This window comes from Frankia sp. R43 (genome assembly GCF_001306465.1).
Taxonomy (GTDB): Bacteria; Actinomycetota; Actinomycetes; order Frankiales; family Frankiaceae; genus Parafrankia; species Parafrankia irregularis.
The window spans coordinates 979,659-1,441,031 of the sequence record NZ_LFCW01000001.1; the positions used below are offsets into that span (position 1 = coordinate 979,659).

The window sequence follows — 461,373 nt, forward strand, 5'->3', positions numbered from 1 at the left end:
CGGACAGCCGACCACGCCGGAACATCCCAGAAAACTCTCCCACAACGATCGGACCGTGCTGAACAGCAGGAAACGATCTCGGGTGTTCGCGTCGACGACATCGTCCTCGACGCGAACACCCAGGTCACAGCCTTGATCAATAGTGAAGCTCAAGATAACCAGCGTGGTGACGCTGGCGTTGAACATCGCCGAGCCGGTGATCGCGGGGGATTACGGGAAGGCGGCGTTCGACGCGGTTGGTTCTTTCCGCTTAGTTGCTGTGTGGCGATTCGCCGTTGACCTGGGGCGACACGGCGTGTTTGGTCGTGGTTCGGCGCCGTGTCGTGGTTCTACCGTCGACTCCCATGTTGCTGATCTTCTTCTCATCGCGGGGGTGGGAGTCGTGGGATGTCGAGGCGGCGCCGCTGGTCCCCGAGGGCATGCCGGTGTTGGTCGACGACGATCTGAGGTTCGAGGACGGGTCGGGGTGCCCGCGGCCGGCGGCGGTGGTGAACCGGTGGCTTCGTGAGCTTCCGGCGTGCGGTGTGCCGGCGCCGCGGTCGTGGGCGGCGTATGCGCGGGCGGTGAAGGACTGGGTGGAGTTCCTGGCCGGGCACGGCATCGACGTGTTCGGCCCGCGCGAGCAGCTCAAACTGGCGCTGGGGAAGTATGCCGAGGACCGGTCGGCGGGACCGGTGGAGCGGCGGCTGGCGGCCAGCACGTGGAGCCAGCATATGAGCATCGTGAGCATGTTCTACCGGTGGGCGATGGCCGAAGGGCACGCGTTGGCGGAGCCGTTCACCTACCGGACCGCGAAGGCCATGGTCGGCGGCATGGTGCGCGATGTCCGGGTGAACCTGGCGATGCGCCGAACTCCGAAACCGCACGTCACGATCAAATATTTGGAAGCCGACTTCGTGACGTTGCTGCTGAACGCGCTGGCCGGGCTGGATCGGGACGGTCAGGCGGATGCTGGCTATGCGGGGCGGGAGCTTGCCCGTAACCGGGCGGTGGTCGGGTTGGCGTTGGCGACGGGCCTGCGGTTGCAGGAGTTCTCGTCGCTGCTGGTCTATGAGATCCCGACGCCGCCGTCCCGGCCGGGGGCGCTGCCGGTGCCGTTTCCGGTGCCGTCCGGGGTGGCCAAGGGCCGTAAGTTCCGTACCAGTTGGATCAGCGTCGAGGCGCTGAGGGCTGTGCATGACTATGTGACGCTGGACCGGGCCGCCGCGGTGGAAGGAGCATCATGGTGTCCGCCGGCCCGGTGGGGTCCTGCGCTGCGGGTGAGTGAACCGGATAGGCGTGGCGGGCGGATTAACGGGGTGCGCCGGGACTGGGATGCGTTGACGCCGGGCGAGCGGCGTCGGCTGGTCGCTCCGGATGGTGGTTCGTGCCTGTTGGCGGTCCGTTCGGACGGCGGACCGTTCACCGCCTGGGCAACCGTTTTGGAACGGGCGTCGGATCGTGTCCGGGCTCGTGTCGAGCTGCGGTTCCCGCATGTTCATCCGCACCGGCTGCGGCATTCTTTCGCGATGGCCATGTTGGAACGGCTGGTGGACGGGCATTACCGGCGGGCCGCCGAACTGGTGGCGGCCGGTGGCGAAAGCGGGCCGGACGCCGCGTTGGCGTTGTATCTGAGCAAAGCCGATCCGCTGCTGGTGCTGCGGGATTTGATGGGTCACTCATCGGTGACCACAACGGAAGCCTACCTTCGCCGGTTGGACACCACCCGGATTTTCGGGGAGGCGTATGCGCGGGCCGGCGCGGCGGCCGGCCTGGCCGATGATCCGGCGGCGGACACCGAGGCCCTGGCGGAGTTCACCGACGAGCCCGGTGGGGACGACTGATGCCGGCCACGGTGACCGACGACGGGCTGGGGATCGTCTGCGTGTTCAGCGACGGCACCCGCACCACCATCCGTCTCGACGACGTCCCCGCGCCGGATCTGGCCGCCGACCTGCTGGCGGGTCTGGCCGAACTGGTGCATCCGCACGGGAGCGTGGACTCGGCGTCCACCGTCAAGCAGTACGTCTTCGGGCTGCGCCGGATGTGCCTGTTCTTCGCCGATCGAGGGTTTGTCGGGGGCGTGTCCGCGCTGGGCCGGGGCGGGCTGGCCGAGTACCGGATGGGCTTGGCCTACCGGCAGGACACGGTCGTGCGCGCTTTGCTGCGCGGGTTCGACGCCGCCGCCGGGCAGCTTGACCCGGGGGTGCGGGCGATGGCGTCCGGGCGGCCGTTCACCGCCCATCCGCGCAGCACCCCGCTGGCCCCGTATTCGGAGACCGAATGGGCCCGGCTGACCGAGGTTTGCCAGACGATCGTGTCCGACGCCTACGCCGCCCACCGAGCCGCGCTGGCGCAGGCCGCCGCCGGCCGCGACCCGCGCACCGGCGGGTGGAACCCGGCGAACCTGGCCTGGCTGTTGGCTCGGATGGGGCCGTGCAGCATCCCGGACGTCGCCGCCCGCGCCGGAGTCTGGGCCAAACGGGTGCAAGGATCGGGCGGGTTCCGTCAAGCCAGCACGGCGCTGTTCCCGCAGCTGGACGTCACCGTCGCCTACCTGCTGCTGTTCGGTGTCCACTCGGGGGTCGTGCCGGACGGCATCGCCGACCTCGGCGTCGGGGACGTCGAGTGGGCCGGGGACGCCACCATCCTGCTGTCCTATGTCAAGGGCCGCACCGGACCGGAAGCGACCACCCTGCCGAGGAAGGCGGTGCGGCTGCTGGAGCAGTGGCTGGCCCACTCGGCGCTGCTGCGCGGCTTCGCCTCGGCGAAGCCGCGTGGGCGGCTGTGGTTGGGGGTTCCCGGAGTCGGCCGCCCCACCGTCGTCAGCACCCCGCTGCGCCCGCTGTTGATCCAGAAATGGGTGGGGCGGCATCAGCTCGCCGGCGACGACGGCCGTCCGCTGTCGATCCAGCGGCACCGCATCCGCACCACCCACCAGGCGCTGCGCGACAAACGGGCCTGGACGGGCAGCGGCCGGGGACTGATCGACCCGAACCACAGCCCGGCGGTGGAAGGCGACCACTACCTGACCGCCGCCACCCCCACCCAGCAACGGGCCGTCGACTCGATCATCGAGGAGGGGCAGCAGGACATGCTGCGCCGCGCCCACCCGCCCGTCGGGGTGACCGGCGAGCAGGCGGCGGCGCTGGCCGGCGACTACCCGCAGGCGGTCTCCCGTCTCGGCCTGACCGACCAGGTGATCGGCGAGCTCGTCGGCGGGGAGCGGGACGTGTTCACCGCGGCCTGCGCGGACCCGACCGCCGGGCTGCACGGGCCGAAGGGCACGCCGTGTCCGGCGCGTCCGTGGGTCTGCCTGCTGTGCCCGCTGGCGGTGTTCACCCCACGGCACGCGGCGAACCTGCTGCGGCTGAAGGCGTTCTTCGCCCGCCAGTGGGCGGCGATGCCCGCCGCCGGGTTCATGGCCGTCTTCGGCCCCTATGCGTCGAGGATCGACGAGGTCCTGGCCCGTTATGCACCCACGGTGCTTGCCGAGGCGGCCCGCCACGTCGGCGACCACGACAGCGAACTCCCGCTACGGCCCGAGGAACGCACCCCATGACCGAGCCCGTCACCCGCCTGTCCGTCGCTGCCGGGTCTGGGCCGGCGCGGTCGCCGTTCATCGGTGCCGACGTCTGCCAGGCCGCCGGTTTCGCCCTGCTGCCCGGCGGGCGCGGGCCGGTGTTCGACGAGCCGGTGTGGGACTTCACCGCGGTCGCGGGCCTGCCCGCGCAGCTGCACCAGGCGGCCCGCCGGCTGGCATTCACCGGCATCGTCAACCCGGCCTGGCAACTCGTCGCCCAAGAGCTGCTGTTCGCGTTGCTGGCACCCACTCATCCGGCGGTCGCGGTGCTGCCGCGGGCGCTGCGCACCCCGCTGAACCTGCGCTCGGCCCGCTACCGGCTCGCCGAGCTCACCCGCTGGCTGAACTGGCTGACCGACCACGGTGTCACCACCCTCGATCAGGTCACCGAACAGCACGCCCGCGGCTACCTGACCCACCGGCGCACCGCCGGTGACGGCACGCAACGCGGCCCGGCGGTCCGCCAGGCCGCCGTCACCGCCGTGCTCGACCTGTGTGACTACGCCGAGTTGTTCACCACCGACCGCTACCCGCCCGGCTTCCGTCCCTGGGGCGGGGCGGCCCCGCACGCCATCGCCGAAACCCCACCGGTCGGGCCGAACAAGACCCCGCCGGTCGACCCGGCGGTTCTGCAACCGATGCTCGCCGCCGCCCTCTACCTCGTCGAGACCCTCGGCCCGCACGTCGTGGACCTCGCCCGCCAGTTGCACGACGACGCCCGGCTCCGCGGCCAGCTGCCGCACCCGCGGCGCATGCCCACCGACGCCATCACCGCCGTGCTCGCCCGCCACGTCCGCGACCGTGTCCCGCTTCCGCTGCTCGCCGACCATCACATCGCCGTCCGGCTCGCCGGCGGCTGGGCGCCCGACGACCCCCTGCTGCCGGTGGCGTGGGACCTCGTCGCCCGGCAGGCCGGGGCGCTGCGGTTCCGGCTGGAATGGGTGCGCCGGCTGCGCGGCCAGCTCGAAGCCACCCTCGCCCGCACCGGAGCGGAGAAACCGTACTGCCGCGTCGCTGCTGTGGTGCCCAGCGCCGAAGGCCACGGCCAGGTGGCGTGGAGTCTGCCGCTGCACCCGCATGAGGCCGAGGTCGTCGTCCGGCTGGTCCGCACCGCCGCAATCCTCGTCATCACCACGCTGACCGGGATGCGCGCCAGCGAGGTGATGGAGCTGACCGGCAACAGCCAACGGGTCGAACGCCTCGCGCCTGGCCGGGTCCGCTACCGGCTGGCCAGCCGGGTCATCAAAGGCCGACCGCTCGGCGGCACCGACGACGAATGGGTCGTCATCGAACCCGTCCACACCGCGGCCGGTGTCGCCGCCGGGCTCCTCGACAGCGGCGGTGACGCGAAGCTATTCAACCTGCTCGGCTTCACCGGCCTCTACGCCAGCTTCCGCGGCTGGGTGAACAGCCCCGCAGGCCAGCGCCTCGGGCTGGCCCCCATCCCGGACGGGCCAGTCAACCCGCGGATGCTGCGCCGCACCCTCGCCGTCGAGCTCGCCTACCGGCCCGGCGGCGTCCTGGCCACCAAGATCCACCTCAAGCATGTGTCCGTCGCGACCACCGAAGGCTACGTATCCCGCCCCGGCGGCGCGCAGGCCCGGCTGCTCGCCGAGGTCAACGAGCAGGAAACCGCACGCAACCACGCCCTCGTCCTCGCCGAGTTCCATAACTTCCAGAACGGGATCATGCCGGCCGGACCCGGAGCGAAAGAACTCACAACCTTCTTCACGTCCGTCGAGGCCGAGCTCGCCGGCCACGACCCCGGCAGCCCGAAAACCCTCGCCAACGACCGGCAGATCCTCAACCTGCTGTCCAAACGCGCCGGCGTGCTGCACCTCGGAACGGCGAACTACTGCTGGTTCACCGACCCGGCGAAAGCGTTGTGCCTCAAACTCGCCGGCACCCCGACCGCGACGACCCCGCTCGCCGGCATGTGCGACTCGGCCCGCTGCCCGCAAGCCACCCACCACCCCTGCCACCGCGACATCTGGGCCGACACCGCGGCCAACACCAAGGCATTGATCGCCAGCCTCGGCCCCACCCGCCGCGTCGAGAAAGCCCGCCTGCAAGCCGAGCACGACCGGGCCACGGCTGTGCTGGCCGGCATCGACGCCGTCGCCCCACCGGCCGACCCCACGGACCAGGAGTGACAATGAGGCTCACCGCCGAGCACCGAGCCCGCAACGAAGCCCGCATCCGCGCCGCCATCGACCGGCTGCTCGCCGGAGACATCCCGCCCGGCGGCAGCTGCGACATCAAGACCCTCGCCCGCGAATCCGGCATCGACCGCACCGCCTTCTACGGCACCCGCCCCTACGCCCACCTCCGCGCCGAATTCGAGACCCGGCTGACCGCACTACACGACACCGGCCAGACCCCCGACCCCCGGATCGCCCAGATCACCCGGCTCAAACAGCAGACCACCGTCCTCCAGCGCCGGCTCGACGCCCGCGACGCCACCATCACCGAACTGGCCGCGTTCAAGACCCAGGCGCTGTCCCGCCTGACCGCCCAACACGACGAGATCACCCGCCTCCGCGCAGCCCTCGACAGCGCCCACGGCGTCCGGCAACTCCGACCCATCCACCTGACCACTACCTGAGGTCAGGGAACACATATCATCCGCATCATGACTGGCCTTCCCCGACCGCCTCTCGGCGCGGGATGGGACCGATTCAAGGGCTGGCGCGACCAGTACGACCGCATGCGACGCTGGCACGGCCGACTGGTCCGTGAACACGGCCAAGCCCACCTCGACCTGGGCTGGTCTCACGAATTCTGGGACACCGCGTTCGCGTTCTTTCAGAACGCCTACCACCTGAAAGACTGGATCATCGCGGATCGACCCGACCTCGCGACCACGATTGAGGCAACAATCACCGGAAACCCCTCGCTCCGGTACTGCGCCGACATCTGCAACGGAACCAAACACCGCGCCGTCGATAGAAGACACCGGATACCCGGCCACCTCGCTCCGATCAGAGAGTACGCGCCACACGAACCGACACGGCAACGACTACATGTCATCGGGCCGGAAGGACCCCAGCCGGTACTCGACCTCGCCGATGATTGCCTCACCACATGGGACCAGTTCATCGCGACACACCTCGAACCGGCCACAGAGACCGACCAACGGACCTGACATCGGCATACCCGCCGAGAATCCTTTGACTTATCCGATTCCGCTCCGCTGAAGTCACGTCCAGACGGACGAACCCACCGATGTGATCTGTCGCACACCCAGGTGCTCGTTCCAGCTACACGACCGTCCGACCAAACACGTCACTTGAGCCCAGTCCCCGAGCGCGCCGCATGACAACACAGCCACCTCCGAACACAGCCAATGCGGAAACAACGTCGGCCCGCTCCTCCTTATAGGATGGGCGGAAGTCGGCCCCGGCCTCCTCCAAGCCATCCAGACCACTTCCCGGTTCCCGGCTCCTCACCCCGCAACCGAAACGGTTCAATTGGACCACTCGCAGGATGCAGTGGTTCCAGATGGGACCGTCCAAGGCCACCGGAAATCGAACGATGTGACATCGCGCCAAACCAAGCGGGAAGCGCGCCAGCAAGACCTGCTCCACAGAGCCCGCGCCGAGGACGTCCTCCACTGGCAGCATCATCAACGTCCCATCTCCGCGGAAACGCTACGTAAGCGCCTTCATGTGGGCTCCGACACAGCCCGTAGCCTTGTAGCCCAGCTCCGCAGCAACACCCACGTCGCACTCGATGGCCAGAGTGACGCCAACGCCGCATAGCCTGCGAGACCCAGGCCCGTCGCGCCCAGGTCCTCGACGCCGCCTACGCGGCCCACCCTGTCAAACCTGGAGCGCTGTCGGAGCAAACGCCGCCACTTGACCCCCTAGGTTCAGTTTGGTACATCATCCACTAGCAGTGGTAAGGTCCCGTTCTGTGAGCGAACAGGACGAGATCATCGCTGACCTCGATGGCGCAGGGGTGTTGGAGGCCGTGCGATGGGCCTACGCGTCCGGGACCGCGCGGGCCTTGGAGGTCTACTCCGAGGCCGACGGTCATGACGCGACGCTGCTCGGCATCCTGCGGCACACCCTGCTCCGCGATCGCCTTGATCGCGTCTTCGCCTGCGGGAAATACGCTCCGGCTCCTGACGCCGATCCCGCCAGCGCGCTCGACCTGCTGTACGTCGAGCTGAGCGACCGCGACATCGCCTCGATGCCGACCCTGGCGCCTGGACTGGTGATCCGGTCCGACCTCAATCACAGTCCCGGATGGGCCTGGGAACGGACACGGTTCCTGCTCGCAGCATTCGTCTCTGGCGAGCTTGATCGGATGCCGTGGCCACGGAAGAGCCGCACCAAGCAACGGGTCGCCCGCCAGCCCGCACCCGACTCCAACCAGCTCTCCCTGCTCGACGGCGTGACCGACGACGAGATCGATGGCTTCGCCGCGGTGCTGAAGGCCGCCCACGAGTTGGACCTGCGGACCTTCGTCGTCGCCCATAGCCTCGATCCCTGGACCGGGAAAGGAGAACTCGTCCTCGGCCGTCCCAGGCTGAACGCGGATGGCGGCCGCGCCTGGCACTGGCATCATGACCTCCTGCCTGCCCCACCCTCCGGCGGAGGTCGTCGCGACGAGGAGCGCCAAGGCCCCTCCGGCCCGAGCACGGTGCCGGACGCGGCCGTGCGCCTTCGCGCGAAGCCAGCGGCCCGATCAGGAGATCAGGCCGGCGGCGCTCGGTGAGCGGCGCGGGGGCAGGCAGCGAGCGAGCCGCCGAGGTCGCCACGCTGTTCGACGGCGGACGACTGACACTGGCACGGCAGCTCGCGGGCCTGCGAAAGAGCGAGCTTGCGGAGAAGGTCGGCAAGAGCCCCACCGCCGTTGCGGCCTGGGAGTCCGGGGCGAAGCGGCCCACGGCAGCTAACGTTGCCCAGCTCGCGCTGAGTCTCAAGGTCGAGCCCGGCTTCTTCGCTGTCCGACCGGACGATATAGCCCGGCTCAGCTCCACGCCGCATTTCCGCTCGTTGCGCTCCACCACCCAGCTGGCCCGGGACCAGGCGTTTGCCTACGGACAGACGGCGGTCGACGTTGCCTCCAGCCTGGAGCGTCACGTCGAGCTGCCCGTCGTCGACCTGCCCAGCGTCCCAGTCTGCGTTGACGTCACGAACAACGACGAGCCCGAGCAGGCAGCACGCACGGTCCGCAGCCGCTGGGGGCTGGGTAGGAAGCCCATCGGACATCTCGTCCGGCTCCTGGAGAACCACGGGGTCCTCGTGGTGTTCAGCCCACCGCAGGCAGCCTCGGTCGACGCCTACTCGTTCGATAGCAGGCTTCGCCCGGTAGTGGTCCTCAACCCGGTCAAGCGGGACTATTATCGCCAGCGCTTCGATGTCGCCCATGAGCTCGGCCACCTGATCATGCACAGCGACGCTGAGCCCGGCGGACGAGTCGTCGAGGACCAGGCCCATCGCTTCGCCGCAGAGCTCCTCATTCCCGCCGGCGAGATCTACGACCTGCTTCCGGCCACCATGGGTAGCGACGCATGGCGGAAACTAGCTCGACTCAAAGAGCAGTGGGGCGTCAGTATGCAGGCGCTGCTGTACCAGGCTCGTCGCCTCGGCCGCCTCAGTGACGTCTCCTACCGTAATGCCATGGCCACGATTTCGGCACGTGGTTGGCGGCGCAACGAACCAGGGCTGGTGGCCGCAGTCGAACAGCCGTCGCTCCTGCCGAGAGCGGTCGAACTGTTGAGGCAGGAGGGCGTCAACGAAGAGGCGTTGATGGCGCAGTGTCGCCTGCCGTCGGAGCTGTTCGGCATCGTGACGTCACGCTTCCCTGATCAGATGCAGGCGTCGGCGGAACCAGTGCCACCGGGGCGTGTGGTGTCCCTGCTCACTCGTCAGCGACATCCGTGAACGATCTACCAGGTCCACGAACGCACGTCAGTCGGCCACGCTCGGCGGACGCCAAGGTATCAGTTCTCGGATAACAGACAACGATCGAGGTGGTCCCCATTCCCCCAGCGCGGCGCAAGAAGAAAGCGGACCGGTCTTTTATGATCGGCGAGGGCGGCGTGGCGCTGATCAAGCAGCGAGTCTCAGAGATGGGCTACATCTTCCACGACCGCCGCGTGGACCACGGTATCGACGGCGAGATCGAACTCGTCTCGCCAGATGGCGATGCCCTGAATCTTGTTGTCATGGTGCAAAGCAAGGCCAGCAATAGGTCATGGTCCTATGAAACGGACGACAGTTTTCAATGGACCGCGGACGCGGTAGACCTCGACTATTGGCTCGGAGGAAACGCTCCGGTTATAGTCGTTCTTTCTCGCCCTTCCGAAGGTTTGGCGTGGTGGGTTGATATTCGGGCGGAGTTCAGCGATCCCCGCCGTCGGGCAGAACGCACCGTCACCGTTGACAAACATGCCAAGGCGTTCGATAGATCTGCGGCTGGCGCGATCATGCGGTGCGGTGTGCCACGCGATTCCGGTATATATCTGCGCTCTCCACCGAGGACGGAGATTATTACGACCAACTTCATGCCGGTGTCGAGCTTTCCTTCCACGCTGTATACGGCGCCGGCGACAGTACGTGACTACGCCGAAGGATGGGACTATCTGCGAACGGTCCCCGAGCATGCGCCCGGCTGGCTTCTCCGCGAGGGAATGCTGCTCAGCTTCGCCAACCCTCGCGACTCTCCGCTGAGTTATCTGTGCGATGGAGGCGTGGAAGAACACGGTTCCGAGGAATGGGCAGACGGCGGGGACATAGATACGAGAAACACGTTCGCCGATCTCCTGAGGCGCACGCTCGTCAGCGACCACTCGTCGGACTTGCAGTGGCACCAGAGCCGGCGCCATCTGCATTTTCGGCCGACGGCCAACCTGAAACCGCGGGTCGTGCGACGTGGAACCGGGAAGGGCAGGACCGTTTTCGGTCCACACTACTCTAAGAACGACCCGGAAAAGATAGTGTACTACTCGCACGCAGCGTTGGGACCTCGGTTCCGTCGCATCGACGGGCGCTGGTACTGTCAACTCGGCGTCGACTATTGCTTCACACGGGACGGCCGCAACGAGTCGTCCTTTGCCGATAGCCTGCTAGCCGGAATCAAACGCCTTGATCGCCATCCTGCCGTGCGCAGCTGGACGCAGACTTGGGAGAGCTTCCTGCTCCCGGACCTGCTGACGGCCGATGCAATGCTCATCCTCGCACCGCTCTTGACCTACAAGGTTGAACGCGGCATTGACGACAACTGGTGGGGGCCCGCTCCGGCCTCAGCCATCAACGACCCGCAAGACACCGCAGGCGACGAGGCGCTTGATCCCCTACTCAAAGCCGCCGGAATAGACGAGAACGATCTCCTTAGCCTGTTGGAGGCTATTCCCGAGGCTGAGCCTGCGGCCGACGAGGCGAACACCAGAACGAAGACGACAACGGCATCACGCCGCGGCGCCCGACAGAGAAAGCGTGGCGCATAATGAATCTCGACATACTCGACGAGCCCCACCTTGAGTTCGGCGGCGGCAACCGACATATCGATCCCCGATTCGGCATCGCTACGTATGGTCCGGCCGACCTGGGCCTCGACGACGCGCCCACCAATATCCGGCTCGGACTCGTCGGCCCCCGAGACCAGCTCGACGGTCTCCGACGGTGGATCGAGCGCTGCCGACAGCCAATCACCGCAAAAGAGGCCAAGTACCCGCATCTCTTTCCGGCGTTCCCTGGATGCGACAGCGACGTCGGGCTTTTCACCACCATGACCACAACTGATCGCAACAGCCGGGACGTTCCCGAGCGGGCACTAAGAAAAGCCAAAGATCTTCCTGGTGAGCTTGCCGTGCGGGCATCGGTCGACGCCTATCTCGAAGAGCTGGAAGCGGTCGCGGAGGACAACAGGGTGGACGTACTCCTCGTGGCTCGCCCTGATCTTGACGACGTCACCTTCGCCATGCAGACGGCAGAGGATGAAGCCGACAATTCACAGACGCGCGGGAGTCGCCGGAAGGAAGCACCGCTTCCGGTCGCCAACTTTCATGATCTCCTAAAAGCCCGCGCATTGCAGCTGGGTAAACCTTTGCAGATTCTTCGGCGAAGCACCTGGGACGAATCAGCGCCACCGCCACCGAAGCGTAGCCGGCAGGATGAGGCTACCCGGGCTTGGAACCTACACATCGCCCTCTATTACAAGGCAGGCGGAGTGCCGTGGCGTTTGCAGCGAGCCTCCACCGACCTCGCAACCTGCTATATTGGGATTTCTTTCTACCGCGCCGCCACGACGGGCGCACTCGACACAGCGGTCGCACATATATTTAACGAGCGCGGCGACGGGGTAGTGGTCCGGGGTGGTACCGCCCACGTGAGCCGCGAGGATCGGCAACCACATCTGCTCGCGGATGACGCCCGACGTCTTATCTTGGGAGCACTCACAATATACAGGCGTGAGCATCACACCCTGCCGGCTCGGGTCGTTGTCCACAAATCGTCGCGCTTCACTGAGGGGGAAACAGAAGGATTTTGCGCTGCCGCTGACGAGAAAGAGATCCACGCGCTCGACCTCATATGGATCACCAATAGCGAGGGGGCAATGCTTTTTCGGCCTGGCGATGCCCCGCCCTTGCGGGGCACCTTCATGAGCATCAGCGAAGACGAGCATCTCCTCTACACCCGGGGCAGCGTGGAGTTCTACTCGGTCTATCCAGGCATGTACGTACCGCGACCCCTCGGCATTCGCCCCGCCCAGCGGTCGGTCAGTTCGACTGAGATCGCCAGCGAGATTCTCGCCTTGAGTAAGATCAATTGGAACCAGTCACGCCTCGATGGCAAGTTTCCAATTACCCTGCAAACGGCTGAACAGGTCAAGCAGGTGCTCCGCTTCTGTGATCCCGAAAAGGAGATTGCTACCCGATACGCCCAGTACATGTAAAGAAGACGCTCGACTGTCTCAAGCAAGTGGAATCAGGGCGGCGCTTCGGCGAGAATCCTCGCGGTCGAGGAAGCCCACCTGGGGCGTCCTCTCGCGGCGCCGGCCTACAGTTACTGGAAGCCGTTACCGCACTGCGCAGCAAAGCTGTGGTCGATCTGGCATCCGTTTCGGAAACCTAGGCTGGGCAACCCGCGCAGAGCAGGTCACACAATGAACGCGATGAACCGTCCGCCGGCTCTCGCGCTACCGAAGGGGAAACCACCACCTAATGACGTACCACCATGACCGTGACCTACATCTTACCTACGGCCCCGCCCGGGGCTACTGGAACTTCGTTCTCTACATTGAGCCGCCGGTAGGGCCAGGAAGCGCCATCAACGCTTCCCAGAGCTTCCGCTCTTCCACAAGCCCCTACGCCGCGGAGTGGCTGGAGCGACTCGATCGCTGTGCCCCTGATGCTCTCCATGTGTCCCTTGTCAACAGTGACGAGGCGCCTACGCTCTGGCATCCGTGCGTCTACGAAGATCCCGAATCCCCGTCAGCGGTAGCCGGAGACGGATGTGTCTGCTGGCAAACCTTTCGGGACCCGATCACATGGCTGCCCGTTGCCGCCCACCACTTCCGCACGGTCAGCGGCAATCATGAATACTGGCAGCACTACACCTACGCGCCGCTTTCTATCCCCGATGGCGAACGTCTGGGAACGCTTGTCATCGACCGTGAATCTGACATGTTCTGGGTTCGCACTTACAGCGGTGCGCTACACATCATTCCAGAAAGGCAGGGAGCCGGTTACGGCTCGGGGTACGGTGGCGGTGGGCCTGTCGAGCTTGCGCGCTTCATCGAGAGGGTCGTGAAGTCGGACGGATACGACGTCGCCGCCGGGACGACATACGAATCGCCGGACACAAAAGTGCTCGGCTGGGTGAGTAGTGCGGCAGCGGATCACACACAGGAACTGACGCTCGATCAGCTCAAGCTCCTTTGCCGCAGCGGCATGGGGACGTAGGACGGCGGCTCAGCCTACGCAAGGTGCGACATTGCTTGGGGCTACCGTACGACGCTGGGCGAGTTCCGGCGCCGCCTGACAATCGATCATGCGGCCGTTAGATACCGTCCGCGCTCAGATCGGCGCCCGCCCCACGTGACCAGCGTGCCGTGACACGCGAGCTTCTCGACGCTGTACTCGCGACGGCGCCCTTGGATGCGGCATGGTCACCTGGCTGCGCCGCCCGCCCGGGTCGTAGGGCTGCGTGGATCAGCGGGCAAGAGGGCCTCTGGGCTCCGTCGCAGCTTCATCTCGTCGTGATCGCGGGCGACATCATCCGGCTGTCGCGGGCGGGATGTCGCCGCCGGCTGGGACCTCGCGCGGTCCTGGGTCCGTCGCGAGTGCTGAGCGATCCGGGCCCCGGGGCAATGCGGTCGTCAGGGGTGCAAGGAGACGGCCGACGGGTTCGCGTCGAATGCGGCTTTGGGCCTGTTCGCGTCGGGGGTGGTGCCAGACTTGGGTTCATGACGACGGTGCCGCCGGATGATCCGGTGTCGCGGCTGCGCGCGGCGGCGGGGGCGCGGGAGCTGGAGCGGGTGTGCGAGGAGGTCGCCGCCGAGCTGGTGGCCGCGGGTGTCGAGCCGTCGTTCCGGATCGCTTCGGTCGGCTGGGATCGGGACGGGGCCCTTATCTGTGCCGACCGGTACTGGCGCCGCCGGTTGTTGGCCGAACCGACCGTCGAGGTCGCGGCCCGCTGCGCCCGCTGGCTGGTCGATCACGCCGACCCGGAGGTCCGTCCGGAGATCATCGAGAAGTGGGCGCTCGGGTACGGGTTCATCACGCGGGACACGGTCGAGCCGGCGGCGGAGGTCACTACAGCGACCGGCAGAGTTCTTCGGGACAGTGCCGGCTCGGCTGAGGTGGCGTATTTCACCGCCCTATACCACGCGGCGAAGCTACGCGCCGACTTCTGGTTCGAGGATCTGGACCGGTTCGTGGCGTCCTCGATGCTGGCGGTAGCCGCCGGCCCCTACCGGGACGGCCCGCTGTTCACGGCGCTGCGCGCGTTCGCCGCCTGCGGTATGAGGGACACCGCGCGGGGGACGCTGCTGGTGGAGACCGCGTGGGCGGCCGAGCCGCGCAGCCGGGAAGTCACCGACATCTGCCTGCACGCGATCGACGTCGCCGCCCCGTTCGAAGGTCAGAGCGACCTGCTGCGCCGCTCCGCGGCGGAGGCCGTGGCCACGAGTCCGCGGGCGCACCTGTGGTGGTATCGGCGGGCCCGCGGTGAGCGTCGCTGCGGCGATTTCGACGCCGCGTTGGTCTCGATCGAGACGGCGCTGGGCTGCCTGCCCGCGCAGGGAGCTCGAAACGCCCATGAGCATCTCCAGGAACGGTACCTGGGCGAACGTGACCAGATCGTGACCATGATGGCGGCGAGGGGGCCCTGGACGGCGCCTGACCAGCGCCCGGCACCGCGGTGGGTGCTCCCGCTGCTCGCGGCGCCGGTCATCGTCGTGCTGATGGTGGCTGTCACCATGGCTCTGACGACTACGTCTGCCCTGGGTGATGCGATCGGACGGATGGCGCTGCTCGCCGCCAGCGTGCTCATCTCCGCTTCCGTCATCGCAGCGGTCCTGCGCTCCGCGCGGCGCTTCATACCCTGACCATGTCACCCGCGAGTCCGCCTTCCCACGCTGCCTGGGCCCGTGCGACATCCCGCCGGCCGGCGTCTCCGGGCCTTCGCGGGCCTGTGATGGTCACCGCTGCGGATCGACGCTGCCCCGGCCGCTGCTACCCGTGGCGTTCGCCTCCGTGCCTGCCCCGGCGTTTCGGTGCCGACCGGGTGGGATGGCGCCAACCGGCGGGCCGCCCGGTGGTGGTCTGGTTGATCCGACCGGCGTGGCCGCCGCGGGAGCCGCCGACCGTGCCCAGGCTCGCCGGCAAGGGGCCGTCGGAGGGCAGGCCCAGCGCGGCGCGGTACTCGGCGTCGCGGACGTCACGGCGACGCCGCGCCTGAGCCCTTTCGTTTCTCATCGACATCTCCCGTGATGTTCACCGTCGGATGCTGTGTTTCCATGCTCGCGCGCCGATCCCGGCCCTGCGACCGCAAACATAGGCGGATATCAGCATTTATCGGGAGAGCGACAATCCTCGCTGGCTACCGATGTTCCGCCGGGTCAGTGCTCGTCGGCACGGCGCCGAGGCTGACTGCCCTCGGGTGTTGTCGGTGTTCCCGGGAGCCGGAGTCGATCCGCCCGCAGGGCGGAGAGGACGGGGATCGTGTTGATGGTGACGTCATCGAGGTCCGGCCAGTACAGGCCCTCGGGGCGGCGGGGTGGCCCGCAGGTGAGGGTCCGGGTGGGGGTGACGATGAGGTCGACGCTGAAGTCGTGGCGGGTTTCGGGGAGGTCGTCATCGACGAGCTGAAGGTCGTGGACGGTGGTGACGATGATGGTGGTGGGTCGGACGAGACCGGCTTCCTGGAGGAGCGCGAATTCGAGGTCGGAGTAGCCGGCGCCTTTCCCGAGCCGTACGCCGTGGGGGTTGACCGCGACGCTGCCGCAGACGACGAGGTCGATGGGTCGCATGTCGGCCACACCGATCTGGCGGGCGATGGCGGCGGCGACGTGTCGGTCGGCGGCCTGGTCCGGTGGGACGGGGAGGGCCGCCGGGTCGAGGTGGTAGAAGGGCAGCCGCTCCGCCAGCCTCGGGACCGCCATGTAGACGGTCTTGCCCTCACGCAGGGCGCGGGCGCGGACAGGTTGCTGGGCCCGGTCGGGAACCGCCTTGATGATCCGCGCTGAGGTCCAGGCGGGGAGGGCGGCGAGTCGGGCGGCGGCGTCGTCGGCGCCGGTGAACGCGGGGATGTGGCCGTGGACGCCGGGTGGTGCGGCGTGTTCGCGTTCCAGAAGGGTCCAGATCCGGTCGCGGACTCGCTGTTTGGCGTCGGCCACGTCGCGGTTCACGGGGCGGTGGGGACGGGGGGTGCCATGACGTCGAGGAGACGGTCGCGGGCGTCGTGGACGGTCGGGATGTGGCGCCAGGGCTGGAGTTCGCGGCTGATCGTGAACGCCATCGTGATGCCGCCGCCTCCCCAGGTGTGGGAGACCACGTCGAGGACCTGGTGGAAGGCGTGGACGGCGTCGTCGGGTTTCCGTTGGCGGATCTGCGCGAGAGCGAGGTTCCCCAGGACGATCGCGTCGGCCTTGGCCGAGCCGTGCGGGTGGGAGTGGGCGCCTGCCAGGAGATCTTCGGCTGTTTTCGGCTGGCCGAGGAAGAGGTAGCAGGAACCGGCCATGCGCGGAATGTGGCTGGGTGAGTGCAGGTGGCTCGCCTCGTCCGCGGGGTCGGCGCCGCTCAGGAGTTGTTCGGCGTGGCCGAGGAGCTCCTCGCAGTCGGTGGCGCGACGTTGCAGTGCGTGTGCCTCGGCGGCGTGCAGGGTGGCCAGCCCGGCGAGGACGTCGCTGGAGCCTTCGGTCACCGCCGCGCAGCGGCGGGCGAGATCAAGCGCCGCCTGCGGGGCCCGTTCGCCGTGCAGGGCGACGATCGTGGAACGCAGAAGCGCGTGTCCTTCCACGATCGGATTGCGTAGTTCGCGGCCGGCTGCGGCGGCCTGGTCCAGATAGGTGCGGGCCTGGTGGTGGTCGCGTCGCTGCGAGGCGTCCCAGACGAGTTGGCCTGTCAGGGTCGCCGCTTCGGCTTCGGCGGTCAGTAGTTCCCGGCGCAGCCTCATGGTCGGTGCCTGGGAGCGCAGATAGCTGATGAGGGCGAGCAGCTGGCCTGCCTCGGGCAGTAGCTCGGTCGGCGGCGTGCGGTCATAGAGGACATCGAGGTCCTCGACCCGCTGGCGCAGGAGCGCGATGGTCACCAGATCCACGGATCGGGGCTGGTCGCGGATGTGGCGGAGACGGTCTTCCACGGACTCGTGCTGACCCGCCGCGAGCACAGGCCAGGTCACGGGATCGAACGCCGGTCCGCGGGCCGGCCGGTCCCGCGGGCCGGCGGCTGCGGACCGGGCCGGGACCGCTGGTCCGGCCGGAGTCCGCGTGGGCGGCGCAGGGGTGGGTGAGGTGGGTGCGGGGGCGCTGATGGTGGAGAGGAGAAGCCGGTCGGCGGGGGTGAGACGGTCATGGTCGTCGAGGTCGAGCAGGGCGTGGACATCGGTTCCGTAGACGCCCGCGAGCAGGGCCAGGGTCTGGGGCATGAGCCGGCGCACCCGTGACCGCGGGAAGTTCTCCAGCTCGCTCAGTTTCGGTTCGGTCATCGGCGCTTTGCCCGCCGGGTCGAGTCCGTGTTCGGCGGCGTAGGCGTTGATCCGGTCCGCGGCCTGCGTCAGGGTCCAGCCGAACGCGTACCGATGCGCCGCCCGGGGGCGCAGACGGTAGCGGCGGGCGAACTCCGCGGCGATCTCCTGATGCGTCATCCCGCGATCCCGCATCCGGGTGCGCAGCTCGTCCTGTTCGGCGCGCAGGCTGGCCTTGGGCCTGGACATCCGAGCGTTCTCCTCGCCGGCGGCGGCCCTCCCGGCGGAGGGCCCGCAGAAGCAATCAGTCCTTCTCAAGGTAGCCGTACGGTCACGATGTCCGCGCACAGCCTTGGCCGTCGCCCGTGGTCTCCCCCGGTGGGCGGCCCGCCACGACGGACGGGGACACAGGCAGTCCGGGACGCCCCGCCAGCACCGGAAGGGCGGCGCCGCTTTCCCACCGGGCCAGGAGCTCCCCGTGTGCCGCGATGCCACCGGTTCGCGGCTCTCGTCGACGAAGACTCGGCTCCGCGTCACGGCGTTAACGCAGGTCACACCCGCGATCGGGGTGTGAACAAAACGTTCGCCGTGCGGGTAAGGACCACGGCCACCCCATCGGGTGATCATCTTGTGTGTTCTGCCTGCCGGCGAAAGGTGGGTGCCCGCTCTCCGACTTCAGGAGTTGACCTTGGCTTCGCAGCGCCTGTCCGAGACAGCGGCCACGGGTCGGCGCGCCGTCCGCGCCGACGGGCGGCACGGGTCCGGCCTCCTGGTCGTGCGCCGCTACGACCAGCCTCCTCCTCGTCCGCTCCGCCCCTCCGCCGGCGACAGCGGCGTCCTCGCCGGCGCCCGCGTGCGACCCGGACGAGAGCTGGTCGCCCTCAATCCAGCGCCAACGCTGGTGTCCGGCGCGCTGTCGGCGGCCTGCCCCGGTGGAAGCGTCACGGTCCTGGCCCCGACCCCCGCGGCGCTGGCCCAGATCCGGCCCACACCAGAGAACCGCCACCGCTGGGGGTCCGTCTGGGACGCCACCGAGCTACCCCTCCCCGACGCCAGCACCGACGCCGTGATCGGCCGCAACGCCCTGGCACCCCTCGGCCACCCCCGCCGCATGCTGATCGACATCGCCCGCGTCCTGCGACCGGGCGGACGGCTCTCACTGTGCGAACCCCTACTCGGCCAGCGCAACCCGATCGACCTCGACGGGCTGAACCGGCACGACCTGACCCAGGTCGAACGGGTCCTCGCCGGCGTCCAGCCCGCCGCCCACGCGTTCACCGTCCCCGCCGCGATCGGGAACGCCCGCCTCGCCGGCCTCACCGACATCGAGCACCTCACCGACACCGTCACGGCCAGGCTCGCGACCGTGGCCGCCGCCGAGGCGGCACTGCACGCTCCGGGCCCGGCCGGCGAGTCCGTCTACCAGGCGATCAGCCGCAGCCTGGGTGCCGCTTTCGCCCGTCGCTACGCCGACGCGTGGCGCGCGACCGCACGCCGAAGCCCCCTCCTCCTGACCACGCCGATCGTCTATCTCACCGCGACCAAGCCAGAAGGCAGCTGATGACCCGAGGACCCGGCGCCGCCACGTTCCCCCCACCCACAGGAAGCATCCACGCCGGGGATTCGTTCACGGGCATCCCGAGCGCCGATGACCCGCCCTACCCGCCGCCCACCTTCGACACCACCCGGCCGCACCCGGCCCGGGTGCGCAACTACCTGCGCGGCGGCAAGGACCACTTCCGCGTCGACCGGGAGCACGCCGACAGGATCATCCAGGCGTTCCCGGACATCGTGGACGTCCCTCGCGTGTCCGCACGCTTCCTGAACCGCGCGGTGACCCACCTGGCCGGGGAGGCGGGCATACGCCAGTTCCTCGACATCGGACCGGGCCTGGCCTTCGGATACGCCACCCACCAGATCGCTCAGATGGCCGCGCCATCATCACGCGTCGTCTATGTCGATAATGATCCGCTTGTTCTGACGCATGCCCGCGCGTTGTTCGTCAGCGCACCCGAAGGCGCTGTCGCCTGTCTCGACGGCGACGTCCACGACCCTGCCGCGATCATCACACGGGCGGCCGAGACCCTCGACCTCACCGCACCCGTCGGCCTGATCCTCACCGCGGTCCTGGGCCTTATCGCCGACCTCGACGAGGCGCGCACGATCCTTAGGACCCTGCTGGACTCCCTACCCCCGGGCAGCTGCCTGGTCCTGGAGGACGGCGTAGCCGAGCCGGACACCGAGCAGGCCAGGGCAGTGCAGGCGCTGTCCGAGGACCACGGGTACCACTACCGCACCTCCGAGGAGATCATCAGCTTCTTCGACGGACTCGACCTCGTCGAGCCAGGCGTCGTCTCCCCCGCCCACTGGCGCGACAGTCTCGGCGACGACGGTCCCCATGCTCCCTTCCAGATGTGCGGAGTCGGCCGCACATCATGATCCCGTCACCGGCCCCGGCTCGGAGGTCGTGAGAGGGGCACGCCGCCGCCGCGCCCTGCGCCCAGCGGGCAGCCAGGAGCTTTCCGGCGGGCCCTCCCTTCAGCCGCGGCATCCGACAACAGGTTCATACCCGCAACTTTCACCCAACACGGACTGGACCGTTACGCACTGCAAGGCAGGTGCCCGTTACCGTTCTGCGGCATGGCACGTGTGACGCCCGCCCTCGACCGTCTCACCGAGACCGTCCGAGCCGATTTCCTCCGCAACATCACCGATCCTGACATGACCGGGACCGGCCTGCCGCAAGCGATGACCATGGGCGACATGCTCGCGGCCAGAACGACCGCCGCAGCGGGTACGAGTGGCTACCTGCAACTCGGCTCCCACGTCACGAAGGCGATACCGCGGCTCTACAACATCCGACGTGAGCGACAGTACGAAACCGACGAGAAAACCCTGGAACGGGCAGTAGCCGACCCCGTTCTCCACGGCGTCGGCCAGGAGATCGCCGCGAACGTCACGACACTGGTCTGGGACGTTGACGGCTACCTGATCGGCTGGCTCTCCGAGACAGTGACCCAGCTCCCTGAGCCGCAGGTGAGCGCGCTCCTGCTGGAGCTCTGGCAGATCCGGGAGGAGGAGTTCGCCCCCGACGCTCCCGGCAGCGACCTCGACCTCAACGCTGACGATCCCCTGACGGCCACCTTCGACCATCCCCAGCACTACCTGCTCGACCTGATCGTGGACACGGTCCTCGCTCGGCTCATGAAGCGCCACGGACCCGAACTCCTCCTGGCCTGGGCCGACGCCGTCGACAAAGCCCACCGATAGCACCAGCTCCCTCGACCGACCTGGTTGTGCAGCGTGCCGGCGACCCGACCCAGCCCTGACCACTGCACCCAGGCGGGGATGGTTAATCGGGCCGCGGCCAGAGCGCCGCGTGCCGGCGCGCAGATATTCAGCCGCAGCCGTGTGTCCCCTTCCCCGGGCGCGGCCCGCGTCGGTGGACGGCCCACCGTCGCCACCGCCGAGATCATCCGTGCCGCTCGGGACATGCTTCCCAACCCCGATGTCAGTTCGTTTCCGGCCTGCTCAGAGCAGGGTGGGATGTTGCTTGCCGGTCTTGGCGAGGCGCTGTGCCCGTGCGTACAGCTCGTCGCGCACGAGCGCGGGTGCCGCGAACCCGTCCGCGACGGGGATGAGGAACTGCCCGGCGGCCTCTTTGCGAGCGGCGGGCGAGCTGGCCTGCTGATACTCGGGGGTCGTCAGCAGCTGGGCGGCCAGCTCGTCGAGCCGCGGGGTGAGCTGGGCGTACTGCGCCTGGGCCAGCGCCTCGGCTTGGTCGGCCGCGTCACGGCACGCATCCCAGCCGACCCAGCTGTCGGTGCCTTCCGGGAGGGCGAGCTTGGCGTACCGCTGCCTGGCCGCGCCCGCCCTCGCCGCCCGGAACCCCGGATCGGCCAACAGCACAGTCACCAGCTCGGCGGCCAGCCGTGCCCGCTCCTCATCGCTGGGGCGCTCCGCGTCCTCGTCATCGCGCCGCGCCGGGAACCGCGTCGACCGGCTGGCGGCCAGCTCCTGCCATTCGAGGTACCAGGGCGCGGACTGCTCCCAGAAATGGATCAGACCGTTCACGGCGAACGCGACGCTGACCCGGCCGGTCTCACCCTTGCGCCTAATCAGCTCCGCCGGCGGGTCCGCCACCTCACCGCCAGCGGGATCGAAGGCGACAGCCTCGAAGTACAGCACTCCGCCGCCGAGGGACGCGGCGAGGGCGAGAAAGCCCGGCAGGTCCAACACGTCCGGGGAGATGTTCACCTCCGGACCGAGGTCACGTTCCGGCACCGCCGGCACCAGCGTCACGGCACTGCGCGCCGCGAACTCCGTCACGGCCGCGGCCAGCTTCGCGAGGTTATCCACGATACGACGGTAGTGACAGCGAGCGACTATTTCCGCCGATTGGAGTAACCGAGCAGATCAGCGGTAGTTCCACAGGTTGGTGGTGTCGACGAGGTCGGTGTCGAGGTGGCCGGGATGCCGTGGTGGTCGCTGGCGCCGGGCGGGGTGTCGAGCAGCCGGTAGCTACGCAGGGCGGGCGCGAGCGGTCCAGACACCCGGATCTGGTCGATCCGGTCGTCGCTGCCGGTCCGGCGCAGCAGTGCCGGGTCGTCGGTCTGCTCGTAGAGGTGCCCGGCAACATCGACGTAGCCGCAACGTTCGAGCATTTCGGCGACCCTCCGGTCCGGGATCAGCTCCCCGTCAGGGCCGCTCAGGGTCCGGGCAGCGAGATTGCACACCGATGCGCGAGCGGTCAATGTGGCAGGGTGCCAGCTCCGCCGGCCTGGTGGATCGATGAGGCGGAGAGGCCGGTCGGCATGTCAGTGTGTCTTTCCGGCCTGGGCGCGCAGGCAGGAGGCGGCGTCGATGGTGGTCGCGGCCCGGATCAGCATCCAGGCGAGGGCCTGCGCCTCCTGCGCGGTGAGGTACTCGAAACCGCCGCGGGTGGGGGCGTGATCACCGAAGTCGGCGCTGATGACCGCAGGGTGGACGGTGGACGCGGTCACGTACTGCTCGACGCGCACCCGCAGCGGGCCGTTCACCGCGGATCGCAGTCCAGGTATCTCCGGGATGTCGATCTCCGCGATCTCCGCGATGTGCTGGTCGCCGGGGCCACCGGATTCGAGACGGAGATGGCCCTCTGGAAGCTGGCACCACGCGGGGCAGGAGTCGCTGGCCGTCATCGGAGGACCCGCCGACGCTTCGGCTGGTCGCGGCCGTTGGCGGAGGCCGTCGGGGTGGGAGGGCTGTGCCAGACGAGGCGGAGGTTCCGTCCCGTGACGGCGAAGATTTTCACGGCGTCGTCCACGTGGGAGCAGACCGTGGAGAACGTCCCGCCGCGCGCGACGACGACGGCGTGGTCGCTGAACTGGAGTCCCCAGCCGAACACGGTGTCCTCCAGCATGCCGATGTCCTGTTCGACGAGCGCGAACACGCGAGGCGCGTGTCCGGCGACGAACGCCTCCAGCATGCCGGGCGTGTCCTGGATGGCGCCCAGCCAGGCCAGGTCAGCCCGGAGACGATCGTCGGGCTGGGTGCGGGTCTCGGCGGTCATGTGGTCTGTTTCCTTTCCGGATAGCGCTGGGCAGGCGGCGCGCTCGCGCGACCGCATCGCCCTTCGGTAGCGGTTTCCCAGGGGAGCCGAAAAGCGGGGCCGGTAGGGGTTCCGTCGGGTCCGCGGGAGGACAGCGGCGCGCTGGCGTGGCAGGGGCGCGGTCCGCGTCCGCGGGCATCGGCGCTCCTTCCTGGCGGGAGAGGTGGAACCGTCACACCATCGCCCGGACGGAGGCCGGGGGTCATTCCCCCTCCGACGAACAATCTGTTCGGGGTGTGCTGCCTTTCTGACCTGCACGGATATGCCGGCGGTGGGCTCTCGCTTCGGCGGTGACCGCCCATTCCCGGGGTGCGACGTAGAGCCCTGCCGCCGCTGATCGTCACCGTCGCCGGCTGCGCTCGTCGGCGGCGAACACCGCCAGTCGCCGGCGTGTCACCACAGCCTTTGGAAGGTCGATCCTGCCGATTGATCCAGCGCGGTCCGCCCCGTCGCACGGGTGGCTGTGGGCGTCCGGTGGACCCCATGGCGAACAAACGGGGACGGTGCCAACAGTCTTCGCAGCTCCCGGCGGTTGCGGCGGGGTGAACGAATCGTTCCCGCTTGCGGGAATGACGGCCCGATCGACGACCGTGATGATCATTGTGACCGCTGCCCGCACGTCGCCTGAGTGGGTAGCACCGCCGACCAGAAGAGTGATTCGTGACGTCCCAGCATCCGACCAAGGCCGCACGCGCCGGCCGGCCCCAGAACCGGTCTGGCCGCTCCGCCGGCGAACACGTCGATTCCGATCTGTTGACCGTGCACCGCGCCGACCGGCGCGATCCCCGTCATCGACCCTCCGCGCTGGCGGCTGCCGTGCTGGACGGTGCCGCCGCCCGTACCGGACAGGACCTGCTGGATCTGAGTCTGGGCGCGAGACTGACGCCCGCGGCGCTCGCGGCCGTCGTGCCCGGCGGCAGCGTCACGGCCCTGGCCCCGACCCGGGCGGCGCTGAGCCAGATCCGGCCGACCCCGGAGAACGGCCAGACGTGGGGATCGGTCTGGGATCTCGCGGAGCGGCCCCTGCCGCTGCCCGATGCCAGCTTCGACGCGGTCATCGGCTTCAGTGTCCTGGCACCGCTGCGTCATCCCCGCCGCATGCTGATCGACATCACGCGGGTCCTCAGACCAGGGGGGCGTCTGTCGGTCTGCGAGCTCGTGCTCGCCCGACGTCAGCCCATCGAGCTGGACGGGCTCAGCGCCCACGACGTCAGCCGTGTGGAGAAGGCGATGGCCGCCGTCCGGCCGGCCGCCTACGCGTTCACTCCGGCCCATGCGGTCGGCAACGCGCGCCTCGCGGGGCTCACCGAGGTCGAGTACACCGAGGACACGGTTACCGCCCCGCTGGAGAATGTGAGCGCCGCCGAAGCCGCGCTGCACGCCCCGGGCCCGGCCGGCGAGTCGACCTATCAGGTGATCGGCCGGACCCTGGGCGCCGCGTTCGCCCGTCGCTACTCCGAGGCGTGGCGTTCAACCGCCCGCCGGCGCCCCATCCTCCTGCATACCTCCATCGCCTACATCACCGCGATCAAACCGGACGTCTCCCCCTGAACCCTCCGGCCGCGCGGTCGCCGCCACCGCTTCCCGAGACCTCACGCCTCACGCACCACCGTAGGGAAACGATCACACTCCGGGGAGATAGGGGCTGGCAACGAGCGAAGAGATACCCGTTCCCCTCGGTGTTTTCCCAGCTCAGGCGGGGTCCGGACGGGTGAACGGCTTCTTCGCGGTGAGGGGGATGACCACCCGACGCCGCTAGGACGAAGGTGTAACGGTTCCGTTTTGCCTACCGTCAGTGAGGACCGTTCCCATGATGAGAATCGTCTGGTCGAGGCATCGTGACCGCACTGTCTGTACGAGAGCCGGCTCGGTCGCCTGGTCGTACCGGTCGCGTCAGCCGAGAAGCGGTGTCGTCACCGAAGCGCGCTGGTCACGGGGGCGGTCGTGACGGGGACCGACGGCGTCGCCTCTGTGGGGGCGACCGAGGGGCCGAACGTGGCACGGGTCTACGACTTCTTCCTCGGCGGCGCGCACAACTTCCCGGCCGACCGGGAAGCGGCGGCGCAGGTCGAGCGGACGTGGCCGCAGATCCGTGACACCGCCCGGGTCAACCGCCTGTTCCTGGGTGAGGCGGTCAGCTACCTCGCAGGCGAGGTCGGCGTCCGGCATTTCCTCGACATCGGGTCGGGTATGCCGACGATGGGCAACGTCCACGAGGTCGCCCAGCAGCTGGCGCCGGACGCCCAGGTCGTCTATGTGGACAGCGACCCGGTCGCGGTCGCGCACAGCAAGATCCTGCTCGCACCCAACCCGCGCGCCGTGGCCGTGCAGGCGGATCTCCTGCGGCCCGACGAGATCCTGGACCATCCGCAGGTGTCCCGGCTTCTCGACCTGGGGCAGCCGGTCGCGCTCCTCCTGGTCGCGGTCCTGCACTTCTTCCCCGACGACACCGGCCCCCGGCATCTGGTCGCCCAACTACGCGAGGCCCTGCCCGCGGGCAGTCATCTGGTCGTGACCCACGCCACCGGCGACGGGCAGTCCCAGCAGGTCACGGAAGCGGCGGAGGTGTACCGGCGCACGACCGCGCCGTTCCAGCTGCGCGACCGTACCGAGGTGCTGTCGTTCTTCGACGACTGCACGCTGGTCGACCCCGGCCTGGTCCTGCTCCCGGGCTGGGAGCACGACCGGCAGCGAGGCCGGTCGCGTACGGCGGAGGGTCGGCTGCCGGTCTACGCCGGTGTCGGCCGCGTCCGGTGAGCCCGCGTTCAGGTTGCTCGACGTGCTGGAGCGACGGCGACGTCCACGACCTGCTGTCCCACGCCGACGAGTGGATCACTGCCGCGACCGCCCAGCGGTGGCCGCGCACCGAAGTGACGTTCGGCGCGATGACCACGGCGGGCGGGGCACTGTATCGCCAGGTCCGCACCGGCGACGGGACGACACTGTGCGCGACGGTCCGCCCAGCAGGCCGGGCGCTGTCACGCCTCGTCCGCGGCGACCACGGCGATCTCGCCACCGTGCTCACCGACGTCGGCGCCGACGCGGCAACCGCGACAGCCGGCCAGGCGCAGCAGCTCACGGCGCTGGCAGCCTACTCCCGCCTGTGGGTGGCCGCCCCGATCGCCTGGGCGAAGGGGGTGATGTTCACCCCCTGGGTGGACGGCGCCACGCTGGCCACCCGGCTCCGGACCCGGCCGATGGGGCTCACCGAGGTGGTGACGGCGCTGATGGACGACCTGAGCGACCTGCACCGTGATCCACCCGCCCAACTGTCCGAGGCCGCAGCGACGGCCCACCCGCTGCCTCGGGTCGTCGCCGACGCGTTGAACCACCCGGTGGAGCACCTCCACGCCGGCAACACGACGGCAGGCGAGATCGGGGAGCTTCGGGCGCTCGCGGGCAGCCTGTCGGCGCGGCTCGGCCGGTTGGCCGCCCAGCTGGACCCGATGCTGCTCAGCCGCGGCGGCATCGCGTTCGGGAACCTCAACCCACGCGGCGTCCTGTATCCCGACGGATCGTCGCGGGCGGTCCTGGTGTCCCCCGCGCTCGAACCCGGCGGGGACCTCGTGGACGCCGGAACACTGCTTGGCCATCTGCACCCGCTGATCCTCGGCTGCCCGCCACCGGTCCGGACGGAACTCGTCGAAGGCGTCGAGGCGTGGCTGTCCGGCCGGCTGGCCGCCAGCCGGGACCAGTGGCGGGACTGGCTGCACACCGTGTTGACCATCTGGGCGGCCACCGTCTACGACCAGGCGATCATCACGCTGACCCTACCGGCGGTCGTCCTCCGGCTCGACCCGTCGGCGACCGAGCCGCCGGCCCCGCCGCTGGCGGCGCTGTCCGTCCTCGACGTGCTCACCCGGGAGCTGCGCCGACGCGGCGCTGGTGCGGCGCTGAACGCCACCCTCGGCGCGCTCGCCGACAGCACGGCTGACCAACCAGCACGGCAGCTCGACTCCGCTGATCACTGATCCTTCACCCGTTCGCAGACCAAAGGTGCACGTCCATGGCTATCAGCCTGAGCCGGCCACCGGGCAGCCGATCACATCCCGCCCCTCCCACGCCGCCTGCGTCTGTTCCCGCCCCCGCCTCTCTGCCCGGTCAGGTCATCGCCGTTCGCGGCCGATCCACCGACCCGTTGATCACTTTCGGGCGGAAGACGGCCGCCCACCCGCCCGAGCGTGCGTTCGAGCTGCTGCGTGGCAGCGCGGTGCGCCTCCTTGACCGGCATGTCCAACGCAACGGTGTGTGCGAAGAGTGTGGGTGCACGTGGCCGTGCCAAGTGGTGGTGCTCGCCGAGAACAACCTCACGCTCGTCCACGACACCGCCCCCGCCCCGCCCGGCGCGGACACCCCAGACCTCCGCCGTCGGGAGAGCCACATGACCACCACCACCAGCGCACCCGAACCGGCCGTTCACCTGCTCCCGCACCGCGTCTGGCACTACCCGACCAGACCCCAGTCCGCCAGCGTCGCCCGCCGCGACGTCACCGCCCAGCTCCACCAGTGGAACCTCGACCATGTGATCGACACGATCACCCTGCTGACCTCCGAACTGGCCACCAACGCGCTCGCCTCCAGCCTGCACGGCGACGACGACCTGACGTCCCAGATCGCGATGCGCCTGACCTACAGCGACCACCATGTGATCGTCGAGGTCTGGGACGGAGGACCGGGCCACCCGACCCGCCGGGCTGCCGGCCCCGACGCCGAGGACGGCCGCGGCCTGCACCTGGTCACCAGGCTGACTCCGCGCACTGGCTACTACCAGGCCCGGGTCCACACCCCCGACGGCAGCCATCAGAAGCGAGGCAAGGTCGTCTGGGCCGCTCTGCCCCACCACACCCCCCTCCCGCGGCGCATCCCGACCGCCCCGACCGACGACCTGCCACGACGCGAACGCTTCGCCGCCCACGCCGCGACCACGCCCGCCACGGACGTCTTCGACCTCGACCTGCTGCACCGGGTCCGCGACGGCCTGCGCACCCTCGACACCCACCCAGCGCCAGTCACGTCCACCGGCTCCGGCCGTCACGCCCCACCTTCCTGACACGCGAGGGGAATGCCATGCCTGACCCTGCTACCAGCTCCTGCCCGCCGTGGTGCGAGCAGCCCGCCGGCCACCTCGACGTCGTGCCCGCGGGCCCTGGCGACTACCACGTCTCCGAATTCACGGTGATCGACCTGCCGCCCATCCCCGGCGTCCGTGACCAGACAGCGATCCAGGTCGCAATCGAGCAGTACGTCACCGCGACGACCACCTACCAACCGATGATCTCCCTGGGCGCCGGAGAAGAGGACCCCGACAGCGAAGCCTTCACCCTCGACGAAGCCGACACCCTCGCCGCGACCCTCACCCGCGCGGTCGCCGCCGCCCGCAACGCCCAGACACACCAACCCCCGAAGGACGATGACCACACGTAACGCCACAACTACGGGTCGTCGGGGTCGTTCCGTGAGGGACTCTTCCGGTGGCCAGGTGCGGTCCCGGCTGTGCGGACGGGCGGGGGCGTGCCATGCCATGGCGAGGGCCTCAGCGGACTGCCTCGTGGCAGCGCCCTCGCCTTCCCCGGCGACACGTCCTCACGACCGCAGACCAGCGACGACGAAACGGCCCGCATGCCTCTCCACCGCCACATCGTCCCACCCGCGCTCCGCCCGATCGTTCTGCTCGCCAGGATGCGCGACGTACTCCCGCCAGCGCGACTGGCGGACCTGCTCGCCACCTTCGACCCGACCGCCGGCCCGACGGTTCCGGAGTGGACCGACCTGTGCTCGGCTCTGGACGCCTACGACCACGCGGCACAGCTCGGCCTGAACACCGAGGATGCCCGCAACCAGGTCGACACCGCAGCCATGATCTTCCACCTGCGCTACGACGACGATCTCCAACCGCGCAGCGGCCTCCCCGAGCACCGAGCGGCCCGATAGACCCTGCACACCGAGCCAACCAGCCGAAATCGCACTCCCGTTGCCTGAGGGCAACGACGGCGAGCACCTATGCTCCCGCCCGCCACGCGAAGCGATGCGACGCCACGCGTCGAACGGATCGCACCGTCTCACACCATTCCCGCAGGTCAGCGACCTGATGAAGACCGAAGAACATGTTCGTCACGAGGGGAATGACATGCACGACCAGAAGGCTGATCATTATGGTCTCTTGGCTACCCGGTGGGGCGGACAGCGCCGTGGGCGACAGGTGCACGACCAGTTCCGACCCGACCGCGACGGATCACCATCAGAATCTTGATGCTTCGGGTGACGAACGCCCGGCCAGGCCCTGTCGGGAGGGGACGTGACGTGACTAGGCATAGTCTGCGGGTGGAGCAGGATGAGCTGCGGGCGCGGATGCGCGCCGTGGGCATGTCGCACGACGAGATCGCCGTCGAGTTCGCCCGCCGCTACAAGCTGCGCCCCCGCGCGGCCCACCGGATCGCGCACGGCTGGACCCAGCAACAGGCCGCGAACCACATCAACGCCCATGCCACCCGCACCGGCCTCGACCCGGACGGCGCCGCGCCCATGACCGCGCCGAAGCTGTCGGAACTGGAGAACTGGCCGCTGCCGAACAACCGCCGCCGACCGACCCCCCAGCTCCTCGCCCTGCTCGCCGAGGTCTACGACACCAGCGTCCAGAACCTTGTCGACCTCGACGACCGAGAACAGCTCACCCCCGCGGACCACCTCATCCTCAGCCAGACCGGCCAGTTTCAGCCCATATCCCCTCGAATACCTCTGACGCCTAGCCATCGTGGCCCCGTGAAGCTTTCCGGCCCGCCTGCGAGAACGGTACGGCCTGACGGGATCGAGCACCTATCAATACCGTACGTACCGGTGGAAATGGAGCGTGTCATGTCGGCTGCCAAGGAGTCAGGGGAGCATGCGATGTTCGCGGCGGCCGGAAGCCTCGACGAGAGTTCGGTGGAACAGCTCGCCGACGATGTGCGCCGGCTCGCGCACACCTACAACACCACGCCGCCCTTCCAGATGTTCACCGAACTGGCCAAGACCCGGAACACCGTGTACGCACTGCTGGAACAGACGAAACGCCCACGGCAGCTCAATGAGCTCTACGTCTTCGCCGGGCAGGTCTGCGGCCTGCTCGGCATCGTCAGTCTCGACCTCGGGTTCCCTGACGCGGGAGTCGAGAACGCCCGTGCGGCGTGGGCGTATGGGCAGATCGTCGACGATGACGGGCTGCGCTCATGGGCCCGCGCTGTCCAGGCCACCATCGCCTTCTGGTCGGACCGGCCCAGAGAAGGGATACGGCTGACGGCCACGGGCCTCGACCACGCCAGAGCGGGGTCCGGAACGGTTCGCCTGCACGCCGTGCAGGCCCGCTCCTACGCGATGATCGGTGCCGCGGACGAGGCGATGACCGCCTTGGTCGCCGCCCAGCGCGCCGCCGAGGCGGACGCCTCAGACGACCTTCTCGACAGTGTGGGCGGCGAGTTCTCGTTCGGCGAGGAACGCCGGCTCCTCAGCGCCGCCGCCACCCATCTCGCGCTCAGCCAACTCGACCAGGCTGCGCACGCGGCGTCCCAGGCGATCGACTTGTTCACCGCGATACCGATCGCCGACCGGTGGACACCAGGTGAGCACGGCGCCCGGATCGATCTGGTCGTCGCCCGAACACTGGGCGGCGATCTCGACAGCGCGCACGATGCCCTCGTCCCCGTCCTCGCGTTGCCGTCCGAGCAGCGCACGGGGCGCCTGACGGGGCGGCTCCACCGGCTGCGCCGGTCGCTGAGCCAGCCGCGTTACCGCGGATCTGCCGAAGCCGAGGACCTTGACGACCAGATCGAACACTTCGTGCGCGAGTCGGCCACCGCCATGCTGCCCCCGGGCACCTCACACCAGGCCCTTCTCGCCGGAGGCGGCCTGTGACCGGCACTCCCACAGGTCGACGAGGCGGCGCTCTCTGTCGGGGTCGAAACCGTGCTCGTCCTGACGTTCATGCCGGACCGGAGCGCCACCGGCCGCCAGCCACGCCCACGTGGCCAGGACCGTCTTCTCGATCGGCCGGCAACGCAGGCCCGCCGCCGCCGCGCGGGTCGCATCCAGGCGCCATGTCCCTGGCTGCACCCGCCACAGCGGGATCTCCGTCCACTGACGCACCCCCTGTTCGACCAACCAATCGGGTTCCGCCCAGACAACCTCGATCTCATCTGCGCCTCGGACGTCCCGCGTCGCCGCAGCGCACGCGTCCAGCATCCGGCCGTAGGTCGCGTGGCCGGTGGGCGCCGCGACGTTGAAGATGCCGCTGGCCGACCGCCCGATCAGGTCGAGCAGGAACGACGCGAGGTCACGCACGTCCACAGGCTGGATCGGCCTGTCGGCGGGTGCGGGGGCCAGCACCCGCCCGCCGCGCGCCATCCGCCGAAGCCACCACGGCAACCGTCCGACGTACTCGTACGGGCCGAGAACCACCCCCGGCCGCACCATGAGCAGCCGATCCGGGGAAACGCTCCGCCGGACCGCGGCCTCACACCCGGCCTTGTGGGGGCCGTACCGCACCGCGTCCCAGCGAGGATCTTCCACCACAAGATCGGGGTTTCCCGGATGTAGAGGTGAGGATTCGTCGACCGGGGACGCGGGCCAGTCGCGATACACCGAGACGGTCGACACGAACACGTACCGACCGGCCTGCGCGCCCAGAACCTGAGCGGCCAGGCCGACCGAGCGGGGCTCCGCTCCGCCGACGTCCACCACGGCATCCCACGGCCCCGCCGCCGCGAGGCGTTCAAGATCCTGGACGTCGGTTCGGTCGCCGCGCAACGGGTGGACCCCTGCGACATCCGGTCCGGACCTACCCCGGTTGAACGTCGTGACCGCCCAGCCACGGCCCACCGCGTCCTCAGCCAGGACACGGCCGACGAACCAGGTTCCTCCCAGGATCAGCAGGCGCATGGCGCAATCGTCTCAAAAGGACTTTCCTGTGCGGCCGGCGCTTCCGTGTGATCGTCGATGTCGCGGACACTGCGAAGGAGAGGCGACCTGCCGCCAGTCCGGACGCGGGTCGGCGGAGCCCCTGGCCCAACGCCGTAGCCGCCCGGCACATGTCGCCAGACCAAGGCGCAAGCGCACACCCAGCCGCCGCAGCCGAGGGCAGCGCGTGCCTGCCCTGACGCGGCAGACACCGGCAGTCGATCAGCTTCGGAGGCCGCAGCCTCCCGCTGCCGGCCGAGTCCGTAGCCGTCTGTCACCGACAGCCGTCCGCTCAGGATCAGCCGGGAGAGAGGCGCCGCGGGTCGCGCGAAGGAGCCGCATCGTCGGTGGAGCCGGACCAGACGCCGTCGGAACGCGGGAACAGGTTCAGGTCGCCGTGGTCCCAGACAGGTGATCGAGGCCGAGGCCGGCGGGCCTGCCGAACGAATCGGCATGATCGCGCCGGATAGATGCACCCTGACACCACTGTCTGCGCAGGTCAGCTGTCTCTCGGGAGCCGAAGAGAAGCTTCGTCGTGGTGGGAATGACTTGCCCCCCGGGCTCCAGCCATCGTGGTGTGGCGCCATACGCGGCATCCACCGATCTTGATCGGTGCGCGGGCCGTACCACCCGAGGGGAGCGAGATGATCATGTTTATGTGTCGCGTTCGCGCCCGGTCCGCGTGCACGCGTCTCGCCGCTGGGGCGACCGTCAACGAAGCGGCTCGTGGGAGGGGCGCGGAGGTGATCACATCGGCGCTGATCGGCTCGTCCGGTGCGGGAGTGAAGGGGTGGCGTGGCGAAGGTCTTCAGGCCGGTCCACTCGCCGGATAGATCGTCAATGTTTATGAGGGCCGCCCGGCCTGAGGCGGTCCGCGTGCAGTGGAGAGGACATCGTGACGACCGTTGACACCATGGGCAGCGAGAGCCTGCGTCACGCGATGGTCGACCGCCTTGCGGCTGATCATGAGGCGAAAAGGCTGGTGCTGCGACCCGAGGTGGAGGCGGCGCTGCGGACCGTTCCCCGCGAGCTGTTCACTCCGGGCCTTTCGCTGGAAGAGGCGTACGACGTGAACGCGGCGGTCCTGAAGAAGATGCGAGGCGCGGAAGCCATCAGCTCGGTGTCGGCGCCCTACCTGATCGCGGAGATGATCGGTCAGGCGGCGAACGCGCTCGGCGGGCTGGAGGGCCGGCATGCGTTGGAGATCGGCAGCGGTGGCTACAACGCGTCGCTGCTGAGCGAGCTCGTCGGCCCGTCGGGGTCGGTCACGACCGTCGACATTGATCCCGAGATCACCAGCCGGGCGGTCGCCTGCCTAGCGGCGGCGGGCTACACCGACGTCACGGTCGTGTGTGCGGATGCTGAGCACCCGGTCGAGCCGGTCCGCCAGTACGACTTGATCATCGTTACGGTCGGGGCGTGGGACATCCCGCCTGCGTGGCGTGATCAGCTCACCGAGGACGGGGTACTGGTCGTGCCGTTGCGCACGTTCGGGATGACGCGCTCGTGGGCGCTGCGGCGCCGCGGGGACCGCCTGGTCAGTGAGAGCCGCCGCCAGTGCGGGTTCGTCTCCATGCAGGGCGACGGAGCCCACGAGATGCGCTACCTCGACATCGCCGAAGGCGTCCACCTGCGCGTGGACGAAGACCGGCGGGTCGACCACGACCCCGCCGTCGTCGGTGCTCTGCTCGCACAGCCGCGTGAGGAGGCGTGGACAGGGCTGAGCCTGCCGCCCGTCACCATCCTGGCCGACCTAGATCTGTGGCTGGCGACTCGCCTCACCTACGAGACGCACTTCGTGGTGCTGTCCGCACAGGCGACCGCCGTCAAATCCGGCATCGTCGCTCCCGGCTGGCGATTCGGCACCCCTGCCACCCTCGACGATGACGCCACCTTCGCCTACCGGTCGGCGCTGCGCTGGACCGACCGGCGGTTCGATCTCGGCGCCTACGCCCACGGACCCGCCGCCGCAGCAGCGGCGGAGCGGATGGTCGAACACATGCGTGCGTGGGTCGACGCGGGAAACCCGACACCGCGGCTCCACGTCCTTCCCGCGCACACCCCGGACGGCGACCTGCCGGACGGGGCAGTCCTGGACAAACGGCACAGCCGCCTCGTCCTGACCTTCACTCCCGAGCAGAAGGGAACCCCCTGATGGACAACCCCGAGTACGAGCTGAACCTGCGCCTGGTCGACGCCGGTCCTCTGGCGAGCGGTCACGCGACCAGTACCGACGACGAGTGCGGCTCCGGCAACACGGAGTCGCAAGCCTGCACGACGACCAGCGACTGACCCGTTCGCCCGGCTACGCGGAGCCTTCAGATGTACCAAGCGGTCGACGCGGCGTTGATCAGGGTCGCCTCCTACCCCCGAGATCTGATGCTTCCGGCATGGCCGGACCTGACTCTGGGCCAGCCCGACGAGTGGCTGGGGTGGCTGCGCCAGGTGTGGCGGTTTGCGGAGTTCGCGGCTGCCGTCGAGCAGGCCGCGCCTCACCTGGCCACCCAGATCGAACGTGCTCTTGCCGATGAGCCCATGGACCGGCGCAGGCTGTGTCGTCTGGTCGAGGCGACGGTCCGATATCTGCTGAGGTGGACGACTCGTGCGACTCCGTTCGGCCGGTTCGCCGGCGTCGCTCCGGTCATGTTCGGCCCCCGCGCGGTGGTCCGGTGGGGCGAGCAGCATCACGAGGTGGTTCGACCGGACGAACGCCAGGTCGCCGAGCAGGTGTCAGCGGCGGAGCAGAACCTGGCGATGCTGCGGACGGTCCAGGTCGTGACCAACTCTTTGGGGTATGCCCGCGGCGGGATATGGGTGGTGCCCTGCGCTCACATTGACGGCGACCGGGTGTGGGACGCCGAGATCGATCTGACCGACCCCGTACGCGTAGCGATCGAGACCGCACGCACCCCGATCGCGTTTAGCCAGTTGGCCGCGACGATGTGGGGCGCACCGGCCAACGTGGCGGCGGCCGAGAGCCTGCTTGCCGCGCTGGTGCGCGCGGGGGTGCTGGTGTCCGCGATCCGGCCGCCTATGACCGTGACCAACCGAGCCGAGCACCTTGCCGACTCTTTTGCCCTTCCTGAACCCAACGGCCAGATCGCGGTCGATCTGCGGATCGACTGCTCAGTGACGCTTCCTCCCGCTGTGGTCCGCGAGGCGGCGGACGCGGCCTCGGCACTCGTCGCCGTCGCGCCGCGTCTGGTGGGCTGGGCGGCCTACCATCGTGCGTTCCTCGAACGGTGGGGTCCTCGCGCGGCGGTGCCGCTCCACGACGTTCTGGCCGTCCTGGGCTTTCCCGCCGGGTACCGGGGCTCACCGCGCCGTGGCCCCGTGACGTTTACCGCCCGGGACAGGCTGCTCACGGCGCTCGCCCAGCAGTCGGCGCTGGACGGCGGTACCGAGGTGGTTCTCGACGACGAACTGCTCGGATCGCTGCGCGGGGACGATGACCGTCCGCCGATCCCGCATACCGAGCTGCGGTTCGCCCTCGCTGCCGGCACACCGTGTGATCTCGACCGTGGCAGGTTCATGTTGACGGTGGTGAGCGGGGCCCGCCACGCCGGTGTCGCCGCGGCCCGGTTCCTGCACCTGCTCACCCCCGCCGAGCTGGAGCGTTTCCGCGGCGTCTACACCAGTCTGCCGACGGCGACGCCCGGTGCTGCCAGCGTGCAGCTGTCCGCACCTCCGCTGGACGTGCGCCTGGCCGCCGTCGCCCGTGCACCCGAACTCCTGCCCTTACTGCCCGTTGGCGACTTCCATCCCGGTCCGAGGTGGACCGTGGCGGACCTGGCTGTGGCCGCCGACAGCGACGGGCTGTGGCTGTTGTCCCGCTCGACCGGCCGTCCGGTGGAGCCGCTGCTGGTCAACTGCGTGCGCCTACCCACCGGCCAGCAGCCCCTGGTCCGGTTCCTCACGGAGATCTGGACGGCGGGCACGGCGCCGTGCGCCCGCTTCGACTGGGGACACGCCCGCGGACTGCCGTTCCTCCCACGAGTGCGGCGGGGCCGTTCGATCCTCCACCCGGCCCGCTGGACCATCTCCGCGACCGCGCTTGGTTCCCCTGCCGCGAGCTGGCCGGATTGGAAAGCGGCCTGGCAGCGACATCGCGAACGTCACCGTCTGCCACGCGAGGTGCTGGTGGGCGACGACGATGTGCGGCTGCGCCTCGACCTCGACGAGAACGCCCATCTCGCGGTACTGCGCAGCCACTTCGACCGACACGGCCGCGCCGTCCTCACCGAGGCCGGCGGGCCGGCCGACTGGATCGATGGCCGACCCGCCGAGTTCCTGCTCACCCTGGCCCGCATCGCGGCCGACCCTCACCCGGCCGACCGGCAAGCCCGACCCGTCAGCACCCTCACCCACCGGCCCGGCCCGGCCCGCTGGCTCGACATCCGCCTGCACGGACAGTCCGATCAGATCCTCGCCCGCCTGGGCGACTTTCCCAACCTGCCGGGAGGGTGGTGGTTTCTGCGCCACCCGCATCCGGAGCCCCACCTGCGTCTCCGCATCCCTCTCGCGCACACGGCCCGGTTCGCCGATGTCGCCCACGACCTCGCCGGATGGGCACAGCGGCTGCACGACGACGGGCTGCTGGCCGACTACATGCTGGCCACCTACCGGCCGGAGACCCGCTACGGAACCGGGCAGGCTCTCACCGCGGCCGAGGCGGTGTTCGCCGCCGACTCCCACGCCGCCCTCGGACGCCTGTCCGGTGATCGCCAAGCCGCCACCGCGGCAGGGATGATCGCCATCGCTGACGGGTTTACCGGGGCCGGTGCGCGTTGGCTTGTCGAACATGCGCCCTACCAGGGCGGGCCCCGGCTGAGCCCAGCGCAGCTCGCAGCCGTCCGCGTCCCGTACGGAGATGCCGGCCTGGCCTCGGCGCTGGCGACCTACCGGACTCTCGCCACTCGGGACGGCCTGAATACCGATCAGCTGCTGGCCGAGCTGCTGCATCTGCACCACGCCCGCATGATCGGACCCGACACCGCCTGCGAACGGTACTGCCTGCGCCTGGCCCGTGCCGTCTCCCACACCGACCTCGCTCGGCGGGCATCATGATCGCGGGCCAGTCGCTCGCCGAGGGAGCGGCGGGCATCGCCCTGCTTCACCTGGAAACCGGCAACTGGCCGGCGACCTACATGGCACTGGGGCAGGCCATCGCCGATGGGGTCAGTACTGCCGAGGGCGCCAGCCTCTACTACGGCGCCCCCGCCCTCACCTTCGTCCTCGCCGCCTGCGACCAACCGGGCCTCGCCCGCGCAAAGGCGACCGCCGCCGCCGGAACCGCGACGGTCGCCCGCCGACGCCTGGACGCAGCCCACCGCCGCATCGACAGCCGCCAGCGACCGCAGTACGCCGAGTTCGACCTCATCCGCGGGCTGACCGGCCTCGGTGTCGCCCTGCGTCGCGTCGGCGATCTCGACCTGCTCCGCGACGTGCTGGGCTACCTGGTACGACTCACCGAGCCGATGGAGGGCCTCCCCGGCTGGTGGTGCTCCCATGGTCCGAACCGGAACCAGACGGGTCCAGCCGGCGGACACAGCAACCACGGGATCGCCCACGGCGTCACTGGCCCACTCGCTCTCCTTGCTCTCACGCTGATCGACGGGGTCACGGTCCCCGGCCACGCGGAGGCCCTCGACCGGATCTGCCAGTGGCTGGACAGGTGGAAACGACAAACCCAGGGCAGTGTGTGGTGGCCGGAGTTCGTCACACTCGACGATCTCGACCGGTCCGAACCTCACCAGCGCGGCCCGGTGCGCCCGTCGTGGTGTTACGGCACGCCCGGGGTCGCTCGTGCCCAGCAGCTCGCCGGCCACGCTCTTGGCGACACCACCCGACAGCGCGACGCTGAGGCGGCCTTCGTCGCCTGCATCACCGACCCGACGCAACTCGGCCGCCTCAGCGACCGCTGCCTGTGCCACGGCACCGCAGGGCTGCTCACCGTCGGCCGCCGGATCACCGCCGACGCGCTCACTCCGATCTCCATCGGACCACTGACGCACCTGCACCAGCACGCCACACCCACAAAATCCACCGGCTTTCTCGACGGCTCGGCCGGTTCTGACCTGGCTGCCGCAGGGACCACCACCCGCTGGGACGCCTGCCTCCTGCTCTGCTAACCGAAAGGGCCGCTCATGGATGAGACAGCCTGGAAGCAGGTGAACATCACCTATCCCGGCGCCGACCGTCATCAGCGCGAACGCCGTGCCGTCGACCATCTCGTCCGCGTCCTGCCCGCCGCCGAAGCCGACGGCCTGCTCACCGCCTGGTTCTTCATCCGCAAAGGCGCCTGGCGCCTGCGTTACCTACCCACGGCCGCGAACAGCCGCGACGAGCCGAACCCCGACCCCGTGCACCGGGTCCTCACCGACGGCGTCCGCTGGACACCCGACATCTACGAACCCGAGGTGCACGCCTTCGGCGGTCCCAGCAGCATGGACATCGCACACGCGCTGTTCCACCACGACAGCCGTCATCTCCTCACCTTCCTCCGCGACGACCCCGCCGACCGCAGAGAACACTCCCTCTTCCTGTGCACCGCACTCATGCGCGCGGCAGGACTCGATGCCAACGAGCAGGGCGACGTGTGGGCCCGGATCGTCGAGCAGCGTCCCGGCCTCGCCGACCTACCAGCCGACCCCCAGGTCCGGGCTTCGTTTATCAGCGATGTTCGCCATTTCCTCCTCGGCGACGCCCGTGCGGACCTCATCGCCCCCGGCTGGCTCACCGCCTTCCAGCAAGCGGGCAGCGGACTTCGAAACCTTCGGGGAGAAGGTCGGCTCACACGCGGAATTCGCGCGATCATCTCGCTGCATGTGATCTTCCACTGGAATCGGCTCGGGATCGCGGCGACCGCACAAGCCACTCTCGCGCGGGCCGCAAGGGAGGCCCTATTCGATAGCGTGCCCGGATGCCACCGGGAGCATTGAGATCCCTGGAAATCCCATCGCACCCGCCGCTGGATCACCGCCAGGAGCCACCAGCGGTCCGGCCGAGGCACCCCGCCTTCTCCCGCCCCGCTTCGGCGGCGTGGCTCCTGGACGCCGCTCGTGACCACACGGCTACGGTGAAACGGTTCGTTTTAGGGGAGAGAAGGTTTGGAGATCACCCCTCGGGTCGGGAGGAAGTGCGGTGTCCTCATGAGCAAGGTCGGCCAGCGTGTGGAGCAGGAGGAGTTGCGGGCCCGGATGCGCGCGGTGGGTATGTCCCACGACGAGATCGCTGTCGAGTTCGCCCGCCGCTACAAGCTGCGGCCCCGTGCCGCCCACCGCCACGCCCGCGGCTGGACCCAGACGCAGGCCGCGAACCACATCAACGCCCACGCCGCCCGCGTCGGCCTCGACCCGGACGGCGCCGCGCCCATGACCGGCCCGAAGCTGTCGGAACTGGAGAACTGGCCGCTGCCGAACAACCGCCGCCGGCCCACCCCCCAGATCCTCGCCCTGCTCGCCGAGGTCTATGACACCAGCATCCACGGTTTGATCGACCTCGACGACCGCGAGCAGATGCCTCCTGCTGATCTGCTGCTCATCACCACGATCCGTGAGAGGGACGTGCCGGCGAGCGCTGTCGGTTCGCTCCCACGAGCGCAGTCGGCAGGCTCGGAGGTCACGCCGATGGTGGATGCGCCGAATCGGCAGCAGTTCCTGCTCGCGGCGTCAGCCTTGGGCGTTGCTGTGGTGCTGCCCCGACAGCCGGCCGCGCCGTCCCCGTCCGTGAGCGTCCGGTCGACCGTGTTCCCGGCCGCGGACGATCTTCTCGCTGATCTGCGAGAAGCCATCACGGCACCGGCGGAGTGGTCCACCGATCCCGACCCGGCCTCATTCGCGGGCCCTGCCGACCTTGACACTCGCACGCGGGAGTGCCACGACCGCTACCAGCGGGCCGACTACGCAGGCACGGCGAGACTTCTCCCCGCGGTGGTGCGGGGCATCGAGACACTCACGGTCGATCCGCCGACTGGCGTGAACCACCGCGCGATCCGGCGGACGCAGGCCGTCGCGTACATCGCTGCCGCCAAGCTCGCGACCAAGACCGGCGACCACGATCTCGCCTGGCTGGCCGCAGACCGTGGCCAACACGCGGCGCTCGCCGCCGACGCGCCAGCGCTGCTGGCGACAGCGCGCAGACAGATCGCCTGCGTCTTCCACGACACGGGACGGCTGGCCGACGCCGAACGGGTCGCGGTCAGCGCACTCGACGCCCTGAACCAGCGACCAGGCGACGAGGACCACCGCGACCTCTCGTCCGCGCGGGGCGCTCTTCTTCTGCTCTCGGCAATGACCTCGATCCGCCAAGGCGAGCGGACGGAAGGCCGCCGCCGGCTCACCGCCGCGGTCAAGCAGGCTGACGCGCTTGGCCGGGACGACAACCGGCTGTGGTCGGCGTTCGGGCCGACGAACGTCGCGATCCACACCCTTACCGCCGCCCTGGTACTGGACGATCCGACAGAGGCGGTCGGCGTCGGCGAGCAGATCGACACACGTCTGCTGCCACCCCCGCTGGCCGGCAGGCGCGCACGTCTGCACGTAGATCTTGCCGACGGGCATGCCCGCCTGGGCGAGGATGCCATCGCGGCGGTGCACATCCTTGACGTCGCCCGCCGGGCGCCGCAGCTGCTGAGGGTTGATCCGACAGCTCGGGCTGTGCTGGCGACGCTGCTCGGCCGTGCCCGCGGTTCCACCGTCTCGGTCCTACGGAGCGTCGCGGAGCAGGCCGGAGTCACGACGTGACCGGTGGACGACCGATGCTGCATCTGGTGGTCTGCGCGGCCCCACCCGCCGCGCAGGTCGACGAGCTGATCCGCCACGTCCACGGCGATGGATGGGCAGTCTGTCTCGTACCGACGCCGATCGCCACGACCTGGCTGGACGTGCACGCTCTGGAAGGGCTGACCGGCCACCCGGTCCGCTCTCGACCCCGGCGGCCGGACGAGCCGCGCCTGCCACCCGCGGACGCCGTAGCGGTCGCCCCCGCGACCTTCAACACGATCAACAAGTGCGCCGCCGGGATCAACGACAACGCGGCGCTCGGCGTCATCAACGAAGCGATCGGACTCGGGCTCCGCGTCGTCATCGCCCCCTACGTCAAACCCACCCTCGCCGCCCACCCGGCCTTCGCCCGAGCCCTACGCGATCTGACCGCCTACGGGTTCACCGTCCTGCCGACCAACGCGATCGGGCCCCCCGACGGCACCACCTCCTTCGCCTGGCGTCCCGTTCTCAATTCCCTGCCAGCGCGTCGACCCGCCGGTGAGATCTCCGCGCCAGAGGACCCATCGTGACCATGTGCCTATCCCATGACTCTGCTGCGCGTCGACCCGCGCATCATTCTGGATGGCGGCGCCCAAGTCCTGATGGAAGGAGCCTGTCTCATGCCCAGACCCAGTCAGCGTGTTGAACAGGATGAGTCGCGGGCACGGATGCGCGCGGTCGGGATGAGCCACAACGAGATCGCGATCGAGTTCGCCCGCCGCTACCACTACCGTCCCCGCGCCGCCCACCGCCACGCCCGCGGCTGGACCCAGACGCAGGCCGCGAACCACATCAACGCCCACGCCGCCCACGCCGGCCTCGACCCGGACGGCGCCGCGCCCATGACCGGCCCGAAGCTGTCGGAACTGGAGAACTGGCCGCTACCGAACAACCGCCGCCGGCCCACCCCCCAGATCCTCGCCCTGCTCGCCGAGGTCTACGACACCAGCATCCACAACCTGATCGACCTCGACGACCGCGAACACCTTCCCCCTGCCGACATGCTCCTCATCAACACCGCGCGGGGGAACCCTGCGGCGGACCCGGAACGTGGATCAGCGCCGGCTCCTGTGCTCGCGGACGACTCAGGCCAGCCTCGCAGAGGCAGACAGATCACGATGCCAGCCGTACCAGCACCGCAGGTCATGAGGCCCGCAGATGCTACGGGAGCCGTCATGCCCGACCTCGATCGACGAGACTTCGTCACCGCGACGGCCACCGTGCTCACATTCGGCAGGCCCGCCCTGCGGAACGTAGACCCTGCCCTCGTCGACTACTTCAACCAGCAGCTGGAAGGCCACTACCGAGCGGACATGATGCTCGGCCCCAGCGAGCTGATCAGCACCGTCACCGCCCAGCACACGCTCATCGGCAATCTGGTGGCGACCGCCCACGGGGACACACGGCGGGCCCTCCTCGGCGTAAGCGCGGCCTACGCCTCGTTGATCGGCTGGCTCCATCAGGATGCCGGTGACCTTGCGAGTTCGTCCGTCTGGCGGGGCGTCGCGCTGGAGGCCGCACAACGCTCCCGGGACCACCAGCTCGTCGCCTACGCGCTGCTCAACCACGCATCCGTTCGCACCGATCTCGCCGATGGCCTCGGTGCACTCGACCTGTGTGGCGCGGTCCTGGCCGACGCCGGTCGACTCAGCCCGAAGATGCGGGTCTTGGCACTCCAGCAGCAGGCCCACGGCGCGTCGCTCGTCGGAGATCGCGCGACCGTCGACTCCGTCCTGGACCAGGCGGCCCCGCTCGTGGAGCGATGCGACGACGGCGTGCCGTGGGGCAACGCCTGCCGGCGCACGCCGGCCTACCTGGAGGTGCAACGCGCGACCTGCTACGGACGTTTGGGACTGGCCACGGCCGCCGCCGGCCTGTGGCAGCAGGTCCTCGCAACGATGCCTGCCCATGCCCGGCGGGATCGCGGCGTGTATCTCGCCCGTCAGGCCACCGCGTGTGTCCAGAACGGCGATCTGGGGCGAGCGGTCGAGGCCGGACAGCTCGCGGCGGACGTGGCGGTGGAAACTGGGTCGGTGCGGATTCGCCGTGAGCTCGCCGGCCTACGGCAAGCCGCAGAACCCTGGAAGGGCACGGCCGTCGGCCGCGACCTCGACGAGATCTTCGCGTTCTAAAGGAGCCCCGACGTGCCGGACGTTCCCGTGCCCTTGGCCGACGACGAGATCGAGGTCCGGCTGCGTGAGCTACCCGGCTGGACCCGCGTAGGCCAGGAGATCACCAAGTCCTTCCGCATCCGCTACCACGGCGGGGTTGCCCTGATCGTGCATGTCGCCGACGTCGAGCGGCTCATCGGCCATCATGCGGACATTGACCTGCGCTGGGACAGCATCCGTTTCGGGATCACCACACACGACGCCGGGCATCGGATCACCGCGGCTGACTTCGATCTCGCGCGACGTATCGACCTCATCGCCCAAGCCCACAGCGCGGAACCGCTTTGACACCCCTGCCAGGATCGCGCCTTGGTGACCGGCATTGCCGAGGTTCCGGCGCGCTGATCGGCACGTTTGCCTTCAAGTGAGGTCATCGCGCAGTTGGTGGACTCAGCGGACGGCTCGACCCGCCAGCTCATGGCGAAGGTCCGCTCGTCGTTCGCCGCGTTCGCGGCCTGGCTGTGGCTGGACGCCGGCGATCCGGGCGCCGCGATGCGCTGCCACGACGCCGTCCTGGAACTGGCGCACCGCTGTGGAGAACGTGACGCCGTCGCCTGCGCGCTGGTCGACCGGGCGATGGCCTTCACCGACCTGGGCAACACAGCAACTGTGATCGACCTGTGCCAGGCCGTGCTAGTCGACGCGCAGTACCTTTCACCCGAGGTTCAGGTGTTCGCCTTGCAGCAGCAGGCACACGGCGCCTCGCTGCGCGGTGACCGCCGCCAGGTCGATCTCCTGCTCGATCAAGCTGGCCGGCGCGTGGACCAGGTCGACGTCGAGGAGTGGGGCACGGCCTGCCGCCGCACCGACAGCTACGTCGAAGTGCAACGCGCCACCTGCTACGGACGGCTCGGCCTCGCAGACGACGCCGACCGGCTCTGGCAGCAGATCATCCCTGCCGCACCCCCGTCAGCCCGCCGCGACGTCGGGGTCTGGTCAGCACGCCACGCGGTCGCCGCAGCGCGGCAGGGAGAACCGGAACGGGCAGTGGAACTCGCGCGCCAGGCAAGCGCGCTCGCGGTGGAGACCGGCTCCGCACGTGCCCGGCGGGAACTGGATACGGTCGCCGTGGCGATGGCCCCGTGGCGTGCTCACTCCATCGGCCAGGAACTGGCGGACGCGCTCGCGTCCGTCACCATCGACGAACCAGAGAGGGATCATGGCTGAGGCGCTGTCACCCGAACAGATCGAGGAACACCTCAAGACCCTGGACGGATGGACGACCGACGGCCGACGCATCGAACGGCTCTACTCGATACCCCACGTCCAGGGCGCGGCGTTTGTCATGCACATCGCCGCCATTCAGAACGAGTTCGGCCATCACTCCGACGCGACGCTCGGCTACAAGACCGTGCACGTGTCCATCAGCTCCAGCGACATCGGCGGCTACGTCGCCGAGCACGACATCGAGCTCGCCAGGCGCATCCAGGAAATCGCGTCAGTACATGGAGCAGGGTAGAGAACAGGCCATGCCGGAGCGGAGTTGCTGGCCTGACATACGACAGGTCGAGCGTGCGATGGTCCCCGCCTGCGGGAAGCTGCACGGCTCTGGAAGGGATGGCCGTCGGCCGCGACCTCGACAAGATCTTCGGGCTCTGAAGGAGACCCGACGTGCCGGATGTTCCGGCGACCCTGGCCGATGACGAGATCGAGGCCCGGCTGCGCGAGCACCCGGCTGGGCCCGCGTCGGCCAGGAGATCACCAAAAATTTTCCGCGTCCGCTACCACCGCAGAGTCGCCCTGATCGTGCACGTCGCCGACATCGAGCGGCTCATCAGCCGTCACGCGGACATCGACCTGCGCTGGGACAGCATCCGATTCGGGATCACCACCCACGACGCCGGGCTCCGGCTCACTGCGGCCGACTTCGATCTCGCGCGGCGCATCAACGCCATCGCCCAAGCCCACAGCACGGAACCGCTCTGATACCTGCCAGGATCGCATCGATCTCCAGTCGCTCTCCAGGACGCCATCTTTCAATGCTTGCCGCTGCCGCATCGACGCCGGCGAGCAGGAGCAGAAACAAGGATTCCGATCCGTCGGGCCCAGAAGACGCAGCCGCGCTGCGTGTTGTCGCACCTGCTGTGCCGCAGCCCCTGCGGGAGCGACGCCTGCATCGTCACCGCTTGCCACGAAGTCATCGACCGCCGGGTTGCCATTCTCCCTGGTCAGGACCTCGCGGAGCGGGGAACGACTTCTTCGTGGTCCAGGGAATGACCGAGGCAGGCGCACATCGCCATGCTGGTCTTCCTGTGGTTCCGGCGATGGAGCAGCTGACGCATGCTGCGACAGTTCTCCACTCGGATAGTGCTGGCCCGCGACATGGCCGTGTGTCGCGGCCGGGATTCTTGGAGGGTGAGGATGGAGCGCGCAGTGATCGAAAGTCGGATATCCGGTGCGGCAACCTTTCGGATTGGGAAACGGTTCACCTTCGATGCCGCGCACCACCTGCCGAGCCTGCCTGCCGACCACAAGTGCTTCCGCGTTCATGGCCACACGTACACGGTGGAGTTCGTGCTGGAAGCCTCGGAGCTGGCCGGTCCGGGGTTCGTCACCGATTTCGGTGATCTCGCCGTCGCCGGTCGTTATCTCGCCGAGGCATTCGATCACCGTGATCTGAACGAGGTGCTGGACGTCGAGCCGACCAGCGAAGCGCTCGCGCAGCATCTGGCCCGGTGGTTTCTGACCCAGGTGGAGCCCGGGGTGCACGGCTGGCTCGTGGCGGTCCGGGTGTCGGAGACCCCGAGCAGCTGGGCCGAGTACCTGATCGGGGAGTCGCGGTGATGCGGGCTTCCCCGGGTGCGCCGCCGCGTGCCGCGACGTCGCGTGGGCTTGTGGTCGTGGAGCGGTTCGGTCCGACGTTTCAGGGTGAGGGGCCGACGGCCGGCCAGCGGGCGCTGTTCATACGGTTGTCGGCCTGCAACCTGTCGTGCGTGTGGTGCGACGAGCCGCATACGTGGGACAGGAACCGGTTCGACGTGGACGCGCATAGCGAGCGGCTGAGCCAGCGCACGCTGCTCGGCTGGGCGTTGGACTCGCCGGTGACCCGTGTGGTCGTGACCGGCGGGGAGCCGCTGCTGCAACAGTCGGCCCTGTTTCCGCTGGTCGCCGCGCTCGCGCGTGCGGGACGGCAGGTGGAGATCGAGACGAACGGCACCGTGGCGCCGACGGCGGAGATGGTCGAGGTCGTCGAGCGGTTCACCGTCTCGCCGAAGTTGTCGGGTTCGCGGGTGGCCGCGGGCCGGCGGATCGTTCCGGCGGCGTTGACGGCGTTCGCGGGCTGCGGCAAGGCCGTGTTCAAGTTCGTGGTCTCCGCCGTCGGGGAGATCGCCGAGATCGGGGAGCTGGAGGGTCGTTTCGGCCTGTCCCCGGTGTGGGTGATGCCGGAAGGCACCGACGAGCCGAACGTGCTGGCCGGTATGCGGCGCCTGGCCGAGATCGCCCTGGAACGGGGCTGGAACCTCTCGCCGCGTCTGCACGTGCTGCTGTGGGGGAACGCCCGTGGCCACTGACCACCCCAGTTCCCCCGTCACTGCCGGTCCCACGGCTAGTCGCCTGCGCCCGCGCAGCGGTGTGCTCGTCACGGTCGAGGGGCTGTGGGGAGCGGGGAAGACGACCATGGCCGGGCAGCTCGGCCGCCGCCTGGCAGGTCAAGGGTTCGACGTCGAGGTGGTGCACTACGGGCCGCTGCCAGGCGTGGTGGGTCGGCTGTCGCGCTGGCTGGAACGCGAGCCGCTGCGGGCCAGGACGGGGACCGGCGGGTTCCGTCACCCTCATCACGCCACGGTCGACGTGTTCGCGCGGCTGTGCCGGGAGGCGTGGCACCACAACCACTTCTACCGGCCGGCGCTGGAGGCGCACGACGTCGTGGTGGTCGACCACGGCGTCTACTCCAAGATCGCCTACTGCCTGACGATTCTCAGCGAAACGCGCCCTGATGTCACCGACAGCGCGCTGCTCGACCAGCTCCGGGGGTGCGTCGCCCCGTGGTTCTGTGTCCCGGACCGGGCGTACTTCCTGGACGTCCCGTGGCCCCTGGCACGGGAACGGGCGATCCTGCGCGGACGCGGCGGTGGAGTGCCGGACTCGGTGGAGCGTCTGCTGTTCCTGCCGCGGTTCGACGCCGCCTACCGGCACGTGGTCGCCGCCTTCCCCGACGTGGTGGTCCCCGTCGTCGTCGACCTGCGCGAGGCCGACGACGTCGCCGACGAGATCGAACACGACCTGCTGGCCTTGCTCGGTGTTCCCACCGTAAGAGGAGATCTTGGTGTCTGACGTGCTGCTGTTCTCCGCCGGGCTGGACTCGTTCCCGGCCTGGCACTACCTCGACAAACCCCCGGCGCTGTACTTCGACCTCGGCCACCGCTACCGCGACCAGGAACGGGCCGCGATCACCGCGCTGGTCGACCGGTGCGGCATCGAGGTGAGCGTCAGCCGGGAACTCGACCTGTCGCGATGGGAAGCCGACAACGCGATCATCCCGCTGCGCAACGTCTACCTCGCGATGCTCGCCGCGAACCGGGCCGAGCGGATCTGGTGCGTCGGGGTCAAGGGCGACGCGACCGCGGACAAGAGCCCCCAGGCGTTCCGCCAGATCAGCCAGATGATCACAGACCTGTCAGGGCGGCCGGTCTGGCTGGACAGTCCGTTCTGGCAGATGACCAAGACGGAGATCGTCGCCTGGTACCTCGGCCAGGGCCTGCCGGCCGGCAACCTGCTGCTGACGTTCTCCTGCTCACGCACCGACAGCGCGGCGACCCACTGCGGGCGGTGCTCCAGCTGCCTGCGCCGCTGGATCTCCCTGGTCAACAACGGCATTGACGCGCCGTTCGAGACCGACCCGTGGACCTGGGCGCGGGTCGCCGACTATTACGTGCCCGCGATGCGGGACGGCACCTACCCGGACCATCGGGCCGAGGAGTTCTTCGCCGCCCTCGACGCCGTCGGCTTCGTCCCCCCACCGCCCGCCCACCCGGCCACGGCGGAGGACGGTCAGCGGTGAGGGTCTACATCGCCGCGCCGCTGTTCAGCCAGGCGGAGAAGGAGTTCAACCTGACCGTCGACCGCGTGCTGCGGAACCTGGGACTCGACACCTACCTGCCGCAGCGGGACGCCGGCGAAGCCGCGCCGCTGATCCGCGCCGGCGCCGACGAGCACACCGTCCGGGCCCGGCTGTTCACCGCCGACTGCACGGCCGTCGGCGACTGCGAGCTGTTCCTGCTCGTCCTGGACGGCCGGGTGCCCGACGAAGGGGCCTGTTTCGAGCTCGGCCTCGCGTATGCAGCCGGCAAGACCTGCTTCGGGTTGCAGACCGACTCCCGCCGCTTCGGCGGCACCGACTCGAACAACCTGATGATCGACTACGCGCTGGGTGGTGGCATCAGCCACTCCCTCGACGAGCTCACCGCCACGCTAGCCGCGCACCTGCATGGCGGGCGGACGGACACCACCGCGGGTGGCTCGGGTCCCGCGGACTCCGAGCCCCGCACACCGACAGCAGGAGGACAGCCCGCATGAACCTCGGTATCAATCTGTGCTTCGCCGTCAAACGCCAGCTGGAACCGCAGCAGTGGGCCGAGTTCGTCCGCGCCGATCTCGGCCTGGACACGGTGCAGGTCACCTTCGACCTGCTCGACCCGTGGTGGCCGGAGCGGGAACGTGACCAGGTCGCCCGCCGCATCGCCGACGCCGCCGCCGCGTGGGACCTCACCATCCACAGCGCCTACGTCGGCCTGGCCCACTACCTGCCCGGCGGGCTACTCGATCCCGACCCAGAAGCGCGGGCGGTCGCGCTGACCTGGTGGCGGCGGGCCTGCGACGTGACCGCGCTGCTCGGCGCCGGTGCCGTCGGGGGACCGCTGGGCACCTTGAGCGTCCAGGACGCCGCGGACCCCGACAGCCGGGCACGGCGCTACGCCGACCTGCTCGACTCGCTGGTGTTCGTCGCCGACCACGCCGCAGCTGTCGGTCTCGCCGAGTTCCTCGTCGAACCGACGCCGATCGCCCGCGAGATCCCGGCCACGGTCGACCAGGCCGACCAGCTGATACGCGACCTGACCGGACGCACCGAGGTGCCGGTCGGTCTGACACTCGACATCGGTCACACCGTCTACCAGCCGCTGTACGGCCCGGACAGCACACCAGCGGACTGGATCAGCCCGCTGGGCCCGGCGATCCGGCTGGTGCACCTCGACAACACCGACGGTCTGGGCGACCCGCACTGGGGCTGGCCCCACCCGCAGGGACGTGTGGACGTCGCCGAGGTCGGCGCGGCGCTGCGGAACGCCGGACTGGACGACGTGCCGGTGCTGCTGGAGGTCTACCCGCGGTTCGAGGACGACGACGACCACGTCCGCCGGACGATCGCCAGCTCGGTCGCCCACTGCAAAGAACAGCTCGCCCGATGAGCACCACCCGCGCCGCCTCGTCGCGTCAGCCGCTGGCTGGTCTGCCGGACGGGCGGCTGCTGGTCGACGTCTCCGTCTGGTCGGCGGACCTGACGTGCCTGCGCGCCGAGATCGAGCGCGCCTCGCCCGTGGCCGACCTGTTCCACTTCGACGTCGGTGACAGCCAGTTCGTGCCCGACCTGCTGTTCTTCCCGGACCTGCTCGCCGCGCTGCGCCCGCTGACAACCGTCCCCTTCCACGCCCACCTCATGGTCCGCCGACCCGCACCGCTCGCCGCCCTGTTCGCGCAGGCCGGCGCCGACCTCATCACCGTCCACGCCGAAACCGGCGACGACGTCCACCCGGCCCTCGACACGATCCGCCAGCACGGGAAAGCCGCCGGCCTGGCACTCACCCTCGACACCCCCGTCACGGCCGTCCGCCCCTACCTCGACGCGGTCGACGTCGTCGTCCTCGTCGGCACCCCGATCGGCACCCGAGGCACCGGACTCGCCCCGGCCGCGCTCGCCCGCCTCCGAACCCTGCGCGGCCTCCTGCACGAGACCGGCCGCGACCAAGCCGTGAAGATCCTCGCCGACGGCGGCATCCGCAAGCCGACCGTCGGCCCCCTCGCCGACGCCGGTGCCGACGGCGTGGTCGCCGGCTCCCTGCTGTTCGGCAGCGACGACCTGACCGCCACGACCCGGTGGCTGCACAGGCACGTCCCGCCGCGGACCACCCCCGAGCGCCCGCGATGAGCGTCACGGTCGTCAGCGTGGACCTGTGGGGAACGCTGATCACCTACGGCGACCGGGACGCCGAAGCCGCCTGGCGGGTCCGCGAGTTCCACCTGGCCCTGACTGCGTTCGGCCACACCCTCCCCGCCGAGCACCTGGACACCACGGTCCGAGCGGTCCGCGCCGAGCTGCTCGACGAGCAGCGACAGCACGGCCGGCAGATCCCGGTCCCCGAGCAGGTCCGCACGATCGTCCGCCGGCTCGGAATCGACGCCGACGACACCCTCGTCCAGGTGCTCACGGTCGCGCACACCCACGCCGTGCTGCGGGCCTGCCCCCAGCTGATCCCCGGCGCGCACGCCTGCCTCGCCGCGCTGTCCGCCGCCGGCTACCGCCTCGTCCTCGCCTCCAACACCCTGGCGACCCCAGGAGCCGTCACCCGGCAGATCCTCGACCGCCACCGGCTCACCGACCACTTCGACCGGCTGTTCTTCTCCAGCGAACTCGGCGTGGCCAAACCCCAGGCCGCGATGTTCCACGCCATCGCCGAACAGACCGACACTTCTATCGACCAGGTCGTGCACGTCGGCAACGACTGGCGCACCGACGTCCGCGGCGCCCTCGACGCGGGCTGCCGCGCGGTCTGGTTCAACCCCGGACGCAAGCCGTCACGCCCCGAAGCGCCCGACGCCGCACTGCTCGTCGACATCCCCGCGCTGGTCCAGCGACTCGCCCCCCAGACCACGCCCACCGCGGCACCCGAGGCGTCGGCTGCCGACGCCGGCCGGTGAGCCGCGGACCGGCCCTGACCGACGTTCGGACAGGAGACAACGCATGGACTCCCCTGCCGCACCACACCTCGCAACCACCGCCACCACGACCGAGGACGATCTCCCCGCCGGTATCGCGTCTCTCCTCGGCGCCGCCCCCGGCCCGCCCAGCCGCCGATTCCTGTCCCATCTCCTGTACGGCGACGCCGATGCCAGCCGCCCCCAGACCGCCTTCGCCGACCGCCGTCAGATTGAGAAGGCGCTGAAGGCCGGCGACGATCCGCTGCTGTACGAGGCGTACCGGGACGTCGCACCCGCCCGGCATGGCTGGCGGGCCGACCTCGTCGTCTACCAGCCCGGCACACTGCCCGACGGGCAGCCCCACCGGTCCATCGGCCACTGGAACCCGCCCACCCAGCTGGAAATCTTCCAGACCCTGAGCGGCACCACCCTGATGCTGGTAGCCGGGCACCGGCCCGACGGCTCCCGCTACGCCCACCAGGCGACAACCCGGGCCGGAGACCTCGCCATCGTGCCGTTCGGGGCCTGGCACCTCACCTACGTCCTCGACGGCCCGGCAGCCGTGTTCAACATCTACACCGACATCCACCTCGACCCCGACGACGCCTACCCCCGCCAGGACGACGCGAAGTACCAGCGGGCCACTGCTCCCGGCCTCGTCGTTGTACGCGACGGCGACACCGAACACCCCCTCATCGTCACCGCCGACTCACAGCGTGAGTACGGCCCGCCGACCGCGCTACCCGTTCCCGCCTGGCTGGCGTCCTGGCCGCTGGCCACCCGCCTCCCAAACCTGCACCAGGACGCGCCGATGACCTCCCTGGCCGCGCTGGTACGGACCGCCCTCGCCACGGAGAACCTCCGAGGACCAGCATGACCCGCAATCCCGCCGCCGGCGGCCCGCGGCCTCGCCACGTCACCTGCTTCCGCCTCGCCGACGCCTCGGTCACCCTCACCACGACCGTGACCGCCGCGGCGCGCGCCGCCGAGGACACGCTCTACGCCTACCGGACCACCACCGACACGCACGCCGCGTGGCACATCACCATCACCATCACCGACCCCCGCCACAGCCTCCTCGACGCCCCGCCCGACGCCGGCGACCTCCGCGAGATCGGCCCCAGCGAGCTCACCGCCCGCCACATCACCGAGGGCGGACGCGAGGTGTTCTGGATCGACCGGCACCGCACCCTCGTCATCCACGACCCCACCCTCCGCGCGACCACCGTCCACTGCGCCACCGACGACGCGGCGACCTACTACGCCGCCCGCCTCGTCCGCCAACTCATCACCGCCCAGCTCCTCGCCGCCGGCGCGGTTTACACCCACACCGCCGCACTCGTCCACCGCGACCACGGCATCCTGATCGCCGGCCATCCCGGCGCCGGCAAGACCACCACCCTCGTCGCCGTCCTGCGCCAGCTCGGCGGAGAGTTCGTCACCAGCGACCGGCTCCTGCTCACCCCCGACAGAAACGACGGACTGCTCGGCTACGCCTGGCCCGCCCACCTCCGCGTCGGCATCGGCACCCTGCTCGCCTACCCCGACCTCACCGGCCTCGTCCCCACTGGCCTACACACGGACCCGGCCGACCTGCACACGAAGCTCAGCATCGAACCCCCCGACATCCCACGCCTGTTGCACGCGAGCACGCTCACCGCCTCCTGCCGCCCCCACGTGATGATCTGGCCGCAGCTGGCCCCGACCGCAGGAAACGCCCGTCACGAGCGCATCCCTGCGGAGACCGTCCACGCCACCCTGACAAGCAACCAGCTGTTCATGCACCGCCCCACCGCGGGCGCCAGCTCCCACATCAACCACTGGCTCGCCCCGACGCCCCCGGCCCACACGACGGAGAGCAACAGGAACGCCGTCATCGCCACCCTCGCCCGGACCGTGCCCTGCTACGCACTGGTAGCCCGCCCTGACCCCATCGTGATCGCCGACGCGGTCACCGCCATCCTCCACGACGCCGACGCAGCCACCCGATGAGACCAGCGACCCCGCCTGTCCCCGCATCTCCACCGGCGACGCCACAGGTGGAACACCTCCTCCTGGAAGCGGCCTGCCTGCCCGCACCCGTCGAGCAGCACCACGCCACGATCCGACCGCTGCTCACCGAGCCGACACTGCACTGGGGGACCCTGCTCGCCACCGCCATCGAGCACAAGGTGCTGTGCCTGCTCGCCGATACCCTCGCCACCACCGGCCTGGCAGACGAGATTCCTTCGGCGTTCCGCCGTTTCCTGGCCTCCGTCCTGCGCGCCAGCCGGCACAAGACCGCCGTCCACCGCGCGCAGGCCGCTGCCCTCACCGACGCCGCGGCCCGCCAGCGCATCGCCTTCGCAGCCGTCAAAGGCATCGCCCTGGAGTCCCAGCTGTACGGAGGACGCGGCGCCCGCGAGTTCAGCGACCTCGACGTCCTCGTCGCTCCGGATCACGCCGACGCCTTCCGCCGCGCCCTACGCCTGCTCGGCTACCAGCCCGGACACTACGACCCCGCCACCCACCACGTCGTCCTTGACGACCCGGCGTCAGCGACCTACACCCGCCTGCACGACGACCTTGTCACCCCCTGCACGGCCGTCGACATCATCACCGACCTGCCCCAGCCCGCGGGCGTTCCCCCGGACCTGGTGCCGAGCATGCTCGACCGCCGCCGATCCCAGCCTCTTCCCGGCCACCCGCAGGTCGACCTGCCCGTCCTCGACCCACTCGATCACCTCGCCGTCGTCCTCCTCACGGCGCGACGCAAGACCCGCACGGGCAGAGCCGTGTCCCTGCGCATGCGTGCCGACGCGCTGCGCCTCACCTCAGCGAACCCGCAGATCACCCGCGCGACCCGGCTGCTTGCCGGCGGAGATGTCAGCGGCCTCGACGACCTGTGGGACCCCTGCCGCGCCGCCGGTCGGTGGGCACCCACAGCGGGCGGCTGAGGTCGCACCAACAGGAAGGACCTTGATGATTGTGCAGCTGGCTGGTCTCCCCGGCACCGGGAAGAGCACCCTCGCCACCGAACTCGGCCGGCACCTGCCCGCCGCCGTCCTCGGCAAGGACCACATCCGCCATGCCCTGTTCACCAACCCCTATCTCACCTACAGCCCTGCCCAGGACGACCTGTGCATCGACGTCGCCCACCAGGCCGCCGCCCACCTGATCGACGAGGGAATCGCCCCCGCCGTCGTACTCGACGGCCCGACCTGCCACCGCGCCGGCCAGATCAGCCGGGTCGCCCACCTCGCCGACCGCCTCGGACGCCCCCTGCACGTCATCGAGTGCGTCTGCCCGCCGGCCGTCGCGCACGCACGTCTCACCCAGGACCAGGCCGAGGGCACGCATCCCGCAGCCGACCGCACCGTCGCCCTCTACCAGCGGATTCGCGCGAACGCGGTCCCCATCCCGGAACCGAAAATCGTCCTGGCCACGGACACCGAGCTGGCGGCCGTCGTCGCGCGCTGCCTCGACCGACTCGGCGTCACCTCCCGCACCGCGCCCAGCTGAGCGCGCCACCACCTCACTGGTCGCGAAACAGAGCCCGAACACGGTCGAGCTGCGCGGAGAACTCCCCGGCCCGCCGTTCCCGCTGCTTCCACAGCACCGCCAGCCACCGCAACGCGCACGTCCGCTGCGCCGCGCGGAACCTGGGCACCAGCTCGCCCTCGATCCCGAGCGCCGTGACCACGTCCAACCAGACCCGGTCGTCGACCTCACGGGCGCTGATGTGCTCGACGAGATCGGCGGCATCGAACGCCAGATCGCTCCACCCGCAGAACTCGAAGTCGACGCAGCGCGTGACCTCGCCATCCCACAGCCAGTTGACGAGGTTCCCGTCACCCCGCGAGAAGATCCGCGCCGCGGGACGAGCGAGTGTCTCCGCGTCTACGCTGTCCCGCCATACCCCCAGCAGCTGTCGCAGGTCCCGCGTCAGCGGGTCGTCCGGCTGCGTGTCGAGTTGGCCGGGCCACACGTCGGTCAGCCTCGCCATGAAGTGCACCGCGGAGTCGACGCGGGGCAGCTTCGCGAAGCCGGTCTCCCACGGGAGGTCGTGGATCGGTCGCAGCGTCGCGGCCAGCCCCGTCAGGGCGGCCTCTTGCGCCGCCGGCTCAGCCAGGTCAGGGATGCACGTGCCTGGCAGCATGGTCATCGCGACGATGGGCTGGGCCTCATGCTGATCCCGCCACAACGGCCGCGGCACGTTCGGCACACCATGCCTCGCCAGCAAGGAGAGAGCGCGCCATTCCCGCTCCGTCCGCTGTCGATCATCGACCCGGTACGCCTTCACGCACACCTCTTCGCCCTGCGGGTCCCGCCAGGCGAAGACGTGGTTGTTCCGGCCGCCCGCCAACGGGCGAACACCGAGGCGGTGCAGACCCTCGACGCGCTCCGGGCCGTCGACCAGGAGACATCTACGCAGGTCATCCGCTAGCAGCACAGGCGTCGAGGAAGGTGTCATCGTCGGCGCTTCAGACAGTGACGGCTTCACAGCACACGAAGCCTACGGGCGAAGGCCGCCCGCCATGCGGACGGGCTCACGCCCGCGTGGAAGTCCCCTTCGCCGACCGCTTCAGCTGTGCGGCGACCGCCTCCCAGACGGCGGTGTGCACGGCCTCCGGCGCCTGCCCGGCCGTCGGCACCCTCATCATGCCGGCGTCGCGTGCGGCCAGCTCCTGATAGGCAAGATCTACGAACGACAGGTACGCGCGCTGCTCGCCGGTCCACTGTCTCCCGTCACGGGCCTCCGCCCGCCCGATCGTCTCACCCACCGGCGCCGACAGCCACAGCACGACGTCCGCCCGTCGCCCGGCAAGGCGTCCCAACCCATCCAGCCAGGACACAGCGTCGTCCACCTCCACCGCATGCTGCCGGATCAGGGACGCAAGCCCGTACGAGAACATGGTGTGCACACCACGGTCCTCGATCACCACATCGTGGTGATCGAGCGCCGGCTCGATCCGCGTCGCCACGATGTCCGCGCGCACCGCCGCCGCCAACAGGCACTCGGTCACCACGTCCCCGTGACGCAGGAACGGATCATCCGACGACGAGAAGATCTCCACCAGGGTCGTCCCGACATCCCCGGTGTCGAGGGTGGCGAGATCCGGGAGAAAGGCGACCACGAGTCCTTCACTACGAAGTCGCTCCTCCAGCAGACGGCCCTGCGTCGACTTCCCCGCCCCGGGAAGACCTTCCAGGCTGACGAGCATCCCGACGCCTCCGATCACAGTGGCGACCATGAAAGGGGCAGTTCGGCCATCAGCATCGGCCGTCGTGCCGGCCTCCCGTAGCTGCCGCACCCGAGCCAGGAAGAATCGGGCACGGCACCCTTCCTTCCAGCATGGCCCGCCGACGAATTGTTAGAAGGATAATGCTGCCACACTTCTTGAATGAAGAGTGGCATTCAACGATTCCGGCGGGTGGTAGGAGGCTCGCGACAACGTCTCGTGCCGGCCGGCGGACGAGCAGGGACCCGCAACCTCGCCCGCGGCGACGGGAAGTTCTCAAAGATGGTACGAGCGCATAGACATCGAGCATGCCCGGATAGAGCGGGTTCCTCCACGATCGGCGCGCCGGCCAGGCCGACCGCCACAGCTCCACGCGGACGCCGCCGTGATCACGGATGGTGCCGCCCTGACTCCGGGCGTGCCGCAAACGATCGCTGTCTGGTTTCGACGGAATACGCCGAACAGATCGGGGGGCTCAAGCCGAACAAAGCGCACTCGTCGACACTGTTGTCGCAGGTCAGTGGCACCGCGCAGACCCGAAGCGGATGTTCGCATTGCGGGGAATGACTGGCGTGCCGCCGGTTGGGAAGCTGAGGGCGTTCAGCGTCGACGCGGTCGGCTCGCCGTCACGACAGCGGCGGCCAGCTGACCCGGTCGTCGAGGCGCCTACGACGAGAAGGATCTGATGATCATCTCCTCTCCACCTCCTCCAACCGTTGATACTGAGGTGCAGCCGGGCCCCGGTGAGATCTGCGCGCCTACTGCCGAGCCTGTCGTCTTCACCGATGGGCACCATTTCAGGCTGAGGGCTCCGCTGGATCTGGAGGCGGTCGCAGCCGGGGCGGCTGGGCCACTGTCAGTAATCCTTCAGGTCACGAAGCGGTGCAATTTCGACTGCTCGTTCTGCTCCGAGACGTTGCAGGAGCCCGACCCGACGCTGGCCGCCTTGGAGCGGATGCGGGACAATTTGGCCGGGGTGCCCCGAGTTTTCCTCAGCGGCGGCGAGCCGCTGCTGCGCCGGGACTTCGTCGACATCGTCGACATGTTCGCCGGGACGGTGATCGGCGTGCCGACCAACGCGACCCGCGGCCTTCAACACGCGGCACGCCTGTCCGGCAAGATCGCGTTCGTCAACGTCGGGCTCGAAGGCCCACGGGCCACGACCAACCGTGTCCGGGGAGACTACGACGCGGTGATGGCCGGAATACGGGCATTCCAGGACGCCGGGCTTCCGCTGTCGCTGTCGGCGGTGGTCTACCGCTCGACGGTGGCCGCGCTGCCATACACCTACCAGATCGCCGATCTGCTCAATGCCGGGAAACTCAAGCTGATCATGCCGTTGAAAAAGGGTAACGCGCTCGACCTCGCCGACAACGAGTTCATCTCCGTGGAGGAAGCCACAGCGACGTTCGACCGGCTCGCCGAACTCCGCACAGCGCACGACTGGCGGCCGGCGCTGCGGCTGACATCCTGGACCCCGGACACCGAAGGCCACATGATCGTGGTCAGCCCGCGTGGGCTGGCAAGTGCCTGGCCGGTCTACGACGCCCCCGACCTGCTCGAACCGCTGGGCAACCTGCTCGACGAGCCGATCACCGCGATCTGGAAGCGGTACCGCTTCCGACGCAATCACTACGCCAAATACCTGGGGCGCTCGATCCGCACCCTCACCCGCGCCCAGCAACCGCCGGCCGAACCTCCGTCGCTGCGTATCAGCCATGCGTGAGGCGACGAACCTGGGCTGGGCCGACACACCGTTCGGCGCCGCACGGCGGCCGTTCGCCGAACGCACCCCGTTGCTGGCCGCGTTCACCGTCTCGACCCGCGCCGCGGCGCCGGACGCCCTCGCAGCGGTCTACCTGCGGCTGCCGCGGGGACGCACCCTGACGGTGACCGACACGACGCTGCGGTTCGGCTTCCACGCCCTCGCGGCCGAGCAACCGGCGGAGACCCCCACCATTGCTGCCAGGCTCGACGCCCTGCTGGTACAGGCGCGACGCCAGGCGGCGATCCTCACCGGCTACCAGCTCGCCGACACTCTGGCGAGGCTCGCCACCGCCGACACACCCACACGGGGAATCACCGCTCTCGCCGCCACCTGGCCGGGTCAGACCACGCAGCCCGGTCTCGCCCGCCTCTGCGACACGGCATACGGCCCCACACCGCCCGCGCTGCACGACGTGTGCGCCGCCGCCCACCTCCACGGCCTGCCCACCGACTCGGACCCAACCGCCGGCCCTGCCTTGGCGGCACCCATGACCTCCGCCACCGCGCCGCAGACCCTTCGGCAGGTCATTCTCCGAGCGCTGGGGATCGCGCTCCTCGCGGCGCGCAGCTCCGGCCACTACCAATGGGACCGGCTCGATCTCGACACGGTCATCGAGGCCGCCGCCTGGGACCAGACGGCAGCGGCCACGTGAGGAACCCATCGGCACGGCCCTCGTCTCGCCACGCTGTACCGGCCGGCCGCAGCGACCAGATGTCCGCCGCGGAAGGAGCTCGCTGATGCTGCGCAACTGCCTGGTCGTCGCCGTCGAGGGCACCCACGCCTCGGGCAAGACCACCCTCACCCACGCCCTCGCCGCCTACTACCGGGAACGCGGCGTGCACGTCGCCTGCGTCCCCGAGCCCGCGCGCAACAGCCCGTTCATCGAGGAGATCGTCGTCCACGGCCGCGGCGAGTTCGACCTGGAGACCGAGGTCGACCTGTTCGCCGCCCAGCTGACCAGCCTCCTGCGCACCGCACGCCAACACACCATGGTCATCGCGGACAAGACAATCGCGAACGTCCTCGCCTACGCCTGGCTCGTCCTACCCGGCGGCCCCGAAGGACCCCACGCGCCTGTCCTGCGCGCGATGGAAGCGTTCTGCCGGGCCTGGGCGCCGTTCTACGACGCGGTGTACTACTGCACCGACAAGTTCGACCAGCACCAGATCGGCGACCCCTACCGGTCGCGCGTCCTCGACATCCAACCCGCCGCCGACAGGGTCGTCCGCAGCATCTGCGCCACCGTCGGACAGCGGATCTACGACATCCCACCGAACATGCCCACCAGCGCACGGGTCGGCTGGATCGCCGAGCAACTCACCGCCCTTGGCCTCGACCCGACAAACCGCTGACCCACGTCCCTGGGAGACTGCCCTCCATGGCGTACACCAGTGTCATCGACGTCATGCTTCTGCTCATCCGAGACGGCGCGGTTCTGCTCGCTGAGCGATCCGGTACCGGCTTCGCTGACGGCTGGTTCAACCTGCCCTCAGGCAAGCTGGAGGACGGTGAGGACGTCGCCGCCGCGATCTGCCGCGAGGCTCGCGAGGAGATCGGCCTTCACCTGGACCGTCAGACGCTGTCGCTCGCCTCGACCGTGCACTTCCGCAACGAGCACGGCGAGGGCCGGCTCGGACTGTTCTTCCACGCGCAGTCGTGGGAGGGCGAGCCGATCAACGCCGAGCCGCACAAATGCGCCCGCCTCGGCTGGTTCCCGCTCGACGCCCTGCCCGACAACACCTACCCCTACACACGGATAGGTGTCGAGCTGTACCGAAAGCGACAGAACTTCGCCGTCTCCGGATGGACATCTACCGACGCCTAGAAGCCACGTCGCGCGACGCGGCCATCCTCGTCGGCTTCACTACCCCAAAGCTCACCGGGCCGGGGGTAGTTCCGCGGCTGTGGGCAGGGCCAGCCAGGGCCCGGTGCGGCGGTCGAGTAGCCGGCCACGATGGCGGATCGACTCGATCGGCATGGCACGGCGCGAATTCGAGCCTCTACGCCGAACACGACGCCTATTCCGGGTTGAGGTTGGTACCGGCCATCAGCGCGGTGGCCACATCGAGGATGATCAAAACGTCGCTCTACAGGGAAGCCCAGCATGCTGCTGGCGGGTCTGCGCGTAGCTCTGGACGAGAGCGGCGGCGGCGATGCCGACGTGGGCGGTCGCGGCGTTCGCCGCGATCCGCGCGAGGCTGTCGGCACCGAAGGAGATGCGCGGCGATATCCAGCCGTGCTCGACGACGTCACCCGCGCCGTCGGCGAGCCTCGCATCATCCTGTGATCGCGCCCTGCCTCTCAGCCGCACGCCAGCGCTATCAGCACCTGGTCGTAGTGCTGGGTCCACCAGACCACCAGCGCCGCCGCACCGGGAAACAGATGGTCACAGGACTCATCGCCGCGCAGATACCGCCACTCTGGCATCCAGAAGTCGTGCAGACGTTCCCACCACAACCGCCACACCGCCCCTTCAAGATCCTCTACCGGCAGGGGGAACGCCTGCTGGTAGCCGGCGACGAACCGTCCCGCCCGGTCCAAGTCCAGGCCCCGCTCGTCACCGAACCCGAACAGCAACGTCGCCGCGCGGACCACCTCCGCGGCCAGCGGCCCGGCCGTAAGCCGGTCCCAGTCCAGGATCGCCACGACCGTCCCCGCGTCGTCGTAGAGCAGGTTCAACGCGTGGAAGTCCCCGTGGACATGGCCACCAGCTCTCGGCCGGCCGTCCGAGGGACGCCGGTCGGCCAGCTCGACAAGCATCGCGCGGCGTTCCACCAGCACCCGCGCAGCCAGCTCGTCGAACGCGTCCCGCGACCGAGGTGGTGGGAGCCGCCCAAGCAGCGTCTCGATCAGCTCCTGCGCCGATGCCGGGTCCCCCATCAGCTTCCAGGCCACACCCCGCGCGGGCGGCAGGAGATCTCCCAGCGCCTGATGCACGCGCCCGAGCAGCTCACCCAGCTCACCGCACTGACCCGCGGTCAGCTCCAGACCCCTCCGATGCCGCCCGGCGATCCAGGGATAGACCGCGAACCGGCCCTCCTCGGTGCACACCAGCCGGGCACCGTCCACGGTCGCCATCGCCGCCGGGACCGGCAGACCGCTCGCCGCCAGCCGGCTGGTGACCTCCTGCTGAAGGCCGATCTGCGCCCGGTCGATGTCGAGGAACTGCTTGACGAAGAACACCCCTGTCGACGTGGTGACCTGCCAGTTGCGGTTCATCAGTCCCTCGGCCAGATACCGCACCCCGGTCGGCGCCCCGATCGGCCAGAACCGCGACACCGACAGCGGCAGCCCCGGGCCGCCGCCGCGGCTCACCTCGCTGCGCCCGGTCTCCGCGGTCACCGCCCTGGCCGTCCTCACAATTGTCGGCCCCTCTGGCTACGGTCCGCACCGTACACCGGCCCTCACCCCGCCCCGGAGACACCCATGACACTGCCATCCCCAGCCCCCGTCCGCCCGCAACTGGTCGCCCTCGACGGCGGATGCTTCACCGGCAAGACGACGCTGGCAACCGTGCTGACCAGCCAGCTCGGCGCCACCGCCATCCCCGAATACGCCGACCTCGCACCGCTGCCGCCCTACCCACCCCGCACCCTCGACGACGTCCACGCCGGCCTCGACCACCTGTGCCGCCTGGAACAACAACGCGCCGACCTCACTCGGCGCCTGCGCACCGACCTCGTGCTGTTCGACCGCAGCCCCCTGTCCTGCATCGCCTACCAGCAGGCCATCGGCCACCTCGGTGTCCCCGCCGACCCGCACTACGCCGCCGGTATCTTCACCGACGCTGTGCACGCGGGCACAACCCTGCCGCCCGACCGTTACCTGTACCTGCGCCTGCCCCGCGAAACCGTCCTCGCCCGGCAACGCCACCGCGGCCCCGTGCAACCCCACCTCGTCGACCCACGCTTCACCGCCGCCCACGACCACGCCAGCCTGCGCTACCTCGCCATGCTGCCCGACGACCGGCGCCTCATTCTCGACGCCGACCGGCCCGTCAGCCAGCTCGCCGCCACCGCCGCGGCCTTCCTCGCCACACCGCCGGCCTCACCAGTCCCGGTCGCCTGGACCCGCATGCTCGACACGTCCCACGGCCAGCTACGCACACCGGCTCCGTACCGCGCATGACCCACCTCCCGCCGGAACGACGACCGCCCGCACCTCCCGACGCCGTCGTGTTCGACTGCGACGGAACCCTCGTCGACACCGAGATCTGCTGGAACCGCGCCTACACCACCCTGTTCCACCACCACGGCCGCACCTTCACCGCCACCGATCACGCCACCCTCATCGGCCAACCCATGCCCGTCGTCGGCCGCCTGCTCGCCACCGTCCTCGGCTTCCCCGCCCACCACAGCACCCGCCTCGCCGGCGACATCCTCGACCTCGCCCTCGCCGAACTCGTTACCGGCGCACCCGCCCGGCCCGGCGCCATCCACCTCGTCCGCGCCCTCGCTGACCGCGGCTACCGCCTCGCCGTCGCCTCCAGCGCCCCCCGCACCCTCGTACACCAGCACCTCGCCACCACCGGGCTCACCGACGCCTTCCCCGTCGTCCTGTGCGCCGAAGACACCGACCAGCCCAAACCCCACCCCGACATCTACCTCCGCGCCTGCACCCGACTCGGCGCCACGCCAGCGCGAAGCATCGCTATCGAAGACTCACCCCCCGGCGTCCTTGCCGCCCGCACCGCCGGCATGTTCGTCATCGGCGTTCCCGTACACCCGGACATCGCCCTCGCCGCCCACCTGACCGCCAGCAACCTCAACGCTGCGCACCTGCGCACTGCTCTCGGTGTTCCGACCGGTGAGACCCCTGCCGGCCCTGTTGGAACACCCGCACCGCGTGGCCCGGGGCACGGCCCCCAGGAAGCTACCCACACCGGTCCGGCGGAAGCCGCAGCGTCCCCTCCCTCGGCTGATGTGTTGGACCGCCGATGACCGACGCTCCCGATGGCCGTGACAGCCCGCAGTCGGGCCCACTGACGACGGGTGATTTCGACGGAACGAGTTCAGAAGGGGGAAGAATCATGCCAGGGTGAGCCATCGCCGCCAGGCGGAATGTGATCGTGTCCGAGTCCCGTTCGGTCGACTGGCAGCTGCGGGGCCGACGCCACGTTAATCAACGCCCGCATCCGCGTTGCGGCACCACGCCGTCCGACCCAGGCGATCGGACGAGACATGTCAGGCGCTCAGAGGGGCGGCAGCCACGGTGTCCCACTGATAGGTCCAGCCTTCCCGGTACAGCCGCACCAACCGTAGATCGGCCACGGAGACCTCGGCCGGGGGCAGGTCACGCAGCCCCGCGACCCGGTGGATGATCGGCTCCGCGGGCGTGTCGCGGTTGCAGTAGGCGATGCCGACGTGCGGACGGAAACGCCGCTCGACGGCGGGCAGGCCGCAGGCAGAGGACACATCGTCCACGGAGTCCCGCAGTCTGATCAGGGGTTCCCAGGGGGTGACGGTGAAGCGGACCGCACCGCTCGATCCTGCCAGCGGTCCGACCCGCAGCCGGAACGCCGGCTGGTGACGGCACTGTTCGGCGACCCCACGGGTGACCGTGGCGAGGGTGGCAGGGTCGATCTCGTCGGTGAACGCGAGCCGGCGCACGGTGAGGTGCAACCCGGCGGCGGGTACCGGGTCGAGGCAGGCGAGGTCGTGCAGCTGCTGCTGGCAGGTCGCGGCGAGATCACGTAGCGCGGCGCTGTCGAACGTCAGGAACCAGTGGAAGCTGCTCCGGCCCGGGGTCCAGCCGGGCCGGTCCCAGTGGTCGATCATGGAGGGTAGGACCCGGAAGCGTTCCCAGTCGTCATGGACCGGATCGTGCTCGCTCACCGTGACGCGCTGTGAGGCAGTGTTCGGGACACCTCGGCGAGTTCAGCGACGGCGGGCAGGGCCCGCCAGCGCGCGGTGCGGCGGGCCAGTTCCCGGCCCCGTTGGCGGATCGACTCGATCGGGGCGGCACCGGCGCGGGTGAGGGCCTCGACGCCGAGCGCGGCGCTGTATTCCGGGTCGGGGTCGGCGCCGGCCGTCAGCGCGGTGGCGACATCAAGGGTGATCAGGACGTCGCTCCACCGGGAACGGTCGGCGCCCGGCATGCCGCTGGCGGTCTGGGCGTAGCTCTGCACCAGGGCGGTGTCGCCGGTGCCGACGTGGGCGGTTGCGGCGTTCGCCGCGATCCGCGCGAAGCTGTAGGGGCCGAAGGAGATGCACGGCGACATGCCCTCGGGTAGCTCGGTGCCCTCGGCGAGGTCGAACGCACGGCCGACGGCTTCCCGCACGCCGTCGCGGTCGCCGAGCTGGCCCAGAGCGCGGGCTTCACCGTTGACCGCCAGCCGGATCGCCTGCGGCCCACCCGCGGCGTGGATCTGCCCCTCCCGCGCCCGTTCCAACGCCAGCCGGTAGTCACCGGCGTAGTAGGCGCACAGGCTTTCGGTGCCCCGTACCCAGGCCGCCAGATCGCTGTCCTCGACGGCCACTGCGAGGGTGAACGCCTCCAGGCAGTAGGCGCGCGCGAGAAGGAAGTCCCCGAGGTTCACCGCCATATAGCCGGCCAGCCCCGACAGCCGCCCCGCGGCCCGCAGCAGTCGGATACGGTCCCGGGGCGTCTGCCAGCCCTCGACGAGGGTCTGCACGTCCTTCCGCTGGCGTACGACAAGAGGCATCAGAAGTGCTGGGCCCCGCGCCTCATAGGAGGTGACGCAGTCCTCGATGAAAACGTCGAGATAATCGAGAAATGGGGTTTGCGTGGAGGGCCCCGCGAAATATCGCAGCCGAACGCCGACGTCAAACATTTCCGCCTGTCGGTCAAATCCACCGCCAAGGGAAACGGTCGCTTCCGCGGATGGCGAAGTCATCACCGGAGTGGAAGTTCTGACGCCTTTTTTGGCGGTCTCGGCCTCGCTCGCAACCCTGGGTTTCGGTAGTTCTTCGAGTCTGGCCCGTATGGTTCTCGGCGTCTTGCTTATAAGGAGATTGTCGGCAGGGGCGAGGTTTTCGCGGTCGTCGAGATCGATCAGGTTGTGGATGCCGGTGCCGTAGACCTCGGCGAGCAGCGCGAGGATCTGGGGGGTGGGCCGGCGGCGGTTGTTCGGCAGCGGCCAGTTCTCCAGCTCCGACAACCGTGGGCCGGTCATAGGGGCGGCGCCCTTGGGGTCCAGACCAGTACGGGCGGCGTGGGCATTGATGTGGTTCGCGGCCTGCGTCTGGGTCCAGCCGTGCGCGACGCGGTAGGCGGCGCGCGGGCGCAGCTGGTAACGGCGGGCGAACTCGACGGCGATCTCGTCGTGGGACATGCCCGCCGTGCGCATCCGCGCCCGTATCTCCGCCTGCTCCACCCGCAGGCTGGGCCTGGTCGTCACGAGGTCTTGGGCTCCTCTCTCGTCCTGCACCAAAGCTGGTGGCGGACAGCGAGTCGGAATGCGCCAACAGTAGCCCTCGACGCTCCTCCTCCCAAGTGGTCCAGCAGCGTCCGCTGCGCCGTGCCCCTCGGGCTCAACCTGCCTTGGCGTGTTCGCCGGCTGCCGAAGGGCTCCTGTGGGTGTGGTGCGGGTTTCAGCGGTGCCCGCGTTGGCGCGGGTTGCTGTCTGCCTTCGGCCGCGGTTCGACGAGAATCTCTAAGCGCCTCCCACTGGTCCGGATGGGCTAGCACAGCGATCCGCTGTGCTAGCCCATCCGGACCAACGGGCCTAGCTCTTCTGAGTCATTTCGCGCTGGGACGCCGATCAGACCGAAAAGTTAGAACGCCACAAATCGCGTCCACCGGAGTAGTCCTAGACGGTGAGGGTCATCTGAGGGCCACCCGTCCAGGCGGGTGCTCGCCCTGCGTGGAACGGCCTGCGAGGTGGAGCACTGTGGACGGGACTCGTCGGTCTGAACGGCGCAGCGGTACACGGCTGCGCCTCGCGAGCGCGGGCGTCCTGATCACCGCGGTGCTGACGCTCGCCGCCGGCTGCGATTCGGGGGATGGTTCGCAGCCCGCCCCGACGCCCAGCGCCGCCAACGCTTCCGCTCAACCTCCCGCGTCCGTGTCACCTACGCCGACGTCTCCGGCGGATGTCGCGCGACGGGACGCGGTGGCGGCGTACCTCGGGATGTGGAAGGCGTACGCGCAGGCCAGCCACACCTCCGACTGGCAGGCGCCGTATCTGTCGCAGTACGCCGCAGGTGACGCTTTGCAGGTCATCACCGGCAACCTGTATGCCGACCACTACAACGGTCTGGTCGCCAGAGGCGAACCGGTGAACAACCCGCGGGTGACGTCGGTGGCTTCGGAAAAGGAGCCGAAGTCGGTGATGATCGAGGACTGCGGCGATGACAGGAACTGGTTGCAGTACAGAACCGACGGGTCTCTGCTGAACAGCACGCCGGGGGCGTCGCATCGGATTGTCGCCGAGGTACGGCTGCACACTGATGGTAAATGGCGGGTGACCAAATATGGGATCGACAGCGCCGGAACGTGCCAATGAGAAGAACCGCCACCTTCGCCGTTCTCGCGGTGGCAACCATCTGCCTATTTGCCTCCCCGGCCGCCGCCGGTGGAATCTACGGCAGAACGGATTGCAGCCAGAATCCTAAGCCCGGGTGCGACCTCCTCGCCGGGGACGACGGCACTACGGCCCCAGCGCCGGACGGCGTTCCCCCATCCGCCGTTCCTCCAGCGGGTGGGAGCGGTGGGCAGGCGCGTTCTGCCCCTCCGGGTGACAGGGCTTTGGACCCACCCGCATTGCCGACCGCGGATTGCGCGTATGTCCGCAGCGACTACCAGCCGCCCACTGGCGGGGTACGGCCTGTCTCCTATCAGCCGTCGGCAACTGGCGGCCTGATAGTGCGGCCCGCGGTGCTCGGCTCGTCGGCCCCGTCGGTGCGTCCGGTGGCGTCCCAGCCGGGGCAGGAGCCGGGTGCTTGGTATGTCTACCGGTGCTCGACGGCCGGAGTGCGGGATGCGCTGTACCGGCCGCCGGTGTGGATACCGAACGCCGGTCCGGGAGCTGTACCAGCGCCGGACCCGGAGGCGTTGGCGGAGCAGGCGCGCAGCCAGTTGCGGCTTGCCGGCCCGCAGATCGTGATGAACCCGGTGGTGGATCAGCTGGTGGGGTTGCCGACGTGGCTGTGGCTGGACGCGGCAGGCTGGAACCAGGTGGCGGCGACCGCAGCGGCGGGCGGGGTGTCAGTGACCGCGGTCGCCAAGCCCGTGCAGGTGACCTGGTCGCTCGGGGACGGCGGAGCCGTGACGTGCATGGGTCCGGGCACGCCGTTCCCGGATGGGGCCGATCCGAAGACCGGGTCGCCGGACTGCGGCTACACCTACCGCCACCGGTCGCTGGACACGCCGGGCGGGACGTTCGCGGTGACGGCGACGGTGCGCTGGGACGTGACCTGGGCCGGCGCCGGCCAGGCGGGGACGTTCCCGGGGCTGACGACCGTGTCAACGACAGCGGCCAGGGTGATCGACATTCCCTCGCTCACGGCAGGCGGTGGCTGATGACGACCACGATCGATACGGCCCAGCGAGCCGCTGGGGCGCACCCACGCTGTGGGAGGCGCGGCAGGGAGGTGTCGTGGTGACCGCCCCGTCGTCGGCGCCACGTACCGCGGGCGTGGAGCGTGGCGCCCGGCATGCGGGTGCGGCGCCGGCCGCGCGGCTAACCGGTGGTCCACGGCGGCGGCGCCGGCTGCCGTATCTGCTGCTCGGGGTGGTGCTCGTGATCGGCTGCGCCACCGCGGGTCTGCTCGCGGGCGCCCGGGTGGGGTCACGGGAGCCGGTGCTGGTGCTGGCCCGTCCCGTCGCGGTGGGGCATGTCCTGGCAGCGGCCGATGTGCGGGAGGCGCAGATCTCCGCCGATGGCCTCGACACGATCCCGGCGGGGTCGAGGGACACCGTGCTGGGCCGGCCGGTGGCCTACAGCCTTCCGGCGGGCACGGTGCTCAGCCGCGCTGCGGTGGGTGCCGCGCAGGTCCCGCCACGGGGAGAGGCGATCGCGGCGGTGGCGTTGAAGGCCGGCCAGTTCCCCACCGGCCTGTCGGCCGGCTCACGGGTGACCGTGGTCGTCGCCCCCGCGACCAGCGCCGTATCGACCACCGGGTCCGCCGATGTTGCCCGTTCGTGGCCGGCGACGGTCGTGGCCGTGGTGGCGACGGACACCGATCAGACGACAGTGGTCTCGCTCCAGCTCACCGAGGCCGATGCCCACGCGCTGGCGGCGGCACCGGCCGGGCAGATCGGCGTCGTGACGATCAACGGCACGGGCGGGTGACCCGGCCTTGATCATCGCGGTGGGTTCACTGAAAGGCAGTCCGGGCGCAACGACGTTGGCGCTGGCGCTGGCGGATCGCTGGCCCGCCGGCGGCGGAGAGCCGCTGGTGGTGGAGGCCGACCCGGCGGGCGGCGACCTCGCTGCCCGGTTCGGCCTGCTGGCGGGTGGGCGGGGGCTGGTCACGCTCGCCGCTGCCGGCCGCCGCGGCGGGCAGGCCCGCCCGGTCGACGACCACGTGCACGAGCTGCCTGGTGGACTTCAGGTGATCCCGGCCCCCGCCGGTGCCGAGCAGGCCAGTCAGGTGCTCGCCGAGTTGGACGGCGGAGGCTGGTCGCTGCTGTGGTCCGCGGCGCGGACGGGCGGCCGGACGGTGATCGTGGACTGCGGCCGGCTCGATCCGCGCTCACCCACACTGCCGGCATTGCGGGCGGCGGACGTGCTTCTGCTCGTGGGACGGGCGCGGGACGACGAGCTTGCGCATCTGGCGGCGCGGATGCACGTAGTGCAGGGCTGGGACGTACCGGACTGGTATGTCGTGGTCATCGCCCAGCCCCATCAGGCGCCGGAATACCGGGTGCGGGAGATCGGCCGAGTGCTGGGGTCGCGTGTGCTGGGCCCGGTGCCCTACGACACCACGGCCGCGGAGGTGCTCGCCGGTCGTCGCCAGACCCGCACCGGGATCGGCCGGTCGAAGCTCGGCCGGACCGTGGCGGACATCGCCGGCCACCTCGCCGCCACCGCGCCGGCCGACGTGGAACGCCAGGCGCTGGAGGCGGCGCCCGGCGGGATTGATGGCCGTGTCGCGTTGCCGCCGGCCCCCACCCGGGCGGGGCGGCGATGACGGTCCCATCCTGGCCCGACGACCCACGTCGTCCGGCGTCGGGGAACGGCGCGGGCTGGCCCGGTCCGCTCGCGGCCTGGAGCGGTGGCGGTGGGAGTCCGACTGATCTTCCGGGCCGTGCCACCGGGTCAGCGGCTGACGCCCTACGCGGCCGGCTCCGGGACGGGCTGCGAGCCGCGCTCGCCCGCCGGCTGCGCACAGACGAGAACGCCGGCTCCCCGCCGCTGACCGCAAGCGCACGTGAGGCGTTCGCCCGGTCCGTGCTCGTGGACCTGACCGAAGCACACACCGGTGCCGAGCTGGCCCGCGGTGCGGGGGTCCTGACGCCCGGAGACGAGCAGCGCGTCATCGCGGAGGTCCTCGCCGAGGTCCTCGGGCTCGGCGGTCTCGAACCACTGCTGGCCGACCCATCGATCGAGAACATCAACATCAACGGGGACCGGGTGTTCATCCGCCGGGCCGACGGCAGCCGGCAGCGGCTGCCTGCGATCACCGACTCGGACACCCAGCTGGTCGGGCTGATCCGTGACCTGGCCGCGCACGCCGGGGTGGAGGAACGCCGCTGGGACCGCGGCGCCCCCATGGTCAACTTTCACCTGGCCGACAAGAGTCGTGTGTTCGCGGTCATGGCGGTGACGGCACGGCCGAGTGTGTCGATCCGCCGACACCGGTTCCGCCACGTGACCTTGGCCGGACTGCGCGCCAACGGGACGATCGACTACGGGCTGGAGGCGCTGCTCGGCGCGCTGGTCCGGGCGCGGAAGAACATCGTGGTCGCCGGAGGGACGGCGATCGGGAAGACCACGATGCTGCTCGCGCTCGCCGACCAGATCCCGCCCAGCGAACGGCTGGTCACGGTCGAGGACGTCTTCGAGCTGGGGTTGGACGCCGACGAGCGGGCCCACCCGGACGTGGTCGCGATGCAGGTCCGCGAACCCAACACCGAAGGCGAAGGCGCGATCTCCGCCTCCGACCTTGTCCGGGCCGCGCTGCGGATGTCCCCGGACCGGGTGATCGTCGGCGAGGTCCGCGGACCCGAGGTCATCCCGATGCTCAACGCCATGAGCCAGGGCAACGACGGCTCCATGACGACCTTGCACAGCTCGACCAGCCGCGGCGTTTTCACCCGGCTGGCCAGCTACGCCGTGCAGGGCCCGGAACGGCTGCCGATCGAGGCGACGAACCTGCTGATCGCCTCGGCGATCCACGTCGTGGTCCACCTGGCCGAGCCGCGGGGGGAACGCGGCCGGCGGGTGGTGTCGTCGGTGCGGGAGGTCGTGGACGCCGACGGCACTCAGGTCGTCACCAATGAGCTGTACCGGCCGGGCCCGGACAGGCGCGGCCTGCCGGCTGCTCCGCCGACCGGTGAGCTGCTCGACGACCTGATCGACGCCGGGTTGGACCCGGACCTGCTGTCGCAGGGGTGGTGGGGATGACCGGTCTGTTCGGGCTGCTCGGCCTGGGTGTCGGCACCGGTCTGCTGCTGATCGTCTATGGCTGGCGGGGGGCACCCGACGACGCCGGCCGTCCTCGTCGCGGGCTGGTGCTGCCCCGGCCGTGGCGGACGAACCCGCGGTTCGGCCGGTGGGCCATCGCTGCGGCAGCCTGCGGGATCGTCGCGGGCGCGGTGACGGGCTGGGTCGTCGGCGGTCTGCTGATCGCTATGGCCGTGTATGGGCTGCCGCGGATGCTGGGCCCGGACCGGGACCAGGCACGGCAGGTCGCGCGGACGCAGGGCATCGCGGTGTGGGCCGAGCAGCTGCGTGACACCCTCGCCGCCGCGGCCGGCCTGGAGCAGGCGATCGTGGCGACCGCGCCCGCCGCCCCGGCGGCGATCCGCGACGAGATCGCGCTCCTGGCTGCCCGGGTCGAACGCCGCGAGCGACTCGGTCCGGCGCTGCGTGCACTCGCGGACGACCTGGATGACCCCCTGGCCGATCTCGTGATCGGCGCGCTGATCCTGGCCAGCGAGCATCAGGCCCGGCAGCTGTCCGGGCTGCTCGGCCAGCTCGCGGCCACGGCCCGCGCCCAGGTCGACATGCTGGGCCGCATCGAGGTCGGTCGGGCCCGGATGCGCACCACGATGCGGGTCGTCGTCGTGACCTCGCTGGTGTTCGCCGGCGGACTTGTGATCTTCAACCGTGCGTTCCTGGAGCCGTACAGCTCAGCTACCGGGCAGATGGTCCTGCTGGCCGTCGGGGCGATCTTCGTTGCCGGGTTCGTGTGGTTGAAGCGCATGTCGAAGATTGAGAACCCGGGCCGGTTCCTGCGCGGCGACGAGGCCGCGATTTCGCAACCGGTCTCCGCGGGCGTGGGGCGGGTGCCGTGATGAGTGTGCTGTTGATGCTCCTGGCGGCCGGGGTCGGGGTCGGGCTGTGGGCGCTGGCCGTGTGGCTGTTCCCACCGCGGCCGTCGTTGGAGGAGGTGCTGGCCCGGCTCGACCCCATCCCGGCTGCTCCCGCCACTGCGACGCCCGACGCTGCGGTGGTCGTGCCGGACGAGCAGGATGGGTGGGCCGTGCGGGCGGGACGGCCGTTCGTCGGTGTTCTGCGCGCGGCGGGCCTGCCCACTGTGGCGCTGCGCCAGGACCTGACGGCGCTCGGCCGCTCCGTCGAGGCCCACCTGGCGGAGAAAGCCGCCGCAGGCATTGCCGGTCTCCTCTTTCCGTCGGTCGTTGGGCTGGCCTTCGCCGCAGGGGGCCGTCCGTTTCCTCCGGCGGTGCCGGTCGCGCTCGCACTGTTCCTCGCGGTCGGCGGATTCCTGCTGCCCGACCTCACCGTGAAAGCTGAGGCCGCCCGTCAGCGTCGGGCGTTCCGGCACGCGCTGTCGGCCTACCTGTCCCTGATCCAGGTTCTGCTCGCCGGCGGCGCGGGTGTGGAGACCGCGCTGACCGACGCGGCGACCATCGGCACCGGCTGGCCGTTCGTGGCGATCCGCCGAACGCTGCGGACCGCCCGCGAAACCCGCGTCAGTCCCTGGGTCGCGATGGGCCGGCTCGGCGCGGATCTTCAGATCTCGGAGCTGACGGAACTCGCGGACGCGGTCGCGCTCGCCGGCACCGAAGGTGCCCGGGTCCGCCAAAGCCTGGAAGCCAAAGCCGCCGCGCTGCGGGTCCGCCAGGCCCAGGACGCCGAAGCGGACGCGAACGCCGCGACCGAACGGATGAGTATCCCCGGTGTTCTGATCGCCATCGGCTTCATCGTCTTTGTCTTCTATCCAGCTCTGACTCAAATATCGAATTCGCTATAGCCTGCCGGAGGAATTCGTGTTTGCCCGTTTCTACGCCTGGTGGTTGCAGGCCGTCGACCGCTGGACCAAGGCGCCGCCCGATGGACGCGATGCCGGGAACACCACCGAGCAGGTGATCTGGATTGCCTTCCTGGCAGCCCTCGCGCTCACCGTGATCGGAATCTTTGGACCAGAAATCTTGGAAGCTGCCCGAAGTGTCGTTTTCAAGTAGACGAAATGACGATGACAGCGCCTGTCCGGCCGGTCCATGACCGGCGACGCCGTCCGGCCTCCGGCCGGCCTGGGGCTGGACGTCCACCGAGGGTGGGTGGTGCCAGGTGGCGCCCACGCCGTACCCGTGTCCGTCCGGGGCGCGGCCGGCGGTCCTGCCGATCCGTTTCCGCGGAGGTGCCGCGCCGTCAGGCGGATGCCGGCGCGCTGACCGTCGAGATGATTTTCGTGCTGCCGCTGGTACTCACGATCGTACTGCTGCTCGCGCAGGTCACGGTCTGGGCTCATGCCAGCCACATCGCGCAAACCACCGCCACCCGTGCCCTGGTCGCCGCCCGCGCCGACGGCGGCAGCGTCGCCGCCGGCGAGCAGCAGGCACAGGACACTCTCGATCAGCTCGGCCGGTCCAGCCTCACCAGTCCGCAGGTCACGGTCACCCGCGACGGCGACACAGCGACCGTCCACATCCACGGCACCGCCGCCAGCGTGATCCCTGGGCTTCGGCTCGGGATCGATGCCGACGCGGCTGGGCCCATTGAGCAGCGACGGGCCACACCGTGACGCCTTCAATCTCCCCGCCTGCGGCGACTGGCTCGGACCGAGGGTCCGCGACCGCCGAGCTGGTGCTGATTGTGCCCGTGCTGCTGCTCATGCTGCTGTTCCTCGTGCTGTGTTACCGGATCTCGGACGCGAAGCTGCGGATGGCCGACGTGGCGCACCAGGCCGCCCGCGCCGCCTCGATCGCCGCCACCCCCGCCGAGGCGGTCGCTGACGCCCGCGCCACCGCGCAGACCGCGCTGGCCGGGGCCGGGGTCACCTGCCAGGATCTGACGGTCGACACCGACACCGCTGGACTGGCGCCGGGCACTCTGGTCCGGGTGACCGTGGCCTGCACGGTTCGGCTCGACGACCTCGCGATGCTCGCCACCCCAGGCAGCGCGACCCTGCGCGCCTCCTCGACCTCGCCCATAGACACCTTCGCCGACCGGCCTGGACAGGCATCGTGAGCCCCGGCCGGTCCACCCACGGGCGGGACGACGGGACCGTCACCGCCTTCGTTGTCGTCGTGGCCGCCGCGTTCGTGATGTTCGGTGGGCTGATCCTGGACGCCGGCGGCGCGCTCGCCGACAAGACCACCGCAATGGGGATCGCGCAGGAAGCCGCCCGCGCCGGCGCCCAGCAGCTCGACCTGACGACCTACAGGTCCACCGGCACGGTCCGGCTGCTACCCGACGAGGCGGCCGGCGCCGCCCGCGCCTACCTCGCCCAGGCCGGCGCCACCGGCACCGTGACCATCGTCGACAACACGGTGACCGTCACGGTGACCATGACCCACCCCAACCAGCTGCTCGGCATCGTCGGCCTGGACACGCTCACCGTCACCGGCACCGGCAGCGCCCACCCCGCCCCACCCGCCGCCGGAGCAGCCCCGTGAGCCGACCCGCCTCCCACCGGCCGATCCCGCCCCGGCCGATCCGCCGCCGGATCGCCGCCGGCGGGCTGGCCCTCGGCCGCCTCGTCCGCGCCGTCCTCGCGCTCGCCGCGCTCATCGTGCTGATCGTCGGATTGCCGTGGGGGCTCGCGCATTTCGTCGGCTGGCCGCTGCCGCACCATGTGCCGTCCTGGGACGAGATCGAGGCGCGGCTGACCGGCCCGATGGACGACACTCTGCTGCTGGACATCCTCGCGGTCCTGCTGTGGCCGCTGTGGGCCGCGTTCACCCTCTCCGTCGTCGCCGCCGTGCCCGACGTAGTCCGCGAAGCCCGCTGGCCGTCACACCACCCGCCGCTGCCCGCCAGCGGGATGCGGGGGCTGGCCACGTTCCTGCTGGGCGCGGTGCTGCTCACCGTCCTCCAGGCCCGCGGCCCCTTCACCTCGACCAGCGGGCCGGCCGCGGCGCCGGCCGTCGCCACCGCGCCCGCCGCCCCTCGGTTCGTCCCGGTCGCCGCCACCAGCGTGACCGATCCGGCGCTGCCGGCCGCGGCGGCGGGGACCGCGGTCGTGCAGCTGCCGGCCAACGGTGTCTACGACAGCCTGTGGCGGATCGCGGACCGCTGTCTCGGCGACGGCGCCCGCTGGCCGGAGATCTGGGCCCTCAACCACGGCGTCCTCCAGGCCGACGGGCGTGCGCTGACCCAGCCCGGCCTGATCCGCCCCGGCTGGGTCCTCATCCTGCCCACCCCACCAGCCACCGTCCCGTCCCCGGCCGGGCACGCACCATCCACCCCTCCGACCAGCCAGGCACCCGCCGGCCCCGCGCCGACGCCCACCGCGCCGTCCTCTGTCAGCCCGCCGGCGGCCAGCCCACCCACCACCCCAACCCCACCGGCCAGCACACCCGCGCCGGGTCACGCCGCACCGCCGACGCCCCTCAGCCCGCCCACCAGCCCGGTAACCCCCAGCCCCACCAGCGCGCCGCCGACCACACCCGCGGCGCCGCCTTCGCACCCCTCCGCCCCGTCCCGGCCGCCGGGGGTCCAGTTCCCCTCCGGTGGGTACCTCGGGCTGGGTGCCGTCGCGCTCCTGGTCGTCGCGCTGTTCTCCGTCCGGCTGTGGCGTCGCCGGCACTACGTCCCCGGCAGCGGTGTCCGCGACGACCTGGTCGAAGCACCGGTGATCCACCAGCTCGCCGCCGCCTACAACAGCGCCACCGCCGAACGCGACGCCGACGGCGAACTCGTCGTCGTACGCCCACCCGGCGACCCGCACATCACCGGCCGCCGCCACGCCGCAGCCACCGCCACCGCCCACGCCGCCCCACCCGGCACCCGGATCGTCGGCACCACCGGCGACGGACAGCCCCTCGCGCTCGACCTCGCCGCCACCCGCGGCCTCGGACTGATCGGACCCGGCGCCGACGCCGCGATCCGCGCCCTGCTCGTCACCCTCCTCGCCGACCGCCACCAGCCCGACGCCGCCCCCGCCGAAGTCCTCATCCCCGCCGCCGACGTACGGCGGCTGCTGGGCGAGGACACCACCGCCACGCCGCCGCAGCGGCTGCACATCGTCGCCGACCTGCCCACCCTGCTGGACCGGCTCGAAGCCGACGTCGTCACCCGAGCGCGACGCGCCGCCACCGGCGAGGACCCCCGCCGCACGTCCCTGATTGTCCTCGCCGCCCCCGACCAGACCTCGGACCGCCGCCTCCAAGCCGTCCTCGACAACGGCTCCCCCCTCGGCGTCGTCGGCATCCTCTACGGGCAGTGGCGGCCCGGGGCGACCGCCCGGGTCCGGCCCGACGGGGTGATCGGCGCAGCCAGCCCCGACATCGCCACCGCTCTGGTCGGCCACCGGCTTTTCACCCTGCCCGAGGCCGACACCGGCCAGCTGCTCGACCTGCTCGCCGACGCCGACGCCCCGGCCGCCAACCAGGAGGAGTACCGGCGGGTAAACCCTACCCAGGGGCCCCAGCCCCCACCGCCCACCTCCGCGCCGCCCCCCAGTAGCGCCACGGTCACACCCGCACCGCCGCCTCCGCCAACGCCCGACGTGTCACCGACCGCAGACGAGCCGCCGGGCCCAGACACGCCGCTCCCACCCGACGGCGGGGCAGCCCCCGCTGAGCCCACAGACGCGGTACCGCCTGCGCCGGCCAGCAGCCCACCACGCCTGCCGAGGGCGGTCACGCCGCTGCTCCTCACGCTGTTCGGCCGGCTGCAACTGCGGTACCGGGCAGCACCCGACGGCGACTACCAGCCCGTAGATGGCATCGGCGGCCCGAGCCAGGAGATCCTGGCCTACCTCGCCGCCCATCCCGACGGCGCCCACCGCCGCACCATCATCGACGCGGTCTGGCCCGACGACGGCAAACTCCCACGCCAGCGGGACAACCGGTTCTACGCCGCCATCAGCCAGCTACGCCGCGGCCTCGCCGCCGCCACCGGCGGGACGATCGACGACGTCTTCGACCACGACGATCGGCGCTGGCGGCTACGCCGCGACCTGATCACCGTCGACCTCTGGCAGGTCGACGAGGCCCTCGACGCACGTCGCCGTGCGACGACCACCGCCGGCGAGCTCGCCGCGATCCTCCCGCTGGCCGCCACCTACACCGGCCACCTCTCCGACGACATCTCCGGCACCTGGGCCGAAAGCCACCGCGAGAACCTGCGCCGCCAGGTCTCCGACGCGCTCGCCAGCATCACCGCCGATGTCGGGGAGGACAACCCCCAGCGCCTGGAGCTGCTGGAAACGCTGCGCCGCCTCGACCCCTACAACGAAGGGCTCTACGTCCAGATCGCCCGCACCCAGGCCCGCCTCGGCCAGCCGGACGCGGTCGCGGCCACCTACCGCCAGCTCGTCGTGGCCCTCGCCGAGATCGGTGAGCGGCCCACCCCTGACACGGATCGCGTCTTCCAGGCCGCGATGCGACCCGGTCCGCCCGGTACGCGGTCCGCCTGACCGCAGCCGACAGTTCTCACCGTTCTACCGGCGACGCCGCCGCGCGGCCCACGCCCGCCGATCGACTTCCAACAGCTCCTCGTGCGCCGCGGCCCACTGCGCCATCGGCGCCACCAGATCCGCCAGTTCCTTCGCCGCCGGGGTCAGCCAGTAGACCGTCCCGAAGGGAAACGCACGCTCCCGCATCCGCTCAACCAGCCCCCGGCGCTGCATCGACCGCAACGTCCGGGTCAGCACGGCCTCCTGGATCAGCGGCTGGGGCCAGTGTCGGCCCCGCGGAACGTCATAGCTGCGCAGGGTGCGCAACAAGCTCGTGTACGGCTGCGGACCGTTCGACAGCGTGACCAGCACGTCCGGGAGCCAGCCAGGGCTCAGCGTGCGGCGCAGATCGTGCAGCAGGATGCGCCGATCAGCGTCAGTCAGATCGTCAGTTCCTGTCACGTTCACTCCCACGGAAGATCCGCAGACCCCCTGGTCTGCTCGACCGTTCCGCCGCACAGCGCGACTACCTCGCCGCCCCGTAGCCCCTCTGCGTGACGGGCAGTTGCCCCAAGGCTGCACTATCGGGCCGTAAGGTGACAATCCGGTATCCGGCCGTCACGGTGCTATCCAAGGGTCTGTCCGCCGCCCCGCCGCGCAGCGACCTGAGCAGAATCGCAGCGCCGCAGCCCCGCTACCTGCGGAAACGCCGCCACCGCGACGGCACGACCACCCCAACCCACCCAGCCCGCCCCCGCCGACATGATGCTCATCACGTCACGCGATCCCGCGGGCCCCGCCAGCCTCCGGACGGCTCATCCGGCGGCTCCCACAAGCCCGCCCTCCAACGACAGGCCGCCGACTAGGCAGGCAGGCTGCCGGTCGACGCCTCCTCCGACGACGCGGGCACCTCGACCCGACCGCCCATCCGCCACCCCGGCGATCTCGGTGACAAAATAGAAGCCTCACGACATCGGCATTCCCGCGAGCCTCCTCTTCCGGAATCTCAACCGCGACGCGCTTCCATCGTTTTGGGGCAGGACCATGGCCATGGGCCGCGAGAGTCGGATTCTCACCTCAACTTGGAGGACGAGTGATGATGGCGATTCCGTGCGGACTAGTCGCTGTTGTTGGCGAAGGTTGGCGCACCAACCTTGACACCGCAGTCGGCGAACGGCAGTTGGCACCGCCGACAGAAAGCCATAGAGCCCAAATCAGCGGATCGCTCAGGTGCTTCGCCGGCAGGGTGCGCGACGGACGGTGTGGGGGTGTGTCAGGTGGCTCGCCATCACTCGCCAGCTGCGCCGAGCGCTCGCCATTAATCCGGATCTCCAACCCCCGGGTTCGGCCGGCTGCGGTCGGGGGCCGGCGCCGTCAGCGCCAGCGACCGGCAGCGCTGGTGGCGCCAGCGTGATGCACAGCGAGGCCCTGACCAGCGGATTTCCCCAGCAGGCCGAGCTGCGGCCACGTCGCCCAGCGAGTGGCCAGGTAGATCCGACCCCTCCAGCCCACCGGACCCCCCACCGGACCCCCCACGGGACCCCCCACCGGACCCCCCGTAAAGACGGGTGGGTGAACGAAGAGCCGTTGGTGCAGGTCAGACGAGGTACGGCACCCACCCAAGCACGCCGCGACTTAATAGCGAGGCTACGAGCTGATAGTCGATGCGGGGACCGGTGCTCTGGCGGCGCGCGGCTCCTGTGCAAGCTCCACGTCTCGGATTGATGCGTTTCCCCCTTTCCCTCCGGTCGCGTTCTCGTTTTTGTATTTCGCTTTTCTTGCACTTCGCTTTTGGCTTTCCCTCTTCTCTTCTTTGCCTTTTGGTTCGCGCCTTCCGATTGTCGTTTCATCACTTTCCCGCCATATAAAGAATCATGAATTGGCGGACGATTGGGGGTTGTATTCGGGCGCGCATAGATGGAGAATTAGATATCGGCACCGGGCGCGGGATGACACCCCCGGGAGTTCCCGCAAAGCAGAGGAGAGACCTCGTGACCAACAACGCCTTTTCTTCGGACACGCCGTCCGCTCTTCCGGGCACGCGAGTCGAGCTGGAAGACATGGCTAGGGTGACGGCGGACGACTGGCGCGCCATCAACCTCAAGGCGCGGAAGTTCTGCCGCGTGGTCGACGCCACAGACTCGCGTAAGCGGATGGATGGCAACGCGACCTACACCGGCCGTGGCTACGGCACGGCGGACGTGAGCGACGACACCACGCAGGATGCGGTGTTGCTCTTCGCGCAACTCCTCGGGAAGATCATCCGGACGTTTGAGCCTGTGACCTACTCCGTGGCCACGCGGGAACCGGACTCCTGGCTCTATGTCACGAAGCAAGGCGGAACCTTTGTCGCCACCCGTGACAGCATCCAGTACACCGCCGTGCGGGACGCTGCCCGCCGCAACGGCTACAGGATCGACAAGAAGCCAAGCGAGACCGACGCGACCCCTGGGGCACAGCTGATGAAGACTGCGGCTCGTATGGAGTTCGTAGCGGTCTCTACGCACCTTGCCGCCAACAGTGAGGCCATCTGGCACCACGCGTTCGGTGACGGCAGGGAGTTCCCTGTTCTCGCGGACGTGCTCAACGAGGGGAACAAGGCCGATGACATCGGACGGGCGGGCATCCTGTCCAAGGTGGCGCAGAAGCGCTACGGGGGTGCCTACGGTTCCCGTCGCGCCGTGATCCGCACCCGTGACGCTGCCTTGGCAGAGTTCCGGGAAGTGTCAGAACGGGCTGACGCGGTACGGGAGCTGATGACCTACCGCGCCGCGCGGGATGGCAGGGAGGACTGACCTTCTTTCCTCGCGGAGAGGGCACCGGGAGAGTCTCCCGGTGCCCTCTCCGCGTTTCTGAGCCGTTTTACGGCCGGACGGTCGGAACGCTTCCCAGCGCGTAACAAGGTGAGGGCAGAAACCGCCCGAACCAGCTGACGAACGCGCATCCGATCGGACGGTCGGAACGCTTCCCAGCGCGTAACAAGGTGAGGGCAGAAACCGCCCGAACCAGCTGACGAACGCGCATCCGGCCGGACGGTCGGAACGCTTCCCAGCGCGTAACAAGGTGAGGGCAGAAACCGCCCGAACCAGCTGACGAACGCGCATCCGGCCGGACGGTCGGAACGCTTCCCAGCGCGTAACAAGGTGAGGGCAGAAACCGCCCGAACCAGCTGACGAACGCGCATCCGGTTCGACACGAAAGGCATGTGGTCGTGTTCGACATTCTCGGTGATCGTGAGCGTGCGCTCGCGATTGTCCAGCGGCGCGGGCGGGATCACTTCCTGATGTTGCTGGATCGCCTGGCGTCGATCTACCACGGCTGCGACTGCAAGATCTACAAGTTCAGCCTGGAATGGATGGACGAACCGTACCTACTCAAAGCGCGGGGGATTCACGGCGACCTGCTGATCGGGTGGCGTTAGCCATCTACCGGCGGTTCGTCCGAAGCGTGTCACCCGTCATGTGGAGGGAGGGTCTGTGACCTGTGATGTTCTGTCTGAGGAGTTCGTGCGCCGCTTTGAGCGGGGAGTTTGGCGCGAACTGATCGAATCGGCGATGGTCGAATGGTCGCCGGACGAGACCACGAACCTGTACGGCAGTGGTTTCGACGGAACAGAAACCGAGCATCTGCGCGGCGATCCCGCCGACGAGATCCGGGACTACCTGGAAGGCGCCGAGCCTGACCTGTCGTCGCTGATCGAGCGGCTGGGAGATCGGGCACCGGAGGCCGAGGAGCTGGGCCGGAACTGGGTCCTGTCGCGGCAGCGGCAAGGAGCGGGCCTGTGGGACTGCGGCTACGGTCCGGAAGGCGACCGGCTGCACGAAATGGCGATCTTCTACGGCGACATCCTGTTGGAGATCTCCGGGGTCGAGGAGGACTGCGACAGCTGGGTGGTGCGGGTCCTGTGACCGGCCGGCATCTGCGTGTCCACCACCGCGACTACTTCGAGCACGAAGCGTACGACGGAGACATCTACCCGCACGACGAACGGTCCGAGGAACTCGACTGCGAACCGGATGAGTACGACCGCGCGGACGGGCTCGGCGCCGTGGACCTGGCCGTGGCCCGGTTGACGGACTTGGGGGTCACAGAACCGTCGGGCGGCCCGGGTTTTCCCGGGTCGCACTGCTGGTGGGGTGGCAGGACGACGCTGAGCCATTACACCGGCGAGATGCGGGAGACCTCCGCGCATCCGGAGGGGTTCAGTGACGCCGAGTGCCGCGAACTCTGGGCGCGGCTGACCGGCGCATAGCCGACCCGCCCTTATCTGCTCCCTGCCTGATCTTTCGAGAGGTGGCGCCATGCTCGGCGTGCTCGCGGACCCCACGGTGCGGATCGGGGTCTACATCGACGATGACCATGACTACTACCTGTCGCCCGTCGGCGACCTCGACGTGATCACCGAGGAACGGGACCGTTTCGCGGACGGGACGTGGGCGGCCTACGTGCTGACGATCGTGGTGGAGTGCCCGCACTGCGACCGCCGGTACAGCACGGACGTGCTCGGCGGTGTGGTGGTGGAGACGTCCGCGTGGGCCGGGTCGATCGTCTGGTCCGATGATCCGTTCCTGCGGGAGAACCCTGCCGACTACCTGACGATGCAGATCCGGGAGCTGATCGCTCAAGAGCGTGACGCCCCGACCCCGGTCTCGGCCTGGCTGCCCCTGCCCGGGGACGCATCGTGAGCCAGGTCGAGGCGCTGCCGCTCGCGAACGGGGCGCCCGCCCGCCGGGGGACGGCCGCGTTGCTGGTGTCCCCGCATCGGGAGCCGCTGACCGGTGGCGGCCCGGACGCCGTCCACGTCGAGCTGATCGTCATACGGTCGGTGACCCGTGACGGTCGGGTTCGCGCCTATGAGGAGATGTGGCCGGGTGGCCGGCCCGTCCGGGTCGCCACGACCGCCTGGAAGATCAGCAGCTTGGTCGACGCGTCGGGGCTCGACCCGGGCCGCGCGGTCGCGATCGCCCGCGCGCACACCTACCCGGGCCACCGTCAGGTCCGCCCGTGGGAGTCGATCGCGGAGGCCCGCGCGGCGCTGAGTCCCGCGCGCACGCCCGCCCCGTAAGCCGCCGCCGCGTGGCTGCCCGCCGGACGGTGTCCGGCGGCCCGTCGGGGGGTCCGAAGATCGCCGGCTATCGAGACGTACGTCGTCGGGTGCTTTGCGGCAGAGAGGAACGGCGATGGGCGATCAACCAGACGTCAGCTCCGACTCGATCGCCACCGCAATGCAGGAAATGATCTTAGAGGATGTCCGCGGCGGGAAGGTACCCGAGACCGTCGCTGCCTTCGAGCAGTTGCACGAGTTTGTCGATGCGAACGAGTACGTGTTGCAGGCTCGGGAGTCCCTCGGGCTGACGGCTCTGCCTGCCGATGCGGCCGATGTGGCCCGTGACAGCGCAGCCGTTGCCCTCGTCGATGCCTGGCTCGCAGGCAGGTCCCCCGCCCATCCCCTCGGGTCGTCCGGGACGGCCCGACGCGCCGTGCCTGGGGAAGCGCCGTGAGGCGGGTCGGGCCGCTGCCGCTGCCGCTGACGAACGACACACGAGCGCGCCGGGGCACGGCGCGTCAGTGCTCGACCCGGCCCGCGCGGCGCTAAGCCCCGCCCGCACACCCGCCCGTAACCCGCTTCCGCATGCCTGCCGCCGGACGGTGTCCGACGGCCCGTCGGCATGCCCACACATCGCCACCCACCCCACCGATCACCGGAGGAAGCCGCATGTCGAAGGAAACCCTGACCTGGCTCAACCAGCACACGCTGATCGGTTTCACCGACAAGCGTGGCCACGCCTGGCACTACCGCGCCGACCAGCAGCAGGGCGAGGCCAACCACTACCCGGGGCCGATCCCTGTCGACGACGTCGAGCGCCGACTGTTCGACTGGACCGCCCTCGAACAGCCGATCTACGTCGAGTCCCCGGTCACCGGCGGTCTGGACGTCGTCCCGGACCGCAAGGCGATCATCCGATCCGACACCGGAAGCGTGATGGGGATCTTCAGCGACGGCTACCAGCCACACCCCTACAAGGAATGGTTGGTCGACAACGTCGGGCAGCTCCTCGATGACGATCTCGCGATCGGATCGGCCGGGCTGCTACGCGGCGGGGCGGTCGCGTGGGTGTCGGTCGAGGTCCCCGACACGATCACCACTCCGGAAGGGGTCGCGTTCCGTCCGAACCTGCTGGCCACCACGAGCTTCGACGGGTCGCTGTCGACGACCTACAAGCGGATCGTGACCAACGTCGTCTGTGACAACACGATGGCAGCCGGTCTGCGAGAGAAGGGCCAGCAGACCAAGGTCAAGCACTCCGCCCGGTCACATCTGCGGCTCGGGGAGGCCCGGGAGGCTCTCGCGATCGTGCACACGATCGCCGACGACTTCGCCGCCGAGGTCGCCGAACTGTGCGCACTCGACGTGTCCGACCGGCAGTGGGCCGCGTTCCTGGACGCCCACGCCCCCATGCCGGACGAGAAGGGGCGGGCGCGGACCAGCGCGGAGAAGCACCGCGACACCCTCAACCGGCTGTGGAACCACGACGAGCGGGTCTCCCCGTGGCGGAACACCGGCTGGGGTGTGGTGCAGGCGGTCAACACCTACACCCACCACGAGCAGACCGTCCGCGGTGCCACGCGGGCCGAACGCAACATGCTGCGCGCCGTGACCGGCGGGGCGGACAGCCTCGACGGCTCCACCCTCGCCACGCTGCGCACCCTGCTGCCCGCCTGAGCCCACCCCACCCACCTGCCACTGCGCCCGCCCCGGCCGCCGCCGGGGCGGGCGCAGTGCGCTACCCGCACAACTGACCGGAAGGGACCGGGTATCGCGATGTTCGCCGCACTGACCGTCGATGGCACGACCGTGAACAGCCTGGACGAAGACAGCAGCATCAAGCTGATCTTCGACGCCGACATCGAGTTCCGCTGTTCCGCCTGCGGGGCGGACCTTGTCGAGACCCCGCACGGCTTCGACGACAACGGCGACAACGCATGCCCCGCCTACCAGCCGGACGAGCCCGACGCGGACGGCACCGGACCGCACACGCCCGAACGGGTCGCGCTGTCGTGGTGCAACAGCGCCGGCATCCGCACCGACGAGGCCGACGACGCGATCACCCTGAGCCTGTCCACCGGCCACCCACTCGGCGCGTTCACGATCACCATCCGGCGGGTCCCCGACGATGCCGACAGCCCGCTCGCGGGACGGCTCCTGCTGCACCTGCCCTACCCGGACCAGCCGATGCCGCACGACCAGCTACACCCACTGCACCCCGGCACGTTCGTCATCGGCCGGCCCGTCCCGGCCCGACGAGCCCGCCTCACCGCCGCCTGAGCACGCGTTTCCCGACAGCCGGCGCCCTCCCTGCCGCCCGCATGTAGCAGCAGGCAGGCGCCTGGCTCCGCTCAGGACATACCCGCCGGTCTGTCCCGGGCCGGCGGTTCGCTACCGCTCCACGACCAGGAAGGCATTCGCATGCCCACGACGCCGACGCTCGCGGTCGCCACCGACTTCATCCTGTCGCACGCCACCGAACAGGATTTGACCCGCATCACCGAGATGGTCCAGCAGCGACGGACCGCGCTCGCCGCGATCAGAGGCGCGTCCCTGACCACCGGCACCCCCGTGCGGATCGCCAACATCAAGCCCCGCTACCTCAACGGGCTGACCGGCACCATCCGCCAGATCGACGGCAAGCACGCCACGATCATCCTCGACGCCGAGTCCACGGACCGGCTGCGCTTCACCCCCAGCAACAAGCGTTTCCCCGTTCCCTTCGAGGCGACCAGCTTCGACCTGCGCGGCGTGCCGCTGAGCTGCTGCCTGCCCACCTGACCCCGCCGCCGCCGGTGGAGAGACCGACGTTCAACACTCCTCGCAGGGAGATCAGCATGGCCTCCGCGCACACGACGATGCGTGTGACCCTCGATGGCCTCGGCGAGTACGAGGTACCAGCCAACGATCTGCGCTGGAACGGCTTCGCCTGCCCCGGCTTCACCCTCGACCAGGTTCGTGACATCGCGATCGATCTGCATCTGTCCAACCTGGCCGTCGGCTCCGACGACCAGGAGACGATCATCGTCGGAGAGGACGAGACCGTCACGATCCACAACACCTGGTCGGACGACACGGAGACGGTCGAGCCCAACCCGCGCGACGGCCTGTACTACGTCGGCGGCTTCCGGTGGACCTGGCAGATCGTCGGCGAGTAAGCGCCGCCGGACACCGGTCGAGGACGCGCCGTCCCCAACACCGACCGGGCCACGTCCCGGCCCCGCCCGGCTCCCCCGTGCAGGACCCCGGTTACGGACGCCCCGAGCAGCGCCGGCAGTCGCACGGCTGCGCTCCCGCCCGCACGGCCCCGTGCACTCGCATACCCGCCCGCCCCGAAAGGGGGTCGTTCCTGTGCTGTTCGACCTGTCCGTGCTCCCGACCGCCGAGGCCCACGATCTCAGTGCGGCCCTGTCTGCGATCAACACCGAGTTGGTGCGGCGGATCAACGCTGATGGCGGGTTCGCGTCGAAGGTCCGCGAGCTGTACCCGACGGCCGTCGCCGTGCTCTGCGACGTGGTCTGGGACGAGTACCCGACCGCGTCCGCGGAAGGCGTGCTCCTCGCCGACGACAGAGTGATCCCCGTCGACGCGCGGACCGCCCCGGACCTGTGGGGCGAGATCTGCGACGAGGTCGCGGATCTGGCGGCTGTCGACGGCGCGATCGGCGAGGACGTCACCCACGGCCATCTGATCCGCCTCGGCCCCCCGCCCGTGCTCGTCGGCGACGACCCGTCCCGGGCCTGATCCCGATGGGCCGCACCGCAGGCCGCCGGACGTCTCCGACGGCGGCCGACGTCGACACGCGCCGCCGCCGACCGGTCAACCCGGGCGGCCCGCCGACCGATGACGACCGTCTCGACGCCCGCGCGCTGCTCGCCACGCTGACCGGCGGTGACACCAGCCGGCATGCGGCGCTGCGCGCCGCTCACCTCGCCGACCACACCGCACCCAGCTACGACCCCGAGCGGGTCGTCCGCATCCTGACCGCGCTCCGCGACCAGCTCGCCGGCGAGATCGACGCCTGGATCTATCACCGGATCTCCCGGGCCCACGCCGAGGAGAACTGCCGCAGGCACCTCGACGGCGGTAGTTGCTCCGCCTGCGTCGATCCCTGCACGTTCTGCCTCAGCTGGGCCGACGCGCTCGACCTGGAACGGGTCGAGCGTGCCGGCCGGCACGTCTGGCGACCCCGTCCCCACGCGGATGTACAGCCCCGCCCGGCGACCCGACGCCGCCGCGCGGGCCGGGTCGCGGCGTCCTCACCCGAACGGAGCGACGGTGATGGCTCCTGAGTTTCCCTTGCCTTTGAGGTTCGTCCGCTGCCCGGTGGGAGCCGGCATCTACGTGCCCCGCGCCGGCCACGACGTGCCGCTGTGGGCCGTTGTCGCGGCCAGCTCCCAGCCCGGCGAGTTCCACGTCGGTCTTCTCCGCGACGACCAGAACAGTATCCAAAGCCGGTACGACCTTCCCGGCCTGGGCAAAGCGCTCGACCGGACGCGTGCCAAGGCCGATGTCTGCGCGGGCTCCCGGGACTAGCCGCACCCTCCCCCTGGGAGATTTCCCCCGGATGGTCGTCCGCCATGGAAAGGAGTGGCAGTGAACCATGCCTCCGAATTTCCCGAGCTGATGAGAATGCTGCCGATCGACTGGCGCCGGAATGTTCCGATTCCCGCTGTCACCGCGCGCCATCCGGACGGGGAGCCAGACTTCTCGACCGTGGACGGCCGGGAGGCATTCCGTCTCGCCTCTGAGGGACGGTGCGGTATCTGTGCTCAACCGTTCGCCGAGGAGGTCGCGTTTCTCGGCGGCCCGGGGGCCGCCGCCGTCGGGGCCTACCACGATCCTCCGATGCATGAAGGATGTGCCGAGGCGTCCACCCGGCTTTGTCCTCATCTGGCCCGCCGGGACATGCGCCGGCTCACCGATCGGCGTTCCACTGGCGAGCTTCCCGCCGGAAACTCCCCGGGCAAGCCGGACCGGTGGGTGATGTGGATCTGCCGGGGATTCAGCGGGGCTGTCGTGAATGCCATGCCGGTGTTTCTTCCTGAACCCTACACCCGGCTACGGATCTTCACCTATACCGCCGAGGGCCAGTTGCACGAATCCTTCGACACGACACCCGGGGGGTGACCCCGCAGCCCTGCTCTTCCCGCTCCTGGAGAAATGGAGATCATGATGTGGAACGGCCGCCTGCTGCTCGGCGTGCGATTTCTGCGGATGCGCCGGTGGGTCCCGTCGCGGGACCCGCGGTCGCGGCGTGAGCGGGCACGTGACGTGTTCGTCGACGCCCGCGACGCGTTGCGGATGGTGCTGGAAGACGATATCGAGGCCGGGACGCGGACCGAGTGGCCGTCGGCGACCGGGCTTGTGGTCGATGTCTACGCGGACGAACTCGGGGAGGCCCGCGCCCGGTTGATCGCCGTTCTCGCCGACGACGGTTCCACCGGTGACGTACGGGACCTGCTCGCCGAGTCGCTCGCCGACCTGCTCGACGAATGGGCGACCACCGCCAACGCCGACAGCACCGAGATCGTGTTCCGCCCACTACCCGAGTAGCACTGATCTCTGTCCGCCGTGCGCCCGCGTGCTGTGACGCCGGCCGCCTGGTGACCGGACTTGCCCCCACGCGGACCGGTGTTTTCTCGCGGTGCTCGGTACGGATTTCCGCGCACGTTCTGAGTCTGGAAGGGACAACCGATGCCGGATTCATCGGTGAGTTACGGAACGATTGACATGTACGACGCGCTGCCTCCGCATCCCTGCGCGAGCTGGGAACCGGGAAACGTGGGCAGCTTCTCCCTCCGCATCACCGCGCTACTCGACGAGAGCGGCGGAATTCTCGTCCACGTCGACACCGCGCTGACCCTGAAAGGCGCGGAGGAACCGCCGATCAGGGTCCTGGTCGACGACGGAGAGGTTTACAGCAGTCCCGCCACGCTCAGCGGTGACTGTGCCGACCCTGACCACGGACATCCCGTTCCCTGGCGCACCGCTGAGGGCTGAGCGACACCCGCATGTCGATGCCGGGTATTCCGCCCGGTTTACCACGGAAAGGAACGTGATTCCCGTGTTCTACCTGAGTCGCCGTCGCCGCCGGGAGCTGCGGTTCTGGGGGTTCGTCCTCCTGTTCGTATGGCTGCTGGGCGTCACCGCCGCGCATAACGTCACCGTGTTCGCCGCCTACGGGGCGGTCGCCCTCGTCGCGATCATCGCTGATCTGACCGCCGGTCGGAGCCACCGTGGCCGGCGCCGCCGCCCGGCCCGGCGGGCACGGCCGGGTCGCACCCGTGTTCACCGGCCCGGACGGGCTACCTGACCGGGTTCTTCCGAAGGCCGGACTACGATGCCGCGTCGCGCACGCATCACCGCCGTGGACCCGGAGCAGCATCTACGCCAGGCCCTCGTTTCCGCACCCGGAAGCGGTCGAGGGTGCAACGGCCCAGATGAACACGCCGCTCTACAGCGTGGCGCTGGCTCACAACAAGAATCGCTCTCTCTGGACTGCCGATGTTCGTGTCGAGGCTTTCCCGCGCCTGTTCGAGGACCGAAGCACGGCGTTGGAGGTCATCGAGCGGGCGGCGGAGATAGCCCGGGAACTCAACCCCAAGGTCGCCGTTCAGATCGCTTTCTTCGTCCACGACGACGGTGGCCGATGGGCGGCGTTCGTGGACTAACAGCAACGCCGGCTTCAACACCGACTCGCGGCGCACACGCCAACACCAGGCTGAGAAACGCGGAGTACGACCATGCCCAAAAGCAAGCTCGACCAGATCGTGGCGGACTGCGCCGAGCTGGTCAACATCGCGCTGTTGGCCCTCGACTGGGCCGAGCAGGAGATCACGCAGGCGATTTCCCGCCACCCGCGTAAGCGTGACCAGCTCTTTCACAGCTACCCGATCCTGGTCCCGACCACCATCCTCTTTCCGGTCGAGTTCGTCTACCGGGGGCACTTCCGGGAGATCCTCGAAAGGGTCGCCGCTGGCAAGGACACGCGCCCCGGTACGGCTGCCGAGGCGTGTTGCCTGCTGACCGAGGTCAGCAAGGCCACGCCTTTCCCGTCGTATGGCTACGGGCTCTACTTCCGACTGTGGGAGAAGGCGTTCCCCGACCACGGGACGACCGCGTCGGACTCTCAGATCGGCCACTACGAGGCCCTGTTCGGCCCGAAAATCGACGAACTGGAGAACGATATCCGCAAGGACCTGACGGTGCAGGACCGTCGGCTCGGCCCGATCACCTGTGACGGCGTACACAACGGCGTGATCGTTGACTGCGCCTACGCCCGTACCCAGTAGCCGAGGGATCGTGGAACGGAGTACAGCCATGTCCGAGTCCGGCACACCGCTTCCGGCTCTCGCGGAGGGCGTCGCCGCCGAGCTGGGAGACGACTGGAAGGTTGAGGCCGGCAACTGGCCGGAGGATGCTTTCCTGGTTAAGAAGTCGAACCCGCTCTGCAAGATACACGTCCAAATGGGCCGGCACTACAGCAAGCGACACAAGATCGAGATCTCTGGTATCTACCCGCACCGCGCGTCCGAGTACCGGACCGGTCGCGCACCCAGGGACAGGACCTATGCCGCGCCGAACAAGTCGCCGCTGGCGATCGCGCGGCAGATCCAGCGATATGTCCTGCCAGGCTACGAGGCTGAGCTGGCGCGGGTGTGTGAGATTCTCGACGACCGGCGCAGAACGCAGCAGCACGCGGAGGAGATCGCGCGCGACGTCATGGCCGCGTTCGGTCTTCCGTGGACAGGACTCGACCGCACGGCCGACGAGTACCAGCGAGACCGCTGGGTTCCGGTCGCCAGCTTCTGGCGCCACCCCAAGCAGACGATCGGGAACTTCAGCGCGGAGCTTAAGCACCGGGGCGAGGTCGAGTTCACGTTCTCCACGCACGCCGGCCACGCCGTGAAGATCGCCGAGTTCCTGGCCTCTCTTCCGCCGGTTGAGTAACGTCCGGCGGCCCCCTCGACAGGTCGTGCGGCCAGCACGGTTGAGCGCTGCGGTCTGCCCTTTGGTTGGGACCTGACCGACCAGACCCCACCTACCCGTTCTCAGCGGCCAGGGCGGACCCAAGGCTGTGCGGTGGCCGACGTGCCGCCGTCGGCGCCTCGGCCACCGCGCACCTCTCGGTCCGGCCGGTCCGGCCGTCACGCCCCGGCCTCCTCGTCCGCTCTGCGATCAGCCTGTCCGCCGTGCTGCGCCCGGAAGGAGCGCCCCGCCATGCCCTCGACCCCGCATCTGCTCGGCTTCGCCGAACTCCTCGGCCGGCTCCGCCACGTCCTGACCGTCAACGGCGAGGACACCGTCACCCGCCGCCCCACCGATCTGACCTACCAGCCGTACTTCGGCCGGGACGGCTGGCCCCGCCGTCTACACGGGCACATCCTGTTCTGGCTGAACGGCCACCTCGATCCGGCCAGCCTGCTCAACCTCGATTCCGCCGCCGACGTCCTCAGCGCACTCGGCTACCCGCTGACCGTCAAGGCCGCCGTTCTCGCCAGCGAGGCTGAGCAGCTCAGCTTGCAGGGCTGGACCTGGGGCCACGCCGTCCACACAGCGGTCCTGCGCACCGTCGAGGACGACGAACCGGAAGACACCCGCATCGGCGACGCCACCGTGATGGCCGTGCTCACCCACGTCGCCGCCCGCCACGCCCCCGAGATGACCAGCCCGACCCGGGCCGTCCCGCTGTTCCACCGCGGCTATCCGACCGGGCTGCTGGGTCACCTGGCCGCCGAGCTGCGCCTCGATGCCGTCCACGCCTCCGCTCTCGGGGACACCCGCGCGCTGGCCCTGTTCGGCCACCTCGGCTGGACACTGTCCCCCCGCGCCAGTGCGGTCCTCATCACCGCCGAGCAGGTCGAAGCGGACGGGGCCACCTGGACCGACGTCGCCATCAAGGCCAGGGACACCCCCCGCGACCACCTGCCCCGCGAGCCCTGGGACCGCTGAACCGCCCCGGCGCCCGCGACCGCCTCAGTGACCGGTCCGCCGAACTGTGCCGGTCCCGCTCCCGCAGGAGGCGGCCGGCGGCGGCCGTCACGACCGCCCTCGCCGCCAGGCAGAGCGGTGTCCCGTCCTGCGGCCTGCACCTCCCTCCCCTCAACCACCTTCACGAGAAAGAGAGCCATCAGCATGCGTGAATACATTGCGCGCGCGGGAATGGATGATGCCTGGCTGTGCCGATGCGGCAACAGCCCAGGGGGCGACGGATTCGTCCCGGTCCACCGGGGCCGGGAAATCGACCCGAGCTCGGCCCGCTGGCGGGGCCACTATTGCTGCCTGACCTGCGGCCTGTTGATCACCTGGCCGACCCGGGAGATCATCGGGCACATCGACTTCGCGGACCTCGTCCTGTGCGCGTCCGCACCCTGCCCGAAGCGGCGACGGCGACCGTCCTTCCCACCGCGCAGCAGGCGCGTGCGTCAGCGACGTCGAGCGCGACGGTCCGGCCCTCGGCAGCCCCGTCGGCCTGCCTCTCCACGGTGACACGACCGGGCTGGCTGCGCGCCGAGATCGACCGGTGCGTAGCCCGGTCGGGACGCCACATCACCACGATCGGAAGGCTGAGCCTGGCCGGGGCAGACGAGATGCCGGGCCAGGGCGAACACGCCCGGTGTGGTGCCGGCCGGCCTGGCGCGATCAGACTGGAGGGGACGGCGGTCCGGCACTTCCCTCGCGGGTGACGGACCGCGCCGCCGCTGCGACCCCGCCCCGTAGAGGACACCGCCGATGAACTTCGAGTCCCACGTCCTGGTCGACATGACCGTCAAGCAGGTCCAGGACGCCCTGGCAAAAGGCGACCAACCCGCGATCGCGGTCCTGGAAGGAGAACCCTCACGCACCCTGAGTAACTCGGCCTACCTGCGTGACCCCGCCCGCGCGGAAGCGTTCGAGCGGCAGGTCGCCGAGGAAGCGAAACACATCAACCTCGACCGTGTGATCCTGGCCGTCCCGCAGATCAGCAGACCCGAGACCATCGACGACGAGACCTCTGTCCAGCTGCGTTCCCCCTACACCGGCGGGCCGGTGCTGGAGGACGACGGCGAGATGCACGTGATCCTGTGGGTGCTCTGGGACACGGAGGAAGGCCACGAGTCCGGGATGGTCCCCTACCGACGCAAGCGCGACGGCACACCCATCTTCGACGCGTTCGACGACTCGGACTACATCTTCTCGATCCCCCTGAACGTCGGCGGCGGCCCCGGCCTCGTCCTGCTGCGAGAACTACTCAGCGAGAAGCTGCGACGCACCGGTCCCTGACCTGCCCCAACGAACGGGAACCCGCGAGCGTGAGGTCCGCGCGCCGCCAGCCCGCGGCGGCCAGCGCGCCCCTGCCAACCGTCCAGCAGCGCCCGCGGTCGTCACCACACACCCGCAGCCGGCGACGATCCGCATCGTCACCGTCCTACCTCGAACCGCGGGACTGTCCCTGTCGCCCAGACCGGAATCGCGGCCCCAGAACGCCACAGCCAACCGGCGGCGGGCCGCGCACCGCCGCATACGGTGGACACGCCGACGAGCCGTCTACACCCGACCGCCGTTCCACCGCCCTGGGCTCCGGAACGGGATTCCTGGACCACTGGAGGCCGCGATGAACGACGCCACCTGGACCCTGGTGACCGACGTCGTGGACCGCGTCCAGCAGTCCATCCGGATGACCGACTACCCGGCCATCGTCATCCTCGACGGGGACCGCCGCCAGATCCTCTCCGACTACGACTACATCCACGGCGAGAACGCACGGATCGACTTCGAGACCCGCGCCGCCGACCACGCCCACGCCCTGCACGCCCGCCGGTTCACCTTCGCCGTCCCGCAGATCATCGAGATGAGCCCCGGCAACCTGCAAGCCCACGCGTTCTCCGTCCGGCCCCTGCGCGACGGCGAACAGGAAAGCGTGGTCTGGACCGCCTACGACGCCGACGACGGTGTCGACTACGGCTGGGCCCCCTACACCCGCCGGCCGTCCGGCCAGCCGATCTTCGACGAGCCCAGCACCTTCCACCTCCCGGCGATACCGACCAGCGGCTTCCCCGGTCTCCGCCTGCTGCGCCTGCTCACCGCCGACTAGACCAGGCCCACCGGGCACTGCTCACGTTCGCCGACCGGGCCCGCAGGTCCTCCTTCTCGGACGTCCACTCGCAGGTGAAGGGCCAGCAGCGATGACGCTGCTCGGCTCGCCCACAGCTGTCCCATGACCGGGCGCCGTTCTGCTGGGCAGGCAAGCCGCCGACCGCGCCCAGGCGCGGCGCGTGCCGACGCCGAGGCACGCCCGCACAGCGACGCGTCGCACGGGCTGGCATTCGCCCTTCGCGATCACCATCGGAGATCGCCATGCCCCCCTTCGCTCACTGTTCACCATCGGAGCAGTACACGACGCTTCGAGTCTCTTCCCGTTCCCGGCTGATCCACCTGACGCTTACCGGGATGACCGCGACCCTCTGCGGTCGCCCCTTCCGCGAGCAGATTCCCTCGGACCAACCGGGCCCCACCGCACCCGTCTGCGGGCACTGTGCCCGCACGGCCGCCCTGCACCCGCTCGACCGGGACCCGCCCGGCTACCACCTCACCGCCTCGTCGACCGGGCCCGGCCAGGTCACCGCGGCCGATCCGACCGGACGCACGATCAGCACCGCAGAGACCTTCGGACCTGCCCGGTTCCACGCCTGGGACCACGCCCGCACCACCGCGCTCGCGACCGCACGTCTGCGCCGCGACCGCCGACGGATGGGCCCCGCTGACCACGAGGCGTGGCGGGTTCTCCTCGCCGCCCCGGCCGGCCGCTGGCGGCCCGCCGGCACGATCCACACCCGTACCGACGGGTTCCTCGCCGACCTCGACGACGCCGCCACTGCCGCCCCTCGGTGGTTCCGCAGCCGCCATCAGGCACGCCGATGGATCGTCGAGCACCGCGTCGTACACGGCTGGCCCCACACCGGATGGCTCGTCCTCGACGGCGCCCGCCTCCTGCGCCGCACCAGCAGCCGCCACGCCGCCACCCGGTGGCTACGTGGCTACCACGCGACCTTCACCGGACTGCGCGCCACCACGATCCGGCCCGCCGGCCTCGACGCCTACCAGCACCATTATCACGACGGCAGCGTCTTCACCGTCACCCGCGCCATCCACGCCGCCGACCACGGCATCGACCTGTCGAGCGCACCCCGATACCCCTACGACGATCTCCCTTTCGACGAAGGCCCCACCCGCGCCGTCACCGGCACTGTGTAGGCGCGCCGGCGCCAGTGCCGGCCGCGTGGCGCGTCCCCTCGAACCCCCACCGGATTCCCGCAGGAACCGCCGCGAATCGTGCCCAGCCGCACCTGTCCGACCGCGTCCCTGCGCTTCCGGCCGCGCCGCGACGGCCGACTCAATCACTGGCACCCGCGCGACCCCACCCCGGACCGCGCTCCCGGCCTCAGGCCGAAGCTGCGTCCCGCATGGGCGCAGAAACCCGGACCCCGGCTTGCCCACACCCATTCCCGGCCCACCAATCCCAGGGAGGAAACATGTCCACGACCAGCGACAACCGCTCCTACGCCCGCGAGGTGGGCGCCCGACTACGCACCATCCGCACCCAGCAAGGCCACTCCCTCCAGCAGATCGAGACCCGCTCGGACGGCCAGTGGAAGACCGCGGCACTCGGCTCCTACGAACGCGGCGACCGGATGATCAGCATCGAGAGGCTCGCCGCGCTCGCCGCCTTCTACGGCGTCCCCGTCCACACCCTGCTGCCCGGCGGACACCCCGGACCCGTCCCAGCGCAGGCCGCCCGCGTCGTGCTCAACCTGCCCGCACTGGCCCGCGTGCCCTCCGATGACGCCGGGCCGCTGCGCCGCTGGGTCGCCGAGATCCAGCGGGAACGCGACGACTACGCCGGCCGGGTCCTCTCGATCCGCGCAGGAGACCTGCGCACCCTCACGACCCTCTACACCCTCGACCGCGACCAGCTCCTCGACATGCTCCAGCAGTGGAAGGTGCTCGACCCCACGAGCACCCTCGCGAACACCTCCGCCACAGCAGAAGCGCAGGGGACGTGATCCAGCCGGCTGTGCTTCCGTCTGTGTGTTCTCCCGCCGTACTCGGCGGGAGAACACACAGACACGGACAACCTCCACACAACCGCGGCCCGGGAGGCGGACACGCCCAACTCCTCCAGGGCGTCCACCACCTGCTGATGGGAGAGGATCGCATCCGTCCAGCAGGCGATCCTCGATCCCACGGGCGATCCCGAGCTTCCCGGCCCACCGCTGACCGGGTCCGACCCGCGAGAGAGTTTCGCCGGGCGTTTCGGTCCCATCTCTCGTCGAGCGCCGATAAACGCCATGCAACGCTTGTAGGTTCGCATCTAACTTGTCGGCGGGGATGCTGTGACCAGGCCCTTTCCGTCATTCTCATCTACGTGTCGCCGGGGTTGTTTCTCGCCGATCTGTCATTTCCTGCGATCGAAATAGGCTAATATCTAGATCATCGCGTTGACGTTGATTGGATGAGTCGGCCCATGGAGTCGGCCCGAGCGCAGAACGGGACTGATCGGAGGTGGCTGGGGGGAGCGCGGGCGTTCCACCGGCGGAAGAGGTGGGAGCTGTTCCACATTGATCCGATAGGAGAACGACGCGTCGGCCAGGGCCGAACGCGTTCACATGGGGTCGGCTCGAACGTCTATAGATCACGTCCCAGGGTGCGGGTCGAGCCGGCCGCGGGCCAACCACCGCGGCTCGGCCGTGGCGGGGGCAGATGGACTGGGGCGTCGTACCGCACGATCCGTTGTGACCAGGCTCTTCATCCACAGTCAGAACCGCGACCAGCCAATAAGGTAGATCCCACGTTCGGCCCCGGGTCTCAGGCACGCCCGGATCCGGCGGCGCCCCGGCTGGCGCGCCGTTCCATCTGGCGACCTCTCTAGTCGAGGCGGTGGACCAGAAGTGCGGACGAGTGTACAATGCGGACCTACGGGGACACTACAATCGAACAACAGTGTATGTCTCCGAAGGTGAGCCGAGTAGTCGCTGCGTCCCAATGGAGGCAACAGAATGCCCGAGCCGGGAGACGAACCACGCAGAGTAAGCGACGCGTCCATTGACGATGACGATCTCGACGGCCTCACGGCAGACGCCCTTGGGCCGCGATGGGTGCTTCGCTCCGCAGTTCAAGGCAGTGACTCGACCTGCCATACCGGATGGACCTTTGTATGTGAAACCCATCCAACAGGCACTACTTGTCTAACCGGTCTCACATACAAATGCGACACGGGTACTTGCTCCTGGGGCTTCACACTCATATGCGACCGTCGTCCAGTTGCCTTGCCTAATTGATTGAAAACAGTCGTCTGAAAAATGAGCGACCTTAATCCAGGCCGAGTTTTCTCCGCATGGTTGGACGCAATCTCCCTCCCCTCCGGATACACGTTAAGAAACGCGGCCAGTTGGACCGTAGTGACTCGGAGTGGGGGTGTCTCTGAAAGGCTTTCCCAGGGTTGGAAGCTGCACATCTCTGCGCGGCCTGAGTCGCTCGAACGCACGGTCATAGCCGCGATTCCGGTACTCTTTGATGAAGGATGCGACTTCAAAGTCGTTGTCGATTCCTCTACGCTGAGTGCCTTCAATCATGGTATTTATGGGATGGGTTCGGTCGGCAAAGCGATCACAATATATCCTAGTCAGCGTCGAATCGAGAGGATCGCGAACCTCCTAGCTGATGCGTTGATAGATTTCGAAGCTCCGCGAATATTAAGCGATCGCCAGGTTCGGCGTGGTGCACCTGTCTACTATCGTTTCGGCCCATTTATGCCGCGTGTACGGATTGACGACAACGGGTACACTGACGTCACTATCCGGCGACCCGATGGGCGACTGGAATCGGGCCGCGCCGAGGGCGTCTACTCGGCGCCTGGATGGACAGAGGATCCCTTCGGTAACCGCCCGGCTCGCGGAACGGTTCTTCCCAAGGTCGACGGTGCACCGATAATAGGAGATCATTACAGGGTTGTCAGCGCCATAGCCCAGTCATCCAGCGGCACCACGTATCGCGCAAACGATATCCGTACTGGCCTCGGGGTTATCATCAAGGGCGCAAATGCGTTCATAAACGAAACGTCGGCGGGTGATGCACGGTCCTACCTTCGGCACGAGATTCGGGTTCTAAACGCTCTCAGCGGGATCGGTCAGGTCCCAGAAGTTGTCGATCATTTTGCCTACGGGCACGACGAGTATCTTGTGACGAATGATCTGGGGCCATGCGACCTGCGGACCGACGTCATAGAGCACGGAATCCTCGCCAACCCCGACTCCTTGAAGCGAAGTCTCGTCGCCTTCACGAGGTCCGTTCTTCAAGCGCTTGATGCGATACATAGTCGGGGCGTAGTGTTTCGCGACTTAGCTCCACAGAACGTGATAGCCATGGTCGACGGTCGATGGGGACTTGTAGACTTTGAGTTGAGTCGATTTCGTGGGGTTCAGCGTTTCGGCTGGACGCCAGGATATTCGTGCCATGGGCAGCGTGAAAACAGGGACGCATTGCCGACCGACGACTACTATTCGCTTGGTGCCGTAATCTTCTACGCGATGATGGGTATGGATCCTATCGTCATCGACGACGATCCTGCGGTTAACGATGCACGGACGATTAGCTGCCTGAGAGCCGCGTATGGCGATGAGATACCGCTCGTCGACACCGTGGCTAGTCTATTAAGCCCTGACTCCACCGAAAGGATCAAGGCCGTAGCGCAGCTCCGAACGCTGAACTGCTTGGAAAGCGTCTCGAAAGTTGTCAGACGCCGATCTCGTGTTCCACCTCTGCGTCCGATGATCCAATCTACTCTGGAAGCTAGTCTGAGGCTGGTGGACAAGGATCTTCAGTCAATTACGTGTAGCGATCTTCCACCCACGGTCGTTGCGCAGGTGGGAAGTGCTGGCCTTGTTGCAGAGGTAGCCTTGCATCCGGGTGGGCTGGAACCGGCAACGGCCCTCGCGGCCGAAGTGGCCCGAGTGATCGAAAGAGTCGATGCTCCAATCGGTCTTCTCTTTGGCCGCATGGGAGTTTGTCTTGCTCTGCAGACGGTAGCGGATTCGTCAAATGATCACAATCTCCATCGGGCAAGCCAGCGCGTGATGCCCAGTGGGCGCGACCTCGCCGATGAAAACAGATGCGATGTGGCGCATGGAATTGCGGGATTAGGGATCGGCTATCTGGCGCTGGCGGCATCTGCGTCGCATGCCGACCCGGTAATGTCACTTGCGGATGAATGTGCGAACCGCATCGTCCGGGACTACGACCAAGTTGAGGAGCAACTGGGCAACCTCCCCGAGGGAAACCCGGCTCACGCAGTATCCATTGCGGACGGATTTGCGCATGGCCGAGCTGGTGTGGCTTATTTTCTCCTTGCTCATTCTGCGTATTCCGGTAATCAGCGTAGTGGAGATCGCGCCCGGGCTATACTCGAAGGTCTGACGGGTACTGTCTCGGAACTTGTCCTGCGTGCATCCTCTGATACGGCTCGCCCAATGTGCATATCGTGGTGTCAAGGTCTCGCAGGAATTGGCACTACCCTAGCGCGGGGCGCCTATTTCTTCCGCGAAGAACGATATCTGGCCGCAGCGCGCAGTGCCGCAGACGGATGTTTGGCTATTGCGTCCCGTGTTCCGCTTGTCACGCAGTGCTGTGGACTGGCAGGGGTAGGTGAGCTGATGTTGGATATGAGTTTGGTGACGGGCGACGCGAGGTACCGAGAGGAGGCGCTGAATATCCTTGGCCTCATGCTCACTCGCAGTGGCGGGTCCGTCAGTGCTCCTCGCTTCCCGGGCAGCAGTCTGATGGACCATGCCTCTGGTTGGGGTAACGGTACTCCTGGCGTTCTTGCTTTTTTGCGTCGTTTGGCTAACCCTTTGAGCTCCAGGCACTGGATGGCCGACAATGGCCAGCTGCTGCCCGGAAATCTCGATTTCTTCCCAGCTGAATAAAAAAATAGGGTGCAAATATGACTAACGGAGGCTCGGGTTGCGCGCCGCAATCCCGTTCCTCTCGATTCTTGCACAGTATCTCTTCAAGTGGTGCCGGACTGATTCTGGTTATCTGGCTGGATATTGTCACTTCTTCTTCGAATTCATCAGGTGGGCGTAGATATCGGGCCGGGTGAGTGCGTGCAGGAGCGCCTGGCCGCGTGGGGTCGGTCGGAGGGATCGGGCAGGTGTGGCGCGGTGGAACAGCGGAGCTCCGATATCGCGTTCGAGGCGTTGGAACTGGCGGACGAGCGCGGCCTGGTGGGCGCCGAGATGGTCGGCGGCGGCGTTGATGGTGGGGAAGGCCATGGCGATCTGGAAGCGGTGCAGCCGTTGCCAGCCGGCGAGGCCGCCTTCGACGACGCGGCGGACGTCGGCTGGGATTGTGGGGTCGAGGGTGTGCAGCAGTTCTGGGCGGCTGGTGACGCCGGGGGGCCGGGACGGGATGCCGTAGCGGCGGGCCCGTTCGATGACGGTCATGTCCAGGACGCCGAGTTCGGCGGCGATGTCGGTGTAGGAGCGTTTGCGTTCGAGGTACTGCTGGCGTAGCCAGCCCTCGTCGATGGGGACCGGTTCGCACAGGTGGGTGATGATGATTCCCGCTTCGCGGGCGAGCTGTCCGACCAGTCTGCGGTCGTAGCCGGTCTCGTCGGCGATCTGTGTGAGGGTTTTGCCGGCGGCGGTGTATTCGCGGTCGAAGAAGGTGCGGGTGAGCAGGCTGCGGGCGCGTTGGCGGTGTTGCCAGGCCGCGGGCGGGGTGACAGCGGACCAGTCCCGTGGCGGGCGCGGGATGCGGTCGAGCGCGAGCCGGAGGTGGTCGATGGTGGTGTTGAGCTGGGCGGCGACGGTGCCGAGGGGATGTCCCTCAACAAGGGTGAGCTGGTAGACGGCGTCCAGGTCGATGTCGTCGGGTTCCCGGCCGGGCAGTGGCAGGTGGGCGACGAGGTCGAGGGGCGGGTGCCAGGTCAGCGGCTCGGTGATGCGCCGCCGGCGCAGATGTCCGGCCGCATGCTTGGCGAGGCCGTCACGGACGCCGCTGGTCAGCGAGGTGGCGAAGGCCAGGTAGGCGCTGCGATCGGCCGAGGAGCGGAACGCCAGGGTGCGGGCGGGGTCGTCGAGGTCCGCGCCGGTGAGTAGTTGGTAGAGCTGGCGCTGGGCGTCGAGGAGCCGGCGGTCTTCGCCGGGATGCGCGCCTGCGCGGAAACAGAGCTGTCGCCACTGCTCCTCGTCGATCAGGATCGGCGGGATCGCGGCGCGGCGGCGCTGGTAGTCGACGGGGCTGCCGTGGTCGTCGAGGTAGTCGGCGAGCAGGCAGATCGCGGTGGACACCGACTGGTGGCCGCGGGCGGCGAGTTCCCTGAGAGTGAGAGTGATGTGCTGGCCGGTCAGGTAGGGGTGCAGCCGGCCGGTGACCTGGTGCAGCGGGTGGGCGGGATCGCCGGGTAGGAGCAGGCAAGCTGCGATCACCGCGCGGAACGCGTGGGAGGTGAACCCGTCCGCGGGCAGGAGACGGACGGTCCACTCCGGCCAGAGCAACTGCGGGATGCCACGAGTCCGCCGGTCCAGCATGTCGGGATCGAGGTCGGGTGGTCGGGCGGTGGGCAGGCAGGAGCGGTAGCGGATCCGGTCAGTGTTGCCCAGCTCCGGGTCGGCGGCGTGCAGGAAGCGGGCGTGGATCGGCGGGGACAGCCGGCGCCACTGCGGCTGGGACATCCCGCTCGGCCGGGTCCGCCGCCTGCCGGCACGGGCGAGCAGGGCGCGTAGCCGGCCGACGGCGTCGGTCTCGTCGTCGGAGAGCAGAGCCAGGGCGAGAGTGACGCTCGTGCCGATCAGCGCGGTGTCAGGGAACGCGGGGATGCCGCCGGGTTCGTCGTCGGCGGGCTGGTGCCGTGTCTGCCAGGCGTGGCGGGCGTGCGGGCCGAGGTCGGCCACGTCCTGCTCGGTGGCGTGGTGCAGCAGCCAGCCGGCGACGATGTGCAGGTCGGCGAACACCGCAGGCAGATCCGGGCTGGCGGGTTCGACGGAGGCGAGCAGGCTGTCGATCCGGCGCTGGCCGCCGAGAAGCGGGTCGTCGTCGGTCAGCAGGACAGTGCCGGCGGCGCGCAGGTCAGTGCCGCAGAAGCGGGCCGCGCCGCGCCGGTTCGGGCAGGTGCCAGGCGGAAGGATCCGGCGGGTGGCGGCCAAGCCGTTGCGGGGTGGGTATCGGCAGGCCGGGCAGCTGGCCGGGAGCAGGAGGCGGTGGGTGGTGCAGGCGAACGTCCAGGTCAGCCGCCAGTGCAGCGCCCACCGGCCGTCCGATTCGGCGAGGCACGCTGGGCAGTAGCGGCTGCCGTGCAGGTTCACCCAGCCCGCCGGCAGGAACCGGTCGAGGATGGCGGCATCAAGGCGGCCGGCGGGCAGTCCGGCGCGGATCTCGACGTGGCGTAGGACCGCGGCGGGGATCCTGGCGGCCAGGTCGACCGGGGTACGCGGGGTGCGGATACCCAGCTCGACGAGGAGTTTGCTGACGGGCAGGTGGTTGCGGCGGGCGAGGGCGTCCAGCCAGGAGTCGAGGCTTTCGCCGGGCAGGATCGGCACCCGGATCGGCAAGGTCCTCCGCCTGGCCGCCGTGCTGGTCATGACGCCGCCGCCCGCTGCCGGGTGGGGGTGGTGGCCAGCCGGCCGTGGGCGAACGCCGCGGCGAGCTGGTTGCGAGCCTGTTCGGACGCTTCGTCGATGCGCACGGTGTCGAGCAGGTCGACGGTCAGCGTCTCGGTGCCGGTGCGGATCGCGGTAAAGCAACCACGGGTGATCAGGGTGACGAACGAGCCGATGTGCCCGCTGGTCCGGGTGAACAGGTAGTCGGCGAGGTCGGTCAGCATCCCCGGCCGGGCGTGGGTGAGCACGAGCTGGCGTTCGGTCGCTTTGAGCAGGCCGCGCCAGTGCGCCCGGCCCTCGTCGGAGGCGACCTCGAACGGGGGCACCGGCAGCCGGGTCCACCGCCGGGCGGTCTGGGCGAGCACGGCGTTGTCGCCGATCAGCCCGTCGGCGAAAAACCGGCGCTCGGCCAGCCCGACACCGACGTAAAGAAAGGTGACGGGCAGCTCGTTGGCCAGCCACTTCAGGTGGTTGGACACATCCAGGCCGTCCTTGCGGCCGGGGTTGATGAAGTGCACGTCGTCGATCACCCCGACGCGGGTCTGGCAACTGAGCACACAGTCGACCGCGTGGCTGGCAAGCTCCGCAGCGGTGGCCCGGTTGGTCGCGGGATGGCCGTAGAACTCGCAGATCATCCGGTTCAGCGTCCGCAGCGTGGTGTTCGACGTCAGCCCGACCCGGAACACCGGAATGCGCTCGTGGCCCTCGTCGGTGACCGGCCCGTGCCGGCGGATCTGGGCCCGGTCGAAGCCGCGGGCGAACACGTTCGCGATCGTCGTCTTGCCCAGACCGGGCAACGCGTCGATCACGGCCGCACCGCGGATCCGGTCGGGATCCTGCCGGTTGGTGAACACGATCCGCTCCAGCTCGTCATGGACCGCGGCGAGCTGCGGAGTCCGCAAAATCCCGAAGTTGGCATGCCAGTCATGGCGCGCCTCGTCGTAGTCCTCCCGCGCCTGCTCACCCAGCCGGGCGCGTTGGGCGGTGGTGAGCCGGTCCGGCTGCCGGCGGGCCGGGGCGTCCACATAGCGGCGCCAGCCTTCCTTGCGGGACAGGCTGTAAAAGGCGCCGCTCATTCGAGGACCTCGAACGCGTCGGCGTAGAAGTCCTCCGACACCGGGGCGTCGAAGATCTCCTCGGCGTCGTCGTCATCGCCGTCCGCCATGGCAACAGGCGCCGGTTCGGCGTCGGCCGCGGCGGAGTCGGTGTTCAGCGCTGCGATGCTGGGCAGCGCGGCCACCTGGTCGGCGGGCTCGTCGGGAACCGGCACAGCGGCGGTCTCGGCGGCCCGCCGCACCGCCATCCGACGCTCCCGCCGGTCGGTCACCATGCCCACGTCCCACCGGCCCAACAGCTCAGCCAGCGCCCGGTGAGGGTCGGGCCACCGATCGTCGCGGGCGGCGAGCCGCCGGGCGTGGCGGCCAGCCTCCGCGCTGAACGGGGTCCCCAGCCCGGCGGCGTGCTCCCACTCCAACCGGTGCCAGGCAGTGTCGTCGGGATCCTGGAAGTAGACCCAGCGAACATCGTCCGGGTTCACCCGGATCGGCCACTTGCCGGCATGGACACCTCCGTGCGGGCTCGGTGTGTTGCGGTAGCGGTCCAGGATCGGGCTGTTATAGCGCAGGCCGTTCACCTCCACGCCGTAATGTTGGATCGTGCGGTAGGCGACTGGCAGGAAGTCATAGACCAGCTCCGGTGACCGCGGGATCCGCAGCAGCCCGGCCTTGGCCACTCCGATCTCATACATCTCGTTCGGGGACAGCCCCAGATGCGGCCATTCCGGCACGGTCAGGCCATTGTGCTTTCCGCGGTGGTAGACCAGCGCGATCCACTCCCGGATGACGCGTTCCACCTCGTGCAGGTAGAGGAACGCCGCGTCTTCCACAGCCTCTCCGCGGCTGTAGATATCGGGGCCCTTGTAGGCAGGAAGATGCTGGATCAGCCCTTCCCGTAGCGTTCTGAAGAATCTTTCCACCGTGGGTTTGTCGGTCGGCTTCTTCGGTTGGGCGGGCTGGATCGAGATGCCCAGCCGGGTGCACACGCTGATCACATGGGAGGACAGGAATGCCTTGCCGTGGTCGATGACCAGAGTTTCTGGCGGGCAGACCGGCACCCCGGGCAACCGGCCGTCCTCGGTGAACACCAACTGCTGGGGAATGCCGTGATACGGCCAGCACGCCTGCTCTGGCCAGTCGGGCGGCGCCGGCTGTGGGGTGACCGTCTCGTAGAGCACGCCGGCGACGTCAACCGCCTTCGTGGACACCGGGGTCACCCGCAGACCGATGATGCAGCGGGTGAACAAATCCTGGGCAACGGTCAGCTGGATCGGCACCCAGCGGCAGGTCACCGGTTCCATGGCGAACACGTCCAGATCCTGGGTGTCGAGAATGACGTACTCGCCCGGCCGCGTCGCGTGTAGCCGCCCATAGGCGCCTGTCGGGCGCTGCGCGATGGACCGACGGGCCTTCGCGCTGCCTCGCAGCGCGTTCGTTCCCTTCGTCAGGCGGCTCAGATGCCGGTAGGCCGTCGCGGTCGACGGCCGGCGCACGACCCCCGCCCCGTAGTCGGCGTCGAGCCGCTCGTCGATCAGCCGCAGCAGAGCACTGGCTGTCGGGGTCGAGGCGTTCACCTGGTCGGCCACCACCAGCAGGCAGGTTTCCTCCCACCTCGGATCCACTGTGCTGCCGCGGCCCTTCACCCGTCGGGCGTCGAGCAGGCCCGACTCGCCGGCCTCGCGGTAGGCGGCCACCCATCGCTGCACGGTCCGCTCCGACCTGCCGAGCTCACGGGCCTTCGCCTCCAGACGGGCCCGCAGCGGCTTGGCCGGGTCGTACTCGCCGCGCGGCTCGCCTGGCCGGGGCATGTCGGCGGACCCGGACCGGTAGCCGGTGAGAAGCTCGCGGACATGGCCAGCCTGCTCGCTCAGCGCTCGCCGCTGGGCGTCCGACAGCGCCGCCAACCCAGTGCCAACCGCAGGGGGTTCGTCGTCGGGAACCATCGCCACCGCGCGTGCCACAAAGGTCGCCAAGCCGACGGTTCGCCACCGGTCTTGGATGTCGCGGACGGTGATCCTGGTGCCCTCGACCTGCACCACCTCGACGACCTCACCGTCAAAGGTGAACCGCATGCCGACACGCAACATCACCGCCTGGCTCATCCGCCCACCGCCTCCGCGTGTGGGCGGACAACGCTCGTCCCGTCCAGGGAAACGGCCAGATCGGCGTGCAACTCGCCGCGCCAGAGCAGGTGCAGCACCACAGGCCGGACCACGGCAGGATGAGCCGGCCGCAGGGACCGTTCCACGTCCACGATCGTCCTCCCCCCGGCAGTCGCCCCGAGCACCTGTGGTATCAGCGCCTCCTCGATGACCATCGGGCGCCGGTACCCGGCGAGGAAGGCAACGTTGGCCAGCAGCCGCGGCGGCGCCCCGTACCACTCCTCGAACGCCCAGCCGCGCGAGGCGACCGTCTCCCGCGTCCAGGCCATCAGCGCCCGCACGTCAGGGTCGTCCCGCTTGCTTGGTGGCTTGACATCCACCACAGTCACCGCACCGTCGCCGTTCACGACCAGCAGGTCCGGCACATGCCGGCGGATCCGGTCACCATCGGCACCGACCAGCTGGAATGGCTGCGCGGCGATGCCGACCACAGCCGCGTCGAAGTCCGCCAACATGATCCGAGCCAGCTCAAGACGACTCTCGTAGATCACCAGGCGGTTGACGGTAGACGACCAGTACCAGCCCGAATAGTGCCTGCGGCCCTTGTACCAGCGGAACTCCCGCACCGGCAGACCCTCCGCCAGATCCTCCGCGGCGACACGGTCCAGCGTCGTGTCCACCTCAGTCCCGGCCATCGACCGGTACCGCACCCGGACACGTCGCCCAGAGCGCGACGAACCGTCAACCACCCGATCATGGTTACACCGCGCGCCGCCGGATCCGAGGGCGCCACGCCGAGCCACTTCTCACCGATCTGTCGGTCGGCGACAGACCGGTGACATCCGATTTGAGAAACTGACATCTCTTTTGAGAACCTACAACGCTCTATGCGACTGGCCTGGTCGCCCCGAAATAGTCATCGCCACTCCACCTATATGGGGATATTTTTACCACTTTCTTCCGACCTGGAGCGGTGATCATCTGTCCGTTTCCAATGTAGATCGCAACGTGGTGGATGTTGGTGGCGGTGCCGTAGAACACGAGGTCGCCGATCTGGAGCGGTTCCCCGGGCGGGACCACAGGCCCGGCCTCGTACTGGGTCTGCGCGGTGCGGGGCAGGTCGATCCCGGCGGCCTGGTAGGCGGCCCTGGTGAGCCCGGAACAGTCGAAGCCGCCTTCGGCCAGTTCTCTGAACTTGCGCAAGTCGGACAGATCATATTTGTCTCGGTTGAGTCGTTGGCTGGACGGGTGTGAGAGGATGGCCCTACTCGGGTGACCGGTTCTCGGGCGCATTGGTGGTGATGGTGCGTGCGACGAGGTGATGGACACTGGGCATGCCGAGGTGGACGGTGGTCTGCCGGTTGGTGAGGCGGTCGAGATCGGTGAGTTTTGCTTCGGCGGCGGCGAGGCTGATGGTGAGGCCCTCGATTTCGCCGAGCCATCCTTGCTGTTCGGCTTCGCTGATGCGTGCTTGCAGGTTGTCATGAACCTCGACGAGTCGTGGCCGCTGGGCCGGGTCAGGCCGCAGCATCGGGCATCGAATGCAGGCATGTTCATGGATGCACGGAGTGTTGTAGGCGCGCCCGCAGGTGCCGAGGGATACTTTGCGCCGTTGAAAGTGGCCGAAGAAGTCTTCCCATTCTTGTTCCGTCGGTGTCCGGTATTCTTCGCTGGGGCGCACGGAACGGCGTCGGGAGATCCATGCGCGGTGCGCTTCGATCGTTTCCTCGGGGTAGGTCGCCTTGTAGCCCATCGTGGTGTTGATGTCGCGGTGCCCGCAGATGGCCTGGGCGATGTGGGGTGGGAGTCCGCTCATGACAGCGTCGGTGACGAAGATGCGGCGGAAGTCGTGCGGGGTGAAGTCGAGGGGCTTTTGGTCCGGTCCAGTCAGTCCGGAGTGTGCGAGGGCGTTGCTGAGCGCCTTCTCGATGGACCGGCGTGGTATCGCTCGGTTTTCGGCGCCCCAGCGTCGTTGGAACAGCAGAGGCATCGGCGGAAGCCAGACGCATTCGTGGATGTCGTAGGAGGGGACGAGAGGCACGGTTCCAGTGGCGTCGCGGACGCGGCAGACCACGGCGCTGAGGACGTCGGCGAGTTCCGGGCTGATCAGCAGAAGGCGTTCGGTGTCAGTTTTTGACGGCGCTATCTGTAGGAGGGGAACCAGCTCGCCGGTGGCGGGAAGCTGGTATTGGATGAAGCTGTGGTGGGTGAGTTCGAGGAGTTCCTCTGCCCGGATTCCGGTGTGTCGCAGGATTTCCACCGTTGCCCATGCCCAGAACGCTTCGTGTTCTTCAAAGGTCAGGTCGTGGCGAACGCCGCTGTTCTGGTCGTCGGCCCAGACCTTCGTGCCGCCAGCGGTCGGCATGAGTGGCCGTAGAAATGTGCGGTCCGCGATGGTGAAGGTCTCACCGGGGTCGGTGCGGCGAGCGACGGCGAGACGCTCCGCGGTGTCATGGCGACGCTTCTCGACAATGCGGACAAGGGCGGGCAGGTGCGGCAGGCGCTCGCGGGTGCGCTGGTCCATCCGCGCCTTGCGGCGCATCCGCTCTTTCCACCGATTGACGTCGGCAGGCGTGACGGGGCAGGGCGCGGCCCAAGGGCCCCAACGGGCTGGGTCTTCCAACGCCCACTGCGCAATGTCAAGATAGAAGGCACGGACTGCGAACATGCAGCTCTTGGCGTTCGCCCGCGGGGTCTCCACGTCGACGAAACCCCCGTCAGTGTCGGCCGCCTTCGTAGTTCTCACTTGGATGCGTTGCTTCCAAGCCGTGGCGACCTCGTCGGGAAGGTGGAGGGAGTAGATTCCGGGATGGTGGCGCTCCAGGTCTCCCCAGAACAGGCCCGCGAGCTTTTCCGCGAGTTCCTTCAAGCTGACGTAGTCCACTGCTGGCTGCCGGTAACGCAGATACTCGACGAGGAGATTCCGCACCGGCCGGCAGCGTAGAGCGAACCGATCCACGAGCGCCTCGACGGTGAGCTGTCCGGTTGCGCCGCGGAAGGCCCGTATCGTGGGTGGCGCATCGGGAGAGAAGATCCCGGCGTCGTGCAGGAGCTGGTAAAAATAGGTCTTGCAGGTTCCACCTTTGGCCTGCACCGAGCTTTGGACGTCCAGCAACTCCACGCAATCGCCGGGGACGATATCGGCGATGAGTCCGCCTTTGCAAGCCATGATCGTGGCGGTGCGGTAGAGAGCGAGACGGACCATCAGCGGCGCCGCGGCAGGGTTCTCCCGCGCGCAGGCCCGCAGCCGGGCGAAACCGTCGGGGTCACGGGAACGTTCCATGGCCGCTTGGAAACGCGGGGAATGACGGGTCATCATCCACCGCACCCCGGGCCGGATCACATCCCCGCAGATCAAGGCGAGCAGGCCAGTCGAGAGACAGGGCTCGTTGGTGTCGTCGCCGACTCCCCGCAGCCATTGCACGGCTATTTCCCGCCAGTGCTTCCCGTCGATCTCCTGCACTCCTGTGGCGAGCCATCGCTGCTGCCAGGTAGCGCCTGAATGGCCCTGCAGCCACCGCAGGACGCCGGTGATGCCGCTGCGTCGTTTCCATTGCACGGCCTGCTTGTCAGACCCGTAGGGCGGGGGAACAAGGAGCTCAACGATGTCACGACTGCCAAGGAAGGTTTCCGGCCACGACCCCGGAACTGCCCGCGGCGGGAACTGTATCCGCAGACGCGCGGCAGCGCCAGCGGTGCCGCGCATCGTCCCGGGTTTCCTGACAATGGAATGTGACCCGATGGATGGATCCGGCCGATCCAAGACCTCGGTCACGGCGTTCTCCCGGGGAAAAGGACCTGCAGGCTGTCAGGCCGGTATCCCACGGCCGGCGGAGGCGGTGGCGCGACAAGGCCCGCGGCCTGGCGGGCATGGTGAGCGCGCATTCCGGCGAGGACCTCGTCTTCGAACGGTGTCGTGTAGATCTGCGTCGTCGTCAGGCTGGCGTGCCCGAGGACCCATTGCACGTCGGTCAATGCCACCTGGGGATCCCGTGCCATACGGTAGGCGGCCGTATGACGAAAATCATGCAAGGTCCAGTTACTCCCCAACATGGCCTGCGCCCGGTTGAGGGCCGCCCTGGCGGCATGATAAGTCAAGGGGCGAGCCGGCCGCCGCAATGTCCACCAGAGGGGGCAGTCCGGTCCGGACGGCGCCAGATCATGAACCTCCTGCTGATACAGACGAAGCCATACGAAGGCATCCGGAGACGCCGGCAGCCGCTGGATTGTCCGGGAACCTTTCCTCACAACGCTGATCAATTGCTGGCCTGGGTCAGCATCAACCTGGGTAGCCCCCAACAGCTCGGACGCGCGAGCACCGGTTGACACGTAAAACGCAACCAGTGCACGGTCGCGGTGGCTCAGCAACGCCGCGAACAACTCGTTGAAGCGCTCGTCCGGGATCGCGCGAGGTACCCGCTTCGGGATGCCCGGACGATACAAGCCGACCCTCGTGTTGCGAAACGGCTCCAGCGGATTATGGTGTGCATGGGGCCGTCCCTGGTCCTCCCGCTGCCGGACCAGCGGAAACGGATTTATGACAGGCCCACTACCCCAGCGCCGGTGGCAATCATAGAGCCTTTTCAAAGTCGATTTTCCTAAAGGCCCTCACTGGAGAGGACGAGGACGGCCTGGGCGAAGATGCCGACGCGGCGTGGGCAGCCGCGGAAACGGTCGAATATGTGCCAGTTCTTGAGGACCGCGAATCCTCGTTCGCCTTGCGAGCGGGTGGTGGCGTGGGTCCAGTTGGTCTCTTTGTCGCGGTCGGGGAGTTCCCTGTTCTTGGGTTTCTTGACCGGGACGAGGAGGCGGTCACCCTCGCCGCCGACGTAGCCCTTGTCCGCGTAGAGGTAGAGCCCCGAGCGGTCGATCAGATGGAGGACGTCGTGCATCCGGGCCGCGGTGAGGTCGTGGACGGAGCCGGGAAGTCCTTCGGAGATCCAGAGCAGCCGACCGTAGGGGTCGGTGAGGCCCTGCAGGTTGATGCCGTGGTACTTGTGCTTGCCCGAGTAGTACAGCTTGTTGTGCGCACGGACACGGTTGGTACGCACGACGGTGCCGTCGAGGATGAGGAAGTTGCTCTGGGTCCACGCGAAGGTCCAGACCGCGGCGAGCAGGGTCCGGCCGTGGGTGGCGAGCAGGCCGACGGCCTCGCGGATGTAGTTGTGGACGGTGCCGACGCTGACCTGGAAGCCCTCGGCGAGGTGCTCGTAGCGTTCACCCTTGCGGAGGTGGGCGAGCACCAGGAGTGCCTGCTCGCGTGGGGGCAGCTTGCGCCAGGTCCGGCGCTGGGCGCGGTCCTCGGCCAGCAGTCCCGTGAGGAAGGTCAGGGTCGACTCGGGCAGGTCGACGACACCGGGGTAGGTTAGCAACGGAAGTCCTCGGTCAAGGGCACAGTGGAGTAGGAACCCTGTGATCTACCGGGGACTTCTCTATTTACGGCATCCCTCCGCCCGCCGCCCGACCAACTATTGCCGTCGCCAGATGATGGAACGGCCCGAGCCGGTTCCCGTTCAATTCGTCAATTGGTGACCCTTAACCGCCGGGAGAATCAGACAAACCAAGATTGAAAAGGCTCATAGAAGGCGCGCAGGACGGTTTCGCTATGCGCGACTGTACGGGCCGCATACTTCACCCCCGGGGCCGGCCTTCCCGTGACTGGGTTCGGGCGCCCCGCCCCCGATACTTTCCTCGTTCGCTGGCTCCGCGCCGGCTTGTCGATAGTTCTCAGCCAGCTGGAGAAGTCACGCGCTTCGACTCTGCCCGCCGCATCCCAGGACACATCAACCGCCCACAGGAAACGGAACCAGCGAAGAAGGTCCAGCCCATAGGAGCGTTGCGTTGCCGCCGACCGGCCTGCTGCCTGCAGATCCTTCAAATAGACCGTGACCGGCTCCACAACACGCCCAGTTCCGTCCAGCAGACGGTACGGCTCGAACAGCTCGCCCGTGTCTCGCAGGCATCCGACACAAGGCACTACCAGCGCGGCCAAGTCTCGCGACTCATTCTCAGTATCGATCATCGCCCTACTCCAGCGGACAGACGCAGAGAACGGGCGCTCACCACGCCGGAACCTCCACGCGATCCAGTGGTCTGATTGTCGCCATGCCCTTCGGTTACGACGGTGGACGGACACACAGCGAAAATCACTATTCCTATCCAGCCACACCGTGGTCACCTTCATCCCCGATCCGCAGGCCGTGTTACCCCTACAAGATTGCGCCAGATCGAGTCGATGCGGACGACGGCACCCCGATGAGGAGCATTAATCATTTGAGTTGACGAGATTGCAATCCCGACGTGCGTGACATCACCAGGCCCGGTCCCGAAGAACAGCAGGTCCCCCGGCTGCAGGACCGAGCTTGCGGGAACCAGCGGTCCCGCTTCGTACTGTTGCTGGGCGGTTCGGGGCAAGTTGACCCCGGCTGCCGCATAGGCAGCACGAGTCAGACCCGAGCAGTCAAAACCGCCGGTGACCTTGACCCGGCCATCTGGTAGTTCAGTCAACTGGGGGCCGTCTCCGCCCCACAGGTAGGGGATGCCGAGCTGGCCCTGGGCGTAGATGACGGCGGCGTAGCCGGCGTTGGATGGGCTGGTGTCGGCTCCGAAACCGCCGCCAGTCGAGCTGTACTCGGTGGCCTGGGTGACGACCTGCGCGACGTAGGCGTCGGAATGGTTGTAGGCCCACAGGGCGCCGGTCAAATCGGTGGCGACATGGTTGTCGCACAGGTACGCCGCTGCGGCGTACACGGCGTCCTGGGGGTTGTAGAGCGACGGCGGGTTCGCACCGCCAGCCGGCAGGGGATGGCGGGCGACGACCTCGGCGAACGTCGGCGCGAGGAACTGCATAGGACCGCCCGCCCCAGCACTGTTGGTGCCGCTGACCACACCCGGAAGCCGACTCCGACCATGATCAGATTCGACTTTACCGATAGCGGCGAGGGTCGTCCAGGACAGGCCGGGGCAGGTCGGGGCGGCCCGCATGTAGAGGTTCAGGTAGTCGGCGGGGATGTCGTCGAGGGCGGTCTGGCTGGGGCTGCCACCGCTGTTGCAGCCGAGGAACCAGCCGACGACAGGTAGGCACAGGACGCGTTCGGCCACCCCCGCGGCGGCGGCGCCCATCATCACGATGAGCAACACCACCGCGGCAACCGCGCCGGCGAGGTATCTGGTCGTGGCCGCTCACCCCCGGTACTTCTCGGGAGGCATCGGCGCCGGCGGACGAAGCCCCGTCCCGGTGGGGATGGCGTCCGGCCGGTCGGACACCGGCGCGGGGGCGGGCAGCCGGGGCCAGGCCCGGGGCAGCTGGTCGAGGGTGAGCCGGCCCGCGCGGCTGGAAGTGAGCGGCAGCCAGCGGGCGGGCGCCGGGTCGAGCTGGCCGTCCGGAGGGGCGAGTGTGGCGGCTGTCGTCGCGACCGGGACGGTGTGCGGCTGGTCGAGACCGGCGACAGCCTCGGCCAGAGCTCGGCGGGCGCGGGTCTCCCGGCCGGCGGTCGGAAACCAGAACAGGACCGGGGTGGTGATGCCGGTCGAGGTGGCGAGCCGCCCATATTTGGCGATCTTCGCGGCGAGACGGGCGTAGGGTTCGGTGGCCCAGTCGAGTTCGAGGAACCATTCGACGTCGCTGTTACGGCTGGTCCAGCGGCCGTAGGCGTCGGGACGGACGATGTCACCGAACGCGGCCCGGGTGCGGGTTTCGGACCACCAGGCGGTGAGCGTGCCGGCCGGGTCGGGCCTGCGGGCGTGGGCGATGAGATGAGTGAAGAAGCCGTTGACAGCAAGACGGTGGGCGAGCTGCGGCCAGTAGGCGACCCCGAGAGCCCGCTCATGGCGGTAACCGATCGAGGCAAGATCAACGCCGTCCTCGGCCGCGAGGATCGCAGCCCCGGCGACGTCACAGACATAGTGCGCGGGCGGCATGCCTTCCCCGACGGGGCTCAGCGGTTGGAAGCGGTCGATCACACGCCAGCGGTAGAGCTTGAGCAACCTCTCGTTCGCAGTGCGCCGGGTAGGCCAGCCGGCCTGGACGAGCTGGTGGGTGGTCAGGACCCGGTGCTCGTAGAGAAGCCGGGCGACCCACCGGTCCCGCGGGCTGAGGTGGGGGGTGAGGTTGGTGATGTGTTCGGCGTCGGCGACGACGCGGGCGGTCGGACGCATCGGAGCCCGCAGCGCGCGCTGCGGCAACGGCTTGGCCATCGGGAAAGTCCTTCGAAGCTGCGGAGGGGCGTGCGGTCAGGGGACGCGACGCGGATCGGCTGTAGGCCGCGGCCGTGGACCAGTGGGCGCCGGGGTGGCGGGCGCGGCGGCACGGCGGCGCAGAGCCCGGCGGATCTGGACAGCGCGACCCGGCACCGGCGGCGGCAACTTCTCCGTGACGACCGTGAAGGCGGGGGCCTCCTCCCCGCCGACGACGAGGCGGGCGGCGGCGTGGAACACGCCGAGGTTGGCCAGGTCGTGCTCGGCGAGCCGGGGCTCGGTGTGCCGGGCGAGCCTTTTGGCGTCCGCCGGGCTCACCGTGAAATAGATTTTCGAGCGGGCGTTCGCGCCGATACTCTCTTCCAGGTGCCGAGGCAGCTGGACGAGGTTCTGGTGCGCCAGGGTGATTCCGAGCCGGTAGCCACGGGCGGCGGCGAGCATGTCTTCCAGCGCGTACGGAAGCGTGAGAAAGTTGTGCGCCTCGTCCAAGTACAGACTGGCGTCGGGCCTTTTCCCTTGAGGTAGACGTGCCCGGCGGGTGGTGGCCTGCCAGACCGCGGACACGACAATCGAACCCATCAGCGCCGCGGTTTCGACGCCGAGGGCGTCCTGGGCGATGCGGACCAGGCACACCCCGCCGTCGTTGAGCACGGCGTCCATGTCGACGGTGGAGGGGCCGGCGGCGATCGCGGCCCGCACGAACGGCCGCAGCAGGAAACCGCGGAGTTTGTTCATCAGCGGGGCGACGACGTGGCCGCGGGCGGCGTCGGAGAGTGCTTCGTACCAGGTCCAGAAACCGGCCAAGATGTCGTCGTTGATCTCCCCGAGTGCCCGGTGCCGATAGGCGGCGTCGGTGAGCAGTTTCGGGAGGTCGGTGAGGACGGGGACGCCGGGTTGGGCGGCGAGGGTGAGCAGGCCGGCGCGGAAGATGTCCTCGGTGCGCGGCCCCCACGAGTCGGCGTACACGCGGCTGAAGATGCTGACCAGGTTGTCGACGGCCCGTTGCCGGTCGGGCTGGTCCAGCGGGTTCAGGCACGGCGGCCGGCTGGACGACTCGGCATCGAACAGGACGAGACGGTCGAGGGCGTCCAGCGGATAGCGGGCGAGAATGTCGATGACCTGGTCGCCCTTCGGGTCCACGTTGACCACGCCCCGACCGGCGGCGACGTCGTCCAAGGTCATGCGGGCGAGCAGTTCGGACTTACCGGCGCCGGTCGCGCCGAGGACATGCAGGTGATGTCGGGCGTCCGGGACCCGCAGGCCGACCGACCGTGCATGTCCGGCGTCGGTGCGCCCGATCGGACGGACGTTCGGGCCCGGACCGGCAACGCCGGGCGGTGGGGCGACCGCTTTCGCACCGGCGCGTTGCAGACCGGGAGTCGCCTCGTCCACCGGCAGGTGGGCCAGCGCGCCGAGTTCGGCGACCGAGAGCAGATCACCGCGGCCGAAATGCCTGGAGGCAAGGACGGGCAGCGGATGGCGCAGCCGGACGCGGCGGTAGTAGTTGTGCTCGCCGTAGGCCGCGTAGGCGCTCGCGATCGCGTGTGCCCGGCCGCGTAGCTGGCTGGTCACCTGAGCGGCGGTGGTCTGGTCAGTCTGTTCGTCGAGGATCGCGGCGATGGCGTAGCGGACCCGGACCTCGTAGGGGGCCCCGCGCTGCTTGGTGACGATGGCGCGGTCTTCCGCGGACTGCGCCAGCGACGTCTGCGGGTCGACCTTCACCGTGGTGGTTGTCGTCCGGCGGCGCTGCCGGGTTCGGCCAGGGCCGGGGGTGAGCAGGTCCAGCACCCCGCCGATCAGGTGCGCGGAGCCACCGGAGCGCAACCGGCGGGCGGCCTGACGGGATTTCGCGACGCGGTGGCCGGTGACCGGCCGGGCCAGGATCTGCACCGCCGCCCGCTGGTTGCGGGCGAGGCTGCCGGGCGCGCCAAGCAGGGCGCGGATCGGGTCGGCGTCGTGGTCCACCCGGATCGGGAGCGCCTCGGGGCGGGCGAGTCGCAGTTCACCGCCGGCGGCCAGTAGCCGCCGGCCGGGCCGGGCGGCGACGGGTAGCGGCGCGCGGGCGGGGGTGGTGCGGGTGTGCGCGCCGGGCCAGGCCGCCTCGACGGCGCGTTCGACGAACCCATCGGGGACGACGCCGGGGACCCAGATCTGGATGCGGACCCCGTCGGCGGTGAACTGGTACTCCCACACCAGGTGCGGCTGGCCGATCAGGCGTCGCCAGCCGGGCCGGAGCAGGCCGAGCAGGTTCGCCCACAGCGCGTTCGCGCCCGCCGGGTCGACGGTGGGTGGGGCCAGGACGGTGACGAGCCGGGCGCCGGTGGTGAGCCGTTGCTGGTAGCGGCGGCGCATCCGCCGTCGCAGGGTGAGCAGGCCGGCGACGGTGAGAGTGAGTAGCGGGATGGCGATCGGTGCCCAGATCGGCGCCGATGCTCGCAGGTGGTCCAGCAGTTCGTGGAGGAAGGTCCAGGGGTCGGTCGGGGAGGTGGCGATCGGTGAAGACGGCGTGGCTGCCGCGGCGAACAGGTCCATGCTCACGGTCTCCATGCGGCTACGACGGTCAGGCGGGGTCGAGGTAGATCTGGCCGTCGTCATCGCCCGGGTCAGCCGGTGCGGCAAGATCGAAGAAGCTGTCGTCGCCCGGGTCGTCGGGGTCGGCGGCGAGTTCGGCCGGGTTCGTTGTGACCAGGCGGTGCTCGACGTTCGAGGCCAGGGCCTGGAACGCGACCCGCTGTGCGCCCGCCGCGAGGAGTCCTTGACCGCGGTCGGCGGAGAGCAGGAACTGCCGCTCGCCCTGGGACAGGTCGAACACGGCGGTGATCTCGTCGATGGCCTGCGGTGCCTGGCGGAGCAGGATCTGGGTGGCGGCGTTGGTGACGATCGCCTTGCCGAGGTCGGTGGCCAGGACGTCGGCGGTGTCCTGGGTGGCGACGGTGAGCCCGGCCCAGTGTTTGCGGGAGGACTTGGCCATGCGGAACAGGAAGTCCGCGCCGGCGGGCTGGCGCATCAGGAGCCATGCCTCGTCGACGACCACAAGCCGTGGCCTGCGGTCGGCGGGGTTGGACACCCGCCGCCACACGGCGTCGAGAACGAGCAGCGTCCCGATCGGCTTCACCTCATCCGCCAGGTCGCGCAGCGAGTAGACCACCAGGTGCCCGTCGCCGCTGCGGGTGGTCGGCCCGTCGAACAGGCCCGAGAACGCCCCCGCTGTGTAGGGGTGCAGACGGGCACCGAGTGCCAGCGCCGCCGGGTCGTCGGAACGGGCGAGCGTGGTGGCGAGATCCGCCAGCAGCGGCGCCGGTCGGCCCCAGCTGTGCGGGTCGGAGCTGATTCCCGCCGCCTGGTAGGTGGCGGTGATCGCCGTGTCGAGGGCTGCGCGTTCGGCCGCCGTCAGCTGGCCGACCAGCACGGCGATGACGGTGTGCAGGAACAGGCTGCGGCGCACCAGCGCGTCGCGGGGTGCGGTCCGGCGGCCGTCGGGGGTGGTCTGGATCGGCAGGTCGAACGGGTTGATCCGCACCCCGTCGCCGCCGAGGTGCAGGTAGCTGCCGCCGACCGCGGTGGCGAGGCGAGCGTACTCATCCTCGGGGTCGACCACGTGCACTTCGACGCCGCGGTAGAGGGAGCGCAGGGAGTCGAGTTTGACCAGATAGCTCTTGCCGGCGCCGGAGCGGCCGAGGATCACCGCGTTGTGGTTGTCGACGTCGCCGAACCGGTCCCAGTACACCAGCCCGTTGCTGCCGACGTTCAGCCCGTAGAACACACCGGTCGGGGCGAGGGACGTCGGGTCGGCGGGGGGCAGATCCGGGCTGGTGAACGGGAACGCCGCGGACAGGGCCGCAGTGTCGAAGGTGCGGCGCATCCGCACCTGATCCAGACCCAGCGGCAAGGTGCTCACCCAGCCCTGAAGGGACCGGTAGCTGACCGGCTTGGCGTCCAGCAGCAGGCTCGCGGCCAACGCCCGCACCGCGGCGACCTCGTCGGCCAACTCGCCTTCGCTGGCCGCGTGAACAGTCAGATACAGCCCGAGGCGGAATAGCTTGCCCTCGCCGCGGGCGACGCGGGCGGACAGGTCGTAGGCGTCCTCGGTCGCCGCCTCGACCTGCGGGTCGACCAGCCGGCCACGCTCATCGCCGAGCTGCCGGCCCGATTCGAGTTTCGACAGCTGGCGGCGGAGCCGGTTCGCCGAGGTGACCGGGTCGATCGGCTCGACATGCACGGCGACGTCGACCCGGCCCGGGTAGGTGAGCAGCGGGGCGAGCCAGCCGGCGTGGACCTCACGCGGATAGCCGGTGATCGCCATCGTGGCCAGGAAGTCCCCGCCCACGTCCAGGTGGCGGGGCGCGATCGATAGCGCGTCCGGGACGAACGCCGCCGCAGCGGCATCCACCGACGCTGCCGACGGACTGGCCTGGGCCTGAGCGCGGCGTCGGGCACGTCTACTCATCGGCGGTGTCCCTTCCGGGTTGTGGGTCGTGCGGGCCGTCGGGAGCCGCCGTCGGAACGCCCGACCGGCGGGCGCGGGCCAGGCGGGTCCCAGAAGTCGACGTCGTCGAACCGGTCGTCGTAGCCGGGATCGGACGCCGCATCCGGGTCGTCGAACCCGTCGTCATCCAGGTCACCGTCGTCGGGATGGGGCTGGTAGGCCGGGTAGTCGTCGGCGAGCTCGGGCTGCTCGGCGGTGATGACCTCGTCGGGGGCGGCGAGCGCGGCCGGTGGTACCAGGCCGGCGGGGTTGCAGGCAGCGGCCAGCACGCTGGTCGCCGTGCCCGCGTCCAAGGGGGTGACGATGATTCCGGCGGGCGCGAGCAGGTCGGTGGCCTCGGCGAGGCGGCGGGCGAGTCGGGTGTGCGCGGCGCGGCGGGCGGTCGGGCCGGCGCGGCGGGCGTCGCGGGCCGCCGCCCGCCGGCCGGTCAGCGCAGTCAGAGGGGAGGCCCCGCCGAGCCCGTCGACCGGGCCCGCGGTGACGAGTGGTTCGCGGAGGACGAGCAGCACCTGGCGGGTGAGGAGCTGCATCTCGTCAGCGAGCTGGCCCAGGTAGGTGGCATGTTCGCGGGCGGCATGCGCAAGCGCGGGGTGGGGCAGTTGGTCGGCGGCGTCGTCGAGCAGATGGATCTGACCGGACAGGTCTGCGGGCATGGCCCGCACCAGGATCTGCACCGGCGCGGTCAGGGAGTGCAGGTAGCGGCCGAACACGGCGACCAACCCGTCCTGCTCGCCCGGGGTACGCAACGCGAAGTTCACCGTGCTCGCGACCGCGACGACCGCCAGCCCGTCCGGCCCGAGATCGATCACACCGACTCCCGCATTGGAGGCGACCGTGCGGGCCGGCAGCCGCAGCGGCGCCGCGCTCTGCCCGCCCGCGGATGCCCGACGGTCACCGGAGCCGCCGCTGGCGCGGGCGGCCAGCCAGGCGGGCGGCGCCACCACCCCTTCGGGGGCGTTGATCCGGTGCCGGGGGCTGGTCCGCTGGCGGATCGCGGCCATCAACAGCCGGTCCAGGGACAGCCCGTCGCGCTGGCCCAGCACGAGGACGCCGGCGAGCACCGCGACCGGTACGGCGAGCAGGGCGAACACCGGCAGCGGCAGCAGGGCCCGGGTCGCGGCCCAGCCGAGGTAGAGCACGATGCCGGTGAGCGTGAGGATCAGGACCTGCCGGGCCGTGAGGCCCGCCACGATCCTGTCCTCACGATCAACATCGGCGGGAATTCTTACCGGGTGTGTCATCGCGGCCGATCACCTTCCAGTGCGGGGTGGGCGGGGGCGGCGGGGCATGTTCGGCAACAGCAGCTGCTGGTAACGCGGCGGGACCGGCCGCGACGGCGAGGCCGGACGGGCTGCCGGTGGCGGCGCAGACGGCGCCGGCCGGGTCGGGCGTGGGGTGCGGTGCAGGCCCTCCAGCGGGAGGGCGTACTGGCCGGTGCGGTCCGGGCGGATGCCCCGGTAGGGGTCGAACGGCAGTTCCATCTGCCGGGCCCTCGACCGCGCGGGCCGAGCCGGGGTCGGCCGGCTGGGACCGGACCGGCCCGCACCAGCCCGCGCCGACGTCGCGGCCGGACGCCGGACAGGCCCAGGGGCTGCGGCCGGGGGGCGGGGCTGGTCGACCTCGAACGGCAGGAGCAGCTGGCCGTCGCGGTCCACCCACGCACCGCCCTCACGGGGCAGGTACCGCCCGCCCGGGGCGACGGCCTGGCCGAACGGGATGGTCAGTTGGCGGTGCTGCGGCCGGGACCGGCCCCCCGGGCTCGCCGGCCGAGGCGGACGGGGCGCGCCCCGGGCCGGTCCCGGGCGGCGGACCCGGGGCACCCTCGTCAGCGGGAGGAGCAGCTGCCCGTCGGCATCGGCCTCCACATGGCTGTATGGGTCGGACGGTCCGCGTCCTGGGCCGCCGCCTGGCCGACCCCGACCCCGGCCGCGTCCGCCGCGGCCTCGGCCGGTCCGTCCGCCCGCGCGCCCGGCGCCGCGTCCGAACCGGCCACCGAGGAATCCCAACGCCCGGCCCATGACGTAGGCGCGCACGACCCGGCCAAGAATGCCACCACCACCGTGGCCGATCCTCGGCATCAACCAGAACGGAATCTTGAACAGGAAGTAGATCAGGGTGATCGCGGCCAGCAGGTTCACGACCCCGTCCGGCGTAGGCCCGAAGATGGTGAACCCACCCGGGGTGAAGAACACCTTGAACGAGGCGATCAGGACAAACGACTGGGCGATCTGGATTCCCAGGCAGCCGAAGAACGCCCGCCACCACCAGAACGCCACCTTCTCGGTCAGCGGATGGCCGTGCCCCGCCAACGCCAGGGGTGCCGCGCCGATGAGCGCGACCTCGATGACGACCCGGGCGATATAGGTACACAGCAGCGCCACGACCGATCCGGCGAGGAACAGGCCGAGGAAGATGACGAAGATGCTCCTGCCATATCCACCGGGTGTCGGCACGATCGCCCCAAGGATGATGGTTTTCAGCTGCCCGGCGGCGGTGTCCGGGTTCAGCCCCTCGCTCAGGATCGCGCCGGGTAGCACGTTCGCGATCTGGATGGCCTTCGTCGCCAGGAACTGCGACAGCCCGGCGGCGAGGAAACCGATCGGGATACGCGGCAGGACTTCTTTGATCGAGATACGGGACTGGACCGTGCCCAGCGCCATGACCGTGATCCCACCGAACATGATCAGCGTGCCGTAGGCAGTGGCGCTGATCGCCCACGACGTCGACCACAGTTCCCCGATCGCGGGAAGCTGCGACGGTTCCGGCGTCGTCAGCAGAGTGCGGCCGAGCAGGTCCAGCAGCGGGTTCAGCGCGGCGGTCACCAACGTGCGGAAAAACCCGGTAATAGCGTCGTTGATCGCGTCAGTGATCCACCCGACGATCCCGCCGCCGTCACCGCCGGTGTCCGGCGCCTCGGGCGTCGTCTGCGGTGTCGGGGGCGGCGGGACCTCCGGGGTGGTGGCGCAGTCCGGGTCGTCGGCCGGGCACGGCTCGGCGGGAGCCCCGGTGCCGCTGGTGCCGCCATCGTCGGGTGGCGTGTCCGAGGTGTCGGGTGCGGGCGTGGCGTCCCCGCCGGGGGGAGCGGGCGTGGCCGGCGCTGCCTGGCCCGGCGGAACCGGGGACGGCCCAGGCTGCGGGTTCGGGGTGGGACCGGTGGGGGCGGGCGTGTCGGCGGACGGCGCAGTCGCAGGGACCGGCGGCGCGGGAGCCGCGGAGGCCACCGCGGGAAGCACGCCAACCAGCAGCAGCGTGAACGCCGCCGTCCCGGCCATCAGCAGCCCGCGGTCGCGGCGCCGAGACAAGCCCGGCCGGCGGTGCGTCTGGACAGGCGACGAGCTCGGCGTGCCGGACGGCAGAACGCGGCGGCAGGAGACGGCGGCGGTCACGGCCTAACCCCCGACGATCTGCTTGAGGACCTCGACGACGACCGGCGCGAGCGCGGACAGCCCATAGCCCCAGCCGGCGTTGCGGAAGGAGTCCTTCGCCTTGCCGACCTCGCCCGGCTCACCGTTGGCGATCAGGTATCGCACGCCGCCGATCGAGAGGAACACCGTCGCCAGCAGCGCCAGAATCCCCATGATCCAGTTGCGGATGTTGTTCAGGACTGTGTTCAGGTTGGGTGCCACCGGCACCCCGGGGTCGGGCACCTGCGCGAGCGCTGCCACGCCGCCGGCCAGGACGAACACGCCCACGACAGCGAGGAGCAGGACCGCCTGACGCCATCCGACCCGCCGGGCCGGTCGAGGGACGCGGATGTGCTCTGGTGGGGTCGGGCTCATGCCAGCACCCCCGCGACCGCACGGGCCGGCGCGTCGACCGGCGCGAGGGAACCGGCGGCACCGGCCGGTGGATAGGGCCGGGGCGGTGGCTCACCGGCCGGCGGATGCGGGGCCCGGCTGGGGGCGGCCGGGTTGGCGAGGTGGTCGACGAGACGCCGTTCGGCCCGTTCGCGCAGCCGGGACGCCTGGCGGGGCGCGGTCGCGTGGCGGGCGGCCCAGGCACTGACCGGGAGGTCCTCCAGGCGGGTCGCGGCGATCAGGTCGGCTTCGGTACCGGTCAGGACCCCGGCGGCGACCGCGTCCGCGAGGACCTGCTCGGGACCTGCCGGTCCCGAACCGGACTCGACCTGCTCGGCGGCGGCGACGTTCTGGAACAGGTCCGCATCGGGACGCGGGGCCTCCCGCTGCTGAACGGTCAGCGCCAGCCCGGCCCGGTAGGCGGCCCAGCGCAGCCGCACCGCGATCCGCGGCAGGTCCAGGCGCACCGAGGCCACCGCTTCGAGGAACCCGGTGAGCACCTCGGCCTGCACGTCCGCGGCGTCGAGGTCGCTGTGCCCGCCGAGTCGGGCGCAGACCGCGTGCAGAGCGGGCAGCGCCAGCCCGGCGGCGCCGACCGTCCACGCGCCGCCGTCACGCCGCGAAAGGCGGATCACCACCGCCCACGCGGTGTCGCGGACGGCCTGCGGGCAGGAGCCGGCCAACAGCAGGTCACGCAGCTCGTCCAGCGCCACCATCCGCAGCGGCAGACCCGCCACCACCGACCCGTCCAGCGCCAGCGGCGCCGGCCCGGCCACCAGCAGGCCGAAGCAGTCCCGCAAGGTCACCAACGGCAGCGCGGATACGCCGCGGCCGGCTGGTCGGGCGGGAAAGGAAGACATTCCGTCGGGCATTACCGCCGTCCTTTGCTGTCACGGAAACTTGGACAGCACCCAGGAAGCCAGGCTATGCCCAGCGGAAACCCAGAACGATCTTCTGCTAGATGCACAGAAAAGATCGCTGGCGCCCAGAAGAAGCACAGCGATCTTCATTTGGCGTTCCCGACAGCCTCGGGGTCGGGGCGGCGCCAGCGGGAGCGCGAACCTGCACAGCAGGGCCGTGACCTGCGATGCTGTGCATCCTGCGAAGATCGCTGGGCACTCCCGCTGGGCTTCGTGACAGGCGGACAGCGACGCCAGCGAAAAAATCTTGAAAAAATATTCCGGCGGCTTTTCGGGCCCTGCCCAGCGATCTGCCAGCGATCAATGGTCCGGTCGGACTAGGCATTGCCCAGCAGGAAAAATCTTGGAAAAAGTCGCCGCGTGGGTGTCCGAGACATGCCCAGGAGACGGTCTCTCTTTACGGCCGCGAAAACACGCTCGCCGTGAAAGGAACCTCTCTCGATGCCTGTATCCGACCCCGACCGCGACGGCCGCCCTGTCGTCCCCGCAGGACGGCTGGCGACCGTCTGGCCGTACCCGCCAGCCACACCCGACCAGGCTTCGGCCGGCTGGCTTCCCGCCGCCGTCGAACAGCTCGTCACCACCCACACCCAGCCCGGCGACCCGGTCCTGATCCTGATCCCGGCCGGCCTGGACACGCCCGCTGGAGGGCGCCGCGCGACACCGGCGGACCGGCCCGCTGATGCGGGCTGGTCCGTGGCCCGACTCGGCCGCCGCGTCCAGGTCCGGACCGTGCCCGCCGCCCGTGCGGTGCCGCCGTCCGGGTCCGGACTCGGACCCGACTCCGCCGGAGAGGGTCCGGACCGCGACCGCCACGCGTTGGTCATCACGGTCGTCGAGCCGACGCGGACCGGCTGGGTCCGCGGTGTCCCCTGGGCTCGCCTGCTCACCCCCGACGGACTGCTGGCTGTGATCACCCTCAGCGAGGGTGTCAACGGCTGGTTGATCGATCCCACCGCCGAGCTGACCGCCGCCGCCGGCCGCCACGGGCTCGCCCTGCTCGACCGGTTCATCGTGTTGACGGTCCCCCTGGACGAACTCGACCCGCCGCCCGGACCTCTGCCACGCGCGAGCCTGGCCCGCCGAGTGCACACCGATCTCCTCCTCTTCGCCGCGAACACCGGCGTGTCGCCGATGTCGGGCGTGCCCCGATGACCGGCGCGGCCCCACAGACAGGGCACCGCGATGGCCGGTGGGCGACGGTCTGGTCCACTGGTCGGCACAGCATCGCCACCGGCCGGGCCGGCGGTCCGCCTCCGCCGCCCGGGGGTGCGGTGATCTCCCCGGCGGTAGCCGCCCACGCGATCGCGGTCTACAGCCGGCCCGGAGACACCATCTGTGACCCGGACTGCGAGCCGGGAGCCGTCGTGACCGAGGCCGTGCACGCCCACCGCCACGCCGTCGGCATCACCACCGACCCCGGCCGGTGGGAGACCGCCCGCGCCGCGCTCACCCGGGCGAAGGCCCGGGGCGCCCGCGGCGACGGGATGATCCTCGATGCGTTTCCCGGCCGCGAGTCCTGGACCGGACTCGGACCGGTCGACCTGGTCCTGACCGCGATCGGACCACCCGACCCCGCCGACCCGGCTGGTCCGGCCGGGGACCGGCTACGTGAACGGCTGGCCGCCTACCGGGGTCTGCTTCGGCCCGGCGGGCACCTCGTCGTCATCGCCGCCTACCACGTCGGCGGCGGGATGGACCTGGCGAGCCAGGTTGCCGTCGCCGGCCGGGACACCGGCTGGCGCCCCGTGCAGCGGGCCGTCGCGCTCACCGCCGTCCCCTACACCCGGGACCTCGGCACGGACCGGCCACTGCCGCAGGCACGGGCCTACCCGGTCCACCAGGACGTGATCGTCTTCCGCCCCGACGGTCGGCGAACGCACCATCCGCGACCGCCGGACCCGCCGCCGACGCGCGCCGCCCTCGACGCCTCGCCCCACGCGGCCACCTAGACCACCCCTCCCCTGGCCGGGGCGGGGTGTGCTCACGCCGCCGCGGCCGGCTTTCGCTCTGGCTGGAGCCCCGCATGTCCGACCATCTGCCCATCCCCACGCTGCCGCCAGCCCCGCCCACGCCGGCCGGCCGGCCCAGCTGGTGGTGGCGCCTGACCCACCGCCGCACCACCCGTGCCGCGCGGCAGGCACTCCTGCTCGCGGACCATCACGCCTGGACCACCGAACGCGCCCGCGCCGCCCAGATCGACCTCGTCCGCGCCGGCTTCCACCTCGGGCCCGTCCCCCTCGGCTACCGGCCCCGCCGCATCACCGAGCTCGGCGCCGACGGGCGGGTGCGCCAGGGCATCCGTCTCGTCGTCGCCCCCGGCCCCGCCTACATCATCGGGACGATCTACCAGTGGCGCGTCCAGGACGAACTCAGCCCCCGCGCCATCGCCACCCGCCTTCGCACCGTCCACAACCACCGTCTCGTCCCGCTGGTGAGCCCCGCCACCGGGCGGCCGTGGCAGCTGACCTCCACCAACGTCGCCCGCATCCTGGCGAACCCCGTCTACACCGGCGCCACCGTCTGGGGCCGCACCCACGCCGGCCAGCCCGTCCCACCCGATCAGTGGGTCGTCTGCCCGCACGCCCACCAGCCGATCATCGACGGCCGCACGTTCTTCCGCGCCCAGCTCCTCGCCACCCCCGAAACCGCGATCATCAGCCCGCACCTGCCGCCCTGGGAGTTCCCCGCCACTCCCACAGGTGAGCCGGGAAATGACAGCGGAAGCCACGGGCGGTGACATGACGACACCGCCGCGGCACGTTTCTCGTTTCATCCGGCCGAGCGGCCTGGCCCGCGGATCGCGGCACGGCGGTCTGGAGGTGCTGCCGTGACGGCCTCCTCACCCCGAAACGGGGAGGGAATGCACCGTCCGGTCACAGAAATCTCCGGGGCGCGTTTCTACGGACGGCGGGACGTGGCCCGCCAGGTGGAAATCGACCGCATCGAGACCGTCGATATGACCGCCGAGGAATACGACGCGGCGGTGTCCGCTCTGGCGGAACTTGTCCTACAGTGGGAAAGGAGAGGGGCGCCGAACACGGTGCCGAAAAAGACAGGCTGACACCCGGGCCGGCTCTCCCTTCACGTGAACCGCCTTGGAAAACCCAGAAAGGAGGGTCGGTATGCCACGCCCATTTTCAGCCCGACGATCCCCCCTGAAGAGGGGGTCGAACTCCACCCGCGTGCCCGGTGCCGTGCCGGTTGTCCTCTATCTCCGGCACGGCACCAACTGTGGGTGCCGGTCCCTGGCCGACCAGCGGGAGAAAGCACTTTCCTTCCTCTCAGTCCACGCCGCCGTCATCCAGATCGCCCCGCGCGGGGCGGCCCGGTGCCGGATTCCGATCCGACCCGCCGGCCGGCGGGGAAACCGGCACCGGCGGCCCCAGGAATAGGCCGACCGCAGCACCTCAGCACACCCCCATCCGGGAAGGAAGGGAACCTCACCATGCCGCGCTCGACCGCGCGCCGTACCACCGCGAAACGCACCAAGCAGGCCGTCGCCGCGCAACCCGAGATCGTCCGGGTCGGGATCTACCTGCGCCGCTCCACCGACGACGAGAACCAGCCCTACACGATCGAGGCCCAGGAAGAACGGCTGCGCTCCTACGTCGACTCCCAACCCAACTGGATCGTCGCCCTGCGGTTCGCCGACGACGCCTCCGGCGCCACCACCGAACGCAAGGACCTCCAGCGGGCCCTGGCCGCCGCCCGCAACGGACTCATCGACGTCCTGCTCGTCTACCGCGTCGACCGGCTCTCCCGCAGCCTGCGCGACACCGTCGATCTCCTCGAAGAACTCGAACAGGCCGGGGTCGTGTTCCGCTCAGCCACGGAGCCGTTCGACACCGCCACCCCCATAGGCCGCATGCTTCTCCAGATACTGGCGATGTTCGCCCAGTTCGAACGCGACATGATCATCGACCGGGTCATCGCCGGGATGGAACGCAAGGCCGCCAAGGGCCTGTGGAAAGGCGGCCGGCGCCCGTTCGGCTATCAGGTCGACAAGATCGCCAAAAAGCTCATCGTCGATGCCGCTGAAGCCACGATCGTCCGGCTGATCTTCGACCTGTACGTCCGCGACCGCCTCGGGACCAGGGCCATCGCGGGCGTCCTGAACAACCGCGGCCTGCGCACCACCGTCGGCGGCCCCTGGTCCGGCCACAAGATCCTACGCATGCTCGACAACCGGGCCTACCTCGGTGAACTGACCTTCCGCGAGATCACCGTCGAAGGCACCCACGAACCGATCATCGACGAGGAGACGTTCAACGCCGCTCAGAAGATCCTCGCCGAACGCAGCGAGGAGACCTCACGCCGGGCCTCCAACCCCTCCGACTACTACCTCACCGGCCGGATGCGCTGCCCCCAGTGCAGCACAGCCCTCATCGGCACCCGCGCCACCGGCCGTAACCACACCTACCGCTACTACACCTGCCACACCCGCAACCGTTACAACCGCAACGCGTGCGACGCGCCCCGCCTCGATGCCGACGCCGTCGACTACGCCGTGCTCACCGCGCTCGCCGGCTTCTACCGTGACAATCAGCAGCTCATCGCCGACGCCGTCCTCAAAGCCCAGCGCAGCCACCGCGACGCCCGATCCGACCACGCGGCCGAACTCGCCGCCATTGAGACGGAACTCACTCAGACAGATCAGGCCATCGACCGTTATCTTGGGGCGTTCGAGCGCGGTACCCTCGACGATGAAACCCTCGCCACACGCCTCGAAGTACTACGCACCAAGCAGAAGCAGCTCCGTCAACGGCAGGCCGAACTCACCGAAGAGATCGACCACGAACCCGTCATGCCGGCCCGCTCCACCCTTCGCGCAGTCGCCCGGCACATCGAAACGATCATCGAGACAGGCGACGACCTCGGACGCAAGACTCTCATCGAAGCCTTGGTCGCCGAAGTCAAGATCACCGGACCCGACCGGCTCACACCGATCTTCAAGGTCCTCGGACCCGACGCTCCAGGGGACATCGCCAACGTAGACACTGGAGACACCAGCCAGCCGAAGCTGACCCAACCAGCCACGTCCCCCGCCCCCCGCAGGGGCGCCGCAGCCGTCCTACCAGCCACAACGCCCCCGAAGGGAGCGGTTCGCGCAATGCCTACATTGGTGGGGCGGGTGGGGCTCGAACCCACGACCGACGGATTATGAGTCCGCTGCTCTGACCGGCTGAGCTACCGCCCCCGATGAGCCACCCTCGGTGTGAGGATGGCACTGCAAGCGTAGCGGTCCGGATCGGGCGTGGGGCACGCGGTCGGTGATCGGGTGTGGGTCCGGGGTGTAGGCCGCTCGACCTGCTGCGGTCCAGGCGCGGCGCGGCCCAGGCGCGGTGCCGTCGACGTGGCCCGGCGACGGATCCGGGGTGTGTGGGGCGGTTGGTGGGTCAGGGTCTGGGCTCGTCCGTTGGTTCGCGGGTCGCCAGGCGGCGTTGGAGGGCGGCGTGGCGGTACTGGTAGTAGGGGCCGGCCTTGCGCAGGACGGTACGGCGGCGGGCGTCGTCCAGGAAGGCCATCAGCCGGAGCGGGGTTCGGCCGGTGACTGCCAGCCAGCAGACGGTGGCGGAGTACAGCGATGATCGGGTGGAGGCCAGGCCGACCAGGGCGACGGAGATTCCGCCGGCGAGGCCGGTCGCCGCGCCGTTCACGACGGTGACGGCGAGGCCGACGGCGAGGCCGGTCGCGGTTCCGCTGACCAGCCCGGTTAATCGGTCGTACCGAAGCAGCGCCCGGGCGGCGGTGGCGCGGGTCAGGTCTGCGGGTGGCGTCAGGCTCGCCAGGGTGGCGGTGACCAGCACGGAGCCTGCGAGGCCTCCCGCGACACCGCCGGCGACGCCCTCGGTCAGGGCGTGGACGGGGTCCGTCCCGAGACCGGCGGCGAGGCCGTAGACGCAGCCGGCCAGGATGCCGCCGAGTGCGCCGAGCGGGAGCGCGAACAGCAGGCCGGTACGGATGTCCGCCGTGGCGGGCCAGGTGAGGGCGACTCTGCGCGGTTCGGTGAACAGTCCGCCTGACCGGCGTACCGCGTAGGCCTGGATGAACGCGGCCATGGTGCCGTCGGCGACGCCGACTGCGAGGCCGGCGATCAGGGTGGCCGCTGTTCCCGCCAGGATTCCGGTGACGAGTGCGAGCAGCAGCCGTGAGCCCGCTGTTCCGAGCCGCCACCAGGCGAGGTCGTAGACGGGGGTTGCTCCGGGACGTTCCTCGTGGACCAGTCTTCGGGCGAGATAGCGGTGGAATCGCAGCGCCTGGTCGGCGTTCCAGGCGGAGCGCCGGTTTCCGGAACGTGTGGTCGCTTCGGTTCCGGGATAGACGGCGCCGATCAGTCCGTCCAGGAGATGGTTCTCGATCGATTCCTGGTCGGGAAACCTGGCCTGGTCGCAGAGCTCCGCCGGGTGGGCCGCCGAGGAGCGGTGGTAGTTCGAGCGGGCGAGGGAGAGCATCAACGGCAGGCTCAGTGTGCGGACGAGGGGGGCGGTGGCGGACGGGGTGGTGGCGGACGGGGTGGCGGCGGACGTCGCGGTGGTGGACGTCGCGATGAGCGAGCAGACCGCGGACCAGCGGTTCGGGTCGGTTCCGGCCGCGGCGTCCAGGACGGCGATCATCTCGTCGCCGTCGAGTGGGAGGACTTCGACGGCGGGGGTGGCCTCGATCGGGGTTCCGGCTCCGTCCGGTGATATCGCCGCGGCGTAGGCGGCGGTCTGCCAGATCACCACCAGCGGGTCTCCTGCCCGCAGCGCGCGGTTGATCGACCGGATCGCGTCTGTCTGGGAGGCGGGGGCGAGGGTGTCCAGGCCGTCGATGACCGGGAGGAGGAGGCCGGTTTCGCGGAGTCTTCGCACCGCCGTGACCGTCCCACCGGCACTCGAGCCACTGGCGCTCGAGACGGGCGCGCCCAGCGCGGGATGGCAGCGGACGAGCTCTGCTTCGAACCACGCCCAGAAGCTCTGGTTCGTCGGGTCCCAGGATCCGGCGTCGACGAGGACGGGTACCGGTGCCTGTGCGGTTTCCCGTGCGGCCAGCAGGTCGAGGACGAGGTGGATGGCGACCACGGTCTTTCCGGCTCCGCTGTCGCCGACTATCGCCAGGCGCCGGGTCGGGATCTGCCGGTACCGGTCGGCGAGGTTCTCCTGGCGACCGTCGAGCAGATGGGGCTGCCAGTCCGGGGCGGTGTTCCCGCTCCGGACGCGTCCGGGGGCGACCGCCGCGAGCCGGCGCACCGCACAGGTGGGGGCGCTGACGCTCGCCGACGCGTTCGTCGCCGCCAGCCGAAGCGAGTACATCGCACCGCCGGTGAGGCCGCGGTGGACGAGCTCGTCCTCCCACCGCACCCGCACCCGGGCTGCCAGTTCGGTCAGGAGCCGCGGCAGGTTCTCGGCGGAGTGCTCCGCGGTGGCGGCGACCGACGAGCCGCCGACGAAGGCGATGATCGCCAGGGCGAGGCTCGCCGCGGCGAGCAGGCGGTCCACCCCGGCCCAGTTCCACAGGAGTGCGGGGGTGATGACGCTCCCGATCACGGCGGTGAGGCCGGCGAGCCGAGCTCGGTTGACCTGCCGGAAGCGCGAAATCCGCGACATTGAAGTTTTTCCACCTCAAGTTGGATGGACCTGGGGTTACCACCGGTGTTGTCCAGGCCATGGATGGCCGAACCACCGGTCAGAAGGAGAAGCCGATGTCGGGGCGTTCCGGTGCGTTGGCACCGGCGCCGATATCGACGCTCTTGCGCGGATCGAGACTGCCCCGCCCGCGTTTCCTCGCGCTGCCTACGTGCCGCAGGAGTGGGGCCCGCTCCGGTTCGACCCCGGATGGGGAACCTCCGGACGATGCTCCATGGACAGACCTCGTGCTTTCCGCCCTCATGATCCGACGATGCAGACCGTAGCACGATTGTGCTGATGCATGTGCATAAGCACCGCCAAACGACCGAGCATGGCAAGCCGGGACGTGTCACCGCGTCGATCGCGTCGATCGCGTCGACACCGAAGAGCTGGCATGGGGACCGGCATCCCCGACCGACAATCACGTTAGGTCAGATAGACAAGTGCACGTGTTTCTCGACAACACCGGCCGAGTTGCCGACGCCAGGGCACGTTGACGTGCGGAAACAGTCAGGGACGAACCCTGGAAGCGCGAGTCGTGAATTCCGACCAAACGCGACCGGTGGCCGGCACCGATCACCTGAAGTAGCCGGCGCCGGATCGAACGACCATGTGGCAGTCCGGCACCGGGTGCCCTCGCCTCCGCGGCCGGCGACGAGAACCGGGCCGGTAGTAGGCTTCTCGCCGGGATGAGGCGCGGGATCGAGACGACGCGCTCGATGGTCGGGTAGCGGGCTGGGCCACGAGAACCCGCTCCTCGCCGATGAGCTGGCGCTCGCGAGGTCGCCAGCGGGTCGGCGGTTCGAAGAAGGTGACTGAGACGACCGGGACCGTGCCGTTGCCTCCCGCCGAGGAAGGCCGCGATTCCGCAGATGGCCGTGGTCCCGCAGACGGCCGAGGATCCGCAGCTGGCCGCGACTCGGAGGAACTGCTCGCCGAGGATGTCGCCGAGCTGCAGGAGGTGGATCCCGATCCGCCCCAGATCAGCTACAGCGGCACCGACTTCGATATCGAGGGAATCGTTCGCCGGCACGACCGGGGCGACATCGTGGTGCCGTCGTTCGGCAACGACGATCCGAGCATCGAGACCGCGGGATTCCAGCGCGAGTTCGTCTGGAAGCGCAGCCAGATGGACCGCTTCATCGAGTCGCTGCTGCTCGGCTACCCCATCCCGGGGATTTTCCTCGTCCAGCAGCAGGACCGCCGCTATCTCGTCCTGGACGGGCAGCAGCGCATCAGGACACTGAGCCTCTTCTACGGTGGCAGCATCGGCAACCGCGAGTTCGCGCTGCAGAACGTCGCCCCCCGTTTCCGGGATCTCACGTACAGCACACTGTCGGACGAACAGCGCCGCACCCTCGACAACACCTTCATCCAGGCGACCGTCGTCCGGACGGACGGGACGACGCAGTCGCTCGACGGTGTCTACCAGATCTTCGAGCGGCTGAACTCGGGCGGCACCCAGCTCACCCCGCACGAGATCCGGGTCGCGCTCTACGCCGGCGAGTTCATCAGGTTCCTGACAACGCTGAACGACAAGCCGGCCTGGCGGGCGCTCTACGGCCCGCGCTCCCCTCGCCTGCGCGATCAGGAGATCGTGCTCAGGTTCATCGCGCTCTACATCTCGCCCGGCAACTACCGGCGTCCGCTCAAGAAGTACCTCAACGACTTCGTCGGAACCCACCGGGACCTCGATGACCTGCCGGTGGAGCTCATCGAGAGGCGTTTCACCCGGGCGACGGAGCTGGTGCTGGCCGACGCCGGGAGAAACGCGCTGCGGGCTCGGGGCCGCCAGTTGAACGCCTCTCTCACCGAGGCTCTGCTGGTGGGCCTGGCCCGCCGGCTCGACGCCGGTGACGAGCCGAGCGCCGGCCAGGTGAGCTTGGCGATCACGAACCTGCTCGGCGAACCCGGGATCGACTACGTGACCACCCGGGCCACCGCGGACGAGGACAGTGTGCGCAGGCGGCTCGGATTGGCCACGAGGGCCTTCTCCCGCATCTGAGATGGGCACCGGACAGATGGGCACCAGCCAGACGGGCGACAGCCAGACAGGCAGCGGCCAGACGGGCGGCAGAGGGCCGCGTCGCCATGCCCGCGAGGAGTGGCCGCCCGCCGAGACCCAGCTCATTCTCGGTCGCCTCGGGGAGTTATCGGCCCTGGTGCAGGAACAGGCGCGGATCCCCGACAACCAGGAAGTCGCGTCGTGGCTGGCCCGGCTGCTCGTGGTCCGCAGCTGCGGCTATCTGGAGCAGACCGTCGTCGTGACCTCCCGGGCCTACATCAGCCGGACGTCCAACGGCATGGTGCGAAACTTCGCGCTGGGTGCGCTGAAACGCGCGCCGAACCCCAGCGCCGACGCGCTGGGAGAGCTGGCGCTGCGTTTCGATCCGGCGCTGAAGTCCGAGCTGAGAGCCCTGCTCGGGGCGAACGACCAGCGGTTGAGACGTGAGCTGAACTATCTGGTCGAGCTGCGGAACAAGATCGCCCACGGGCAGAACGAGAACGTCGGTGTGGCCAAGGCGCTGATCCTCAAGGAAGTCGCCTGCGAGGTCGCCGACTGGTACATCCTTCGCTTCCGGCCGCGCTGAGACCTTCCGCACGCCGTGCCACGGCGATCTCGGCCCGGCCACCTGCCCTGGCCGCCCGGCACGGCCGTCTCCCTCTGGTCGGCGAGAGTGCTACTGCCCACCTTTGCTGACACCACGGCGGTGTTCCCTCGTAGCGTCACCATGGCCCCGCAATGCGGATGGGGTGACCTGTTTCGCTAGGAAAGGCACGACGATGGCGGATGTATCGGTGCGTCTGCCGGCCGAGGCCGGCAGTGAGATCGTCTTGAATCTGTCTCTCTCCCAGGCAGTCCGGCTGATCGAATCCCTCACGGGCAGGATCGCGGACGTGATGACCAAGCCCGAGCGGGTGGGAGTCGGTTCGCGCTGAGCGGAGACGACCCGCGCTGAGCGGAGGCGGCCCGCCTGCTGTGGTGGGCTGAACATCCACTGGTCGCACCGGCCGGGTACGTCGATGGTGGGCGCATGACGAACACATCGACGCACCGTGTTGCGGTCGTCACCGGTGGCTCCCGCGGCATCGGCCGCGAGGTGGCCCTGAGGCTCGCCGCGGACGGTTTCGCGGTCGTCGTCGGGTACGCCGGTCGGACGGACGCGGCGCAGGACACCGTGGCCGCCGTCGAGGCAGCCGGGGGTGCGGCGATCCCCGCGCAGGCCGACGTCGCCGACGAGCACGCCGTCGCGGGCATGTTCGAGGCCGCCGGGGCGGAGTTCGGCGGGGTCGACGTCGTCGTGCACGCCGCCGGCAGGATGCCCCTGTCGACCGTCGCCGACCTGGATCTGGCGGTGCTCGACGAGTTGTACCGCACGAACATCCGCGGCACCTTCGTCGTCGCCCAGCAGGCAGCCCGCCGGCTGCGCCCGGGCGGGAGCCTGATCACCTTCTCGACGTCGATTCTCGGGCTCGCCCTCCCCCGCTACGGCCCGTACGCGGCCAGCAAGGGCGCCGTCGAGGGCCTCACCCTGATCCTGGCCCGGGAGCTGCGCGGCCGGGACGTGACCGTCAACGCCGTCGCACCCGGCCCCACCGCGACCGACCTGTTCCTGCACGGCAAGGACGAGCAGACGATCGCCCGGCTGGCCGCGCAGCCGCCGCTGGAACGCCTGGGCACCCCGGCCGACATCGCCGGTGTCGTCGCCTTCCTCGCGAGCCCCGCGGGCCACTGGGTCAACGGCCAGAACATCCGCGTCAACGGCGGCATCGTCTGACGTCCGCCGGAACGCTGATGTGCACGAATTGGACGTCGCCCGCGGTGCGCAGCAGGTCATCGCGGTACCTGCGCCGCCGCGGTACCTGCACCTGAGGGCCGAGCGGACGTCCATTCACACCAATAGCGACAAGTGCGGCCAGAAAGTCGCTTGGCGATACGCAGGAACTGCGGATTTCGGTCGCCGCAGCAGCCATAATCCTTACTGCTTGCCCGGAAGCAGCGGCAGCGGATGCCCGAGGCTCGGGATTCCGCGACGGGTGCCGAAACAACGAAAATCCCCGGGGCTTTGCGAGGCACGCCTTTCCTGGGCCGGGCACATGTTCACGTTCGCCGCGCTGTCTGTGCCGACGCCGAGGGGGCGGGGCCACATGCCTCGCTGCTCGCGAGTTCGTTTCGCTGCTGGTTGAGGAAGCGGCGCAGCTCCGTGCTGGACGTGTGGACGGTGTACGGGAAGTACACGACGCGGGCGCCGACCGTGGCCAGGTCGGCTTCCAGCCTCCGTCCTTTCGGGGTGTTCTGCCAGTCGTCGCCCTTGAACAGGACGTCGTAGTGAACCGCCGGCCACATGGCGAACTTGTCGTGGTGGGGGTCGACGACAACCTCGTCGACCAGGCGCAGGCTGCCGACGATCTCGAGGCGTTCCGCGAGCGGGACGACGGGCAGGTGGCCTTTCACCGCGAGTACGACCTCGTCGGTCACCACACCCACGACGAGATGGTCGCAGGCCTCGCGGGCACGGCGGATGATGTTCAGGTGCCCGATGTGGAACATGTCGTAGACACCGGGAACGTAGCCGACGGTGGTCATCGTCGACCGCCCCGCACAGCGTTCACGACGCGCACGTTCACCCCGGGCATGAACGATGTCGGAGCGGGCGCCGGCGGAGCGAGCGGCCCTGGAGCCGCCGAGGTCGCAACGGCGCCGGTCGGGGCGGTCGGGGCGGTGGCAGCGGTCGGGGCGGTCACGCCCAATGCGGTCATCGCCCGGTAGCCGCGCAGCAGCACGCCGAGCAGGTAGAGCGCGTTCGCGGCGGCGAGGGCGGCGTAGGCGACACAGAACGGGGCGCTGAACGCGGTGCCGGCGCCGAGCAGGACGAAGATCAGGCACAGCAGCCCGTAGTCGCTGGGCAGTACGAGAAGCGACCGCCAGATCGGAGCGTGTGTCCCGGCCGCGGCGCCCGACGCGACCGGCTGGCTCCCCGCGACCGGCTGGCCTGCCGAAGCCGAAGGGATCCCCGAAGCCGGAGGGCCCGCGGCGGCCGCTGGGCGGGTCCGGCGCAGGAAGTCACTGATGATCATCGAGAAGAAGGTGGTCGTGGCGACTGCCGCGAAGGCCAGCGGGACCAGGAGGAACTCGCCGCGGCCGAGGGCGGAGAAGCGGTAGCAGGAGACCGCGACGGCCAGGTGCAGCAGCGGGATCTTCGCCGAGTCGCAGACGTGGTCGAGCCATTCGCCGACCGGGCTGCCGCCGCCGCGCAGCCGGGCGAGCTGGCCGTCGGCCGAGTCGAGGGCGTAGCCGATCACGAGGGCGAGGCAGACGGCGACGCCGACGGGTGCGGTCGGGCGGGCGTACGCGAGCAGGGCGATGCCGCCGAAGGTGAACAGCCCGCTGATGGCGGTCACCTGGTTCGGGGTGAGCCCAGCGGTGTAGCCGGCGGCGGCGAACAGCCGGCCCAGCCGCCGGTTCACGAAACGCGAGTAGGCGGGCGCGCCTTTCGGTGACTTCTGCGCGGAGCTCAGCCGGTCCAGAGCCGCGCGGAAACCGGCCGGTGGGGAGACGCTCATGCGTGCCGCCGGCTCGCGAGGCGCAGCGCCTGCCGCCGCGGCACCGAACCCGGAAGCGAAAGCGGGGCCGAAAGCGGGCGCGGAAGTGGAAGCTGGAGCGGGAGCTGAAGCTGAACAGCGGCAGGAACCGAAACGGGGACGGGACCGGGAGCGGTGACGGGCGCAAGGTCCCCGCTCTCGGTGAATCGGCGAAGGGAGCTGGTCAGAGTGGGCCGCCAGTGCGGGTCACGGCCGGCGAGGCGCAGGCAGAGTTTCTCGTAGCCGATCGCGACCTCGTCCCAGTCGAATTTCGCGGCGGCCCGGTTTCGCGCGAGCAGGCCGTACCGATCACCGATGATCGGGTTCCTTTCGGTCGCCTCCAGATGGCGGGCCAGCTCGTCCGGCTCGGTGAAATAGAAACCGGCGTCGCCGAGCACCTCGCGGTTGAAGCGGTTCCCGGTTGCTATCACGGTGGCGCCCGCACCCATCGCGCGCAGCAGCGACGGGTTGGTGCCGCCGACGCTGTGCCCGTGCAGGTAGGTCAGGCTGGCCGCGTAGAGCGCGTTGAGCAGTTCCTGGTCGTAGACCGCGCCCAGGGAGATGACCCGCGGGTCGGTGGCGAGGAGCTGGGTGAGGTCGCGGGTGTACCGCGTCGGGTAGGGGTTTCCGCCGACGACCACGAGTGGATGTCGGGAGCCGCTCGCCAGGTATCCGCGGGCGATGAGGTCGATGTTGTTCTCGGGTTCCATCCGGGCGACGACCAGGTGGAACTCTCTCGCGCGCAGGCCGAGCTCGGCGACCCGGGCGGTCGCGGCGGATTCGAGCAGTGGTGCACCGTAGGTGAGCACGGTCGAGTCCGCGTGGAACTTCCAGCGGTAGTAGTCCGCGATGGCGGTGCAGTCGGCGATCAGGTCATCGGCCCAGGCCACCGCGAGGGCCTCGGCCATCATGTAGTAGCGCCGGCCGGCACCGGCCCATTTGCCGCGGCGCCATTCCAGCCCGTCGACGTGCACGGCCACCGGGATCCTCCGTAACCGGAGCAGGGGTAACAGCGGGGCGTTGGCGGCATTGAAGAGCAGTGCCACGTCCGGCCGGTGCCGCAGGGCGTGCGCGACGCTCACCGTGGTGTGGCTGAGTGTCTCCAGCGATCGGCGGCGCAGGGCCGGCAGCTCGACTCTGCGCATTCCCAGGAATTCGTCCGGGCCTTTGCCACGACAGTAGACGGTGACGTCATGGCCCAGCTCGACGAGCCGGCGGCCGACCTCCTCCACCGCCGTCTCGAAGCCGCCGTAGTTCGCCGGCACACCACGGGTACCGAGCATGGCTATTCGCATTGCGCCCCACCCCACGTTCAGATTCCGTGCATGCCCCGCAACGCGAACGTAGCCGTCACCCTTATCCGCAGATGGCAGGGATCGTCATTTTCTGGAAAATCAATGGTACACGGAGCGGCACCTCTTGTTCAATTTCTGGAAAACTGGTGCCAGCATTCTAGGAAAGGCCGAGAAAGGTCTCCTAATTTGTTCTGCCGGCCTGGTTGTGCCGTTGGACCTGGGCCGGCGTCAGAGCGGTCGGGTAGATCGCCACCTCGTCGATCGCACCGGCGAGGAAGTTGCTGGTCGGCCGGTCCGGCCAGAAACCCAGGGCGTCCCCGCCGACCCGCCAGTAGCCGCTGAACGCCTGGGCGGACGTCGTCGCCGGATCCTGGCCGACCTGGGCACCGTCGACATAGAGCGACATCCCGGCACTGGACAGGGTGGCCACCACGTGATGCCACCGCCCGTCGTTGTAGGCACCGGCGCTGGTGATCGTCCGGAAGCCGCCCGGGTTCACGCCGAACGTGACCCGGCCCGCGTTGGTCAGGTAGACGTGCCGGTCGTAGCTGAAGGACGTCCCGGTGTTGCTGCCGCCGAAGCCGAGGAGCTTCCCGCCACGGGTCGAGGTGGTGTTGAACCAGGCCTCGGCGCTGAACGTGGCCGGCGCGGTCACCGCCGTCGGCGTGGCGCCGAAACCGGTGGAGGTGCCGCTGAAGGTCGAGGCGGTGTCCGCGTCACCGGCGATCGCGCCCGGGGTGCCACGGGTCACGGTGCTCCCCAGGCGCAGGTCCGCGCCGCCGGCCAGGTCACGGGAGGTCGTGGTGCCGGCCGTCTCGCCGAGACGCCAGTAGTTGGCCGGCCCGTCGGCCAGGACCGTCCGGGCGTAGGCGCTGGTCGGCGCGGGGCCCGCGCCCGTCACCGTCACCGGTGCGCTGGTCGGGCCCGGCGTGACGTTGCCGAGCGGGTCGGACACGTAGACGCGGTAGGTGTGGGTGCCGGCGCTCAGGCCGGTGTCGACGAACGTGGCCGGCTGCGGTTTCCAGAACCGCCCGTTGATCGTCGTGGTGTGGACGGGGCTCGCGGTGTTGCCGTCCCGGACGATCCGGTAGGTGAGGGCCTCGTTGTCGTTGTCGTAGGTCGTCGTCCAGCTGACCCGCGCCGAGCCCGCGCCCACCGCCTGGACGGTCGGGGTGAGAGCCGCGGCGGAGTAGACCGGGCCGACCCGGTTCGGCGCCACCGCGCGGATCGCGAAACGGACCAGGCCCTGCTGGGGCGTCCCGTTCACGGACGGGAACTCACCGCCCAGCGACAGGTAGCTGCTGTTCCCGGTGATCGACCAGGCGGCCTGGCCCTGGCCGGTGAACGTGCCGGCGGCGAGCTTCGGGTACCAGTTGAGCTGCGTCGGGGCCGGGTTGCCGGCGAAGTCGGCGTAGCCGATCAGCGTGTTGCGCCCGACGGTGCCGGTCGCCTTGGTGGTGAAGGCCAGCGCCCGGTAGTAGGACATCGGATCGGTCTGCGGGAAGGCTCCGATGTTGCCGCAGAAGTGCGCGTGCCCCACGTTGTACAGGACGCCGCCGACGGCGAAGTTGTCGTAGGTGTCACCGTGGCAGTCCTCGATCCAGATCAGGTCACCGGTGGTGGGGTTCGCGGCGAAGCTGCCCTCGAGGTTGCCGCTCGTCGCCCCGGACACCCAGCCCGACCCGTAGATGTTCGTGCCGTCGGTGCGCAGGCTGTCGATGCTCGCCTTGTCACCCGAGTTGCGCACGATCTTGTTCGCCGCCCATGGCAGGGTCGCGCCGGTGGTGGCGTCGACGGCGCCGAGCCCGGTCGCGGACACGCCGTTGAGGGAGTTGAACTGGCCGCCGACGATGACCCGGGACCGGTCAGGGGTCAGGACCATCGCGTTGACCTGGCCGTTCGCGGCCGCCGGCGCCCAGTTCAGCAGAGCCCCGGTGGACGTCGAGTAGGCGGCCAGGCGGGAGCGGGTGTTCCCCATCGCCGAGGCGAAGACCCCGCCGGCGTAGAGGGTCGAGTCGGAGGCGGTCAGGGCACGTACCGACGCGGCGGCGCCGCCCGTCCAGCCGCTGACGAGGGAGCCGTCGACGGTGTTGAACGCGGCGATCCGGTTGCGGGTCTGCCCGTCGACGGCGGTGAAGTCGCCGCCGACGTAGATCCGGCGGCCGTCGGGTGAGGCGGTGATCGCCCGGCCCTGGGCGTTGAGCGTGTGGTTGAAGCCCGCGATCAGGTTGCCGGTCGTGATGTCGTAGGCGAGCAGGTTGCCCCGCGGGGTCTCGTTCACGCCGGCGGCGGCGCCGGCGGGCCGGGCCGCGGTGAAGCTGCCCGTCACGAAGACGGTGTTGCCGACGGTCGCCTGCGCCCACACGACGCCGTTCACCTGGACGGTGGGCAGCGCGTCCGCGCTGACCGTCGCCGGTGTCGACGGGTCGGGTGGCGCGGTGTCCGCCGCGGCGCCCGGTGCCGTCAGCAGGACCGACGCGCCGGTGCCGACGACGGCCAGCGCGGCGACCGCGGCCACACCGACCAGGCGCCCGGCGAACCCGCCGCGCCCGGCGAACCCCCGATGCCCGACGACCGTGCCGCGCCCGGCGAACCCGCCACGCCCGGCAGGCTGGCCGGCGCCGCCGGCAGGTAAATCTCCGTCTCGCCCTGACTTTCGCCGCGTCACCCGCGTCACCCGCGTCACCCGCATCACGCTCTTCCTACGCCGAGCGCGACCGGAAGCACGCCCACCATTACCCGGCATGAATTCACAGCTGCGCCGGTTTTCGGGGAACCTTACACAGCGACCCGCAGCAGCTCAACCGTTCAGCATTGCGACGAATTAGCCTTGCATGGCGGCACGCCACGGAAACCAAGGAAAGTCAACGGAGAATCAACGAGCTCGACCGGGATTTCGTCGACCCGATAAACAGATCAGGCCGCTTATTGAGACCGATGCCCGCGGTGGATGCGCGCCAACCCGCGCGCCAGCGGACCGCCCCGCCAGCCAACCGGGATGTCAGCCGACCGGGATGTCAGCCGACCGGACCGGAGAAGACGACCGCGGGTTTCGTCGGGTCGTAGCTGACGACAGCTGTGACCCTGCCGCGCTGGTCCTCGGGGATGAGGAAGACGTAGACGCCGTCGGCGGTGCGCCCCGGCTGCAGCGGGCCGGCCAGGGGACGCACCGTGCCGCCGTCGTCGGGCTGCGCCGGTGTGTCGTCCGCACCGTAGGACACGGTGATGGTGGCCCCGTTCAGGTCGACGACCTGAACGGAGTCATTGCGCAGGGCGAACGTGAACGCGACCGCGGGCCGGCCGACGAACTGCCCCGGACCCTCGCCGGCCGAGCGCACCGGGCTTATGTCAGCCACCGAGACGACGACCTTGCCGGCCCCGGACGCCGGCACCGTGAACGGTGCCGGGCCGACGGTCGGTGCCGGCGCGCTCGGCACGGCAGCGAGCGCGGTCGGGAAGGGGCCCTGCTTTCGGTAGGGGTCGTCCCCCGCCCCGTCGTCGTCGCCACCTCCACAGCCGGCCAGCGCGACCACGGCCGCGACAACCCCGGCCAGCACCCCGGACCCAAGGACGGATAACGATCTCACGCTGGGAACCCTACGACCCACCGCGCTTCACCAGCCAGTTCTCGCCCGCGGCTCCGGAGAATTCCATCGATTCCTACAACTTTTTCCTCAGGCCACGTACGAGATATGGATACCGAGTCCCCGGTTACCGTGCACCTGTTTTCGGGCGGCCGGGCGGACCGGCACTTCCGTGCCACCGTTCCCGCGGATTTCCAATGGGCCCGTGGAATACCCGTGGCCTCGTTCCCGCAGGCACCTTCATGATCGCATTTTGTCCGACGGATGTTCCCTGAGCACGGTGGCCCCAACAATCTGGGCGCGGCCGAGATCGCCACCGCTCGAAGATCATGGAATTTTGGTCGTCGTGACGACCACGATCCTCAACTCCTGTCTGGTCGCAACGGTGGCCCGAGGTGCACCCCAAGGTCACCACTCGAAGATCATGGGATCTTCGTCGTCCTCACGACCAGAATCCTCAGCTCTTGCCTGGCAGCAACGACTCTGGCGGCAGCGACTCTGGCGGCAGCGACTTCCGAGGGCGCCGGAACCCCGCCGGTTCCGGCGCACCGATCACCCCGGCCCTTCGGGGCGGGTCGCGGCCAGTGCGCCGATCAGGGCGTTGATCTGGGCGTGGTAGCGCTCCATGCCGAACCGTTCGGCGGCGTCGGCGCGCCCCGCCTCCGCCAGTCGGGCGGCGTACGGCCAGTCGTCGAGCAGGGCGCTGACCGCCGCCGCCAGGGCCGCAGGGTCGTCCGGGGGGACCAGCAGGCCAGTGCGTTCCGTGCTGACGATCTCCACGAGCCCCTGGGTGGCGCTCGCGACCAGCGGACGTCCGGCGAGCAGGGCCTCGACCGCGACGTTCCCGAACGGTTCGACCCGGGACGGGACCAGAACGACGTCCGCCGCGCGGAGGAAGGGCTCGATGTCGGGCTGGAAGCCGTGGAAACGCACCCGACCGGCGAGCCGTGGGTCGGCGGTGGCGTCCCGCAGCTGGCGCTCGTACCATTCGTACCCCTCGAACGTGCTGCCGACGAGGTCGAGCTCTACGTCGCGGCCGGCTTCCCGGAGCCTGAGCAGCGCGTCGAGGGCGACGTCGGTGCCCTTGCGCGGGGAGAGCCGGCCGACGAGAACCAGCCGAGCCGGAGTGCCCGGCCGCACCGGCGGTGACAGCGGGGGCGGCGGCGCTGGGCCGCCGGCGCGGGCGACCCCGTTGTAGACGAGCTCGGTCCGTCCGGCCAGCGCCGGCATGGCCGCGGCGAGGGTGGCCGCCGCGGCGGAGCTGTTGACCACGATCGTCCGGGCCAGCAGCAGCGGGGCGGTGAGCGCGACGCCGACGAGCCGGCCGGTGCGCTCCGCCTCGTGCACGTGGACCAGGCTCGGCAGCCGGCACAGCCGCGCGGCCACCAGCCAGACCGGGATCGTGATCGTGTTCACGTAGAGGACGTCCGGCCGGACCAGCCGGATCAGCCGGACCAGCCGCCCGACCGCGGCCACCATCCGCACCGCGAGGCCGAAGGCCCGATGCGGGCGCAGGTATCGCTTGCGCAGGACGGGGACGTCGCCGGCCCGGACCTCGGCCCCGGCCTGTTCCAGCAGCGGCCACAGCGGCCCCCGGTCCGGCAGGACCACGATCGCACGTGCGCCGGCGGCGACGACCCCGCGCACCGAGTCGAGCAGCATCCGGTCCGCGCCGTACAGCTCGGCGGAGGGGTGCGCGAACAGGACCGTCCGGCGGGCCATCAGCCGGCCCCGGCCGGGATCCGCTCCGGCGCCGGCCGGCCCGTCGGGCGCGCCGGCCCCGAACCGCCCGAACCTCCGGGACGTCCCGCCGACGCCGGATCTCGCACGGGCCCCGGACGTCCCGCTGTCACCGGACCTCGCTCGGGCCCCGGACGTCCCGCTGTCACCGGACCTCGCTCGGGTGCCGGCCCCGCGGAACCGGCCCGTCGGCGGGTCAACGCGCCGGTCCAGCCGACGATCACCGCCAGCAGGATGTTCGCGACGTTGGCGGGTGCCGCCATGTGCTCGGCGGTCAGGCCGTCGAAGAGGAGGAACAGCAGCAGCGCGGTCAGCAACGTCAGGTCCGCCCGCTCGTCCGCCCGCTCGTCCGGCCGGACCCGGCGCCACAGCCCGCGCAGCGTGACCACGATCCCACCCAGCAGCGCCAGCCAGAGCAGCGCACCGATCGCACCTCCGTCGACCAGGACGTTGACGAACGCGTTGTGCCCACCGCCGAGACCGATCGCGTCGAGGAAGATCCCACGGGAGGCGGTCAGCCCCCAGCCGGTCATCGGTTTCTGCTCGAACGCGTCGAGGGCGAGCGACCACAGGTTGGTGCGCTCGTTGAGCGTGGCCAGCTTCTCGGCGGACTCGCCCCGGCTCAGGTAGGAGAGCACGACGTCCGAGGAGGTGACCGCCGCGATCGCGGTGAAGACGCCGATCGTGGCCAGCAGGTCGAGCCGGCGCGCACCGCGGGCGCCGCAGACCATCGCCAGCAGCGCGGCGATGACCGCCCCGCCGAGGGCGCCCCTGGTCCGCGAGGCGAGCAGCCCGGACCCGACGACGACCAGCAGCACCTGGTACGTCCAGGTCGGCCAGATGCGGTGCCCCCGGCCCGGCCGGGTCAGGTAGACGGTCAGGATCACCGTCGCGGCGCCCAGGTAGATCCCGGCGACGACCGGGTGGACGTACAGCCAGGTGAAGCGTCCGGCAGTTTCGCCGCTCACCGGCGGGAACCGGTGCAGCGCGCCGAACAGCACCGAGCCGGCGACGGTCGCGGCGAAGGCGTGGGCCAGGCCGTGCAGCTGGGCGCGGCTGGCGTACCGCGCCGCGGTCTGCGCCACGGCCACCGTGAGCAGCAGCTGCGCCGCACGCACCACCGCCAGGCTGCCGTACGGCGACCAGACCACGGAAAGCGCACAGTAGGACCCGAAGACCCAGGCCAGGACGACGACGGTGGCGTTGCGCCGCTGGGCGGGCGCCCGCGCCACGGTCAGCAGCAGCACCACGCCGACCGTCGCGTACACGGCCATCTCCGCCAGGATGAACAGGTCAGCCTGCCCGGACGTCGTCGCCTCCTTGCCGCGCAGCCGGACCTTGTAGTCGCTGGCGAGCATGAGCGGGAGCACGACGGTGGCCAGCGACCACCGGTTCGGGCTGGGAAGGAGCCGGGGCAGCCGCCGCGCACCCGCCCCCGCAGCCGCGCCCGCGCCCGCGACCGCGACCGCGCCCGCGACCGCGCCCGGCGACCGAAGGCCTCGGTTCCAGGCCCGGGCCCGCGAGCGGGGCCAGCCTCGGCTTCGGTGCAGCGTTGGCTGCCGGCCTGGACGCCGGTCCGGTTGCCAGCCCGGTTGCTGGGACCGGTGCCGGTGCCGGGAGCGGGCCTGCTCGTCCGTGCGGCTGGCGAGGACGTGCAGGCACAGCGCGCTCCCCAGCCGGGCGACCGCCAGGCCCACCGGGACCGCGACCGGATGCCCGGCGGCCAGGATGACGACCACCAGGGTGACCCCGACCAGCGCGTCGCCGAGCCAGGCCAGGAACACCGTCCGGGTGCGCCGGCGCGCGACCAGCGCCGTCGCGGCGGGCAGGCCGGCCGCGAGCGCGCAGCAGTACACCGACCAGGCGAGCACGGCGCCGCGAGGCACCTCGACCCCCGGCCCGACGACCAGATCCGCGAACGGGCCGACGACAAGCAGGGCGACCGCGCCGACCAGCACCGTCGCCCCGATCAGCGCCACGCTCGCGCGACGGGCCCGCCGGGCGGACGTCGCACCATCCGCCGCGAACGCCGGCAGCAGGACGTTCCCCGCCGCCGCGACCACCGTCTGCGCCGGCGCGATCATCAGCCGGGCCGCCTCGACCTGGCCGAGCACGCCCCGCCCGGCGACGGCGCTGATCAGCACCCGCGCCGTGAACAGCAGCGCCGGGGTGAGACCGGCCTGCAGCGAACGCCACACCGCGAAACCGGCGACCTCGCGCACCAGGCCCGCCGTGGGCCAGGCGGGACGCAGCTGGGCGAGCGGGAGCTGCCCGAACGCGAGCCCGATGGCGACGGCGGCCCCCGCGCCCATCGCGAGGATCACCATGAGCAGGCTGACCGTCATCCCGGCCGCGCCCGCCGCGGTGAGAGTCAGGAGCGTGACCGCGACGTAGCCGGCGTCGTTCGCCGCCAGCTTCCAGAACGACAGCCCGGCCATCAGCGCCCGGCGCCCGAGCTCCTCGTGCAGCCAGAGCACGATCAGCCCGGCGTAGGCGGCCCCGACACCCGGCCCGAGGCCGGCGAGCCCGATCGCCACCCCGAAACCGACCCCCGCGGCGGACGTCACCAGGACCCCGTGCGCGACCAGCACGGCGCCGCGCACCGCCGGATCGTCCCGGCCGAGCACGGTCAGCGCGTCACCGACGAACGCGGTGTAGAGCGCCGTGCACAGGACCAGGCAGGAGACGAGCAGGACCAGCGCGCCGAACCGGTCGGCTCCGAGGGCACGGGCGGCGGCGAGCTGCACCACCAGGCTTCCGCCCGCGTTGATGGCCTGCGCAGCGACCGCACCGCCGGCCCGTCCACCGATCCGTCGGGCGACGGATCGGCCGGGCGGTCCACCGGACGGTCCACCGGGACGTCCGCCGACCGGCCGCGACCGCTCTCGCCGCGCTGGCGGCTCTGGCCGCCCTGCCGGCTCTGGCTGCTCTGCCGGCTGTGGCCGCTCTGCCGGCTGTGGCCGCTCTGCCGGCTCTGGCGGCTCTGGCGGCTCTGGCAGGCCGTCGCTGTGGGGCATCAGAGCCGGGCGGCGACGGACGGCTTGTGCACCGACGGCTTGTGCACGGGTGACTTGTGCGGGGCGGCGGCTTCGTGCGGCGGGGTTCGGTCAGGCCGGTCCCCGGACGTCCGCGGCCGCAGCGTCTGGGTGCGCTCGACGTCGAAGGCGATCTGCTCGCCGTAGGCGTCCTGGTAGCCGCCACGCACCCGGGGGCCATGGGTGAGCACCACTCCGACCAGGGGAACGGCTGTGGCGTCGGCCTGCGCGCGCAGCCGCCGCAGCGGACCGCCCGGGGTGCGCCAACGAGCCACCGCGATGATCCCGGTCGCGGTCGCGGCGAGCAGGAACGCGTCGGCGGTCGGACCGGTAGCCGGTGTGTCGACGAGGACGATGTCGAAGAGCTTCTTGAGCCGGCTCATCGTCTCGGTGAGCTCCGCCCTGCCCAGCAGCCCGGCCGGGTCGGTGGCCAGCTGGCCGCGGGGAACGAAGGCGAGCTCGCCGCCCTCCGCGGTCGAATACGTCCGGATGGCGGTGGCGAGGTCGGTGGTTCCCCGCGCGAGCTGGGCGAGCCCCACCGCGGCCGCGGGGAGCCCGAACCGGGCGGTGAGCCGGCCGGTTCGCAGGTCACCGTCCACCAGCGCCACCCGGCAGCCGCCGGCCGCCAGCGCCGTCGCGAGACCCAGGGCTGTCGCCGTCCGCCCGTCCTGGCGTCCGGGGCTGGCCAGGACGTACAGCCCGCGCCCGCCGACGGCGGTGAGCACGCCGGCGGCGGCGTGGTGGGCAGGCTGCGGAGAGCTCCGTGGCCCGTCAGCCTCGTCGGCGCGGCCACGTTCAACGGAACGGCCGCGTCCCCTGATACCGCCGCGCTCCCTGACACCGCGACGCTCCCTTGCATCGCCACGCTCAGTGGAACGGCCGCGTTCTCCGAAACGGCCGCGTTCCCCGGTGGTGGGGACCTCGCCCAGCAGCCGGGTGCCCAACAACCGGGCGGCCGCCTCGCCGTCACCGACCTCGCGCCGCCGGCCGGCCCGGAGCCAGGCCACCGTGCCCGCGAGCAGCACTCCCAGCAGCAGCCCGAGCAGGCCGCCCCGCTCGGCCCGCGCCGCGTCACTGGACGGATGCGGCACCGTCGCGTTCTCGACGAAGACCGTTCCCGAGCCGAACAGCGCCGCCTCCGTCTGGGCCCGGGCGGCGGTCTGCTGAAGCTCGCCGAGCGCGGTGGCCGCCGCGGCGGCCCGCGCGCTGTCGCCGGGGCCAGGCATGAACAGCTGGTCGAGCTGGGTCTGCGCCCGTGCCACCGCCGCGAGCTGGCTGTTCACCGTGTCGTTGGTGGACTGCAGGGTCAGCTCGCGGAACGCCGCGACGACGGCGTCCGCCCGGCGTTCCGCCTGTTCGGCACCCGAGCCGGTGGCCGTCACGATCAGAACGTCCGCATCCGCGGTGGCGGTGACCTCGACCGCCGTCTGCAGTGTCGCCAGCGACGTCCCGTCCTTCAGTGACCGCGCCGCCGTCGCCAGCACGTCGGTGCTCTCGGCGAACCGGGCCCGGGCACTCGCGTACCGGCCGAGATCCGCACCGGACGCACTGCCACCCAGAATCACCGTGAGGCCGCGGGGATTCGCCAGGCCGATCCGGGCGAGGGCTTTCGTGGGCGGCGCGGCGAGCAAACCATGAATCACGCCGGCGAGTACGGCCAGAACAATGACCACGGATGAGGCGAGCCGGTAACGCCAGAGCGACGCCAGCGGCCCGGGGCCGACGTCGTAGTCCGGGTCATGGTCGGAGACCTGCATCACACCCCCCTGGGAGTCGGTAACGCTAACACGAACCCGACAACCGGACGGGAATCAGGAGCAAGAATTGACCAGGCCGATTCTGATCACGACTTGACGAGCAAAAATCAACCACCGCGATGAACCGGCGACAAATCGGTCTCCTCTTTTATTGCCGCGTACTGAATAGTGGCGCAGGATTCACCGCGGGGCGCCCGCATGCCCGCACGCCCGCGCCCCGTCGGGCAGGTCGGGCAGGAAGGACGTGTCACGCCACCCGTTTCTCAGGGCCGGTCCAGCGGTTCTCAGGGCCGGTCCAGCGGGCAGTCTCCGCAGGTGCCGCCACCGGGTACCCGGTAGAACAGGCAACAGCTGCGCCGCACGACGGACGGGACCACCAGCTGACCGTCCGGGGTCAGACTGTGGACGGTTGTGCCGGCCAGCGGCGGGGTCGCGAGCAGCCGCGCGGTCAGCCGGCCAATGCCTGCGGCCGTGGCCTCGGCGCAGGCCCGAGCCGGACGCGCGGCCGTGGCCGTGGCCGGAGCCGTGCTGGCCTTGTTCGGCTGGGTGCGGAGGAACCGGATCAGCATCCCCGTGGCGCCGACCAGCGCGGAGGCCGCGTTCCCCCACAGCAGGCCGAGCGCGAGCCCGGTCTCGGCCCGCACGGCCGCGAAGTACGGCCGCAGGTTCCGCTCGACGATCACTTCGCGGATCAGGTCCGCCGCTTCCAGGTGGCCATCGGCCTGCACAGCCGGCCAGGTCGGTGTGGCCAACGTCGGTGCGGCCGTGGTCGGCGTCGCCGGTGTCCCCGGCGCGGCCGATGCGGCCGGTGTCCCCGGCGCGGCCGATGCGGCCGGTGTCCCCGGCGCGGCCGATGCGGCCGGTGTCCGTGGTGCGGCCGATGCGGCCGGTGCGGGTCGCCAGCCGGCGGGGCGGTCGACGATCAGCCGGAGCGGGGCTGTCAGCCGCGGCTGCACCCGCAGCACCGCCGGGTCGAGGTCGGGGACGATGCCCGAGGTCGCCCACGTGCCCAGCGCCACCGACCACAACCGGGCCGCATGACCGAGCGCGAGCGTCGACGCGGCCACCCGCCGTTCGACGCCGCCCAGCCGCTCGTTGACCCCGTCGACGGCCGCGGCGAGCGCGGCGCCCCCGCTGTTGAGCTCAGCGACCGCGACGGGCTCGAACCGAGCATGTTCGACGTCGCTGGCGGAGGCCGTGGGCGCGGGGTGTTCGTTTGCGTCCAGAACGTCGGCTTCGAAGTACGGGCTGATGGCGGCAAGGCTCGCCAGCGCCGAGCGCGCCCGCGAACCGTCGACCGGTACCCAGGCAGGACTCAACCGCGCCTCCTGTCGGCATGCACGACGTCCATGGACGTCCGCACCGGGCGGTGCACACTCCCTGGAGACCATATCCTCAGATCTCGCCCGGCAGCAGCGGCAACCCCAAGCCACAGCCCGAGGAATTGAGGGTTTTCGTCGTTCCAGCGACCAAAATTCCCAATTCTTGCCACGCGGCAACGGCAGCCGAATCGGCAGCCGTGGGCCACGACTCGAAGATCTGCGCATTTTCGTCGTTCCAACGACCAAAATCCTCGGGTCTTGCTCGGCGGCAACGGTAGCTCGGGGCTCGGGGCTCGGGATTCCGCGGCCGGCCCCCAACAACCATTACCCTCAGGTCTTGCTCGGTAGCAGAAGCAGCGGTAGCCGGGAGCTCAGAATCCCTGGCTGCTCTGACCGCATACGCGGATCGGGAATTTCACCGTGAACTGATCGATGATGCCTGACCGTGACCGGATTTCCTGTGTCGGGCGTCCCGGGCGACGATGTGCGGCCAGCGGTGCGAAACTGCGTCTGAGCTGTGTCATCAGTGGGATCGGAGTGGTCAGTGCCGTCGCCGTCGCACCCTCGCCCGGTCGACCCCGATGTCGACCTGTCCGATCCTGGCGAACGGGCGGAACTGCGGCCCGCCCCCTGGCCGGTGCTCGGGGCCATCGCCGTCGGTGGTGCGCTGGGGGCACTCGCCCGCCATGGGCTGGCGGTGGCCTTCCCGCACGAGCCGGGCGACTTCGACGGCGCGACCCTGGCGATCAACACCTCCGGCTGCTTTCTCATCGGTGTACTGATGGAACTGGTCGCGACCGTCTGGGCGGGGCGGCGGCTGGTCCGGCCATTTCTCGGCGTCGGTGTGCTCGGCGGCTACACGACGTTCTCCACCTACGTCGTCGACGTGCAGCAGTCGGTCGACGCGGGCGCGGTCGACACGGCGCTGGTGTTCCTCGCCGTGTCCGTCGTCGCCGCACTCGCCGCCGTCGCAGCGGGTTCCGCCCTGGCGGAGCGTGCCCTGCGCCGGCACGCTCCGACCGACCCCGACCCCGACCCCGTCGCCGGCCCCGACCTCGGCGCAGATCTCGGCGTTGTTGCGAATCCTGGCCTCGTCGCCGACGTCGGCCCCGACCTCAGCCCTGCTCTCAGCGCCGACACCCATGCCGACGCGGGCGGCGTCGCTCGAGACGGAGACGGGTGCGGGAGCGGAGGTGGTGCGCGGTGACCGTTCTGTGGGTCGCGCTGGGGGCGGCGCTCGGCGCGCCGCTGAGGTATCTCACCGACCGGGCGGTCCAGTCCCGGCACCGTTCGGTCATGCCCTGGGGCACCTTGGCGGTCAATGTCGTCGGGTCGCTGCTGCTGGGGTTCCTGGTCGGGCTGCCGGCGTCCGCCGCGGTCCGGGCCGCTGCCGGCACGGGGCTGTGCGGCGCGCTGACCACGTACTCCACGTTCGGGTACGAGACCGTGCGGCTGGCGCGGGACGGCGACCGCCGCCAGGCCGTCCTGAATGTCGCGCTGAGCGTCGGTGCAGGTCTCGGCGCCGCGTTCCTCGGCGTGGCACTCGGCCACGCGGTCGGCGGGCCCACCGCGTAGGCCAGCGCGGTTCCGCGGAACCGCCGCACCGTGTAGGTCACCACGGCACCGCGGCACCGCGGCACCGCGGAACCGCGCTGGCCACCGCGGCACCGCGGAACCGCCCCACCCGCGGCACCGCGCAGGCCGCCGCGGCACCGCGGAACCGCCCCACCCGCGGCACCGCGGAACCGTGGCGGACCCTCCGGCCGGGCGATGCGGGTTCACCGCGCGAATCCCAGCGCGAATCCCGAGCGTGAATCCCCGGCGAAGGCGATGCGCCGGGCGTACTGCCAGCCATACGTTCGTTCGGCACCGTCGTGTACGGCGGGCACCCAGCCCACGAAGGGACAACGATGAGAGAGCAGCGCCGAGGCCGCAAGATCGCCATGAGCCAGGCCGAGATCGACGTCTTCCTCGCCGAGCAGCGGACCTGCCGGGTGGCGACCTCAAGCCCGAGTGGCCCTCATCTGACGCCGCTGTGGTTCGCCTGGGACGGCACGTCGCTGTGGCTGAACTCGGTCGTCAAGAGCCAGCGCTGGACGGACCTTGAGCGGGATCCGCGGGTGGCGGTGGTCGTCGACACCGGTGACGCCTTCACCGAGCTGCGCGGGGTGGAGATCCGCGGACGAGTGGAGAGCGTCGGGGACGTCCCGCGCAGCGGTGCCCCCGACCCCGACCTGGAAACCCCGGAGCTGCTGTACGCCCGCAAGTACACCGGCGGCGACAAGATGCACTACGACGGCCGGCACGCGTGGCTGCGGGTCACCCCGGAGAAGCTCACCAGCTGGGACTTCCGCAAGATGTAATGCCGCGAGCATCGCAACAGCGCGGCCGGTTGTGCCCCTCGGCTCTACAGCGCGGAGAAGGCGACCTCCGTCGACTTGATCAGGGCGGTCACCGGCGTGCCCGGGGCGAGGCCCAGGTCGTCGGCGGAGGCGCGGGTGATGGCCGCGGTCAGCTCGACGTCGGACGAAAGGGCGATGCGGGCGAGGGCCATCGCGCCGCCGGTGTCGAGGCCGACCAGGGTGCCGCTGAGCTGGTTGCGGATGGTCAGCCCGGACGTCTCGCCGGTGGCGAGGGAGACGTCGGTCGCCTTCACGAGCACCTCGACGGCGGAGCCGATTCCGACGCCGACCTCCTTGATGGCGTCCATGGTGACCGCGGAGGTGACGATTTCACCGTTCGGGAGCTCAATGCGAACGGTACCCATCACCGCGCCGCTGGTTATGTCGGACACGGTCCCGGTCAGCCGGTTACGGATGCTCAAGGTCATGTCTGGGACAGTAACGAGGTCCTGTTGCGGCCCGGTTGCGTCCGCGCGGAAGTGCCGTGGCCCATGTCACCTGAGCTGGTTGGATCCACACCATCGTGCGGGTGGGGGACGTCATCGTCCGCCCCACCCGCACGACCGGCCGGTGGCCCGACCGGCGTGGCCGCGCGCACATCCCGAATCGGGTCCCGGTTTCCTGCTTCCATGGGCCGGGCACCGGAATCGCCGATTCCGGAAGTGGTGGTCGTCGGGTTCGGGAATTCGCGGATCCTCGAGGCTCCCCTGAATCCCCCGAGGATTTCCGCACTGTTCCGACCCGGGAATCGCCCAGCTCGCCTCCGGACCGGGCCCGGTTCCGGCACCGGGCCCGGCGCAGGTCCGCGCGCGGACCTGGCGTGCGGGAGGGGGTCAGGAACCCACGCGCACCAGGGTGATCGAGGTGATCCACGAGACGTACCGGCCGCCCTTGGTGTCGGACGGAACGGTCAGCCGCGGGCCGACGTCGGCGAGGGAGACGCCGTCCTCGGTCGAGGCGACGAGGGCCTGGACGCCACCGAAGCCGGTGGTGATCTCGGGCCAGGACAGGACCGACTCGTAGCCGTCGCTGGCCTTGACCAGCACCGCGTAGCGCAGCAGGTCGTTCTTGACCTCGGTGCGGAACTTGGGCACGGCCGCGGTGATCAGGTCGACGAGCTTCGCACCGGTGTAGGTGTGGGTCTGCGTGCCGGAGCCGCTGACGAACGAGACCGTCTGGGTGTACTGCGGGTAGTTCGCCAGGTCGGCGACGGTGAGGCGCAGGGTCTTCTCGACCTCGCCCTTCACGACGAAGGAGCCGGGCTTGGGCGTCGGCTTCGGCTTCGAGGGGTGCTCGTGCGCACTGCCGTGCGACGAGGAGCCGCCGGAGGCCTGGGCCGCCACGCCCGGGACGAACGCGACGAAGGCCGCGATCAGGAGGGCGGGAACGGCGAGCATGGCGGTGAACCGCCGGAACAGGACCCTGCGGATGGGGTGCGGCGACATCTGACCGTCTCTCTGTGTGTGCCGGGGAAGTGAATCGAGCGGAGCGGGCTCGAGGTGATGGCGGTGCGAGAGCGCCCGCCGCCCCGAGCAGGGTCAGGCAAGGGACGAGGCGCAAGAGGCTCCATACCGTGCTTGCTTCCCGCACCCTAGCGAATCTCCGCATCTAAGGAGCAAGCATCTACAGATAGCCGTATCTGCGGATACGAAGACGTCACGTTGCCATCCGGCCGCATCCGACAGTCCCTCCCGGAAAATCGGACGAAACGTGACGTATCGGACGACCTCTCACCCCTTTGCGACGTCGCTCGCCAGCCGCGTTACAAGGCGAGTACTTCCGCAATACTCGCCCGTTACCTGGACATCCGGTCACGCCAGCGGATCCGTGGATTAGGGCAATGACGGCCATGACATCCGCAGATGCGTGAGCTACTCTCGATTCGTTCCGCATCCGAGGAGTGACGGGCAACGAGAGCCCGACGTCACCCCCTGCGCACCGCTGCCCTAGGGACGCACTCCCCCCCGCGGACACCTTCAGCAACTGTTTGATCACCAAACGCCGTCAGGGCATGGCTGGTCGGGGGGAAACGCTTGAGTACACGCCAGTTTCGCAGTCTGCGACGCAGACAGGTACCCAGCCTGCGACGACGATCATGAAGTTCGGCCTTCCCGGTGGCCGGGGCGACCTCGACACGACGCGACCCGACTCCCTGGCGGAGCTGGGGCGCGTCGCGGAGGAGCTCGGCTTCGACAGCCTCTGGTTCAGCGACGGCCATCTGACCTCGGTGGGCTCACGCACGCTGCGGGCGCGGCCGGCGCCCGTTCCGATGGCGGCGGCCGTCGCGGCCACCACCAGCCGGATCCGGATCGGGTTCACCGCGCTGCACCTGGCGCTCTACGACCCGATCCGGCTCGCCGCCGACCTCGCGACGCTCGACCGGATCTCGGGCGGTCGGGTGATTCTCGGTGTCGGCTGGCCCATCCCCGAATACGCGCGGGTCGCACGGTCCCCGGGTGGGAACGGTGTGGATCTGCCCGAGGCGCTCGACACCGTGCTGCGGTACTGGCGCGGGCATCCGGTCGTCGCCGACGGCGCGCAGTACCGGGTCGGGCCGACGCCTGCACAGCACCCGCATCCCACGGTCGAGGTCGCGGCGCATTCCGACGAGTCGGTCGCGTGGGCGGCGAGCCGGGGCCACGGCCTGATCCTCGCCGCGGTCGAGTCGGGGCCGTCACTCGCCAGCCGTGTCGCGGTGTTCACCTCCCATGGCGGCCGCGCCTGCGACCTGCGGATCGAACGGTTCTGCCTGGTCGCTCGCACTGACAGCGAGGCCGTTGCGATCGCCCGCCCGCTCGTCGAGAAGCTCACCGCGCGGCTGGCCGCCCACGGCGTCCACGAGCACGGGCACCTGACCGGCGGCGAGCCGGACCTCGACCCGGCCCGGTTCCTGCACGAGACCGCGATCGTCGGCGGTCCCGAGACGGTGGCGCGGCGGATGGCGGAGCTGCGGGACTCGCTCGGCATCGAACGGGTCAGCCTCCGCCCCTCGTTCAGCGCCTCCGTCCCGCTGCGGATCCAGCAGAACACGGTCCGGCTCTTCGCGGGCGAGGTCGTCCCCCGGCTGGAGAACCTGCCGGCGAGTCTGGCGGCCCGCCGATGAGCGCCCCATCGATGCCCGGCGAGCTCGCGAAGCCGTCCGGTGAGACCGCCACCGCTGATGCGGCTGGTGCCGCCGGTACTTCCGGCAACGCCGCAACCGCCGACACGGCCGACACCGCCGTCACCTCGGTGGCTGAAGGCTCGGTAGCCGAAGCTTCGGCGGAGGTGCCTGACGGGCCTGCGACGATCTCCGAACCCCGGGCCGCGCGCGGCAGGGTCGTGGCGCTGCTGGTGAGCGGCGGCCGCGTCGGGTTGCTCGCGGTGCTGCTCGCGGTCCTCGTCGTGGTCTCCTTCGGGCTGGGGCGTTTCTCGCTGAGCCCGGAGACCGTCGTGAAGATCCTCGCCCATGAGATCGCGGGCATCGGCCCGGAGATCGGCGGGCAGGAGCGGGCCGTCGTGATGAACATCCGGCTGCCGCGGATCCTCGCGGCGCTGCTGGTGGGTGCGGCGCTGGCGTCGTCCGGCGCCGCCTACCAGACGATGTTCCGTAATCCGCTGGTGTCCCCCGAGGTTCTCGGGGTGGCCGCGGGCGCGGGCTTCGGAGCCTCGGTGTCGATCCTCATCGGCCTGCCCACCGCGGCGCTGCAGACGATCTCGTTCGGCTGCGGGCTGCTCGCGGCTGTCCTCGCGGTGAGCATCGCGCGGCTCGTGGGCCGCGGCTCCCTGATCATCCTGGTGCTCGGCGGGGTCATCATCGGCGCCATGTTCAACGCGCTGATTTCCAGCGCGCAGTACTTCGCCAACCCGGAGACGACCCTGCCGGAGATCACCTTCTGGCTCTTCGGCAACCTGGGCCGGGCCAGCATGCACAGTCTCCTCGTGCCGGCGATCATCATCGGGACGTGCCTGGTCGTGCTCTACACGGTGCGCTGGCCGCTGACCGTGCTCGCCACCGGTGACGACGAGGCGCGCTCGCTCGGCGTGAACCGCACCCGGATCTGGGCCGTGACGATCACGGCGTCGACGCTGATGACCGCTACGGCGGTGAGCGTGGCGGGCATCATCGGCTGGGTCGGGCTCGTCGTCCCGCACCTGGCCCGTTTCGCCGCGGGCCCGTCGTTCAACCGCATGCTTCCGGTGACGACGCTGCTCGGGGCGGGGTATCTGCTGGCCGTCGACGACGTCGCCCGCACCGCGACCGAGCTCGACCTGCCGTTGGGCATCCTGACCGCACTCATCGGCGCGCCGTTCTTCGTCGCGCTTCTGGCCAGGGCGGGTCGACAGTGGCTGTGATCGAGACCGCCGGGCCGGAGACACCACAGACCGGGGGCTCCCCGGGCGGCGCCGCGGCCGCGCGCACGGCCGCGGCGCCGCGAGTACAGATGGATGATCTGACGTTCAGCTATCCCCGGGGCGGCCATCGGCTGACCGGGGTCAGCCTGACCCTGGCCGAGGCCGAGGTCTGCTGCCTGCTGGGGCCGAACGGCGCGGGGAAGACGACGCTGCTGCGCTGTCTGCTCGGCCTGCTCCGGCCGCATCGGGGCACCGTCCGCATCGACGGGCGGGACGTCGGCTCGATGTCGGCCCGCGACCTGGCCAGGCGGGTGGCCTATGTGCCGCAGACCGCGTCGACCCCGTTCCCCTTCACCGCACTGGACATCGCGGTGATGGGCCGCACGCCGCACCTCCCGCCGCTGTCCGCTCCGAGCGAGGCGGACCGCCGGCGCGCCCGCGACCAGCTCGACCGTCTCGGGATCATCCGCCTGGCCGACCGCCCCTTCCCGCACCTGTCGGGAGGTGAGCGACAGCTCGTCCTGCTCGCGCGGGCCCTGGTGCAGCAGGCACCGGTGCTCGTGCTGGACGAGCCGACGGCCGCCTTGGACTACGGCAACGAGGTGCGGATCCTGCGGGTGGTCGAGGAGCTGGCCCGCGACGGCCATTCCGTGGTCATGACGTCGCATCAGCCGTCGCATGCGCTGACGTACTCCGATCGGGCGGTGCTGATGGCCGACGGCCGGGTCGTCGCCGACGGCCGGCCGGCGGACGTCGTCACCGGCGAGAGCCTGACCCGGCTTTACAGCGTGGACGTCCACGTGACCGGAATCGAGCTGCCCGCCGGGAACGGAACACACGAGGTACGCACCTGCGTCCCGATCCCGACCCGACTCGTCTCGGGACCACGGGGATGAGGGCCGGCCGGATGGTTTCCCGATCCATCGATGGGGGATCGGAGGAGACCGGGAAACCATCCGGCCCAACAGCCGCCGCGAAACATGAAGTTTTCACAGTGAACCCCTTCCAGCCCATTCCAGAACACGCTAGAATCCGATTCAACAGATCCGCCCGGTCAGCGGGTCAACACATTCCGGCAGGTTCTCCCAGCGGAATGTGGAGAGCGGAAGAAGTTCTCGCCGGCACGAAGTCGCCGCGGTCACACCACCACCGGCCGGATGTTATCCGATGATCCAGGGCCGCCAATGACGCAGGCCCGACCCGGTGGAAAGAACACCCGGCGCGATCAGTTTCCCCGGTTCAGCACCGATCGCCACACCGAGGTGGCACGGCGGACGCGGGCTGCGCCCGGCCGCCGCCATCATCGCACCGCACCGTCCTTGTCGTTCAGCCAGGAACGACGGAAACGCCGCGGTTCCCATCGCGAAGCCAACTCAGTCATCCTCGTCCCGGAGGAGATCTCATGACGGAACTCGTCGTCGATCCGACCAGAATTCGCCAGTTCGGCGATCCGACCGACACCGAGTTCTGCCTAGTGACGAACACCTCTCTGCTGGACAAGGTGCAGGTCGTCAACACCGAGGGCTACGTCGGAACACGAATAATCGTGTTCACCGGCGGGACCGAGGAGTTTGCGCGCATCATGCGGGAAGAGGTTCCCGAACAGGCACACGTTCTGGTCATGTCGCCAGAATGTTTTTTCCAGTCGCCACCTCCGGACGTGCTCGGCCCGCGCCGCAAGCTGCTGGGCATGGCCTGCAACTCCACTCCGACGGACCTGTCCGTCCTGGCCCACTTCCTGCGCTGCATCGAGGCCACCGACCCCGACGCCCAGGAGGCGTTCTCCGACCGGTTCTTCGAGCTGGCCGAGCGCGGTGACGTGCTCGAATACCGGAACGAGCAGTACGGCACGGTGGCCCGGATGCGCCTGTGGGACCGCGAGCTGGTGTGGAACCAGCAGGCCGGCCGCGTGGACTGGGGCGAGCAGCAGATCGTGCCGGCCGGCGAGATCAGCGTGCTGCCGATCGAAATAATTGAATTCGAGGAGCACTTGTCCCTGCCTCTCGACGGCGAGATAATCATTGCGGGCCTCCCGATTCTCCACTCAGGCACCCCGTCCTTCTCCCGGCTCGACCAGAAGCGCGTTCACAGCGAGCTGTGGCCAATGCGCGAAAACCCGGTGCGGGCCACCGTCGAGAACGGTAAAATAACGGCACTCCAGGCAATCGACCCGGCTGGCCAGCAGGTGGTCGACATGCTGGAGGCACTCTTCAAGGTCGACTCACGCTACCGCCTGGTATGGGAAATCGGCCACGCGGTGAACACGACCCTCGAACTACTGCCCGGAAACCACGCGATGAACGAGGTGTACGGCGCCACCCAGGGCTGCCTGCACTGGGGAATCGGGCTCACGCCGTTCACCCAGTACCACCTCGACATCATCGCCCCCGGCACCGTCGTCACGAACGACCGCGGCGACGTCCTCCTCGGCATCCTGGACAACGAAATCACCCAGGTGCCGCCCCAGACTCCGGTAGGCCTGGCCAGCTGACCGGCGCGGCGAGACGCACCACCCTCGCCGACTTCCTGCCCGACGCGTAGACCCCGCGAAGGAGGTGCAGCATGGAGCAGAAGAAGATCCAGGTCAAGAAGAACGACCGCTACCTGGGCACCCTCCTCGGCTGACCGGGCGGCGAGACGCATCGCTCTCGCCGATTTCCCGCCCACCGCGTAGACCCGCGAAGGAGGTGCAGCATGGAGCAGAAGAAGATCCAGGTCAAGAAGAACGACCGCTACCTGGGCACCCTCCTCGGCTGATGCCGTCGACTGGGGCGGGCCGGCTATGACCGGGCCGACCCGCCCCAGATCGAGGTTCCGCACCGTACACAGAACGTCGTTTCATGACTTCCCTGCCGGCCCAGGTGGGCCGGAGTTCCCGAAATCGGGAGGACTCAATGGCACAGTTCGTCGTCCATCCCGACCGGCATCAGGTCTTCGGGAATCCCAGTGAGACGTTCCTCCTCCTCACCCAGGCCGACCGCGTCGAGGACTTCATCCTCGCCCCGAGCACCCGGTACAGTCGGGCCGCCATCGGCACGATCGAGGCCGACGAGTCGCTCGACGACGTCCTGCGCTCCGATCGCTGCCCGGCGAGCGCTGACATCTTCGTGGTCTGCCCGGACCGGTTCGTGACCTCCCCCGAACCGGCGTCCCTCGGGCCCGGGCGACGTCTGGTCGCCATGCCCTGCGGGTCGACGCCGGTGACCGACGCCCAGGTGGCCTACTTCCTCACCGTCGTCGAGAGCACCGACCCGGTGGCGCTGGAGGCGCGGGCGGACCGGCTGTTCGGCGCGCTGAGCGAGACCCCGTACGTCTGGCTGACCGCGCCCCGCGAGGCGACGTCGGCGACCTTCGCCATCTCGGCCGACTACGAGTGGAACCAGCAGGCCGGCACGCTGGGCCCCGGCGAGCAGCAGATCGCGCCGTCGGGTGAGGCCAGCGCCGCCCCGACCGGCCTGTACCGGTTCGACACGTCCCAGCGCCTCGACCTGAACGGGACCATCACCCTGCTCGGCGCCCCGATCGTGCACCGCGGTGACGATCCGGACTGTGTCGAGGAGCAGGCCGCTCTGTTCAAGGACCTGGACGCACTGCGCGACAACCCGGTGATCATGACCTTCACCAACGGCCTGGTGACGGACGTCCGTCCGACCGACCCGGCCGGAAAGGGCGCGGTGGCGGCGCTGACCGACCTGTACGCGGCCGACGAGGCCTACCGGGTGTTGTGGGAGTTCGGGATCGGCCTGAACCCGGTGCTGCGCCAGCAGCCCGGCAACTGCGGGCTGAACGAGATGTTCGGCGCGAACAACGGCGTGGTGCACCTCGGCTTCGGCCTGACCCCCACCACCCGCTACGCACTGACGTTCACGTGTGTCGACACGGTGATGACCGACGAGGCCGGGACCACGGTGGCCGGCCCCGTCCCGCCGCGGCGGCTGGTACGCCGGCGCACCCCGGACTGCGGCTGCTGAGTGCTGAGCGTCGAGCGGCAGATCCGTCCCGAGAACCGGACTTCTTCTGAAGCCAGGCCTTTCCGAAAGGAGCGCACCATGGACGACAACCCGCGTGACTGGTACGGCGAGCCGCGTGCCGCGGCGAAGGCCCGGGCCGGCCAGGTCTCACCCGGTCTGCGCCAGCAGATCGACGACACTCTCGACGCCCGGATCGCGAAGTTCTACGCCGACATCCCGTACGCGGACCACCAGATGTCCGGCAAGGAAATCAACATCGAGTACTACAAGCGGCACAACATCGAGACGATCCTGCGGCTGCGCCGTAAGCGGACCATCGACGCGCTGGCGATCGGCTACTTCTCGAAGCGCGACCCGGTCCGGGGCGCGAAATGGGCGCACTACGTCGAGGACGAGATGCTCCACGACGAGTGGTTCGCCGGCGACCTCGCGAAGGTCGGTGTCAGCAAGGACGAGATCTACTCCACCGAGCCGTTCGCCTCGACCAAACTGCTGACCGGCTACCTGCAGTACGGCATGGAGTTCGAGGGAACGCCGCTGGCGCTGCTGTGCAGCGTCTACTTCGTCGAGTACGTGACGACGAAGACGCAGCCCTCCTGGGTGCGCAACCTGGAGCAGGCGCTGGGCCGGGAGAAGCTCGCCGGGGCCCGCCGCCACGTCGGCACCGACATCGAGGACGAGCACGCCACGTTCGTCTGGGACGTCCTCGTCTCCCTGGTCGGGTCGCCGGCCGAGGAGGCCCGGGTGATCGAGCACATGGAGGTCGTCGCGAACCTCTGGGTCGCCTACTTCCTCGAGCTCTACCAGCACGTCGTCGCGAGCGGGACGGCCGACGCCGGAGCGGACACCGGCCCGGCCGAGGCCGCGGCCACCAGCACGGCAGCGACCACCGAGGCGGCAGCGGGTACGGGTGCGGACGCCGACCCGTTCGCCGCCGGCAAGGCACTCGCCGCCGGGCTCGTCTGAGCCATGGTGGCCGCCCAGGCGCCGTCGGCTCCACCAGCCGGTTCGGCGGTGGCCGACGCGCCCGCCGTCCCGGCCGGCACGACTCCTTCCGTGCCGGCCGGGACGGGCCTGGCCCCTGACCCGGTTCCGGATCCCGCCCCGACTCCGACCCCGGCCCCGGCCCCGCCCCTGGACCTGCTGCGCTTCCACTCTGACGACAACCCGCTCGACACCGGGACGGACCGGTGGCTCAAGGAAGGCCTCGCGGCCGCGCTGCCCGACCTGCGCATGACGGCGCTGTTCGAGGCCCGGCCCGACCTGTTCCGCTCCACCGAGCACCTCGTCGTCTGCACCCGCGCGGACGGACGTCCCGTCGCCGCGCTCGGTGCGAGCTGGGCGTCGACCGCCGCCGCCGAACGGTTCCTGCACATCGGCATCCAGTTCGTCGACCGCGACCTGCGCGGCGGTGCCGCGTTCAGCTCCAGCTGGCTGGCCCTGCTCGAACAGGTCGTCGCCACCGCCGAGTTCCCGCGGATCAACGTGCTGCGCACCTACAACCCGGTCGCCTACTGCGCGATGCGCGCGTACGGCCAGCTGCCCGGCGCGGTGCTCTACCCCGACCCGCGGCGCGAGCAGCGCGACGCCCGCCTCGGTGAGCTCGCCTCCCGGGTCGCCGACGCGGTCGCGCCGGGTGCACCCTTCGACCGCCGGTGTGGACGGATCAGCGGCATCGGCGTGCCGACGGACCTCTACCGGGCCAGGCCCACCTGCGACGACCCGGCGGTCAACGACTACTTCCGGCGCCACACCCGTCCCGGCGACCGGATCCTCTGCATGGTTCACATCCGGTCCTCGGAGACCGTGACGACGATCCTCGACGGGTTCACCCGCCGGCTCGGCCGTTCCCGCGGCTCCGGGGATCCGTCCACGAGCACGTCAGCCGCGTCGGCCGTACCGGCCACGTAGGCCGTGCCGATCACATCGGTCACGTCGGTCACGTCGGTCACGTCGATCACATCGGTCACCTGAACGGGAGCGCGCATGTTGGGACTCGAAGGAAAGATCACCGCGGTAATCGGGGCGGCGTCGGGAATCGGCCAGGCCATCGCGGTCGCGTTCGCCGAGCAGGGCGCCGTCGTGGCCTGCTCCGACGTCGACGGCGACGGGCTGAAGGCCACCATCGCCGCCATCGAGGCCGCCGGCGGGCAGACCGACGCCAGCATCGTCGACGTGCGCAGCTCCGCCGAGGTCGACAGCTGGCTCGGCCGGGTCGTCGCCGAGCACGGCCGGCTCGACGTCGCGGTCTGCACCCCCGGGATCAACATCCGCAAGCCGCTGATCGAGTACACCGACGCCGAGTACGACGCCGTCACCGACGTCAACCTGCGCGGCGGCTTCAACGTCCTGCGCGGCGCGGGACGGATCATGGCCCCGCAGGGCAGCGGCAGCATGATCGTGATCTCCTCGATCAGCAGCCGCGTCGTCGAGCCCGGCCAGGTGATCTACGCCGGGACGAAGGCGGCGCTCGCCCAGATGGTCCGCGTGTTCGCCGCCGAGCTGGGCCGCGCCGGCGTGCGGGTCAACGCGATCGCCCCCGGCCCGGTCGAGACGGCGCTGACCGAGCCGATCCGGGCCAGCAGCGCCTGGGCCGGCGCCTACGCGGAGAAGGTCGCGCTCGGCCGGTGGGCCCGCCCCAGCGAGATCGCCGGCCCGGCGGTGTTCCTCGCCTCCGACGCCGCGACGTACGTGACCGGTGAGCTGATGTTCGTCGACGGCGGCTGGGTGGACCTCGACGCCCAGTTCGCCGACCAGGACGCCGTCGCCACCGACTGAGCGTCCACCACCCGGGCGTCCACCGCCCGAGCACCGCGCAGACCGAGCACCGCGCAAGACCGAGCACCGCGCAAGACCGAGCACCGCGCAGACCGAGAAGGGGCACGAGAACAGTGGACATCGCCGTCATCGGCGCGACCGGCGTCGTCGGCAAGCAGTGCCTGCAGCTGCTGGATGCCGGGGCGCTGCCCGGCGTCCAGCGGGTGGTCCCGGTCGCTTCGGGCCGTTCCGCCGGCCGCGACCTCGCCGCCGAGTACGGCCTGGACCTGAAGGTCGAGCAGGTCGTGGCACTGGAGGACTTCGACCCGGCCGGGGCCGAGCACGCCGGGCTCGACCTGGCGATCTTCAGCGCGGGCGCGCCGATCAGCCTGGAGCTGGGCCCGAAGGTCGCCGCCGCCGGCGCGCTGGTCGTCGACAACAGCTCGGCGTTCCGGATGGAGGACGACGTCCCGCTGGTCGTCCCGCAGGTCAACCCGCACACGATGGCGACCCGCCCGGCGCGCGGGATCGTGTCCGTCCCGAACTGCTCGACGATCCAGCTGGTCCGGGCGCTGCACCCGCTGCGGGCGCTCGGCAACCTGGAACGGCTCGTCGTGGCGAGCTACCAGGCGGCGTCCGGTGGTGGGCTGCGCGGCCTGGAGGAGCTGGCGGCGACGTCCCGCGAGGTCCTCGACGGCGGTGAGCCGGCCGAGACGCCGAGCAGGTTCGGGCGGACGCTCGCGTTCAACCTGGTGCCCGAGATCGGCCTGCGCGACGACGCCGGGATCTCCCACGAGGAGCACAAGCTGCGCCGCGAGCCCCGCAAGATCCTCGAGCTGCCGGCGCTGCGGGTCGCCGCGACCGCGGTGCGCGTGCCGGTGGTCAACGGGCACTCCGAGGCGGTGCACATCACCTTCGACCGGCCGGTCACCGCCGCCGACGCGCTCGACGCGCTGCGCGCCGCCCCCGGCGTGCGGGCCTACGGTGAGGACGAGGGATATCCGCGGCCGCGGCAGGTGTGCTCCTCGGTGGAGTCCAGCTCGCTGGTGCATGTCGGACGGATCCGCGCCGACCTGGACGACCCGTGCTCGCTGCTGATGTGGGTCGTCGCCGACAACCTCATGGTCGGCGCCGCGCTGACCGCCGTGGAGATCGCCCGGCTCGCCACCGAGTCCACATGGATCTGACCGGCGGACCCGCAGCCGCTTCCGCCATCGTCCTGAAGTTCGGGGGCGCGTCGTTCGCCGCCCCCGGCTCGCACCGGCTCATCGCCCGGTACGTCGCGGACCGCCTCAGTGACGGCTGTTCCGGAACCGGAACCGGAACCGGCGCCGGGGCCGGGGCCGGGGGCCGCGCGCGGGCGGTGGTCGTGGTCAGTGCCGTGGCCGGCGAGACGGACCGGCTCTCGGCCCTGGTCAGGTCCGTCTCCCCCGACCCCGACCGGGACCTGCTCGGCACCGCGCTGATGACCGGGGAGACCGTCAACGTCGCGCTCATGACCGCCGCGCTGCGCGACGCCGGCCTGCCCGCCCTCGCGCTGACCGCCGCCGACACCGGGTTCCGCGGAACCGGCGAACCGCACCACGCCGACCTCGCCGAGATCGACCCGGCCATGCTGACGAAGCTCGCCGAACCGGGCCAGGTGCTGGTCATCCCCGGCGGCCAGGCCATCGGGCCGGACGGGCACCCGGTCATGCTCGGCCGCAACAGCTCCGACCTCTCCGCGATCGCCGCCGCCGCCGCGCTCGGCGCGCCGGCCTGCGAGATCTTCTCCGACTCCCCCGGCATCTGCACCGCCGACCCGCACCTGGTGCCGGACGCCCGCACGCTGGCGCACCTGCCCTACGACATGATGATCACGATGTCGCGGCACGGCGCGAAGGTGCTGCACCACTCGGCCGTCGCCTGGGCCCGCACCCACGGCGTGGACATCCGGTGCCGCTCCCTGCTACCCGACGGGCAGCTGCACTCGGTGGTGGGCGACTCAGCGGGCGACTCAGCGGGCGACCCAGTGGGCGGCTCCGCGGAACCGCGCCAGCGCGAAACCGAGGCTCTGGCGCCGACGCCGGCTCGCGGCGGCGCCGTCGTCGTGCACCGCACCGGTGTGGTGTGGGAAGGAGCCGCGGAGCAGATCCGTTCGGCGGTGAAGTGGGTGAACGGAGTGGGCCGCTCCGACGGTGACGTGGTCGTTGTCCCCCCGGCCGCCGGCTCCGCGGTGGCCCACCTCGTCGTCGCCGACGCTCTGCGGGACCTGTCCGGCCTCTCGCTGCGACGCACCGACCTGCGCCTGGTCACGACCATGTTCCCCGACGGCCGGACCGACCTGCGGCTGGTACCGGCGTCCGAGGTCACCGCGATGGCTCAGGCCCAGCACGACCTCGTCATCAGCACCTGACCAGACTCGTCGCCGACCACTGGCGGCGCCGGGGGCCGCGCGGGGCTGTGGAAAGCCGCCCTCTGCTACTGGTTCTTTGGCTCCTCGACAACCGCAGCGGCAATCAGCGCGACCAGATTGTCGGTCCAGCAGTCGCGCTCCTCCGTTGCGACTTCGACGCCACAGCCCGAGCAAACCAGATTGGGGCCATTCTGCCCGTCAGGGCCGCAGCAACCAATGCGCCGCCGAGGGTCGGCGTGACATGCCGTTCCCAGAAGGTCATTCGGGTTCAGAATCAACAAACTGCCATCAAAGTTGACCATGAATGTACCCTGCGCGATCAACGGCGGCGCGGCTCCATGGCCAGACGGCCCCGGGCCTGCCAGCTCTCCCAGCGGTTTACCTGCCCTCACCTCGCTAGTCAGAGGCTGCTACAGCTTGCACAACGAAAGGTGACCACCGGCCTGTTGTACCAGCGGATCAGCAGGCACCAGACGGATCCGGGGCAACGGGTCCGACGTGGGCGTCGCGGGCCTCCCGGCGTCGGCCCCCGCGTGGTCTCCACAGGTACGGGTGTCCTGCACGAGGATAGGACGGGTTCAGCGTCAGACGCATGGCGGGTCGCTGTGGGTGACACCACCTACCGGCCTGGGCTGCAGTACGCCCAGCAGGGACGGCGACCTGCTGGCCAGTGGCAGCGCGGACAGGACAGTGCGGTTGTGGGCGCTCCGACGTCGCCGGGGCTCGCGCGGGGCCGTGGAAAGCCCCGCGCGAGAGGCACTCAGGACTTCCGGGCGATTCCGCCGTACATGTGGACGTGCGCGTCGTCCGTGGCGGCCGCTGCCTCGTCCGAGTGCCAGTGGTTGACGAGAACCACGCCGGGATCGATGAGCTCGAGACCGGTGAACAGGCTTTCCGCCCGGGCCTTGTCCCGCGCGACCAGCGGGATTCCATTGGCGTTGTACGCGGCCACACCCACCCGCACTTCTTCCGGCGCGCTGTCGGCTGTGCAGGTGGACAGCGCCAGAACGCTCCCGGGCGCCAGCGGCGCCATGAGCTGCTCGATGAGGGACCGCACGACATCGTCGTCGACAATGAAGTGGACGATCGCGATCAGGCTCACCGCCACCGGCTGGGAGAGGTCGATGGTCTCCTGAAGCTGCGCCGAGCCCAGGATTGCCGCCGGGTCGCCGAAGTCCGCGTCGAGATAGGACGTCCGCCCTTCCGCCGAGCTGGTGAGAAGGGCACGCGCGTGCACCAGCACGATGGGGTCGTTGTCAACGTAGAGGATCCGCGCTTCGGGCGCGGCCTCCTGGACGACCTCGTGCAGGTTGGGCGGGGTCGGCAGGCCGGTTCCGATGTCCAGGAACTGGCGGAAGCCGTGCTCTTCGGCCAGGACGCGGGCGACCCTGGCCATGAAACTCCGGTTCGACCGCATGGATACCGGGAGATGCGGCCAGTCCTTCACAATATCTTCGGCAGCGGCACGGTCCGCCGGAAAGTTGTCCTTGCCGCCCAGGATGTAGTCGTAAACCCGGGCCGAGTGCGGAACGTCAGTCCTCAGATCCACGCCCGCCGGCACCCAGTCCGGCGCAGCCGATCCGGAGTTCCACCCCTCGTCACTTGCAGTCACAGATCCCCCTGTCTCCGGCCCCCGCACAGGCCCATAAGTCATGTCAAACCTTCCCATAGCGACATTAGGGGTACTCCGAAGGGTCGAGAAAAAGGCTGTCGGAGTTCGGCCGGAACACCGATCCGCGGCAGGCTCACAGTGCCGTTCTCCGAACGGATCCTTTTGACCTGCGGAAATGCGTCTACCGCGGCGACCGGGTCCAGATCCTCAGCGGTGCCCACCCGTCCGTGCCCCCGTGCGTGCGACCCCCACGTGGTCTCCGCAGGTAGGGGTGCCTGGGTCGGGATGGGACGGGTTTAGCGTCGTACGCATGCTGCCCGCCGAGTTGTGCGACGTCGATCGGGGCCATCTGCGGGTCGCTGTGGGTGACACCACCTACCGGCGTGGGCTGGGGTACGCCCAGGAGGGAGCCGTCCTCCAGGTGTCGTGGCGTCCGGCGGGGAACACCCTGGCCGGTGTGGTCGCGGGAAGCCACGGAGAGCGGTACCTGACCACCGTGCAGTTCACCGGCGTCGGCTCCGGTGAGCAGTGGTGGTTCGAGGGCGGGCGGTGCACCTGCCCGGTCGGCCTCGACTGCAAGCACGCCGTCGCGCTGGTGCTGGCGGCGGCCACCCGCGCCGGCGATACCGGCGCCGGTTCGGGCGGTGCCGGTTCGAACGGTGCCGGCCGCGCCGGTGGCACCCCTGCTCACCGGTCTGACGCCACCGGTGCACGGGACTGGGCGTCGTCGCTGGCGGCCCTGATCGGCGAACGATCGGCCACGAACGAGCCGCACGGCACGACGCCGCTCGCCATCGAGCTGACCCTCTCCGCCGAGTCCGCCGAAGTGCCGGCGGCGCGGTCGAGCCGTGGCGGGCGGGGCCGTCGGCGCAGTGATGGAAGGGGCGGCGCAGGTCGCGGCGGCGGGCCGTCAGTGGGTGTGCGGGCACGGCTGGTGAAGGCGGGGAAGACCGGCTGGATCAACGCGCTCCCCTGGTCGAAGCTGAACTCCCCGTACGGCGCTCAGCGCGACAGCTATCTCCCGGCGCACCTGCGAATTCTGCGGGAGATGTACGCCGTCTACCTTTCCGGGCAGGAGGAGACGGGGTACGGCGCCTACGTGTACGGCGACGTGAAATACCTCGACCTCGGCGCCTTCACGAGTCCGCGGCTGTGGCCGCTGCTCGACGAGGCCGCCGCGGCCGGAGTCCGGCTGGTGCACGGCAACCGGCGGCTCGCCGACATCGAGCGGTACAGCTCCGCGGAGCTGTACCTGGACGTGACCTCAGCCGAAGGCGAAGGCGGTGCTGAAGGCGAAGCCGGTGCCGGTGCCGGTGCTGCGGAACTCACCGTCGCTCCGCTGCTGTGCCTGACCGACGTCGACGCGGACATCGACGGGGGCCTCGCCCCAGACGTCGACGCGGATGCGGACGCGGATGCCGCGTTTGCGGTCGCGCCGATCGCGTTCATCGGCGATCACGGCGTCGTGGGCATCGACGGGGCGGAGATCGCGGCCTCGGATCGTCCTGAGGACTGGCACCTGCGACTCGTCCGGCTGAGCGTGCCAGCCTCCGCCGCGCTGATCCAGATGACGATGGAGACCGAGGTCCTGCGGATTCCGGCCGCCGAACAGCCGCGATTCGTCGACGAGTTCTACCCGCGGCTGCGCCGGGTGGCCCGGATCATCTCCAGTGACGGTTCGTTCGAGCCGCCGGTGATCACACCGCCGGAGCTGGTGATGCGGGCGGATTTCGGCCCGGGCCACGCCGTCGAGATCGCCTGGGAATGGGCCTACACGGTCGGCGGCGCTCGGCAGCGCACACCGCTGGCCAGCGCCTCCACCACCGCCGCCACGGGCGGGTTCCGTGACGAGGTGGCCGAGGCCGAGATCCTCGCCGGGCTGCGGCTGCCACCGGGGTCCACCGCGCTGCTGGCGCCGGGCGGGGGTGGCGACGTCCCCCGGCCGCCGGGCGAGGAGTACGTCTCGGCCGCTCCGGTGCGCCTCGCCGGTGTCGAGACGATGCGGTTCGCCACCGGGCTGCTCCCGCAGCTGACCGGGGTCGACGGTCTCACCGTCGAGGTCGGCGGACGTCCCGCGGACTACCGCGAGGCCGGGGAGCTGCTGCGGATCGAGGTGTCGACGGACGACGTCCCGGGTGAGACGGACTGGTTCGATCTCGGTGTCGCCGTCACACTGGCCGGGCGCGAGATCCCGTTCGCGGCGCTGCTGGCGGCACTGAGCCGGCAGGAGCCCTACCTGCTGCTCGACGACGGGGCCTACCTCAGCCTGGACCGGCCGGACCTGCGGGCGCTGCGCACCCTGGTCGAGGAGGCGAAGGCGCTGCGGGACACCCCCGGAGCCGGAGCCGGCGCCGGCTCCGGCGGGGAGCTGCGCATCAGCCGCTTCCAGGCCGGGCTGTGGGAGGAGCTCACCGGCATCGGCGTGGTCGTGCGCCAGGCGGAGGCGTGGCGCCGGCAGGTGTCGGGCCTGCTGGCCCTCGACGCCGCCGGCGCCAAGGAGCCGCCGGACACCCTCCAGGCCACGCTGCGGCCCTACCAGGCGGACGGGTTCCGCTGGCTGACCTTCCTGTGGGGATGCCAGCTCGGCGGCATCCTCGCCGACGACATGGGGCTCGGCAAGACGGTGCAGTCACTGGCGCTGATCTGCCACGCCCGCGAGACCGACCCGGGGCAGCCGCCGTTCCTCATCGTCGCGCCGACGAGCGTGGTGGCGAACTGGGCCGCGGAGGCCGCCCGGTTCGCACCGTCGCTGCGGGTGGCCGCCATCACCGACACGCTGCGCCGCCGCGGCGGATCCCTCCCCGAGATCATCGCGGGCGCCGATGTGGTCGTGACGTCCTACACGCTTTTCCGCCTCGATATCGAGGCGTATTCCGCCGTCTCCTGGGCCGGCCTGGTTCTCGACGAGGCGCAGACCATCAAGAACCACCAGTCGAAGGCGTACCAGTGCGCGCGGCTGCTGCCCGCGCCGTTCAAGCTGGCGGTCACCGGAACGCCGCTGGAGAACAACGTGATGGAGCTGTGGTCACTGCTGTCGATCACCGCGCCGGGGCTTTTCCCGAACCGCGGCCGGTTCGACGCCTACTACGCCCGCCGGATCGAGAAGCAGGGTGACGCCGAGCGCCTGGCGCAGCTGCGGCGCCGGATCCGGCCGCTGATGCTGCGGCGTACCAAGGAACAGGTCGCGCCGGAGCTTCCCGCCAAACAGGAGCAGATCCTGGAGGTCGAGCTGCACACCCGGCACCGGCGGATCTACCAGACCCACCTGCAGCGTGAACGGCAGAAGATCCTGGGCCTCATCGGCGACCTGAACCGTAACCGGTTCACCATCCTGCGGTCGCTCACGGCGCTGCGGCAGCTCAGCCTGCACGCCGGCCTCGTCGACGACGAGCACGACGACACGCCCAGCGCGAAGATCGACGTCCTGCTCGAGCAGCTGCGGGACGTCGCCGACGGCGGGCACCGGGCCCTCGTCTTCAGCCAGTTCACCCGGTTCCTCGGCCGGGTCCGGGAAACACTCACCGCCGCCGGTATCGAACACTGCTATCTCGACGGCTCGACCCGCGACCGCCCCGAGGTCCTGCGACGGTTCAAGGAAGGTTCCGCGCCGGTCTTCCTCATCAGTCTCAAGGCCGGCGGATCCGGACTGAACCTGACCGAGGCGGACTACTGCTTCCTGCTCGACCCCTGGTGGAACCCGGCGACCGAGGCGCAGGCGGTGGACCGTACACACCGCATCGGCCAGTCCCGCAATGTCATGGTGTACCGGCTCGTCGCCAGGGACACCATCGAGGAGAAGGTGATGGCCCTGAAGGCACGCAAGGCCGAGCTGTTCTCCGGCGTGATGGACAGCGGCGAGTTCGTCGACACGGCGCTGGACGCCGACGACATCCGCGAGCTGCTGTCCTGACCTCCGGCGCCTAGCTCGCGGTCAGGCCGGTCAGGCCGGTCACACCGGTCACACCGGTCACACCGGTCACACCGGTCAGGCCGGTCACGGCTGCGGCGATCACGGCCAGGCCGCGGTCGAGGATCTCGGTGCGCCAGGCCTCGTCCGGTGGGTCGAACGCCGCGCGGACGAGCCCGGCGATGCGCGCGACCTGTTCCTCGGTCACCTCGACTTCCTCGGTCACCTCGACCGCGTCACCGGCCTCCTTGGCCGCCTCGCGGCCCGCCGCGGCGCGGTGCAGCCAGAGCCAGTTGTCGGCCTGCAGCGCCCGCAGGACCGTGATCGCGTCCTGGGTGCCGAACTCCAGGGTGATCGCGGTCAGCTCGGTGTCGGGCAGCTCGTCCATCAGCGCCCGCGCGGAGTTCCCGCCGATGCGCGTCGAGCTGGACGTCCCGTCGTCGGAGTCCGTCAGCGCCGGCCCGTACCAGGCGCGGGCCCGGTCGAACGCGCCCGGGTCCTCGCCGCCGCGGAAGATCGGCTCCGCGGCGCCGCGCGCTCCCAGACCGGTGTGCAGGTCGAGGTAGGCGATCCGGTCGTAGCCCGTCAGATGCTCGCGGATGATCGAGCGCCAGGTCGTGTTCGACCAGCAGGGCTCGGCGCCGCCGTAGAACAGGCCGTCGGGGTGGTGGTACTGACCGGCGGTGATCGCGAGCTGGGTGGCACGCTCCCCCACCGCGGCGAGGTGCGCGAAGATCTGCTCGTCGGCCGCGGCGTGCGCGGGCCCCTCCCAGTCGGCCGGCAGCAGCCACCGGTGCAGCGCCGAGTACCCCTCGTTCACCGGGCGCCGGTCGTGATCGACGAAGTTCCGGTTGATGTCGATGTTGTCCTCGTTGACCCGGCGCCGGTGGGAGAAACCGAACGGGTTCAGCGCATGCACCAGCACGACCGACATCCCGGGGGCGGTGGCCGGGTCGAACTCGGTGAGGAACCGGAGCTGGCAGGCGGAGCCGGCGAAGCCCTCCGTCCCGTGCGTGCCGCTGACCAGCACCAGCGCTGCGCCACCGCCACCGCCACCGCCACCGCCACCGCTGCCGCTGCCGGGGCCGCTGCCGGCGCCGGGGCCGGGGCCGGGGCCGGGGAGCTGGCCGAGCTGGATGACGTCGGTGAACAGTTCCTCGCCGCCGGCCCCCCTCGCCGTGTCGTTGCGCAGCGACGTGATCCGCCCGCCCCGGTCGGCCGCGGCGGCGAGCAGACGGCCGCGGGCCTCGGCGTAGGTGGTGGAGAAGTACATCCAGCCCTCCAGACGATCGCGGGGCGCGGCTCGGGCGGGTTCGGGTTCGGGGCGGTTCCGCGGAACCGCCCGGAACCGCGGAACCGGGGTGTTCAGGCCGGTTCCGCGGAACCGCCATCCGCCACCGCGGCAGTCGGGACGGACGGCAGCGGCGGCGGCGCCACGCGTTCTGGGCGGCGGCCGCGGATCTGGCCGAGCGCGGTGACGGCTGCCGTGATGCCGATGAGCAGCGCGAACAGCCCGCGGTAGCCGCTCGCACCGACGACGGAGCCGGCGACCAGCGGGAAGACCAGGATCGCCACCTCGAAGAGCAGGCCCGCCATCGGCAGCATCCGGGCCCGTTCGGCGGGGCCGGCGAGGTTCACCGCCCGTGCCTGGAAGGCCGGCAGGCCCAGGCCGTAGGTGCAGCCCAGCGCGAGAGAGGCCACGCAGTAGAGCACCGGACTCGAACCGACGAAGACGAACGCGGTGACCGACCCGATCATGCCGATCGTCGTCACGGCCACCACCCGGTCCGAGGCACTGTCCGGCAGGAAGCGCGACAGCCCCAGCCGGACGGCGATCACCGCGATCGTGTACGTCACGTAGAAGATGTCGAAATCGAGGTCACGGCTGTCGGCGAAGGTCGTCTGGAAGCTGTTCATCGTCGTGAAGACGCAGGCGCACAGCAGGACCATCGCCAGCGGCACGATGCTGGGCGACCGGAAAACACTGCGCGAGGCCGCCGGTGCCGACGCCGGGGCCGGGGCCGGGGCCGGACCATCAGCGGCAGCATCGCGAACCGCGGCCTCGGCGGGAGAGGCGCCGACGCGAAGGCGCCCCAGGAAGATCGCCAGCGGAACCACCAGGCAGGCCGCGGCCACGGCAAGCCCGGCCCCGGCGACGAAGACCTCCTGGTAGGACAGCCCGGCCCGGCGCAGCGCGTTGCCGAGCACCGGCCCGATCCCGAAACCGACCTGGATCGTCCCCGTCGCGTAGCCGATGAGGGTGGCGCGGTCGGCGTCCGTCGCCAGAGCGGAGGCGATCATCGGTGCGGCCGTGTAGGTGACCGACCAGGCCGTGCCGAGCACGACACAGGCCACCACGAGCCACGCGCCGACCGAGTCGGTGGCGGCGGCGAGCAGCGCGGCGGCGGCGTACATCACACAGGCCACGGCCAGCAGCCGGTGCGGTGCGACCTTGCGCGGGTACCGCAGCAACAGCAGCAGCGCGATCGCGGTTGTCGGGGCCGCCGCGGCGCAGAGTGCCCCGTAGGTCGCCTCGCTTTCGCCGAGCGACTTCACGAAGGGCCCGATGAGCAGCAGGACCCCGAAAGCGGAGGAGGCGAACAGGACGCACCCGATCAGCAGGCCGAGAACAGCCCTCTCGACCGGCGATCGCCGCTGCCTGCCCGACACGGTCTGGGCGGTCGTGATGGTGTCGACCCTCCACTCCCACCCGATGGAGCCGCAGTCACGGCAACACAGAAGGCTCTGATCCTTATTTGCGGATCAACTATAGCTCCTTCTCCGCATCTACGGAACAGCCTTCCACGCTGTCCGTGTCAGGCGCGAAGCCCACGTACGTCCGGTATGCGGGGTCCTTCACGCATTCAGCCATCCGGGACACCCGCACACCACGACAATGCCCGGATGGCTGGAGACGAAGCGGGCCCAGAGCTCCCGGTCGAGCTTGCCGACGCGCTGCGGCGCGCCCCCGGCGCCTGGGAACAGTGGTCACAGCAGAGCGACGACCTGCGCCAGACCTACATCCAGTGGGTGGCCGGTGGGCACGGACGGCCCGTACGCCGGCGGCGGGCCCGCCGGACAGCGGAATACGCCGCCCGCGGCGTTCTCATCCGATCGGTGCAGCAAGCCCGGGAACGCAGCGTCTCCCGCGAGATCGGTGCGGCGGTCCTGTGGTGGATGATCGCCACCCTCGCGGTCAGCGCCGTCGAGCTGCTGCTGGCGAAGCTGCTCTCGGAGCGGTTCTCCTGGGCGGACCTGCGCCACCTCGCCTGGACGTCCGCCCTCACCGCCATCGGGGCCGCCGCGCCGGTCCTTTGGCGCCACCGCCGGGCGCCCGTCCGCACCGCCGGATGACGCCCGGGCGCAGCCCCGGGCTCCTCTGGAAATCTGACACCAATGGCTGGTTTTCGCGGCAGGTTCGGCTGTCGCGTTCACGGTCCTGTAGGGCTCATTGTGCCCTTCCGCAGAAGGCCCCGCGGCAACGCAGGCGCAGGCGGCACCCAGGCGCAGGCTCGAGCGCGCCGGTCGGGGTGCGAAATGTGACCCATCACCCGACTCGCGGTGGTTCGCACCAGGGAGCACGTGCCATGCCCGTAAGAATGGACAGGGACAGGGACACGCGCACCCGAGGCACTCGGAGGGCCTATGCAGCGGACCGCCACCGGCCGCCACTACCTCATGGTCGAGCCGACGTACTTCGACGTCGAGTACTCGATCAACCCCTGGATGCACCCGGAGCTGCCGACCTACCCCAAGGTCGCGCTCGAGCAGTGGACCACGCTGCGCGACCTGTACCTCGAGCTCGGGCACCGGGTGGACGTCCTCGAACCCCGCCCCGGCCTGCCCGACATGGTGTTCTCCGCCAACGGCGCGACCGTCGTCGACGGGCGGGTCCTCGTCGCGCGGTTCCGCCATCCGCAGCGGCGCCCCGAATCCGACGTGTTCCGCGGCTGGTTCACCGACCACGGGTTCAGCGTGGTCCGCCAGGCACAGTGGACGAACGAGGGCGAGGGCGACTGCCTGACCGCCGGGGCCCGCATCCTGGCTGGTTCCGGCTTCCGGACGACCCCCGAAGCCCACACGGAGATCCAGGAGTTCCTCGGCCTGCCGACGGTCACCCTCACCTTGACCGACCCGCGCTACTACCACCTGGACACCGCCCTCGCCGTCCTCGACGACGACCTGATCATGTACAACCCGCAGGCCTTCAGCGCCGACAGCGTCCGCCGGCTGCAGGAGCTCTACCCGGACGCCATCACCGCCTCCACCGACGACGCCGAGGCGTTCGGCCTCAACGCCGTCTCCGACGGCCGTCACGTCGTGCTCCCCCACGGCGCCACCGGGGTGATCGCGCAGCTGCGCGACCGCGGCTTCGAACCGATCGGCGTGGACATATCCGAGCTGCAGAAGGCCGGGGGCGGCCCGAAATGCTGCACCCTGGAGCTGCGCGGCGGAGACTGATCCGGCCCAGCCCTGATCCGACCAAGCCCGTGATCCGACCCAGCCCGGCCGCCGCGTCGTTCAGATGCCGCTCGGCGGCTCCAGCACGGCGCGGGTCGCCTCCATCCAGTTCTGGCCGGAGAGCCGGCGAAAGGCGCTGACCAGGGTCGCCCCGAGATCGAAGTCACGGGCTACGAGCCACTGGGCCTGCAGGCCGCCCCAAAGGGCGATGAACTGCCGTGCGACCTCGACCGGGTCCAGGCTCGGATGCGCCTTCCCGTCACGTTGGCGATCGGCGACCAGCCGGGCGTAGGTCTCGACCGCGGCTCGGTGGTGCTGGGCGACGTACTCCTCGGCGGGGTGGCCGGGGATCGCGGCCTGACCGGCGAGAACGACACGCAGCCGCATAACCGCCTCGCGGACGCCCTCGCCACCCGCGTACGCGCCGAGGGCGTCCAGGTCAAGGCCGGGCAGGCCGGCGCTGGGCGGCACACCGTCGCGCTCGGCCCGATCCACCGCCAGCTCGTCGTCCCGCTCCAGCGCGGCCACGAGCAGATGATCTTTACTCGGGTAGTGGTACAGGACGGTGGCCTCGCTGGTCGCGACCCGCCTGGCGACCTCGGCGATCGTCACCTGCGCGTGACCTTTCTCCATGACGAGATCGAGGACCGTCTGAGCGATCTCTCGTCGGCGCCCGGCCGTCCGGGCGTAGCGGCCGCGCGAGCGGCTGGCCGTCGATGCCATGTACCGAGCATCGCCCATCCCGAACCTGATTTGACATGAAGGTCCTGCGGCCGATTCTCGCCCGTTAAGTCCGATTTATACCTTTACTCCTCCTTGTTGACGGCAGTTCTTTATGGTTCGCTCAGTTTTCATAGCGATCATGATCGACGATCGGCAACGAAGGAACCCGAGGAAGCGATGCGATGAGGTCATTCAGGAAGCCCGCGCCCCGCGGCGCGACGATCCGGCTCGCCGCGGGCGCGCTCGCAGCGGGCCTGCTCGCGGCCGCCTGCACATCGGACGGAAAGCCCGACGCCGGCACCAACGGCACGCCCGCCGCGACCGCGTCGTGGAAGAGCAACGTCGGGCGTCCCTTACAGATCTCGACGCCGCTGCCCGGCCAGCCGTGCCGGACCAGGGATGACGCGACGCCCGTGGTCACCGGCTCCTGCGTCGACCCGAAGCTGAACCAGCCCTACGTCGACAAGGACGAACGCCGCACGGTCACCGACCCGGAGACCAAGGTCAAGGTCGACTTCCGCTACGTGCACGGAGGCTTCAGCGGGACCGAGGCGACGTTCGCCTTCTACTTCCCGGACCGCTACGCGGGGCGGTTCTTCCAGTACACCTACCCGACCCTGACCACCGACGACGCCGGGCCGGCCACGATCGCCTTCGCCCTCTCGAACGGCGCCTACCTGGTCCGCACCAACAACGCCGGCGGCCTGCCGAAGGCCGGCGAGCTTGGCGGCTACCGCGCGAACGCGGCCGCCGCGAACCTCTCGCGCACCGTCGCCGCCCAGGTGTACGCCGACTCCGCCAGGCCCCGCGGCTACATCTACGGCGCCAGCGGCGGCGCCTACCAGACCATCGGCGCCCTGGAGAACACCGAAGGCGTGTGGGACGGAGGCGTGCCCATCGTCCCCGGTACCCCGAACGCGATTCCGAGCAGCATGACCACGCAGCTGCTCGCGCTGCGGGTGCTTCGTGACAAGTTCCCCCAGATCGTGGACGCGATGGAGCCCGGCGGCAGCGGCGATCCCTACGCCGGGCTGAACACCGAACAGCAGGCGGTGCTCAGGGAGGCCACCCGCCTCGGGTTCTCCCCGCGCGGGTGGTGGGACCACGCCGAGATGGACGGCGGCGCCTTCTACGCGGTGGCCGGTGGCGTCCGCATCCTCGACCCGACCTACGTCGACGACTTCTGGAGCAAGCCCGGCTACGCGGGCACCGATCCGGCGTCCTCGGCCGGCGCCGCCCGCTTCCAGTACGACGCCGAGGTGACGGAGCTGGTCGGGAGCCCGCCGACGGGGCTGCGGCTGTCCGGTGTGCCGGCCGGTGACCTGACCGGCGCGGACATCGTCGTCACCAGCGGCGCCGCGGCCGGCAAGTCCGTCATCGCCGCGGGCTCGAAAGGCACCGAGGTCACCTTCCGCAAGGATGCGGACGCCGCCACGACTGCCGCGATCGGCACGATCCGCCCCGGCGACCACGTGCGCCTCGACAACTCGTGGCTGCTCGCGCTGCAGTACTACCAGCGCTATCAGGTCCCCTCGGCGGACATGTACGGCTGGAACCAGTTCCGCGGCTCGGACGGCGCGCCGTTGTATCCGCAGCGGCCGGTCCTCGCCGGGCCGACCTTCGCCCAGGCGGCGAGCGGAGCCGTCCCGACCGGGAAGTTCCACGGAAAAATGATCATGCTCGCCTCGCTGCTGGATGTCGAGGCGTTCCCCTGGCCCGCGGACTGGTACCGCACCCAGGCGAAGGCCACCCTCGGCGCGGAGCTGAACGACAGCTACCGCCTGTGGTACATGGACAACGCGGTGCACAGCTCACCGCGCGACGACGCGGCCGAGACGCACGTCGTCAGCTACGGCGGCGAGGCCCAGCAGGCCCTGCTCGACCTGGACGCCTGGGTCACCCAGGGCACCGCGCCACCGGCCAGCAGCTCGTACACCGTCGACAGCGACTCACAGGTGAACCTCGCACCCACCGCCGAGCAGCGGAAGGGAGTACAGCCCGTCGTCAACCTGACCATCAGCAAGGTCGGCACCCGGGACGTCCGGCCGGCAGCGGTGCGCGCCGACGCGAGGCCGGACGAGGCCGTCACGCTCGCCGTCTCCGCCCAGGCGCCACCCGGCAGCGGGAAAATCGTCAGCGTCGAATGGGACTTCGACGGCAGGGGCACCTACCCGGACCAGTCCGAAATCGACAACCCCGGCAGCACCGTCCAGACATCCATCAGCCACGCCTTCACCAGGCCCGGGACGTATTTTGCGGTCGTGCGGGTGACCTCCGAACGCAACGGCGACGCGGCGGCGCCCTACACACTCGTCCAGAACATCGCCCGCGCCCGGGTCATCGTCAGGTAGGCCGGGGCTAACGAGGCAGGTTCAGCGCAAGCGCGGCGGTGCCGTGGTTCCGCGGCACCGCCGCACCGCCGTTCCAAGGCACTGCGGTACCGCGGCACCGGTGCGGCCGGCGCCGAAAAGCAGTCGTCACGGGCCACGGCGGCGGGACAGAATTCCGCCATGCTGACACCCACCCGGGCCACCCAGCGGGTGACCAGAGATCGCGCCGCGGTGCACGCCGTGCTCGACGAGGCGCTGACCTGCCACGTCGGCTTCGCCGCCGAGGACCGACCGCACGTATTGCCCACCCTCCACGCGCGGATCGGCGACGTACTGTACGTCCACGGTTCGACCGCGGCCCGCCTGCTCACCGCGGCTCGGCCGGAACCGCTGCCGGTGTGCGTGACCGTCTCGCTGCTCGACGGTCTCGTCCTCGCGAGGTCGGCCTTCCACCATTCGCTCAACTACCGTTCCGTCATCATCCACGGGAACGCCGAGTACGTTCTCGACCCCGCGGCGAAGGAACGGGCGCTGGCCGCACTGGTCGACCGGGTTGCCGTAGACCGCTCGACGCAGTGCCGCCCGCCCACCTCGAAGGAGCTGGCGGCGACCGCCGTGCTCGCCCTCGACCTGGACGCCGAGTCGACGGACGTCGCACTCAAGGCCCGCACCGGACCACCGAACGACGACGAGGCCGACCTCGACTCGGGCTACTGGGCCGGCGTGATCCCGGTCCGCCTCACCGCCGGTTCCGCGGAACCGGCCTGCGACCTGCCCACACCCTCCGGCCTTGCCCCCTCGCTGGGCTGACCCGGCACCGGACGCCGTGGCAGCATCAACGCCGTGGCGCAGAAACAGGCAGTGGTGGCCGTGCTGACCAGAGCCGGGCGGGTCCTCGTCATCGAGCGGGGGCCGCGGACGGAGCGATCCGGCTACTGGGCGCCGCCGAGCGGGCGCATCGAACCCGGTGAAAACCAGGAGGAGGCGCTGGTCCGAGAGGTCAAGGAAGAGGTCGGGCTCACGGTGACCCCCGGCGCCAAGGTCTGGGAGTGCGACACCGACAACGGAACCTTCCGGCTGCACTGGTGGACGGCGTCGGCCGAGACCGGCGAGCTCGCACTCGACCCGGACGAGGTGAGTGCCGCCCGCTGGGTTACCCCGGCCGAGTTCCTCCAGCTGGAACCCACCTTCGCCGGCGACCATCCGTTTTTCGAGAAGGTTCTCCCTGGCCTGCTCTGACCACGCCAGGACCTGGCTGCCCGCGGGTTCGGATGTGGGCAGCCAGGCGTAGTCACGCGGAAGTCAGTTCTGCAGGGCTCAGCAGGTGCCGAGCATGGTCGTCAGGGCGGACTTCTCCGCACTGTCGACGGTGAGGCTGTAGTAGTACTTCACCTGGACCCACGCACGCGCGTAGGTGCAGCGGAACGAGGTGAGCGACGGCTGCCACTCGGCCGGGTCCTTGTCGCCCTTCGACTGGTTGACGTTGTCGGTGACCGCCCACAGCTCGGGGCCGCCGAGGTCGTTGGCGTAGGTCTGGCGCTGCGCCGTGGTCCAGGCCCAGGCGCCGGACGCCCACGCCTCCGCCAGCGGAACCATGTGGTCGATGTCGACGTCGGAGGCGGACGTCCAGGTCGCGCCGTCGTACGGGCTGTACCAGGAGCCGGAGGTCGCGGCGCAGCTGCTGTTCACGACGACACCGGTGCCGTCGCGCTTCAGGACCTGCTCACGGGTGTTGCAGGCGCCGGAGATCGTGATCCAGTGCGGGAAGAGGTCACGGTCGTAGGTGGAGGAGTGCGACTCGGCGGCGACCGTCAGGGAGTTCAGCCGGCTCAGTGCGGTGCTTGCCGAGGGGATGTTCGGGGGCGTCGCGTTCGCCGGCGCGGCGGCGAGGAGCACGCCGACCAGGATGGCAACGACGGCGACAGCCGCCGCCTTGAAGACACGAGGGGACACCACGCTCTCCTGACTGGCCCCGCCGGGGCCGGAGGGAATTCCGGTCCAGGTCCGGCGAAACCCGTCCAGGAGAATCCCAGACAGTCGATCAGGCAGAGCAACCCGAGAGCGAATATGCAGTAAATCTTCGCGGCGCATTTCAACCGAAAGTGAAACTGGGTCCGAAAACTGCAAAACCGAGATGAATCCTTGGCTCCGATCAGCCGCACGGCCGCGAAACCCGGCTCCTCCACTGCCGCGCGCGGGCCCGGGATCAGCTCGCGCCCGGAGCAGCGCCCGATGCGGCGGCCGGGATGGCCGCGAAGGCGTTGAGGCTGGGCAGCGCGGTGCCATCGCGATCGAACATGGCCAGGTTCGCCGCGGGCATCGGTTCGCCGGGTTTCGGGCTCACGGTGAGCCAGGCCGGTTCCCACACGAAGAAGCCGAGGCCGCGATGGTCGGGCACGTCACTCAGGATCTGGCGCAGCTGGGCGAAGAACCGTTCCTGGCCGGCTGGTGTCGCCGGCAGGGCGGTGCCGTCCGGTAGCTGGTCGGGTGTGTTTACCCAGTCACCGGGCTTCGCCGCGGCCAGGCTCTGCGGGTAGGCCGTCTCCGCGATAAGGATTCCGCGGTGGTAGCGGGAGGCGAGCATGTCGAGGTTCGCGCGCAGGGCGGCCAGCGAGCCGTTCCAGAACGGGTAGTAGCTCAGGCCGATGATGTCGAAGGATGTGACACCGGCCTGGATCAGGCTGTCGAAGAAATATCGGGACAGGCCGCTGTCCCCGCCGCTGTCGACATGAAGGACCACCGGGAGATGCCGGCCCGGGGCGCCTTCGCGGGCGCCGGCGATGGCACTGTTCAGCAGGTCCGCGAGCCTCGCCCATTCGTCGGCGGTGCCGGCCTGGACGGAGCCCAGCGGCCAGAGGATTCCGTTGGTGATCTCATTGCCGATCTGGATCATATCGACCGGGGTGCCCTGCGCGGCGAACCTCGACACGAGATCCCGGGTGTAATCGCCGATTCTCCGCTTCATGGCCGCCAGGTCGGACCGAGGCCATGAGGCCGGCGGCTCCTGTGCGTGCGGATCGGCCCAGAAATCCGAGTAGTGCGGCACCAGCATGATTTTCAGCCCGGCACTGTGCGCTCTTCTGGCGAGTGTCAGCGCCGATTTCTCGTCGCTGTAACCGGCGGGCGGGCTGACCCAGACCCGCAGCCGGACGTAGTTCGCGCCGCGGGCGGCGAGTATCCGTTCGACGGGACGTCGCTGCCCGCCGTCAGACAGGGCAGTGCCGGCGGCCTCCTCCTGCAGGGTGAAGGAGATGTCGGCGCCGCGGACACCGAGCACCTCCGCCGGGCGCGCACCGGGCCCGCTCAGCACTGTGACCAGCACCGACACCACGACGAGAACAGCGAGAACGGCGACCAGGATCAGCGGCAGGGCCACCCGCGCAGGAGGGGCCACCCGCACGCTCCGTCCCCGCATCGGTTCCCGCCCCCCTCCCGGCCGAGCGGCCCGCGGGCGCCGCGATCTCGGGCCGCGGGGCCCGCACGACGGCTCGGGCCCCGGCGGCTTCGCCGGGAGACTCCCGGGCCCACCGTTCGGGCAACGCCTCAGATCTCGCAGGATACCTGGCCACGAAAAGCATTCCGCCGCCACCTGAAAGTGATCTCAGCTATCAGCGCGGACAGCGGAGAGTGTGAGCAGAAAAACAAAGTGACCTGCGTTACCACATTCCGCTCCGACACCGGAGAGCGTCCACCCGGACGCTGTGTGCATCAATTTTGCCAAGCCGCCCGGGATGCCTTAGCGTGACCATCTGTCCGGACTACGCCGATCTATACCTCGGCGCTCGATCGGATGCGGGAGGGGGCTGGACGTGCAACGAAAGGGAATTCCTCGGTCACCCGCACGTCCATACCGACGGGCCCGAGCAATGTGACCTGCGCCATTCGCCGGCGGCCCGGGTGGGCCGCCGGCAGGCGAATCCTGCCCGCGCTGCCGGACATCTCTTTCGGGCCTGCGGCGGATTCGGGCCCGCGACGGACCCTGGCACCTGTCCGCGCATTCGGCGACCCCCGAGACCGACCAGCCGCTCGCTCGTTGTTTTCCGCCGCGTGATCAGTCGCGCGGTTCGTGGGGGGAGAGACAGGTGCGTAGCCCGCTGCGTGACGGCACGACGTCGGCGTATTCACCCGGGCCCGGGGCAGCGGCAGGCACCAGGGCTGCGCCGCCCTGGCCGGCCGAAGCCACAGTGCCCTCCCAGGCCGCGGATGTGACGGCCTTCCTGGATCTGGATGACGTCACGGTGCCGCTTTCGGTCGGTGGTGTCGACCAGGTGACCGTGCGGGTGCAGCGTCGCCCGCGGGTGCCGGGCCCCGGCCGCGGGCGGACGCCGGGGGCGGCGGACGGCGCTGGGATTCGGGTCCGGGCGGCGGCCGTGATGAGCCGGTCGCAGGCCTGGCAGTACCGGCTGGTCGTGGTCTGCTGGATCGCCGCGGTCGTCTTCTTCTGGCAGTGGTGGCTGCGTCCCGGCAACATCGGCTCCGCGCCGCTGTTCGTGTTGATGTCGCTGTCCTTCTTCTACGTGGGCACGTTCCTCGCGACGATGTACCTGATCTTCGTGGGAAACATGCGGCGGCCCGTTCGCATCCCGGTGCGGCGGGCGGAGGACGCCGGGGCGATCGGTCGGGTCGCGGTCGTCAGCCTGACCGTTCCCGGCTCCGAGTCGCTGGAGATCGTCCGGCGTCAGCTGGTCGCGATGAGCCGCATCGCCTATCCGCACGACAGCTGGATCCTGGTGGACAAGGTCCCCTCGCCGGAGATCGAGGAGATGGCCCGCTCGGTCGGCGTCCGATATTTCTGCCGGCATGACGAGGCCCGCTGGGGGAAGGCGGGTGTGGCGGGCTGGAACCGGCGCTTCCCGCCCTTCAAGCGCAAGACGAAGGCCGGGAACGTCAACGCCTGGCTCGATGCCCACGGCCGCGGGTACAGCCATTTCACCCAGCTTGACATCGATCACATTCCCAACCCGGACTACCTGCACCAGGTCCTCGGCTACTTCGCCGACCCAATGGTGAAGTGGGTCCAGGCACCGAGCGTCTACGGCAACTTCGAGCACTGGACGGCCCGCGGCGCCGCCGAGCAGGAGCTGGGGCTGCAGGGCCCGCTGCAGATGGGCTTCTACGGCTTCTCCCGGACTCCTTTCATCATCGGTTCCCACTGCACCTACGACACCGCGGCGATCCGTGAGATCGGCGGCTTCCAGCCGACCCGGGCCGAGGATCATCTCGACACGGTCTGCCTCGCCGCGCGCGGGTATCAGGGCGTCTTCGTCCCCGACATCATCGCGGTGGGTGACGGGCCGGAGACGTTCGAGACCTATCTTTCGCAGCAGTTCGCCTGGGCCTATTCGATGATCGAGGTCCTGCTGTGGCACACGCCGCGCCTGCTGCGGAACTACCGGCCACGGCAGGCGGTGCAGTTCCTCTTCTCGCAGACCTGGTACACCTTCTGGTGCCTGTCGATGGTGACCCTTTTCGCGCTGCCGCTGGCGGCGCTGTGCCTGAACTGGCGTATCGCGACGATTCACTACCTGGAGTTCGTCGTCCACAGCCTGCCGCTGAGCGCGGTCGGGGCGGGTGTCTGGTGGTGGAGCCGGCCGTGGCACGTGCCGCGCCGGGTGCGTCTCACCTGGCGCGGAATCGTGCTGCACGCGGCCCGCTGGGTGATCGTCCTCTCCGCGCTGGTGCAGGTCGTGCTGCGGGTCAAGAAGCCGTACATGATCACCAAGAAGGGTGTCGGTGACGATGCCGGCGCGATGTCGCTGCGGCTCGTCGCTCCCTATATCGCCATGGTCGTGCTGCCGTTGGCGGTCTGCTGGTTTCACCTCGCCGTCTACGACGCGGGCGCGACGGCGGGGTACCTCCTGTTCGCCCTGCAGGACACGCTGGTGTTCCTGCTGGTGCTGGGCTTCGTCGTGGCGCAGGAGGTCAGGGCCGCGCCAGGCGGCGGCGCGCCCTTCGCCGTCCGGCTGCGCCGCCAGGCCCGTCCGTTGCTGGCGACGGGCCTGCTCGCCGCCGCGGCGGTGGTCACCGCGGTCGCCTGCTGGCCCCCGATCTGGGACGCGATCTCGGCGATCTGAGCCCTGCCCCAGAGGGGCCAGGGTGCCTGCCGGGGGCCTGCGGGGCCCAGGGGCCGCTGCTACCGGCGCGGGATGACCGGTGCGTCGCGGCCGGTTCCGCCGGTCGCCCGGGCTTTCGCGCCGGTGGCCGACTTCTCCTCGTGATATTCCTGTTCGACGTTGACCTCCCACACGTCGTACCCGGTACCGTCGAGAATGTTCTCGACGGTGCGCATGGCGGTCAGCATCGAATGGTCGGCGTTGTTGTACCGGTGCATTCCGTTGCGGCCGACGGGGTAGACGTTCGGAGCGTTCTCCTCCAGCCAGCGCCGCATGACGTCGACGTTGCGCCGGTAGAACTGGTCGTAGGTGGGGTACGCCTTGGGGACCCGCACGACATAGCCGGTCTCGACCATGCCCGGGCGGACCAGCCCGAGTGCTTCCAGCTCCGCGGTCGCGAGCACGACCAGCTCGCTGTCGGGCTTCGTCCACATGTCGTCGCCCTCGAACACGAAGAACTCCAGGCCGAGGCAGGTGCGGCCTTCCTTGACCAGATACGGCGACCATGACCCGTAGTTCTGGATGCGGCCGACCCGGACTCCGGGATCGTGGATGTAGATCCAGTTGTCCGGGAAGCTGAACTCCTGCGGCACAATCAGCGCGACCGTCAGATAGTCACGGTAACGCAGGTCGTCCGCCGCCGCCAGGACGTCCGCCGGCGGAGGCGGGTCGATGCTCCTGAGCAGTGCCGACATCGGCATCGAGGAGATGACGTGGTCGGCCGGCACCCGTTGGCGCTGCCCGGATCCGGTGGTGACGGTGACGGCGACGGCTCGCCCGTCGGCCCGGTGAATCGTCGTCACCGCGGAGTTCATGATGACCTCTCCGCCCATCTTCTCCACCTTGCGGGCGGCTTCCTCCCACATCATCCCCGGCCCGAGTTTCGGGTAGCGGAACTCCTCGATGAGGCTGGTGATGTTCTTCTGGTTGCGCTTCGGGAGGACCGCGTTCACGATCGCCGCGGAGAGGGAGAGGTTCTTCACCCGCTGGGCGGCCCAGTCCGCCGGCATCTCACTGACCGGGATCCCCCACAGTTTCTCCGTGTACGTCTTGAAGAACGTCCGGTAAAGACGCCAACCGAACCTGGCCACCAGCCACGACTCGTAGTTGGCATCCTGGTCTCGCGGCGGACGGATCCGGGCCCGCAGATAGGACCCGATGGCGAGGGCGGCCTCGCGCGGCCCGAGATTCCCGAGGGCGTTCAGTGCCCGCAGCGGGTAGTCGTAAAGCTTGCCCTGGTAGTAGATCCGGCTCATCCGTGGCCGGAGCAGGAAGTCGTCGGCGGGCAGGATCTCGTTCCAGAGCACCTCGACCTCGGCCACCTTGGTGAAGAACCGGTGCCCGCCGATGTCGAACCGCCAGCCGTCACGAACGACGGTGCGGCTGATCCCGCCGACGACGTCGTCGGCCTCGAAGACCGTCACGGCCGCGCCGCGGGCGGCGAGCTGGTAGGCGGCGGTCAGCCCCGCGGGGCCGGCACCGATGACGGCGGTGTGCGAACGCTCAGCCTCAGCCTCGGTCAATTCGTCTCCTTCGCCAGGGCCCCGTGGTGGCCGGCGACGCCGCGCCCACACACCCGGACACCAATCAGGACGTGATCGTCTAGAATTTTAGACACCGACGTCCAAGACTAGGCTGAAGGGGTGCCCGAGCGAGTCCCACCAGCCCCGCGTGCGCCCGCACGGGGCCGCCCGGCCAAACGTGAAGCAATCATGGCTGCGGCGCTGGAACTCTTCGTCCGCCAGGGCTACGCGTCCACCACCCTGGAGGACGTCGCCGCGGCCACGCCGGTCTCCCGCCAGACCATCTACAACCACTTCGGCGACAAGGAGACACTGTTCCTCGCCGTGATCGACGAGCACATCACCGCGACGCTGGAAACCCTGCGCGAGGCGACGGCGCACTTCCCCAGCGAGCTGCCCGACCCCGAGGTCTATCTGAACGAGCTGGCGCGCCGGATCATGGCGACCTTCCTCGACCCACGCAGCGCCTCGCTCCGTGTGCTCGTTCAGACCGAAGGCCCGCGCAACCCACCGCTCATGCAGCTGTGGCGCCAGCGCGTCGCGGCGCCCGTCTGGTCGGAGCTGATCGGCCAGCTCGCTCGCCTCGCCCACGGCGGCGCGCTGCGCATCGACGACCCCGCCCGCGCCGCAGGCCACTTCATCGCCCTGGTCAGCGGCACCGTCTGGGAGATGACCGAGCTCGGCACCTTCGCCGTCTACCACCCGCCCGGGCTCGACGATCCGGCCCTTGACGCGGCGCTGCGCTCCGCGGTGGGGCTCTTCGTCCGCGGCTACGCCCCGGGAGACCGCCGCGCCGGCTGAGGGTGGATCCCGTGCCGCCGCACAGCGCCATCAATTCACACCAATAGCGACATAAGGGTTTTGGCAATTCGCAAGAAGTGAGGATTACGGTTGTTGCAGCAGCCGAAATCCTCACATCTTGCTCGGCGACAGCGGCGACAGCGGCGACAGCGGCGACAGCGGGACCGGATCAGCCAGTTCTCACCGGGAGGCCCGGGCCGCCGCGGTGCCCGGCGAGGCTTTCGAAACGGACGACGCACCGGTCCGTGGAGTGGGGACGGAGGCCGAGAAGCCGTGGCGCAGGATGCGGGCGACCATCGGCGGCCGCAGCAGGCTGGAGGGTGGCTCCACCAGGTTCGCCAGGCGCATGAAGGTACGGGCGACCGTGGGGTCCAGGTGCGCGGCGATGTGGGCCCGGCGGATGTAGGCGTTCATGATCCGGACCCGCGGGGTGCGGTTGCCGACGACGCCCGGGTAGTTCAGGTCGGCGTTGGTCGACATCTGCCAGGCGAACTCGATGCGGGTGACGGCCTCCTGGTAGAAGCGCCGCGGCAGGTCGGCGCGGCCCGCGTGCAGGCAGCCGGCGAGCGCCTCGGCCTGCTGGGCGGCGACGGTCATCCCCTGCGCGTAGATCGGGTTGAGGCTGCAGGCGGCGTCGCCGATGACGAGGAAGCCCTCGGGCGGTGCGGCCAGCCGCTCGAAGTAGCGGCGCACCGATCCGCGGAACCGGTGCGGGACGGGATCCTCCAGCGGCCGGGCGGTGGTGACGATCTGGTGGACGTCCGGAACCGGCATGGTGGACGCGAATGCCTGGAAGCCGGCCTCGTCGAGGGGCGGGTGGTCGCCGAGCATGCCGCCGAGGGTGACGTGCCAGCGGTTGCCCTCGAGCACGATCGCGCCGCCGCCGCGCCAGCCCGGCATGGTCGAGACGACCACACCGAGGTCACCGTCGAGGTGCTCCGGGCGGCGCTCGTAGGTGCGTGAGGCGTAGCCCAGGTCGATGTCGATACGTTCCTCGACCGGCCGGTCGCAGCCGATCTCGGCAAGCCAGTCGGGAGCACGGGACGCCCGCCCGGTCGCGTCGACGACGAGGTCGGCCGCGATGACGGCTCCGCCGCGGGCGCCCTGGGATGCGTCCTGGCCGTTGCCGGTCGCGTCTCCGTCGAGGCGAGCTGCGTCCTGGAGGAGGCGGGGTGCTTCCTGGCTGAGGTGGTCGATCGCGGCGGCGGTGGCCGCGTCCGTTGCCGTGACCCGAACGCCCACCACCCGCCGCGCGCCGTCGGGTGCCGCGGGTGCGGCGACCAGGCCGGACGCGGAGACACCCGCATGGATCTCCACCCCAGGCATCGCGGCGGTGCGGGCCCGCAGGGTGCTTTCCAGCAGCGGCCGGCTGGCCAGCACCGTGGTGAGGCCGGTGGACGTCGGATGGACCCGCAGGCCGCTGAGGTACCAGCGGGATCGGGTCAGGACCTCGGTTGTCGGCGCACCGAGGCCGACGAGCTCCGCGGTCACCCCGGGATACAGGTCCTCGATGATCCGGCGGCCGCGTTCCATGAGCCCGTGCAGGTGGCGGCCCTGCGCGGTGCCGCGGCGCTGGAGCACCCCGGTGAGGTCGTCGCGGTCGAGCACCACCACCTGCTCGTAGCTGTCGGCGAGGACCCGGGCGGCGAGAATGCCCGCGATGCTCGCTCCGAGCACCACCGCCCGCCCACGGCGCTCCGAGCTACCGGCGTCTGCCACATCGCCCTCCCACAGCTGTCGGCCTGCGATCAGCCGCGCGATCCACAAGGATTCAGCAGCGAAATCCTGCCCACCGCGAAAATCACCGGTCAAGGCGCTCGACCGAAATCAATCACATTATGAAAACCACCTATCGTTCGCCGTCTCGACATCCGGCGCCTTACGGTTTTCGCACGGCTTTCCGCAGCAGGAGGTTGTCGGTGAACGCGTCAGCCGCATCACCCGGCGTATCAGACACGATCGACTCAGGCACGATCGACCTGACCGAGACCATTCTCGCGCTGTTCGGCCTGGAGCACCGGGCCGACCCCTATCCGCTGTGCCGGAGCCTGCGCGAGGCCGGCCCCCTGCACCGCACTCCGCTCGGCCTGTATCTGCTGACCCGGCACAGCGACTGCGTGACCGTCCTGCAGAACTCGGCCTGGAGCCACGCCGACGAGGCCGCGCAGCTGCACGGGGACGTCGAGGCGCACGAGGCGGCCGCCGAGCTGCCGACGTCGTTCCTGTGGATGGACCCGCCGGACCACACCAGGCTGCGCCGGCTGGTCGGGAAGGCCTTCACCCCGCGGCTGGTGGCGGGCCTGCGGCCACGCATAGAACGGCTCGTCGACGGTCTGCTCGACAACGCGCTGGCCGCGGGCGAGTTCGACCTCATCGAGACGATCGCCTACCCGCTGCCGCTGACCGTCGTCTGCGAGCTGGTCGGGGTGCCGGCCGCCGACCACGCGCTCGTCCAGCAGTGGTCCCAGTGGCTGGGGCGCGGCTTCGACCCGGATGCCCTGCTAAGCCCGCAGGAGCGGGCCGACCGCAGCACCGCGTCCCGGGACTTCCAGGCCTACTTCCGGGAGCTCATCGACGAGCGTAAGCGCCAGCCCGCGGACGACCTGCTCAGCGCGCTCGCCGCCGTCGAGGACCAGGGCGACGTGCTGACCGAGCTGGAACTGCTGACGTCCTGTGTGACGACGCTGGTCGCCGGCCACGAGACCACGGTGAACCTGGTCGGCAACGGCATCCTCGCGCTGCTGCGCAATCCCGACCAGATCCAGGTGCTGCGCGAGCGGCCCGAGCTCGTCCCGGCCGCGGTGGAGGAGCTCCTGCGCTACGACCCGCCGGTGCATCTGACCACCCGGTCGGCCACCCGGCCGCTGACCATCGGCGGGCGCACGTTCGCCGAGGGCGAGGGAGTCGTCGTTCTCATCAACTCGGCGAACCGTGACCCGGCGGCGTTCCACGATCCGGACCGCCTCGACGTCACCCGGTTCCACCAGCGGACCCCCGTCCCGCCGCACCAGCTGGCGTTCAGCCTCGGCATCCACTACTGCCTCGGCGCCCCGCTCGCGCAGCTGGAGATGGAGATCCTGCTGGACCGCCTGCTGCGCCGGGCCGGGACGCTCGAACTGCTCGACGACGACCCGCCCTACAAGCCGAACATCGTCGTTCGTGGTCTGGCCGCCCTGCAGATGGCCGCCCGGGCCTGACCCCGGTCTCCTGACACCGGTCTCCTGACACCGATCGCCCGAAATCGATCGCCCGACACCGATCGCCCGACACCGATCTCGGAGGGAGGACCGATGGCCTCGACCCTGCCCGCGGACGACGTCACCCGGATCCTGCTGGATCTGTTCAGCCCGGCGCACCGCGCCGACCCCTACCCCCTGTTCGCACAGCTGCGCGAGGGCGGGCCGGTACACGAGACGCCGCTCGGCATCCGGCTGGTGACCCGGCACGCGGAATGCACCGCGGTGCTGCAGAACCCGTCCTGGGGGCACAACCAGGGCCCGGACGGCGCCTTCCGGGGCGGCGACTCTTTTCTTTTCATGAACCCGCCGCAGCACACCCGGCTGCGGGGAATGGTCAGCCGGACCTTCACCCCGCGCATGATCTCGGGGCTGGCGCCGCGCATCGAGCGGCTCGTCGACCAGCTGCTGGACGACATGGTCTCCGCCGGCGAGACCGATCTGATCGCCGCCCTCGCCTATCCACTGCCGATGACCATCGTGTGCGAGCTGCTCGGGATTCCCGCCACGGACTACCCGGTCTTTCACAAGTGGTCGATCGCCATCGCCCGCGGGCTGGACCCGGAAATCCTTCTCAGCCCGGAGGAGAAGACCCGGCGGGACGAGTCGACGGCCGCCTTCTACGACTATTTCCGGGAGCTGGCCCGCTCTCGGCGCGACCATCCGGCCGATGATCTGATCAGCGCGCTGGCCGCGGTCGACGAGAACGGTGACGGGCTTTCCGACACCGAGCTGCTCGGCACCGGGAACCTGCTGCTCAACGCCGGGCACGAGACCAGCGTCAATCTGATCGGGAACGGCCTGCTCGCGCTGCTGCGCCACCCGGAGCAGCTCGCCGCCCTGCACGCCGAGCCGGAGCTGGTTCCCAGCGCCGTCCAGGAGCTGCTGCGTTTCGACGCGCCGATCCAGCTGATCCCCCGCGACGCGCTGACCGAGCTGGAGCTCGCCGGCGAGCTGCTGCCGCCCGGTTCCGGGGTGGCGGTGCTGCTCGCCGCCGCGAACCGCGACCCGGCCGCCTACCCGGACCCGGACCGCCTCGACGTCACCCGCTTCCACGGACGCCAGGCGGCTCCCCCGCGCCATCTCGCGTTCAGCCTCGGGGTGCATTTCTGCCTCGGGGCCGGGCTGGCCCTGCTGGAGATGGAGACGCTGCTGCGCCGCCTGATCGAACGGGGGATCACCATCGACCCGCTCACCGACGAGCCGGATTTCAAGCCGAACGTGATCCTGCGCGGTCCGGAACGCCTTCCCGTCTCGGTACACGAACCGGCTCCGCGGCACCGGTAGGGACGGATTTCAGGACAGAGCCAGTCAGAGGATGCCGTCAGAGGATGACGGGCGGCGTCTCGAAGCCGCGCACCGTGAGATGCGGCCGGAACACCGGCTCGTCGGTGGCCAGCGCGAGGGCCGGGAACCGGGCGAACAGGCGGGTGACCGCCAGGCAGGTTGTCTAGCCGGCGGTCCAGCCGCCATCCACGACAAGGTAGGTTCCGGTCACGTACGAGGCGTCCGACGAGGCGAGGAACGCGGCTACGGCGGCGATCTCGTCAGGGTGGCCGGGGCGGTCGAGCGCCGATTTCGAGGCGGCCCGCGACACCGCTTCGGGGAATTCCCGTTCGCCCATGAGGGTCATGCCGGTCGGGTAGACGAAGCCGGGGCAGATGGCGTTCACCCGGATGTCGGACTTTCCCCATTCACGAGCCGCGGCACGGGTCATCGCGAGGATCCCGGCCTTCGAAGCGCCGTAGACGGCCGTCTGCGGCGACGAGACCAGGGCACCGACCGAGGACCAGTTGATGATCGATCCGCCGCCCGATGCCACCATCGCCGGGATCGCGTGCTTCATGCCGAGGAAGACACTTTTGAGGTTGATGGCGAGGAGCCTGTCGTAGTCGTCCTCGTCGATGTCGGGAATGGGCGCCTGGGCGATGCCGGCGACACCGACCACGTTGCAGAGGATGTCGAGTCGGCCATGCCGCCCGACCGCCTCCGCGACAAGCGCCTGAACCTCGTCGCCGCGGGTGACATCCGCGTGGACCGGCTCGATCTGATCCGGTGCCTGCGCAGCGGTGTCCCTCTCGGCGCCGCTCACGTCGACGGCGAGTACCTTGGCGCCCTCCTTCGCGAGGCGAAGCGCGGTGGAACGGCCCTGCCCGATTCCGGCGCCGGTGACGATGGCGATCCTGCCATCCAGACGTGCCATGTTCTCCCCTTGATCCCCTTGATCAGATCCGGTCTCGTCCGCGCCGGGCGTCAGCGCCGGGGCCGTCGTGCCTGCTAACCGCTCACCCATGACCGCACGGCGGGAAGAACCTGCTCGCAGACGGCCGCGAGCTGCTCCAGATAGGCGGGTCCCTGGTCGAGAATCGCGAGGATGAAGTGCCCGCACCCGGCGGCGTGGTACTCGGCGAGCCGCGTCACGACCCGCTCGGGAGTGCCCGCGAGCACGTACTGTGCCGGGCTGGCCTGGAAGTTCTTCGTACTGGCGCCGCGCATGAACTCGGCCGCGCGGTCGTCGGCGCCGGTGTCCCGCTCGGTGATCAGTGTCGGAAGCACCCTCCCGAGCGGGAAGTCGATGTCTTCCAGGCCGAGCCGCTTCCGTTCGAGGACAATCGTGTCCCTGGCCGCGCGGAACCCGTCGACGTCCTTGTAGAAGCCGACCCAGGCATCACCGAGCCGAGCCGCGCGCCGCAGTGCGGGAGGCGTGTGCCCGCCGAAAAGCAGCGGTATCCGCGGCGGGATCGGTGCTATGCGCACCCCCTGCAACGGGCCGTCGGAAGTGACCGGCTCGCCGGACCAGAGCTCACGCAGGAGCAGCACGGACTGCTCCAACCGTGCGGCTCGCTGGTCGAGTGGTACCCCGCTGGCGCGGAACTCCGCCGGATGCTCACCGCCGACGCCGACGCCGAGCGTGAGACGCCCCGGGTGATAGGCGGCGATGGTCGCGAGTTGCTTCGCCGCCGCGAGCGGGTTTCGCAGGGCGAGCAGCATCACCGACGTTCCGACGCGCACCCGCGTGGTCACGCTCGCCACGTGTTCAAGCGTCACGATCGACTCCAGCAGCGGGAGCGGATGCACCAGATGGTCACCCAGCCACAGACCGTCGATGTCATGCCGCTCGCCGTAGACCGCCGCCTCGGCGATGCTCGACGGACTGATGCTCCCGTCGATGGTGCCGAACACCGGAAGCATCACGCCGAGAGTCGGAACCAGCTGGCCCGATGAATGTGCGCCGGGCGGCCCGAAAATCCTTCCACCCGCCGAACCGGATCCAGTGGCCATGGATCTCCCTTCCCCGGAGAACGCCGCCGCGTTCACGGTTTTCTGGTCTGGGATTTCGGTCACACGGGTCAGACCATCGCGACGGTCTTGATCCGCTGGAACTCGGCCAGGCCGTCCGGGCCGCCCTCCTTGCCGTAGCCGCTGAGGCCCAGACCGCCGAACGGGCGGTTCACCATCATGTTCGGCGCACCGTTGATCATGGTCGCGCCGGCCACGAGCCGCTCGGCGACCCGGTGCGCGCGGCGCACGTCCGTGGTCTGGACGTAGGAGGACAGCCCGTACCGGGTGCAGTTCGCGATCTCGACGGCCTCCTCTTCGGTGGAGAACGGCATCATCGACAGCACCGGGCCGAACACCTCGACCTGGCCGAGCTCACTGTGCGGCTCCACGTCGGCGAACACCGTCGGCTCGAGGAAGTACCCGCCGGACAGCGGCCCCTGCAGGCGCCCGCCACCGGCGACCAGCCGGGCGCCGTCCAGCCCGGCCTGCTCGATCATGCCGAGGATGCGGTCGACCGCGGCCTGGTTGACGACCGGGCCGATGTCGGTGGCGGTGTCCCACGGGTCACCCACCCGGATCCCCTTGACCAGGCGCGCGACCCGATCGATCGCCTCCTCGTAGATCGACTCCTGCACGAGCATGCGGGTCGGAAAGGCGCAGCCCTGCCCACTGACCGTGCCGAGGACGCGCAGCGTCCCCCAGGCGATCGCGGCGTCGAGATCGGCGTCGTCGAAGACGAGGTTGGCCGACTTGCCACCGAGCTCAAGGCAGGCCGGTTTCATCTGCTCGGCACAGGTCCGCAGGATGGCCTTCGCGGTCACCGGACCACCGGTGAACGAGACCTTCTGGACCAGTGGATGCTCGACGAGCGCCGCTCCTGCCTCGCCGGTGCCGGGCAGCACGCTGACGACGCCCGGCGGGAACCCCGCGGCCTCCACCAGGTCGGCGAACAACTCGGCGGCGAACGGTGTCAGCTCCGACGGTTTGACCACGACGGTGTTGCCCGCGGCGAGCGCCGGCGGGACCTTCATCGACAGGGAGGTCAGCGGGCCGTTCCAGGTGATGATCGCGGCGATGACGCCGTAGGGCTGCGCGAGAGTGTAGCTGAACTCGCCGTCCGGGCCGAACGAGGACGCCACCCGACCGGAGATCTTGTCCGCGAAACCGGCGTAGTACCGGGTCCACTCCACCGCACCGCCGACCAGCCCGACCGCCGAGCTCACCGCCATACCGTTGTCGAGAATCGCTCGCCGGGAGAACTCGGCCGCGTTCTGCTCGATGAGGTCGGCCAGCCGGAAGAGCAACCTGCGCCGTTCGGCGGGACGCACGTCACGCCATCGCAGAAAGGCCTCGTGCGCTAATCGCACGCTCTGCTCCACCTCTGCCGGCCCGGCAAGGGGAACGATCGCGTCGACTTCACCGGTGCACGGATCGACATGCTCGAACGTGCCACCCGACCCCGCGGCGAGCCGCTCGGCGCCGATGCACAGATGTACGGGTGGGCGTGTCCGGTCCATCCCGGTGTCTGCCATGACAACCCCCATTCAAATTGGCGGGCAAAGCGGTGCCGTCGGCGGGGAGGGACGTCGACCAACCCGCGGCCGACGCGGCTGGCCTGCAGCGTTCGCAAAGTAGCAGAGTAAGCATGTACTCCGCTAGACCTTTGCTGTAGGCAATTCGCGCTCACCACCCCACCCAGGGCATCCGACCATCTACACCACCAGGCGGCATTTCGTACGCACTTGACTACGGAAAGTGGTCGAACCACGGCCAGGGGAGGTAGAAAATGCGGACAAATTTGGGCATTCGACGGGCAATCGATGCAAAAGAAGTGCACTCCTTAACCTTGATTGGTGAGTGAATATTTACTAGAGTCCCCCACCTAGCCGCTCCAAACAGGGGAGAGAAATGCACTTACGCAGGCTCCTGATAGCCATGCTGGCATTCGTCGCCATGACGGTTGCGGCGTGTGGCGATTCAGGATCGAGCGACTCGGCCGACGCGAACAGCTCGGCAGCCGCTGGAACACCGGTCAACGTGGCGGTGATCTGCAGTTGTACAGGATCCTTCGCGCATAGCATCGGCCCCGCGAGCAAGGTCGCTGAGGCTTGGTCGAAGTCGGTGAACGCCGCCGGCGGCATCAACGGGCACCCGGTCAAGCTCAAACTGTACGACGACGCCGGAAACCCCGGAAACTCCGTCACCAAGGCAAAGGCGGCGATCTCCGACAAGGTCGACGTCATCATCAACCTCACCACGCTCGTCTCGACCTGGATCAAGGCTGCGGACGACGCCGGCATCCCGGTTGTCGGCGGTGACTTCTTCAACGCGGTGTTCAGCAAGGACCCGAACGCCTACCCCTCCGGGCAGACGACCAACGCCCTGCCGTACGCGATCATCTCGACCGCGAAGCTCGCGAAGGCGACCAACCTCGGCATCCTGTACTGCGCCGAGTCACCCAGCTGCGCGGACACCGTCAGTCTGATGAAGGGCGTCGGCGAGGAGCTGGGACTCCCGGTCATCCACAGCGCGTCCATTTCGGCGACCGCCGCCAACTACACATCCCAGTGTGTCGCGGCCAAGCAGGCCGGCGTCACCGCACTGTATGTGAGCCATTCCGCGTCGGTGCTGGAGAAGGTCGCCGGCGACTGCGCCCGCCAGGACTTCCACCCGACCCTCATCGAGGCCGGAACGGGTTTCACGATGCGGCTCGTCGACAACGCCGTGACGAAGAACAACCTCTGGATCGCCTTCCCCATTCTTCCGTTCTTCGTGGACCAGCCGCAGGTCCAGAAGCTGAACGAGGCGGTCGACCGGTACTCCCCCGGCCTGCGGACCGACCCGCAGTCGTGGACGACCCTGGCCGCCCAGGTCTGGACCGGCGGGCTGCTCGTCGAGCGCGGCGTCGAGTCGTCCGGCGTCAGCGCCGGGCAGGACGTGTCGGCCGCGGCGATCACCAAGGGCCTCACCTCGTTGAAGGACGAGACGCTGGACGGCTGGGCGCCCCCGCTCACCTTCACCGCCGGCAAGGCGAACCAGGTCAACTGCTGGTACGTCGGACGGGTCCAGGACGGCAAGCCGGCACTGGTCAACGACGGAAAGCGCAGCTGCAAGGACGGCTCGACCTCGTAGCAGGCAGCTACGCAGGCCCGGCCAGCACCTGCCAGCACCTGCCAGCACCTGGCAGCGCTGCCAGCCCCGTCAGCACCAGCAGCCCCGTCAGCACCAGCCAGCGGGCGTGCCGGCCCGGTTCAGGACAGATCCGGGCCGGCACGCCCTCGTCGAACCGTCTGTTCGCCACCGGAGGCCGGATCTCACCGTGGACGACTTCCTTCCCTTCATCGTCGTCGGTCTCGCGACCGGCGCGGTCTACGGCCTGGCCGGAATCGGCCTGGTACTGACCTACAAGACGTCAGGAATCTTCAACTTCGGCTACGGTGCCGTCGCGGCGCTCGTCGCCTTCTGCTTCTATTTCCTGCGGGTCGACCACGGCCTGCCCTGGCCGGTGGCCGCCGCGATTTCCCTGCTCCTGTTCGCGCCGCTGCTCGGGCTGGCGCTCGAGCTGCTCGCCCGGTCGCTCGCGGGTGCCAGCGAAACCGTCAAGGTGGTCGCGACGGTCGGCCTGATCCTCATCGTCTCGAGTCTCGGGCTGCTGTGGCATGAGGCCACCCCGCCGGAGTTCCCGCATTTCCTGCCGCAGTCGACGATCCGGCTGGCCGGGGTGAACATCACCTGGGAAGAAATCATCCTCTTCGTACTGTCCGCGGCGGCCGCGGCCATTCTGTACCGCTTCTTCCAGGCGTTCCGGATCGGCATCGTCATGCGCGGCGTCGTCGACAACCACGAGCTCGTGTCCATGAGCGGCGACGATCCGGTCCTGGTCCGCCGCTGGGCCTGGCTCATCGGCAGCTTCTTCTCGGGTGTGGCGGGCCTGCTGCTGGCGCCGGGGCAGCTCGTCGACGGCGTCACCCTGACGACGGTCGTGTTCGCGGCGTTCGGGGCCGCAGCCATCGGCTACTTCACGAACCTGCCGCTGACCTTCGTCGGCGGTCTGGTGATGGGCGTCGCCAGCGCGCTGGTCGACAAGTACTCGGCGACGTCCACCTGGATCGGTGGGCTGGCACCCGCGCTGCCGTTCGTCGTCCTCTTCGTGGTCCTCATCGTGCTCCCGCGCCGCCTGCTCACGCAGCGGCGGCTCGTGGCGGCCGCGAGTGTCCGCCGCTCCTACCAGGCGCCGATCCGAGTGCGCCTGTCGGCGGGCGTGGTGGCGGTCGGCCTGCTCGCGGCGGTCCCCACGATCCAGGCGGGCTACGTCTCCGTGTGGTCGGCGGCGCTCATCAACATCATGCTCTTTCTTTCGCTGGGGCTCCTCGTCCGCCGATCCGGCCAGATCTCGCTGTGTCACCTGGCGTTCGCCGCCGTCGGCGCGGCGGCGTTCGGGCATTTCGCGAGCACGATGCCGTGGCTGCCGGCGCTGATCCTGGCGACACTGGTCGCAGTGCCGGTCGGCGCCCTCATCTCGATACCGGCCGTACGGGTGTCCGGAGTGTTCCTCGCGCTGGCCACGCTGGGTTTCGGCATCCTCGCGGAGCAGGTCTTCTACACCCGTGGCTTCATGTTCGGGCAGTCACCGCTGGGGCTGGAGGCGCCGCGCCCCGCGGTGTCGATCGCGGGCCTGGACCTCGCCGGCGACGAGGGTTTCTACTACCTGCTACTCGTGATCACGGTGCTCGTTGCCGTGGGCATCACCGCGATCGGCCACGGCCGGCTCGGCCGCCTGCTGGAGGCGCTGGCCGACTCGCCACTCGCGCTGGAGACGCACGGGACGACGTCGAGCGTGCTCAAGGTGATCGTCTTCTGCGTCGCCTCGGCGGTGGCCTCCCTGGCGGGGGCGCTCAACGCCATGCTCTTCTACTACGGCGTCGGCACCTACTATCCGTCCTTCAACTCACTGACCCTCGTCGTGCTGGTCGTGATCGTCACCGTCGGCGAGCCGTGGTACGCCATCGTCGCGGCGATCGGCTACAGCGTGCTGCCCGCCTACATCTCGGGGGACACGACCGGCGACATCCTCACCCTGCTCTTCGGGCTCGGCGCGGCCACCGCGGCGTACGGCACAAGAGGCGGCACCATGCCCGCGCCCGCGCGGCGCTTCCTCGACCACCTCGGCGGCCGGGCGCCGATTCCCGCCGCCCCGCTGGACATAGCCCCGACCACTACAGCACCCGAGCCAGCCGGTTCCGCTGAACCGCCAACGATTGAACCACCGGCAACAGCCGGGCCACCGGCAACAGCCGGGCCACCGGCAACAGCTGAGCCACCGGCAACAGCCGGGCCGGGGCTGGCGCTCGCACGGCAACGATCCGCTTCGTCCCGCCGCGAGCCCACCGGCAGGGACGGGCTGGTCGTCCGTGATCTGTCCGTGCGTTTCGGTGGGGTCCAGGCCGTGGCCGGCGTCAGCCTGCAGGCACCACCCGGCGCCATCACCGGCCTCATCGGCCCGAACGGCGCGGGCAAGACCACCACCTTCAACGCGTGCAGCGGGCTGAACCGCCCGAGCTCCGGGCAGATCCTCCTGCACGGTGTCGACGTCACCCGGGAGGGGCCGGCACGCCGGGCCCGGCGCGGGCTCGGCCGGACGTTCCAGCGGACCGAGCTGTTCAACAGCCTGAGCGTGCGGCGGAACGTGGGCATGGGCCGCGAGGCCTCCCTGGCCGGCGCGAACCCGTTCACCCACCTCATGGGATCGCGCCCGTCGAGCCGCCTGCTGTCCGAGGCGGTCGACGAGGCACTGGCACTCACGGGGACGACGCGGATCGCCGACGTCCAGGTCGGGCTGCTGCCCATCGGGCAGCGGCGGCTGGTGGAGCTCGCCCGAGCCCTCGCCGGCCCGTTCGACATGCTGCTGCTGGACGAGCCGTCCTCCGGGCTCGACGAACATGAGACCGAGCAGTTCGGCCAGGTTCTCCAGACGGTGGTGAGGGAGCGCGGCTGCGGCGTCCTGCTCGTCGAACACGACATGACCCTGGTCCGCAGCATCTGCGACCACGTCTATCTGCTCGATTTCGGCAAACTGATCTTCGAGGGGATTCCCAGCGAGATGGAGAGCTCCGACCGGGTACGCGCCGCCTATCTCGGCAGCGCGGCCCTCACCACGGCGGACGTACCCGAACCGGCCCCGGACGGATCCGAGCCGGCCAGACCCGAGCCGGCCGGGAACAGGCCTGAATCGGCCGCCGACCAGCGCCTGGCCCTCCCGGCACACGAGTAGCCGGCGATGCTGACTCTCCACGAGGTGACCGCCGGCTACGGCGACACGACAGTTCTGCGCGGCGTGAGCCTCACCGTCGGCGACGGTGAGGTCGTGGCGCTCCTCGGCCCGAACGGCGCCGGGAAGACCACACTCCTGCGCGCCGCCACGGGATTCCTGCGACCGCGGTCCGGCCGGGTCTCCCTCGACGGAAAGGACATGACCGCAGAGCCCGCGCACCGGTTTGCCCGGCGCGGGGTGTGCCATCTCCCGGAGGGGCGAGGAATCTTTCCCTCGCTCACCGTCCGGGAGAACATCACCATCCAGGCCCGTGGCCGCGATGCCGAGAAGGCGGTGGCCGAGGCCGTCGACCTCTTCCCCGCTCTCGGTACCCGGCTCCGGCAGGCCGCCGGCAGCCTCTCCGGCGGCGAGCAGCAGATGCTCGCGTTGTCCCGTGCCTACATCACCAGCCCCAGGCTCGTCGTCGTCGACGAGGCCTCACTCGGGCTCTCGCCGCGGGTGACGGACACGATCTACGAGCTGCTGGCTCGGCTGGCCGAGCGCGGCGTCTCGCTCGTCGTGGTCGAGCAGTACGTGCAGCGCGCGCTGGCACTGGCCCGAACTGTCTACATCCTCAACCACGGCGCGGTCATTCACGCCGGAAGGGCGAACGACATCACCGCGGACGACATCTACGAGAAGTACCTCGGTATCGGGCACTGACCCGGCGCCGGACGGAGCTGGGTGGTTCAGAAGCTGGGTCGTTCAGAGGTTGCGGCGCCGGAAGGAGGCCGCCGCGACGCTCCAGACCAGGACCACCCAGACCACCGCCCACGCCAGATAGGCGGCGGTCAGCGAATGCACGCTGAGGAACGGGAAGGCCTCGAACTCACCCGCGGCGAACCTGTGCAGCACCGACGGGTCCTGGAAGCCGTGCATCGCCCCGCGCCACAGTCCGTCGGTGGGCAGCAGGATCCGCGAGACGGTGCCGACCCGTTCCACGGCCTCGTTGTCGAGTGCCGCGCCCACGCCGCCGATCACCCCGGCGACCCAGGCCGACCCGAACAGCCCGATGGAGACCACGCCGGAGGCCATCGGCGACACCGCGGTCGACAGCAGGACGGCCAGGGTCAGCAGCACGATCGCCTGGGCGGCGAGCAGGGCCAGTGCCGTCGCCGGCTCCGGCGGCCAGTAGCCGGACGTCGCCAGCACGACCAGGCACTGCGCGACACCGGCGAGCACCACGTAGACGGTGCCGAACACGACCAGCCCGAGCCATTTTCCGAGGAGGAACGCCGAGCGCCGGATCGGCCGGGCGAGCATCGCCAGCGCGATGCCCGACTCCGTCTCACCGGCGAGGGTGGGCCCGGCGAGAAAGGCGGTGCCGAGGGCCGCGATCAGGCTGAAGCCGAACATCACCAGGTTGAGGATCTGGGAGCAGGCCATCAGCTTCTCGCCGGATGTGAGCCCGCCGTCGTCGGCCGCGGCGCCGAGCTGGGAGAACCCCCAGGCGCTGAGCGCCAGCAACAGGACGGTGAGCACCCCCAGCGCACGCATCACCTTGCGCCGCGACGCCTCCCGCAGGGTGAGCCCGGCGATGGTGAGCACCGTCCGGACCGGCATCAGCCGTTCCGGAGTCGTCCGGGGTGCCGTCCGCCCCGGCGTCGGCCGGGGCGGCGCCGGCTGTCTGGCCTGCGTCGCCGGCGTCGGCGTCGGCTGCGTGGCGGGCGTCGCCTGCTGCGCTGTCATCGCTTCCCCTCCGGCTGACCGGCGGTGCCGGTTCGCAGAATGCCGAGCAGGCGCTCTTCCAGGCTGATCCGCGCCGGCTCGACCGCGTGCACCCGCACGCCCAGGCCAACCAGCTCGGCGACCAGCCCGGGGACGACGTCCCCGGTGGCGCCGACGGTCCCGGTGGCGCCGACGGTCCCGGTGGCGCCGGTGGCCCCGGCCTCGTCGGGCGGCAGGGCCACGGTGTACCAGTCGCCGGACTGTTCGACCCGGCCGACGGCGGCGAGACGTCGCTGCGCCGCGGGTGGGACGTCGGTGAGCCGCAGCCGCAGCTCACGCTGGCCGAGGAGCTCCGCCAGGGTGCCGGCGGCCGCGACCCGGCCGTGGTCGAGGATCACGACCCGGTCGCAGACCCGTTCGACCTCGCCGATCAGATGCGAGTTCAGCAGCACCGCGACGCCCCGCGACCGCAGGTCCAGCACGATGTCACGGACGTCGGCGCGGCCCAGCGGGTCCAGCGCGCTGGTCGGTTCGTCCAGGATGACGAGCTCGGGGCGGGCGACCAGCGCGACCGCCAGCCCCAGCCGCTGCTGCATGCCCTTGGAGAAGCCGCCCACCCGGTCGTCGGTGCGCCCCGCGAGGCCGACCAGGCCGAGGCAGTCACGCCGCTCCCCGGCCGTGACGTCGGCGCCGGAGAGCCTGATGTGCAGGGCCATCACCTCGGACGCACTGAGCCACGGCTGGTATCGGAACAGCTCCGGCAGGTAGCCGACCCGGGCTCGCGCGGCCGGGTCGGTCGCCGGCCGCCCGAGCAGCAGCACCTCGCCGGCGTCCGGGCGGACCAGGCCGAGGAGCATTTTGATCACCGAGGTCTTGCCGGCACCGTTGGGGCCCAGCAGCCCGACCACCTGCCCGCGGCCGACCTCCAGGGAGACGTCCTCGACCGCGGTGCGGCGGCCGTACCGCTTGCGCAGGCCCGAGGCCCACACGGCGGACGACGGTCGCAGGTCCCCGACCAGTCGTGCTGCCGCGTCGAGCGCGGATCCTTCGGCGACTGTCGTCAACGCAGCTCCCTGGCGACGGTGAGGATCTCGTTCTCGGTCAGCGAGCCCGCGACGGCGCACACCACCCCGCCCTGCACCCAGACGACCGCGGTGAGGGCACCGTCGCGGCTGGTCAGCGCGGTGGCGGGAATGCCGTTGACCTTCACCTCCCGGGTGGTGGCCTCCTCGGTGGGCACCGGCAGCGGCAGGGTCGAGCCGTCGGCTGCGAAGGTGCGCAGCTGGGCCGCGACGTCGGCCGGCAGGCCGGGCAGCGACAGCATGTAGTCGCGGACCGTCTCGAACGGGACGCCGGTCGAGAAGGCCCGGGGCGCGACGGCACGGGCGACGACGAGGCCGGGTGCCCCGGAGCCGGAGGACCAGACCCGGGCCGCACCCGGGCCGGCGACCATCCGCACCCGGGTGCCGTCCAGACCCGGAGGTACCGGCGGCAGGGTCTCGCCCGCGTCGGCCGCAGCCTGGGCGGCGCGTTGCGCCGAGAAGGTGAACACCGCCTCGACCTGGTCGATCGTCTCGTAGACCGGTTCGCCGACGATGCCGCCCGGCAGTCTGGTCACGGCGGGCAGGTCGAGGCCGGTCCGCCTGGTGGCGGTGGCCGCGGAGTCCACGTCGCGCAGGTCGGGTTCGCTGACCATGTCGAGGTCACCGTAGGCGCCCAGGTTCGGCAGCGCGACGAGGTCCTCGGGGCCCAGGCCGATCACCGCGACCCGTTCCGTCTGGAAGATCTGCAGCCAGCCGTTCGCGGCGGCGGTGCCGGCGCCGGCGAGAACCGTGGCGGCGACCAGCGCGGCGACGGCCGGGCGACCCGCGAACCGCCGCCCGAACGACGGCCGACCGGTGCGCGGACGGGCGTGCGCGCGGCCACGCTCGCCGGCGGACGCCTTACGCCCCGTTCCCGCGGCGGGCATGGACGCGACCAGGCGCCGCCAGGCGGCATCGACGTCACCGGCGGCATGCTCGCCGGCTGCGTGCTCACCCGCGGCATGCTCACCGACGGCGTGCTCACCGACGGCGTGCTCGCCGCCCGCGGGAACGGCGAAGGACAGTGCGGCGTGGACGGCGTCGGCGTCGGCGCGCATGGTGGCCAGCACAGCCAGGCAGCGTGGGCAGGCCGCGGTGTGCTCGCGGTCGGCGTCGGTCACTCCGGCCGGCTCGTCGAGCAGGCGGCGCAGCACGCCGTCAGACGTGTGACCCATGGCGGTTCAGCTCCTTGCGTAGTGCCGACTCGGCGCGGCGCACCGTGGTGCCGATGCTGGTCGGGGAAAGATCGAGAGCGGCGGCGACGTCGGCGTAGCTCAGGCCGCTGTGACGCAGGACCAGCGCCACCGCCTGGGTGCGGGGAAGCTGGGCGAGGGCGGCGCGCACCCGGCGGTGCTCGTCCCGCCGGACCACGGCGTCGGCCACATCCGGCACGGTGGCGTGCTCGGCCGTGGCGGCGGCCTCCTCCCGCCCGGTGCGGCGACGACGCGAGCGGATGGTGTTCAGCGCGGTGTGGGCGGCGGCGACGCAGAGCCACCCGCGGGCCCGGGCGCCGGGAACCGAGCAGCCGCTGAACGACAGGAAGACCTCCTGGGCGACGTCCTCTGCCTGGTCCCGGTCGCCGAGCACGCGGGCGGCCACGCCGACGACCACCTGGTAGTCACGCCGGAACACCTCGTCGAGGTCAGGCCGCACCGCTGCCGCCTCGCCTGCCGCCGCGCCGCGCGCCGGACGGGATCGCGCCACCCGGGCGCCCCTGCCCCCGCCGGCGGCGATGCCCCCTTCGCCGCCCCGGCGAGCCGCGGTGACGGCAGCCGCCCCGGGGCCCGCCAGGACGGGGACACCCGCCGCCTGCCTGTGCCGAATCAGGTCCATACCCACACAGCACCGCACGGCGCGCGAATGTGACACGCAGCCGCGTCCTGGGACGACCGAAGGGCGATGCGGGAGCCACGGGCGATGCGGGAGGTGCCGGCGATGCGGGAGGTGCCGACCGCGATCGGATCCGGTGACGCGGAACACAGGCCGCCAGGGTGAGGTTGCGCTGTGCATGGTCACTCTCGGATCCCTTGGCATCGCCGCCGCCAGCCTGCCGACTGACGGGCCCGACGCCGAAGTCGCCTTCGCGCGCGAGGCGGAGGCGGCGGGCTACTCGACTCTGTGGCTGGCGGGAGGCCAGGGCAACAACCTGCCCGTCATCGACCGGGTCGTCCGCGGGTCGGAACGCATCCAGGTCGCCAGCGGCATTGTCCCCGTGGATGTGGTGCCGGCCGGCGAGGTGGCGCGGACCTACGCGGATCTGGAGGAGTCCTTCCCCGGCCGGTTCGTCGTCGGCCTCGGTGGCGCGCACGGTGCCAGGCCGCTGCACACGCTCGGCTCCTATCTCGACGTTCTCGACACCGAAAAGCCCGGGGTACCGGCGTCGGCCCGGATCCTCGCCGCGCTCGGCCCGAGGGTCCTGACGCTCGCCCGGGACCGTGCCGCCGGCGCCTATCCGTTCCTGGTCACCCCCGAATATGTCGCGCAGGCACGGGTGACGCTCGGGGCCGGCCCGGCGATCGCCGTCCTGCTCAGTGTCATCCCGGAGAAGGATCCGGCGACCGCGCGGGCCATCGCCGCCGACAGCATCAGGTTTCTCAGCACCGTGCCCGGCTATCGGCGCAGTTTCGGGCGCATGGGATTCACCGAGCCCGAGATCGCGGGTCTCGATGCGAGGCTTCTCGACGCGGTGACAGCATGGGGCGACCTCGACACCATCGTCGCTCGCATCCGCGAATACCAGGCCGCCAGCGCCGACCAGGTCGTTCTGCGGATCAGTACGGGCAGCCAGCCCGTCGGCGAGTGGCTGGGCAGGTTCGCCGACGCGCTCCTTCCCTGAGCACCTGATCCGGTGGTGCGGGCTCAGCAGCGGTCAGCCCGTTTCAGGGCGACCAGCGCGGTCCGCAGCGTCGTGGCGGCGGCCGGGGCCGCGTTCGCGCCTCCGGTGAGATGGCCACCGGCGGGTGCCTTCAGGTAGACCGCCACCACGACCTCCGGCTCCTCCGCCGGGGCGAACGCCACCGTCCAGGCGTTGGTGTCGGGGTTGGCCGAGGGCGGCCCGGTCTCCGGCGTTCCGGTCTTCGCGGCGACCTGGGCACAGGGGACGGCAGCCCCCTTCGCCGTGCCCGCGTTCACGGCCTCGACCATGCCGGTTCGGATCATCTCGGCGTTCTCCGGCGGGATCACCGGCCGTGGCGCGACCGCGGGCGCTTTCCAGAGCACGGTGGCATCCCGCTCGACCTGCTCGACGATGTGCGGTGGACGCAGCTGGCCTCCCGCGGCGACAGCCGCGGCGACCAGTGCCATCTGCAGCGGCGTCGCGTAGACGCAGGCCTGGCCGATCGCCAGGTGCTCCGGCAGGCAGCGCTCGCCGTCGGCGGTGCCGGACTCGACGGAGGACACGTCGACGGACAGGCCGTCCAGGTCGCACTGGTGCTTTCCGAGCGGCTCCAGCCCGAGGGCCCGGCAGGCGGACGCGGCACCGGACCTGTCCGCGGGCTGCCCGCCGGGCCCGGCGCCGGGCTTGTCGGCGTGCTGGCCTCCGGGCTTGTCGGCGGGCTGGCCGCTGGGCTTGTCGGCGGGGCCGGGGCCGGGCGTGCTGAACCCGAAGGCAGCCGCCGCCCGGGTGATGCCTTCCGGGCCGATGTCCTTGCCGACCATGGCGAAGGCGGTGTTGCAGGACTGGCGCAGCGCGTCCACCAGGGCCGGGATCCCGACCATGTCCCTGTCGGGGCAGATGCTTCCGCCGAAGTTCCGCAGCGAATGGCCGTCCGGCAGGGGCAGGCTGCTGTGCGGTGCCAGGTGGTAGGCGTTCAGCCTGGCCGGGTCGATGGCGGCGGCGGTGACGATCTTGAACACCGAGCCGGGCTGGCTGGCGTCCCCGGTGACGGTGGTCGCGAGGTCGTCGTCGGCGGCGATCGCCAGCACACCGCCGGTGCGTGGGTCCAGGGCGACGACGGCGCCGCGGGATCCCGGGGCGGCCTGCTTCGCCTCCGCCAGCGCGCGGACCGCCGCCTCCTGGATCTCGGCGTTGTACGACGTCCGCACGTCGGCGGGCTGGCATCGCTGCCCCAGCAGGCCGCGCGGGCCGGCCAGGCCCTCCTCCGGCCGAGTGCCGCATTCGAGCTGCAGCGCCCAGGTGTTCTCCAGCCCGGTGCCGTCGGTGTCCTTCCTGGACGGCCGGAAATCACCGATCGGCAGGCCCGTGGACGTCCCGTGGCGGGTGGCGTCGACGCCGGACCCCACCGTTGCGGCGAGGACCGTGCCGTCGGCGGAGAGGATCCGGCCCCGGTTGAACGTCGCCCGCTCGGTGCGGGCGATCCCGCGGCTGCGGTCGTGGTCGCCCAGCCAGGCGCCGGCGGTGACCAGCTGCGCGTTCAGCAGCGAGCCGGCGGTGACGATTGCCAGCAGCCCGGCGAGTGCCGGCGCCCGCCAGGTCAGCGGCGACCGACGCCCGGCCCTCGTCACGTGGCGGCCGGCCGCGCCGACTGCACCGCGAGCGGGAGCGACGGAACCGGGAACGGGGGCGGAAGTGGCGGAGGCGGAGGCGGCTGGCCTGGGGCCGGCGCAGCCCGCGGCCAGCCCCACGATGCCGAGCACCACCAGCATGGACGTCCCACCGGCCGAGAGCAGCGGGGTGGTGATGCCGGAGATCGGCAGCACCCTGGTCGTCGCCAGCGCCGGCCAGACGATGTTGGCCGCCAGCATGACGGAAAGCCCGACCAGCCAGGCCCGCAGCCAGGACTCCTCACCGGCCCGCCGGGCCAGCCGGAACAGCTGGATGAGCAGCAGCGCGTACAGGACACCGGTCAGCAGGGTGCCGACGAGGCCGAGCTCCTCACCGAGCACGGCGAGGATGAAGTCGTTCTGGCGCTCGGTGCCGATGCTGTCCACTCGGCCGAGGCCAGGCCCGGCGCCGAGCAGCCCGCCGCGGGCGTAGGCGAGCAGCGCCTTCCCGGGCTGTTGCAGCGCCCGGCCCGAGCCGTGTTCGCCCATGTAGAAGGGGTCTTTCCAGAGGGCGAACCGGTCGCCCAGCACACCGACGCCCAGCAGCATCGCGACCGCTGCCAGCACCGCGAAGGAGGCGGTCGCCGCCGCGGCGTAGCGCCAGCGGCCGGTGAGGTGGACGACCAGGCCGACGATGCCGATGAAGAGCACCACCGCCGGCCCGAGGTCGGAGAGCTTGACAAAGAGCGCGGTGGCCACCACGGCTGGTACCAGCGCGTACTCGATCAGCGCCCGGCCGGCCCCGGGGGGCCGGTAGGAGCCGAACAGGCGGGGGGCGTCCGGCGGCGCCTTCAGCCGGAACGCGATCCAGCCGAGCAGGCTGAACCGGAACACCTCGGTCGGCTGGACGTGCAGCGGGCCCAGCGTGAGGCCGATCTGGGCACCCCGCTCGATGGGTGCTCTCAGCGCCAACACCCCGGATACGACCACCAGGATGAGCAGCGCGTTGCCGGTGCGCCCGTTCCGTCTGATCCACCGGTTCCGCGCCGGGCCCTCCCGGCGCCGGTCGGTCTGCGCGAGCGACCGGCCCAGGTGGAACAGCCCGACGCCGACGGCGACGGCGACCAGGTAGGCGCCGAGCGAGATCCGGTCCCCGACACCGACCCGCATCCGCAGGACGAACCCGAGCGCCGTGAGCGCCTGGACGGTGACCACCAGCAGGCCGAGGGCCGGGTCGCCGACGCGGCGGGCGCCCCGGAGCAGCAGCACCGTGATCATGGTGTGGAGGGCGACGGTGGCCACGGCCCACATCGGGTCCACCATGGCCGGCCGGTGCCACCAGAGGGCGAAGACCAGCGCGGCGAAGAACAGGCCCGGCCACGCGGCGTGCGAGGGCGCGACCGGGTCCCGCGATCGACGTCCGCCCACCGTGCCGAAACCCGTGGCGGCGGTGCTCACGTGAGCAGCGGCAGGAAGATCGCGATGACGAGGACGGTCGCCCCGGCCATGCAGAGCCAGAAGATCAGCCAGCTTCTCCGGCGCTCGGCGTCCTCGGCGCGCATCTGGTCAAGTGGGTCGGGCGCCTGCGGGATTCGCCGCTGTTGGCCCGGTGCCCGCCTGCCCGCGAGGCCGCCGGCGGGCGGCGGGGCCGTAGCGGCCTTCCGGGCCGGGGGCGCGTGCACGGCGGGAGGCATCGGCCGGGACGGAGCGGCCGGCCGGATCGCCCGCGCCGACCGGGGCGGAGCGGGCCTGCGCGGCTGGCGTTGGCGGGGGGTGAGCGGGGGGTGGCCGAGCCGCGCCAGCCACTGGTCGACGACGAACGCGCTCAGCACCGGCTCGGCCGGCGGGGAGGACGCCGCGTCCCGCGCGACCGTCAGAAGCTCGGCGACCAGGCCCGGGGGGAGACCGTGCTGGAGGAGGCCGCGCAGCTCCTCGGCGAACTGCCAGCCGTTGTCGGTGCGTGGATCTTCGAGCTCCGGCCGGAACAGCAGGTCGACCATCAGCCGGCGTTCCACGACGGGCTCGGGCAGCAGCACGGACCCCGACAGCTGCGCGGACTCCGGCAGCAGCGCGGACTCCGGCAGCGCGGGCTCGGGCAGCTGCGCGGGCTCGGCCCACAGCGGGTCGAGCTTCGGGCCGACGAGGTGGCGGCGGATCTGCCCACGCGCCCTGGCGGGCTCGAGCACGCTGTCCGCGATGACTCGAGCGTCCCCGCCGTGCCCGAGCCGGTTGTTGAGCACATGCAGCGTGACGGCCAGCGTGGTCGCCAGGGTTGCGGCGTCCGTCCCGGTGGGAAGCTGTTCGGCGACGCGGCCGAGCGGCACGCCGGCCAGCACGAGCGCGAGCACAACCCCGAGCTCCCGCCGCTGCACCGGGTCGGGCAGGCCGGCCGGCGGGTGGTTCCCGGCCCATGGGCGGTCCCGGTCGGGGTGGCCGGCCTCGGCCCAGATCCTGATGGCGGTCTGCGCGGCGCGCAGCCGGCCGGCGGCGCCCGGCTCGCTCGCACCGATCTGCTCCCACCAGCGTTCCACGACGGTCCGCACCGCGGCCGGACCGAGGCCGCATTCGCTCACCGCGCGCTGGATCGCGCGCTCGACATTCCGGTCGAGGTCGCCCACGCCCGGGTCGGGGCCGTCACCGGCGCCGGCCGCGGAAGGCACGTCGTCCGACGCGGCGGCGAGGGACTCGTCGAGCACAGCCTCGACGAGTCGCTCACCGAGGATCGCCCACACGGGCTCGGCGGACGCCACCAGCACCGGGGCCGTCCCCATCCGCCAGCCGCTGCGCAGCCACCCGAAGCCGTCCGCGCGCAGGCGCCGTATCTCGTCACGCAGCAGCGCGGCGGTCTCCGGCCGCCCGATCTCGGCCGAGTCGCTTTCACCGCCGCGGCCCTGCAGCACCCGGCGCAGGGACCAGAGGTGACCGGAGGCCGCCATCGGCGCGCTCGCGGCGCGGACGACCCAGGGCGCCACGGCGGGCAGCGAGTCCGGAAGCGGATCGGCGAGCGCGCGGGCCACCCTGGTCATTCCGCCCGGCCCGTACTCCCGGTAGGCCTCCACCAGCTCGACGGCGACCTCCGCGGCGGCGCCGAAGTCCTCCGGCGGCAGCGCGGACCCGTATCGCACGCGCAGCCGGGTCTGCTCGAAGTCGGAGTGGCTCGTGCGGTCGAGAAAGATGTGCCGCAGCGGGGACCGGCGCTCCGCCGTCTCGGCGGTGGAGAACGACCAGTCGTGGCCGGGCAGTCCGCCCAGCAGGTCGTCGAGAACCTCGATGAGGCCGAACATCAGCGGGTCGACCCAGCCCGGGTATCCGACGGCGCTGACCTGGCCGGCCGGGTCGGCCAGCACTCCGGCCACCAGCTGGACCAGGGGTTCGTCCAGCTCGCGTGCGGCCACGCCGAGCCCGCGCAGCGACGTCTCGACGTCCGGGGTACGCAGTCCCGCCGCGGACGTCGGACGTCGCAGCCGGACGGCGTCGACCTGCCCTGCGGCCGGTCCGAGGCCGCCGTGCCACCCCGCGCCGAACCAGCGCGGCCAGGCCCGCAGGGCGAGCGCCAGGCGTGGCGGCAGGAGGTGCTCCGGGCCGACGAGGGCATGCGCGAGGACCGAGACGCGGCCCTGCGGGTCGAGCGCGGGGACCCTGCGGATGACCGCCGCCTCCCCCTCGGCCTCGTCCGGCCCGAAGCGCAGGTAGCACAGCGATCCGTCCGGTCCCTGCCCGGAGGCGGCGAGCACGGTGCTGAGCAGCCGCGTGTTCCAGGACGCGAGTCGCCGCAGGTCCTCCAGCGAGGTCAGCGCCGGCCCGACGCCCTCCTGGCCGAGGGGCGACTGCCGGCCCGGCACCCAGTGGTAGACGATCTGATGGATCGGGTGCGGGTCCGCGGCGCTGCCAGGGCTGGACACGTCAGATGCCCACCTCTCCGGTCCGGTCGCCGACGAAGACCGAGCGGTCGATGATGCCGGCCATCGCCAGTACCGCCACCAGCGGTTCCAGCACCCGGTTGGGCTGGACGCGGCGGCGGTAGTACCCGGGCCGGTCGAGGGCTTCCTCGGTTCCGGTCGCCGAGGCGAAGTGCAGGGTCGCCCGCCGGCATTCACGTACCGGCGCGAGCCAGGCCGTGGCGTTCCGGCTGTACAGCAGCCCGTAGGCGACGGTGCTCTCGTCCAGGATGTCGTCCAGGTCCACCTCGCCGCGGGTGCGCTCCCGGCGGTACCAGTCCTGGACCGGAGGCTGGAACCGCAGGACGTCCGACTTGTTCACGACGACGGCGGCGTCGATGTCGAACAGGCCGGTGCGCTGATCCATCCGGCCGACGAGCTTGAGCTTCCCGAGGACGGCGTTGAAGGCCTCGTCGTCGATCTTCCCCGGGCGGCCCGCCAGCCCGCTGTGGTGCGGGTCCACGACGAAGACCAGGGCCCCCGCGGCGTTCACGAAATCGGAGGAACGCCGGTTGCTGGCGAAATCCTCGCCCCGGATGTCGTAGAAGGTGACGAGACGGTCCCGCCGGGTCCGGAGATTGGTGATGATCACGGCGTCCACGAAGGACACCGCCTCGTCCTCCGGCGTCAGGGTGGCGGGCAGTACCGCCGACCTGCCCAGCAGCGGGTCCACCTGGTCACGCACGTATTCGCGGTGCCGGCGCGGGTCGGCCACCGTCACCGACAGGCCGAGATCGTCGAGGCCGCGCTGGTTCACCAGCTGGCCTATCATCGCCGCCAGCAGGTGGCTCTTACCTACCGTCGTCGCCCCGACCATCCCGATGACGAACGGCTCGCCGTACCAGCCGTAGGGATAGAAAAGGTAGTGCGTCGGGTCCTTGAAGGGATTCGGGCACCGGAGGTATTTGCTTGCCAGCCAGGCCTGGAAACGCCGCCGGTGCTGGTCCTGGTCGTCCTCCCGGAAACTGCGCAGGAGGCTTTCGTCGACGGGCTCGTACACATCCCGTTCGGCGTCGTACTCGTAGAACTCGCCCTCGTACGCGTCCGGCCATTCATCGAAGACGTACAGGCAGATCGGGCATCGTACCTCAGGCACAGCTCTGTCCCCCGTTCCTCACCACCGCTAGAGGCTGCCCAGACCGACGATCACCACAAGCAGGAACACCACGATCGTGACGATGGCGACGATCACCTTCATGGCCAGATCACCCGAGACCGGTCCCGGTCCCGGTCTCGGATCCGGATACGGATCCGGTGGAGGCTGTCTGTGGGTGATCGTCTCGTCGTGGGATTGTTCGAACCCGGGCCCGGGCCCGGGTTCGGGCCGGCGGCGGCTGTGGCCGGGCCGCCTGCGGCCCGGCGGAGGATACGACGGCGCAACCGGCGCCCGGCGCCATTCCTTGTCCTTCACCAGGCCGTTGAACCGGTCCCGCCCGGCCAGCATCCCCGCGGGGTCATACCGCGTCCGGTGCTCGGGCCGCCGTTCGCGCAGCCGCGCGAGCATTTCCGCCGCGACCACCGGGGAACCGGGCTCGAAGACACCCGCGAAGAAGCCCTCGGGAAACCAGGTCGAGATGTTCGGCTCGGTGACGGACGAGCTTCCACCGGACCAGCCCGGAACCGGGTCCGGGTCCGGGTACTGCTGTTCGCCTCGGGGCCAGTAGCCGTCGGCATCAGGGCGCCAGCTGGGCAGCGACTCCGGCGGCTCGCCGGTCGCGGCGTGCAGGATGAGCCAGCAGGCGCGGGAGACGTCCTCGGTGAAATCGGCGATCAGGTCGGCGCGGGGCGGGTCCAGCGTGCTCCACGGCGGCGCTTCCACGTGCGGCCGGTGCGCCCCCGCCCAGCAGGCGTGGCTGAAGTCGAAGATGAGCGCGGTCTGGCCATCCCAGAGGATGTTCTCCGGGGTGAGGTCCCGGTGCACGATCTCGGCGGCCTGCAGCCAGTACAGCCCGTGGAACAGGCTGGCCGCGAACCGACGGCATTCGTCCGCGCCCAGCGGGCCCGCGCGCCGCAGCCGCCGCCCCAGCGTCTCGCCGTGGGACAGCGACGTCGTGAGGAAGAACGGGGCGTCGCCGTGCTCACTGAAACCGATCAGGCGGACGAGCTGGTCCGGGTACCGGAAGGGGCGGTGGCGGTCCGGGCGCGGACCGTTGCGCTCCATGGCGTGCCAGAGGGTCAGCAGGATCTCGATCTCCGCGCGGAGATCCTCCGCGGCCTGCCCGTCGGCCGGGGAGACCCGCTTGCGGGCGACGGCCTGCGCCGCACCGCCCGGGCCGGGCAGCGTGCCGCGCTGCACCTGGTACGGAGGGCCGCTGACCTCGTCCTCGGGGTCGAACTGCACCCACCAGCTCCCCCGGGGGCCTTCCGGGGTGTCGCCGTCGATACCGCCGGCAAGGCCGCTGTCAGTCATGGTCATGCACCACCCACCAGGCGACGAACGCGACGTTCCCCAGCAGGAGCACCAACAGAGCCATCTGCATGATCAATTCTGCTCACCGGTGCCCCACGCTCCGCGCCGGCGACGCCCGCCCGGCCGTGTCGTCAAAGATGAACCAGCCCTGGTCCCAGAAGAGATTCAGCCAGGTGTGCCCCACCTGCAACGGGTAGCCCGGATCGCGGGGAGACAGCGTGACCTCCGCGACCAGCGGGGTGTCACCGACGACGGCCTGGTGACGCGGGTCCCGCGACGGGGTGATCGTGACCCGGCCGTCGGGATTGACGCGGACCTCGGCATGTGCCTCGGCGGAGATGTGCGAGTCGCGCCGGCGCGAGACGCCGAACACCAGGTCCCGGTTGATGACGGTGGCCGGGCCCAGCGACCGGGAGCGGTCCCGGCCGGGGTCCCGCGGGTCGGTGAGAAACGCCTGCAGGCCCCAGTCGGCCCGCGACTCCACCGTGAGCTGCGGCCGGCCCTGCCGGACCCCGGGAGTGCCGTCGAGGATCACGGCGAAGTCGTCGTGGAACCAGACCTGTCGCCGGCCCTCCCGCTCCAGGGCGGCGGTGAGGACGTCCTGGACCGCCGGGCCCGCCTGGCTCAGCTCGAGCCCGAGAGTCCGTAGCGACGCCTCGGCCCGCCTGGCATCGTCCGAGTTGAGCCGCACCCGGACCCGGCGGGGGGCGACGAGTGCCGGGCCGCAGGTCGCCCGCCGACTTTCGTCGAGTGTTCGCCAGGCGATCTGCTCCAGCACGTCAGATGAAGAGTGACCACGTGCGCTGACGGCCTTGTGCCTGGCCCATTCGCGTAAACGGTCCCATTCCGGCCCGAGCCTCACGCGCGCCTGTCCCCCATATACACAGCCGGCCCCCCGGTACACGAGCAGTGCAGATTGTCATCTTATGATGTGAAGATTACTCACAACAGTGAGGGTCCTGCGTCCGTCAGCACCCGGACAGCTGGCGGCCACGGCGTCCCGGTCGCCGTCAGTAGCCGGGCGGGCGTGACGATGATGGTAGATTTGCCCCGCCGCTGGCGGTTCTGCCCCAGTCGGTAACCGGATCGGGGGCGGTACGGGGCACATGAGCAGCATCACCAGCAGCAGTACCGCGGGAGCCAGCCCGAGGTCCGGCCATGGCGCCTAGCGGGCCGCCGGTCCAGCGGCGCATCGGGCTGTGGGGAGCCACCCAGAGCGGCAAGACGACCATGCTCGCCGCCCTGCAGATAGCCGCCGGCCAGCAGGTCCGAGAAGACCGCTGGATGGTCATCGGGGCCAACCCGGCGTCGTCGACGTTCCTGAGCCGAAACGTCGACGTCCTGACCACGGACAAGAAGTTCCCGGTGGCGACGGAGGCCGCCGAGCCGCTCTCCTGGCTCTTCTACCGCCCGGACCCGGCGCCGCGCGGGCTGAACGCGTGGCTGCGCAGGCGGTTTCGGCGCCCGCTGGCCACCGGCCAGCAGGTGTTCGAGGTCAACACGCTGGACGTCGGCGGCTACATGTTCCGCAACCATCTCGGCGAGGTTCTCGACGACCCATACCACGACTACTACGACGACGAGGACGAGGGGCTCCCGCTCTTCGACCCCGAGCAGACCGCGGGCGCGGACGCCGACGAGGTCATGCGCGCCATGGCCGACTGCGACGGGCTGGTCTACCTGTTCGACCCGGTCACCGAGCACCGGGAACAGAACTCCTTCCAGTACTTCGCCCGGGTGCTCGACCAGATCGGCCGGCTGTCCCACGAATCCGGGCGGATCCGGAACGGCCGGCTTCCGCACTACCTGGCGGTCTGCGTCAACAAGATCGACGATCCGGGTATCTACCGGGTTGCCAGCCAGAACGGCTACATGCTCAGCGGTGACAACGACCTGCTGCTGCCCGAGGTGCCCCGCGAGTACGCCGCCGAACTCTTCGAGCGGCTGTGCGACGGCCGGGAGGCAGGCGGCGCCGCCCAGGTTCGCCGGATCATCCGTCGGTTCTTCGACCCCGATCGGGTGGCCTACTTCGCGACCTCGTCCATCGGGTTCTATGTGCAGCCGGGCCGGCTGTTCCGGCACCGCGACAACCAGAACGTGATCTCCGGGCCGGACGGGCGCCCACGAATCCGCGGCGAAATCCGGCCGATAAACGTGCTCGAGCCGTTCCTGTGGCTGGAGGACGAGATCCGGCGGAACCCGCTGCCACCGCCGATCATCCCGGAACCCGCGGAATCCCCGGAATCCCCGGAGCCGGATTCGGAGCTGGACTCGGAGCTGGACTCGGATTTCTCGGACTTCACCCGGTCCGGCCCACCCCCAGACCTGTGAGGCCAGACCTGTGAGGCCGAAGCTGTGAGCCCGCCGGCCGCAGCACCCGGGCCGCCAACGCCGGCCGGGCCCACCCTGCGGGTCGGGTGGGCGCTCATGGGCAAGGAGCGCGGCGGTTTCACCGACTACGTCGTCCTCCGGTCGAACGAGGCCTACTTCAGCAGGTCCGCCTACCAGACGATCCTGCACCGGTACTCCCCCGGAACACCGCCACACGCGCAGCGCACCAGCCTGCCCGGGTCGCTGCCCTGGGTGACGGTGAGCTACGCCCCACTCGGTCGCGACACCGGGCAGACCGTGCTCGGGATCGCCGAACGCACCTGGTCCGACGAGGCCGACGCGTCCGGGCGCCCCATCGCGCACACCCGCTACCTCTGCGTCCCGTTCAGCGCGCTCGCCGCCGCTCCGGTCTCCTACGCGGGCCTGCACACCGCTCTGGCCAGCCCGACGATCCAGCGCCCGGCGGCGGGAACCCAGCCCGCGGTGCCGGGGACCGCCGTGGGCAGCCTGCCCGTCACCGTGCCGCGCCTCGACCCGGCACGGATCGCCGAAAGCCTGGCCACCGACGACGAGCAGTGGTTCCTGCTGGCCGCCGAGGCCGCGGCGCTCGTCCTGGCCGGCAGGGTGGCCATCCTCGGCTTCCCGGCTCCCAGCCGCGACGAGCCGACCGCGCGGGCACGGCTGCGATTCCTCGACGCGGTAGCGGCGCTGCTGCCCTACGGCCAGCGGGCCCGGCTGACCGCCAGCACCTGGGCGGTCAGCGGCGCCGCTCACCGGATCCGGCTCGCCTTCACCGACCAGCCCCGCCAGGGTGACCTGGTTCTGCGCTGGCGCGACCCGCGACCGCGGCCCGCCCAGCTGCCGGGCCCGGCCGCCGACTACTTCGATCTGCTGCTGCGGCTGCGCGACCAGGCAGGCGGATCGCTGGCCGCCCTCGTCGCCCACCTCACCGGCTACCCGACCGCCTACCCCGCCGCCTGGCACCGGCTCAGGGCGACCGCACGCGCCTACTTCCACCTGCACGAGATGGGCGGGGGCGACACCGCCGACGCACTGGCCGCCCTGGTCGCCCGGCGGCTGGCCCCGGGCCGGTTGTTGCCTGACACCGCCCCGACGGACGCCGAGCAGTGGCAGGCCGTCCAGGAGAAGGCGGTGGAGGAGGTCGCCGAGCTGGTACGCGCCGCCTGGGACGACGAGCGGCCGCGCGACGACGACGCGGCGCGGACGTTCAGCCGGCGGCTGCTGGCCGTGGTCGCGCAGGTGCCCCGGGACGACCTCGCCCTCGAGCTGATCCGCCTGGCCGTTCTCGATGACCTCGGCCTCGACGGCGCCCCGAACACAGGCACAGGCATGGACGCCAGAACCGCCGGCGAGCGTCAGGCGACGGCGTCGACGCGACGCTGGCTGCGCTGGCTGGAGGGCGCGCCCGAGCTCGCCGACCAGACGCGCCCCTTCCGCGCCGTTCTCGACGGCTCCCCCAACCCGGACGTCGTCGAAACGCTGCACGGCCGGGCCCGCTACCTGCTGTCGCTCTCCCAGCTCGCCCGGCTCCGCGGCACCGGCGCCGCGATGGTGGTCCTGCTGGATCCCTGGCTGTGGCAGACCGTCCCAGCCCTGTCGCCGCGGCACCGGCAGGACTGGGCCGCCGAGATCCGCGGCTTCCGCTTCGGCACCCCGAGCAGGGCAGCCCGCTACGACCTGCTCCTGCTGATCCTGGGTGAAGCCCCCGGCAGGCCGTTGGGACGCCGGATCAGCACGATGGCGACGGACTACACGGCGGCGTTCCAGGAGCACTTCGCCACCCTGGTGCGGGAGCAGGGGGCGGACGGGCGGGTCGACCAGGCCCTGACCGCCCTGGCCCGTTCCATCCTCGACACCGGCTGGCCCCAGGACGAGGCGCAGGTGGACCTCATGCTCAGGGTGCTGGAGCAGCTCGTCCGCCTGGTCCAGGCCAACATCGACCAGCGTGATCGGCCACCCGGGCTGGCCGTGCTGATCAAGGTGGTCGGCCGATTCCTGATCAGGAACCCGTGGGCCAGGAACCTGCCAGCCGGCCGGCAGTGGCGTATCTGGCTACCGAAAATCTGACCGGGAGACCTGCCGCCGAGGATGCGGAGGCCGCAAGCGAACAACGGAGGATTCTGGTCGTTGGAACGACCAGAATCCTCCAGTCCAGTGTTCGTGCCCCGTTCCCAGGTGCAGGATCGAACCTGCGTTGACCCGCACAGGGAAGGTTGCTTCGTGCACGTTCAAAGATATGCCGCCAGCCATGTGACGCGGTCGCGGCCTCGTGGCCGTCTCATCGGCGCCGCACTGTTCGCGCTGACGGTGGCCGCGCTTGTGGGTTGCTCCGGGACGAGCGGCCCGACTGGTCCGGACTCCGCGGCGCCGCCGCCGACGGCCCGGCCGCCCCAGGCGCATCCGGCCAGCAGCGAGGGCCTGCAGGCCATGTGCAGGTACGGCGGATACATACCGGCGATGCCGGCGTATACCGGGCCCGCGCCACATCCGATCGAAGGTCTCCAGCCTGGCCAGAACACCGGTGCCGTCGCCCTCACCTCCATTCTCTGGAGCGATCCACCGGACGACCTTCGTGGTGCGTTCAATGTTCTCACCCGCGATCATTCCGGTGCCCTCATCCCGGATCTCAGCCGGACACAGCTCGTCGTGTGTGTCACCCGGACCGGCTCGTCTCCGTCCGGAATCGTGTGCGAGGACCTCGGCAGCAACGTTCGACTGCTGCGCAGTAATTACCGGATGACGGTTCTGGAAGCTCATACCGGCAAAGTGGTCCAGGTCACCGATATGGGCGCGGGGATCGAGGACTGCCCGAGCTTCGCCTACGTCGACGGCACCGATCCCGCCGTGTTCACGAGCTTCGATGGAGGCCAGACCTACGACGTGCTACGGCCGCTGGTGCTGTGGGACGGAGTGACGGCCCATCCCGCCGTACCTGGCACGACATGGACCGGCCGGGGCTGACGCCCTGGATCTGTGGCCCGCGCGGGAGGGCCGGACCCACGCCAGGTCGTCGAAGAGCCGACGCTGCCTGACGCCGCTCTAAGGCCGGCGCTGGTACCGGCCCAGCGGCAGCACCGTGGGCGGGCCGCCGCGGGCCGGGCTCAGCAGCAGCGCACCCAGCTGTGAGCGGTCCGACCTGACCCCGACGTGGTAGTCGCCTGTCGGCAGCTCGGCGCCGAGCCGCACCCGCAGCGCCCGCGGCGGGTCGCCATCGGCCTGGACGTCCACGACGAGCACGCCGCCCGCGGACCCGTCATGGTGGACCGTGATCAGCTCGCCGGCCAGCTCACACCGTTCCAGCGGGACGTCTCCCGCCGAGATCACCCGCAGGCTCCCGCCGGTCAGCCGGCCGGCCAGGACACGGTGGACGCGCAGGCTCACCGTGTGCGGGTAGAGCTCCGTCCCGCGGACCCTCGCCGCGGCGAGCAGCGCGGCTCCCCGGGCAGCCGCGTACTCGGGCTCCGCGACCGGCCACACCGGCACCTGCGCCTCCCCGCCGCCGGCGGCCTCAGCTTCGCCGAGGACTCCCGAGACGTCAGACACGCCGGAGACACCGGAGACGCCGGAGGCGTCGGAGCCGCCGGGCAGGTCGACCGGCCAGGCCTCGGCGACCGCTGTCCGGACCGCCTCGACCGCCGACGGCAGGAAGCCGAGGCCGCCGACGACGATCACCTCCGGCCAGGAGGCTCCGCCCCGCGCCACGGCATCCCCGCCTTCCGGCTGGCACAGGTCCTCCGGCTGGCACAGGTCCTCCGGCTGGCACAGGTCCTCCGGCCGGCGCAGGTCACCCCGCCGGCGCAGCAGCCCGCCGACGGCGGCCCGCACCGTCTGGGCGACCGGCTCGAACGCGGCCGCCAGCTGGCCCGCGCTCAGCTCCCGGCCGGGTCCGAAGACCAGCGCGCTGCCGGCGTCCCGGTACGGATCGGCCGTGGTCCCGACCGGGCCGGCGCGGACCGGCTCCCGGCCGGCACGCGCACCCCGCAGAAACGTCAGGACCAGGTCGTTCTCCGTCCTGATCGGCACCGTGTCGTCACCGATCCCGCCGAATGCCCCGGGTCCGACGCGTCCGGCGGGACCGGCGGAGCCAGCTCGCCGGACCGCGTCCACCGCGAAACCGCGGCCGGCGTACCCAGGCTGGATCCAGCGTTCCAGCAGCCGGACGGTCCCCATGCCCACCGAGGCCGAGGCGGTGCCAGCCGGGGCGGTGGCGACCTCGACCAGGGCTGCCTCGACCGAGTCCGCGCCGATGTCACAGACCAGCACGAGGCGCCCCGGGATCCCCGGCCCCCCGTCCACCGCGAGCTGGTCGGCCCGGACGGCCGCGGCGCACACCGCCGTGCTGTGGACGGCGACGGCGTCCTGGGGCAGCCCCAGCCCGGCCGCCAGCGCCTGCTGGAGCCGCGTCCGGACCTGCGCTCCGGAGTCGGTCGCGAAGCAGTCACCGGTCACGGCGACGGCGAGGCCGGCGGCGGACCGCAGATCCCACGGGCCGGCCTCACCCGCGATCGTGATCTCGCTGTCCGCGGCCAGCGTCGAGAGGAGGTCCCGCCCGGCCGCCACCGGACCGCGCGGTCGCGCAGCGGCGGGACCGGTGACCATCCACGCCCCGGCCCGGCCGCCGGCGCCAGCGCCAGTGCCAGGCCCAGCGTCGGTAGCGCGGTCGCGGTCGGTGTCGGTGTCGGTGTCGGTGTCCAGGATGACGAGCCTGGTGAACTGGGTGCCGAAGTCGACGCCCGCCCGGTGGCCCGGTGGCCTGGCGCTCATCTGGGCGGCCCCGCCACGGCGGCGGCACTCGAACCGGCGGCCCCGCTCCGCAGGAACGAGTCCACCAGTGCTGGGCGAGTGTGATGCAGGGCCCTCAGCAGCTGGGCGAACCGGCCCGGCGGCCCGTGCCGTTCGCCGTAGCGGGCGATCTGCAGCGCGGCCAACAGCGCATCATCCCCATGGACCGCCAGCAGCCGCAGATCGATCGGCGCGGGACGCGGGGTCACCAGTGCCTGGAAGACGGCCAGCGCCGGCGGCAGCTGCCCGCTCGGCGGAGTGAGCCAGCGGAGCCATCCGCCCTGCGCGGCGTTCAGCGCCGCGAAGCTGCCCGACCGGGTGAGATGGATGATCCAGGAGACCGCGGCCTCGGGCAGCTCCTGCAGCGCCGCCCGGACGGCCTCTCCGCCGCCGGAAAGCTGCAGCAGCAGGAGCGCTCCGGCGTGCGTGCGTGCCACCCGGTCGGTGTCCCTCCCGTCGCCGCGGATCAGTCGGGCGAGGATGCCGTCGAGGCGCTGGAACGTCTCGAGGCGGTTGGCGAACACGACGGCGTCCTGCAGGTCGGCCATGGTGCCGCCGGAGAGCAGGATCCGCAGGGCGTCGGCCTCCTCGGGCTCCCGGGCGAACCTGCCGGCCATCGCCGCCCGCCGTCGGCTGCGGGCCTTCTCCAGGCTTTTGCTGGCCGGCAGCGGGGAGACGAAGGCCGGGTTCGTGTCGGTGAGCACGTCGAGCAGGTCCTCGGCCTGGTCGACGTCCAGTGGGTCACGCCAGGCGGACAACGCGTGGACCAGGCCGGCGGTGTCCTGGAAGAGGGCGCGGGCCGACAGCAGGCGGCGGAAGTACTCACGGCCGTAGCTGCTCGGCGGCTCCGCGGCTTCCGGCAGGTCACCCCAGGGAACCAGCAGCCTCGACCGCCCGCCGGAGATCTGCCCCTGGGTGGTGAAGGCCAGCCGGAAGGGGGTCGGGTTGTCGGTCGCGGTGGTCACGGCCACCCCGGCGAGCAGACCGGCCGGCAGCAGGGCGAGCACCGCCTCGATGAAGCGCAGGCGCTGCTCGGTGGTCAGGGCCGGCGGGGCGCCGACCACCGACACCGGGCCGTCGAGCAGCCCCGCGGCGACGGCGGCGACCGCGCCGAAGCCGAACGCGTCGACGTCCAGGGCACCCAGGCGCTGGTCGGCGGCGACGAGTTGCAGCCGGCTCGGCCGGGAGCCGGCTGCCGCCGACGCGGCGGCCGCGAGGCTCAGGCCGGTGATGCCGACCCCCGAATCCACGAACCGCGCGAGGCCGGTGTGGCAGCACCAGTCCGCGCCGCACACCGCGAGCCGCCCACCGCCGTCACCGAACAGCACCAGCCCGTCGGACGTCCCGCCCGGTGGACCGTCACGGCGCACGCCGGGGGTGTACAGCCGGGCGAGCTCCCAGATTCCGCGGCCGTCCGCCGAGGCGGGCTGCGGTGACGGGGCCGGATCGACCCAGCCGGCGCCGAGCTGGACGCGGGTGCCCGCCGCCAGCCGGGACGACGGGTCGTCCGGCACCGCCTCGCCGTCGGTGGGCTCCGTGTTCCGGCGGAGCAGCCGGCGGCGGGCTTTGGGCTCGCCGATCAGCCTGCCGAGCCGCTGTCGCTCGTCGGCGCGGCGGTCCGGCCACAGCTCGTCCAGGGCAGCCGTCCAGGTTCTGCGGCGAGCGACGCTGAACGGAGCCCGGTCGGCTTCGGCCCAGAGCCATTCCTCGAGCGCCGGTGTCAGCGCCTCGGCCCGGCCGCTCCACCCGGCGAGCCGGACGACAGTCAGCATCGCCGCCTCACCGATCCCGTCCGCGGCTCCGACCGCGGTGAGATCCGGGTGACCGACGGACTCCTGGCTGTTGCCGCTGTTGCCGCCCAGCACGCGGAACGGGCGCAGCACCGCGTCGGTCTGCGGCTGCCCGGCGGCGGCCAGCCACTCCACCAGCTGGAGCAGCCCGGGCACTCCCCGGCTGGCGAAGTACCGCACCAGCACCTGCAGGGTGCGCGCCGGGCTGGCGGCGAGCCCGTTGCGGACCGGGGCCCAGGTCGCCCGGTCCCCGGTCGCCCCTCCGTGCTCCCGGATGATGTCCGCGGCGAGCTCGACCGCGTCCAGCGGCGGCGGGTCGTCGTCCGCTCCCGGCTCCAGCAGCCCGCCGACGATCGCGGCGAACATCGCCTCGGGCGCACCCTGCAGGTGCGAGGCCAGGTCCCGGTATTCCCGCCCACCCGCGGCGCAGAGCCGGACCACGAGGTCGACCACCGCCGGGGCCAGCGCCGGGGCCCAGTGGCGGGCGACCAGGGTGAGGTCCTCCGGCCGGGCGAACGGCAGCAGCAACGGGACGAGGACGCCGGTCGGGTCCGCCGGCGCGGGCAGGGCGGCCAGGTGCCGCCGGAGGTGCTCCGGGCCTGCCCTCCCGGCGGCGAACCGGGTGGCCAGGTCCAGCGCGGCGGTCTCGGTGAGAGCCTGGAAGATCTCCCCGGGCCGGCTGAAGCTGCGCGGCGTGATGTCCTCGGCGAGCCATCCCAGGACTGTGCGCAACCCGGCTTCGCCGTCGCCGTGGCTGTGGTCGTGGCCGAGCCCGTTGTCGCGGCCGATCCCGTTGTCGTGGCCCGCGTCGTGGCCGAGCCCGTGACCGGCGCCGTGGTCGGCCGGCCGGTTGCCGTCGATCAGGTAGGCCAGCAGGGAGGCGTAGCGGGGAGCCCATTCGTCGTTCGGGTTCGGCGGGCCGAACCGCGGGGGTGCCGTCGGGTCGACCAGCCGGCCGGTGCCGCCGAGGTCCTGTCCGAACGCGACGCGCAGCCGGTGGCTGGTCGCGACGTCTACCCAGGTACCGGCGGCGAGAGCGCCCTCGGCGCCGGCCGGCAGCAGCGCGGCCACCAGATCGAGAAAGGCGATCCGGGCCGAATGGGTGGCCAGCTCGGGTACGGCACGCACCACGACCGGACCGTCCAGTGCCAACGCGGCGGTGACGACCGCGCCGCGCAGGAAGCGCAGGGCCGGGCTGGCCAGGGCACCCGCCCGGCGAGGCGGCGACGCGGCGGGGCGCAGGGACAGCGCATGGCCGCCGGTGACCTCGGGAAGCCGGCGCAGCTGGCTCACGGTCGCCACCCGCACCGCCTCGTACAGCGCCGTGAAACTCCCCAGGTGACGGCGGAAGTCGTCCAGCGGCAGGCAGAAGAAGCGGGTGGGGATGACGACCCGGCCGGTGGCGTCGACCGCCATGGCCGGGTCCGCGGGCCATTCGCGGATCGCGACTCCCACGTAGGGCGTCTCGCCGGACGTCGCGGCGGTGAAGGTGATCCACGGCAGCGCGTCCGGCTCGCCCGCGCGCTCACCGGCCGGCGAGCCGGGCGAGAAATGCTGGATGATGCGTTCCAGCGTCGCCGGTCGAAGCCGGGCCCCGCCGGCGCACAGGATCTGGTAATCCTCGCGCTGCCCGGGCTCCTTGCCCAGCAGCGCCCATTCGAAGCCGACGGTGCCGGTCACCGGCGCTCCCCGTTGATCCGGGTCACCAGGCCCACGACCGGCTCCAGGACGTTCATCGGCGCCACCCGGCCGCGGATGCGGGGCACCCCACCGGTCATCACGATGTTCGAGTAGTCGACGGGGTTGAACCGGCCGTCCGGGCCGACGAACAAGCCGATGGAGGAAGTCGCGTAGAAACGAACCCGCGACGGGTCGAAGAATCCGCCGATCGCGTCTCGTAGATGGGAGGCGCCGGTCGATCTGTTGCAGAGCTGATCGAAGTAGCGATGGGCGACATCGTTTTCGATCCTGGGCGGCCCCGATCCGTTGGCCAGCGTGTTGAGCCTGCCGTCCAGGGCGACCCCGAGCACCCGGGGGTCGTCGAACTTCGTGACGCAGACGGCGAGGTGGTGCGGCAGCAGCCCGCCCCGGCTTCGCCCCGCGGTGCGGACCTTCTCGAGCACACGGTTGATCATGGCATCGAAATAGGCGTAGTTGTCGCCGTCCGCGCGGTCCCGCTCCCGGATCGGGTCGAAGAGAAGGACGATCCCGTCGCAGCGGACCAGATGGTCGACCAGCTCCTCGTGCTGCGCCGCGCCACGGTCCGGAGGGCGGCGAGCCGGGGTCGGCGCGCTGGTCTCGTCGTCGTCGAACCTCAGCCCGTCGTCCTCGAAGCCACCGCCACCGCCACCACCGCTGCCGCTGCCGCTGCCGCCGTCCAGGGTGCTGATCTCGCTTCCCCCGCCCCGGTAGTACAGCGCACCGGAGACGTCCAGGAAGTCGAGGGTGAAATCGATCGGCGGCGTGCGCTCAGGCCTCGGCCGCGCGGGACTCGAGCCCGGCCGCAGCACGCGGCCCTCGAAGATGAGCCGCAACGGTGTGTTGGCCAGCGTCGCCGGCGGGAAACGGTGGTCCTGGACCAGGGTGCTCCGCAGCCTTTCCAACGCGCTTCCGGTCGCCCGGTCCGCGCTGGTGATGGTCCACCGGACGTGCCTGCCCCCCGGCTCGCGGGGCTTGTGCTGGATGGCGGCGAGCTGCATGGCGGCCATCAGGGTCGTCTTCCCGCTGCTCGTCGCTCCCCAGAGCCCGAGGCGCACCCGGCCCCGGGGCGACGGGCGCGGGCCCGCCGGCGGACGCGTCAACGCGGGCCACCCGGCGCCGCGACGCCCGACGCCGACGCCGACGCCGGTGCCAGCGGCAGCGGCAGCGGCTGCCCGGCGGACCCGGCGAACAGCCCCAGCGCGTCGGCCACCTCCTGCGCGGAAGCCGTCTCGAGCAGGAGCAGCGCGTCCGCACCCAGCACCCGCCAGACCGCACCGGCCCCGGACGGACCACCGGCACGCCCACCGCCACCCACGCCGAAACCGAAACCAGCGCCGAAGCCGACGCCGGAGCCGGAGCCGGCCAGGAACGCTTCCTGCCCGCAAACGGCCACCCGACGCGGGCGCTGCACAGTGGCCAGGCTGTCCATGAGTGTTCTCCAGTCGTGCCGGTCCAGGCAGGGAAGCGTGAGATCATCGGGTCGCTGCCTCGGTGGATGCGGAGGCCTGGCGGCGACGGTCACCAGCGCGCGGGCAGCCCCCGGCCGCCACGGCAGCCGGGCCGCCACGGCCAGCGCGTCCTCCAACGGGGCGGCGAGGTCATGCTGGGGAACGCTCGGGCCCCACTCCCGCAGCGCCACCCGGACCTGCAGGCCCGCTGCCGGCCCGACGGTCCGCACCACCTGCCCCTGGTCAGGCCACCCCTGGCCCAGGTAGTCGTGGTCGTCGTAGCCGAGCACCACGAAGCGGACCGCGTCGGCGTCGGGATGCTCGGCCACGACCAGGGCGATCAGATCGTCGACCAGCCCCAGTCGGCGCAGCACGTCCTGCGCCGTTCCCGCCATCTCCACCAGGCAGACCACGTCCACCGGGTCCGCGCCGTAACGCCGCGGGACGCGGGCCAGCAGCTCCGGCCAGCCCGGATTGTGCACCCGGATTCCGGCTGGTTCGAGGAAGCGGATCCGGCCCGGCCCGTCCAGGGCGAACCGCAGTCGCAGGTCGGCCCGTGGGGTCGCCGCGACCCAGCCGACCGTGATCGGTGCCCAGCCGTCCGGATGCGGTTCGGCGCCGGCCACCCCGCCCGCGCCGGCCACCCCGCCCGCGACGATCACCAACGCCAGCTCGGGCGGGGTGGCGGCCGGCACCGAGACGGTGATCTCGGCGGTGGGAGGCTGCCCGTCGGCGATGACGGTGCCGGGCGGGAAGAGCATCCGGGTGGTGAGGCGCACCCCACGGGTGACCCGGTCGACGTCCGCCACGACCAGCCCGTAGCCGACGGCGAGCGGCAGCTGCCGGCGCGCGGCCTCGAGTGCGGTGGCGAAGGGCTCCCGGGGCCGGGCCCGGGCCTGCTGGACCGCCGGCACGCCGTCGGCCCGGCGCGGCCCGGCAGCCCGACCCAGCTCGCCGGCCAGGACGTCCGCGACCTGGCTGGTCACCGGCCAGTCGACCGCCGGCCGGATCAGCAGGATCTCGGTGGCCAGCGTCTCGGCCACCGCGGCGAGCACCGGCACCAGCGGACCGAGCGCGATGTCCTCCTCCAGACCCGCCGCGAGGCGCAGGCGGCGGGCGTCGGGGTCCGTGGGCAGGGCTGGCAGCAGGTCCGGCCAGGCCCACTCCCGGGCGGCCGCCAGCCGGCCGGGCTGCCCGTCGAAGCCGGTCGTCAGGGTGCTGACGACGACGGCGTCGGGCCGCAGCTCGATGACCGCGATCCGCGCGGGGCCACCCGAGGCCATCCGCCGCAACAGCGGGCCGAGCACGATCTCGGGCCCGCGCAGACCCGGCCGGTCGGCCGCCGCGGCCGCCGGGGTGGCGGCCCGCTCGGCCAGCTCAACCAGCTCGGCGACGAGTTCCGTGGCGGTTCTGTCCCCGCCGCGGATGAACGCGGCGAGACGGACCGGCAGATCGGGGTCGGGCTGCTCCGCCGCGGCCAGCACCCGGGCGGCGGACCGCAGGTCGTGGCTGCACCTGGCCTGCGCCAGCCGGGTGTCGAACGCCTGTCGCAGCTGTGCCGTGATCTCGCCGAGCACCTGGGGGCTCCGCAGCTGCCAGCCGCACCGCGGGCAGGCGGTGTCCCGCTCCGCCACCCGCCGCCGGCACACCGGGCAGCCCACCGCGGCCTCGGCCGCGCTCCAGCTCACCGCGTCGTCGTCCCTCATGAGTCGTCGAAGTCAGCCGTCCGGCCGGATCCCCGTCACAAGCCGTGCGGTACACACCCGCCGGTCTCGCCCGCGGGCCGCAGGGCCCGGGCCCTGCGGCCCGGGGCCCGGTCACGCCTGGCTGGTCAGTTCCGCCACTGGCCGTAGCCGTTGCCGGAATCGCCGTCGAAGAACGGGCCTGAGGGCGGGATCGGCTCGTTGCTCGGGTAGGGCTGGTACTGGTCCGCGCTGGGGTGCTGCCCGCTGGAGACCTGCTGCAGCCCGATCCGCGCCAGCAGGTTGTCGAGCCGCGACCGCCGGGGTGCCGGGACCGGCCGCACCGGAGCGGGGCGCCGGGTCGAGAACGCCGTCGGATCCATGTAGGCCTGCGGGTTGCGCCTCGCATCCCGGGTCATCCGGCGTTTGAGCTGGTTGAGGGCGGCCTCGCTGGCGTGCTCAGCCGCCTCGGTCTGTATCTCCACGCCGATGGCCCGCCGTCGGTGCAGCCCGGCGTTCGCCATGATCGCCGCCGCCCGCCGGTGCCGGATGCGCTCCTCCTCGGCCCGCAGCCGGCTCTTCCCGTCGAGGGCGACCGCCTGCTCGTAGTCGTTCGCCGGGCCGACGGAGATGATGAACTTGACGATGATCGGCAGGCACTCGATCGCCGTGATGAACACCAGCAGGAACCGGTGCGCGAGGCCCAGGGCCGGCCGGTGCGCGGTCAGGTTGTCCAGCGCCTCGATGCGGATCAGCAGGCCGTTCTCCTTGCCGTTCTCCTTGCGGAAGTTCTCGATGGCCGCCGTGCGCGCCGTCCTGAGGTCCGTGAGCTCCGTCTCGACCGTCTTCAGCCGGCCCTTCGCGGTGTTCTGCGCCGCGCCCCTGGTGTCGGTGGCCTTCGACCGCGCGGTCGCCTGGGCGGTGGTGAGCTGGCCGTTCAGCACACTGAGCTCATCCCGGTACCGATCCCGGAGCGCCACCTTCTCCGCGTAGGCCGGGCCACGGCCGACCTTGCCGCTGCCGCAGGTCCCCTCGTTCTCGCAGATGACAGCCTGCTCGGCGGCGTCGTACTGCTCCTGCTTGGCATCGACCAGCTTCTGTATGCGCGCGACGTCGGGGTCCGTGCTGACGTCCACGGTGTCGGTGCTGGTGTCGATCGTGGCCTGCAGCGTTTTCTGTTCCGCTTCCAGCGCCTTGATCCGCGTGCCGCGCTCGTCGGTCTGCGTGGTGGCCAGGAATTCGCTGTCGCGCTCGCTGCGCATGAGCGAGAGCTCGGTCGTGATCTCCGCCTCGAAGATTCGCAGCACGAGCGGTGTCGAGATCACGACGCCGATCAGTATCGCGAGGGCGAGCCGGGGAATCGCGATCGGCAGAATCTGATACCAGTGGTCCCGGCGCTGCATCGAGACGACCAGCCACCGGTCGAGGCTCATGATGGCGAAACCCCAGGCCACCCCGAGCAGCAGATAGAAGAACGGGCTCAGGCCCAGCGCCATCCGTAGCGCGAAGGCGCAGGAGATACCGGCCATGGTCGACGTGGTGAGCACGGCGGCGCCGATGCCCACGTACTTCGGGACGTCGGAGGGAAAGCGATCCAGAATATCGGTGTTGGCGCCGGAGAGCCACAGCAGCACCCGGGTCGGACGCGACCGGCGCCTGCCACCCTCCGCCCACGGGTCCTCGTCAGGCAGACCGCCCGGCCAGGAACCCCCGGAAAGCCCCGACCCCCGGTCCTGCGAAAAACTGTCGTTCGACATGACGCTCCCCGTTTACGCCATCTGTCGGTGTGGGTGGCCGGTGGCCCGCCCAGCCCGATGTTTCGCCCAGCCCGATGTTGAGGTGCCCCTCAGAGCCCCGCCCGCATTTCCCCGCGACCGCGGGGGCCGACGGTAGGCGTGCCGGCACCCGCCGGCCGGCGGCCCTGCCGCGCCACCCGACCACTCCCCTCCCCCGCGGGCCCGCCGCGGGGCGACCAACCATCGCTCCCGTGCAGGCGGCTCAGACCAATGCAGCTCAGGTGTACGCAGCTCAGGCCGATGCACCCGACACCCGCATACCGACTCTCGGAATGAACGTACCGCACACCGCGGGCAAATCACAGCCGAGGCCGGGGCGCGAGCCCGGCCTATAACCGAACCAGCAGGCAGAGCCTTTGCCTCATAGCAACCAAGGTTGGCCGCCAGGCCGACAACCACGCACCCGCTACACCTCCGCCCACGGTTGCCCTCGCTTTGAGAAATCCACCGGGCCACGGACCGGAAGACCACGGCATCAACCGGCCGGCGGGCCCGCGAGCCACCTCGGACAGGCTCTGGCCATCCTCGGAGCAAGCCCCGGGCAGGGCCCCGGCCAGCCACTATGATGGCGGCACTATGACGGGGGCGAACGACCACGAGGCGAACTGGTCTAACCACTACCTGCTCGCCAATTTAGAGCAGCGCCGCGGGTGGCTCAGGTCGGCGATACCAGCTGCGGTAAAAGCGCGGCGACCGGAGATCGTCCTGGGCCCCGAACTGGGCTCGGGTGGGTACGGGCTGGTGCTGGAGGCAACCCAGAAACAATTGAATCGCCGGGTTGCCGTCAAGGGAATTCTCGGCGCGACCGACGAGGCGCAGCGACTGGCCGAGCTGAATCATCCACATGTGGTGCAGGTATACGACTCGTTCAGCCAGATCTTCGGGCAGCACCACCTGCAGGTGGTCGTGATGGAATATCTTCCGGGTGCCACCCTGAACGGGCGGCGCGAGCGGCTCTCACCCGAGCAGTCGTGCGCGGTGGGGCTCGCGGTCGCCGCCGGGCTGAACCACGCCCACCAGAGACTGCTGCACCGCGACATCAAGCCCGCGAACATCATGTTCGCCGAGGACAACACGCTGAAGGTCGGCGACTTCGGGCTCGCGAAGTCATATGTGGGCCAGGCCGTCCACACCGACAACGTGGTCGGCACCCAGGCCTACATGGCGCCCGAGCAGATCACCGCGGGGAAGCTCACCCCGGCGACCGACATCTACGCCCTCGGTGTCGTGCTCTACCAGCTCCTGACCGGCCAGCTCCCGTTCGGCCCCAAAGGGAACATCGCGCGACCGGAAACCGGGGCCGGGGACCAGCCGCCGGCGATGGGCGCCGTGGACGACCGGATCGCCCGGGTCGTCCTGCGCACCCTGGCGAGAAGGCCCGGCGACCGCTACTCCAGCGCCGCCGAGCTTGCCCTGGCCCTGGCCCACGCCGCCACCGACGCCTACGGCCCCGGCTGGGCCGACAAGGCGCGCACGGGCCTCCCGCTGCATCTGACGGACCTGCCTGAACTGATCGAGATCCTTCGCCCCACCGGGCCCAACGTCATCAGGACCCCGCGTCTGAACCGTTCGGACACATCTCGCGGCTCTGACCCGCGAGCCCTGGGGGCCCCGCTGCGCGGCCACGAGAAGCCGGTGCACGCGGTGGCGTTCTCCCCGCGCGGGAAGATCCTCGCCAGCGCGGGCGCCGATCAGCGCGTCCAGCTGTGGGATCTCACCGCCCCCGTCAGCCCCCGGCCCCTCGGCGGGCCGCTGCAGGGCCACGACGGCACCGTCCTGTCGCTGGCCTTCTCCCCGAGCGGCAGCATCCTGGCCAGCGCCGGCGCGGACCGGACGGTCCAGCTGTGGAGACCGACCGGCCCGACAGCACTACGCCTTTCCGGCCGGCAACCGCTCGAACACGCCGGCCAGGTCAGCTCGGTGGCGTTCTCGCCCAACGGCCGCATCCTCGCCAGCGGCAGCAGGGACACCGCGATCCGGCTGTGGGACGTCACCGATCCCACTGCCCCGCGACCGGTCGGCGAGCCACTGCTGGGCCACCAGGGCTCGGTGTGCTCGTTGGCGTTCTCCCGGAGCGGGCGCATCCTCGCCAGCGGCGGGGCCGACCAGAGGATTCGGCTGTGGGATCTCACCGAGCCGACCAACCCCCAGCTCATCCACGACCGGCTCGGCAACCAGTTCGGCCAGGTGGACGCGGTGGCGTTCTCCCGGCGTCGCGACACCCTCGCCGGCGCGAGCGCCGGCGCCACGAGGGTCGGCAGGGCGACGGTGACGTTGTGGGATGTGGCCGATCCGGCCGATCCGCGGCCGCTCAGCCAGCCGATGCGGGGCCGCGGGCGCGCCGGGGTGAACGCGATGGCCTTCTCACCCGTCGCGGAGATTCTCGCCGCCGCGGCCTTCGACAAGGTCGTGCGCCTGTGGCACACGACCAATCCGGCCGCGCCCCAGCCCCTCGGCGAGCCACTGCGCGGCCACACCGACCGGGTGCGCTCGGTGGCCTTCGGCCCGCAGGGCGACATCCTCGCCAGCGCCGGCGAGGACGGCACGGTACGCCTGTGGACGAGGTTCACCACGACGGCCCCGCCGCAGCGGGGCTGAGGCCCCCTTCGCACCTTCGCCGGGACACTCCCGTCAACCAGATGGTTGACGTAGCCGCCCACCCGCTCTACCTTCATCCTCAACCAACCGGTTGAGTTTAGATGGGGTGATGGTGGATCAGCTGTCACGGCTCTTCTCAGCCCTCACCGACCCGACGCGGCGGGATCTCGTCGCCCGGCTCACGGCGGGCGACGCCACCGTCGGCGAGCTCGCCGCGCCCTACGACATGAGCATCCAGGCGGTCTCGAAACACCTGAAAGTCCTTGAACAGGCGGGCCTGGTCAGCCGCACCGGCCCCGGCCACCGCAGCCCCGTCCACCTGGAGGCACAGGTGCTCGACCTGATGACGGGGTGGATCGAGCGCTACCGCCGCCAGGCCGAGCAGCGCTACCGCCGCCTCGACGCGGTGCTCGCCGCCCTGAACGACCCCGCGGCGGCCGACCCGTCCCACATCGCCGGCGAGAAGTCGGCCTGAGAAAGGGAAAAGACTGATGAGTACCAGCAGCAGTGCCACGACCGCCATCGAGACGACCCGGATCGAGGCCGACCCGAACGTGCCGCTGATCCGGCTCACCCGGGATTTCGTCGCCACGCCGGAACAGCTGTTCCGCGCGCACACCGACCCCGACCTGTTCGCCCGCTGGGTCGGGCCGGACGGGATGGTCACCACCATCGAGCACTGGGAGGCAAGCAACGGCGGAAGCTGGCGCTACGTCGCACGCCGCGACGGCCTGGACTTCCGTTTCCGCGGCTGTTTCCACGACGTCCGCCCCAACCGGATCGTCCAGACCTTCAGCTTCGAGGGCGAGCCGGACCACGTGGCGCTGGAGACGATCTGGTTCGAGGATCTCGGTGCCGGCCGGGCCCGGCTGCACGCCCAGTCGCTGGTCGACAGTTTCGACGGCCGCGACGCCTGGCTGCGCAGCGGAATGGAGACCGGCATCAACGAGGGCTACGCCAAGCTGGCCGCCCTGGTCTCCTCGGGCACCGTCTGAACCGGGAACCAGCCGGGCGAAGGGACGACATCCATGACCGAGAACTCCACGCTCTCCGTTTCACCCGCCGGGCTCTCACCCGCCGAGCGCCATCGGCTGATCGCGGGCGCGTTCACCGACCGGGTGCTCGGCACCCGAGACTGGGACGCCCCCACACCCGTCGCCGGGTGGGCCGCACGCGACGTGGTCCGGCACCTGTGCGAGTGGTTCGCCGGCTTCCTCGAAGCCAGCGGCGGACCGGCGCTGCCCCACGGCCCGTCCGTCGACGACGACCCGGCAGGCGCCTGGCAGGTGCATACCGCCGGCGTGCAGAGGCTCCTCGACGATCCGGCCACCGCTGCCCACATCCTGCGCAATCCGCACGTGGGCGAACTGTCGGTCACCGCCGCGACCGACATGATCTACACCGCCGACGTCTTCATGCACACCTGGGATCTCGCCCGGGCCACCGGGCAGGACGACCGGCTCGACCCCGCCTTCTGCGCCCAGCTCGTCAACGGAATGGCGCAGATGGAGGACGTCCTGCGGTCATCCGGGCAGTACGGGCCGGCGGTCGCCGTGCCCGCGGGCGCCGACGCCCAGACCCGCCTGCTCGGGTTCATCGGCCGCGACCCGCACTGGCGGCCCGAGCCGTCCTGAGCAGTCCCGAGCCGTCGGCGATCATCCCGACCCGGGCGGCACCGGCTGAGGGCTGCGCGCCGGACGGGGTCAGGGCGCCGGGCGGGGTCAGGGCGCCGCCTCGGCGGCGGTCCGGGACAGCCACGCCAGGGTGGTGGCGGCGTAGAAGGCGTCGTAGTTGTGGACGACCGCGGCCGGGTTCCCGTGCCGGGCGGGGGCACCCAGCCCCAGCGCCGCCGGCGGGCGGATCAGCTTCCGGTTGACGATGAACGGCACCGCGAGCTCGCCGAGCCCGCCATGCGACCGCAGCGGGACGTCCAGACCGCTCAGGTCGTGGGCGGCGGCCCGTTTCCCCAGCACGGTCGCGGCGTCGGCGAGCACGACCACGTCACCGAGCCGGTCCGCAGGCATCGCGAACTCCCGGGCGGCGTCGGCGCGCAGGTAGGTCGCCTGCACGCCGTCGAGGGTCGCGAGCGCCTCGGCCACCGCCGCGGCCGTCCCGGCTGACGCCGCGGACTCGACGCCGCCCACCACGTGGACGTTCGCCAGTGAGCCGAGGGCGCCATGGTGGGCCACATACGGGTCGGTGATGGGCAGGACGACACGTAGATCGGCCCGCCCGTCCAGCAGCCGCGCGATCTCGTCGCAGAGGTGGACGACCCGCGGCCGGCCGTGCGCGTCGGACTTGGCGCTCATCCCGTGGTCGGCGGTGAGGACGATGGTCGCGCCGAGCTCGTCCAGCGCCCGCGCGTACCGGTCGATCATCGCGTAGAAGTCGTTCGCCGCGGCGGTGCCGGGAGCATGCTTGTGCTGGACGTAGTCGGAGAGCGACAGGTACGTCAGGTCCGGCCGGCGGTCCCGCAGCAGCGCGACGCCGGCCGCGAGGACGAACTCGGACAGCTCGGCGGAGTACACCTCGGGCACCGCCCGGCCGATCAGCCCCGGCACGTCCGCGATGCCGTTGGTCTCGATCCGCGCCGCGCCGGCCTGTTCGGCGGAGAAACAGACCGCGCCCGGCCGCGGCGCACCGGTCCTGGCCGGTCCGGGTGCGTCCAGGCCGGTTCCCAGCAGCCGGCGAAGCTTGTCCTTCGCGGTGACGACGGCGACGCCGAGCCCGGCCGCGTGGGCGGCGGCGAACAGCGTCGGGGCGCGCAGCAGGTCCGGGGACGTCATCGGCAGCTCGGTGCCGCTCGCGTCGTCCCAGTAGGTGTTGCCGCTGATGCCGTGCACCGCGGGCGGGCGCCCGGTGGCGATGGAGAGGTTGTTCGGGTTGGTCAGCGCCGGCATCGCGCCGTGCGCCGGCCACGAGGTGCCGGTGCCTGCCCCGGCCCCGGCCCCGGTGCTGGCCAGCAGGCCCGCGAGCCAGGGCATCCGACCGGCCTCGACGGCTCGCTCGTGGTAGGCGGGGGCGCTGCCGTCGACGCAGATCACCACGACCGGATCGGCGCCGAAGAGGTATTCACGGCCGTTGACCTCGACCCGGGTCACCACGCCGGTCACTCCGCGAAACGCTTCCGGACCTGCGCCGACACCTGGTCGACCACGATGATGAGAACCAGGACGATCAGAATATGGGTGAGCATCTCGTCGAACTGGAACAACTGGATGGACTGGTTGATCAGGAAGCCGATGCCGCCGGCGCCGACCAGGCCCAGCACCAGCGAGGAACGGACGTTGACGTCCAGCCGGTAGAACAGCAGCCCGACGATCTGCGGCAGCACCGTCGGCAGCACCGCGTTGGTGGCGATCTGCAGGCTGGACGCCCCACCGACCCGCAGCGCGTCGCGCGGCCCCGGGTCGCTCTCCTCCATCGCCTCGGCCCAGAGCTTGCCCATGACCCCGGTGTTGTGCACGACCAGGGCCAGCACGCCGGGGAACGGCCCGAGCCCGACCGCCGCGACGAAGATCAGCGCGAACACGACGTCCGGGATCGCCCGCAACGTCGACAGCAGGGTGCGGGACACCTGGTAGACGTACACGTTGCGGGTGGTCGCCCGCGACGCGAGCAGGGAGAGCACGAACGCGGGCGGGACCGACAAGGTCGTCCCCAGCAGCCCCATGTAGAAGGTCACGAGCGCGGCGGTGAGGCCGGGGCGCACCACCTCGGGCCACGAGAAGTCGGGCGGGAACGCGCCGGACAGGAAGTCCCCCATCCCCCGCCAGCCCGCCATCAGCTCGCCGGGCGAGATGTCGGTCTCGCGCCACGCCAGCGCGTGCACCGCCACGACCAGCCCGAGCAGCACCAGCCCACCGGCACCGATCAGGCGGCGCCGCGGCGGTTCCGGCGCCGGCCCGTCGAGGGCGGTCTCGTCCACGGTCGCGGTCAAGGAGCCTCCCCGGCCCGGGCGCGGTCGGCGGCGTACAGCCGCTCGATCTCGTCAGCGTGGATGTCGTTCGGGGCGCCGTCGAACGCGACCCGGCCCGCGGCCAGGCCGACGACCCGGTGCGCGTACCGCAGGGCCAGATCGGGCTGGTGCAGGACGGCGACGACCGCGTAGCCCTCGGCGGCGAGGTCACGCAGCAGCCCGATGACGTTCTCGGCGGCCGCCGGGTCGAGGGCCGACACGGGCTCGTCCGCGAGCAGGACCGACGCGCGCTGGCACAGCGCCCGCGCGATCGCGACCCGCTGCTGCTGGCCGCCGGAGAGCCGACCGGCCGGCTCCCCCGCCCGCGCCGCGAGCCCGACCCGGTCCAGGCACCGCATCGCCTCGACCCGCACCGACCTCGGGAAGGTGATCGGCAGCAGGGAACGCCACAGCGGCAGCCGTCCCAGTGCCCCGCAGCAGACGTTGTCGATCACGCTGAGGCGCCGCACCAGGTGGATCTGCTGGAAGACCATGGCGGCCTGGCGGCGCGCCTGGGCGGTCCGCCGCAGGTCCGCCGCGTCCAGCGGGACACCGGCGAGTCGGATGGTCCCGCCGTCGGCTTCGAGCAGGCCCACCACGCAGCGCAGGGCGGTCGACTTCCCGGAGCCGTTCGCGCCGAGGACGGCGACGAACTCCCCGGCCCGCACGCACAGGTCGAGGCCGGCGAGAACCTCCTGCGCCCCGAACGACTTGCGTACGTCGACGAGCTCGAGCAGCACCGGCGCCTCGGCTTCCCCGATCGCGCCGGATTCACCGAGCTCACGGGAATCCCCGAGCTCACCCGGATCACCGGCGGCGACGAGGGTGCCGGCGCCGGGTCCGGGCGGCGCGGGCCGCCCGGACGGCTGTGACACGGTCAGGCGTCCTTCTCGGTCAGGCCGAGGGTCTGCGCCAGCGAGAAGATGGGCTGGTAGGTGTCCCTGGTGACGGCGACGAGCGGCCCGGGCGGCGAGACGTCCAGCAGCGCGCCCAGCTCGCCGACGTCCTTCGGGGACAGGTGCAGCAGCGCGTCGGCGACGGCCTTCTTGAACTCCGGGCTCAGGTCGCCGCGAACGGTGATCGGGTCGTTCGGGATGGGGTCGGAGGCCCAGATCTGCCGGAAGCCGCTCGGGTCGAACTCCTTCGCCTCGGTGGCGGTGGCCAGCTGCTGCGTGTTGATCTCGGCGGCGTCCACCTTGCCGTTCTTCAGCGCGAGCAGCGCCTGCGGGTGCCCGCCCGCGTAGGTCAGGTTGACGTCGGACTCCTGCAGACCGGCGGTGCGGATGGCGTAGCGCGGGAACGCGTCGCCGGAGGTGGAGCCGGCGCTGGACAGCGCCAGGTTCCTGCCCTTCAGCTCCTCGACCTTCGTGATCGGGGAGTCCTTCGGCACCCAGATGCCGGCCTTGTAGGAGCTGAGCTTCCCGGTGGAGTCACCGAACGACGCGACGGCCTCGGCGTTCGCGTTCTTGCTCGCGAAGACGAAACCGAGCGGGCCGAACACCGCGACGTCGATCTTCTTGTTGCGCATCGCCACGACCTCGGCCGAGTACTCCGTGACGACGGTGGTCTCGACCTTGCAGCCGAGCTCCCGGCTCAGGGCCTCGCCCACGAGCTTGAACGCGGGCGTGAGCTTGGCCGGGTCCTCGAACGGCTCGACAGCCATCTGGACCGTGCCGCCGTTCGGGCACTCGACCTTCCCGGCGGCGGTGTCCGTCTTCGAGCCGGAGTCGTCGGAGCCGCAGGCGGCGGCGAGTACGAGAACCATGGCGCTTGCCACGAGTGCGGCACCACGACGAACAATCATGACGATGACTTCCTGTGAGTGGGGAAGATACGCGGAGCAGAGCGGAAAGAAGCGGAAGGGCGCGGAGAAGAGCGGAGCGGAAACGACGGCGGATCAGGCCGAGCCGTGAGTCGGGACCGCCGTGCACCAGAACAGGCCGGAAACAGGGCAGGCCACTGACCAGGCCGTGGGTCAGAGCAGGTCGTGAGTCAGAGCAGGCCGTGAGTCAGAGCAGGTCGTCGAGGACCGTCGGGGCCAGGCCGAGCGCGGTGGTCATCCCGATCCCCGACGTGACGGAGACGACGCGCACGCCGGCCGTCGGGGCGGCGATGAGGAATGGCTGCGGCGCCGAGGCGTAGACGCCACGCCAGCGTTCGAGGACGTCCAGCCGCGCGACCCCGAGCAGCCTGGCCGTCTCGGCGAGCACCAGCTCGTCGCGTCGCTCGTCGGTGAAGGGCGCTGGGGTCAGGGCGTAGTCGTGGGTGTCGCCGATGGTGAGGCTGCCGTCGGGGCGCTGCGTGAACATCAGGTTCAGGCCGGCCTCCACCGCGCGCGGCGCCTCCCGGGCGATCCGGTCGCGCAGCGCCGGCAGGCTCGGGCACTCGTCGAAACCGCTGTAGCGCAGCAGTGAATGCCCGGTGAGGATGGCCGGGTCGATGGGCAGCTCGTGCGGGTCACGCACCCGCAGCATGCGCAGGGCGCAGCGGCGGACACCGTGGTCGGCCGCCAGGTCGGGGAACAGGCGGTCGACGTTGTGACCGACGCAGACCACCGTCCGGCCAGCGCCGATCGTCCCCCGGGAGGTGTGCACGGCGCCGGTCTCGATGCCGCCGACCGCCGTGTTCCAGTGGAAGCGGACGCCGTGGGCGGCCAGCCAGGCCGCGATCGCGCCGGCCGCCGCGCGCGCGTCGATGCACAGGTCGAGCGGGAACCAGGCGCCGCCGAGCGCCGGCCCGGCGAACGGGGCCCGCCGGCTGGTCTCGGCGGCGTCGAGCAGCACCACGTCGTCACCGCGGATCTGGGCGAACTCGTCGAGCACGGCCAGCTCGTCGGCATGGCGCGCGAGGACGAGCGTGCCCGCCTCGCGCACCGTGAACCCGGCGTCCTTGCCCAGCTGGGTCCAGCGGGCCCGGGCCCGCAGCGCGTAGTCGAGCGCCGGACCGGACTGTGCGGTGACGCAGCCGTGCCCGAAGTTGCGCACGGAGGCTCCGACGGCCCGGTCGTCACGCTCGACGACGACGACCGACTGCCCACGGGTGTGGGCGTCGAAGGCGTGAGCCAGCCCGACGATGCCGGCGCCGACCACCACGACGTCCGCTCGAACGCCGTCCAAACCTGTCATGAGAGGCAGGGTCGGCCACGCTCCACAGCCTGGTCAACAGGCCGGAAGTGACGTCGTCGAGAGTTCGCCTCTCGTTCATTTGCACAGCTTTTTGCCTTCCAACACCGGCGGCAAGCGGCTCGCCAACCTATATAGTCAGGTTCGTGGCCGCCGCCTTGCACACCATGATCGCCGAGGACATCCGAGAGAAGATCCGCTCGGGTGCGCTGCCGGTCGGCACCGCGCTGCCATCGGCGTCCCAGCTGCGCGCCCAGTGGAAGACCTCGCTCGGGCCGGTACGCCAGGCGCTCGCCGCCCTGCGTGCCGAAGGGGTCATCACCGGCGGGCCCGGCAAGCCGCCGGTGGTGTGCAGCTCGTCGCTGGGGCAGTCGTTCAACACGCTGCTGTCGTACTCGGCCTGGGCGCACTCGATCGGGCGCCAGCCCGGACAGCACACACTCGAACTGGCACTGCGCCCGGCCGACGAACACGCCTGCACGGTGCTGAACGTCCCGCCGGGAGTACCGGTCGTGCAGGTGCTGCGGCTGCGCTACCTGGACGGTGAGCGCGCGATGCTCGAACGCGGCACGTTCGTCGAGCACGTCGGCCGGCACCTGTTCGACTTCGACACCAGCTCGGGGTCGATGTGGGCGCACCTGATCTCGCGCGGGGTCCGGTTCGCCACCGCCTCACACGTCATCGACGCGGTCGCCGCCGACCCCGTCGACGCGCTGCACCTGGGCGTGGTCGCAGGGGCCCCGCTGCTCCGCCAGCAGCGCACCGCCCGCGACCCCGACGGCGAGGTCCTCGAATACCACGACGACCGGTACCTGCCAGCGGTGGTCAGCTTCACCCTCGAGAACACCTTCGACGCGCGCTGCGCGCTCGTCCGCAACGCGGCCGCGACTCCGACCCGCTGAGCCTGGAGGGCACCCTCACATGACAGCACCCTCGACCGCCCCCTCGATCGCTCCGTCGATCGCTCCGTCGATCGCTCCGTCGATCGACCTGGTCGTCCTCGACATGGCCGGTACCACGATCGACGACGGGCAGGAGGTCTACCGCGTCCTCGGGGAGACAGCGCTCGCGAACGGGGTCGCGCCGAGCGCGGTCGACATCGACCGGTGGCACGGCTCCACCAAGAGCGAGGCCCTGCGCACCATGCTCACCGCGAGCGGCGGCACGCCCCCCAGCGACGAGGTGCTGGCCGCGGTCGTCGCCGACTTCCGGGCCCGGCTCACCGCCGCGTACACCCAGCGCCCGCCGCGGCCGCTGCCCGGCGTGCCCGAGGCGCTCGCAGAGCTACGCGCCGCCGGCATCCGGGTCGCGCTCACCACCGGCTTCGACCGCGACATCGTGGACGCGCTGCTGCCCGCCCTCGGCTGGGACGGCGACGCCATCGCCGACGCCGTCGTGTGCGGCAGCGAGGTGGCGGCGGGCCGCCCGGCGCCGTACATGATCTTCCGGGCGATGGAGCGGGCGGGTGTCACCGACATCGCCCGCGTGCTCGTCGCCGGCGACACCCCGCGCGACCTCGAAGCCGGCGTCAACTCCGGTGCCGGCTTCGTCGTGGGCGTGCTGACCGGCGCCTGCGGCGTCGACGAGCTCGGCGCCTACCGGCACACCCACCTGCTGGCGTCGGTCGCCGACCTGCCGGCGCTGCTCGGCGTGCGCGGCCGGCTGGTCGGCGCGCCGTGACCCTCAAACGCGCCGCGGACGAACGCACCGCGGACGAACGCGCCGCGATCGACCGACACACCGCGACCGCCCAGCCGTCCGACACGCGTGCCGCTGTCTGGCGTGGGGGCGACGCGGTCGCCGTCGAGCCCGTCGCGGTTCCCGTGCTCGGGCCGGGAGACGCGCTCGTGCGGGTTCGGCTGGCCACCGTGTGCGGCAGCGACCGGCACACCGTCAGCGGCCGGCGCCGCCAGCCCTGCCCCTCGATTCTCGGCCACGAGACCGTCGGCGAGATCGTCGCGCTCGGCCCGGGCGAAGCCTCGGCGGTGGACGGGCAGCCCCTGCGGCTCGGCCAGCGGGTCATCTGGTCGGTGACGCTGCCCTGCGGCTCGTGCGACCGCTGCGCCGCGGGATTCTCGGCGAAGTGCCGCACCGTGCGCAAGGCCGGCCACGAGGCGTTGGGCTCCAGCTGGAGCCTGTCCGGCGGATACGCGGAACATGTGCTGCTCCCGCACGGGCTGCCGGTCGCCGTCGTCGACGACGAGCTGCCGGACACCGTCGCGGCACCCGCCGCCTGCGCGACGGCGACGGTGATGGCCGTCATCGAGCGCGCGGGCGCGCTGACCGGCCGGCGGGTCGTCGTCGTGGGTGCCGGCATGCTCGGGCTCGCCGCCGCCGCGGCGGCCGCCTGGGCCGGGGCGTCCACGGTGACCTCGATCGACCACCACCCGGCGCGGCGTGAGCTGGCGCGGCGGCTCGGCGCCACCGATGCGCGGCCGACCGTGCTCGAGGCGGGGACCTGCGACGTGCTGCTGGAGTTCTCAGGCTCGTCCGCGGCGCTGCAGGACGGGCTGGCCGCCCTGGACGTCCAGGGGGCCGCCGTCCTCGCCGGTTCCGTCGCGCCCGACGCCGCCGTCGCACTGGACCCGGAGGCGGTGGTACGCCGTCAGCTGTCCATCCTGGGCGTGCACAACTACGAGCCCCGGCACCTGGGGGCGGCGCTCCGTTTCCTGGGCGAGACCCACGAGAAGCTTCCGTGGTCGGACCTTGTCGCCGCACCCGTGCCGCTCGATGAGATCGGCCGGCTGCTGACCGAGCCCGCCGGCCCGATGCCGCGCTACTCGATCACCCCCGGCTGACGCTCCCCCACCGCTGCCACTCCCCCCACGGCTGTCGCTGTCGCTGGCCGCTGCTGCTGCCGCCGCCACTGCTACGGCTACTGCTGCCGAGCAGGACCTGAGGATTGTGGCCGTCGGAGCAACCACAATCCTCAACACATCGGTTGCGCACTGTTCCGGGCGACTCCGGGCTGCTCCGGGTCGCTGGCTTTCCCGCCGCGGGCCGCGACCTGTTCACCTGGCCGATCTTCTGGTTTCTGACAGCACTGGTCAGCTTTCGACGCTGGCAGGCCTGTTCCATCCACGCGACTAGAGGGCTCCGCGTTTCCCTTTCTCCTCATCTCTTGACATCCACTTCTCCGCCATTTTCACAAGCGTCCGAGGGACTGCGATCGGAAGAGAAACGAAGAGCCCTTCAGGAGTCGTCTCCGCGCACCTCGCCGGGCCCCGCGGGGGTGGGGATTCCCCCGTCCAGCACGCCGAGAGCACCGCCAGCGGCCCCTCGAGCCGCTGGTCACGGGGTTCGTCGGGGTCTCGGCAGACACCCGGACGTCGTGCCGGGCCGGCTATGCCGCGACCGGGGGCCGTCCGCGGCCACCGCGAGCCCGCGATTTCCGCGTGCGGGCCGCCCGCGATTCGTTCAACAGATCGGGACGATTCGGGCTTCAGACACCTCTGTCACTTTGCCGGGCGCAGGCCGGGAGGGAATCCATCAGGAGCGCCACGACGTCACGCGGACCGGCCAACCACGATTTCTCCCCCACCGCGCATGACCGAGGCAACCCGACCCGTCTCATTGTCGCGGAATCGCGCCGACCAGGATCGGTAGCCGGGCGAACGCGGCCGCCCCCAAGCAGGAACAAAGGATCTTGGCCGCCAGAACGACCGATATCCCTCCCGCTTCGAGGCGCCCCGCCCGCACCTCCCCCCGCCGCCTCGGTTGCAGCTGCTTCCGGACAAGCCGTCAGGGGGCCTGTTCGAAAAGCTTCTGGCCCAGGTACTCTCCGGGCTGGACGCCCGGCGGGCAGGCGAACAGTCCGCTGCCGACATGCTGGATGTATTCGTTGAGGGCATCGTTGGCCTTGCCGGCCAGCGATTTCTGGATGGTCACGAACTGCTTGCGCGGGTCGCGCTGGTAGGCGATGAAGAACAGCCCGGCATCGAGCCGGCCCAGGTCGTCGGTGCCGTTCGTGAACGAGTACCCGCGGCGCAGGATCACGGCGCCGCCGTTATGGGAGGAGTGGGCGAGTCGGACGTGGGCGTTGGGATCGACGAGCGGCTCACCGTCGGCACCTTTGGCCCCGAAATCCAGTGGGTCGAACTCGTCGCTCCTTCCGGGCGGCGCGCCGCTTCCCTTGGCCCGGCCGATGACCCGCTCCTGTTCGGTGAGCGGCGTGCTGTCCCAGGGCTCGATGAGCATGCGGATGCGGCGGCTGACGAGATAGCTGCCGCCGGTCATCCAGGCCGGCCCGTCGCCGGGCTGAACCCAGACCTGGGTGTTCATGATGGCCGTGTCCTCGGCCCTGATGTTGGCCGTGCCGTCCTTGAAACCCATCATGTTGCGCGGGGTGACCTGGGCGTTCGAGGTGGAGCTGGTGCGGCCGAACCCCAGCTGGGAGTAGCGCACCGAGGCGGTGCCGCGGGCGAGCCGGGCCAGGTTGCGGATGGCGTGCACGGCGACCTGGGGGTCGTCGGCGCAGGCCTGCACGCACAGGTCGCCACCGCTGAGGGCCGGGTCGAGCGCGTCGCCCGGAAAGGCGGGCAGGTCGGCGAGCTGCGGCGGGCGTGAGGCGGCGAGCCCGAAGCGGTCCTTGCCCTTGGCGTCGGTGAACAGGCTGGTGCCGAAGCCGAACGTGAGGGTCAGCCGGGCGGGCGACAGCCCCAGTGCCTCACCGGTGTCGTCCGGCGGTGCGCCTGGCTCGCCGGTCACCGCGCCGGTGCCGACATCCGTCCCGACGGTCAGGTGGGTGGCCGCGTTCGTCCAGGCGGTGAGCAGCGCGATCAGGTCCTCGCGGGTGGCGGTCGCGCCGAGGTCGAAGGCGGCGAAGTGCAGCCGGTCCTGAACCGGGGTGACGATGCCGGCCTGGTTCGGGCCGAAGAACGGCACCGTCTGGCCCGACTCCGGTGACCCGTCGTCCCCGGTGGAGACGGCGAAGGCGGCGGCGGTGCCACCTGCGCCGACACCCGCGCTGACGACCGCGGCGCCGCCGAGGAGCCCGACGATGCGGCGACGGCTGAAGCCGCGCGACGCGGGAGCCGGGTCCGGAGCCGGAGCTGGGGCCGGAGCCGGAGCTGGGGCCGGAGCCGGAGCTGGGGCCGGGGCCGGCACTGGGGCTGGGGCCGGGGCCGCTGACGCCGGAGTCGGCGCCGAGTCCGGTGCTGGCTGACTTTCGCGGCCGTGCGGGCCGCCGGGGTCGGGTGCGGTGCTCACTTGCTGGTCACGACTCCCGCGATCTGCCCGATCGGCTCGGAGATCGCGTCGACCTCGACGGCGAGGGCCTTCACCTGCTCCGGGGTGAGGGTGTCGTAGGAGACGTAAGGGCTGCCGGGGATGTAGCCGTTGTCTCCCGGCTTGGCCAGGTGGGTGTCGAGCAGGCTCACCAGCGCCGGGAAGCGCTTGTCGAGGGTGGACACCAGTTCGGGGTCCTTCTCCTGCAGGGCCGGGCGCAGCGCGCTGTAGACGTACTTGGCGCCGTCGACGTTGCCGGCGAAGTCGACGAGGTCGATGCGGGAGTACCGCTCCTCCTCGCCGGTGACCTTGGACGCGGCGACCTCGTCCAGCAGCGACTTCGCCCCGTTGGCCATCACCAGGGGGGTGAGCTCCACCGTCTTGACCAGCTCGTTGAGCTTGCCGACGTTCGTGGTCAGCGCGGTCGCGAGCGGCTGTGTCCCGTCCAGGGTCTTCTGCTCGAAGAGCTTCTGCTCGATCGCGTGGAACCCGACGAACGGCGTCTCTCCGGTGGCGTCGTCGATCCGCATGTCGATGAGCGGGTCGAGGTCACCGAAGGACTCCGCGATCGGCTCGATCCGCTCGTAGTGCAGGCGTACGGCCGGGTAGGCCTCCTTCGCCTTGGCCAGGTCACCCGAGCCGATCGCCGCGACGAAGGTCGCGGTGGTGTCGACCAGCGCCTGGGTCTCGGACTCGACGTAGGTCTGGTAAGAGGTGACCGCGGTCTGAAGGTTCTGGTCGAGCGTCTGCGGCGGCGCGGCCTTGCCGGTGACCTTGAGCGCGGTGCGGATGCCGTCGCCGACCATCCCGGGCTTGCAGGCCACCTGGTACTCGCCGGCTGGCAGGTCGACGATCAGACTGCGCTTCGTCGACGGGCCGACGTTCTCCACCTCGCCCATGATCCGGTCGCCGGCCGCGTAGACGTACACCTCGGTGACCTGCGACGCGGTGTTGGTCACCGCGAAGGTGTGCCGGCCCGCGGCCAGTTCCACGCTGGCCACCTCGCATTTCTTGTCGCCCGCCTTGACCGCCACCGGTCCCCCGCCGGCGCCGGCCGCCCCGGACGAGCCGGAGCTGGCCGTCTCGTCCGAGGAGCAGGCCGCGGCCAGTGTCGCGACCAGGACGACGGGACAGGCCACGCGCAGGACACGACTGACAGGCGATTTCACTGGTTCTCCTCAGGGGTTCTGGGCGGTGCGAAGGATCGGTCGGAGGCGGACCGCGTCGGCGGCCGCCGACGGCGCCGTCAGCTGGTCGATTCCGACGGGATGGGCGGTACCTGGCCCGCCGCGCCCGCCGGTCCCGGCTGGCTCGGCTGGCTCGGCTGGCCGGAGCGGAGCCGGTGGCCGAGGAAGAAGACGGCCATGACGGGGACGAGGTAGGCGGTCCAGGCGATCGCCTGGGCGACGGTGGTCTGCGGAGTGAAGTTGAAGACGCCCTTGAGCAGCGCCCCGTACCACGAGCCGGGCGAGATCTGGTCGCTGACGTCGAAGGCGAGGGTGCCGAGGCCGCCGATGACGCCGCCTTCCTGCAGGTCGTGGACCGCGTAGGCCAGCACGCCGGCGGCGATCACGATCAGGCCGGCGCCGGTCCAGGTGAAGAACCGGGCCAGGTTCAGGCGGACCGACCGCCGGTACAGCAGCCAGGCCAGGACGACCGCGGTGACGATGCCCAGGGAGAACCCGATCACGGGTGTGGTGGTGCTCCCCGCGGCCTGCACCGCCGACCAGAAGAACAACGCCGTCTCCAGCCCCTCCCGGGCCACGGCGAGGAAGGCGGTGAGGGCGACGGCGAACGCGCCGAGCTCCAGCGCCGAGGCGAGCCGTCCGTCCAGCTCAGCCCGCATGCCGCGGGCGGTGCGGCGCATCCAGAACACCATCCAGGTGACGAACAGGACCGCGATCGCCGACATCGTTCCGCCGAAGATCTCCTGGCTTCTGAAGTCGGCCAGCAGGGTCGTCGACGTGTAGGTCAGCAGCGCCCCGAAGCCGACGCTGACGGCGACCGCCAGCGCGACACCGCCGCCGACGAGCACCAGCCGGTCCTGCCGGCCGACCTTGACCAGGTAGGCGATCAGGATGCTCACGACCAGCGCGGCCTCAAGGCCCTCACGCAGGCCGATCAGGTAGTTGGCGAACACGGCGCTCGATCCTCCAGATCAACAACTATCTGACGATAGTTGTGGAGGTAAGGCATACCTAATGTTCACGGAAAACGCAAGCTTGCTTTCCGCCCGCCATCGGGTCGAGCCGGCACAACGAGCCCCCAGTGGGCGGCTCCCGCACACAACGCACTGTCACAATCGGCTGGGAGACGCGGGATACCAGGCGTCGACGGGCAGCGAGTGACGAGCGACGGGAGGCATCAGTGGCCGGCCGAACTCACCCCCGCCCCAGCGGCGGCCTGGAGAACGAGGTCGTCGCCTGCCTCGCCGCCGCCGACGGGCCGATGACCGCGGCCCAGGTGCAGGCCGAGCTGGGTGATGACCTGGCCTACACGACCATCCTGACGACGCTACGACGCCTGCACGAGAAACAGGCGCTGACCCGCGTCCCGCGGGGCCGGGCCTACGCATACCAGCTGGTCGGCAGCCTGTCGGAGACCCAGGCCGGGCTCACCGCCCGCCAGATGCAGAAGCTGCTCGACGCCGGCACGGACCGCGCCAGGGTGCTCTCCCAGTTCGTCGGAACCCTCGACGAGGACTCCGAACGCATCCTGCGGGAACTGCTCGCCCGCCACCCCGGACCCGACCAGGCGACGCCGGCATCCGACGCGCAGGAACGGGCGCCGCAGTGACCAGAATCGCCGTCGTGTTCGGGTTGATCATGATCCCGGTCGTGGTCGGCCTCGTCGGCGGTCTGGCCGCGCCGCGCGCGGCCCGACTGCTCCCGCCGGCAGCCGCGACCGTGCTTCTCACCACCTTCGCGGTTACGGTGTCGCTGGCCACCGAGACCGGGCTGTCGTACTCCGCCTATCTCAGTACCGTTGCCGTCTTCCCCGCCGCGCACCCGAGCGACTGGTCCATCCCGGTCCTGCGCGCGATGCTGCCGGTTCCGAGCATCGTCGGCCTGGCCGTGGGCGCGCTGGCGCTCGTCCTGCTCGGTCGGGCCGGCGTCCACCTGATCCGGGTGGTGATGGCCGCACGCCGGACCACGGCCGCGGTCAGAGCATTCCCCGCCGTGGGCGAACTGGCTGTCGTGGACGACGATGACGCGCACGCCTATGCGGTTCCGGGCCGCCACCGCCGCGTCGTCGTCTCCACCGGCATGCTGCGCCTGCTGACCGGCCCGCAACGCCGGGCGCTGCTCGCCCACGAGCAGGCCCACCTCCGTCATCATCACCACCGCTACGCACAGCTGACCCGCCTCGCCGCCGCGGCCAGTCCCCCGACGGCGATGGTGACCCGCGCCGTCGACCACGCGATCGAGCGGTGGGCCGACGCCGCCGCGGTCCGCGCGGTGGGCGACCCGTCCACCGTGGCCCAGGCGCTGGGCCTGGCCGCGCTCGCCCGGCCCGCGGTGCCGCCCCACCTGCTCGGTGCCGCCCACGACCACGTCGTCGACCGGGTCCAGGACCTTCTCGAGCCGCCGGCCCGCCGGACCTGGGCGGGTGTTCTGCTTACGGTCGCGACCCTGGTGTGCTGGGCCAGCACGGTCGCGGTCGTCCTCTACCTGCACGGCATCGTCGAGGTCTCCGAGGCCGCGACGGGCGGCTGACCGACGGCACCGCACAGCACGGCACAGCCGCACATTCGCACAGCGGCGCGCGCTCACACCGAACTCACATCGCCGCCGGCCTACCGTGCGGTCACGGATCGACGGGTACCCGGCCCCGTCGCCGGACTCGCGGGAGGCACTCGGCAGTGACCGGCATCGCATCGAACACGCTGGCCCTGGGGCCGGGCTTCATCAGTGCGGACAGCCTGGCAAAGGCCGGCCTGGCCGTGGTCCTGCTCGTGGTCTTCGCCGAGTCCGGCCTGCTGGTCGGCTTCTTTCTGCCCGGCGACTCGCTGTTGTTCACCCTCGGCCTGCTGATCTCCCGGGACGAGGTGTCCACGCCGCTGTGGCTCGCCTGTGCCCTCGTCGGCACCGCCGCGGCCCTGGGTGACCAGGTCGGCTACCTCTTCGGCCGGAAGGCCGGCCCCGCGCTCTTCCGCCGCCCGGACTCCCGCCTGTTCCGCCAGGAGTACGTCGACCAGGCACACGGGTTCTTCGAGAAGCACGGCCCGCGGTCGATCGTCCTGGCCCGTTTCGTCCCCATCGTGCGGACCTTCACCCCGGTCATCGCGGGCGTCAGCGCCATGCACTACCGGATCTTCGTCGTCTACAACATCGTCGGCGCCGTCCTGTGGGGCTGCGGCGTCACGATCCTGGGATTCTTTCTCGGCAAGATCGACTTCATCCGGCAGAACGTCGAGGCGATTCTGCTTCTCGTCGTCGCGATCTCGGTCATCCCGATTCTGGTCGAGGTTCTGCGCGCCCGCCGCCGGAAGGCCGTGGCAGCCCGCCCGGAATCTCGGGAGCACGCCGTTCGCGGCGACGCCGGGTGACCGATCTCAGCGATCTGGATCTATACACAGAATCCAGAGCCGCGGCCTTCCACAGCCACTCCCGCCGCTCCTGCCGCTCCTGCCACTCCCGCCGCCACTGCCGCTGCCGCTGCCGCTGCCGCCAAGCAAGAAGTGAGGATTTCGGCTGCCGCAACAACCGAAATCCTCATTTCTTGCGGATCACCGAGTGACGCCGTGTCCCGCCTGTCGCTATTGGCATGAATTTCTGACACCGTGTGGCGGCGCGGAATCTCCGGTGGGTCACCGTGCGGCGGTCCGTGCTCACCCCGCGCCGCCCGCCAGGTCGATATCGACGACCCCGGATCCGCCATTTCCCGGGATCGGGATTTCGACAGGCACCCCCAGCCACCAGTCTCCGATCTTTCCCGGCAGCGACGGGTAGCCGGGACGCTCGCCCACCGACGGACTCCGACCTTGGATCGTCGGTGGGCGACGCTCTACCTGGGAGATCGTGGGAAACCGTGAAGACACGAATGCCGTCGGGCCGGGCGACGAACTGTGCCCAGCCGGCGTCGCCTGACACATCACCCCACCCCACAGGTCCACTGACACCCGGACCGCGAATGGGCACAAGGAAGGATCCCGAAAGGGCGATCCAGCTCACTTCGCGAACGAGGTGACGCGAGCCACCGACAGCGTCGACCTAAAAGTGCCCGGCTTTCAGAGAATTCACATCTTCGGCGGGCAGGGTTAGTTACGTCCCTCGTTTGAGACGACGTCCGGGCCAGCTGGCGGACGATGAAACCTTCCGGCGGTGACGATGATCTTCTCCACAGTCGCGGATTCCCAGGTTCCGGACCGGCGGGCCGATGCCGAGATGACGAGATGCCCCGGTCCACGGGCATCCGCGCACACCCGAGCAGGCACGCGTTCCCGGGCAGGCGTGCAGGCCGCGGGTTGGATAGTGCTCACCATCGCCTGCTACCTGCTCAGCGAGATCGGTGAGATGGCCTCGGTGCCAGCACCCCAGCTGGTGGTGTCGCTGGCCGTCGGAGCGGCCCTCGCCGTCACCGGGTTGGTGCACCGCCAGGTGCCGGCCTCCGCCGCCCGCTCGTCGCACGCGGTGCTCGGGGCGCTCATGGGGTCGTATCTCGTCCCGTCGCAACTGGCATCGGCGGCAGGCCAGGCGCTTGCGCTGACCGTGGTCACCGCTGCCACGGTGGCCGTCTGCGCCGGGGTCGCGGTGCTGATCGCGTACCGGACCAGGACCCGCCCGGTGGATGCGGTCCTGGGCCTGATCCCCGGCGGGTCCGCGGCGATCGTCGCCTACGCGGAGGACCTCGGTGCGGACAGCCGCGTGGTCGCCTTCGCCCAGTACCTGCGGGTCGGGCTGGTCGCTTTCTCCGCCCCGATGGTCGTGCTGGCGCTGCATGGGCCGGGCGCCGGGCACACCACCCCCGGGTCGTTTCCGAATCTGTCCCATCTGGTCGACTCGTCGCATCAGCTCGCCGGCCTGGCCACCCTGCTGTTCATCTGCGTGGCCGGCAGCCGCGTCGGGCGGGGCTGCCGGCTGCCGGCGCCGTCGCTGCTCGGGCCGATGCTGGTGGCTGCGGCCGTGCTGGCCACCGGTATCGCCCCCGGGTTCGCTCCCGCGGGCCCGCTGCAGGACGTCGTCTGGGTCCTCGTGGGGCTCGAGGTCGGCCTGCGCTTCACCCGCCCGTCCATCCGGCACATCGGGCACCTCATACCGCACCTGTTCGGCGGCATCGTGGTGATCTGCCTGGCCTGCGCCGGTTTTGCCTGGATCCTGGCCGGCCTGGCCGGGGTGCCCTTCCTGGAGGCCTACCTCGCCACCACCCCCGGCGGCATCAACGCCGTCCTCTCGACTGCCGCGGCCACCCACACCAACGTCCCCGTCGTCGCCGTCGTGCAGAGCCTGCGGCTGTTCCTCGTCGTGCTCCTCACCCCGCTGGCCATCCGGTGGGCGGCGCGCCGGATGACCGGACGGTCCGCCGAACGCACCGACGTGCGGAACGGTGCGGATGATCACCGGCGCTGAAACGCTGAGGTGCTGAAGCGCTGAGGTGCTGAAGCGCTGAGGTGCTGAGGTGCTTAGATGCCCGGACGCCGAGATGCGCCTGCCGCCGAGGGGGCTCGGCTGGTCGGGTCAGGATGCGCTGGCCGGCGTCACTCCGGCGGCCTGGTGCGGGCGTGTCCGCGGCTACTTCGGCTGGTGCGGCGGGTCGGGCGGGTCCGGTCGGTCCCGCCCGACCCAGGTGAGCAGGGCGGCCAACGGCGGCAGGAAGACGCAGGCCAGGACTGCCACCAGCAGCCATCCGGCGAGAACGTCGGTGGGCCAGTGCACGCCGAGGAGGATCCGGCTGATCCCCACGGCGAACGCCCACAGACCCGGGAGGACGACAGCGGCGACCCGGGTGGTCCGACGCCTCGCCCGGCGGTACAGCACCGCGGCAAGACCGGCGGCGACCAGGGCCGAAGTGGTGGTGTGCCCGGACGGGAAGGCGAAACCCGAAGGGTGGGTCATCCAGTCCGCGAGCGGTGGTCGTGCCCTGCCGACAACGGTCGCCAGGGACGTCCGGAGCAGCTGAGCCATCAGCAACGCCGCGGGCCCGACGACGGCGCCCAGCCACCACCGTCCACGTCGTCCCACCGCGACCGCGCCGGCGACCGCGGCGAGACCGTACGCGCAGGCACCGACCCCGGTGTCGGTGACCGCGACGGCGATGTCGGACAACGTGGCGCTGCGGTGGTCCAGCGCCCAGCGGTGCCACCTGGCGTCAAGCGCGAACGGCTTTCCGTTTCTGCTGACGACCGCGTACAACAGCCCGGTCAGCAGGAGACCCGACATACCGGCCACCAGGCGGCGCGCGGTTTCGGTGCGGGTCCGCTCCGGTCCGGGTGCGCCCGCCGACAGATCGGATGCCGAGCTCACCAGCGGCCCCTCCCGGTCGTTTCGGGCGTGGCACGCACGCTCGACCGAAGACTGCTACAGCCGACATGTACGGACGATGTGAAACACATACCGCCTTTCTCCCCGCGCGGTCGCAGCACCCTGCCCCTCGGCGGCAGGCCGGCCCCACCGCCTGCGGCCGCCTCCTGCCTGCCGTCGCATTCAGCGGTGCTTCAGGCGTCCTCGGTCACGCTGCGGTCGTCGCGGTCACGCGGCTGAGGTCAGGACGACGACGAAGGGCTCCAGGCAATGACTCGACGGAAGAAGATGATCATCAGCGCGGCGGGAAGCGCGCTGATCGCCGCGATGGTGGGCGGCGGTGTGACCGCGGCCTCGGCATCGGGCGGCGGTGACGACAACGCGACTCCCATCACCGGGCCCGCGCTGGAGCAGGCCAGCGCGGCCGCGCTGGCGTACACCGGTGGCGGGAAGGTGACCGAGACCGAGGTCGGCGACGAGGACGGCTACTACCAGGTCGAGGTCACCACACCCGACAAGGCAGTCGTGGATGTCGCCCTGGACCGCGACTTCACGGTGATCGGCGCGGTCGCGGACACCGAGACCGGTCCCGACGACCCCGCGGACTCCGAAGGTCCCGAGGACCCCACGGACGACGTCGCCGGGTGACCGTCGCCGGGTGACGTCGAACCGGTCCGCTGATCCCCGCCCTCGCGAGGGGCGGGGATCAGCCCCCCGCGGCGGGGGCGGCCGCCCCTGGCACCGCCGGCAGGGGAAAGCACACGACGAACCGCGCCCCGCGCCCGCCGACACACCGGGCGGGGGTGACACCGCCGTAGGCCTCGACGGCGACGGCGGCCTCGACCGCAATGTCGCCGTCCCGAAGATCGTGATCGGCGTCGTCGAGCTGGATGGTCGCGCCATGCCGCTGGGCGATCTCCTTCGCGATCGCGAGCCCGAGCCCGGTGCCGGTCCCGCGGGTGCGGGCGGTGTCCAGGCGGGTGAACCGGTCGAAGATCCGCTCGCGGTCCTCAGGCGGCACCCCTGGTCCGTCGTCCGCCACGACGAACACCGCGGCGGTCCCGGTGGTACGGACAGCCACGGTGACTGTCGACCTGGCGTGGCGTTCGGCGTTCTCCAGCAGGTTGCGCGCCAGCCGCGCGACCTCGTCCCGCCGGCCGTGGACAGGGGCCGCCGACACACCGGAGACATCCACGGCCACCCGGCGAAGCGAGCGCAGCCGGGCGGCCTCCGCCATGACGACGTCGTCGAGATCCAGCAGGTTCATGGCGTCCCGGCCAGGCTGGCTCCGCCTGTTCTCGGTGCGGGCGAGGAAGAGCAGATCCCGCACCAGGCGCTCCATCTGCCGGCTGCCGTCGAGCAGCTCGTCCGCGGTCGACGGCCAGTCCGCGGAGTCCGGATGGGCCAGGGCGACCTCGAGGTGGGTCCGGAAGGCGGCGAGCGGGCTCTGCAGCTCATGGGCGGCGTCGGCGACGAACCGCCGCTCCCGCTCGGCCGCGGCGTGCAGCCGGTCGAGCATGTCGTTCATCGTCGACGCGAGCTGGGCGATCTCGTCACGCGCGAGCGGCACGGGTACCCGACGCCCGCCGATGTCCCCGGTGATGTCCGCGACCTCGGCCCGGATCGCCTCCACCGGCCGCAGCGCGCGGCCGACGACCAGCCAGGTGCCCGCGGCCGCCAGCGCGACCAGCGCCGGCAGGCCCGTGACCAACGCCCCCTGCACCGTGGTGACGGCTTCCTGAACGGTCTCCACGCTGCTTCCGACATAGATGACCAGGTCGTGTTCGCCGTCCGTGGCGGCGGGCACTCGCAGCGCCCAGATCCGGTACTTCTCGGACTCCCCGCCGGACGTCCACAGGACGGTCCGCACGGCCGGATCGGAGCCGTTCGGCTCGAACGAGGTCAGCCTCGGCTGGCCCAGCACCTTCTCGCTGGCCGCGCGCACCCGGCCGGAGCTCTCGACCACCTGCGCCACATCGTCATCACCGGGCACCGGGACGACCTGGGGAACCGCATTCGCCTCGACCATCGTCGCCAGGTCACGCAGCCGGGCACGGTCGGCGTCGTCGTGCCCTCGGACCAGCGACCTGTTCAGGGTGAGAAGCAGCCCCGCGGCGCCGGCCGCGAGGGCGGTGGCAACCACCAGGGTCGCCACCGCGGCGGCCCGGGCGCGAACCGTCGCCCGCCGACGCCACAGGCCCCGCATCTCACCCGCCGGCCGGGTCGACGCGGTAGCCCACCAGCCGCACGGTCTGCAGGGCGCCGCGGCCGAACGGCTCGTCCACGCGGCGACGCAGCTGACGGACGTAGACCTCCACGATGTTGGGGTCGCCGTCGAAGGCGAAGTCCCACACCTGCCCCAGGATCTCCCGCTTGGAGATCACCTGGCCTGGCCGGCGCATCAGGCATTCCAGCAGGGCGAACTGCCGCGGGGTCAGCTCGATCGGCGTCTCGCCCCGCCACGCCTGGTGCGACGCGGGATCGAGGCGCAGATCGCCGGCGGTCAGCACGACCGGCCGCTCGCGGGCCCCGCGGCGCATCAGCGCCCGCAGGCGTGCGACCAGGACCACGTAGGAAAACGGCTTGGTGAGGAAGTCGTCGGCGCCCGTGTCGAGTGCCTCCGCCTCGTCCAGCTCCCCGTCCTTGGCTGTCAGCATCAGGATCGGCGCCCAGTTCCCGGCCTCCCGCAGGCGGCTGCACACCGTGTAGCCGCTCAGACCGGGCAGCATCACGTCCAGCACAATCGCGTCGTAGCGGTGTTCGGCGGCCCGCCACAGCCCGTCGGGGCCGGTCAGGGCGACGTCGACCGCGAACCGCTCCGCCTCCAGGCCCCGCTTCAGCGCACGTACCAGGCTCGGGTCGTCATCCACCACGAGAATCCGCACGGCGGTCAGGGTTCCGCGTGGCGGCTGAATCCCGCCTGAACGAGCCGGCGGGAACGCGGCCGCGACGGGTCCGTCCCACCCGGGCGAACCCCGTCACGCGGCGGCCTGGTGGGCATGCTCAGGCGGGGCTCTCGTCGGTCCCGGGGCCGGGGATCCCGACGTCGGGGGGCTGGCTGGTCGGGAGGGTGAGGGTGACGACGGCGCCGCCGTCGGGATGGTTGCTGGCCGTGGCGGTCCCGTGGTGTGCCTGGGCGGTCGCGGCGACGATGGCGAGCCCGAGCCCGGTCCCGCCGTGATCCCGGGTGCGGGCGCTGTCGGACCGGCGGAAACGTTCGAAGGCGTGCGGGAGGAAGTCGGGGGGAAAGCCCGGGCCATGGTCGCGGACCTGCACGGCGACGGCCGACCCACCCTCGGCCAGGTGGGCCGCCACCTCCACGGCGGTGCCGGGTGGAGCGTGCCGGATGGCGTTGGCCAGGAGGTTGTCGACAGCCTGGCGCAGCAGGTCGGGCTCGGCGTCGACGGTCAGGATGCGGTCGGCGTCCGTCCGGATCGTGACGTCCCTGGTCTGCGCGTGGCCGGCCGCCGCCCGGCTGGCCCGGTCGAGCAGGTCACCGACGGACAGCCGGCGCGGGGTGATGATGCCGCTGTCCATCCGGGCGAGCGTGAGCAGGGATTCGGCGAGCCGGATGAGACGGTCGGTCTCCTCGGCGGCGTTGCCGACGGCTTCGACGAGGTCGTCACGGGTGCGGCCGGGGCGCCCGGCGAGGTCGAGCTCGGCCTTGAGGTTCGTCAGCGGGGTGCGCAGCTCGTGCCCGGCGTCGGCGACGAAGGCCCGGTCGCGGGCTCGGGCGGCGTTCAGCCGGCGCAGCAGGTCGTTCATCGTGGTCGCCAGGGCCGCGATCTCGTCCCGGGTGGCGGGGACGTCCAGCTCGGCGGCGCTGTCGGACTCGCTGATGGCGGCGGTCTGCCGGCGCATCCGGTCGACGGGGCGCAGCGCAGCACCCGAGAGGAGCCAGGCCGCGAGCCCGGCGAGGGCCACCGTCGGCGCCGTCGCCGCGATCATGATGTTGCGGATCCGGTCCTCGGCGGCGTCCACGAGGTCGGTCTCCGTCGCCACCACCAGGATGTTCTGCTGCTGGGCGGTCTGCTGTCGTACGGTCTGCCGCGGCGCGGAGGGCAGCGGCCCGGCCAGCGCCCGCACGTCCTGTTCGTCATCGTCCGTCCCCCGGTGCCGCTCCAGCTCGAGCGTGAGCGAGGTCAGGCCCGTGCGGGCGGCCGCCACCTGGTCCCGGTCGAGCAGCGGCTCCGAACCCGCGACGTCGGTCGAGGCGATGACGGTGCCGTCCGGGCGCAGGAGCTGAGCGGGCCCGGCTCCGGCCTCCTTCAGCTCCGTCGCCGGATCGGACGCCTCCGGGAGCTGGGCGGCGAGGATCGAGAAGCGGGTGCGCAGGCTGGCGTCGACGGAGTTCTGCAGGTCGTTGCGCAGCAGCAGGTAGAAGAGCACGCCGGCGGCGACGAGCACGAGCGAGGTGCCGAGCGCGAACAGCAGGGTCAGTCTCACTCGCAGTGGCACGAACGACGCTTCCTCTGTGATCTTCCGATGTCCGGGCGGAATGCCGGCTCCCCACGATGATGACCAGGACGGCGGGCGCTCACGCGGCCAGCGCGCCGGTGGCCAGCAGCCCGAACAGGGCCAGCCCGACCACGATCCGGTAGGCGACGAAGACGTCGAACGAATGCCGGGCCACATACCGCAGCAGCCAGGCGATGGAGGCGTAGGCGACGGCGAAGGAGACCACGGTGCCGACCACCAGCGGCAGTACGGAGACACCGCCGCCGACCGCGTCTTTCAGCTCGTACAGCCCGGCGCCGGTCAGCGCCGGAATCGACAGGAAGAAGGACAGCCGGGTGGCTGCCACCCGGTCCAGGTCGCGGACCAGCGCCGTCGACATCGTCGCCCCGGAACGGGAGAACCCGGGAAAGAGCAGGGCCAGGATCTGGGACGACCCCACGGCCATGGCATCGGTGAGATCGATGTCGTCCTCACCCCGTTTGCGCCGGCCGAACCGGTCGGCGAACCACATGAAGGCACTTCCGGCGAGCAGCGAACCCGCGACAATCCACAGCGAGGCCAGCGGCCCGTCGATCAGTGACTTGGCGGCCAGCCCGACGGCGACCACCGGCAGCGTCGCGTAGAAGATCCAGCAGGCGAACCGGAACTCGTGGTGCTGGCGCAGCTCCCGGTCGGTCAGCCCGTGCACCCAGGCGGTCGCCAGCCGGCGGATGTCGGTGAAGAAATAGACCAGCACGGCCCCGATCGCGCCCACCTGGATGACCGCCGTGAAAGCGACGACCGACCGCTCGTCCACGGGAAGGCCCATGACCCCCTCGGCAATCTTGAGGTGACCGGTGGAGGAGATCGGAAGGAACTCCGTCACGCCCTCGACGACACCGAGAACAAGGGCCTGCCCAACACTGATGGCACTCACTGGTCGCCTTTCCTGGCGAAATCGGGCGCGGCTGCGGTCGCGCCGGTGGCGGCGATGGTCGCGCCGGTGGCAGCGGCGGCAACGGCCGCGCGGTGACGGAAGTGCACGTTAGGACCGGGATCATGTGAGGACGATGTGATTCGTCCGTGCCCGGAGGGAGGCGCCGCGGCGCCCGATGGGTCAGTCCGTCCGGGCGCTGGTCCGCAGCCGGTAGCCGGCCCCGCGCACCGTCTCCAGCTGCGTCGTACCAAAAGGCTTGTCGATCTTGCGGCGGAGATAGGCGATGTACTGGTCGACCACGTTGGAGGTTCCGTCGTAGGCGAAGTCCCAGACGTGTTCGAGGATGGCAGTGCGGCGCAGCGCCTCACCGGGGTGGCGCATCAGGTATTCCAGCAGCGCGAACTCCTTCGGCGACAGGTCCAGGGGGACACCGTCGCGGCTCGCGGTGCGCGCGGCCGGGTCCAGGCGCAGCCCGTCGACGTCCAGGACGACCGGGCGCTCGTGGGCACCGCGCCGGATCAGGGCCCGGATGCGGGCGGACAGCTCGTCGAAGCTGAACGGTTTGGCCAGGTAGTCGTCGGCACCCACATCGAGCCCGCGGACGCGGTCCGTCACGGCGCCGCGGGCCGAGAGCATGAGCACCGGTGCCCAGCGCCCCGCGGCGCGCAGCCGCCGGCAGACCTCGAACCCGTCAAGGCTCGGCAGCATCAGATCGAGCACGATCACGTCATAGGTGATCTCGGTGGCCTGCCACACCGCGTCGGCGCCGTCCGCGACGACGTCGACCGCGAACCCCTCCTCCGCCAGGCCCCGGCGCAGCAGCGCGGCGGTACGCGTCTCGTCCTCCACCACCAGCACCCGCATGACCGAACGATAGGTCGCCGCGAATTTGAGTTCGATGTGAGCTCGATGGATGTGAGCTCGACGGGAGCGCCACAGCGCCCACAGGACCTCAGCACCTCAGGGCCTCAGCGCCACAGCGCCTCAGCACCACGGGGCCTGTGGCGGGTGCCCGCGGCGGGTCTGGCAGCGCCCGGCGCGATGGCCGGCCGCGGCGATCAGCCGATCAGCCGGTCAGCCGGCGGCGGACTCGGACGCCTGGTGGTCGACGTCCCATTCCCGGGGCTCGGCCGGGTCGGCAGGCGGGCTTCCCGGAGGCAGCAGCGCGTACCAGCCCACGTCGTGCCAGCGGCCGGCCTTGTGGCCGACCGCGGGGTAGACACCGACCGGCCGGAACCCGAGCGCGGTGTGCAGGCCCACACTGGCCTCGTTCGGCAGGGCGATACCGGCGAACAGGGTCACATAGCCGAGCGTGCGCACCTCGTCGATCAGCCGGGTGTAGAGCAGCCGGCCGAGCCCGCGCCGGCGCTGCCGGCCGGCGAGGTAGATCGAGACATCGGCCGACCAGCGGTAGGCCGCGCGCTCCCGGTGCTGGCTGGCGTAGGCGTAGCCGGCGACCTCGCCCTCGATCTCGGCGACGAACCAGGGCATCAGCGGCCGCGCGGTCATGCGGGCGCGCATGACCTCCTCGCCGGGCACCTCCACCTCGAAGGTGATCGGTGTCTCCAGCACGTAGGGCGCGTAGATGGCCCGGATCGCGGCGGCGTCGGACAGCCTCGCCGGCCTGACCACCGCCTGCGAACGGCCCGCCGGGATCGCCCCGCGGGTGACGCCTGTCATGACGCCGGCCGGAGGCGGTTCGATCGATGCACCCGCCCGACCAGGCGGACCGCGTTGCGGGCTCCGGGGTGGCTCAGCTGATGCGGCACACCGACATGAAACCAGGCGGATCGGGCCCCGCGCCGCCGTCGTTCAGGTACCGGCCTGCGGGCGCAGGTCGGTCAGCAGGCCGGTCAGCGCTGACCGTTCACGGTTCACGTCCGGATGCGTCGAGCGGAGCGCGCGCAGGGCCGTGTCGATCCTGTCGTCGATCACGGTCCAGGCGGCGCCGTCTCGCGGCTTCAGGCGGGCCTCGGCGTTGTCCCACGCGGTCTCGAGGTCACCGATGCGGGACGTGGCCGCCGACTGATGGCCGGCGTTCAGGCGGTCCAGCGTGTCCTGAGTGATGATCGCGAACTTCGAGAGGTCCCCGAGGGGCGAGAACGGTGCCGTCTGACCACCGCCGGAGGCCTGACCACCGACCGAGGCCAGGCCCGACGTGTCGGACTCCAGCGCGGACCTGCGCAGGAAGTATCCCGTCCCCGCGGTGACGAGCACGAGGGAGACGACGACGATCGTCTGCACCAGGCCGCCCCGCCCCGGCCTCGCGTCGGAAGCGGAACCCGAGCCGGCCCCGGCCGAACGGGCGGCCGGGGCGGCCGGAATGACGTCCGCTCTGGTGACCGAGAAATAGACGACGATACCGATGATGCCGGCCGTGAAGATCAGGCTTGTCACTGTCGCGCCCAGGCCCAGACCGCCCACGTCCGGAGACTGGGAGAGATAGTCGCCGATCGACGCGCCGAGCGGTCTGGTCAGAACGTAGACGAGCCAGAAGGCGAGAACAGGATTGAGCCCGTTTCGCCATCCGGCCGCGAGGGCCGCGATCATTGCCATCATGATGACTCCCGTCATCAGGTAGCCGACCCCCAGCACCTCGGCCATGAGATCGCCGGTCGCCGTGCCGAGCGCGAAGGTGACCAGAACGGCCAGCCAGTAGAAGGCCTCACGCCGTGCGGTGAGGACGGAGTGAATCGAGAGGGTTCTTTCGACCAGGTACCACGCCAGGAAGGTGAGCCCGAGCAGACCGCCGAAGACCAGGGTGCTCGTTTCCAGGGGAACGCCGAGATTGTCCGTGAGACTGTCGGTCACCAGCGTGCCGAACACGCTCACCAGCGCCACCGCGAGCCAGTACGTCACCGGCACATAGCGGCGGGCGGTGAACTGAACGATCAGGGCACCGACGAGCAGAACCCCGGTGACGACGGATGTACCCGTCAGGCCGAGACCGAGGTTGACGTTGAGGAAGTCGGCGGCTGATTCACCGACCGTCGTGCACAGTACCTTGATGATCCAGAAAAGGGCGGTCACCTCCGGGACCTTGCTGAGCCGTTGACGGACCGGCGCGGGAGATTGGTCCGCGCGGGCCAGGCTGCGCTGTCTGGTCATTGGTCTCTTTTCTGGTCCGCCACGCCGGCGATGGAGCACGGCCGGTCATCCGGTCGGGGTGTCTGTGTCACCGACAGCCTGCTCATCGCTTCGTGTAAGGAAGATGTGACGGATCTGGGCGGGCCGCGCGCCGTGACCGGTCGCACCCTGGCAGCTGTGCCACCCAAAGGACCCGCGACCCAAAGGACCCACAACGGGTCTGGCCAGGTTCAGCGGGCTGCCGGAACGCGCGGCAGGGCGGCCGGGACGGATACGGCACCCTCAGGCGCTTGTCGACCTGGCCGGTCGGAGAGGTAGTCTGTCTGCGTCGCTCTGAGTCTCGGTATGTGGCCTCAGGCGGCGTCGTGGTCCCGTCTTCGTGTGGGAGCACGGCGAGCGCACGGTGATCGATCAGGCCACATTGCGCTCATCCAGGTCAAGAGTGCCAGCGTCAAGTCCGGGCTTGCTGGCCGGCAACCCTCCTCCGCGGCGGGGTGCCCCCGGTTGTGACCAGGCCGCGTCCGGGTGTCGGGCGTGGCAAGTGCGGACCCTCACCGGGGTCCGATGGACCCGAAGGAGTCACGGCTGTGCCGTCTGTTCAGCCTGCCCTTGACCATCCCGCCGCCCGCGCCGCCGCCGCGCCCGCCGCACAAACCGTTCCCGCCTCTCGCACCGCGCCCGCGGCCTGGGCCACGACCACGGCGCGGGCTGTCCCGGCCAGGTTCCGCGACCGTCAGGTCCTGCCGCCCTCGGCTGGCCCGGCGGCAGCCGGCGCGGGGCACGACGCGCTGCTGCCCGTCGTCGGAGCCGATCTGGACGTCCCACTGGTCGGCGGTGGCCGCGTCCGGCATGTGAACCTCGACTACGCGGCAAGCGCGCCCAGCCTCGTCGCTGTGGCCGACCAGGTGGCCCGGCTGCTGCCGTACTCGGCGAGCGTGCACCGCGGAGCCGGCTTCGGCTCGCAGGTCTGCACCACGGTGTACGAGACCGCTCGCGACGAGGTGGGCCACTTCCTGAGTGTGCGCACGGACGACACGGTGGTGTTCACCCGCAACACCACCGATGCGGTGAACCTGCTCGCGCGCTGCGTCGCGCACGCGGTGGGCCGGGCCGCCCGGGTGGTGGTTCTCGATCTGGAACATCACGCGAACCTGCTGCCATGGTCGGCGGTGCGCCGGGAGGTGGTGGAGTCCCGAACGACTCCGGAGGAGACGCTGGACGCGCTCGCCGCGGCGTTGCGCGCCGAGCCGACCGCGCTGCTCGCGGTCACCGGGGCCTCCAATGTGACCGGGGAGCGGCTGCCGCTGGCCCGGCTCGCGGCCGTCGCCCATGACGCCGGCGCCCGCCTGTTCGTCGACGCGGCCCAGCTGGCCCCGCATGCCCGGATCAACCTGGCCGGCCTCGGCATCGACTACCTGGCGCTTTCCGGCCACAAGCTGTATGCCCCGTTCGGGGCGGGGGCGCTGGTCGGCCGGCGTGACTGGCTCGATGCCGCTCCGCCCTACCTGGCCGGTGGTGGCGCGGTCCGCGAGGTCACACCGGACTCCGTCACCTGGGCGGACGCGCCGGCGCGGCACGAGGCCGGCACCCCGAACCTGCCCGGCGTGGCGGCGCTGGCGACCGCCTGCCGCACACTGGCGCAACTGCCCGCGGAGGCACTCGCCGCGCACGATCTGGCACTGCGGCACCGCCTGGCGGACGGGCTCGGCGCCCTGCCCGGCGTGCGGGTGCTGGCCTGCTGGCCCACCGCCGGCACGGACGGGACGCGCGCTCCGGTCGGTGTCGTCACGTTCACGCTCTCCGGGCATCACCCGGACGCCGTCGCCGGGTATCTCGCCGCCGAGCACGGCATCAGCCTGCGCGCCGGCCGGTTCTGCGCGCATCCGCTGCTGCGGCGGCTCGGAGCCCCCGGCGGCGCGCTGCGCGCCAGTGTCGGCGTCGGTTCGACCACCGCCGATGTCGACCAGCTCATCGAGGCACTGGACGAATACCTGACCGAAGGACCCCGCTGGCGTTACGCGTGTGGCCCGGGCGGCTGGGCTCCGACTCCGGACGATCGGGCACTGCCCGAATGGGCGGCATCGACCTCGGCCGCCCGGGCGCCCGCCACCCTCCCCTGCGGCACCTGATCTCCGGTCTCCCCCGCGGGGTGAGCGGACAGGGTGAGCGGACAGCCCAACGCAGGTTTGCCAGTTCGGCAAACAATGTTGGAGGACGGACGCACCCTGGGCGAGAGTGGCCGAATGATCGACAGACTGACCGCCGAATCGCCCGTGCCCGCACCCGACGTCGCCTCGCCCGACGCCCTCTCCCCCGCCGATGGCTATCTCGGGAACCTCGCGGTGCAGGCGGAGTGGGACCGGAGGTACGTCGAGCGGGAGCAGCTGTGGAGCGGGCAGCCCAACGGCGCGCTGGTGGCCGAGGTCTCCGGGCTCACGCCCGGACGGGTCCTCGACGTCGGCTGCGGCGAGGGGGCGGACGCCGTCTGGCTCGCGAACCGCGGCTGGGACGTGACCGCGCTCGAGGTCTCGGGTGTGGCGCTGCGGCGAGCGGCCGAGCACGCCCGTGACGCCGGTGTCACAGTGCGATGGGTGCACGCCGAGCTGACGGAGGCAGCGCCGGCAGCGCTGCCTCCGGCGTCCTTCGACCTCGTCTCCGCGCAGTACCCGGCCCTGCTGCGCACCCGCGACGCCGCCGCCGAACGGGCCCTGCTCGCCGCCGTCGCGCCCGGCGGCCTGCTGCTGCTCGTGCACCACGCCGGCATGGACGTCCAGCCGGTGCACGACGGCGGCTTCAACCCGGCCGACTACGTCTGGCCCTCGATGGTCGCCGCGCTGCTCGACGACGACTGGGTGGTGGAGTGCGACGAGCAGCGCCCACGGATCGCACCCGAGGGCGGTGCCGGTGCGCACCACACCGACGACGTGGTGCTGCGTGCCCGCCGGCTCCGTTGAGCCGCACCGATCCGTCTGACAATTAACAGGGATAGAAACGATCCCGAGCCACTTGGCGATCCGCAAAAAGTGCGGGATTTCGGTTGCGGCCGAGCCCGTAGCAGAATCCCGAGACAACGCCGGATCCGGACCACCGGCATGGGCCTGGCGGAGCCGTGCCAACGGAAGGCGGACCGCGCCCAGGCAGCCACCCATCGAGGATCCCGCACCGCCACGCAGCACCGGCATTTCACCTCAAGAGGGGCAAAAAGGGCGCAGATTCGCCTGGCAACCCGCAAGAGTGAAGGATGATGGTCGTCGGGACAACCAAAATGCTCCACTCTTGCGACTCGCCAAACCGGGCTACCGGAGTGCCGAGCTACCGGGCTACCGGCCGGGGCGGGCTACCGGACTGCCGGGCTACCGGCCGGGGCGGGCACGCCGCCTGCTTCGGCCCGCCGCAGCACGCCCTGCGACGCCTCGGCAAGGCCACCTGGTCGGAGCCTTCCGCGCCCTCAGCAGCGCCTGCGCCGGCTCGACCCCCGGCAGCCCGCCGCAGGCACTGACCGACACCGCGGCGTCTGCGCGCCTGCCCACGGTCCCGCCGGTGCGGCCACGAAATCGCCTCGCATCCTCGCCGGGGCTGGTCGAGAAAGGCCCCGACATGTCGCGGCCTTTCTCCACGCCGAGGGACTCCACATCCGTGGCGCGGCACCCGGGTACTAGGCTGCTCCCCGCCGTCAGCTCAGTGGGATGCGGACGACTCATCCGGGGAGCGCTCCGTGCGAATCAGGCCGACGCGTCGGGGCAGCCGCCGTCCGAACGCAGCCGTGTTGACCGCTCTGCTCACAGTCGGTCTGCCGCTGGCCGCCTGTGGCACGGGGCCCGGGCACGAGGAGGCTGGAAGCTCCGCCGAGGTTCGGGCCTCGTCGAGCAGCGACAGCGCGCGGCTGTCGCCTCCGACGCCGTCCGGGCGGGAGCCCGGCCTCCTACCGACGCCGACTCCGGGGCCGGGCCGGGCCGGGTCCACCGCGAGCGCACCGGTCGGAGGCGTCACCGGTGCCAGCGCCGGCACCGCTCCAGGTGGCACCAGATCGTCCACGGCACGTTCGGCGGACGGGACGCGGACCGCTCCGGCGCCGCAGCCCAGGTCCGCTTCCAACGGACCGGCCGGGCAGGGCGGTGGGGCGACACCGGCCCAGCAGCCACCGGCTGCCTCGGCGATGGCAGCGGCCCCGCCGACGTCCAGTGCCGTGCTCCTGCACTCCCCCACGCCCCTGCCACCGGTGCCGACCAGGCCGAAGCCCTTGGCCAAGCTGACCCTGACCATGGCTGCGAGCTGGACTCAGACCGACCCGGACCCGTCCTGTTTCCGCACCTCGATCACCTTCGTGAACAGCGGCGACCGGGGGACGGCAGGCGGCTCGTTGGTCATCTACGTGAACTGGCTGGACCAGATCAAGGTCACGAAGGCCACCGACTCGGTGACCGCACAGATACCGCCGGTCGGCCGCGGTGAGACGGTCCGGATGGACTACCGGTTCTGCCTGCAGGGAAGGCCGGCGGATACGTACGCGGCAGCGACGCAGTGGAACTACGCCATCTACGAATGACCGCGGCCGACCGCTGACCGCGGCCGACCGCATGGCCCCCATGCTGGCGGGCGACGCTGGGTGATGCCGGGCATGCCCCCATCGGGCGGGGTGGTCAGCGGGGGCCGTGAGCGGAGTCGGTCAGCCGCCGATGGCGACGACCTCCTCCTCGTTCTCGCCCGGCTGACGCACCTGGCCCGGCAGGACGACGGCGGTGATCACGGCGGCGAGGATCATGATTCCCGCGCTCCACCAGAACACGGTGGTGTAGCTCTCCAGCGAGGCGAGCACCGGCAGCATCGGGCCGGGCGCGTGTGAGTCGATGTAGTTGTCGGCGGCGGTGGCCGCCATGGTGCTCAGCAGCGCGGTGCCGATCGAACCGCCGACCTGCTGCACGGTGTTGACCATCGCGGACGCGGCGCCGGCGTCCTTGGCCTCGACGCCCGCGGTGCTCAGGCTCATCGCGGAGGCGAAGACGGCACCGATACCGGCCCCGAAGATCATGGTCGCCGGCAGGACACTGCCCAGATACGTCGAGCCGAGATCGATGTTGGTGAGCATCCACAGACCGACGCCGGCGATCGCCAGCCCAGGGGCGATGATGTAGCGCGGCCCGACTCGCTGCGTGAGCACCGCCGACCCGAACTGCGCCGAGATCATGAGCGCGGCCGTCATGGGCAGGAACGCGAGGCCCGACCTCACCGCGCTGAACCCGAGGTTCTGCTGCAGGTAGTAGGTGAGGAAGAGGAAGACCCCGAACATGCCGGCGCCCGACATGAGCATCGCCACCAACGATCCGCCACGGTAGCGGTCGAGCACGACGCGCAGCGGGAGAACCGGCTGGGCGACCCGCTGCTGGACGAGGACGAACGCGATCAGCAGCACCGCGGCGGCGGCGAGGCAGCCGATCGTCACCGGGTCGGACCAGCCGTCGGTCTCGGCCCGCGAGAACCCGTAGACCAGGGCGAACAGGCCGGTGGAGACGAGCACGATGCCCGGGATGTCGATCCTCGGCCGCTCCTGCTCCATCTCGTGACGCAGCCACAGGGCGCCGCCGACGAACGCCACCGCGGCGAAGAAGAGGTTCACGTACATGCACCAGCGCCAGGACAGGTACTCGGTGAGCACGCCGCCGAGCAGCAGCCCGATGGCCGCGCCGCCACCGGCGATCGCCCCGTAGATGCCGAACGCCTTGGAGCGTTCCTTCACGTCGGTGAAGGTGGTGCTCAGGAGCGCCAGGGCGGCCGGGGCGAGGAGAGCGCCGAACGCACCCTGCACGACCCGGGCCGCCACCAGCATGGCGAAGCTGGTCGCCGCGCCCCCGACGGCCGAGGCGACGGCGAACCCGATCAGACCGAGCAGGAACATCCGCTTGCGCCCGTACAGGTCAGCCAGCCTGCCGCCGAGCAGCAGCAGGCTGCCGAAGGCGAGCGCGTACGTGTTTAGAACGTCGTAGCATCATGGTATGGAATTTCCCCCGCTGGCCCCCTTGCCCCAATGGCCCGATGCCGACCCCGCCCTGTGGTACGGACGGATGTCTGACCTCGACAAGGACGCCCGTATTCCGGACCAGTTCGCCCGAGGCCAGAAGTACGCCGCCGTGACTGGCGAATACTGGATCGCCGGGGCGTGGGCCGATGACGGCATCTCAGCGTGGCGGGAAGACGTGGTCCGGCCCGAGTTCGAGCGGTTCCTGTCCGTCCTACGCGCCGGGAAGTATCAGCTGGTCGTGGCGTGGGAGGAAAGCCGGATCACCCGCGATCCGGTCGTCGGAGCCGAGTTCGGCAAGATCATGCAACGGGTCGGTGGCCGCCTCATCGTGACCGATGGGGAGAAGGCCACGACCTACGATTTCCGCAGGCAACGCGACCGTGACTCATGGCACGGCGCCGTGGGGAAGTCCGTCAGTGATTCGGGGCTGAAGTCCGAGCTGATCAAGCGGAAGTTGGACGCGAAGCGCGAAGCCCTGGAGTTCATGGGTGGCCCCGTGGGGTTCGGGTGGTCCCAGACGATCACCCGGAAAGGCAAGAAGATCGTCACGGTGTGGTCCGTCGATGAGGAGCAGGCCCGCTGGCTACGTGAGGCCGCGCAGCGTATCCGTGAAGGTGAGGCCGTTCTCAAGGTCTCGGATGACTTCTACGATCGTGGACTACGGATCCCGCACCGGCGCACACGCCCGGATGACACGATGGAAGCCGGCAGCCTGACGCGCGCCAGCCTCTCCGCGATGCTGCGTAACCCGAGGATCGCTGGTCTGTTCGCGACGGGAAACGTTCACACAGGGTGGACCGTGGTGGGCCCGATGGTGAATTTCCCCGCGATCCTCACCGAGGAGGAGTGGCGGGAGACGTGCGCGGCGTTGGAAGCGGTCACGACCCGCAAGGGCACCGGTACGGCCGTCAAGCACACGTTCGCCGGGTACTACGTGTGCCACAAGTGCAGGCGTTCGCTGGTCAGGAACTCACCCCGCGCGTACGCACTGTGGCGGCATCGTCTCGGGAAGAGCCGTGAACACTTCGAGTGTGACCAGTCGTTCCACATCAACGCCGCTGATGCCGACGACCTGATGACCCGTCTGGTTGACGAGTACCTACGCCGCCGCGTGTGGGAGAAGACAGGCGACGTCGCGGACGGCGACGAGTTGAAGGCCGAGCGGACCGAGAAGGAACGCGAACTGGCCGACCTTCCCCGCGCGATCGCCGCCAAGGAGATCAGTCTGCGGTTGGGTGGCCAGCTCGAAGCCCAGTACGAGACCCGGCTACGGGAGATCGACGCCGAGCTGGCCCGCCGTGCGCGTCTCGTGACCGTGCTGGACGGAGCGGAAGCGCTCCGGTTGTGGCGCGGCGGCACGCTCACGGAGAAACGCCGCGTGCTGTCGACGATCATCGTGAAGATCGTTGTCATTCCCGGGAAGGAGCTTCCGTTGCGGGAACGGCTGGACCCGCAATGGCGCTATCCCGGACCCGCCTGAGGGCCACCGTCGATGTTCCGCGCGGGTTTCGGTGCGAGTGCGGTCACGATCGCCGCCGCCATCAGCGCCGATGGTTCCGGAGCCCGCGCGAGTTGAGCCGCGATCCACCGCGCATCCGCCTCAGCCTCAGCGTCACGGTCGGTATCTGGAGTACCGGCCGAGGGCCTGGAGACCGACCGGCCCGAGGACCGACCACGCCGCCGCCCAGCAGCACCAGGCCCACGACCACCATCCGTCCCCGACTCACACGACGTCACCCGCTCAGCCCCGATATCCCGCCGACCGCCCTGCGACGACGCCCGTCGACGTACAGCCCACCCACCCACCCCCGCCACCACCGTGTCCGTCGTCTCACTCGCACCCCCACCGGTCGTGAGCAACGACGAAGAACAATCGGCACCTTCGGTGCTCGTCTCCTGGCCAGCCACCAGCCCACCCGGGACCACCGGCCCCGAACACGCATCGTCGAGGTCATCGAACAGCGACGGCTGAACAGAACCTCCGGAACTCATCGTTCGGCCCGCCACGTGCCCACCGGGCCAGCAGCCGCCCGTGACGATGGCAACTCGGGAGGGTCAGCCCCGTACCCGCCGAGATGCAGCCCCCGACCGGCATACGTCCACGCCCCGAGAACGATCGTGTTCTCATCACCCTCCAACCGGCCGAAAGCGTCCACCGGGATCCGGCCCGCCATCGCCGCGCCGATCGTGCGCGACCACACCCGCCGCACCGTCCGCAACGCGGTGAACGTCGTCGAGTACCGCCGGGACTTGGTCAGCCAGTGGCCGCCGAACCCGAAGCTGTGCGACCAGCGGACCAGCCGGGGCACATCGCCGGATTCCCGACCCAACGCCGCGTCCAACGCAGCCGCGAACACCGCGTCACGACCCAGCCGCCAGCAGGTCTCCACCAGCCGCCGCAGGTGCGGGGGCAGCGTCAGCCGTGCCAGCGCGGCGAGCGACCGTACCGGACGATCCAGAGCGCCGCCGGCAGCCGCCGACTTGGTGATGTACTTCGCCAGATAGTTCGCCACCGCACCGCCGGCCGCCGCCCCGTCCAGCGTGATCCGACGGATGTCGACCTGCGCCCCCCAGCGCACCGCCCACCCATCGGCACGCCCGTCGAACGTCCCGGCGTCCGGATCGGGAGCCGGTACCGCAACCGACCCGACGACGCCCCGCAGAGCATCCGCGACCAGCTCACCGGCCGCCCACCCCGGAGGAGCAGAGCCGGGCCCGCCGGGACCGTCGACCCGGACGACCACATGCAGGTGCACCACACCCCGCGCCTGCATTTCCGCGACCTTCACGAAGCTCATCCGGGCCGAGCGGCGTAGCCCCGCCACGGTCAGACCGGCCGCCGCCGCCACCGCGGATTCCGTCGCGTCCCGCGTGACCTTCCACAGCTTCGGAACCAGCGCGTTCCACACCACCGACCGGCCGTAGCCGTAGCAGTCGCCGCACAACGGCGACCCGAGCCGGGAATCCGCCTCATGATGCCGCTCATGACAGCCCGCCGGACGCCCGTGCGGGCACAGGCCCCGCCGGGGGTGACACGCCCGCACCGGCCCGGCCTTACCGCCCTTCTGACGGCGGGAATGCACCGGCCCGAAGGACGGCGCCGTCAACGTCACGAACCACGCCGGATGCCCAGTGACCGTGTCCGGCACGCCCTTGCCACCCGCGAGCCCGGCCAGGACCAGCCGCCGGGCGTCCCGCTTGTACACCGCCGAACAAGCCGGGCACGCGGACTCCCGCCGGTTGCCGCACCGCACATGCAGCACCCCGCCGGGTTGATCCGAGCTGGTGAACGACCGGCGGATCTCACCGGTAGCGGTATCGACATGGTCGACATGTCCCGACAGGCGAATCGGACGGGAACAGCCACCCGCGACCGGCCGGTTTTCGGGCAGGCTCACGCCCACATCCACGGAAAACACACCGCGCCCTTTCGCCCGCACAGCCCCCACCAGCCCAGACCCGGAAACCTCACAGGTCAGGCCAGCCGGAGACACACGGAAAGAAAGCAGGAACGAGAACAGGGGAAACCAGAACGGAAACCGAACCCGGCGGGCTTTCCGCCGTACACCCATCCCACACCGAAACGCCGGCACCATGCCACACACACAAACGTGCTAATAGTCGGCACACGAATGGCACACGAAAAGGCATTCCGACCGGCACCAGACCGGCACCGGCACGGGGAAACAGGCGAACGCGCGGACAAGCCCGCGCAGGCTCAGCCGCCCCCGGCTACCCGCTCACCCCACAGGCAGCAGCAACCCAGGACAGCAGCAGAACACGGCACATGCGCACCCCAGACGGAACATCAACACGACTGGACGCAGGCCACCGACGGTGACCCACGGTGCAGCAGCCCGAGCCCGGTCCGTGCCGCTCCCAGGCGGCGCAAGGTGGACAGCCCGACAATGTGGCGTACTGCCGTACAAGAGAAAGATCATCGCGGCGCAGGGTTCAGAACCCCCGAATGCCGTCATTTACGATACCACCCCGGCGCATTGGATGCCAGGGGGCATGGCGACGACCCCGGGGCACCTCCACCCGAGGGAAGGATCGGGAAGGCCGCGGGGTCGCCTGGCGGGGGTGGGACGGGTAGGGATAGTTCCGCGAGAATCGTTGCTCTACCGGTCCGGCTCGACGGCCTGCCGTACCGCAGACGGCCCCGGGAAGTCGGCGGGTATCGCGTCCATTAGCGTTTCGTTGGCAAGCTTACCCAGCCAATATCCGGAGTTTCGACGCTCCCCGATCCTGCGGAAACCAGCCTTCTCGTAGGCCCGGATCGCAGCCAGGTTCGGAGAGAGTACCGATAGGTGGACGCATCGCAGGTTCGTCACGTGAAAGGCGTAGTCGAGTGTGAGCCTCGTCGCTTCGGTACCGATACCGTTGCCACGGCTGGCCGGGCCGAGCTGGATCACGAACTCCCCGGTTCGCACGTGATGGTCGATGAGAACGGCAGTGGTGCCAGCGGGGGTCGGCGGATCCGTGGTCACGTCGTAGACGGTGAACCTCAGCTGATCGTCCGTGCCGCGCGCCTGATGCTGGAACCCCTCTCGCCGGTTTTCCAGCGAGTCCGGTGTCTGCCGACCGTAGCCGACCAGGACGCCAGGATCCTGCTCCCACTGCCAGTAAAGATCGACGAGGTTACTGGAGAACGGGCCGAGCCCAGCGCGTTCGCCGCGGATCCACACGATCGGTTCATGCACGCCTGTTCTCGCTTCCGTCGTCGCGTTCGGGTACGGCGCGCAGGACGCCGAACCGTGCGGTTGACGACGGTTCGGCAACCCGCTGTCCGTCGTCAGTCTCCACCCAGGCATGGAGCCGAACAGGGTCGGCTGCTGCACCGTGGCACCACGTCACCCGCTTCCGGCCCATGGCCAGCAGGAGGAACGCCGCTGATGATTCTTCGAGGCAGGCAACACGACCCGGCATGACCGTTCCTGCCCGCCGGACGGCGTTGACCGCCTCCATGAGGTGATCAGCTGAGGCATCGACCCTGGCGCGTCGCGTGGCCCACGTCAGCAGACGAAGTAGCCGCGCCATCCGGCTGCGACCTTGTCCGGCCGCGAGGGCGCCGAGCACGACGAGTAGGGCCACACCCGCACGTAGGGTCATCCCGCAGGATGCGGATCCGACCGTCGTGCGCCCGGCCTGCATCTCCTGTGTTCCCCAACTTGGCACCCACGACGGCCCGACCGCCGTCGGTTGGCCCGCTCGATGTCGGGGGGTCTGCATGATCAGTTCTGCCGTAAGGAGCTGTTCACGCAGGGCCCGCGCGGACTGGGTGTCCAGCAGCCCCGACGGGTCGCCGTACCCGCTGGTCGTTGCCGCCTCCCACCAGCGCGCGGCCGGCCCGGTCAGTACATCAGCACGGCCGTTGCGGTAGTTGACGATCACGGTGGCAGGGCCAACATCGAGCGCACGAACGTGTTCGGGGACAATGATGTACTCACATGACATCATCTATCGCTCTCCGTGGTTCATTGGAATCCACGCCACATCGGATGTGTCACTCAGGGCCCGTAGCCATACCTCCGCAGCCAAAGCCGGCTCCACGGTGGCGAACGGGACAGGGAGCCCCGCAGCCGTCATCGTCAACGTCTGTCGGAACTCGCCGGGCTCGACGAGACCTAGGGCGGCCAACCGGCCGTCAGCCAGGGCATGGAGCGAAGCCAGGTTCGTGCGCATCCCCTGGTAGTGGTCAGGATTGAAATCGCCCTTGGTAGTGCGCTCTGCCAGCCTGGCAGGGAACAGGTCCGCCATCGCAGCCCGCAACACGGGCTTGTAGTCGGCGGGGCCGGGACGGTCACCCAAGGAAAGCGACAGATAGGCATCCACCACGCGAGAATCCGTGAATGGGTTGTGCAGTGATACCCCGGCCGCTTCGGCAAGCTGAATATCGGCGCGCGCGGAGCGCCCCACCTCCGCCATTCCTTCACCGGTCATGACCGTGGCAAACGAACCGGGGGTGGGATCATCCGCGCATTCAGCCACCGCCGCGGCGACAGCCCGTGCCCGTTCCCGTGCCTGCAACGTCGCCCATGAGGGAAGAGGCTCGATCCCGCACCAGCCGATATCGCCATCGGCGGTACTTCGTGAGGAACCTCCACCCAACTCCGTGGCCAGCGCCGCCAGCGCTGCCGCGCGACGTCCTCGCGAGACACGGTGAGCCGACCGCAGCAGCGGCCACACGGGAAGCCTACGCAACCGCGCCCATCGGATCGTTTCGACCACTGCCCGCCGGCTATGCCCGATCGCGAACAAATCTGCCAGAATTATTGGTGGAGAACACAGCAGGCTATCCCCACCATCGCCAGTCAAATGACAATCAGTGCCGAAGGTGCTCCGCATCCAGGTGAGCTGACCGGAAAAGCGGGCATGCGCGATCGTGGACGGCGCCGGTTCGTCTGTTACCGGGACAACATCCAGCGCCGAATACGGCGCGTGCTCCGCGCCCAGCGGCATGAGGCGGTGAACGATTCCGGAATGCCTGGCCGCGAGCCGCGCATAGTCCACGTCTCCGCCCGTGGCATGGCCGACTGGATGCACCGTCACCCCGGTCACCGGCCGCGCAGTGCCGGACGACGCATGGGCCAGTAAAGCAAGAGATGTCGAATCGAACCCGCCTGACATATCCGCTGTCAGCGCTGTCGCGTTGACTGCCCGCACCGCCACCGCCGCTGCCAGTTCCGCCCGCAGTCGCCTGCCGGGTGAATCTACGCATGGCCGAGGCGACCACATCCGTTCCGACCGCACCGCCCCCGACCGGATCAGGGTCAGGCGATGCCCGGCGGGTACAAGCCCTACGCCCTTGAATGCGGATCGCCCCGCAAACAGGACAGGTACCGACGGAGCCAAAAGCCACATGGCCAACCGATCCAGATCCGGCCCGGCACCGGTCAGCGCAGCCAAAGCGCGTGAGCTGGAAGACCAGTACACCCCGCCGTCCAGCGAGGCTGTGTAGATGGGCCATGCTCCACCGAGGTCGGTCCAGATGCGGGTAAGGCTGTCGGTGACTTCCACAGTGGTGTAACTACCCGCCCACCGCCAGGCCACGTCGTCCGGAACCCCGTGCGTTCCGAGTCGCGCCAAAGAATTCCGAGTGATGGCGCAGGGACCGATCACCGCAACCATTCGATGGTCGCTGTACGTCGCGCGGACCTCGTTCCCGTCCCATCGTCCGACCGTCCAGCATCCGGAAATGGTCGGCCACACCTCCGCGCTGTTAACAGGGGTCCGCGGTGGCTTTGCGGCGCTACTGAAGCCCCCGAACCAGCGCATGTCTCCCATCCCTTTCGCCCCTTCCTGAACGTACTGGTGCCTGGCCCCATGCAGAACCAGGCACCAGCAGGACGCGGACTAGCTGTTGTACGCCTTCCGCTTGTCCTCCGCGCTGCCCTTGCCCTGGCCGAGCGTCACCATCGACGCCTCACCGAGGCTCACCAGCAGCACCGGAGCCTTTTCCGTCGGGCCGTCGTGCGGCTGGAAGTCAACCGTCACCATTTTTCCGCCCTACCTTTCCTGGTGTTTGCGCGGCCAACACCGCGCCTGGGTACCCGACAGCGGCCGATTCCGCATCGGGGGATCTGGGTGAAGGCTCACCGGAGCGTCATTCTTGACTATGACGCAGCGTCGACCTTCAAATCAGAGCAGGGAAATGGATCTCCCACACGTCGATCGGCAACACCACTTCGTGGTCGCGCAGGCGCACCCGATGCAAACTGAACGTCACTCCGTCCGGTGTCACATCCGGGTTCGGTCTCGATCCCGCCATCACGATCCGGGGCAGCTCACCTGCCATGATCCTCTGTCGCCGCAGCCGGATACCGACCGCCCACGCCACCCGGGATTCCATCAGCGACGTGAACCTGCGGTGCATCAGCACGAGCCCCACCGGAGCAAGCTGGGCAATCCCAATACTTGCCCCCACCATGATTTCCTCGTCCACCGCCAACTGGTCGGACAGCAGCATCTCCTGTGCCTCGCTGTCCGCCCGCAACGGCTCTGGAAGCATGCCGATGATCAAACCGTCGCGGTGCCAGGGAACGAACTCCGGGAGCTGGCCCGTGTGAAATTCCCACCCGGTGGCCGTGACCGCCCCACTCACCATTGCTCGGGCCCCGGACGAAGAGCCCGATCCCTCAAAGGCTCGCGATCATCCTCAAGTCCAGGAACGGAAGCGCACGGTATCCCGGAATCGTGATCCCGTGCCGGTGGGCATAGTTCGCCATCGACCGCAGATCCGCGAATGGGGCGACCACCTGAGCGCCCGGCACTACCAGCGCGAAGGCTCCCGACGGGGTCATCACGTCCCGGAGATTCACCATTCGCGCGAGCCCCGTAGGAATACCCGTTCTCGTCATCCCACTCCCAGTCGTCGTCGACGTCGTACCTGTCCTCGTCCTTCATCGCTCCCACCTCCACCGACCGCATCCGTCAGACCGCGAACTCCCGGTACCTGTCCGGACCCGGAATGCTGCGCACTCCAGCCACGGCACCCCAGGCCCCCAACGGCACCGGCCGGGGGGACGGCCCCAAGCCCGGCCAGGGCCGCTACGAGAAGTTCAACGCGGATTCCGCACGCGCCCAAGGACAGATGCCACGTCAAGTAACCGGCTGTCACCGACGGCCCGTCCGGCGATCAGAGCCGTTGTCCGGTTGACGTGACCAGTCGAATCGCAGGTCAAATGATCAGTCGACCAGCCGAATCCACGGTGACTTCCCGGCCGTCCGGTCCGCCACCGAACATGGGCCGCTACGCTTCGTGCAACCCCTTGTTCTGGGAGGCACCCGTGACGCCACATCGCGCGACAGAGCACCCCGGATGGAACCCCTCTGTGCTCCGCCGGCATCGGCTTCAGTACGGGCTCACCCTCCCCACGCTCGCCGAACGCATCCGCAATATCGACGTCGACAGCGCCCGTGAACGAAGCTTCACCCCGCCACTGGCGACTGCCGAAGTCATCGGCAAGCACGAACGCGGACAGACCTACCCCGGCGCCGACTACCGCGCCAGCTACCGGCACATCTTCGGCACTGGAGACGCCGACCTGGGATTCCGCCACCGGCTCCCCGCCGAGCAGGCCCAGACGACTCCGCAGCAGGCCGACTCTCCCAGTGACCGGGCCGCGTCCTCTCCGCCGCCTTACTCTGGAGACATCGGCGGGTACACCGCTTCACGCCCGCCCGATACCGACGGGCCGGAGAGGCGGATCATGACCGAATCAGAAGAGGCGTTTAACTTCCTGGTCAACGCCGAACGGGCCGCGGCTCGACCGGAAGTTCTCGACTTCCTCCACCAACAGGTACGCAGCCTCGCCATCGCGTTCCCGACCGAGGCGACGAACCTTGTGGGCCCGCTACTCGACGCACAGCGCGTCGCCTTCAGACTCCTGGACGGCCCAACTCCGCCAGACCAGGCCCGGGACCTCTACTTTCTCGCAGCAATCACCTCCGGCCTCCTCGCCCGCGCAGGAGTCGACCTCAGCCAGCACACAACCGCCGACATCTACGCCCGCGTCGCCTACCTGTGCGCCGACCGGGCAGATCATCCCGGCCTGCGCATCTGGGTACGCACCGAACAGGCCCGCGCCGCCTACTGGACAGGGGCACCACACGAGGCACTGCGCTACATCGAAGCAGCCGAAGCAGACCTCCACCTCGTTCACGGCACGGCAGCGATAGAGACCGCCGTACAGGCAGCCCGTGCCCATGCGGCACTCGGCGACAGCGCACGGGCCCACGCCGCCATCACGCGAGCCGTAGACCTCCGCGAGCGGACCCGTCCCGACGACCTGGACGAGATCGGGGGTGAACTCTCCACCCCGGTAGCCGTCCAACTGTTCATCGCATCCGATGCCCTTACCCGACTCCCCGAGGACCCACGCGCCGAGCAGGCGGCCATGGACGCCGTGGAAGCGTTCGCCGCCGCAGGTAGCGCCAGCTACGGCAGCCGAGCTGGGGCCCACATCAACCTCGCTCTGGCTCGCACCCGCCGGGGTGACGTCGACGGCGCCCAAGACGCCCTCCGGCCCGTCCTAGCCATCCCAGCCCAGCGCCGCAACCACGGGATCCGCACCCTCATGCAGCGCATTCAAGGTGCGCTGACCGACCAGCGGTACGGACGATCGCCGCAGGCACTCGACATTGCAGCCGAGGTCGAGAACTACTGCCAGGTGACCCCGACAACCCGGATTCCCGAGTAGTTCAAGATCGTCGCTAATCGTCTGTACGGGTTCAAGGCGCGCCGACGGCGCGCGCGTGTGACCTGCCGCACACGCCGCGCGCGCCGCACTCGCCCCGCCCGGCAGGCTCGCCGCACGCGGTGGGGCCCCGCCTCCCTTCGGTCGGCTCCCCACCGGTGCGTCGGCCTGCCGGGTGTGTCGGATGCGTCGGCCCGTCGGAGCGTCAGACCACCCGCTGTACACCAGCTAGGCCGCGCATCCGGTTGGCGATAGAGAGGGACGCCCTTCGGGCGACTCATTTCCGGGGCTACGCCCCATGTTGTTGGGGCTCTGCCCCAAACCCCGGCCCACGCTCTGGAGGAGGGGGAGGGGCCGCGAACGTCCGCTGATCGCCTCCGCCGACGGACACCCCAGGGGGTTACTCCGGAACCCCCGACCGCGCAAGAGCGCACAGCACCCAGCAGTGTACGGAGCGTGGGCGCTCATGCACGGCCGGAGAACCCGGAGTAAGGCCCAGCCTGCCCGCCGACGGAGGAGATCAGCTCAGCCCGAGGACTGTGAAGAACAAAGAGCGGTCCGGCAAGCCCACAGGCCACCGGACCGCCTCAGCCCGCTACAACCCGACGAACGGTCGCGGCCCCGGAGGACTGATCAGATCGTCGACCAGGGCACGCCCGACCGCATCGCCCGTATCGACGCCATCGCGTTCCGCCACCAGGCGTACGCCCTCACGGCGCAGCAGGGCCAGGACCGCGTTACGGCCAACGTCGCTTGACGCCAGCCGATCCACCGTGTCGACGATCACCACCTGGCAGCCCCCGCCGTTGATCTGCCGCAGGACCCGCGACCAGGCCCACAGCCCCTCACGCTGCTGATGCTCTGTCGGGCCCGCCTCCCAGCCCCGCGTACGGCAGGACCACAGGAACACCGACCTTTGAATCATCCGGTCCAACGCCGAGACGTCATCCCGGACGAAGCTCACCGCCCGCACCGCCGCCATCTCACCGGCCCCCGTTCCGCCGGAGCCGAGCCCGCACCGAAGCGACCCGCAGCCGAGCCACGAGCACCGCCGCTCCGACCCACCGCAGCCTCTCCCGGACCTCAGCCACCTCCCGACCGGCATCCTCCCCGACCGGAAGGAACATGTCCGCCGCCGCCAGACATGCGTTCGCCAGCTCCACCAGGAAACCGGCCGTTCCCGGACCGTCGCCGTGATCATCGATCCGCAGCACAACGCCGTCGGGAAGGATCAGCGCCGCGCGGGGGTCCTCCGCGCCGACCACACCGACCGCAGGCACCCCCGAGGGACGCACCGGCACTACGTTCTGTGGCACCATGGACATACGTTCGACTCCTGTTCGTGCAGGTTTCGGACGAGGCCCGGAGCCGGTGTTCCCGCACCGACCGGGCCGCTTTGTTCTGTAGATCAATTGTCGCAACTTCGCTATACGTTGTGAACGCAGTCGATCAACGCCGAGCGGCCGGCACCCCGGGTACGGGATACCGGCCGCAGGGCCGACGGTCGAGGGCTACATGCGCGCGCGCCGACGGTTGCGGACCATGTCCGCCAGCGCCACCACGCTCCGTGGGTCGAGCGTCAGAAGCTCACCCCACAACCGCTCTCCGGTCGGACCTTCCGGCACGGCGACCATGAGCGTCTGCAGCCCTTCCTGATAGGGGGTCCACCCCCCGTTGCCCGGGACATCCAGGGTTGGCACCCACCCGCCGGCTGCCGCCGTTGTGCCGTCACCCAGGGTCCGGAACCGCATCCTCACGTCGGTACCACCCGGAGCCACCGAGCGATGGTCGAGGTACACCACCGATGGCAGCGTCGCCGTCACGTCGACGAGGTCCCGCAGCATCGCACCCGACCGCACCGTCACGTCGAACACGCCACGTGGCCGAGGATTGACCGTGACGAACGGTCGGCCCCGGTACGGGTCCCGGCTACCACGGTCACCCGAAGGCGGAATACTGGTCACGGGTCATCTCCTGTCACCGCAGGTGAGGATCAAGGTTCCGGGGGGTGCGCCAACACCCACCGGAACCGCCAACACCATCAACTATAAGACGAAGCGTCCCAAAGTTCAGGCGAACAAGGAGATACGTGGCGGAGGAAGATCCGTTGATCGGCTATCGCGAGATGGCCGAGCGCGCTGGCATCAAGCCGGGAACGCTACGTAACTACCGCAACAAAGGGCTACTACCTGAGCCGGACGATCTTTCCGTGCCCGACCGGCCGAGATGGAAGACGTCGACTTTCGAAGCGTGGATGGCCAGCCGCCCAGGACGAGGAGCGCGAACAGACCTCCAGCCGCCGGACCCCGCCGGCTAGCCGGCAGACCCAAAGACACAGGTCAGACGTTGCTACGACGTACTACTTGCGTAGCCCGTCACGATCCACTGGCGCTGGTCGTTGCTGAAGTCCAGTGCCTGCTGGGCCGATGGCAGCGCGATGTTCACCACCGTCCCGTCCAGGACGACCATCAGCTGGGCCAGGCCGAGCACGCACAGCACCCACCAGCGCTTGTCGGTGAGGCTGGCGGAGCCCCCGTCCGCCCGTGGCGGCGCCTGTGTTGCGACGCCGGCTTCCGTACCTGTTAGCGACATGACCATCCCGCCTGATCGAAGTGGACATCATCGGTCCGCTTCAGCCAAGCTAACGGAAGCGGACACCTCCGGTCCACTTGTGAAGTGGTGGCCTTGTTCACGACGAGCAGCACACTGATCGACAGATCGGTCGCGCTGGGCCCAGCCCCGGGTCCGTAGAACTCGACGCACCACCGCCTACCGACCCGCCCGCTACACCGGGTAGCTAGCCTTACGACATCGACCCCACCCGCGGGAGTGAATGCACCCATGTCCGCCACACCTACGGTCAGCGGCTCCGACGCTCCACGTGCACGTAAGGATGCGGTACGCAATCGCGCCATCCTGCTGGAGACCGCCGACAGGCTCATCGCCATCCGCGGACTCGACGTCACGTTCCATCAGCTCGCCGCCGCGGCAGGCATGGGGGTCGGCACGGTCTACCGGCACTTCGCCGACAAGGAAGCACTACTCGGCGCCCTGATCGAGCAGCGGTTCGACACCGCGCGCGACATCATGCTCGCGGCCGAGCAGGTCGCCGACCCGATCGAGGCATTGCGCGCGGCGATTGTTCGCACCTGCGAGTACCACTTCTCCGACCGTGCGCTGTGGCAGGCGATGATGTCCGCCGCCAAACGAAACCAGGAGCTCGCACGCGAGCGGTTGCTGCCGGTCATCACGCGCATCGTGGCCCGAGCCAGGGCCAGCGGTCGCCTCCGAGATGACTTCACCGCCACCGACTTTCCAATGAGCCTTTTCAATCTTGGTTTGTCTGATTCTCCCGGCGGTTAAGGGTCACCAATTGACGAATTGAACGGGAACCGGCTCGGGCCGTTCCATCATCTGGCGACGGCAATAGTTGGTCGGGCGGCGGGCGGAGGGATGCCGTAAATAGAGAAGTCCCCGGTAGATCACAGGGTTCCTACTCCACTGTGCCCTTGACCGAGGACTTCCGTTGCTAACCTACCCCGGTGTCGTCGACCTGCCCGAGTCGACCCTGACCTTCCTCACGGGACTGCTGGCCGAGGACCGCGCCCAGCGCCGGACCTGGCGCAAGCTGCCCCCACGCGAGCAGGCACTCCTGGTGCTCGCCCACCTCCGCAAGGGTGAACGCTACGAGCACCTCGCCGAGGGCTTCCAGGTCAGCGTCGGCACCGTCCACAACTACATCCGCGAGGCCGTCGGCCTGCTCGCCACCCACGGCCGGACCCTGCTCGCCGCGGTCTGGACCTTCGCGTGGACCCAGAGCAACTTCCTCATCCTCGACGGCACCGTCGTGCGTACCAACCGTGTCCGTGCGCACAACAAGCTGTACTACTCGGGCAAGCACAAGTACCACGGCATCAACCTGCAGGGCCTCACCGACCCCTACGGTCGGCTGCTCTGGATCTCCGAAGGACTTCCCGGCTCCGTCCACGACCTCACCGCGGCCCGGATGCACGACGTCCTCCATCTGATCGACCGCTCGGGGCTCTACCTCTACGCGGACAAGGGCTACGTCGGCGGCGAGGGTGACCGCCTCCTCGTCCCGGTCAAGAAACCCAAGAACAGGGAACTCCCCGACCGCGACAAAGAGACCAACTGGACCCACGCCACCACCCGCTCGCAAGGCGAACGAGGATTCGCGGTCCTCAAGAACTGGCACATATTCGACCGTTTCCGCGGCTGCCCACGCCGCGTCGGCATCTTCGCCCAGGCCGTCCTCGTCCTCTCCAGTGAGGGCCTTTAGGAAAATCGACTTTGAAAAGGCTCAATGATCTTCCTGCTCACGGGAAATCTCGGCTACCCCGTCGACATACGCCCCGATCTCTGGCGGCGCTACGTCGAATCCATCATCGACGGCTTCATGCTCCAGGACTCCGACCGGGTAGGTACGGCCGCACCTGCGGCACCGACCGAAGACGAGGTCGAAAGAATACTGTCCTGCATTGAATGATCCACCGGGATTCCGCACCGCCACCCAGCGCCAGCAGTTCACCTCAACAGGCGCAAACAGGGCGGAGCCGGTTTGACAATCCGCAAGAAACGAGGATTCCGGTCGTTGTAGCAGCCGAAATCATCACTTCTTGCTCGACAGCGACAGCGACAGCGACAGCGACAATGGATGGAAGCCGAGCCGAAACCCGGGGATCCGCGACAGGCTCGCCCGGCGACCAAAAGTCCCCCTAACGCCACCCAGCCTATGCGGATCTTCGACGCTACGGCGCATCGGCGTCGGGTGTTCACCGGCCGCCAACATGATCACGATCTACGGCGGATGACGGCCCGGCCACGGACGACCAACCTGCCCCGAAGGGCCCCGGCCACATCCCGGACGCCTGCGACGGGCTTCTCACTTACGCAACCGCATTCACCCGCCGCACTCGATCCAGAAGATCACAGCAACATCCTCATCACCTGAATTTAACGGCATGTCGGAATGCCGCGGATCAGACGATGCCGGGGCGTGGAACCCGTACAGGCCAAGCCGGCCCTAATGCCATGTTCTGGACATTTACGCGCCCCGCGCACGGAACCCCCAGAAGGCAGTCGATTTCTCATGGGCGGGCCGAGCCGGCCACCAGGCGGTGCATTCGAACAAAAGACGAGATGGGAGGATGCCGCCGAACACCGAGAGGAGATCGTGTGGTGGACCAGGCCCGGCCCGAGGACACAAACAGTACGGATGACCACGACGTCACGTCCTGGGCGGTGGAAAACGGCTTCGTGCGGCCTCAGTTGTCAGGAATCAGCGGGAGCGCCACCTCCCTGTCCAGGGCACCCGCTTTTTCCACTGTTCCAGGCGCGTCCGCCGGACCCGCAGCGGTCAACACCACGATTCCGGCAGCCCCTCCCGTTCCCGTGCAGAGGTCCACCGCACCGGGGCCCACCGCACAGGGGTCCACCGCACAGGGATCCAACCTGCGGACGTCCATCGCGACACGCCCCGCGGCACGGCGCGCCACCGCGCTCGAAACCCTCGCCGGTCCCGCGCCGCTGACGGAGGACGACACCTGGCAGCGGGTGCCCGTCGGACGGCTCACGGCCGTCACCGGGCCCGGCCTGGCGATCGCGGTCATCCTGATCGGCGCGGGGTACCTGACCTGGCGGGCCGGCACCCTGGGCGGCTCCGGGGTGACCGGGTTCCTCTTCTACTGCGCGGAGGTCGCCAGCTACCTCACGATCGTGTGGACGGCGGTGATGACATCCCGGATCCGGCCCGGGCGGGTGCGGCGTCCGCCGGCGCCCACCGGCACCCTCGACGTCTTCGTCACCGTCTGCGGCGAGCCGGTGGAGATCGTCGAGGCGACACTGCGGGCCGCGCTGGCGATCGACTACCCGCACCGCACCTACGTGCTCAACGACGGCCGGATCGCCCGCCGGGAGAACTGGCGCGAGATCGACGAGCTCGCCGCCCGGCTCGGGCTGACCTGCTTCACCCGCACGACCGGGGCGAAGGGCAAGGCGGCCAATCTCAACCACGCCCTCGCGCGCACCGGCTCCGAGGCGATCATGACGCTGGACGCCGACCACGTCGCCGTCCCCGACCTGGCGGAACGGGTCCTGGGCTACCTGCGCAACCCACAGGTCGGCTTCGTCTGCACCGAGCAGCGCTTCGACGTCGGCCGGTACGACGTCCTCAACAACGCCGAACCGATGCTGTACCGGGCGGTGCAGCCGGCGAAGGACCGGGACGGCGCGGCCTCCTCCTGCGGCAACGGCACCCTGTACCGGCGTTCGGCCCTGACGGCCGCCGGCGGGTTCAGCGAGTGGAACATCGTCGAGGACCTGCACACCTCCTACGAGCTGCACTCCCGCGGCTGGCGCAGCGTCTACCACCCGCAGCCGGTGTCCGTCGGCATAGCGCCCGCGACCGCGGCCGAGTACGCCAAGCAGCGCAGCCGGTGGGCGATGGACGGGCTACGCCTGCTGCTGTTCGACAATCCGCTGCGCAAACCGGGGCTGACCGGCTGGCAGCGCGCCCACTACCTGCACACCGGCGTCGGCTACCTGGTGGCGTGCGCGCAGATGATGTTCCTGCTCGGGCCGCCGATGAACGCGCTGGCCGGGGTGCAGATCGCCGCCGGGGTCTCGCTGACCGACTACGTGCTGCACGCCCTGCCCTACCTGGTCGGGTCGATGCTGGTCGTCGCCCGCCACACCGGCCTGCGCGGCGCGCACCGGACGATCGCCAGCACCCTGTTCAACGCGCCGCTCTACGCGCTGGCCTTCGTCCGCGTCGTGCTCGCCGGCCGCCCCGAATCCGGGGCCACCGCGAAGACCGCACTGCCCCGGATGTCGTTTCTGCTGCTCCCCCAGGCCCTGTTCGCCGCCGCGCTGATCGCCACCATCGTCGTGGTCGGGCTCGACCCGGACGTGGCCGACCTGTCCGCCCTGGTGTGGGCGGGGGCCCTGCTGGCGATGATCGCCGGCCCGCTGTCCGCGCTCTCGGAACGATCCTCGGCGGTCGAGCGGGCCCAGCTTCCCATTCGGGCCGCCATCGCGGTGACGGTGCTCGGCCTCGCCACGACAGCCCTGCTCACCAGCTGACCTGAGGGCCCGGGGGACGTCCTTCCCGAGGCGGACGGCGTGTCGGCTGGCACGTGGTGCGCCTGTGGCTGGCAGCCGCGGTGGCTGTGGCTGGCGGGCGGGGTGCCTATGGCTGCAGAGCCCGGCGCAGGAAGGCGGCCTGGTGGGCGAGGGCGGCTTCGTGCCACGGCTTGCCGGCGTGCAGGTCGAAGTGGTCGCAGGGGTAGTGCCGTACCTCGGCCCGGCCGCGGAAGGCGGCCTTCGCGGTCGCGTACGGCGGTGCGGCCCGGTCGAAGTCGGCTATCTGGACCAGCCAGCGGCTGCGCAGTGCCGAGGCCGCCGTCCGGCCCGGGCGGAAGGGCCCGATCTCACCGCCGAGGGTGGCCGCGACCTCGTTGCGCCACGTCGGTCCGGCGATCGCCAGGTAGTCGTCGTAGTAGCCGGGCGGGGTCAGCGCCGCCGGCCGGCCTGGCGGCCCGACCACCGGGATCATCGGCGCGGGGCGGCCGACCAGCCCACCCAGCCGGGCGGCCAGGGATGTGGCGGAGGTCCGGGCCACCATCAGCGGCGGCTGGGTCCGGAACGCGTACAGCGCGGCGGCCGGCCCGTCCAGCAGCGGGACCATGGAGATAACGGCCGCGATGTCGGCCCGGCCGGCGGCGACCTGCAGCACGGTGCCGCCCGACAGCGACTCCCCCCACAGCACCAGCCGGGACGGGTCGACACCGGGGGTCCCGGCCGCCACGGTCAGCGCGGCCCGGTAGTCGTCCGCCTGCCTGGCGAGGGACACCGTCTGGCGCGGGCCGCCGCCGCTCGCGCCGAAACCGCGGTAGTCGAAGGTGAGGACGTCCAGCCCGGCCGCGGCGAGACCGGCGGCGAACGGTTCCAGACCGGAGTCCATGGTGCCGGCCAGCCCGTGCGCCATCACGACGGCGGGCCGGCCGGAATCCGTCGCCAGGCTGTCGTCGGCGGCCCGGAACCACCAGGCCGCGCAGTCCGCGTCCCCGGAACGGAACGTACGTTCCTCGAAGGTGAGCTGCGTGTTCGTCATCTGCGGTCCGATCGTCGTGGCTTGCCGCCGTCACCCACCCGCCTCCGCCGGCAGCGGTGGCGGCGGAGGCGGGGTGGGCGGCGGCGAGCCGGGGCATGGCTAGGGGCTGGTCACTTCGTCGGGATCGGGATCGGCGCCGGATTCGGGGCCAGAGCCGGGATCGGGGCCAGGGCCGGGATCGGGATCGGTGCCGTAGATCGTGCGCAGCCAGATCGCCGTCAGCGCCTCGGCACGCTGATCCGCGCTGAGCGGACCGCCCGTGCTCAGCTGTTCGAGACTGCGCTCGTTGAGCTCGAGCAGTACGGTGACGAGCGCCCGGCTGTCCGGCCCGGCGGGGGCGGTGCCAGCGGCCCGCTCCGCGTCGATCATTTCCGCGAGCGGACCGATGAACGACTCCCGGTACTCGTCCCACAGTCTGCGGACGGTCTCGCTGCGCTGGCGGGCGACCAGCATTCCCTGGATCAGGTGCCGGTGCTTCTCACCGCTGGTGAGCACCGCCCGGATCGTCCTGCCGATCCGTTCCCTCGGCGGCCCGCCGGTGGTGATGAGGGCGTGGGTGGCAGTCAGGACCTCCTGGTAGACGTCCGAGCCGAGCGCGGCGGCGCAGGCCGCCTTGTCCTCGAAATAGAAATAGAACGCGGACCGGCTGACCCCCGCCTCGGCCGTGATCGCGGCGACGTTGATCTCGTCGAGGTCGTGCTCCTTGAGCAGCTCGTCCAGCGCCCGCATCATCGCGGCCCGGCGCTGGTCACCGCGCTGGGGTGCGCGCCGGTCGAGCGGATCGCCGACGCCGGCCTGTCCACCGCTCAACTCAGGGCCGTCGCCGCGGTCAGTGGGACCGGGCCGTCGGCGAGTGCCCGGCGCCGCCCCCGCGGCAGCTCCCTGGTGCGCATGTCGTGCTCGTAGAGGAAGTAGTCCACCTGCTGAGTGTGCCGTGGACGGTCGACCATCCGGCCGATGTACTTCTGCTCATCCGCCGTGATCACCTGTTCCATCTCGGCGTCGGACGGCGGGCGGTACTGGCCGGCCGCGTATGCGGCCACCAGGCGCGACTGGCACTCGACGAACGGGAAGAGGGTCGGCGTCGACTGGGCGAAACCGACGAACGCGAGGTCGGTCAGCCCCGGCAGGAGGATCCGCTTGTACAGGCGGATCCGGTTGTCGGGCGCGCTGACGAAGTCCTCGTCGAAGAACGGGAACGTGATGTTGTAGCCGGTGGCGTAGATGATGATGTCGAATTCGCCGGACGTCCCGTCCTCGAAATGGACGGTTGATCCGTCCAGCCGGCTGACGTTCGGCTTCGGGGTGACGTCCCCGCTGGAGAGACGGACGGGGAGCTCCGCCGACTGCGTCGGATGGGCGTCGAAAAGGCGGTGTTTCGGGGCCGGCAGCCCCCACCGCTCGGGCCGCCCCGCCGACTGGATGTTGAAGAAGTGCAGCACGTTGCGCTGCCAGTTCAGCGGCACGTACGGAAGGGTGCGGTAGAGCTTGTCCCCCGGCTGGCCACCGACGAGCTTCGGCACGATCCAGGCGCCGGACCGGGTCGAGATGGTCACCTGGTTGCGCAGCGTCCGGGACGACAGCTCGACGGTGATGTCGGCGGCGCTGTTGCCGATGCCCACCACCAGAATGCGCGAGTCCTTGAACCGCAGCGGGTTCTCCGGGTCGATGTAGTGGTGGGAGTGCAGGGTCTGGCCGGTGAACGTGCCGGGGAAGTCGGCGTAACGCGGGTCCCAGTGGTGGCCGTTGGCGACGACGAGGAAGTCGAACGTACGGGTGCTCCCGTCGGCTGTGGCCAGCCGCCAGCCGCCGCCGTCGAGATGCTCCGCGTGCGTCACACCGTTCTCGAACTCGATGCGCTCGCGTAGCCCGAACGCGTCGGCGTACCCGTCCAGATAGTCCTTGATCTGGGTGTGGTGCGGGAAGTCCGGATAGTCGTCCGGCATCGGGTAGTCCCGGAACGAGAGCCGGTGCCGCGAGGTGTCGATATGCAGCGAGCGGTAGGCGCTGCTGTGCCCGTTCGGGTTCCCGAAGGCCCAGTTGCCGCCGAGGCGGTCGGACGACTCGAAACAGGTGTACGGCACTCCGTAGTCGCCGAGCATCTTGCCTGCGGTCAGGCCGCTGATGCCCGCGCCGATAACCGCCGTGCGAGGCCCGTTCATGGATTCCTCCAGGGGACTGGACAGAGGTGCCGGGCACAGACTAGGAACTGACCTGACACATGTCAATAAAAGCTGACACGCGTGAGGGGTGACGGTGGAGCCGACCGTGGAGACAGCGGTGGAGACCGGGGCGCAGCAGGATCCGCAGGCCGGGACTGCGGCAGGCACGCTCGCAGGCACGCAGGCAGAAGCAGGCGGGGACGGAGGCGGGGGCGGGCGCGAAGCCGGTCGGGTCGCGGTCGTCCTGGGCGGGGCCTCCGGCATCGGCCGCGCCACCGCCGAGGTCTTAGCCGCACACGGCTACCAGGTCGTGGTGGCCGACCGTGACGGCACGCTGGCGGCGGAGGTCGCCAGCGGACTGGGCAGGCCACATGAGAGCGCCACCGCCGACGTGACCGACGAAGCATCGGTCGCGGGCCTGTTCGACGGGGTCCACGACCGGCTCGGCCGGCTGGACGCCGTCGTCAACAGCGCCGGCATCGGCAGCCTCGGCCTGATCGCCGACCAGTCGCTGGAGGAGTTCCGCGCCGTCGTCGACGTCAGCCTCACCGGTGGTTTCCTCGTCGCCAAGCACGCCGGGCGCCACCTCGGCCGCGGCGGGGTGCTGGTGTCACTGTCGTCGCTCAACGCCCGCCAGCCCGGCGTGGGCCTGGCCGCCTACTGCTCGGCCAAGGCGGGGCTGTCGATGCTCACCCAGGTCGCCGCCCTGGAGTTCGCCGAACGAGGCATCCGAGTCAACGCGATCGCGCCCGGCCTGGTCACCACCCCGCTGACCGCCCCCGCCGCCGCAATCCCCGGCATCACCGAGGACTACCTGGCCAACACCCCGCTGGGGCGGGCCGGCACACCGGAGGAGATCGCGCAGGCCGCCCTCTACCTGTGCTCGGACGCAGCAGCCTGGATCACCGGGGAGATCCTGGACATCAACGGCGGCGCGCACATGCTCCGCTACCCGAACATGCTCACCCACCTCGCCCGCGCGTTCGGGGACAGCTGAGATGGCCACGACCGACCCCGCAGCCGACCCCACAGCAGACCCGGCCCCGACCCCGACGCCGGCCCCGGCCTCCTCCGCGCCCGGCCCGGCCCCGGCCGCAACCGACCGGACAGCCACCGACCGGACAGCCACCGACGGGACAGCCTCCGCCGCGAACGGAGGGAAGCCCGCCGGGAGCCGCACGGGGAGCCGTACAGAGAGCCGTACGGGGCGGCTTGCCGGAACAACGGCACTGGTCACCGGCGGCGGGTCGGGCATCGGGGCCGCCCTGTGCCGCGCCCTGGCCGGCGCCGGCGCGACCGTGATCTGCACCGACCTGGACGAGGCCGCCGCAGCCCGCACCGCGGGCGGCCTGCCCGGCGCCCGCTCCGCCCGGCTCGACGTCACCGACGCGGCGGCGGTCGAGCAGGCCGTCGCCGACGTCGTGGCCCAGGACGGACGGCTCGACCTGCTGGTCAACAACGCCGGCATCGTCTTCGGCGGCGAGACGACCGAGCTGACCCCCGCCCAGTGGAACCAGATCATCGACGTGAACATCCGCGGCGTGGTGCACGGTGTCACCGCGGCGTACCCACGGATGATCGCCGCCGGCAGCGGGCACATCGTCAACGTGGCCTCGCTGGCCGGCCTGGTCGCCTCCGGTCTGCTGACCAGCTACGTGATGACCAAGCATGCCGTCGTCGGGCTGTCCCTCGCACTGCGGGCCGAGGCAGCCGCGCACGGCGTGGGCGTGACGGTCGTCTGCCCGTCCAGTGTCGACACGCCGATCCTCGACAAGGGCGCGATCGGGAGCTTCGACAGCCGAGATCTCTTCCTGAAGGACCAGGGCATTCGGAAGCCCTACGACGTCGACCGGCTGGCGGCGGACGTGCTGGCCGCCGTCGCCGCCGACCGGGCCCTGCTCATCGCGCCCCGGTCAGCCCGGATGGCCTGGCGCTTCCACCGGCTCGCCCCCGGACTGCTGCGCCGCTCGGCGGTGCGCTGGGTCGCCAACCAGCGCAGCCGGGCCGCCGCCCACGCGGCCGGCCGTTGACGGAGCCCGCAGCGCCGCCGGGGCTGGCGGGCAGCGCTGCCCGCCAGCCCCGGCGGCGCGATGATGGACCCATGCGCACGCAGAGTGGTTCCGCTTTGTCAGCACGCAAGGGCTCACGGCTGTCGATCGGCTCGGAGGACTCCGTCCTGTGCCTGTGGTCGAAGGGCTCCGTGCTCTCGATCGGCTCGATCGGCTCGGTTCTGTCGATCGGCTCGATCGGCTCGGCCGTGTCCGTCCTGAGCGTCGGTTCCTGGGCGAGCTTCGGCTCGGTGATGAGCGCCGCGTCAGGCTGGTCGGTGATGTCCTGGCGGGCCCGGTGGGCGACCCTCACAGGCGGTTCCGCGGAACCGACGTCGGGCCACCACTCCTGACTTCGACTCGACCAACCGCCGGCACGGCACGGGGCACTGCGCGGCACCGCGCAGTGTGGCAGGGCGCGGCACCGCGCAGCGTGGCAGGGCACGGCACCGCGCGGTGCGACGCAGGCTCAGGCTCAGGCGACGGCTAGGATCTCGCCGTTCGGAATCGTGATGGAGGCTCCAGGCGTGGCCGCCCACGCGCTCCACGCCCGGGAGATCCGCTCCAGATCGGCCTGGCTGGCGAATCCGCCGGCCAGGGCCTGGGACGCCATGTCCGAGCGCAGGATCCGCTCAGCCCACATCTGCCCCCACCAGCGCCGATCAGCCTCTGATTCGTACACCCAGTCGTCGTTCGTCGCCGCGACCTCGGTGAACCCGGCGTCGCGCGCCCACTGCGCCAGGTGGCGCCCCGCATCCGGTTCCCCGCCGTTCGCCCGCGCGGTACGCAGATACACATCGAGCCACTCGTCGAGCTCGGGCGGCCTCGGTGTCCACACGAAGTCGCTGTAGCTGCCGTCCCGAGCGGCGACGAGACCACCAGGGCGGCACACCCGACGCATCTCGCGCAGCGCGAGCACCGGGTCGGCGACGTGCTGAAGAACCTGATGGGCATGCACGACGTCGAACGAATCATCGTCGAACTGCAGCGAGTGGACGTCGGCCACGGCGAAGACGATTCCACCGGCGGCAGTGCCGCCGCGACGGGCAGCCTCCGCCCGGGCCAGCTCCAGTACGGACTCGCTGATCTCCACCGCCGTGACCTGCCCGGGCGCCACCCGCTCGGCCAGGTCGACGGTGATCGTGCCCGGCCCGGCACCGATGTCGAGCAACGTCATCCCGGGCCGCAGGGCCGGCAACAGGTAGGCCGCCGAGTTCTCGGCCGTGCGCCAGCGATGGGATCTGAGCACCGACTCGTGATGGCCGTGTGTGTAGGTGTTCGCGGGTGTCGTCATCGCACCTCGCCCTTCTCGCTACGGATCGATCCGTCTCTCCACACCCAGACTATCTCATAGTTCGAAACCGCAATCTCAATATTTGAGACGACGACGACGAGGACGACAGGGCGGGCGCGATCGCGATTCCCGAGCTTCGAGCTACCGCCGCTACCGAGCAGGACCTGCGGGCCGCGATCGCCAGGAAGCCTGTCGCCGACCGGCATCGATCAAGATCGCCGGGCGCTGGGCGCTGGGCGGGGAGGCTCGCATTCCGCGAACGCGGCCGACCCTCCGAGCGCCCGACACCCCGGCGCCCGGTAGCCGGATAGCCGGCAGCCCGGCAGCGCGGTTTGGCGAGTCGCAAGAGTGAACGATTTTGGTCGTTCCGACGACCAAAATCCTTCTTTCTTGCGGGTTGCCAGGCGACTCTGCACCCCTTTTGCGCCTCTTGAGGTGAATTACCGGTGCACGCGCGGCGGCGCGGGATCCTCGATGGGTGGCCGTGTGGGTGGGGTTCGCATTCCGTCAGCACGGCTCCGTCAGGCCCTTGCAGGTGGCCCGGATCCGCCGCGTCTCAGGCTTCTGCCACGGACTCCGGAACGACCAGAATCATAGGAACTTCGCGCCGCCGTCGCGGGCTGTCACCGTGGCTGCGGCTGCCGGCGAGCAGGATCTGAGGACTACGGTCGTCAGAACGACGGAACACCCGCCGATCTTCGGACTCGTCCCGACGTCGATCACGGATCGGGGCGCGCTGGTGGAGCATGAAACCGAGTGGGACGAGCCAGCACCACAGGCCAGCCAGCACCACCGGCCGGATCAGACGCAGGCCGGATCAGACGCAGGCGACCCGGTCGCTACGCCGGCCCTCGATGTCGCCACCGCTCACCGCGCTCGTGCACTGGGTGAAGATGACGAGGACCAGGTCGGGAGTCCGGGTACCACCGGCCAGCACCTGAACGCTCTGGCTCCGCCCGGTGAAGGTCACCTTCGTCCGCCCCTCGGAACCGGCCTCCTGGAAGAACTTGTACCCGGCGCCAGGCAAAGCCGCGCGATAGTAGGCGACGGCCGCGGCGGGAGCTATTCCCTCAAGCCTGATGGTCGCATCGGTCGCCTTTGCCTCGGAAACCGTCACGGTCGCTCCCGGCGGAATGGGAAAATCCGCGGGGACGATTGTTCCAGCGAGCGGACCGGTTCCCTCGGCCCCCGCCGACTGCGTCGCCGCACCGCCCCCGGCACCTGGCGCCGCGACCGGATCCGCGACCGGATCCGCAGCCGCGGCGGCTGACGGTGACGAAGCACCTCCGGCCAGCTCAACGGGTATGTCGGTCGCCCAGGCACCTGGCGATGTGGTGACGGTGCCGGCCCCGTCAGCCTCGCCGGACCCGGCCGATCCGCCGCCGCAGGCACCCGTCGACAGCACCAGGCTCACTCCGATGGCCGCAGCCATCACACGGAGCGCGCACGCCATTACCTTCATCGTATTCCCCCCGTGACCCGACCATGCTGTCAGCGCACAGCAAAGTCGACACGGCCGAAAATACACCGTTCCGCGGAAAGCCCCGCCGGCGCCGTTCGCGTTGTCGGCGGCGGTCGGCCACGCGCCGCCCGCCGCCTCGTCTATCGCGCCATCAGCACAGCGGAACCCTGGTGTCGACCCAGACTGTGTTCGACGGGCCGGAGGTCTGGCCGTTGTTGTAGAAGCCGTCCGCGTCGGAGTAGTACGCGTTGTTCCACGGCGACGATGCGATCCGGTACCACCAGTCGTTCCCGTTCGGGGTGACGTAGCCACGCACCCGGCAGGACACCTGCACCGTCTGGTGGTATGCGATGTCCGGGCCGCGCGTACCACCAGCGGTCTGGTAGTTCGTCCACGTGTGCCCGCCGTGGTTGGAGGTCTCCGAGTAGGTGGACGGCGCCGGCGGCACGGTCGTTGGCGGCACGGTCGTTGGCGGCACGGTCGTCGGCGGCACCGTCGTCGGCGGCACCGTCGTCGGCGGCACCGGCGTCGGCGATACCGTCGTCGGCGACGGGGACGGGCTCGGCGACGGCGGCGTCCGCACCGGCGGAGCCGTCGACGGCGACGGCGACGGGGTCGGAGTCGGGGTCGGAGTCGGAGCAGGCGGCGGCGTCGTCCGCACCGGTGAAGTCGTCGACCGGGTCGTCGTCGGGGACGTCGGCGACGCGCCGGGCGCTGTCGGGCGGGCCGACGACGGCTGCTGCGTTCCGGTCGGCAGCTGCGCGGGCGGCGGCGACGGGAGGGCGGCCGTCCGCGGCCGCACGGTGATGGAGACCTGCTCCGTGGCATTACCACCGCCGACGAGCTGGGCGCTGACGCTGACGGTGTAGGTCCCGGCCGCGGCCCAGGAATGGGTGACGTCGAGACCCATCCCGTTCGCGCCGTCGCCGTAGTACCAGCTGGCACTGGCCACCGGTGCTGTGTCGCCCAGCGGGACGACCCGCAGGGTCACCGCGCTGTCAGTCGTGACCTGCTGGGCGGTCACGCGGATCTCTACACCGGACCGTGCGGGCGGCCGCGCCGAGGTCCGCGGCGCAGCGGTCGGCGAGTTGCTGACCTGCGGCGCTGTGCGTGGCTGCGGCTCGGAAGCCTGCGTCGAAGGGGACGAGGACGGCACCACCGGGACGACCGGGACGACCGGCCTTGACTCGGCGGTACGCGTCGGCTGGGTCGTCCGCGCCGGGGCGGAGGTCTGCGCAGGCTGTGACGGCTGCGCCGGAGGGGATGTCTGCGCCGGGGGCGGAGTCTGCGCCGGGCCGGACGGCGTGTTCGCGGCGACGCCGGCCGCGCCCCGGTCGAACTCGTGCGCCTCGGAAGCGGTGCCGTCCGCGCGGATGACACCGGCGATGTCACGATTACGGTCGTTGTAGAACATCAATGTGCCCTGCGCGACCAGCTCGAGCGCGGCACTCGGCCCGTGCACGACTTCCGAGCGGGCCAGAACCCGCGGGCGGGCCGGGTCCGTCGTGTCCACGACGATGATCGCACCGGTGCTCAGATCGGGGATGAACACGCGCCCCGCCGCATCCTTCGGCTGCCCGAGCGTGTGACCTTCGGGTGCGATCGGCAGTGCCGCCGTGGCGCAACCGCCCGCCGCGACGTCACTGACCACCAGCACCCCCCGCTGGCTGTTGACCAGGTACAGCGCCGTCCCCCGGCTGGAGCCGATGACCTCGACCGTCCGCAGGTCGGACAGCGGCTCGACGCATGCGTGCTCGTCGCCGAGGCCGTCCGCCCCGATCGTTCGCACCGTGCCGGCGGCGAAGTCGACGAGATAGGGCTTGTCTGCCACCGTCACCAGCTGCACCAGCGCCGGGTTGCTGACCACGTTCCGCCAGACGCGGGTGCCGGCGGCGTCGATTCTGACGAGCCCGCCGGTGCCGTCGACAGCCCAGAGCCGTGCCTGGCCGTCGGCACCCGCCGAGGCGTCGCTGATCGTCGCCCCTTCAGCCATGCCGGCGGGGGCCGCCAGCGAGTAGGTCCGCACGGTCCGCAGCGTCTTCGGGTCGGCGATGCTGACCACGCCGGTCAGCCGGTCCCGGACGAAGACCGCACTGGGCGTGGCCCGGATCTCCAGCCGCGGCTGCCCATCGGCGAGCTGCCCGACATCCGCGTTTCTGGTTCCAGCGTCGACGAACGACACCGGAGCGCCCAGGTCGAACGTCGCACCATCGATGCGCTGGACGGCACCGTCCTTCAGGACGGCGAACGCGTCCGGCCCCGACTGGGCGACCGCCAACGGCTCTCCCAGGAGAGACACTCGACGGATCACCGCTGCCGACGCCCCGTCCACCAGCACTCCGGCCCAGGCGGGCGTGGATGGCAGCCAGGCGGAGCTGTCGTCCAGGTTCGCGGCCCGGGCCGGGGGTGTCCCCGGCGACCGCCAGACAGCGATGGTCACCGCGCACGCGACCAGCAGGAAACCCAGCGACGCGCGGAGCAGCCACAGCCGCCGCGGCCCCGTCTCCCTGCCAGCCATTTCACCCACCTGGGCCCGTCGAACGAATGGTTCCTGCCGGAAGGCCGGCCGCAGGCCCCGCTACCTGACCACAGGAACGGCCGCAGCCGTCATCCGTCAGGCGGGTGGCGCCCCACGCGGCTGATTATCGCCGGAGGTGCATGGCCGAGAGCAATGATCCCCCCGACGAAGTCCCCCGGATCGATGACCGGACAGAGCGCCAGCTCCCGCAGCCGCTGGTCAGACCTCGGGCCGGATTGCGTTGTCGGGGAGACGACAGGAGAATTCACCGCGCGGCATCCTCCGGACACGCGGGAGCAGTCGGGCAGGCGCAGCACCGGGATGTGCTCGTCCTGCCGATCACAGCAGGTGTCGAAGCCTCCGTGGCGCGGGCACACGATGTCGTCACCCGCCGCGCGGTAGTACAGGTCAGACGCGCGGAGTACTACGAGGGCCTCGACAACCGAGTCGACAGTGAACTCCGGCGCCCGCCCGCCCGCCCGACGAACGACCACGGCCCGGGACCGATACCTGGGTTGCAACCAGATCCTGCGCAACCCCGCCAACGCCTATCGTGCGGCGGCGATTTGTTCTCGGAGAATGTCACCGTGGCCGGCGTGACGGGCGAAATCCTCGATCAGGAGCAGGTAGACAAACCGTAGGCTGACATTGCCGGCGCGGGGGTGCGCCCTGGTGTCGTCGAGCTCGAAGTCGGCGGCGATCACGCGGGAGCGATCGCTGGCGCGCTCGAATTCGGCGATCACGTCTGCAAGGGTTTCGCCGTCGGTGACAACGAAACTGCCGTCGTCACCGGTGGCGTAGCCGTCGCATGCGGACTCGTCCAGGCCGAGCAGGGTGCGTTGGAACCAGATGCGCTCGGCGGTGGCGGCATGTTTGATCAGCCCGATCGGTGTGGTGAGTGAGACGACCAGGCGCCGCCGCGCGTCGGTCTCGGACAGCCCTCGCACGGTGTCGACGAGCGCTTGCCGGTTGCGGTCGAGCATGCTCTCCAACATGAGCCGTTCGGGTCCAGTGGTCATTCGGGGCCAAATGAACATCAATTTGCCAGCCTTCCGGGCCGAAAGGACATTGACCGATCTCTACGTCTGGTGACGCGTTTCTTACCGGCACACCCCTTGGTGCTTGTTGTGACCGGCATAGCCACCCGGCGCGATGGCGGCCGCGCCCCGCGGTCATCGGGCCCGCACCACAACCACGCCCATTTGATCGATCAGAACCCGACCGCGAAGCGCTGACCCCGGGCCTTCCACGCGCCGCCGTGGTCACCCGGTCGACACCGGCATAGGGAGGTCCGCCTCCGGCGGACCTCCGAGGGAGATCATCAGACGGCTGGCGACCCGATGCGGGAGCCCGCCGCGACGACAGATCAGACCCAGATTGATGTGACGGCCACCACATCGAGCGGCGTACGCACGGCCCGTGCGGAGCGGACCCAGGCAGACCCAACGATGGCAGACCTGTGGCCAGGAACGATACAAAAAGTGTGGATACTCTGTAGAGATGATCTACACGAAAGAGTCGGCCAAACGCCCGACCTGCGGTGATGCTCCTGCGATAGGACTCGAACCTATAACCTGCCGGTTAACAGCCGGCTGCTCTGCCAATTGAGCTACGCAGGACCGTTCAGGGCGCCATCCACGAACCTGGAACCCTCGCAGATCGTACACCAGTCACCCGGCAACCAGCTCCGGGTAGATCGGCGACCTCGCGGCCCAGATCGGCGGTCCAGATCGTGTCTGACGTCCGTCAGCCTACCTGAGGTTCCCCGGGTGCTGCCGGTGGGGTAGTAAACAAGCCTAGTGACATGCCGGAGCGCCAGCGGAGTCGGCCGCGCCCGCCCGGTCCTGCCCCCCGGGAGGAACCATGCGCATCAGGCCCAGTGTGGCCATCGCCCTTGGCGTCGGATATGTCCTGGGTGCGCGTGGTGGCCGCGAGCACTATGACGCGATCATGCGCCAGGCCCGCGAGGTGCGGGAGCGTCCCGAGGTCCAGAGCGTGGCCGGTGTGGTGTCCGCGCAGGCCGGGGCTCTGTTCCATCGGGTGCGCGCGATGCTCGGTGGAACAGAGCCCGATGTGAACAGTGCCCCGTTCACGCTCCCCCGCGACGCGCACAGCTCGAACGGGGCGGGGGTGCGAACCCACTGAGCAGCCGGCACACGCATGGCGTGAGTGGTCCGTCCGGCTCGGGGGCGCCGGACGAGCTGCTCACGCTGGTGGACCTGCTCGGCCGGCGGCACGCGCTCGCGGTCTTCTGGTGTCTTCGCGGCGGCTCGTCCTCGTTTCGGGGGCTGGCCGCGCGGGTGGGTGCGGCGGAGTCCCAGCTCTCCCAGCGGACCCGTGAGCTGCGTGAAGCGGGCCTGGTGGAGGTGGACGAGGCGGGTGAGTACCGCCTGACCAGCCACGGGCGGCGGCTCCTGGGCGTCCTGGAGCCGCTGGCCGGCTGGGCGCAGGAGTGGACATCGCTCAGCCCACGCCAGCGGGTGCCGAAGGGCTCCAGCAGCCACGCCTCGGACGAGCCCGACCGCCGGTAGGCCTGAGCAGCCGCCGGCAGGCCTGAGATCAGCCGCCGGTAGGCCCCCGGGATCAGTAGGTGCAGTTCGGTGCGGTTGGCGGGGCGGCCTCGGGTGCCGTGCCGGCCGCGCCGGCGCCTGCCCCTGCGGCCGCGGGGGCCTGGGTGCCCGGACCGGTGGCCGCGGCGGAACCGGCGTCCGCGACGGTGGACTGCGCCGCGGCGGACGGTGCGGTCACCGGGGCGTCCGTGAGGCCGTCGAAGGACGTCCCGAGGATGAGCTGCAGGCCGGTGATGCTGGCGTCGCTTTCCAGGCGTGCGCCCGGCACGAGGGCCTGCAGGGCGGTCGCCGCGTCCTGCATACCGGCGCCGTAACGGACCCGGGAGGTCACGTAGTTGCTGCTGTCGGTGGTGTTGCCCGCGTTCGTCGCCTGGTAGCCCTTGGCGGTGAGCTCGTCGACGGCGCCCGCGGCGAGGCCGGCGATGGTGGTGCCGTTGAGGACCCGCACGGTCATCGCGGCCGAGCCGGTGCCGGTGGTGGCCGCTCCGGTGGATCCGCCGAGCGGGGCGATGATCTTCTCAAGGTCTGCGGGGTTGTAGAGCTGCACGGACACTCGCTGGCCGCCGATGAGGATCTCGCCTCGCTCGTTGCCGCCCTCGGTCGGGCCCGGTGCGTGCGTCGGCAGGGTCTGCATGGCGATGCCGCCGGAGGCGATGCCCGTCAGCCGGCTGGCGAGCTTGCGAAGGTCCATGATGTCGGTGCTGTCGTCGAGGGTGAGTGCCCCGGTCGCGGTGCTGATCAGCCCTTCCAGCTTGCTGGGGCTCTTCAGCACCCCACCACCGATGACCTTGTGGAAGACCGCTCCCATGAACTGCTGCTGGCGGTGGATGCGGTCGAGGTCGCCGCCGGGCAGGCCGTGGCGCTGCCGGACGAACGCGAGGGCCTGCTCACCGTTGACGTGCACGGTCCCGGGGCCGCCCACGAAGCCGCTCATCGGGTCGTTCGTGTTGCGGCTGGTGCGGCCGTTCTCGGAGACGTACTCCTTGAAGGTCGACGGCAGGACGCACACGTCGACGCCCCCGATGGCGTCGGTGATCGCTTTGAAGCCCTCCAGGTCCATCGACACGTAGTGGTCGATGCGCAGGTTGGTGAGTGACTCGACCGTGCGGACGAGCAGCGAGGGCCCGCCGTCGGAGATGGCCGAGTTGAACTTGTTCTTGTGTGCGGCGTGAACCTTGCCGGCGCTGTCGGTGTACTTGGGGATCTGGACGTAGGTGTCACGCGGGAAGGACAGCATCGTCACGGTCTCGTCCTCGCTGAAGTGCACGAGGATCGTGGTGTCGGAGCGCTGCCCCTCGACGTCACCGTAGGCTCCGCCGCTGTTCGCCCGGCTGTCGGTGCCGACGATCAGGTAGTTGGTGGCTCCCTCGGTCTGCTCGGGACGGTCGCTGCCCAGGCTGAGGTTGACCCGGTCGGTGTTCTCGTTTACGTAGGTGTAGAACGCCCAACCGCTGGCCGTGACGATGAAGACCAGAACCGACAGCATCCCCAGGGTCACCCTGGCGAGCCGCGATGACGCGCTGCGTCGCGGAATACCACCAGCACGAAGATCGAACGGAAGCGTCCTCGGACGCCACTGTGGATCTCGTGTCGCTCCCGGCAGCCCGCTCAACCCACGGTCTCCCTCCGCCGCCCTGCTCAAACAGCGCTTGGGCCGGAAATTCTAGGCGATGCCCGACACGGCAAGACCACCCGGTGGTCCCGTCGCCGCTGGTCATCGGTCCACTTGACGTGCGGGGCGGCGTCAGTGGGGCATCGGGTGCGGCATCGGCGCGCTCGCCAGGTCCCCACTGTCCCGTCCCGCAACGTTCACCACGTCGTCGGTCGGCTGTCGACGGACAGTCCGCCATGATTGCCACTCTTTTCCCCGCTGGGGGCAACGACGCTGACGCCGTGCCGGAGCCGCCGCGCAGGTGGCGCGGATGACGCCCGGGGGCGCGGTGCACGGTGCGGCACCGAGAATGGGGACACTCCATGACCGCACCTGACCACCGGACACCTGCCACCGACGCGGGCGAAACTGGTGGGGCGATCGAGGCCGGGTCGCTCGGGTCCGCCGCGATCGGGCGCCGGGCACTGCTGCGCGGTGGCGCCGTCATCGCGACCGCGGGGACCATGGGCCTGGCTGGCGGGCTCGGCTCGCCGGCCGCGTGGGCCGGCTCAGGTTCGGCTTCGGGTTCGGGCAGCACCCCCGGGCAGGTGCTGGGTGGTCGGCCGACCTTCACCTCGGGCATCCAGTCCGGTGAGGTCACCGCCCGCAGCGGTGTGATCTGGGCGCGCTCGGACCGGCCGGCGCTGATGACCGTCGAGGTGTCCGGGACGGAGTCGTTCCGCTCGGCGCGCACGGTGGGCGTGACCCGCCTGACCGACGCGACGGACCGCACCGGCATCGTCGCGGTCGACGGTCTGCCCCCGGGCAGCGAGGTCTTCTACCGGGTGAAGCTGACCGCAGCGGACGACCCGCGCCGCGGCGGCGAGACGCTGGTCGGCCGGTTCCGGACCGCACCGGCTCGCGCCAGGGACGTGTCGCTGGTGTGGACCGGCGACGTCGCCGGGCAGGGCTGGGGCATCAACCCGGACCTCGGCGGCATGAAGATCTTCGAGACGATGCGCCGGACGTCGCCGGACTTCGCGATCTGCTCCGGTGACTTCGTGTACTCCGACGGCCCGCTCGCCGAGACCGTGACGCTCGCCGACGGAACGGTGTGGCGCAACCTGGTCATCGACGAGAAGCGCAAGGTCGCCGAGACCCTCGCCGAGTACCGCGGCAACTTCCGCTACAACTTCCTGGACGCGAACCTGAAGGCGTTCAACCGCGAGGTGCCGTGGCTGTTCCAGTGGGACGACCATGAGACCACGAACAACTGGTACCCCGGCGAGGTCCTCACCACGGACACCCGCTACACCGAAAAGCGCGTCGACGTGCTCGCCGCCCGCGCCAAGCAGGCGATGTACGAGTACACCCCGCTGCTGCAGGGCCGCGGCGACCCGAACGGCCGGATCTACCGGAAGATCTCCTACGGCCCGCTGCTGGACGTCTTCGTCCTGGACATGCGCAGCTACAAGAACGCCAACCCGGACGGCCAGAACGACCCCGCGGGTGCGGCGATCCTGGGCGCGACCCAGCGGGACTGGCTCATCGACGGCCTGAAGAAGAGCAAGGCCACCTGGAAGGTCATCGCCAACGACCTGCCGATCGGCCTGCTCGTCCCGGACGGCACCGCCATCGAGGGTGTCGCCCAGGGCGCCGCCGGCGCCCCGCTGGGGCGTGAGGTCGAGATCGCGCAGATCCTCTCGTCGATCCGCCGCAACAAGGTGCGCAACACCGTGTGGCTCACCGCGGACGTCCACTACACGGCGGCGCACCACTACCACCCGGACCGGGCCGCGTTCCGCGACTTCGACCCGTTCTGGGAGTTCGTCGCCGGCCCGGCGAACGCCGGCACGTTCGGGCCGAACACGCTCGACTCGACGTTCGGCCCCGAGCAGGTCTTCGTGAAGGCCCCACCGGCGGGCCAGTCGAACCTGCCGCCGTCCGCGGGCCTGCAGTTCTTCGGCCGGCTGGCGATCGACGGCCGTTCGCGCGCGTTGACCGCCCAGCTCATCGACGTCGCCGGGAACGTCCTCTGGTCGAAGGGCCTGCAGGCCGGCTGACCTGTGCTGACGTCTCGTCGGCGCGGTCAGCCCGCGCCGACGAGGGTGGGACCGGGCTGGGCGGGCAGCTGCCCGGCCTGGTCCTGCTGGCCAGCCTGGTCCCGCTGGTCGGTCTGGTCCCGCTGGTCGGTCTGGTCCCGCTGGTCGAACTGGGTGCGGTACAGCTCGGCGTACCGCCCGCCGGCCGCCAGCAGCTCGGCGTGGTTGCCCCGCTCGACGATCCGGCCGGCCTCGACGACCAGGATCTGGTCGGCGGAGCGGATGGTCGACAGCCGGTGGGCGATGACCACGGCGGTGCGGCCCGCGAGGGCCTCGGCGAGCGCTGCCTGCACGGCGGCCTCGGAGGTCGAGTCCAGGTGCGCGGTCGCCTCGTCCAGCACCACGACTCGGGGCCGGGCGAGCAGCAGGCGTGCGATGGTGAGCCGCTGGCGTTCCCCACCGGAAAGGCGGTAGCCCCGCTCGCCGACCACCGTGTCCAGCCCGTCGGGAAGCTCCTCGACGAGCTCCGCGAGCCGGGCCCGGCGCAGGACGCCCCAGAGCTCCTCGTCGCCCGCCTCGGGCCGCGCCAGCAGCAGGTTCGCGCGCACCGTGTCGTGGAAGAGATGGTCGTCCTGGGTGACCATGCCGACGGCCTGGCGCAGCGAGTCCGCGCCGAGCTCCCGGACGTCGACCCCGGACAGCCGCACCGCGCCCGCGCCCACGTCGTACAGACGCGGGATGAGCTGGGCGATCGTCGACTTGCCCGCGCCCGACGACCCGACCAGGGCGATCATCTGGCCCGGTTCCGCCCGCAGGGACACGCCGTGGAGCACCTCGGCGCCGCCGCGCTCGTCGAGGACGGCGACCTCCTCCAACGACGCCAGGGAGACGGCCTCGGCGGTCGGGTAGGCGAAGTCGACCTCGTCGAACTCCACGCTGACCGGCCCGTCGGGCACCGGCCGCGCGTTCGGCGACTCGACGATGAGCGGCGCCAGATCGAGGATCTCGAAGACCCGCTCGAAGCTCACCAGCGCGCTCATGATCTCGACACGGGCGTTGGCCAGGGCGGTGAGCGGTGCGTACAGCCGGGTCAGCAGCAGGGCGAGCGCGACAACCGCACCCGGCTCCAGGTCGCCCCGCAGCGCGCGGTACCCGCCGAGCCCGTAGACGAGGGCCAGCGCGAGCGCCGACACCAGCGTGAGCGCCGACAGGAACACCCACTGGAGCATCGCGGAACGTACGCCGATGTCGCGCACCCGGCGGGCCCGGCGGGCGAACTGGGCGGATTCCTCCGCGGGCCGCCCATACAGCTTCACCAGGGTGGCGCCTGGGGCGGAGAAGCGTTCCGTCATGCGCGAGCCCATGGCCGCGTTGTGGTTGGCCGCCTCGAGCTCCAGCCCGGCCAGCCGGGAACCCATCCGCCGCGCGGGCAGGACGAACACGGGAAGCAGAATGAGCGCGCACAGCGTGACCTGCCAGGAGAGGCTGACCATCACCACGAGCGTGAGCAGCAGTGACACCAGGTTGCCGACAACGCCGGAAAACGTGTCGCTGAATGCCCGTTGAGCACCGATGACGTCGTTGTTCAACCGGCTGACCAGGGCGCCCGTCCTGGTCCGGGTGAAAAACGCGACCGGCATTCGCTGCACGTGGTCGAAGACGGCGGTGCGCAGGTCGAGGATCAGCCCCTCGCCAATGCCCGCGGACAGCCAGCGGTTGAGGATTCCCAGCCCGGCTTCGACCACCGCGATCGCGGCGATCACCAGGGCCAGGACCACGACCACCCGGGGACGCGACCCGTCCACGATCGCGGTGACGACCCGGCCGGCGAGGACCGGTGTGACGACCGCCAGGACAGCCATCGCGACACTCGTCACCAGAAAGCAGCCCAGCCTGCGCCGGTGCGGCACCGCGAAGCCCGCGATGCGGCGAACGGTGGCGCGGGAGAACGGCCGCCGTTCCCGCTGCGCGTGCATCATCGAGTACATCGAGTGCCAGGCCGTGGACTCCAGGCTCATCAACACCACCACCTTGTCCGCGTCGGGATCCAGCTCTGTCGCAGGCATGGAAGCACGCCGTACCGACAGTTTCGTGTGCCCACGCGGCCGCCTCGGACGGCCGATCCCGGCCACGTGCGGCGACAGTAAGACCTCAACCGAGCTTGAGGTCAAACGCTTTTCGGGCCGGGACTGGCCAGGACGGAGCGGGCAGACCTGGATGGGGAGCCGGCGGCGCGGGCGCAGGTCGAGGCCGAAGCACGGGCGAGCCCCGCCCGCGCGCAGGCGGCACGTCGGGTGCGTGCCGGCGGAACCGACGAAGCCGTCCGCGGCGACCGAAAGGCCTGCGTATTACCTGGCCACCGGTCCTTCAACGGCCTGCTTGCCGACAAATTATGACAGAAAAGATGAACAGCCACAGACGCTGGGAAAAGGCCGGTGCGGCATGGCCGCGAACCACGGCCGAGAAGGCGGTGGCGACGAGGGCAAGGCGACTGCCGAAGCGGGCCGCTGCAGCGATTTCGGGCATTGGAAGCCACGGGTGCGACTGCGCCTTATATCGTCGGCTCGGGCCTTCGGCATCCCTGGCCGTGCACCGTGAGACGGAAAAGGCTCACTATCGATGCCATCGGGAAAGTGGGGACGAAGACGCACGAGAAGGGCGTCGAAGAAGGTGCGAGCCCGGCGGGGGAAACACGGCCGGGGCGGAGTCGACGGTGCGGCCGGTGGCCGCTCCGCCCATCCGGGGCGGATCGGGGAAGGGACAGCGAGGGAGTGTGCCCGGTCGCCGTTGACCGGACGACGTCCCTCATACCGCGGAAACGACCCGCTCAGGCGATGCGCATCGCTCGCTCGGGCTTCAGCGGAACAACCCGCAGCGTGGACACCGGATGATCAGCCATCCAGGCGACGTCGGCCTCGGTGACCCGCATCCGGCGGGCCAGCTCGGCCGTGGTCGACCCATCCTCAAGAGCCTGCCTGATCGCGGCGGCCCGGACACCGCGTAGCGCGGAACGCTGTTGGCTTGCCGTCCACATGAGCTGGTCGGCGAGCGCTGCCCGTTCGACCGGGTCGGCCACTTGCATTACGTCGTCACAGGTCACGGTGATAGATGGTTGCGTGTATGGGAAGTCTTGGCAACACCCCGGGCAACAGTGATTGCGTAGAACCGGGCTGGCGCCGTGAAGCACCCTCGACCCATCTACGGTCAGTACACAAATGCAACCGTGCGTGCGCGCGATTTTCGGGCGTGGTGGTACTCGACCGCCAGCAGCTACCCGGCACTGGCATCCAGCCACAAGAGCCTGAGGCACTGAACCTCAATGTGATGAGGGCGACGTGACGACAGCGTCGGATGAAGGCAAAGCGCGAAGGCGACAGCGCGGCGGCAGCGGTACTGACATCAGGCGCGAACCGTGGGAAGCCAGCGGCGAGGCGGCCACGGGGTGCACGGCCGACCGCCCTTCGAGCAGGGTACCGATGCACGGACCACCACCACCGCGGGATGGATTATTTTCGCCCGACACGCCAGTTCACGGCTGACCCATGCCAGACAAGTGGCCCTACACCGGACATTCATTCGCCGGAGCGAGGGCCAGCCGCAGGCACGGCAGCCGGATCACCCGCCGGCCGCCGGCCGCCGCCGCCCCACGCCCCACGCCCCGACACGCCTCTCAGTTCTCCGGAGTGACCCCGAACCAGGACACCACCTGCCCACCGAACTTCAGATCACCATCAATCTTGATCTTGCGGGTGAGGAAGAGCTTGGCCGCGTTCGCCTGACCGGTGACCACGCGAACCAGGCGGACCCGATCCGTGCGCACGGTAACGGTGCGATCGTCAGCCGGCACGGCACCGCCGGGCGGATCGATGGTGAGCTCGCACACCGCGGCGCGGATGGAGAGCGCGAAGACCCGAGTCACACCGCCCGGGCCGCCGCCGAGCTCGAACTGGACCAGTGCGTCCTCGCCCCCGGCCTTCTCGGGCTGGAAGCTGTCGCGCATCCGCGCGAACAACTCGTCGAGGACGGCGTCCCCGCGCTGCCCCCGCAGGAGCTCCTCGGTCTGGGACTCCGACAGCGAGGCCAGCCGGTCCACCAGGGTGGCCGGGTCGGCAGCTAGATCAACAGATGGATCGGACATGGTGGCTCCCTGATGCCGCGCCGATGCGGGTCGCCGGCCAGATGCCGGTACGTCCCATGATGTCGCGTCCCTCGGACGATCCGATCGGCCCCCTGTCACCCGGAAGAGCCACTCGCGGGCCCGATCAGTACCTACGCCATAATTTTTCCTGTTCAGCACGATGTACGCCGAAGTGTCGGTCGGCGGTCGGCATTCGCGGGACGCCTGCCTACCCCAGGCACCTGGGGGACGCCAGCCACCCCGAGAGACGCCTCAGGCGCATCAGGCGCCCCGGAAGGACGTCAGACGGACATCGGGAGGACATCGGATGCTCGGGCCGGCACGGATGCACGGAGAGTCAGAACGCCTACCGGGCACCTCCGGGCGGATCCGTACACAGGTCGGCCGGTGATCGGGCACCGCGCAGCCGGTGGCCGGCGGTCAGCGGCTCCCGGCATGCCACACGAATGCCCTCGAACCGGCATGTGGTTACCTCTTAGCAGCGCCAGCCGGGGTACGGGAGCGAGGATGCCGTGAAAGTCGTGGCAGTCGTCAACTACAAGGGTGGGGTAGGAAAGACGACACTCACCGCCAACATCGGCGCGGACATAGCCCGGTGGGGAAAGCGCGTCCTGATGATCGACCTCGATCCGCAGGCAAGTCTCACTTTCTCCTTCTACCGCCCCGACGAATGGCGTGCGAATCTCGCTGACGACCGGACCATCAAGGAGTGGTTCGAGGCGTGGCGCGGCGAGGCCTATGTCCCGCACCTCTCGCCGTTCATCACCTCACCGCCGGTGGTCAACTCGGCCATCAGTTACAACGGCGGCGCGCTCGGGCTGGTCGCGTCCCATCTCTCCCTCGGGGACGTGGAGATGAACCTGGCCGCCCGGCTGGGGGGCGCGCAGGCCCAGCGGTCCACCCGGTACTACTTCGACGTCTATCAGCGGCTCGTCACCGGCCTGGCAACGCTGCACCCGCACGATTACGACCTGGTTCTCATCGACTGCCCGCCGAACTTCGGTGTCATCACCCGCACCGCGATCGCCGCCTGCGACCACCTGCTGATCCCGGCGCGGCCGGACGAGCTGTCGACCCTGGGTATCGAGCATCTCCTCAGCCGGCTGCATCGCTTCACCTGGGAGTACAACCGGGTGGCCGGGCTGCAGTCGGACCGGCATCCGGAGGTCAAAAGGCTCGACCCGCGGATTCTGGGCATCGTCTTCACCATGGTGCAGTACTACGGCGGCCAGCCCATCAACGCCATGCAGCCGCACATCGACCTGGTGCGCAGCCTCGATGTCCCGGTTTTCGAGGCAATGGTCCGGGAGAGCAACACCTACTTCGCCGGAGCGGCCGGTACGCGGCTGCCCGTGGTACTTTCCGAGCGCATACCCCGGGCGCTGGCGGTGGAGTTGCGCGCCCTTGTCGACGAGTTCCTGCGGCGGATCGGGGCGGCGAACCGTGGGTACTGACACCGGGATATCCCCGCGCGCGGTGGCCCGTGACGCCCCGCTCGGGGCGACGGACCCGGCCGACATCGGAATTCTCGTACTGAGGCGTCTCTCGGAGCTGCTGGCCACCCTCGACGCACGGCAGGTCGGCGACCTCGCGACCGGCCGCGCCCGTCTCACGGTGGTGCCCGTCGCACCAGACGCCGTCGAGGCGAGCGACGCGGGCAACACCGGTCCGCGCAGCGCGGAGCCGCGCGGCAGCGCGACGGCTGCCGCCCGGGCGGCCAGCCACCGCCCGCGCCGGGCCGCCGCTGCCACCCGACACGGCGGGCCGGTGGAGCCGCCCGCGGGGGCGATGCTGGCGGCGCTGGGCCGGTCGCTGCGGGCCGCCCCCAGCCGAGAGGCCGCCATGGGGCTGATCGACGACCTGGGCCCGCTCACCGTCCCGGCGCTGCGGAAGTTGGCGGCCGACCTGGAAATCAAGGGTGTCCTCGGGCGTGATCCCCGACCGGCCGTGCTGCGGAAGATCGTTGAAGGGACCGTCGGCCAGCGGCTGCGCTCGGAGGCGATAGCCGCCCCCGACCGGACCTGACCGCCCCGGGCACCGGGCACCGGGCACCGGGCCCAGGCACGCGGGCCGGCGACCTACCAGAACTTCCCGCCCTGCCAGCCCTACCAGCCCTACCAGCCGGGCATCGTGATCCGGATCGCGGTCGGGCGCTCCGGATCACGTCTGCGCACCGTGCGTACGACCTTCGACGTCGCCGCCACCAGCGGGGCCGCCAACCGGTATCGGCGGTTCACCATGGCCCGGGTCGCGCCGGTCCGCTCCGGCACGATCTCCGCCATGACCTCGATCGGGCCTTCCGAGGCCCGCCCGCGGGCGTCGCACGGGGCGACGGTCGCCCGCGGCGAGCTGCGCAGCCGGCGTGCCTTCCCGCTGCTCTCGTCCGTCAGGACCAACAGTTCCGCGCCGTTGACCACGAACCAGACCGGCGTCGAGACGGGACGTCCGTCCTTGCGGAACGTGGTCAGAGCGAGATACTTCGCGGTTTGGGTCCACGCTGGCAGTGTCACGGTTGACGGCATGGCGGGAACCGTAGTCCGCACCCGGCCGGGCGTCCCGCCGCCCGGCCGGTAAGCCCGAAGGATCCACGCGCCACGGCCGCCCCGTGTTCAGCTGCCGCCGGGCCGCGCCGGCATCAGCCAGGGGGTCGGAAAGCGCACGGAAGCCCGTTACTGCTCACTTCGCGCGCGACCGACAGGAGTAGGCTGCAAAATGCATGTGCAAACCGACCGATTCCGACCGGCACACCACACCCCCTTGACAGCATGCACCCCTTTGACACAATCGGGCACCCGACAAACATCCCGACGTTCGAACGCGGAGCGGGCAACAGTGGACCGAGCCCATATAAGCAGCATCGGCCCAGGTCACAGCACCCCCCGAGCAGAGTTCAGGTCCGGCCCTTCGCGGTCCGGCCAGTACTCGGAACACGGAAGCGTTGAGGTCCAGCAAAGACAAATATCGTCTAGCTATTTGCACTAAAAATGAACCGGCTCGCGGCAGGACCCCCGCGCAAGCTGGCCAGCCGTGGAATCGACCCCGAACGTCCCGGCCCGAGCCTGCCCGGCCCAGCGCGGGGCGTCCCTTATGGGTTCGATGCCCCAGCGGGGACACTGTGGCGGCGCCTGCACCGGCGCCAAGGAAAGGCACAAAATGGTACAGGCGGCCAGAAAGCAAAGATCGGACAAAGGGCGCGTACGGGTAAACGCGCGGGACTTTCGATGCCTGACCTGGTTGTTGGAGATGGGTTCGGCCTACGAGGATGACCTGGCAATCGTGCTCGACCCCGCGATGCAGACCTCCCGCGACGCGGCGCGGGCGGTGGTTCGGCGCTGGATGCAGGCGGATCTGGTCCACGCGGACGGCCTGTTCGCCAACCGGGGCCGGATCGTCCGCCTCACCGAGAACGGTGCGCGCCTCGTCGGCGAGGTCGACCACCGCGCCGACGAGCCGGTGACCGCGGCCGTGCATGCGGCCGAGGCTGCACGGACCCGGCTGCTCCTGGAACACCAGACACCGGTGGCGGGCGTCGCGGTCGTCGGCTGGGTGAGCCCGCGCCGATGGCGCGCGGAGAACGAGGCGGTGGTCGCCGCCGGCGCGCTCGTGCCGGACGGCGTCGCCCGCCTCGCCGACGGCTCCAGCGCCGCCGTCCAGGTCGAACGGGTGTTCCGCGAGATGCCCTCGGTGGTCACCGCCGCCGTGGACCTGCTGCGCAGGTTCCCTCGGGCGATCTACGCGGTTCCGTCGATGATCGACGGCTTGCCTGGCCTCGTCGAGGCCGCGCTGAACCAGGCAGTCGGGCAGATCCGAGCGGACGGGTCGGTACCCGGCACGCCGACCTTCGTCCAGATACCCGACCGCCTCGTCCCAAACCGCACCAGCGTCACAGCTGAGGAGACGGGCAATCTGAGGACCACACGGCCAGGGACCGCCTCGCGGCAAGGTCGCCCTTGGCCCTAGCTGACGGTTGGCGGCCGGGCTGGGCCTGGTCCGGCCCGGAACGCGGCGATGGCCGGGAACGGACATAAAAAAGGCCGCCCGGGGTACGGGGGGATCCCCGGGCAGCTGGTACATGTTTGCACCCTCGTGCCGTCCAATGCAATGGGGCGGCGGCGATGGCTGGTCACACTCGGCCCGACCAGCGCGAAGAGTGTTCGTCCGACTACACTCGGCAAATCCAGGAACCCACACAGCCGCGGTTCGGGCACGCTGGGACAGCGCCATCGGCGGGGCGTAATCGTCGGCGCAGGCGTCGGTCGGCGATCATCGGCCGACCGTCCAGGCTTCGGTTCCCTAGGCGGCCACTGTGGCGGCCGCCAGCGGAAGGACCACATCGGGAAACCGGTGGATCAACGTCGCGGAGATCGTCTTCTCCCCGCTCTCGCCGAAGACCTCCGCCAGGACCGCGCAGCGCCTCCGGTCGAGCCGGCCGGCCCGGTGCAGGCCTCGCAGCCGCAGCAGGCCCGGCAGGTGGGACTCGATGGCGCACTGGTCCGGGCGTGGTGCGCCGCCCAGCCAGGCGTCGAACTCGCCGCCGGTCATGACCTCCCAGACGACGGCATCCGCGACGGCGCCCGTGGCATCCGTGACGGTGACCAGATGCGGCACGCGGACCAGCTCGGCCAGGCCGGTCAGGTCCGGACGGGTGCCGGAGGTGACGACGTGGACCTGCCGCTCGGCACGCAGGAACACCGATCGCAGGTGCGAGGCGAAGGCCAGCGCCAGGGCGCTTCGGCCGGGCAGGCCGCCATGCTCGTGCATCACGACCGCGTCGACACCCGGCCCGCGGACCCGCTCGGCGGCGGCCCGCGCCAGCCAGCTCGGTTCCACGATGTCGAAACTCACCTGTGTGCGGCGCCGCTCCAGCAGGGTATCGACGTCGGCGGGACCTCCCAGCCGGGCCACGGCCGGGTCGGGCAGCCACCGGCAGACGATCAGACCGTCGGCCCGTGGCAGCGACAGGAGCGGGAGATCCCCGGACGTGAAGATCCGATCGGTGATCGGCGGCGTCATTCGGCTCTCCGGTGCGCGCACAGGGCATGGCAGCGCTCGCGGCAGCCCCGGCGGGTCGAGGTCGAATCGGTAGGTGTCGAACCCAGCCGCGACGCGGCGGTAGGACGCCGCAGGATCAGCGGCAGGCAGTCGAGAAGGCCCGAGCCGGCAGGAACCTGCCAGATCGCTGCCGTACCGGCTCACACCAACAACCTCCAGACAGGCCGCACAGGGCTCGTGGAGACCCGTGCATGGCTCAGCGGGAAAACCGCGGCGGGGAGATCCGCCAGCCCCTGACGAGATCGCCGACCGGACGCCGGTGTCCGGTCGCGACCCAGCGGGGCGGACTACCTCGAGATCGCAAGATCCCGTCGTAGCGCCGAGCAGTCGGCTGGTCCCCGCACAATCCGGTTACCCGCTAGTCGGCGTTGGTGCGTTAGCAGGTGGTGCACTGGCGATGGCACGGCGTTATCAGTGCTGCACTTACAGGCGATACGGGTTACAGGTGGTGCGGTTACAGGTAGTGCGACCGGGGCCCCGCCCCGGCTTTTCCGAGTACCCGCCCAGGACGGGGATAGAGCGTGGTTCACGGTGACCGCCACCCCCAGAGGCAGTCCCCCGGTACTCACCGAGTACCGACACGGTCGTTCCCATCAGATGAGCAGGTTGTCGAAATCCCCATCCTTGGCACCGAGGATGAGTGCCTCAATCTCGGCCCGCGTGTAGACCAGAGCGGGCCCGTCGGGATGCCTGGAGTTCCGAACAGCCACAGCGTCTCCGGGTAGCCGCGCCATCTCGACGCAGTTGCCCTGGGAGTTACTCCGCCGGCTCTTCTGCCACGTGACCCATTGAAGTGCTGTGGCCGGCATACCACTGTAGATCTTGGACAAGGTCGATCTCCTGAAGTTCCTTCGTCCGGAGCCAGGCGAGTGCTACCGAGGGTCTGGGAGCCTTTTCTCTCAGGCGGCTCACGGCTCGCCCGCGGCCACGAAACCGCCCCACGCGCAAGGGGTCCAAGCCGACGAGAGGCCTCGTCCTACCTCCCTCCGGGGGTCAGCTCGTGCGCTTGCACGGACTTCGGCTCACGATACAGCACGCGCGTGTGCACGTGCATCGGACCGCTATCCATGTGCACACGACGCTCGCCTGCCGCATCCAGCGTTCGCTCACGAGGCCCCCACCTCCCCCACCGTGCCACCCCTTTGAGACAGCAAAGCAACACAGGATCAAAGTTCAGGCACCGTGAAACGACCAGGCCACACCCACCGGCAACCAGTTCACACCGACCATGACAGCGCGGCATCCGCAGCCTCCGGCCCACCGCGGGCTCCACGAGGGGCGACGAGGAGGCCGGGAGCAACCAATCGAAAGTCCGCGGCCGGCGCCGATCTCCACCCGACCCACGACGGTCCTGGTGAACACGGCCCGCGGGGGTAACCCGTTCGACGCGACTCCATCGCAGCCGGTTACCCGATCGTGCCCTCTCGACCCGGATGCCTCCGATGACGAACGACTCCCCCGCACGCCACGGAAATGGCACCGGCATACGCCCCGCGGATGCCGCGATGTGTGCTCCGAGCTGGGTTGCGGGCACCCGGCCAGCTCACCGCGGCCTCCTCGACAGGGCGGCGGCGGCCCACCTTCCAGGCAACGACGAAGGTCCCCTCACCCGCCGGACGCGCCACGGCGAGCCTGTACGGTCAACACGCCGTCCGACTCCAGCGGGTACACCGGGTCCGCACGCCGGGTATTCGCCGGGCCGGCAGGATGTGACACCGCAGCAGCGTGAAGCGGCACGGTGCCGACCGGCCTGCCGAGATGACAGCACCGAATGAACGGCGCCCCACATGAACAACACAGAAGGACAACGGAAGGCGGTGCGCGCCATGCGGCCGCGGGCGGCTTCGCGGCCCGACAGTGGAAGAGGACACGCGCCGTTGCGGAAAACCCTCCGGCGGAGCACTACTGCTCGACCACAGCGTGACCCTTCTGCCACAGTGAGGTTCCGGCAACACCGACCGGTTCGAGGGGGTTCGGAGACAGGCCCCGGGCCAGGCACCTGGCCTGTGCGCCGGCCATGGCAAAGAAGCCTCCCCGGGATGGTGGCGTCCTTGCAGGAATCAGCGACCGACCCATCCGACCGGCCGGGCCGCCATCGATGCCGCAGCCACCCGGTCGCGCCTCCCCCGACACGGTCCACGTCGAGGAGGAATGCAACGGTGTGTGGGCGGCAATGAAACAGGCGGTACTCGGAAGGGCCTGATCACGCCTGCTTGTGGCTCGTCAAGCCGAGCCGGTGCCGAACACTCAACGTAAACCGTGTATACGTATCTAGTTCACAGCGCGAAGGCGGAACCGGTTGAACCGGGTCGAGAGGCCGCGGGGTGAACGAGGGCAGAAGATCGAATGACGTACTCTTGTATTGACCTATGTCAAGGGGGCCGACAGTGACCAGCACTCAGCCGGGAGGCGGTCCGACCGTCCGTCGGATCCTGCTCGGCTCGCAGCTGCGTCGCCTTCGGGAGGAAAAGGGCATAAGTCGCGAGGACGCCGGCTACCACATCCGGGCCTCCGAATCGAAGATCAGCCGGATGGAGCTGGGCCGGGTCAGCTTCAAGGGCCGCGACGTCGAGGACCTGCTCACCCTGTATGGAGTCACCGACGAGGACGAACGCGAGCCGCTACTGACCCTCGTCCGCGAGGCGAACCGCCCGGGCTGGTGGCACGGCTACGGCGACGTCCTGCCGAACTGGTTCCAGCCCTACATCGGGCTGGAGGAGGCGGCGCAGCTCATCCGAACCTATGAGCTGCAGTTCATCCCAGGCCTGCTCCAGAGCGAGGAATACGCCCGGGCCGTCATCACCCAGGGCAGCGCCGGCGACCCCCAGGACGTCATCGAACGCCGGGTGAGCGTGCGCATGAACCGGCAGAAGATCCTCTACCGTGAGCACCCACTCCGGCTGTGGGTGGTGATCGACGAGGCCGCGCTGTGCCGGCCGATCGGCGGCCCCAAGGTGATGCGTCGCCAGCTCGAACACCTGATCACGATGTGCGCGTTGCCGAACCTGACGCTGCAGGTCATGCCGTTCACCTTCGGCGCCCATGCGGCGGAGGGCGGCGCCTTCACGATCCTGCGTTTCCCCGAGTCGGACCTGCCCGACGTGGTCTACCTGGAGCAGCTCACCGGCGCCGTCTATATGGATAAAAGGGAAGAAGTAGACATTTACGCAAATGCGATGAACCGTCTCACGGTGGACAGCCCGCCGCCGGCCGCCACACCCGATCTCCTGAACCGGATCGTCGCCCAGCTCTGAACCACCGCGCCGCCCGCCGCCCCTGCCGCTCGATCGGCTGGTGGGCCGGTCCGCCGGTCGGCCTGATATCCGCCCACGCCTGCGCCGATCTGGATCCGCGCAGCTCCGCATGGTTCCGCTGTGCATGGAACCGCCGCGTGGAACCGCTCAACCCGGCTCCGCCGCGCCCGACCCGGCTCCACCCGACCCGGCTCCACCCGACCCGGCTCAGCCCGGTCCCGCCCAGCCGGCCCTGGCCCGATCCGGCCGTGACATGCCAACCCGGCATATCGCCCCGGGTGCGAGGGCACAGCGGGCGCGCCGCGGCCGCGAGCAGTGCGAACGCCGCCCGTCCAGGGTCCTGGCCAGGTGCTTTGCATGAAAAGGACAGTGGGTCACCCGGACCATCCCGGCTTGGTATGAATGCATCCACTCAGCCACGCCTGAAGGATGGAGAGCCGGAAGCCATGGTCTCGGCACTCGTCGTGGTCTCCCTCGTTCTGACCGGGCTCGTCGCGGGGACGATGACTATTGGCCTCGTCGCGGTTCGACCCGCGTTGCACTCGCTGCCCACAACCTCATATGTGCTGGTCAAGCAGGCCTTCGACATCAGTTACCCGAAGCTGATGAAGCCGCTTCAGATCACCAGCCTGCTCTCGGCCGTGGCCCTGACCGTGGCCGCGGCGGTGGATGGCGCGACCACCTCCGCGATCTTCGCGGCGGTGGCCTCGGCCGCGGTTCTCACCAACATCCTCGTCACCGTGCGGGGTGACCTTCCGATCAACAACGCGATGGCCAGCTGGGAGCCGGAGGCGCCGCCGAGTGACTGGCAGGACCAGCGTGCCCGCTGGGACTTCTTCAACTCGATCCGGACGACCGCCGCCGTCAGCGCTCTGGTGCTCCTCGCCGTGGCGGCAACCGCCGCCTGATACAGCACCCTGGCCGGTACCGAGTCCTGGCCTCCCCCCGCTCGACGCCGGTGCTCGAACGCGGCCGGGCCCCCGAACGCGGAGGCCCGGTGGGGCGAGTCCGAAGGGTGAAGGATTTCGGTCGCTGGGACGACCGAAATCCTTCCTTCTTGCGGATTAGCAGATGACTCCGCAGCCCTTTTATCCGACTTGTCATGGATTTTCGACATGGCCAGCAGAAGCGTTCGATGGCGAAGACCGGCCAGGGAGCCGCACCGACAACCTTTCGACCACGCGCAGTCAGACCGCGGCGCCAGGCCACCTCGCAGCGCCAGCGCGCGGAACCAGCGCGCAGCGCCACCGCTTCCGGCCACCGCGGGGCCCGGCGGGAATGTGTCCGTCCACCCGAACGCTGGAAAAGCAGGTGCCCGCACGCGGCGTCCCGGGCACAATGCTCCCCCGGGAGCCCCGCCACGCCACGGCGGCGCCCACCCGCCTCGGCGCGGGCGGAGTGTGACCGGTCGGGTAGTCCGCTGGTCGCCACCCGCGTCCGCCGAGGCAGCCAGGAACGCCGATCCGACGACCGCCCGGGACACACGCTGCCAGTGATCTCTCCAGCCGAATCGCCGCCGCCGCGGCTGTCGGAGCTGCGCGCTCACCTCCCCCGGCTGATGGCCGTCGACGCGCATCGCCTCGGCCGCCGCCTCGACCGGGCTCGCAAGACGCGGGACGCCGGCGCGCGCGAGTCCTCCATCGCACGCATCGCGGCCGACGTCGAAGCCGCACGCCTTCGGGTCGCGACGCGGCAGGCGAGCGTGCCGCTCATCCACTACCCGGAGGAGCTGCCCGTCAGCCAGCGCCGGGACGAGCTCCTGGCCGCCATCCGTGACCACCAGGTCGTGGTCATCGCCGGTGAGACCGGCTCGGGAAAGACCACCCAGATCCCCAAACTGTGCCTGGAGCTGGGCCGCGGGGTGCTCGGCATGATCGGGCACACCCAGCCACGGCGGATCGCGGCACGCACCGTCGCCGAACGGATCGCGGCGGAGCTGGGCAGCACGATCGCGGGGCGCGACCAGCGGATCACCGCCCCCGCGCAGGGCCGACCCGACCAGCCCAGCCAACCCGCCGAAACCGACCAGCCCGACCCAAACGATCTAACCGATCTAAGCGATCCAAGCGATCAGCCCGACCAGCCGGGTGGCGCGGCCACTGACGGCCTGGTGGGTTATCAGATGCGGTTCACCGACCGGGTCGGGCCCACCACCCTCATCAAGCTGATGACGGACGGCATCCTGCTCAACGAGCTCGCCGCCGACCGGATGCTGCGCCAGTACGACACGCTCATCATCGACGAGGCGCACGAGCGCAGCCTCAACATCGACTTCATTCTCGGCTACCTGCACGGGCTTCTCCCCCGCCGCCCGGATCTCAAGGTGATCATCACCTCGGCGACGATCGATCCGCACCGGTTCGCCCGCCACTTCCACGGAGCGCCGGTGATCGAGGTGTCGGGCCGCACCTATCCGGTGGAGATGCGGTATCGACCTCTCACCGGTTCCGACGGCGGCGACGCCGGTGACCGCGGTGACCGCGGTGACCGGCACGATGGCTCGGATCGAAGCCCCGCACGGGAGCGGAACCGCGACCGGGACCGGGACCGGGACCGCGACCGGGACCGGGACCGGGACCGCGCCAGGGACCGAGGCCGGGAGCGGGAGCCCGACCGGGACAGCGAGCGGGACCAGGTCTCGGCGATCTGCGACGCGGTGGACGAGCTGTGTGCCGAGGGACCGGGCGACATCCTGGTGTTCCTCAGCGGCGAGCGCGAGATCCGGGACACCGCGGAGGCGCTGGCCCGGCAGGACCGCCCGGCCACCGAGGTGCTGCCGTTGTACGCGCGGCTGTCCTCGGCCGAGCAGCACCGGGTGTTCAGCCCGCATACCGGGCGGCGGATCGTGCTGGCCACGAACGTCGCCGAGACGTCGCTGACCGTGCCGGGCATCCGGTATGTGATCGACCCCGGGCTCGCCCGCGTCTCCCGGTACAGCCATCGGACGAAGGTGCAGCGGCTGCCGATCGAGCCGGTCTCCCAGGCCTCGGCGAACCAGCGCGCCGGCCGGTGCGGGCGGACGTCCGACGGTATCTGCATCCGGCTGTACGCCGAGGACGATTTTCTCGCCCGGCCGGCCTTCACCGATCCCGAGATCCTGCGGACGAACCTCGCGTCGGTGATCCTGCAGATGGAGGCGCTCGGCCTCGGCGAGATGGCCGACTTCCCGTTCCTCGACGCACCCGAGACGCGCCAGATCACCGACGGTGTTCGGCTGCTGACCGAGCTTGGCGCGCTGGTCGAGGAGGCCGAGCCCGGCCGGCGGCTCACCCCGGTCGGGCGCAGCCTGGCGCAGCTTCCGGTCGATCCGCGGCTGGCCCGGATGGTGCTCGCCGCCGGCGAGCTCGGCTGCCTGTCGGAGGTCCTCGTCATCGCGTCGGCGCTGGCGATCCAGGACCCGCGGGAACGGCCGGTGGAGCAGCGCGCCGCCGCCGACCTGGCCCACGCCCGGTTCACCGACCCGACGTCGGACTTCGTGTCGATCCTGAACCTGTGGCGACATCTGCGCACCGCGCGCGAGGAGCGGTCGTCCAACCAGTTCCGCCGCCTGTGCCGCACCGAGTTCCTGAACTACCTGCGCATCCGGGAGTGGCAGGACGTCCACGGCCAGCTGCGCTCGATCGCGCGGAACCTGGGGCTGACGCCGAACGAGAGCCCGGCGGACGACCGGTCGCTGCACCAGGCGCTGCTGACCGGGCTGCTGTCCCACATCGGCCGCTACGAGCCCGAGAAGAAGGACTACCTCGGGGCACGCGGTGCCCGGTTCGCGATCTTCCCGGGTTCCGGGCTGGCCCGCCGGCGGCCGGCGCGGCCGGAGAGCCCGCAGGCAGCCGGCGCGGACGCCGGTGGCGCGGGCGGCGGGGCCGACGTGGGCCCGGACGCCCAGGGCGACCGGCGTGGGCCCGGCATCCCGACCTGGGTGATGGCCGCGGAGCTGGTGGAGACGTCCCGGCTGTGGGCCCGCACGGTGGCGCGGGTCGAGCCCGACTGGGTCGAGCCGCTGGCCGAGCATCTGCTGCGCCGCACCTACAGCGAGCCGCACTGGTCGCGCCGGCAGGCGGCGGCACTGGCCTACGAGAAGGTCACGCTCTACGGCGTCCCGTTGGTGACCGCGCGGCTGGTGCAGTACGGCCGGATCGACCCGGTGGTGAGCCGGGAGCTGTTCGTCCGGCACGCGCTGGTGGAGGGCGACTGGAACACCCGGCACGCGTTCTTCCAGGCGAACCGGGAGCTGCTCGCGGACGTCGAGGAGCTGGAGCACCGGGCCCGGCGCCGCGACATCCTCGTCGACGACCAGACGCTCTACGACTTCTACGACCAGCGGATCCCCGCGGACGTCGTCTCCGGCCGCCATTTCGACACCTGGTGGAAGGCGACCCGGCGCACGCAGCCCGACCTGCTCGACTTCTCCGCGGCGATGCTGGTCAACGACCGCGCCGGCGCGATCCGCACGCAGGACTACCCGGACGTCTGGGTCGCCGGCGAAGTGGAGCTGCCGCTCACGTACCAGTTCACGCCCGGCGAGGCCGCCGACGGCGTGACCGTGCGGGTGCCGCTGCCGGTGCTGGGGACGCTGCCGGCCGAGCCGTTCACCTGGCAGGTGCCCGGGCTGCGCGAGGAGCTGATCACCGCGATGATCCGCGGGCTGCCCAAGGTCGTCCGGCGCGGCTTCGTGCCCGCGCCGAACTACGCGCGGGCCGTGCTCGACCGGATCACCCCGGACGACCATCCGCTGGCCGACGCGGTCGCGGCGGAGCTGCACCGGATGAGCGGGGCCGCGCTGCCGCCCGGGGTCTGGGCGCCGCCCCGGCTGGTGGAGATGCTGCCGCCCCATCTGCGGATGACGTTCCGGGTGGTCGACGACCGCGGGGCGACCCTCGCCGAGGGCAAGGACCTGGCGGAGCTGCGGGCCCGGCTGCGGCCGAAGACCCGGGCCGTGGTCTCCGCCGCCGCCGCGGGGGTGGAGCGTTCGGGCCTGCGGGCCTGGGAGATCGGCACCCTGCCGACGGTGATCGAGCGCACCCGCGGCGGGCATGTCGTGCGGGCCCATCCGGCGCTCGTGGACGAGAGCACGTCGGTGTCCGTCCGGGTCTTCGACAACCCGGACGAGGCCGACGCCGCGATGTGGGCCGGCACCCGGCGGCTGCTCCTGCTGGGCGTGCCATCCCCCGTCCGGGGCATCATCGGTCGGCTGCCGAACGCGGCGAAGCTGGCCCTGAGCAACAATCCGCACCGCGACGTCAGCGACCTGCTGGACGACTGCGTCGCCTGCGCCGCGGACACGCTGCTGCGCCGGGCGGGCGGGCCCGCCCGGGACGAGGCCGGCTTCGGGGCCCTGCTCGAGGTCGTGCGCGCCGAGCTGCCGGAGCGCTCGTTGGCGGTGGTGCGGGCCACCGAGCGGGTGCTGGCGCTGGCGCACCAGGTCGACCGGAGCCTGCGCACCCTGACCAGCCCGGCGTTGCTGGCGACCACGGCAGACCTGCGCGGCCAGCTCGACGACCTGATCCACCGCGGCTTCGTGACCCGGACGGGCTTCGAGCGGCTGCCCGATCTGGAGCGCTATCTCACCGCCGCCACCCGGCGCGTCGACCGGCTGCCCGGCGACGCCGCCCGGGATCGCCAGCTCACCACCCGGGTGGGCCATGTTCTGACGGCCTACCGCGAGCTGGTCAAGGAGCTGGGCCCGGCCGCCGCCGCGGCGGAGCCCGTCGCGGCGGTCCGCTGGATGATCGAGGAACTGCGGGTGAGCCTGTTCGCGCAGGCGCTGCGCACGCCGTACCCGGTCTCCGAGGAACGCATCTACCGGGCGATCGACGGCCTTCGTCATCCCTGACGGCACCGGGTCTGACGACAACGGGTTTCTGACGACGCCGGGTCGCCGGCTCCCACGACTGCGGGCCGCCGCCGGCTGGCGTTGCTGCCCGACAAGATCTGCGGCTTTCGGTCGTTCCAACGACCAAAAGCGGCAGATCTTCGAACCGCGGCCGTGGGGTATGGATGGGCGGCTCGCCCGCCGACCGCACCCCGCGGATGACCATCGGGCGCCACCCGGGGTGGCGGTGCCGCCGCGGCCCGCATCACGGCTGGTAGGGCCGTCAGCACCGATCCGAGGCGCTATTACGATGACCTCGGCCGCGGCCCCGCGGCGAAGTCAGCGACATACATCTATCTGCCTGTATCTGCCTGATCGAGAGCCCGGGTGGGGGGTGCAGTGGCGTTCGGCCACCGACGAGTCATCGCGCTCCTCGTCGCCGTCGGCCTGCCACTCGCAGCCCTCCTCGCGACACAGGTCGCGCTGGAGGCGACCGGCTTCCCGTCCGCGACGAGCGCCGCCTCCGCCGCGCACGTGGTCGCCGAGGCCTCCCCGGGCACCGCGACCGCCCCCGCGACGGGCACCACGACCGGTGCGGCGCGGCACGCCGCGGCGCCCGAGGGCACCGCCGCCGCCAAGTCGGGGGCCTCGGCCTCCTCATCAGCTGGGACCGTGGCCGCTGGGACCGCGGCCTCGCCCACCAGCGGTGCGGCGTCGTCGACCGTGACGCCGGCCGCCACCGCCGCCACCGCCGCGGCGGGCGCCACCTACACCGAGCTCGTCACACTGGCGTCCGGGCGCAGCTACGACCTGCACACCACCGTCCAGGCGGGGCAGCGCAGACCGCTGGTGATCCTCCTTCACGCGTACCTGCACGACGCGGCCGCGATGCGCGACCTCAGCGGCGCGACCCCGTATTCCGACGAGCACGGATTCGTCCTCGCCTACGGGCACGCAATCGACGGGGCCTGGAACTCCGGCACCTGCTGCGCGGGTGTGAACGGTGTCGACGACGTCGCCTACCTGCGAGAGCTCGTGGCGGACGTGGAACGACGAACCCCGGTCGACCCGGCCCGGGTCTACGTCTGGGGCTACTCGAACGGCGGCATGATGGCGGCGCGGGCCGTCTGCGAGGCGCCCGAGGTCTTCGCCGCCGCCGGAGTCGTCGCCGGCGCGCTGCTCGTGCCCTGTCAGCAGGCGCCCATTCGGATGATGCACATCCACGGCACCCAGGACACGACCGTGCCCTGGCGCGGAGGCTGGTCGGACTACGTGAAGGTCACGTTCCCCGACTCACGCACCGAATCCTCGCGGGTGACCAGCTCGTCGGTGGTGGTCGGTGTGCCCTGGGACGGCGGTCACGACTGGCCGTGGTGGGCCACCGGGAAGCTCTGGGAGTTCTCCTCCCAGCAACGCCTGGCCAGCCAGCAAGGCGTGGACGGCGACGCCGACGACGCCCTTCCCGGCACACCCTGACCGGCCACCGACCCGGCCCGACCCACCCCGGCCCGCCACAGCGGCTCCAAGATCCGAGGATTTCGGTCGTCCCCACGACCACGATCCTCAAGTCCTGTCCGGCGGCAGCAGCCGGCCGGAGCTCGGGACCTGTCCGGCAGGCTCACACAGCGGCGGGCGGCTCTGTCACGCGGCGGCGCGCGGCGCGCAGGCGGGCGGCGGCGTCCTCAGGCGTGATGTCGCGCTGCATCCCGGCGAACAGGTCGTAGCCCACCACGTGCTTGCGCACCGTCGGCGACCGCAGCAACGGCGGGTGGAAATGGGCATGGAGCTGCCAGTGCTCGGTCGCCTGCCCGGCGGAGCCGTTGTGCGGGCCCGGGGCGGAATGCCAGCCCATCGAGTACGGAAAGGGACTGTCGAACAAGGCGTCATAGGTGCGCAGCAGCGAACGCAGCACGCCTGCCAGCGAGTCACGCTCCGGGCCGGTCAGGTCGTGCAGCAGGCGCACCGGGCGGCGGGGCAGCAGCAGCGTCTCGAAGGGCCACAGCGCCCAGTAGGGCACGACGACGACCCAGTGGTCGTCCGCCACCACCACCCGGCTCGGACCGGAGGCCGCGCCCGCCGCGTCGAGGTCGGACTCCAGCGCCGCGTAGTCGACGAGCAGGGAGGTCCCCTGCGCCTGCAGGTAGGCCCGCTGGGAGCGGTCCTCGGTGGCCGGCAGGTCCGGCATGAACGACGACGCCCAGATCTGGCCGTGCGGATGCGGGCTGGACGCGCCCATCGCCGCCCCGCGGTTCTCGAAGATCTGCACCCACGTCCAGGTACGGGCCAGGTCGCGCTCCTGGTCGGCCCAGGTGTCGACGACGGCGCGGACCCGCTCGAGGGGCAGGCTGGCCAGGGTGAGGTCGTGGCGTGGGTCGAAACAGACGACGCGGCAGGTTCCCGCACCCGGAGCCGCCCGCAGCAGCGCGGACGCCCGGGCATCGGACATCGGCGCCGCACCGTCCGCCATGTGCGGCAGCGCACCGTTCGCCGTGTTCGGCGCGGCCTCACCCAGCCAGCCGCCCGGCGCGTCGGAGGATCCGGGCCGCAGCGCCGGAAAGTCGTTCTCGAACACGTAGACGCCGTCGTAGTCCGGATTCCCGATGCCGGAGGCCCGCGCGTTTCCGGGGCAGAGATGACATTCGGGATCGTAGGCGGGGAGGTCGGTGGCGACCTTCTCCTCGCCGCCGCGCCACGGGCGCGCGACCCGGCCCGCCGACACGAGAATCCAGCGCCCGGTAAGAGGGTCGAAGCGCCGATGCGCGCCTTCGCCGGCCGCCTCCGGCCCGCCGGCCGCCTCCGGCAGGGCCAGCACACCGGGCTGCGCGCCCGCACCGTTCGCGCCCGCACCGTTGGGAGCTTCACCGTTGGGAGCTTCACCGTTCGGAGCTTCACCGTTCGGGGCTGCACGGTTCGGACCCGTACCGCTCGAGCCCGGACGGCCGTCCGGCACGGGACCGTCATCTGATCGGGGAACCGCGGCAAGCACGGTCAAATCGTAGCGAGCCCGGAGTCAGGCCGCCGGCCCAGAAACCTAAAGCTCACTTCATGTTGACCGCTGTACGGTCGGGAAATGGACGCCTCGGACGCCATGACCCTCGGTGAAGTCGTGCGCCGCAGTGGTTTCAGTGCCTCGGCGCTGCGTTTCTACGAGCGGGAAGGGCTGCTGAGCACAACACGGACCAGCGGCGGCCAGCGCCGGTACCCGCGCCACGCCCTGCGTCGGCTGGCCTTCATCCGCGCGGCCCGCAACGTGGGGCTCAGCCTGGACGAGATCCGCGAGTCGCTGCAGCGCCTGCCGGCCGAACGTACTCCCACCAAGGCCGACTGGACCGCGATCTCGCGGGCCTGGCGCAGCCGGCTCGACGAGCAGATCGAGGCACTGGAACGGCTGCGCGACGGCCTCGACACCTGCATCGGCTGTGGCTGCCTGTCGCTGCGGCGCTGCCACATGTCGAACCCCGACGACCACGTCGCCGTCTTCGGCCCCGGGGCCGTGGCGCTGCCGCCCGCATTGCGACGCCGCGCCGATCGGCACTGAACACCTGCCAGTACGCTTTCCGTCGCTTCCGCCCCACGCCTTGCGGTAGGCAGATTTCGTCCACGAGGTCCCGCGGGCGAGATCGGCAGCGGTTTGCGACGAGGAGGAGTCGATGGTCGACGCGCACAGCGCGTTCACGTCGAGCGGTGAAGGTGTGCACACGGGTGCGGGCGAGCCGCTCGCCCGCCGGGACACGAGCAGGCGATCACGCCCCGCCGACCGGGCGGGTGGGGACGTCCTCGGGGATCTCGCCGCACTGGCCGTGCGCAGCGGCCAGGCCGCCCGCCCGGATCGTCGGCGGCGCCCGACGATCGTGGGCTTAGGCGGGACGACCCGGCCGGAGTCGGCGTCGTTGCGCGCGCTGGAGACGGTGCTGCGGTCCATGGCCGCGGCGGGCGCGGAGACGGTGCTGCTCGGCTCGGTCGACATCGACCTGCCGATGTACGTTCCGGACCAGGTCGAGCGCACTCCCGCGGCTCGCCGGCTGGTCGCCGAGATCGCCCGGGCCGACGCGGTGGTGATCGCCACTCCCGGCTACCACGGCGGTGTGTCGGGGCTGGTCAAGAACGCGCTGGACTACCTGGAGGATCTCCGGGACGCACCGCGCCCCTACCTCGACGGACGTGCCGTCGGGCTGATCGTCTGCGCGGACGGCCCCCAGACGGCGGGCACCACTCTCGCGGCGCTGCGTTCCTCGGTCCACGCGCTGCGCGGCTGGCCGACTCCCCTCGGCGTCTCGATCGACACCTCCACGGCGCCCTTCGGCGCGGGCGGCGAGGTGCTCGACCGGCGGGCCGCGAGCCATCTGGAAACGCTTACGGACCAGGTCATGGGCTTCACCTACGCCTGGTCGCAGGTCATCTGAGCCACCTGGCCAGCGGAGCGCGACCTGAGCGAGCGCAGCGGCCCGTTGGAAGGCTCTGGACGCCTCGTTGCGCCGCCTGGCCGCGTATCCGCGGTTGCTCCGGACGGGTGTGTGCGGCCTCGCCCCGGCGTGGCCGCAGATCCCCGAAAACTGTGCGTAGCGTTAGGTAAACGCCACACCAGCGGATTCTCGACTCACCTGCCGTAGGGATCACATCCGGACAGGGCTACCGTGGCGTGGCTTTCCGGGGTTGCGCGGGTGCCTGCGCCCGACACGCCGCCCCGCCAGCCCGCCAGCAGCACAAGGAAGGACTAGCCGGTGAGACGAGGTCTGGGCCTGCGGCTCGGCGCAGCCTGTATCGGAGCCGCGATGGCTCTCGCCGCCTGCGGTGGGAGCGACGACAGCAGCGGGGCGGCCTCCGATGGCACGGCCGCCGGATCGGGCACCCCGGTCAAGCTCATGGTCATCGCACCGGTCGGGACCACCGGCAGCAACTATCCCGAGCTGGTGGCGGCGGCGAAGGCGGCCGCCCGCGCGGTGAACGTCCGCGGCGGGATCAAGGGCCATCCCGTGGAGATCGTGCACTGCAACGAGAAGAACGACGCCGCGGCCGCGAAGGAATGCGCCCAGCAGGCCGTGGACGAAAAGGTCCTGGCCGTCGTGTCGGCGGTTTCCGGCTCCGGTGGGATCATGCCGATCCTGGAGCAGGCGGGCATCCCCGCCATCGGTTCGGCCGGCATCGCCGCGGATGGCTCCGAGCTCAGCTCGAAGGTGAGCTTCATGCTCAGCCCGCTCACCTTCTACCCGGCCGTCTGCCCGTCGCTGCTGCGCAAGGCCGGCGCGTCGAGCATCGGCCTGGTCGGGTACGACCTGTCCTACAGCGACCGGCTGATCACGATGGCCCAGGCGGGCGCGCGGGCAGTCGGCACACCGCTCGCCCCCGAGCTGCGCATCCCGATCTCCACCAGCGACTTCACCCCGACCGTCACCCAGCTCACCAGGGCGAAGGCGAACGGGGCGGTGCTCGTGGTGTTCGACCAGGCCGCCTACGCCGTGATCAAGGGCGCCGGCACCAGCCTGCGGACCTGCCACGCGGCCGGCACTCTCTCGGAGAAGTACCTGGCCAGCCTCGGCGCGGCCGCCGACAACCTCGTTGTCGCCAGTCCGTTCCCCGAGCTCAGCCAGCAGGGCGAGTTCCCCGAGCTGGCCCGGATGATCTCCGAGCTCGACGCCGAGGAGAAGGCCGGCGACGCTGACGCCGCCGCCGACCTGCGCTCGGCGACCGGGACCACCGCCGCCTGGCTTTCCGTGCAGGTGGCGGAGAAGGTCGGCAACGCCGTCCCCGGCGAGCTGACCTCGCAGGCCCTGCTCGACCAGCTGGGGAAGACCAAGGGGCTCGACCTCGGCCTGGTTCCGCCATTGGACTTCACCACCCCGAACCCCGTTCCCGGCGTCGAGCGGGTCTTCAACACGACGATGCGCGGTGCCCGGTGGGACAGCGCCACCGGCGGGTTCGTGTCGCTCGGGCCGGAGACCTACGACGCGATGACCCTGCTGAAGCAGGGCGCCTCCTGAGCAGGACGTCCTGAGCGCGAGGGCGGGAACGCAGGGCGCGGAACAGGGCGGGGGCGGTCCCGGCTGAACGGGGCCGCCACCGCCCGCGCTCAGGCGAGCGGAAGGTAGGCGCCGAGCAGGAGGTCGGGGTTCTCCCGCGCCTGCCGCGCCGGGCCGGACCAGGAGATCTGCCCGTGCCGCAGGACGACCACCCGATCCGCGACGGCGAGGGCGCTGCGCACGTGCTGCTCGACGAGCAGCACGGCCAGCCCCCCGTCGGCCGCGGCCCGGACGACACCGAGCAGCCGTTCGGCCAGGCGCGGGGCCAGGCCGAGGGACAGTTCGTCGGCCAGCAGCGCGGCGGGGCGGCGGGCGAGGGCCCGAGCCAGGGCCACCATCTGCTGCTGTCCGCCGGAGAGCAGCCCGGCCCGTCGGTCGAGATGGCTTTCGAGCTCGGGGAACGTCTGCAGGGCCAGGCCGACGTCCGCGCGGCCGATCCGCAGGTTCTCCCGAACCGTGAGATTCATGATCACCGACTTGTCCTCGGGGACGAGGGCGAGCCCGGCCCGCGCGCGCTGGTGCAGCGGCGCGGTGGTGATCTGGCCGCCCCAGCGGACGACGCCGGCGCGCGGCTGCAGCGCACCGCTCAGGGCCAGCAACGTCGTCGTCTTGCCGGCACCGTTCGGCCCGAGCAACGTGACGACCTCGCCTGGCCACAGCTCCAGGTCGAGGTCACGCACCACCGGCCCGGCATCCCCGTAGCCGGCCGACAGCCCGCGCGTGCTCAGGACGGGTGTGCCGCTCCGGGATCCCGCGTCGGCGATCGCGCGCAGCCCCCTGTCGGGGGTCATCGTCTGGTCCCGGCGGCCGGGCCGGACGAGCCGGCCGGGCCGGACGAGCTGCTTGCGACGGCCGGGTCGGCCGGTCCCAGGTATGCGTCACGCACCCGTTCGTTGACGCGGATCTGGCCGGGCGTGCCGCGCGCGATCACCTCGCCACCGTCGAGGACCACGACCTGGTCACAGATCCGCATCACCACCTCCATGTCGTGCTCGTTGAGCAGGATGCCCAGGCCCCAGTGGTCCGCGAGCCGGCGCAGCAGCGTCGCGACTCCCGCGCTCTCGTTCTCGTCCAGCCCCGCGCACGGCTCGTCGAGGAGGAGGACGGACGGGCAGGTCGCGACGGCGCGGGCAATCGCCAGCAGGCGGCGGCGGCCGTAGGGCAGCTCCGACACCGGGCGGAGCAGGTCGGCGCGGAGCCCGAACGCCTCGACCGCGGCCGCCGCGGCGGCCGGCAGCGGACGGGCCCGGGGCAGCACGAGGTCCCCCAGGTAGGCACGGGCGTCCCGCGGGTCGCAGGCGGCCTGGATGTTCTCCATGACAGTGAGGTCCTCGAAGAGCTCCAGGTTCTGGAACGACCTGCTGATCCCCGCCCGGGCGCGCAGGTGGGCCGGCAGGCGGTCGAGACGGGCCTCGCCGAGCATCAGCGACTGCGAGACCGACCCGGTGTAGCCGGTGATCGCGTCAATCACTGTGGTCTTTCCGGCGCCGTTCGGACCGATGACGCCGACGATCTGGCCAGGCTCCACCCGCAGATCGACGCCGCGGATCACTTCCACCGCGCCGAAGCGCACCGAGAGCCCCCAGGCGGAGAGCGTCGCTGGTCGGGCCGGATAGCCGACCGATCCCACCTGGCGCATCGGCCCGGTCTCCAGCCCGGTGGCCACCGGCCCCGCGGGAGCAGTCGGCTGGGCCGGGGCAGCGGGCTGGGCGGGAGCAACCGGAGCGGCGCGGACTGCCGGACCAGCCGGACCAGCGGCGACGGTGCCGATCGCCGGTACCGCGCCGAGCAGCCGGGTGACCCGGGCGGCGTCCGCGGCCGCGCGCCGCTCGAGGGCGGCCGGGAAACGGCGCTCGAGCACGCGCCGGGCGGTGCGGGCGTTCTCCGGCGCCATGCCGCCGCCCGACCGGGACAGCACGGTGACGAGCACCAGACCGCCGATCAGCGGGACGTAGCGGTCGAGATCCGCGAGCCAGTCGACGATGCGCCCGCCCGCCGCGAAGGCGACGCCCGCGCAGACGGCGGCCGTCAGCCAGGGCAGCGCACGCCCGGCCAGGCGCCCGGCGCCATGCGGCCCGGGCTCGCCCGCGCCCGGCGCCGGCTCACCCGTCGCCCAGTTCTCAGGCCTGCCCGCCGGCCCGCTCGCGGGCCCGCCCACCGACCCGCCCACCGGCGCCGGCCGGCGCGGCGCGACGGCGCGCCCGAGGGCCAGGCCGATGATCGCGGCGAGAGCGGCCAGCAGCAGCCGCAGGACGGCACCCAGCTGCGCCAGCAGGCTTCCCACCCAGGCGCCGACGCGGGTCGCCAGCGCGTCGGCGGCCATCGTCGCGCCGGCGAAGGCACCGCTGGTCCAGCCGACCCCGCCCACCACCGCGTAGGCGATCAGCAGGATCGACGCGAACGGCGAGAACAGCCCGCCGCCGTAGTCGATGTTGCCCCGCTCACCGTAGGCGTAGAAGGCGTACAGCACCCCGCCGAAGCCGGCGATCGCCGCCGAGAGCGCGAAGGCGTAGATCTTCGCCCCGACGACGCTGATCCCGAGGGCGGCCGCCGCACGCTCGTTCGTCCGCACAGCGATCAGCCGCCGGCCCGCCCGCCCGCGCCGCAGGTTCGCGACGAGCAGCGCCAGCACGGTGAAGGCCAGCAGGGACAGGGTGGCGAAACCACGCGGGTCGGAGACCTTGTCCAGGTGGACGCCGAGGAGGGTGGCGTCGCCGACCTCGGTGCCCTCCAGCCTGGAGAGGTCACCGAACAGGTCACCGAGCGGGCTCGCGGGCGCGGGCGAGTGGTACCCGCGCTGGAACAGCAGGGCGTCCACCGCGGCGCCGAGGCCGAGGGTGACGACGGCGAGCTGCAGGCCACGGGTCCGCAGCGCCGGCAGCGCGAACAGCACCCCGACGAGCGCCGTCCCGGCGACCCCGACGACGAGCGCCGCCTCCAGCGGCCACCCCTGCACCGCCACGAGCCGTCCGGCGATCAGGGCCGCCGTGCCGGAGAAGGCGAGCTGGGCGAGGGAGAGCTGGCCGGTGAAGCCGACCAGCACCACCACCGAAAGGATGATCATGGCCCAGATGGCGTTCGCGTTCAGCGCGTTCACCCAGGGCGCCGGCAGCAGCCACCAGATACAGACGAGCGCGCCGGCCACCGCGGCACCCAGCGCCCGCCAGTACACCCGGCCGCTGCCCAGCGACGGATGACGCTCGGCGACATGCCCGCGGTCGGGAATCCCGCGCCCGCGCACCGCCAGATAGAACACGATCACCGCCAGCGGAACGGCCCGGTCCACACCCCGCCAGACGGGATGGTCCGCCACCAGGTGAACCTGCAGCTCCAGCTCCACCGCGGCGAGCGCCAACGCGCCGACGAGCACCGCCGGCAGTGATCTGAACCGGGCGACCAGGGCGACGGCCAGGCCCGGCACGATCAGCAGCATCAGCCCACCGGCGGACAGCGGGTTCTGCAGCGGCGCCAGCAGCACACCGCCGAGCCCGGCCAGCGCGGACCCGGCGAGCCAGGCCCAGCTCGCCACGGCGTCCGGCGACCAGCCCAGGGTCGCCGCGGCCCGTGCGTTCTCCGTCACCGCGGTCGCCGCGAGCCCCAGCGTGGTGAACCGGAACACCGCCCACAGCCCCGCCACCACCACGACCACCACCGCGAGGCGGGTGAAGACGTCCACACCCACCGCGGTGTCGAACAACGTCACCTTGGACGTCGGCAGGACGGTCGGCGAGTTCCGCACGTCGCTGCCGTACATCAGCGTCAGCGACGACTGGATGACGATGAGCAGTCCGAGCGTGGCCATCAGCCGCAGCACGGCCGTCGCCTGGCGCATCGGGCGGAGCACCAGGTGCTGGAAGGCGACCCCGATGGCCATCGTGGAGCCGACGGCGAGCAGCGCCGCCAGTGCCCGCGGCAGCCCCCAGACACTGCTCGCGCCGTGGAACGCGTAGGCGGACCAGGCCAGCAGTGCACCCTGCGCCATGTTCAGGACACCGGCGCCCCGCTGCACCACCACGACACCCGTGGCGACCAGTGCGTAAAGGGCACCGGTGCCCAGGCTCAACAGGACGTAGCCCATGACGTCGTTCACGGCCACCACCTCGCATCACACCGGTGGCCGGTGTCTGCCTGCGCTCAAGGAGGGCCACGAGCGCCTCCGGACATGGCCCACGAACGCGCCGTGGACCCACCTGATCAACGCGAACAACCCTGATCACGGATCACGGTGACAGCTGGGAACGTATGGTCACAAAGACCTGCTCGGCAAGCAAACCACCCACAATTTGCGATCTCCGGCCCCGCCCGGCCCGATTCGCGGTCGGCGTGGTCAGGACGTTCGGCTCGGCGCCGCCACCGGAATCGGACCTACGCCACATCCGCCACAGGCCCCGCGCACACCTGTCGGTGGCACCACGGCCGGGTACCTGAGCACCTCTGCACCCGGAGGATCACCTGGGCGACCCGAAGACCTGCGTCCAGTAGACGCCGTACTCGCCGCCCTCGACCCGGCCGACGCCGAGCTGACGAACCTGCGGCCGCAGGATGTTCGCCCGGTGCCCCGGGCTGTCCATCCAGCCGGCGACGACCTCGCGTGCCGTCCGCTGACCGGCGGCGATGTTCTCGGCGACCACCGAGTAGTCGTAACCGGCGGCCCGGACCCGGTCGGCGACGCTGATCCCCTCCGGGGTGTCGTGGGCGAAGAAGCCGCGGGCGGCCATGTCCGCGCTGTGCCGGGCGGCCGCCGCGGCCAGCCGGGGCTCGGCGGTCAGCGCGGCCAGCCCCGCCCGGGCGCGTTCGGCGTTGGTGAGCGCCAGCACCTCGGCGAGGACGTCCCCCGGGGCCGCGGGCGGCGGAACCGGCACCGACCGCCCGGAAGCGGGCACCGGCACCGACCGCCCGGGAGCGGGCGCCGGGGGCGAGTCGTCCACGTCGACGCCGAAGTCACGGGCGAGGCCGGCCAGCCCGTCCGCGTACCCGGCGCCGAGCGCTCGCAGCTTCCAGCCCGGCCCGCGCCGGTAGATCTCGGCGATCTGCAGGACCGTCTGGGTGCCGAGCGGCGGCGGGCGCAGGGTGGCGACGGTGCGGCCGGCGGCGCTGACGGTCGCCTGCGGCGATGGCAGCCGGCCGAACGGCGTGACGCCGTCCGCCGGGCTGGCGACGAGCACGACCCGCTCGGCACCCGGGCGCAGCCGGCTCAGGTCGAGCTCGATGGCCGGCGAGCCCGGCGTGGCACGCAGCATGACGCCCGGTGCCGACCGCTGGTTGTAGAAGACCATGTCCCGATCGCCGGACACCCGCCCGTCCGGCCCGAGCACGAGCGCCGAGAGATCGAAGGGGCCCGGCAGCTCCATGGAGATCACGGTGCCGGACAGCTCGGTGTTGGCTCCGGACACGAGCTCCGCCATCTGGCCTCCTGCTCCTCGGTGCCGCCGCACCGCCCGCACCGCCCGCCCGCACCGCGCGACCGCACCGCCCATCCGGGCCAGAGCCCGCCACCGGCTACAACGAGTGGCCGGGCCCGAGGTTCCCCGGGCGCAACCCGGCCAGGTCAGACCGCCCGCCAGGCGATCCGCCAGACCGCCCGTCAGACCACCCGACCGCGCAGGACGACCAGATCCGGGGCGCGCAGCACGCGGACGTCGGCGGTGGGGTCGGCCGGGTACACCACGAGATCGGCCGAGGCGCCCTCGTCCAGGCCCGGTCGGCCCAGCCAGCGGCGGGCGTCCCAGCAGGCCGCACCGAGCGCCGCGCGGGGCGGGAGCCCGGCGGCGACGAGCTCCGCGACCTCCTCGGCGACCAGGCCGTGGGGCAGCGAGCCGCCCGCGTCCGTGCCGGCGTAGATCGGGATGCCCGCCTCGAAGGCGCTGGCGACCGTGTCGTACCGGCGGGCGTGCAGGTCACGCATGTGCCGGCCGTAGGCGGGGAACTTCGCCTCGGCACCGGCGGCGATCTGGGGGAAGGTCGCGATGTTCACCAGGGTCGGCACGATCGCGATGCCGCGCTGGGCGAACAGCCCGATGGTCTCGTCGGTCAGCCCGGTCGCGTGCTCGACGCAGTCGATGCCGGCGAGGGCGAGATCGACCAGCGAGCTCTCGGCGAAACAGTGCGCGGTGACCCGGGCTCCGGCCGCGTGGGCGGTCTCGATGGCCGCACGGGCCGCTTCCGCCGGCCAGCAGGGCGCCAGATCGCCCTGGGCCCGGTCGATCCAGTCGCCGACCAGCTTGACCCAGCCGTCCCCGCGGCGAGCCTGCTCGGCGACCTCGGCCGCGAGATCGCCCGGCTCCACCTCGGCGGCGTAGCCGCGCAGGTAACGCCTGGGGCGGGCGATGTGCCGGCCGGCGCGGATCAGCCGCGGCAGCTCCGGCCGCTCGTCGATCCACCGGGTGTCCGACGGTGATCCCGCGTCGCGCAGCAGCAGGGCGCCGCTGGCCCGGTCGGTGAGGATCTGCTCCTCGGCGGTCCGGGCGTCGGTGGCGCCGGTGGAGACGAGCCCGACATGGCAGTGGGCGTCGACCAGGCCGGGAACCGCCCAGCCCGAGACGGTCCGGACGTCCCGCGACGCGGCGCCGACCGGCGCGGTGAAGGTCACCCGCCCGTCGACGACCCAGAGGTCGTCCCGCACGTCCTCGGGCCCGACGAGAACCCGCCCGGTGATCCGCAGTGTCGGCGTGGTGGTCACGCCACCATCCTTCACCCGGGTCGGACCGCCACCATCACCGCGCCCGCCCGGTAGCCCGTGTTCGGCGAGTCGCGATTTCGGCCGTTCCAACGACCACGATCCTTCTTTCTTGCGGGTCGCCAGGCAGCCCTGCGCCCCTTTTGTGCCCCTTGAGGCGAATTTTCGGCGCCGCCTACGTGATCCGGTCCGGGGCTCAGATGTCGAGGGACGACTCGATGGTGCGCAGCCGGTGCCGGGCCATCGCGAGGTTGGCGCGCGACTTGTCGAGGACCAGGTAGAGGAACAGCCCCCGCCCGGTGTGGCTCTGCAGCAGGCGGATCAGGTGGTACTGCCGCCCGAGGGTGATCAGGATGTCCTCGACGGTGTCGGCGAGCCCCAGGCTCTCCATCGTCCGGATCTTCGCCCGGATCAGGTCGGTGTTGCCGGCGGCGGCCACCTCCAGGTCGAAGGTGTGGCTGCTGCCCAGGGTGCCGAGGGTCATCCCGCTGGTGAAGTCCACCAGCGCGACCCCGATGGCGCCCTCGGTGGCCATCGCCTCCTTGAGGGCTACGTCGACGCTGTTCACAGTTCCTCCCGCACGAGTCTCCCGAGCGTTCGGAGCGTCACGCTCCGAGAGCTCCCACGAGCTTTCCGGCTGCGCCACCGCGGCCACCGCTGCCACCGCTGCCACCGTGACCTTCGACCGCTCGGTCCGGGTGTTCTCCGCCCGCCGGCGCATCCCGGCCCACAGGCCGATGCGCTCGGCCCGATCGCCGAGCACGGTCACGTCCACGCACCCACCTTCGGGTGCACGAACCCGTCACCCACCGACAAAAGCTCTGATCTCGGCAACGCTAGCCAGGTCCGGATCACCCACGAACGGCAATGATCACAATTGAACGAAAAATCTGACCGTATGGCGTAAGCCCGCGGCGGTCAGCCCGCCGGCAGACGGACGACCCGCCACCACACGGTCAGCCCGGCAGCAGATCGGTTCCAGGCGGGAGGGTTCCGGCCGCGGCCGTGCTCTTCAGGTAGGCCCGCAGGCTGCGCCGCAGCTCACGGGCCGCCTGCGGCGGCTCGACATCGCGCCGGTGCGCGAGCCCGATCGTCCGGTGCAGGCCCGGCGGGGCGAACGAGGTGCTGCGCAGCCGCTGCCGCCGGGCGACCATGCTCGGGATGACGGCCGCGCCCAGACCGGCCTCGACGAAGCCGACGACCGCGTCCATCTCCCCGCCCTCGATGGCGAACGTCGGCTCGAACCCGCCCAGCCGGCAGGCCCCGACGGTGAACTCCCGCAGGTCGTAGCCGCGGCGGAACATCACCAGTGGCCGCCCGCGCAGGTCGCCCACCCGCAGCTGGCCGTCCCGTGCGGGTGGCGGCGAGTTCTCCGAGGTGACCAGGACGAGGTCCTCGCGCAGCAGCGGAGTCGTCGACAGCGCCGGGTCTGAGCTGTGCAGCGGCAGGATGATCAGCGCGAGGTCCAGGTTCCCCTGCGCGAGGTTACGGACGAGGTCACGGGAGCCGCCCTCCTCGACGATCAGCCGGATACCCGGGTACTCCCGGTGGAAGGCGTAGAGCACGTCGGGCAGGAAGCCGGTGCACAGGCTGGGCGTCGCGCCCAGCCGGACGGTGCCGGTGCGCAGGTCCAGCAGCTCCTGCACCTGGCGGCGGGCCGTCTCGGTGTCGGCGAGGATCCGACGTGCCAGCGGCAGCAGGGTCTCACCCGCCACCGTCAGTGTGATGTTCCCCCTCATTCGGTTGAAGAGTGGACTTCCGAGCTCCTGTTCCAGGGCACGGATCTGTTGCGAGAGGGAGGGCTGCGCCACGTGCTCACGCTCTGCCGCATGAGTGAAATGCCTGGTCTCGGCGACGGCGACGAAATACGCAAGCTGATGAAGCTGCACACCTAAGAGTAGCCGAGGATAGGCAGAGGCTATCGAGCTCAGGTCCATCATGTCTTGGACCACTCGGGAACTTATCCCTAGGGTTCGCAGCGTGGCTGTAACGAACGACGCGCGGCCTACGTCCCCCGTAGGCATCTTCTGGCGGTCGACCATCGGCAAGAAGGCCGTGATGGCCGTCACCGGAGCAGTGATGCTGCTCTATCTACTCGTCCATATGCTGGGCAACCTGAAGATCTTCTTCGGTCGCACCAGCTTCGACGAGTACGCGCACTGGCTGCGCACGATCGGCGACCCCGCGCTCCACGGAGCCTGGTTCCTCTGGATCATGCGGGCCGTCCTGACGGTGGCAGTCGTGCTGCACGCGACGTCGGCCTACCAGCTCAGCCGGCGTGACCTCAAGGCCCGGCCGCAGAAGTACTCACACCGGCAGCGCCTCGAGGCCAGCTACGCCGTGAACACGATGCGGTATGGCGGCATCGTCCTCGCCCTGTTCATCGTTTACCACCTCCTCGACTTCACGGCTCTGACGCTGAACCGCAACGGAGTCGAAGGCGCCGCTTACGACAACGTGGTGTCCAGCTTCTCTGTGTGGTGGGTCACACTTTTCTACATCATCGCCATGCTAGCGCTCGGACTACACATCCATCACGGATTCTGGAGCGCTGCTCGTACCCTCGGCGTGCACAGCGCGGCACGGGAGAAGAACCTTAAGATCGCCGCGACCGTTCTGGCGGTTCTCATCGCGGCGGGCTTCATGGTCGTTCCCATCGCCGTGCTGGCCGGATTGGTGGACTGAGATGCCTGAGACGACGTCTCTCGGCTCCGGTGGAAGCGCCTACTGGACGGTTGGCGACGACATCGCCGACACCGCGGCACCCGACGGTCCGATCGAGACCCGCTGGGACCGCCGCAAGTTCTCCGCCAAGCTGGTCAACCCCGCCAACCGCCGCAAGCACACCGTGATCGTGGTGGGCACCGGCCTCGCCGGCGGCGCGGCCGGCGCGACGCTGGCCGAGCAGGGTTACAACGTCATCCAGTTCTGCTTCCAGGACTCGCCTCGGCGCGCGCACTCGATCGCCGCGCAGGGCGGCATCAACGCGGCGAAGAACTACCGCAACGACGGCGACTCCGTCTACCGGCTGTTCTACGACACGGTCAAGGGCGGCGACTTCCGCGCCCGCGAGTCGAACGTCTACCGGCTCGCCCAGATCTCGACGCAGATCATCGACCAGTGCGTCGCCCAGGGCGTGCCGTTCGCCCGCGAGTACTCCGGCCTGCTCGACACCCGCTCCTTCGGTGGTGTGCAGGTCCAGCGCACCTTCTACGCGCGGGGCCAGACAGGCCAGCAGCTGCTGATCGGCGCCTACCAGTCGCTGTCGCGCCAGATCGACGCCGGCAACGTGGAGATGCACCCGCGCACCGAGATGCTCGACCTGATCGTGATCGACGGCAAGGCCCGCGGCATCGTCGCCCGCGACCTGGTCACCGGCAAGATCACGCCTTACCTGGCGGACGCGGTCGTGCTCGCCACCGGCGGCTACGGCAACGTCTTCTTCCTCTCCACGAACGCCAAGGGCTCCAACACCACGGCGACGTGGCGGGCGCACCGGCGCGGCGCGCTGTTCGCCAACCCGTGCTACACGCAGATCCACCCGACCTGCATCCCCCGTTCCGGGGAGTACCAGGGCAAGCTCACGCTGATGAGCGAGTCGCTGCGTAACGACGGCCGCATCTGGGTGCCCAAGCAGAAGGGCGACACCCGCTCGCCCGACCAGATCCCCGAGGCCGAGCGCGACTACTACCTGGAGCGGATCTACCCGGCCTTCGGCAACCTGGTCCCGCGTGACATCGCGTCGCGTGCGGCGAAGTACCAGTGCGACGACGGCCGCGGTGTCGGCCCGGGTGGCCTCGGCGTGTACCTCGACTTCGCCGACGCCATCAGGCGCATGGGCGAGGACAAGGTCCGCGAGAAGTACGGCAACCTGTTCGAGATGTACGAGCGCATCACCGGCGAGGACCCCTACAAGGTCCCGATGCGGATCTACCCGGCCGTCCACTACACGATGGGCGGGCTGTGGGTCGACTACGACCTGCAGAGCTCCATCCCCGGCCTGTTCGTCGTCGGCGAGGCCAACTTCTCCGACCACGGCGCGAACCGCCTCGGCGCCAGCGCCCTCATGCAGGGCCTGGCCGACGGCTACTTCGTGCTGCCGCCCATGCTCGGCAACTACATCGCCAGCACCAAGCTCGGCTCGGTCAGCCTGGACGACCCCGCGGTGACGTCCGTCATCGGCGATGTCACCGGCCGGCTCGGCCGCCTGCTGGAGATCAACGGCGACCGCACCCCCGACTCGTTCCACCGTGAGCTCGGCGAGCTCATCTGGGACGAGTGCGGCATGGGCCGCACCGAGGCGGGTCTGCGCAAGGCGCTCGCCCGCATCCCGGAGCTGCGCGAGGAGTTCTGGCGTCGGGTGAAGGTGCCGGGCGACTCCGGCGAGCTGAACCAGTCGCTGGAGAAGGCGAACCGGATCGCGGACTTCCTCGAGTTCGGCGAGCTGCTGTGCATCGACGCCCTGCACCGGGCCGAGTCCTGCGGCGGTCACTTCCGTGAGGAGAGCCAGACCCCGGACGGCGAGGCACTGCGCGACGACGAGCACTTCGCGTACGCGGCGGCGTGGGAGTACACGGGCGGGGCCCCGGTGCTGCACCGGGAACCGCTCCAGTTCGACTACGTCCACCTGGCCCAGCGCAACTACTCGTGATCCTCGCTGCCGGCCGTCGCCCGGCCGCCCCCGTCGGGGCGGCGCGGTGGCGGCCGGCTCCGGGGGCACCCGCTCCGGGGGTTACTCCGGGGGCACCAGCCGCCTGTGCATCCGCCCCTGCCCCTGTTTCCTGCCATCCGCTTCCACAGCGCCGCAGGCGGCGCGATCACGGACGTCCGCACGCCGCGCGACGAGCCACACAGCACTCGAAGGAGCCCCGACCGTGAACCTCACCCTTCGGATCTGGCGGCAGCGCGGCCCGGAGGACCGCGGTGCCATGGTCACCTACGAGCTGGCAGACGTCAGCCCGGACATGTCGTTCCTTGAGATGCTCGACGTGCTCAACGAGCGGCTCATCCTCGAGGGCGAAGACCCGGTGGCCTTCGACCACGACTGCCGCGAGGGCATCTGCGGCATGTGCGGCATGGTCATCAACGGCCAGGCGCACGGCCCGCGGGACCGGACGACCACCTGTCAGCTCCACATGCGCGAGTTCGCCGACGGCGACGTCATCGACGTCGAGCCGTGGCGTGCCGCCGCCTTCCCGGTGATGCGCGACCTGGTCGTCGACCGTTCCGGTTTCGACCGGATCATCGGATCGGGCGGTTACATCTCGGTCGTCACCGGCAGCGCCCCCGAGGCGCACGCGACGCCGGTGCCGAAGCCGATCGCCGACGCCGCGTTCGACAACGCGACCTGCATCGGCTGCGGTGCCTGCGTGGCGGCCTGCCCGAACGGCTCGGCGATGCTGTTCACCTCGGCCAAGGTCACCCACCTCAACCTGCTGCCGCAGGGCGCGCCGGAGCGCGAGAGCCGGGTGCGCGACATGGTCGCGCAGATGGACGAAGAGGGCTTCGGCGGGTGCACGAACACCGGCGAGTGCACCGTCGCCTGCCCGAAGGGCATCCCGCTGACCAGCATCGGCAACCTCAACCGCGAGTACCTGCGGGCCCTGACCAAGCGGTAGCCAGCCGCACCCGCGGTCGCACCCGCACAACCCCCGCCCACGGACGGCGGCCGGCACGTTCTGTGCCTGTCGCCGCCCGTGGGCGGGCCCTTTTGGGCCAGCTCACCCGGGCCGGACGGCTGAACCGCCCGCGCGGGGGAACATCTGGGGCGTGGACCCTCGTCCCCCGTCTGGTTTGTCTGTTGATCCGCGCCCGGATCAGGTGGCGGTCGTCGGTGCCGGCATGGTCGGCCTCTGCACGGCCTGGTACCTGCAGGAGCGCGGTGTGGGCGTCACGGTCCTCGAACGTGACCGGGTGACGCCCGGTCCGGTGCACGGCGGCGCCGGTGCGTCCTGGGGCAGTGCCGGATGGCTCACTCCGGGCCTGGCCACCCCACTGCCCGAGCCGGCGGTGCTGAGCTACGGGCTGCGGATGTTCCTGCGCCCGGACTCCCCGGTGTTCCTGCCGCCCGCCGCCGACCCCGTTCTCGCCCGCTTCCTCACCGGGTTCGTCCGGCACAGCACCCAGGCCCGCTGGCGCCGGGCGATGCGCGCCCTCTCGTCGCTCACCCAGCGCAGCCTGGAAGCCTTCGACGAGCTCGCCGACGGCGGAGTCGCGGCACCGACCAGGGCAGCCGCCCCGTTCCTGGCCTGTTTTCAGGACCGGGCCGGCGCCGAGGCGTTCCGCACCGAGCTCGACGAGGTGCGCCACTGCGGCCAGCCCGTCGACGCCGAGGATCTCGACCCGCTGACGGCTCGGGACCTGGCACCGCTGCTGTCCGACCAGATCACCGACGTGATCCAGATCCACGGCCAGCGTTACTGCGATCCCGGCCGGTTCGTGGCCGCGCTGGCCGACGCCGTGCGCGAGCGCGGTGGGGTCATCCGGGAGGGCATCACCGTCGACAAGGTCATCGACCTGGGCTCCCGGGTGGTGCTGACCATGGCCGACCATGCCAGTCCGCCGGTGCGGTTCGACGCGGTGGTGCTGGCGGGCGGGGCCTGGCTGTCACCGCTGGCGGCCCGGTTCGGCGTGCGGACCGTCGTGCAGGCCGGGCGCGGCTACAGCTTCAGCGTCGCGGTGAAGGAGCCGCCCACCGGGCCGCTCTACTTTCCCGCCGCCCGGGTGGCGTGCACACCGATCGGCGCCGAGCTGCGAGTCGCCGGAATGATGGAGTTCCGCCGACCGGACGCACCGCCCGACCCGCGCCGCATCGACGCGATCGTCACGGCCGCGCGCAGGCTGCTGCGCGGTGTCGATCTCGATGCCCGCGCCCTGGAGTGGGTGGGGCCACGGCCATGCACCCCGGACGGGCTCCCCCTCATCGGGCCGACGCTCTCGCCGCGGGTGCATGTGGCCGGGGGGCACGGCATGTGGGGCATCACCCTGGGGCCGATCACCGGCCGGCTGGTGGCGGAGACGCTCGTCGACGGGCGCCTGCCCGCCGAGCTGGCTCCGTTCGATCCGCTGCGCCGCGGTTCCCTCTGATCGTCGCTGACCGGCGCCGACGGCTGGCATGGCGACGGGCCGCCCGCGCTCTACGCGGGCGGCCCGTGCCTTTCATGGGTGGCACCGGATGCACCGTGAATCAACCAACGGTTCCGGTTGTCCTGACCACGGCCCGTGGCCGCGTGTCCGCGCCACGGCTGCGGACGATCGTCCTCAGTCGCCGGGTTGGATCATTATTCCACCCTGGGGATGTGGTCTCTGTCCCCCGCTGGTTGTCCGTCCAGGTCAGCCCTGCACCCGGCCGGCCAGCCGACGCCGCCGGGCGGCAACCCGGAGGAGGACACCGCCACCGAGCAGCGCGATCGCGATCGACATCATCGCGCCGGTCTCGACACCGGTGAAGGGCAGCGCGCCAGCGCCAGCACCAGCACCGGCACCGGCCGCACCGACCCCGGCTCCACCGACGCCCACGCCGACGACTCCACCAGCGATGATGCAGTCACCGTCCCGGCGCCGGTCCTTGTCGTTGAACAGACCATCCTTGTCGTTGAAGCGGTCGTCCTTGTCGTTGAAGCGGTCGTCCTTGTCACCATCGGCCAGCGGAGTCACCACCGGGGCGGCAAGGCCGTCACGGTGCACGCGGTCCTTGTCGTTGAAGTCCTTGTCGTTGCGGATGTTCTTGTCGTCGAAGTCCTTGTTGCGGTCCTTGTCGAAGTCCTTGTTGCGGTCCTTGTCGAACCCGTCACCGAAGCAGGAACCGTTCCCGTCCCGGAACCGGTCCTTGTCGTTCCGGTCCAGGCCCCAGCGGACCCAGTCGCTGATCAGATCAGCCGCCACGATCGGGTCGATCCCACCCTGGCCGAGACCGATGACGGTGACCTTGGCGGTGACGACCCGGGTCTTCTTCCACGGATGGACGACGGACGCGAGCCCACCCGGCGAGTCCTCGGCCGGGCTGTCCACCGCGGCGGGTGGCTGGACGTCGCTGGTGGTCGGCGGAACGTCGACCACCGGGCCACCGGCGTCCGGACCGCCGAACGATGCGCCGTCGACGGGCAGATCGTCCGCCGGCGGCGTCCCCTCGTCGTCGAACCCGTCACCGAAGCCGTCGTCGAACTCGTCGCCGGCCGGGTCAGTGAACGTGTCGCCGCCGGCCGAGTCGGAGAACTCCTCGTCGTCTGCGCCGAACGCCGTCGTGGGCCCGCCCGCCACGCCCACGCCAGTGAGAATGTGGGTGCCCACGGTGCCGGGTGTGATCTGCTGGCTAAAGCGCCCGGAGCCATTGACGAAGGCCGAGATGGTGCTGATTCCGTCGATCTGAATGTCGACTGATGTGTTCGGCCGGAATCCACATCCACTGAAGGTCGTGTGCTCACCCAACAGGAGAAGGGATTTGGTGACATGACCTTCCCCGCTGCCTCCGGCACAGGAGACAGGTGGGTAGGGCGTGTCCTTGTCATCGAATGCCGTCGCCGGAGAAGCCGGCAGCGCAGCGAGCGCCAGCCCGCCGCCCGCTACCAGCGCGACGCCGAGAGTTCGGAACTTCATTCAGATACTCTCCCTGCGGGTGATCAGTTCAAGCAGTCGGATGATTGACTACAGGGAGACTACAGAGAGTTACTCTCCGTGTCTACGACCCGCAGCCGTCATCCAATAACTCTCCGTGACCACGGTCGCTCCACAGGAAGCCCCTCTACCACGAGGCGCTCAGGAAACGTCAGAGGCTGACTGCGGAGAGTCAGTACGGGTCCGGCCGAAGGCTCCAGTACCCGGACCCGCAGCGTCCGAGTCTGCTCCCGGTCAACCGTCAGATAGCTCGACAGGACCGGGCGTCCCTTCTCCTCCCCCACCGCCAGCGAGATCGGCTTCCCGTCGACGCTGGCATCGACGAGCACGCTCCCGCGCCCGGTATAGAGAGAGATCCAGATGTTGTTCTGCGCCCCTTCATTACGCCAGCCGGGGATGTCGACGTCTCCGCGGTTGCGGACGTAATCGCTGAGACCCTCCGGGGCGGCGTTCGTCAGCGAGACAGTGATCGTCGCAAGTCCGGTTCCGTCCGGACGGCGGTCGATGCGGTACTCGGTACTGCGCCGTAGCCAGAAGTCGAGCTTGCTCGCCGACGCGTTCTGGGTCACCACTCCCAGGAAAGGCCCGGGAACATCCAGCAGCGCCCCGCCGAGTGCGGTCGTCGAAAGCGTCGCCTCCTCCTCGGCGTGGTTACTTGACACCAGCAGGCGCCCTTCGCCGGCAGCGCGCGCCAACGCCCGGAGGAGTTTCGCGGTGTCGCCCGCCGAACCCCCACCGGTAATCACGGCCTGATAGACGGCTTCCCCGACCGAGGCGAAGAACTCGTCACGCCGGTCGAGATCGTCGATCTGCGCATAGACCCGGGACTCGACCAGTTCGACCAGCTGATCCGCCGGCACCGTTCGGCCGTCCGGCAGGACCGCCGGGCCGGTCACAGCCAGCAGGTAGGCCAGGGTCGTCGGATCGAGGCTGATCGTCCCGTCCACCGTCGCACCGGTGCCGGCGCGGTAGAGCGCGGAGTAGAGCCGCCCCGCCGTCGGATAGTCCGGCGTCAGGTTCGCGTTCGCCCACACCCGGGCCGGCCAGAACTGGCCGTAGCGGGTCGCGAACTCCGCGGGCAGTTTCATGGCCGGGAGCTGTTGTGTCGGACCGCCCGGCAGGTTCCCGTTACCGGAGATGTCGTCGAGCTCGAGCCGGCCACGGGTGGCCGTCAGCACGCCGAACCCGCCGATGATGCCGCCGTTCGCACGTGACTCCGCCGGGTTCTGCACAACCAGCAGGTAGCGGCGCTGCCCGCTGGCGCCGAGCAGGTCCGGGCCCAGCCGGGTGGCGAGCACCAGGGTGTCCAGGACGCCGTGCAGCTTCTCGCCGGTCGCGGCCGCCTCGCTCCGGGCCGCGTCGACGCCCAGCTGATCACCGAGGCCGTCGCAGGGCGACACCCGCCGCACCGCGTTCTCGAACGAGGTGACCGCCACTCGCGCCCGCTCGGCGGGAACCCGGGCCGAGGCCAGCGCCGTCACGTTGATCGCCGTATCCGACCGCAGGGTGCTGGGGTCCAACCGGTTTCCCAGCTCGACGACCGGCCCCAGCGCGTTCGTCGCCACCCCGTCCAGCGCGGCGGCGAGCGCTGCGCTGGAACGCAGCGGGCAGCCCGCGAACGGGAGATGCCCGGCCAGCGACCACAGCGGGTCGGACGTCAGCGACCGGGCCGAGCTCGTCCGCGCGACGATCTCGTCCATTGTCCGGCGCAGGTCCGCCGCCCCGGGGACAGCGCCGCCCGAAAGCGCGGACTGCAGCCCGGTGATCTGGGCCCGGGCGGCTTCCAACTGCGACCGGGCGAGCAGCCCTCGCACACCCACCCAGGCACCGGCAGACACCACCACGGCAAGCAAGGCGGCGGCCAGGATGAACCGTCGCCGCGGGTGTTGCAGTCGGCCCCGGCCGCCTCTCGGGCGTCCGGGGCCGTCCCCTCCCACCGGCTCGCCCACTGGCCTTGCCGTCTCCCGCACCGGCGGCGCGGTCCGCGCCGCCGGCGGTGCCGACGGCGCGGACGGCTGCTCCGCTCCCCCCGTCGGCCGCTCCGTCACCGGCCCGCCGGGTGGTCCGGATAGTCGGCCGTGCCGTAGGCCAGCGGCGCCGTGGGTTCATCCGGCTGCCGTTGCGCGGCGATCTCGACCGCCGGGGAATCCTCGGCGCTCACCTGATCCGTCCCCTCCGCCGCCGACGACGACGTCGCTGGCTGCGTGGACGGCTGCGGGGCCGAACGCGGCTTTGATCGGGAGCCTTTACGGCCGCCGAGCCGGCTGTCAGCCTCGACCGCGGCCCTGGTCGCCGCCTTGCGCGCAGCCGCCGTCGGCTTGGCGGCGCGGCCGTCGGCCACCCGGGTGTCGGCCGGCCTGCCATCGACCGGCCTGCCGTCGGTCGGCCTGCCATCGGACGACGACGTGCCCGCCGCGGAGGTGGCCCGGGCCCGGCCCTGGGCCGGGATGGCGGGCGACGACTCGTTCGGGAAGCCTGCCTCCCCGCGGGAACGCAGGTGCCGAGGATGCGGGGCGTAGGTTTCGTAGCTGCCGTAGTAATGAGAGTTCGCGCCCTTTGTCGGCATCATCGTGAGCACGGTGCCGAGCAGGTTCGCGTCCACCGCCCGCAGCGCCCCGACCGCCCGGCGGAGCTGCTCGCGGCGCGTCCGGCCCGTACGGGCGACGAGCAGCGCACCATCCACCCGGGTGGCCAGAACGGCTGCATCCGTCACCGGCAGCAGGGGCGGCGTGTCGATCAGGACGATGTCGAACCGGCTGTCGAGAACCTCGAGCAGCTCGGCCATGTTGCGCGAGCCGAGCAGCTCACTCGGGTTCGGCGGGACGGGGCCGCTGGGCAGAATCTCGACCCGTCCGTCACCAACCCGGCCCTCGCCCCAGGGCTGGAGCACGTCGTCCAGCTCCGCGGCGCCGATCAGCACCGACGTCAGCCCCGCCGCGGACTCGATTCCCAGGTACTCACCGAAGGACGGTCGCCGCAGGTCGCCTTCGACCAGGCACACGCGCGCCCCACCCTGGGCGAGGGCGATCGCGAGGTTGCAGACGGTCGTGCTCTTGCCCTCCTGCGCGACCGAGCTGGTCACCAGGATCGACCGCGGGCCGGTGTCGATGTTGACGAACTGCAGGTTGGTGCGGAGCTGGCGGAAAGCCTCCGCGCGCCGCGAGTGAGGACTGAGGTGGACGATCAACGGGTGGCGGCTGGCATCCGAGTCGTAGCCGATCATGCCGAGGGTCGCGGCGCCCGTGATCACGCTCGCGTCGGAGTCCCCGCCGATGCTGGTGTCGAGACGGTGCCGGCCGATGCCGGCGGCAATCCCGACGATCACGCCCAGGAGCAGGCCGATGACCACGTTGCGGACGGGCTGCGGAGAGATCGGTGCGGTCGGCGCCTTGGCTCGTTCCCACACCCGCACATGCACCGACGGCGGCTCGTCCTCGGACGGCCGTTCGATCCGCTCGACCGCGGCGGAGAAGGCCTCGCCGACACTGTCCGCGATCAACTTCGCTCGCTGGGGGTCGGCGTCACGCACGACCGCCCGCAGCAGGACGGTGTCCGGCACGGCCTGTGCCTCGATCCGCGCACGCAGATCAGCGGGGCTTTCCGCCAGGTGGAGCCGGGCGATCACATCACTCGCGACCCGCTCACTGGCGACGAGGTTGGCGTACGACTTGACCCGTTGCTGCGAGAGTAGCCCGCCCTGGTACGCGCTGGCTGCGTTCACGGCCTCGTCGGAGGAGGAGACCACCATCGTCACCGAGGCCGCGTACATCTTCGTCTGACGCCAGCTGGCCGTCGCCGCGAGCAGACCGCCCAGCAGCACACACGCCAGCACAAGCAACCAACTTCGACGCAGGACGTGCACATATTCGCGCAGTTCCACTCGTCGACCGCCTTCCCGGGAAGCTCACCCGAACACTCACCGTGACACTCAGCAAACGCAACTTACCAATTGGTAGCCGGTCATTTACCCACAGCGACAGTTACTCTGTGGACTCATGTGGAGACGTACAGTAGACGGGCCGCGTCACGGTCTGTGGACGACAGGCCTGGCACAGCGCGTGTCGCGGCTCAATCTCCGTCAACGTGTCGGCCTGCAGATCGCCCTGGACGTCTGCTCGCTGGCATTCGGCCTCATCGCGGCACAGGTCGGACGGCTCGACCTGGATCCGGCCGCACTCGCGGACCCCGACTTCTGGGTCATTCTCTTTCTCGCGGTGTGTCTGCTGCACTTCCTGGGCACCGCACTGCACCTTTACCTCGGCCGGTACCGGTTCGGCGGGTTCGACGAGATTCTGGGCATTGTGATCGCGGTTGCACTCACCGTGGCCGGAGTACTCGTCGTGGTTCTCGCATTCGGTTCACCACGCGCGATTCCACTGAGCGTCCCGCCGCTGGGCGGCGCGGTGACCCTGGTGCTGATGTTCGGCATCCGCTATCTGTGGCGGCGGATCGAGGAGCGGCTGCGCCGGCCGTCACCGGAGGCCGCCGAGCCGGTGATCGTCTTCGGCGTCGGCGACGGCGGTCACCTGGTGATCGCCGCCATGCTGCGCACGCCCGACAGCCCCTACCTGCCGGTGGCGCTGCTCGACGACGACCCCAGCACCTGGAACCTGCAGCTCTCCGGGGTCCGGGTCCGCGGTGGGAGGGAGGCCATCCCCGCCGTCGCCGCGGCCACGGCCGCCCGCACGCTGCTCGTGGCGATCCCGAGCGCCGACGCCGCCCTGCTGCGGGAGATCAGCACGCTCGCCGAGTCGGCCGGGCTCGCCGTGAAGGTTCTCCCCCGGGTCGTCGACCTGATCGACGGCACCGTCGGTGTCGGCGACATCCGTGACCTGGACCTCGCCGACCTGCTCGGGCGCCGCCAGGTCCAGACCGACATGACGGCCGCCAGGGCGTACCTGACCGGCCGGCGGGTCCTTGTGACCGGCGCGGGCGGATCGATCGGTTCCGAGCTGTGCCGACAGATCCATGCGTTCGACCCGGCAGAGCTGATCATGTTGGACCGTGACGAGTCGGCGCTGCGCGCGGTCCAGCTCTCCCTGCACGGCCGGGCGATGCTCGACGACGACTCCACTGTTCTCGCCGACATCCGGGACGCCGATCTGATCACCAGCCTGTTCGAGCGGCGTCGGCCGGAGGTCGTCTTCCACGCGGCGGCCCTCAAGCATCTGCCCCTGCTGGAGCGCTTTCCCGGAGAATCCGTCAAGACGAACCTCTGGGGAACGCTGAACGTTCTGGAGGCCGCGGCGGCCAGCGGGGTGCTGCGGCTCGTCAACATCTCGACCGACAAGGCCGCGAACCCGGGAAGCGTGCTCGGCTACTCGAAACGGATCACCGAGCGGCTGACCGCGCACATCGCCGCACGGGCCACCGGTGTGCTGGTCAGCGTCCGCTTCGGCAACGTGCTCGGCAGCAACGGATCGGTTCTGACGGTGTTCGCGGGCCAGCTCGCCGCCGGCGGGCCGCTGACCGTCACCGACCCGGAGGTCACCCGGTACTTCATGACCATCCAGGAAGCCGTCCAGCTGGTCCTGCAGGCCGCGGCGCTGGGCTCGCCCGGCGAGGCACTCGTCCTCGACATGGGGGAACCGGTCCGCATCGCGGACGTCGCCCGCCGCCTCGCGCTGCGGGCACCCAAGCCGGTCGGCATCGTGTACACCGGCCTCGGCGCGGGCGAGAAGCTGCACGAGGATCTGCTCGGCGCCGACGAGCTCGACACCCGACCGCGTCACCCGCTGATCTCGCAGGTCCCGGTGCCACCGCTGGACCCGGCGAACGCCTGGTCCGTCGACCCGTACACCGAACCGGACGCGCTGCGCGCCACCCTCGCCGAGCTCGCCACCAGACACCACACCGCCAGCCACCACTCCGCCGACCAGCTCGCCGCGGACACGCTCGCCGCCAACCCGCACAGTTCCGAACCACACATCTCCGAACCACACGTCCGCGAACCACACGTCGCGGAGCACGGGCTCGGCATCCCGGCGCCCCGGCGGCCGGCCACCCCCGAACGGACGGCTGCTCCCGAGCCGGCGGGAGCGGGAGACGGGAGCCCGGCGCGGTAGATCGATCAGCGGCGCGGGCCACCGACAGCGCGGGTCGTGCCGGCCGCGCTCTCATGCAGGCGGGCCCGGTGCCAGTGGGCCGTCGCGGCAAGGCTCGCACGCAGGTCCTGGCCCTCGACAGCACCGAAAAGCGACCGCATGACGTCCGTGTTGGCGCGCGAGTGGCGGATGTCCCCGGTGCGGGGAGCACTGTGGGCGACCTCCAGCCGGCGTCCGAGGACCACCTCCAGGTGGCCGACCAGCGACAGCAGGTCCGTCCTGCTCCCGAAGGCGAGGTTGACCGGCCCGGGGTGGGTCATCCGGCGCCAGGCCGCCTCCGCGAGCAGCTCGGCGACCGCGCCCACATAGGTGAAGTCCCTGGTCTGACGTCCGTCGCCGTGCACGTTCAGCGGACGGCCGCGCAGCGCCGCGTCGATGAACGACGGAATCACGGCGGCATGCGCCGCCCGGGCCGACTGGTTCGGGCCGTAGACGTTGAACAGCCGCACGACCAGCACGGGGAGCCCGAAACTCGCCTGGTGGCCGAGCGCGTAGGCCTCGGCGGCCAGCTTGCTGGCCGCGTACGGGCTGCACGGCCAGGGCGGATCGGACTCGGCACAGGGGCGGCCGTCACGGTCGCCGTAGACCGCCGACGAGGACACGATCACGGCGTGCGTCTCGCTGCGCTGCGCGACGTCGAGCACGGTGAGCGTGCCCGTCGCGTTGACATGGTGGGTCGCCAGCGGGTCGAGCAGCGATCTCTCGACGGACGGCCGCTCCGCCAGGTGCACGATGCTGGCGGCCCCGGTGCAGGCCTCCTCCATGAGCTCCCGGTCGGTGACGCTGCCCAGGACGAGCTTCACCGACAGCCCGGTCAGGTTCGACCGGGCACCGGTGCTCAGGTCGTCGACGACGACCACCTCGCAGCCGCGGGCGAGCAGCGCCCTGGTCAGGTGGGCGCCGATGAAGCCGGCACCGCCGGTCACCACGACCCTCACCGAGCCCGCCCCACCGGTTCCACGAGTCCCACCTGCATCGTCCGGATCACTCCCTGCGAAGCGCATGGGCCCTGAGGTCAACCAGCCCCGCGCATATCTGGACACCATAAGAAGTCGACCGAACACTCATAGTAGTAGCGCGGCGGCACCATTCCCGAGAAGCGCATCCCGACCGGCCCGACACGTCCACCCGATGTGCACGAACGGCATCTTCACTCGCACTTTGACTACTCAGAGTGTCCGATTGAATGAGAGCGGTCATCGCTCTACGGTCGCCCCGTGTCCGACGACCGACGCCAGCTCGTCATCGTGGGAGCCGGCGGTCACGGCCGCGAGCTCCTGGACCTCGTCGAGGCGATCAACGCCGCCGCCGCCGAGGATGTCTACCGCTTCCTGGGGTTTCTCGACGACGGCGAGGTCGACCCCGACCCACTCGCGCGGCGCGGAACCGCGGTGCTCGGCGGGCTCGACCTGCTGACCGGGCTGGAGGCCGACTACCTGATCGGAGTCGCCGCCGGTGCGTCGCGCGCACGCATCGACCGCTACGCGAGCGCCTGTGGCCGCCGCCCGGCGACCCTCGTGCACCCCCGTGCCTACCTCGGCGGCGACGTCAAGCTCGGGCCCGGAACCATCGTCTGCGCACTCGCCAGCCTCACGACCAACATCGAGACCGGCCGGCACGTGGTCGTCGACATCGGCGCCGGGGTGGCCCACGACTGCCGCCTCGGCGACTACACGACCGTCGCCTCGGGCGCCCGTCTCGGTGGCGCGGTCGAGGTGGCCCCCGAAGCGTGGGTCGGCATGCAGGCGAGTGTCGTGCGCGGCACCCGGATCGGCGCCGGTGCGGTCGTCGGCGCGGGCGCCGTCGTCACCGAGGACGTACGGCCGGGGCTCGTCGTGGCCGGCGTCCCGGCGCGCCCCATCGACGCGTCGGACGGCCGCGTCTCCGAAGCGCGCCCCCCGATCGTCTCGCCGCGGAAGCCCGAACCCGAGCCGGGCACCCCACGGGCCGACCTGTAGAGCCTGTTACCTCTCACGGGCCAGGGTCAGGCCTGCCACGAGCCCAGAACGGCGACGAGAATGGCTCTATGATCAACGGGTGCATCGGTGGTTCGATCTCGCAGGCGCCGACAACACCCGTGACCTCGGCGGGATGCCGACATCCAGTGGCAGGCTGACCCGCCACGGTGTGCTCCTGCGCAGCGACACGCTGCAGGAGCTCACCCCGGCGGATGTGGTGCGGCTGCGCCAGACCTTCGGCCTGCGCACCGTTCTCGACCTGCGGGCCGAGGAGGAGGTGGCGCACGAGGGGCGCGGGCCGTTGGAGTTCGAGAGCGTCGCCTACCACCACCTTTCGTTCCTGCCGGGCCAGTGGGTGATGCCGGGCGACCCGCGGCACGCGGCCATCGTCGTGGATCTCGACTCGGCCGCGCGGGTCGAGCGCTACCTGGGCTACCTGCGGCTGGCCGGGGACGCCGCGGCACGCGCCGTCCGCCTGCTCGCCCAGCCGACGACCGGGCCGGCGCTGTTCCACTGCGCGGCGGGCAAGGACCGCACGGGCGTGCTGGCCGCGCTCGTGCTCGACATCGTCGGGGTCGACCGGGAATCGATCATCAGCGACTACACGCTGACCAACGAACGGATCGCGCTGGTCGACGCGCGGCTGGCGCGGCGCCCCTCCTACCGCCGGCCCGACAACGCGATCACGGCGGACAGTCTGAGCTGCCGGCCGGAGGTGATGCGCGGCTTCCTCGACGCCGTCGACCGGATCTGGGGCGGGCCGACGGCATGGGCGCTGCACGCCGGGGTCACCGAGGCCGACCTGCACTCGCTGCGGACCCGTCTTGTCGAGTGAGGGTGTCGCACCGCCGCGTCGACGCCGGCCGGGGCGACAGGTGCCGGCGCGATGCGCGCAGGGCAGACGTGCGCCGGGCAGACGTGTGTCGAGCCGCCTGCTGCCGTGCCACGGTTGTAACCCGAAAGTTCCCGACCACGCGGACACATCGCCGAGGCGGAACCGACAATGAGGGGCATGATCCGGCGCGCACCTGCCCCCGCGGTTCTGATCACCGTCATCGTGATCTCACTGCTCTCGGGCTGCAGCCACATCTTCGACCGGTCCTTCGAGGACGTGCCCGCCGACCTCGTTCCGGTTTTCCAGGCCGCCGCCGCCACCTACGGAGTGCTGACGGCTGCCCAGCTCGCCGCCCAGGCCAGGGTGGAGAGCAGCTTCGACCCGCGGGCCGTGTCGCACGCCGGCGCCCGCGGAATGATGCAGTTCCTGCCCACGACCTGGGCGCAGTTCGGCGTCGACGGCAGCGGCGACGGGCTGGCCGATCCGCTGGAACCACGGGACGCGATCCCGTCCGCCGCGAACTACGAGGCCCACCTCGCCAAGTCCCTGGCAGATCTTCCCGGCGACCGCATCTCGCTGATCCTCGCCGCCTACAACGCCGGCCCGGTCGCCGTCCGCACCGCTGGGGGCATCCCGGACTTCGACGAGACCCGGGCGTACGTCGCACGGGTGCATGACTGGGCAGCCACTTACTCCGACCAGCTCTGACGTCATGTCATCCTGGATGTCGTGGCGGTCGACAAGGCAGGCGAGGTAGGCGAGGCGTCCCCGCGCGGCAGGCTCGACCCGGCCGCCGCACTCGACCTCGACCCGGCCGCAGGTGTGCGGGCCGACGAACCGCTGGCGGAGCCGCCGCTGCTGCCGCCGTCGCTCTCCCCCGCGACTTCCGCGTCCTTCTCCTCGTCCACACCGGTGTCGTCCACCGCGGGCCCTGGTCACGTGACCACACCGGCCTGGCATCCCGACAGCGACGCCGACGGCGGTGACGGCAGCAGCGCGGCGGGCGGCGGGCGGCGGGCGGCCGCCGCCCGCGGCGGGCCGGCGCACACCCGTGGGACGACCGACGAGGTGATCCGCCGGGTCGAGCGGGCCAGCGGGCATCTCGCGGCCCGGGCCGCGGCCCGGATGACCGAGGTGCTTCCCTGGTATCCGGGGATGTCCGCGCGCCACCGCGCTGACATCCAGCTGGTCGTGCAGGCCGGGATCTCCTCCTTCGTGGCCTGGTGCCGGCGCCCCGAGCATGCCCGGGAACTGTCCGGCGACGTCTTCCGGGTGGCGCCCCGCGAGCTGGTCCGCGCGGTCACCTTCCGCCGCCTCGTGGACCTGGTGCGGGTCGCCGTCGAGGCGATCGAGGTGGAGGTACCGGCCCTCGCCGGGCCGGAGCACGAGCAGTACCTGCTCGCGGACGTCCTGCGCTACTCCAGGGACATCGCCTTCGCCGGCGCGGTGGTCTACGCGCGGGCCGCCGAGGAACGCGGGGCCTGGGACGCACGGCTCGAGGCCCTGGTCGTCGACCAGGTCGTGCGCGGCGATGTCGACCGCAGCCTGCCGTCCCGGGCCGCGGCGGTCGGCTGGCGCAACCCGCCGGCGGTCACCGTCGTGGTCGGTCCGGCACCGCCGACGTCCCCGGAGGCCGCGGTGGACGAGGTCCACCGGCGAGCACGGGCCGCCGGGCTCGAAGTGCTCGCCGGTGTGCACCACAACCGGCTCGTGATGGTGGTCGGCGGGGCCTTCGGCCCCGCCGGCGGAGATTCCCACGCCGCCTCCGCGGCGGCGGGCGGTTCGGGAGCCGGCCCGGCGGACGGCGCAGCCGGCGGCGCGGGCACCTCGGGCGCCTCGGGTGGTGGCGCCGGCCACGGCGGCACCGAGACCGCGCTCGACGCCGGCCGGGCCCTGCTGCCGTCGTGCGGCCCCGGCCCGGTGGTGGTCGGGCCGATCGCCGCGGATCTCACCGGAGCCCCGGACTGCGCCCGCGCGGCGCTCGCCGCCGCGGATGTCGTCGGCGCCTGGCCCGCCGCGCCGCGCCCGGTCTCGGCGAGCGCGTTGCTGCCCGAGCTGGCCCTGGCCGGCGATCCGGAGGCGCGCCAGAGCCTCATCCGAAAGGTGTATCTGCCGCTACAAAACGCCGGCAGCCCGCTGTTGGAGACCGCCGGCGCATACCTCGACTACGGCGCGTCGCTGGAGGCGACCGCGCGGGCCCTCTACCTTCACCCCAACACGGTGCGTTACCGACTACGCAAGGCCGCGGATCTCTGCGGGCTCGACCCGGCCGATCACCGGGAGCGATTCGTCCTGCACATCGCCCTTGTTCTCGGCCGTCTCGACGGTGCGCAACCTACAGATCGCCCCGGACCACGACCCCGTCCGTGACCGCCCCACCCGGCTGGCGCCGGCGGTGCGACAACGGTCACAGCAAGCAGATTTACTGCCGGGTCACCGCATTACAACCAGGTGACCCGCACCAGGACTAACGTACCGTCAGTGCCGGCCCTTTGTAGGGCATCCACAATGAGCTGACGAGACATCGGTGACTCGTCACCAGCGACAACGACCGGCCACACGGGGTTAGGTGGATACGTGCTCGCGATCCTCGCACCGGGACAGGGTGCTCAGACGCCTGGACAGCTACGTCCATGGCTGGAGCTCGACGGCGTCGAGTCCCGGCTCCGCTGGTACTCCACCGCGGCCGGGCTGGACCTCATCGACCTCGGCTGCGAAGCAGACGCGGACACCATCAGGGACACCGCCGTCGCCCAGCCACTGATCGTCGCGAACGGCCTGCTGGCCGCCGAGCAGCTCGGCCTGCTGCCGGCATCGCCGGCCATCGCCGCCGGCGGGCAGGCGCTGGTCGCCGGGCACAGCGTCGGCGAGATCACCGCCGCCGCCATCGCCGGGTCCCTCACCCCGGAGGCCGCCCTGCTCTTCGTCGGGCTGCGTGGCCGCGCGATGGCCGAGGCCTCGGCGCGGACGCCGACCGGCATGACCGCGCTGCTCGGCGGTGACCCCGAGGAGATCGCCACCGCGGTGGAGGCGCTGGGCCTGACAGCCGCGAACCGCAACGGCGCCGGGCAGATCGTCGCCGCCGGCACCCTGGCGGACCTCACCCGGCTGGCCGACACGCCGCCGCCCGGAGCGAAGCTGCGTCCGCTGTCGGTCGCCGGCGCGTTCCACACCCAGCACATGGCGCCCGCCCGCGACGCGCTGCGCGCCGTCGCCCCGGGAATCCAGCCCGGTACGCCGGCGCTCGGCCAGCTCTCCAACGCCGACGGCGCACTCGTCCACGACGGAGCCGACCTGGTCGCCCGGCTGGTCACCCAGGTCGCCGCGCCGGTGCGGTGGGACCTGTGCCTCGCCGCCATGCGGGAAGCCGGCGTCACCGCGGTGATCGAGCTGCCGCCCGCCGGCACGCTGGCCGGCATCGCCCGCCGTGAGCTGCGCGGAACGAAGATCGTCGCGGTGAAGACGCCGGCCGATCTCGACGCGGCCCGCGAGCTCGTCGCCGAGCACCTGCCCGCCGCCGCGGCGGTGCCCGCCCAGGCGGCCCCGCTGGTCGGGGCGAGCTCATGACCGGCGCGGGAATGCTGGGGCTCGGCACCTACCGGCCGGCCCGGCTGGTCACCAACGACGACCTCACCCGCCAGGTCGACACCTCCGACGCGTGGATCCAGACCCGGACCGGCATCGCGACGCGGCGCATCGCCGACAGCGAGGAGTCGACGGTCGTGATGGGCGCCAACGCCGCGGAGAAGGCGCTGGCCGCCGCGGGGCTGGCGGCCGCGGACATCGACGCCGTCATCGGCGCGACCTGCACCGCGCCGTCACAGATCCCGGGAACCGCGCCGCAGATCGCCGCTCGTCTCGGTGCGTCCAGCGCCGGCACCTTCGACATCAACGGCGGCTGCGCCGGTTTCTGCTACGCGGTCTCCACCGCCGCCGACATGGTGCGGGCCGGCAGCGCGCGCCACGTCCTGGTCGTCGCGACGGAACGGCTCTCCGACTACACGGACTGGAGCGACCGCTCCACCTGCATCCTGCTGGCGGACGGTGCCGGATCGGTCGTGATCGGCCCGGCCGACGCCGACCGGATCGGCCCGGCCGTCTGGGGGCACGACGGCTCCCGGCCGGAGGCGATCCAGGTCCCCGGGCGCGGCGACAACGCCTTCCGGATGGAGGGCCCGGCGGTGTTCCGCTGGGCGATCTCGCTGGTCCCCACCCTGCGCACAGTCTGCGAACGGGCCGGGATCGCGCCCGAGGAGCTCGCCGCGATCGTGCCGCACCAGGCAAACCTGCGTATTGTCGAGGCGCTCGCCGGCGGCCTCGGCGTGCCCGACGTGCCGATCGCCCGCGATGTGGTGGACTCCGGCAACACGTCCGCAGCCAGCATCCCCCTCGCACTTGACCGGATGATGGAAGCCGGCGAGGTGGTCTCGGGAGACCCGGTACTGCTGTTCGGCTTCGGCGCCGGCCTGACCTACTGCGGGCAGGTGGTTCGATGCCCCTGAACACCATGTCCCCGGGTGCGTCGACTGCCCCCGAGCACCCGTTCCCCTGTGTCATAGCCGCTGTGTCATCGCCCCCGTGACGAGGCACCGCACGCACCATCGCTGACCGGGCCGGCCCACTTCGGGCCGGCCGTCAGCCACCGGCTCGACCGGTTCGCGTAACCAGCATCCCGCAACCAGGAGGAAAGCAATGTCGCAAGCGGATATCCTCGACGGCCTCGCCGCGATCCTCGAGGAAGTCGCCGGTGTCGAGCCGGCGGACGTCACCGCCGACAAGACCTTCATCGACGACCTGGACGTCGACTCCCTGTCCATGGTCGAGGTCGTGGTGGCGGCCGAGGAGAAGTTCGGTGTGAAGATCCCGGACGAGGACGTCAAGACCCTCAAGACCGTCGGTGACGCCGTCTCCTACATCCAGCGGGCGGGTGTCGCCGCGTGACACCCACCCCCAGGCAGGTCGTCGTCACCGGCCTCGGGGCAACCACTCCCCTCGGCGGCGACGTGCCGTCCACGTGGGAGGGGCTGCTCTCCGGCCGCTCCGGCGCGCGTCGCCTGACCGAGGACTGGGTCGAACAGCTCCCCGTCCAGATCGCCGCCCCGTTGGCCGTGGAGCCTCCGCTGGGGCGCGTCGAGGCGAGAACCCTCGACCGCAGCCAGCAGATGGCACTGGTGGCCGCACGGGAGGCGTGGGCTGACGCGGGCTCGCCGGAGGTCGACTCCGAGCGGCTGGCGGTGTGCGTCGCGTCGGGGATCGGCGGCGTGCTCACTCTCCTTCACCAGCACGACGTGCTGCGGGAGAAGGGGCCGCGGCGGGTCTCCCCGCATGTCGTCCCGATGCTGATGCCGAACGGCCCGGCGAGCACGGTTGGCCTCGCGTTCGGCGCCAAGGCCGGTGTGCACGCTCCGGTCAGCGCCTGCGCCTCCGGCTCGGAGGCGATCGCGCTGGCGCTGGACATCATCCGCGCCGGACGGGCGGACATCGTGATCGCCGGCGGCACGGAAGCGGCGATCGCCGCGCTGCCGATCGCCGGCTTCGCCCAGATGCAGGCGCTCTCCAAGCGCAACGACGCGCCGGAGACCGCGTCGCGGCCGTTCGACAAGGGCCGGGACGGCTTCGTGCTCGGTGAGGGCGCGGCCGTTCTGGTGCTGGAGTCCGCGGAGCACGCCGCCGCCCGGGGAGCGCGGGTGCTCGGCACCCTCGCCGGCGCGGGTATCAGCTCGGACGCCTACCACGTGGCCGCGACGGATCCGACCGGTGCGGGTGCCGCCCGGGCGGTACGGGCGGCACTGCGCTCGGCCTCGCTGGAGCCCACGGATGTGATCCACATCAACGCGCACGCCACGTCGACGCCGATCGGCGACGTCGCCGAGGGCGTGGGCCTGCGGCTGGCGCTGGGCGATGCCCTCGACTCGATCGCGGTGACCTCGACCAAGTCGATGACAGGCCACCTGCTCGGGGCGGCTGGCGCGCTGGAGGCCGTGGTCACGCTCCTCTCGCTGCGCGAGCGGATCGTTCCGGCGACGCGCAACCTCGACGCGCTCGACGACGAGATCGCTCTCGACGTCGTGAGCATCGACAACCGTGAGCTCGGAACAGGCGCCGGGCTGTCGAACTCGTTCGGGTTCGGCGGGCACGACGTCTGCCTCGCCTTCACGGTGTAACAGATTCACGACGCAAGACGGATTCACGGTGTGACAGAGTTCGGCGTCTTCCCAGGGCATCATGCCGGCGTACCGGCGACGGCATGCCTGGGAAACCCGGACACACATCTGTCACCGCACGGTTTCGCATGACAACACAGCTTTTCCGCTTTACCGAGCCTTTTCCATCGTCGACGCTGAACCTGCCTCAACAGCATTCGACAGACGTGGACGGAAACTGCTCACAGCACAGCTTCGCCGGCTCAGGCTGTAGCCGCCCTCCACAGCCCGCGGCAGCCAGGTCCATCGCTGCCATCTGCGCAGGAGCAGACTGATACCGCTCAACCTAGGAGACCTACGGTGAGTCTGTCCACCATCGATCGCACCGACCCGAGAACACCTGTCGCGCGGCTGAGCCGTTTTTTTGACCCGGATTCCCTTTCTCTGTTCGCCGCCGCCGACAGCTCGGGAGTTGTCGCCGGCCAGGGCCTTGTCGACGGAAACGAGGTCGTCGCCTTCGCGACGGACCCCACCGTCCAGGGCGGCGCGATGGGGCGGGACGGCTGCGCCCGCATCGTGCACGCGATCGAGTCGGCCGTCCGGATGCGTTGCCCCGTCATCGGGATCTGGCACTCCGGCGGAGCACGCCTCCAGGAAGGTGTGGCCTCGCTCGACGGGGTCGGCCGGGTGTTCGCGGCGACGGTCCGGGCCTCCGGTCTGGTGCCGCAGATCTCGCTGGTGCTGGGCGCCGCGGCCGGCGGCGCGGCCTACGGCCCGGCCCTGACCGACCTGGTCATCACCGGGCCCGACGCGAAGGTGTTCGTCACCGGCCCGGACGTGGTCCGCTCGGTGACCGGCGAGCAGTGCACGGCGGACAGCCTCGGCGGGCCCGAGGTGCACTCGACCCGCAGCGGTGTGGTCCACCTCGCCTGTGACTCCGACGACGCCGCCTTCGAGAAGACCCGGGCGATCACCTCGCTGCTCGCCGACCAGGGTTCCATCGGCCACGTCCCGGAGCGCGAGCTCGGTGCGCTGCTGCCGGAGAACCCGCGCCGGGCCTACGACGTCCGCCCGCTGGTCGCCGGGCTGCTCGACGACGAGGTCATCGAGCTGCACCCGAAGTGGGCCCGCAACATCGTGACGGCCCTCGGCCGCATCGGCGGGCGCACCGTCGGCGTCGTCGCGAACAACCCGTTGCGCCGCGGTGGCTGCCTCGACGCGCTGTCGGCGGAGAAGGCGTCCCGCTTCGTGCGGATGTGCGACTCCTTCGGGGTCCCGCTGGTGGTGCTCGTCGATGTTCCCGGCTACCTGCCCGGAGTGGGCCAGGAGTGGGAGGGCGTGGTCCGCCGCGGCGCGAAGCTGCTGTACGCCTTCTCCGAGTGCACCGTTCCCCGGGTCACCGTCGTGACGCGCAAGGCCTACGGCGGCGCCTACATCGCGATGAACGCCCGGTGCCTGGGCGCGACCGCTGTCTACGCCTGGCCCACCGCGCAGCTCGCGGTCATGGGAGCCGAGGCCGCGGTCGGGATCATCCACCGGCGGAAGATCGCCGAGGTTCCCGCGCAGCGCCGCCCGGATGTGGTGGCCGAGCTGGCCGAGGAGCACGTCCGCACCGTCGGTGGCGTCGACCGTGCCGTCGAGCTGGGTGTGGTGGACGCCGTCGTCACCCCGGGCGAGACCCGCGGCGCGGTCGCGACCGTGCTCGCCGAGGCGCTGGCCGCCGCCCGCACGGACAAGAACGTTCACGGCAACATCCCGCTGTAGCTCTGTGCTCGTCTCCGCCCCGCTGTCAGTCGCACCCGGTGTGCGGCTGACAGCGGGGCGGACGCACACCGGGTGCCGCCCCCGGCCCGGCCGGGACTCCCCGCTCTCGGCCGCCCCGGTAGTTGGCCGCCCATGTTCTCGGGCCCGCCCCCGCCGTCGCGGCGGGGCCGACGCAGGTCGCCTTCAGGGACCGCGGGGCGCCCCCTCCGGCGGCTCCAGGCGCTCCGCGGGCGCCGAGTTCTCCGCGGGCGCTGAGTTCTCCGCGGGCGCCGCGGGCTCCGGATGTTCGGTCTCGGTGAGACGAATCCACGTCCGCACGACGTTGCCCATCTGACGCGGATTCATCCACAGCGCCGCACGCGCGAAGATCGGATCCGCGTTGCGCACCAGGTCGACCCGGCCGCCCTCCGCCGCCGGCGCGATCGCCCTGACGTGCTCGAAGCTGATCGAGCCCACCCGGAACGCCTCCGCCGTCACTGGCAGGACCCGCAGCACGCTCGCCACGAGCAGCGCGGCCGTCGTCGACGGGTGCACAAGCCTGCATTCCCGGCGCAGCCAGGCTGCGGCCGACCGGGTACCGTCGCGCCGCCACAGACCACGGCGGTCGAACTCGGCGAGCAGCCGGACCCAGCAGGCATCCGTCGCGTCGACGAGCCGCCGCACATCGGTCATGAGCATCGCCAACTCGCCGTCCGGCAGTTCGGCTGGATCCACCGCGGCCAGGTGAGCCACCTGCTCGTCGACGTCCTTCATCGCGACCTCCCGACTCCCGCTGGCCCGCAGGCCCACGCGCCGCCGACAGCATTGTCATCGAACGTATGTTCGATGCTACTCGTCGACACGCCCTGGCGCCACCCCGCCCCGCCACACACAGGCGGCGCCGGGTCGCCGAGCCGGCGAGGCGCCCATCCGGGCCAGAGCCGTCCGCAAAATTACTTAGCAGCGCGAAATAATTTGGCGGCACGGAGACGTTGACCGGAACGGAGGTGCACTGTATGAGACGCACGGTCACGTCGAGGGTGGTCCAGCGCGACACGGTCGGCGCATCCGAGAGCACACGGTCGCGGACCGGCACGTTCGCCGCGCTCCAGGTACCCAACTTCCGCCTCTTCCTCGGCGGTCAGGTGGTCTCGCTGTGCGGCACCTGGATGCAGATGATCGCCCTCGGGTGGCTGGTCCTCTCGCTGGGCGCGTCGGGCACCGAGCTCGGCCTCGTCACCGCGGCCCAGTTCCTGCCCGTCCTGCTCTTCGGTGCCTACGGCGGTCTGATCGCCGACCGCTCGGACTCCCGCCGGCTGCTGATCTGCACCCAGGTCTCGCTGGCCGCGCTCGCCGCGGTGCTCGGGATCCTGGATCTGACCGGCGTCGCACGACTGTGGATGGTCGCGGCCCTCGCGGCGGCGATCGGACTGATCACCGCGGTGGACAACCCGACCCGGCAGAGCTTCGTCCAGGAGATGGTCGGGGCTGAGCATCTACCCAACGCGGTCACGCTGAACTCGGTGACCGTGAACGCGGCCCGGGTCGTCGGCCCGGGCATCGCCGGACTGGTGATCAGCCTGATCGGGACCAGCGGCTGCTTCCTGCTCAACGCGGCGTCGTTCGCCGCCGTCGTCCTGGCGCTGCGCCGGATGGACGCCAGCGCGCTGGTGCCCAGCAAGCCGGTGCCGCGGGCCCCCGGCCAGGTACGTTCCGGCCTCGCCTATGCGATGCGCACGACCGGGCTGCGGGTCCCCCTGATCATGATGGCGGTGGTCGGCGCACTCGCGTACGAGTTCCAGGTGGTCCTGCCGCTGGTCGCGCGCGAGACCTTCGACGGGTCGGCGGCGACCTACAGCCTGTTCACCGGCGCGATGGGCGCCGGCGCCGTGGTCGGCGGCCTGTTCGTGGCCCGGCGCCGCAGCGTCGGCATCGCCGCCCTCGCCCTGGCCTCCGGGCTGTTCGGCGTGGTGCTCCTACTCGCCGCGGCGGCTCCGACGCTGGCTCTGGAGGTCGTCGCGCTGGTCCTGGTCGGTGCCGCCAGCGTCGCCTTCATCGCGACCGGCAACGCGACCGTGCAGCTGTCGTCCGCGCCCGAGATGCGCGGCCGGGTGATGGCGCTGTGGTCCGTCGCGTTCCTGGGCTCGACGCCGGTCGGCGGGCCGATCGCGGGCTGGGTGGCCCAGACCTTCGGTGCCCGTGCCGGGCTGGTGCTGGCCGGCGCCGCAGCCGTCGCCGGAGCGTTCTATGCCCTGGCCTCGCTACGCAAGGCCGCCGACCGCACGACAGCGGCGGTGGCATCCGAGCGGGCCCAGACGTGCCAGGTTGTGCCCGCCGGCTCCGTCCCGGACGACCCGGACGTCCCGAATGTTCCGGATGGACCGGATGGACCGGATGGACCGGACGAGCCGGCGGCCAGGCCGGCCCTGGAGGTGGGGAGCGCTGGGCGTCCCGGAGCAGCCGGGCAGGTCCCGGCAGCGGGCCGCTCCGCCACCGCCCTGCAGGACGTCTGATGGCAGACGGCGCTGACGGCAGACGGCGCCGACGGCTGACCTGTGGCCATGCCCGGGTCAGCCGTCGGCACCGTTCCGCGCCGTCAGCTCAGTTCTCGGAGGGCGACGGCATCTCCGGCAGCACCTGCGGCGCGGGCTGCCGCGCCTCACGGGCCGCCGCCTTGCCGAGCCCGGGCAGCTCCCGGGGAAGGTCCCGCTGCTGCGGCCCGCGATGTGCCAGCGCGGCCGTGCGGTGGTAGTCCTCCACCAGGACCAGGAAGCCGGGGTCGAGGTAGCTGCTGCCGTCGATGGTCGGCCCGGCCACCCCTTCCATGATGGCCTCGATGTCCTCCCCGCTGACCGTCTTGTACTTCTCCAGGGCATGGGTCATGGCCAGCACCTCACGCCGGTTCGCGGCGAGCACAGCCTCGGTGCGTTCGTAGAGCTCGCGCAGCTTGGCCTCGACCTGCTCACCGAAGGGCCGGTCGACATCGATGGACGCCTGCCCCAGCTGGCTCTCGATCATGACCGATCGGGAGGCCAGCGTCTCGCCCATCGCCGACGCGGAGATGTGGCCGGACACGAGCAGCGTGGCGGTGCGCAGGTCACCACCCACGCCGACGGTGTTGTCGCCGTCGAAGAACATGCGCTCGCCGACCAGGGAGGCCAGCGAGACCATCACCTGGGTCTCCATCTCCGACTTCCACATGAACATGCGGTCCTCGACCGCGACGTGCGCGACGAAGCCGCCGACGCCGCCGCGCCGCTCGATGGTCGCCAGGTCGATCACCCGGCCGCGCTGGGTCCGGTAGGCGACCACCGCGTGGCAGGCCTCGTGCAGGGCGATGCTGTGCCGCTCACGCGCGATGTGCTCGTGGTCGTCGGCGAGGCCGTACTCCTTGATCACCCGGGCGCGTAGCATGTCCTGCCAGGTGATGACCTCCCGACCATCCTTGATGGCCTGCACGAGGGCCTCGTTGACCGTGTCCTTGATGGTGGCTCCGGTCGCCTCCGGGCTCATGATCGCCAGGCGCTCGATCTGCTCGGGCGTCAGCTCGTGGCTCACCTTGGCCAGGTACCCCTCGAAGGTCCGGATGCGGCCTTCCTTGCTGGGGTAGCCGACCTTGTAGATGCGGTCGATACGACCGGGACGCAGCAGCGCCTCGTCCAGCGACTGGGGCATGTTCGTCGCCATCATGACCAGGATGCGGTATTTCGGCGGCGGCTTCGGGCGCATTCCGAGCGTGCGCCGGACGACCCGGTTGAGGAATCCACGGGGCTTCTTCAGCCCGGACATCTCGGTCAGCAGCGCCTGCAGGGTTCCGTCGAAGTTCCCGCCGCCGCCACCCATTCCACCCATCACGAAGTTGTGCCGCTCGGTGTGGTCACGGGCGATTCGGGCCTGCGCGGAGGGGTCCAGATAGGAGAATCCATTGCAGACGTCGGGCGAGTGCGGGCCCACGGGAACCCCGAACGCGCTGTGCGCGGCGGAAAACGTGCCCGGCCCGCCGGAGAAGACCCCGTTCCCACGAGTGGACGCCCCGGTGGCACCGCCGAGCTTTCCACCGAACCCGGTGGCGAGCTGACCTCGGTTACCAAGGGTGTCGGCCTCGTCGAAGAAGACGATCACTCCGCCGTAACGCAGCGAAAGCTTGCGGAGCCGCCGAAACAGCGACTTCACCTTCAGAATGCCGACGCCGACGAACATCGCGGAGAAGGCGCCTGGATCGACGAAGACGTATGGTTTGCCGGTCTCGCCGGCGACCGCCTCGGCGATCAGCGTCTTACCCGTCCCGGGCGGGCCCCACAGGAGGATGCCGCCCGGGACGTAGCCGCCCCGGTCCTCGATCTCCTCGGGGCGCTCCAGGTAGAAGACGTTCTCCCGGACCCGGCTGACCACGTGGTCCTGGCCCCAGACGTCCGAGAAGCGGGTCTTGATGTCCTCCGGGAAGTAGACCTCGACACCGCCCTTGGACAGGAACCAGAAGATCGCGACGAACTGGCCGACCACGACGAGCAGCAGCAGCACGAGCTGCAGCACGTAGGGGATCGCGTCCCATGCGGCGCCGGGAAGGCCGACCATGGCCTCGAAGACCGACTGGTCGACGATCCGCGCGTAGACGAACAGGAAGAGCGCGAACGCCGTCACGAGCTTCAGCGCACGGCTGACCCGGAACCGGTTCCAGTCGTTGAGGCGCAGCAGCCGGCGCTCGGCGCGGCCGAAGACCTTGTCCGTCCAGAACAGGTAGTAGGCGGACGATCTTTCACCGAGGAAGATGTGGACCTGGTGGACGATCTCCAGGCCGAGCAGCGCCAGGATCCACCAGCTGGACTCCGCCTGGATGCGGAACGCGTCGCCCCAGGTCATCAGCGGGTTACCGGAGACATCCGCCGCCACCACGAACATGAACAGCGCTCCGAGCAGGAGCAGGAACTTCGCCCTGTCCCAGAACGCCGCCGGGCGGCGGCGCTGCCCGGCACCGGACGGCGAGCCTCCGTCGGGCTCCGACTGATCCGGCCTGTTCGGCTGCACCGGCAGCTTCGGCTGCGTCGGCTCGGTCGCACTGCCGGTGGCGGAGGATGCTGTGCCTCGCGCCCGGTCGCCTGTGCTCATGCCTTCTGCCCTCGGTCCGTCGGCTTGATCGTGAACGAGCCCGTCACCTCGCTGATCTGCACGCCGTGCTGGGCGTAGCACAACGCCGAACAAGCCAGGACGAGCTGGTAGAGCACGGTCTGGTTCTGGTCCAGCAGGCTCGTCTGGTCGATGGTCACCAGACCGGCCGCGGTCGCGACCTGGTAGATCAGATGCACGCCATGGACGCCGGCGTCCCGCGAGACCGACTCGTCCCGCAGCAGAAGGAAACTCGGCGCGAGCCGCGCGCCGTAGGGGTCGCGGCGCACCGCCTCCTCCTGCGCCGCGACCGCGTCGTCGACGGTCACGACGAAGTTGCGCAGGTCATTGGTGGAGACCGAACGGGCCTCCTCCGGGAGGAGATGACGAACCTGGACGAAACCCTTGGGCAACGCGGCATCCGGAACGAACAGACTCGTCTCGTCGAACTTCTCCGACGCGTCAAGCCCGACCACCCACTCCCTCGACATGAGGGTTCGCAGCATCTCCGGGCTCACATTGCGGGCATCGATTCCGAACAGCGCGGGGCCGGGCATCTCCTGATGCGTCCAGCCGGCCGGCACTTTCAGGAACGCGCCGTCTTTTTTGTTCGTCACATACTGGTAACTAGGCGAACCACATCCGGCCGCTCCGGCCAGCAGCGCCACCACCGCGGCGATGACCAGGACGGGGCCTGACCTCAGACGCGACCGCGGCCCGCGTCTCGGCCGGGCTGGTGGCAGTGGCCGCGGCAGGTGGCCACGACTTTTAACCTCCACGGCGATCCTCCAGCCTCGCGAGGTCGATCCCATGGTGCGGCACCGGGCCATGGATCCACATTTCCCATGACAAGTGTGACTCGTTCCGGCGCAACATCACCTGGATTTCGCCGGAAAGGGTCATTGCGGATACCCTCCGCTGTCGCGGCCTACTCCTCCGTTCGCGGGCCCCGCCGGGTTCCACCCTGCGGTCCCCTCCCCGGGGGCGCCACTCGGTAACTACCCACAGTGACCACCACGGTCGACCCATGGCCGGCAGACCCACGGCAGCACCGGCGCAGGCCCGTGGCAGCGCCGCCAACAGCACTGCCGACGGCACTGCCGACGGCCCCGCCGACAGTCACCGACAGCCACCGACGCCAGGCGGGGCATACCGCCATGCGACGAACAGCGACCCACGTTCCGGACAGTTGCGGCCCAGGGGGCACACTGTTGGGTATGGCCCATTACCGGCGTGGCCGCAAAGTGCCCGCGTTGCCCCCGGTGCGCAGGCACATCGTCGGCGGGCTGACCGTCGTCACCGTCTTCGTCATGGTCGGCCTGGCGGCGTGGCAACCGATCGCGGCGCTGCCCGCGCTCGCGGTGATCGCGGTCCTGGGCATTGTCGATTTCGTGCTGGTCACGACCTCACCGGCGGCGCAGAGCCTGCCGTCGGGGCCGCTGAGCGGCAAGGAGCTCGACTGGGAGTCCGGGCTGATCGAAGCCGCCCCCGGGCTGGTCGACGCCCCCACCCAGATGCTGCCGCGGCTGGCGTTCCGCTACGCCCCGGGGCCCGACGACGCCCCCGAACCCGCGGCCGAGGACGTCCACACCATGGCCATCGACATGCGGGGCTACCTGGACGAGACCGGCGCGATACGCATGCGCTGACCACGGGCACTGCGGGCACAGCTGGCACCGCCGGCACGGCTGGCTGTGCCGCTCACGGCTCGCTGTCGCCGGCCGGAAGCAGCGCCAGCACGGTGTCGACGGCGGCCCGGACAGCGGACGAGTCGCCGCCGGCCCGCCCGGCCGCCAGTCCCACCAGGAACGCGGTCAGCGGGGCCGCCGGCCGGGCGACACCGTGCGCCACATCGCGGGTGAGGTCGAGAACGAGGGTGGCGTCCACACTGTCGGGCGCGAGCCCCAGCGCGGGCATCACCCGGGCCATCCACTCGTCCAGGACGGCTTCGATCCCACCGTCCTGCGGACGGTTCGCATTCGTAGAACCAGTCACAAAACCGCACCAGCCAAGATCGGAAACCGGGTGGACGTGGCCGCTGTCGCCACCGGCAGGCGGCGGGCAGGGCGGCGAATCACAGCGTTGAGCATTTCTGGTCGCGCTCGAGCCCGTCGCGAAACCGCACGAGCCAAGATCGACAATCGGCGGCACGACCGAGAGTCGGCGCCGTTCGAAGATCATGGGATTTTCGTCGTCCCGACGACCATAATCCTCAACTCTTGCCTGGTCGCAACGGTTGCCCGAGATGCGGCCCGAGGTCACCGCTCGAAGATCATGGGAATTTGGTCGTCCCGACGACCAAAATCCTCAACTCTTGTCCAGCAGCAAAGGCTTCCCGACGTCCGGGATTGTGCTGCAGGCTCGCGCGCAATCACTGACCCATCTCACGCCAGACCCGGACGCCAGCGCGGCTCGCGTGCTCAGGCCCAGGCCCTGGCGACGGCGAGGGCAGCCGGATCATCGCAGTCCAGGCAGACGCGCTCGGTCGCGGCGACGGTGCGCACCGACTGGCCCGCGAGCAACGACCGCACCGACCGGCCAGCCGGGTCGACCGGCAGTACGGCTCGCAGCGTGACGGTGCGCCAGGCGGCGGCAAGGTACTGCGGCCGCTGGGCCGGGTCACTCAGCAGCGCCACCTGCGGGCCGCCGGGGCCGGCCGCCACCGCGTCCAGCAGGCCCTGAACCTCCGGGGCGCCGAGGAACGGCAGGTCCACGGCCAGCACGACGACCCGGGTGGCCGTGACGAGCCGCAGGCCGGCGGCGATCGCGGCGACCGGACCGCCCCCGGGCGGGTCCTCACGAGCCCACCTGACCGCGCGCGTGCCCGGTACCGGCGGGCGCCGCGGCCCGACGACGACCACCGTGCGGGCCGCCGCCACGGCGCCGAGCACCCGGTCCAGCAGACGGGCTCCGCCGACGCTCAGCGCCGCCTTGTCGTCACCGCCCATCCGCCGGGCCGCCCCACCCGCCAGCACGAGTGCGTCCCACGGCTCGACGTCGGCCTGAGCGCCCTGGAATCCCTGCACTCCGAGGGCTCCCTGAAATCCCTGAGCTCCGGGGGCTCCCTGGGTACCGGTGGCTCCGAGGGCTCCCGGGACGGGCGCGGTCATCCGCCGATCGCGGACATCGGCCGCTGCGGCTGGCGGAAGCCGGGGGCGTCGATGCCGTGGCCGGCATGCTTGCCCCAGACCGCACGCCGCCACAGCTCCGCGAGGTCCTCGTCGTCGGCGCCCGCACGCATCGGCCCGCGCAGATCGGACTCCTCCCGCGCGAACAGGCAGTTGCGCACCTGACCGTCGGCGGTGAGCCGAACCCGGTCGCAGGCGGCGCAGAACGGCGCCGACACCGAGCCGATCACGCCGACGGTGCCAGGGCCACCGTCAACGCTGAACCGCTCCGCCGGGGCACTGCCCCGCCCGGGCATCGGCTCCAGGGTGAACTCCGCCCGCAGCAGCTCCATGATCTCGCCGGCGGTGACCATCTCCGTGCGGCGCCAGCCGTGCTGCGCGTCGAGCGGCATCTGCTCGATGAACCTCAGCTCGTACCCAAGCCGCAGGCTCCAGCGCAGCAGGGCAGCGGCCTCGTCGTCATTCAGGCCGCGGACGAGTACCGCGTTGACCTTGACGGGAGTCAGACCGGCCTCGGCCGCCGCGGCCAGGCCCGCCAGAACGTCGTCCAACCGGTCACGGCGGGTCATCCGGGCGAAACGGTCCGGGTGCAGGGTGTCCAGGGAGACGTTGACCCGGTCGAGGCCGGCGGCCGCGAGGTCGGCAGCCAGGCCACCGAGCCGCAGGCCGTTCGTCGTGAGCGAGATCTCGGGCCGGGGCGACAACGCCGACATCCGCTCGACCAGGTGCACCAGGCCGGGGCGCAGCGTGGGTTCGCCGCCGGTCAGCCGGATCTCCGTGACGCCCAGGCGGGTCACCGCGATCCCGACCAGCCGCAGCACCTCGTCGTCGGTCAGCACCTCGGCGCTCGGGAGCCAGTCGAGGCCTTCGGCGGGCATGCAGTAGGCGCAACGCAGATTGCACCTGTCGGTCAGCGACACCCGCAGGTCAGTCGCGACTCGCCCGTAGGAATCGGTTAGCCGCATTTGGCCAGAGTAGGTGGGCCGCGGACCCGGCACACGCGTTGGCCCGCCACCAGCCGCGGACCGACCGCCGAACCGACCGCCGAACCAACCGCGGGGCACGACGACGCAGCGCAAGGTACCAGGCGCGGCGCAGGGAACCGACCGGCGCGAGCTGACCGTGCCACATATGAACGACCGTCACCGCCGAAAGCGCCCGTCGCTGCCACGACGCCCCGCCGGCCTGCGAAACTACAACAGGTGCCAGCAGGCCGGCCCGCTACACCGACCGGCCCGGTACCGGGCGGCCTCCGCGCCCGAGGCCCGGCCGGGTCAGCGCCGACCTCCAGCGGAGGGCACACAGAGCGACATGCCGGACGCACGGCGACACAACGACATCGCGAGACACGGTACGTCGACCTGATGTACCGCGACGGGACGTACGTACAACGGACCACGAACGGCCTGCGGCGCCCCGGCGCACCGTGGGGCGCGCTGAAGCGGAACACTGCGGAGCACGACGGAGAGGACGGGGTAGATGCGGGTCTTCGGGGTCGACATCGGCGGAACCGGCATCAAGGGCGCCCCGGTTGACATCGAGGACGGAACGCTCGCCGCGCCCCGTTTCCGGATTCCCACGCCCCGTCCGGCGGACCCGGAGTCGGTGGCCCGGACCGTCGCCGAGGTGGTCGAGCACTTCGACTGGTCGGGCCCGGTCGGCGCGACCTTCCCCGCAGTGATCAAGTCCGGGGTCGCGCGCACCGCGGCGAACGTCGATCCAAGCTGGGTGGACACCGATGTGTCCGCGACGTTGTCCACCGCGCTCGGCTCGGCTCTGGGCGGTACCGAGGTCTCCGTCGTCAACGACGCCGATGCCGCCGGAGTCGCCGAGATGGCCTTCGGCGCCGGGCGCGACACGTCCGGCCTCGTCGTCATGACGACCTTCGGCACCGGCATCGGCACTGCGCTGTTCCTCCACGGGCAGCTGGTCCCCAACACCGAGCTGGGTCATCTGGAGATCCACGGCCACGACGCGGAGACGAAGGCCTCCGAGGCGGCCCGGGAGCGCGAGGACCTCTCCTGGGACAAGTGGGCCAAGCGTGTGAACCGGTATCTGGCCACGGTCGAGGCCCTGCTCTGGCCAGATCTGATCATCATCGGCGGCGGTGCGAGCAAGAAGGCCGACAAGTTCTTCGATCATCTCCAGCTGCGGACGAAGGTCGTCCCCGCGCAGCTCCAGAACGATGCGGGGATCATCGGCGCCGCCCTCGTCGCCGTCGGTGACCAGACCCGCCCGCGGCCGGTGCCACGACCGACCCGCCGCCGCGGCCCGGCGACCAGGCCCCCCGGCGGCCGGCGCCCCTGAGGCGGCCGGCGCCCCTGGCGCCCGACGAATCCGGCATCGATACCGACACCACCCGAACGGGCCATCCGGAACGGGTGGCACCTCGGGCGGTGATTCGTCACACCGGCCCCGCCGACAAGCCCCCGACGTGTCCAGAACCTTCCGCGAGAGTCAGACTGTGCGTGTCGTCCGCCGCAATGCGACTGTCTGGCGCCATCAATGGCAGGCTGTCACCTACCGGGACGCATGGCGGCGAGGCGGTTGCGCGCGCACTCCGTGCTCCGGTGCGCCCTCAGGGTGTCCAGCGGGGCACACCGGTGTTCGGCCCCGTGCGGGCGCCGCGGCACGGTGTGTGCGCCGCGGCGGCCCCACGGCAGGAGATCGACGGGAGGAGAAGGCGCCATGCGCGAGCTGCGGGCGGTCGCACTCAGCGAGGACGGCGGCTACCTCGTACTCGCCGACGCAGCCGGGCGGAGCGACGCGGAACAGTTCCGTGTCGCCGTCGATGATCGACTACGGGCGGCCCTGCGCGGGGCCCGACGTAGTGAAGTACGCGCGGAAAGCGCGCTGACCCCCCGTGAGATCCAGGCGCGGCTGCGAGCCGGCGAGACCGCGGCGGACGTCGCGCGCGCCGCCGGCATCCCGGTCGAGCGGGTCGAGCGGTACGAGGGTCCCGTGCTCGCCGAACGTGCCCGAGTGGTCCAGGAGGCCCGGGCGGCGTTGCTGCCGAAGGATCCCGGCGGGATCCCCGGGCGCCCGCTTGGTGAGGTCGTCGACTCACGCCTGCTCAGCGTCCAGGACGACCCGGAGACCGCCCAGTGGGACGCCTGGCGCCGCGTGGACGGGATCTGGCTGGTTCAGCTCACCTCCGACAGTCGCTGCGCCCGCTGGACGTGGGACCCGGTGGTCCGTCGCGTGCGCCCGCACGACGACGCCGCCCGCGCGCTGGTCGCCCCCGAGTCCGCCGAGCTCCCGCCGGCGCAGCCGCCCGCACAGCCACCGGCACGCGCCGGCGGACCCGCGCTCACACTCGTGCATGACCAGGGGGCCGCACCGGCCCACCCGGGCGCGATGGGCGCTGCCGCGGGCTACAGCCAGCCGTCGTCGCTTCCCGCCACGCCGGCGGCCGTCCCGTCCGCAGCGGTCGCGAACGCGACGGGCTACCCGCCGGGCGGCTCCTCCGCCGGGTACGGATCCACCACGGACGAGGCCGGTTACCAGCCCGCCGACCACTACTCACCGCAGCCTGACGGCGACGGATTCACCCCGGCCGTGCCCGGGCCGGCCACGGCCAGCGCATCCGTCCCGGCGGCCACCGCCGGCCGGGAGGCCAACGACTACGAGCGGGCCGGCTACGCCCCGGCCGCGCCCGGTCGGCCGGGGCCCGAGGCCGGGTACGGCAACGACGCCAACGGCTACGACGCCACGGGCTACGAGGCCAACGGCTACGGCACCGGCCGATACGACACCACCGGGTACGAGACCACCGGCAACGAGGCCCGTGGGTACGGCACCGGCCACGAGGCCGATGGCGACGCGGACGGATACCGGCCCACCGGCTATGCGCCCGACCGCGGCGGCAACTCCGGCCACGGCGCCCCCCGTTCCAGGTCGCCCGAGCACACCGGGCCGACCCGGATCGGCGCTGGCCGCAACGGCGGGCTGCGCCCCACCACGGAAACCGGCGCGGCGCCGGAACGACGCGTCCCCGCCGACGGAGCCAGGAGGGAACGCGCCGCAGGCAGATACCTCGCCGGTACCGGCCCCGCTGCCAGCGCCTCCGACGAGTTCTCGGCCCCATCCAGCACCCCCGCCGCGCCCTCCGCGCCGAGCCGCCCAGCACCCGCCTCGCGCCGCGCGGCCGCCACCCCGTGGCCCGGAGGCCCCGGTGGGCTGCCCGGCGTCCCCAGCCGGCAGGCAGCCGGCCGGCGCACGACGCCGCCGACGGGCAGGTTCGGATCCCGCGACCGTGCGGTCGCGGGATCCGACGAGGTGTCGCCGGTCGAACACCACACTCCGGTCGAACACCACACTCCGGCCGACAGCCATGCTCCTGCCGACCACAGCGTGCCCACCGGCCACGATGCTCCGGTCAGCGACCGGGCCAATTCCGTCGGTCCCGCCCGGATCACGCCGCACCGGCCCGCGCAGGTCCGTGAGCCGGCGGAGGCGGTCGGCGGCGAGGTTACGCAGAGCTGGGCCGAGCCGGACGACCGCCAGGGATTCGGGAACGAAGGCGCCGCCGGCGAACAGTTCGAGAACGAACGGCTCGGATTCGAGGACGAGCGGCTCGACCGCGACGGTTTCGAGGGCAACGGTTTCGACGGCACAGCGGCGGCATTCGACGCCGGCCTCGCGGCCGAGACCGTCCCAGACGGCGAGGCCGGCCCGGCCCGGGAGGCGGGCAGCGAGCCGCCACACGCGGGCCTGCCAGGCCAACCCGCTGCCGCTGCCGCGAGCATGGCTGCGGCGGCGGACGAGCCGGCAGCGCCGCGACGCGCGGCCGCGGCTACCCGGCCGCCGGCGGCGGTCTCGCCCGCGGAGCCCGTGGCACCCGCCCCGACCGCGCCTGCAGCCGCTGCGCCCGCCGCCGAGACCCACGACGCCGGGGCGAGTCGGCGGCCAGCGCGGCGCCCCGCCGCGGCGGCCGGAGGGGCCCGCCGGGCGCCGGCAGCCCGGGCCACGACCGGACGGCCGCAGGCCTCCGCCACCGGCACGCCCACATCGGCCGCACGCGCCGCTGGCACCGCGCCAGCCGGTGACATCGTTCCGGACGAGCGGGTGCCTGCTGACGCCGGCGCGGCCCAGGGCTCAGGCTCCACCGCAGACGCCGCCGTGGACATCTCTGCCACCGACGCCGCCACCGCCGCTGACGCCGCCTTCGACGAGGCGGCTGCCACCGCACCGGCGACGGCGACCGAAGGCGCGCCTACCTCGGCGGATACCGACAGTGCGGAAGACGCCACGGACGGCACCTCAAAGACGTCCAAGGGCAATCAGACCACTGCTGCGGGTAATCGTGGGCGCCAGAACGGGACAGGTCGTGGCAGCGAACGTCCCGCAGGCGGTCGACGCGGACGCAAGTCGGTGCCAGCATGGGACGACATCGTGTTTGGTGCTCGCCGGCCCTGACCGGCGGGGGGGCACCAAAGGCGAGGTCCGCCACCGGTCCGCCACCACGGGGCACCGGCGGCGGAAGCCGCTCTGGGTGCAACGACGCCGAGAGAGCCGGCTGTGAGTAAACCGTCACATGGTCAGGCGGAACGTCTGGCCGCTCAACACAGTTGGAGAAGGTGTGACAGGGACTACCACGAAGCCGACGCTGACCAACCTCGACCGTTGCGACAGGTGCGGCGCACAGGCCTACGTCCGGGTCGTTCTGCCTGGGGGCGGAGACCTGCTGTTCTGCCGCCACCACGCGAAGTCGCACGACTCCAAGCTCCGCTCGGTCGCGGTCGAGTACCACGACGAGACCGAAAAGCTGAGTGTCTCCTGACACATCACGCAACCGGGGGCATGCCGTGATCGCACGGCATGCCCCCGACTCACGTCCGGCCTGGTGTCGTGGCCGCCAGGCCGGGCGTACGAGCCGCCGCTGACGGCTGCCGAGCCCCGCAGGTGCCCTCGCCCGCGCCATAGCCGGGCAGTCATACGGTAAGTGTGTGTCCACCACCGGGAACGAGCCGGGCCGCACCCTGGCTGCCCCGGAAGGTGGGCTGCGTGCTCTGTCGAGCCGTGCGCTGTCGACCAGCGCGCGGGTCGCCGCAAGGCGGGCGTTGCGCGCCCTCACCTGGTTCCGGGCGTTCGCGCGGTCGGATGGCCCGGATCGGGGCGAGGCCGTGCGAGACCTCGCCCGGCGGCTGCTGCAGCCGAGGTCCTGGGTTCCCTGGGGCGCGCTGCGACTGGCCCGGGCGACGGTCGCCAACGCGTGGCGGCACCGCGTCCTCGGGCTCGCCGCCGAGGCGGGCTTCTGGCAGCTGCTCTCCATGCCACCACTGCTGCTCGCGCTGCTCGGTGCGATCGGCTACCTCGGCGACGTCCTCGGCGGTGACGCCGTCGACAACGTCCGGCAGAGCATCCTCGGCGGTGCCGACAACCTGCTGACCGCGTCGGTGGTCGACGGAACGGTCCGGCCGACGATCGACCAGATCCTCTCTCGCGGCCGCCCGGACGTCATCTCCATCGGTTTCCTGTTGTCCTTGTGGACCGGGTCCACCGCCATGGCGACCTTCGTCAACACGATCACGATCGCCTACGGCCAGCGGGACCTCCGTTCCGCGGTCCGCAGCCGACTGCTCGCGCTGTGGCTGTTCATGGCCCAGGTAGCGACCGGTGTCATCCTGCTGCCCGCGCTGGTACTCGGGCCCAGCCTGCTCTCCGACCTGCTCGACGCCGGCCGGCACCCAGCTGTGGACGAGCTGCTGCGGGACGTCTTCTGGCCCGTGGTCGGCGTGGTGGCGCTGGCCATGCTGACGACGCTCTACCATCTCGCACTGCCCCAGCGACGCCCCTGGCGACGGGCGCTGCCGGGCGCCGCCCTCGCGCTGTTCCTCTGGCTGGTGGGCAGCTATCTGCTTCGGATGTACCTGGAGCTGGTCTTCAGCAACGAGCTTGTCTACGGCTCGCTCGCGGCACCGGTCGCAGCGCTGCTGTTCTTCTACATCACCGCGCTCGCGGTACTGCTCGGCGCGGAGCTGAACGCCGCACTGGACGAACGACCGCCCCGCCCACGCCGGGGCGGTGAGCATCGGGCCCGTCCGCGCTAGCGTGCTGGCATCCGCCTCGGCTCTCGCCAGGGCGGACGTCAGCACGGGTGCGGGCTTCACAGGTGCGCGGGGCTGGCGCAGGTGCGGGCAGGCGCAGGTGCGCGCGGGCTTCAGTAGGTGCAGCCGGCTCCCTCCGCCGGCGCGGGCGCGGCCTGGGCCAACGTGACGGTGCCAGGAGCCCCCTCGTCGAGCTGCGTGACGAGGCCGGCCGTCCTGGCCGGGTGGGCAGCCGTGGCGGGTGACCAGTTCACCGCACGTGCGGACGTGGTCGTCGAGTCGCCGGTGTGGGGTGCCGCGGCGCTGCGCTGCGGGGAGCCGCCAAGCTTGTCCAGCAGCTCCGCCAGCTCATCGGGCTTCGCCAGGAGTACCGACTGCTCGCCCGCCCTCCCCGGGGTGGCCGGCACGGTCGCGAAGGTCACCGCACCGCTGCTGATCCCCTGCATCCGGATGGCCAGCAGGCGCAGGTCGGCCAGCGAGGTGTTCTGATCCAGGGTCAGGGCGGAGGTGGCCGCGTCGACGACATCCAGGAGCTTCTTCGGGTTCAGCAGCGTGCTGGTCGAGGCGACCGATCTGAAGACCACACCGAGGAACTGCTGCTGGCGACGGATCCGGTCGATGTCGCCCTCCGGCAGGCCGTAGCGCTGCCGGACGAACGCCAGGGCCTGCTCACCGTTGAGCGTGTTGCTGCCGACCTGCCCCTGCCAGCCGGAGTACCGGTCGCTCAGGTTGTTGAAGCCGCGCGCCTTCAGATCGGCCGACAGCTCCTTCACGCAGACCGTCACGCCACCGAGCGCGTCCGTCATCGCCTGGAAGCCCACGAAGTCGATCTGCAGGTAGTGATCGACGCGGATGTTGGTGAGCGTCTCGATGGTGCGGATGAGCAGCGACGGCCCGCCGTAGGCGAAGGCCGCGTTGAGCTTGGACTTCTGCGCCTCGTGCGCGACACCGGATGAGTCGGTGTAGGCGGGAATCTGGACCCAGAGGTCCCGGGGAAAGGACAGCAGGGTCGTCGAGCCGTCGGCATCGAGATGAGCCAGGATCGTGGTGTCCGATCGTTGCCCTTCGGTCTGCCCGAACTCGCCCCCGGTACCGGCCCGGGTGTCAGAGCCGACCAGAAGGATGTTCTGGGTGCCCGACCCGGCCGCGGCCGGGCGCGCGGAGGCGTCGGAGAACTTCAGCTCCACCCGCCCGACCTTGCCGTCGTAGTGCCGCAGCACGGCCCAGCCGGTGGTCGCCCCCAGGAGAAGGACGATCGAGACGAGCGCCGCGCACGCCGTCACGGTGCGGCGCAGCCCACTGGCCGGCCGGCGCTGCTCCTCCTGGGCGGGGGCGGGCCCATAGGGCTCGTAGGAGTCATAGGGGTCGCGGGGCCCGCCCGGCCTACCCGACCTGTTCGGTCCACCCGGTGGGCCGTGGCGGGCAGGCCCGTTCGGAGCTGGCCTCGGCTCACGCTGCGGCCAGCTACCGGCAGGCCAGTTCTCCGCTCCGGGCGCACGCCGGGCGGAACCCGCCGCGGGCGGTGGAGTGGGACGTGCCTGGCCCGGACGAGGTGGACCACCGCGCTCGGGGGCCGCCGGGCGCTCCTGGGGCCGGGGCTGGCGCGCCGGGGGGCGCCGGGGTGTTCCGGGCTGCCGAGGTGCTCCGGGCTGCCGGGGTGCTCCGGACTCCGGAGGCAGCGGTCGGCCAGACCCCCGGCCCGGTGGCGTGCGACGACGGTCACGCGGATCCCAGTGGCCCGGATCGTCATTGTTCGGAGGCCAGCTCACGGCCACGTCCCCTCGTTCACCCGCCGGGACGAGCCACGTCGCCCCCACGGAGCCGGCGGACTCCTGCCGCCGAGCGCCTGCCCGTCGAACCAACGGCTGGATCGACCGCCGAAGGCCGTCGGAATCTCATCCGACGCCGCACCAGGCTGGCCGCTGCCGACGCCGCTCGACATCCCCACGGCCGCCGCGGCAGCCGCGAGCCTCGGTCGGCACGGCTACGCGGACCACCACAGCGGCCCACCACTTTTCTACCTGTGTTCTGGCGACCCGCAGGGTTCTACCGATATCTCTGTCCGGCATCTGATTGCCCGACTCGACAGTCGACATCATCAAACCGCCGGCATCCGGCCGATACCGCCCGACGTCCGACAGCCGACACCGACACCGGCTCGGGCTCGGGCTCGGCCGGCAGGCGACGCGGTCCCGCCGAGCCCACCGGCCGGGCCGGGGACGCCGTTCGCGGAGCCGGGCCGGGGACGCCGTTCGCGGAGCCGGGCCGGGACGCCGTTCGCGGAGCCACGTCGCGGACGCCGGTCGCGGAGCCCGGCCGCCTGGTGCTGGCCGCGGCCGATGGACGGACCACCCGGGTCCGGCCCGTCGCGGCGATCACGCGGTCTGAATACCACCAGACTTGAAAGGATTAGAAATTGGAGGGCCGCGACCAGTGCCTTCCACCCGGCGCAATCGTCGCTACCACCGGGCGGCGGACACCGCGCGTCGCGGGTGGCACCGGTGGCGCCGATAACACGGAACTCCTGGTCTTCCACGATCGACCTGCCGGGTTTGCACCCTCACCGCGACAGGCGGTAAGTGATGAACGCCATACTCCGCCCCTCGCGGCCGAGGCCCGCGCCCCTTCCGCCCACGGGTGCACCGGTTTACCCGGCGCCGGAGCACCCTCACCCGAATTCGGTGCCGAGACGTGGCACGAACCGAAGGCGACGTACCCCTCCCCCACAGGTTGGGCCCCTATCACAACCACCCCGGTAGTTCTTCCACCGAACATCTCCGGCCGAACACCGAAGTCGGCAACGATCCGCGACGTGAAGTCACGGTCCGTTGCAGCGCGCCAGGGTGCGGAACGGCTGATTGCGAACCGACGCCACTCCCCGTGAACTGCGGCGATCATTTGCCGGTGGCCGGGCCGTGGGATCGCGGATCGGTCCGCCTCTGGAGCGTCGCGCCGGACGCTCCTGCTGTCACGATGAGTACGCATCATCATCGCTAACGGATCCAGACAAAATCTGGGCGAGATCCGGTGCGAGATGAGCCGCGGCGCGAACCGGCCGGGTCCGCCACAGCGAGCGCCGCTACCCGACCATGGCTCGATCGGCCTACCGTTAACGGTATGAGCGCCCAGTCCCACCAAACACCAGCTTCACACCCCGCCGCGGCGCCGTCGCAGGACAGCCCGACCGCGGACAGCGCACAACGAAGCTCTCTCACTTCGGGCGGCTCGGAAGTGGCGTCCGTCCGGTCTTCGACGGGTGTCTCCGCACCGGCCGCATCCGCAACGGGGTCCGCGGAAAACCCGGGCGAGGAGGATCAGGAATCGTCCCGGCCGACCATCGGGACAACTCGGCCACAGGAGTCGGCGAAGATTGCCACGGATCCACAGGCACCACTGCCCGCCGCGGGCGGTGTGACGACGGATGAACAAGCTGCGGACGAACCGGACAGGAACGGACAGGCCAAACACGATGAGACGCCCCACGCGGCCTTCAGGCGTTTCATGGCGAGCGGGTGGGCACCGGTCGACACCACCGTCGCACCGCGTGACGACTGTGCTCCCTACACCACCAAGCGGCGTGGGCTTCTCACCACAAGATTCCCCTCCGACACACTCGTCGTACCGAGCGGCGGGCTCCATGTGCGGGCGAACGACACCGATTACCCGTTTCGCCCGGGCAGTGACTTCTTCTGGCTCACCGGTTGTCACGAACCGGACGCCGTCCTGATCCTGCATCCCAACGCGGCCGGTGACCATGACGCCGTGCTCTATCTCGCCGACCGTTCCGACCGGTCCAGCTCCGCGTTCTACACCGATCGCCGATACGGCGAACTATGGGTCGGCCCTCGCCCAGGCGTGCGGGAGACCACAGCCGCGCTCGACATCGAATGCAGGCCGCTGCCGGAACTGCCCGAAGCACTCGCCCAGCTCTCTCCGGCAAGGACGAGAGTTCTGCGCGGGCTGGACAGCCGAGTTGATCGGGCGGTGAGCCGCTGGGCGCCGCCCGGCACGGCCGTCGACCGGGATGCCGTGTTCGCCCAGACGCTGTCCGAACTTCGGCTGGTCAAGGATGATTTCGAGATCGCGCGGCTGGACGAGGCGGTCGCCGCGACCATTGTCGGCTTCACCGAGTGTGTGACCGAGTTCGGTTATGCGGCGACACTGCCCAACGGTGAGCGTTGGCTGGAGGGAACCTTCTGGCGGCGGGCCCGGGTCGACGGCAACGACGTCGGTTACGGATCCATCGTGGCCTGCGGACCACACGCGACAACCCTGCACTGGGTGCGGGATGACGGCCCCGTGCGGCCCGGTGACCTGGCGCTTCTCGACATGGGCGTCGAGAGCCGCTCGCTGTACACCGCGGATGTGACGCGGACGCTGCCGGTGAACGGACGCTTCAGCCCGTTGCAGCGCCAGGTCCATGAGATCGTCTACCAGGCACAACAGGCTGGAATAGCAGCGGTCCGGCCAGGTGCGGCCTTCCTCGATCCACACCGCGCGGCGATGCGGGTGATCGCACAGGCCCTGCACGACTGGGGGCTGCTTCCGGTCACGCCCGACGAGTCACTCAGCGAGGATCCGAAGGCACCGGGTGCCGGTCTGCATCGGCGCTACACGCTGCACTCCACGTCACACATGCTCGGACTGGATGTGCACGACTGCGCGCACGCACGCGATGAGACATACCGGGATGCGGCGCTGGAGGCCGGGATGGTGCTGACCGTCGAACCGGGCCTCTACTTCCAGCCCGATGACCTCACCGTCCCACCGGAGCTTCGTGGGATCGGCGTCCGGATAGAGGACGACATCCTGGTGACGTCACAGGGAAGTCGGAACATGTCGGCCGCGCTCCCGCGTTCGGCCGACGATGTCGAAAAGTGGATGGCCGGCGAAGCCGTCAGGCACTGAAACCACGGGGATCCAGCCGGCCGGCCGCCCATTTGGTCGCCCCCGGCCGCAGTACGGCCACCGGCCGGCAATCGACACAACGTGGTCTGGTTCCTGCCCATCGACCGCTCGATGGGCAGGAACCAGGACGCGAAACATGATCACGTCTTCTTCGGCCGCCGGCCCGAGGAGACCCACACCAACTATCAGGGTTGTGCTCGGGTAGTACCTGGGTCGATGACTCGACACGTCGACCCGTAAAGCAGTGGGACCTGGCTCAGTGAGCCTTGTCGTACGCCTCAACGATGTTCGACGCGATACGCCCACGGTCACTCACCGTGTAGCCGTTGCTGCGCGCCCACTCACGAATGTCGGCGGTGCGGTCGGTTCCACCGGTACGCCGCGAAGCGGCGCGGGCGCCACGCCGGCCACTGGCAGCACGCCCGCCGGAACGACGAGCGGCGGTGACGAACGGCGCCAGCGACTCCCGCAACTTCGTGGCGTTCTTCTCCGACAGGTCGATCTCATACTGTGCGCCGTCCAGTCCGAACCGGACTGTCTCGTCGGCCTCTTCTCCGCTGAGATCGTCAATCAACGAGACGATGGTCTTCTGGGCCATGCCACTCTCCTTCAGGTCAGCGGACCGCAGAACTTACGGGTCTAGTATTACCACGAGAACACCGTGAACTGTCACGCCTGGTTCGTCAGACTCGCGAGGCAACCGTGACGATGGCGCAAGTCGCTGGCTCGAGGTGGGTGCTCGACGCAGCCCAAAGGAGTGGATCGACATCGACATGATAGAGAGATGATCATGTTCTTCGAATCACACCTTCCGGTTCGAAACGTCGACCCACGAACGTCCCGACGACGGCACGCGGCAACCCACCAGCGACCCGCCTCGGCACCGAGACACCGGTACGCGGACGGGCAGCAGGCTTCGTACGCCGCCGGACCGTTCGATTGCCCGGCAAACGAGGCCACCCGCACAGCGGCGTCTTTGGTCAAGCCCGGGCCCGTGAACCCACCGTCGTGTTTGCCAAAGCCGACCCGCGGCGCCGGATGAGTACGCCGGATTCCGCTCCTGACGCTATGCGCCCGACTGGCATGGACTACCGGCTCACCTGGGTCGTCGACGCGGCGAACGTGATTGGCACACGACCAGACGGCTGGTGGCGGGATCGCGCCGCCGCCGCCGGGCGACTACACAGGGACATTCTCACCCTGCTCAGCCGGCCGGATGGACTCCGCACTCCGGCGGATCGACCGTCACAGGTGCTTCTTGTTCTCGAGGGAGCCGCCCGGGCCGGTGTACCGGCCGGGCCGACCATGGCTAAGTTCGCACCAACCGCGGCCGGTACGAGCGAAATCTCCGCCGACGACCGGGAAGACCGGACACCGGCAGCAGCACCGGAACTGAAGTCACCGTTACCGAGAATGAGCGTGGAACCCCCACGGCTCCTGGTGATCCATGCACCGGCCAGTGGGGACGACACGATCGTGGAAGCGGTACGCACCACGCCACCGCCGACTCTGGTCGTGACATCGGACCAGGCACTGCGAGATCGCGTTCGCGCGCTGGGCGCACGGGTGGTGGGCTCTGGCTGGCTCCGGGATGTCCTTGACGGGGCCAGTACACCTATATGCCGTAAATCACCATGAGTATGCCGGAAATCACTATGCGGGGAATCACACCCACCCGGCACGGCCCCGGCAGCCGACAAGTTCCGGCCACCGAACCAATAGCCCTCGCGCCATCCGTGGTTCGACCCTGCTCCGCTCGGCTGTCAGGCACATCGCTGTCAGGCACATCGCTGTCAGGCGCTCGGGCTGTCAGGCTCTCGGCCCTCCGCCACCCACTCGTCAGGCTCTCACCCGTCAGGCATTCGGCCTGCCAGATGACGGCCCGTCGGGCGTTCCGACACCGCCGGCGGGACCGCGCTCCGTGGCCGACCGGCACGCCTGCCCGCACGAGAGCCAGCGGGCCGCCTCAGCGGGTCAGACAAGCCTTCGAAAGGCGAGAGGGTAAATGAAACCCCGGATTCGCCGCGTCGCGCCGCACAGACGCTCTGAGCCGCTCGCCCAGGCGCCCGGCCCCTCGCCATCGGGCCGGGCCACATCCGGTACGGGATCCCGAGGCCCCCAGCCGGCCCGAACACCGGCACGGGACCGACGGCCCGCCACCGCCACCGCGCCTGCACGAGCACCCACCGGTTGTGTTCCCCGTGCACGAAGCCACTCACCACGAAGCCACTCACCATGAGGCCGCCGCTACGAAGCCACCCAGGATGGTGGGCCCGGTGCGGGAATCCCCGCCCGGCCGCCGCATCAGGCCAGGTGCTGCCAGTGCCGCGGCCGGCATCCGATGCGGGTCAGGCCCGCGCCGGTCCGGCCGGACCGAAACCGCCGGCCGAGTCGAGACCGGAGATCAGGCTGAGACCGAAGCAGACGGTCGCCGTGGCCCCGGAGCGGCCAGTCGAGCCGAGTACCGGCCCGCCGTGGCCGTCACCTCCAGGGGAAGCCCGAAACAGGCCGACAGATGCTCGGAGACCAGGACCTCGGCCGCCGGGCCGGCCGCGAGAACCTCGCCGCGGCGCAACAGCAGCGCGTGGGTGACCCCGACGGGGATCTCCTCCACGTGATGGCTGACAAGGACCGTGACCGGGGCACCGGGATCGGCCGCGAAGCGGGTGAGCCGCCGCAGCAGCGCCTCCCGGGCACCGAGGTCGAGGCCACTGGCCGGCTCGTCCAGCAGCAGCAGCTCGGGGTCGGTCATCAGCGCGCGGGCGATCTGGACGCGCTTACGCTCTCCCTCGGAGAGCGTGCCGAAGCTCCGCTCGGCCAGGCTCCGGCAACCGAACTGGCTCAGCAGATCCGCCGCCCGCTTCAGGTCGACCTCGTCGTACTCCTCGCGGCCACGCCCGAGCACCGACCAGCCCGCGGTGACCACCGCGTCGAGCACCCGCTCGTAGTGCGGGGGCTTGTCGCTGAGAACCGGGCTGACGACTCCGACCCGGTAGCGAATGTCCTGCAGATTGACCCGGCCCATCCGCTCGCCGAGAAGATCAACCTCGCCGGAGGTCGGGAACAGCCGGGACGAGGCGATCTGAAGAAGCGTCGTCTTACCCGCGCCGTTCGGACCGAGCAGCACCCAGCGCTCGCCCTGGTTCACCACCCAGTTCACGTTCCGCAACAGGTGTACCCCATCGCGCCTGACCGTGACGTTCTCTAGGCGCAGCACCGCTTCCGGCATGACGCTCACGTTACGCGAGGCGGCGTGGGATCCGACGGCCCGGCCGCGAGAAAGCCCGCCTGCGCCCTCTCGATGGCCGGCCGCCGAAGGCCCGGACGATCAGAGGTCGTCCGGATCGATCTCCGCCCACACCAGCTTGCCTTCGGGCAACGGGCGCGTACCCCAGCGCACGGCGAGCCGCCCGACCAGGTCGAGCCCGCGGCCCGCCTCGTCGTCCGGGCTGGCGTGCCGCCGGCGCGGCATCCGTCCGCCGGCGTCGGTGACCTCGATCAGCAACCGCCGCGAGCTCCCGCCACCAGCGCCCGCGGCCCCGCCCGCGATCCCCATCCGTCGGACCCGCGCCGAAAGCGGCGACCGGCCGTGTACCAGCGCGTTGCCGACGAGCTCGGACAGCACGAGCACGACGGTGTCGATCACCGCGGGCGCGACCAGGGCGTTCTCCATGGCGACCCGGACGTGTGCCCGAACCTGGCTGAGACCGCCGGCCGGATCGACGGTGACGTCCAGTGGATCCACCGCCGGGCCCGCCTCGGGCAGCCTGGCCAACAGCAGGGCCACATCGTCACCCGGCCCCGACGCTGACGCTGAGGCTGACGCCGGTGCGGGCGCCGGGCCCGAACCCGGGCCCGGACCGTCCGGACGAGCACCGCCCGCCCGCGACCCGGCCGCGCAGGCGGCCCGGGCAAGCAGGTCGAGCCGGCCGTCCCAGTCCTCGGCCGGGCGGGCGAGCACGGCGGCCAGGTTCGACACGCCCGCGTCGATGTCGGTGGACCGCCCCCGGACCAGCCCGTCGGTGAACAGGGCGAGCAGCGCACCGGGACCCAGCTGCACGGTGTATTCGGTCATCGCGTCGCGGGCCAGCCCGAGTGGCGTCGCGACCGCCATGTACAGGCGCGACACCAGCCCGTTCGGAGCGACCACCAGCGGCGGCGGATGTCCCGCGCTGGCCAGGGTGAGCTGGCCGGTCTCGATCTCGAGCACGGCGTAGATGCAGGTGGCGATCAGATCCTCGCCGAGGTCGGCGACGAGCCGGTCGAGCTGGGTGAGGACCTCCACGGGCGGCAGGTCCAGCCGGGCGCAGGTGCGCACCGCGCTGCGAAGCTGCCCCATCAGCGCCGCGGCGCGCAGGCCGCGGCCCATGACGTCCCCGATGACCAGGGCCACCCGGCCGGCGCCCAGGTCGATGGCGTCGAACCAGTCACCGCCGACCTCGTCCGCATCCCCGGCGGGGACATACCGGGCCGCCAGCTCCAGGCCGGCCACGACGGGCATCCGCGGCAGCAGGGCGGTCTGGAGCGCACGGGCCTCGCCACCGGCCCGGCCACCGGCCTGGGCGCGTTCCAGCGCCGGTGCGGTGTGGGCCGCGATCTCGGTGAGGAACGTCAGGTCGTCCTTGGTGAACGCGGCCCGCTCACCGGCCGCGATCATCACCATGACCCCGGCGGGACGTCCACGCCGCATGATCGGGATCGCGGCGGCGCTGTGGCCCTCGGCGTCGCGTACCCAGCGGGCCAGGTCCGGGGCCAGAGCCCCTTCCAGGAAGGGCGCCAGGCCTGTGGACGTCGGCTCGCCGGGCAGCGCCGTGCCCTCCCCCAGGGACAACAGGACGGGCACGGTCCGGCCAGGCGAACCGTCGCCGTCATCGTCGCCGTCGGCGGCAGCGGCCAGCGGGCCGGTCGTGGGCAGCACGAGCGCGGGTCCACCGGGCAGCGGCGCGGCGGTCAGGCCGTTCCTGACCGCGGCGGCCACCAGGCGCACACCCGCGGTCGCGTCCGCCGCTTCCAGGTCGTCCACCGTGGGGTTCAGGTAGATCAGGCAGACGTCGGCGATCTCGCCGACCACGACCGAGGCCAGCGCGGCCAGCGCCCGGTCGGCGTCCGCGGCCGCGGCCACCGCGGTGCTGGCCTGCGCGAGCACCTCGAGCCGCCGCAGCGCCCCGTCGGCGACCGCCTGGTGGGCCTCGGCGGCCAGCCGCGCCGCGGCGAGCTCCGCCTCGGCCTCCTCACGGGCGACCCGCCGCCCGGCCGCCTCGGCCGCGAGCCGCTCGAACAGGGTCGCGCGCTCCAGCGCCTGCGCGGTCTGTTCAGCCAGCGTCAGCAGAAAGTCCTGGTCGTCGCCGCCGAACTCGCGTGGGTCGGGAAACCCCAGATGCAGCACGCCGAACGGCGCGTCCGTCGTCACCAGCGGCAGCAGGGCCCAGCTGTGCTCCGGACCGGACTCGACCGCGCCGAGCAGTTCCGCGACGGGCCAGCGCGCGCTCAGCTCGTCCCGGCTGCCCAGGAAGATCGGCCGCCGGCCGCGGACCACCTCGGCCAGCGGGTGGATCGCGCCGAGCGAGACCTCCGACCAGTGCGCGGCGTACTCCGCCGAGACGCCGACCAGGGCGTCGAACCGGAGCCGGTCGTCGGCGGAGTCGATCAGGGCGACCCCTCGGCTGATGGCACGCGCGGCGCGACCGCCGTGTTCGACCACGGCGGCGACCACGTCGTCGACCGTCACCGCCCGGCCGAGCGCCGTGGTGAGGCGGCGGGACTGTTCCCGGCGCCACGCCGCCTCGTCCGCGGCGGCGGCGACCGACGCCCGCGTCACCGCGGCGGACCGGGCCTCGGTGACGTCCGTGAACACGCCGACCCACTCGACGTGCTGGCCCTGCTGGCCGTCCACCGCCGTCGGCAGCAGCCGCGCGGTGATCTTCCGGGGGGCGCCGAGGACGTCCTGGACGGTGAACTCGCCGTCGAACTGCTCCCGGCGCTCCACCGCGGCGCGCCAGGCCCGGCGGACCCGATCCCGGTCGTCCGGGTGCAGCGCGTCGAGCCAGCCGAAGCCGGCGGTCTGGGCGCCCGACTGGCCGGTCATGGCACGCCAGCGGGGCAGATCCGTGTCCAGCGCGCCGTCCGGGCCGCCGTGGAAGACATCGGCGGCGGTGGCCTCCGCCAGCGCACGCTCCCGGGCCACGGACCGGCCGAGGTCGGCCTGGGCGGCCTTGGCGCGGGTCGCGTCGATCGCGACCAGGACCGCTCCCGCGGGCGCGCCGAGCCGGTCCGTGGCCGGGTACCAGCTGGCCAGCCAGGTCTGGTTCGGCCCCGAACCGCCCGTGGCGACCCCGATCTCAAGATCGGTGACCGGTTCGCCGGTCCGCAGGACCCGCCCCAGCAGGACGTCCATCTCCAGGCCGATGTCGCCGAGCAGCTCCGGCATCGTGCGGCCGAGGTGCTCGGCGGCGGAACGGCCGTTGAGGCTGGCCAGCACCTCGTTGACCCGGACATACCGGCCGGAGGTGTCGTAGAGGGCGAGCCCGACGGGCGCCCGGTCGAACAGCGCCTCGCGCAGGGCCTGGCCGACGAGATCGGTGGGCAGCGGCGGTGACGAGCCAGGCTCGGTGCCGGTGCCGGCGCCGGCACCGGTCGCGGACAGGGCCGGGACCGCGCTGCCCGGACCCACGGGACCGCCGGAACCACCGAAACCACCGGGACCGCCGCCCGCGCCACCTGCCGCCGCGCTGTTTTCGAGGGCCGGCCCGCGCCAGGACGTACCGAAATCAGACGGTGGCGCCACACCCGTGCCGGGTGGAGGCGTCAGCGGGAAGCCGGGGATGCCGGCGAAGCCCGACCCGGGCTCTCCCGCGAGAAGGGCTCCGTCCGTGCCGGGGCCGGCGGCCGATGCCCCGAACGCTCCCGGCCCAGGCATCCCCGGCCCAGGCCCAGGCGTGGCGGTCGGTGGCGGCGTGGCGGTCGGCGGCGGCATCGACGACGCTGCCGGCTGCGGGACGGGCGGCTGCGGATCTGACAGCGGAGGAACCGACTGCGGCAGGCCGGACAGCGGCGCGGCCGGTGGCGCCGTGGTCGGCGGCGGCACCGTCGGCGGCGGCGGGATCGTAGGCGGCGGCGCTGTGGGCGGCGGTACCGGCGGCCGTGCGGGCACCGGCAGCGGGAAGCCCGCCGATGACAGCGGCCCACGGGTCTCGCTGTCGTCATCCCCCACGAGGGGCTCCCAGCCGGACGGGGTCCGCTGCTGGCCCACGGCGGCCCGCGCACCGGTGACGTCCGGGTAGGACGACCAGCCGTTCTCGCTGCTCTGGTCGTTCCAGCCGTCCAGAGCCCGGCCGAAGTCGTCCCAGCCGACAACGGGCGATCCCACCCGCTCCCCGCCCGGCTGGCCCGGAACCGGACCCGGGCCAGCCGATCCAGCGGGTTCGTCACCGACGGCGTCACGGCCGCCCGTCTCGGGGCCGTCGGACGGCCGGCCTGTTGGCTGGGCAGGGTACGGCGTGGTCATGGCAGACGATTGTGGACGGTGGGGACACGTTGTGCCGAACCGGGCTGTGTGTCGGCCTCCGCGACAAGCGCCGTGGCACCCGCCGTGGCGCCCGCCGGCGCGCCCTGGGAACCCGCCCGCCAGAAGCGACGCGGGCCCGCGTCGGCACGCGGGATCGGCGGGGCGAGAACGATCTCCGCGGAGAGCACGCTTACCCCGTCCGCCGAGACGATCACGGGCTCCAGGGCCAGCCGCCGCACCGCGCCGGTCTCGTCCACCAGGCGCGCCAGCCGCAGCAGCAGGTCCTCCAGCGCGGCGACGTCGACGGGGGCGGCACCGCGGTAGCCGAAGAGCAACGGCGCCGCCTTCACGGACCGGACCAGCCGAGCGGCGTCGGCGTCGGCCAGCGGGAGGATGTGGTGCACCCGGTCGCCGAGCAGCTCCGTCGCCGCACCCGCCAGGCCGAAGGACACCAACGGCCCGAAGCGGGGGTTCTCCTCGGCGCCGAGGACCACCGCCACCCCGGTCGGCACCATCCGCTGCACGACGATCGGGCCGTCCGGCCCGACGCGCTCCACCAGTGACCGCCAGGCCGTCCGGAGCACCGCCGGGTCCGCCAGGTCGAGGCGCTGCCCGCCCAGCTCCGGCCGGTGCCGATACCGGCTCGCGCGGGCCTTGAGTGCCACCGGCCAGCCGAACAGCTCGGCCGCCTCCACCGCTTCGTCCGCATTCCGGACGACCTGGCTGGGGACGACGTCGATGCCGTAGCAGTCGAGGAGCTCACTCGCGGCGCCGGCGGTGAGCCGGCCGGTCACACCGTCGGTCAGTCGCCGGGCCTCGTCGCGCCGAACCGGCGTGGTGGGGATGGTCCCCGCGGGCAGGGCACGCCAGTCGGCGTAGGCGACCGCTCCGCGCAACGCTCCGACCGCGGCCTCGGGCGTGAAATAGACCGGGAGCCCGGACAGCTCCGGTGGCACCCGCGAGCCCCGGACGGTGGCGAGGACGGGCACGCTGACGGCCCTCGCCGCGGCGGCGGCACCGAGAGCAGCCGGCGCCGGGTCCGGGTTCGGGTCCGGGTTCGGGCCCGAGTTCGGGCCCGGCAGCGAAGTGGGCAGCCGGACGGCGACGGTGATCAGCGCATCCGCCCGGGAGGCCGCGGAGACCAGCGCGGCCCGGAAGGCCTCGGTGCTGCTGCCGGCCGGCAGCAGCACCTCCTCGACCGCGAGCCCCGCCGCGTCCGCCGCCCGGGCGGTGAACCGGACCAGAGCCCGTGAGTCACCGACGACCGCCACCCGGTTGCCCGCCGGCAGCGGGCAGGTGGCCAGCAGCAGCGCGACGTCCAGCCCCTGGGAGACCCGGTCGACGCCGATCACCCCGGCCTGGCGCAGCAGCGCCTCGTCCAGCGGTGTCCGTTCGGAGAGGACGACGACCACCGGGGTGTCACGGCCCAGCCAGCGGGCCAGCCGGGCGAACTTGCGCGGGTTGCCGAAGGTCTCCAGGTGCATGAGGGCGACACCGGTCGACGTGTCCGCCTTCCAGAACTGGAGCAGGTCGTTACCGCTGACGTCGGCGCGGTCACCCGCCGAGACGAAGACCGAGAAGCCCAGCCCGCGCGCGGCCGCCGCCTCCAGCAGCGCGCCGCCGAGCGGGCCGGACTGGGAGTAGCAGCCGATGCGTCCGGGTGCGGGCAGCTGGTTCACCAGCGAGGCGTTCAGGCCGGCGGCGACGTTCTGCAGGCCCAGGCTCGCCGGGCCGACCACTCGCATGCCGCGGGCGCGGGCGTCGGAGGCGAGCCGGGCGTCCGCCTCGTCGTCGCGCTGGTCGGTCATGACCACCAGGCCGCGCACACCGTGGCGGCCGCAGGAGGCGACCACGCCGGGGATCTCGCCCGGCGGCACGCACAGCACCGCCAGATCGACCGGCGGCGGCGTGTCCTCGACCGACGCGTACGCCCGCACCGAGGCGACGGCGCCGCCGGTGGCCGCCGCCACGGGGTTCACCGGGTAGACCGGGCCGTCGAACCCGCCCGCCAGCAGGTTGCGCAGGACGATGTTGCCGAGCGATTCCCGGTCGCGGCCGGCTCCGATCACCGCCACCGCCCGTGGGTGCAGCAGCCGGTGCACGGACGCGGCCTCGGCCCGGTGCTCCCTGGCTCGCATCACATCGACGGAGCGGGTGGTGGGCGCGATGTCGAACGACAGGTGGGCGGCCCCGGACTCCCAGGCGCGCGAGACCGTGTAACCGGCGTCCAGGAAAACCCTGATCATCTGCTGGTTCTCGCTGAGCACGTCGGCGTCGAAGCGCCGCACCCCCCGCTCGGCCGCGGCGGCGGCCAGGTGCTCGAGCAGCACGGAGCCGATCCCGCGGCCCTGCTGGGCATCCTCGACCAGGAACGCCACCTCCGCCTCGGGGGTGGGACCGGCGTCCGGTGACTGCCCGCGCTCCCAGTGCGCGAGCCCGACGAGCTCACCACCGATCAGCGCCACCAGCGCGCCGCGGACCCGCTGGTCGACGTTGGTCGTCCGGGCGATGTCGGCGTCGCTGAGGCCGCGGCGGACGTTGAAGTACCGGAAGTAGATCGTCCGGGTCGACAGCCGGGACCAGAACGGGCGCAGCAGCTCCCCGTCCGCCGGCCGGATCGGACGGATGTGCGCCGTGCCACCGTCCGAGAGGATGACATCGGCCTCCCAGTGGGCCGGATAGTCGTGCGGCTGCGGTGATGGCGGCGGCTGCGGTGATGGCGGCGGTGGCGGCCCCGCGGCGGGCGGCGCGGCGCTCAACGGTCCCGGAGCGGGTCGAGGCCGTGCAGGGGCAGCACCATGTTGCGGGTCGCGGCCACCGCCCGGTCGAGCGGATCATCCTGGTCGCCGGCACCGGCGTCCCAGGGGTGGTAGCGCGTCGACGCGCCGTCGCCGAAGGTGGACGGCATCCCGGCGGCGCCGACCGAGGTGTGGCCGGTCGCCGCCCGCACCCTGGCCGGAGCCGCGGCCGCCCATTCCTCGGGCAGCGCCCGGGCCCCGTCCAGGGTGGTGTGCGAGGCGATCGCCAGCAGCTGGGTCCAGGCCCGGGGAACCACGGCGTCCAGGGCGTAGCCGCCGCCGCCGCAGGCCACCCAGCGGCCCTCGCAGACCTCGTGGGCCAGGGCGTGCAGCGCCTCGTAGGAGGCACGCTGCCCGTCCAGCGACAGCCGCAGGTCGGCGAGCGGGTCGAGCAGGTGCGTGTCGCACCCGTGCTGGGTGACCAGGACCTGCGGCCGGAACGCGCGCAGCAGGACGGGCACCACCCCGGAGAACGCCCGCAGCCAGCCGGCGTCACCCGTGGCCGGCGGCAGTGCGACGTTGACCGCGGTGCCCTCGGCACTGCCCTCACCGACCTCCCGGGGGAAGCCGGTCCCGGGGAACAGCGACATTCCGCTCTGGTGCAGCGAGATGGTCAGCACCCGCGGATCGTCGTAGAACGCGGCCTGCACCCCGTCACCGTGGTGGACGTCGATGTCGACGTAGGCGACCCGGGTGGCGCCGGCCGCCAGCAGCCAGGCGATCGCGATCGCCGGATCGTTGTAGACGCAGAACCCACTCGCCGCACCGCGCATCGCGTGGTGCAGGCCGCCCGCGAGGGACACCGCATGGCGGTGGGTGCCCTCCCACACCGCCCGTGCCGCGGCCAGCGTGCCGCCGGTGATGAGGGCGGAGGCGGCGTGCATCCGGTCGAAGACGGGATTGTCCGCGGTGCCGAGCCCGTACCGCGCCGCCAGCAGGCTGCCCGCCGCCGAGCCCGGCGAGGCCGCGCGGACCGCACCCACGTAGTCGGGGTCGTGTACCAGCTCGATCAGCTCGTCGGCGGCCATGCCGGCGGCGGCGACGGTGAGCCCGGGTGCCTCCAGCAGGCCGGCCGCGGTGGCCAGCTCCATGGTCAGCGCCAGCCGGACCGGATGCAGCGGATGGGCCGGGCCGAAGTTGTAGTCGAGCATCCCCGGGTCCCAGACCACGAGGGTGCCGTCGCCCGGGCCGCCATCCCCGGCGGCCCGGTCAGCCTCCGGGGACCCGACCGACCGCGACTGCACTGGCTGGACGTTCACGGACCCGCTCACACGACAAGACGGTAACTCCCGTGGCTCTCCGGCACGACCGCTCGTCGACTCGCAGGCGATTGACCGGCGAGGACACGTTAGGGTCAGATCACGTGGCGGGAGATGAAAGTCCAGCAAACGACGAATCGCGCGATCAGTCGCCCGCGGGCACGGGCCACTTCGCGGCCACCGGCTCCGGAACGTCACGCGTGGCGTCGTCACGCGCCGCACCGTCACGCACGCCGGTGGGAACCGTGCTGTGGGAGCCGTCGGCCCAGCGCGTCGCGGAGGCGTCCGTCACCCGCTTCCAGGAGTGGCTCGCACAGGACCACGGCGTGTCCTTCGCCGAGCGGACCGGGCTCGCCCGCTGGTCGGTCACCCAACCGGGCCCCTTCTGGGAGGCGGTCTGGGAGTTCTGCGCCGTCGAGGGCGACCGCGGCGACGGCCCGGCGCTGACCGGCACCGGGCTGGCCGATGCCCGCTGGTTCACCTCCGCACGCGTCAACTACGCCGAGAACGCGCTCAGCCGCCGCGGCCCCGCACCCGCGATCATCGCCGTCCGCGAGGACGGCGTGACCACCGTCGTCAGCTGGGACGAGCTTCGACGGCAGGTCGCACGGGCCGCCGCCGGCCTGCGCCGCCTCGGTGTCGGCCCCGGGGACAGGGTCGCCGCGGTGCTGCCCAGCGGCGCGCAGGCCGTGGTCGCGATGCTGGCGTCCGCGAGCCTCGGCGCGGTGTGGGCGTGCTGCCCGCCCGAGCTCGGCCTGGCGGACATCGCCGACCGTTTCGCCCCCATCACGCCGAAGGTGCTGATCGGCGTCGACGGGTACACCCGCGAGGGCCAGGTGTTCGACTCGGCGCAGTCACTGGCCGACCTTGCCCGCCGCCTGCCCAATCTGGCCGCGACGGTGGTGGTTCCCTACCTCGCGGCCGATGCCCTGACCCGGGCGGCGCAGGCGCGGACCCCGGCCCTGACGTCCTGGGACGACCTGCTCGCCGCGACGGAGGACCTGGCCTGGGCCCGGCTCCCGTTCGACGCGCCGCTGTGGATCCAGTTCAGCTCCCCGGACACCGGCGTGGCGAAGCCCGTCGTCCACGGGCACGGCGGGATCCTGCTGGAGCACCTGAAATCGCTGGTGCTCCACCTGGATCTCGGGCCGGACGACCGCTTCTGCTGGCTGGCCACCACCGGCGAGGCCACGTGGAACCTCCTGGTCTCCGGTCTGCTCACCGGGTCGGCGATCGTCCTGTACGACGGCAGCCCGGCCCGGCCGGACCTGTCGATCCTGTGGCGGCTCGCGGAGGCGGTCGAGGTGACCTGCCTGGGCCTGCCCGCCTCGTTCGTCGAGGCGTGCCACGGCTCGGGGCTGGTGCCGGCGAGCGTCGCCGATCTCTCGCTGCTGCGCACCGTGGCGGCTTTCGGATCGCCGTTCACGCCGGACGCGGCCGCATGGGTCTACGAGACGGTGAGCCCGTCGGTCGCCTTCAGCGCCATGAGTGGCGGTGGCGACCTCGGCGCGCCCACGATCGCGGCGCTGCCCACCGCGCCGGTGCGGGCCGGTGAGGCCGGCGCGGCGCTGGGCTGCGCCGTCGCCGTGGTCGACCCGGCCGGCTACCCGGCCAGGGGCCCGGCGGACGTCGACGGTGAGCTGGTCGTGACCATGCCGATGCCGTCGATGCCACTGTTCGTCTGGGGCGATCCAGCTGGATCGTGGCTCTTCCAGACCCGGCTGGCACGATTCCCCGGCTGGTGGTCGCAGAACGAGTACGCGCGCCTGACGCCGTCGGGGGCCTTCGCCGTGGGCAACGTCCTGTACCCGACGCTCCTGCCATCCGGCGTCCGCGCAGGCTACTGACACGCCGGCCGCTGACGGGCCGGTCCATGGCCGGCTGGCGTCTGGCGGGCTGGCCGTCTGGCGGGCTGGCGTCTCGCCGGTCCGGTTTCGACAGGCCGGCTTCCAATAGGAAAAGCCGGATCCTCATGGCGAGGATCCGGCTTCCGACCACCCGTACCGGAGCGAGGACGGCTGCCCCTGCTCCGGGCTGTGCTATGGGCGCCGGCCCGCGTTGCCGGCGCCCATCAGACGACCTCGGCCCAGCCGCCCGCTCGTCAGTCGAGGAACTCGCGCAGCCTCCCGGCCACGGCGGGCTTACGCAGCTCGCGCAGCGTGTCCCGCTCGATCTGGCGAATGCGCTCACGAGTGAGCCCGAGCCGGTTGCCGACCTCGGCGAGCGTGTGCTGCTTTCCGTCAGCGAGACCGAAACGCAGCCGCATGACCTCGCGCTCACGAGGGTTCAGCGCGCCGAGGACGTTGTCGATCTCGTCCTGCATCGCGCCGTAGGACGCAGCGTCGGCCGGCGACGTCGCATCCGAGTCCTCGATGAAGTCGCCGAGCACGGAGTCGCCGTCGTCACCGACGGACGTCTCCAGGCTCACCGTGTCCTGCGCGTAGCGGCGCAGCTCGACGACCTGCTCGATCGGCATGTCCAGCTCGAACGCGAGCTCCTCGTCCGTCGGCTCACGGCCGAGGGTCGAGACGAGCTGGCGCTGCAGCCGGGTGATCTTGTTGATCTGCTCGACCACGTGAACCGGGATACGGATCGTCCGGGCCTGGTCGGCCAGCGCGCGGCCGATGGCCTGGCGGATCCACCAGGTCGCGTAGGTCGAGAACTTGTAGCCCTTCGCGTAGTCGAACTTCTCGACCGCGCGGATGAGGCCCAGGTTGCCCTCCTGGACGAGGTCCAGCAGGGTCATGCCGCGGCCGCTGTACTTCTTCGCCACCGACACCACGAGGCGCAGGTTGGCGGAGACCAGCTGCTGCTTGGCGGCCTGGCCGTCGGTGACGAGCAGGCGCAGGTCACGGCGGAGGTCCTCAGCGAGGCCCTCGTCGGTCTCCAGCTTGTGCTCGGCGAACAGCCCCGCCTCGACGCGCTTGGAGAGCTCGACCTCCTGAGCGGCGTTGAGCAGCGGAACCTTGCCGATCTCGCGCAGGTACATGCGGACGAGGTCCGCCGTGCCGGCGTGGTCGGCGACGGTGCGGCCAGGCGTGGTGGCGCCGGCCGGGGCGCGCTCGCTTTCCTCTTCCTCTTCGACGAGGTCGATTCCAGCGGCGCCGAGACGTGCGATCAGCGCGGGCAGCAGCTCGACGCCGATATCAGCGGCCTCAAGGGCCTCGCGAAGCTCGGCACGGCTGAGCTCCCCGGTCTCGCGACCACGGGCGATGAGCTCGGCGACAGCGGAGACGTCGAGCTCGTCGAGCTCATCGGGGACCGCGGCGAGCGTGCGGCTTGGAGCGTTACGGACAGGAGAAGCGGAGCGACGGGGGCGCCGCGGACGCGGGCGTGACTCGTCGGTGCGCTCGGCTAGTTCCAGGGCAGGCAGCGTCATCAGTGGCAGATCCGATGGTCGGTGCGGGTGGGTCGTCTACTTCCTTGCACGTGGAGGTAACGACCGAAGAGGCGCAACCATTCCCGTGCAGGCACAGCCGGACGTCAGCGATCGCCGGGCCTACAGAGAAGTGTAGACCCCTGCCTTCGGGACGCTGAACCCGCTGTCGCGAAGACTACCTGGCAGATCGCGCGCTGTGGTGAGAACGAGCAACTATCTCGGCGGCTTCCACGGTCAGTCCTCGACTGTCAGTGACAGTTCACAACGCAGCGTCGCCGTAACACCACTTTCGGGAGTTCGATCCAGAGATCGGCGTCACCTTCCGCGCGCCGCGACGAGGGTCCACCACGCACGCCCTCCGCCCGCGAACACCATCCAACCAGCTGCGCCGATGCCACAGAGAGACGATCAGGCCACCGACAGACCGACTCCGTACCCCCATGAGCGCCTCTTCACCCATCCGGAGCGCCGCCACCAGCGAGAGACGGATCACATCCGAACCACACGGCCGCCGGCACGACGTGAGCCGATCCACAGACAACCAGCCCGCCGTCGCCGACGGATGTATTCCGGGTAACGACTCGCGACGCTCACGGACCGCATCGACCCTCACCCCGCTGCGCCACCGAACCGCGACTTCTTCGCCCACACGGCGGAGTCGGCGCGCACCAGCCGGCCAGAGGCGGACCCTGACGTAGATCTTCCCGCAGTCAGACCGATGATCACTCTCGGTAACGACTCGTGGTGCACGCCCCCGCCGCGCGGCGAGCCCCCCACCACACCGGGCGCCTCGGCCACCCACGCCACCCCACACCCACCACAGGAGCCCCGAACCTGGCGTTTTTGCTGATTCATCGGCGAACGACGCGCCCGATGCAACGCTCCGGTAGCCCCCGCGCAACCTTCTTCCACCACCCCTGGCCGCGCCGGGGACCCCCACCAGACGAGCACGGGGTGTAACCGCTACTCTCTCACGATGTCGGTTTCCCCGATGCCCGCGCAGTCCTCGTCCAGCCCGATCACGCCGGCCTCCGCGCGTGGCGCCTCCCCTGCCGCGGCGCCGCCGGAGACGCCGACCGGCCGTGCCGCCGACCACCCCACGGTGGGATCGGCAGGCCCCAACCGGCCACTGGCGGACCCCGCCGGCAGCGGTGCCGTGCCCGCTGTCGACGTCCCCCGCCCCGCCGGCCCGGCCGACCCGGTCGATGTGATGCCCACCACTGTCGAGGCCGCCGGGTCCCCCGCCGGCACAACGGTGCCCGCGGCACCGTCAGCGCCCGCCACGCCGCCGGCACCACCCGTGCCGTCGCCAGCCGGCGAGATTCCGCTGCCGGCCGACCTCGCCGCGTTGCGCGAGACGGCCGTCGGCGTCCTGCGCGCGAACGACCTCGGCGACATCACCCGTCCGTCGCCGACTCTCTACCCACACCAGTGGCTGTGGGACAGCTGCTTCATCGCCATCGGGCTGCGCCACCTCGACCCCGCCCGGGCCGCGGCCGAGCTGCTCTCCCTGCTGCGGGGCCAGTGGCCGGGCGGCATGATCCCGCACGTGATCTTCGCGGAGACGACCGACTACTACCATGCGGGCCCGCAGCGCTGGCGCTGCGACCGTGTGTGCACCACCGCGGGCGGGGTCCAGTCGACCGGGGTCACCCAGCCACCGATGATCGCCGAGGCGGCCGTCCGGGTCGGGGAGGCCATGACCCGCGACGAGCGGGTCGACTTCTACCGGCGCCTGGCACCCGGGCTGATCCGGTTCCACGAGTGGCTCTACCGCGAGCGCGACCCCGACGACAGCGGGCTGGTCGCGCTGGTCCACTCCTGGGAGTCGGGCATGGACAACACCCCGACCTGGATGGAGATGACCAAGCCGGTCGCCCCGCGCACCGTGCGGGCGCTGCGCCGGATCAACGGCGACGACGCGCTCGACGCGCTGCGCCGCGACTCCAAGGAGGTGCCGCCGGACGAGCGGCTGACCTCCGCTGACCTGTTCACGCTGTACCGGATCGTCCGCGAGCTGCGCCGCAGCCGCTACGACTTCCGCACCATCCGGGACACCTTCGTCCCGCTGGTTCAGGACGTCGCCTTCAACGCGATCCTGATCCGCGCGAACGAGCACCTCGTGACGATCGCCGACGAGGCGGGCATCCCCATCCCCCGCTGGCTCTCCCGGTCGATGCGGCGCAGCCGCGCGGCCATGGGTGAACTGTGGTCGGACGGTCTCTACTTCAGCCGGGACTTCCGCACCGGCGAGCTCCTGCACCACCCCACCATCGCGAGCTTCCTGCCGCTCTACGCCGGCGTCGTCCCGGACGACCAGGTCGACGGCCTGGTCAAGACCCTCCTGTCGCCGCGGTACTGGGCGAAGTACGGCATCGCCAGCGTCCCGACCGACGACCCGGCCTTCCTGCCCCGCTGCTACTGGCAGGGCCCCGTCTGGGTCAACATGAACTGGCTGATCGCCGACGGGCTCGACCGCTACGGCCGCCGGGAGGCCGCCGACGCGATCCGCGCGAACACCGTCGAGGTGATCCGCGCGTCCGGATCGATGTTCGAGTACTACTCGCCGCTGGACGGCTCCGGCGCCGGCAGCAACCGCTTCTCCTGGACGTCGGCCCTGCTCATCGACATTCTCGCCACCCACCCACAGGTGGCCCTGACCAGCACGGACAGCACGACGAATCCGTGACAGGAAGCCCGCGGAATCCGTGCCAGAAGTGCCGCGGATTCCGTGGCCGGAGGCCCGACGGATTCGTAGTTGAGAGCTCGCGGCAGCGCCACTCGCCAAAACCTTCGGGACGGATCTGAGGTCTCGGGCAGGGTGGGGGCAGCGAGGCGGACTCGCTCGCCACCCCCGCCCTGCCGCGCCGGTGCTCTGCCGCACCAGCGCTCGGTGTCAGCTGCAGCCGCTGGTGGAGCCGCACTGCTCGCAGACGTAGCAGCTGCCGGCCGGGCGCATGTTCACCCCGCAGGTGAAGCACAGCGGGGCGTCGACGGCGGTCTGCGCGGTGAGCGAGCCGCCCGGCATGGCCACGCGGAGCTCACGCGCCACCAGCTCCGGACCTGCACCCGCGGCCGGGCCGGTGAGGCCGCCCACTCCGGCCGACGGGGCCACCCCGTTGCGTGCGGCGCGATCGGCGCCACCGCCACCGGTGCCGACACCGGTGGCGGCCGTTGCGTCACCCTCCACCGGCGCGGACGTCCGAAGCGCCTCGATGTCGACCTCGGGTTCCGCCGGGCCGGCTGCCGGGCCACCGGACTGCTCGGACAGCTTCCTGGTCCGCTCGGAGGCGGAGAGGATGCCGAGCTCCTCGCGCTGTTCCTCGGTCAGGTAGTCCAGCGCCAGCCGGCGGAACAGGTAGTCCATGATCGACTGGGCGATGCGCACGTCCGGGTCGTCGGTCATGCCGGCGGGGTCGAAGCGCATGTTGATGAACTTGCTGACGTACGCCTCCAGCGGCACGCCGTACTGCAGCGCGATGGAGATCGCGATGGAGAAGGCGTCCATCACGCCGGCGAGCGTCGAGCCCTGCTTCGACATCTTGATGAAGACCTCGCCGAGGCCGTCATCCGGGTACGACCCGGCGGTCATGTAGCCCTCGGCGCCGCCGACGGTGAACGAGACGGTCTGCGACGGGCGCTTCTTGGGCAGCCGCCGCCGGACCGGGCGGTGTTCCCCGGGGCCGGCGGGCCACTGCGGGAGCCCGGCCGCGGTGACCCCGGTGGTGGCCGCGGCACCCGCGAGCGCGGCGTCGGCGGTGCCGGCTGCGGCGGCGGCCGCCTCGGCGTCCCGCTTCGCGCCCTTCACATCGGTCAGCGGCTGGCCGACCTTGCAGTTGTCCCGGTAGATCGCCAGCGCCTTGAGCCCGAGCCGCCAGCCTTCGAGGTAGATCTCCTCGACGTCGGCGACCGTGGCAGTGGACGGCATGTTCACCGTCTTGGAGATCGCACCGGACAGGAACGGCTGGACCGCCGCCATCATCCGGACATGCCCCATCGGGCTGATCGCGCGGTCACCGATCGCGCAGTCGAAGACCTCGTAGTGCTCCGGACGCAGGCCGGGGGCGTCGACGACATGGCCGTGCTCGGCGATGAACTCGACGATCGCCTCGGTCGTCTCCTCCGGGTAGCCCAGCGCCCGCAGCGCCGCCGGCACCGTCTGGTTCACGATCTTCATGCTGGCGCCGCCGACCAGCTTCTTCATCTTCACCAGGGCCAGGTCGGGCTCGATCCCGGTGGTGTCGCAGTCCATCGCCAGCCCGATGGTCCCGGTCGGGGCGAGCAGGCTGACCTGCGCGTTACGCCATCCGCTCTTCTCCCCCACCGACAGCGCCCGCTCCCACTCCTTCGAGGCGGCCGCGATCAGCCGGGCGTCCTCGGCGTGGACGGTGCGGACCGCGTCGTTCGCCGCCGCGTGCTTGCGCACGACGCGGCGGTGCGCGTCGGCGTTGCGGGCGAAGCCGTCGTACGCCCCGACGGTTCCGGCGAGCTCCGCCGAGCGGCGGTAGGCCGTCGCCGTCATCAGCGAGGTGATCGCCGCGGCGAGCGAGCGCCCGCCCTCGGAGTCGTAGGCCCGGGCGCTCGCCATGAGCAGCGCGCCCAGGTTGGCGTAGCCGATGCCGAGCTGGCGGTAGGCCCGGGTCACCGTGGTGATCTCGGGGGTCGGGAAGTCCGCGAAGCAGATCGAGATGTCCATCGCGGTGATGATCAGCTCGACCGACGCGACGAACGCCTCGGCGTCGAAGGTGCGATCCGGCCGCAGGAACTTCATCAGGTTCAGCGACGCCAGGTTGCAGCTGGAGTTGTCCAGGTGGACGTACTCCGAGCACGGGTTCGACGCGGAGATCCGCCCGGACTCCGGGCAGGTGTGCCAGTCGTTGATCGTCCCGTCGTACTGGATGCCCGGGTCGGCGCATTCCCAGGCCGCCTGGGCGATCGTGGTGAACAGCCCCTTGGCGTCCACCGACTCGATCACCCGGTTGTCCAGCCGGGCACGCAGGTCGAAGGACGTCCCGTCGACGACGGCCCGCATGAACTCGTCGTTCACCCGGACCGAGTTGTTGGCGTTCTGGTACTGCACCGAGGCGATGTCACGGCCGCCGAGATCCATGTCGAACCCGGCGTCACGCAGGGCACGGATCTTGTCTTCCTCCCGTGCCTTCGTCTCCACGAACTCGACGATGTCGGGGTGGTCGACGTCGAGCACGACCATCTTCGCGGCACGGCGGGTCGCGCCGCCCGACTTGATGGTGCCTGCCGAGGCGTCGGCGCCACGCATGAAGCTGACCGGGCCGGACGCCGTTCCGCCGGAGGAGAGCAGTTCCTTCGACGACCGGATCCGGGAGAGGTTCAGGCCGGCACCGGACCCGCCCTTGAAGATCAGCCCCTCCTCCCGGTACCAGTTGAGAATCGACTCCATGGTGTCGTCGACGGCGAGGATGAAGCAGGCCGAGACCTGTTGGGGCGCCGAGGTCCCGACGTTGAACCAGACCGGGGAGTTGAAGCTGAACACCTGGTGCAGCAGCATCCAGGTGAGCTCGTGCTCGAAGGCCTCGGCGTCGTCCTCGGAGGCGAAGTAGCCGTTCTCGCGGCCGGCCACTGTGTAGCGGTGCACGACCCGGTCGATGAGCTGGCGCAGCGACGACTCGCGCTCGGCCGAGCCGAGCGCGCCGCGGAAGTACTTGCTGGCAACGATGTTGGAGGCGTTCACCGACCAGGCGGCCGGGAACTCCACCCCGCGCTGCTCGAAGTTGACTGAACCGTCACGCCAGTTCGTCATGACGACGTCCCGGGTCTCCCACTCCACCTCGTCGTAGGGGTGGACGCCGGGCGTGGTTCGAACCCGCCGGATCTTCAGGCCAGCCACCTTCGCGGCCGATCTGCTGCCCTTGCCGCGGGTCTCGGTCATGGCACTCCTCGTGTTCGCTTTCGACAGGTTCAACAATGGCGGCCGGGGTTACCTGCCCGATGAGCCCGGTCCACAGCGGGCTCGGCGCTCGCCGGGCAGGTGGCCCCGCCGTTGGATGGCACGCCGAAATGACCGGATCAGCCTCGTTGCTGATCGGTCCGACGTGCTTTGGGATCTGTGGCAGCGCAGGCGACCACGCCGTCGGTGCGCGATGCGGTGACGGCTGTGGTGGCGCAGGCGACCGCCGAATGCGGTGGTTCGTGGCGGTGGTGGAGCGACGTGGCGCGGCGGTCAGGGCGCGATCACGATGCTGTGGTCAGTCGCGGTGGTCAGTCCGCGGTGGTTAAGAGCGGTGCGGTTGCCGGTGCGGTTGTCAGTGATACGCCCGGTGCCGGGGATGCCCCGATTTCCTGGGCCGCCCCACACCCGGCCTGGCCTGGCCGAGGCCGCACCCGGCCCTGGCTCAGGGGCCGGCGGCGGCTCAGGGGCCGGCGGCCGCGCGCAGGCCCGGCGCGGCGGCGAGGTGCGGCCCGCGGGTGAGCCCGGCGGCGCCCAGCTCCGGGCCGGCGGCCCGGGACGACTCCGCCAGCGGGGTGCCACCGGCTTCGGAGCTCTGCCCCGCGTCGGCACGAAGCGCCGCGATCGCCACCTCGAAGTCGGCGAGCGACTCGAAGGCCAGATAGACCGAGGCGAACCGAAGGTAGGCGACCTCGTCCAGCTCCCGGAGCGGGCCGAGTATCGCCCGGCCGACGTCCTCGGCAGCCACCTCCGCGGAGCCGGAGGAACGCACCGTCTCCTCGACCCGCTCGGCCAGCAGGGCGAGATCGTCCGACCGGACCGGGCGCCCCTGGCAGGCCTTGCGCACGCCCACGATCACCTTGGCGCGGCTGAACGGCTCGGTGGCACCGCTACGCTTGCGCACCCGCAACGAAGCTTCCTCCATCGTCGTGAACCGGCGCCCACACTCCGAGCAGGCTCTGCGCCGCCGGATCGCGGCGCCTTCCTCGGCCTCCCTGCTGTCAACGACACGGCTGTCGGAATGGCGGCAGAAGGGACAGCGCACGGCACACTCCTCTCCGCTCCGGGCGGCCTGGCTGCCACACGCGGAGCACGCCCCAGCAGGTGCCCACATGCCACCGGCCGACCACCCTCCGGGGGTGGCCAACTGACAACCTGTGGATATCGATGCACAACCTGTGGATGACTTACGGTGCTGTAACTACAAGATGTTGTGTTCACCGTAGCGCACGCACCCGACAGGTCCGACACCGCCCCTCCTCCTCCGGCGTGTCGCTGCCGCGGGGCCGCCACCACTTGATCGGCAGCCGGTCCCGCCCGGCGGCCGGCCGTCGGGCGGGCCACCGTCAGGGCAGGCAGAGCGGCTGGCCGGGAACGAGATCCGCGGTGGGCAGATCGTTCAGGGACATGAGCCGACGAACAACCGCACGGGTGTCGGCCTCGGGGTCGATCCCGCGTGCCACCTCCCAGAGCGTCTCGCCCTGGCGCACCACGTGGGCCTGACAGTCCACCGGGGTGGCCGTGAACGCCTGCGACGCGGTGACCAACGCCAGCGAGAGCACCAGCGCGCCGGACAGGCACGCGAGCGCCGCGAACACGAGCCTGCCCCGCCGGGTCAGCCTCAGCGGCGGCTGTTGCCGCGGGCGGCGTCGCGAGCCCGGGCGGGGCCGTTGCGCGCCCGGGGACAGGGCTCGCGAGCTCGGGGACGAGCTGCGCCGCAGACTCGGCCACCGGCGCCGTGCTCTCGTCCGTAGCCTCTGGTCGCCGGGCGGCGGCAACGCGTACCCGACGGCGCGGGCACGCCATTCCAGCCCGGGCATCTCGATGACCTGGGCCTCGACGCACTCGACCGCCGCCGAGGACGACTGTGCGCCGCACGGGCCCGCCGCAGGCGAAGGACCACTGCCGAGACAACGAGAAGGGGCCGAGCGATGCGCCGGCCGCCGATCACCGCCACGCACGGCCCTGCCCCGCACCGCCTGGCCGCGCACCACGACCCCGCTGACCGCCGCACCACGGCGAGCACGAGGACGCGGACGCGCGCGACCACCACGGCCGCCCGCCGCCGGCGCACCTCCTCCGACGGCCGCGGACCGCCGCGCCGCGCCGACGCGGAACACCCGACACTTGGGACCGGCTCCCCCGCCGAGCGCCCTGTCGCCATCCGCGATGTCAACATCGCCGGCAGCCAGGCCAACGTCGCCAGCGGCCGGCCGAAGGTCACGATCGGCCGCAGCAACATCGACAATGGCGATATCGACAATGGCAACGTCGGTCACGTCGGCATCAGCCAGACCGGCGCGGGAAAGATCAGGGTCGGCCGGATCAGCGTTGGCCGGATCGGGGTCGGCCAGATCGGGGTCGGCCATGTCAACCTCCCAGGCGCGAGCATCCGCTCGCTCGAACACCTGAGCGATTCTTACACGGTCGCCACGCACACTTCCCCCGACACGCTCGAACAGACGTTTGAGATTCGGCGACCGGCCGACTACCGTCAAGGACGATCAGTTGTGGACGATCGTGCGAGAAGAAGCGAGCACGGAAAATCCACCCGAACCGGTCAGAAGCTACTAATAGGACAAAGTGGTAGATCGACCGGGTGGCCCGCCGGCTGCGGAACCGCCGAGCCCCCGGTCGCGGAGAAGCCGGTAGCGGGCGAAGCCCCGCCGCCGGATGCATCGACAGGGAGAGCGGTAGGCGATGACCAGCCAGGCACGGGGTACCCGCCGAGGCGACGCCCGCGGCAATGTCCGGGATCTTCCCGACAGCCCCGCGGACGCCTCAGGCCTCACGCAACGACAGAAGGGGATTCTCGAGGTCATCCGCGCCGCGGTGGAGCAGCGCGGCTATCCGCCGAGCGTCCGCGAGATCGGCGAGGCTGTCGGCCTGACCAGCACCAGCAGCGTCGCGCACCAACTCAAGGTGCTCCAGGAGAAGGGCTTCCTGCGGCGCGACCCGAACCGGCCGCGGGCCATGGAAGTACTGCCGATCGGCGGCCAGAAGGCGGGCGCCCGGCTGCGCTCCGCCGGCGCCACGCCGGCGGAGGTGGGTGGTGCCGTCGCGGCCGAGGGCGGCACCCCGACCTACGTGCCCCTCATCGGGCGAATCGCGGCCGGCGGGCCGATCCTCGCGGAGCAGGCCGTCGAGGACGTCTACCCGCTCCCGCGGGAGATCGTCGGTGAGGGCACGCTGTTCCTGCTCAAGGTGGTCGGGCAGTCGATGATCAATGCCGCGATCTGCGACGGTGACTACGTCGTCGTCCGCCAGCAGCCGGTCGCCGACAACGGCGAGATCGTCGCGGCCATGATCGACGGCGAGGCGACGGTCAAGCGCTTCCGCCAGCGCGACGGCCGGGTGTGGCTGGCGCCGGAGAACCCCGCGTTCTCCGACATCCCGGCCGAAGACGCGACCATCCTCGGCCGGATCGTCGCCGTGATGCGCCGGGTCTGACCCGAACGCGACCCCAGGGGGCGCTGACCCCCTGGGGAAGAGCCGGCCATCGAGCCAGCCGCCATGCCGAGCCAGGCGGCGGCCCCTGGCTCGGCTTCCCGCCGGCTCGGTCAGCTCCGAAGCGGGGTCAGCTCCGAAGCGGTCAGTTTCGAAGCGGTCAGCTCCGAAGGGCTCCAGCGACCCTGAAGGGCTCCAGCTCGGCGGCAAGGCTCACCGGCACCCGGGCCGCCACCGCCGTGCCCGCGCCGGTGTGCTCGACGCTCAGCACCTCGCCGTCGCGGTGGATCCGGGAGACGAGATCACCACGGGTGTAGGGCACCAGCAGCGACATCTCGATCTCCGGGTGCGGTATCCGCTCCGAGAGGGCGTCGATCAGCTCCGCCAGGCCCGTTCCGGACCGAGCCGAGACGAAGATGGCGTCCGGAACCGCCTTGCGCAGCACTGCCAACGTCGTCGGATCGACCGCGTCGACCTTGTTGACGACCACGAGCTCGGGAACCCCGGCCGCGTCGATCTCGGCGAGCACCTCACGGACCGCCGTGATCTGCCCCATCGGGTCCGGCGCCGAACCGTCGACGACGTGCAGGACGAGATCCGCGTCCACGACCTCCTCCAACGTCGACCGGAACGCCTCGACGATCTGGTGCGGCAGATGCCGGACGAAACCGACGGTGTCGGCCAGGGTGAACACCCGCCCGTCGGGCAGGGTCGCTCGCCGCACGGTCGGGTCGAGGGTCGCGAACAGGGCGTCCTCGACGAGCACACCGGCTCCGGTCAGACGGTTGAGCAGCGAGGACTTCCCGGCGTTGGTGTACCCGGCGATCGCGACCGCCGGCACGGCACCCCGCCGCCGCGAGGAGCGCTTCGTCTCCCGGACGGTGGCCATCGCGGCCAGCTCGCGCCGCAGCTTGGCCATCCGTGTGCGCAGCCGCCGCCGATCGGTCTCGATCTTCGTCTCACCAGGGCCGCGGGTACCGATGGGCGCCCGGCCACCACTGCTCGCGGCGGCCCGGGACATCGACTCACCCCAGCCACGCAGCCGCGGGAGCATGTACTGGAGCTGGGCCAGCTCCACCTGGGCCTTGCCCTCCCGGGACGTCGCATGCTGGGCGAAGATGTCCAGAATGAGCGCCGTCCGGTCGATCACCTTGACCTTGACGACCTCTTCGAGCTGGCGCAGCTGCCCAGGGGTCAGCTCGCCGTCGCAGATCACCGTGTCCGCACCGGTCGACGCGACGACGTCCGCGAGCTCTCGGGCCTTGCCGGAGCCGACGAAGGTCGCCGTGTCCGGCCGGTCGCGGCGCTGCACGAGCGCGTCCAGCACCATCGAGCCCGCGGTGGTGGCCAGGGCCGCGAGCTCCGTCATCGACGCCTCGGCCTCCAGGAGGGTCCCGGAGGTCCACACCCCGATCAGCACCACCCGCTCCAGTCGGAGCTGGCGGTACTCGACCTCGGTGACGTCCTCGAGCTCGGTGGTGAGACCCGGGATGCGGCGCAGCGCGCCACGCTCCTCCAGGTCGAACCCGTCGCCCTGTTCGTCGAAGAAGGAGAACCCCTCGCCGTCACCGAGGAGGACCACGCCCCCGTCGTCGCCGTCGAAGCTCGGGCTCAGGTTCGGGTTCGGGTACCGGGTGGACGCCATGGCGGCGTCAGCGGGAAGACTCATACCATCCGTTCTCAACGCGGCACGGTGACCGTCGAATTCCGCCCGCCCCGTTCGGGAGCGGGCCGGTGCCGCTGTACCCGGGCTCGGTGCCCCGGCGCAGCGGAACCTCCGCAGCCCCAGGGTGACACGCCGCTGCCGCGATCGCGAGCCGTTTATCGGCCCGGCGCCCGGTAGGAACGGCCCTGTCGGTCAGCTCCGGCCGGTCCCGGCGGGAACCAGTGCCTGCGCACCCGCAGCGGCAGTACCGGAGGCGACCTCGGCGGCCTGGCGGATCCATTCGGGACGAAGGACACCGTCAGACACAAGAACGGCGGGACCGCGCAGAATGACGGTCGTCTCCCGCCAGTCAACGGTCAGGCGCCCGCCGGGAAGATCGACCAGCACCTCGGACGGCGGCGTACCGCCCACCCGCGCCGCCCACGCGACCGCCACCGCGCAGGCGCCGGTGCCGCAGGAGGCCGTCTCGCCGACGCCGCGTTCGAAGACCCGCATCGCGACGCCATCCACACTCGGCACGACGACCTCGACGTTCACACCGTCGGGGAAGGCCTCGGCCGGGAAGACGGGAGCACCCAGGTCCAGGCGCGCCAGCTCGGACGGCCCCAGGTCGTCGGCGAAGCAGACCGCGTGCGGGTTGCCCATCGAAACACCCACCGCGGCGAACTCGCGGCCGACCACGGTGACCGGCACGGTGCCCGCGGCGAAAGCCGGCGGCCCCATGTCCACGCTCACGTCACCGGCCGGCGGCACCTCGACGGAGCGCAGGCCCGCCCGGGTGGCGATCACGAGGCTGCCGGGCATCTCGTAGCCGGCGTCCACCAGATACCGCGCGAAGACCCGGACTCCGTTGCCGCACATCTCGGCGATGGAGCCGTCGGCGTTGCGGTAGTCCATGAACCAGCGGGCGGCGCCAAGGTAGGCCGCCGCCGCGGGCTCCGCGGCGACGAGGACCACCCGCAGCACCCCGTCGGCACCGACCCCTGTTCCGCGGTGGCAGATCGCGCGCACCAGCTGTGCCGACAGGTCGAGATCACCGTCAGCATCCGGAAGGATGACGAAGTCGTTGCCTGTCCCGTGTCCCTTGACGTACCGCACGCGGCGATCGTACGGCGCCGGGCGCCTCATCCGGCCGTGGCCGCCCGAGAGCGGTCGCCACGTCCGGAACTGCCAGGACGTCCGTTCTGCGAGTCCTGGCACGCCCTCGCCGGGTCGCGTGGCGGTGCCGCGGGCGGCGGGCCCGCGGGCGTCCGCCGGCCCGCACGACCCGCCGCGCCCGCATGACCGCTCCCCGGGCCCGCCCTGTTCGCAGCGTTGCCGGAGCTGGCTGAGCTGCCGAAGCCGGCCGAGCTGCCGGAGTAGACCGAGCTGCCAGAGCCTGCCGGGTCGGCGGAGCTGGCCGAGCTCGAAGGATTCGACGGCTCGCCGGTCGGGCGACGGGTGCCGACGCCCTCCCAGGAGTCCGTCCACGGCTTGTACCAACGGTCCGGCCGACCCCGGCCTAGCGCGATCATCCGGGCGTCCTCGACCGGAACGGGCGGACAGAACAGCGGGCCGCAGACCCGGTCGCACTCCGTCCGCCCCACGGCGGCCGCCAGCGCCGCGGTGTCGACGTCCTCGGCGACCACGACCATGCGGCGGCGGTGCGCGATCTGGAGCATGGACGCGAAAACCGCCTGACCCTCCAGGTCGCGGATCGTCGCCCGCAGGAAGCGCCCATCGATCCGCACGAGGTCCAGCGGCAGCTTGTCGAGCGTCGCCACCGACGCGGACCAGGTACCGAACGAGTCGACACCGACCGCGACACCCAGCGCACGCAGCCGCCCGAGCAGGTGGGGCAGGCCCGGCGGCGCGAAGGCCAGCGTGTTCTCGGTGAACTGCAGGCCGATCGCCCCGGGTGGCAGCGACCGCCCGAGGACCAGCCGCTCGATCTCGTCGAAGAAGTCCGGCCGGCCGAGCTGGGCGCTGTCGACCCGCACCCACAGCCGGGGCGGGCGGACCCCGGTGCCCGCCGCCATGCGATGCCAGGTGCGCGCCTCGGTGACCGCCATCCGCAGCACCCACTGGTGGACCTGGCCGACCAGCCCCGCGGCCGCCGCGACCGGCATGAAGTCCGCCGGGCCCAGCAGGCCCAGCTCGGGATGCGCCCAGCGGGGGTACGCCCGCATGCCGGGCACGGAGCCGCTGCGCAGGTCGACGTCGGGCTGGTAGTGCAGGCGCAGCGTGCCGTCGTCGAACGAGGCGTACAGCGCGGGCACCAGGCCGATGTCGAGCGCGGTCACGTCAGACTCCAGACGCCGTGTTCCAGACGCCTCGGCAGGAGGCCGACCACCCGTCAGAGCGCGCCGACCAGACGTCGCACCTCGGCGAGATCCGGAGAGTCGAACCAGGATATCCGCCGGTCTCGCCGGAACCACGACCGTTGCCGCCTGGCGAAACGCCTGGTGGCGATGGTCGTGGCCGCCTTGGCCTCGGCCATGGAGCCCACTGCCCCGTCGAGCGCGGCCAGGACCTGCGCGTAGCCCAGCGCCCGCGAGGCCGTGCGGCCATCCCGCAGGCCCTGTGCGGCCAGCTCTTCGACCTCCTCGACCAGCCCGGCGCGCCACATCAGCTCGACGCGGCGTTCGATCCGCTCGTCGAGATCAGGCCGATCGAGACCCACCTGGACCACGTCGTAGATCGAGCTGTGTTCTGGCAGGGTGGCCACGAAGGTGCCGGTCAGCTCGACGACCTCCAGCGCCCGGACGATGCGCCGCCCGTTGCTGGGCAGGATCACCTCCGCCGCGTCGGGGGCCAGTACCGCGAGGCGGGCGTGCAGGGGCCCCGGGCCGACCTCGGCCAGCTCCTGTTCGAGCCGCGCGCGCACCGCCGGATCCGTCCCGGGAAAGGCCAGGTCATCCAGTACCGCTCGCACGTACAGGCCCGAGCCGCCGACGAGGACGGGAAGCCGGCCCGCCGTGAGCAGGCCGTCGATGACGGCCCGTGCGTCATGCTGGTAGCTGGCGACGTCCGCCGTCCGGCTCACGTCCCACACGTCGAGCAGGTGGTGCGGGATCCCGCGGCGCTCCTCGACCGGAATCTTGGCCGTGCCGATGTCCATTCCCCGGTAGAGCTGCATCGAGTCGGCGTTGACGATCTCCCCGCCGAGCTCCAGGGCGATCTCGACGGCCCAGTCGCTCTTCCCCACGCCGGTCGGGCCCACCACCGCGACGACGGGGCCACGGCGTTCGTTCATCGACCGCTGCGCTCCCACCCGACGACAAGGTAGCCGACTCCGAACGGTGCGTCGTCGTAGCGGACCTCACTGCGCCAGGACCGCGCGGGATCCGTCGGCGTCGCGCGACGCAGGGCGCCCGCGAGGACCTGCCAGGACGCCCGGCCAGGTGCGAGGAGATCCCTGGACAGCTCGGGGTCGAGGGCGAGCAGGGCGTCGACGTCGAGCGCCGCGAGCGCCGCGGCGACCGACGCGTCGTGGGCGTCGGCGCGCGGGTCGAGGCTGCCGGGCGCCTTGACCGTGCGGCGGGCGCTGGCATCTCCCATGATCAGAAGTGCGAGCCGCGATCCGTCCGCCGCCGCGGCGTCGACGAGGCCGGCCCCCAGCTCGGCCGCCGCGGCCGGAGTCGTCGTGGCGGGCACGCCGCGGGCCGCACAGGGCCCCGCCCAGCCCGCCTCACCCAGCAGCCAGGCGCCGATCGTCAGCGAGAGCGGCAGACGCCGCCTCGAGTCGGCGCCCACGCCCACGCCTGCGATTGTCGCAGGGGCCGTGGCCGTGGTCTTCGCCGTGGCCGCCCGGGCGAGCGGAAAGATCAGATCGACGCCGAAGCCGGCGAGCGAGCCGACGGACATCTCGTCGTAGACGGCCTCCGTCGCGTCGTCTCCGACCAGCACGATCCGATCCGGCTCCAGCGCGCACAGCCGGCGCACCGCCGCCAGGGCATGATCCCGGACGTCGATCGGGTCCCGGCCGGCGACCTGCGGGACGAGCAGCGGCGGGTGCGGGCAGACGGCCGCGGCGAGCAGCGTCACCGCGCGGCAGGCCCGGTACGCAGGGTCGGCATCCCCAGCGAGACGGCGGGCTGCCCTGAGCCGGCGGACATCGAGCCGGCCGGCGACAGAACCTCCGGGCCAGCCTCGGAGCCGGCTTCGGAGCCGGCTTCGGAGCCGCGCGATCTGGCGGCCTCCCAGGCATCGCCGGCGGTGGTCCGCCGGTGGCTGTGCAGCGGCCCGTCGGCGGTCAGGTGGTGCGGGGCACCCCTGGTCACCACGGCCTCGATCACGTCGCCCGGGCGCACGACACCGTCCTGGGCGTGCGGACCGGTCACCAGTAGATGGACGAGCCGGCCGTCTCGCGCCCGGCCGGAGAGCCGGCCGGTCTCCGAGTCCTTCCGGCCCTCACCCTCGGAGACGAGGATCTCGACCCTGCGCCCGACCTGCGCGCGGTTCTCCGCCCAGGACATCTCGTCCTGCAGGCTCGCGAGCCGCTCGTAGCGCTCGGAGACGACAGCGGGGTCGACGGCGCCGTCCATCTCGGCGGCCGGTGTACCCGGCCGGGGCGAGTACTTGAAGGTGAACGCCCCGGCGAAACGAGCAGCACGGACGACGTCGAGGGTGTCGGCGAAGTCCTCCTCGGTCTCGCCGGGGAAGCCCACGATGATGTCGGTCGTGATCGCCGCGCGGGGAATGGCCTCGCGCACCCGCTCGACGATTCCCAGAAAGCGCTCGCGACGGTAGCTGCGCCGCATCCGCCGAAGTACCGCGTCGGACCCGGACTGCAGCGGCATGTGCAGCTGTGGGCACACGTTCGGGGTCTGCGCCATCGCCTCGATGACGTCGTCGGTGAAGTCGCGGGGATGCGGCGAGGTGAAGCGCACCCGCTCCAGGCCCTCGATGTTGCCGCAGGCGCGCAGCAGCCTCGCGAAGGCCCCCGGGTCGCCGAGTGACCGCCCGTAGGAGTTCACGTTCTGGCCGAGCAGGGTGATCTCGAGCGCGCCGTCGGCCACCAGCGCCTCGACCTCCGCGAGCACGTCACCGGGGCGCCGGTCGCGCTCACCGCCGCGCAGGCTCGGGACGATGCAGAACGTGCAGGTGTTGTCGCAGCCCACACTGATGCTCACCCAGGCCGAGTGGTGGCTCGCCCGCCGGGCCGGCAGGCTGCTGGGGAAGACCTCCAGCGCCTCGGCGATCTCCACCTGGGCCGCCGCGTTGTGCCGGGCCCGTTCCAGCAGGACGGGCAGCCGGTGCAGGTTGTGGGTGCCGAAGACGACGTCGACCCAGGGCGCGCGGTCGATGATCACCGAGCGGTCCTTCTGGGCGAGGCACCCGCCGACGGCGATCTGCATCCCGGGATTGTTCTTCTTGGTCGGGTACAGATGACCGAGGTTTCCATACAGCCGGTTGTCGGCGTTCTCACGGACCGCACAGGTGTTGAACACGACGACGTCGGCGTCGGCTCCCTGTGCCGCCGGCACATAACCGGCCGACTCCAGGAGGCCGGCAAGCCGTTCGGAGTCGTGCACGTTCATCTGACAGCCGAACGTCCGGACCTGATAGCTACGCCCGCTCACCCGACCAGCGTACGGCCCGCCCGCGGTCGCCGTTCGACGCGCCGATCGCAGGCGATGGTCCGTGCCCGTCCTCCGATGCAGGACCACGACGTCGGGTCACCACGTCGGGCAGCAGATGGCCACGATGTCGGGTCACCACGTCGGGCAGCAGATGGGCACGATGTCGGGTCACCACGTCGGGTCACAACGCCCGGACGATCCAGGTCGCCCGGGCTACCGCTGGGGTGGCCGGCCCTGGCCCACGCGGACGCCGGTCTCCCCTGGCACCCCGGCCGGCGGCGAGCCTCCGCTCTGGCCGGACGATTTGCTACCCGTCGGGATGGCAGGTAAACCCCGTTGCCTGATCGGCAGAACTGCACCGGCCGGCACCGTTACGAATGCCTGGGACGTAACATCCATAAATGCTCGCGAGCATGACACCGCAGCCGGAAGCCGTTCCGGGTGGGCGCCACCGATCTCGTCGGCACGTTCGCCGTCAGGTTTCGGGTGGTACCACGTCAGCGTCCGCATCCACGCCCGCCCGCCGAGAACCAGGTGTCGGGGGTATGTCATGGCATTGGTGACCATGGAGGGCGTGGGAAAGTCCTTCGGCCGGAACCGGGTGCTGCGCGACATCAACCTGGCCGTCCGGAGTGGCGAGGTCGTGTGTGTGATCGGCCCGTCAGGCTCCGGTAAATCCACGCTCTGCAGGTGTGTCAACCGCCTGGAGACCATCGACGAGGGCCGTATCACCTTCGACGGCCGCCCGCTGCCGGCGGAGGGCCGCGAGCTGGCGCGAATGCGTGCCCAGGTGGGCATGGTCTTCCAGTCCTTCAATCTGTTCGCGCATCGCACCGTGCTGGACAACATCACCCTTGGGCCGCGCAAGGTGCTGGGCGTCGGGCGGGCGGACGCCGAGCGGGCGGCCCGCGCGCTGCTGGAGCGGGTCGGCATCGCCGACAAGGCGGACCGCCTTCCCCGCCAGCTCTCCGGCGGCCAGCAGCAGCGCGCCGCGATCGCGCGAGCCCTCGCGATGGAACCGAAGCTGATGCTCTTCGACGAGCCGACCTCCGCCCTCGACCCGGAGATGATCCAGGAGGTCCTCGACGTCATGCGGTCGCTGGCGGCGTCCGGGATGACGATGATCGTGGTCACCCACGAGATGGGCTTCGCCCGCTCGGCGGCCGACCGCGTCGCCTTCATGGCCGACGGGCAGATCCTGGAGATCGCGCCCCCCGGGGAGTTCTTCGCCGCGCCCGGCAGCGAACGAGCCGCGGACTTCCTGGCCAAGGTTCTTACCCATTGAACCTTTTCCCTCTCACGACACGTGACCAGGAGGGGCGAGGTCCGAGCCGACGATGGAAAAGGCTCATTGAACCTTTTCCGTCTCACGGCGCGTGGCCGGGGAGAGGGACGCGGCCGAGTCGACGATGGAGAATGCTCATTGAGCCGTTTCCATCCCCGGACTCGACTCGAGACTTCCAGGATCATGGACCGTGGGATGGAAAAGGACCTTCGAACACACCGCTGACCTGGCCGCTCCGCGGGCGTCCACGCAAAATTTGATCGGACCACAACCAGTCACCTGGTTCGCCCTCGGCGAGCTACTCCACCGGCGAAGACCCTCGCCGGTGGAGACGTCCTTCCCGGTGCCTGGTCACTGTTGCCTCGTCACCGATGCGGAGTCATCGGCGGCGCGCTGGCTAGTGTTGTCGGGCCGGGCGCCGTCCGGCCCGCGAACGAGGTTCGCCGAAACCGATACCTGAATTCCGACGCCAACCTTCTCCAGGGGATTACTCATGCGCATGTCGCTCACCCGGACCAGACAGCGATCGGCTCACCCGACCTCGCGGGCGGCGGCCGCCGGCCACCGTGAACCCAGGCGCCGGACGGCGCGCGGCACGGCACTGCTGCTCAGCACCGCACTGCTCGCGGTGTTCGCGCTGGGCGCCTGCGGCAGCGACGACGAAGCCGAGGTCGAGCCCGCGGCCGCACCCGCCACGACCTTCCCCGCCGGCAGCACCATGGCCAAGCTGCAGGCGGGCGGAACCATCACCGTCGGCACCAAGTTCGACCAGCCGCTGTTCGGACTGAAGAACCTCCGCGGCGTGCCCGAGGGCTTCGACGTCGAGATCGCGAAGATCATCACCAACGCGCTCGGCATCCCGGCGGACAAGGTCAAGTTCGTCGAGACGGTCTCGGTCAACCGCGAGCCGTTCATCCAGCAGCACAAGGTCGACATGGTGGTCGCCACGTACACCATCAACGACAAGCGCAAGCAGGTCGTGGACTTCGCCGGCCCGTACTACGTGGCCGGCCAGACCCTGATGGTGCGGGCCGGCGAGTCCGCCATCACCGGGAAGGACAGCCTGGCCGGCAAGAACGTCTGCTCGGTCAGCGGCTCGACCCCGGCCGAGCGGATCCGCACCGAGGCGCCGCAGGCCAAGCTCGTCCTGTTCGACGTGTACAGCAAGTGCGCCGAGGCCCTGAAGAACGGCCAGGTCGACGCCGTCACCACCGACAACGCGATCCTGCTCGGGCTGATGGACTCCGACCCGGGCACCTTCAAGCTGGTCGGCAAGCCGTTCAGCACCGAGCCGTACGGGATCGGCATCGCCAAGGGTGACGACGAGTTCCGCACCTTCATCAACGAGACCTTGACCGCCGCCTACGCCGACGGCCGGTACGAGAAGGCCTACGAGTCCACCCTCGGCAAGGTCGAGCCGAACATGCCGAAGCCCCCGGCGGTCGACAACTACACCTCCTGACAGGTACGCACGTCTGACTACCTACGCACTACCTACGCACGCCTGATCGCTACGCACATCTGAACCTTCGCCGGTCTGATCCTTCGCCGGCCGCCGCGGCCCGGACAGCCGAGGTGGCCGGCGTAGCCGAGACCGGCCGGTGCCAGCCGGAACGGCCGATTCCACGACGGGTGGTCTCCCATCGACGCGGTGCTCGACAACCTGCACGTCTTCCGCGACGGCTTCGTCAGGACCCTCGGGCTGAGCCTGTTCTCCGCCGTCGGGGCGCTGCTGCTCGGCAGCGTCCTCGCGACCATGCGGGTGAGCCCGGTCCCGCCGCTGCGCTGGGCGGGAACGGCCTATGTGGAGACGGTTCGCAACACGCCGCTGACCATCGTGTTCTTCTTCGTGGTCTTCGTACTTCCGCAGGTCGACATCGTCTTCAGCTTCTTCGCCTTCGCGGTGATGGCGCTGACGATCTACCACACGGCCTTCGTCTGTGAAGCGGTCCGGGCCGGTGTGAACGGAGTGGAAGTCGGTCAGGCCGAGGCCGCGCGCGCCCTAGGCCTGACCTTCTCGCAGAGCCTGCGGCTGGTGATCCTGCCGCAGGCCTTCCGTAACGTCATCCAGCCCCTGGGCAGCGTGGGCAGCGCGCTCATCCGCAACTCGTCCATCGCGGCGGCCTTCAGCGTGCAGGAGCTGACCGGCGTCAGCCAGGGGCTGGCGACGGCCAACCCCGGCGACGTCATCGCCATCCTGCTCGCCGGGATCGTCTGCTATCTGGTGCTGACGCTGTCGCTGGCGGGCGCGGTCGGTGTTGTCGAGCGCCGGCTGAGAGGGGAGCCACGGTGAGCCTCCAACTGGCGGACCCGCCAGGTCCGCGTGGCCGGCGGCGCATCCTCGTCGCGAGCGTGCTGGCCGTGGCGGTGCTGGCGGCACTCGCCGTGCTCGCCGTACGCCGGCTGGCGGACAACGGGCGGCTCGACCCCGACGTCTGGCGGGTCCTCATCGATGAGCCCGACCTGCGCACCCTGCTGTGGGAAGGGCTGCTCGACACGCTGCGCGCCGCGGCGACCGGCATGGTGTTCGCCGTCGCGCTGGGAGTGGCCCTCGCCTTCGCCCGGCTGTCGCCCCGCCCCGATGTCCACCGGCCGGCTGCCGTGCTCGTCGAGACGCTGCGCGGCCTGCCACTGCTCATGCTGATCTTCTTCGCCTATCTGGGCCTGCCCGCGCTCGGCGTGAACCTCTCGGCCTTCTGGGCGCTGGTCCTCGGCCTCACGGCCTACAACGGCGCGGTGCTCAGCGAGATCTTCCGCGCCGGCGTCCTGTCCATCGACCGGGGCCAGACGGAGGCCGCGGCGGCGCTCGGGATGCGTGGCACGCAGATCTTCACCCTGATCCAGTTTCCGCAGGCGGTCCGCCGGATGTCGCCCACGCTGGTGAGCCAGCTGGTGACCCTGCTCAAGGACACCTCGCTCGGTTTCGTCATCGGCTATACCGAGCTGCTGCGGCAGGGGCGCACCGCGGTGGAGTACCTCGGCGGGCGGTACGCACTGCCCATCTACACGACGCTGGCCGTCATCTACATCGTCGTGAACGGCAGCCTGTCCCTGACGGCACGCTGGCTGGAGCGTCGCCAGTCCGTCCGCGCGGGCGGCTCGACCGGAGCAGCGGCCACCGGCACGGGCGCCGGCACGGGCGTCGACGCGGCCGCCTGAGCGCGCGTCGGCGACCCTGGGGTCAGCGGGCCAGGCCGATGGCGCGGGTCTCACGGACAACGGTGACCCGGATCTGGCCCGGGTAGGTCAGCTCGGACTCGATCTGCTTGGCGACGTCGCGGGCGAGCAGGTGCGCGGCATCGTCGTCGACGACCTCCGGGACAACCATGACCCGCACCTCGCGGCCGGCCTGCATGGCGAAGACCTTCTCGACGCCGGGCCGTTCCCCGGCGATCTGCTCGATCCGCTCCAGCCGCCTGACGTAGGACTCCAGGCTGTCGCGGCGCGCCCCGGGACGCCCCCCGGAGATCTGGTCCGCGGCCTGGGTCAGCACCGCGCCGATGGAACGCGGCTCGACCTCGTTGTGATGCGCCTCGATCGCGTGCACGACGTCCTCATGCTCACCGTAACGCCGGGCGATCTCCGCGCCGACCAGCGCGTGCGAGCCTTCCACCTCATGCGTCAGTGCCTTGCCGAGGTCGTGCAGCAGTGTGCCGCGCTTCGCGATGGCCGGTGGCAGCCGCAGCTCGGCGGCCATGATTCCCGCAAGATGCGCGCATTCGACGAGATGCGCCAGGACGTTCTGCCCGTAGCTGGTTCGATACCGCAGGCGCCCGAGCAGGGTGATCAGTTCCGGATGCATCTCGGCGATACCGACATCGATCAGTGCGTCCTCCCCGGCCCGGACGCATTTCGCCATCACCTCCCGCTCGGCGCGGGCGTATTCCTCCTCGATGCGGTGCGGATGGATACGCCCGTCCGACACCAGGGCCGCCAGGGTGATACGCGCCGTCTCCCGGCGCACCGGATCGAAACAGCTCAGCAGCACCGCCTCGGGAGTGTCATCGATAAGCACATTGACGCCGGTGACGGATTCGAACGCCCGGATGTTGCGCCCCTCCCGCCCGATGATGCGGCCCTTCATCTCGTCACTCGGCAGGTGCAGCACCGACACGACCGACTCGGCGGTCTGCTCGGAGGCCACCCGCTGGATGGCGAGGGTCACGATCCGGCGGGCGCGATCCTCCGCCTCCTCCTCCGCCCGGGCCTCGATCTCCCGTACCCGAACCGCGGCGTCGAGGCGCGCCTGGTCCTCAACCACCTTGACCAGTTCGGTGCGGGCTTCGGCGGAGGTCAGGCCGGCGGCACGTTCGAGCTCCTGACGCAGGCGGGTCTCCAGGTCGGTCAGCTCGGCACCGCGGCCACCCAGCTCCACCTCCCGGGCGGCGAGCTCCTCCTCCCGGGTCTCCAGCCGCCGAGCCCGGTCCTCGACGGCGGTGGCCTGGTCCGCCAGCCGCTGCTCGCGCTGCGCCACCCTGCTGTCCCAGCCACGCAGCTCCGCCCGTTGGGAGCGCAGGTCCTCCTCCAGCTCGGCGCGCAGCTGTTCGCGCTGCACCCGGATCGCCTCGAGCGCCTCCGTCCGGGCCTTCGAAGCACGCAGCTCGGCGTCCTCCGTGGCCCGCGCCCGGATCGCCTCCGCTGCCTCCTCGGCATGCCGACGGATCTGCGCGACGTCACGATCCACTCGCGCGATCTGCTCGGCGACGTCCTGCTCGGCGCGCCGCCGGATGCGGTCGGCGTCGTCCTCGGCGTCGCGGGCCTGCCGCCGCAGGTCGACCAGCTTCGCGGACAGGGTGGCCAGATCGTTTCGGGCTGCCTCCGCCAGTGCCGTCTCCACCTGGGCCGACTCCACCCGAGGTGCCTCTGCCTGGGCAGCCCCTACCATCGCGGCCCGTTCCTCGCCGGCTTCAGGCGCCTGTGGGTCGACCGACTCCGCGTGGGCCTGAGCGTCCGCCCGCGCATCGGGCGAAGGCTGACCATCCAGCCGAGCGGGAATGTCCGGCGTGGGCCGGGCCGCGCCGTCAGCTGCGACAGCGGTGTCAGCAGCGACAGTGGTGTCGGTGGTGTCAGTGACGGCCGTGGTGTCGGCGACGGCAGCATCCGCGGTGACAGCGGTATCCGCGGTGACAGCCGCGCCGGCGGTATCAGCCGTGACAGGGGTGCTGGCCGCAGGGGTGGGGTCAGCGGTGGAAGCGGTGGAAGCGCCGGCCGGTTCACCCTGCTTACCGAGAGCGACACCGCCGCCTACGCCGAGCGTTCCAGCCCGCACCAGGTGCAACAGAACGACGGTCAGACCGACCACCGCGAGAAGAAGCAGGACGAGAAGCGCTATGAGGGCGACACCCACGGTTGCTCCTCCCGCTTCTGTTCACGCCTGTGATGACAGGCGTGAGGTGCACGGGACCAAGACCAGCCAGCGAGCAGGCAGCACCTATCGACCGGTGCCCTAAATCAGGCCACCGGAGGGCACATCGGCACCGAAAGCCGAGCCTGCCGACAGCGCAGGACCACCGGCGGTCGAAGGAACACCGCCCTGATGTGAAGTTGGCCAGCTATCTGGAACCGCATACGCGCGGCTACCCTTGCACCTTTGTGAAAGGGTAGGTCTGTAACTTTCATTCGGTCAAGAAAAACATCGCCGATCCACCGCACCCGGACCGCCGGGAGGGAGCCACCCATTCAGCTTTGCCAGCGGCTCCGCGGCCGGCGCTGCACGCCCCGGTCCAGGCTGTCGACGTCGCTGTCCGCTTCTTCGGCCTCCTCTTCGACGACCGCCTCGACCGCCTCCTCGACGACTCGCCGGACGAGGTCGAGCGGATAGCCCTTTCGGGTGAGCAGGGCGGCCAGCCGGCGGGCCTGCACCGGCGCCGGCAGGCCCTCCATGGCACGAAGACGCCGGGCGACGAGGGAACGTGCGGTCACCTCCTCGTCCTCGGTGCCGACCGCCGCCAGGGCTTCCTCCGACACCTCGGGCTGCACCCCGCGCCGTCGCAGCTCGACGGCGAGCGCGCGACGGCCCAATCCCCGCCCAGCCCGGGCCGACGAGACGAACGCGGCCGCGAAGGCCTCATCGTCCACCAGACCAACCTCGGCCAGACGATCGAGAACCAGCCCGGCGATCTCCTCCTCGACGCCCCGGCGACTCAGCACCGCCGCGAGCTCTGCCCGGCTACGCGGCCGGGCCGCGAGCTGGTGCAGGCAGATCTCCCGCGCGGCTGCCAGCGGGTCGACCCGGCCCGCGCGGGCCGACGCCGCAGCGGTACCCGACGTACCCGACGAGCGGTCCGCTGCCGCCGGCCCGACCTCCCCCTTCACCACATCCTGCACAGCTGACGACAGCTCGGGCGGGAACACGGCACCCCGGGTCAGAGGTCGACCGGAACCGGAGCGGGCGCATCCGCGTCAGCGTCCAGCGCCGGCGTTATACCGAGCTTCTCCTTGATCCGCTTCTCGATCTCGTTCGCCAGATCAGGATTGTCGCGCAGGAATGAACGCGCATTTTCCTTGCCCTGGCCGAGCTGGTCGCCGTCGTAGGTGTACCAGGCGCCGGACTTGCGAATGATGCCGTGCTCGACACCCATGTCGATGAGGGAGCCCTCACGGCTGATGCCGCCGCCGTAGACGATGTCGAACTCGGCCGTCCGGAAAGGTGGCGCCATCTTGTTCTTGACGACCTTCACCCTGGTTCGGTTACCGACGGCTTCCTGCCCGTCCTTCAGGGTCTCGATGCGACGGACATCCAGCCGGACGGAGGCGTAGAACTTCAACGCCTTGCCACCGGTGGTCGTCTCCGGGGAGCCGAACATGACGCCGACCTTCTCCCGGAGCTGGTTGATGAAGATCGCGGTCGTGCCCGAGTTCGCGAGCGCGCCGGTGATCTTCCGCAACGCCTGGGACATCAGCCTGGCCTGCAGGCCGACGTGGCTGTCACCCATCTCGCCCTCGATCTCGGCACGTGGCACGAGGGCAGCCACCGAGTCGATGACGATGATGTCCAGCGCGCCGGAGCGGATCAGCATGTCCGCGATCTCCAGCGCCTGCTCCCCCGTGTCGGGCTGGGAGACCAGCAACGCGTCCGTGTCGACGCCCAGCTTGCCCGCGTACTCGGGGTCAAGCGCGTGCTCCGCGTCGATGAAGGCCGCGATGCCACCGGCCGCCTGGGCGTTAGCCACAGCGTGCAGGGCGACCGTGGTCTTTCCGGACGACTCCGGCCCGTAGACCTCGATGATGCGCCCACGGGGAAGACCCCCGATACCGAGCGCGACATCGAGCGCGATCGATCCGGTCGGGATCGCCTGGATCGGCGGCCTGGTGTCATCCCCCAGGCGCATGACCGAGCCCTTGCCGAACTGCTTGTCGATCTGCGCAAGGGCGTTCTCCAACGCCTTCTCGCGGTCGGGTCCAACCATTGGAGTTACTCCATGCAGAGGTCGTCGAGTCTTGGCCACGATCCGACGCTAGGGGGTGGGTCCGACAGTTTCGAGAGCCGGGTCGCTTCTGTGGACATCGGAGAGCATGTGGACAACAGTAGCCGAACATTCGTTCGAAGCCTCAACGACACGCCGTGGCTCACCCGAACGGGTGGCCCCACCGCTCCCCGCACACCTGCCGGGCCGGGTTCCGGCGCCACTCGGCCACCACCCACTGCCGCTCGGCCACCACTCACCCGCCACTGCCGCCACTCGGCCACCACCCGTGGCCGCCCACAGCCGCGGCCATCCGCCGCCACCGGCTGCCACCAACTCGACGCCGGGCCCACCAAGGTGCCGGCGTCAGCGGTCGCGAGCCGGCACGTCGAACTCGTCACATACCGCGCGCCACACCTGCTTGGCGTCGTCCCCCCGCCGCAGCGCCGCCTCCACCGTCGCCCCACCCAGACCGGCGATCACGTGGTCGCGTGCGAGCGAGTCGGCGTAGGCAGCGCCGAACTGCTTGTTCATGTTCGCCCAGAACTCGGTCAGTCGCACCGCTCCAGTCTGCACGCCGCCGACCGCGCCCCAGCCACGGCCGGGTCCTCATACCGGCGACCGTCCGGTGACCGTCCGGCGACGCCGGGCGGACCCGGCCGTGGACCGCGGGATTTGTGTCGGTGGCAGGAAGCAGACTGATGCCGTGACCGCCTCGGACGTCCCGGACCCCCTCGCCGCCTTCACGGCCCCGACCCGAGAGTGGTTCGCCTCGTCCTTCGCGGCGCCGACCCCGGCCCAGTCCGAGGCCTGGTCGGCCGTGTCCCGAGGCGCGAGTGCCCTGGTGGTGGCGCCGACCGGGTCCGGCAAGACGCTCGCGGCCTTCCTGTGGTCGCTGGACGGTCTGGCTCGTTCCAGCCCTCCGGCGGACCCGACGCTGCGCTGCCGGGTGCTGTATGTGAGCCCGCTCAAGGCACTCGCGGTCGACGTCGAGCGCAACCTGCGGGCGCCGCTCGCCGGCATCCGGGCCGCCGCCGCGCGGCTGGGTCAGCCCGTCCCGGAGGTGTCCGTCGGTGTCCGCTCCGGCGACACTCCAGCGGCCGAACGCCGATCATTCGGCCGGACTCCGCCCGACATCCTGATCACCACGCCGGAGTCGCTGTTCCTGATCCTCACCAGCGCCGCCCGCACAGCCCTGCGCGGCGTCCGGACTGTGATCGTCGACGAGGTCCACGCTGTCGCGGGCACCAAGCGGGGCGCGCATCTGGCACTGAGTCTGGAACGCCTCGACGATCTGCTCGATGCCCCGGCGCAGCGGGTCGGGCTGTCCGCGACCGTGCGCCCGGTGGAGGAGATCGCCCGTTTCCTCGGCGGGCCACACCCGGTGACGGTCATCCGACCGCCGTCCGAGAAGACGCTTCAGATCGAGGTGGCCGTCCCCGTCGAGGACATGGCGAACCTCGACGAGACACCGACACCGACACCGACACCAACACCAACGACGCCGCCACAGGTCCTGCCACTGGAGGCCGTCGCCGAGGGGCCCGCCGCCGGCCCGGGCCCGCGCGCGTCGATCTGGCCCGCGGTCGAGGAGCGAGTGCTGGATCTGATCCTCTCCCATTCCTCGACGATCGTCTTCGTGAACTCGCGGCGGCTGGCCGAGCGCCTGTGCGCCCGGCTCAACGAGCTGTACGCCGACCGCATCGAGCAGGCTGCGGCCTTCGGACAGGCCACGGCGTTCGAACAGGCCACGGCTGGCGGGCAGACCGCGGTGAAGAGCACCGGGCGTCTGTCACCGGCGGATCTGATGGGTCCGGCCGGTGGCGCCGCGCCACCGGTGGGCGTCGAGGTCGCGCGTGCCCACCACGGCAGCGTGAGCCGGGAGCAGCGCCTGCTGATCGAGGACGATCTGAAGTCCGGGCGGCTGCCCGCCGTGGTCGCGACCTCCAGCCTCGAGCTGGGCATCGACATGGGCGCGGTCGATCTGGTCGTGCAGATCGAGTCACCGCCGAGCGTCGCGGCCGGTATGCAGCGGATCGGGCGGGCAGGCCACCAGGTCGGCGCCGCGAGCCGGGGCGTGGTCCTGCCCAAGCACCGCTCCGACCTGCTGGAATGCGCCGTCGTCGCCGAGCGGATGCGCTCCGCGCAGATCGAGGCCGTCCGTTACCCGCGCAACCCGCTGGACGTGCTGGCGCAGCAGATCGTGGCGATCCTCGCGATGGAGGACCGCGAGGTGGACGAACTGGGCGCGCTGGTTCGCCGTGCGGCACCGTTCGCGGGCCTGCCCGGCTCGGCGTACGAGGGCGTCCTGGACATGCTGGCCGGGAGGTATCCGTCCGACGACTTCGCCGAGCTGCGTCCCCGCATCACCTGGGACCGGGCCACTGGTGTGCTCGCGAGCCGGCCCGGGGCGCAGCGGCTCGCCGTCACCAGCGGCGGCACCATTCCCGACCGCGGCATGTTCGGTGTCTTCCTGCTCGGGGAGAAGGCCAGCCGGGTCGGCGAGCTCGACGAGGAGATGGTCTACGAGTCGCGCATCGGCGACGTCGTGCTGCTCGGCTCGTCGAGCTGGCGCATCGAGGAGATCACGCCGGACCGGGTGCTCGTCACGCCCGCGCCCGGCCGGCCCGGCCGACTGCCCTTCTGGCACGGCGACGCGCCAGGCCGGCCCGCCGAGCTGGGCCGTGCCCTCGGCGCGTTCCTGCGGGAGCTGGCCACGCTGGCGCCCGCGGCGGCGACGGCCCGCGTCCGCGCGGCCGGGCTGGACGACTGGGCCGCCGGCAACCTGCTGAGCTACCTGGACGAGCAGCGGGCGGCCACCGGGCACCTCTCCGACGACCGGCATCTGGTCGTCGAACGGTTCCGGGATGAGCTGGGTGACTGGCGGCTCGCCGTCCATTCGCCGTTCGGGGCGCCGGTGAACGCGCCCTGGGCGCTGGCGATCGGTGCCCGCCTGCGGGAACGGTACGGCTCCGAGGTGCAGATCATGCACACCGACGACGGTGTGGTGGCCCGCGTCCCGGACGCGGCCGAGGCGCCCCGGGCGGAGCTGGTCGTCTTCGACCCCGCGGAGATCGAGGCGGTCGTGCGGGCCGAGGTCGGCGGCAGTGCCCTGTTCGCGAGCCGCTTCCGCGAGTGCGCGAGCCGGTCCCTGCTGCTGCCACGCCGCACCCCCGGCCGGCGCACACCGCTGTGGCAGCAGCGCCAGCGCAGCGCGCATCTGCTGTCGGTCGCCGCCACGTTCGGCGACTTCCCGGTGGTGCTCGAGACGATGCGCGAGTGCCTGCAGGACGTCTACGACGTGCCGGCCCTGGTCGGGTTGATGCGCGAGGTCGACGCACGGTCGCTGCGGGTCGTCGAGGTGGAGACCGCGGCGCCCTCCCCGTTCGCCTCGTCGCTGCTGTTCGGCTATGTCGCGGCGTTCATGTACGACGGCGACGCCCCGCTGGCCGAGCGCCGCGCCCAGGTCCTCTCCCTCGACAGCTCGCTGCTCGCCGAGCTGCTCGGCGAGACGGAGCTGCGGGAGCTCATCGATCCCCGCGTGCTCGAACGGATCGTCGCCGAGCTGCAGCGGCTGGTGCCCGAACGGCACGCGCGGGACGCGGAGTCCGCGGCCGATCTGCTGCGGGTGCTCGGGGATCTGAGCCTGGAGGAGGCCGCCGCCCGCGGCGTGGAGCACTCCTGGCTGGAATCGCTGGAGCGGGCCGGTCGCGCGATCCGGGTACGGATCACCGGGGCCGAGCGGTGGGTTCCGGTCGAGGACGCGGGCCGACTGCGCGACGCGCTCGGCGTGGCACTGCCGGTCGGCGTTCCAGCCGCGTTCACCGAGCCGGTGCGTGATCCGCTCGGTGACCTGATCTCACGCTACGCCCGCACACACGGCCCGTTCGAGTCAGCGGATGTCGCCGGCCGTTTCGGGCTCGGCGTCGCGGTGGTCGAAGGCGTGCTCGAGCGGCTCACCGCCGAGGGGCGCCTGGTCCGCGGCGAGCTGCACCCGGACCGCGCGGGTGAGCAGTGGTGCGACGCGGGGGTGCTGCGCTCGCTGCGCCGGCGCAGCCTCGCCGCGTTGCGCAAGGAGGTCGAGGCCGTCCCGGTCCGGGCGATGGGCGAGTTCCTGCCAGCCTGGCAGTCGGTGACGACCCGGCGCGGCCGGGGCGTCGACGGGGTGTTGCGTGCCATCGAACAGCTCCAGGGCGCGCTGGTGCCGGCGAGCTCGCTGGAGCAGCTGGTGCTGCCGTCCCGGGTCAGCGACTACGCGCCGGCGATGCTCGACGAGCTGTGCGCCACGGGCGAGGTGCTGTGGGCCGGTTCCGGCGGGCTTCCCGGTAACGACGGGTGGCTCACCCTCGTCCTGGCGGAGACCGCCGAGGACCTGCTGCCGCAGCCCGACCCGGACGCGGCGGCGGGCCAGACCCACCGCGCCATCCTGGACGCGCTCGCGGACGGCCAGGCGCTGTTCTTCCGCGGCCTCTCCGACCGGGTGGGCAGCCTCGACGACGCCGGGCTCGTCGAGGACACCGCCCTCGCGAGCGCCCTGTGGGATCTGGTGTGGGCCGGTCTGGTCACCAACGACACGCTCGCCGCGCTGCGCGTCCAGCTCGGAGCGGGCCATCCGGCGCAGCCGAGCCGCCGGGCCCCCCGCGGCCGGGTGGCCCGGCTCGGCCGCGGGCGGCCCGCGATGCCACGCCGGACCGGCCCTCCGACGGTCGGTGGCCGGTGGTCGCTGCTCCCCGAGCGGGAGAGCGACCCGACCCGGCGCGCGCACGCGCTGGCCGAGGCGCTGCTGGAGCGGCACGGCATCGTCACCCGCGGTGCGGTCGCCGCCGAGCACACGCCGGGCGGCTTCGCGGCGGTCTACCGAGTGCTGGCGGCGTTCGAGGAGGCGGGGCGCTGCCGCCGCGGCTACTTCGTCGAGTCGCTGGGTGCGGCGCAGTTCGCCGTCCCGGGCGCCGTCGACCGGCTCCGCGCCATCGCCGCGGCTCAGCGCGACGCCGCTGACCAGCCCAGCTGGGCGGCCGCCGGACCGTTCGCCATGGGCGCGGGCATGGCAGGAGCCGGCATGGCGGGCGCGGGCGCCGGGCACGTCGCGAGCGCGCGCCTGGCCGGCGGGGCGGGTTTCGGTATGCCGCGTCCGGGTGAAGCCGATGCGCGGGCTGTCGTGCTCGCCGCTGCGGATCCGGCGAATCCGTACGGCGCCGCGCTGCCGTGGCCCCCACGCCCGGCGGCTGCGGGCGAAGGCGAGGGATCCGGTCACCGCGCCGGCCGCAAGGCGGGCGCGGTCGTCGTTCTCGTCGATGGTGAGCTGGTGCTCTACGTCGAACGCGGCGGCCGCACGCTGCTGTCGTGGTCGGACACCCCGGCGCTGCTCGGCCCGGCGGTGGAGGCCCTCGCGCAGGCCGTCCGCGCCGGAGCGCTCGGCCGCCTGACCGTGGAGAAGGCCGACGGCGTCGCGGTGGTGGGCAGCGGGCTCGGCGTGGCCCTGGAGGCCGCGGGTTTCCATCCGACCCCGCGCGGGCTGCGGCTACGCGCATGAGCGCATCGAACAGATCACCCGAGAACGAGCCACCCGCGAAGGGGCCACCCGAGCATGGGTCGACCGATCACGGGTCGACCGATCACGGGTCGACCGATCACGGGTCGACCGATCACGGGTCGACCGAACGCGGGCCTTCCGGGCGGGGATCCCGAGGGCAGACGGCCGATCCCACCCCATGGGACCCGCGGCTGCGTGCCCTGACGCTCGGCCTCGTCAGCACGGTGACGCTGATCGCGTTCGAGGCGATGGCGGTCATCACCGTGCTGCCGAAGGTCGCCGAGGATCTGTCCGGCCTGTCCCTCTACGGCTGGACGACCAGCGGGTTCTTCCTCGGGCTGCTGGTCGGAGTCGTGATCGCCGGTGCGGAGAGCGACCGGGTCGGAGCGGCCCGGCCACTCACCGCCGGGCTGGTGCTGTTCGGCGCGGGGCTCGCCGTGGCCGCGCTGGCACCGAACATGTGGATCCTGGTGGCCGGCCGGGTCCTGCAGGGGCTGGGCGGCGGTGCCGTACCGGCCATCCTTTACGCGACGATCGGCCGCGCCTATCCGGAATCGCAGCGTCCCCGGATGTTCGCGGTGACGGCCACCGCCTGGGTGCTGCCCGGCCTGATCGGGCCGGCGACCGCCGCGCTCGTCGCCGAGCACGCCGGGTGGCGCTGGGTTTTCGGCGGGCTGATACCGCTTGTCGCGGTGGCCGGCACCGGCACTGTCCGCGCGCTGCGAGGTGTGCCGGCCCCGACCACGGTGGACGTCGCGCCGACCGCGCCGCGCCTGATCGCGGCGCTGCGGGTGAGCGTCGGTGCCGGTCTGGTTCTCGCCGGGCTGACCGGCCGGTCGGCGCCGGGGCTGGCGCTCATCGCCGTCGGATCCGTGCTGGCCTACCAGCCGGTGCGCGCGCTGCTCCCGGCAGGCACCCTGCGGGCCCGGCCCGGCATCGCGGCCGCGGTGGCCGCCCGCGGACTGTTGACGTTCGCCTTCTTCGGCACCGACACGTTCGTCCCGCTGGCGATCACGGCGGCCCGGCATGAGCCGACCATCGTGGCGAGCGCGGCCGTGACCGCGGTGACGGTCACCTGGACGACCGGTTCCTGGACGCAGGCGCGGCTGGCCGGCCGGGTCCCGGGCCGTGTCCTGATAGGCACCGGGCTGCTCGCGGTCTCCGCGGGCACGGCGGGTTTCGCGCTGGTGCTGGTCGACGCGGTGGCACTCGCGGTGCCGATCGCCTGCTGGGCGGTCGCCGGGCTCGGGATGGGCCTGGCCTACTCCCCGATCGCCAGCCTCGTGCTCGCCGAGACGCCACCTGAACGCCACGGCACCGCGTCGAGCGCGGTGACCCTGTCGGACAACCTGGGAACCGCGCTGGGCACCGGCCTCGGCGGCGCGGCGGTCGCGGCCAGCGAGGCGGCGAACGGCACTCCCGACCTGGGGCTCGCGACCGTGTTCGGGCTGACTGTGATCGTCGCGGCCCTGGGCGCCCTGGTGGTGCGCCGGGCGCCCTCCCGGATCTTCCCCGCCGCGGATTCGACCCCCGCCGCCAGCTGAGCCGACCGGCCCTTCTCAGCCGTACCCGCGATTCGGTCACCGCCAGTTCGGAGGCACCGCCAGTTCGGAGGCACCGCCAGTTCGGAGGCACTATCGAGAGGTGCCCGAAGGCGACACGGTCTGGCTCACGGCGCGCCGGCTCGACGCGGCGCTGCGCGGTCAGCATTTGCTGCGGTCGGACTTCCGGATGCCGTCGCTGGCAACCGCCGACCTGCGCGGGCGGGAGGTCCTCGAGGTATGCGCGCGGGGCAAGCACCTGCTGCTGCGCGTCGACGGCGGCCTGACGCTGCACACCCACCTCCGCATGGAGGGTTCCTGGCACCTGTACCGGCCAGGCTCACGGTGGTCTGGCGGGCCGGCCTGGCAGATCCGGGTCGTGCTGGTCACCGCGGTGCAGGTAGCGGTGGGTTACCGGCTGCCGGTCGTCGACCTGCTACCGACCGCCTCGGAGGACCGGGTCGTCGGGCACCTCGGCCCGGACGTGCTCGGCGCCGACTGGGATCTCGACCGCGCCGTCGCCAACCTGCTGGCGGATCCGACCCGCGAGATCGGCGTCGCGCTACTCGATCAGCGCATGCTGGCCGGTCTGGGCAACATCTGGCGGACGGAGGCGTGTTTCCTCGCCGGCGTCAGCCCCTGGACCCCGGTCGGCGAGGTGCGTGACCTTCCCGGTCTGGTCCGCCGCGCCCAGGCGATGGTCAGGGCCGGGGCGCGGGGCGGTCACCAGGTGACGACTGGTTCCGCCCGCCCGGGCGAACAGCATTGGGTGTACGGGCGCGCAGGCAGGCCGTGTCGGCGCTGCGGCACGCTTGTCCGCCGGCTGGATCGGCGGGTCTCCACCCAGAGTTCGTCCGAACGCGGATCGCCGGGACGTAGCCGCGGACCCGGTGAGCGGGGCCCGCGCCTCGACGTCCGGCGTGACCAGGGCCGGCACGCTGATGGTGCCGGCAGTTCCGCCGACGTCCGCGTCGACGTCGGCGGTGGCAACGATCGGGTCACCGCATGGTGTCCGACCTGCCAGCCAGGGCCGGTGCCGGAGCCACCGGCCGGCTGACCGCAGGCGTGGCCCGGCCACCGGGCCGGGTCTCAGACCCTGCTGGCCGCCAGCAGGCGGGCCCGGCCGCGGGTGAACGCGCCCTCCGCGGCCTTCACGCTGATCGACAGATCATCCGCCGCCTGACGGGTGGTCCGGCCGGCGGCGCGGGCCATCATGATCTGCCGTTCCCGACCGCGGAGCCGGCGGGTCTGGTCGAGCAGCCAGAGCGCCTCCGCACGGTCGCAGGTCGAGTCCTCGGGACCGGGGTCGCTGGGTGCCGCGACGCTGCGGGCCATCGCGCGGTCCGCGCGCATCCGCGCACGGTGGTGGTCCACACACAGCCGCAGCACCGTCGTGGTCAGGAACTGACCGACCCGATGGCTGTCGAGGTTGCGGAACCCGGCGGCACGGACAAGTGCCTCCTGCGCGCAGTCCTCCGCGTCGGCGGTGCTCGGCAGCCGCCGACGGGCGATGTGCACCAGTCGCTCGCGGTGCGGAAGGACCAGTGACCACCGGTCGCCGCTGAACGGCTGGTCGACGTCCGTGAGTGCGCCTGCCTCATCGGGTACCTGCCGGGCAGGCTCCTGGTTCGGGGATTCGATATCGTCCCCACTGATTTGCGTCATGGCACTTCCACCTGCCTGGCTGCGTCATGCCATCCGGACGTCCGGGACCGCCGGTCTGGCCATCGCACGGCGGCGATGAAAACGTGGAAGACGCTCCCCTTCGTCATCCAGCGCCACAATCGCCGATCGGACATCTGGGACATTAGGCCAAACCGCGCTTGTGCGCCATAACCGAGGTCACATACCCAAACCTACATGCCCCTCGAAGGTGCCAACCCGGGTGCACACCAGAAAGTCCAAAAAGAATTAACTGCATAGTCGCTGTGCACTTAGTGGGATGACCTTTGCCTCGCCGTTCCAGCCGAAAGTCGCTGCCAGACAGGCGGAACCGGCCGTTGCCGCCGGCCGGAAAGGGCAGGCCGCGGCGGACGGACGTTAAACGGACGTCACACCTGAGAGAATCGTGCCAGATCAGGCCGGGCGGCCCGGCCCGCCCGATCCCAGCAGTTCCGATAGCCCATCGGCGTAGGTGCGCAGGCGTTCGACGTCAGCCGTGAGCTCCGCGAGCCGCGGGGACGAGCCCGCGACCGTGACGGCGCCGACGATCTGCGTGGCCGCGGCCAGCAGGCCGTCGAGCAGGTCCGCGGCCTGGTCCATGCCCGCCAGCAGCCGGGCGGAGGTGGTGCTGATCTCGGCCCGCACCGCCGGATCCGACACCGCACGCAGCGCGGACTCGCAGGCCAGCACCCTGCGGGCGGTCGATCGGAGGTCGTCGACCAGGCGGGCGGCGGTCTCGGTGGCCCGCAACACCTGCGCGGCGGCCGGACGAGCCTCGACCGCGAGCAGCAGGGCGGCGAGAGCGGCCAGCCCGGCCTCGCCGCGGCGCAGCGCACGCGCGGCCGCGGACCGGCGTATCTCCATGGCCTTCAGCGGAGCGACGCGCGGCACGGGCAGCCCGGTATCCGGAGACGTTCGGAACTCCCGAAACGACACAGCGGCCTGAACGAGGGCTGCCGCGCCGAAACCCAGCCAACCCCATTCATCGGCGGCGACGGCCGCCACCGGCGAGGCGGCAGCGGCGGCGGCCCAGATCCGGGCGGAATTCAACGCACGCCGACGGGCCCGCCGGAACGGCCGGTCGAGCCGGCGGTGTGAGTTCTCGAACGAACGACGTTCGACGTCCGCCCGCAGCCAGTCCGGAAGACCGGGAGTGACCGCCGCGACCGCACCGGAGAAGCCGAATCCGCCAGCGTCGTCAGCGAGACCGATAAAGTGCGAAAAACTTCTGCGTTGACGGCCGGATCGGGGTTCTTCGAAACCGCCGGACATACTCTGTGTCCCACCGGGAACATTCCGGGTGACCGCCGGCCCGAAATCTGCGAAGTTCTTCGAATCACGCGGCTCGGCGGGAACCTGCGGTGCGGGCGCGGCCCGCCTCGGCGCGGACCGGTGCTCAGCCTCGGGCGCGGCCGGAGGCTGCGGGCCCACGGGCGGCGAACCGGGCTCGCCGGGGCTTCCCGCCACGTCGGTCATCAGCAGCCTTCCGGTATGAGCGCATGCGGTGGCAGCGCGCGTCCGCGGCAGTGTCAGCGCGTATCCGGCAACGTCAGCGCGCGTCCGGCGACGTCTGGGCATCATCCGATGCCTTCTCCAACGACGGGCGCGGACCACCAGTGCCGCTGGTGCCACTGGTGCCGCCAGCGCCACCGCCAGGCCGAGCGGCTTCGACCGCGGGCGCCTCCGGGGCCCCCTGATCGCCGACGTGAGGCGCCACGCCCGTGGAACCGGCCGCCGGCGCGGCTGCGGGCGGCAGGGACGCCCTCAGCTCCGCCAGGCGCCCCATCGCCTGCGCGTCCATGGTGGCCCGCTGCACCTCGATCATCTGAGCTTCCAGGCCCTGCGACGCCAGCTCCTGGCGGCCCCGAGCCACCGCGTAACGCTTCTCGATCTTGTCCCGGACGTCGGCGAGCGTCGGGACGTCTCCGGCCGGCGGGAGCGAGGTCATCTGCTCCATCACCTTGCCCATCTGCTCGTGCATCGCCGCATGCTCGATCTGGGTGAGCAGGCGGGCCCGCTCGGCCTGCAGGCGCCGCACGCGCAGGGCGTTGTCCTCGACGGCGACCCGGGCCTGGGCGGCCGACTCGGCCGCCTGCCGCTGGAGCAGCTTGAGATCCTCCAGCGCCGACTCCGCGGAGATGAGCCGGCTCGCGAACGCCTGAGCGGCCTGCTCGTACCGGGCCGCCGCCGCGAGATCACCGGCGGCGCGGCCGTTGTCCGCGAGCACGAGGGCCGATCGGGCCGACTCGGTGAGGTTCGTGACCTCCTCGATCTGGCGGCCCAGCTTCATCTCGATCTGGCGTTGGTTGCCCACGACGAGCGCCGCCTGCGAGACGAGCCGCTCGTGCTGCGCACGCGCCTCGTCCATCGCCTGCTCGAGCTGGATCTTCGGATCCGCCTTCTCCTCGAACGCGACCTCGGCCCGCTTGGACAGGTAGCGGAAGGCCTTGCGAACAACATTCGCCATTGCTCGATCGTCCCACGCGCAGGGCGATCCGGAGAGTCGACGAGTGTCACTGATCTGACCGCCCTCGCCCGCACCCGGTGGTCGGGCCGGGCCGCAGGGCCGGGCCGCAGGGCCGGCCTGCAGGGCCGGGCTCGGGCAGGCTCGGGGCGCGCCGTCAGACCATCGCCTGGAACATCCAGTGCTGCTCCTCGAGATCGCGGATCACCGCGATGAACAGATCCTGCGTCACCGGGTCCGGCTCGGCGGTGAGATCCATCCGGGTACGCATCCTGGTGATCATCCCGGCGAGTACGTCCGTGATGAGGCGGATTGCCTTCTCGTCACCGATGTAGCCGCTCTCGACGCCGTGCAGATGGCTGCCGCGGGCGACGGTGGTGGCCTGACCGTCGGGGTTGACCCCGATCGCGACCGCCCGCTCGGCGGCCATGTCCGTGTACCGGCGTCCGAGGTCGACCACGTCGTCCAGTTGGCGGTGAACCGTGCGGAAGTTCCGCCCGATGACGTTCCAGTGCAGCTGCTTGCCCAGCAAGGAAAGATCGATCAGGTCTACGACCGCGCCCTGAAGGGCCTCCCCGACGACGACACGCGCCTCGTCGGACAGCGGACTGCGGATGGCGCTCATGGCTTTCCTCCCGGAAGGTTTCGGACACGTCCGCATCAGGACGTGCCCACCGAGAGGAGTCGTATGCAGGCCGGCCGCTCTAGGCGGCGCGATCCACCACCGCCGGCCGCGCCGGCACGACGACCGCCGTGGCGCCGACCGGCGCCGGGGCGCCCACAGCCAGCTCGGCAAGCTCCAGATCGTCGCTGACCTCACGCAGGAGATCGGCGAGACGTACCCCCAGCGCATCGCAGATCGAGGCAAGCAGTTCGGAGCTCGCCTCCTTCTGACCACGCTCCACCTCGGAGAGGTAGCCGAGCGACACTCTGGCGGCCGACGACACCTCCCGCAACGTGCGGCGCTGATCCTGTCGGCGGCGGCGCAATGCCTCGCCGATCACGCGTCGGAGCAGGACCATCGAGCCTCCTCCTTCATCCACGGGCTGGCTTCACCGTATACCCGCCGAGCCCGTTTCCGGGGCGTCGTTGATGCGACTGTAACGCTGTAAGCACACCCGGACCGGGTCAATCCGCGATCAGGGCACCCCTGAGCCGCGCCGAGGCCCGCCGGTCAGCGCGGCCCGGTCGGCACCCACGGGCCGAAGTCGCCCGCGGCCGCCACTCCGGTGAGGACACGCCGCAGCACATCCAGGGCCTGGACCACGGCGAACTCACGAACCCGGCGCCGGTCACCAGGCAGCCGCACCGTGCGTGTGGTCGCCCCGTCCGGGCCGGCGAGCCCGACGTGCAACGTGCCGACAGGCTTCCCCTCCTGCTCGTCCGGGCCGGCGACACCGGTGGTGGCCAGCCCATAGGTGGCGCCGAGCCGCTCCCGCACCCCGGCTGCCATGGCCACCGCCGTCTCCGGCGACACCGCGCCCACGGTCTCGAGGATCGCGGGGTCGACCCCCAGCGCGGAGCTCTTCACCTCGGTCGCGTAGGCGACCACCCCACCGCGCAGCACCGCGCTCGCACCGGGGACGTCGGTCAGCCGGCCGGCGAGCAGCCCCCCGGTCATCGACTCCGCGACGGCCAGCGTCGCTCCCCGGGCGCCCAGCAGATCCAGGACGACCTTCTCGAGCGAGTCGTCGTCGACACCGTACAGCCCGGGGCCGAGCGCCACCCGCGCCGCCGCCTCGACCGGAGCGATCAGCTCCTGGGCGGCGAGGCGATCAGCGGCCCGCGCCGTGATCCGCACCCGGGTCTGGCCACCGCTGGCCAGGAAGGCGATCCGCGGGTTCCCGAGCGGCTCGAGCCTGGTGACCTCGTCCGCGAGCGCCTCCGCGACCATCGACTCCCACATGCCGGCAGTCCGCAGCACCCGGTGCACGACGACCGCCGGCTCACCGGCCCGACGCAGGATGTCCGGCAGCACGCTGCGGGTGAACATGTCCTTCATCTCGAACGGGACCCCCGGCATGGCGTAGACCACGCCGGAGCCGATCTCCATCCGGATGCCCGGCGCCGTGCCCGGCACGTTGGGCAGGGCCTGCGCGCCGACCGGAAGGTCCGCCTGGCGGAAGTTCATCTCGGGCACCCCGCGCCCGCCCGAGCCGGCCCGGCTGCGCCCCATCTCCTCGAACCGGCGGCGCAGCGTCGCCTCCTCGGCCGCGTCGCGGTGCAGGCCCACCCCGGCCGCCTGCGCGATGCCCTCACGGGTGAGGTCGTCCTGGGTCGGGCCGAGCCCGCCGGTGAGGACGACCGCGTCGGCCCGGCCGAGCGCCGCGACGATCGCCGTGGCGATGTCCGCGATCACGTCCCCGACCACGATCGACGTCGACACCTGGACCCCGACGTCCGCCAGCTGGCCACCCAGCCAGGCCGCGTTGCCGTTCACGATGTCGCCGTAGAGGAGCTCGTCCCCCACCGCGAGCAGCTCAGCGCGCATCGGTCTCCTCTGTTCGGGCTCCAGCCGCAGCGCTGGCCCCGGCCCCGGCCCGGCGACGCAGCGCGAGCGCACGATAGACATAGTCCGCACCGGTCACCACGGCCACGATGACGCCACAGCCGAGAATCACCGCCCGGCCCGTCGCCGCGAACCCGTCGAGCGGGAGCACGTAGAGGCCGAGCGAGATGTTGAGCAGAAGTGTCTTCGCCTTGCCGCCACGGCTCGCGGCGATCACTCCGAAGCGGATGACCCACAGCCGCAGCAGCGTCACCCCGATCTCGCGGACGGCGACCAGCACCGTGACCGCCCAGGGCAGCTCGTCCAGCAGCGACAGCGAGACCAGGGCGGCACCGGTGAGCGCCTTGTCGGCGATGGGATCGACCAGAATCCCGAAATCGGTGATCAGACCGCGCCGACGGGCGATCGTGCCGTCGATCTGGTCGGTGATGGCGGCGACGGCGTAGGCCGCGAAGGCCGCGTAACGCCAGCCGTCGGTGTCCGGGCCGGCGAACAGAAAGCCCACGAAGACCGGAACCAACGCCAACCTGATGATGGTGAGCACGTTGGCGATGTTGAGCACCGGCGGCTTGGGCTCTGGGGGTTTGGGCGCCGGGGGGTTGGGCGCCGACCGCTCGGGCTCCGTCCGCTCCGGCCGTTGTCCGACCGCTCGGGCCGACGGTGTCCCGCCCGCCAGCACCGGCCCGCCCGCCAGCACCGCCGGATCCGTCCCGGCGGCCGCGCCGCCGGGTGAGGGACCCGCAACGGGACCGGTCACGCCGAACCCGGCGACTGGCCGACCGCACCGCTGAGCGCGGCCTGGCCCTCGCCCACGGCCGGCACCGCGTTGGCCAGCATGGCGTTGGCCGGCGCGACAGCGGCCGGCGCGGAGGCGGCCCGCACCGGCGTGACGGCGGCACGGTCGAGCACATCGGTGAACTCCACGACCAGGTCGACGCCTTCCGCCGCCACAACCCGGGCGGCGACAAGGTCACCGACGCGCACGCCGCCGTAGGCCGATCCATCGCCGTGGCCCGACCCGTCGGGGCGGCTGGTGGGGAGCCGGACGGTGCAGGCGCCGTCGGCGTCGGCCTGCTGGTGCCCGGCGCAGCCGAACGCCAGACCGCCGCCGACCTCCTCGACGAGGACCTCGACCGTCGTGCCCACCCGGCGCTCGGCCCGGGCCGCCGTCAGCTGCTCGACGAGGTCGGTGACGTCGGCGCGGCGGCGCTCGATCTCGTCGGGATCGAGATGACCGTCCATTCCGGCGGCTTCGGTGCCCTCTTCGTCGGAGTAGCCGAAGACACCGACGACATCGAGATCTGCACGCTCCAGGAAGTCCATGAGGATGTCGACATCCTCCTCGGTCTCGCCCGGGAAGCCGACGATGACGTTCGACCGCGCGCCGAGATCGCCGAGCAGCCCACGGGCCCGGCGCAGCAGGTCCAGAAAGTCGTCGGTCCCACCGAACCGGCGCATCCGGCGCAGCACCGCGGGGCTGGCGTGCTGGAAGGAGAGGTCCAGGTAGGGGGCCAGACCCGGCGTCGTCAGCAGCACCTCGAGCAGCGACGGACGCAGCTCGGCCGGCTGTAGGTACACCGTCCGGACACGGACGATCCCCGGGACCTCGGCCAGCCGCGGCAACAGCTTCTCCAGCGCCCGCAGGTCACCGAGATCCTTGCCGTAGGACGTGGAGTTCTCGCTGACGAGCACCAGCTCGCGCGCTCCCTGCGTGGCCAGCCACTCGGCCTCGGCCAGCACCTGCTCCGGCGGGCGGGAGACATGGGAGCCACGGAACGACGGAATGGCGCAGAACGCACAGCGCCGGTCGCACCCGCTCGACAGCTTCAGCGGCACGACCGGACCCTCGGTCAGCCGACGCCGACCGACCCCACCGGCGAGAACTCCCGCCGACGGCTCGCTCGGACGGCTGCCGGTGCCCGCTGCCAGGGCGCCCGCCGCCCGCTGGGTACCAGCCGCCGTCTGGGTGGTCGGCAGCTGGATGTGCCCGGGCAGATGCGGGGCGTCCGAGGCACCGGAGACACCCGCACGCTCGACCGGCGTGATCGGCAGCAGGGTGCGCCGGTCACGCGGGGTGTGCGAGGCCGGCGCCGCGCCGGCGAGCACCGCTTCGAGGTGAGCCGAGATCTGCGGGTACGCATCGAAACCGAGCACGGCGTCGGCTTCCGGCAGGCTCTCGGCGAGCTCCTGGCCGTAGCGCTCCGCCAGACAGCCCACAGCCACCACCGCACGCGGCCCACCGGCGCCGGGGCCGGGGCCGGGGCCACCCGGACCACCCGGCCCGTGTCCGCCGCGTTCGCCGGCCGTGGCCGCACCCGCCGGCTCGCGCAGTGCGTCCGCGGCGAGCAGCGCGTCGATCGAGTCCTTCTTGGCCACGTCGACGAAACCGCAGGTGTTCACCAGGACCGCATCGGCGAGCTCGGCGTCGTCGACCAGCTCCCAGCCATCAGTGGCGAGGCGGGCGGCGAGCTCCTCCGAATCCACCTCGTTACGGGAACAGCCGAGCGTGACGAGAGCTACCCGGCGTGTAGGGCGAGGGGACACGGACTCAGGCTACCGGGACGCGGCGCTGGTGACGCGGCTGGACCTGCCCCAGGGCCGTTCAGCGCGTCCCGCCGGGCTGGGCCGCCGCCCCGGTCGCCCCGCTGACGGCGGGACGACCGGCGGCGGCCAGGCCGGTCGCCCTGCCGTCACCGCCGCCGACGGCGCAGCCGCCGCCGCTCTCGGCGAGTGCCAGCCTGATCGTGACCACCTCGCCGGGGCCGCCCGCCTTGCCGAGGTCCCGGCCGTTGCAGGTGAGGTCGACGGCGCCCGCGTTGCCCATCTTGATCTCCAGGGCCCCCTCGGAGGACACCTCCCGGCTGTCCCCCTGCTGGAGAAGCTGCGCCAGGAGGGGCTTCCCGCCCTCGTCCCGGACCTCCAGCCAGCTCTGCGCGTCGTGGGCCTCGACCCGCACGTTCACACCGGGCGGCTGGGGCGGCGTCGCGGCGGCCGTCGGGGCCGCCGGAGCGGTCGCGGCCGCGGTGCTCGGCACAATGCTCGGCCGGGCCGTGGCGTCGTCCTCGTCACCGCCGCCACCGGGCAGCACCAGCGCGACCAGAGCCAACACGCAGACCACTACCAGCGAAGCGATCATGGCCGGCGCCCAGCGGAAGCCACCCATCCCCCGGCGCGCCCCGCCGCCGTTCAGCGGGTCGAACTCGGAGGAGGCGACGACGACCGGCGACGGGACCCGCTCGTGCCCGGCGTCGTAGGCCGCGAGCAGCGGCGCGGGGTCGAGCTCCAAGGTCGTCGCGATGCTCCGCAGGTGACCGCGTGCGTACACGGTGCCGCCGCAGCCGCTGAAGTCCTCACGCTCGATCTGCTCGATCAGCGACGCGCGGATTCTCGTCCGGTCGCTCACGTCGTCGATCGTGAGGCCCGCCGCCCGGCGGGCGGCTGCCAGCGTCGCCCCGATCGAGTCGGGGGCCACCTGCCTGGAGGCATCCGGCCCAGGGGTCGCCGGCTCGTCCGCGGACTGCATGAGCGAACCTCCGCACCCGTCATCGCGCTGGCGCCACTGCCAGCGCCAGCCGATATTACGGTCGCCCGCCGACGCCCGACCGAGCGCAGCGGATCTGTTGAGACTTTCTTATCCGTTGCGGAGCGTCGTGAGAAGTCCCTCCAACTCGTCGGGCATCACGAGGACGTCCCGCGCCTTGGAGCCTTCGCTCGGGCCGACAATCCCGCGGCTTTCCATCAGGTCCATCAGTCGACCGGCCTTGGCGAAGCCGACCCGCAGCTTGCGCTGCAACATCGACGTCGAGCCGAAGTGGGTGCTGACCACGAGTTCGACGGCCTGGAGGAACAGCGCCATGTCGTCGCCGATCTCCTCGTCGATCTCCTTGCGTGCCTCACCGCCACCGTCGAAGACGTCCGCCACGAAGGTGGGCTGGGCCTGTTCCTTGGTGTGGTCGACGATCGCGGCGATCTCTTCCTCGGAGACGAACGCGCCCTGGATCCGGGCCGGCTTGCTCGCCCCCATCGGCAGGAAGAGCGCGTCTCCGAGACCGACCAGCTTCTCGGCACCCGCCTGGTCGAGAATCGTCCGGCTGTCGGCCAGCGAGGCCGTCGCGAAGGCCAGCCGAGACGGGACATTCGCCTTGATCAGACCGGTGACGACGTCCACGGACGGACGCTGGGTCGCCAGCACCAGGTGGATGCCGACCGCACGGGCCATCGCCGTGATCCGACAGATCGCGTCCTCGACGTCACGCGGCGCGACCATCATCAGGTCGGCGAGCTCGTCCACGATCGCGAGAATGTAGGGATATGGCGTGTAGACCCGCTCCGAGCCCGGCGGGGCCACGATCTCACCGGCGCGCACCTTGCGGTTGAAGTCGTCGACATGGCGCACTCCGCAGGCCGCCAGGTCCTCGTACCGGTTCTCCATCTCCTTCACCACCCACTGCAGCGCGTCCGCCGCCTTCTTGGGGTTGGTGATGATGGGCGTGATGAGGTGTGGAATTCCCTGGTAGTTCGTCAGTTCCACCCGTTTGGGGTCGACCAGCACCATACGGACCTGGTCCGGCGTGGCCCGTGCCAACACACTCGTGATGAGGGTGTTGATACAGGTCGACTTTCCGGCGCCCGTTGCGCCCGCGATGAGGATGTGCGGCATCTTCGCGAGATTCGCCAGCACATACCCGCCCTCGATGTCCTTGCCGAGGCCGACCACCAGCGGATGCGGATTGCCGGTCGCGTCCGTGCTGCGCAGGACGTCACCGAGAGACACCAGCTCGCGGTCGGTGTTCGGGATCTCGATGCCGACCGCGCTCTTGCCCGGGATCGGACTGATGATCCGCACATCGGGGCTCTTGACGGCGTAGGCGATGTTCTTCGCGAGCTGGGTGATCCGCTCGACCTTCACCGCCGCGCCCAGCTCGACCTCATAGCGGGTCACCGTCGGGCCCCGGGTGAAGCCGGTGACCTTCGCATCCACCTTGAACTGGGAGAACACGTCGGTCAGCGAGGCGATGACACCGTCGGTGGCAGCCGAGCGCACCTTCGGCGGGGTACCGGAACGCAGCAGCGTCGGCGAGGGCAGCCGGTAGTCACCCTCCACCGGCGGTACGAGGTACTCGATCTCGTCCGGCCCGACCGGGCCCTGGGCGGACGGGCCGGCGTCGGTCGCCGCGCCCGGTGACGCCGCCGCCCGGCCGCGCTGGCGCCGCGCACCCGCCACGGGCCCGCCGACCTCCCCGGCGACGAGGCCGACCACGTCATCGACGTCATCGACATCCACGCCGTCCCCCGCGCCCACCGCCGCCGGGATGTCGCCGAACAGGTCGGCCTGGTCGCGGGCGTCGGGTGGTCCGGAGCGCCGCGCTCGGCCAGCCCTGGCCCGGTCGCCACCCGCGGCCGAGCCCCGCGGATCGCCGTCGACGTCGTACACGTCATCGGACTCCGCGGCCGCGCCCCGCCGGCGGCGCGAGGGCGAGCGGGCCGGCTCGCCGTCGAGCAGGTCGTCGAGGGCGGCGTCGGCCGGCCCACCGGCCGCCCCATGGACGTCCTCGTCGAGGTCGTAGTCGTCGTAGTCCTCGTCGTCGCCCTCGTCATAGGCGCCGGGCTGGCGGATCGGGATGGTGAGCCGCTCGGCGAGCCCGCGCAGCCGCTCCGGCACCTGGCGCACCGGGGTCGCCGTCACCACCAGCGACCCGAAGAACGCCATCAGCACCAGCAGCGGCACCGCCACATAGGTGGTCACCGCGCCGACCAGCGGGGCGCTGCCCAACAGCCCGATCAGGCCGCCGGCGTCCCGCAGCGCGGCGACGCCGGTGGCGAAGTCGGGCATCCCGCGGGCGATGTGCACCAACCCGAGAAGACCGAGCGTCACCGCGGCCCAACCGATCACCACCCGGCCGCGGCTCTCCGGGTCCGAGGGCGAACGCACCAGCCGCCAGGCCGCGCCGAGGCAGAACACCGGCACGACCAGCGCTCCCTCGCCGAGGAAGAGCTCGATGGTCGCCGCGACACCGGCGCCGACCGGCCCGCCGGCGCCGCCCCACATCGTGGCGCCCAGCAGGATCGCCGCGCCCAGGGCCGCCAGCCCGAGGCCGTCGCGCCAGTGCTCGGGCTCGATGTGCAGATCCCGCGTGTTGCGGCCGAACCGGCGCAGCCCGCTGCCGAGCAGGCCCGCGGCGGCCATCCACGTCTGGTAGACCGCCTTGATCGCCGCCTGGGCGAGCCGCAGCTGAACGGGACGCGGCGGCGGTTCTCGGCGCCCGCGACCACCCGGGCCGCGGGCGGCGGCGCCCCTGGTGGACGCGCCGGACCGCGGACGCGCGGAAGCCCGCCCAGAGCCGCCGGAACCGCTCGGGCCGCCGGACCGTGCCGTGGCCGCTCGTGGCTTCGGCTGCGCCTGGGTTCGGGCGCTGGACGTGCGTGTGGCCACGCGGAGAAGGTACCCGGGAAGCGTCGCGAGTCGCTGCAACCCAGACTATCCGGGCGCGCCATGGCCGTAGTGGCCGCGTTTCGCCCCGCCCGAGAGTGCCCTCAGGCATGCGACCCGAACCCGCCGCAGGCAGCGCCGCGCAGCGTCGTGGTGCGACGCACAGCACCGTACCGCGCCGCGACGCACACCGGCCACGCTCAGCCGTGGCCGGCGACCGAGCCACCCGCCCTGGCGGAGATCCGGTGCGCGCGCATCCCGTCGATCAGGGCGGCGCACAGCAACAACGCCAGAGCCAAAGCGATCTGGGTCATGCGCTGGTAGAAGTCCCAGTACTGGATCCACGCCAGCCACACGGGCAGAACCGAAAGCAACGCGCCGCAGACGAACAGGGCCGCGACCCAGCCCGGCCGCCGGACACCGGCGAGCAGGCCCACCACGCCCGTACACAGCAGGCCCTCGGGCATCGAGTCGACCAGCGACGCGCAGTAGGACCCACTCCAATAGCCGGCGGGGACGGTACGAACCATCGCGAGGAAGCCCTCCTCGGGCGGGGCCCACCAGCCCCACCGGTGGCCGAGGACGCCAACCAGGCCGGCCCAGCCGACGACCACGGCCAACGCGGGCAGAAGACCACCGGAGCCGGGGTCGCCGAGGTCGGGGACCCGCGGCCCGCTGGGTACCTCGTCGTCCGAGTCGGGCCGCGGGTGCTCCCCACCGGTCTCGTCGAGCGCGCTCATCCGCCCGCCGCCATTCCGGCCACGGTCGCCGAACCCGGGAGATGGCGAGTTCGCACGCCCAGCCGGCGCTCGGCCTCGGCGGCGTTCGCCCGCATCCGTTCGGTCTGCGCCGCGAGCACGGCGGCGCCCTCGTTGGTCAGCGCGTAGTACCGCCGCAGCCGCCCGTTGACGATCTCCTCGCGGTCGACCTGGACGAGGCCCTCGCCCGCGAGCCGGTCCAGCGCGCCGTAGAGGGTGCCTGGCCGCAGGTTCACCCGCCCGCCGGACATCGCGCTGACCTCGCCGATCGTCGCGTACCCATGACGGGGACCGTCCGCGAGCGCGGCGAGCACCAGGAAGGTGGGCTCCCGCATCTCCTCCATACTCATGCCAGAAGACTATACAAGCGATCGACATATACCGCCTGGAGGAGCACGAGGCGGCGCGGGCGGAAAAAGAACCGCCCTGGACCGGAGATCCGGCCCAGGGCGGCGAGAAACCATCCGCGGTCGCTCTCTAGACCTCCAGGACCACCGGGAGGATCATCGGGCGGCGCCGGTACCGCTCGTTCACCCAGCGGCCCACCGTGCGGCGGACGAGCTGCTGCAACGCGTTCGTGTCGGTCATCCCGGAACGCATCGCGTCGTTGAGGGCGTCGGCAAGCCGGCTCTGGACCTCGTCGAAGGCCCCGCGCGCGTCGGAGAAGCCACGAGCGGACAGATCGGGGCCGACGACCACCTTCCCGGCGGCGGCGTCCACCACGACGGTGATCGTGATGAAGCCCTCCTCCCCGAGGATCCGCCGGTCCTTGAGGCTGGACTCGCCGACGTCGCCGACCGCGAGCCCGTCCACGAAGACCATCCCGCAGGGCACCGCCCCGGTGATGCTGGCCTGGCCGTCGATGAGGTCGACGACCGTTCCGTCCTCGGCGAGGATGACGCGGTCCGGCGGGACGCCGGTGGCCTCCGCGAGCGCCCCGTGGGCGCGCAGATGCCGCCATTCGCCGTGCACCGGCATCATGTTCGACGGCCTCGTCGCGTTCAGCACGTAGAGCAGCTCACCGGCGGGCGCGTGCCCGGACGTGTGGACCATCGCCACGCCCTTGTGGACGACCTTCGCGCCCCACCTGGTCAGGCCGTTGATCACTCGGTAGACGGCCGTCTCGTTGCCCGGGATCAGGCTGGAGGCGAGCACGACGGTGTCACCGGCCTCGATGCGGATCGCGTGGTCCCGGTTGGCCATCCGCGACAGCGCGGACAGCGGCTCCCCCTGGGACCCGGTCGAGATCAGGCAGATGTTGCGGTCCGGCAACGAGTCGACGTCACGGGCGTCGATCACCAGGCCCGGCGGAACCTGGAGCAGGCCCAGCTCGCGGGCGACGCCCATGTTCCGGACCATCGAACGGCCGATGAAGCAGACCGACCGGCCGTGTGCCTCGGCGGCGTCGAGAACCTGCTGGACCCGATGGACGTGGCTCGCGAAGCACGCGACGACGATGCGCCGCTCCGCCTCGCGGAAGACCTTGTCGAGCACCGGCGCGATCGTGCGCTCCGAGGCGACGAAACCCGGGACCTCGGCGTTCGTGGAGTCCGACAGCAGCAGGTCGACGCCTTCCCGGCCGAGCCGGGCGAAGCCGCCCAGGTCGGTCAGGCGCCCGTCGAGCGGGAGCTGGTCCATCTTGAAGTCACCGGTGTGCAGGACGAGGCCCGCGTCGGTGCGGATGGCGACCGCGACGGCATCCGGAATCGAGTGGTTGACGGCGAGGAACTCGCAGTCGAACGGCCCGAACGAATGGCGCTCCTCCTCGCGGATCTGCAGCGTCACCGGCTGGATGCGGTGCTCCTGCAGCTTTGCGACCATGAGCGCGAGGGTCAGCCGGGTGCCGATGAGTGGGATGTCCCGGCGCTCGCGCAGGAGGTAGGGAACGGCCCCGATGTGGTCCTCGTGCGCGTGGGTGAGGATCACCGCCTCGATGTCGTCGAGGCGATCCCGGATGGCGGTGAAGTCCGGCAGGATCAGGTCGATACCGGGCTGGTCCGTCTCGGGGAAGAGCACCCCGCAGTCGACGATGAGCAACCGGCCGGCGTGCTCGAACACAGTCATGTTCCGGCCGATCTCGCCCAGCCCGCCCAGCGCGATGATCCTCAGCCCGTCGGCACGCAGCGGCGGGGGCGGCCCCAGCTCGGGGCGCGGAGGCGTCATGAAACCGCCGCCCCCGCGGCCGCCGCCGCGGTGTCGGACCGTGGCGACGCCGAAGCGGCACCGCCCGCCGACCCGGCCGCGCCGGCTGCGCCACCCCGGGCCCCCGCGGCCGCCGGGTCCAGCACGGCGGCGGCGAGATCGGCGCGCAGCCGCGCACGCTCGGCCTCGGTGGCGTCGACCAGCGGGGACCGCACCGGCCCAGCGGGCAGGCCCGCCATCGCCAGCGCCGCCTTGGCCGTGATCACACCCTGGGTACGGAAAATTCCCTCGTATGCGGGCAGCAAGCCCTTGTGTAGCGCGATCGCCCGACCCACCTCACCGGCCCCGAAGGCCTCGATCATCGCCCGGATGGCGGGTGCGGCCACATGACCGACAACGCTGACCACGCCGCACGCACCAACGGACAGCAACGGAAGATTGAGCACGTCCGTGCCCGAGTAGTAGGCGAGGCCGGTGTTGGCCAGCACCCACGACGACCCGGCGAGATCGTCCTTCGCGTCCTTCACCGCGACGATCCGCGGGTGCTCCGCCAGCCGCAGGAGCGTCTCGGTCGCGACGGGAACTCCGGACCTGCCGGGAATATCGTAGATCATCGTAGGCAGGCCCGTCGCGTCGGCGACGGCCCGGAAGTGGGCGAGCAGCCCGGCCTGCGGGGGCTTGCTGTAGTACGGCGTGACGACCAGCAGGCCGTCAGCGCCCGCCTTCTCGGCCGCGCCTGCCAGCTCCAGCGTGTGCCGGGTGTCGTTCGTACCGACCCCCGCGATGATCTGGGCGCGTCCACCGACCGCCTCACGGACCACACGCAGCAACGTGTCCTTCTCGGCGTCCGACGTCGTGGGGGACTCACCCGTCGTACCGTTGATGACCAACGCCTCGTTACCGGCGTCGACGAGATGCTCGGCGAGCGCCGCCGCACCCGGGACGTCCAGGCCGCCATCCGAGGTGAACGGCGTGATCATCGCCGTGATCATCCGCCCGAACGGGGCCGGGGGCAATGCTGACATACCTGCCACGCTAGCGGGCACCTCCGACATCTCCTCCGACGGTCACCGACCGGCGGAGTCGGCATCCCCCACCAGGTGCCTGGAGCGGCGGGCGGGCGGCATCATCCGGACAGTCGCGCCGGAAACCCACCGACCCGGCGGACCCGGGCAGGGAACGAAGATCTACTTTCAAGCGGCTTTCAGGACCCTGGCGCCAGCTCCGCCGGACTCGACGGACCAGCGGACGGACGGCCGGCGGGCTCTTTTCGAGCACCGGCGATCATGTTGCGGTCGAGCCGCACCCACAGCTCACGACGACCCAGACGGACGAACGACCGCAGGCCACCCACGCGCGCCGCGCCGCCCGCGACTCCGGCGCCATAGTTCTTTGGCATGCTCACCGCCCCGTCTCGCTCGACAGTTGGTTCAGGGTACCGCCCTGACCGCGGCGACGGTCGCCGTTCGCGGGCCCCGGCCGCGTCCTGCCGTCGCCATCAGGTCAGCCGGGCCCCCGGCGGCCGGTCTCCTGGGCCTGCCCGGACATGATCGACGACGCCGGTTCGTCCGGCGGGGTGTGCCAGCCCAGCGCCCGCAGCCCGGACAGCACCGCCAGCGCGACCAGCAACGCGAGCAGGGCCTGTTTCGTCGGCCCGAGCACCCAGGCCGCCAGGCTCGACCGCTCCCTGGTCAGCAGCACTGTGGCGGCGAACGACGACGGCACCGCCACCACCGCGACCGCGTCCGCGCCGAGCTGGAACGGCAGCGCCGACAGCGCGACCGTGAGGCTCATCAGGATCCCGATGGCCGCGGCCACCCGCCACACATCCGGCGAGACGCTCAGGCCGACCACGAGCCTGGCCCGCGCGGCGCGCCGCGCGTCCGTGCTGTAGAAGGCGTAGACCTCACGGTTGCCGTGGACGTCCTCGACGTAGGTCCGGGCGATCCGCCGGTGCCACAGGTCGACGGTGATCGGCGTGCTCAGCTCGATGCTGGAGTCGTCGGTGCCGACGCTGACGTGGTAGCTGCCGGGACCGCCCGGATCGATGTCCACCAGCGCGACCGGGGTCAGCCACCGCTGCCGCATCGGGACCTGCCCGTCGCGGACCGGGTGGCGCCGGGCCAGGATCGTCCGGCGCTCCTCCTTCATCTTGATCAGGCAGGGCCGGTACGGGTCGACGATGACCGCCGCGAGCGCCTCCCACCGCCGCCCGTACTCGGCGACGGTGCTCAGGACCGGCGTCGCCGCCGCGCCCGCCAGGCTCAGCTCGCCGATCCAGGTGGTGAACTCGCGCAGGTAGTACTCGATGTGCCCGATCTCCAACGGCGTCGGGACGTCCGGGTCCCGCCACAGCTCACCGACCGCGAGCAGCAGGGTGTCGGCGCTGCTCAGCGGGTCGAACGGCTCGTCCAGCGCCCGGCCCAGCAGGCTCTGGGCCGGTTCGAGCAGCTCCTGCCAGGAACGCAGCGTGGGCGCGGGGACGACGAGGTCGGCCTCGGCGTCGAGGTAGGTCCGTACCGCCTCGAAGGACAGCGGGCGGTCCCCGCGCGGTGCCAGCTGCGGCAGGTTGCCGGTGAGCCGCCCGGGACGGAAGCGTGAGATCGCGTCCACCACCCGGCGGGCCGGGCCGGGCAGCGGGCATCCGGCGGCCTCGGCGAGCAACGCGATCAGATTGCCCTGGATCGCGACCGACGTCCCGTAGGGCATCAGATGGGCGTCCGACCCGCCGGGGCCGACGAGGTCGAACCCGACGAGCGCGCGTTTGGGCAGGGTGGAGATCGGGAGCAGGAGACAGACCTCGGGCGGCAGCCGGCCCGCGGTGTCGAGCCGGCCGGTGCCCGGGACGATGCTGTTCAGCAGCCCGTCCAGCGGCCCCCAGTTGATCGACCTGGCGAGCTGGCAGCGGTTGGCGCTGACGATCGTGAACTGGTCGACGACCCGGCGCCGCAGCCCCTGGTACTCCGCCGGGGGTGCCAGCAGCATCGTGGTGACCTCGTCCACATCGGTGAGGTCGAGAATCGGGGCGCTGTCGGCGTCGTCCCGCCGGCGCCACCGCCGCAGGCGGCCAGGCCAGGGCCCCGCAGGTCCCCCCGAACTACCCGAACCGCCCGAACTGCTCACATCGGGCGAGAGTAGCAGCACCCTCACATAGCGCGCGCCCGCCCGAGAAGCTCACCCCGCGTGTGCCGGCAGCTGGGCGCGGGCCGCCCGGGCGATCTCGACGTCCTCACGCGCCTCGATGATCAGGGTGCGAACCGGTGCGCCGGGAGCACTGATCTCCAGGTCCCCGCCCTGGTACGAGCCGTTGCGCTCCGCGTCGAGTGCAACGCCCAGGAAACCGAGCCCGGCGGCGGCACCGGAGCGCACCGGCGGGGCGTGCTCCCCCACCCCACCCGTGAAGACCAGGGCGTCCAGCCCACCGAGGGCAGCCGTCATGGCGGCGATCTCGGCCCGCAGCCGGTGCAGGTAGACGGCGAGGCCCAGGGCCTCCGGCGTACCGGGCCGCCGCGCGCCGTCGAGCACCGCCCGCATGTCCGCGGAGCCGACGAGCCCGGTCATGCCGCTGCGGTGGAACAGGGCGTCCGTCAGCTCCTCGGCGGTCATCCCCTGCTCCGTCTGCAGCCACAGCAACAGGCCGGGGTCCACCGTTCCCGAGCGGGTGGCCATCACCATGCCCTCCAGCGGGGTGAAGCCCATCGTCGTGTCGACGCTGACGCCGTCGCGCACCGCCGCCAGCGACGCTCCCGAGCCCAGGTGCGCGGTGACGACACGCCGGGCGCCGGTGAGCTCCGCGGCGCGCCGTGACGCGTACGCGTGGGACAGGCCGTGAAACCCGTACCGGCGCACCCCGTACTCGTCGCGCCAGCGCATCGGAACCGGGTAGGTGATCGCCTCGGGCGGCATGCGGGCATGGAACGCGGTGTCGAAGCAGGCGACCCGCGGCACCCCGGGCAGCACCGCCGAGACGTCCGCCAGCGCGGTCAGCGCCGCCGGCTGGTGCAGCGGCGCCAGCGGAACCAGCGCGCGCAGCTGCCGCTCGACCTCGTCATCGACCAGGACCGGGTCGACGAAGACAGACCCCCCGTGCACCACCCGGTGGCCGGTGATCGCCACATCGCCGGCCTGGGCGAGCTCCTCGACCGCCCGTTCCAGCTCGTCGGGGTCGGGCCGGCCGGCGACCGCACGCAGGTCGTGCGCGGCCAGCACCCGGTCGCCCGGATCGAGCAGCCGCAGCTTCACGCTGGACGAGCCGGCGTTGACCACCAGCACGTTCCCGCCCATAAGACCCCGTCCTCGGTCGCTCTCGGCTCTCGGTCGCTCTCGGCTCTCGGTCGCTCCCGGCCTGACCTCAGTAGGGCCAGGTCCAGTCGCGGATGCTGGGATCGTCCTCGCCGTGGTCCCGGGTGTAGGCCCGGGCGGCCAGCCGGGCGTCGATCATCCGCTGCCGCACGTGCGCGGCGCGCGCGCCCAGGCTGGGCACCCGGTCGATCACGTCGACCACCAGGTGGAAGCGGTCCAGGTTGTTCATCATCACCATGTCGAAGGGCGTGGTTGTCGTGCCCTCCTCGATGTAGCCCCGCACGTGCAGGTTGTTGTGGTTGCGGCGGCGATAGGTGAGCCGGTGGATCAGCCACGGATAGCCGTGGTACGCGAAGATGACCGGCCGGTCCGCGGTGAACAGCGCGTCGAAGCGGGCGTCGGAGATGCCGTGCGGGTGCTCCGCCTCGTCCTGCAGGCTCATCAGGTCGACGACGTTGACGACGCGAACCTTCAGCTCGGGGAAGTGCTGGCGCAGGATGTCGACCGCGGCGAGCGTCTCCAGGGTCGGGATGTCCCCGGCGCACGCCATGACGACGTCGGGGGTGCCGTCGCCGTCCTCGGTGTGGTCGTTGCTCGCCCAGTCCCAGATGCCCAGGCCGCGGGTGCAGTGCGCGATCGCGTCCCGCATCGGCAGGTAGGTCAGCGCCGACTGCTTGCCGGCCACGATCACGTTGATGTAATGCCGGCTGCGCAGGCAGTGGTCGGCCACCGAGAGCAGGGTGTTCGCGTCCGGCGGCAGGTAGACCCGGATGATCTCGGCCTTCTTGTTCACCACGTGGTCGATGAAGCCCGGGTCCTGGTGCGAGAAGCCGTTGTGGTCCTGCCGCCACACGTGGCTGGTGAGCAGGTAGTTCAGCGACGCGATCGGCCGCCGCCATGGAATGTGCCGGGACGTCTTCAGCCACTTCGCGTGCTGGTTCACCATCGAGTCGACGATGTGGATGAACGCCTCGTAGCAGGAGAAGAAGCCGTGCCGGCCGGTGAGCAGGTACCCCTCCAGCCAGCCCTGACACAGGTGCTCGGAGAGCACCTCCATCACCCGGCCGTCCGGCGCGAGGTCCTCGTCCGTCTCCACGACCTCGGCGTTCCAGGCCCGCCCGGTGGTCTCGAACAGCGCACCCAGCCGGTTCGAGGCGGTCTCGTCCGGGCCCATGACCCGGAAGGTGTTCGGGTTGGCGCGCATGACGTCCCGCAGGAAGCCACCGAGCACCCGGGTCGCCCCCGTCCAGGCCCGGCCGGGCTTGGGCACGTCGACCGCGTAGTCGCGGAAGTCCGGCAGGGTCAGGTCACGCAGCAGCTCGCCGCCGTTGGCGTGCGGGTTGGCGCTCATCCGGCGCGTTCCCACCGGGGCCAGCGCCGCGAGCTCGGGCTTCAGCCGCCCGTCGGGCTCGAACAGCTCCCAGGGCCGGTAGCTGCGCAGCCAGGTCTCGAGCTGGGCGAGGTGGGCCGGGTCGCGCTTCGGCTCGCTGATCGGTACCTGGTGCGACCGCCAGTTGCCCTCGACCGGCAGCCCGTCCACCGTGGTCGGGCCGGTCCAGCCCTTCGGGGTGCGCAGGATGATCATCGGCCAGGCGGGCCGGGACGGATCGCCAAGCCGGCGGGCCCGGTCCTGGATGTCGTGGATCCGCGAGATCGCGAGGTCGAGACAGTGCGCGAACCGCTGGTGGACCTCGGCGGGGTCGTCGCCGGCCACGTGCAGCGGCTCGTAGCCGTAGCCCCGCATCAGCGACTCGAGCTCAGCCTCCGGGATACGGGCGAGGATGGCCGGCTGCGCGATCTTGTAACCGTTGAGGTGCAGGATCGGCAGCACGACGCCGTCCCGCACCGGGTCGAGGAACTTGTTCGAGTGCCAGCTCGCGGCCAGTGGCCCGGTTTCCGCCTCACCGTCACCGACGACGGCGGCGACCAGCAGGTGCGGGTTGTCGAAGGCTGCTCCGAAGGCATGCGTGAGGGCGTAGCCCAGCTCACCGCCCTCGTGAATCGAGCCGGGCACCTCCGGTGCCACATGGCTCGGAATGCCTCCGGGGAAGGAGAACTGGCGGAACAGCCGCCGCATGCCCTCCCGGTCCTGGGCCACTGACGGGTAGATCTCGCTGTAGGTGCCCTCGAGATAGGTGTTCGCCACGATGCCCGGACCGCCGTGACCAGGGCCGATCACATAGATCGCGTCAAGGTCGTTGCGCCGGATGACCCGGTTGAGGTGGGCGTAGATCAGGTTGAGGCCGGGTGTGGTCCCCCAGTGGCCGAGCAGGCGCGACTTGATGTGCTCGGCCCGCAGGGGCTCGGACAGCAGCGGATTGTCCAGCAGGTAGATCTGCCCGACCGAGAGGTAGTTCGCGGCCCGCCAGTAGGCGTCGACCAGGCGCAGCTCCTCGGTGGACAGCGGGCGTGCCGCCGCCACGGCTGGCCCTGCCGACCCCGCCGCCCTGGCTGAACCCGCGTCGATCTCGGCAACGTCGATCATGCTGGCCCTCCCCTGCCCGTCCCGCCCTGGCGCCGTTGCCCGCGCGTCTGCCCCACCGCTCGACCCCATCATCGTTCCCCTCGACCAGGCCCGAACGCTGATCCCTTGTGAGCATGGGAGTGGTCAGGTCAGCCCGCGGCTGGCGGGGCCGAACGTCGGGAGTCCCGGCGCCGAAGGGCCCTTGTCGGGCCGGCGGGGCGCAGGATCAGCCTTCGCCCGCCAACGGGCTGGACGCCACCTCGGTGCCGTCGTCGAGGGTTCGCACCTGGAAGTCGGCGAAGACGTTCGGCGCCACCTCCTGCAACGCCCGCAGGATGGCGACCGCCAATCCGCGGATCTCGACATCGGCATGCTCGCTGGCCCGCATCGCGATGAAATGCCGCCACGCGCGGTAGTTGCCGGTGACGACGATCCTGGTCTCGGTCGCGTTCATCAGCACCGACCGGGCCGCCTGCCGTGCCTGCTTACGCCGCGACGTCGGCGCCGACACGTCGGCGAACCGCTTCTCCAGGCCCTCCAGCAGCCGCGCGTACGCCTCCATCGAGGCGGCGGCGGCCTCGGTGAACAGATCGTGCAGCTCCGGATCGTCGGCGATCACCTCGGGCTCGACCAGTGCCGCGTCATGCTCGGGGACGTATCGCTGGGAGAGCTGGCTGTAGGAGAAGTGCCGATGCCGCACCAGCTCGTGCGTGAGGCTGCGTGACACCCCGGTGATGTAGAGGGACACCGACCCGTGCTCGAGGACCGACAGGTGGCCGACGTCGAGGATGTGCCGCAGGTAGCCCGCATTCGTCGCGGTCGCCGGGTTCGGCTTGCTCCAGCTCTGGTAGCAGGCTCGACCCGCGAACTCCGCGAGTGCCTGGCCACCGTCGGCGTCGGTGCTCCACGGCACGTCGCTCGGCGGCAGGAACTCGGTACGGGCGATGACCTGCACCCGCAGGCGAGCCACCGCCGGTACCTGGGCCCCCTCCGGGGACCCGCCCGGCCCGGCGGACCCGACGGTTTCGTCCGGCATGAAACCCTCCCCCACAGCGATCTCCACGAGACTGACCTCCACAAGGAATCCGCACCCACACGCTCGGCGACCCGCCCGGCCCTCGATCTGGACTCGGGTCAGACGGCGCGCCACGCGCCCCCCGGCCACGGGTCAGGCCGCGGATGCGAGCCTCCCGACCTCGCCGGCAGCGGATGCGCACCACGGTATCCGCTCGCTTCGCGGCGATCCGGCCGGGCATCGGACGAGACCCCGGGGGACCACCGCATCAACAGCGGCATCGTCTTCCCGGCCCGACCCCGCTCCGGGACCGTTCGCGTGGGCGTCATCGGCATGCACCAGACCGGTTACGTTCGAACCGCCCAACCGCCCCGTGTCGCCACCCACTTACCCGTCCGGTGACCCGTCCGGAACACGGCGGTGGCCACGACGGCCCACCGTGGTACACCGGATGTGGGCTCTTCGCCACAGCCGGTGAGGGGTCCGGTGCTCACCCGGAAGTGTGGCCTCGGCCGGGGGTCTCCGCCCCCGTCAGCTCCCGGCCGAGGCCCGCACCGACGGCGGGCACCATGTCCACCACGCGGCCGCGACCACCGGTCGGCCCGTCTCCCGCGCCGCCGACCGGCGCCGCGGCCGCGTGGCGCGAACGGGCGTCGCACCGGCGCCGCACGGATCAGGCGTCGGGGGCCCACTGCGCGGGGTCGGCGGCGCGCTGGTCGCCGGTCGCCATGTTCTTGACCTCGTGCTCGCGGTCATCCGCGAACGGCGGGAACCAGACGTTCGGGATCCCCTTGCGGGAGGCGTAGCGGACCTGCTTGGCGATCTTGTCGGCCTGGTGGTACGTCTCAACCCGCAGGCCGCGCTCGCGCAGCGTCCGGGCGGTGGCAAGCGCCACCTGACGCCGTTCGTCGCTCGGGATCACCATCAGGACCTGGGCCGGGCTCGCCGGCCCGCCACCGACCAGACCGTCCGCGACGAGCTTGGCGAAGATCCGGGTCAGCCCGATCGAGATCCCGACTCCGGGCAGATTGCGCCGGATGAACGTCCCGGCGAGGTCGTCGTACCGACCGCCTGAGCAGATGCTGCCGTAGCCGGGCGCGTCCACGAACTTCGCCTCGTAGACGGTGCCCGTGTAGTAGTCCAGGCCGCGCGCGATCGACAGGTCGGCCACCACGCTTCCCGCCGGCAGGTCGGCCAGGTCGTCGAGCACCCGCCCCAGCTCGTCGAGCCCTTCGGTGAGCAGGTCTGACTTGACCCCGAGCCGGCCGACCTCATCGACGACCGAGGCGTCGGAGCCCCGGACCCCGGCCAGGTCGAGGCAGGCCTTCGCCTGGTCCGCGCTGAGGCCCACCGGGCCGGTCAGCAGCGCCTCCACCCCCGCGCGACCGATCTTGTCGATCTTGTCGGCGGCCCGGATCACAGCCAGCGGATCACCGATGCCGAGGCCCTCGTAGAACCCCTGCAGCACCTTGCGGTTGTTGATGTTCAGCGTCCAGGCTGGGACGCCGAGCGTCGTGAGGATCTCGTGCACGATCCGGGGCAGCTCGGCGTCGAAGTGCAGCGGCACGTGATCGACGTTGATGACGTCGATGTCGCACTGGGTGAACTCGCGGTACCGGCCCTCCTGCGGCCGCTCCCCGCGCCAGACCCGCTGGATCTGGTACCGCTTGAACGGGAAGACCAGGTCGTTGAAGTGCGCGGCGACGTAACGGGCGAACGGGACCGTCAGGTCGAAGTGCAGACCGAGACGCGCGCTGTCGTCATCGTCGGTGGCCTGCAGGCGCCGCAGGGTGTAGACCTCCTGCGACGTCTCGCCCTTCGCCATCAGCGCCTCGAGCGCCTCGACCGACGGGGTCTCGACCGAGCAGAACCCGTACCGCTCGAACGAGGCCCGAATGGTGTCCAGCCAGCGCAGCTCGACCATCCGCACGTCGGGAAGCCACTCGGGAAACCCGCTGACCAGCGTGGGACGAACCACGGGCGCATCGGCCATCGCCGATCAACTCCTCTTTCTCGACACTGCTGGCACGCGATCTCTTCGCGCGCTCATCGGACCCTGGAAGCGCGGCGATCACCGATGTCGAGAAAAGAAGAACACGATCCCAACCTTACAGCGGCACCGGTCGGTACCAGCCGGTGCGGGCGTCAGCCAGCCCCGCTCCCGCTCCCGCTCCCGCTCCCGCTGCCGCTGCCGGCCCCGACGACGCCGCCAGCCGGGGCTGTCCGCACCGCGACGGCGGAACCCGGCCCGACGACGGTCAGGCCGCCGCTCGCATCGATCAGGACACGGCCGGCCGCGGCGCCCGCGACCACCAGCTCACCGCGCTCCCGCACGCAGGCGAACAGGGCGACATGCAGTGGACGGACGTCCGGCGGCAGGAAGCCGCCATCGATGTCATACCGGGTGTTGGTGATCTTGCGCGTGGTGGCGCCCAGTTCCTGCGCGCCGGCGGGCGGGAGGTCCGCACGGGCGGTGACCATCATCTCGGTGCACCCGGCCGGCCAGGTCCAGCACAACCGGCCGCCCTCCATTCGCAGGTCGGAGGCCGGGCCGATCTCGTCGGCCGCTGTGCGCGGTCCCGGCGGTGGCACCTCGAACACGGCGGCGCCGGCCTTTCCGCCGTCGGGCGGTGCGCCATCAACCGACCCCTGCGCGGAACCGCCGGTCTCGCTCCGGAGCTGCTCTGCCGCGCCCGGCCCTGCAGCGCCCGACCCTGCAGCGCCCGCGTCGGCCGTGCCCGCGTCGGCCGGAGCGGCGGTGCCGGCCGCGTCGGCGGTGCCGGCGGTGCCGGCCGCGTCGGCGGTGCCGGCGGTGCCGGCGGGGTCGGCGGGGTCGGGCCATCTCGCGGGCTTCGACCACACTCCGCCGATGCCGGCGATCACCTCGTATTCAGGGATCGACGAACCGCGGAACACCCCGCCGTCCTCGATGACAGTGGCCGGCGTGACGCCCACCGCCCGAGCCTTCCCGTCCGCCGTGATCCGGCGGATGCGATAACTGACATCACCAGGAGTTACTGTCCGCCGCCAGCTGATGACCACGGAGGACCCGTCCCACCTAGCGGCCACGCCGGTCGGCGGTTCGACCGACGCCGGCTCGGCAGGTGGCGTTTCGGCGGGCCGTGGTTGTGCCGACAGCGGTTGCACCGGCAGCGGTTCCGCCGATGGCTGTTCGGTGGACGGCTGTTCGGTGGACGGCTGTCGGGTGGATGGCTGTCGGGTGGATGGCGCCGGGCCGGTGGATGTCTCTGCTCGCGAGCCCGCGGTCGACGACCCGGTTCCACCGCTCTGGGCGCCCGGGCCGGCGGCGCCGGCCGCGGGTTCGGCCAGCAGGGCGAGTGCCTCTTCGTGGTCCGCTACCAGGGCCACCGCCGCCCGGACCAGCCGGACCCGGTCCGGGCCGACCGACGTCCGCGCCCGGCGGACGAGCTCGTCCGCCTGGGCACACTGGTCGAGCGCCAGCGCCCGCACCTCCTCGAGCAGCCGCCCACCGGGGCCTGGCACGTCGGCGGCGAGGCGGGCAAGGGCCTCGACGAGGCCCAGCGCCGCGCGGTGACGGTTCGCGGTGAGCTCGGCGATGATGGCCTGCCAGCGCTCACCGGCGTCCCGGATCACCCGCTCGACCTCGTCGTCGAGCGCCCTGATCGGTGGCAGCGTCTCGCCTGCGAGCTCCCGGGCCCGGGCGATCTCACCGCTGGCCGCGATCGGCCGCCCCGCCCGCAGCTCGGCGCGGGCACGCGACAGCAGGGCCTGCCAGTCGCTGGCCCGGGCCGGCACCGGTCGGGAGGCTGGCCGGTCGCGCGTGGGCGCGTCACTGCCGGTGGTCTCGGCCGCTCCCGCGGAGCCACCCGTGGCCGGCCCACCGCCCGTCCACCCACCTTGCGCGGCACCGCTTCCCGGACGCGACGGGCGCGACGGGCTCGTCAGGCGCCCGGTCTCCGGTGGCTCCACGCCGTGCTCGCGGGCGAGATCCGCGACGACCGCGCGAGCCCGGCCCTGGTCGAGGCCCTCGGCGACGGCCTGGGCGACGAGCTCGGCCGCGGCCGTGGCGAGCAGGCGGTCCTCGATCAGCACGGCGGTGGCCACCCGCGGCCGCAGCACCGCCTTGACCGGCTCGACCAGGGCGTCGAGATAGGCCTCGGGGTCGCCGTCGACGAGCAGCGCCCGCGCCGCCGTGAGCAGGTCGTCCAGCAGTGCGCGGCGCCGGTCCGGCCGACGCTCGCGGTTGCGCGCCGCGGCGGCGTCGCGGACGGCGCGGATCTCCTCCCGGCTGCTTTCCGGCGTGACCCCGAGCAGGTCGAAGAGGCTTCGTGGCGGGGTGGTTCCGACGATCCGGCCAAGCTCGTCAAGATCGGCGCGCACCTGGCGTATCACCTCGGCCGACACCGGCCGGCGGGCCGACGTGGCCGTGGCTCGTTCCGCCGTGCCGGCGGGGAGCCGCCGATGCCGGCGAATGCGCAGCTCGAACGCCGCGTCGTCGATGCCATGCGTGGCTGCCAGCGCACGCAGCCCGGCGATCTTGTCCTCGGGCAGGCCGCCGAAGCGGCTCACCAGCCGGCGAACGGCGGCGTCGAGCTCGGCGAAGCGCTCGCCGTCCCGGGCAGTGCGGGCGGCGGTGACCCGTCCGGCGAGCTCCGTGCGGGCGGCCGTCGTGCGCAGCGCCGCGGACAGTTCACCGTGCAGGCCCAGCAGCGCGATGATCACACCGCGGTAGCGGGGATGGTCCCGGCTGCGCTGCCAGAACGCCCAGACCTCGTCGATGCGTGCCCGGACCTCGGCGTCGCCGAGCCGGGCGGCCTCCTCGATCGGGATGTCGTAGATCTCGAACGGGTCGCTCTGCTCGGCACCGCCGCGGGCGTGGACCGCGGCGAGCACCCGGCTCCGGTAGTCGTTCGAGTCGAAGGGCAGCACCGCGGACTCCCTGTTGAAGACGTGACGCTCTGACGGCGGCTTACGGCCAGCCCGGCGACCCGCCGAGCCCGCCGAGCCCGCCGGAGTCCCCGTCCTGCGGCTTCTTGCGCAGCGGGTCCGGACCACCGGTGGCGGGCCGGTCCAGGCCCCGCTCCCGGCGGGCACGCGCGACCTGCTCACGCTCGCGGGCGACGTCCGCCTGGCTGAGCGCGGCCGAGGTCTCGATGCGGACGGTCAACGGCTGGTCGGCGAGCCCTTCGTGCCGGGCGGTCACCTCCAGGATGCCGTCGAAGCCCATGCGGAACATGATTTCAATCTGGGTTCCGGCAGGATAGCCCGGCGGAATCCCGATGATCTCCGCATTTGTGATGATCTTGTTGTCCTCGATCCGGGTGGATTCCACTCCGCCGGCCTGCTCGACGACATGCACCATCACCGCGTCCTGATCATCGCGGACGGTGCCGAACAGCCGGCGAACGGCAACCGGCAGCCGGTCGTTGCGGTGCACGAGGAAGACCGCGCGCTGGTCACCGAACCGGTCCAGCGCCAGCACCCCGAAGCCCCGCGACACCACGTTGACGACCTGGACCTCGACCGTCCGCCGGACCCGGTCGGCGGGCAGGCCGAGCGCGTCGGCCAGCCGGCGGCAGGCGGCGTCCAGGTCGGCTGGCGCCGCGGTGTCCACCGAGGCCCCGTCGACCAGCTGGCCGCGGGTCACCAGATCGGCGGCGACCAGACGCTCCATCGCCTTCTTCTGGCCGTAGATGGCGGCACCGCGGGCGACGGCCAGGTCGGGATCGGTGAGCTCCACCGGCACGGACAGCTCCGCGGCCAGGCGACGGGCGACGCCCGGCATCCGCGATGCCCCGCCGACGAGCAGGACCCGGTCCACACCGCGGACCCCCCGCTCACGGGCGGCGTCGATCGCCGACCGGGTCAGCGCGAGGGTGCGGTCGAGCAGGCCGGCGGTCAGGCTCTCCATCTCGTCCCGGGTGAGGGTGACGTCCAGCGACCTGCCGCCGTGGCTGACCGTGACCACGGTCGACTCGGCCTCCGTCAGCTCCCGGCGGGCACGCTCGGCGGCGAGTGACAGCTCCTGGGCCGCCTCACCGTTGTCCAGCGGGTCGTCGGCCTCGGGGTGGGCCGCCAGGAAACGGTCGGAGAGGAAGAGGACGATCTTCTCGTCCCAGTCCGCCCCGCCGAGCTGATGATCACCGTCGGTGGCGACGACGGAGACCCTGCGGTCGGCGAGCTCGACGATGGTCACGTCGAAGGTCCCGCCGCCGAGGTCGTAGACGAGGGCCACCTCCTCGGCGAGCGCCCCCGGCCCGGCGAGTGTCCGCCGGCCCGCGACCTCGAAACGGGCGAACCCGTACGACAGCGCGGCGGCCGTCGGCTCGTTGATGACATCCACGACGTTCAGGCCGGCGTACTCCCCAGCCAGCACCGTCGCCCTGCGCTCCTCGTCACCGAAGTAGGCGGGGACGGTGATGACCACATCACGGACCGGCTCGCCGACGGTCAGGCCGGCATCCGAGACCAGTGCCTTGAGGATCAGCCCGCTCACCGCGGGCGCCGACCACGCGGCCCCGTGCGTCACGAAACGCCAGTCACGGTCGCCCATCCGGCGCTTGACGAGCGAACAGACGTCATCGGGGCGGGCCCGGGCGAGCCGCCGGGCGGTCTCCCCGGTGATGTAGTCGTTCTGACCGACGAAGAGGACCACGCTGGGCAGCGTGGACGACCCGTCCATCAGCGGCACGACCTCGGGATCGCCGGAGCTCGCGACGGTCGCCAGGCAGCTGAAGGTCGTCCCCAGGTCAATACCGAAAACGGTTCCGGCGTTCGCCGCCCGGCCACCTGTATGTCGCGCCACACCCGAAACTTATCCATCCGTACCGGGTCGGGCAGAGAGCGGACTGGGTGACGGCTTCGCGACACCCACGCCCGTACCGGTCAGCCGAGGTCCAGCAGGGCCTCCAGGCCCACCGTGAGACCCAGGTGATCGGCGACGTGGCGCACCGCGAGCAGCACACCCGGCATGAACGAGGCCCGGTCCAACGAGTCGTGCCGGATGGTCAGGGTCTCCCCGGAACCACCGAGCAGGACCTCCTGATGCGCGACGAGCCCGCCGAGCCGGACCGCGTGGACCGGGACGCCGGCGACCCGGGTACCACGGGCCCCGTCGAGGGCCGAGGTCGTCGCGTCCGGCCCCGCCGGGTCCTGCCCGGCCGCGCGCCGGGCGGCCGAGACGAGCTCGGCGGTGCGGCGCGCCGTCCCGCTGGGCGCGTCGGCCTTGCCGGGATGATGCAGCTCGACGATCTCCACGGACTCGAAGTAGGGCGCCGCCCGGGCCGCGAAGAGCATCATCAGAACGGCGGCGATACCGAAGTTCGGGGCCACGAAAACCCCGACCGACGGATCGGGGCCCAGCCAGCCGCGCACGGTGGCGAGGCGGTCGTCGTCGAAGCCGGTCGTGCCGACCACCGAGTGGACGCCGTTCTCCACCGCCCACCGCAGGTTGTCCATCACCGCGTCGGGGTGGGTGAAGTCGACCAGCACGTCGGCCTTCGCGAGCCCGGAACGGTCGTCACCGGCGTCGATCTCGGCGACCAGCTCCAGATCGGGAGCCTCGCGAACAGCCCGGCACACCTCGGCACCCATCCGGCCCCGGGATCCGAGCACACCGACAGCGATCACTTCATGCCCCTCATGTGTCCTGCAGGCACCAGGTGTCCTGCACGCGCCACGCCGTGGTCAGCGGGCGACGGCGGCGCTGAAATCGTGGTCGTCGAACGGGCCGATGACGCCCAGCGCCCACGGCTGGTCCACCAGCTCGCCCGCGAGCGCCCGCACGTCGTCCAGGGTGACAGCCTCGACCCGGGCGAGCACCTCGTCCACCGACAGCAGCTCGCCGTGCACCAGCTCGCTCTTGCCCAGCCGGCTCATCCGCGACCCGGTGTCCTCCAGGTTGAGCACGAGGCCCCCGCGGTTCTGGCCCCGGGCGCGGTCGAGCTCCTCCTGGGTGATGCCGTGCTCGGCGATCTGGTGCACCTGCTCGCGGCAGATCTCCAGCACGTTGTCGGCCCGGCCCGGTGTGCAGCCCGCGTAGACCCCGAACAGGCCCGCGTCGGCGAACTGGTTGTCGAACGAGTAGACCGAGTACGCCAGGCCCCGCTTCTCCCGGACCTCCTGGAACAGCCGCGAGCTCATGCCGCCCCCGAGCGCCGTCGACAGCACCCCGAGCGCGTAGCGCCGCGGATCGTGCCGGGACAGACCGACCGTGCCGAGCACGACATGCGCCTGCTCGGTGGGCCGCCGGTCCACGACGATGCCCGGCGGCGGCGGGAAGGGATACTGGCCGCGGCGGACGTCCTGCGGCCGCGCGGACCCGCCGAGGTGGTCGGAGAACGCCCGGACCACCCGGTCCAGGGCCCGGTCGTGCTCGAGGTTCCCGGCGATCGAGATCACGAGCGACGGCGGGGCGTAGCGCTCCCGGTAGTAGTCGAAGATCGTCTCCCGGCCGAGGGCCCCGATCGTGTCGACCGTGCCCAGCACCGGCCGGCCCAGCACCGAGGACCCGAGGACCGCGTCGGCGAAGACGTCGTGGACGACGTCGCCGGGATCGTCCTCGTGCATGGCGATCTCCTCGAGGATCACGCCACGCTCGGCCTCGACGTCGTCCGCGGTCACCAGCGAGTTGGCGACCATGTCACAGACGACGTCGACGGCGAGGTCCAGGTCCGAGTCGAGGACCCGGGCGTAGTAGCAGGTGTACTCCTTCGCCGTGAACGCGTTCAGGTCGCCGCCGACCGCCTCGATGGCAGCGCTGATCGACAGTGCGTCCCGGCTCGGGGTGCCCTTGAAGAGCAGGTGCTCCAGGTAGTGCGAGCAGCCGCCGGTCAGCGGGGTCTCGTCGCGGGAGCCGACCCCCACCCAGACGCCGATGGCCACGGACCGGACACCGGGCACCTTCTCGGTGATGACCCGCAGGCCGCCGGGCAGCACCGTGCGGCGCACGGTGCCGGCCAGCAGCTCCTCGGGCCCGGATCCGGCGGCGAGCAGTTCGGCGACACGGACCGGCGACGGGGCGGAGGTGACCTCCGACCCGCGCGGAGCCGGCGTGCGCTCGTCGGACGTGGACAGATCCGTCTCCGTCACAACACTCCTGTCAGGAGGAGGACCCCCGCGGACACAGGGGTGACTCAGGATTCGGCGGCAACCGCGTCAACGGCCTCCGCGCCAGGCGCCAGGCTGATCTTGCCCCGGGCATCGATCTCCGTGATCTCCACCTGCAGCTTCTGGCCGACCGACAGCACGTCCTCGACCTTCTCCACCCGCTTGCCGCCCGCGAGCTGCTTGAGCTTGCTGACGTGCAGCAGGCCGTCCTTGCCCGGCGTCAGCGAGACGAAGGCACCGAAGTTGGTGATCTTCACGATGGTACCGAGGTAACGCTCGCCGACCTCGGGCATCTGCGGGTTGGCGATCGCGTTGATCGCCGAACGGGCGGTCTCGGCGGACGTCCCGTCGGCGGCGCCGATGTAGATCGTGCCGTCGTCCTCGACCGTGATCTCGGCGCCGGAGTCCGCCTGGATCTGGTTGATCATCTTGCCCTTGGGCCCGATGACCTCACCGATCTTGTCGACCGGGATCTTCACCGAGATGACCCGCGGCGCGTGCGTGGACATCTCGTCCGGCGCGCCGATGGCCTCGGCCATCACCTCCAGGATCGTCAGGCGGGCCGCCCGCGCCTGCTGCAGCGCACCGGCCAGCACCGAGGCGGGGATGCCGTCGAGCTTGGTGTCGAGCTGCAGCGCCGTCACGAAGTCACGGGTGCCGGCGACCTTGAAGTCCATGTCACCGAAGGCGTCCTCGGCTCCGAGGATGTCGGTCAGGGTGACGAACGTGTCGCCCTCCTGGATCAGCCCCATCGCGATGCCGGCCACCGGCGCCTTGAGCGGCACACCGGCGTTCAGCAGCGACAGCGTGCTGGCACACACCGAGCCCATGCTGGTCGAGCCGTTGGAGCCCAGCGCCTCGGAGACCTGGCGGATCGCGTAGGGGAACTCCTCGCGGTCCGGCAGCACCGGCAGCAGGGCCCGCTCGGCGAGCGCGCCGTGGCCGATCTCGCGCCGCTTCGGCGAGCCCACCCGGCCCGTCTCACCGGTGGAGTACGGCGGGAAGTTGTAGTTGTGCATGTACCGCTTGGTGCGCTCCGGGTTGAGCGTGTCGACGGTCTGCTCCATCCGGAGCATCGCCAGCGTGGTGACGCCGAGGATCTGCGTCTCGCCCCGCTCGAACAGGGCCGAGCCGTGCACCCGCGGAATGTAGTCGACCTCGGCCGACAGCTCTCGGATCTCGGTGGTGGAACGGCCGTCGATGCGCACGCCGTCCGCGACGATCCGGGAACGGACCAGCTTCTTGGTCAGCGCCCGGTAGGCCGGGCCAATCTCCTTGTCGCGCCCCTCGAACTGGCCGGAGACCTTCTCCACGGCCAGCACGCGGACCCGCTCCAGCTCCGCCTCACGCTCGGCCTTGCCGGCGATGCGCAGCGCCGCCGCCAGCTCCTCGCCGACCGCCGCCGTCAGCGACTCCAGCACGTCGGAGTGGTAGTCGACGAACAGGGGGAAGTCGCGCTGCGGCTTGGCCGTGCCGGCCGCCAGCTCGCTCTGGGCCCGGCACAGCTCGCGGATCGCCGGCTTCGCGGCCTCCAGACCGGCCGCGACGACCTCCTCGGTCGGCGCGGGCGAACCGCCCGCGAGCAGGCCCACCGTTCCCGGCGTGGCCTCCGCCTCGACCATCATGATCGCGACGTCGGAGCCGTCCTCCAGCACCCGGCCGGCCACGACCATGTCGAACGTCGCGCGCTCGAGCTCGGCGTGGGTCGGGAAGGCGATCCACTCACCGTCGACGAAACCGACCCGGGTCGCCCCGATCGGGCCGCTGAACGGCAGCCCCGCCAGCATCGTGGACGCGCTCGCCGCGTTGATCGCGACGACGTCGTAGAGGGTCTCCGGGTCCAGCGCCAGCACCGTCGCGACGACCTGGATCTCGTTACGCAGCCCCTTGGCGAACGAGGGCCGCAGCGGCCGGTCGATGAGCCGGCAGGTGAGGATCGCGTCCTCGCTGGGGCGGCCCTCCCGGCGGAAGAAGGAACCGGGGATGCGCCCCGCCGCGTACATCCGCTCCTCGACGTCAACCGTGAGCGGGAAGAAGTCCAGCTGCTCCTTCGGCGACCGACTCACCGTCGTCGCCGAGAGGACCATGGTGTCGCCCAGGTAGGCGACCACCGAACCGGCCGCCTGCCGGGCCAGCCGGCCGGTCTCGAACCGCACCGTGCGGGGCCCGGCCGGCGTCGTGATGACCGCCTCGGCCGCCTGTGTCGAGTCGTCCACTCGATACTCCATCCTCTTCGTGGGCCGTGCCCGCGCCATCGAGGATGCCGGTGCTCAGTCGAAGTCTCCCGGGCCCGGCACCGCTACCGCTGGCACCGCTCGGGCGGCCACGACCGAGGACCGGCGACTCATGCCGCGCGGACCCGGTCAGGTCCTGCGGCCGCCGGGCGGCCCGATCGCCGCCGGCGGCCCGACGCCCCGGTACCTACCCCGGATGCGCCGGAGGGAGCGCCACCGGGCGCTCCCTCTTGTTTGCTATCGACGCAGACCGAGTCGCTCGATCAGTGCGCGATAGCGGTTGATGTCCGTCTTCGCCAGGTAGTTCAGCAGGCGGCGCCGGCGCCCGACGAGCAGCAGCAGCCCGCGTCGACTGTGGTGGTCGTGCTTGTGGACCTTCAGGTGCTCGGTCAGGTCACTGATGCGACGGGTCAGCATCGCCACCTGGACCTCGGGCGAACCCGTGTCCCGTTCGACCGTGGCGTAGTCCGACATGATCTTCTGCTTGACGTCGCTTGAGAGCGGCACGCTCCACCTCGTTCCTCGTCTGGGACGGCGCGCGCCCGGGGTCTTCTGCACCCGAGCCTCCTGCCGGTGTAGGCCTGGCGAACCGTCGCCCCACGCCCACCGACCCCCGGGGCCATCGGCACCACACCGAACCCGCCCCTACGATCGCCGGACCTCGACGACAGCTGAGCGCCATCAGCCACGCTGCGCACCACCACCTGCACCCGGCCCCACCCTCGGTGTCTCCACCGCAGTGTCTCCACCGCAGGGCTCCCCCGCAGTGGACCGGGCACCACCAGGTGCACCACGCAAAACAAGCTGTGAACCATCAGCAACCGCCGCGAGCCAACCATTCGGCACGCCGTCACCGGACACACCGCTCCCGCTTGAAGGGCAAGCCTATCAACCCCTGGCGGGCCGCCCGGACACCGACCGAGCGCTTTCCGTCGTCGACGCGGACCCGCGGCCTCCTCGATCGGGGACCGTGCGACGGAAAAGCCTCACTGTCAGACGGGCAGGGTGGCCGACCGGGTCGCGTCCACATCTCGCCCCATCTGCTCGACAAGCTCGTCGACGGAGTCGAACCGCAGAGTGGGACGCAACCTGCGGGTGAACTCGTAGGTCATGTACTCGCCATAAAGGTCGCCGTCGAAGTCCAGCAGGAACGCCTCGACCCGGCGGTCCCGCCCCTCGAACGTCGGGTTCGTCCCGATCGAGATCGCGGCGGCCCGGCGCTGGTCGGACCAGCTCGCGAAACCGGCGTAGACGCCGTCGTCAGGAATCGCGGACCACGGCGCGCACTGCAGGTTCGCCGTCGGGTAGCCGATCGTCCTGCCGCGCGCGTCACCGTGCACGACGACGCCCTCCACCCGGTGCGGCCGCCCCAGCGCCGCCGCGGCGCCCTCGACGTCCCCAGCGGCCACCCGCCGCCGGATCTCGGTCGAGGAGAGCACCTTCTCGTCCGCGCGGACGAGCCCGATGCCCTCCACCTCGAAGCCCTCCGCCTGCCCGTCGCGAGCCAGGCTCTCCACATTGCCGAGCGCCCGGTGGCCGTACGTGAAGTTCTCCCCCACCACCACGGCGGTCGCGCGCAGCCGCCCCACCAGAACCTGGCGGACGAACTCCTCCGCCGGGATCCGGCTGAACTCCAGCGTGAACGGGGCGACGCACAGCGCGTCGACGCCGATCGCGGCCAGCAGCTCCGCCTTGTACCGCAGCGTGGTCAGCTGGGCGGGATGGGTGCCGGGACGGAGAACCTCCGCCGGGTGCGGGTCGAAGGTCAGCACCGTCGACCGTTGCCCGCGCTGGCGCGCGAGCTCGACCGCCCTGCCCACGATCCGGCGGTGCCCCAGGTGAACACCGTCGAAGAAGCCAATGGTGACGACTCCCCCCGGCCAGTCCTGGGGGGTGTTCTCCACTCCGCGCCAACGTCGCACCTGCCGAAGCCTAGGGCATCGCGAGTCGATCTTCGATCGCCGTTCGGGGCAACGGGGTGACCACGGCGGCGGCCATCGGGGACCGTGCCGACGGGCCGTTGCGCGCCGAGTCGAACGCCTACGCCGGCGCGAACACGACGACGGGCCGGGCTGTTTCGTCTCGATCCTCGAACAACGCCAGGACCGCACCGTCCGGCCCGAAGACGCCATACGGGCCGGAACGACCTAGCGCAGGCAACCATCGACCGTGAGCGACATCACGCGCCTGATCGAGATCGACATCGCGGCGTGGGAACGCCGCCGCGACCGCCGCTCCCAGTGGGACGACCGCCGCGGGACCCCGCTCGGCCAGTTCGTCGAGGCCGACCGCGGCCGCCAGGCCGAACGGCCCGACCTCGCTGCGGCGCAGCGCCGTGAGGTGGCCGCCGCAGCCGAGCGCGGCGCCCAGATCACGCGCGAGAGCACGAATGTAGGTGCCGCTCGAACAGGCCACGACGACGTCCAGGTCGGTCCCACGACGGGCCAGCAGCTCGAAACGGCTCACGGTGACCCGCCGAGCCGCCAGCACCACGTCCTCGCCGGCCCTGACCCGCGCGTAGGCCCGTACACCGTTGACCTTCACCGCGCTGACGCTGGACGGAACCTGGTCGATCACACCGGTCAGCGCCGCCATCCCGGCCGCGAGCTCGCCCGCGCCGACCTCGACCGGCCGGTCGGCGACCGGCTCGCCCTCGGCGTCGTCCGTCGTGGTGGTCCGCCCGAGCCTGATCGTGGCCTCGTAGACCTTCGCCGTCAGGGCCAGATGGCCGAGCAGCCTGGTACCGCGCCCGACGCCCAGCACGAGCACACCGGTCGCCATCGGATCAAGAGTCCCGGCGTGGCCGATACGCCGGGTCCGCAGCAGGCGCCGACAGCGGGCGACGACGTCGTGCGACGTCCAGCCGGCCGGCTTGTCGACGACGACGAGCCCGTCCGGAGTCGCCGGAGTGGCCGGCGCGGGCGGCGTTGGCGGCGCGGGCGGCGTTGGCGGTGCGGGCGGTGGCGTGTCGCTCACCGGCTCAGCCGCGGGGCGTGGACGAGCTCCTCGCGGAACCGGTCCATCGTGGCCGCCAACGACTCCGAGGACGAGACCCCGGCGGCGAAGCGATGCCCGCCGCCGCCGAGCGTGGTGCACAACGCACCGACGTCCACCGCGCCCTTGGAGCGCACCGACAGCTTCCAGATCCCGCCGTCCTGCTTGCACACGAGCGCGACCTCGGCCTCCGACACCGTACGCACGGTATCGATCACGGCCTCGATCTCGTCGTAACCGATCCCGGCCAGGCGCAGATCGGACTCGGTGCACCAGGTCCAGATGAGATCGAGCTCCGGCTCGAGCCGCGCCCGTTCCAGGGTCTGGCCCAACAGTTTGAGATAGCCGAACCGGTGGGTGTCCCACAGCGTGCGGCAGATCTGGTCGTGGCGGATCCCGGTGGCAAGCAGCCGGGCAGCCAGCTCGTGGACCGCGGGCGTCGTCGCCGCGAAGCGGAACGAGCCGGTGTCCGTGACGAGGCCCGTGTAGACCGCCGCGGCGATGTCCCGGTCGAGCTCCGCCCCGAGCGCGTCGATGATCCGGGTGACCAGGACGCTGGTCGACGCCGCCTCCGGATCGACGAAGTTGACCTCTCCGAAGAGGGTGTTCGAGGCGTGATGGTCCACGACGAGGGACCGTGCGCCGGCGAGCCGTCGCGACAGCCGGCCCAGCCGCTCCTCGCTGCCGACGTCCAGGGTCACCACCAGTGCCGCGGCGGTGCCGAGGCTGTCGAGGTCGCCCGGCGCGACGAGCAGATCCTGACCGGGAAGGAAACGCAGCGTACGAGGGACGACGAACGGCTCCGCGTCGAACGAGACCCGCGGTCGTGCGCCCAGGCGGCGCAACGCCAGGCCCAGCGCGATGGCCGACCCGAGGCTGTCACCGTCCGGGTTGACATGCGCCAGCAACAGCACCGGCGCACCCGTGTCCGCGGCCGAGCGCAATGCCCGGACCGCCGCGCCGAAGGCCTCGCCGGCGCCGACCGCGCCAGCACCGGCACCGGCAGCAGCGGTCGCACCGACAGTGGCAGCGGCACCAGTGCGGTCCGTGTCCCCGGTACCAGCGCCCATCGGGCCCGTTCCCGCGGACATGACGGTCATGACGCCGACTCCCGGCGCACGGCCTCGCGGTCCTCCCCGGCGACCTCGTCGAAGCCGACGACGGCGTTCCCGGCATCGTCCTCGTCCAGCCCGTC

At 70.9% G+C, this 461,373-nt stretch carries 379 protein-coding genes, 2 tRNA genes, 4 pseudogenes and 1 riboswitch (2 of these 386 running past the window's edge); of the genes and pseudogenes, 202 read left to right on the forward strand and 183 right to left on the reverse strand.

All coding sequences use genetic code 11. The annotated features are described in order from the left end of the window. The 13 genes and pseudogenes from ACG83_RS03515 to ACG83_RS03570 all read left to right on the forward strand — a co-directional run. A protein-coding gene (locus tag ACG83_RS03515) for a DUF6262 family protein (RefSeq protein WP_023841883.1) crosses the window boundary here: on the forward strand, positions 1-62 show its 3' portion. 388 nt of this gene lie to the left of the window's left edge; the window shows 62 of its 450 coding nt (coding positions 389-450); its start codon lies beyond the left edge, outside the window; it ends in the stop codon at positions 60-62. 282 nt (positions 63-344) lie between these two features. After that, positions 345-1,823, forward strand: a complete 1,479-nt coding sequence (locus ACG83_RS03520) for a site-specific integrase (RefSeq protein ID WP_054564681.1) — start codon at positions 345-347, stop codon at positions 1,821-1,823. Continuing rightward, positions 1,823-3,541 (forward strand): hypothetical protein, encoded by a 1,719-nt coding sequence (locus ACG83_RS03525; RefSeq protein WP_054564682.1) that lies wholly within the window; start codon positions 1,823-1,825, stop codon positions 3,539-3,541. The genes ACG83_RS03520 and ACG83_RS03525 overlap by 1 nt, the downstream gene beginning before the upstream one ends. Next, the gene (locus ACG83_RS03530; RefSeq protein ID WP_054564683.1) at positions 3,538-5,715 is read left to right on the forward strand and encodes a hypothetical protein; all 2,178 of its coding nucleotides are present in this window, start codon (positions 3,538-3,540) and stop codon (positions 5,713-5,715) included. Before ACG83_RS03525 ends, ACG83_RS03530 begins: the two co-directional genes overlap by 4 nt. Positions 5,716-5,717: 2 nt before the next feature. Continuing rightward, positions 5,718-6,167 (forward strand): hypothetical protein, encoded by a 450-nt coding sequence (locus tag ACG83_RS03535; RefSeq protein ID WP_054564684.1) that lies wholly within the window; start codon positions 5,718-5,720, stop codon positions 6,165-6,167. A gap of 27 nt (positions 6,168-6,194) precedes the next feature. Next, positions 6,195-6,707, forward strand: a complete 513-nt coding sequence (locus ACG83_RS03540) for a hypothetical protein (protein WP_054564685.1) — start codon at positions 6,195-6,197, stop codon at positions 6,705-6,707. A 214-nt stretch (positions 6,708-6,921) separates the two neighbouring features. Beyond that, a pseudogene (locus tag ACG83_RS46440) lies at positions 6,922-7,323 on the forward strand (hypothetical protein); the annotation flags it as partial. 154 nt (positions 7,324-7,477) lie between these two features. Further along, complete coding sequence (locus ACG83_RS03545; protein WP_054564686.1) at positions 7,478-8,284, forward strand: hypothetical protein; 807 nt, start codon at positions 7,478-7,480, stop codon at positions 8,282-8,284. Beyond that, positions 8,281-9,456 (forward strand): XRE family transcriptional regulator, encoded by a 1,176-nt coding sequence (locus ACG83_RS03550; RefSeq protein WP_054564687.1) that lies wholly within the window; start codon positions 8,281-8,283, stop codon positions 9,454-9,456. Before ACG83_RS03545 ends, ACG83_RS03550 begins: the two co-directional genes overlap by 4 nt. Positions 9,457-9,545: 89 nt before the next feature. Beyond that, entirely contained in the window at positions 9,546-11,021 is a 1,476-nt protein-coding gene (locus ACG83_RS41940; protein ID WP_134351753.1) for a DUF4365 domain-containing protein, read from the forward strand. After that, on the forward strand, positions 11,021-12,469 hold the full coding sequence (locus tag ACG83_RS43860) for a hypothetical protein (RefSeq protein ID WP_134351755.1): 1,449 nt from the start codon (positions 11,021-11,023) through the stop codon (positions 12,467-12,469). The genes ACG83_RS41940 and ACG83_RS43860 overlap by 1 nt, the downstream gene beginning before the upstream one ends. 268 nt (positions 12,470-12,737) lie before the next feature. After that, on the forward strand, positions 12,738-13,478 hold the full coding sequence (locus tag ACG83_RS03565) for a hypothetical protein (RefSeq protein WP_054564690.1): 741 nt from the start codon (positions 12,738-12,740) through the stop codon (positions 13,476-13,478). 503 nt (positions 13,479-13,981) lie between these two features. Continuing rightward, positions 13,982-15,124, forward strand: coding sequence for a hypothetical protein (locus ACG83_RS03570; protein ID WP_054564691.1), 1,143 nt, complete (start codon positions 13,982-13,984; stop codon positions 15,122-15,124). A gap of 127 nt (positions 15,125-15,251) precedes the next feature. Here the strand turns inward: ACG83_RS03570 and ACG83_RS03575 are convergent, their stop codons facing one another. The 3 genes from ACG83_RS03575 to ACG83_RS03585 all read right to left on the reverse strand — a co-directional run bounded on the left by ACG83_RS03575 (position 15,252) and on the right by ACG83_RS03585 (position 17,952). Further along, complete coding sequence (locus ACG83_RS03575; protein WP_134351757.1) at positions 15,252-15,494, reverse strand: hypothetical protein; 243 nt, start codon at positions 15,492-15,494, stop codon at positions 15,252-15,254. A gap of 143 nt (positions 15,495-15,637) precedes the next feature. Next, a complete protein-coding gene (locus ACG83_RS03580; RefSeq protein WP_235497574.1) occupies positions 15,638-16,414 on the reverse strand; it encodes a 5-formyltetrahydrofolate cyclo-ligase in 777 nt (258 codons plus the stop codon). A gap of 8 nt (positions 16,415-16,422) precedes the next feature. Beyond that, complete coding sequence (locus tag ACG83_RS03585) at positions 16,423-17,952, reverse strand: hypothetical protein (RefSeq protein ID WP_054564694.1); 1,530 nt, start codon at positions 17,950-17,952, stop codon at positions 16,423-16,425. Between the two features lie 439 nt (positions 17,953-18,391). Here ACG83_RS03585 and ACG83_RS03590 point away from each other — a divergent pair, with 439 nt between their 5' ends. From ACG83_RS03590 to ACG83_RS03600, 3 genes are all read left to right on the forward strand, one after another. Next, positions 18,392-19,264 (forward strand): class I SAM-dependent methyltransferase, encoded by an 873-nt coding sequence (locus ACG83_RS03590; RefSeq protein WP_083473001.1) that lies wholly within the window; start codon positions 18,392-18,394, stop codon positions 19,262-19,264. Next, positions 19,264-20,142: an SAM-dependent methyltransferase gene (locus ACG83_RS03595; protein WP_083473002.1), complete on the forward strand. Its 879-nt coding sequence runs from the start codon at positions 19,264-19,266 to the stop codon at positions 20,140-20,142. The genes ACG83_RS03590 and ACG83_RS03595 overlap by 1 nt, the downstream gene beginning before the upstream one ends. Before the next feature lie 201 nt (positions 20,143-20,343). Continuing rightward, positions 20,344-20,973 (forward strand): hypothetical protein, encoded by a 630-nt coding sequence (locus ACG83_RS03600; protein WP_054564695.1) that lies wholly within the window; start codon positions 20,344-20,346, stop codon positions 20,971-20,973. 261 nt (positions 20,974-21,234) lie between these two features. On the opposite strand, the gene ACG83_RS45220 is transcribed toward ACG83_RS03600, so the two are convergent. The 4 genes from ACG83_RS45220 to ACG83_RS03620 form a co-directional block, all read right to left on the reverse strand. Next, the gene (locus ACG83_RS45220) at positions 21,235-22,062 is read right to left on the reverse strand and encodes a hypothetical protein (RefSeq protein ID WP_054564696.1); all 828 of its coding nucleotides are present in this window, start codon (positions 22,060-22,062) and stop codon (positions 21,235-21,237) included. Positions 22,063-22,088: 26 nt separating this feature from the next. Next, positions 22,089-22,367: a hypothetical protein gene (locus tag ACG83_RS03610; RefSeq protein ID WP_054564697.1), complete on the reverse strand. Its 279-nt coding sequence runs from the start codon at positions 22,365-22,367 to the stop codon at positions 22,089-22,091. 153 nt (positions 22,368-22,520) lie between these two features. After that, a complete protein-coding gene (locus tag ACG83_RS03615; protein WP_054564698.1) occupies positions 22,521-22,883 on the reverse strand; it encodes a hypothetical protein in 363 nt (120 codons plus the stop codon). After that, on the reverse strand, positions 22,880-23,254 hold the full coding sequence (locus ACG83_RS03620) for a hypothetical protein (RefSeq protein ID WP_054564699.1): 375 nt from the start codon (positions 23,252-23,254) through the stop codon (positions 22,880-22,882). Before ACG83_RS03620 ends, ACG83_RS03615 begins: the two co-directional genes overlap by 4 nt. Positions 23,255-23,953: 699 nt before the next feature. Here ACG83_RS03620 and ACG83_RS03625 point away from each other — a divergent pair. From ACG83_RS03625 to ACG83_RS46445, 7 genes are all read left to right on the forward strand, one after another. Then, on the forward strand, positions 23,954-24,844 hold the full coding sequence (locus tag ACG83_RS03625; RefSeq protein ID WP_054564700.1) for a class I SAM-dependent methyltransferase: 891 nt from the start codon (positions 23,954-23,956) through the stop codon (positions 24,842-24,844). A 393-nt stretch (positions 24,845-25,237) separates the two neighbouring features. Continuing rightward, a complete protein-coding gene (locus tag ACG83_RS03630) occupies positions 25,238-26,050 on the forward strand; it encodes an SAM-dependent methyltransferase (RefSeq protein WP_054564701.1) in 813 nt (270 codons plus the stop codon). Then, positions 26,047-27,264: a hypothetical protein gene (locus ACG83_RS03635; protein ID WP_054564702.1), complete on the forward strand. Its 1,218-nt coding sequence runs from the start codon at positions 26,047-26,049 to the stop codon at positions 27,262-27,264. Before ACG83_RS03630 ends, ACG83_RS03635 begins: the two co-directional genes overlap by 4 nt. Before the next feature lie 314 nt (positions 27,265-27,578). Further along, positions 27,579-28,343 (forward strand): ATP-binding protein, encoded by a 765-nt coding sequence (locus ACG83_RS03640; protein WP_235497576.1) that lies wholly within the window; start codon positions 27,579-27,581, stop codon positions 28,341-28,343. Between the two features lie 17 nt (positions 28,344-28,360). Next, complete coding sequence (locus ACG83_RS03645) at positions 28,361-28,717, forward strand: hypothetical protein (RefSeq protein WP_054564703.1); 357 nt, start codon at positions 28,361-28,363, stop codon at positions 28,715-28,717. A 195-nt stretch (positions 28,718-28,912) separates the two neighbouring features. Continuing rightward, the gene (locus ACG83_RS03650; RefSeq protein ID WP_134351761.1) at positions 28,913-29,224 is read left to right on the forward strand and encodes a hypothetical protein; all 312 of its coding nucleotides are present in this window, start codon (positions 28,913-28,915) and stop codon (positions 29,222-29,224) included. A 369-nt stretch (positions 29,225-29,593) separates the two neighbouring features. Then, positions 29,594-31,180 (forward strand): helix-turn-helix transcriptional regulator, encoded by a 1,587-nt coding sequence (locus tag ACG83_RS46445; RefSeq protein WP_235497578.1) that lies wholly within the window; start codon positions 29,594-29,596, stop codon positions 31,178-31,180. On the opposite strand, the gene ACG83_RS03660 is transcribed toward ACG83_RS46445, so the two are convergent. Continuing rightward, positions 31,145-32,203 carry an NAD-dependent epimerase/dehydratase family protein gene (locus ACG83_RS03660; RefSeq protein ID WP_011436466.1) on the reverse strand — a complete coding sequence of 353 codons (1,059 nt, stop codon included), beginning with the start codon at positions 32,201-32,203 and terminating at the stop codon, positions 31,145-31,147. The two genes, ACG83_RS46445 and ACG83_RS03660, sit on opposite strands and share 36 nt — an antisense overlap. A 931-nt stretch (positions 32,204-33,134) precedes the next feature. On the opposite strand from ACG83_RS03660, the gene fxlM reads away from it, so the two are divergent. From fxlM to ACG83_RS03775, 24 genes are all read left to right on the forward strand, one after another. After that, on the forward strand, positions 33,135-34,376 hold the full coding sequence (gene fxlM, locus ACG83_RS03665; protein ID WP_054565393.1) for a methyltransferase, FxLD system: 1,242 nt from the start codon (positions 33,135-33,137) through the stop codon (positions 34,374-34,376). Further along, positions 34,376-34,513, forward strand: a complete 138-nt coding sequence (locus tag ACG83_RS41955; protein WP_083473003.1) for an FxLD family lanthipeptide — start codon at positions 34,376-34,378, stop codon at positions 34,511-34,513. The genes fxlM and ACG83_RS41955 overlap by 1 nt, the downstream gene beginning before the upstream one ends. Before the next feature lie 30 nt (positions 34,514-34,543). Then, positions 34,544-37,288: a lantibiotic dehydratase gene (locus ACG83_RS03670; RefSeq protein WP_054564706.1), complete on the forward strand. Its 2,745-nt coding sequence runs from the start codon at positions 34,544-34,546 to the stop codon at positions 37,286-37,288. Further along, positions 37,285-38,352, forward strand: coding sequence for a lanthionine synthetase C family protein (locus ACG83_RS03675; RefSeq protein WP_054564707.1), 1,068 nt, complete (start codon positions 37,285-37,287; stop codon positions 38,350-38,352). The genes ACG83_RS03670 and ACG83_RS03675 overlap by 4 nt, the downstream gene beginning before the upstream one ends. A gap of 15 nt (positions 38,353-38,367) precedes the next feature. Then, complete coding sequence (locus ACG83_RS03680) at positions 38,368-39,162, forward strand: thiopeptide-type bacteriocin biosynthesis protein (RefSeq protein WP_054564708.1); 795 nt, start codon at positions 38,368-38,370, stop codon at positions 39,160-39,162. Between the two features lie 210 nt (positions 39,163-39,372). Continuing rightward, complete coding sequence (locus tag ACG83_RS03685; protein ID WP_054564709.1) at positions 39,373-40,965, forward strand: hypothetical protein; 1,593 nt, start codon at positions 39,373-39,375, stop codon at positions 40,963-40,965. Next, positions 40,962-41,516 carry a flavoprotein gene (locus ACG83_RS03690; RefSeq protein WP_134351626.1) on the forward strand — a complete coding sequence of 185 codons (555 nt, stop codon included), beginning with the start codon at positions 40,962-40,964 and terminating at the stop codon, positions 41,514-41,516. The genes ACG83_RS03685 and ACG83_RS03690 overlap by 4 nt, the downstream gene beginning before the upstream one ends. A 90-nt stretch (positions 41,517-41,606) precedes the next feature. After that, positions 41,607-43,118, forward strand: a complete 1,512-nt coding sequence (locus ACG83_RS03695; RefSeq protein ID WP_054565394.1) for a hypothetical protein — start codon at positions 41,607-41,609, stop codon at positions 43,116-43,118. 12 nt (positions 43,119-43,130) lie between these two features. Further along, the gene (locus ACG83_RS03700) at positions 43,131-43,445 is read left to right on the forward strand and encodes a 4a-hydroxytetrahydrobiopterin dehydratase (protein WP_200931262.1); all 315 of its coding nucleotides are present in this window, start codon (positions 43,131-43,133) and stop codon (positions 43,443-43,445) included. 93 nt (positions 43,446-43,538) lie between these two features. After that, positions 43,539-44,324: a hypothetical protein gene (locus ACG83_RS03705; protein ID WP_235497579.1), complete on the forward strand. Its 786-nt coding sequence runs from the start codon at positions 43,539-43,541 to the stop codon at positions 44,322-44,324. Beyond that, entirely contained in the window at positions 44,317-44,616 is a 300-nt protein-coding gene (locus ACG83_RS03710) for a 4a-hydroxytetrahydrobiopterin dehydratase (protein WP_054564711.1), read from the forward strand. The genes ACG83_RS03705 and ACG83_RS03710 overlap by 8 nt, the downstream gene beginning before the upstream one ends. Before the next feature lie 152 nt (positions 44,617-44,768). Further along, complete coding sequence (locus tag ACG83_RS03715; protein WP_054564712.1) at positions 44,769-45,083, forward strand: 4a-hydroxytetrahydrobiopterin dehydratase; 315 nt, start codon at positions 44,769-44,771, stop codon at positions 45,081-45,083. Between the two features lie 435 nt (positions 45,084-45,518). Continuing rightward, entirely contained in the window at positions 45,519-45,941 is a 423-nt protein-coding gene (locus ACG83_RS03720; protein ID WP_054564713.1) for a 6-carboxytetrahydropterin synthase, read from the forward strand. Beyond that, positions 45,941-46,669 (forward strand): 7-carboxy-7-deazaguanine synthase QueE, encoded by a 729-nt coding sequence (locus ACG83_RS03725; protein WP_054564714.1) that lies wholly within the window; start codon positions 45,941-45,943, stop codon positions 46,667-46,669. The genes ACG83_RS03720 and ACG83_RS03725 overlap by 1 nt, the downstream gene beginning before the upstream one ends. Beyond that, entirely contained in the window at positions 46,659-47,432 is a 774-nt protein-coding gene (locus tag ACG83_RS03730) for a hypothetical protein (protein WP_054564715.1), read from the forward strand. Before ACG83_RS03725 ends, ACG83_RS03730 begins: the two co-directional genes overlap by 11 nt. Beyond that, entirely contained in the window at positions 47,425-48,159 is a 735-nt protein-coding gene (locus ACG83_RS03735; RefSeq protein WP_054564716.1) for a 7-cyano-7-deazaguanine synthase, read from the forward strand. Before ACG83_RS03730 ends, ACG83_RS03735 begins: the two co-directional genes overlap by 8 nt. Next, positions 48,156-48,674 carry a nucleoside 2-deoxyribosyltransferase gene (locus tag ACG83_RS03740; protein WP_054564717.1) on the forward strand — a complete coding sequence of 173 codons (519 nt, stop codon included), beginning with the start codon at positions 48,156-48,158 and terminating at the stop codon, positions 48,672-48,674. Before ACG83_RS03735 ends, ACG83_RS03740 begins: the two co-directional genes overlap by 4 nt. Continuing rightward, complete coding sequence (locus tag ACG83_RS03745) at positions 48,671-49,564, forward strand: sugar phosphate isomerase/epimerase (RefSeq protein ID WP_054564718.1); 894 nt, start codon at positions 48,671-48,673, stop codon at positions 49,562-49,564. Before ACG83_RS03740 ends, ACG83_RS03745 begins: the two co-directional genes overlap by 4 nt. Continuing rightward, on the forward strand, positions 49,561-50,301 hold the full coding sequence (locus ACG83_RS03750) for a ribulose-phosphate 3-epimerase (RefSeq protein ID WP_054564719.1): 741 nt from the start codon (positions 49,561-49,563) through the stop codon (positions 50,299-50,301). Before ACG83_RS03745 ends, ACG83_RS03750 begins: the two co-directional genes overlap by 4 nt. Continuing rightward, positions 50,298-51,071 (forward strand): HAD family hydrolase, encoded by a 774-nt coding sequence (locus tag ACG83_RS03755; protein WP_235497581.1) that lies wholly within the window; start codon positions 50,298-50,300, stop codon positions 51,069-51,071. The genes ACG83_RS03750 and ACG83_RS03755 overlap by 4 nt, the downstream gene beginning before the upstream one ends. Before the next feature lie 43 nt (positions 51,072-51,114). Then, complete coding sequence (locus ACG83_RS03760) at positions 51,115-51,948, forward strand: hypothetical protein (RefSeq protein WP_054564721.1); 834 nt, start codon at positions 51,115-51,117, stop codon at positions 51,946-51,948. Next, a complete protein-coding gene (locus tag ACG83_RS03765) occupies positions 51,945-53,063 on the forward strand; it encodes a hypothetical protein (RefSeq protein WP_054564722.1) in 1,119 nt (372 codons plus the stop codon). The genes ACG83_RS03760 and ACG83_RS03765 overlap by 4 nt, the downstream gene beginning before the upstream one ends. A gap of 47 nt (positions 53,064-53,110) precedes the next feature. Further along, positions 53,111-54,007: a nucleotidyltransferase family protein gene (locus tag ACG83_RS03770; RefSeq protein ID WP_235497583.1), complete on the forward strand. Its 897-nt coding sequence runs from the start codon at positions 53,111-53,113 to the stop codon at positions 54,005-54,007. A gap of 25 nt (positions 54,008-54,032) precedes the next feature. Continuing rightward, the gene (locus ACG83_RS03775) at positions 54,033-54,572 is read left to right on the forward strand and encodes an AAA family ATPase (RefSeq protein WP_054564724.1); all 540 of its coding nucleotides are present in this window, start codon (positions 54,033-54,035) and stop codon (positions 54,570-54,572) included. Positions 54,573-54,585: 13 nt separating this feature from the next. Here the strand turns inward: ACG83_RS03775 and ACG83_RS03780 are convergent, their stop codons facing one another. Both ACG83_RS03780 and ACG83_RS03785 read right to left on the reverse strand, forming a co-directional pair. After that, entirely contained in the window at positions 54,586-55,524 is a 939-nt protein-coding gene (locus tag ACG83_RS03780) for an aminoglycoside phosphotransferase family protein (RefSeq protein ID WP_054564725.1), read from the reverse strand. Positions 55,525-55,600: 76 nt separating this feature from the next. Further along, positions 55,601-56,305 (reverse strand): dTMP kinase, encoded by a 705-nt coding sequence (locus ACG83_RS03785; RefSeq protein ID WP_235497585.1) that lies wholly within the window; start codon positions 56,303-56,305, stop codon positions 55,601-55,603. Positions 56,306-57,020: 715 nt separating this feature from the next. On the opposite strand from ACG83_RS03785, the gene ACG83_RS03790 reads away from it, so the two are divergent. The 5 genes from ACG83_RS03790 (at position 57,021) to ACG83_RS03810 (ending at position 60,348) form a co-directional block, all read left to right on the forward strand. Next, positions 57,021-58,019 carry a radical SAM protein gene (locus ACG83_RS03790; protein WP_235497587.1) on the forward strand — a complete coding sequence of 333 codons (999 nt, stop codon included), beginning with the start codon at positions 57,021-57,023 and terminating at the stop codon, positions 58,017-58,019. Then, positions 58,012-58,713, forward strand: a complete 702-nt coding sequence (locus ACG83_RS03795; RefSeq protein ID WP_054564727.1) for a hypothetical protein — start codon at positions 58,012-58,014, stop codon at positions 58,711-58,713. The genes ACG83_RS03790 and ACG83_RS03795 overlap by 8 nt, the downstream gene beginning before the upstream one ends. An 85-nt stretch (positions 58,714-58,798) precedes the next feature. Continuing rightward, positions 58,799-59,413 (forward strand): AAA family ATPase, encoded by a 615-nt coding sequence (locus tag ACG83_RS03800; RefSeq protein WP_054564728.1) that lies wholly within the window; start codon positions 58,799-58,801, stop codon positions 59,411-59,413. 26 nt (positions 59,414-59,439) lie between these two features. Further along, complete coding sequence (locus ACG83_RS03805; RefSeq protein WP_054564729.1) at positions 59,440-59,886, forward strand: NUDIX domain-containing protein; 447 nt, start codon at positions 59,440-59,442, stop codon at positions 59,884-59,886. Between the two features lie 279 nt (positions 59,887-60,165). Beyond that, entirely contained in the window at positions 60,166-60,348 is a 183-nt protein-coding gene (locus ACG83_RS03810; RefSeq protein WP_054564730.1) for a hypothetical protein, read from the forward strand. A 14-nt stretch (positions 60,349-60,362) separates the two neighbouring features. On the opposite strand, the gene ACG83_RS03815 is transcribed toward ACG83_RS03810, so the two are convergent. Continuing rightward, on the reverse strand, positions 60,363-61,403 hold the full coding sequence (locus tag ACG83_RS03815; protein WP_054564731.1) for a phosphotransferase enzyme family protein: 1,041 nt from the start codon (positions 61,401-61,403) through the stop codon (positions 60,363-60,365). 84 nt (positions 61,404-61,487) lie between these two features. Here ACG83_RS03815 and ACG83_RS03820 point away from each other — a divergent pair, with 84 nt between their 5' ends. Further along, complete coding sequence (locus tag ACG83_RS03820; RefSeq protein WP_054564732.1) at positions 61,488-62,189, forward strand: AAA family ATPase; 702 nt, start codon at positions 61,488-61,490, stop codon at positions 62,187-62,189. Next, on the forward strand, positions 62,186-63,001 hold the full coding sequence (locus tag ACG83_RS03825) for an HAD family phosphatase (protein ID WP_235497589.1): 816 nt from the start codon (positions 62,186-62,188) through the stop codon (positions 62,999-63,001). The genes ACG83_RS03820 and ACG83_RS03825 overlap by 4 nt, the downstream gene beginning before the upstream one ends. Positions 63,002-63,244: 243 nt before the next feature. On the opposite strand, the gene ACG83_RS03830 is transcribed toward ACG83_RS03825, so the two are convergent. Together ACG83_RS03830 and ACG83_RS46450 are read right to left on the reverse strand one after the other, a co-directional pair. Next, on the reverse strand, positions 63,245-63,895 hold the full coding sequence (locus ACG83_RS03830; protein WP_054564734.1) for a 2'-5' RNA ligase family protein: 651 nt from the start codon (positions 63,893-63,895) through the stop codon (positions 63,245-63,247). Then, positions 63,892-65,421 carry a hypothetical protein gene (locus tag ACG83_RS46450; protein WP_054564735.1) on the reverse strand — a complete coding sequence of 510 codons (1,530 nt, stop codon included), beginning with the start codon at positions 65,419-65,421 and terminating at the stop codon, positions 63,892-63,894. The genes ACG83_RS03830 and ACG83_RS46450 overlap by 4 nt, the downstream gene beginning before the upstream one ends. A 570-nt stretch (positions 65,422-65,991) precedes the next feature. Here ACG83_RS46450 and ACG83_RS03840 point away from each other — a divergent pair. The 12 genes from ACG83_RS03840 (at position 65,992) to ACG83_RS03895 (ending at position 77,017) form a co-directional block, all read left to right on the forward strand. Beyond that, the gene (locus tag ACG83_RS03840; protein ID WP_235497590.1) at positions 65,992-66,528 is read left to right on the forward strand and encodes a hypothetical protein; all 537 of its coding nucleotides are present in this window, start codon (positions 65,992-65,994) and stop codon (positions 66,526-66,528) included. Between the two features lie 404 nt (positions 66,529-66,932). Next, positions 66,933-67,544, forward strand: a complete 612-nt coding sequence (locus ACG83_RS46455) for a hypothetical protein (RefSeq protein ID WP_235497591.1) — start codon at positions 66,933-66,935, stop codon at positions 67,542-67,544. Positions 67,545-67,623: 79 nt separating this feature from the next. Next, positions 67,624-68,316, forward strand: coding sequence for an SAF domain-containing protein (locus ACG83_RS03850; RefSeq protein ID WP_235497593.1), 693 nt, complete (start codon positions 67,624-67,626; stop codon positions 68,314-68,316). Positions 68,317-68,335: 19 nt separating this feature from the next. Beyond that, complete coding sequence (locus ACG83_RS03855; protein ID WP_235497596.1) at positions 68,336-69,157, forward strand: hypothetical protein; 822 nt, start codon at positions 68,336-68,338, stop codon at positions 69,155-69,157. Further along, the gene (locus ACG83_RS03860; RefSeq protein WP_054564740.1) at positions 69,154-70,593 is read left to right on the forward strand and encodes a CpaF family protein; all 1,440 of its coding nucleotides are present in this window, start codon (positions 69,154-69,156) and stop codon (positions 70,591-70,593) included. Before ACG83_RS03855 ends, ACG83_RS03860 begins: the two co-directional genes overlap by 4 nt. Further along, positions 70,590-71,486 carry a type II secretion system F family protein gene (locus tag ACG83_RS03865; protein ID WP_054564741.1) on the forward strand — a complete coding sequence of 299 codons (897 nt, stop codon included), beginning with the start codon at positions 70,590-70,592 and terminating at the stop codon, positions 71,484-71,486. Before ACG83_RS03860 ends, ACG83_RS03865 begins: the two co-directional genes overlap by 4 nt. Then, complete coding sequence (locus tag ACG83_RS03870; protein ID WP_054564742.1) at positions 71,486-72,406, forward strand: type II secretion system F family protein; 921 nt, start codon at positions 71,486-71,488, stop codon at positions 72,404-72,406. The genes ACG83_RS03865 and ACG83_RS03870 overlap by 1 nt, the downstream gene beginning before the upstream one ends. 16 nt (positions 72,407-72,422) lie before the next feature. Then, on the forward strand, positions 72,423-72,617 hold the full coding sequence (locus ACG83_RS03875; RefSeq protein ID WP_018639370.1) for a hypothetical protein: 195 nt from the start codon (positions 72,423-72,425) through the stop codon (positions 72,615-72,617). A 176-nt stretch (positions 72,618-72,793) separates the two neighbouring features. Beyond that, positions 72,794-73,177, forward strand: a complete 384-nt coding sequence (locus ACG83_RS03880) for a TadE family protein (RefSeq protein ID WP_152991248.1) — start codon at positions 72,794-72,796, stop codon at positions 73,175-73,177. A 62-nt stretch (positions 73,178-73,239) separates the two neighbouring features. After that, positions 73,240-73,623 (forward strand): pilus assembly protein TadE, encoded by a 384-nt coding sequence (locus ACG83_RS03885; RefSeq protein WP_235497597.1) that lies wholly within the window; start codon positions 73,240-73,242, stop codon positions 73,621-73,623. Beyond that, positions 73,620-74,051, forward strand: coding sequence for a pilus assembly protein TadG-related protein (locus ACG83_RS03890; protein ID WP_054564743.1), 432 nt, complete (start codon positions 73,620-73,622; stop codon positions 74,049-74,051). Before ACG83_RS03885 ends, ACG83_RS03890 begins: the two co-directional genes overlap by 4 nt. Then, positions 74,048-77,017 carry a BTAD domain-containing putative transcriptional regulator gene (locus tag ACG83_RS03895; protein WP_054564744.1) on the forward strand — a complete coding sequence of 990 codons (2,970 nt, stop codon included), beginning with the start codon at positions 74,048-74,050 and terminating at the stop codon, positions 77,015-77,017. Before ACG83_RS03890 ends, ACG83_RS03895 begins: the two co-directional genes overlap by 4 nt. Positions 77,018-77,041: 24 nt before the next feature. Here ACG83_RS03895 and ACG83_RS03900 read toward each other — a convergent pair whose 3' ends face one another. Then, positions 77,042-77,458, reverse strand: coding sequence for a helix-turn-helix domain-containing protein (locus ACG83_RS03900; RefSeq protein ID WP_054565399.1), 417 nt, complete (start codon positions 77,456-77,458; stop codon positions 77,042-77,044). Positions 77,459-78,987: 1,529 nt separating this feature from the next. Between ACG83_RS03900 and ACG83_RS03905 the strand changes: the two genes are divergently transcribed. The 27 genes from ACG83_RS03905 (at position 78,988) to ACG83_RS43870 (ending at position 99,007) form a co-directional block, all read left to right on the forward strand. Continuing rightward, complete coding sequence (locus ACG83_RS03905; RefSeq protein WP_054564745.1) at positions 78,988-79,791, forward strand: hypothetical protein; 804 nt, start codon at positions 78,988-78,990, stop codon at positions 79,789-79,791. Positions 79,792-80,201: 410 nt separating this feature from the next. Then, positions 80,202-80,417: a hypothetical protein gene (locus tag ACG83_RS03910; protein ID WP_018640692.1), complete on the forward strand. Its 216-nt coding sequence runs from the start codon at positions 80,202-80,204 to the stop codon at positions 80,415-80,417. 55 nt (positions 80,418-80,472) lie between these two features. Continuing rightward, a complete protein-coding gene (locus ACG83_RS03915) occupies positions 80,473-80,904 on the forward strand; it encodes a hypothetical protein (RefSeq protein ID WP_054564746.1) in 432 nt (143 codons plus the stop codon). After that, positions 80,901-81,248, forward strand: a complete 348-nt coding sequence (locus tag ACG83_RS03920; RefSeq protein ID WP_054564747.1) for a hypothetical protein — start codon at positions 80,901-80,903, stop codon at positions 81,246-81,248. The genes ACG83_RS03915 and ACG83_RS03920 overlap by 4 nt, the downstream gene beginning before the upstream one ends. A 49-nt stretch (positions 81,249-81,297) precedes the next feature. Beyond that, positions 81,298-81,681, forward strand: coding sequence for a hypothetical protein (locus tag ACG83_RS03925; protein ID WP_054564748.1), 384 nt, complete (start codon positions 81,298-81,300; stop codon positions 81,679-81,681). After that, the gene (locus ACG83_RS03930) at positions 81,678-82,061 is read left to right on the forward strand and encodes a hypothetical protein (protein ID WP_054564749.1); all 384 of its coding nucleotides are present in this window, start codon (positions 81,678-81,680) and stop codon (positions 82,059-82,061) included. The genes ACG83_RS03925 and ACG83_RS03930 overlap by 4 nt, the downstream gene beginning before the upstream one ends. A gap of 115 nt (positions 82,062-82,176) precedes the next feature. Further along, positions 82,177-82,497, forward strand: a complete 321-nt coding sequence (locus tag ACG83_RS03935) for a hypothetical protein (protein WP_054564750.1) — start codon at positions 82,177-82,179, stop codon at positions 82,495-82,497. A 215-nt stretch (positions 82,498-82,712) separates the two neighbouring features. Continuing rightward, positions 82,713-83,720, forward strand: a complete 1,008-nt coding sequence (locus ACG83_RS03940) for a DUF932 domain-containing protein (protein WP_054564751.1) — start codon at positions 82,713-82,715, stop codon at positions 83,718-83,720. A 99-nt stretch (positions 83,721-83,819) separates the two neighbouring features. Continuing rightward, complete coding sequence (locus ACG83_RS03945) at positions 83,820-84,323, forward strand: hypothetical protein (RefSeq protein WP_054564752.1); 504 nt, start codon at positions 83,820-83,822, stop codon at positions 84,321-84,323. 141 nt (positions 84,324-84,464) lie between these two features. Continuing rightward, entirely contained in the window at positions 84,465-84,824 is a 360-nt protein-coding gene (locus ACG83_RS03950; protein ID WP_054564753.1) for a hypothetical protein, read from the forward strand. 56 nt (positions 84,825-84,880) lie between these two features. Then, on the forward strand, positions 84,881-85,201 hold the full coding sequence (locus ACG83_RS03955) for a hypothetical protein (RefSeq protein WP_054564754.1): 321 nt from the start codon (positions 84,881-84,883) through the stop codon (positions 85,199-85,201). 193 nt (positions 85,202-85,394) lie between these two features. Beyond that, a complete protein-coding gene (locus ACG83_RS03960) occupies positions 85,395-85,787 on the forward strand; it encodes a hypothetical protein (RefSeq protein WP_054564755.1) in 393 nt (130 codons plus the stop codon). A gap of 5 nt (positions 85,788-85,792) precedes the next feature. After that, positions 85,793-86,335: a hypothetical protein gene (locus ACG83_RS03965; RefSeq protein WP_054564756.1), complete on the forward strand. Its 543-nt coding sequence runs from the start codon at positions 85,793-85,795 to the stop codon at positions 86,333-86,335. Then, positions 86,325-86,579: a hypothetical protein gene (locus ACG83_RS03970; protein ID WP_054565400.1), complete on the forward strand. Its 255-nt coding sequence runs from the start codon at positions 86,325-86,327 to the stop codon at positions 86,577-86,579. The genes ACG83_RS03965 and ACG83_RS03970 overlap by 11 nt, the downstream gene beginning before the upstream one ends. A 60-nt stretch (positions 86,580-86,639) precedes the next feature. Beyond that, on the forward strand, positions 86,640-87,173 hold the full coding sequence (locus ACG83_RS03975) for a hypothetical protein (RefSeq protein WP_054564757.1): 534 nt from the start codon (positions 86,640-86,642) through the stop codon (positions 87,171-87,173). A gap of 45 nt (positions 87,174-87,218) precedes the next feature. Next, positions 87,219-87,599 carry a hypothetical protein gene (locus ACG83_RS03980; protein WP_235497599.1) on the forward strand — a complete coding sequence of 127 codons (381 nt, stop codon included), beginning with the start codon at positions 87,219-87,221 and terminating at the stop codon, positions 87,597-87,599. A gap of 156 nt (positions 87,600-87,755) precedes the next feature. Then, positions 87,756-88,046: a hypothetical protein gene (locus ACG83_RS03985; RefSeq protein ID WP_235497601.1), complete on the forward strand. Its 291-nt coding sequence runs from the start codon at positions 87,756-87,758 to the stop codon at positions 88,044-88,046. 64 nt (positions 88,047-88,110) lie between these two features. After that, entirely contained in the window at positions 88,111-88,359 is a 249-nt protein-coding gene (locus ACG83_RS03990) for a hypothetical protein (RefSeq protein WP_054564760.1), read from the forward strand. 127 nt (positions 88,360-88,486) lie between these two features. Beyond that, positions 88,487-88,717, forward strand: coding sequence for a hypothetical protein (locus tag ACG83_RS03995; protein WP_054564761.1), 231 nt, complete (start codon positions 88,487-88,489; stop codon positions 88,715-88,717). A 72-nt stretch (positions 88,718-88,789) separates the two neighbouring features. Continuing rightward, entirely contained in the window at positions 88,790-89,338 is a 549-nt protein-coding gene (locus tag ACG83_RS04000; RefSeq protein ID WP_054564762.1) for a hypothetical protein, read from the forward strand. Between the two features lie 28 nt (positions 89,339-89,366). Beyond that, entirely contained in the window at positions 89,367-89,996 is a 630-nt protein-coding gene (locus tag ACG83_RS04005) for a hypothetical protein (RefSeq protein WP_054564763.1), read from the forward strand. A gap of 270 nt (positions 89,997-90,266) precedes the next feature. Further along, entirely contained in the window at positions 90,267-90,998 is a 732-nt protein-coding gene (locus ACG83_RS04010; protein WP_054564764.1) for a hypothetical protein, read from the forward strand. A 780-nt stretch (positions 90,999-91,778) separates the two neighbouring features. Further along, entirely contained in the window at positions 91,779-92,309 is a 531-nt protein-coding gene (locus ACG83_RS04020; protein ID WP_054564766.1) for a hypothetical protein, read from the forward strand. A 331-nt stretch (positions 92,310-92,640) separates the two neighbouring features. Beyond that, on the forward strand, positions 92,641-93,120 hold the full coding sequence (locus ACG83_RS04025; protein WP_054564767.1) for a hypothetical protein: 480 nt from the start codon (positions 92,641-92,643) through the stop codon (positions 93,118-93,120). A 356-nt stretch (positions 93,121-93,476) separates the two neighbouring features. Continuing rightward, positions 93,477-94,280, forward strand: coding sequence for a hypothetical protein (locus ACG83_RS04030; protein ID WP_054564768.1), 804 nt, complete (start codon positions 93,477-93,479; stop codon positions 94,278-94,280). 278 nt (positions 94,281-94,558) lie between these two features. Beyond that, entirely contained in the window at positions 94,559-95,089 is a 531-nt protein-coding gene (locus tag ACG83_RS04035; RefSeq protein ID WP_054564769.1) for a transcriptional regulator, read from the forward strand. Positions 95,090-96,835: 1,746 nt separating this feature from the next. Beyond that, positions 96,836-99,007, forward strand: coding sequence for a protein kinase/lanthionine synthetase C family protein (locus tag ACG83_RS43870; RefSeq protein ID WP_235497739.1), 2,172 nt, complete (start codon positions 96,836-96,838; stop codon positions 99,005-99,007). Between the two features lie 126 nt (positions 99,008-99,133). On the opposite strand, the gene ACG83_RS04040 is transcribed toward ACG83_RS43870, so the two are convergent. From ACG83_RS04040 to ACG83_RS04115, 17 genes and pseudogenes are all read right to left on the reverse strand, one after another. Continuing rightward, positions 99,134-101,665, reverse strand: a complete 2,532-nt coding sequence (locus tag ACG83_RS04040) for a TniQ family protein (protein WP_083473006.1) — start codon at positions 101,663-101,665, stop codon at positions 99,134-99,136. Then, a complete protein-coding gene (locus ACG83_RS04045; protein WP_054564771.1) occupies positions 101,662-102,759 on the reverse strand; it encodes a TniB family NTP-binding protein in 1,098 nt (365 codons plus the stop codon). The genes ACG83_RS04040 and ACG83_RS04045 overlap by 4 nt, the downstream gene beginning before the upstream one ends. Further along, positions 102,756-104,840, reverse strand: a complete 2,085-nt coding sequence (locus tag ACG83_RS04050; RefSeq protein WP_054564772.1) for a helix-turn-helix domain-containing protein — start codon at positions 104,838-104,840, stop codon at positions 102,756-102,758. The genes ACG83_RS04045 and ACG83_RS04050 overlap by 4 nt, the downstream gene beginning before the upstream one ends. Further along, positions 104,837-105,535 carry a TnsA-like heteromeric transposase endonuclease subunit gene (locus tag ACG83_RS04055; RefSeq protein WP_054564773.1) on the reverse strand — a complete coding sequence of 233 codons (699 nt, stop codon included), beginning with the start codon at positions 105,533-105,535 and terminating at the stop codon, positions 104,837-104,839. Before ACG83_RS04055 ends, ACG83_RS04050 begins: the two co-directional genes overlap by 4 nt. 190 nt (positions 105,536-105,725) lie before the next feature. Next, a pseudogene (locus ACG83_RS04060) lies at positions 105,726-106,022 on the reverse strand (C40 family peptidase); the annotation flags it as partial. 82 nt (positions 106,023-106,104) lie between these two features. Beyond that, positions 106,105-108,615, reverse strand: a complete 2,511-nt coding sequence (locus ACG83_RS04065; RefSeq protein ID WP_200931263.1) for a site-specific integrase — start codon at positions 108,613-108,615, stop codon at positions 106,105-106,107. After that, positions 108,612-109,283 (reverse strand): site-specific integrase, encoded by a 672-nt coding sequence (locus tag ACG83_RS04070; RefSeq protein ID WP_235497603.1) that lies wholly within the window; start codon positions 109,281-109,283, stop codon positions 108,612-108,614. Before ACG83_RS04070 ends, ACG83_RS04065 begins: the two co-directional genes overlap by 4 nt. A 155-nt stretch (positions 109,284-109,438) precedes the next feature. After that, entirely contained in the window at positions 109,439-110,212 is a 774-nt protein-coding gene (locus tag ACG83_RS04075) for an IS5/IS1182 family transposase (RefSeq protein WP_054564425.1), read from the reverse strand. A 179-nt stretch (positions 110,213-110,391) separates the two neighbouring features. Next, positions 110,392-110,862 carry a site-specific integrase gene (locus ACG83_RS41980; RefSeq protein WP_152991251.1) on the reverse strand — a complete coding sequence of 157 codons (471 nt, stop codon included), beginning with the start codon at positions 110,860-110,862 and terminating at the stop codon, positions 110,392-110,394. A 158-nt stretch (positions 110,863-111,020) separates the two neighbouring features. Then, positions 111,021-111,983, reverse strand: a complete 963-nt coding sequence (locus tag ACG83_RS04080; protein WP_235497605.1) for a bifunctional lysozyme/C40 family peptidase — start codon at positions 111,981-111,983, stop codon at positions 111,021-111,023. Between the two features lie 39 nt (positions 111,984-112,022). After that, positions 112,023-113,036, reverse strand: coding sequence for a replication-relaxation family protein (locus tag ACG83_RS04085; RefSeq protein WP_054564777.1), 1,014 nt, complete (start codon positions 113,034-113,036; stop codon positions 112,023-112,025). Between the two features lie 36 nt (positions 113,037-113,072). Further along, positions 113,073-115,583 (reverse strand): type IV secretory system conjugative DNA transfer family protein, encoded by a 2,511-nt coding sequence (locus tag ACG83_RS04090; protein WP_369812848.1) that lies wholly within the window; start codon positions 115,581-115,583, stop codon positions 113,073-113,075. A gap of 13 nt (positions 115,584-115,596) precedes the next feature. Further along, on the reverse strand, positions 115,597-117,483 hold the full coding sequence (locus tag ACG83_RS04095) for a VirB4 family type IV secretion system protein (protein ID WP_054564778.1): 1,887 nt from the start codon (positions 117,481-117,483) through the stop codon (positions 115,597-115,599). After that, positions 117,480-118,763, reverse strand: a complete 1,284-nt coding sequence (locus ACG83_RS04100) for a PrgI family protein (protein ID WP_054564779.1) — start codon at positions 118,761-118,763, stop codon at positions 117,480-117,482. Before ACG83_RS04100 ends, ACG83_RS04095 begins: the two co-directional genes overlap by 4 nt. Before the next feature lie 9 nt (positions 118,764-118,772). After that, a complete protein-coding gene (locus ACG83_RS04105; protein WP_054564780.1) occupies positions 118,773-120,908 on the reverse strand; it encodes a hypothetical protein in 2,136 nt (711 codons plus the stop codon). Positions 120,909-120,911: 3 nt separating this feature from the next. Further along, on the reverse strand, positions 120,912-121,301 hold the full coding sequence (locus ACG83_RS04110) for a pilin (protein WP_054564781.1): 390 nt from the start codon (positions 121,299-121,301) through the stop codon (positions 120,912-120,914). Further along, positions 121,298-122,191 carry a hypothetical protein gene (locus ACG83_RS04115; RefSeq protein ID WP_054564782.1) on the reverse strand — a complete coding sequence of 298 codons (894 nt, stop codon included), beginning with the start codon at positions 122,189-122,191 and terminating at the stop codon, positions 121,298-121,300. Before ACG83_RS04115 ends, ACG83_RS04110 begins: the two co-directional genes overlap by 4 nt. A gap of 489 nt (positions 122,192-122,680) precedes the next feature. Between ACG83_RS04115 and ACG83_RS04120 the strand changes: the two genes are divergently transcribed. From ACG83_RS04120 to ACG83_RS46460, 5 genes and pseudogenes are all read left to right on the forward strand, one after another. Continuing rightward, positions 122,681-123,394 (forward strand): hypothetical protein, encoded by a 714-nt coding sequence (locus ACG83_RS04120; protein ID WP_054564783.1) that lies wholly within the window; start codon positions 122,681-122,683, stop codon positions 123,392-123,394. Between the two features lie 119 nt (positions 123,395-123,513). After that, the gene (locus ACG83_RS04125; RefSeq protein ID WP_235497609.1) at positions 123,514-124,191 is read left to right on the forward strand and encodes an SAM-dependent methyltransferase; all 678 of its coding nucleotides are present in this window, start codon (positions 123,514-123,516) and stop codon (positions 124,189-124,191) included. A gap of 74 nt (positions 124,192-124,265) precedes the next feature. Then, the gene (locus tag ACG83_RS04130) at positions 124,266-124,979 is read left to right on the forward strand and encodes a recombinase family protein (RefSeq protein ID WP_054564785.1); all 714 of its coding nucleotides are present in this window, start codon (positions 124,266-124,268) and stop codon (positions 124,977-124,979) included. Between the two features lie 177 nt (positions 124,980-125,156). Continuing rightward, positions 125,157-125,303, forward strand: a complete 147-nt coding sequence (locus ACG83_RS43875; protein ID WP_161934720.1) for a hypothetical protein — start codon at positions 125,157-125,159, stop codon at positions 125,301-125,303. 384 nt (positions 125,304-125,687) lie between these two features. Continuing rightward, positions 125,688-126,704: pseudogene (locus ACG83_RS46460) on the forward strand (recombinase family protein); the annotation flags it as partial. Between the two features lie 270 nt (positions 126,705-126,974). Here ACG83_RS46460 and ACG83_RS46465 read toward each other — a convergent pair. From ACG83_RS46465 to ACG83_RS46470, 3 genes are all read right to left on the reverse strand, one after another. Then, positions 126,975-127,271, reverse strand: coding sequence for a hypothetical protein (locus tag ACG83_RS46465; RefSeq protein WP_054564787.1), 297 nt, complete (start codon positions 127,269-127,271; stop codon positions 126,975-126,977). 91 nt (positions 127,272-127,362) lie between these two features. Next, a tRNA-Ile gene (locus ACG83_RS04145) sits at positions 127,363-127,439 on the reverse strand. A gap of 199 nt (positions 127,440-127,638) precedes the next feature. Continuing rightward, positions 127,639-129,828, reverse strand: a complete 2,190-nt coding sequence (locus ACG83_RS46470) for a hypothetical protein (RefSeq protein ID WP_054564788.1) — start codon at positions 129,826-129,828, stop codon at positions 127,639-127,641. An 832-nt stretch (positions 129,829-130,660) separates the two neighbouring features. On the opposite strand from ACG83_RS46470, the gene ACG83_RS04155 reads away from it, so the two are divergent. The 4 genes from ACG83_RS04155 to ACG83_RS04165 all read left to right on the forward strand — a co-directional run bounded on the left by ACG83_RS04155 (position 130,661) and on the right by ACG83_RS04165 (position 133,628). Then, positions 130,661-131,854 (forward strand): DUF262 domain-containing protein, encoded by a 1,194-nt coding sequence (locus tag ACG83_RS04155; RefSeq protein ID WP_235497611.1) that lies wholly within the window; start codon positions 130,661-130,663, stop codon positions 131,852-131,854. Position 131,855: 1 nt separating this feature from the next. Continuing rightward, on the forward strand, positions 131,856-132,440 hold the full coding sequence (locus tag ACG83_RS04160) for a HEPN domain-containing protein (protein WP_235497612.1): 585 nt from the start codon (positions 131,856-131,858) through the stop codon (positions 132,438-132,440). A gap of 193 nt (positions 132,441-132,633) precedes the next feature. Continuing rightward, positions 132,634-132,789, forward strand: a complete 156-nt coding sequence (locus tag ACG83_RS45945; RefSeq protein ID WP_200931264.1) for a hypothetical protein — start codon at positions 132,634-132,636, stop codon at positions 132,787-132,789. Between the two features lie 95 nt (positions 132,790-132,884). Beyond that, positions 132,885-133,628, forward strand: coding sequence for an SDR family oxidoreductase (locus tag ACG83_RS04165; protein ID WP_054564789.1), 744 nt, complete (start codon positions 132,885-132,887; stop codon positions 133,626-133,628). Between the two features lie 323 nt (positions 133,629-133,951). Here ACG83_RS04165 and ACG83_RS04170 read toward each other — a convergent pair whose 3' ends face one another. The 9 genes from ACG83_RS04170 to ACG83_RS04210 form a co-directional block, all read right to left on the reverse strand. Beyond that, a complete protein-coding gene (locus ACG83_RS04170; protein WP_054564790.1) occupies positions 133,952-134,437 on the reverse strand; it encodes an adenylyltransferase/cytidyltransferase family protein in 486 nt (161 codons plus the stop codon). Then, positions 134,434-135,414: a CDP-alcohol phosphatidyltransferase family protein gene (locus ACG83_RS04175; RefSeq protein WP_054564791.1), complete on the reverse strand. Its 981-nt coding sequence runs from the start codon at positions 135,412-135,414 to the stop codon at positions 134,434-134,436. The genes ACG83_RS04170 and ACG83_RS04175 overlap by 4 nt, the downstream gene beginning before the upstream one ends. Beyond that, positions 135,411-136,715: a glycosyltransferase gene (locus ACG83_RS04180; protein ID WP_235497613.1), complete on the reverse strand. Its 1,305-nt coding sequence runs from the start codon at positions 136,713-136,715 to the stop codon at positions 135,411-135,413. Before ACG83_RS04180 ends, ACG83_RS04175 begins: the two co-directional genes overlap by 4 nt. A 193-nt stretch (positions 136,716-136,908) precedes the next feature. Then, positions 136,909-139,419: a LamG-like jellyroll fold domain-containing protein gene (locus ACG83_RS04185; RefSeq protein WP_054564793.1), complete on the reverse strand. Its 2,511-nt coding sequence runs from the start codon at positions 139,417-139,419 to the stop codon at positions 136,909-136,911. 325 nt (positions 139,420-139,744) lie between these two features. Further along, positions 139,745-140,314, reverse strand: a complete 570-nt coding sequence (locus ACG83_RS04190) for a hypothetical protein (protein WP_054564794.1) — start codon at positions 140,312-140,314, stop codon at positions 139,745-139,747. A gap of 549 nt (positions 140,315-140,863) precedes the next feature. Then, a complete protein-coding gene (locus tag ACG83_RS04195; protein ID WP_054564795.1) occupies positions 140,864-142,033 on the reverse strand; it encodes a glycosyltransferase family 4 protein in 1,170 nt (389 codons plus the stop codon). Further along, positions 142,033-144,801, reverse strand: a complete 2,769-nt coding sequence (locus ACG83_RS04200) for an O-antigen ligase family protein (RefSeq protein WP_235497614.1) — start codon at positions 144,799-144,801, stop codon at positions 142,033-142,035. The genes ACG83_RS04195 and ACG83_RS04200 overlap by 1 nt, the downstream gene beginning before the upstream one ends. A 266-nt stretch (positions 144,802-145,067) precedes the next feature. Beyond that, positions 145,068-146,843, reverse strand: coding sequence for a hypothetical protein (locus tag ACG83_RS04205; protein WP_054564797.1), 1,776 nt, complete (start codon positions 146,841-146,843; stop codon positions 145,068-145,070). Between the two features lie 284 nt (positions 146,844-147,127). After that, entirely contained in the window at positions 147,128-148,162 is a 1,035-nt protein-coding gene (locus ACG83_RS04210) for a (2Fe-2S)-binding protein (protein WP_054564798.1), read from the reverse strand. Positions 148,163-148,709: 547 nt separating this feature from the next. Here ACG83_RS04210 and ACG83_RS04215 point away from each other — a divergent pair. The 3 genes from ACG83_RS04215 to ACG83_RS04225 all read left to right on the forward strand — a co-directional run bounded on the left by ACG83_RS04215 (position 148,710) and on the right by ACG83_RS04225 (position 150,528). Next, entirely contained in the window at positions 148,710-149,372 is a 663-nt protein-coding gene (locus ACG83_RS04215) for a CrcB family protein (RefSeq protein ID WP_235497615.1), read from the forward strand. Then, positions 149,369-149,740: a fluoride efflux transporter CrcB gene (gene crcB / locus ACG83_RS04220; protein WP_054564799.1), complete on the forward strand. Its 372-nt coding sequence runs from the start codon at positions 149,369-149,371 to the stop codon at positions 149,738-149,740. Before ACG83_RS04215 ends, crcB begins: the two co-directional genes overlap by 4 nt. 335 nt (positions 149,741-150,075) lie before the next feature. Beyond that, positions 150,076-150,528, forward strand: a complete 453-nt coding sequence (locus tag ACG83_RS04225; protein WP_054564800.1) for a pyridoxamine 5'-phosphate oxidase family protein — start codon at positions 150,076-150,078, stop codon at positions 150,526-150,528. A gap of 44 nt (positions 150,529-150,572) precedes the next feature. Here ACG83_RS04225 and ACG83_RS04230 read toward each other — a convergent pair whose 3' ends face one another. Both ACG83_RS04230 and ACG83_RS04235 read right to left on the reverse strand, forming a co-directional pair. Continuing rightward, on the reverse strand, positions 150,573-150,995 hold the full coding sequence (locus tag ACG83_RS04230) for a molybdopterin-binding protein (RefSeq protein WP_054564801.1): 423 nt from the start codon (positions 150,993-150,995) through the stop codon (positions 150,573-150,575). A gap of 405 nt (positions 150,996-151,400) precedes the next feature. Next, complete coding sequence (locus ACG83_RS04235) at positions 151,401-152,012, reverse strand: hypothetical protein (RefSeq protein ID WP_235497616.1); 612 nt, start codon at positions 152,010-152,012, stop codon at positions 151,401-151,403. Positions 152,013-152,662: 650 nt separating this feature from the next. Here ACG83_RS04235 and ACG83_RS04240 point away from each other — a divergent pair. From ACG83_RS04240 to ACG83_RS04290, 10 genes are all read left to right on the forward strand, one after another. Beyond that, the gene (locus ACG83_RS04240) at positions 152,663-153,670 is read left to right on the forward strand and encodes an LLM class flavin-dependent oxidoreductase (protein ID WP_054564802.1); all 1,008 of its coding nucleotides are present in this window, start codon (positions 152,663-152,665) and stop codon (positions 153,668-153,670) included. After that, a complete protein-coding gene (locus tag ACG83_RS04245) occupies positions 153,667-154,902 on the forward strand; it encodes an iron ABC transporter permease (RefSeq protein WP_235497617.1) in 1,236 nt (411 codons plus the stop codon). Before ACG83_RS04240 ends, ACG83_RS04245 begins: the two co-directional genes overlap by 4 nt. Continuing rightward, positions 154,893-155,798 carry an ABC transporter ATP-binding protein gene (locus ACG83_RS04250; RefSeq protein WP_235497619.1) on the forward strand — a complete coding sequence of 302 codons (906 nt, stop codon included), beginning with the start codon at positions 154,893-154,895 and terminating at the stop codon, positions 155,796-155,798. The genes ACG83_RS04245 and ACG83_RS04250 overlap by 10 nt, the downstream gene beginning before the upstream one ends. Before the next feature lie 506 nt (positions 155,799-156,304). After that, complete coding sequence (locus ACG83_RS04260) at positions 156,305-157,393, forward strand: hypothetical protein (protein ID WP_054564804.1); 1,089 nt, start codon at positions 156,305-156,307, stop codon at positions 157,391-157,393. A 403-nt stretch (positions 157,394-157,796) separates the two neighbouring features. Further along, positions 157,797-158,873: a hypothetical protein gene (locus tag ACG83_RS04265; RefSeq protein WP_054564805.1), complete on the forward strand. Its 1,077-nt coding sequence runs from the start codon at positions 157,797-157,799 to the stop codon at positions 158,871-158,873. A 78-nt stretch (positions 158,874-158,951) separates the two neighbouring features. Further along, positions 158,952-159,839: a hypothetical protein gene (locus tag ACG83_RS04270; protein ID WP_200931265.1), complete on the forward strand. Its 888-nt coding sequence runs from the start codon at positions 158,952-158,954 to the stop codon at positions 159,837-159,839. A gap of 48 nt (positions 159,840-159,887) precedes the next feature. Further along, positions 159,888-160,784: a hypothetical protein gene (locus ACG83_RS04275; protein ID WP_152991253.1), complete on the forward strand. Its 897-nt coding sequence runs from the start codon at positions 159,888-159,890 to the stop codon at positions 160,782-160,784. Between the two features lie 75 nt (positions 160,785-160,859). Then, positions 160,860-161,651 (forward strand): SDR family NAD(P)-dependent oxidoreductase, encoded by a 792-nt coding sequence (locus ACG83_RS04280; RefSeq protein WP_054564807.1) that lies wholly within the window; start codon positions 160,860-160,862, stop codon positions 161,649-161,651. Between the two features lie 113 nt (positions 161,652-161,764). After that, positions 161,765-162,817, forward strand: coding sequence for an aspartate-semialdehyde dehydrogenase (locus ACG83_RS04285; RefSeq protein ID WP_054564808.1), 1,053 nt, complete (start codon positions 161,765-161,767; stop codon positions 162,815-162,817). Then, a complete protein-coding gene (locus tag ACG83_RS04290; RefSeq protein WP_054564809.1) occupies positions 162,808-164,025 on the forward strand; it encodes a hypothetical protein in 1,218 nt (405 codons plus the stop codon). Before ACG83_RS04285 ends, ACG83_RS04290 begins: the two co-directional genes overlap by 10 nt. Before the next feature lie 65 nt (positions 164,026-164,090). Here the strand turns inward: ACG83_RS04290 and ACG83_RS43885 are convergent, their stop codons facing one another. After that, positions 164,091-164,327 carry a hypothetical protein gene (locus ACG83_RS43885; protein ID WP_131831078.1) on the reverse strand — a complete coding sequence of 79 codons (237 nt, stop codon included), beginning with the start codon at positions 164,325-164,327 and terminating at the stop codon, positions 164,091-164,093. A 458-nt stretch (positions 164,328-164,785) separates the two neighbouring features. After that, positions 164,786-165,679, reverse strand: coding sequence for an SAM-dependent methyltransferase (locus ACG83_RS04295; RefSeq protein WP_083473010.1), 894 nt, complete (start codon positions 165,677-165,679; stop codon positions 164,786-164,788). Between the two features lie 268 nt (positions 165,680-165,947). On the opposite strand from ACG83_RS04295, the gene ACG83_RS04300 reads away from it, so the two are divergent. Further along, on the forward strand, positions 165,948-169,547 hold the full coding sequence (locus tag ACG83_RS04300; RefSeq protein WP_054564811.1) for a DEAD/DEAH box helicase: 3,600 nt from the start codon (positions 165,948-165,950) through the stop codon (positions 169,545-169,547). Positions 169,548-169,557: 10 nt separating this feature from the next. On the opposite strand, the gene ACG83_RS04305 is transcribed toward ACG83_RS04300, so the two are convergent. After that, positions 169,558-170,817 (reverse strand): M14 family metallopeptidase, encoded by a 1,260-nt coding sequence (locus tag ACG83_RS04305; RefSeq protein WP_054564812.1) that lies wholly within the window; start codon positions 170,815-170,817, stop codon positions 169,558-169,560. A gap of 92 nt (positions 170,818-170,909) precedes the next feature. Then, the gene (locus tag ACG83_RS04310) at positions 170,910-172,214 is read right to left on the reverse strand and encodes an MFS transporter (protein WP_054564813.1); all 1,305 of its coding nucleotides are present in this window, start codon (positions 172,212-172,214) and stop codon (positions 170,910-170,912) included. A 234-nt stretch (positions 172,215-172,448) separates the two neighbouring features. On the opposite strand from ACG83_RS04310, the gene ACG83_RS04315 reads away from it, so the two are divergent. Together ACG83_RS04315 and ddaH are read left to right on the forward strand one after the other, a co-directional pair. After that, positions 172,449-172,898 carry a YdeI/OmpD-associated family protein gene (locus tag ACG83_RS04315; RefSeq protein WP_054564814.1) on the forward strand — a complete coding sequence of 150 codons (450 nt, stop codon included), beginning with the start codon at positions 172,449-172,451 and terminating at the stop codon, positions 172,896-172,898. A 291-nt stretch (positions 172,899-173,189) separates the two neighbouring features. Next, entirely contained in the window at positions 173,190-174,005 is an 816-nt protein-coding gene (ddaH, locus tag ACG83_RS04320; protein ID WP_054564815.1) for a dimethylargininase, read from the forward strand. 60 nt (positions 174,006-174,065) lie between these two features. Here ddaH and ACG83_RS04325 read toward each other — a convergent pair whose 3' ends face one another. Next, the gene (locus ACG83_RS04325; protein WP_054565407.1) at positions 174,066-174,728 is read right to left on the reverse strand and encodes a TetR/AcrR family transcriptional regulator; all 663 of its coding nucleotides are present in this window, start codon (positions 174,726-174,728) and stop codon (positions 174,066-174,068) included. Between the two features lie 182 nt (positions 174,729-174,910). On the opposite strand from ACG83_RS04325, the gene ACG83_RS04330 reads away from it, so the two are divergent. The 3 genes from ACG83_RS04330 (at position 174,911) to ACG83_RS04340 (ending at position 178,297) form a co-directional block, all read left to right on the forward strand. Continuing rightward, positions 174,911-177,079: a PKD domain-containing protein gene (locus tag ACG83_RS04330; RefSeq protein ID WP_054564816.1), complete on the forward strand. Its 2,169-nt coding sequence runs from the start codon at positions 174,911-174,913 to the stop codon at positions 177,077-177,079. Positions 177,080-177,238: 159 nt separating this feature from the next. After that, a complete protein-coding gene (locus tag ACG83_RS04335; protein ID WP_054564817.1) occupies positions 177,239-177,868 on the forward strand; it encodes a pyridoxamine 5'-phosphate oxidase family protein in 630 nt (209 codons plus the stop codon). A 33-nt stretch (positions 177,869-177,901) separates the two neighbouring features. Further along, entirely contained in the window at positions 177,902-178,297 is a 396-nt protein-coding gene (locus ACG83_RS04340) for an NUDIX domain-containing protein (protein ID WP_054564818.1), read from the forward strand. A gap of 78 nt (positions 178,298-178,375) precedes the next feature. Here ACG83_RS04340 and ACG83_RS04345 read toward each other — a convergent pair whose 3' ends face one another. Together ACG83_RS04345 and ACG83_RS04350 are read right to left on the reverse strand one after the other, a co-directional pair. Beyond that, complete coding sequence (locus ACG83_RS04345; RefSeq protein WP_054565408.1) at positions 178,376-179,011, reverse strand: HNH endonuclease family protein; 636 nt, start codon at positions 179,009-179,011, stop codon at positions 178,376-178,378. 253 nt (positions 179,012-179,264) lie between these two features. Then, positions 179,265-180,452 carry a glycosyl hydrolase 53 family protein gene (locus ACG83_RS04350; RefSeq protein ID WP_235497623.1) on the reverse strand — a complete coding sequence of 396 codons (1,188 nt, stop codon included), beginning with the start codon at positions 180,450-180,452 and terminating at the stop codon, positions 179,265-179,267. A gap of 688 nt (positions 180,453-181,140) precedes the next feature. Between ACG83_RS04350 and ACG83_RS04355 the strand changes: the two genes are divergently transcribed. Further along, a complete protein-coding gene (locus ACG83_RS04355) occupies positions 181,141-183,132 on the forward strand; it encodes a glycosyltransferase family 2 protein (protein WP_054564820.1) in 1,992 nt (663 codons plus the stop codon). Between the two features lie 59 nt (positions 183,133-183,191). Here the strand turns inward: ACG83_RS04355 and ACG83_RS04360 are convergent, their stop codons facing one another. Next, the gene (locus tag ACG83_RS04360; RefSeq protein WP_054564821.1) at positions 183,192-184,694 is read right to left on the reverse strand and encodes an NAD(P)/FAD-dependent oxidoreductase; all 1,503 of its coding nucleotides are present in this window, start codon (positions 184,692-184,694) and stop codon (positions 183,192-183,194) included. Positions 184,695-184,883: 189 nt separating this feature from the next. On the opposite strand from ACG83_RS04360, the gene ACG83_RS04365 reads away from it, so the two are divergent. Further along, positions 184,884-185,495 (forward strand): TetR/AcrR family transcriptional regulator, encoded by a 612-nt coding sequence (locus ACG83_RS04365; protein ID WP_054564822.1) that lies wholly within the window; start codon positions 184,884-184,886, stop codon positions 185,493-185,495. Positions 185,496-185,675: 180 nt separating this feature from the next. Here the strand turns inward: ACG83_RS04365 and ACG83_RS04370 are convergent, their stop codons facing one another. Then, complete coding sequence (locus ACG83_RS04370; protein WP_198955513.1) at positions 185,676-187,214, reverse strand: NAD(P)/FAD-dependent oxidoreductase; 1,539 nt, start codon at positions 187,212-187,214, stop codon at positions 185,676-185,678. Between the two features lie 200 nt (positions 187,215-187,414). Here ACG83_RS04370 and ACG83_RS04375 point away from each other — a divergent pair, with 200 nt between their 5' ends. After that, positions 187,415-188,692, forward strand: a complete 1,278-nt coding sequence (locus tag ACG83_RS04375; protein WP_054564823.1) for a cytochrome P450 — start codon at positions 187,415-187,417, stop codon at positions 188,690-188,692. Positions 188,693-188,785: 93 nt separating this feature from the next. After that, complete coding sequence (locus tag ACG83_RS04380) at positions 188,786-190,018, forward strand: cytochrome P450 (protein ID WP_054564824.1); 1,233 nt, start codon at positions 188,786-188,788, stop codon at positions 190,016-190,018. A gap of 163 nt (positions 190,019-190,181) precedes the next feature. On the opposite strand, the gene ACG83_RS04385 is transcribed toward ACG83_RS04380, so the two are convergent. The 3 genes from ACG83_RS04385 to ACG83_RS04395 all read right to left on the reverse strand — a co-directional run bounded on the left by ACG83_RS04385 (position 190,182) and on the right by ACG83_RS04395 (position 193,545). Continuing rightward, on the reverse strand, positions 190,182-190,934 hold the full coding sequence (locus ACG83_RS04385) for an SDR family NAD(P)-dependent oxidoreductase (RefSeq protein WP_054564825.1): 753 nt from the start codon (positions 190,932-190,934) through the stop codon (positions 190,182-190,184). Between the two features lie 74 nt (positions 190,935-191,008). After that, the gene (locus ACG83_RS04390; protein ID WP_083473012.1) at positions 191,009-192,013 is read right to left on the reverse strand and encodes an LLM class flavin-dependent oxidoreductase; all 1,005 of its coding nucleotides are present in this window, start codon (positions 192,011-192,013) and stop codon (positions 191,009-191,011) included. Between the two features lie 68 nt (positions 192,014-192,081). Beyond that, on the reverse strand, positions 192,082-193,545 hold the full coding sequence (locus tag ACG83_RS04395) for an aldehyde dehydrogenase (RefSeq protein ID WP_198955514.1): 1,464 nt from the start codon (positions 193,543-193,545) through the stop codon (positions 192,082-192,084). 421 nt (positions 193,546-193,966) lie between these two features. Between ACG83_RS04395 and ACG83_RS04400 the strand changes: the two genes are divergently transcribed. Further along, positions 193,967-195,145, forward strand: coding sequence for an ABC transporter substrate-binding protein (locus ACG83_RS04400; RefSeq protein ID WP_235497741.1), 1,179 nt, complete (start codon positions 193,967-193,969; stop codon positions 195,143-195,145). 7 nt (positions 195,146-195,152) lie between these two features. Here the strand turns inward: ACG83_RS04400 and ACG83_RS45225 are convergent, their stop codons facing one another. After that, a complete protein-coding gene (locus ACG83_RS45225; RefSeq protein WP_161934721.1) occupies positions 195,153-195,314 on the reverse strand; it encodes a hypothetical protein in 162 nt (53 codons plus the stop codon). An 18-nt stretch (positions 195,315-195,332) separates the two neighbouring features. On the opposite strand from ACG83_RS45225, the gene ACG83_RS04405 reads away from it, so the two are divergent. Together ACG83_RS04405 and ACG83_RS04410 are read left to right on the forward strand one after the other, a co-directional pair. After that, a complete protein-coding gene (locus ACG83_RS04405) occupies positions 195,333-198,284 on the forward strand; it encodes an ATP-binding cassette domain-containing protein (RefSeq protein ID WP_083473013.1) in 2,952 nt (983 codons plus the stop codon). Between the two features lie 6 nt (positions 198,285-198,290). Next, positions 198,291-198,986 carry an ABC transporter ATP-binding protein gene (locus tag ACG83_RS04410; protein WP_054564828.1) on the forward strand — a complete coding sequence of 232 codons (696 nt, stop codon included), beginning with the start codon at positions 198,291-198,293 and terminating at the stop codon, positions 198,984-198,986. 42 nt (positions 198,987-199,028) lie between these two features. On the opposite strand, the gene ACG83_RS04415 is transcribed toward ACG83_RS04410, so the two are convergent. From ACG83_RS04415 to ACG83_RS04430, 4 genes are all read right to left on the reverse strand, one after another. Beyond that, positions 199,029-199,886 (reverse strand): ABC transporter permease, encoded by an 858-nt coding sequence (locus ACG83_RS04415; RefSeq protein ID WP_054564829.1) that lies wholly within the window; start codon positions 199,884-199,886, stop codon positions 199,029-199,031. Between the two features lie 122 nt (positions 199,887-200,008). After that, positions 200,009-201,055: an ABC transporter ATP-binding protein gene (locus tag ACG83_RS04420; protein WP_054564830.1), complete on the reverse strand. Its 1,047-nt coding sequence runs from the start codon at positions 201,053-201,055 to the stop codon at positions 200,009-200,011. Further along, entirely contained in the window at positions 201,052-202,248 is a 1,197-nt protein-coding gene (locus ACG83_RS04425; protein ID WP_054564831.1) for a DUF4367 domain-containing protein, read from the reverse strand. The genes ACG83_RS04420 and ACG83_RS04425 overlap by 4 nt, the downstream gene beginning before the upstream one ends. Continuing rightward, positions 202,232-202,906: a sigma-70 family RNA polymerase sigma factor gene (locus ACG83_RS04430; RefSeq protein ID WP_235497627.1), complete on the reverse strand. Its 675-nt coding sequence runs from the start codon at positions 202,904-202,906 to the stop codon at positions 202,232-202,234. The genes ACG83_RS04425 and ACG83_RS04430 overlap by 17 nt, the downstream gene beginning before the upstream one ends. A gap of 175 nt (positions 202,907-203,081) precedes the next feature. Between ACG83_RS04430 and ACG83_RS04435 the strand changes: the two genes are divergently transcribed. Then, positions 203,082-203,909: a TIGR03620 family F420-dependent LLM class oxidoreductase gene (locus ACG83_RS04435; protein ID WP_054564832.1), complete on the forward strand. Its 828-nt coding sequence runs from the start codon at positions 203,082-203,084 to the stop codon at positions 203,907-203,909. Between the two features lie 23 nt (positions 203,910-203,932). Here ACG83_RS04435 and ACG83_RS04440 read toward each other — a convergent pair whose 3' ends face one another. The 5 genes from ACG83_RS04440 to ACG83_RS04460 all read right to left on the reverse strand — a co-directional run bounded on the left by ACG83_RS04440 (position 203,933) and on the right by ACG83_RS04460 (position 212,642). Further along, positions 203,933-206,974 carry a penicillin-binding transpeptidase domain-containing protein gene (locus tag ACG83_RS04440; protein ID WP_054564833.1) on the reverse strand — a complete coding sequence of 1,014 codons (3,042 nt, stop codon included), beginning with the start codon at positions 206,972-206,974 and terminating at the stop codon, positions 203,933-203,935. Continuing rightward, positions 206,971-209,418: a hypothetical protein gene (locus ACG83_RS04445; protein WP_054564834.1), complete on the reverse strand. Its 2,448-nt coding sequence runs from the start codon at positions 209,416-209,418 to the stop codon at positions 206,971-206,973. The genes ACG83_RS04440 and ACG83_RS04445 overlap by 4 nt, the downstream gene beginning before the upstream one ends. Position 209,419: 1 nt before the next feature. Then, positions 209,420-210,550: a hypothetical protein gene (locus ACG83_RS04450; RefSeq protein ID WP_054564835.1), complete on the reverse strand. Its 1,131-nt coding sequence runs from the start codon at positions 210,548-210,550 to the stop codon at positions 209,420-209,422. A 27-nt stretch (positions 210,551-210,577) separates the two neighbouring features. After that, positions 210,578-211,864 carry a protein kinase gene (locus tag ACG83_RS04455; protein WP_054564836.1) on the reverse strand — a complete coding sequence of 429 codons (1,287 nt, stop codon included), beginning with the start codon at positions 211,862-211,864 and terminating at the stop codon, positions 210,578-210,580. An 82-nt stretch (positions 211,865-211,946) separates the two neighbouring features. Beyond that, positions 211,947-212,642, reverse strand: coding sequence for a hypothetical protein (locus ACG83_RS04460; RefSeq protein ID WP_054564837.1), 696 nt, complete (start codon positions 212,640-212,642; stop codon positions 211,947-211,949). Between the two features lie 380 nt (positions 212,643-213,022). On the opposite strand from ACG83_RS04460, the gene ACG83_RS04465 reads away from it, so the two are divergent. From ACG83_RS04465 to ACG83_RS04475, 3 genes are all read left to right on the forward strand, one after another. Then, a complete protein-coding gene (locus tag ACG83_RS04465) occupies positions 213,023-214,195 on the forward strand; it encodes a hypothetical protein (RefSeq protein WP_054564838.1) in 1,173 nt (390 codons plus the stop codon). 24 nt (positions 214,196-214,219) lie between these two features. Further along, entirely contained in the window at positions 214,220-216,283 is a 2,064-nt protein-coding gene (locus tag ACG83_RS04470; protein ID WP_054564839.1) for a hypothetical protein, read from the forward strand. A gap of 153 nt (positions 216,284-216,436) precedes the next feature. Beyond that, on the forward strand, positions 216,437-217,177 hold the full coding sequence (locus tag ACG83_RS04475) for a hypothetical protein (RefSeq protein ID WP_152991256.1): 741 nt from the start codon (positions 216,437-216,439) through the stop codon (positions 217,175-217,177). A 78-nt stretch (positions 217,178-217,255) separates the two neighbouring features. Here the strand turns inward: ACG83_RS04475 and ACG83_RS45230 are convergent, their stop codons facing one another. The 5 genes from ACG83_RS45230 to ACG83_RS04500 all read right to left on the reverse strand — a co-directional run bounded on the left by ACG83_RS45230 (position 217,256) and on the right by ACG83_RS04500 (position 227,376). Further along, on the reverse strand, positions 217,256-218,980 hold the full coding sequence (locus ACG83_RS45230; RefSeq protein ID WP_054564841.1) for a hypothetical protein: 1,725 nt from the start codon (positions 218,978-218,980) through the stop codon (positions 217,256-217,258). Then, positions 218,977-222,468 (reverse strand): hypothetical protein, encoded by a 3,492-nt coding sequence (locus ACG83_RS04485; RefSeq protein WP_235497628.1) that lies wholly within the window; start codon positions 222,466-222,468, stop codon positions 218,977-218,979. The genes ACG83_RS45230 and ACG83_RS04485 overlap by 4 nt, the downstream gene beginning before the upstream one ends. After that, entirely contained in the window at positions 222,465-223,589 is a 1,125-nt protein-coding gene (locus ACG83_RS04490) for a hypothetical protein (RefSeq protein ID WP_235497631.1), read from the reverse strand. The genes ACG83_RS04485 and ACG83_RS04490 overlap by 4 nt, the downstream gene beginning before the upstream one ends. Then, a complete protein-coding gene (locus ACG83_RS04495) occupies positions 223,586-225,643 on the reverse strand; it encodes a hypothetical protein (RefSeq protein ID WP_054564843.1) in 2,058 nt (685 codons plus the stop codon). Before ACG83_RS04495 ends, ACG83_RS04490 begins: the two co-directional genes overlap by 4 nt. A 125-nt stretch (positions 225,644-225,768) precedes the next feature. After that, positions 225,769-227,376, reverse strand: a complete 1,608-nt coding sequence (locus ACG83_RS04500) for a DUF4407 domain-containing protein (RefSeq protein WP_054564844.1) — start codon at positions 227,374-227,376, stop codon at positions 225,769-225,771. A 615-nt stretch (positions 227,377-227,991) separates the two neighbouring features. Between ACG83_RS04500 and ACG83_RS04505 the strand changes: the two genes are divergently transcribed. The 4 genes from ACG83_RS04505 to ACG83_RS04520 all read left to right on the forward strand — a co-directional run bounded on the left by ACG83_RS04505 (position 227,992) and on the right by ACG83_RS04520 (position 231,647). Further along, positions 227,992-230,013 carry a WD40 repeat domain-containing serine/threonine protein kinase gene (locus tag ACG83_RS04505; protein WP_054564845.1) on the forward strand — a complete coding sequence of 674 codons (2,022 nt, stop codon included), beginning with the start codon at positions 227,992-227,994 and terminating at the stop codon, positions 230,011-230,013. 109 nt (positions 230,014-230,122) lie between these two features. After that, on the forward strand, positions 230,123-230,488 hold the full coding sequence (locus tag ACG83_RS04510) for a metalloregulator ArsR/SmtB family transcription factor (protein WP_054564846.1): 366 nt from the start codon (positions 230,123-230,125) through the stop codon (positions 230,486-230,488). A 16-nt stretch (positions 230,489-230,504) separates the two neighbouring features. Then, positions 230,505-231,008: an SRPBCC domain-containing protein gene (locus tag ACG83_RS04515; protein ID WP_054564847.1), complete on the forward strand. Its 504-nt coding sequence runs from the start codon at positions 230,505-230,507 to the stop codon at positions 231,006-231,008. 33 nt (positions 231,009-231,041) lie between these two features. After that, the gene (locus ACG83_RS04520; RefSeq protein WP_054564848.1) at positions 231,042-231,647 is read left to right on the forward strand and encodes a TIGR03086 family metal-binding protein; all 606 of its coding nucleotides are present in this window, start codon (positions 231,042-231,044) and stop codon (positions 231,645-231,647) included. 87 nt (positions 231,648-231,734) lie between these two features. Here ACG83_RS04520 and phnA read toward each other — a convergent pair whose 3' ends face one another. The 5 genes from phnA to ACG83_RS04545 form a co-directional block, all read right to left on the reverse strand. Continuing rightward, complete coding sequence (gene phnA / locus ACG83_RS04525; protein ID WP_054565412.1) at positions 231,735-233,117, reverse strand: phosphonoacetate hydrolase; 1,383 nt, start codon at positions 233,115-233,117, stop codon at positions 231,735-231,737. Between the two features lie 5 nt (positions 233,118-233,122). Beyond that, positions 233,123-233,953, reverse strand: coding sequence for a phosphonate ABC transporter, permease protein PhnE (phnE, locus tag ACG83_RS04530; protein ID WP_054564849.1), 831 nt, complete (start codon positions 233,951-233,953; stop codon positions 233,123-233,125). Continuing rightward, complete coding sequence (locus ACG83_RS04535; protein ID WP_369812863.1) at positions 233,950-234,732, reverse strand: phosphonate ABC transporter ATP-binding protein; 783 nt, start codon at positions 234,730-234,732, stop codon at positions 233,950-233,952. Before ACG83_RS04535 ends, phnE begins: the two co-directional genes overlap by 4 nt. Before the next feature lie 116 nt (positions 234,733-234,848). Continuing rightward, the gene (locus tag ACG83_RS04540; protein ID WP_054564850.1) at positions 234,849-235,775 is read right to left on the reverse strand and encodes a phosphate/phosphite/phosphonate ABC transporter substrate-binding protein; all 927 of its coding nucleotides are present in this window, start codon (positions 235,773-235,775) and stop codon (positions 234,849-234,851) included. A gap of 205 nt (positions 235,776-235,980) precedes the next feature. Next, on the reverse strand, positions 235,981-237,096 hold the full coding sequence (locus ACG83_RS04545) for a TIGR03364 family FAD-dependent oxidoreductase (RefSeq protein ID WP_054564851.1): 1,116 nt from the start codon (positions 237,094-237,096) through the stop codon (positions 235,981-235,983). 143 nt (positions 237,097-237,239) lie between these two features. Between ACG83_RS04545 and ACG83_RS04550 the strand changes: the two genes are divergently transcribed. The 3 genes from ACG83_RS04550 to ACG83_RS04560 are packed head-to-tail and all read left to right on the forward strand — an operon-like array spanning position 237,240 to position 239,891. Next, positions 237,240-237,995: a GntR family transcriptional regulator gene (locus ACG83_RS04550; protein ID WP_054564852.1), complete on the forward strand. Its 756-nt coding sequence runs from the start codon at positions 237,240-237,242 to the stop codon at positions 237,993-237,995. Positions 237,996-238,014: 19 nt separating this feature from the next. Beyond that, positions 238,015-238,773 (forward strand): phosphonatase-like hydrolase, encoded by a 759-nt coding sequence (locus ACG83_RS04555; RefSeq protein WP_083473016.1) that lies wholly within the window; start codon positions 238,015-238,017, stop codon positions 238,771-238,773. A 47-nt stretch (positions 238,774-238,820) separates the two neighbouring features. Continuing rightward, the gene (locus ACG83_RS04560; protein ID WP_054565415.1) at positions 238,821-239,891 is read left to right on the forward strand and encodes an alcohol dehydrogenase catalytic domain-containing protein; all 1,071 of its coding nucleotides are present in this window, start codon (positions 238,821-238,823) and stop codon (positions 239,889-239,891) included. A gap of 943 nt (positions 239,892-240,834) precedes the next feature. Here the strand turns inward: ACG83_RS04560 and efeB are convergent. From efeB to efeU, 3 genes are all read right to left on the reverse strand, one after another. Next, positions 240,835-242,199: an iron uptake transporter deferrochelatase/peroxidase subunit gene (efeB, locus tag ACG83_RS04565; RefSeq protein ID WP_063792975.1), complete on the reverse strand. Its 1,365-nt coding sequence runs from the start codon at positions 242,197-242,199 to the stop codon at positions 240,835-240,837. A gap of 98 nt (positions 242,200-242,297) precedes the next feature. Beyond that, on the reverse strand, positions 242,298-243,488 hold the full coding sequence (gene efeO / locus ACG83_RS04570) for an iron uptake system protein EfeO (protein WP_054564854.1): 1,191 nt from the start codon (positions 243,486-243,488) through the stop codon (positions 242,298-242,300). A gap of 77 nt (positions 243,489-243,565) precedes the next feature. Continuing rightward, complete coding sequence (gene efeU, locus ACG83_RS04575; protein ID WP_054564855.1) at positions 243,566-244,459, reverse strand: iron uptake transporter permease EfeU; 894 nt, start codon at positions 244,457-244,459, stop codon at positions 243,566-243,568. A gap of 227 nt (positions 244,460-244,686) precedes the next feature. On the opposite strand from efeU, the gene ACG83_RS04580 reads away from it, so the two are divergent. From ACG83_RS04580 to ACG83_RS04590, 3 genes are all read left to right on the forward strand, one after another. Next, a complete protein-coding gene (locus ACG83_RS04580; protein WP_054564856.1) occupies positions 244,687-245,115 on the forward strand; it encodes a BlaI/MecI/CopY family transcriptional regulator in 429 nt (142 codons plus the stop codon). Further along, positions 245,112-246,035, forward strand: a complete 924-nt coding sequence (locus ACG83_RS04585; protein ID WP_054564857.1) for a M56 family metallopeptidase — start codon at positions 245,112-245,114, stop codon at positions 246,033-246,035. Before ACG83_RS04580 ends, ACG83_RS04585 begins: the two co-directional genes overlap by 4 nt. Before the next feature lie 146 nt (positions 246,036-246,181). Further along, a complete protein-coding gene (locus tag ACG83_RS04590; protein ID WP_054564858.1) occupies positions 246,182-246,868 on the forward strand; it encodes a VTT domain-containing protein in 687 nt (228 codons plus the stop codon). Between the two features lie 282 nt (positions 246,869-247,150). Here the strand turns inward: ACG83_RS04590 and ACG83_RS45235 are convergent, their stop codons facing one another. Continuing rightward, a complete protein-coding gene (locus tag ACG83_RS45235; protein ID WP_158230760.1) occupies positions 247,151-247,288 on the reverse strand; it encodes a hypothetical protein in 138 nt (45 codons plus the stop codon). Between the two features lie 418 nt (positions 247,289-247,706). Here ACG83_RS45235 and ACG83_RS04595 point away from each other — a divergent pair, with 418 nt between their 5' ends. Further along, on the forward strand, positions 247,707-248,888 hold the full coding sequence (locus ACG83_RS04595) for an AbrB family transcriptional regulator (protein ID WP_161934724.1): 1,182 nt from the start codon (positions 247,707-247,709) through the stop codon (positions 248,886-248,888). Positions 248,889-249,050: 162 nt separating this feature from the next. On the opposite strand, the gene ACG83_RS04600 is transcribed toward ACG83_RS04595, so the two are convergent. Beyond that, positions 249,051-249,782, reverse strand: a complete 732-nt coding sequence (locus ACG83_RS04600) for a phosphatase PAP2 family protein (RefSeq protein WP_054564859.1) — start codon at positions 249,780-249,782, stop codon at positions 249,051-249,053. Positions 249,783-250,067: 285 nt separating this feature from the next. Between ACG83_RS04600 and ACG83_RS04605 the strand changes: the two genes are divergently transcribed. Beyond that, positions 250,068-250,427 (forward strand): PepSY domain-containing protein, encoded by a 360-nt coding sequence (locus ACG83_RS04605; protein WP_200931269.1) that lies wholly within the window; start codon positions 250,068-250,070, stop codon positions 250,425-250,427. Positions 250,428-250,485: 58 nt separating this feature from the next. Here ACG83_RS04605 and ACG83_RS04610 read toward each other — a convergent pair whose 3' ends face one another. The 7 genes from ACG83_RS04610 to ACG83_RS04640 all read right to left on the reverse strand — a co-directional run bounded on the left by ACG83_RS04610 (position 250,486) and on the right by ACG83_RS04640 (position 258,183). Continuing rightward, the gene (locus tag ACG83_RS04610) at positions 250,486-251,985 is read right to left on the reverse strand and encodes a HAMP domain-containing sensor histidine kinase (RefSeq protein WP_054564861.1); all 1,500 of its coding nucleotides are present in this window, start codon (positions 251,983-251,985) and stop codon (positions 250,486-250,488) included. Between the two features lies 1 nt (position 251,986). Continuing rightward, positions 251,987-252,664 (reverse strand): response regulator transcription factor, encoded by a 678-nt coding sequence (locus tag ACG83_RS04615; RefSeq protein ID WP_054564862.1) that lies wholly within the window; start codon positions 252,662-252,664, stop codon positions 251,987-251,989. A 118-nt stretch (positions 252,665-252,782) separates the two neighbouring features. Then, complete coding sequence (locus ACG83_RS04620; protein WP_054564863.1) at positions 252,783-254,237, reverse strand: cell wall metabolism sensor histidine kinase WalK; 1,455 nt, start codon at positions 254,235-254,237, stop codon at positions 252,783-252,785. 79 nt (positions 254,238-254,316) lie between these two features. Beyond that, positions 254,317-255,153, reverse strand: a complete 837-nt coding sequence (locus tag ACG83_RS04625) for an undecaprenyl-diphosphate phosphatase (RefSeq protein ID WP_054564864.1) — start codon at positions 255,151-255,153, stop codon at positions 254,317-254,319. A 180-nt stretch (positions 255,154-255,333) separates the two neighbouring features. Next, positions 255,334-256,017 carry a response regulator transcription factor gene (locus tag ACG83_RS04630; RefSeq protein WP_054564865.1) on the reverse strand — a complete coding sequence of 228 codons (684 nt, stop codon included), beginning with the start codon at positions 256,015-256,017 and terminating at the stop codon, positions 255,334-255,336. A 210-nt stretch (positions 256,018-256,227) separates the two neighbouring features. After that, positions 256,228-256,833, reverse strand: coding sequence for a GNAT family N-acetyltransferase (locus tag ACG83_RS04635; RefSeq protein WP_054564866.1), 606 nt, complete (start codon positions 256,831-256,833; stop codon positions 256,228-256,230). 132 nt (positions 256,834-256,965) lie between these two features. Continuing rightward, positions 256,966-258,183 carry a hypothetical protein gene (locus tag ACG83_RS04640; protein ID WP_235497637.1) on the reverse strand — a complete coding sequence of 406 codons (1,218 nt, stop codon included), beginning with the start codon at positions 258,181-258,183 and terminating at the stop codon, positions 256,966-256,968. Positions 258,184-258,674: 491 nt separating this feature from the next. Next, a riboswitch (SAM riboswitch) is annotated at positions 258,675-258,790 on the forward strand. 37 nt (positions 258,791-258,827) lie between these two features. Here ACG83_RS04640 and ACG83_RS04645 point away from each other — a divergent pair. Continuing rightward, positions 258,828-260,369 carry an aminotransferase class V-fold PLP-dependent enzyme gene (locus tag ACG83_RS04645; RefSeq protein ID WP_063792976.1) on the forward strand — a complete coding sequence of 514 codons (1,542 nt, stop codon included), beginning with the start codon at positions 258,828-258,830 and terminating at the stop codon, positions 260,367-260,369. A 114-nt stretch (positions 260,370-260,483) separates the two neighbouring features. Then, on the forward strand, positions 260,484-261,194 hold the full coding sequence (locus tag ACG83_RS04650; RefSeq protein WP_054564868.1) for a bifunctional 2-polyprenyl-6-hydroxyphenol methylase/3-demethylubiquinol 3-O-methyltransferase UbiG: 711 nt from the start codon (positions 260,484-260,486) through the stop codon (positions 261,192-261,194). Between the two features lie 724 nt (positions 261,195-261,918). Here the strand turns inward: ACG83_RS04650 and ACG83_RS04655 are convergent. After that, entirely contained in the window at positions 261,919-262,503 is a 585-nt protein-coding gene (locus tag ACG83_RS04655) for a hypothetical protein (protein ID WP_054564869.1), read from the reverse strand. Between ACG83_RS04655 and ACG83_RS04660 the strand changes: the two genes are divergently transcribed. After that, positions 262,502-262,786, forward strand: coding sequence for a hypothetical protein (locus tag ACG83_RS04660; protein ID WP_054564870.1), 285 nt, complete (start codon positions 262,502-262,504; stop codon positions 262,784-262,786). The two genes, ACG83_RS04655 and ACG83_RS04660, sit on opposite strands and share 2 nt — an antisense overlap. A 120-nt stretch (positions 262,787-262,906) precedes the next feature. Here ACG83_RS04660 and ACG83_RS04665 read toward each other — a convergent pair. Next, positions 262,907-264,196 (reverse strand): annotated as a pseudogene (locus tag ACG83_RS04665) (MFS transporter); the annotation flags it as partial. A gap of 103 nt (positions 264,197-264,299) precedes the next feature. Here ACG83_RS04665 and ACG83_RS04670 point away from each other — a divergent pair. Next, the gene (locus ACG83_RS04670; RefSeq protein WP_054564871.1) at positions 264,300-265,736 is read left to right on the forward strand and encodes a recombinase family protein; all 1,437 of its coding nucleotides are present in this window, start codon (positions 264,300-264,302) and stop codon (positions 265,734-265,736) included. 508 nt (positions 265,737-266,244) lie between these two features. On the opposite strand, the gene ACG83_RS04675 is transcribed toward ACG83_RS04670, so the two are convergent. The 6 genes from ACG83_RS04675 to ACG83_RS04695 all read right to left on the reverse strand — a co-directional run bounded on the left by ACG83_RS04675 (position 266,245) and on the right by ACG83_RS04695 (position 272,363). Beyond that, positions 266,245-267,654, reverse strand: a complete 1,410-nt coding sequence (locus ACG83_RS04675; RefSeq protein ID WP_369812849.1) for a replication initiator — start codon at positions 267,652-267,654, stop codon at positions 266,245-266,247. Positions 267,655-268,377: 723 nt separating this feature from the next. After that, positions 268,378-268,959, reverse strand: a complete 582-nt coding sequence (locus ACG83_RS04680; protein ID WP_054564873.1) for a GNAT family N-acetyltransferase — start codon at positions 268,957-268,959, stop codon at positions 268,378-268,380. After that, positions 268,952-269,716 (reverse strand): lasso peptide biosynthesis B2 protein, encoded by a 765-nt coding sequence (locus tag ACG83_RS47870; protein ID WP_369812850.1) that lies wholly within the window; start codon positions 269,714-269,716, stop codon positions 268,952-268,954. The genes ACG83_RS04680 and ACG83_RS47870 overlap by 8 nt, the downstream gene beginning before the upstream one ends. Beyond that, positions 269,717-271,543, reverse strand: a complete 1,827-nt coding sequence (locus ACG83_RS04690; protein ID WP_369812851.1) for an albusnodin/ikarugamycin family macrolactam cyclase — start codon at positions 271,541-271,543, stop codon at positions 269,717-269,719. It abuts the gene before it with no gap. A gap of 69 nt (positions 271,544-271,612) precedes the next feature. After that, a complete protein-coding gene (locus ACG83_RS43900; RefSeq protein WP_152991257.1) occupies positions 271,613-271,756 on the reverse strand; it encodes an albusnodin family lasso peptide in 144 nt (47 codons plus the stop codon). A gap of 136 nt (positions 271,757-271,892) precedes the next feature. Next, complete coding sequence (locus ACG83_RS04695; protein WP_054564874.1) at positions 271,893-272,363, reverse strand: hypothetical protein; 471 nt, start codon at positions 272,361-272,363, stop codon at positions 271,893-271,895. Positions 272,364-273,090: 727 nt separating this feature from the next. Between ACG83_RS04695 and ACG83_RS04705 the strand changes: the two genes are divergently transcribed. Beyond that, the gene (locus ACG83_RS04705) at positions 273,091-274,458 is read left to right on the forward strand and encodes a hypothetical protein (RefSeq protein WP_054564876.1); all 1,368 of its coding nucleotides are present in this window, start codon (positions 273,091-273,093) and stop codon (positions 274,456-274,458) included. Positions 274,459-275,050: 592 nt separating this feature from the next. Here the strand turns inward: ACG83_RS04705 and ACG83_RS04710 are convergent. The 3 genes from ACG83_RS04710 to ACG83_RS41990 all read right to left on the reverse strand — a co-directional run bounded on the left by ACG83_RS04710 (position 275,051) and on the right by ACG83_RS41990 (position 276,419). Then, on the reverse strand, positions 275,051-275,419 hold the full coding sequence (locus ACG83_RS04710) for a recombinase family protein (RefSeq protein WP_235497639.1): 369 nt from the start codon (positions 275,417-275,419) through the stop codon (positions 275,051-275,053). Positions 275,420-275,438: 19 nt separating this feature from the next. Further along, entirely contained in the window at positions 275,439-275,780 is a 342-nt protein-coding gene (locus ACG83_RS04715) for a hypothetical protein (protein ID WP_054564878.1), read from the reverse strand. 186 nt (positions 275,781-275,966) lie between these two features. Beyond that, on the reverse strand, positions 275,967-276,419 hold the full coding sequence (locus ACG83_RS41990) for a hypothetical protein (protein WP_235497641.1): 453 nt from the start codon (positions 276,417-276,419) through the stop codon (positions 275,967-275,969). Positions 276,420-276,544: 125 nt separating this feature from the next. Between ACG83_RS41990 and ACG83_RS41995 the strand changes: the two genes are divergently transcribed. Then, positions 276,545-276,772, forward strand: a complete 228-nt coding sequence (locus tag ACG83_RS41995; protein WP_083473018.1) for an AlpA family transcriptional regulator — start codon at positions 276,545-276,547, stop codon at positions 276,770-276,772. Between the two features lie 32 nt (positions 276,773-276,804). Here ACG83_RS41995 and ACG83_RS04730 read toward each other — a convergent pair whose 3' ends face one another. Continuing rightward, on the reverse strand, positions 276,805-277,047 hold the full coding sequence (locus ACG83_RS04730; protein ID WP_235497643.1) for a hypothetical protein: 243 nt from the start codon (positions 277,045-277,047) through the stop codon (positions 276,805-276,807). A 249-nt stretch (positions 277,048-277,296) separates the two neighbouring features. Between ACG83_RS04730 and ACG83_RS04735 the strand changes: the two genes are divergently transcribed. From ACG83_RS04735 to ACG83_RS04750, 4 genes are all read left to right on the forward strand, one after another. Then, on the forward strand, positions 277,297-277,818 hold the full coding sequence (locus tag ACG83_RS04735) for a TetR/AcrR family transcriptional regulator (protein WP_083473019.1): 522 nt from the start codon (positions 277,297-277,299) through the stop codon (positions 277,816-277,818). Between the two features lie 163 nt (positions 277,819-277,981). Then, positions 277,982-278,755 (forward strand): IS5/IS1182 family transposase, encoded by a 774-nt coding sequence (locus ACG83_RS04740; RefSeq protein WP_054564425.1) that lies wholly within the window; start codon positions 277,982-277,984, stop codon positions 278,753-278,755. 24 nt (positions 278,756-278,779) lie between these two features. Beyond that, a complete protein-coding gene (locus ACG83_RS04745; RefSeq protein ID WP_054564880.1) occupies positions 278,780-278,962 on the forward strand; it encodes a hypothetical protein in 183 nt (60 codons plus the stop codon). Positions 278,963-279,867: 905 nt separating this feature from the next. Next, the gene (locus tag ACG83_RS04750) at positions 279,868-281,556 is read left to right on the forward strand and encodes a glycosyltransferase (protein WP_235497645.1); all 1,689 of its coding nucleotides are present in this window, start codon (positions 279,868-279,870) and stop codon (positions 281,554-281,556) included. Between the two features lie 106 nt (positions 281,557-281,662). Here ACG83_RS04750 and ACG83_RS04755 read toward each other — a convergent pair whose 3' ends face one another. The 3 genes from ACG83_RS04755 to ACG83_RS04765 form a co-directional block, all read right to left on the reverse strand. After that, entirely contained in the window at positions 281,663-282,586 is a 924-nt protein-coding gene (locus tag ACG83_RS04755) for an alpha/beta hydrolase (RefSeq protein ID WP_054564882.1), read from the reverse strand. A 99-nt stretch (positions 282,587-282,685) separates the two neighbouring features. Continuing rightward, the gene (locus ACG83_RS04760) at positions 282,686-283,396 is read right to left on the reverse strand and encodes a TetR/AcrR family transcriptional regulator (RefSeq protein ID WP_200931270.1); all 711 of its coding nucleotides are present in this window, start codon (positions 283,394-283,396) and stop codon (positions 282,686-282,688) included. Then, positions 283,393-284,748: an NAD(P)/FAD-dependent oxidoreductase gene (locus ACG83_RS04765; protein ID WP_054564883.1), complete on the reverse strand. Its 1,356-nt coding sequence runs from the start codon at positions 284,746-284,748 to the stop codon at positions 283,393-283,395. Before ACG83_RS04765 ends, ACG83_RS04760 begins: the two co-directional genes overlap by 4 nt. Positions 284,749-284,854: 106 nt before the next feature. On the opposite strand from ACG83_RS04765, the gene ACG83_RS04770 reads away from it, so the two are divergent. The 3 genes from ACG83_RS04770 (at position 284,855) to ACG83_RS04780 (ending at position 287,149) form a co-directional block, all read left to right on the forward strand. Continuing rightward, positions 284,855-285,745, forward strand: a complete 891-nt coding sequence (locus ACG83_RS04770; protein WP_235497647.1) for an SDR family NAD(P)-dependent oxidoreductase — start codon at positions 284,855-284,857, stop codon at positions 285,743-285,745. Between the two features lies 1 nt (position 285,746). Then, on the forward strand, positions 285,747-286,778 hold the full coding sequence (locus ACG83_RS04775) for an SDR family oxidoreductase (RefSeq protein WP_116437387.1): 1,032 nt from the start codon (positions 285,747-285,749) through the stop codon (positions 286,776-286,778). A 71-nt stretch (positions 286,779-286,849) separates the two neighbouring features. Then, positions 286,850-287,149 (forward strand): hypothetical protein, encoded by a 300-nt coding sequence (locus ACG83_RS04780; protein ID WP_054564884.1) that lies wholly within the window; start codon positions 286,850-286,852, stop codon positions 287,147-287,149. Positions 287,150-287,271: 122 nt separating this feature from the next. On the opposite strand, the gene ACG83_RS04785 is transcribed toward ACG83_RS04780, so the two are convergent. The 5 genes from ACG83_RS04785 to ACG83_RS04810 all read right to left on the reverse strand — a co-directional run bounded on the left by ACG83_RS04785 (position 287,272) and on the right by ACG83_RS04810 (position 293,689). Beyond that, positions 287,272-288,090 (reverse strand): class I SAM-dependent methyltransferase, encoded by an 819-nt coding sequence (locus ACG83_RS04785; protein WP_054564885.1) that lies wholly within the window; start codon positions 288,088-288,090, stop codon positions 287,272-287,274. Positions 288,091-288,907: 817 nt separating this feature from the next. Further along, positions 288,908-289,552, reverse strand: coding sequence for a hypothetical protein (locus ACG83_RS04790; protein ID WP_054564886.1), 645 nt, complete (start codon positions 289,550-289,552; stop codon positions 288,908-288,910). A 151-nt stretch (positions 289,553-289,703) separates the two neighbouring features. Further along, positions 289,704-292,070: a PKD domain-containing protein gene (locus ACG83_RS04795; RefSeq protein ID WP_054564887.1), complete on the reverse strand. Its 2,367-nt coding sequence runs from the start codon at positions 292,068-292,070 to the stop codon at positions 289,704-289,706. A 548-nt stretch (positions 292,071-292,618) separates the two neighbouring features. Then, positions 292,619-293,107, reverse strand: a complete 489-nt coding sequence (locus ACG83_RS04805; RefSeq protein ID WP_054564889.1) for a DinB family protein — start codon at positions 293,105-293,107, stop codon at positions 292,619-292,621. A gap of 509 nt (positions 293,108-293,616) precedes the next feature. Further along, a tRNA-Asn gene (locus ACG83_RS04810) sits at positions 293,617-293,689 on the reverse strand. A 244-nt stretch (positions 293,690-293,933) separates the two neighbouring features. On the opposite strand from ACG83_RS04810, the gene ACG83_RS04815 reads away from it, so the two are divergent. Both ACG83_RS04815 and ACG83_RS04820 read left to right on the forward strand, forming a co-directional pair. Next, positions 293,934-294,215, forward strand: coding sequence for a hypothetical protein (locus ACG83_RS04815; protein ID WP_054564890.1), 282 nt, complete (start codon positions 293,934-293,936; stop codon positions 294,213-294,215). Positions 294,216-294,235: 20 nt separating this feature from the next. After that, positions 294,236-294,601, forward strand: a complete 366-nt coding sequence (locus ACG83_RS04820; protein WP_054564891.1) for a helix-turn-helix domain-containing protein — start codon at positions 294,236-294,238, stop codon at positions 294,599-294,601. Between the two features lie 52 nt (positions 294,602-294,653). Here the strand turns inward: ACG83_RS04820 and ACG83_RS04825 are convergent, their stop codons facing one another. Next, complete coding sequence (locus ACG83_RS04825; RefSeq protein WP_235497651.1) at positions 294,654-296,126, reverse strand: LCP family protein; 1,473 nt, start codon at positions 296,124-296,126, stop codon at positions 294,654-294,656. A gap of 488 nt (positions 296,127-296,614) precedes the next feature. Here ACG83_RS04825 and ACG83_RS04830 point away from each other — a divergent pair, with 488 nt between their 5' ends. Next, the gene (locus tag ACG83_RS04830) at positions 296,615-298,294 is read left to right on the forward strand and encodes an alkaline phosphatase (RefSeq protein ID WP_083473020.1); all 1,680 of its coding nucleotides are present in this window, start codon (positions 296,615-296,617) and stop codon (positions 298,292-298,294) included. A gap of 26 nt (positions 298,295-298,320) precedes the next feature. Here ACG83_RS04830 and ACG83_RS04835 read toward each other — a convergent pair whose 3' ends face one another. From ACG83_RS04835 to ACG83_RS04845, 3 genes are all read right to left on the reverse strand, one after another. Continuing rightward, the gene (locus tag ACG83_RS04835; RefSeq protein WP_054565424.1) at positions 298,321-300,291 is read right to left on the reverse strand and encodes an ABC transporter ATP-binding protein; all 1,971 of its coding nucleotides are present in this window, start codon (positions 300,289-300,291) and stop codon (positions 298,321-298,323) included. Positions 300,292-301,100: 809 nt separating this feature from the next. Further along, positions 301,101-301,355 carry a hypothetical protein gene (locus tag ACG83_RS04840; protein ID WP_006544861.1) on the reverse strand — a complete coding sequence of 85 codons (255 nt, stop codon included), beginning with the start codon at positions 301,353-301,355 and terminating at the stop codon, positions 301,101-301,103. A gap of 588 nt (positions 301,356-301,943) precedes the next feature. Further along, entirely contained in the window at positions 301,944-302,411 is a 468-nt protein-coding gene (locus ACG83_RS04845; protein WP_006544860.1) for an SCP2 sterol-binding domain-containing protein, read from the reverse strand. A gap of 512 nt (positions 302,412-302,923) precedes the next feature. On the opposite strand from ACG83_RS04845, the gene ACG83_RS04850 reads away from it, so the two are divergent. Next, the gene (locus tag ACG83_RS04850; RefSeq protein ID WP_006544859.1) at positions 302,924-303,865 is read left to right on the forward strand and encodes a ParA family protein; all 942 of its coding nucleotides are present in this window, start codon (positions 302,924-302,926) and stop codon (positions 303,863-303,865) included. Beyond that, the gene (locus ACG83_RS45240; RefSeq protein ID WP_116437388.1) at positions 303,855-304,436 is read left to right on the forward strand and encodes an oxidoreductase; all 582 of its coding nucleotides are present in this window, start codon (positions 303,855-303,857) and stop codon (positions 304,434-304,436) included. The genes ACG83_RS04850 and ACG83_RS45240 overlap by 11 nt, the downstream gene beginning before the upstream one ends. Before the next feature lie 89 nt (positions 304,437-304,525). Here the strand turns inward: ACG83_RS45240 and ACG83_RS04860 are convergent, their stop codons facing one another. Then, positions 304,526-304,933, reverse strand: a complete 408-nt coding sequence (locus ACG83_RS04860; protein WP_054564894.1) for a PPOX class F420-dependent oxidoreductase — start codon at positions 304,931-304,933, stop codon at positions 304,526-304,528. 721 nt (positions 304,934-305,654) lie between these two features. Here ACG83_RS04860 and ACG83_RS04865 point away from each other — a divergent pair. Beyond that, a complete protein-coding gene (locus tag ACG83_RS04865) occupies positions 305,655-306,371 on the forward strand; it encodes a hypothetical protein (RefSeq protein WP_083473021.1) in 717 nt (238 codons plus the stop codon). Positions 306,372-306,704: 333 nt separating this feature from the next. Here ACG83_RS04865 and ACG83_RS04870 read toward each other — a convergent pair whose 3' ends face one another. After that, the gene (locus tag ACG83_RS04870; RefSeq protein WP_054564896.1) at positions 306,705-307,424 is read right to left on the reverse strand and encodes a hypothetical protein; all 720 of its coding nucleotides are present in this window, start codon (positions 307,422-307,424) and stop codon (positions 306,705-306,707) included. A gap of 632 nt (positions 307,425-308,056) precedes the next feature. Beyond that, positions 308,057-308,293, reverse strand: coding sequence for a DUF397 domain-containing protein (locus ACG83_RS04875; RefSeq protein ID WP_006545546.1), 237 nt, complete (start codon positions 308,291-308,293; stop codon positions 308,057-308,059). A gap of 1,557 nt (positions 308,294-309,850) precedes the next feature. Between ACG83_RS04875 and ACG83_RS04880 the strand changes: the two genes are divergently transcribed. The 4 genes from ACG83_RS04880 to ACG83_RS04895 all read left to right on the forward strand — a co-directional run bounded on the left by ACG83_RS04880 (position 309,851) and on the right by ACG83_RS04895 (position 318,005). Continuing rightward, positions 309,851-310,717 (forward strand): helix-turn-helix transcriptional regulator, encoded by an 867-nt coding sequence (locus ACG83_RS04880; RefSeq protein ID WP_054564897.1) that lies wholly within the window; start codon positions 309,851-309,853, stop codon positions 310,715-310,717. Between the two features lie 446 nt (positions 310,718-311,163). After that, positions 311,164-311,625 carry a DUF1772 domain-containing protein gene (locus ACG83_RS04885; RefSeq protein ID WP_054564898.1) on the forward strand — a complete coding sequence of 154 codons (462 nt, stop codon included), beginning with the start codon at positions 311,164-311,166 and terminating at the stop codon, positions 311,623-311,625. 650 nt (positions 311,626-312,275) lie between these two features. Next, positions 312,276-316,550, forward strand: a complete 4,275-nt coding sequence (gene hrpA / locus ACG83_RS04890) for an ATP-dependent RNA helicase HrpA (RefSeq protein ID WP_054565425.1) — start codon at positions 312,276-312,278, stop codon at positions 316,548-316,550. A gap of 366 nt (positions 316,551-316,916) precedes the next feature. Further along, positions 316,917-318,005, forward strand: coding sequence for a PHB depolymerase family esterase (locus ACG83_RS04895; protein WP_235497654.1), 1,089 nt, complete (start codon positions 316,917-316,919; stop codon positions 318,003-318,005). Between the two features lie 142 nt (positions 318,006-318,147). Here ACG83_RS04895 and ACG83_RS04900 read toward each other — a convergent pair whose 3' ends face one another. Then, complete coding sequence (locus tag ACG83_RS04900; protein ID WP_054564900.1) at positions 318,148-319,341, reverse strand: UDP-glucose--hexose-1-phosphate uridylyltransferase; 1,194 nt, start codon at positions 319,339-319,341, stop codon at positions 318,148-318,150. Between the two features lie 258 nt (positions 319,342-319,599). On the opposite strand from ACG83_RS04900, the gene soxR reads away from it, so the two are divergent. From soxR to ACG83_RS04920, 3 genes are all read left to right on the forward strand, one after another. Next, positions 319,600-320,067 (forward strand): redox-sensitive transcriptional activator SoxR, encoded by a 468-nt coding sequence (gene soxR, locus ACG83_RS04910; RefSeq protein ID WP_054564902.1) that lies wholly within the window; start codon positions 319,600-319,602, stop codon positions 320,065-320,067. A gap of 112 nt (positions 320,068-320,179) precedes the next feature. Further along, entirely contained in the window at positions 320,180-320,932 is a 753-nt protein-coding gene (locus tag ACG83_RS04915; RefSeq protein WP_054564903.1) for an NADPH-dependent FMN reductase, read from the forward strand. A gap of 318 nt (positions 320,933-321,250) precedes the next feature. Beyond that, positions 321,251-322,507, forward strand: coding sequence for an ABC transporter substrate-binding protein (locus tag ACG83_RS04920; protein ID WP_054564904.1), 1,257 nt, complete (start codon positions 321,251-321,253; stop codon positions 322,505-322,507). Between the two features lie 89 nt (positions 322,508-322,596). Here ACG83_RS04920 and ACG83_RS04925 read toward each other — a convergent pair whose 3' ends face one another. From ACG83_RS04925 to ACG83_RS04950, 6 genes are all read right to left on the reverse strand, one after another. Then, entirely contained in the window at positions 322,597-323,337 is a 741-nt protein-coding gene (locus ACG83_RS04925) for an ABC transporter ATP-binding protein (protein ID WP_054564905.1), read from the reverse strand. Then, positions 323,334-326,636, reverse strand: coding sequence for an ATP-binding cassette domain-containing protein (locus ACG83_RS04930; RefSeq protein WP_054564906.1), 3,303 nt, complete (start codon positions 326,634-326,636; stop codon positions 323,334-323,336). The genes ACG83_RS04925 and ACG83_RS04930 overlap by 4 nt, the downstream gene beginning before the upstream one ends. A gap of 358 nt (positions 326,637-326,994) precedes the next feature. After that, complete coding sequence (locus ACG83_RS04935) at positions 326,995-327,951, reverse strand: CAP domain-containing protein (protein WP_054564907.1); 957 nt, start codon at positions 327,949-327,951, stop codon at positions 326,995-326,997. A gap of 179 nt (positions 327,952-328,130) precedes the next feature. Next, positions 328,131-329,225, reverse strand: coding sequence for an amidohydrolase family protein (locus tag ACG83_RS04940; RefSeq protein ID WP_054564908.1), 1,095 nt, complete (start codon positions 329,223-329,225; stop codon positions 328,131-328,133). A gap of 193 nt (positions 329,226-329,418) precedes the next feature. After that, positions 329,419-329,790: a hypothetical protein gene (locus ACG83_RS04945; protein WP_054565426.1), complete on the reverse strand. Its 372-nt coding sequence runs from the start codon at positions 329,788-329,790 to the stop codon at positions 329,419-329,421. A gap of 388 nt (positions 329,791-330,178) precedes the next feature. Further along, positions 330,179-331,111: a LysR family transcriptional regulator gene (locus tag ACG83_RS04950; RefSeq protein WP_054564909.1), complete on the reverse strand. Its 933-nt coding sequence runs from the start codon at positions 331,109-331,111 to the stop codon at positions 330,179-330,181. A gap of 91 nt (positions 331,112-331,202) precedes the next feature. Here ACG83_RS04950 and ACG83_RS04955 point away from each other — a divergent pair, with 91 nt between their 5' ends. The 4 genes from ACG83_RS04955 (at position 331,203) to ACG83_RS04970 (ending at position 336,308) form a co-directional block, all read left to right on the forward strand. Next, positions 331,203-331,907: a succinate dehydrogenase cytochrome b subunit gene (locus tag ACG83_RS04955; protein WP_076826691.1), complete on the forward strand. Its 705-nt coding sequence runs from the start codon at positions 331,203-331,205 to the stop codon at positions 331,905-331,907. A gap of 1 nt (position 331,908) precedes the next feature. Further along, complete coding sequence (locus tag ACG83_RS04960) at positions 331,909-333,873, forward strand: fumarate reductase/succinate dehydrogenase flavoprotein subunit (RefSeq protein ID WP_054564911.1); 1,965 nt, start codon at positions 331,909-331,911, stop codon at positions 333,871-333,873. 223 nt (positions 333,874-334,096) lie between these two features. Beyond that, positions 334,097-334,840, forward strand: coding sequence for a succinate dehydrogenase/fumarate reductase iron-sulfur subunit (locus ACG83_RS04965; RefSeq protein ID WP_054564912.1), 744 nt, complete (start codon positions 334,097-334,099; stop codon positions 334,838-334,840). Positions 334,841-335,042: 202 nt separating this feature from the next. Then, on the forward strand, positions 335,043-336,308 hold the full coding sequence (locus ACG83_RS04970; RefSeq protein ID WP_083473022.1) for an FAD-binding oxidoreductase: 1,266 nt from the start codon (positions 335,043-335,045) through the stop codon (positions 336,306-336,308). A gap of 246 nt (positions 336,309-336,554) precedes the next feature. Here the strand turns inward: ACG83_RS04970 and ACG83_RS04975 are convergent, their stop codons facing one another. The 3 genes from ACG83_RS04975 to ACG83_RS04985 form a co-directional block, all read right to left on the reverse strand. Then, the gene (locus tag ACG83_RS04975; RefSeq protein ID WP_054564914.1) at positions 336,555-337,817 is read right to left on the reverse strand and encodes a hypothetical protein; all 1,263 of its coding nucleotides are present in this window, start codon (positions 337,815-337,817) and stop codon (positions 336,555-336,557) included. A 98-nt stretch (positions 337,818-337,915) separates the two neighbouring features. Further along, on the reverse strand, positions 337,916-339,655 hold the full coding sequence (locus ACG83_RS04980) for a DUF4012 domain-containing protein (protein ID WP_235497656.1): 1,740 nt from the start codon (positions 339,653-339,655) through the stop codon (positions 337,916-337,918). Positions 339,656-339,879: 224 nt separating this feature from the next. After that, entirely contained in the window at positions 339,880-341,715 is a 1,836-nt protein-coding gene (locus ACG83_RS04985; protein WP_054564915.1) for a polysaccharide biosynthesis tyrosine autokinase, read from the reverse strand. A gap of 115 nt (positions 341,716-341,830) precedes the next feature. On the opposite strand from ACG83_RS04985, the gene ACG83_RS04990 reads away from it, so the two are divergent. Beyond that, positions 341,831-343,900 (forward strand): nucleoside-diphosphate sugar epimerase/dehydratase, encoded by a 2,070-nt coding sequence (locus ACG83_RS04990; RefSeq protein ID WP_054564916.1) that lies wholly within the window; start codon positions 341,831-341,833, stop codon positions 343,898-343,900. A gap of 5 nt (positions 343,901-343,905) precedes the next feature. Here the strand turns inward: ACG83_RS04990 and ACG83_RS04995 are convergent, their stop codons facing one another. Further along, positions 343,906-344,877: an NAD-dependent epimerase/dehydratase family protein gene (locus ACG83_RS04995; protein WP_054564917.1), complete on the reverse strand. Its 972-nt coding sequence runs from the start codon at positions 344,875-344,877 to the stop codon at positions 343,906-343,908. Between the two features lie 279 nt (positions 344,878-345,156). On the opposite strand from ACG83_RS04995, the gene ACG83_RS05000 reads away from it, so the two are divergent. The 9 genes from ACG83_RS05000 (at position 345,157) to ACG83_RS05040 (ending at position 354,639) form a co-directional block, all read left to right on the forward strand. Beyond that, a complete protein-coding gene (locus ACG83_RS05000) occupies positions 345,157-345,897 on the forward strand; it encodes a NeuD/PglB/VioB family sugar acetyltransferase (RefSeq protein WP_006542270.1) in 741 nt (246 codons plus the stop codon). Between the two features lie 79 nt (positions 345,898-345,976). After that, positions 345,977-346,732 (forward strand): tyrosine-protein phosphatase, encoded by a 756-nt coding sequence (locus ACG83_RS05005; RefSeq protein WP_054564918.1) that lies wholly within the window; start codon positions 345,977-345,979, stop codon positions 346,730-346,732. A 177-nt stretch (positions 346,733-346,909) separates the two neighbouring features. Next, positions 346,910-347,440: a lytic transglycosylase domain-containing protein gene (locus ACG83_RS05010; RefSeq protein ID WP_054564919.1), complete on the forward strand. Its 531-nt coding sequence runs from the start codon at positions 346,910-346,912 to the stop codon at positions 347,438-347,440. A gap of 21 nt (positions 347,441-347,461) precedes the next feature. Further along, positions 347,462-349,102 (forward strand): CdaR family transcriptional regulator, encoded by a 1,641-nt coding sequence (locus ACG83_RS05015; protein WP_054564920.1) that lies wholly within the window; start codon positions 347,462-347,464, stop codon positions 349,100-349,102. Between the two features lie 207 nt (positions 349,103-349,309). Continuing rightward, the gene (locus ACG83_RS05020; RefSeq protein WP_054564921.1) at positions 349,310-350,299 is read left to right on the forward strand and encodes an ACP S-malonyltransferase; all 990 of its coding nucleotides are present in this window, start codon (positions 349,310-349,312) and stop codon (positions 350,297-350,299) included. Next, entirely contained in the window at positions 350,296-351,234 is a 939-nt protein-coding gene (locus tag ACG83_RS05025; protein ID WP_054564922.1) for a beta-ketoacyl-ACP synthase III, read from the forward strand. Before ACG83_RS05020 ends, ACG83_RS05025 begins: the two co-directional genes overlap by 4 nt. Positions 351,235-351,424: 190 nt before the next feature. Continuing rightward, a complete protein-coding gene (locus ACG83_RS05030; RefSeq protein ID WP_006542261.1) occupies positions 351,425-351,673 on the forward strand; it encodes an acyl carrier protein in 249 nt (82 codons plus the stop codon). Further along, the gene (gene fabF, locus ACG83_RS05035) at positions 351,670-352,896 is read left to right on the forward strand and encodes a beta-ketoacyl-ACP synthase II (RefSeq protein ID WP_054564923.1); all 1,227 of its coding nucleotides are present in this window, start codon (positions 351,670-351,672) and stop codon (positions 352,894-352,896) included. The genes ACG83_RS05030 and fabF overlap by 4 nt, the downstream gene beginning before the upstream one ends. A 339-nt stretch (positions 352,897-353,235) precedes the next feature. Beyond that, a complete protein-coding gene (locus ACG83_RS05040) occupies positions 353,236-354,639 on the forward strand; it encodes an acyl-CoA carboxylase subunit beta (RefSeq protein ID WP_054564924.1) in 1,404 nt (467 codons plus the stop codon). Between the two features lie 183 nt (positions 354,640-354,822). Here ACG83_RS05040 and ACG83_RS05045 read toward each other — a convergent pair whose 3' ends face one another. Further along, entirely contained in the window at positions 354,823-355,392 is a 570-nt protein-coding gene (locus ACG83_RS05045; RefSeq protein WP_054564925.1) for a DUF222 domain-containing protein, read from the reverse strand. Positions 355,393-355,634: 242 nt separating this feature from the next. Here ACG83_RS05045 and ACG83_RS05050 point away from each other — a divergent pair, with 242 nt between their 5' ends. After that, on the forward strand, positions 355,635-357,131 hold the full coding sequence (locus ACG83_RS05050; protein WP_054564926.1) for an MFS transporter: 1,497 nt from the start codon (positions 355,635-355,637) through the stop codon (positions 357,129-357,131). An 88-nt stretch (positions 357,132-357,219) separates the two neighbouring features. Here the strand turns inward: ACG83_RS05050 and ACG83_RS05055 are convergent, their stop codons facing one another. Continuing rightward, on the reverse strand, positions 357,220-359,724 hold the full coding sequence (locus ACG83_RS05055; RefSeq protein WP_054564927.1) for an AAA family ATPase: 2,505 nt from the start codon (positions 359,722-359,724) through the stop codon (positions 357,220-357,222). Then, positions 359,721-360,389: a hypothetical protein gene (locus ACG83_RS05060; RefSeq protein WP_054565428.1), complete on the reverse strand. Its 669-nt coding sequence runs from the start codon at positions 360,387-360,389 to the stop codon at positions 359,721-359,723. The genes ACG83_RS05055 and ACG83_RS05060 overlap by 4 nt, the downstream gene beginning before the upstream one ends. A 549-nt stretch (positions 360,390-360,938) precedes the next feature. On the opposite strand from ACG83_RS05060, the gene ACG83_RS05065 reads away from it, so the two are divergent. Next, positions 360,939-361,370 carry a hypothetical protein gene (locus ACG83_RS05065; protein WP_054564928.1) on the forward strand — a complete coding sequence of 144 codons (432 nt, stop codon included), beginning with the start codon at positions 360,939-360,941 and terminating at the stop codon, positions 361,368-361,370. Between the two features lie 52 nt (positions 361,371-361,422). Here the strand turns inward: ACG83_RS05065 and ACG83_RS05070 are convergent, their stop codons facing one another. The 3 genes from ACG83_RS05070 to moaA all read right to left on the reverse strand — a co-directional run bounded on the left by ACG83_RS05070 (position 361,423) and on the right by moaA (position 363,814). Continuing rightward, positions 361,423-361,716, reverse strand: coding sequence for a DUF6457 domain-containing protein (locus tag ACG83_RS05070; protein ID WP_054564929.1), 294 nt, complete (start codon positions 361,714-361,716; stop codon positions 361,423-361,425). A gap of 425 nt (positions 361,717-362,141) precedes the next feature. Next, on the reverse strand, positions 362,142-362,831 hold the full coding sequence (locus tag ACG83_RS05075; RefSeq protein WP_235497659.1) for a molybdenum cofactor guanylyltransferase: 690 nt from the start codon (positions 362,829-362,831) through the stop codon (positions 362,142-362,144). Beyond that, entirely contained in the window at positions 362,828-363,814 is a 987-nt protein-coding gene (moaA, locus tag ACG83_RS05080) for a GTP 3',8-cyclase MoaA (RefSeq protein WP_054564930.1), read from the reverse strand. The genes ACG83_RS05075 and moaA overlap by 4 nt, the downstream gene beginning before the upstream one ends. 514 nt (positions 363,815-364,328) lie before the next feature. On the opposite strand from moaA, the gene ppgK reads away from it, so the two are divergent. The 4 genes from ppgK (at position 364,329) to ACG83_RS05100 (ending at position 369,901) form a co-directional block, all read left to right on the forward strand. Next, positions 364,329-365,156, forward strand: a complete 828-nt coding sequence (gene ppgK / locus ACG83_RS05085; RefSeq protein WP_054564931.1) for a polyphosphate--glucose phosphotransferase — start codon at positions 364,329-364,331, stop codon at positions 365,154-365,156. Positions 365,157-365,537: 381 nt separating this feature from the next. Next, complete coding sequence (gene sepH, locus ACG83_RS45950) at positions 365,538-368,267, forward strand: septation protein SepH (RefSeq protein WP_054564932.1); 2,730 nt, start codon at positions 365,538-365,540, stop codon at positions 368,265-368,267. Positions 368,268-368,430: 163 nt separating this feature from the next. Further along, a complete protein-coding gene (locus ACG83_RS05095; RefSeq protein WP_006542635.1) occupies positions 368,431-368,631 on the forward strand; it encodes a hypothetical protein in 201 nt (66 codons plus the stop codon). A 166-nt stretch (positions 368,632-368,797) separates the two neighbouring features. After that, complete coding sequence (locus ACG83_RS05100; RefSeq protein WP_054564933.1) at positions 368,798-369,901, forward strand: YihY/virulence factor BrkB family protein; 1,104 nt, start codon at positions 368,798-368,800, stop codon at positions 369,899-369,901. A 110-nt stretch (positions 369,902-370,011) separates the two neighbouring features. Here ACG83_RS05100 and ACG83_RS05105 read toward each other — a convergent pair whose 3' ends face one another. Further along, positions 370,012-371,181, reverse strand: coding sequence for an LCP family protein (locus tag ACG83_RS05105; RefSeq protein WP_054564934.1), 1,170 nt, complete (start codon positions 371,179-371,181; stop codon positions 370,012-370,014). A 2,218-nt stretch (positions 371,182-373,399) separates the two neighbouring features. On the opposite strand from ACG83_RS05105, the gene ACG83_RS05110 reads away from it, so the two are divergent. Beyond that, positions 373,400-374,806, forward strand: a complete 1,407-nt coding sequence (locus tag ACG83_RS05110) for an aminopeptidase P family protein (protein WP_054565430.1) — start codon at positions 373,400-373,402, stop codon at positions 374,804-374,806. Between the two features lie 256 nt (positions 374,807-375,062). Here the strand turns inward: ACG83_RS05110 and ACG83_RS05115 are convergent, their stop codons facing one another. The 5 genes from ACG83_RS05115 to ACG83_RS05135 form a co-directional block, all read right to left on the reverse strand. After that, positions 375,063-375,404 (reverse strand): Lsr2 family protein, encoded by a 342-nt coding sequence (locus ACG83_RS05115; RefSeq protein ID WP_006542630.1) that lies wholly within the window; start codon positions 375,402-375,404, stop codon positions 375,063-375,065. Positions 375,405-377,210: 1,806 nt separating this feature from the next. Further along, positions 377,211-378,035, reverse strand: coding sequence for an ABC transporter ATP-binding protein (locus tag ACG83_RS05120; RefSeq protein ID WP_054564935.1), 825 nt, complete (start codon positions 378,033-378,035; stop codon positions 377,211-377,213). Between the two features lie 99 nt (positions 378,036-378,134). Then, positions 378,135-382,172: a SpoIIE family protein phosphatase gene (locus tag ACG83_RS05125; protein ID WP_304438421.1), complete on the reverse strand. Its 4,038-nt coding sequence runs from the start codon at positions 382,170-382,172 to the stop codon at positions 378,135-378,137. Positions 382,173-382,306: 134 nt separating this feature from the next. Next, a complete protein-coding gene (locus ACG83_RS05130; RefSeq protein WP_054564937.1) occupies positions 382,307-385,069 on the reverse strand; it encodes a GNAT family N-acetyltransferase in 2,763 nt (920 codons plus the stop codon). Next, on the reverse strand, positions 385,066-386,367 hold the full coding sequence (locus ACG83_RS05135; RefSeq protein WP_054565431.1) for an acetoin utilization protein AcuC: 1,302 nt from the start codon (positions 386,365-386,367) through the stop codon (positions 385,066-385,068). Before ACG83_RS05135 ends, ACG83_RS05130 begins: the two co-directional genes overlap by 4 nt. A 200-nt stretch (positions 386,368-386,567) precedes the next feature. On the opposite strand from ACG83_RS05135, the gene ACG83_RS05140 reads away from it, so the two are divergent. Then, on the forward strand, positions 386,568-388,214 hold the full coding sequence (locus tag ACG83_RS05140; RefSeq protein WP_347280115.1) for an AMP-binding protein: 1,647 nt from the start codon (positions 386,568-386,570) through the stop codon (positions 388,212-388,214). A 254-nt stretch (positions 388,215-388,468) separates the two neighbouring features. Here the strand turns inward: ACG83_RS05140 and ACG83_RS05145 are convergent, their stop codons facing one another. After that, positions 388,469-389,746: an RNA polymerase sigma factor gene (locus ACG83_RS05145; RefSeq protein WP_076826721.1), complete on the reverse strand. Its 1,278-nt coding sequence runs from the start codon at positions 389,744-389,746 to the stop codon at positions 388,469-388,471. Positions 389,747-390,737: 991 nt separating this feature from the next. Here ACG83_RS05145 and ACG83_RS05150 point away from each other — a divergent pair. Next, positions 390,738-392,435 (forward strand): amylo-alpha-1,6-glucosidase, encoded by a 1,698-nt coding sequence (locus ACG83_RS05150; protein ID WP_235497662.1) that lies wholly within the window; start codon positions 390,738-390,740, stop codon positions 392,433-392,435. A gap of 207 nt (positions 392,436-392,642) precedes the next feature. Here the strand turns inward: ACG83_RS05150 and ACG83_RS05155 are convergent, their stop codons facing one another. The 3 genes from ACG83_RS05155 to ACG83_RS05165 form a co-directional block, all read right to left on the reverse strand. Beyond that, positions 392,643-395,654, reverse strand: a complete 3,012-nt coding sequence (locus tag ACG83_RS05155; protein ID WP_054564938.1) for a vitamin B12-dependent ribonucleotide reductase — start codon at positions 395,652-395,654, stop codon at positions 392,643-392,645. Positions 395,655-396,135: 481 nt separating this feature from the next. Next, positions 396,136-396,717, reverse strand: a complete 582-nt coding sequence (gene nrdR / locus ACG83_RS05160; RefSeq protein WP_054564939.1) for a transcriptional regulator NrdR — start codon at positions 396,715-396,717, stop codon at positions 396,136-396,138. A 301-nt stretch (positions 396,718-397,018) separates the two neighbouring features. Further along, positions 397,019-397,270 carry a LysM peptidoglycan-binding domain-containing protein gene (locus ACG83_RS05165; protein ID WP_076826725.1) on the reverse strand — a complete coding sequence of 84 codons (252 nt, stop codon included), beginning with the start codon at positions 397,268-397,270 and terminating at the stop codon, positions 397,019-397,021. Positions 397,271-398,372: 1,102 nt separating this feature from the next. Here ACG83_RS05165 and lexA point away from each other — a divergent pair. After that, positions 398,373-399,122: a transcriptional repressor LexA gene (lexA, locus tag ACG83_RS05170; protein ID WP_054564940.1), complete on the forward strand. Its 750-nt coding sequence runs from the start codon at positions 398,373-398,375 to the stop codon at positions 399,120-399,122. 157 nt (positions 399,123-399,279) lie between these two features. On the opposite strand, the gene hflX is transcribed toward lexA, so the two are convergent. The 6 genes from hflX to miaB all read right to left on the reverse strand — a co-directional run bounded on the left by hflX (position 399,280) and on the right by miaB (position 406,307). Continuing rightward, positions 399,280-400,788, reverse strand: coding sequence for a GTPase HflX (hflX, locus tag ACG83_RS05175; protein ID WP_054564941.1), 1,509 nt, complete (start codon positions 400,786-400,788; stop codon positions 399,280-399,282). Between the two features lie 189 nt (positions 400,789-400,977). Beyond that, a complete protein-coding gene (gene dapF / locus ACG83_RS05180) occupies positions 400,978-401,913 on the reverse strand; it encodes a diaminopimelate epimerase (protein WP_054564942.1) in 936 nt (311 codons plus the stop codon). Then, entirely contained in the window at positions 401,910-403,067 is a 1,158-nt protein-coding gene (locus tag ACG83_RS05185) for an EAL domain-containing protein (protein ID WP_054564943.1), read from the reverse strand. The genes dapF and ACG83_RS05185 overlap by 4 nt, the downstream gene beginning before the upstream one ends. 53 nt (positions 403,068-403,120) lie before the next feature. Then, complete coding sequence (miaA, locus tag ACG83_RS05190) at positions 403,121-404,020, reverse strand: tRNA (adenosine(37)-N6)-dimethylallyltransferase MiaA (RefSeq protein ID WP_054565436.1); 900 nt, start codon at positions 404,018-404,020, stop codon at positions 403,121-403,123. After that, positions 404,017-404,811 carry a hypothetical protein gene (locus tag ACG83_RS05195; protein WP_054564944.1) on the reverse strand — a complete coding sequence of 265 codons (795 nt, stop codon included), beginning with the start codon at positions 404,809-404,811 and terminating at the stop codon, positions 404,017-404,019. The genes miaA and ACG83_RS05195 overlap by 4 nt, the downstream gene beginning before the upstream one ends. Beyond that, the gene (gene miaB, locus ACG83_RS05200) at positions 404,808-406,307 is read right to left on the reverse strand and encodes a tRNA (N6-isopentenyl adenosine(37)-C2)-methylthiotransferase MiaB (RefSeq protein WP_235497664.1); all 1,500 of its coding nucleotides are present in this window, start codon (positions 406,305-406,307) and stop codon (positions 404,808-404,810) included. Before miaB ends, ACG83_RS05195 begins: the two co-directional genes overlap by 4 nt. Positions 406,308-406,899: 592 nt before the next feature. Between miaB and ACG83_RS05205 the strand changes: the two genes are divergently transcribed. From ACG83_RS05205 to ACG83_RS05220, 4 genes are all read left to right on the forward strand, one after another. Then, a complete protein-coding gene (locus ACG83_RS05205; protein WP_054564946.1) occupies positions 406,900-407,634 on the forward strand; it encodes an amino acid ABC transporter ATP-binding protein in 735 nt (244 codons plus the stop codon). A 493-nt stretch (positions 407,635-408,127) separates the two neighbouring features. Next, positions 408,128-409,096, forward strand: a complete 969-nt coding sequence (locus ACG83_RS05210; RefSeq protein WP_054564947.1) for a glutamate ABC transporter substrate-binding protein — start codon at positions 408,128-408,130, stop codon at positions 409,094-409,096. A gap of 189 nt (positions 409,097-409,285) precedes the next feature. Further along, complete coding sequence (locus ACG83_RS05215; RefSeq protein WP_083473025.1) at positions 409,286-409,927, forward strand: amino acid ABC transporter permease; 642 nt, start codon at positions 409,286-409,288, stop codon at positions 409,925-409,927. Continuing rightward, positions 409,924-410,793, forward strand: coding sequence for an amino acid ABC transporter permease (locus tag ACG83_RS05220; protein WP_054564949.1), 870 nt, complete (start codon positions 409,924-409,926; stop codon positions 410,791-410,793). The genes ACG83_RS05215 and ACG83_RS05220 overlap by 4 nt, the downstream gene beginning before the upstream one ends. Before the next feature lie 22 nt (positions 410,794-410,815). On the opposite strand, the gene rny is transcribed toward ACG83_RS05220, so the two are convergent. Continuing rightward, a complete protein-coding gene (gene rny / locus ACG83_RS05225) occupies positions 410,816-412,471 on the reverse strand; it encodes a ribonuclease Y (RefSeq protein WP_235497666.1) in 1,656 nt (551 codons plus the stop codon). Between the two features lie 99 nt (positions 412,472-412,570). Here rny and ACG83_RS46485 point away from each other — a divergent pair, with 99 nt between their 5' ends. Beyond that, positions 412,571-413,014, forward strand: a complete 444-nt coding sequence (locus ACG83_RS46485) for a hypothetical protein (protein ID WP_054564950.1) — start codon at positions 412,571-412,573, stop codon at positions 413,012-413,014. Positions 413,015-413,313: 299 nt separating this feature from the next. On the opposite strand, the gene recX is transcribed toward ACG83_RS46485, so the two are convergent. From recX to ACG83_RS05245, 3 genes are all read right to left on the reverse strand, one after another. Beyond that, on the reverse strand, positions 413,314-413,949 hold the full coding sequence (gene recX, locus ACG83_RS05235; RefSeq protein ID WP_304438423.1) for a recombination regulator RecX: 636 nt from the start codon (positions 413,947-413,949) through the stop codon (positions 413,314-413,316). A 50-nt stretch (positions 413,950-413,999) separates the two neighbouring features. Next, the gene (recA, locus tag ACG83_RS05240; protein ID WP_054564952.1) at positions 414,000-415,043 is read right to left on the reverse strand and encodes a recombinase RecA; all 1,044 of its coding nucleotides are present in this window, start codon (positions 415,041-415,043) and stop codon (positions 414,000-414,002) included. A gap of 363 nt (positions 415,044-415,406) precedes the next feature. After that, positions 415,407-415,616, reverse strand: coding sequence for a DUF3046 domain-containing protein (locus tag ACG83_RS05245; protein ID WP_006544383.1), 210 nt, complete (start codon positions 415,614-415,616; stop codon positions 415,407-415,409). A 130-nt stretch (positions 415,617-415,746) separates the two neighbouring features. On the opposite strand from ACG83_RS05245, the gene ACG83_RS05250 reads away from it, so the two are divergent. The 3 genes from ACG83_RS05250 (at position 415,747) to ACG83_RS05260 (ending at position 423,171) form a co-directional block, all read left to right on the forward strand. Then, entirely contained in the window at positions 415,747-420,573 is a 4,827-nt protein-coding gene (locus ACG83_RS05250; RefSeq protein WP_200931271.1) for an ATP-dependent helicase, read from the forward strand. Continuing rightward, positions 420,570-422,117, forward strand: a complete 1,548-nt coding sequence (locus ACG83_RS05255; RefSeq protein ID WP_054564953.1) for an MFS transporter — start codon at positions 420,570-420,572, stop codon at positions 422,115-422,117. Before ACG83_RS05250 ends, ACG83_RS05255 begins: the two co-directional genes overlap by 4 nt. Before the next feature lie 100 nt (positions 422,118-422,217). After that, on the forward strand, positions 422,218-423,171 hold the full coding sequence (locus tag ACG83_RS05260; protein WP_054564954.1) for a DNA-formamidopyrimidine glycosylase family protein: 954 nt from the start codon (positions 422,218-422,220) through the stop codon (positions 423,169-423,171). 32 nt (positions 423,172-423,203) lie between these two features. Here ACG83_RS05260 and ACG83_RS05265 read toward each other — a convergent pair whose 3' ends face one another. The 30 genes from ACG83_RS05265 to rbfA all read right to left on the reverse strand — a co-directional run. Further along, complete coding sequence (locus ACG83_RS05265; protein ID WP_006544378.1) at positions 423,204-423,779, reverse strand: RNA polymerase sigma factor; 576 nt, start codon at positions 423,777-423,779, stop codon at positions 423,204-423,206. 411 nt (positions 423,780-424,190) lie between these two features. Continuing rightward, positions 424,191-425,048: a hypothetical protein gene (locus ACG83_RS05270; protein WP_235497668.1), complete on the reverse strand. Its 858-nt coding sequence runs from the start codon at positions 425,046-425,048 to the stop codon at positions 424,191-424,193. Positions 425,049-425,325: 277 nt separating this feature from the next. Next, entirely contained in the window at positions 425,326-426,243 is a 918-nt protein-coding gene (locus ACG83_RS05275) for a PspA/IM30 family protein (protein WP_054564955.1), read from the reverse strand. A 154-nt stretch (positions 426,244-426,397) separates the two neighbouring features. Then, positions 426,398-426,865 (reverse strand): Dps family protein, encoded by a 468-nt coding sequence (locus tag ACG83_RS05280; protein ID WP_054564956.1) that lies wholly within the window; start codon positions 426,863-426,865, stop codon positions 426,398-426,400. A 79-nt stretch (positions 426,866-426,944) separates the two neighbouring features. Next, positions 426,945-427,262: a helix-turn-helix domain-containing protein gene (locus tag ACG83_RS05285; protein WP_006544978.1), complete on the reverse strand. Its 318-nt coding sequence runs from the start codon at positions 427,260-427,262 to the stop codon at positions 426,945-426,947. Between the two features lie 152 nt (positions 427,263-427,414). Continuing rightward, positions 427,415-428,731: a competence/damage-inducible protein A gene (locus ACG83_RS05290; RefSeq protein ID WP_054564957.1), complete on the reverse strand. Its 1,317-nt coding sequence runs from the start codon at positions 428,729-428,731 to the stop codon at positions 427,415-427,417. Beyond that, the gene (locus tag ACG83_RS05295; protein ID WP_063792977.1) at positions 428,721-429,506 is read right to left on the reverse strand and encodes a CDP-alcohol phosphatidyltransferase family protein; all 786 of its coding nucleotides are present in this window, start codon (positions 429,504-429,506) and stop codon (positions 428,721-428,723) included. Before ACG83_RS05295 ends, ACG83_RS05290 begins: the two co-directional genes overlap by 11 nt. After that, complete coding sequence (locus ACG83_RS05300; RefSeq protein ID WP_054564958.1) at positions 429,503-431,293, reverse strand: MiaB/RimO family radical SAM methylthiotransferase; 1,791 nt, start codon at positions 431,291-431,293, stop codon at positions 429,503-429,505. The genes ACG83_RS05295 and ACG83_RS05300 overlap by 4 nt, the downstream gene beginning before the upstream one ends. A 58-nt stretch (positions 431,294-431,351) precedes the next feature. Further along, the gene (locus ACG83_RS05305; RefSeq protein ID WP_054564959.1) at positions 431,352-432,272 is read right to left on the reverse strand and encodes a helix-turn-helix domain-containing protein; all 921 of its coding nucleotides are present in this window, start codon (positions 432,270-432,272) and stop codon (positions 431,352-431,354) included. 108 nt (positions 432,273-432,380) lie between these two features. Beyond that, on the reverse strand, positions 432,381-434,936 hold the full coding sequence (locus tag ACG83_RS05310) for a DNA translocase FtsK 4TM domain-containing protein (protein ID WP_369812864.1): 2,556 nt from the start codon (positions 434,934-434,936) through the stop codon (positions 432,381-432,383). A gap of 443 nt (positions 434,937-435,379) precedes the next feature. Then, positions 435,380-435,919, reverse strand: coding sequence for a hypothetical protein (locus tag ACG83_RS05315; protein ID WP_054564961.1), 540 nt, complete (start codon positions 435,917-435,919; stop codon positions 435,380-435,382). Next, on the reverse strand, positions 435,916-436,287 hold the full coding sequence (locus tag ACG83_RS05320; protein ID WP_054564962.1) for a PadR family transcriptional regulator: 372 nt from the start codon (positions 436,285-436,287) through the stop codon (positions 435,916-435,918). Before ACG83_RS05320 ends, ACG83_RS05315 begins: the two co-directional genes overlap by 4 nt. Positions 436,288-436,414: 127 nt before the next feature. Beyond that, positions 436,415-438,100 (reverse strand): ribonuclease J, encoded by a 1,686-nt coding sequence (locus ACG83_RS05325; RefSeq protein WP_054564963.1) that lies wholly within the window; start codon positions 438,098-438,100, stop codon positions 436,415-436,417. Continuing rightward, entirely contained in the window at positions 438,097-439,134 is a 1,038-nt protein-coding gene (gene dapA / locus ACG83_RS05330; RefSeq protein WP_054564964.1) for a 4-hydroxy-tetrahydrodipicolinate synthase, read from the reverse strand. The genes ACG83_RS05325 and dapA overlap by 4 nt, the downstream gene beginning before the upstream one ends. Before the next feature lie 149 nt (positions 439,135-439,283). Continuing rightward, positions 439,284-439,478: a hypothetical protein gene (locus ACG83_RS45750; protein ID WP_006543537.1), complete on the reverse strand. Its 195-nt coding sequence runs from the start codon at positions 439,476-439,478 to the stop codon at positions 439,284-439,286. A 104-nt stretch (positions 439,479-439,582) separates the two neighbouring features. Continuing rightward, positions 439,583-441,229 (reverse strand): hypothetical protein, encoded by a 1,647-nt coding sequence (locus ACG83_RS05335; RefSeq protein ID WP_369812852.1) that lies wholly within the window; start codon positions 441,227-441,229, stop codon positions 439,583-439,585. Between the two features lie 24 nt (positions 441,230-441,253). Then, positions 441,254-442,363 (reverse strand): acetate/propionate family kinase, encoded by a 1,110-nt coding sequence (locus tag ACG83_RS05340; protein WP_054564966.1) that lies wholly within the window; start codon positions 442,361-442,363, stop codon positions 441,254-441,256. Between the two features lie 67 nt (positions 442,364-442,430). Next, positions 442,431-444,866 carry a phosphoketolase gene (locus tag ACG83_RS05345; RefSeq protein WP_054564967.1) on the reverse strand — a complete coding sequence of 812 codons (2,436 nt, stop codon included), beginning with the start codon at positions 444,864-444,866 and terminating at the stop codon, positions 442,431-442,433. 205 nt (positions 444,867-445,071) lie between these two features. Further along, on the reverse strand, positions 445,072-445,881 hold the full coding sequence (gene thyX / locus ACG83_RS05350; protein ID WP_235497670.1) for an FAD-dependent thymidylate synthase: 810 nt from the start codon (positions 445,879-445,881) through the stop codon (positions 445,072-445,074). Between the two features lie 652 nt (positions 445,882-446,533). Beyond that, positions 446,534-447,853, reverse strand: coding sequence for a histidine--tRNA ligase (gene hisS / locus ACG83_RS05355; RefSeq protein WP_054564968.1), 1,320 nt, complete (start codon positions 447,851-447,853; stop codon positions 446,534-446,536). A gap of 152 nt (positions 447,854-448,005) precedes the next feature. After that, positions 448,006-450,771 (reverse strand): hypothetical protein, encoded by a 2,766-nt coding sequence (locus tag ACG83_RS45245; protein WP_054565442.1) that lies wholly within the window; start codon positions 450,769-450,771, stop codon positions 448,006-448,008. A gap of 40 nt (positions 450,772-450,811) precedes the next feature. Continuing rightward, entirely contained in the window at positions 450,812-452,647 is a 1,836-nt protein-coding gene (locus ACG83_RS05365) for an Hsp70 family protein (RefSeq protein WP_054564969.1), read from the reverse strand. An 80-nt stretch (positions 452,648-452,727) separates the two neighbouring features. Beyond that, the gene (gene dapB, locus ACG83_RS05370; RefSeq protein ID WP_054564970.1) at positions 452,728-453,471 is read right to left on the reverse strand and encodes a 4-hydroxy-tetrahydrodipicolinate reductase; all 744 of its coding nucleotides are present in this window, start codon (positions 453,469-453,471) and stop codon (positions 452,728-452,730) included. 57 nt (positions 453,472-453,528) lie between these two features. Continuing rightward, the gene (locus ACG83_RS05375) at positions 453,529-454,932 is read right to left on the reverse strand and encodes a pitrilysin family protein (RefSeq protein WP_054564971.1); all 1,404 of its coding nucleotides are present in this window, start codon (positions 454,930-454,932) and stop codon (positions 453,529-453,531) included. 44 nt (positions 454,933-454,976) lie between these two features. Continuing rightward, complete coding sequence (locus ACG83_RS05380; protein ID WP_054564972.1) at positions 454,977-457,166, reverse strand: polyribonucleotide nucleotidyltransferase; 2,190 nt, start codon at positions 457,164-457,166, stop codon at positions 454,977-454,979. A 255-nt stretch (positions 457,167-457,421) separates the two neighbouring features. Next, positions 457,422-457,691: a 30S ribosomal protein S15 gene (gene rpsO, locus ACG83_RS05385; protein ID WP_006543548.1), complete on the reverse strand. Its 270-nt coding sequence runs from the start codon at positions 457,689-457,691 to the stop codon at positions 457,422-457,424. Positions 457,692-458,176: 485 nt separating this feature from the next. Further along, complete coding sequence (locus ACG83_RS05390) at positions 458,177-459,106, reverse strand: bifunctional riboflavin kinase/FAD synthetase (RefSeq protein ID WP_054564973.1); 930 nt, start codon at positions 459,104-459,106, stop codon at positions 458,177-458,179. A gap of 118 nt (positions 459,107-459,224) precedes the next feature. Next, positions 459,225-460,160, reverse strand: coding sequence for a tRNA pseudouridine(55) synthase TruB (truB, locus tag ACG83_RS05395; RefSeq protein ID WP_054564974.1), 936 nt, complete (start codon positions 460,158-460,160; stop codon positions 459,225-459,227). Further along, on the reverse strand, positions 460,157-461,278 hold the full coding sequence (locus tag ACG83_RS05400) for a bifunctional oligoribonuclease/PAP phosphatase NrnA (RefSeq protein WP_054564975.1): 1,122 nt from the start codon (positions 461,276-461,278) through the stop codon (positions 460,157-460,159). The genes truB and ACG83_RS05400 overlap by 4 nt, the downstream gene beginning before the upstream one ends. Further along, positions 461,275-461,373: the 3' end of a 30S ribosome-binding factor RbfA gene (gene rbfA, locus ACG83_RS05405; RefSeq protein WP_054564976.1), read on the reverse strand. Its footprint extends 471 nt past the window's final position; 99 of the gene's 570 nt are visible here — the last part of the coding sequence; its start codon lies beyond the right edge, outside the window; the stop codon is at positions 461,275-461,277. The genes ACG83_RS05400 and rbfA overlap by 4 nt, the downstream gene beginning before the upstream one ends.

Excerpts from the sequence above, each read along its gene's own strand:
- ACG83_RS03520 (WP_054564681.1), top strand. The coding sequence starts at position 345 with ATGTTGCTGATCTTCTTCTCATCGCGGGGGTGGGAGTCGTGGGATGTC.
- ACG83_RS03525 (WP_054564682.1), top strand. The coding sequence starts at position 1,823 with ATGCCGGCCACGGTGACCGACGACGGGCTGGGGATCGTCTGCGTGTTC.
- ACG83_RS03530 (WP_054564683.1), top strand. The coding sequence starts at position 3,538 with ATGACCGAGCCCGTCACCCGCCTGTCCGTCGCTGCCGGGTCTGGGCCG.
- ACG83_RS03535 (WP_054564684.1), top strand. The coding sequence starts at position 5,718 with ATGAGGCTCACCGCCGAGCACCGAGCCCGCAACGAAGCCCGCATCCGC.
- ACG83_RS03540 (WP_054564685.1), top strand. The coding sequence starts at position 6,195 with ATGACTGGCCTTCCCCGACCGCCTCTCGGCGCGGGATGGGACCGATTC.
- ACG83_RS43860 (WP_134351755.1), top strand. The coding sequence starts at position 11,021 with ATGAATCTCGACATACTCGACGAGCCCCACCTTGAGTTCGGCGGCGGC.
- ACG83_RS03565 (WP_054564690.1), top strand. The coding sequence starts at position 12,738 with ATGACGTACCACCATGACCGTGACCTACATCTTACCTACGGCCCCGCC.
- ACG83_RS03570 (WP_054564691.1), top strand. The coding sequence starts at position 13,982 with ATGACGACGGTGCCGCCGGATGATCCGGTGTCGCGGCTGCGCGCGGCG.
- ACG83_RS03575 (WP_134351757.1), bottom strand. The coding sequence starts at position 15,494 with ATGAGAAACGAAAGGGCTCAGGCGCGGCGTCGCCGTGACGTCCGCGAC.
- ACG83_RS03585 (WP_054564694.1), bottom strand. The coding sequence starts at position 17,952 with ATGTCCAGGCCCAAGGCCAGCCTGCGCGCCGAACAGGACGAGCTGCGC.
- ACG83_RS03595 (WP_083473002.1), top strand. The coding sequence starts at position 19,264 with ATGACCCGAGGACCCGGCGCCGCCACGTTCCCCCCACCCACAGGAAGC.
- ACG83_RS03600 (WP_054564695.1), top strand. The coding sequence starts at position 20,344 with ATGGCACGTGTGACGCCCGCCCTCGACCGTCTCACCGAGACCGTCCGA.
- ACG83_RS03610 (WP_054564697.1), bottom strand. The coding sequence starts at position 22,367 with ATGCTCGAACGTTGCGGCTACGTCGATGTTGCCGGGCACCTCTACGAG.
- ACG83_RS03615 (WP_054564698.1), bottom strand. The coding sequence starts at position 22,883 with ATGACGGCCAGCGACTCCTGCCCCGCGTGGTGCCAGCTTCCAGAGGGC.
- ACG83_RS03620 (WP_054564699.1), bottom strand. The coding sequence starts at position 23,254 with ATGACCGCCGAGACCCGCACCCAGCCCGACGATCGTCTCCGGGCTGAC.
- ACG83_RS03645 (WP_054564703.1), top strand. The coding sequence starts at position 28,361 with ATGCCTGACCCTGCTACCAGCTCCTGCCCGCCGTGGTGCGAGCAGCCC.
- ACG83_RS03650 (WP_134351761.1), top strand. The coding sequence starts at position 28,913 with ATGCCTCTCCACCGCCACATCGTCCCACCCGCGCTCCGCCCGATCGTT.
- ACG83_RS03660 (WP_011436466.1), bottom strand. The coding sequence starts at position 32,203 with ATGCGCCTGCTGATCCTGGGAGGAACCTGGTTCGTCGGCCGTGTCCTG.
- fxlM (WP_054565393.1), top strand. The coding sequence starts at position 33,135 with ATGGGCAGCGAGAGCCTGCGTCACGCGATGGTCGACCGCCTTGCGGCT.
- ACG83_RS41955 (WP_083473003.1), top strand. The coding sequence starts at position 34,376 with ATGGACAACCCCGAGTACGAGCTGAACCTGCGCCTGGTCGACGCCGGT.
- ACG83_RS03670 (WP_054564706.1), top strand. The coding sequence starts at position 34,544 with ATGTACCAAGCGGTCGACGCGGCGTTGATCAGGGTCGCCTCCTACCCC.
- ACG83_RS03675 (WP_054564707.1), top strand. The coding sequence starts at position 37,285 with ATGATCGCGGGCCAGTCGCTCGCCGAGGGAGCGGCGGGCATCGCCCTG.
- ACG83_RS03680 (WP_054564708.1), top strand. The coding sequence starts at position 38,368 with ATGGATGAGACAGCCTGGAAGCAGGTGAACATCACCTATCCCGGCGCC.
- ACG83_RS03685 (WP_054564709.1), top strand. The coding sequence starts at position 39,373 with ATGAGCAAGGTCGGCCAGCGTGTGGAGCAGGAGGAGTTGCGGGCCCGG.
- ACG83_RS03695 (WP_054565394.1), top strand. The coding sequence starts at position 41,607 with ATGCCCAGACCCAGTCAGCGTGTTGAACAGGATGAGTCGCGGGCACGG.
- ACG83_RS03710 (WP_054564711.1), top strand. The coding sequence starts at position 44,317 with ATGGCTGAGGCGCTGTCACCCGAACAGATCGAGGAACACCTCAAGACC.
- ACG83_RS03720 (WP_054564713.1), top strand. The coding sequence starts at position 45,519 with ATGGAGCGCGCAGTGATCGAAAGTCGGATATCCGGTGCGGCAACCTTT.
- ACG83_RS03725 (WP_054564714.1), top strand. The coding sequence starts at position 45,941 with ATGCGGGCTTCCCCGGGTGCGCCGCCGCGTGCCGCGACGTCGCGTGGG.
- ACG83_RS03745 (WP_054564718.1), top strand. The coding sequence starts at position 48,671 with ATGAACCTCGGTATCAATCTGTGCTTCGCCGTCAAACGCCAGCTGGAA.
- ACG83_RS03750 (WP_054564719.1), top strand. The coding sequence starts at position 49,561 with ATGAGCACCACCCGCGCCGCCTCGTCGCGTCAGCCGCTGGCTGGTCTG.
- ACG83_RS03755 (WP_235497581.1), top strand. The coding sequence starts at position 50,298 with ATGAGCGTCACGGTCGTCAGCGTGGACCTGTGGGGAACGCTGATCACC.
- ACG83_RS03760 (WP_054564721.1), top strand. The coding sequence starts at position 51,115 with ATGGACTCCCCTGCCGCACCACACCTCGCAACCACCGCCACCACGACC.
- ACG83_RS03765 (WP_054564722.1), top strand. The coding sequence starts at position 51,945 with ATGACCCGCAATCCCGCCGCCGGCGGCCCGCGGCCTCGCCACGTCACC.
- ACG83_RS03775 (WP_054564724.1), top strand. The coding sequence starts at position 54,033 with ATGATTGTGCAGCTGGCTGGTCTCCCCGGCACCGGGAAGAGCACCCTC.
- ACG83_RS03780 (WP_054564725.1), bottom strand. The coding sequence starts at position 55,524 with ATGACACCTTCCTCGACGCCTGTGCTGCTAGCGGATGACCTGCGTAGA.
- ACG83_RS03785 (WP_235497585.1), bottom strand. The coding sequence starts at position 56,305 with ATGGTCGCCACTGTGATCGGAGGCGTCGGGATGCTCGTCAGCCTGGAA.
- ACG83_RS03795 (WP_054564727.1), top strand. The coding sequence starts at position 58,012 with ATGCGTGAGGCGACGAACCTGGGCTGGGCCGACACACCGTTCGGCGCC.
- ACG83_RS03800 (WP_054564728.1), top strand. The coding sequence starts at position 58,799 with ATGCTGCGCAACTGCCTGGTCGTCGCCGTCGAGGGCACCCACGCCTCG.
- ACG83_RS03805 (WP_054564729.1), top strand. The coding sequence starts at position 59,440 with ATGGCGTACACCAGTGTCATCGACGTCATGCTTCTGCTCATCCGAGAC.
- ACG83_RS03810 (WP_054564730.1), top strand. The coding sequence starts at position 60,166 with ATGCTGCTGGCGGGTCTGCGCGTAGCTCTGGACGAGAGCGGCGGCGGC.
- ACG83_RS03820 (WP_054564732.1), top strand. The coding sequence starts at position 61,488 with ATGACACTGCCATCCCCAGCCCCCGTCCGCCCGCAACTGGTCGCCCTC.
- ACG83_RS03825 (WP_235497589.1), top strand. The coding sequence starts at position 62,186 with ATGACCCACCTCCCGCCGGAACGACGACCGCCCGCACCTCCCGACGCC.
- ACG83_RS03860 (WP_054564740.1), top strand. The coding sequence starts at position 69,154 with ATGACGGTCCCATCCTGGCCCGACGACCCACGTCGTCCGGCGTCGGGG.
- ACG83_RS03865 (WP_054564741.1), top strand. The coding sequence starts at position 70,590 with ATGACCGGTCTGTTCGGGCTGCTCGGCCTGGGTGTCGGCACCGGTCTG.
- ACG83_RS03870 (WP_054564742.1), top strand. The coding sequence starts at position 71,486 with ATGAGTGTGCTGTTGATGCTCCTGGCGGCCGGGGTCGGGGTCGGGCTG.
- ACG83_RS03925 (WP_054564748.1), top strand. The coding sequence starts at position 81,298 with ATGCTCGGCGTGCTCGCGGACCCCACGGTGCGGATCGGGGTCTACATC.
- ACG83_RS03935 (WP_054564750.1), top strand. The coding sequence starts at position 82,177 with ATGGGCGATCAACCAGACGTCAGCTCCGACTCGATCGCCACCGCAATG.
- ACG83_RS03940 (WP_054564751.1), top strand. The coding sequence starts at position 82,713 with ATGTCGAAGGAAACCCTGACCTGGCTCAACCAGCACACGCTGATCGGT.
- ACG83_RS03945 (WP_054564752.1), top strand. The coding sequence starts at position 83,820 with ATGTTCGCCGCACTGACCGTCGATGGCACGACCGTGAACAGCCTGGAC.
- ACG83_RS03950 (WP_054564753.1), top strand. The coding sequence starts at position 84,465 with ATGCCCACGACGCCGACGCTCGCGGTCGCCACCGACTTCATCCTGTCG.
- ACG83_RS03955 (WP_054564754.1), top strand. The coding sequence starts at position 84,881 with ATGGCCTCCGCGCACACGACGATGCGTGTGACCCTCGATGGCCTCGGC.
- ACG83_RS03965 (WP_054564756.1), top strand. The coding sequence starts at position 85,793 with ATGGGCCGCACCGCAGGCCGCCGGACGTCTCCGACGGCGGCCGACGTC.
- ACG83_RS03970 (WP_054565400.1), top strand. The coding sequence starts at position 86,325 with ATGGCTCCTGAGTTTCCCTTGCCTTTGAGGTTCGTCCGCTGCCCGGTG.
- ACG83_RS03980 (WP_235497599.1), top strand. The coding sequence starts at position 87,219 with ATGTGGAACGGCCGCCTGCTGCTCGGCGTGCGATTTCTGCGGATGCGC.
- ACG83_RS03995 (WP_054564761.1), top strand. The coding sequence starts at position 88,487 with ATGAACACGCCGCTCTACAGCGTGGCGCTGGCTCACAACAAGAATCGC.
- ACG83_RS04000 (WP_054564762.1), top strand. The coding sequence starts at position 88,790 with ATGCCCAAAAGCAAGCTCGACCAGATCGTGGCGGACTGCGCCGAGCTG.
- ACG83_RS04005 (WP_054564763.1), top strand. The coding sequence starts at position 89,367 with ATGTCCGAGTCCGGCACACCGCTTCCGGCTCTCGCGGAGGGCGTCGCC.
- ACG83_RS04010 (WP_054564764.1), top strand. The coding sequence starts at position 90,267 with ATGCCCTCGACCCCGCATCTGCTCGGCTTCGCCGAACTCCTCGGCCGG.
- ACG83_RS04020 (WP_054564766.1), top strand. The coding sequence starts at position 91,779 with ATGAACTTCGAGTCCCACGTCCTGGTCGACATGACCGTCAAGCAGGTC.
- ACG83_RS04025 (WP_054564767.1), top strand. The coding sequence starts at position 92,641 with ATGAACGACGCCACCTGGACCCTGGTGACCGACGTCGTGGACCGCGTC.
- ACG83_RS04030 (WP_054564768.1), top strand. The coding sequence starts at position 93,477 with ATGACCGCGACCCTCTGCGGTCGCCCCTTCCGCGAGCAGATTCCCTCG.
- ACG83_RS04035 (WP_054564769.1), top strand. The coding sequence starts at position 94,559 with ATGTCCACGACCAGCGACAACCGCTCCTACGCCCGCGAGGTGGGCGCC.
- ACG83_RS43870 (WP_235497739.1), top strand. The coding sequence starts at position 96,836 with ATGCCGCGTGTACGGATTGACGACAACGGGTACACTGACGTCACTATC.
- ACG83_RS04040 (WP_083473006.1), bottom strand. The coding sequence starts at position 101,665 with ATGACCAGCACGGCGGCCAGGCGGAGGACCTTGCCGATCCGGGTGCCG.
- ACG83_RS04045 (WP_054564771.1), bottom strand. The coding sequence starts at position 102,759 with ATGAGCGGCGCCTTTTACAGCCTGTCCCGCAAGGAAGGCTGGCGCCGC.
- ACG83_RS04050 (WP_054564772.1), bottom strand. The coding sequence starts at position 104,840 with ATGAGCCAGGCGGTGATGTTGCGTGTCGGCATGCGGTTCACCTTTGAC.
- ACG83_RS04055 (WP_054564773.1), bottom strand. The coding sequence starts at position 105,535 with ATGGCCGGGACTGAGGTGGACACGACGCTGGACCGTGTCGCCGCGGAG.
- ACG83_RS41980 (WP_152991251.1), bottom strand. The coding sequence starts at position 110,862 with ATGATCGATACTGAGAATGAGTCGCGAGACTTGGCCGCGCTGGTAGTG.
- ACG83_RS04085 (WP_054564777.1), bottom strand. The coding sequence starts at position 113,036 with ATGGCCAAGCCGTTGCCGCAGCGCGCGCTGCGGGCTCCGATGCGTCCG.
- ACG83_RS04090 (WP_369812848.1), bottom strand. The coding sequence starts at position 115,583 with ATGGAGACCGTGAGCATGGACCTGTTCGCCGCGGCAGCCACGCCGTCT.
- ACG83_RS04095 (WP_054564778.1), bottom strand. The coding sequence starts at position 117,483 with ATGAGTAGACGTGCCCGACGCCGCGCTCAGGCCCAGGCCAGTCCGTCG.
- ACG83_RS04100 (WP_054564779.1), bottom strand. The coding sequence starts at position 118,763 with ATGACACACCCGGTAAGAATTCCCGCCGATGTTGATCGTGAGGACAGG.
- ACG83_RS04110 (WP_054564781.1), bottom strand. The coding sequence starts at position 121,301 with ATGAGCCCGACCCCACCAGAGCACATCCGCGTCCCTCGACCGGCCCGG.
- ACG83_RS04115 (WP_054564782.1), bottom strand. The coding sequence starts at position 122,191 with ATGCCCGACGGAATGTCTTCCTTTCCCGCCCGACCAGCCGGCCGCGGC.
- ACG83_RS04120 (WP_054564783.1), top strand. The coding sequence starts at position 122,681 with ATGCCTGTATCCGACCCCGACCGCGACGGCCGCCCTGTCGTCCCCGCA.
- ACG83_RS04130 (WP_054564785.1), top strand. The coding sequence starts at position 124,266 with ATGTCCGACCATCTGCCCATCCCCACGCTGCCGCCAGCCCCGCCCACG.
- ACG83_RS46470 (WP_054564788.1), bottom strand. The coding sequence starts at position 129,828 with ATGTCGCGGATTTCGCGCTTCCGGCAGGTCAACCGAGCTCGGCTCGCC.
- ACG83_RS04160 (WP_235497612.1), top strand. The coding sequence starts at position 131,856 with ATGGGCACCGGACAGATGGGCACCAGCCAGACGGGCGACAGCCAGACA.
- ACG83_RS45945 (WP_200931264.1), top strand. The coding sequence starts at position 132,634 with ATGGCGGATGTATCGGTGCGTCTGCCGGCCGAGGCCGGCAGTGAGATC.
- ACG83_RS04165 (WP_054564789.1), top strand. The coding sequence starts at position 132,885 with ATGACGAACACATCGACGCACCGTGTTGCGGTCGTCACCGGTGGCTCC.
- ACG83_RS04170 (WP_054564790.1), bottom strand. The coding sequence starts at position 134,437 with ATGACCACCGTCGGCTACGTTCCCGGTGTCTACGACATGTTCCACATC.
- ACG83_RS04175 (WP_054564791.1), bottom strand. The coding sequence starts at position 135,414 with ATGAGCGTCTCCCCACCGGCCGGTTTCCGCGCGGCTCTGGACCGGCTG.
- ACG83_RS04180 (WP_235497613.1), bottom strand. The coding sequence starts at position 136,715 with ATGCTCGGTACCCGTGGTGTGCCGGCGAACTACGGCGGCTTCGAGACG.
- ACG83_RS04185 (WP_054564793.1), bottom strand. The coding sequence starts at position 139,419 with ATGCGGGTGACGCGGGTGACGCGGGTGACGCGGCGAAAGTCAGGGCGA.
- ACG83_RS04195 (WP_054564795.1), bottom strand. The coding sequence starts at position 142,033 with ATGGCCCGCCGGACGGTCCTGTTCGCGCACCCCTCCGCCGAGCTGTAC.
- ACG83_RS04205 (WP_054564797.1), bottom strand. The coding sequence starts at position 146,843 with ATGCAGGTCTCCGACCATGACCCGGACTACGACGTCGGCCCCGGGCCG.
- ACG83_RS04225 (WP_054564800.1), top strand. The coding sequence starts at position 150,076 with ATGAGAGAGCAGCGCCGAGGCCGCAAGATCGCCATGAGCCAGGCCGAG.
- ACG83_RS04230 (WP_054564801.1), bottom strand. The coding sequence starts at position 150,995 with ATGACCTTGAGCATCCGTAACCGGCTGACCGGGACCGTGTCCGACATA.
- ACG83_RS04235 (WP_235497616.1), bottom strand. The coding sequence starts at position 152,012 with ATGTCGCCGCACCCCATCCGCAGGGTCCTGTTCCGGCGGTTCACCGCC.
- ACG83_RS04240 (WP_054564802.1), top strand. The coding sequence starts at position 152,663 with ATGAAGTTCGGCCTTCCCGGTGGCCGGGGCGACCTCGACACGACGCGA.
- ACG83_RS04245 (WP_235497617.1), top strand. The coding sequence starts at position 153,667 with ATGAGCGCCCCATCGATGCCCGGCGAGCTCGCGAAGCCGTCCGGTGAG.
- ACG83_RS04260 (WP_054564804.1), top strand. The coding sequence starts at position 156,305 with ATGACGGAACTCGTCGTCGATCCGACCAGAATTCGCCAGTTCGGCGAT.
- ACG83_RS04265 (WP_054564805.1), top strand. The coding sequence starts at position 157,797 with ATGGCACAGTTCGTCGTCCATCCCGACCGGCATCAGGTCTTCGGGAAT.
- ACG83_RS04270 (WP_200931265.1), top strand. The coding sequence starts at position 158,952 with ATGGACGACAACCCGCGTGACTGGTACGGCGAGCCGCGTGCCGCGGCG.
- ACG83_RS04280 (WP_054564807.1), top strand. The coding sequence starts at position 160,860 with ATGTTGGGACTCGAAGGAAAGATCACCGCGGTAATCGGGGCGGCGTCG.
- ACG83_RS04290 (WP_054564809.1), top strand. The coding sequence starts at position 162,808 with ATGGATCTGACCGGCGGACCCGCAGCCGCTTCCGCCATCGTCCTGAAG.
- ACG83_RS43885 (WP_131831078.1), bottom strand. The coding sequence starts at position 164,327 with ATGGTCAACTTTGATGGCAGTTTGTTGATTCTGAACCCGAATGACCTT.
- ACG83_RS04295 (WP_083473010.1), bottom strand. The coding sequence starts at position 165,679 with ATGACTTATGGGCCTGTGCGGGGGCCGGAGACAGGGGGATCTGTGACT.
- ACG83_RS04300 (WP_054564811.1), top strand. The coding sequence starts at position 165,948 with ATGCTGCCCGCCGAGTTGTGCGACGTCGATCGGGGCCATCTGCGGGTC.
- ACG83_RS04305 (WP_054564812.1), bottom strand. The coding sequence starts at position 170,817 with ATGTACTTCTCCACCACCTACGCCGAGGCCCGCGGCCGTCTGCTCGCC.
- ACG83_RS04315 (WP_054564814.1), top strand. The coding sequence starts at position 172,449 with ATGGCTGGAGACGAAGCGGGCCCAGAGCTCCCGGTCGAGCTTGCCGAC.
- ddaH (WP_054564815.1), top strand. The coding sequence starts at position 173,190 with ATGCAGCGGACCGCCACCGGCCGCCACTACCTCATGGTCGAGCCGACG.
- ACG83_RS04325 (WP_054565407.1), bottom strand. The coding sequence starts at position 174,728 with ATGGCATCGACGGCCAGCCGCTCGCGCGGCCGCTACGCCCGGACGGCC.
- ACG83_RS04330 (WP_054564816.1), top strand. The coding sequence starts at position 174,911 with ATGAGGTCATTCAGGAAGCCCGCGCCCCGCGGCGCGACGATCCGGCTC.
- ACG83_RS04335 (WP_054564817.1), top strand. The coding sequence starts at position 177,239 with ATGCTGACACCCACCCGGGCCACCCAGCGGGTGACCAGAGATCGCGCC.
- ACG83_RS04365 (WP_054564822.1), top strand. The coding sequence starts at position 184,884 with ATGGCTGCGGCGCTGGAACTCTTCGTCCGCCAGGGCTACGCGTCCACC.
- ACG83_RS04380 (WP_054564824.1), top strand. The coding sequence starts at position 188,786 with ATGGCCTCGACCCTGCCCGCGGACGACGTCACCCGGATCCTGCTGGAT.
- ACG83_RS04385 (WP_054564825.1), bottom strand. The coding sequence starts at position 190,934 with ATGGCACGTCTGGATGGCAGGATCGCCATCGTCACCGGCGCCGGAATC.
- ACG83_RS04390 (WP_083473012.1), bottom strand. The coding sequence starts at position 192,013 with ATGGCCACTGGATCCGGTTCGGCGGGTGGAAGGATTTTCGGGCCGCCC.
- ACG83_RS04395 (WP_198955514.1), bottom strand. The coding sequence starts at position 193,545 with ATGGCAGACACCGGGATGGACCGGACACGCCCACCCGTACATCTGTGC.
- ACG83_RS04400 (WP_235497741.1), top strand. The coding sequence starts at position 193,967 with ATGACGGTTGCGGCGTGTGGCGATTCAGGATCGAGCGACTCGGCCGAC.
- ACG83_RS04410 (WP_054564828.1), top strand. The coding sequence starts at position 198,291 with ATGCTGACTCTCCACGAGGTGACCGCCGGCTACGGCGACACGACAGTT.
- ACG83_RS04415 (WP_054564829.1), bottom strand. The coding sequence starts at position 199,886 with ATGCCGGTCCGGACGGTGCTCACCATCGCCGGGCTCACCCTGCGGGAG.
- ACG83_RS04425 (WP_054564831.1), bottom strand. The coding sequence starts at position 202,248 with ATGGGTCACACGTCTGACGGCGTGCTGCGCCGCCTGCTCGACGAGCCG.
- ACG83_RS04430 (WP_235497627.1), bottom strand. The coding sequence starts at position 202,906 with ATGGACCTGATTCGGCACAGGCAGGCGGCGGGTGTCCCCGTCCTGGCG.
- ACG83_RS04435 (WP_054564832.1), top strand. The coding sequence starts at position 203,082 with ATGGTCACTCTCGGATCCCTTGGCATCGCCGCCGCCAGCCTGCCGACT.
- ACG83_RS04455 (WP_054564836.1), bottom strand. The coding sequence starts at position 211,864 with ATGACTGACAGCGGCCTTGCCGGCGGTATCGACGGCGACACCCCGGAA.
- ACG83_RS04465 (WP_054564838.1), top strand. The coding sequence starts at position 213,023 with ATGGCGCCTAGCGGGCCGCCGGTCCAGCGGCGCATCGGGCTGTGGGGA.
- ACG83_RS45230 (WP_054564841.1), bottom strand. The coding sequence starts at position 218,980 with ATGAGCGCCAGGCCACCGGGCCACCGGGCGGGCGTCGACTTCGGCACC.
- ACG83_RS04495 (WP_054564843.1), bottom strand. The coding sequence starts at position 225,643 with ATGAGGGACGACGACGCGGTGAGCTGGAGCGCGGCCGAGGCCGCGGTG.
- ACG83_RS04500 (WP_054564844.1), bottom strand. The coding sequence starts at position 227,376 with ATGTCGAACGACAGTTTTTCGCAGGACCGGGGGTCGGGGCTTTCCGGG.
- ACG83_RS04505 (WP_054564845.1), top strand. The coding sequence starts at position 227,992 with ATGACGGGGGCGAACGACCACGAGGCGAACTGGTCTAACCACTACCTG.
- ACG83_RS04510 (WP_054564846.1), top strand. The coding sequence starts at position 230,123 with ATGGTGGATCAGCTGTCACGGCTCTTCTCAGCCCTCACCGACCCGACG.
- ACG83_RS04515 (WP_054564847.1), top strand. The coding sequence starts at position 230,505 with ATGAGTACCAGCAGCAGTGCCACGACCGCCATCGAGACGACCCGGATC.
- ACG83_RS04520 (WP_054564848.1), top strand. The coding sequence starts at position 231,042 with ATGACCGAGAACTCCACGCTCTCCGTTTCACCCGCCGGGCTCTCACCC.
- ACG83_RS04540 (WP_054564850.1), bottom strand. The coding sequence starts at position 235,775 with ATGATTGTTCGTCGTGGTGCCGCACTCGTGGCAAGCGCCATGGTTCTC.
- ACG83_RS04545 (WP_054564851.1), bottom strand. The coding sequence starts at position 237,096 with ATGACAGGTTTGGACGGCGTTCGAGCGGACGTCGTGGTGGTCGGCGCC.
- ACG83_RS04555 (WP_083473016.1), top strand. The coding sequence starts at position 238,015 with ATGACAGCACCCTCGACCGCCCCCTCGATCGCTCCGTCGATCGCTCCG.
- ACG83_RS04595 (WP_161934724.1), top strand. The coding sequence starts at position 247,707 with ATGACGAGATGCCCCGGTCCACGGGCATCCGCGCACACCCGAGCAGGC.
- ACG83_RS04605 (WP_200931269.1), top strand. The coding sequence starts at position 250,068 with ATGATCATCAGCGCGGCGGGAAGCGCGCTGATCGCCGCGATGGTGGGC.
- ACG83_RS04610 (WP_054564861.1), bottom strand. The coding sequence starts at position 251,985 with ATGCGGGGCCTGTGGCGTCGGCGGGCGACGGTTCGCGCCCGGGCCGCC.
- ACG83_RS04630 (WP_054564865.1), bottom strand. The coding sequence starts at position 256,017 with ATGCGGGTGCTGGTGGTGGAGGACGAGACGCGTACCGCCGCGCTGCTG.
- ACG83_RS04635 (WP_054564866.1), bottom strand. The coding sequence starts at position 256,833 with ATGACAGGCGTCACCCGCGGGGCGATCCCGGCGGGCCGTTCGCAGGCG.
- ACG83_RS04650 (WP_054564868.1), top strand. The coding sequence starts at position 260,484 with ATGATCGACAGACTGACCGCCGAATCGCCCGTGCCCGCACCCGACGTC.
- ACG83_RS04660 (WP_054564870.1), top strand. The coding sequence starts at position 262,502 with ATGGCTGCGAGCTGGACTCAGACCGACCCGGACCCGTCCTGTTTCCGC.
- ACG83_RS04655 (WP_054564869.1), bottom strand. The coding sequence starts at position 262,503 with ATGGTCAGGGTCAGCTTGGCCAAGGGCTTCGGCCTGGTCGGCACCGGT.
- ACG83_RS04670 (WP_054564871.1), top strand. The coding sequence starts at position 264,300 with ATGTCTGACCTCGACAAGGACGCCCGTATTCCGGACCAGTTCGCCCGA.
- ACG83_RS47870 (WP_369812850.1), bottom strand. The coding sequence starts at position 269,716 with ATGATGTCATGTGAGTACATCATTGTCCCCGAACACGTTCGTGCGCTC.
- ACG83_RS04690 (WP_369812851.1), bottom strand. The coding sequence starts at position 271,543 with ATGGGAGACATGCGCTGGTTCGGGGGCTTCAGTAGCGCCGCAAAGCCA.
- ACG83_RS43900 (WP_152991257.1), bottom strand. The coding sequence starts at position 271,756 with ATGGTGACGGTTGACTTCCAGCCGCACGACGGCCCGACGGAAAAGGCT.
- ACG83_RS04695 (WP_054564874.1), bottom strand. The coding sequence starts at position 272,363 with ATGGTGAGTGGGGCGGTCACGGCCACCGGGTGGGAATTTCACACGGGC.
- ACG83_RS04715 (WP_054564878.1), bottom strand. The coding sequence starts at position 275,780 with ATGTCCATGGTGCCACAGAACGTAGTGCCGGTGCGTCCCTCGGGGGTG.
- ACG83_RS04730 (WP_235497643.1), bottom strand. The coding sequence starts at position 277,047 with ATGTCGCTAACAGGTACGGAAGCCGGCGTCGCAACACAGGCGCCGCCA.
- ACG83_RS04735 (WP_083473019.1), top strand. The coding sequence starts at position 277,297 with ATGTCCGCCACACCTACGGTCAGCGGCTCCGACGCTCCACGTGCACGT.
- ACG83_RS04745 (WP_054564880.1), top strand. The coding sequence starts at position 278,780 with ATGATCTTCCTGCTCACGGGAAATCTCGGCTACCCCGTCGACATACGC.
- ACG83_RS04755 (WP_054564882.1), bottom strand. The coding sequence starts at position 282,586 with ATGACGAACACGCAGCTCACCTTCGAGGAACGTACGTTCCGTTCCGGG.
- ACG83_RS04765 (WP_054564883.1), bottom strand. The coding sequence starts at position 284,748 with ATGAACGGGCCTCGCACGGCGGTTATCGGCGCGGGCATCAGCGGCCTG.
- ACG83_RS04775 (WP_116437387.1), top strand. The coding sequence starts at position 285,747 with ATGGCCACGACCGACCCCGCAGCCGACCCCACAGCAGACCCGGCCCCG.
- ACG83_RS04780 (WP_054564884.1), top strand. The coding sequence starts at position 286,850 with ATGCGCACGCAGAGTGGTTCCGCTTTGTCAGCACGCAAGGGCTCACGG.
- ACG83_RS04785 (WP_054564885.1), bottom strand. The coding sequence starts at position 288,090 with ATGACGACACCCGCGAACACCTACACACACGGCCATCACGAGTCGGTG.
- ACG83_RS04790 (WP_054564886.1), bottom strand. The coding sequence starts at position 289,552 with ATGAAGGTAATGGCGTGCGCGCTCCGTGTGATGGCTGCGGCCATCGGA.
- ACG83_RS04795 (WP_054564887.1), bottom strand. The coding sequence starts at position 292,070 with ATGGCTGGCAGGGAGACGGGGCCGCGGCGGCTGTGGCTGCTCCGCGCG.
- ACG83_RS04805 (WP_054564889.1), bottom strand. The coding sequence starts at position 293,107 with ATGTTCATTTGGCCCCGAATGACCACTGGACCCGAACGGCTCATGTTG.
- ACG83_RS04815 (WP_054564890.1), top strand. The coding sequence starts at position 293,934 with ATGCGCATCAGGCCCAGTGTGGCCATCGCCCTTGGCGTCGGATATGTC.
- ACG83_RS04825 (WP_235497651.1), bottom strand. The coding sequence starts at position 296,126 with ATGCTGTCGGTTCTGGTCTTCATCGTCACGGCCAGCGGTTGGGCGTTC.
- ACG83_RS04830 (WP_083473020.1), top strand. The coding sequence starts at position 296,615 with ATGACCGCACCTGACCACCGGACACCTGCCACCGACGCGGGCGAAACT.
- ACG83_RS04835 (WP_054565424.1), bottom strand. The coding sequence starts at position 300,291 with ATGAGCCTGGAGTCCACGGCCTGGCACTCGATGTACTCGATGATGCAC.
- ACG83_RS04840 (WP_006544861.1), bottom strand. The coding sequence starts at position 301,355 with ATGCAAGTGGCCGACCCGGTCGAACGGGCAGCGCTCGCCGACCAGCTC.
- ACG83_RS04845 (WP_006544860.1), bottom strand. The coding sequence starts at position 302,411 with ATGTCCGATCCATCTGTTGATCTAGCTGCCGACCCGGCCACCCTGGTG.
- ACG83_RS04860 (WP_054564894.1), bottom strand. The coding sequence starts at position 304,933 with ATGCCGTCAACCGTGACACTGCCAGCGTGGACCCAAACCGCGAAGTAT.
- ACG83_RS04865 (WP_083473021.1), top strand. The coding sequence starts at position 305,655 with ATGGGTTCGGCCTACGAGGATGACCTGGCAATCGTGCTCGACCCCGCG.
- ACG83_RS04870 (WP_054564896.1), bottom strand. The coding sequence starts at position 307,424 with ATGACGCCGCCGATCACCGATCGGATCTTCACGTCCGGGGATCTCCCG.
- ACG83_RS04885 (WP_054564898.1), top strand. The coding sequence starts at position 311,164 with ATGGTCTCGGCACTCGTCGTGGTCTCCCTCGTTCTGACCGGGCTCGTC.
- hrpA (WP_054565425.1), top strand. The coding sequence starts at position 312,276 with ATGGCCGTCGACGCGCATCGCCTCGGCCGCCGCCTCGACCGGGCTCGC.
- soxR (WP_054564902.1), top strand. The coding sequence starts at position 319,600 with ATGGACGCCTCGGACGCCATGACCCTCGGTGAAGTCGTGCGCCGCAGT.
- ACG83_RS04915 (WP_054564903.1), top strand. The coding sequence starts at position 320,180 with ATGGTCGACGCGCACAGCGCGTTCACGTCGAGCGGTGAAGGTGTGCAC.
- ACG83_RS04925 (WP_054564905.1), bottom strand. The coding sequence starts at position 323,337 with ATGACCCCCGACAGGGGGCTGCGCGCGATCGCCGACGCGGGATCCCGG.
- ACG83_RS04935 (WP_054564907.1), bottom strand. The coding sequence starts at position 327,951 with ATGGCGGAGCTCGTGTCCGGAGCCAACACCGAGCTGTCCGGCACCGTG.
- ACG83_RS04960 (WP_054564911.1), top strand. The coding sequence starts at position 331,909 with ATGCCTGAGACGACGTCTCTCGGCTCCGGTGGAAGCGCCTACTGGACG.
- ACG83_RS04975 (WP_054564914.1), bottom strand. The coding sequence starts at position 337,817 with ATGAAGTTCCGAACTCTCGGCGTCGCGCTGGTAGCGGGCGGCGGGCTG.
- ACG83_RS04990 (WP_054564916.1), top strand. The coding sequence starts at position 341,831 with ATGTGGAGACGTACAGTAGACGGGCCGCGTCACGGTCTGTGGACGACA.
- ACG83_RS05010 (WP_054564919.1), top strand. The coding sequence starts at position 346,910 with ATGATCCGGCGCGCACCTGCCCCCGCGGTTCTGATCACCGTCATCGTG.
- ACG83_RS05025 (WP_054564922.1), top strand. The coding sequence starts at position 350,296 with ATGACCGGCGCGGGAATGCTGGGGCTCGGCACCTACCGGCCGGCCCGG.
- ACG83_RS05030 (WP_006542261.1), top strand. The coding sequence starts at position 351,425 with ATGTCGCAAGCGGATATCCTCGACGGCCTCGCCGCGATCCTCGAGGAA.
- ACG83_RS05045 (WP_054564925.1), bottom strand. The coding sequence starts at position 355,392 with ATGAAGGACGTCGACGAGCAGGTGGCTCACCTGGCCGCGGTGGATCCA.
- ACG83_RS05050 (WP_054564926.1), top strand. The coding sequence starts at position 355,635 with ATGAGACGCACGGTCACGTCGAGGGTGGTCCAGCGCGACACGGTCGGC.
- ACG83_RS05055 (WP_054564927.1), bottom strand. The coding sequence starts at position 359,724 with ATGAGCACAGGCGACCGGGCGCGAGGCACAGCATCCTCCGCCACCGGC.
- ACG83_RS05065 (WP_054564928.1), top strand. The coding sequence starts at position 360,939 with ATGGCCCATTACCGGCGTGGCCGCAAAGTGCCCGCGTTGCCCCCGGTG.
- ACG83_RS05075 (WP_235497659.1), bottom strand. The coding sequence starts at position 362,831 with ATGACCGCGCCCGTCCCGGGAGCCCTCGGAGCCACCGGTACCCAGGGA.
- moaA (WP_054564930.1), bottom strand. The coding sequence starts at position 363,814 with ATGCGGCTAACCGATTCCTACGGGCGAGTCGCGACTGACCTGCGGGTG.
- ppgK (WP_054564931.1), top strand. The coding sequence starts at position 364,329 with ATGCGGGTCTTCGGGGTCGACATCGGCGGAACCGGCATCAAGGGCGCC.
- sepH (WP_054564932.1), top strand. The coding sequence starts at position 365,538 with ATGCGCGAGCTGCGGGCGGTCGCACTCAGCGAGGACGGCGGCTACCTC.
- ACG83_RS05110 (WP_054565430.1), top strand. The coding sequence starts at position 373,400 with ATGGCGAGCGGGTGGGCACCGGTCGACACCACCGTCGCACCGCGTGAC.
- ACG83_RS05115 (WP_006542630.1), bottom strand. The coding sequence starts at position 375,404 with ATGGCCCAGAAGACCATCGTCTCGTTGATTGACGATCTCAGCGGAGAA.
- ACG83_RS05120 (WP_054564935.1), bottom strand. The coding sequence starts at position 378,035 with ATGCCGGAAGCGGTGCTGCGCCTAGAGAACGTCACGGTCAGGCGCGAT.
- ACG83_RS05145 (WP_076826721.1), bottom strand. The coding sequence starts at position 389,746 with ATGACGCTGCCTGCCCTGGAACTAGCCGAGCGCACCGACGAGTCACGC.
- ACG83_RS05150 (WP_235497662.1), top strand. The coding sequence starts at position 390,738 with ATGCCCGCGCAGTCCTCGTCCAGCCCGATCACGCCGGCCTCCGCGCGT.
- ACG83_RS05155 (WP_054564938.1), bottom strand. The coding sequence starts at position 395,654 with ATGACCGAGACCCGCGGCAAGGGCAGCAGATCGGCCGCGAAGGTGGCT.
- lexA (WP_054564940.1), top strand. The coding sequence starts at position 398,373 with ATGACCAGCCAGGCACGGGGTACCCGCCGAGGCGACGCCCGCGGCAAT.
- hflX (WP_054564941.1), bottom strand. The coding sequence starts at position 400,788 with ATGAGTCTTCCCGCTGACGCCGCCATGGCGTCCACCCGGTACCCGAAC.
- dapF (WP_054564942.1), bottom strand. The coding sequence starts at position 401,913 with ATGAGGCGCCCGGCGCCGTACGATCGCCGCGTGCGGTACGTCAAGGGA.
- miaA (WP_054565436.1), bottom strand. The coding sequence starts at position 404,020 with ATGAACGAACGCCGTGGCCCCGTCGTCGCGGTGGTGGGCCCGACCGGC.
- miaB (WP_235497664.1), bottom strand. The coding sequence starts at position 406,307 with ATGAACGTGCACGACTCCGAACGGCTTGCCGGCCTCCTGGAGTCGGCC.
- ACG83_RS05205 (WP_054564946.1), top strand. The coding sequence starts at position 406,900 with ATGGCATTGGTGACCATGGAGGGCGTGGGAAAGTCCTTCGGCCGGAAC.
- ACG83_RS05210 (WP_054564947.1), top strand. The coding sequence starts at position 408,128 with ATGCGCATGTCGCTCACCCGGACCAGACAGCGATCGGCTCACCCGACC.
- recA (WP_054564952.1), bottom strand. The coding sequence starts at position 415,043 with ATGGTTGGACCCGACCGCGAGAAGGCGTTGGAGAACGCCCTTGCGCAG.
- ACG83_RS05255 (WP_054564953.1), top strand. The coding sequence starts at position 420,570 with ATGAGCGCATCGAACAGATCACCCGAGAACGAGCCACCCGCGAAGGGG.
- ACG83_RS05265 (WP_006544378.1), bottom strand. The coding sequence starts at position 423,779 with ATGACGCAAATCAGTGGGGACGATATCGAATCCCCGAACCAGGAGCCT.
- ACG83_RS05270 (WP_235497668.1), bottom strand. The coding sequence starts at position 425,048 with ATGTCCGGCGGTTTCGAAGAACCCCGATCCGGCCGTCAACGCAGAAGT.
- ACG83_RS05275 (WP_054564955.1), bottom strand. The coding sequence starts at position 426,243 with ATGGCGAATGTTGTTCGCAAGGCCTTCCGCTACCTGTCCAAGCGGGCC.
- ACG83_RS05280 (WP_054564956.1), bottom strand. The coding sequence starts at position 426,865 with ATGAGCGCCATCCGCAGTCCGCTGTCCGACGAGGCGCGTGTCGTCGTC.
- ACG83_RS05285 (WP_006544978.1), bottom strand. The coding sequence starts at position 427,262 with ATGGTCCTGCTCCGACGCGTGATCGGCGAGGCATTGCGCCGCCGCCGA.
- ACG83_RS05290 (WP_054564957.1), bottom strand. The coding sequence starts at position 428,731 with ATGCGCGCTGAGCTGCTCGCGGTGGGGGACGAGCTCCTCTACGGCGAC.
- ACG83_RS05305 (WP_054564959.1), bottom strand. The coding sequence starts at position 432,272 with ATGCAGTCCGCGGACGAGCCGGCGACCCCTGGGCCGGATGCCTCCAGG.
- ACG83_RS05310 (WP_369812864.1), bottom strand. The coding sequence starts at position 434,936 with ATGGCCGCCGCGGGCCTGCTCGGCAGCGGGCTGCGCCGGTTCGGCCGC.
- ACG83_RS05315 (WP_054564961.1), bottom strand. The coding sequence starts at position 435,919 with ATGAGCGCGCTCGACGAGACCGGTGGGGAGCACCCGCGGCCCGACTCG.
- ACG83_RS05320 (WP_054564962.1), bottom strand. The coding sequence starts at position 436,287 with ATGAGTATGGAGGAGATGCGGGAGCCCACCTTCCTGGTGCTCGCCGCG.
- ACG83_RS05325 (WP_054564963.1), bottom strand. The coding sequence starts at position 438,100 with ATGACGCCTCCGCGCCCCGAGCTGGGGCCGCCCCCGCCGCTGCGTGCC.
- dapA (WP_054564964.1), bottom strand. The coding sequence starts at position 439,134 with ATGTCGGAGGTGCCCGCTAGCGTGGCAGGTATGTCAGCATTGCCCCCG.
- ACG83_RS45750 (WP_006543537.1), bottom strand. The coding sequence starts at position 439,478 with ATGCCAAAGAACTATGGCGCCGGAGTCGCGGGCGGCGCGGCGCGCGTG.
- ACG83_RS05340 (WP_054564966.1), bottom strand. The coding sequence starts at position 442,363 with ATGGGCGGGAACGTGCTGGTGGTCAACGCCGGCTCGTCCAGCGTGAAG.
- ACG83_RS05345 (WP_054564967.1), bottom strand. The coding sequence starts at position 444,866 with ATGATCGACGTTGCCGAGATCGACGCGGGTTCAGCCAGGGCGGCGGGG.
- thyX (WP_235497670.1), bottom strand. The coding sequence starts at position 445,881 with ATGCCGGACGAAACCGTCGGGTCCGCCGGGCCGGGCGGGTCCCCGGAG.
- hisS (WP_054564968.1), bottom strand. The coding sequence starts at position 447,853 with ATGGCCGATGCGCCCGTGGTTCGTCCCACGCTGGTCAGCGGGTTTCCC.
- ACG83_RS05400 (WP_054564975.1), bottom strand. The coding sequence starts at position 461,278 with ATGACCGTCATGTCCGCGGGAACGGGCCCGATGGGCGCTGGTACCGGG.